Origin of the sequence: Pseudonocardia sp. Ae150A_Ps1, from assembly GCF_001932315.1 — a bacterium.
Classification (GTDB): Bacteria; Actinomycetota; Actinomycetes; order Mycobacteriales; family Pseudonocardiaceae; genus Pseudonocardia.
This window is the reverse complement of the sequence record NZ_MCIJ01000001.1, coordinates 5623861-6079096: the sequence shown is the minus strand read 5'-3', so window position 1 is coordinate 6079096 and position 455236 is coordinate 5623861. Positions and strand designations below refer to the sequence as shown.

416 protein-coding genes, 1 tRNA gene, 1 other RNA gene, 14 pseudogenes and 2 riboswitches (1 of these 434 cut by a window edge) are annotated in these 455236 nt (G+C 74.3%); of the genes and pseudogenes, 167 read left to right on the top strand and 265 right to left on the bottom strand.

Annotated elements, in window-relative coordinates; genetic code table 11:
- Nucleotides 1-618 carry the 3' portion of a class I SAM-dependent methyltransferase gene (locus Ae150APs1_RS28630; RefSeq protein ID WP_075302755.1) on the top strand. 231 nt of this gene lie to the left of the window's left edge, so only the last 618 of its 849 coding nucleotides appear in the window; its start codon lies beyond the left edge, outside the window; the stop codon is at nt 616-618.
- Nucleotides 619-655: 37 nt separating this feature from the next.
- Here Ae150APs1_RS28630 and Ae150APs1_RS28625 read toward each other — a convergent pair whose 3' ends face one another.
- Together Ae150APs1_RS28625 and Ae150APs1_RS28620 are read right to left on the bottom strand one after the other, a co-directional pair.
- The gene (locus Ae150APs1_RS28625) at nt 656-1102 is read right to left on the bottom strand and encodes a carbonic anhydrase (protein ID WP_075301448.1); all 447 of its coding nucleotides are present in this window, start codon (nt 1100-1102) and stop codon (nt 656-658) included.
- A gap of 276 nt (nt 1103-1378) precedes the next feature.
- A complete protein-coding gene (locus Ae150APs1_RS28620; protein WP_249266508.1) occupies nt 1379-2068 on the bottom strand; it encodes a carbonic anhydrase in 690 nt (229 codons plus the stop codon).
- Nucleotides 2069-2292: 224 nt separating this feature from the next.
- Between Ae150APs1_RS28620 and Ae150APs1_RS28615 the strand changes: the two genes are divergently transcribed.
- The 5 genes from Ae150APs1_RS28615 (at nt 2293) to Ae150APs1_RS28595 (ending at nt 7120) form a co-directional block, all read left to right on the top strand.
- On the top strand, nt 2293-2691 hold the full coding sequence (locus Ae150APs1_RS28615) for a hotdog fold thioesterase (protein ID WP_050802169.1): 399 nt from the start codon (nt 2293-2295) through the stop codon (nt 2689-2691).
- Nucleotides 2692-2943: 252 nt separating this feature from the next.
- A complete protein-coding gene (locus tag Ae150APs1_RS28610) occupies nt 2944-4239 on the top strand; it encodes a branched-chain amino acid ABC transporter permease (protein ID WP_139317168.1) in 1296 nt (431 codons plus the stop codon).
- A gap of 10 nt (nt 4240-4249) precedes the next feature.
- A complete protein-coding gene (locus tag Ae150APs1_RS28605) occupies nt 4250-5245 on the top strand; it encodes a branched-chain amino acid ABC transporter permease (RefSeq protein WP_010223712.1) in 996 nt (331 codons plus the stop codon).
- Complete coding sequence (locus Ae150APs1_RS28600; RefSeq protein WP_010223710.1) at nt 5235-6308, top strand: ABC transporter ATP-binding protein; 1074 nt, start codon at nt 5235-5237, stop codon at nt 6306-6308. The genes Ae150APs1_RS28605 and Ae150APs1_RS28600 overlap by 11 nt, the downstream gene beginning before the upstream one ends.
- Nucleotides 6305-7120 (top strand): ABC transporter ATP-binding protein, encoded by an 816-nt coding sequence (locus tag Ae150APs1_RS28595; RefSeq protein ID WP_010223708.1) that lies wholly within the window; start codon nt 6305-6307, stop codon nt 7118-7120. Before Ae150APs1_RS28600 ends, Ae150APs1_RS28595 begins: the two co-directional genes overlap by 4 nt.
- Nucleotides 7121-7267: 147 nt before the next feature.
- Here the strand turns inward: Ae150APs1_RS28595 and Ae150APs1_RS28590 are convergent, their stop codons facing one another.
- The 6 genes from Ae150APs1_RS28590 to Ae150APs1_RS28565 all read right to left on the bottom strand — a co-directional run bounded on the left by Ae150APs1_RS28590 (nt 7268) and on the right by Ae150APs1_RS28565 (nt 13987).
- Nucleotides 7268-8581 carry an ABC transporter substrate-binding protein gene (locus tag Ae150APs1_RS28590; RefSeq protein ID WP_010223705.1) on the bottom strand — a complete coding sequence of 438 codons (1314 nt, stop codon included), beginning with the start codon at nt 8579-8581 and terminating at the stop codon, nt 7268-7270.
- A gap of 366 nt (nt 8582-8947) precedes the next feature.
- Complete coding sequence (locus Ae150APs1_RS28585) at nt 8948-9580, bottom strand: response regulator (protein WP_010223703.1); 633 nt, start codon at nt 9578-9580, stop codon at nt 8948-8950.
- A 274-nt stretch (nt 9581-9854) separates the two neighbouring features.
- Nucleotides 9855-9928, bottom strand: a tRNA-Leu gene (locus tag Ae150APs1_RS28580).
- Nucleotides 9929-10002: 74 nt separating this feature from the next.
- A complete protein-coding gene (locus tag Ae150APs1_RS28575) occupies nt 10003-10704 on the bottom strand; it encodes a metallophosphoesterase (protein ID WP_010223701.1) in 702 nt (233 codons plus the stop codon).
- Entirely contained in the window at nt 10701-11879 is a 1179-nt protein-coding gene (locus tag Ae150APs1_RS28570) for a TRAM domain-containing protein (protein WP_075302751.1), read from the bottom strand. Before Ae150APs1_RS28570 ends, Ae150APs1_RS28575 begins: the two co-directional genes overlap by 4 nt.
- Nucleotides 11880-11911: 32 nt before the next feature.
- On the bottom strand, nt 11912-13987 hold the full coding sequence (locus Ae150APs1_RS28565; RefSeq protein WP_010223697.1) for an APC family permease: 2076 nt from the start codon (nt 13985-13987) through the stop codon (nt 11912-11914).
- A gap of 149 nt (nt 13988-14136) precedes the next feature.
- Between Ae150APs1_RS28565 and Ae150APs1_RS28560 the strand changes: the two genes are divergently transcribed.
- Both Ae150APs1_RS28560 and Ae150APs1_RS28555 read left to right on the top strand, forming a co-directional pair.
- The gene (locus Ae150APs1_RS28560) at nt 14137-14799 is read left to right on the top strand and encodes a TrkA family potassium uptake protein (protein ID WP_075301444.1); all 663 of its coding nucleotides are present in this window, start codon (nt 14137-14139) and stop codon (nt 14797-14799) included.
- Nucleotides 14799-15458: a TrkA family potassium uptake protein gene (locus Ae150APs1_RS28555; RefSeq protein WP_029239113.1), complete on the top strand. Its 660-nt coding sequence runs from the start codon at nt 14799-14801 to the stop codon at nt 15456-15458. The genes Ae150APs1_RS28560 and Ae150APs1_RS28555 overlap by 1 nt, the downstream gene beginning before the upstream one ends.
- Before the next feature lie 10 nt (nt 15459-15468).
- Here Ae150APs1_RS28555 and Ae150APs1_RS28550 read toward each other — a convergent pair whose 3' ends face one another.
- The 4 genes from Ae150APs1_RS28550 to dut all read right to left on the bottom strand — a co-directional run bounded on the left by Ae150APs1_RS28550 (nt 15469) and on the right by dut (nt 20449).
- Nucleotides 15469-16167: a DUF3159 domain-containing protein gene (locus tag Ae150APs1_RS28550; RefSeq protein ID WP_075301442.1), complete on the bottom strand. Its 699-nt coding sequence runs from the start codon at nt 16165-16167 to the stop codon at nt 15469-15471.
- A 16-nt stretch (nt 16168-16183) separates the two neighbouring features.
- Nucleotides 16184-16561, bottom strand: coding sequence for an OB-fold nucleic acid binding domain-containing protein (locus tag Ae150APs1_RS28545; RefSeq protein WP_010223689.1), 378 nt, complete (start codon nt 16559-16561; stop codon nt 16184-16186).
- Nucleotides 16562-16799: 238 nt separating this feature from the next.
- Nucleotides 16800-19934: a DUF3710 domain-containing protein gene (locus tag Ae150APs1_RS28540; protein WP_075301440.1), complete on the bottom strand. Its 3135-nt coding sequence runs from the start codon at nt 19932-19934 to the stop codon at nt 16800-16802.
- Nucleotides 19934-20449: a dUTP diphosphatase gene (dut, locus tag Ae150APs1_RS28535; protein WP_010223986.1), complete on the bottom strand. Its 516-nt coding sequence runs from the start codon at nt 20447-20449 to the stop codon at nt 19934-19936. The genes Ae150APs1_RS28540 and dut overlap by 1 nt, the downstream gene beginning before the upstream one ends.
- Nucleotides 20450-20474: 25 nt before the next feature.
- On the opposite strand from dut, the gene Ae150APs1_RS28530 reads away from it, so the two are divergent.
- Nucleotides 20475-20978, top strand: coding sequence for a DUF3093 domain-containing protein (locus Ae150APs1_RS28530; protein WP_075301438.1), 504 nt, complete (start codon nt 20475-20477; stop codon nt 20976-20978).
- Nucleotides 20979-21052: 74 nt separating this feature from the next.
- On the opposite strand, the gene Ae150APs1_RS28525 is transcribed toward Ae150APs1_RS28530, so the two are convergent.
- Nucleotides 21053-21355, bottom strand: coding sequence for a DUF4193 domain-containing protein (locus Ae150APs1_RS28525; RefSeq protein ID WP_010223990.1), 303 nt, complete (start codon nt 21353-21355; stop codon nt 21053-21055).
- Nucleotides 21356-21672: 317 nt separating this feature from the next.
- On the opposite strand from Ae150APs1_RS28525, the gene Ae150APs1_RS28520 reads away from it, so the two are divergent.
- The gene (locus tag Ae150APs1_RS28520; RefSeq protein WP_075301436.1) at nt 21673-22767 is read left to right on the top strand and encodes a phosphotransferase family protein; all 1095 of its coding nucleotides are present in this window, start codon (nt 21673-21675) and stop codon (nt 22765-22767) included.
- A complete protein-coding gene (gene cei / locus Ae150APs1_RS28515) occupies nt 22767-23402 on the top strand; it encodes an envelope integrity protein Cei (protein WP_010223994.1) in 636 nt (211 codons plus the stop codon). The genes Ae150APs1_RS28520 and cei overlap by 1 nt, the downstream gene beginning before the upstream one ends.
- A 7-nt stretch (nt 23403-23409) precedes the next feature.
- Here the strand turns inward: cei and Ae150APs1_RS28510 are convergent, their stop codons facing one another.
- A complete protein-coding gene (locus Ae150APs1_RS28510) occupies nt 23410-24243 on the bottom strand; it encodes an inositol monophosphatase family protein (protein WP_075301434.1) in 834 nt (277 codons plus the stop codon).
- 233 nt (nt 24244-24476) lie between these two features.
- Here Ae150APs1_RS28510 and Ae150APs1_RS28505 point away from each other — a divergent pair.
- Nucleotides 24477-25904 (top strand): annotated as a pseudogene (locus Ae150APs1_RS28505) (RNA polymerase sigma factor); the annotation flags it as partial.
- A gap of 165 nt (nt 25905-26069) precedes the next feature.
- Here the strand turns inward: Ae150APs1_RS28505 and Ae150APs1_RS28500 are convergent.
- From Ae150APs1_RS28500 to Ae150APs1_RS34455, 5 genes are read right to left on the bottom strand one after another with little or no spacing between them, the layout of a single operon-like run.
- A complete protein-coding gene (locus Ae150APs1_RS28500) occupies nt 26070-27038 on the bottom strand; it encodes a vWA domain-containing protein (protein WP_249266507.1) in 969 nt (322 codons plus the stop codon).
- On the bottom strand, nt 27035-27934 hold the full coding sequence (locus Ae150APs1_RS28495; RefSeq protein WP_075301432.1) for a MoxR family ATPase: 900 nt from the start codon (nt 27932-27934) through the stop codon (nt 27035-27037). The genes Ae150APs1_RS28500 and Ae150APs1_RS28495 overlap by 4 nt, the downstream gene beginning before the upstream one ends.
- Nucleotides 27931-28743 carry a mycofactocin-coupled SDR family oxidoreductase gene (locus Ae150APs1_RS28490; RefSeq protein ID WP_075301430.1) on the bottom strand — a complete coding sequence of 271 codons (813 nt, stop codon included), beginning with the start codon at nt 28741-28743 and terminating at the stop codon, nt 27931-27933. The genes Ae150APs1_RS28495 and Ae150APs1_RS28490 overlap by 4 nt, the downstream gene beginning before the upstream one ends.
- A gap of 13 nt (nt 28744-28756) precedes the next feature.
- Entirely contained in the window at nt 28757-29593 is an 837-nt protein-coding gene (locus tag Ae150APs1_RS28485) for a mycofactocin-coupled SDR family oxidoreductase (protein WP_075301428.1), read from the bottom strand.
- A gap of 37 nt (nt 29594-29630) precedes the next feature.
- Nucleotides 29631-29954: an SDR family oxidoreductase gene (locus Ae150APs1_RS34455; protein ID WP_254849411.1), complete on the bottom strand. Its 324-nt coding sequence runs from the start codon at nt 29952-29954 to the stop codon at nt 29631-29633.
- Between the two features lie 44 nt (nt 29955-29998).
- Here Ae150APs1_RS34455 and Ae150APs1_RS34450 point away from each other — a divergent pair, with 44 nt between their 5' ends.
- The 3 genes from Ae150APs1_RS34450 (at nt 29999) to Ae150APs1_RS28470 (ending at nt 34876) form a co-directional block, all read left to right on the top strand.
- The gene (locus Ae150APs1_RS34450; protein WP_254849410.1) at nt 29999-30295 is read left to right on the top strand and encodes a hypothetical protein; all 297 of its coding nucleotides are present in this window, start codon (nt 29999-30001) and stop codon (nt 30293-30295) included.
- Nucleotides 30296-30584: 289 nt separating this feature from the next.
- Nucleotides 30585-31304, top strand: a complete 720-nt coding sequence (locus Ae150APs1_RS28475) for a helix-turn-helix domain-containing protein (RefSeq protein ID WP_060572398.1) — start codon at nt 30585-30587, stop codon at nt 31302-31304.
- Between the two features lie 62 nt (nt 31305-31366).
- The gene (locus Ae150APs1_RS28470; protein WP_202968820.1) at nt 31367-34876 is read left to right on the top strand and encodes an ABC transporter ATP-binding protein; all 3510 of its coding nucleotides are present in this window, start codon (nt 31367-31369) and stop codon (nt 34874-34876) included.
- Nucleotides 34877-34896: 20 nt separating this feature from the next.
- Here Ae150APs1_RS28470 and Ae150APs1_RS28465 read toward each other — a convergent pair whose 3' ends face one another.
- The 4 genes from Ae150APs1_RS28465 to Ae150APs1_RS28450 all read right to left on the bottom strand — a co-directional run bounded on the left by Ae150APs1_RS28465 (nt 34897) and on the right by Ae150APs1_RS28450 (nt 40490).
- Entirely contained in the window at nt 34897-35703 is an 807-nt protein-coding gene (locus Ae150APs1_RS28465) for an alpha/beta fold hydrolase (RefSeq protein WP_075301426.1), read from the bottom strand.
- A 282-nt stretch (nt 35704-35985) separates the two neighbouring features.
- Nucleotides 35986-36921, bottom strand: coding sequence for a cation diffusion facilitator family transporter (locus Ae150APs1_RS28460; protein ID WP_010240302.1), 936 nt, complete (start codon nt 36919-36921; stop codon nt 35986-35988).
- 86 nt (nt 36922-37007) lie between these two features.
- Complete coding sequence (locus tag Ae150APs1_RS28455) at nt 37008-39512, bottom strand: ATP-dependent Clp protease ATP-binding subunit (RefSeq protein ID WP_075301424.1); 2505 nt, start codon at nt 39510-39512, stop codon at nt 37008-37010.
- Nucleotides 39513-39590: 78 nt separating this feature from the next.
- Nucleotides 39591-40490, bottom strand: a complete 900-nt coding sequence (locus tag Ae150APs1_RS28450; protein WP_139317171.1) for a hypothetical protein — start codon at nt 40488-40490, stop codon at nt 39591-39593.
- Between the two features lie 250 nt (nt 40491-40740).
- On the opposite strand from Ae150APs1_RS28450, the gene Ae150APs1_RS28445 reads away from it, so the two are divergent.
- Nucleotides 40741-42216, top strand: coding sequence for an amino acid permease (locus tag Ae150APs1_RS28445; RefSeq protein WP_249266506.1), 1476 nt, complete (start codon nt 40741-40743; stop codon nt 42214-42216).
- 10 nt (nt 42217-42226) lie between these two features.
- On the opposite strand, the gene Ae150APs1_RS28440 is transcribed toward Ae150APs1_RS28445, so the two are convergent.
- Together Ae150APs1_RS28440 and Ae150APs1_RS28435 are read right to left on the bottom strand one after the other, a co-directional pair.
- Nucleotides 42227-43489, bottom strand: coding sequence for an FAD-dependent monooxygenase (locus Ae150APs1_RS28440; RefSeq protein ID WP_060572408.1), 1263 nt, complete (start codon nt 43487-43489; stop codon nt 42227-42229).
- Nucleotides 43490-43584: 95 nt separating this feature from the next.
- A complete protein-coding gene (locus Ae150APs1_RS28435; RefSeq protein WP_029239896.1) occupies nt 43585-44850 on the bottom strand; it encodes an FAD-dependent monooxygenase in 1266 nt (421 codons plus the stop codon).
- Nucleotides 44851-45110: 260 nt separating this feature from the next.
- Between Ae150APs1_RS28435 and Ae150APs1_RS28430 the strand changes: the two genes are divergently transcribed.
- Nucleotides 45111-46496, top strand: coding sequence for an oligosaccharide flippase family protein (locus Ae150APs1_RS28430; protein ID WP_075301418.1), 1386 nt, complete (start codon nt 45111-45113; stop codon nt 46494-46496).
- A 48-nt stretch (nt 46497-46544) separates the two neighbouring features.
- Here Ae150APs1_RS28430 and Ae150APs1_RS28425 read toward each other — a convergent pair whose 3' ends face one another.
- On the bottom strand, nt 46545-47447 hold the full coding sequence (locus tag Ae150APs1_RS28425; RefSeq protein WP_075301416.1) for an ATP-grasp fold amidoligase family protein: 903 nt from the start codon (nt 47445-47447) through the stop codon (nt 46545-46547).
- 257 nt (nt 47448-47704) lie between these two features.
- On the opposite strand from Ae150APs1_RS28425, the gene Ae150APs1_RS28420 reads away from it, so the two are divergent.
- The 3 genes from Ae150APs1_RS28420 to Ae150APs1_RS28410 all read left to right on the top strand — a co-directional run bounded on the left by Ae150APs1_RS28420 (nt 47705) and on the right by Ae150APs1_RS28410 (nt 51438).
- A complete protein-coding gene (locus tag Ae150APs1_RS28420) occupies nt 47705-48706 on the top strand; it encodes a glycosyltransferase family 2 protein (protein ID WP_168170484.1) in 1002 nt (333 codons plus the stop codon).
- A 55-nt stretch (nt 48707-48761) separates the two neighbouring features.
- Nucleotides 48762-49979 carry an MFS transporter gene (locus tag Ae150APs1_RS28415; protein ID WP_075301414.1) on the top strand — a complete coding sequence of 406 codons (1218 nt, stop codon included), beginning with the start codon at nt 48762-48764 and terminating at the stop codon, nt 49977-49979.
- A gap of 97 nt (nt 49980-50076) precedes the next feature.
- The gene (locus Ae150APs1_RS28410) at nt 50077-51438 is read left to right on the top strand and encodes an MFS transporter (RefSeq protein WP_075301412.1); all 1362 of its coding nucleotides are present in this window, start codon (nt 50077-50079) and stop codon (nt 51436-51438) included.
- Between the two features lie 91 nt (nt 51439-51529).
- Here the strand turns inward: Ae150APs1_RS28410 and Ae150APs1_RS28405 are convergent, their stop codons facing one another.
- Complete coding sequence (locus tag Ae150APs1_RS28405) at nt 51530-53002, bottom strand: MFS transporter (protein ID WP_249266505.1); 1473 nt, start codon at nt 53000-53002, stop codon at nt 51530-51532.
- Nucleotides 53003-53118: 116 nt separating this feature from the next.
- Between Ae150APs1_RS28405 and Ae150APs1_RS28400 the strand changes: the two are divergent.
- Together Ae150APs1_RS28400 and Ae150APs1_RS28395 are read left to right on the top strand one after the other, a co-directional pair.
- Nucleotides 53119-54674: pseudogene (locus tag Ae150APs1_RS28400) on the top strand (acetolactate synthase large subunit).
- Nucleotides 54675-54728: 54 nt separating this feature from the next.
- A complete protein-coding gene (locus tag Ae150APs1_RS28395; protein ID WP_083680495.1) occupies nt 54729-56102 on the top strand; it encodes an MFS transporter in 1374 nt (457 codons plus the stop codon).
- 19 nt (nt 56103-56121) lie between these two features.
- Here Ae150APs1_RS28395 and Ae150APs1_RS28390 read toward each other — a convergent pair whose 3' ends face one another.
- The 4 genes from Ae150APs1_RS28390 to Ae150APs1_RS28375 all read right to left on the bottom strand — a co-directional run bounded on the left by Ae150APs1_RS28390 (nt 56122) and on the right by Ae150APs1_RS28375 (nt 59852).
- Complete coding sequence (locus Ae150APs1_RS28390; RefSeq protein ID WP_075301406.1) at nt 56122-57180, bottom strand: alpha/beta fold hydrolase; 1059 nt, start codon at nt 57178-57180, stop codon at nt 56122-56124.
- The gene (gene fmdA, locus Ae150APs1_RS28385; protein WP_075301404.1) at nt 57177-58424 is read right to left on the bottom strand and encodes a formamidase; all 1248 of its coding nucleotides are present in this window, start codon (nt 58422-58424) and stop codon (nt 57177-57179) included. Before fmdA ends, Ae150APs1_RS28390 begins: the two co-directional genes overlap by 4 nt.
- Nucleotides 58425-58449: 25 nt before the next feature.
- Nucleotides 58450-58734 (bottom strand): zinc ribbon domain-containing protein, encoded by a 285-nt coding sequence (locus Ae150APs1_RS28380; protein ID WP_060576176.1) that lies wholly within the window; start codon nt 58732-58734, stop codon nt 58450-58452.
- 62 nt (nt 58735-58796) lie between these two features.
- Entirely contained in the window at nt 58797-59852 is a 1056-nt protein-coding gene (locus Ae150APs1_RS28375; RefSeq protein ID WP_060572422.1) for a substrate-binding domain-containing protein, read from the bottom strand.
- A gap of 86 nt (nt 59853-59938) precedes the next feature.
- Here Ae150APs1_RS28375 and Ae150APs1_RS28370 point away from each other — a divergent pair, with 86 nt between their 5' ends.
- Nucleotides 59939-60364, top strand: a complete 426-nt coding sequence (locus Ae150APs1_RS28370; protein ID WP_075302743.1) for a MarR family transcriptional regulator — start codon at nt 59939-59941, stop codon at nt 60362-60364.
- A 53-nt stretch (nt 60365-60417) separates the two neighbouring features.
- On the opposite strand, the gene Ae150APs1_RS28365 is transcribed toward Ae150APs1_RS28370, so the two are convergent.
- The 9 genes from Ae150APs1_RS28365 to Ae150APs1_RS28325 form a co-directional block, all read right to left on the bottom strand.
- Nucleotides 60418-60963, bottom strand: coding sequence for a YbhB/YbcL family Raf kinase inhibitor-like protein (locus tag Ae150APs1_RS28365; RefSeq protein WP_010225983.1), 546 nt, complete (start codon nt 60961-60963; stop codon nt 60418-60420).
- Nucleotides 60960-62531, bottom strand: a complete 1572-nt coding sequence (locus Ae150APs1_RS28360; RefSeq protein ID WP_075301402.1) for a GMC family oxidoreductase — start codon at nt 62529-62531, stop codon at nt 60960-60962. The genes Ae150APs1_RS28365 and Ae150APs1_RS28360 overlap by 4 nt, the downstream gene beginning before the upstream one ends.
- A 2-nt stretch (nt 62532-62533) precedes the next feature.
- Complete coding sequence (locus Ae150APs1_RS28355) at nt 62534-62920, bottom strand: hypothetical protein (protein ID WP_083680497.1); 387 nt, start codon at nt 62918-62920, stop codon at nt 62534-62536.
- Nucleotides 62921-63146: 226 nt separating this feature from the next.
- Nucleotides 63147-66740, bottom strand: a complete 3594-nt coding sequence (cobN, locus tag Ae150APs1_RS28350) for a cobaltochelatase subunit CobN (RefSeq protein ID WP_075301398.1) — start codon at nt 66738-66740, stop codon at nt 63147-63149.
- A 91-nt stretch (nt 66741-66831) separates the two neighbouring features.
- A riboswitch (cobalamin riboswitch) is annotated at nt 66832-66907 on the bottom strand.
- 53 nt (nt 66908-66960) lie between these two features.
- Nucleotides 66961-67566 carry a hypothetical protein gene (locus tag Ae150APs1_RS28345; RefSeq protein WP_075301396.1) on the bottom strand — a complete coding sequence of 202 codons (606 nt, stop codon included), beginning with the start codon at nt 67564-67566 and terminating at the stop codon, nt 66961-66963.
- A gap of 16 nt (nt 67567-67582) precedes the next feature.
- Entirely contained in the window at nt 67583-68902 is a 1320-nt protein-coding gene (locus tag Ae150APs1_RS28340) for an MFS transporter (RefSeq protein WP_010225973.1), read from the bottom strand.
- A gap of 38 nt (nt 68903-68940) precedes the next feature.
- A complete protein-coding gene (locus Ae150APs1_RS28335) occupies nt 68941-69471 on the bottom strand; it encodes a 3-isopropylmalate dehydratase (RefSeq protein ID WP_075301394.1) in 531 nt (176 codons plus the stop codon).
- Nucleotides 69468-70736 (bottom strand): aconitase family protein, encoded by a 1269-nt coding sequence (locus tag Ae150APs1_RS28330; RefSeq protein WP_170918152.1) that lies wholly within the window; start codon nt 70734-70736, stop codon nt 69468-69470. Before Ae150APs1_RS28330 ends, Ae150APs1_RS28335 begins: the two co-directional genes overlap by 4 nt.
- Nucleotides 70737-70738: 2 nt before the next feature.
- Nucleotides 70739-71590 carry an isocitrate lyase/PEP mutase family protein gene (locus Ae150APs1_RS28325; protein ID WP_212567271.1) on the bottom strand — a complete coding sequence of 284 codons (852 nt, stop codon included), beginning with the start codon at nt 71588-71590 and terminating at the stop codon, nt 70739-70741.
- Between the two features lie 148 nt (nt 71591-71738).
- Between Ae150APs1_RS28325 and Ae150APs1_RS28320 the strand changes: the two genes are divergently transcribed.
- The gene (locus Ae150APs1_RS28320) at nt 71739-72515 is read left to right on the top strand and encodes an IclR family transcriptional regulator (RefSeq protein ID WP_010225965.1); all 777 of its coding nucleotides are present in this window, start codon (nt 71739-71741) and stop codon (nt 72513-72515) included.
- Nucleotides 72516-72528: 13 nt separating this feature from the next.
- On the opposite strand, the gene Ae150APs1_RS28315 is transcribed toward Ae150APs1_RS28320, so the two are convergent.
- Entirely contained in the window at nt 72529-74097 is a 1569-nt protein-coding gene (locus tag Ae150APs1_RS28315; RefSeq protein WP_170918151.1) for a PucR family transcriptional regulator, read from the bottom strand.
- Between the two features lie 98 nt (nt 74098-74195).
- Between Ae150APs1_RS28315 and speB the strand changes: the two genes are divergently transcribed.
- Both speB and Ae150APs1_RS28305 read left to right on the top strand, forming a co-directional pair.
- On the top strand, nt 74196-75137 hold the full coding sequence (speB, locus tag Ae150APs1_RS28310) for an agmatinase (protein ID WP_010223879.1): 942 nt from the start codon (nt 74196-74198) through the stop codon (nt 75135-75137).
- 8 nt (nt 75138-75145) lie between these two features.
- Nucleotides 75146-76573, top strand: coding sequence for a sodium:solute symporter (locus Ae150APs1_RS28305; protein ID WP_075301392.1), 1428 nt, complete (start codon nt 75146-75148; stop codon nt 76571-76573).
- Here Ae150APs1_RS28305 and Ae150APs1_RS32325 read toward each other — a convergent pair.
- The 8 genes and pseudogenes from Ae150APs1_RS32325 to Ae150APs1_RS28275 all read right to left on the bottom strand — a co-directional run bounded on the left by Ae150APs1_RS32325 (nt 76555) and on the right by Ae150APs1_RS28275 (nt 83471).
- Nucleotides 76555-76773: a hypothetical protein gene (locus Ae150APs1_RS32325; RefSeq protein WP_170918150.1), complete on the bottom strand. Its 219-nt coding sequence runs from the start codon at nt 76771-76773 to the stop codon at nt 76555-76557. The two genes, Ae150APs1_RS28305 and Ae150APs1_RS32325, sit on opposite strands and share 19 nt — an antisense overlap.
- Before the next feature lie 97 nt (nt 76774-76870).
- Nucleotides 76871-78136, bottom strand: coding sequence for an HNH endonuclease signature motif containing protein (locus tag Ae150APs1_RS28300; RefSeq protein WP_075301390.1), 1266 nt, complete (start codon nt 78134-78136; stop codon nt 76871-76873).
- 97 nt (nt 78137-78233) lie between these two features.
- A pseudogene (gene ugpC / locus Ae150APs1_RS28295) lies at nt 78234-79314 on the bottom strand (sn-glycerol-3-phosphate ABC transporter ATP-binding protein UgpC).
- Complete coding sequence (locus Ae150APs1_RS28290) at nt 79302-80189, bottom strand: nitrilase-related carbon-nitrogen hydrolase (RefSeq protein WP_075301388.1); 888 nt, start codon at nt 80187-80189, stop codon at nt 79302-79304. The pseudogene ugpC and the gene Ae150APs1_RS28290 overlap by 13 nt, the downstream one beginning before the upstream one ends.
- Before the next feature lie 13 nt (nt 80190-80202).
- Nucleotides 80203-81369, bottom strand: a complete 1167-nt coding sequence (locus tag Ae150APs1_RS28285; RefSeq protein WP_075301386.1) for a hypothetical protein — start codon at nt 81367-81369, stop codon at nt 80203-80205.
- A gap of 27 nt (nt 81370-81396) precedes the next feature.
- Nucleotides 81397-81792, bottom strand: a pseudogene (locus tag Ae150APs1_RS34055) (ester cyclase); the annotation flags it as partial.
- 12 nt (nt 81793-81804) lie between these two features.
- Entirely contained in the window at nt 81805-82392 is a 588-nt protein-coding gene (locus Ae150APs1_RS34050) for a hypothetical protein (RefSeq protein WP_249266504.1), read from the bottom strand.
- Nucleotides 82393-82475: 83 nt separating this feature from the next.
- Nucleotides 82476-83471, bottom strand: a complete 996-nt coding sequence (locus Ae150APs1_RS28275) for a LacI family DNA-binding transcriptional regulator (protein ID WP_075301384.1) — start codon at nt 83469-83471, stop codon at nt 82476-82478.
- A gap of 123 nt (nt 83472-83594) precedes the next feature.
- Here Ae150APs1_RS28275 and hisD (Ae150APs1_RS28270) point away from each other — a divergent pair, with 123 nt between their 5' ends.
- Genes hisD (Ae150APs1_RS28270) through Ae150APs1_RS28260 form a run of 3 tightly spaced genes read left to right on the top strand, consistent with a single transcriptional unit; the run spans nt 83595 to nt 86520 of the window.
- Nucleotides 83595-84926 carry a histidinol dehydrogenase gene (gene hisD / locus Ae150APs1_RS28270; RefSeq protein WP_075301382.1) on the top strand — a complete coding sequence of 444 codons (1332 nt, stop codon included), beginning with the start codon at nt 83595-83597 and terminating at the stop codon, nt 84924-84926.
- On the top strand, nt 84923-85684 hold the full coding sequence (locus Ae150APs1_RS28265; protein ID WP_075301380.1) for an SDR family oxidoreductase: 762 nt from the start codon (nt 84923-84925) through the stop codon (nt 85682-85684). The genes hisD (Ae150APs1_RS28270) and Ae150APs1_RS28265 overlap by 4 nt, the downstream gene beginning before the upstream one ends.
- Nucleotides 85681-86520, top strand: coding sequence for an aldolase/citrate lyase family protein (locus Ae150APs1_RS28260; RefSeq protein WP_075301378.1), 840 nt, complete (start codon nt 85681-85683; stop codon nt 86518-86520). The genes Ae150APs1_RS28265 and Ae150APs1_RS28260 overlap by 4 nt, the downstream gene beginning before the upstream one ends.
- A gap of 553 nt (nt 86521-87073) precedes the next feature.
- Here Ae150APs1_RS28260 and Ae150APs1_RS28255 read toward each other — a convergent pair.
- The 5 genes and pseudogenes from Ae150APs1_RS28255 to hisD (Ae150APs1_RS28230) form a co-directional block, all read right to left on the bottom strand.
- Nucleotides 87074-87754, bottom strand: a complete 681-nt coding sequence (locus tag Ae150APs1_RS28255; RefSeq protein ID WP_010236300.1) for an alpha/beta fold hydrolase — start codon at nt 87752-87754, stop codon at nt 87074-87076.
- 26 nt (nt 87755-87780) lie between these two features.
- Nucleotides 87781-88311: pseudogene (locus Ae150APs1_RS28250) on the bottom strand (carbohydrate ABC transporter permease); the annotation flags it as partial.
- 354 nt (nt 88312-88665) lie between these two features.
- On the bottom strand, nt 88666-89532 hold the full coding sequence (locus Ae150APs1_RS28240; RefSeq protein ID WP_075301372.1) for a sugar ABC transporter permease: 867 nt from the start codon (nt 89530-89532) through the stop codon (nt 88666-88668).
- A gap of 52 nt (nt 89533-89584) precedes the next feature.
- On the bottom strand, nt 89585-90901 hold the full coding sequence (locus Ae150APs1_RS28235) for an extracellular solute-binding protein (RefSeq protein WP_170918149.1): 1317 nt from the start codon (nt 90899-90901) through the stop codon (nt 89585-89587).
- 42 nt (nt 90902-90943) lie between these two features.
- Complete coding sequence (gene hisD, locus Ae150APs1_RS28230) at nt 90944-92263, bottom strand: histidinol dehydrogenase (protein ID WP_075301368.1); 1320 nt, start codon at nt 92261-92263, stop codon at nt 90944-90946.
- A 232-nt stretch (nt 92264-92495) separates the two neighbouring features.
- Between hisD (Ae150APs1_RS28230) and Ae150APs1_RS28225 the strand changes: the two genes are divergently transcribed.
- The 4 genes from Ae150APs1_RS28225 (at nt 92496) to Ae150APs1_RS28210 (ending at nt 97136) form a co-directional block, all read left to right on the top strand.
- The gene (locus Ae150APs1_RS28225; RefSeq protein WP_083680500.1) at nt 92496-93515 is read left to right on the top strand and encodes an NlpC/P60 family protein; all 1020 of its coding nucleotides are present in this window, start codon (nt 92496-92498) and stop codon (nt 93513-93515) included.
- A 92-nt stretch (nt 93516-93607) separates the two neighbouring features.
- Nucleotides 93608-94948 (top strand): hypothetical protein, encoded by a 1341-nt coding sequence (locus Ae150APs1_RS28220; protein ID WP_083680562.1) that lies wholly within the window; start codon nt 93608-93610, stop codon nt 94946-94948.
- A complete protein-coding gene (locus Ae150APs1_RS28215) occupies nt 94945-95583 on the top strand; it encodes a precorrin-8X methylmutase (RefSeq protein WP_075302733.1) in 639 nt (212 codons plus the stop codon). The genes Ae150APs1_RS28220 and Ae150APs1_RS28215 overlap by 4 nt, the downstream gene beginning before the upstream one ends.
- The gene (locus Ae150APs1_RS28210) at nt 95580-97136 is read left to right on the top strand and encodes a precorrin-2 C(20)-methyltransferase (protein WP_075301364.1); all 1557 of its coding nucleotides are present in this window, start codon (nt 95580-95582) and stop codon (nt 97134-97136) included. The genes Ae150APs1_RS28215 and Ae150APs1_RS28210 overlap by 4 nt, the downstream gene beginning before the upstream one ends.
- Here Ae150APs1_RS28210 and Ae150APs1_RS28205 read toward each other — a convergent pair.
- The gene (locus tag Ae150APs1_RS28205; protein WP_075301362.1) at nt 97093-97779 is read right to left on the bottom strand and encodes a Pr6Pr family membrane protein; all 687 of its coding nucleotides are present in this window, start codon (nt 97777-97779) and stop codon (nt 97093-97095) included. The genes Ae150APs1_RS28210 and Ae150APs1_RS28205 overlap by 44 nt on opposite strands.
- Before the next feature lie 25 nt (nt 97780-97804).
- Between Ae150APs1_RS28205 and Ae150APs1_RS28200 the strand changes: the two genes are divergently transcribed.
- Nucleotides 97805-98272: a GNAT family N-acetyltransferase gene (locus Ae150APs1_RS28200; protein ID WP_170918148.1), complete on the top strand. Its 468-nt coding sequence runs from the start codon at nt 97805-97807 to the stop codon at nt 98270-98272.
- A complete protein-coding gene (locus Ae150APs1_RS28195) occupies nt 98269-99288 on the top strand; it encodes an alcohol dehydrogenase catalytic domain-containing protein (protein ID WP_075301358.1) in 1020 nt (339 codons plus the stop codon). Before Ae150APs1_RS28200 ends, Ae150APs1_RS28195 begins: the two co-directional genes overlap by 4 nt.
- Here Ae150APs1_RS28195 and Ae150APs1_RS28190 read toward each other — a convergent pair.
- A complete protein-coding gene (locus Ae150APs1_RS28190) occupies nt 99275-100033 on the bottom strand; it encodes a cobalt-precorrin-6A reductase (protein WP_075301356.1) in 759 nt (252 codons plus the stop codon). The genes Ae150APs1_RS28195 and Ae150APs1_RS28190 overlap by 14 nt on opposite strands.
- Nucleotides 100034-100051: 18 nt before the next feature.
- On the opposite strand from Ae150APs1_RS28190, the gene Ae150APs1_RS28185 reads away from it, so the two are divergent.
- Nucleotides 100052-100714 (top strand): haloacid dehalogenase type II, encoded by a 663-nt coding sequence (locus Ae150APs1_RS28185; RefSeq protein WP_075301354.1) that lies wholly within the window; start codon nt 100052-100054, stop codon nt 100712-100714.
- Nucleotides 100715-100733: 19 nt separating this feature from the next.
- Here the strand turns inward: Ae150APs1_RS28185 and Ae150APs1_RS28180 are convergent, their stop codons facing one another.
- From Ae150APs1_RS28180 to Ae150APs1_RS28165, 4 genes and pseudogenes are all read right to left on the bottom strand, one after another.
- Entirely contained in the window at nt 100734-101903 is a 1170-nt protein-coding gene (locus Ae150APs1_RS28180) for an ROK family protein (protein ID WP_010229399.1), read from the bottom strand.
- Between the two features lie 13 nt (nt 101904-101916).
- Nucleotides 101917-103268 (bottom strand): annotated as a pseudogene (locus Ae150APs1_RS28175) (ABC transporter permease).
- A 149-nt stretch (nt 103269-103417) separates the two neighbouring features.
- The gene (locus Ae150APs1_RS28170; RefSeq protein ID WP_010229405.1) at nt 103418-104194 is read right to left on the bottom strand and encodes an ATP-binding cassette domain-containing protein; all 777 of its coding nucleotides are present in this window, start codon (nt 104192-104194) and stop codon (nt 103418-103420) included.
- A gap of 24 nt (nt 104195-104218) precedes the next feature.
- Complete coding sequence (locus tag Ae150APs1_RS28165; protein WP_075302731.1) at nt 104219-105364, bottom strand: substrate-binding domain-containing protein; 1146 nt, start codon at nt 105362-105364, stop codon at nt 104219-104221.
- Between the two features lie 261 nt (nt 105365-105625).
- Between Ae150APs1_RS28165 and Ae150APs1_RS28160 the strand changes: the two genes are divergently transcribed.
- On the top strand, nt 105626-106258 hold the full coding sequence (locus Ae150APs1_RS28160; RefSeq protein WP_060572477.1) for a methyltransferase domain-containing protein: 633 nt from the start codon (nt 105626-105628) through the stop codon (nt 106256-106258).
- Between the two features lie 3 nt (nt 106259-106261).
- Here Ae150APs1_RS28160 and Ae150APs1_RS28155 read toward each other — a convergent pair whose 3' ends face one another.
- From Ae150APs1_RS28155 to Ae150APs1_RS28145, 3 genes are all read right to left on the bottom strand, one after another.
- Nucleotides 106262-106999: an ABC transporter ATP-binding protein gene (locus Ae150APs1_RS28155; RefSeq protein WP_010233159.1), complete on the bottom strand. Its 738-nt coding sequence runs from the start codon at nt 106997-106999 to the stop codon at nt 106262-106264.
- On the bottom strand, nt 106996-107745 hold the full coding sequence (locus Ae150APs1_RS28150; protein ID WP_249266503.1) for an ABC transporter permease: 750 nt from the start codon (nt 107743-107745) through the stop codon (nt 106996-106998). Before Ae150APs1_RS28150 ends, Ae150APs1_RS28155 begins: the two co-directional genes overlap by 4 nt.
- On the bottom strand, nt 107745-108764 hold the full coding sequence (locus tag Ae150APs1_RS28145) for an ABC transporter substrate-binding protein (RefSeq protein ID WP_010233152.1): 1020 nt from the start codon (nt 108762-108764) through the stop codon (nt 107745-107747). The genes Ae150APs1_RS28150 and Ae150APs1_RS28145 overlap by 1 nt, the downstream gene beginning before the upstream one ends.
- Nucleotides 108758-108870, bottom strand: a riboswitch (TPP riboswitch). It overlaps the preceding gene by 7 nt.
- Nucleotides 108871-109113: 243 nt before the next feature.
- Between Ae150APs1_RS28145 and Ae150APs1_RS28140 the strand changes: the two genes are divergently transcribed.
- A complete protein-coding gene (locus Ae150APs1_RS28140) occupies nt 109114-110448 on the top strand; it encodes a hypothetical protein (RefSeq protein ID WP_139317172.1) in 1335 nt (444 codons plus the stop codon).
- A gap of 86 nt (nt 110449-110534) precedes the next feature.
- Here the strand turns inward: Ae150APs1_RS28140 and Ae150APs1_RS28135 are convergent, their stop codons facing one another.
- Nucleotides 110535-111134, bottom strand: coding sequence for a hypothetical protein (locus tag Ae150APs1_RS28135; RefSeq protein WP_139317173.1), 600 nt, complete (start codon nt 111132-111134; stop codon nt 110535-110537).
- Between the two features lie 122 nt (nt 111135-111256).
- Between Ae150APs1_RS28135 and Ae150APs1_RS28130 the strand changes: the two genes are divergently transcribed.
- Nucleotides 111257-112960, top strand: a complete 1704-nt coding sequence (locus Ae150APs1_RS28130; protein ID WP_075301348.1) for a choline dehydrogenase — start codon at nt 111257-111259, stop codon at nt 112958-112960.
- Nucleotides 112961-113057: 97 nt separating this feature from the next.
- Here the strand turns inward: Ae150APs1_RS28130 and Ae150APs1_RS28125 are convergent, their stop codons facing one another.
- Complete coding sequence (locus tag Ae150APs1_RS28125; RefSeq protein ID WP_010232302.1) at nt 113058-113243, bottom strand: hypothetical protein; 186 nt, start codon at nt 113241-113243, stop codon at nt 113058-113060.
- 229 nt (nt 113244-113472) lie between these two features.
- On the opposite strand from Ae150APs1_RS28125, the pseudogene Ae150APs1_RS28120 reads away from it, so the two are divergent.
- A pseudogene (locus Ae150APs1_RS28120) lies at nt 113473-114342 on the top strand (EamA family transporter); the annotation flags it as partial.
- A 199-nt stretch (nt 114343-114541) separates the two neighbouring features.
- Here the strand turns inward: Ae150APs1_RS28120 and Ae150APs1_RS28115 are convergent.
- The gene (locus Ae150APs1_RS28115) at nt 114542-116272 is read right to left on the bottom strand and encodes a DEAD/DEAH box helicase (RefSeq protein WP_075301346.1); all 1731 of its coding nucleotides are present in this window, start codon (nt 116270-116272) and stop codon (nt 114542-114544) included.
- Between the two features lie 166 nt (nt 116273-116438).
- Nucleotides 116439-117059, bottom strand: a complete 621-nt coding sequence (locus Ae150APs1_RS28110; RefSeq protein ID WP_075301344.1) for an SAM-dependent methyltransferase — start codon at nt 117057-117059, stop codon at nt 116439-116441.
- 137 nt (nt 117060-117196) lie between these two features.
- Here Ae150APs1_RS28110 and Ae150APs1_RS28105 point away from each other — a divergent pair, with 137 nt between their 5' ends.
- The 3 genes from Ae150APs1_RS28105 to Ae150APs1_RS28095 all read left to right on the top strand — a co-directional run bounded on the left by Ae150APs1_RS28105 (nt 117197) and on the right by Ae150APs1_RS28095 (nt 120338).
- Nucleotides 117197-118909 (top strand): hypothetical protein, encoded by a 1713-nt coding sequence (locus Ae150APs1_RS28105; protein ID WP_170918147.1) that lies wholly within the window; start codon nt 117197-117199, stop codon nt 118907-118909.
- Nucleotides 118910-118962: 53 nt separating this feature from the next.
- Nucleotides 118963-119808, top strand: coding sequence for an alpha/beta fold hydrolase (locus Ae150APs1_RS28100; RefSeq protein ID WP_212567270.1), 846 nt, complete (start codon nt 118963-118965; stop codon nt 119806-119808).
- Between the two features lie 146 nt (nt 119809-119954).
- Entirely contained in the window at nt 119955-120338 is a 384-nt protein-coding gene (locus tag Ae150APs1_RS28095) for a GNAT family N-acetyltransferase (protein WP_075301340.1), read from the top strand.
- Between the two features lie 6 nt (nt 120339-120344).
- Here the strand turns inward: Ae150APs1_RS28095 and Ae150APs1_RS28090 are convergent, their stop codons facing one another.
- From Ae150APs1_RS28090 to Ae150APs1_RS28070, 5 genes and pseudogenes are all read right to left on the bottom strand, one after another.
- A complete protein-coding gene (locus Ae150APs1_RS28090) occupies nt 120345-120596 on the bottom strand; it encodes a DUF3039 domain-containing protein (protein ID WP_010226044.1) in 252 nt (83 codons plus the stop codon).
- Nucleotides 120597-120835: 239 nt separating this feature from the next.
- A pseudogene (locus Ae150APs1_RS34045) lies at nt 120836-121213 on the bottom strand (DUF3099 domain-containing protein); the annotation flags it as partial.
- Nucleotides 121214-121228: 15 nt separating this feature from the next.
- A complete protein-coding gene (locus Ae150APs1_RS28080; protein WP_010226042.1) occupies nt 121229-122434 on the bottom strand; it encodes a hypothetical protein in 1206 nt (401 codons plus the stop codon).
- On the bottom strand, nt 122431-122838 hold the full coding sequence (locus tag Ae150APs1_RS28075; RefSeq protein ID WP_060572495.1) for a metalloregulator ArsR/SmtB family transcription factor: 408 nt from the start codon (nt 122836-122838) through the stop codon (nt 122431-122433). The genes Ae150APs1_RS28080 and Ae150APs1_RS28075 overlap by 4 nt, the downstream gene beginning before the upstream one ends.
- A 27-nt stretch (nt 122839-122865) precedes the next feature.
- Complete coding sequence (locus Ae150APs1_RS28070) at nt 122866-123456, bottom strand: HhH-GPD-type base excision DNA repair protein (RefSeq protein WP_075301336.1); 591 nt, start codon at nt 123454-123456, stop codon at nt 122866-122868.
- Between the two features lie 10 nt (nt 123457-123466).
- Between Ae150APs1_RS28070 and Ae150APs1_RS28065 the strand changes: the two genes are divergently transcribed.
- From Ae150APs1_RS28065 to Ae150APs1_RS28055, 3 genes are all read left to right on the top strand, one after another.
- Complete coding sequence (locus Ae150APs1_RS28065; protein WP_075301334.1) at nt 123467-125047, top strand: methyltransferase; 1581 nt, start codon at nt 123467-123469, stop codon at nt 125045-125047.
- Complete coding sequence (gene dtd, locus Ae150APs1_RS28060) at nt 125044-125490, top strand: D-aminoacyl-tRNA deacylase (protein ID WP_075301332.1); 447 nt, start codon at nt 125044-125046, stop codon at nt 125488-125490. Before Ae150APs1_RS28065 ends, dtd begins: the two co-directional genes overlap by 4 nt.
- A gap of 76 nt (nt 125491-125566) precedes the next feature.
- Nucleotides 125567-125851: a YggT family protein gene (locus tag Ae150APs1_RS28055; protein ID WP_075301330.1), complete on the top strand. Its 285-nt coding sequence runs from the start codon at nt 125567-125569 to the stop codon at nt 125849-125851.
- Here Ae150APs1_RS28055 and Ae150APs1_RS28050 read toward each other — a convergent pair whose 3' ends face one another.
- The 4 genes from Ae150APs1_RS28050 to Ae150APs1_RS28035 form a co-directional block, all read right to left on the bottom strand.
- On the bottom strand, nt 125852-127162 hold the full coding sequence (locus Ae150APs1_RS28050; protein ID WP_075301328.1) for a patatin-like phospholipase family protein: 1311 nt from the start codon (nt 127160-127162) through the stop codon (nt 125852-125854). It lies immediately after the preceding gene.
- Between the two features lie 180 nt (nt 127163-127342).
- Nucleotides 127343-127681, bottom strand: a complete 339-nt coding sequence (locus tag Ae150APs1_RS28045) for a hypothetical protein (protein WP_010228424.1) — start codon at nt 127679-127681, stop codon at nt 127343-127345.
- A 105-nt stretch (nt 127682-127786) separates the two neighbouring features.
- Complete coding sequence (locus tag Ae150APs1_RS33035) at nt 127787-128287, bottom strand: helix-turn-helix transcriptional regulator (RefSeq protein ID WP_010228426.1); 501 nt, start codon at nt 128285-128287, stop codon at nt 127787-127789.
- Nucleotides 128288-128464: 177 nt separating this feature from the next.
- The gene (locus Ae150APs1_RS28035) at nt 128465-130261 is read right to left on the bottom strand and encodes an alpha/beta fold hydrolase (RefSeq protein WP_083680503.1); all 1797 of its coding nucleotides are present in this window, start codon (nt 130259-130261) and stop codon (nt 128465-128467) included.
- Nucleotides 130262-130530: 269 nt separating this feature from the next.
- On the opposite strand from Ae150APs1_RS28035, the gene Ae150APs1_RS28030 reads away from it, so the two are divergent.
- From Ae150APs1_RS28030 to Ae150APs1_RS28010, 5 genes are all read left to right on the top strand, one after another.
- On the top strand, nt 130531-131133 hold the full coding sequence (locus Ae150APs1_RS28030) for a hypothetical protein (protein ID WP_075301326.1): 603 nt from the start codon (nt 130531-130533) through the stop codon (nt 131131-131133).
- A 12-nt stretch (nt 131134-131145) separates the two neighbouring features.
- A complete protein-coding gene (locus Ae150APs1_RS28025) occupies nt 131146-131892 on the top strand; it encodes a DUF3141 domain-containing protein (protein WP_083680504.1) in 747 nt (248 codons plus the stop codon).
- A gap of 175 nt (nt 131893-132067) precedes the next feature.
- A complete protein-coding gene (locus tag Ae150APs1_RS28020) occupies nt 132068-133210 on the top strand; it encodes a sigma-70 family RNA polymerase sigma factor (protein ID WP_249266502.1) in 1143 nt (380 codons plus the stop codon).
- Between the two features lie 268 nt (nt 133211-133478).
- Nucleotides 133479-134000 (top strand): flavin reductase family protein, encoded by a 522-nt coding sequence (locus Ae150APs1_RS28015; RefSeq protein ID WP_075301322.1) that lies wholly within the window; start codon nt 133479-133481, stop codon nt 133998-134000.
- Entirely contained in the window at nt 133997-134539 is a 543-nt protein-coding gene (locus Ae150APs1_RS28010) for an NAD(P)H-dependent oxidoreductase (protein WP_010228435.1), read from the top strand. The genes Ae150APs1_RS28015 and Ae150APs1_RS28010 overlap by 4 nt, the downstream gene beginning before the upstream one ends.
- Here the strand turns inward: Ae150APs1_RS28010 and Ae150APs1_RS28005 are convergent.
- From Ae150APs1_RS28005 to Ae150APs1_RS27985, 5 genes and pseudogenes are all read right to left on the bottom strand, one after another.
- Nucleotides 134523-135406: pseudogene (locus Ae150APs1_RS28005) on the bottom strand (pseudouridine-5'-phosphate glycosidase). The gene Ae150APs1_RS28010 and the pseudogene Ae150APs1_RS28005 sit on opposite strands and share 17 nt — an antisense overlap.
- A gap of 33 nt (nt 135407-135439) precedes the next feature.
- Nucleotides 135440-135793: a hypothetical protein gene (locus Ae150APs1_RS28000; RefSeq protein ID WP_075301320.1), complete on the bottom strand. Its 354-nt coding sequence runs from the start codon at nt 135791-135793 to the stop codon at nt 135440-135442.
- Between the two features lie 44 nt (nt 135794-135837).
- On the bottom strand, nt 135838-136512 hold the full coding sequence (locus tag Ae150APs1_RS27995) for an HAD family hydrolase (RefSeq protein WP_060572508.1): 675 nt from the start codon (nt 136510-136512) through the stop codon (nt 135838-135840).
- Nucleotides 136513-136613: 101 nt separating this feature from the next.
- Nucleotides 136614-137147 carry a GNAT family N-acetyltransferase gene (locus tag Ae150APs1_RS27990; protein ID WP_075301318.1) on the bottom strand — a complete coding sequence of 178 codons (534 nt, stop codon included), beginning with the start codon at nt 137145-137147 and terminating at the stop codon, nt 136614-136616.
- 52 nt (nt 137148-137199) lie between these two features.
- Nucleotides 137200-138885 (bottom strand): L-lactate permease, encoded by a 1686-nt coding sequence (locus Ae150APs1_RS27985; RefSeq protein WP_075302723.1) that lies wholly within the window; start codon nt 138883-138885, stop codon nt 137200-137202.
- Between the two features lie 224 nt (nt 138886-139109).
- Between Ae150APs1_RS27985 and Ae150APs1_RS27980 the strand changes: the two genes are divergently transcribed.
- Together Ae150APs1_RS27980 and Ae150APs1_RS27975 are read left to right on the top strand one after the other, a co-directional pair.
- Entirely contained in the window at nt 139110-140321 is a 1212-nt protein-coding gene (locus Ae150APs1_RS27980; protein WP_212567269.1) for a cytochrome P450, read from the top strand.
- Nucleotides 140322-140337: 16 nt separating this feature from the next.
- Complete coding sequence (locus Ae150APs1_RS27975) at nt 140338-141033, top strand: TetR/AcrR family transcriptional regulator (protein ID WP_075301316.1); 696 nt, start codon at nt 140338-140340, stop codon at nt 141031-141033.
- A gap of 58 nt (nt 141034-141091) precedes the next feature.
- Here Ae150APs1_RS27975 and Ae150APs1_RS27970 read toward each other — a convergent pair whose 3' ends face one another.
- Together Ae150APs1_RS27970 and htpG are read right to left on the bottom strand one after the other, a co-directional pair.
- Entirely contained in the window at nt 141092-142156 is a 1065-nt protein-coding gene (locus Ae150APs1_RS27970; RefSeq protein ID WP_075301314.1) for an ABC transporter substrate-binding protein, read from the bottom strand.
- Nucleotides 142157-142235: 79 nt separating this feature from the next.
- The gene (htpG, locus tag Ae150APs1_RS27965; RefSeq protein ID WP_075301312.1) at nt 142236-144119 is read right to left on the bottom strand and encodes a molecular chaperone HtpG; all 1884 of its coding nucleotides are present in this window, start codon (nt 144117-144119) and stop codon (nt 142236-142238) included.
- A 208-nt stretch (nt 144120-144327) separates the two neighbouring features.
- Between htpG and Ae150APs1_RS27960 the strand changes: the two genes are divergently transcribed.
- Nucleotides 144328-144705 carry a hypothetical protein gene (locus tag Ae150APs1_RS27960; RefSeq protein WP_075301310.1) on the top strand — a complete coding sequence of 126 codons (378 nt, stop codon included), beginning with the start codon at nt 144328-144330 and terminating at the stop codon, nt 144703-144705.
- Nucleotides 144706-144841: 136 nt separating this feature from the next.
- Nucleotides 144842-147142: a protein translocase subunit SecD gene (secD, locus tag Ae150APs1_RS27955; RefSeq protein ID WP_256385561.1), complete on the top strand. Its 2301-nt coding sequence runs from the start codon at nt 144842-144844 to the stop codon at nt 147140-147142.
- Between the two features lie 19 nt (nt 147143-147161).
- On the opposite strand, the gene Ae150APs1_RS27950 is transcribed toward secD, so the two are convergent.
- From Ae150APs1_RS27950 to Ae150APs1_RS27940, 3 genes are all read right to left on the bottom strand, one after another.
- On the bottom strand, nt 147162-147617 hold the full coding sequence (locus Ae150APs1_RS27950; protein ID WP_139317213.1) for a hypothetical protein: 456 nt from the start codon (nt 147615-147617) through the stop codon (nt 147162-147164).
- A gap of 104 nt (nt 147618-147721) precedes the next feature.
- Nucleotides 147722-148243 (bottom strand): hypothetical protein, encoded by a 522-nt coding sequence (locus Ae150APs1_RS27945; RefSeq protein WP_139317175.1) that lies wholly within the window; start codon nt 148241-148243, stop codon nt 147722-147724.
- Between the two features lie 52 nt (nt 148244-148295).
- The gene (locus tag Ae150APs1_RS27940; protein ID WP_075301306.1) at nt 148296-149210 is read right to left on the bottom strand and encodes a LysR family transcriptional regulator; all 915 of its coding nucleotides are present in this window, start codon (nt 149208-149210) and stop codon (nt 148296-148298) included.
- Nucleotides 149211-149285: 75 nt separating this feature from the next.
- On the opposite strand from Ae150APs1_RS27940, the gene Ae150APs1_RS27935 reads away from it, so the two are divergent.
- On the top strand, nt 149286-149699 hold the full coding sequence (locus tag Ae150APs1_RS27935) for a VOC family protein (protein ID WP_075301304.1): 414 nt from the start codon (nt 149286-149288) through the stop codon (nt 149697-149699).
- A gap of 134 nt (nt 149700-149833) precedes the next feature.
- Complete coding sequence (locus Ae150APs1_RS27930) at nt 149834-151531, top strand: heparan-alpha-glucosaminide N-acetyltransferase domain-containing protein (protein ID WP_075301302.1); 1698 nt, start codon at nt 149834-149836, stop codon at nt 151529-151531.
- A 15-nt stretch (nt 151532-151546) separates the two neighbouring features.
- Here the strand turns inward: Ae150APs1_RS27930 and Ae150APs1_RS27925 are convergent, their stop codons facing one another.
- From Ae150APs1_RS27925 to Ae150APs1_RS27875, 11 genes are all read right to left on the bottom strand, one after another.
- The gene (locus Ae150APs1_RS27925; protein ID WP_075301300.1) at nt 151547-152248 is read right to left on the bottom strand and encodes a hypothetical protein; all 702 of its coding nucleotides are present in this window, start codon (nt 152246-152248) and stop codon (nt 151547-151549) included.
- A 66-nt stretch (nt 152249-152314) separates the two neighbouring features.
- Nucleotides 152315-152644: a DUF1905 domain-containing protein gene (locus Ae150APs1_RS27920; protein ID WP_075301298.1), complete on the bottom strand. Its 330-nt coding sequence runs from the start codon at nt 152642-152644 to the stop codon at nt 152315-152317.
- Between the two features lie 34 nt (nt 152645-152678).
- The gene (gene rox, locus Ae150APs1_RS27915; protein ID WP_075301296.1) at nt 152679-154136 is read right to left on the bottom strand and encodes a rifampin monooxygenase; all 1458 of its coding nucleotides are present in this window, start codon (nt 154134-154136) and stop codon (nt 152679-152681) included.
- Nucleotides 154137-154269: 133 nt separating this feature from the next.
- Entirely contained in the window at nt 154270-155175 is a 906-nt protein-coding gene (locus Ae150APs1_RS27910) for an aminoglycoside phosphotransferase family protein (protein WP_075301294.1), read from the bottom strand.
- 151 nt (nt 155176-155326) lie between these two features.
- Complete coding sequence (locus tag Ae150APs1_RS27905; RefSeq protein ID WP_075301292.1) at nt 155327-155833, bottom strand: hypothetical protein; 507 nt, start codon at nt 155831-155833, stop codon at nt 155327-155329.
- A gap of 104 nt (nt 155834-155937) precedes the next feature.
- Nucleotides 155938-156231: a site-specific integrase gene (locus Ae150APs1_RS30750; protein ID WP_083680505.1), complete on the bottom strand. Its 294-nt coding sequence runs from the start codon at nt 156229-156231 to the stop codon at nt 155938-155940.
- Between the two features lie 432 nt (nt 156232-156663).
- On the bottom strand, nt 156664-156945 hold the full coding sequence (locus Ae150APs1_RS27895) for a hypothetical protein (protein WP_139317176.1): 282 nt from the start codon (nt 156943-156945) through the stop codon (nt 156664-156666).
- 128 nt (nt 156946-157073) lie between these two features.
- Entirely contained in the window at nt 157074-158222 is a 1149-nt protein-coding gene (locus Ae150APs1_RS27890) for a hypothetical protein (RefSeq protein WP_075301288.1), read from the bottom strand.
- 126 nt (nt 158223-158348) lie between these two features.
- Nucleotides 158349-158757, bottom strand: an RNA gene (rnpB, locus tag Ae150APs1_RS27885) — RNase P RNA component class A.
- Nucleotides 158758-158813: 56 nt separating this feature from the next.
- Entirely contained in the window at nt 158814-159614 is an 801-nt protein-coding gene (locus tag Ae150APs1_RS27880; protein WP_075301286.1) for a crotonase/enoyl-CoA hydratase family protein, read from the bottom strand.
- Entirely contained in the window at nt 159611-160261 is a 651-nt protein-coding gene (locus Ae150APs1_RS27875) for a TetR/AcrR family transcriptional regulator (protein WP_170918145.1), read from the bottom strand. Before Ae150APs1_RS27875 ends, Ae150APs1_RS27880 begins: the two co-directional genes overlap by 4 nt.
- Before the next feature lie 110 nt (nt 160262-160371).
- On the opposite strand from Ae150APs1_RS27875, the gene Ae150APs1_RS27870 reads away from it, so the two are divergent.
- Nucleotides 160372-161970: an AMP-binding protein gene (locus Ae150APs1_RS27870; protein ID WP_075301282.1), complete on the top strand. Its 1599-nt coding sequence runs from the start codon at nt 160372-160374 to the stop codon at nt 161968-161970.
- On the top strand, nt 161967-163592 hold the full coding sequence (locus Ae150APs1_RS27865; RefSeq protein WP_075301280.1) for an AMP-binding protein: 1626 nt from the start codon (nt 161967-161969) through the stop codon (nt 163590-163592). Before Ae150APs1_RS27870 ends, Ae150APs1_RS27865 begins: the two co-directional genes overlap by 4 nt.
- Here Ae150APs1_RS27865 and Ae150APs1_RS27860 read toward each other — a convergent pair.
- Nucleotides 163574-164872, bottom strand: coding sequence for an FAD-dependent monooxygenase (locus tag Ae150APs1_RS27860; RefSeq protein WP_075301278.1), 1299 nt, complete (start codon nt 164870-164872; stop codon nt 163574-163576). The two genes, Ae150APs1_RS27865 and Ae150APs1_RS27860, sit on opposite strands and share 19 nt — an antisense overlap.
- 63 nt (nt 164873-164935) lie before the next feature.
- Between Ae150APs1_RS27860 and Ae150APs1_RS27855 the strand changes: the two genes are divergently transcribed.
- The gene (locus Ae150APs1_RS27855; RefSeq protein WP_075301276.1) at nt 164936-165565 is read left to right on the top strand and encodes a helix-turn-helix domain-containing protein; all 630 of its coding nucleotides are present in this window, start codon (nt 164936-164938) and stop codon (nt 165563-165565) included.
- A 10-nt stretch (nt 165566-165575) separates the two neighbouring features.
- Here the strand turns inward: Ae150APs1_RS27855 and Ae150APs1_RS27850 are convergent, their stop codons facing one another.
- Complete coding sequence (locus tag Ae150APs1_RS27850) at nt 165576-167021, bottom strand: protein adenylyltransferase SelO (protein WP_075301274.1); 1446 nt, start codon at nt 167019-167021, stop codon at nt 165576-165578.
- A gap of 125 nt (nt 167022-167146) precedes the next feature.
- On the opposite strand from Ae150APs1_RS27850, the gene Ae150APs1_RS27845 reads away from it, so the two are divergent.
- Nucleotides 167147-167635, top strand: a complete 489-nt coding sequence (locus Ae150APs1_RS27845) for a flavin reductase family protein (RefSeq protein WP_010227190.1) — start codon at nt 167147-167149, stop codon at nt 167633-167635.
- Here Ae150APs1_RS27845 and Ae150APs1_RS27840 read toward each other — a convergent pair.
- On the bottom strand, nt 167632-168720 hold the full coding sequence (locus Ae150APs1_RS27840) for an AraC family transcriptional regulator (RefSeq protein WP_083680564.1): 1089 nt from the start codon (nt 168718-168720) through the stop codon (nt 167632-167634). The genes Ae150APs1_RS27845 and Ae150APs1_RS27840 overlap by 4 nt on opposite strands.
- A 151-nt stretch (nt 168721-168871) precedes the next feature.
- On the opposite strand from Ae150APs1_RS27840, the pseudogene Ae150APs1_RS27835 reads away from it, so the two are divergent.
- Both Ae150APs1_RS27835 and Ae150APs1_RS27830 read left to right on the top strand, forming a co-directional pair.
- Nucleotides 168872-170351, top strand: a pseudogene (locus Ae150APs1_RS27835) (aldehyde dehydrogenase).
- A gap of 42 nt (nt 170352-170393) precedes the next feature.
- Complete coding sequence (locus tag Ae150APs1_RS27830; RefSeq protein WP_083680509.1) at nt 170394-171569, top strand: LLM class flavin-dependent oxidoreductase; 1176 nt, start codon at nt 170394-170396, stop codon at nt 171567-171569.
- A gap of 52 nt (nt 171570-171621) precedes the next feature.
- On the opposite strand, the gene Ae150APs1_RS27825 is transcribed toward Ae150APs1_RS27830, so the two are convergent.
- A complete protein-coding gene (locus Ae150APs1_RS27825; RefSeq protein ID WP_075302713.1) occupies nt 171622-172575 on the bottom strand; it encodes a bile acid:sodium symporter family protein in 954 nt (317 codons plus the stop codon).
- Between the two features lie 94 nt (nt 172576-172669).
- Between Ae150APs1_RS27825 and Ae150APs1_RS27820 the strand changes: the two genes are divergently transcribed.
- From Ae150APs1_RS27820 to Ae150APs1_RS34745, 3 genes and pseudogenes are all read left to right on the top strand, one after another.
- Entirely contained in the window at nt 172670-173434 is a 765-nt protein-coding gene (locus Ae150APs1_RS27820) for a sulfite exporter TauE/SafE family protein (RefSeq protein ID WP_083680565.1), read from the top strand.
- Between the two features lie 10 nt (nt 173435-173444).
- Nucleotides 173445-173996: pseudogene (locus tag Ae150APs1_RS34040) on the top strand (SLC13 family permease); the annotation flags it as partial.
- A 46-nt stretch (nt 173997-174042) separates the two neighbouring features.
- Complete coding sequence (locus tag Ae150APs1_RS34745; protein ID WP_349289919.1) at nt 174043-174906, top strand: ArsB/NhaD family transporter; 864 nt, start codon at nt 174043-174045, stop codon at nt 174904-174906.
- 643 nt (nt 174907-175549) lie between these two features.
- Here the strand turns inward: Ae150APs1_RS34745 and Ae150APs1_RS32320 are convergent.
- From Ae150APs1_RS32320 to cobC, 5 genes are all read right to left on the bottom strand, one after another.
- The gene (locus tag Ae150APs1_RS32320; RefSeq protein WP_010227176.1) at nt 175550-175726 is read right to left on the bottom strand and encodes a hypothetical protein; all 177 of its coding nucleotides are present in this window, start codon (nt 175724-175726) and stop codon (nt 175550-175552) included.
- Nucleotides 175727-175899: 173 nt separating this feature from the next.
- On the bottom strand, nt 175900-177045 hold the full coding sequence (locus tag Ae150APs1_RS27810) for a bifunctional RNase H/acid phosphatase (protein WP_212567343.1): 1146 nt from the start codon (nt 177043-177045) through the stop codon (nt 175900-175902).
- A gap of 2 nt (nt 177046-177047) precedes the next feature.
- Nucleotides 177048-177809: a C4-type zinc ribbon domain-containing protein gene (locus tag Ae150APs1_RS27805; protein ID WP_249266501.1), complete on the bottom strand. Its 762-nt coding sequence runs from the start codon at nt 177807-177809 to the stop codon at nt 177048-177050.
- On the bottom strand, nt 177770-178900 hold the full coding sequence (locus Ae150APs1_RS27800; protein WP_349289918.1) for a Nif3-like dinuclear metal center hexameric protein: 1131 nt from the start codon (nt 178898-178900) through the stop codon (nt 177770-177772). The genes Ae150APs1_RS27805 and Ae150APs1_RS27800 overlap by 40 nt, the downstream gene beginning before the upstream one ends.
- 17 nt (nt 178901-178917) lie before the next feature.
- Complete coding sequence (gene cobC, locus Ae150APs1_RS27795) at nt 178918-180015, bottom strand: Rv2231c family pyridoxal phosphate-dependent protein CobC (RefSeq protein ID WP_075301268.1); 1098 nt, start codon at nt 180013-180015, stop codon at nt 178918-178920.
- A gap of 208 nt (nt 180016-180223) precedes the next feature.
- Here cobC and Ae150APs1_RS27790 point away from each other — a divergent pair, with 208 nt between their 5' ends.
- Entirely contained in the window at nt 180224-180625 is a 402-nt protein-coding gene (locus Ae150APs1_RS27790; RefSeq protein WP_238592054.1) for a low molecular weight protein-tyrosine-phosphatase, read from the top strand.
- A 74-nt stretch (nt 180626-180699) separates the two neighbouring features.
- Nucleotides 180700-181473, top strand: coding sequence for a fructosamine kinase family protein (locus Ae150APs1_RS27785; RefSeq protein WP_249266603.1), 774 nt, complete (start codon nt 180700-180702; stop codon nt 181471-181473).
- A gap of 51 nt (nt 181474-181524) precedes the next feature.
- Here the strand turns inward: Ae150APs1_RS27785 and Ae150APs1_RS27780 are convergent, their stop codons facing one another.
- On the bottom strand, nt 181525-182790 hold the full coding sequence (locus tag Ae150APs1_RS27780; RefSeq protein ID WP_075301264.1) for a class I SAM-dependent methyltransferase: 1266 nt from the start codon (nt 182788-182790) through the stop codon (nt 181525-181527).
- Between the two features lie 40 nt (nt 182791-182830).
- Nucleotides 182831-184141, bottom strand: coding sequence for an FAD-binding oxidoreductase (locus Ae150APs1_RS27775; protein WP_249266602.1), 1311 nt, complete (start codon nt 184139-184141; stop codon nt 182831-182833).
- A gap of 178 nt (nt 184142-184319) precedes the next feature.
- On the opposite strand from Ae150APs1_RS27775, the gene Ae150APs1_RS27770 reads away from it, so the two are divergent.
- The gene (locus Ae150APs1_RS27770) at nt 184320-185024 is read left to right on the top strand and encodes a dienelactone hydrolase family protein (protein ID WP_075301260.1); all 705 of its coding nucleotides are present in this window, start codon (nt 184320-184322) and stop codon (nt 185022-185024) included.
- Nucleotides 185025-185033: 9 nt separating this feature from the next.
- Here Ae150APs1_RS27770 and Ae150APs1_RS27765 read toward each other — a convergent pair whose 3' ends face one another.
- The 6 genes from Ae150APs1_RS27765 to Ae150APs1_RS27740 all read right to left on the bottom strand — a co-directional run bounded on the left by Ae150APs1_RS27765 (nt 185034) and on the right by Ae150APs1_RS27740 (nt 191579).
- Entirely contained in the window at nt 185034-186017 is a 984-nt protein-coding gene (locus tag Ae150APs1_RS27765; protein ID WP_075301258.1) for an aldo/keto reductase, read from the bottom strand.
- Between the two features lie 52 nt (nt 186018-186069).
- Entirely contained in the window at nt 186070-187551 is a 1482-nt protein-coding gene (locus Ae150APs1_RS27760) for an AbgT family transporter (RefSeq protein WP_249266601.1), read from the bottom strand.
- Nucleotides 187552-187613: 62 nt separating this feature from the next.
- The gene (locus Ae150APs1_RS27755; RefSeq protein WP_075301254.1) at nt 187614-188585 is read right to left on the bottom strand and encodes a poly(3-hydroxybutyrate) depolymerase; all 972 of its coding nucleotides are present in this window, start codon (nt 188583-188585) and stop codon (nt 187614-187616) included.
- A 152-nt stretch (nt 188586-188737) separates the two neighbouring features.
- Nucleotides 188738-189502 (bottom strand): creatininase family protein, encoded by a 765-nt coding sequence (locus tag Ae150APs1_RS27750; protein ID WP_060572556.1) that lies wholly within the window; start codon nt 189500-189502, stop codon nt 188738-188740.
- Complete coding sequence (locus tag Ae150APs1_RS27745) at nt 189499-190161, bottom strand: FCD domain-containing protein (protein WP_075301252.1); 663 nt, start codon at nt 190159-190161, stop codon at nt 189499-189501. Before Ae150APs1_RS27745 ends, Ae150APs1_RS27750 begins: the two co-directional genes overlap by 4 nt.
- A 326-nt stretch (nt 190162-190487) precedes the next feature.
- A complete protein-coding gene (locus Ae150APs1_RS27740) occupies nt 190488-191579 on the bottom strand; it encodes an alpha/beta fold hydrolase (protein WP_075301250.1) in 1092 nt (363 codons plus the stop codon).
- Between the two features lie 83 nt (nt 191580-191662).
- Here Ae150APs1_RS27740 and Ae150APs1_RS27735 point away from each other — a divergent pair, with 83 nt between their 5' ends.
- Nucleotides 191663-192808, top strand: a complete 1146-nt coding sequence (locus Ae150APs1_RS27735; protein WP_029239874.1) for an acyl-CoA dehydrogenase family protein — start codon at nt 191663-191665, stop codon at nt 192806-192808.
- A gap of 41 nt (nt 192809-192849) precedes the next feature.
- On the opposite strand, the gene Ae150APs1_RS27730 is transcribed toward Ae150APs1_RS27735, so the two are convergent.
- From Ae150APs1_RS27730 to Ae150APs1_RS27715, 4 genes are read right to left on the bottom strand one after another with little or no spacing between them, the layout of a single operon-like run.
- Nucleotides 192850-194055 (bottom strand): aminotransferase class I/II-fold pyridoxal phosphate-dependent enzyme, encoded by a 1206-nt coding sequence (locus Ae150APs1_RS27730; protein ID WP_075301248.1) that lies wholly within the window; start codon nt 194053-194055, stop codon nt 192850-192852.
- Nucleotides 194056-194071: 16 nt separating this feature from the next.
- Nucleotides 194072-194944 carry an ABC transporter ATP-binding protein gene (locus Ae150APs1_RS27725; protein ID WP_075301246.1) on the bottom strand — a complete coding sequence of 291 codons (873 nt, stop codon included), beginning with the start codon at nt 194942-194944 and terminating at the stop codon, nt 194072-194074.
- A complete protein-coding gene (locus Ae150APs1_RS27720) occupies nt 194941-196041 on the bottom strand; it encodes an iron chelate uptake ABC transporter family permease subunit (RefSeq protein WP_075301244.1) in 1101 nt (366 codons plus the stop codon). Before Ae150APs1_RS27720 ends, Ae150APs1_RS27725 begins: the two co-directional genes overlap by 4 nt.
- A complete protein-coding gene (locus Ae150APs1_RS27715; RefSeq protein ID WP_050802507.1) occupies nt 196038-197084 on the bottom strand; it encodes an iron chelate uptake ABC transporter family permease subunit in 1047 nt (348 codons plus the stop codon). The genes Ae150APs1_RS27720 and Ae150APs1_RS27715 overlap by 4 nt, the downstream gene beginning before the upstream one ends.
- A gap of 145 nt (nt 197085-197229) precedes the next feature.
- Here Ae150APs1_RS27715 and Ae150APs1_RS27710 point away from each other — a divergent pair, with 145 nt between their 5' ends.
- The 16 genes from Ae150APs1_RS27710 to Ae150APs1_RS27635 all read left to right on the top strand — a co-directional run bounded on the left by Ae150APs1_RS27710 (nt 197230) and on the right by Ae150APs1_RS27635 (nt 209739).
- Nucleotides 197230-197907 (top strand): dihydrofolate reductase family protein, encoded by a 678-nt coding sequence (locus Ae150APs1_RS27710; RefSeq protein ID WP_075301242.1) that lies wholly within the window; start codon nt 197230-197232, stop codon nt 197905-197907.
- A gap of 106 nt (nt 197908-198013) precedes the next feature.
- A complete protein-coding gene (locus Ae150APs1_RS27705) occupies nt 198014-198493 on the top strand; it encodes an Asp23/Gls24 family envelope stress response protein (RefSeq protein ID WP_010240060.1) in 480 nt (159 codons plus the stop codon).
- 2 nt (nt 198494-198495) lie between these two features.
- The gene (locus Ae150APs1_RS27700; protein WP_249266500.1) at nt 198496-198885 is read left to right on the top strand and encodes a hypothetical protein; all 390 of its coding nucleotides are present in this window, start codon (nt 198496-198498) and stop codon (nt 198883-198885) included.
- A 20-nt stretch (nt 198886-198905) separates the two neighbouring features.
- Nucleotides 198906-199250: a hypothetical protein gene (locus Ae150APs1_RS27695; RefSeq protein WP_033200386.1), complete on the top strand. Its 345-nt coding sequence runs from the start codon at nt 198906-198908 to the stop codon at nt 199248-199250.
- On the top strand, nt 199247-199426 hold the full coding sequence (locus tag Ae150APs1_RS27690; protein WP_010240052.1) for a hypothetical protein: 180 nt from the start codon (nt 199247-199249) through the stop codon (nt 199424-199426). Before Ae150APs1_RS27695 ends, Ae150APs1_RS27690 begins: the two co-directional genes overlap by 4 nt.
- Nucleotides 199423-199797 carry a hypothetical protein gene (locus Ae150APs1_RS27685; RefSeq protein ID WP_060572568.1) on the top strand — a complete coding sequence of 125 codons (375 nt, stop codon included), beginning with the start codon at nt 199423-199425 and terminating at the stop codon, nt 199795-199797. The genes Ae150APs1_RS27690 and Ae150APs1_RS27685 overlap by 4 nt, the downstream gene beginning before the upstream one ends.
- 38 nt (nt 199798-199835) lie before the next feature.
- Nucleotides 199836-200387, top strand: coding sequence for a DUF6286 domain-containing protein (locus tag Ae150APs1_RS27680; RefSeq protein WP_075301240.1), 552 nt, complete (start codon nt 199836-199838; stop codon nt 200385-200387).
- Nucleotide 200388: 1 nt separating this feature from the next.
- Complete coding sequence (locus Ae150APs1_RS27675) at nt 200389-201096, top strand: hypothetical protein (RefSeq protein WP_010240045.1); 708 nt, start codon at nt 200389-200391, stop codon at nt 201094-201096.
- Between the two features lie 68 nt (nt 201097-201164).
- Nucleotides 201165-201917, top strand: a complete 753-nt coding sequence (locus Ae150APs1_RS27670) for a 3-hydroxybutyrate dehydrogenase (RefSeq protein WP_010240042.1) — start codon at nt 201165-201167, stop codon at nt 201915-201917.
- Nucleotides 201918-201990: 73 nt separating this feature from the next.
- The gene (locus Ae150APs1_RS27665) at nt 201991-203646 is read left to right on the top strand and encodes an alpha/beta fold hydrolase (RefSeq protein WP_060722097.1); all 1656 of its coding nucleotides are present in this window, start codon (nt 201991-201993) and stop codon (nt 203644-203646) included.
- Nucleotides 203647-204055: 409 nt separating this feature from the next.
- Nucleotides 204056-204739, top strand: a complete 684-nt coding sequence (locus tag Ae150APs1_RS27660) for an ABC transporter permease (RefSeq protein WP_010240331.1) — start codon at nt 204056-204058, stop codon at nt 204737-204739.
- A gap of 13 nt (nt 204740-204752) precedes the next feature.
- The gene (locus Ae150APs1_RS27655) at nt 204753-205805 is read left to right on the top strand and encodes an ATP-binding cassette domain-containing protein (RefSeq protein ID WP_010240334.1); all 1053 of its coding nucleotides are present in this window, start codon (nt 204753-204755) and stop codon (nt 205803-205805) included.
- Entirely contained in the window at nt 205802-206593 is a 792-nt protein-coding gene (locus Ae150APs1_RS27650) for an ABC transporter permease (protein ID WP_075301238.1), read from the top strand. Before Ae150APs1_RS27655 ends, Ae150APs1_RS27650 begins: the two co-directional genes overlap by 4 nt.
- Before the next feature lie 62 nt (nt 206594-206655).
- A complete protein-coding gene (locus Ae150APs1_RS27645; protein WP_075301236.1) occupies nt 206656-207627 on the top strand; it encodes a glycine betaine ABC transporter substrate-binding protein in 972 nt (323 codons plus the stop codon).
- A gap of 157 nt (nt 207628-207784) precedes the next feature.
- Nucleotides 207785-208756, top strand: coding sequence for a glycine betaine ABC transporter substrate-binding protein (locus Ae150APs1_RS27640; RefSeq protein ID WP_083680516.1), 972 nt, complete (start codon nt 207785-207787; stop codon nt 208754-208756).
- Between the two features lie 2 nt (nt 208757-208758).
- Nucleotides 208759-209739, top strand: a complete 981-nt coding sequence (locus Ae150APs1_RS27635; RefSeq protein ID WP_075301234.1) for an ATP-dependent DNA ligase — start codon at nt 208759-208761, stop codon at nt 209737-209739.
- Between the two features lie 6 nt (nt 209740-209745).
- Here the strand turns inward: Ae150APs1_RS27635 and Ae150APs1_RS27630 are convergent, their stop codons facing one another.
- Together Ae150APs1_RS27630 and ligD are read right to left on the bottom strand one after the other, a co-directional pair.
- On the bottom strand, nt 209746-209937 hold the full coding sequence (locus Ae150APs1_RS27630) for a hypothetical protein (RefSeq protein WP_075301232.1): 192 nt from the start codon (nt 209935-209937) through the stop codon (nt 209746-209748).
- 31 nt (nt 209938-209968) lie between these two features.
- Complete coding sequence (gene ligD / locus Ae150APs1_RS27625) at nt 209969-210976, bottom strand: non-homologous end-joining DNA ligase (protein WP_075302701.1); 1008 nt, start codon at nt 210974-210976, stop codon at nt 209969-209971.
- 61 nt (nt 210977-211037) lie between these two features.
- Between ligD and Ae150APs1_RS27620 the strand changes: the two genes are divergently transcribed.
- Together Ae150APs1_RS27620 and msrB are read left to right on the top strand one after the other, a co-directional pair.
- The gene (locus Ae150APs1_RS27620) at nt 211038-211319 is read left to right on the top strand and encodes a hypothetical protein (protein WP_075301230.1); all 282 of its coding nucleotides are present in this window, start codon (nt 211038-211040) and stop codon (nt 211317-211319) included.
- A 33-nt stretch (nt 211320-211352) separates the two neighbouring features.
- Nucleotides 211353-211799: a peptide-methionine (R)-S-oxide reductase MsrB gene (gene msrB, locus Ae150APs1_RS27615; RefSeq protein WP_010240384.1), complete on the top strand. Its 447-nt coding sequence runs from the start codon at nt 211353-211355 to the stop codon at nt 211797-211799.
- A 61-nt stretch (nt 211800-211860) separates the two neighbouring features.
- On the opposite strand, the gene hemQ is transcribed toward msrB, so the two are convergent.
- Complete coding sequence (gene hemQ / locus Ae150APs1_RS27610) at nt 211861-212556, bottom strand: hydrogen peroxide-dependent heme synthase (protein ID WP_010240385.1); 696 nt, start codon at nt 212554-212556, stop codon at nt 211861-211863.
- A 170-nt stretch (nt 212557-212726) separates the two neighbouring features.
- Between hemQ and Ae150APs1_RS27605 the strand changes: the two genes are divergently transcribed.
- Entirely contained in the window at nt 212727-213095 is a 369-nt protein-coding gene (locus Ae150APs1_RS27605; protein ID WP_212567267.1) for a nitroreductase family deazaflavin-dependent oxidoreductase, read from the top strand.
- Here the strand turns inward: Ae150APs1_RS27605 and hemG are convergent.
- Together hemG and hemE are read right to left on the bottom strand one after the other, a co-directional pair.
- Entirely contained in the window at nt 213092-214555 is a 1464-nt protein-coding gene (gene hemG, locus Ae150APs1_RS27600; protein WP_075301228.1) for a protoporphyrinogen oxidase, read from the bottom strand. The two genes, Ae150APs1_RS27605 and hemG, sit on opposite strands and share 4 nt — an antisense overlap.
- Entirely contained in the window at nt 214552-215622 is a 1071-nt protein-coding gene (hemE, locus tag Ae150APs1_RS27595; RefSeq protein ID WP_075301226.1) for a uroporphyrinogen decarboxylase, read from the bottom strand. The genes hemG and hemE overlap by 4 nt, the downstream gene beginning before the upstream one ends.
- A gap of 94 nt (nt 215623-215716) precedes the next feature.
- Here hemE and Ae150APs1_RS27590 point away from each other — a divergent pair, with 94 nt between their 5' ends.
- The 3 genes from Ae150APs1_RS27590 to Ae150APs1_RS27580 all read left to right on the top strand — a co-directional run bounded on the left by Ae150APs1_RS27590 (nt 215717) and on the right by Ae150APs1_RS27580 (nt 218558).
- Nucleotides 215717-216322 carry a DUF3000 domain-containing protein gene (locus tag Ae150APs1_RS27590; protein ID WP_075301224.1) on the top strand — a complete coding sequence of 202 codons (606 nt, stop codon included), beginning with the start codon at nt 215717-215719 and terminating at the stop codon, nt 216320-216322.
- A gap of 326 nt (nt 216323-216648) precedes the next feature.
- Nucleotides 216649-217302, top strand: a complete 654-nt coding sequence (locus Ae150APs1_RS27585) for a response regulator transcription factor (RefSeq protein WP_139317218.1) — start codon at nt 216649-216651, stop codon at nt 217300-217302.
- 77 nt (nt 217303-217379) lie between these two features.
- The gene (locus tag Ae150APs1_RS27580; protein WP_083680517.1) at nt 217380-218558 is read left to right on the top strand and encodes a ribonuclease D; all 1179 of its coding nucleotides are present in this window, start codon (nt 217380-217382) and stop codon (nt 218556-218558) included.
- A gap of 24 nt (nt 218559-218582) precedes the next feature.
- Here Ae150APs1_RS27580 and Ae150APs1_RS27575 read toward each other — a convergent pair whose 3' ends face one another.
- The 5 genes from Ae150APs1_RS27575 to Ae150APs1_RS30740 all read right to left on the bottom strand — a co-directional run bounded on the left by Ae150APs1_RS27575 (nt 218583) and on the right by Ae150APs1_RS30740 (nt 223208).
- On the bottom strand, nt 218583-219746 hold the full coding sequence (locus Ae150APs1_RS27575; protein ID WP_075301218.1) for a HAMP domain-containing sensor histidine kinase: 1164 nt from the start codon (nt 219744-219746) through the stop codon (nt 218583-218585).
- 3 nt (nt 219747-219749) lie between these two features.
- Nucleotides 219750-220448, bottom strand: coding sequence for a response regulator transcription factor (locus Ae150APs1_RS27570; protein WP_033199544.1), 699 nt, complete (start codon nt 220446-220448; stop codon nt 219750-219752).
- A complete protein-coding gene (gene dxs, locus Ae150APs1_RS27565; RefSeq protein WP_075301216.1) occupies nt 220448-222379 on the bottom strand; it encodes a 1-deoxy-D-xylulose-5-phosphate synthase in 1932 nt (643 codons plus the stop codon). The genes Ae150APs1_RS27570 and dxs overlap by 1 nt, the downstream gene beginning before the upstream one ends.
- Before the next feature lie 276 nt (nt 222380-222655).
- Nucleotides 222656-222862 (bottom strand): hypothetical protein, encoded by a 207-nt coding sequence (locus Ae150APs1_RS31545; RefSeq protein ID WP_075332834.1) that lies wholly within the window; start codon nt 222860-222862, stop codon nt 222656-222658.
- A gap of 118 nt (nt 222863-222980) precedes the next feature.
- Nucleotides 222981-223208, bottom strand: a complete 228-nt coding sequence (locus Ae150APs1_RS30740; protein WP_139317181.1) for a hypothetical protein — start codon at nt 223206-223208, stop codon at nt 222981-222983.
- A gap of 539 nt (nt 223209-223747) precedes the next feature.
- Between Ae150APs1_RS30740 and Ae150APs1_RS30735 the strand changes: the two genes are divergently transcribed.
- Complete coding sequence (locus Ae150APs1_RS30735) at nt 223748-224401, top strand: GGDEF domain-containing protein (protein WP_170918144.1); 654 nt, start codon at nt 223748-223750, stop codon at nt 224399-224401.
- 152 nt (nt 224402-224553) lie between these two features.
- Here the strand turns inward: Ae150APs1_RS30735 and Ae150APs1_RS27555 are convergent, their stop codons facing one another.
- The 3 genes from Ae150APs1_RS27555 to Ae150APs1_RS27545 form a co-directional block, all read right to left on the bottom strand.
- Nucleotides 224554-225876 carry a GGDEF domain-containing protein gene (locus Ae150APs1_RS27555; RefSeq protein WP_139317182.1) on the bottom strand — a complete coding sequence of 441 codons (1323 nt, stop codon included), beginning with the start codon at nt 225874-225876 and terminating at the stop codon, nt 224554-224556.
- A 466-nt stretch (nt 225877-226342) separates the two neighbouring features.
- On the bottom strand, nt 226343-226906 hold the full coding sequence (locus Ae150APs1_RS27550; RefSeq protein WP_075301214.1) for a histidine phosphatase family protein: 564 nt from the start codon (nt 226904-226906) through the stop codon (nt 226343-226345).
- A 1-nt stretch (nt 226907) separates the two neighbouring features.
- The gene (locus Ae150APs1_RS27545) at nt 226908-227333 is read right to left on the bottom strand and encodes an HIT family protein (RefSeq protein ID WP_010230081.1); all 426 of its coding nucleotides are present in this window, start codon (nt 227331-227333) and stop codon (nt 226908-226910) included.
- 57 nt (nt 227334-227390) lie between these two features.
- Here Ae150APs1_RS27545 and Ae150APs1_RS27540 point away from each other — a divergent pair, with 57 nt between their 5' ends.
- From Ae150APs1_RS27540 to treY, 3 genes are all read left to right on the top strand, one after another.
- On the top strand, nt 227391-227858 hold the full coding sequence (locus tag Ae150APs1_RS27540; RefSeq protein ID WP_010230083.1) for a PPOX class F420-dependent oxidoreductase: 468 nt from the start codon (nt 227391-227393) through the stop codon (nt 227856-227858).
- A 163-nt stretch (nt 227859-228021) separates the two neighbouring features.
- Nucleotides 228022-230196, top strand: a complete 2175-nt coding sequence (gene glgX, locus Ae150APs1_RS27535) for a glycogen debranching protein GlgX (RefSeq protein WP_075301212.1) — start codon at nt 228022-228024, stop codon at nt 230194-230196.
- A gap of 11 nt (nt 230197-230207) precedes the next feature.
- A complete protein-coding gene (gene treY, locus Ae150APs1_RS27530) occupies nt 230208-232574 on the top strand; it encodes a malto-oligosyltrehalose synthase (RefSeq protein ID WP_075301210.1) in 2367 nt (788 codons plus the stop codon).
- Between the two features lie 6 nt (nt 232575-232580).
- On the opposite strand, the gene Ae150APs1_RS27525 is transcribed toward treY, so the two are convergent.
- Nucleotides 232581-233036: a DUF5709 domain-containing protein gene (locus Ae150APs1_RS27525; protein ID WP_075302697.1), complete on the bottom strand. Its 456-nt coding sequence runs from the start codon at nt 233034-233036 to the stop codon at nt 232581-232583.
- An 83-nt stretch (nt 233037-233119) separates the two neighbouring features.
- Between Ae150APs1_RS27525 and treZ the strand changes: the two genes are divergently transcribed.
- Nucleotides 233120-234865, top strand: a complete 1746-nt coding sequence (gene treZ / locus Ae150APs1_RS27520; RefSeq protein ID WP_075301208.1) for a malto-oligosyltrehalose trehalohydrolase — start codon at nt 233120-233122, stop codon at nt 234863-234865.
- Nucleotides 234866-234990: 125 nt separating this feature from the next.
- Here the strand turns inward: treZ and Ae150APs1_RS27515 are convergent, their stop codons facing one another.
- The 3 genes from Ae150APs1_RS27515 to Ae150APs1_RS27505 all read right to left on the bottom strand — a co-directional run bounded on the left by Ae150APs1_RS27515 (nt 234991) and on the right by Ae150APs1_RS27505 (nt 237335).
- Nucleotides 234991-235356 (bottom strand): hypothetical protein, encoded by a 366-nt coding sequence (locus Ae150APs1_RS27515; RefSeq protein WP_249266499.1) that lies wholly within the window; start codon nt 235354-235356, stop codon nt 234991-234993.
- A 235-nt stretch (nt 235357-235591) separates the two neighbouring features.
- Nucleotides 235592-236101 (bottom strand): DUF3558 family protein, encoded by a 510-nt coding sequence (locus Ae150APs1_RS27510; RefSeq protein ID WP_256385601.1) that lies wholly within the window; start codon nt 236099-236101, stop codon nt 235592-235594.
- Nucleotides 236102-236348: 247 nt separating this feature from the next.
- Nucleotides 236349-237335, bottom strand: coding sequence for a malate dehydrogenase (locus Ae150APs1_RS27505; protein WP_010230103.1), 987 nt, complete (start codon nt 237333-237335; stop codon nt 236349-236351).
- A 97-nt stretch (nt 237336-237432) separates the two neighbouring features.
- Between Ae150APs1_RS27505 and Ae150APs1_RS34030 the strand changes: the two genes are divergently transcribed.
- Nucleotides 237433-239064 carry a DUF418 domain-containing protein gene (locus tag Ae150APs1_RS34030; RefSeq protein ID WP_083680519.1) on the top strand — a complete coding sequence of 544 codons (1632 nt, stop codon included), beginning with the start codon at nt 237433-237435 and terminating at the stop codon, nt 239062-239064.
- 112 nt (nt 239065-239176) lie between these two features.
- Complete coding sequence (locus Ae150APs1_RS27490; RefSeq protein ID WP_139317183.1) at nt 239177-239395, top strand: hypothetical protein; 219 nt, start codon at nt 239177-239179, stop codon at nt 239393-239395.
- 9 nt (nt 239396-239404) lie between these two features.
- Here the strand turns inward: Ae150APs1_RS27490 and Ae150APs1_RS27485 are convergent, their stop codons facing one another.
- The 12 genes and pseudogenes from Ae150APs1_RS27485 to Ae150APs1_RS27430 all read right to left on the bottom strand — a co-directional run bounded on the left by Ae150APs1_RS27485 (nt 239405) and on the right by Ae150APs1_RS27430 (nt 248474).
- Nucleotides 239405-239719, bottom strand: a complete 315-nt coding sequence (locus tag Ae150APs1_RS27485; RefSeq protein ID WP_010241726.1) for a gas vesicle protein K — start codon at nt 239717-239719, stop codon at nt 239405-239407.
- Nucleotides 239716-239958 carry a gas vesicle protein gene (locus tag Ae150APs1_RS27480; protein WP_060572605.1) on the bottom strand — a complete coding sequence of 81 codons (243 nt, stop codon included), beginning with the start codon at nt 239956-239958 and terminating at the stop codon, nt 239716-239718. Before Ae150APs1_RS27480 ends, Ae150APs1_RS27485 begins: the two co-directional genes overlap by 4 nt.
- Nucleotides 239955-240752 (bottom strand): GvpL/GvpF family gas vesicle protein, encoded by a 798-nt coding sequence (locus Ae150APs1_RS27475; RefSeq protein ID WP_083680520.1) that lies wholly within the window; start codon nt 240750-240752, stop codon nt 239955-239957. Before Ae150APs1_RS27475 ends, Ae150APs1_RS27480 begins: the two co-directional genes overlap by 4 nt.
- Nucleotides 240753-241207: 455 nt before the next feature.
- Nucleotides 241208-241519: pseudogene (locus Ae150APs1_RS31535) on the bottom strand (gas vesicle protein); the annotation flags it as partial.
- A complete protein-coding gene (locus Ae150APs1_RS27465) occupies nt 241516-242022 on the bottom strand; it encodes a gas vesicle protein (protein ID WP_083680522.1) in 507 nt (168 codons plus the stop codon). The pseudogene Ae150APs1_RS31535 and the gene Ae150APs1_RS27465, both read right to left, overlap by 4 nt.
- A 455-nt stretch (nt 242023-242477) precedes the next feature.
- On the bottom strand, nt 242478-242723 hold the full coding sequence (locus tag Ae150APs1_RS27460) for a gas vesicle protein GvpG (RefSeq protein WP_075301201.1): 246 nt from the start codon (nt 242721-242723) through the stop codon (nt 242478-242480).
- 1 nt (nt 242724) lies between these two features.
- Nucleotides 242725-243498, bottom strand: a complete 774-nt coding sequence (locus Ae150APs1_RS27455; protein ID WP_010228949.1) for a GvpL/GvpF family gas vesicle protein — start codon at nt 243496-243498, stop codon at nt 242725-242727.
- Nucleotides 243495-243872, bottom strand: a complete 378-nt coding sequence (gvpJ, locus tag Ae150APs1_RS27450) for a gas vesicle protein GvpJ (protein WP_010228946.1) — start codon at nt 243870-243872, stop codon at nt 243495-243497. Before gvpJ ends, Ae150APs1_RS27455 begins: the two co-directional genes overlap by 4 nt.
- A 52-nt stretch (nt 243873-243924) precedes the next feature.
- The gene (locus Ae150APs1_RS27445; RefSeq protein ID WP_083680569.1) at nt 243925-245199 is read right to left on the bottom strand and encodes an SRPBCC family protein; all 1275 of its coding nucleotides are present in this window, start codon (nt 245197-245199) and stop codon (nt 243925-243927) included.
- Nucleotides 245192-245995, bottom strand: coding sequence for a hypothetical protein (locus tag Ae150APs1_RS27440; RefSeq protein WP_075301198.1), 804 nt, complete (start codon nt 245993-245995; stop codon nt 245192-245194). The genes Ae150APs1_RS27445 and Ae150APs1_RS27440 overlap by 8 nt, the downstream gene beginning before the upstream one ends.
- Before the next feature lie 683 nt (nt 245996-246678).
- The gene (locus Ae150APs1_RS27435; protein ID WP_075301196.1) at nt 246679-247158 is read right to left on the bottom strand and encodes a CoA-binding protein; all 480 of its coding nucleotides are present in this window, start codon (nt 247156-247158) and stop codon (nt 246679-246681) included.
- Nucleotides 247155-248474 carry an O-acetylhomoserine aminocarboxypropyltransferase/cysteine synthase family protein gene (locus Ae150APs1_RS27430; protein WP_075301194.1) on the bottom strand — a complete coding sequence of 440 codons (1320 nt, stop codon included), beginning with the start codon at nt 248472-248474 and terminating at the stop codon, nt 247155-247157. The genes Ae150APs1_RS27435 and Ae150APs1_RS27430 overlap by 4 nt, the downstream gene beginning before the upstream one ends.
- Before the next feature lie 91 nt (nt 248475-248565).
- Between Ae150APs1_RS27430 and Ae150APs1_RS27425 the strand changes: the two genes are divergently transcribed.
- Nucleotides 248566-249549 (top strand): TIGR03617 family F420-dependent LLM class oxidoreductase, encoded by a 984-nt coding sequence (locus Ae150APs1_RS27425; RefSeq protein WP_075301192.1) that lies wholly within the window; start codon nt 248566-248568, stop codon nt 249547-249549.
- A 6-nt stretch (nt 249550-249555) separates the two neighbouring features.
- Here the strand turns inward: Ae150APs1_RS27425 and Ae150APs1_RS27420 are convergent, their stop codons facing one another.
- From Ae150APs1_RS27420 to pyk, 3 genes are read right to left on the bottom strand one after another with little or no spacing between them, the layout of a single operon-like run.
- A complete protein-coding gene (locus Ae150APs1_RS27420) occupies nt 249556-250266 on the bottom strand; it encodes a dienelactone hydrolase family protein (RefSeq protein ID WP_075301190.1) in 711 nt (236 codons plus the stop codon).
- The gene (locus Ae150APs1_RS27415) at nt 250263-251186 is read right to left on the bottom strand and encodes an acyl-CoA thioesterase II (RefSeq protein ID WP_060572617.1); all 924 of its coding nucleotides are present in this window, start codon (nt 251184-251186) and stop codon (nt 250263-250265) included. The genes Ae150APs1_RS27420 and Ae150APs1_RS27415 overlap by 4 nt, the downstream gene beginning before the upstream one ends.
- A gap of 19 nt (nt 251187-251205) precedes the next feature.
- Nucleotides 251206-252630 (bottom strand): pyruvate kinase, encoded by a 1425-nt coding sequence (pyk, locus tag Ae150APs1_RS27410; RefSeq protein WP_075301188.1) that lies wholly within the window; start codon nt 252628-252630, stop codon nt 251206-251208.
- 94 nt (nt 252631-252724) lie between these two features.
- Between pyk and Ae150APs1_RS27405 the strand changes: the two genes are divergently transcribed.
- Complete coding sequence (locus Ae150APs1_RS27405) at nt 252725-253081, top strand: VanZ family protein (RefSeq protein ID WP_075302687.1); 357 nt, start codon at nt 252725-252727, stop codon at nt 253079-253081.
- A gap of 354 nt (nt 253082-253435) precedes the next feature.
- On the opposite strand, the gene Ae150APs1_RS27400 is transcribed toward Ae150APs1_RS27405, so the two are convergent.
- From Ae150APs1_RS27400 to Ae150APs1_RS27380, 5 genes are read right to left on the bottom strand one after another with little or no spacing between them, the layout of a single operon-like run.
- Nucleotides 253436-254083 (bottom strand): DUF2461 domain-containing protein, encoded by a 648-nt coding sequence (locus tag Ae150APs1_RS27400; protein ID WP_010239804.1) that lies wholly within the window; start codon nt 254081-254083, stop codon nt 253436-253438.
- A complete protein-coding gene (gene lgt, locus Ae150APs1_RS27395; protein ID WP_075301186.1) occupies nt 254080-255015 on the bottom strand; it encodes a prolipoprotein diacylglyceryl transferase in 936 nt (311 codons plus the stop codon). The genes Ae150APs1_RS27400 and lgt overlap by 4 nt, the downstream gene beginning before the upstream one ends.
- Nucleotides 255016-255019: 4 nt before the next feature.
- Nucleotides 255020-255868 carry an indole-3-glycerol phosphate synthase TrpC gene (trpC, locus tag Ae150APs1_RS27390; RefSeq protein ID WP_249266498.1) on the bottom strand — a complete coding sequence of 283 codons (849 nt, stop codon included), beginning with the start codon at nt 255866-255868 and terminating at the stop codon, nt 255020-255022.
- A gap of 49 nt (nt 255869-255917) precedes the next feature.
- The gene (locus tag Ae150APs1_RS27385) at nt 255918-256544 is read right to left on the bottom strand and encodes a Trp biosynthesis-associated membrane protein (protein WP_075301184.1); all 627 of its coding nucleotides are present in this window, start codon (nt 256542-256544) and stop codon (nt 255918-255920) included.
- Nucleotides 256541-258127, bottom strand: a complete 1587-nt coding sequence (locus Ae150APs1_RS27380; RefSeq protein ID WP_075302683.1) for an anthranilate synthase component I — start codon at nt 258125-258127, stop codon at nt 256541-256543. Before Ae150APs1_RS27380 ends, Ae150APs1_RS27385 begins: the two co-directional genes overlap by 4 nt.
- A 55-nt stretch (nt 258128-258182) precedes the next feature.
- Here Ae150APs1_RS27380 and Ae150APs1_RS27375 point away from each other — a divergent pair, with 55 nt between their 5' ends.
- On the top strand, nt 258183-258821 hold the full coding sequence (locus tag Ae150APs1_RS27375) for a TetR family transcriptional regulator (protein WP_075301182.1): 639 nt from the start codon (nt 258183-258185) through the stop codon (nt 258819-258821).
- Here the strand turns inward: Ae150APs1_RS27375 and Ae150APs1_RS27370 are convergent.
- Nucleotides 258779-259432, bottom strand: coding sequence for a response regulator transcription factor (locus Ae150APs1_RS27370; protein WP_075301180.1), 654 nt, complete (start codon nt 259430-259432; stop codon nt 258779-258781). The genes Ae150APs1_RS27375 and Ae150APs1_RS27370 overlap by 43 nt on opposite strands.
- A gap of 168 nt (nt 259433-259600) precedes the next feature.
- Between Ae150APs1_RS27370 and Ae150APs1_RS27365 the strand changes: the two genes are divergently transcribed.
- The gene (locus Ae150APs1_RS27365; protein WP_075301179.1) at nt 259601-260530 is read left to right on the top strand and encodes an oxygenase MpaB family protein; all 930 of its coding nucleotides are present in this window, start codon (nt 259601-259603) and stop codon (nt 260528-260530) included.
- Between the two features lie 37 nt (nt 260531-260567).
- On the opposite strand, the gene hisI is transcribed toward Ae150APs1_RS27365, so the two are convergent.
- From hisI to priA, 3 genes are read right to left on the bottom strand one after another with little or no spacing between them, the layout of a single operon-like run.
- A complete protein-coding gene (gene hisI / locus Ae150APs1_RS27360) occupies nt 260568-260930 on the bottom strand; it encodes a phosphoribosyl-AMP cyclohydrolase (RefSeq protein ID WP_010224570.1) in 363 nt (120 codons plus the stop codon).
- Nucleotides 260927-261700, bottom strand: coding sequence for an imidazole glycerol phosphate synthase subunit HisF (gene hisF, locus Ae150APs1_RS27355; RefSeq protein WP_075301177.1), 774 nt, complete (start codon nt 261698-261700; stop codon nt 260927-260929). Before hisF ends, hisI begins: the two co-directional genes overlap by 4 nt.
- Entirely contained in the window at nt 261700-262449 is a 750-nt protein-coding gene (gene priA, locus Ae150APs1_RS27350; protein ID WP_075301174.1) for a bifunctional 1-(5-phosphoribosyl)-5-((5-phosphoribosylamino)methylideneamino)imidazole-4-carboxamide isomerase/phosphoribosylanthranilate isomerase PriA, read from the bottom strand. The genes hisF and priA overlap by 1 nt, the downstream gene beginning before the upstream one ends.
- A gap of 104 nt (nt 262450-262553) precedes the next feature.
- Between priA and Ae150APs1_RS27345 the strand changes: the two genes are divergently transcribed.
- Complete coding sequence (locus Ae150APs1_RS27345) at nt 262554-263249, top strand: SDR family oxidoreductase (protein ID WP_075302681.1); 696 nt, start codon at nt 262554-262556, stop codon at nt 263247-263249.
- On the opposite strand, the gene Ae150APs1_RS27340 is transcribed toward Ae150APs1_RS27345, so the two are convergent.
- The 7 genes from Ae150APs1_RS27340 to Ae150APs1_RS27310 form a co-directional block, all read right to left on the bottom strand.
- Nucleotides 263242-263616, bottom strand: a complete 375-nt coding sequence (locus Ae150APs1_RS27340; protein WP_029239185.1) for a PE domain-containing protein — start codon at nt 263614-263616, stop codon at nt 263242-263244. The two genes, Ae150APs1_RS27345 and Ae150APs1_RS27340, sit on opposite strands and share 8 nt — an antisense overlap.
- Nucleotides 263617-263690: 74 nt before the next feature.
- The gene (locus Ae150APs1_RS27335; RefSeq protein WP_249266497.1) at nt 263691-264215 is read right to left on the bottom strand and encodes a DUF3558 family protein; all 525 of its coding nucleotides are present in this window, start codon (nt 264213-264215) and stop codon (nt 263691-263693) included.
- Nucleotides 264216-264436: 221 nt separating this feature from the next.
- Nucleotides 264437-266092 carry an HNH endonuclease signature motif containing protein gene (locus Ae150APs1_RS27330; RefSeq protein ID WP_075301170.1) on the bottom strand — a complete coding sequence of 552 codons (1656 nt, stop codon included), beginning with the start codon at nt 266090-266092 and terminating at the stop codon, nt 264437-264439.
- 607 nt (nt 266093-266699) lie between these two features.
- Nucleotides 266700-267131 (bottom strand): VOC family protein, encoded by a 432-nt coding sequence (locus tag Ae150APs1_RS27325; protein WP_075301168.1) that lies wholly within the window; start codon nt 267129-267131, stop codon nt 266700-266702.
- Between the two features lie 30 nt (nt 267132-267161).
- The gene (gene hisH / locus Ae150APs1_RS27320) at nt 267162-267794 is read right to left on the bottom strand and encodes an imidazole glycerol phosphate synthase subunit HisH (RefSeq protein ID WP_010238669.1); all 633 of its coding nucleotides are present in this window, start codon (nt 267792-267794) and stop codon (nt 267162-267164) included.
- Between the two features lie 34 nt (nt 267795-267828).
- A complete protein-coding gene (locus tag Ae150APs1_RS27315) occupies nt 267829-270198 on the bottom strand; it encodes an ABC transporter permease (protein ID WP_075301166.1) in 2370 nt (789 codons plus the stop codon).
- Nucleotides 270195-270959: an ABC transporter ATP-binding protein gene (locus Ae150APs1_RS27310; RefSeq protein ID WP_075301164.1), complete on the bottom strand. Its 765-nt coding sequence runs from the start codon at nt 270957-270959 to the stop codon at nt 270195-270197. Before Ae150APs1_RS27310 ends, Ae150APs1_RS27315 begins: the two co-directional genes overlap by 4 nt.
- A 110-nt stretch (nt 270960-271069) precedes the next feature.
- Between Ae150APs1_RS27310 and Ae150APs1_RS34025 the strand changes: the two genes are divergently transcribed.
- Together Ae150APs1_RS34025 and Ae150APs1_RS34020 are read left to right on the top strand one after the other, a co-directional pair.
- On the top strand, nt 271070-272266 hold the full coding sequence (locus tag Ae150APs1_RS34025) for a sensor domain-containing protein (protein WP_075301162.1): 1197 nt from the start codon (nt 271070-271072) through the stop codon (nt 272264-272266).
- Nucleotides 272257-272904, top strand: coding sequence for a response regulator transcription factor (locus tag Ae150APs1_RS34020; protein ID WP_010230981.1), 648 nt, complete (start codon nt 272257-272259; stop codon nt 272902-272904). Before Ae150APs1_RS34025 ends, Ae150APs1_RS34020 begins: the two co-directional genes overlap by 10 nt.
- Here the strand turns inward: Ae150APs1_RS34020 and hisB are convergent.
- From hisB to Ae150APs1_RS27280, 4 genes are read right to left on the bottom strand one after another with little or no spacing between them, the layout of a single operon-like run.
- Nucleotides 272901-273503: an imidazoleglycerol-phosphate dehydratase HisB gene (gene hisB / locus Ae150APs1_RS27295; RefSeq protein ID WP_075301160.1), complete on the bottom strand. Its 603-nt coding sequence runs from the start codon at nt 273501-273503 to the stop codon at nt 272901-272903. The genes Ae150APs1_RS34020 and hisB overlap by 4 nt on opposite strands.
- Complete coding sequence (locus Ae150APs1_RS27290) at nt 273500-274621, bottom strand: histidinol-phosphate transaminase (RefSeq protein ID WP_075301158.1); 1122 nt, start codon at nt 274619-274621, stop codon at nt 273500-273502. Before Ae150APs1_RS27290 ends, hisB begins: the two co-directional genes overlap by 4 nt.
- A complete protein-coding gene (gene hisD / locus Ae150APs1_RS27285) occupies nt 274618-275958 on the bottom strand; it encodes a histidinol dehydrogenase (RefSeq protein ID WP_075301156.1) in 1341 nt (446 codons plus the stop codon). Before hisD (Ae150APs1_RS27285) ends, Ae150APs1_RS27290 begins: the two co-directional genes overlap by 4 nt.
- A 33-nt stretch (nt 275959-275991) precedes the next feature.
- On the bottom strand, nt 275992-277470 hold the full coding sequence (locus Ae150APs1_RS27280; RefSeq protein WP_083680524.1) for a hypothetical protein: 1479 nt from the start codon (nt 277468-277470) through the stop codon (nt 275992-275994).
- A 379-nt stretch (nt 277471-277849) separates the two neighbouring features.
- On the opposite strand from Ae150APs1_RS27280, the gene Ae150APs1_RS27275 reads away from it, so the two are divergent.
- Entirely contained in the window at nt 277850-278851 is a 1002-nt protein-coding gene (locus tag Ae150APs1_RS27275) for a crosslink repair DNA glycosylase YcaQ family protein (protein WP_083680525.1), read from the top strand.
- Nucleotides 278852-278861: 10 nt separating this feature from the next.
- On the opposite strand, the gene nadC is transcribed toward Ae150APs1_RS27275, so the two are convergent.
- The 3 genes from nadC to nadA are packed head-to-tail and all read right to left on the bottom strand — an operon-like array spanning nt 278862 to nt 282372.
- Nucleotides 278862-279779: a carboxylating nicotinate-nucleotide diphosphorylase gene (gene nadC, locus Ae150APs1_RS27270; protein WP_083680526.1), complete on the bottom strand. Its 918-nt coding sequence runs from the start codon at nt 279777-279779 to the stop codon at nt 278862-278864.
- A complete protein-coding gene (locus Ae150APs1_RS27265; protein WP_075301154.1) occupies nt 279776-281377 on the bottom strand; it encodes an L-aspartate oxidase in 1602 nt (533 codons plus the stop codon). Before Ae150APs1_RS27265 ends, nadC begins: the two co-directional genes overlap by 4 nt.
- The gene (nadA, locus tag Ae150APs1_RS27260; RefSeq protein WP_075301152.1) at nt 281374-282372 is read right to left on the bottom strand and encodes a quinolinate synthase NadA; all 999 of its coding nucleotides are present in this window, start codon (nt 282370-282372) and stop codon (nt 281374-281376) included. Before nadA ends, Ae150APs1_RS27265 begins: the two co-directional genes overlap by 4 nt.
- A gap of 159 nt (nt 282373-282531) precedes the next feature.
- On the opposite strand from nadA, the gene Ae150APs1_RS27255 reads away from it, so the two are divergent.
- On the top strand, nt 282532-283257 hold the full coding sequence (locus Ae150APs1_RS27255) for an NUDIX domain-containing protein (RefSeq protein ID WP_139317220.1): 726 nt from the start codon (nt 282532-282534) through the stop codon (nt 283255-283257).
- Between the two features lie 4 nt (nt 283258-283261).
- Nucleotides 283262-283939 (top strand): LON peptidase substrate-binding domain-containing protein, encoded by a 678-nt coding sequence (locus tag Ae150APs1_RS27250; RefSeq protein ID WP_010227672.1) that lies wholly within the window; start codon nt 283262-283264, stop codon nt 283937-283939.
- On the opposite strand, the gene Ae150APs1_RS27245 is transcribed toward Ae150APs1_RS27250, so the two are convergent.
- The 3 genes from Ae150APs1_RS27245 to Ae150APs1_RS27235 all read right to left on the bottom strand — a co-directional run bounded on the left by Ae150APs1_RS27245 (nt 283936) and on the right by Ae150APs1_RS27235 (nt 287546).
- Nucleotides 283936-285564 carry an ABC-F family ATP-binding cassette domain-containing protein gene (locus tag Ae150APs1_RS27245; RefSeq protein WP_083680527.1) on the bottom strand — a complete coding sequence of 543 codons (1629 nt, stop codon included), beginning with the start codon at nt 285562-285564 and terminating at the stop codon, nt 283936-283938. The two genes, Ae150APs1_RS27250 and Ae150APs1_RS27245, sit on opposite strands and share 4 nt — an antisense overlap.
- A 136-nt stretch (nt 285565-285700) precedes the next feature.
- Nucleotides 285701-286474: an MFS transporter gene (locus Ae150APs1_RS27240; protein ID WP_217695618.1), complete on the bottom strand. Its 774-nt coding sequence runs from the start codon at nt 286472-286474 to the stop codon at nt 285701-285703.
- A gap of 490 nt (nt 286475-286964) precedes the next feature.
- Nucleotides 286965-287546 (bottom strand): type II toxin-antitoxin system PemK/MazF family toxin, encoded by a 582-nt coding sequence (locus Ae150APs1_RS27235; RefSeq protein ID WP_202796346.1) that lies wholly within the window; start codon nt 287544-287546, stop codon nt 286965-286967.
- A 31-nt stretch (nt 287547-287577) separates the two neighbouring features.
- Between Ae150APs1_RS27235 and Ae150APs1_RS27230 the strand changes: the two genes are divergently transcribed.
- Nucleotides 287578-288615 carry a zinc-dependent alcohol dehydrogenase family protein gene (locus Ae150APs1_RS27230; RefSeq protein ID WP_075302675.1) on the top strand — a complete coding sequence of 346 codons (1038 nt, stop codon included), beginning with the start codon at nt 287578-287580 and terminating at the stop codon, nt 288613-288615.
- Between the two features lie 69 nt (nt 288616-288684).
- Here Ae150APs1_RS27230 and trxA read toward each other — a convergent pair whose 3' ends face one another.
- From trxA to Ae150APs1_RS27215, 3 genes are all read right to left on the bottom strand, one after another.
- Nucleotides 288685-289071, bottom strand: coding sequence for a thioredoxin (trxA, locus tag Ae150APs1_RS27225; RefSeq protein ID WP_010227663.1), 387 nt, complete (start codon nt 289069-289071; stop codon nt 288685-288687).
- Nucleotides 289053-291434, bottom strand: coding sequence for a bifunctional SulP family inorganic anion transporter/carbonic anhydrase (locus Ae150APs1_RS27220; RefSeq protein WP_249266496.1), 2382 nt, complete (start codon nt 291432-291434; stop codon nt 289053-289055). Before Ae150APs1_RS27220 ends, trxA begins: the two co-directional genes overlap by 19 nt.
- Nucleotides 291435-291687: 253 nt before the next feature.
- A complete protein-coding gene (locus tag Ae150APs1_RS27215) occupies nt 291688-292968 on the bottom strand; it encodes an adenosylmethionine--8-amino-7-oxononanoate transaminase (RefSeq protein WP_170918203.1) in 1281 nt (426 codons plus the stop codon).
- A gap of 76 nt (nt 292969-293044) precedes the next feature.
- Here Ae150APs1_RS27215 and Ae150APs1_RS27210 point away from each other — a divergent pair, with 76 nt between their 5' ends.
- Entirely contained in the window at nt 293045-293920 is an 876-nt protein-coding gene (locus tag Ae150APs1_RS27210) for a PaaX family transcriptional regulator C-terminal domain-containing protein (RefSeq protein ID WP_010227657.1), read from the top strand.
- A 27-nt stretch (nt 293921-293947) separates the two neighbouring features.
- Here the strand turns inward: Ae150APs1_RS27210 and dnaE are convergent, their stop codons facing one another.
- The 6 genes from dnaE to Ae150APs1_RS27180 form a co-directional block, all read right to left on the bottom strand.
- A complete protein-coding gene (gene dnaE / locus Ae150APs1_RS27205) occupies nt 293948-297505 on the bottom strand; it encodes a DNA polymerase III subunit alpha (protein WP_075301148.1) in 3558 nt (1185 codons plus the stop codon).
- 335 nt (nt 297506-297840) lie between these two features.
- Nucleotides 297841-298560 (bottom strand): hypothetical protein, encoded by a 720-nt coding sequence (locus tag Ae150APs1_RS27200; RefSeq protein ID WP_075301146.1) that lies wholly within the window; start codon nt 298558-298560, stop codon nt 297841-297843.
- Nucleotides 298561-298594: 34 nt separating this feature from the next.
- Nucleotides 298595-299527 (bottom strand): RluA family pseudouridine synthase, encoded by a 933-nt coding sequence (locus Ae150APs1_RS27195; RefSeq protein WP_075301144.1) that lies wholly within the window; start codon nt 299525-299527, stop codon nt 298595-298597.
- Between the two features lie 3 nt (nt 299528-299530).
- The gene (lspA, locus tag Ae150APs1_RS27190) at nt 299531-300073 is read right to left on the bottom strand and encodes a signal peptidase II (protein WP_010228652.1); all 543 of its coding nucleotides are present in this window, start codon (nt 300071-300073) and stop codon (nt 299531-299533) included.
- Nucleotides 300074-300081: 8 nt separating this feature from the next.
- Complete coding sequence (locus Ae150APs1_RS27185) at nt 300082-301563, bottom strand: potassium/proton antiporter (protein WP_060572657.1); 1482 nt, start codon at nt 301561-301563, stop codon at nt 300082-300084.
- A 7-nt stretch (nt 301564-301570) separates the two neighbouring features.
- Entirely contained in the window at nt 301571-302374 is an 804-nt protein-coding gene (locus Ae150APs1_RS27180) for a class I SAM-dependent methyltransferase (protein ID WP_075301142.1), read from the bottom strand.
- Between the two features lie 152 nt (nt 302375-302526).
- On the opposite strand from Ae150APs1_RS27180, the gene Ae150APs1_RS32310 reads away from it, so the two are divergent.
- Nucleotides 302527-302691, top strand: coding sequence for a hypothetical protein (locus tag Ae150APs1_RS32310; RefSeq protein WP_170918142.1), 165 nt, complete (start codon nt 302527-302529; stop codon nt 302689-302691).
- Nucleotides 302692-302796: 105 nt separating this feature from the next.
- On the opposite strand, the gene ileS is transcribed toward Ae150APs1_RS32310, so the two are convergent.
- The 20 genes from ileS to mraZ all read right to left on the bottom strand — a co-directional run bounded on the left by ileS (nt 302797) and on the right by mraZ (nt 331100).
- Entirely contained in the window at nt 302797-305994 is a 3198-nt protein-coding gene (ileS, locus tag Ae150APs1_RS27175; RefSeq protein WP_075301140.1) for an isoleucine--tRNA ligase, read from the bottom strand.
- Between the two features lie 268 nt (nt 305995-306262).
- Complete coding sequence (locus tag Ae150APs1_RS27170) at nt 306263-307753, bottom strand: hypothetical protein (RefSeq protein WP_075301138.1); 1491 nt, start codon at nt 307751-307753, stop codon at nt 306263-306265.
- Nucleotides 307754-307837: 84 nt separating this feature from the next.
- Complete coding sequence (locus Ae150APs1_RS27165; protein WP_075301136.1) at nt 307838-308698, bottom strand: DivIVA domain-containing protein; 861 nt, start codon at nt 308696-308698, stop codon at nt 307838-307840.
- Nucleotides 308699-308745: 47 nt separating this feature from the next.
- Nucleotides 308746-309042, bottom strand: coding sequence for a YggT family protein (locus Ae150APs1_RS27160; protein WP_060572668.1), 297 nt, complete (start codon nt 309040-309042; stop codon nt 308746-308748).
- 3 nt (nt 309043-309045) lie between these two features.
- Complete coding sequence (sepF, locus tag Ae150APs1_RS27155) at nt 309046-309816, bottom strand: cell division protein SepF (RefSeq protein ID WP_029239207.1); 771 nt, start codon at nt 309814-309816, stop codon at nt 309046-309048.
- 104 nt (nt 309817-309920) lie between these two features.
- Nucleotides 309921-310673, bottom strand: coding sequence for a YggS family pyridoxal phosphate-dependent enzyme (locus tag Ae150APs1_RS27150; RefSeq protein ID WP_212567266.1), 753 nt, complete (start codon nt 310671-310673; stop codon nt 309921-309923).
- Nucleotides 310670-311467: a peptidoglycan editing factor PgeF gene (gene pgeF / locus Ae150APs1_RS27145; RefSeq protein ID WP_060572671.1), complete on the bottom strand. Its 798-nt coding sequence runs from the start codon at nt 311465-311467 to the stop codon at nt 310670-310672. The genes Ae150APs1_RS27150 and pgeF overlap by 4 nt, the downstream gene beginning before the upstream one ends.
- Before the next feature lie 5 nt (nt 311468-311472).
- On the bottom strand, nt 311473-312843 hold the full coding sequence (gene ftsZ / locus Ae150APs1_RS27140) for a cell division protein FtsZ (RefSeq protein WP_075301132.1): 1371 nt from the start codon (nt 312841-312843) through the stop codon (nt 311473-311475).
- Between the two features lie 315 nt (nt 312844-313158).
- Nucleotides 313159-314166 carry an FtsQ-type POTRA domain-containing protein gene (locus Ae150APs1_RS27135; protein ID WP_083680528.1) on the bottom strand — a complete coding sequence of 336 codons (1008 nt, stop codon included), beginning with the start codon at nt 314164-314166 and terminating at the stop codon, nt 313159-313161.
- A 49-nt stretch (nt 314167-314215) separates the two neighbouring features.
- Nucleotides 314216-315652: a UDP-N-acetylmuramate--L-alanine ligase gene (gene murC / locus Ae150APs1_RS27130; protein ID WP_075301130.1), complete on the bottom strand. Its 1437-nt coding sequence runs from the start codon at nt 315650-315652 to the stop codon at nt 314216-314218.
- Complete coding sequence (gene murG, locus Ae150APs1_RS27125) at nt 315649-316713, bottom strand: undecaprenyldiphospho-muramoylpentapeptide beta-N-acetylglucosaminyltransferase (RefSeq protein WP_075302671.1); 1065 nt, start codon at nt 316711-316713, stop codon at nt 315649-315651. Before murG ends, murC begins: the two co-directional genes overlap by 4 nt.
- A 2718-nt stretch (nt 316714-319431) precedes the next feature.
- Nucleotides 319432-320715, bottom strand: coding sequence for a putative lipid II flippase FtsW (gene ftsW, locus Ae150APs1_RS27120; RefSeq protein ID WP_075301128.1), 1284 nt, complete (start codon nt 320713-320715; stop codon nt 319432-319434).
- Nucleotides 320712-322199: a UDP-N-acetylmuramoyl-L-alanine--D-glutamate ligase gene (murD, locus tag Ae150APs1_RS27115; RefSeq protein WP_249266495.1), complete on the bottom strand. Its 1488-nt coding sequence runs from the start codon at nt 322197-322199 to the stop codon at nt 320712-320714. The genes ftsW and murD overlap by 4 nt, the downstream gene beginning before the upstream one ends.
- Nucleotides 322172-323242 (bottom strand): phospho-N-acetylmuramoyl-pentapeptide-transferase, encoded by a 1071-nt coding sequence (mraY, locus tag Ae150APs1_RS27110; RefSeq protein ID WP_010237031.1) that lies wholly within the window; start codon nt 323240-323242, stop codon nt 322172-322174. Before mraY ends, murD begins: the two co-directional genes overlap by 28 nt.
- Nucleotides 323239-324693, bottom strand: coding sequence for a UDP-N-acetylmuramoyl-tripeptide--D-alanyl-D-alanine ligase (murF, locus tag Ae150APs1_RS27105; RefSeq protein ID WP_075301126.1), 1455 nt, complete (start codon nt 324691-324693; stop codon nt 323239-323241). The genes mraY and murF overlap by 4 nt, the downstream gene beginning before the upstream one ends.
- A gap of 100 nt (nt 324694-324793) precedes the next feature.
- The gene (locus tag Ae150APs1_RS27100) at nt 324794-326398 is read right to left on the bottom strand and encodes a UDP-N-acetylmuramoyl-L-alanyl-D-glutamate--2,6-diaminopimelate ligase (protein WP_075301124.1); all 1605 of its coding nucleotides are present in this window, start codon (nt 326396-326398) and stop codon (nt 324794-324796) included.
- Nucleotides 326399-326711: 313 nt separating this feature from the next.
- Nucleotides 326712-328550 carry a penicillin-binding protein 2 gene (locus Ae150APs1_RS27095; RefSeq protein WP_083680529.1) on the bottom strand — a complete coding sequence of 613 codons (1839 nt, stop codon included), beginning with the start codon at nt 328548-328550 and terminating at the stop codon, nt 326712-326714.
- Nucleotides 328550-329248 carry a septum formation initiator gene (locus Ae150APs1_RS27090; RefSeq protein WP_139317186.1) on the bottom strand — a complete coding sequence of 233 codons (699 nt, stop codon included), beginning with the start codon at nt 329246-329248 and terminating at the stop codon, nt 328550-328552. Before Ae150APs1_RS27090 ends, Ae150APs1_RS27095 begins: the two co-directional genes overlap by 1 nt.
- A gap of 37 nt (nt 329249-329285) precedes the next feature.
- Complete coding sequence (gene rsmH, locus Ae150APs1_RS27085; protein ID WP_075301120.1) at nt 329286-330299, bottom strand: 16S rRNA (cytosine(1402)-N(4))-methyltransferase RsmH; 1014 nt, start codon at nt 330297-330299, stop codon at nt 329286-329288.
- Nucleotides 330300-330668: 369 nt separating this feature from the next.
- Entirely contained in the window at nt 330669-331100 is a 432-nt protein-coding gene (gene mraZ, locus Ae150APs1_RS27080; RefSeq protein ID WP_010234933.1) for a division/cell wall cluster transcriptional repressor MraZ, read from the bottom strand.
- Nucleotides 331101-332338: 1238 nt separating this feature from the next.
- On the opposite strand from mraZ, the gene Ae150APs1_RS27075 reads away from it, so the two are divergent.
- The 3 genes from Ae150APs1_RS27075 to Ae150APs1_RS27065 are packed head-to-tail and all read left to right on the top strand — an operon-like array spanning nt 332339 to nt 337123.
- Complete coding sequence (locus Ae150APs1_RS27075; protein WP_075301118.1) at nt 332339-333391, top strand: MoxR family ATPase; 1053 nt, start codon at nt 332339-332341, stop codon at nt 333389-333391.
- A 1-nt stretch (nt 333392) separates the two neighbouring features.
- Entirely contained in the window at nt 333393-334778 is a 1386-nt protein-coding gene (locus Ae150APs1_RS27070) for a DUF58 domain-containing protein (protein WP_083680531.1), read from the top strand.
- The gene (locus Ae150APs1_RS27065; RefSeq protein ID WP_075301116.1) at nt 334775-337123 is read left to right on the top strand and encodes a transglutaminaseTgpA domain-containing protein; all 2349 of its coding nucleotides are present in this window, start codon (nt 334775-334777) and stop codon (nt 337121-337123) included. The genes Ae150APs1_RS27070 and Ae150APs1_RS27065 overlap by 4 nt, the downstream gene beginning before the upstream one ends.
- Before the next feature lie 99 nt (nt 337124-337222).
- Here Ae150APs1_RS27065 and Ae150APs1_RS27060 read toward each other — a convergent pair whose 3' ends face one another.
- Together Ae150APs1_RS27060 and Ae150APs1_RS27055 are read right to left on the bottom strand one after the other, a co-directional pair.
- Nucleotides 337223-337633 carry a DUF3040 domain-containing protein gene (locus Ae150APs1_RS27060; protein ID WP_075301114.1) on the bottom strand — a complete coding sequence of 137 codons (411 nt, stop codon included), beginning with the start codon at nt 337631-337633 and terminating at the stop codon, nt 337223-337225.
- Nucleotides 337634-337942: 309 nt separating this feature from the next.
- Nucleotides 337943-338701: a methyltransferase domain-containing protein gene (locus Ae150APs1_RS27055; protein ID WP_249266494.1), complete on the bottom strand. Its 759-nt coding sequence runs from the start codon at nt 338699-338701 to the stop codon at nt 337943-337945.
- 118 nt (nt 338702-338819) lie between these two features.
- On the opposite strand from Ae150APs1_RS27055, the gene Ae150APs1_RS27050 reads away from it, so the two are divergent.
- Complete coding sequence (locus Ae150APs1_RS27050; protein ID WP_010232151.1) at nt 338820-339650, top strand: ParA family protein; 831 nt, start codon at nt 338820-338822, stop codon at nt 339648-339650.
- A gap of 3 nt (nt 339651-339653) precedes the next feature.
- Here Ae150APs1_RS27050 and Ae150APs1_RS27045 read toward each other — a convergent pair whose 3' ends face one another.
- Both Ae150APs1_RS27045 and Ae150APs1_RS27040 read right to left on the bottom strand, forming a co-directional pair.
- Complete coding sequence (locus tag Ae150APs1_RS27045) at nt 339654-340112, bottom strand: SAV_6107 family HEPN domain-containing protein (protein ID WP_249266493.1); 459 nt, start codon at nt 340110-340112, stop codon at nt 339654-339656.
- Nucleotides 340113-340328: 216 nt separating this feature from the next.
- Complete coding sequence (locus Ae150APs1_RS27040) at nt 340329-340646, bottom strand: hypothetical protein (protein ID WP_010231343.1); 318 nt, start codon at nt 340644-340646, stop codon at nt 340329-340331.
- A gap of 394 nt (nt 340647-341040) precedes the next feature.
- Here Ae150APs1_RS27040 and Ae150APs1_RS27035 point away from each other — a divergent pair, with 394 nt between their 5' ends.
- The gene (locus Ae150APs1_RS27035) at nt 341041-341661 is read left to right on the top strand and encodes a GNAT family N-acetyltransferase (protein WP_075301110.1); all 621 of its coding nucleotides are present in this window, start codon (nt 341041-341043) and stop codon (nt 341659-341661) included.
- 38 nt (nt 341662-341699) lie between these two features.
- Nucleotides 341700-342386, top strand: coding sequence for a DUF3153 domain-containing protein (locus Ae150APs1_RS27030; RefSeq protein WP_010231349.1), 687 nt, complete (start codon nt 341700-341702; stop codon nt 342384-342386).
- Between the two features lie 77 nt (nt 342387-342463).
- Here Ae150APs1_RS27030 and metF read toward each other — a convergent pair whose 3' ends face one another.
- Nucleotides 342464-343402: a methylenetetrahydrofolate reductase [NAD(P)H] gene (gene metF, locus Ae150APs1_RS27025; protein ID WP_227012646.1), complete on the bottom strand. Its 939-nt coding sequence runs from the start codon at nt 343400-343402 to the stop codon at nt 342464-342466.
- 218 nt (nt 343403-343620) lie between these two features.
- Between metF and Ae150APs1_RS27020 the strand changes: the two genes are divergently transcribed.
- Genes Ae150APs1_RS27020 through Ae150APs1_RS27005 form a run of 4 tightly spaced genes read left to right on the top strand, consistent with a single transcriptional unit; the run spans nt 343621 to nt 348858 of the window.
- Nucleotides 343621-344685, top strand: coding sequence for a polyprenyl synthetase family protein (locus tag Ae150APs1_RS27020; RefSeq protein WP_249266597.1), 1065 nt, complete (start codon nt 343621-343623; stop codon nt 344683-344685).
- Nucleotides 344682-346241 carry a phytoene desaturase family protein gene (gene crtI / locus Ae150APs1_RS27015; protein ID WP_075301108.1) on the top strand — a complete coding sequence of 520 codons (1560 nt, stop codon included), beginning with the start codon at nt 344682-344684 and terminating at the stop codon, nt 346239-346241. Before Ae150APs1_RS27020 ends, crtI begins: the two co-directional genes overlap by 4 nt.
- A 27-nt stretch (nt 346242-346268) precedes the next feature.
- Nucleotides 346269-347879, top strand: a complete 1611-nt coding sequence (mptB, locus tag Ae150APs1_RS27010) for a polyprenol phosphomannose-dependent alpha 1,6 mannosyltransferase MptB (protein WP_075301106.1) — start codon at nt 346269-346271, stop codon at nt 347877-347879.
- Nucleotides 347860-348858, top strand: a complete 999-nt coding sequence (locus tag Ae150APs1_RS27005) for a phytoene/squalene synthase family protein (RefSeq protein ID WP_249266492.1) — start codon at nt 347860-347862, stop codon at nt 348856-348858. Before mptB ends, Ae150APs1_RS27005 begins: the two co-directional genes overlap by 20 nt.
- 22 nt (nt 348859-348880) lie before the next feature.
- Here Ae150APs1_RS27005 and Ae150APs1_RS27000 read toward each other — a convergent pair whose 3' ends face one another.
- Nucleotides 348881-349234 carry an Rv2175c family DNA-binding protein gene (locus tag Ae150APs1_RS27000; protein WP_337819665.1) on the bottom strand — a complete coding sequence of 118 codons (354 nt, stop codon included), beginning with the start codon at nt 349232-349234 and terminating at the stop codon, nt 348881-348883.
- A gap of 154 nt (nt 349235-349388) precedes the next feature.
- On the opposite strand from Ae150APs1_RS27000, the gene pknB reads away from it, so the two are divergent.
- The gene (gene pknB, locus Ae150APs1_RS26995; RefSeq protein WP_139323836.1) at nt 349389-351248 is read left to right on the top strand and encodes a Stk1 family PASTA domain-containing Ser/Thr kinase; all 1860 of its coding nucleotides are present in this window, start codon (nt 349389-349391) and stop codon (nt 351246-351248) included.
- A gap of 10 nt (nt 351249-351258) precedes the next feature.
- Here pknB and Ae150APs1_RS26990 read toward each other — a convergent pair whose 3' ends face one another.
- From Ae150APs1_RS26990 to Ae150APs1_RS26980, 3 genes are read right to left on the bottom strand one after another with little or no spacing between them, the layout of a single operon-like run.
- Nucleotides 351259-352104 (bottom strand): ribokinase, encoded by an 846-nt coding sequence (locus tag Ae150APs1_RS26990; protein ID WP_060576203.1) that lies wholly within the window; start codon nt 352102-352104, stop codon nt 351259-351261.
- Nucleotides 352105-352127: 23 nt separating this feature from the next.
- On the bottom strand, nt 352128-353552 hold the full coding sequence (locus tag Ae150APs1_RS26985) for an MFS transporter (protein ID WP_075301102.1): 1425 nt from the start codon (nt 353550-353552) through the stop codon (nt 352128-352130).
- Nucleotides 353549-354553, bottom strand: coding sequence for a nucleoside hydrolase (locus Ae150APs1_RS26980; protein WP_075301100.1), 1005 nt, complete (start codon nt 354551-354553; stop codon nt 353549-353551). Before Ae150APs1_RS26980 ends, Ae150APs1_RS26985 begins: the two co-directional genes overlap by 4 nt.
- Nucleotides 354554-354671: 118 nt before the next feature.
- On the opposite strand from Ae150APs1_RS26980, the gene Ae150APs1_RS26975 reads away from it, so the two are divergent.
- Complete coding sequence (locus Ae150APs1_RS26975; protein ID WP_075301098.1) at nt 354672-355694, top strand: LacI family DNA-binding transcriptional regulator; 1023 nt, start codon at nt 354672-354674, stop codon at nt 355692-355694.
- 12 nt (nt 355695-355706) lie between these two features.
- Here Ae150APs1_RS26975 and Ae150APs1_RS26970 read toward each other — a convergent pair whose 3' ends face one another.
- Genes Ae150APs1_RS26970 through Ae150APs1_RS26960 form a run of 3 tightly spaced genes read right to left on the bottom strand, consistent with a single transcriptional unit; the run spans nt 355707 to nt 358422 of the window.
- Nucleotides 355707-357113, bottom strand: coding sequence for a class II 3-deoxy-7-phosphoheptulonate synthase (locus tag Ae150APs1_RS26970; RefSeq protein ID WP_075301096.1), 1407 nt, complete (start codon nt 357111-357113; stop codon nt 355707-355709).
- Nucleotides 357114-357123: 10 nt separating this feature from the next.
- Nucleotides 357124-357642, bottom strand: coding sequence for a polyadenylate-specific 3'-exoribonuclease AS (locus tag Ae150APs1_RS26965; RefSeq protein ID WP_010237170.1), 519 nt, complete (start codon nt 357640-357642; stop codon nt 357124-357126).
- A gap of 24 nt (nt 357643-357666) precedes the next feature.
- Nucleotides 357667-358422 (bottom strand): lysophospholipid acyltransferase family protein, encoded by a 756-nt coding sequence (locus Ae150APs1_RS26960; protein WP_010237167.1) that lies wholly within the window; start codon nt 358420-358422, stop codon nt 357667-357669.
- 164 nt (nt 358423-358586) lie between these two features.
- Between Ae150APs1_RS26960 and Ae150APs1_RS26955 the strand changes: the two genes are divergently transcribed.
- A complete protein-coding gene (locus Ae150APs1_RS26955) occupies nt 358587-359030 on the top strand; it encodes a hypothetical protein (protein WP_075301094.1) in 444 nt (147 codons plus the stop codon).
- Here the strand turns inward: Ae150APs1_RS26955 and Ae150APs1_RS26950 are convergent.
- From Ae150APs1_RS26950 to Ae150APs1_RS26925, 6 genes are read right to left on the bottom strand one after another with little or no spacing between them, the layout of a single operon-like run.
- The gene (locus Ae150APs1_RS26950; protein ID WP_075301092.1) at nt 359027-359986 is read right to left on the bottom strand and encodes an ROK family protein; all 960 of its coding nucleotides are present in this window, start codon (nt 359984-359986) and stop codon (nt 359027-359029) included. The genes Ae150APs1_RS26955 and Ae150APs1_RS26950 overlap by 4 nt on opposite strands.
- On the bottom strand, nt 359983-360345 hold the full coding sequence (locus Ae150APs1_RS26945; protein WP_075301090.1) for a hypothetical protein: 363 nt from the start codon (nt 360343-360345) through the stop codon (nt 359983-359985). The genes Ae150APs1_RS26950 and Ae150APs1_RS26945 overlap by 4 nt, the downstream gene beginning before the upstream one ends.
- Nucleotides 360342-361589, bottom strand: coding sequence for an ArsA family ATPase (locus Ae150APs1_RS26940; protein ID WP_249266491.1), 1248 nt, complete (start codon nt 361587-361589; stop codon nt 360342-360344). Before Ae150APs1_RS26940 ends, Ae150APs1_RS26945 begins: the two co-directional genes overlap by 4 nt.
- Before the next feature lie 59 nt (nt 361590-361648).
- On the bottom strand, nt 361649-362086 hold the full coding sequence (locus tag Ae150APs1_RS26935; protein ID WP_060572709.1) for an SRPBCC family protein: 438 nt from the start codon (nt 362084-362086) through the stop codon (nt 361649-361651).
- Between the two features lie 21 nt (nt 362087-362107).
- On the bottom strand, nt 362108-362902 hold the full coding sequence (locus tag Ae150APs1_RS26930) for a metallophosphoesterase (RefSeq protein WP_075301088.1): 795 nt from the start codon (nt 362900-362902) through the stop codon (nt 362108-362110).
- Nucleotide 362903: 1 nt separating this feature from the next.
- Nucleotides 362904-363308, bottom strand: a complete 405-nt coding sequence (locus tag Ae150APs1_RS26925; protein WP_083680533.1) for a polyketide cyclase / dehydrase and lipid transport — start codon at nt 363306-363308, stop codon at nt 362904-362906.
- A 219-nt stretch (nt 363309-363527) separates the two neighbouring features.
- Between Ae150APs1_RS26925 and Ae150APs1_RS26920 the strand changes: the two genes are divergently transcribed.
- A complete protein-coding gene (locus Ae150APs1_RS26920) occupies nt 363528-365372 on the top strand; it encodes an AMP-dependent synthetase/ligase (protein ID WP_010230649.1) in 1845 nt (614 codons plus the stop codon).
- Between the two features lie 52 nt (nt 365373-365424).
- Here Ae150APs1_RS26920 and Ae150APs1_RS26915 read toward each other — a convergent pair whose 3' ends face one another.
- Nucleotides 365425-365898 carry an RDD family protein gene (locus Ae150APs1_RS26915; RefSeq protein ID WP_075301086.1) on the bottom strand — a complete coding sequence of 158 codons (474 nt, stop codon included), beginning with the start codon at nt 365896-365898 and terminating at the stop codon, nt 365425-365427.
- A gap of 185 nt (nt 365899-366083) precedes the next feature.
- Here Ae150APs1_RS26915 and glnA (Ae150APs1_RS26910) point away from each other — a divergent pair, with 185 nt between their 5' ends.
- The gene (glnA, locus tag Ae150APs1_RS26910; protein ID WP_075301084.1) at nt 366084-367505 is read left to right on the top strand and encodes a type I glutamate--ammonia ligase; all 1422 of its coding nucleotides are present in this window, start codon (nt 366084-366086) and stop codon (nt 367503-367505) included.
- A 361-nt stretch (nt 367506-367866) separates the two neighbouring features.
- Nucleotides 367867-368346 carry a hypothetical protein gene (locus Ae150APs1_RS26905; protein WP_075301082.1) on the top strand — a complete coding sequence of 160 codons (480 nt, stop codon included), beginning with the start codon at nt 367867-367869 and terminating at the stop codon, nt 368344-368346.
- 90 nt (nt 368347-368436) lie between these two features.
- On the opposite strand, the gene Ae150APs1_RS26900 is transcribed toward Ae150APs1_RS26905, so the two are convergent.
- The 5 genes from Ae150APs1_RS26900 to Ae150APs1_RS26880 form a co-directional block, all read right to left on the bottom strand.
- On the bottom strand, nt 368437-368703 hold the full coding sequence (locus tag Ae150APs1_RS26900; protein ID WP_010230637.1) for a GlsB/YeaQ/YmgE family stress response membrane protein: 267 nt from the start codon (nt 368701-368703) through the stop codon (nt 368437-368439).
- 566 nt (nt 368704-369269) lie between these two features.
- A complete protein-coding gene (locus tag Ae150APs1_RS26895; protein WP_075301080.1) occupies nt 369270-369704 on the bottom strand; it encodes a heme-binding protein in 435 nt (144 codons plus the stop codon).
- Nucleotides 369705-369738: 34 nt separating this feature from the next.
- Nucleotides 369739-370161, bottom strand: a complete 423-nt coding sequence (locus Ae150APs1_RS26890; protein ID WP_010230635.1) for a nitroreductase/quinone reductase family protein — start codon at nt 370159-370161, stop codon at nt 369739-369741.
- Between the two features lie 24 nt (nt 370162-370185).
- Nucleotides 370186-370905: a M50 family metallopeptidase gene (locus Ae150APs1_RS26885; protein WP_010230634.1), complete on the bottom strand. Its 720-nt coding sequence runs from the start codon at nt 370903-370905 to the stop codon at nt 370186-370188.
- A 66-nt stretch (nt 370906-370971) separates the two neighbouring features.
- Nucleotides 370972-371859 carry a TIGR03619 family F420-dependent LLM class oxidoreductase gene (locus tag Ae150APs1_RS26880; protein ID WP_075301078.1) on the bottom strand — a complete coding sequence of 296 codons (888 nt, stop codon included), beginning with the start codon at nt 371857-371859 and terminating at the stop codon, nt 370972-370974.
- 37 nt (nt 371860-371896) lie between these two features.
- Here Ae150APs1_RS26880 and Ae150APs1_RS26875 point away from each other — a divergent pair, with 37 nt between their 5' ends.
- Nucleotides 371897-372844, top strand: a complete 948-nt coding sequence (locus tag Ae150APs1_RS26875) for a MerR family transcriptional regulator (RefSeq protein ID WP_075301076.1) — start codon at nt 371897-371899, stop codon at nt 372842-372844.
- Nucleotides 372845-372851: 7 nt separating this feature from the next.
- Here the strand turns inward: Ae150APs1_RS26875 and Ae150APs1_RS26870 are convergent, their stop codons facing one another.
- The 4 genes from Ae150APs1_RS26870 to Ae150APs1_RS26855 all read right to left on the bottom strand — a co-directional run bounded on the left by Ae150APs1_RS26870 (nt 372852) and on the right by Ae150APs1_RS26855 (nt 379890).
- Nucleotides 372852-375890 (bottom strand): bifunctional [glutamine synthetase] adenylyltransferase/[glutamine synthetase]-adenylyl-L-tyrosine phosphorylase, encoded by a 3039-nt coding sequence (locus Ae150APs1_RS26870; protein WP_212567265.1) that lies wholly within the window; start codon nt 375888-375890, stop codon nt 372852-372854.
- 41 nt (nt 375891-375931) lie between these two features.
- Nucleotides 375932-376774 carry an alpha/beta hydrolase gene (locus Ae150APs1_RS26865; protein WP_075301072.1) on the bottom strand — a complete coding sequence of 281 codons (843 nt, stop codon included), beginning with the start codon at nt 376772-376774 and terminating at the stop codon, nt 375932-375934.
- Nucleotides 376775-376814: 40 nt separating this feature from the next.
- The gene (glnA, locus tag Ae150APs1_RS26860; protein WP_010227078.1) at nt 376815-378158 is read right to left on the bottom strand and encodes a type I glutamate--ammonia ligase; all 1344 of its coding nucleotides are present in this window, start codon (nt 378156-378158) and stop codon (nt 376815-376817) included.
- A gap of 94 nt (nt 378159-378252) precedes the next feature.
- Nucleotides 378253-379890 (bottom strand): alpha/beta hydrolase, encoded by a 1638-nt coding sequence (locus Ae150APs1_RS26855; protein WP_139317189.1) that lies wholly within the window; start codon nt 379888-379890, stop codon nt 378253-378255.
- Between the two features lie 184 nt (nt 379891-380074).
- Between Ae150APs1_RS26855 and panB the strand changes: the two genes are divergently transcribed.
- Nucleotides 380075-380947 (top strand): 3-methyl-2-oxobutanoate hydroxymethyltransferase, encoded by an 873-nt coding sequence (panB, locus tag Ae150APs1_RS26850; RefSeq protein WP_075301070.1) that lies wholly within the window; start codon nt 380075-380077, stop codon nt 380945-380947.
- Between the two features lie 21 nt (nt 380948-380968).
- Here panB and Ae150APs1_RS26845 read toward each other — a convergent pair whose 3' ends face one another.
- The gene (locus tag Ae150APs1_RS26845) at nt 380969-382126 is read right to left on the bottom strand and encodes a glutamate-cysteine ligase family protein (RefSeq protein ID WP_075301068.1); all 1158 of its coding nucleotides are present in this window, start codon (nt 382124-382126) and stop codon (nt 380969-380971) included.
- Nucleotides 382127-382304: 178 nt separating this feature from the next.
- Here Ae150APs1_RS26845 and Ae150APs1_RS32305 point away from each other — a divergent pair, with 178 nt between their 5' ends.
- Nucleotides 382305-382472, top strand: a complete 168-nt coding sequence (locus Ae150APs1_RS32305) for a hypothetical protein (protein ID WP_170918140.1) — start codon at nt 382305-382307, stop codon at nt 382470-382472.
- A 1-nt stretch (nt 382473) separates the two neighbouring features.
- On the top strand, nt 382474-383253 hold the full coding sequence (locus Ae150APs1_RS26840) for a hypothetical protein (RefSeq protein ID WP_075301066.1): 780 nt from the start codon (nt 382474-382476) through the stop codon (nt 383251-383253).
- Here Ae150APs1_RS26840 and Ae150APs1_RS26835 read toward each other — a convergent pair.
- The 3 genes from Ae150APs1_RS26835 to Ae150APs1_RS26825 all read right to left on the bottom strand — a co-directional run bounded on the left by Ae150APs1_RS26835 (nt 383250) and on the right by Ae150APs1_RS26825 (nt 387365).
- Nucleotides 383250-384017, bottom strand: a complete 768-nt coding sequence (locus Ae150APs1_RS26835) for a maleylpyruvate isomerase family mycothiol-dependent enzyme (RefSeq protein WP_075301064.1) — start codon at nt 384015-384017, stop codon at nt 383250-383252. The two genes, Ae150APs1_RS26840 and Ae150APs1_RS26835, sit on opposite strands and share 4 nt — an antisense overlap.
- Nucleotides 384014-384853, bottom strand: a complete 840-nt coding sequence (locus Ae150APs1_RS26830) for a fumarylacetoacetate hydrolase family protein (RefSeq protein WP_075301062.1) — start codon at nt 384851-384853, stop codon at nt 384014-384016. The genes Ae150APs1_RS26835 and Ae150APs1_RS26830 overlap by 4 nt, the downstream gene beginning before the upstream one ends.
- A 148-nt stretch (nt 384854-385001) precedes the next feature.
- Nucleotides 385002-387365: a xanthine dehydrogenase family protein molybdopterin-binding subunit gene (locus tag Ae150APs1_RS26825; protein ID WP_075301060.1), complete on the bottom strand. Its 2364-nt coding sequence runs from the start codon at nt 387363-387365 to the stop codon at nt 385002-385004.
- Nucleotides 387366-387508: 143 nt separating this feature from the next.
- Between Ae150APs1_RS26825 and Ae150APs1_RS26820 the strand changes: the two genes are divergently transcribed.
- Nucleotides 387509-389158, top strand: a complete 1650-nt coding sequence (locus Ae150APs1_RS26820) for a fumarate hydratase (RefSeq protein WP_060572734.1) — start codon at nt 387509-387511, stop codon at nt 389156-389158.
- A 19-nt stretch (nt 389159-389177) separates the two neighbouring features.
- Here the strand turns inward: Ae150APs1_RS26820 and Ae150APs1_RS26815 are convergent, their stop codons facing one another.
- The 3 genes from Ae150APs1_RS26815 to Ae150APs1_RS26805 are packed head-to-tail and all read right to left on the bottom strand — an operon-like array spanning nt 389178 to nt 394086.
- A complete protein-coding gene (locus tag Ae150APs1_RS26815; RefSeq protein ID WP_075301058.1) occupies nt 389178-391892 on the bottom strand; it encodes a bifunctional GNAT family N-acetyltransferase/acetate--CoA ligase family protein in 2715 nt (904 codons plus the stop codon).
- Nucleotides 391893-391952: 60 nt separating this feature from the next.
- The gene (locus Ae150APs1_RS26810) at nt 391953-393125 is read right to left on the bottom strand and encodes an acetoin utilization protein AcuC (RefSeq protein ID WP_075301056.1); all 1173 of its coding nucleotides are present in this window, start codon (nt 393123-393125) and stop codon (nt 391953-391955) included.
- Nucleotides 393126-393168: 43 nt separating this feature from the next.
- Nucleotides 393169-394086, bottom strand: coding sequence for a sulfurtransferase (locus Ae150APs1_RS26805; protein WP_083680534.1), 918 nt, complete (start codon nt 394084-394086; stop codon nt 393169-393171).
- A gap of 93 nt (nt 394087-394179) precedes the next feature.
- Here Ae150APs1_RS26805 and Ae150APs1_RS26800 point away from each other — a divergent pair, with 93 nt between their 5' ends.
- Nucleotides 394180-394902, top strand: coding sequence for a metal-dependent transcriptional regulator (locus Ae150APs1_RS26800; RefSeq protein WP_010235530.1), 723 nt, complete (start codon nt 394180-394182; stop codon nt 394900-394902).
- Nucleotides 394903-395001: 99 nt separating this feature from the next.
- The gene (gene galE, locus Ae150APs1_RS26795) at nt 395002-395970 is read left to right on the top strand and encodes a UDP-glucose 4-epimerase GalE (RefSeq protein WP_075301054.1); all 969 of its coding nucleotides are present in this window, start codon (nt 395002-395004) and stop codon (nt 395968-395970) included.
- A 5-nt stretch (nt 395971-395975) separates the two neighbouring features.
- On the opposite strand, the gene Ae150APs1_RS26790 is transcribed toward galE, so the two are convergent.
- Complete coding sequence (locus Ae150APs1_RS26790) at nt 395976-397121, bottom strand: DUF4192 domain-containing protein (RefSeq protein ID WP_075301052.1); 1146 nt, start codon at nt 397119-397121, stop codon at nt 395976-395978.
- 268 nt (nt 397122-397389) lie between these two features.
- Between Ae150APs1_RS26790 and Ae150APs1_RS26785 the strand changes: the two genes are divergently transcribed.
- Together Ae150APs1_RS26785 and sthA are read left to right on the top strand one after the other, a co-directional pair.
- Nucleotides 397390-398880, top strand: a complete 1491-nt coding sequence (locus Ae150APs1_RS26785; protein ID WP_075301050.1) for an FGGY-family carbohydrate kinase — start codon at nt 397390-397392, stop codon at nt 398878-398880.
- A 58-nt stretch (nt 398881-398938) separates the two neighbouring features.
- Nucleotides 398939-400375 (top strand): Si-specific NAD(P)(+) transhydrogenase, encoded by a 1437-nt coding sequence (gene sthA, locus Ae150APs1_RS26780; protein WP_029239727.1) that lies wholly within the window; start codon nt 398939-398941, stop codon nt 400373-400375.
- Between the two features lie 39 nt (nt 400376-400414).
- On the opposite strand, the gene Ae150APs1_RS34015 is transcribed toward sthA, so the two are convergent.
- Nucleotides 400415-401368 carry a M23 family metallopeptidase gene (locus Ae150APs1_RS34015; protein ID WP_249266490.1) on the bottom strand — a complete coding sequence of 318 codons (954 nt, stop codon included), beginning with the start codon at nt 401366-401368 and terminating at the stop codon, nt 400415-400417.
- A 443-nt stretch (nt 401369-401811) separates the two neighbouring features.
- Here Ae150APs1_RS34015 and Ae150APs1_RS30710 point away from each other — a divergent pair.
- From Ae150APs1_RS30710 to Ae150APs1_RS26755, 3 genes and pseudogenes are all read left to right on the top strand, one after another.
- Nucleotides 401812-402582 (top strand): annotated as a pseudogene (locus Ae150APs1_RS30710) (IclR family transcriptional regulator); the annotation flags it as partial.
- A 263-nt stretch (nt 402583-402845) separates the two neighbouring features.
- On the top strand, nt 402846-403679 hold the full coding sequence (locus tag Ae150APs1_RS26760; protein WP_060572742.1) for an SGNH/GDSL hydrolase family protein: 834 nt from the start codon (nt 402846-402848) through the stop codon (nt 403677-403679).
- 119 nt (nt 403680-403798) lie between these two features.
- Nucleotides 403799-404641 (top strand): glycerophosphodiester phosphodiesterase family protein, encoded by an 843-nt coding sequence (locus Ae150APs1_RS26755; RefSeq protein WP_139317191.1) that lies wholly within the window; start codon nt 403799-403801, stop codon nt 404639-404641.
- Between the two features lie 23 nt (nt 404642-404664).
- On the opposite strand, the gene Ae150APs1_RS31520 is transcribed toward Ae150APs1_RS26755, so the two are convergent.
- Nucleotides 404665-405087, bottom strand: a complete 423-nt coding sequence (locus Ae150APs1_RS31520; protein ID WP_139317192.1) for a DUF4190 domain-containing protein — start codon at nt 405085-405087, stop codon at nt 404665-404667.
- Between the two features lie 74 nt (nt 405088-405161).
- Nucleotides 405162-406367, bottom strand: a complete 1206-nt coding sequence (locus tag Ae150APs1_RS26745; RefSeq protein ID WP_075301048.1) for an RtcB family protein — start codon at nt 406365-406367, stop codon at nt 405162-405164.
- A gap of 190 nt (nt 406368-406557) precedes the next feature.
- Between Ae150APs1_RS26745 and Ae150APs1_RS26740 the strand changes: the two genes are divergently transcribed.
- Nucleotides 406558-407022: a hypothetical protein gene (locus Ae150APs1_RS26740; protein WP_075301046.1), complete on the top strand. Its 465-nt coding sequence runs from the start codon at nt 406558-406560 to the stop codon at nt 407020-407022.
- Here the strand turns inward: Ae150APs1_RS26740 and Ae150APs1_RS33030 are convergent.
- Nucleotides 406995-407210, bottom strand: coding sequence for a YkvA family protein (locus tag Ae150APs1_RS33030; protein WP_212567264.1), 216 nt, complete (start codon nt 407208-407210; stop codon nt 406995-406997). The two genes, Ae150APs1_RS26740 and Ae150APs1_RS33030, sit on opposite strands and share 28 nt — an antisense overlap.
- Before the next feature lie 262 nt (nt 407211-407472).
- On the bottom strand, nt 407473-407916 hold the full coding sequence (locus tag Ae150APs1_RS26730; protein WP_010226107.1) for a CBS domain-containing protein: 444 nt from the start codon (nt 407914-407916) through the stop codon (nt 407473-407475).
- 119 nt (nt 407917-408035) lie between these two features.
- Here Ae150APs1_RS26730 and Ae150APs1_RS26725 point away from each other — a divergent pair, with 119 nt between their 5' ends.
- Both Ae150APs1_RS26725 and Ae150APs1_RS26720 read left to right on the top strand, forming a co-directional pair.
- Nucleotides 408036-408503 carry a MarR family transcriptional regulator gene (locus Ae150APs1_RS26725; RefSeq protein WP_139317193.1) on the top strand — a complete coding sequence of 156 codons (468 nt, stop codon included), beginning with the start codon at nt 408036-408038 and terminating at the stop codon, nt 408501-408503.
- The gene (locus tag Ae150APs1_RS26720) at nt 408500-409519 is read left to right on the top strand and encodes a thiamine pyrophosphate-binding protein (protein ID WP_075301041.1); all 1020 of its coding nucleotides are present in this window, start codon (nt 408500-408502) and stop codon (nt 409517-409519) included. Before Ae150APs1_RS26725 ends, Ae150APs1_RS26720 begins: the two co-directional genes overlap by 4 nt.
- A 598-nt stretch (nt 409520-410117) precedes the next feature.
- Here Ae150APs1_RS26720 and Ae150APs1_RS26710 read toward each other — a convergent pair.
- Nucleotides 410118-411029 (bottom strand): alpha/beta hydrolase, encoded by a 912-nt coding sequence (locus Ae150APs1_RS26710; protein WP_075301039.1) that lies wholly within the window; start codon nt 411027-411029, stop codon nt 410118-410120.
- Nucleotides 411030-411136: 107 nt separating this feature from the next.
- On the opposite strand from Ae150APs1_RS26710, the gene Ae150APs1_RS26705 reads away from it, so the two are divergent.
- Nucleotides 411137-411553: a MarR family transcriptional regulator gene (locus tag Ae150APs1_RS26705; RefSeq protein ID WP_010236335.1), complete on the top strand. Its 417-nt coding sequence runs from the start codon at nt 411137-411139 to the stop codon at nt 411551-411553.
- 10 nt (nt 411554-411563) lie between these two features.
- Here Ae150APs1_RS26705 and Ae150APs1_RS26700 read toward each other — a convergent pair whose 3' ends face one another.
- A complete protein-coding gene (locus tag Ae150APs1_RS26700) occupies nt 411564-411893 on the bottom strand; it encodes a hypothetical protein (protein ID WP_075301037.1) in 330 nt (109 codons plus the stop codon).
- A gap of 332 nt (nt 411894-412225) precedes the next feature.
- Between Ae150APs1_RS26700 and Ae150APs1_RS30700 the strand changes: the two genes are divergently transcribed.
- Nucleotides 412226-412879, top strand: coding sequence for a PadR family transcriptional regulator (locus tag Ae150APs1_RS30700; protein ID WP_212567263.1), 654 nt, complete (start codon nt 412226-412228; stop codon nt 412877-412879).
- Between the two features lie 40 nt (nt 412880-412919).
- Here Ae150APs1_RS30700 and Ae150APs1_RS26685 read toward each other — a convergent pair whose 3' ends face one another.
- Nucleotides 412920-414218, bottom strand: coding sequence for an MFS transporter (locus tag Ae150APs1_RS26685; RefSeq protein ID WP_075301031.1), 1299 nt, complete (start codon nt 414216-414218; stop codon nt 412920-412922).
- Nucleotides 414219-414362: 144 nt separating this feature from the next.
- Between Ae150APs1_RS26685 and Ae150APs1_RS26680 the strand changes: the two genes are divergently transcribed.
- From Ae150APs1_RS26680 to Ae150APs1_RS34010, 4 genes are all read left to right on the top strand, one after another.
- The gene (locus Ae150APs1_RS26680) at nt 414363-415337 is read left to right on the top strand and encodes a PAC2 family protein (RefSeq protein ID WP_075301029.1); all 975 of its coding nucleotides are present in this window, start codon (nt 414363-414365) and stop codon (nt 415335-415337) included.
- A gap of 43 nt (nt 415338-415380) precedes the next feature.
- Nucleotides 415381-415860, top strand: a complete 480-nt coding sequence (locus Ae150APs1_RS26675; protein ID WP_075301027.1) for a hypothetical protein — start codon at nt 415381-415383, stop codon at nt 415858-415860.
- Between the two features lie 31 nt (nt 415861-415891).
- On the top strand, nt 415892-416569 hold the full coding sequence (locus Ae150APs1_RS30695; RefSeq protein ID WP_083680536.1) for a hypothetical protein: 678 nt from the start codon (nt 415892-415894) through the stop codon (nt 416567-416569).
- Nucleotides 416570-416694: 125 nt separating this feature from the next.
- A complete protein-coding gene (locus Ae150APs1_RS34010) occupies nt 416695-417114 on the top strand; it encodes a hypothetical protein (RefSeq protein ID WP_083680537.1) in 420 nt (139 codons plus the stop codon).
- A 13-nt stretch (nt 417115-417127) separates the two neighbouring features.
- Here Ae150APs1_RS34010 and Ae150APs1_RS26665 read toward each other — a convergent pair whose 3' ends face one another.
- Entirely contained in the window at nt 417128-419398 is a 2271-nt protein-coding gene (locus Ae150APs1_RS26665) for a pyruvate dehydrogenase (protein WP_170918202.1), read from the bottom strand.
- A 241-nt stretch (nt 419399-419639) separates the two neighbouring features.
- On the opposite strand from Ae150APs1_RS26665, the gene Ae150APs1_RS26660 reads away from it, so the two are divergent.
- The 4 genes from Ae150APs1_RS26660 to Ae150APs1_RS26645 all read left to right on the top strand — a co-directional run bounded on the left by Ae150APs1_RS26660 (nt 419640) and on the right by Ae150APs1_RS26645 (nt 425594).
- The gene (locus Ae150APs1_RS26660) at nt 419640-420137 is read left to right on the top strand and encodes an Lrp/AsnC family transcriptional regulator (protein ID WP_075302645.1); all 498 of its coding nucleotides are present in this window, start codon (nt 419640-419642) and stop codon (nt 420135-420137) included.
- A 36-nt stretch (nt 420138-420173) separates the two neighbouring features.
- Nucleotides 420174-421499 carry a serine hydrolase domain-containing protein gene (locus Ae150APs1_RS26655; protein ID WP_075301023.1) on the top strand — a complete coding sequence of 442 codons (1326 nt, stop codon included), beginning with the start codon at nt 420174-420176 and terminating at the stop codon, nt 421497-421499.
- A gap of 184 nt (nt 421500-421683) precedes the next feature.
- Nucleotides 421684-423540 carry a BCCT family transporter gene (locus Ae150APs1_RS26650; RefSeq protein WP_249266489.1) on the top strand — a complete coding sequence of 619 codons (1857 nt, stop codon included), beginning with the start codon at nt 421684-421686 and terminating at the stop codon, nt 423538-423540.
- A gap of 308 nt (nt 423541-423848) precedes the next feature.
- A complete protein-coding gene (locus tag Ae150APs1_RS26645; RefSeq protein WP_139317194.1) occupies nt 423849-425594 on the top strand; it encodes a hypothetical protein in 1746 nt (581 codons plus the stop codon).
- A gap of 9 nt (nt 425595-425603) precedes the next feature.
- Here the strand turns inward: Ae150APs1_RS26645 and Ae150APs1_RS26640 are convergent, their stop codons facing one another.
- The 3 genes from Ae150APs1_RS26640 to Ae150APs1_RS26630 all read right to left on the bottom strand — a co-directional run bounded on the left by Ae150APs1_RS26640 (nt 425604) and on the right by Ae150APs1_RS26630 (nt 427546).
- Nucleotides 425604-426569, bottom strand: a complete 966-nt coding sequence (locus Ae150APs1_RS26640) for an NADPH:quinone oxidoreductase family protein (RefSeq protein WP_075301017.1) — start codon at nt 426567-426569, stop codon at nt 425604-425606.
- A 70-nt stretch (nt 426570-426639) separates the two neighbouring features.
- A complete protein-coding gene (locus tag Ae150APs1_RS26635) occupies nt 426640-426951 on the bottom strand; it encodes a hypothetical protein (RefSeq protein WP_029239813.1) in 312 nt (103 codons plus the stop codon).
- A gap of 166 nt (nt 426952-427117) precedes the next feature.
- A complete protein-coding gene (locus tag Ae150APs1_RS26630; protein ID WP_075301015.1) occupies nt 427118-427546 on the bottom strand; it encodes a hypothetical protein in 429 nt (142 codons plus the stop codon).
- A 296-nt stretch (nt 427547-427842) separates the two neighbouring features.
- Here Ae150APs1_RS26630 and Ae150APs1_RS26625 point away from each other — a divergent pair, with 296 nt between their 5' ends.
- From Ae150APs1_RS26625 to Ae150APs1_RS26610, 4 genes are read left to right on the top strand one after another with little or no spacing between them, the layout of a single operon-like run.
- Nucleotides 427843-428406: a hypothetical protein gene (locus tag Ae150APs1_RS26625; protein WP_075301013.1), complete on the top strand. Its 564-nt coding sequence runs from the start codon at nt 427843-427845 to the stop codon at nt 428404-428406.
- Between the two features lie 18 nt (nt 428407-428424).
- Complete coding sequence (locus Ae150APs1_RS26620; protein ID WP_075301011.1) at nt 428425-429453, top strand: DNA polymerase IV; 1029 nt, start codon at nt 428425-428427, stop codon at nt 429451-429453.
- The gene (locus Ae150APs1_RS32300; protein WP_010235578.1) at nt 429450-429815 is read left to right on the top strand and encodes a hypothetical protein; all 366 of its coding nucleotides are present in this window, start codon (nt 429450-429452) and stop codon (nt 429813-429815) included. The genes Ae150APs1_RS26620 and Ae150APs1_RS32300 overlap by 4 nt, the downstream gene beginning before the upstream one ends.
- Before the next feature lie 55 nt (nt 429816-429870).
- On the top strand, nt 429871-431187 hold the full coding sequence (locus tag Ae150APs1_RS26610; RefSeq protein ID WP_075301009.1) for an MFS transporter: 1317 nt from the start codon (nt 429871-429873) through the stop codon (nt 431185-431187).
- Nucleotides 431188-431191: 4 nt separating this feature from the next.
- On the opposite strand, the gene Ae150APs1_RS26605 is transcribed toward Ae150APs1_RS26610, so the two are convergent.
- From Ae150APs1_RS26605 to Ae150APs1_RS26595, 3 genes are all read right to left on the bottom strand, one after another.
- Nucleotides 431192-431560, bottom strand: coding sequence for a hypothetical protein (locus Ae150APs1_RS26605; RefSeq protein WP_139317195.1), 369 nt, complete (start codon nt 431558-431560; stop codon nt 431192-431194).
- Nucleotides 431561-431623: 63 nt separating this feature from the next.
- Complete coding sequence (locus Ae150APs1_RS26600) at nt 431624-432460, bottom strand: DNA-formamidopyrimidine glycosylase family protein (RefSeq protein ID WP_010235585.1); 837 nt, start codon at nt 432458-432460, stop codon at nt 431624-431626.
- 42 nt (nt 432461-432502) lie between these two features.
- The gene (locus Ae150APs1_RS26595) at nt 432503-432937 is read right to left on the bottom strand and encodes a DoxX family protein (RefSeq protein WP_249266488.1); all 435 of its coding nucleotides are present in this window, start codon (nt 432935-432937) and stop codon (nt 432503-432505) included.
- Between the two features lie 149 nt (nt 432938-433086).
- Between Ae150APs1_RS26595 and Ae150APs1_RS26590 the strand changes: the two genes are divergently transcribed.
- The 4 genes from Ae150APs1_RS26590 (at nt 433087) to Ae150APs1_RS26575 (ending at nt 438179) form a co-directional block, all read left to right on the top strand.
- Entirely contained in the window at nt 433087-434304 is a 1218-nt protein-coding gene (locus tag Ae150APs1_RS26590; protein WP_075302643.1) for a threonine synthase, read from the top strand.
- Complete coding sequence (locus Ae150APs1_RS26585; protein ID WP_075301003.1) at nt 434301-435875, top strand: AbgT family transporter; 1575 nt, start codon at nt 434301-434303, stop codon at nt 435873-435875. Before Ae150APs1_RS26590 ends, Ae150APs1_RS26585 begins: the two co-directional genes overlap by 4 nt.
- A 194-nt stretch (nt 435876-436069) precedes the next feature.
- Nucleotides 436070-436552: a hypothetical protein gene (locus Ae150APs1_RS26580; RefSeq protein WP_139317196.1), complete on the top strand. Its 483-nt coding sequence runs from the start codon at nt 436070-436072 to the stop codon at nt 436550-436552.
- Nucleotides 436553-436913: 361 nt separating this feature from the next.
- Entirely contained in the window at nt 436914-438179 is a 1266-nt protein-coding gene (locus tag Ae150APs1_RS26575; protein WP_075300999.1) for an HNH endonuclease signature motif containing protein, read from the top strand.
- Nucleotides 438180-438336: 157 nt separating this feature from the next.
- Here the strand turns inward: Ae150APs1_RS26575 and Ae150APs1_RS26570 are convergent, their stop codons facing one another.
- Together Ae150APs1_RS26570 and Ae150APs1_RS26565 are read right to left on the bottom strand one after the other, a co-directional pair.
- Nucleotides 438337-439260 (bottom strand): TauD/TfdA family dioxygenase, encoded by a 924-nt coding sequence (locus Ae150APs1_RS26570; protein ID WP_075300997.1) that lies wholly within the window; start codon nt 439258-439260, stop codon nt 438337-438339.
- Between the two features lie 69 nt (nt 439261-439329).
- A complete protein-coding gene (locus tag Ae150APs1_RS26565; protein ID WP_075300995.1) occupies nt 439330-439971 on the bottom strand; it encodes a hypothetical protein in 642 nt (213 codons plus the stop codon).
- Between the two features lie 63 nt (nt 439972-440034).
- Between Ae150APs1_RS26565 and Ae150APs1_RS26560 the strand changes: the two genes are divergently transcribed.
- Both Ae150APs1_RS26560 and Ae150APs1_RS26555 read left to right on the top strand, forming a co-directional pair.
- Nucleotides 440035-442008: a M13-type metalloendopeptidase gene (locus Ae150APs1_RS26560; protein WP_075300993.1), complete on the top strand. Its 1974-nt coding sequence runs from the start codon at nt 440035-440037 to the stop codon at nt 442006-442008.
- A gap of 90 nt (nt 442009-442098) precedes the next feature.
- Nucleotides 442099-442317, top strand: coding sequence for a DUF2945 domain-containing protein (locus Ae150APs1_RS26555; protein ID WP_075300991.1), 219 nt, complete (start codon nt 442099-442101; stop codon nt 442315-442317).
- On the opposite strand, the gene Ae150APs1_RS26550 is transcribed toward Ae150APs1_RS26555, so the two are convergent.
- Entirely contained in the window at nt 442286-443689 is a 1404-nt protein-coding gene (locus Ae150APs1_RS26550) for an amino acid permease (protein WP_075300990.1), read from the bottom strand. The genes Ae150APs1_RS26555 and Ae150APs1_RS26550 overlap by 32 nt on opposite strands.
- Before the next feature lie 131 nt (nt 443690-443820).
- Entirely contained in the window at nt 443821-444342 is a 522-nt protein-coding gene (locus Ae150APs1_RS26545; RefSeq protein ID WP_060572787.1) for a GNAT family N-acetyltransferase, read from the bottom strand.
- A 53-nt stretch (nt 444343-444395) separates the two neighbouring features.
- Here Ae150APs1_RS26545 and Ae150APs1_RS26540 point away from each other — a divergent pair, with 53 nt between their 5' ends.
- On the top strand, nt 444396-445766 hold the full coding sequence (locus Ae150APs1_RS26540; protein WP_170918139.1) for an MFS transporter: 1371 nt from the start codon (nt 444396-444398) through the stop codon (nt 445764-445766).
- Here the strand turns inward: Ae150APs1_RS26540 and Ae150APs1_RS26535 are convergent.
- The 3 genes from Ae150APs1_RS26535 to Ae150APs1_RS26525 all read right to left on the bottom strand — a co-directional run bounded on the left by Ae150APs1_RS26535 (nt 445730) and on the right by Ae150APs1_RS26525 (nt 448705).
- A complete protein-coding gene (locus tag Ae150APs1_RS26535; protein WP_075300988.1) occupies nt 445730-446974 on the bottom strand; it encodes a DUF418 domain-containing protein in 1245 nt (414 codons plus the stop codon). The two genes, Ae150APs1_RS26540 and Ae150APs1_RS26535, sit on opposite strands and share 37 nt — an antisense overlap.
- A 113-nt stretch (nt 446975-447087) precedes the next feature.
- Complete coding sequence (locus Ae150APs1_RS26530; protein WP_075300987.1) at nt 447088-447990, bottom strand: hypothetical protein; 903 nt, start codon at nt 447988-447990, stop codon at nt 447088-447090.
- Nucleotide 447991: 1 nt separating this feature from the next.
- On the bottom strand, nt 447992-448705 hold the full coding sequence (locus Ae150APs1_RS26525; RefSeq protein ID WP_075300986.1) for a DUF4253 domain-containing protein: 714 nt from the start codon (nt 448703-448705) through the stop codon (nt 447992-447994).
- 354 nt (nt 448706-449059) lie between these two features.
- Here Ae150APs1_RS26525 and Ae150APs1_RS26520 point away from each other — a divergent pair, with 354 nt between their 5' ends.
- Together Ae150APs1_RS26520 and Ae150APs1_RS26515 are read left to right on the top strand one after the other, a co-directional pair.
- Nucleotides 449060-449500: a hypothetical protein gene (locus Ae150APs1_RS26520; protein ID WP_075300985.1), complete on the top strand. Its 441-nt coding sequence runs from the start codon at nt 449060-449062 to the stop codon at nt 449498-449500.
- 23 nt (nt 449501-449523) lie between these two features.
- Entirely contained in the window at nt 449524-453249 is a 3726-nt protein-coding gene (locus tag Ae150APs1_RS26515; RefSeq protein ID WP_139317197.1) for an AAA domain-containing protein, read from the top strand.
- A 96-nt stretch (nt 453250-453345) separates the two neighbouring features.
- Here the strand turns inward: Ae150APs1_RS26515 and Ae150APs1_RS26510 are convergent, their stop codons facing one another.
- Nucleotides 453346-454077, bottom strand: a complete 732-nt coding sequence (locus tag Ae150APs1_RS26510) for an alpha/beta hydrolase (protein WP_075300983.1) — start codon at nt 454075-454077, stop codon at nt 453346-453348.
- A gap of 277 nt (nt 454078-454354) precedes the next feature.
- Here Ae150APs1_RS26510 and Ae150APs1_RS26505 point away from each other — a divergent pair, with 277 nt between their 5' ends.
- Nucleotides 454355-454630 carry a hypothetical protein gene (locus Ae150APs1_RS26505; RefSeq protein WP_075300981.1) on the top strand — a complete coding sequence of 92 codons (276 nt, stop codon included), beginning with the start codon at nt 454355-454357 and terminating at the stop codon, nt 454628-454630.
- An 11-nt stretch (nt 454631-454641) separates the two neighbouring features.
- Here the strand turns inward: Ae150APs1_RS26505 and Ae150APs1_RS26500 are convergent.
- A pseudogene (locus Ae150APs1_RS26500) lies at nt 454642-455118 on the bottom strand (DDE-type integrase/transposase/recombinase); the annotation flags it as partial.
- Nucleotides 455119-455236 lie beyond the last annotated feature (118 nt).

The following is a 455236-nucleotide window of genomic DNA, read 5'->3' as shown; positions in this document are numbered from 1 at the left end:
CTCGCCGGCAGGCGGGTCCTGGAGATCGGCGCGGGATCGGCCCCCTGCAGCCGGTGGCTCGCCGCGCACGGCGCGCACCCGGTCGCGCTGGACGTCTCCGGCGGCATGCTCCGGCACGCCGCGGCGCTCAACGGACGGACCGGGATCGCGGTGCCGCTCGTCCAGGCGGGCGCGGAGCACCTGCCGTTCGGCGACGGGACCTTCGACCTGGCCTGCTCCGCCTTCGGCGCGATCCCGTTCGTCGCGGAGCCGGAGCGGGTCATGCGCGAGGTGCACCGGGTGCTGCGCCCCGGCGGGCGCTGGGTGTTCGCGGTGAACCATCCGATGCGCTGGATGTTCCCCGACGATCCCGGCCCGGCCGGCCTGACCGTCACGCAGTCGTACTTCGACCGGACGCCCTACCTCGAGGTCGACGGGCAGGGCCGGGCCACCTACGTCGAGCACCACCGGACGATCGGCGACCGGGTGCGCGACGTCGTCGCCGCCGGGCTGGTCCTGGAGGACCTGGTGGAGCCGGAGTGGCCGGAGGGGCACGACCGGGTGTGGGGCCAGTGGTCGCCGCTGCGGGGCGAGCTCTTCCCGGGCACCGCGATCCTGGTGACCCGCAGGCCCGCGTGAGCGCCGGGCGGGCCGGCGCACCGGCCCGCCCGTGCGGTCAGAGCCCGACGACCGCGCCGGTCTCCAGGTCGTAGCGGGCGCCGACGATCGTCAGCCGCCCGTCGCGCACCAGCTCGCCGAGCGCCGGCTCGGTGCCGAGCTGCTCGACCTCGCGGCGGACGTTGGCGTCCACCGCGGCGGCCACGGCCTCGTCACCCTCACCCGAGCAGACGGGCGCGATGTCGCCGACCAGCCACCCCAGCGGCGCGGGTGCCGGGGTGTCACCGCCGGCCGCCACCGAGACCGCCGCCTTCACCGCACCGCAGTGCGAGTGACCCAGCACGACCAGCAGCGGGATGCCCAGCGCACCCGCCCCGTAGGCGAGGGTGCCGCGCACCGCGTCGTCCACGACCTGACCCGCGGTCCGGACGACGAACAGGTCGCCCAGACCGAGGTCGAACACCAGCTCCGCGGGGACCCGGGAGTCCGCACAGGACAGCACCATCGCCGCGGGCGCCTGGCCGCCGACGGCCGACTCCCGGTCCCGGGCCGTGCGGCCCGGTGGTCTCGTCGCGCTGCCAGCGCCGGTTGCCCTCGAGCATCGTCGACCACGCCTCGGTCGCGGTCGGCCTGCCGTCGTTCGCCATGAACCTCTCGTTCCGCTCGGGATGCACCGTCGGTGATCACGATCGCGGGAACCGGTCGGATCGGGCAAGTGCGCACGCCGCGATGTGTCGAGCACCGCGGCCGTACGGGAGGGCCGGGCCGGGCCGGCTGCGACTCAGACGATCCGGTCGACCCGCCCGGTCCCCAGGTCGTAACGGGCACCCACCACCGTCGGCACCCCGCCGGACCCCGGCCCCGACAGGTCCGGGTCGGCCCGCAGTACCGCCACGATCCGCCGGACGTTCTCGTCCACCCCGGCGGCGATCCGCTCCTCGCGCGTGCCGGACGCGGGGAGCGCCGGCGCGATCGCGTCGACCAGGAAGCCGAGACGGCCGGACGGCTCCTCCCCCGCCGCCGCGGCGTCCACGGCCGCGGCGACGGCGCCGCAGGACGTGTGACCGAGCACCACGACCAGCGGGATCCCCAGCTCGGCCCGGCCGAACTCCAGGCTGCCCCGCACGGCGTCGTCGAGCACCTGGCCCGCGGTCCGGACGGTGAGCAGGTCACCGAGCCCCTGGTCGAACACGAGCTCGGGCGGCACCCGGGAGTCGACGCAGCAGAGCACGGTCGCGAAGGGGTGCTGCCCGCCGACCAGCCGGGTCCGGACCTCGGCGCCCTCGTGCGGGTGCTCGGGATGCAGGTCGCGCCAGCGCCGGTTGCCCTCGGCGAGGCGCCGCAGCGCCCCGTCGGCGTCCGGCACGGCCTCCGGGATCCCCGGTGCCGCGGCGCGCGCCGCTCCCCCGGGCGCCGCGGCGGCCGCCGTGGCGGACACGCCCGCACCGACCAGGGCCAGTCCTGTCCCCACCGCGCCCCGCAACACCTGACGCCGTCCGATCCCGTCCATCTGCCGCCCCCGTCGCCGACCGAAAGTTTGCAATGCTCTCTATTGTGGAACGCAACGCTATCGCCACCCGTTCGAGTGATCAAGAGGATCCGGAGTCGCCGTCGTCACCGCGTCCCTGCCTCCGGCGGACCCACAGGGGTCGTAGGGTCGCTCCCGTGCCGATTGCCGCCGCCGAGCTCCCCGAGATGTCCCCCGAGCACTCCGCCGAGCAGCTGGGCGAGCGGATGGGCATCGAGCTGCTCACGACGACCGCCGACGAGGTCGTCGGGCGGATGCCGGTCGCGGGCAACCGTCAGCCGTACGGCCTCCTGCACGGCGGCGCGAGCGCGGTGCTCGCCGAGACCCTCGGCTCGGTGCTAGCGGCACTCAACGCGCTGCCCGAGCGGTTCCCGGTCGGCCTCGAGCTGTCCTGCACCCACCACCGGTCGGCCACCTCGGGACACGTCACCGGCACGGCCCGCGCGATCCACATGGGACGGTCCACGTCGACGTCCGAGATCGTGCTCGTGGACGACGACGGGCGTCGCGTCTGCACCGCGAAGCTCACCTGTCTGCACCGGGACACACGACCGCTCGTGTCCTGATCCTCGCCCTGCGGTACCGCCGCGTTACGTCTCGGCTACGGCCTCGTTCGAGACGTTCGTACCAGTCCTCTCCTCGGCTAGGTTCCGTCCGATCACCCACCCGGGTGTCGTACGACGCCCCACGAGGACGGACGAACGTTGCCACCACCCCGCACACCGCTCCGGAGGAGCGCCCCACGCGCGGGTGACGTCCGCGCGGGCGCCCCACGGCGGTCCCCGACCCCGGCCGCGGTCCGCTGGCTGATCGGGCTGATGATCGCGCTGATCGGCACGATCACGCTGTCCGGCACCGCGCTCGCCGCCGCCGCGCCCGCACCCGCCCCGGCCGCCGCGCCCGCGGTGGCACTCCCCGCCCAGTCCCAGGACGGCATCGACGTCAGCGGCACGCTGCGCGACCAGAACGGTCAGCCGCTCGCCGGCGTCACGATCGTCGCGGCCCGCGACGGCGCCCCGGTCGCCCAGGCCACCTCGCAGGCGAACGGCCGGTGGGAGCTCACCGTCCCGGCGGCGGGGAGCTACACCTTCCGCCTCGACGAGTCCACCCTCCCGCCGGGCACCCAGGTGCTCCAGGGCGAGACGACCCGCGAGGTCGCCGAGGGCTCGCTGAACACCGTCGTCTTCCGGTTCGGCGAGGAGGTCCAGGGGGCCGCCACCGGCGGCTTCGCGACGTTCCTGCGGCTGCTGGTCGACGGCATCCGGTTCGGCCTGGTCATCGGGATCTCCGCGATCGGCCTGTCGCTGATCTTCGGCACCACCAGCCTGACCAACTTCGCGCACGGCGAGATGGTCACCATCGGAGCCGTCGTCGCCTGGTACATCAACGTCGTCGGCGGGGTCCAGCTGATCCCGGCGACGATCATCGCGGTGCTCGTCGGAGCGGCGCTCGGCGCCGCCAACGAGCTCGGGATCTGGCGCAGGCTCCGGAGGCGGGGCGCCGGGCTGATCGCGCAGCTCGTCGTCTCGATCGGCCTGTCGATCGCGCTCCGCTACCTGATCCTGATCTTCTTCGGTGGCCGGTCGGAGTCCTTCACCGACTACACCGCCCAGCAGGTGCGCAACTACGGCCCGATCGCGCTCACCGACAAGGACCTGTCGGCGATCGTCATCGCCGTCGTCGTGCTCCTCGGGGTGGCGCTGCTGCTGCAGCGCACCCGGATCGGCAAGGCGATGCGCGCCGTGTCGGACAACCGGGACCTCGCGGCGTCCTCGGGCATCAACGTGGACCGGGTCATCCTGTTCGTCTGGATGCTCGGCGGCGGGCTGGCCACCCTCGGCGGTGTGCTGTTCGCGCTGTCCGAGCTCTCCAGCACGGTGCAGTACGAGATGGGCTTCCGGCTCCTGCTGCTGATGTTCGCCGGCGTCATCCTCGGCGGCCTGGGCACGGCCTACGGCGCGCTGCTCGGATGCCTCATCGTCGGCATCCTCGTGCAGCTGTCCACGCTCGTGCTGCCGCTCGACCTCAAGTACCTCGGCGGTCTGGCGGTGCTGATCGTGATCCTGGTGTTCCGTCCGCAGGGCCTGCTCGGGTCCAAGGCCCGGATCGGCTGAGGGGGACACCGTGATCGATGTCGGACAACTCCTGACCGTCGGGTTCTCGCAGCTGATCGGCCCCTCGGCCATCTTCTTCGCGCTGCTGGCACTCGGCCTGAACATCCACTTCGGCTACACCGGGCTGCTGAACTTCGGCCAGATCGGCTTCGCGCTGGTCGGCGCCTACGGCATGGGCATCTCCGTGGCCAACTTCGGTGCCCCGCTCTGGCTCGGTGTGATCATCGGTATGGCCTGCGGCGTCGCGCTGGCACTGATCCTGGGCATCCCGACACTGCGGCTGCGGGCGGACTACCTCGCGATCGTGACGATCGCGGCCGCCGAGATCCTGCGGCTCGTCACCCGCTCCACCTCGCAGACCGACTTCACCGGCGGCACCCAGGGCCTCACCGGCTTCGCCGACGCGTTCGCCGCGGCGAACCCGTTCACCCAGCCGTCCTACGACATCCTGGGACTCGAGGTCCGCGGGCCGGACCTGTGGGCGATCCTCGTGGGCTGGACGATCGTCGGGCTGTGCGTGCTGCTCACCTGGCTGCTCGTGCGGAGCCCGTGGGGCCGCGTCCTCAAGGCGATCCGCGAGGACGAGGACGCCGCGCGGGCGCTGGGCAAGAACGTGTTCGCCTACAAGATGCAGGCGCTCTCCCTCGGTGGCGTGTTCGGCGCCCTCGGCGGGATCTTCTTCGCCCTGGCGACCCAGTCCCTCACGCCGGACTTCTACTCCCCGCCGCAGACGTTCTTCGCCTACGCCGCGCTCATCCTCGGCGGCGCGGGCCGCGTCTTCGGGCCGGTGATCGGCGCGATGCTGTTCTGGTTCCTGCTCTCCATCGCCGACGCGTTCCTGCGCCAGGCGACGGCGGGCGAGAACCCGCTGCTGCCCTTCATCTCGTCCCAGGACGTCGGCGCGATCCGGTTCGTGCTCGTCGGCGCCTTCCTGGGCCTCATGATGGTGTACCGACCACAGGGCATCTTCGGACGCCGGAGGGAGGTGCTCGGCGATGGCCGCTGACCGCGGTCCCCACGGGGACGACAGCCCAGACAGCACCGACGACACCGAGATCACCCGGGACACCGCGCTCACCGGCGCGGACACCACGGACACCGGGAACGCCCCTGCCGACCGCCCCGACCCGGGCCGCGCGCTGGCCGGCGTGTCCCCCGAGCCGGGGGTCGCCAAGCCGGACGCGGTGCTCACCGTGGACGGGGTGACCCGCACCTTCGGCGGCCTCACCGCCGTCGACGTGGGGCACCTCGAGTTCCAGCGCGGCGCCATCACCGGCCTGATCGGGCCGAACGGCGCCGGTAAGACCACCCTGTTCAACCTGCTCACCGGCTTCGACCGGGCCGACTCCGGCTCGTGGGTCTACGACGGCACGCCGCTGCAGAAGCTGCCGCCGCACCGGGTGGCACGCCGCGGCGTCGTCCGCACGTTCCAGCTGACCAAGGCCCTGGCCGGCATGACCGTCATCGAGAACATGCGCCTCGGCGCCACCGGCCAGCGCGGGGAGAGCTTCCTCGGCGCGCTGTTCACCGGCTGGGGCGCCCAGGAACGGCAGATCACCGAGCGGGCCCACGAGCTGCTGGCCCGCTTCAAGCTCGACACCAAGGCCGACGACCTGGCGGGTTCGCTCTCCGGCGGGCAGCGCAAGCTGCTCGAGATGGCGCGCGCGCTGATGATGCAGCCGAAGGTCGTCATGCTCGACGAGCCGATGGCGGGCGTGAACCCGGCGCTCACCCAGAGCCTGCTGGGTCACGTGAAGTCGCTGCGCGACGAGGGCATGAGCGTGGTGTTCGTCGAGCACGACATGGACGTCATCCGCGACATCTCCGACTGGGTCGTCGTCATGGCCCAGGGGCAGGTCATCGCGGAGGGGCCGCCGGCGGCGCTGTCGTCGAACCAGGCCGTCGTCGACGCCTACCTGGGCGCCCACCACGACCAGGTGCTCGAGTTCGACGCCGACGGCAACCCGGTGGGCGAGACCGCCGACCTGGTCGCCGAGATGGAGGCCGAGGAACTCGGGGAGGCCGAGCACGGCCGGGACGCCCGGTCCGACGAGGAGAAGCGCACATGACCGAGAACCCCGGCCCGGGCACGACCCGGGACGCGGAGCAGGCGGCGACGCCGGAGGCACACCGCGAGCTGGCCGAGGGGGCGCTGCTGCGCGTCGACTCGCTCGTCGCGGGGTACGTGCCGGGGGTCGACATCCTCAACGACAGCGACTTCTTCCTGCGCGACGGGGAGATCGTCGGGATCATCGGCCCGAACGGCGCCGGCAAGTCCACGCTGCTCAAGGCGATGTTCGGGCTGATCCCGGTGCGCCGGGGCACGGTCCGGCTGCGCGACGCCGACATCACCGGCGCCAAGGCGCACGCCCTGGTCACCAAGGGGCTCGGCTACGTGCCCCAGCGGGACAACGTGTTCCCCTCGCTCTCGATCGAGGAGAACCTGGAGATGGGCGTGTACCTGCGTCCCCGGACCTTCGCTAAGCGGTTCGAGGTCGTCGCGGACCTGTTCCCGATGCTGGGACAGCGCCGGAAGACCAAGGCCGGGTCGCTGTCCGGCGGTGAGCGCCAGATGGTCGCGATGGGCCGGGCGCTGATGATGGAGCCGTCGGTCCTGCTGCTCGACGAGCCCTCCGCGGGCCTGTCGCCGATGTTGCAGGACGAGGTCTTCGTGCGCTGCAAGCGGATCAACGCCGCCGGCGTCTCGGTGATCATGGTCGAGCAGAACGCCCGCCGGTGCCTGCAGATCTGCGACCGCGGCTACGTCCTGGACCAGGGCCGGGCCGCCTACACCGCGGGTGGCCGGGAGCTGCTGAACGACCCGAAGGTCATCGAGCTGTACCTCGGCACGCTGGCCGGGAGCAGCGAGAAGAAGGACTGAGCCGCTCCTCCGGCGACGGACGGCCCCGCACCCCCTCGAGGGGTGCGGGGCCGTTCGTCGTTCCCGGAACCAGGCCGCCGGCCCGCGGACGCCCGAGGGGCGGACCGCCGTGGCGGCCCGCCCCTCGGGATCGTCGTGCGCGGTGCGTCAGCCCTGCGCGCCCACCTTGATGTAGGTGGTGTCGTCGCTGAGCTCGTTCTGCGGCGTGAAGGTCAGGACGCCGTAGGAACCGGAACCGGGCTCACCGGCGTCGGTGAAGTCCAGCGTGCCGGTGACGCCGTCGTAGTCGACGTCGCCGCCCCGGTCGAGGATCGCCTTGCAGGCCGCGAAGGTGGTGCACTTCTCGCCCTCCTTGGTGACCGCGTTGATCTGCGTCCCGATGTCGGCGCCGTTGGTGGACTTGGCCGCCTCCGCCGCCAGCGCGGAGACCACGACGGCGTCGTAGGACTCACCGGCGTAGTTGACGTCGGTCAGCGCCGGGTCCTCGGCACGCAGCCGCTGCTCGAAGTCTCCGGAGAGCTCGGTCAGCGGGGTGGTGCCCTTCATCCCGTTGAGCAGCCCGGGCGGAAGGCCCTCGCCGAGGGCGTTGCCCATGTTGCCGTCGGTGCCGTAGAGGCGCTTCTGTGCCGGGCCGATCTGCACCTCGTTCATGCGGGTGATGATCCGCTTCGACTCGTCGAAACCGATCACCGCGATCGAGTCCGGGTTGAACTGCGCGACCTGGTCGATCTCCGGGTTGAACGACGCCGCGTTCGGGTCGTAGATGATCTTCTGGATCTGGTCCTGCGGAATGCCGGCCGAGACCAGGTTCTGCTCGGTGTTGTCGGCGAGACCCGCACCGTACGGGTCGTTCCGGGCCATGATGCTCACCCGCTGGCCGCCGTCGGCGGTGATCAGCTGCGCGAGCGCCTGCGCCTGCAGGACGTCCGGCGGTGCGGTCCGGAAGTACAGCCCGCGGTCCTGCCAGCAGGTGAACTCGTCGGAGGTGTTCGCCGGCGAGAACTGCACCACCCCGGCGCCGGTGACCTTGTCGATGACCAGCTTGGACACACCGGACGCCGCAGCACCCACGATGACCTGCGAGCCGGCCGCGAGGTGCCGGTCGACGGTCTGGTTGGCGATGTCGGTGGTGTCGTCACCGGAGTCACCGCGCAGGTGCTGGACCGGGTTGCCCAGGACACCGCCCGCGTCGTTGATCTCCTTCAGCGCCACCTCGACGCCCGCGAACTCCGGCGGGCCGAGGAAGGCGAGGCTGCCGGTCTCCGGCAGCAGGGAGCCGATCTTCAGCGGCGCGGTGCTGGGTGTCCCGGTCGCCTGGGCCTGCGGCGGGGTGCAGTCGGCACCGGCGGCGGACGGAGCCTCCGATCCACCTGCCTCTCCACCGGAGCCGGCGTCCCCACCACCGCCGCATCCGGCCAGAACCAGCGACGCCACCCCGGCCAGGGCGGCGACTCGCCACATTGATCGCGTCATACAAGTTCCCCTTCGAGCGCTCCCCCGCCGTCGACGTGGCGAGGGAGGATGGCGGAAAACTAGTACGCCCGCACCAGGAAATGGGGTCCGGTCACCGCTCGTGACACGAATGTGATGATTCGACGCACAGATGTCACGAACGGATCTTTCGATGTGTCGGCCGTGCGACGCGGGGTGACGATTTCGTTGCTCTGTGAACCGGACCACGTCCACGATCGAAGCCATTCCGGAACCGTCGGAACCGTAACGTTTCCACCCGTCCGAGCGATGCGCTCGCGCCCGTGTCACGACGCACGACGGCCCCGCCGCGCGGAGGGCGCGACGGGGCCGTCGGTGCGGGACGGGGCCCGGGTGTCAGGAGGACTTGGCGGGTGCCAGCCCGTCGACGACGGCGTCGGCGACCGCCTTCATCGTCGTCCGCCGGTCCATGGCGGTCCGCTGGATCCAGCGGAAGGCCTCGGGCTCGGACATCTTCTGGTGCGTCATGAGCAGGCCCTTGGCCCGGTCGACGACCTTGCGGGTCTCGAAGCGCTCGTTGAGCGAGGCGACCTCGTCCTCGAGCGCCTTCTTCTCCGAGAACCGGGAGACCGCGAGCTCGATCGCCGGCACGAGCTCGTGCCGGGCGAACGGCTTGACCAGGTAGGCCATGGCGCCGGCGTCGCGGGCACGCTCGATGAGGTCGCGCTGGCTGAACGCGGTCAGCATGACGACCGGGGCGATCTTCTCCTCGACGATCACGGCCGCGGCCTCGATGCCGTCCTTCTTGGGCATCTTGACGTCCATGATCACCAGGTCCGGCTCCAGCTCGCGGGCCTGGGTGATGGCGGCCTCGCCGTCGCCGGCCTCGCCGGCGACCTGGTAGCCCTCCTCGGAGAGCATCTCGGCCAGGTCCATCCGGATCAGGGCCTCGTCCTCGACGACCAGCACCCGCCACCCGGGCTGCGGGCCGTCCTCGGCCGGCGTGTCTGCGGGAACGTTGTCGGTCACCGGGGATCTCCTCACGAACGAAACGGGAACTGCGACCGGAGACTTCAGGCTACCGGCGGTGCCGCCCACGACCGAACCACTTCGGCCTTTCGTGTGCGGAAACACCCTCCGTGGGGCGCGTTACCCGTCCGGCCGGAGAGGGCGCCCCCGCACGGCATGGCGCGGGTCACGGTGCACATCACGGCGCACGTCACCGTGCGGGCCCGGGACGTGCGTCGACACGACGCCGGAACGGCCGCGGTGGCGGCGGATCCGCCCTGCGGCGGAAGCGGTGTGCCCCTGGTGGGACTCGAACCCACACTGTATGCATTTTGAGTGCACTGGCTCTGCCGATTGGCCTACAGGGGCGTACTGCGATCAGCGCATTCAGCGCTTTTTCCACTCTAGCGGCCCCGGGGCCCGCCGCGGGACCCGGCCCGGGCTCACGGCCAGGCCAGGAACCGGGTGCGCGGCGGCCCGTCCCCCAGCACGTGGAGCGCTCCTCCGGGCACGGAGTCCGGCAGCAGGAACTCCTCCCCCGGCTCACCGGGGAACCGGATCGCGGGTCCCACCGACGGCGCGACGACCAGCGGGTGCCCGCCGACGGTCGTCGCGACCGGCCGGTGCACGTGCCCGCACACCACCAGCGCGGGTTCCGTCCGCGCGGCCAGCACCGCCGCGAACGGCTCCGCGTCACGCAGCCGGATCCCGTCCATGAACGGGTGCCCGACCGGCACCGGCGGATGGTGCAGCGCCACCAGCAGCGGGGCCGGGTCCCGGGCGGTGTCGGCGAGCAGGTCGACCGCCCCGGCGGAGAGCGCGCCCTCCGGCGCGCCGGGCACCAACGAGTCGAGCAGCACGACGTTCACCCCGCCCGCGCGGTGCACCCGGTCGCCCACCGGCCCGAGGACGGTGCCCATCGCGTCACGGTCGTCGTGGTTGCCGGGCACCGGCAGCACCGCGGCCCCGCCGAGCAGCTCCGCGGCCTCCGCGTACTCCGCGGGATCGCCGTGGTCGGCGACGTCGCCCGTGACGAGCAGGAGGTCCGCCCCGAGCGCGCGGGCACCGGCGACGGCGCGCACGGCCCGCTCCCGGTTGCCCGGCACCCCGAGGTGCAGGTCGGACAGCTGGACGACCGTGATCATCGGTCCGGCCGCTCCAGCAGCGCGACGGCCTCCATGTGGTGGGTCATCGGGAACGCGTCGAACGCCCGCAGCCCCGCCACCCGGTACCCGTGCTCCGCGAACAGCGCGAGGTCGCGGCCGAGCGCGGCGGGGTCGCAGGCGACGTGCACGACCCGGCGGGGCCCGCGGGTGGCCAGCGCCCGGACCGCGGCACGGCCCAGCCCGGTCCGCGGCGGGTCGGTGACGACGACGTCCGGGTCCGGCCGGAGCCGTGCGATCTCGCGCTCCGCGCGTCCCCGCACGAACGACACCTGCGGCAGGTCGGCCAGCGCCGCAGCACCGTCGGCCACCGCCGACGGCGACGACTCCACCACCAGCACCGTCCCGTCCGGGCCGACCTGGCGGGCGAGCACCAACCCGAGCAGCCCGACGCCGCCGTAGAGGTCCCAGGCCACTCCCCCGCGCGGCACGCCCGCCCACTCGTCCACCAGCGTGGCGAGGGTGTCCGCGAGCGCCGGGTGCACCTGCCAGAACGTGCCCGCGGACAGCTCCCAGGTCCGGCCCGCGGCGTGCGCGGTCGCCCCGGAGCCGACCCGCGCGGCACCGTCGTCGCCGACGGTCACGTCCACCTCGGACTCCGGGCGGAACCGCTGCTCCAGGACCGGGCCGAGCGCGCCGTCCGGGACCAGCGGGCAGTCGGCAATCTCGCAGACGTCGTGGCTGCGGTGCGCGCGCAGGCCCGGGACACCGGCGTCGTCGACGGCGAGCCGCACCCGGGTGCGCCAGCCCAGCGCACCGCCCGGCAGCTCCTCGACGACGACCTCGTCGAACGGGAGGAGCGACAGCGGGGCCGCCGCACCGGCGAGCCGGGCCAGCTGCTCGCGGAGCACCGCCGTCTTCAGGTCCCGCTGCGCGCCGGGCGTCGCGTGCTGGAAGTCGCAGCCACCGCACCCGCCGGGGCCCGCCCACACGCAGCCCGGTTCGACCCGGTCCGGGGATGCCTCCAGGACGGCGACGGCGTCGGCGCGGCAGAAGGCCCCGCCCGGGTCCTCCGTCACGACCGCGCGCACCCGCTCGCCGGGCAGCGCGTGCCGCACGAAGACGACCCGGCCGTCGGTGGCCGGGAGACCGTCCTCACCGGCACGGGCGACGCAGCGGCCGCCGTGCGCCACCGGCCCGACGGTCACCTCGAGCATCCGGTCGGTCCAGTCCGTCGCCGGAGCGGAGCTCACGTGTCCCCCTTCGTACCGCGGGTCGCCCCCGCGGTGCTCGTCCCCGTCGCCGGCGGGCCGTCGCGGCGCTCGCCGGGGAGCTGTTCCAGCCCCGGGTAGCCGCGCCGGGAGGCTCCCGGCGCGTCCAGCGGCGAGAGCGCCCGGGTCCGCGACGACGACGGCAGCTGCCACGGCACGCTCGTCACCATCACCCCCGGCTGGAACAGCAGCCGCGTCTTGAGCCGCAGCGCACTCTGGTTGTGCAGGACCTGCTCCCACCAGTGCCCGACGACGTACTCCGGGATGTAGACGGTCACGACGTTGCGCGGGGAGTCGGAGCGGATCCGCTTCACGTAGTCCAGCACGGGCCGGGTGATCTCCCGGTACGGGGACTCCACCACCTTCAGCGGGACCGGGAGCCTCCGCTTGTGCCACTGCTCGACGAGCTTCTTGGTGTCGGAGTCGTCGACGTTGACCGTGACCGCCTCGAGGATGTCCGGCCGGGTGGCGCGGGCGTAGGCGAGCGCGCGGAGGGTCGGCTTGTGCAGCGTCGACACCAGCACGACGGCGTGGTTGCGCGAGGGCAGGACGTCGTCGTCCTCGTCGGCGACGAGCGCGGCGGCGACCCGGTCGTAGTGCAGCTGGATCGCGCGCATCAGCACGAAGAACGCACCCATCGCGACGATCGCGATCCAGGCGCCGAGCGCGAACTTGGTGATCAGCACGGTGATCAGCACGACACCGGTCATGCAGGCCCCGAACCCGTTGATCGCCTGGCTGCGGCGGATCCGGCGCCGCTCGCGGACCCCCGGGCCGAGCTCCAGCTCCCGGTTCCAGTGCCGGACCATCCCGGCCTGGGACAGCGTGAAGGACACGAAGACGCCGACCGTGTAGAGCGGGATCAGCTTCGTGACCTCGGCCTGGAAACCGATCACCAGCAGGATCGCGAACAGCGCCAGCAGCACGATCCCGTTCGAGAACGCGAGCCGGTCGCCGCGGGTGTGCAGCTGGCGGGGCAGGTAGCGGTCCTGGGAGAGGATCGACCCGAGCACCGGGAAGCCGTTGAACGCGGTGTTCGCCGCCAGCACCAGGATCAGCGCCGTCATGACGATCACGAAGAAGTAGCCGGGCGGGAAGTTGTCGAACACCGCGTCCGCGAGCTGCGCGACCATCGTCTGCTGCTGGTAGCCGGGCGGTGCGTCCGGGAACTGGCGGGCCGGGTCCTCGGCGATCTGCACGTGGGTCAGCTGGGCCAGCGCGATCAGGCCCATGAACAGCGTGACCGACATCCCGCCGAGCAGCAGCAGGGTCGTCGCGGCGTTCCGGGACTTCGGCTTGCGGAACGCCGGCACCCCGTTGGAGATCGCCTCGACACCGGTCAGCGCGGCCGCGCCCTGGGTGAAGGACCGCAGCACCAGCAGCACCAGCGCGAGGCCGGTGAAGGTGTCGCCCTCGGCGACGAGATCGAGGTCGGCGCTGGCGGCGCGGACGTCGTCGCCGAGGATCAGGATCCGGGTCAGGCCCCAGACGATCATCGTGCCGACGCCCAGCACGAAGGCGTACACCGGGATCGCGAACGCGGTACCGGACTCCCGGATGCCCCGCAGGTTGATCGCCGTGAGCACGGCGATCGCCGACACCGCGAACAGCACCTTGTGCTCGGCGACGAACGGCACCAGCGCGCCGATGTTCGCGGCCGCAGCGGAGATCGAGACCGCGACGGTGAGCGTGTAGTCGACGAGCAGGGCGCTCGCGACGGTGAGCCCGGCGTTCTTGCCGAGATTGACGGTCGCGACCTCGTAGTCGCCGCCGCCGGACGGGTAGGCGTGGACGTTCTGCCGGTAGCTCGCGACGACCGTCAGCAGGACGACGACGACCGCGAGCCCGATCCACGGCGACATCACGTAGGAGGCGACCCCGGCGACCGACAGCGTCAGGAAGATCTCCTCGGGCGCGTAGGCGACGGACGACATCGCGTCCGAGGCGAACACCGGGAGTGCGACCCGCTTCGGGAGGAGCGTGCTGGTCAGGCGGTCGCTGCGCTGCGGTCGTCCGACCACGAGCCGCTTGAGAGCGACGGCGAGCTTGGACACGGTGCGCAGCCTAGGCCCCCGCGTTCCGGGCGACGCGATAGCGTGCGCGATCAGGCGCACCGGCGTCGCACGTGGTGTGCGGCGCGCTCGGTGCACCGGGAACGAATCGTACATCCCGGGCCCCCGCCCGCCGGAAGGACCACTCCACCATGCACGTCGTGATCATGGGATGCGGCCGGGTGGGCGCGTCCCTGGCCTCGGGCCTGGAGCGGCTCGGCCACGAGGTCGCGGTGATCGACCGCGACCCGCAGGCGTTCCGCAGGCTCGGGCCGGACTTCCGGGGACGCCAGGTGGTCGGCTTCGGCTTCCACCGCAGCGTCCTCGACGAGGCCGGCCTGGAGTCGGCCGACGCGTTCGCCGCCGTCTCCTCGGGGGACAACTCGAACATCATCGCCGCCCGGGTGGCCCGGGAGAGCTACGGCGTCGACAAGGTCGTCGCCCGGATCTACGACGCCAAGCGGGCCGCGGTCTACGAGCGGCTCGGGATCCCCACGGTCGCGACGGTGCCGTGGACGACCGACCGGCTGCTGCGGATGCTGCTGCCCGACGGCGTCGCGACCGCGTGGCGGGAGCCGACCGGCACCGTCGCGGTGCTGCCGCTCCCGCTGCACAAGGAGTGGGTCGGGCACCCGATCGCGGAGCTGGAGCGGGCGACGGGATCGCGGGTGGCGTTCGTCGTCCGGTTCGGGACCGGCGTGCTGCCGACGAAGGACACCACCGTGCAGGCCGAGGACACCGTGTACGTCGCGGCGATCTCCGGCACGGTCAGCGACGTGACGGCGGCCGCCTCGGCGCCGCCGGAGGAGGAGTGATGCGGGTCGCGATCGCGGGTGCGGGCGCCGTCGGGCGGTCCATCGCGCTGGAGCTGGTGGAGTCCGCGCACCGGGTGATGCTGATCGAGCGCGAGCTCGGCCAGATCGACCCGAACGCCGTCCCGGACGCCGAGTGGGTGCACGCCGACGCCTGCGAGCTCGCGTCGCTGGAGGATGCCGGCATCGAGGGCTGCGACGTCGTCATCGCCGCCACCGGCGACGACAAGGTCAACCTCGTGGTGTCGTTGCTCGCGAAGACCGAGTTCGGGGTGCGCCGGGTGGTGGCGCGGGTGAACGACCCGCGCAACGAGTGGCTGTTCGGCGAGAACTGGGGCGTCGACGTCGCGGTGTCCACCCCACGGCTGCTGGCGGCGCTGGTCGAGGAGGCCGTCGCCGTCGGAGACCTGGTGCGGCTGCTCACGCTGCGGCAGGGCCAGGCGAACCTGGTCGAGGTGACGCTGCCCGACGACACCCCGCTCGCCGGGCGTCCGGTGCGGGCGGTGACCCTGCCCCCGGACTCGGCGCTGGTGACGATCCTGCGCGGCGGACGGGTGATCGTCCCGCAGCCGGACGACGCGCTGGAGCCGGGCGACGAGCTGCTGTTCGTCGCGACGGCGGCGGTCGAGGAGGAGATCCGCGAGGCGCTGGCGCGGCCGTGAGCCGCGTCCCTCAGGTCGCGGTGCGGGGCACCCGGCGGACGATGAGGACGGTCGCGAGGATCGCCACCGCCGTCAGCGGGTAGCCCATCGCCAGGCGGGCGACGCCCAGCCAGGTCTCGGAGTCGGCGAGGTAGAGCCCGCCCTGGACGACGACCTTCGCCAGGAACGTCACCGCCCACACGCCGGTGGCCCAGCCGTAGGCGCGGACGAGTCGCGGGTCCTCCCGCCACTCGGTGCCGTGCCCGTTGATGCCGTGCCAGATGGCGCCCGCCAGCGGCCACCGCACCACGATCGACACGAGCGCGACGACGCCGAGGAACCCGCTGTAGAGCAGGCCCGGCAGGTAGAAACCGCGGGCCTCCCCCGTCTGGTTCGCCACCAGCGCACAGATCCCGACGCCGATCAGCCCGGAGATCGCGGGCATCAGCGGGTCCCGGCGGACCAGGCGCCACAGCAGGACGAGCACGCCCGCACCGATCGCGGCGAACACGGCGGTCCGCAGCTCGGTGACGATGTTCGCCACGACGAAGACGATCACCGGGACCGTCGACGCGACGATGCCCGGCACGCCGCCCATCTGCTCCATCAGCGTCGGCGCCCGCTCGGGGGCCCCGCCGGGGACCGGGGCCCCGATGGGGCCGGTCCGTTCCTGCGGGGACTCCTCGATCCACGGGAGCCGGGTGGTGGGGGCGTCGTGGTGGTCGCTCAAGCCTGTCCGATCGGGTCTACTGCGCCTGGCAGATCTCGTAGTACGGGTTGTAGAGCACCTTCCGCCCGTCGCGGACGGAGATCCGCCCGCGGACGCGCATGGTGCGACCGGCCTCGATCCCGGGGATGCGACGCCGGCCCATCCAGACCAGTGTGACGCCCTCGGTGCCGTCGAACAGCTCGGCCTTGAGCGTGGCGTCGGCGCTCTGGGGGCAGAGCTCCACGCTGCGGATCCGGCCGAGCATCGTCACCTCCTCGCCGCAGGCGCAGTCGCGGGCCGGTCGTGCGCCGGTCTCCTCGACGTCCTCGGCGAGATCGCGTGCGTCGAGCTCGTCGACGTCGCTGGTGAGTTTGCGGAGCATCCGGCGGAACGCCCCGCCATCCGTGCTGCCCATGTCTCTCCTCGGCCCGCGCGGCCCCGGACCCTCCGGTGTCCCGCACTCGTGTGGCGACCCGACAGGGTGTCGTGTTATCGCGACGTCAGGGTAACGCGCGGACGCCGCGGTTTGTGCCCTCACCAGCGGATCGGCCCGTGCGCCGGGCCACGCCGACCGGTCTCCCGGACGCGCCCGGTGGTCGGGGCCGGCGGCACCGCGGGCGTTCCGCGGCCGGTGCCCGGATCGCCCCGCGGTGTCAGTCCCGCCGGTGCCGTCCGAGATCGCGGGGATCGGTCCCGGCGGCGCGCCGACCGGCCGGCCAGCGGCCGGTCAGACCGGTCCCACCGGCGGCACGGCCCGGGTCGCCGGTGCCGTCGCCGGCCGCGGCACGCCGGCCGGGCTCGGCGTCGTCCGGACCGTCCGCGTGGTCCGCGTCGTCGCCGTGCCGGTCCCGTCCGTTGCGGCGCCCGGCGGCGGCGCGGCTCGCCCGGTAGTCGGCGAGACCGGTGACGCCGGTCCCGTCGTCGTCCGGTGCGCCCGACGCGCTGCGCAGGAGGTCCTGCAGCGCGCTGCGGGCCTCGTCGGTCGAGGTGGGGCCGCCCTCCAGGTAGCCGCGGCCGGGCACCCCGTCGGCGGCCGACGGCGACCGGAACAGGTCGTCGTCCCCCGCGGGCCACGAGGACCCGGCCGGTCCGGCGGGCTCGGCAAGGGCGGCCGGCTCGGCGTGGGGGGCCGAGGCCGACGGCCGGCCGGTGTCTCCGGCGTCAGCCCGCCGATGGCCGCCGTGACCGTCGAGTCCGGACGACGCGAGCAGGTCCGCGACCGAGGTGCCCCGGCCGCCGCCGTGCCGCCCGGCCCGCCTGCTCGCCGCGATCTCCGAGGACAGCCAGTCGTCCGCGGTGCCGGAGCCGGTGCCGGCCCCGGGGACGGTGTCGGCGGGCGCGCCGCGGCGGCGCGTCCGGCGGGGCAACGGTTCGGCCGCCGACCGCGGCTGCGGCTCGGGCACCGGTTCCGGCAGCGGCTCGGGCTCGGGCTCGGGCTCGCGGTCGAGCGTCGCCTCCATCAGCGGGATGTCCGAGAGCGGGATGTCCTCGATCGCCGACGACAGCCGCTCCGCCGTGGAACGGCCGGGGCCGGCGGCCGGGGCCCCGGTGTCGCGGGCGGCCAGCAGGTCGGCGGCGTCGACGCGGTCCGCGGCGTCGCGGTCGGCGGACCGGCGCCGCCGGGCGGGGGCCGGGGCCGGGACGTCACCGTCGCCGGACGCGGAGTGCTCCTCCCGGCGGGTACGACGGGCCGGACGCCGGGTCTCCGCCGTGCGGTCGCCGGTGACGGGCCCGGCACCCAGGGCCGGATCGGCCTCGGTACCGGCCAGCAGGTCGGCGACCGACAGCGTGGTGACCGCCGGGTCACGCCGGACCGGCGGTTCCGGCGCGGGCGCGCGCTCCGGCTCGGCGGCCGGGAGCGGGGTGCGCGCGTCGAGCGGGTCGGGGACGCCGGCTGCCGGACGCGCGTACGCACCGGTGCCGGCGGGTCCGGCCAGGTCGGCCGCTGGGCGGCGGACCGGCTCGTCGGCGGCCGGGCGGCGGACCGGCTCGTCGGCCTCCGGGCGGACCCCGGGTGCCGGGCCGCGCCGGGTCGCCCCGGTGGAGCGGTCCGGCCGGTCCGGACGGCCGCGGCGGCGGCCGGCGCGGCCCGCGGGGGCCTCCGCGTCGGCGGCCGGGGTGAGCGGGGCGATCGCGGTGCGCTCGCCGGGCTCCTCACGCGGGACCGGGCGGGACAGCGCGGTCCGCTCGGCCTCGGCCGGGGCGGCGGGGCGGCGCGGCACCTGCGGCAGCGCCCGGGTGGCGGGATCGGCATCGGCGGGACGGCGGGCCGGGGCACTCGGCGCCGGGCCGGCAGCGGGGGCACGGCGGACCGGCTCGTCGGCGGCCGGGCGCGGGGTCGCGCCGGTCGTGGCCGCCGGGGTCGCGCCGGTGGTGGGCAGCGGCGTCGCACCGCTCGCGGGTGCCCTCGTGGACCCGGTCTCCCCGGCCGGGCGCGGCACCGACACGGTGATGCTCGGCTTCTGCGGTGCGACGTCGGGCTGCTCCTCGCGCAGGTGCTCGGGCAGCTCCAGCAGCAGCACCGTCCGCGGCGGGTACGGCGACTTCCCGCGGACGACGATGATCCCCCGCAGGACCCGGCGCAGCTCGACGTCGAGCGCCTCGACGGTCTCCAGCGACGCGGTCGCGACGCCGTAGACCATCCAGCGCGGACCGTCACAGCCAACGAACACCGACGCCGCGTTCTCGGTGCGGGCGTGCAGCTCACGGCCCCAGTCACCGCGGGCGTTGCGGACGCGGGCGCCGCCCTTGCGCAGCGACTGCTCGATCTCGGCGGACAGGTCCGGCCACAGACCCGACGAGCGGGGCGCGGCCAGCGCGCTCACCGCGATCCGGCCCTCGGGCAGGAGCAGGTGGACGGCCTGCGGGCGCTCGGCGCCGGCGGGTTCCAGTTTCAGCTCGGCGCCGTAGGGCACCGGCACGTGGACGGCTCCGAGATCGACGCGGGCGAGCGCGTCGGTCATCGACGGGTCGAGCTCCTCGACGTCGGCCGGGCCCAGCGGGCGGCCGCCGCTGCCCGGCGGCGGGACGGACAGCGGCGCGTCGCCGACGCCGTACTCGTCCTCGTCGTAGGGGTCGGAGTCGTCGGGGTCGTCGGGGTCGTCGTCCCCGCCCTCGTCGTACTCGTACTCGTCGGCGGCGGGACGGCCCGGACGGCCCCAGTCCGGGGCGTCGGGGTCGCCACCGTCGAAGCCCTGCGGGGTCCGGTCCCGGGCGTAGGCCGGCTCCTCGGACTCGCCGCGGTGGCTCAGCAGCGGGGGCTCGTCGTCGTCCCACCGGCCGTCCGGGGCGACCCGGTCGTCCGGCCGGTCCGGACCGGGGACGGGGGTGCGGCCGGTCCCGCCGCGGACGGCGCGGACCGCCGTCGTCGCCGCGGTCGCACCCGGGTCGCCGCCCACGCGACCGGCACCGGTGCGCGGGCCGGCGCCGTTCGCCGCCCGCCCGTTCGCCGCACCGCCGCGGCCGGACCCGTTCCGTCCGGCTCCGTCCCGGGGTGCGTCCGGGTGCCCGGAACCGTTGCGGCCTGCGCCGTTGCGCCCGGCGGCACCCGGCGCGCCGTCGCCACGGGCCGCGCCGTTCGCGGGCCGGCCCGGCGGGACCGGCCCGCCGCCGGCGCCCCGTCCGTCGCGGCGGGCGTCGAACTCGGCGTAGTGCTCGTCGTACTCGTCGTAGGACTCGATGTCGGAGTCGCCGTAGCCCGGATACCCGGGATAGGCCCCGGTGCCGGAGTCCTCGACACCGTGCTCGGGACGGATGTCGAACATCTTGCCGCGCGCGCGTCCGGGCATCAGTGGCTGCCTCCCCCGTGCCCGAGCGCGGCGTTCCCGCCGGTCGAGCCGTGTCCCGCGGTTCCGCGCTCGGACCCGGGCAGTTCTGTGACCTCGACGAACCGGGCCGTCTCGACCCGCTGCACGACCAGCTGCGCGATCCGGTCGCCGCGGCTCAGCCGGACCGGCTCGGCCGGGTCCAGGTTCACCAGGCACACCTTGATCTCGCCGCGGTAGCCCGCGTCGACGGTGCCGGGCGCGTTCACGATCGAGAGCCCGCAGCGGGCCGCGAGGCCCGACCGGGGGTGCACGAACCCGGCGTGGCCCGCCGGCAGGGCGATCGCGACGCCGGTACCGACCAGCGCGCGCTCGCCGGGGGCGAGTTCGAGGTCGGACGTCGTCACGAGATCGGCACCGGCGTCACCGGGCCGCGCGTAGGCGGGCAGCGGGACGCCGGGGTCGAGCCTGGTCAGCAGCACGTCGACGGACGGTGCGACCAGCGGCTCGTCCGGGGGAGCGGGGGCGGAACCGGGCACGGCGGGCGACGCTACCCTGGAACACGTGAGCGATCGGGTTCCGGAGCCGGACTCTGCGACGTCCGGCCCCACTGCGTTCGACGAGCGGTTGTCCGTCCCGGTGTGGTGGTACCTCCTGGCCGTCGGTCTCGGCGTCCTGCTGGGCGCCCAGATCCACATGGGGTACCCGGGGCTGCGGTCCTGGATCGGCTACGCCGTGATGATCCCGCTGTGCGTCGGGACGCTGTGGTGGATGGGCCGCAGCCGCACCACGGTGCGGCCCGGCGTGCTGGTGTCGAACGGCCGCGAGCTGCCGCTGGCCGTGGCCGGGGTGACCGACACCGTGGCCCGGCGGGATAAGCAGCAGGCGATGGGGCCGGACCTGGATCCGCGCGCCTACGTGCTGCACCACGCCTGGGTCGGCCCGCTGGTCAGGGTGGAGGTCACCGATCCCTCGTCGGACGAGCCGTACTGGGTGCTGAGCACCCGCCGTCCCGACGCGCTGCGCGCGGCCATCGCGGCGCAGGCGCCGCACCCGCAGGTGCCCTGACCCGTCCCGCACCACCAGGACGGGCCCGGCGGATTCCGCCGGGCCCGTCCTGGTGGTGCTGGTCGTGCGCCGTGTCAGGCCGCGCAGTCGCGGCAGAGGAACTGCCCGCCGGAGGTGCTCGCCAGCCGGCTCCGGTGGTGCACCAGGAAGCAGCTGGCACAGGTGAACTCGTCCGCCTGCTTCGGCAGGACGTTCACCGTCAGCTCCTCGCCGGACAGGTCGGCACCCGGGAGCTCGTAGCTCTCCGCGGTGTCGGTCTCCTCGACGTCGACGACCGCGGACTGCGCCTCGTTGCGGCGCTGCTTGAGCTCGTCGAGCGAGTCCTCGGCCATCTCATCGGCCTCGTTGCGACGCGGGGCATCGTAGTCGGTCGCCATGGGTCTCACCCTTGCCATTCACGTCTGTGCTGTTCAGGTCGCCGCTGAACAGCAGGTCCTTCGCATCTGTCGGTCGTCGCGTGCCGCAGGGGAACGACGCGGCGACCGGGTTTGTGCCCGGTGCGGTAGTGACGCCGGTCTCACTCCGCCTGCGGTTCGGCGGTGATCGATTCGCTTCCGTCCCGGAGGGACCGGTCCGCTACCGGCGGCGGGGAGGGTAACCCAGGGTCCGGCTGGTCGCGCAGGGAGTCCCCCCGGGTGACCCCCGGGGTGTCACGCCACGGCTCCGGCGGCCACGCGCACTAGGGTCGGTCGGCGTGACGACGAGCGCCCGCACGCCCACCCCCGGCGCCGATCCCACGGCGGTCGGACGCTGGCTCGCGACGGTCCTGGACGACGAGCGGTGGGCGGACTCCGAGCTGGCCCCGATCGGCGCGGGCCGGTCGAACCTGACCTACCGGGTGTCCTCCCCCGCCGGCGCGGTCGTGCTGCGCCGACCGCCGGTCGGGACGGTCGCGGCGACCGCCCACGACATGGGCCGGGAGCAGCGGGTGATCGCGGCGCTCGCCCCGACCGCGGTGCCGGTGCCCGCCGTGCTCGCCACCCACGACGGCGGCGACGGCGGCCCGGTCGACGCGCCCTGTTTCGTGATGGAGCTCGTCGACGGCGTCGTCCCGCTCGACGAGCTGCCCGGGGGCTGGGCGGCGACCGGGGCCGGGCGCCGGGCGGCCGGGGAGGCACTCGTCGACGTCCTGGCGGAGCTGCACGCCGTCGACCCGGCCACGGTCGGGCTCGAGGGCTTCGGCCGTCCCGACGGGTTCATGGAGCGCCAGATCCGCCGCTGGAGCACCCAGTGGGCGACAGCCCGCGACGGCGACGACCCGGTCCCGGTCTCCGCCGAGGTCGAGAGCGAACTCACCCGGCTCGCCGGGCGGCTCGGCGAGGACGTCCCGGCCGCCCAGCGGCACACGATCGTGCACGGCGACTACCGGCTCGACAACTGCGTGTTCGACGCCGGCGACCCGGGCCGGATCCTGGCCGTCCTGGACTGGGAGATGTCGACCCTCGGCGATCCGCTCGCCGATCTGGGCCTGCTGCTCGTCTACTGGCAGCAGGACGGCGACGACGCGGTCTGGTCGAGCGCGCAGCCGCTGCCCTCCCCCACCGCGCTCCCCGGCTTCCCCCGGCGCGACGAGCTGGTCCGGGCCTACGCCGCCCGCACCGGCCTCGACGTCACCCCGCTGCCCTGGTACGTCGCGTTCGGCGCGTTCAAGCTGGCCGTGGTCCTCGCCGGGATCCTCGCCCGGGTCCGGGCGGGCTCGGTCCCCGCGGACACGGCGGAGGGCCTCGACGGCTCGGTCGGCCCGCTCGTCGCGCTCGGCCACCACGTGCTCGACGGAGGCTCCTTCTGATGCGGCTGCCGCTCTCCCGTTCCGCCCGGCCCTACGAGCGCCGGAGGCGCCGGCCGATCGTGATCACCTCCGCGGTGCTAGCCGCCGCCCTGGTGGTGACCTGGACCGTCGTGCTGAGCACCGCGTCCGAGGGGCCGTCGTCGACGAACTGCTCCGCCCCCGCCTCCGGGTCGCTGCCGGGCAGCGAGATCACCCGCACCGAGCTGGACGGCGTCGGCGCGGCGGCGCCGCGCGACGCGCGCTTCCAGGTGCTCAACGCGGGCGGTCAGCGCGGGCAGGCGAACCTGGTGTCCGCCCAGCTGCGGGACCTGGAGTTCGGCGAGGCGAGCTCCCCGGGCAACGACCCGGCGTTCCCGGACGGCGACCTGGGCTGCATCGGGCAGCTGCGGTTCGGGCCCGACGGCGAGGCCGCGGCCGCCGCGCTGACGCTGGCCCTGCCGTGCGTGGAGCTGATCCGGGACGACCGGCGGGGCCCGGTGGTCGACGTCGTCGTCGGGACGGCGTTCACCGACGTCGCACCGGGCCGGGGTGCCCGGGACGCGCTGGACCAGCTGGCGTCGCCGGGCAACGAGGGCGGCGCCCGTGCCGACCCGACACTGATGGCCCAGGCCCGCGAGTCGGCCTGCGCGAGCTGAGCCGGGGTCAGACCCCGGCGGCGCCGCTGCGGCGGGCGAGACCGGCCAGCTCGCGGGCGATGCCCGGTGCGGCGGCGAGCGACACGTCGTCGCCCAGCCCGTCGCCGTCGGCGCCGAGGTCGCGCACCCCGGGCGGGACGGTGATGTGCACCAGCGCGCCCGCCTCGCGGGCGATGAGCGCTCCGGCGGCCCAGTCCCACCAGTTGCTGCCGTGCTCCACGTAGCCGTCCAGCCAGCCGGCGGCGACGGCGCACAGGTCCAGCGCGGCGGCACCGGCGCGGCGCACGTCCCGCACCTCGGGCAGCATCGCCGCGACCATCCGGGCCTGCCGGGCCCGGCGCTCCGCGCGGTAGGCGAACCCGGTCCCGACCAGCGACTGCCCGAGCTCGGTGGTCCCCGCGACGGCGAGCGGGCGGCCGTCACAGGTCGCGCCGAGGCCCCGCCCGGCCGACCACAGCCGTCCCGCCGCGGGTTCGGCGACCGCGCCCGCGACCGACTCGCCGTCGGCGACGGCGGCGATCGAGATGGCGTACCAGGGCAGGCCGTAGAGGTAGTTCACGGTGCCGTCGATGGGGTCGACGACCCAGCGGGCGGTCGCCGCGTCGCCCGCGCCCTCCTCGCCGTAGACCGGGTCGCCCGGCCGCAGCTCGGCGAGCCGGTCCCGGACGAACTTCTCCACCGACGCGTCCGACTCGGTCACGACGTCGGTCGGCGAGGACTTGGTCGACACTCCCCCGTCCCGCGGCGCGGGCAGGGTGCGCAGGTGCTCTGCGGCCTCGGCGGCGACCTGCTCGGCCACGGCGCGCAGGGTGGCGGGATCGCTGGTCTCGTGCGGCGTCACGGCTCCATCCGACCACGTTCGCGGGCCCTCGGACGCGCGGGGCGGCGTGAGGTGCGCCCCGTCCCGCGGTGCGCAGTTACAATGGAACGCAGACCCCACCTCACGGGACGCGCGGCGACCTTCGACCGACGCCGGCGACCGAGGTGGTGCCAGGACAGAATTCCGGGGCGGTCCGTGGCCTCGTCTCCCCCGACGAGTGCGCCGCGACCGGCCCGAGTAACGACTCCAGCGCACGTAGCGAGAGGGCCCAGGTGGCAGCCGCAGACTCCGCAGCACGCACCGACTCGACCATCGAGCCGACGTCGGGCACCGCACCCCGCAGCCGCCGCACCTCCGCGGCCGGCACGACCGGGGCGGCGACCGCCAAGAAGCCGGCCGCACGCACCCGCAAGCCGGGCACCGCGACGAAGGCCGCACCCGGCACCGGCCCGAAGAAGCCGGCCGCCAAGAAGGCCTCCACGAAGAAGGCCGACGGCGAGGACGCCGAGCTCGAGGACGGCGACGTCGAGATCGAGGACGGCGAGCTCGAGGAAGCCGACATCGAGGCCGACATCGCCGAGGCGGCCCAGGAGGTCGACGCCGAGGACGCGTCCGACGACGACGAGGACGACGACACCAACACCGGCAAGAACCGGGTCGCCCCGACCACCCGGTCGTCGCAGCAGAAGTCGGCCGACTTCGTCTGGGACGAGGAGGAGTCCGAGGCGCTGCGGCAGGCCCGCAAGGACGCCGAGCTCACCGCCTCCGCCGACTCGGTCCGCGCCTACCTCAAGCAGATCGGCAAGGTGGCGCTGCTCAACGCTGAGGAGGAGGTCGAGCTCGCCAAGCGGATCGAGGCCGGCCTCTACGGCGCGGAGCGCATCCGCAAGCTCTTCGAGTCGAACGACAAGCTCTCCCCGCAGATGCGGCGCGACCTGCGCTGGATCGTCCGCGACGGCGAGCGCGCGAAGAACCACCTGCTGGAGGCGAACCTCCGGCTCGTGGTGTCGCTGGCCAAGCGCTACACCGGCCGTGGGATGGCGTTCCTGGACCTGATCCAGGAGGGTAACCTGGGCCTGATCCGCGCGGTCGAGAAGTTCGACTACACCAAGGGCTACAAGTTCTCGACGTACGCGACGTGGTGGATCCGGCAGGCCATCACCCGCGCGATGGCCGACCAGGCCCGCACCATCCGTATCCCGGTGCACATGGTCGAGGTCATCAACAAGCTCGGCCGTATACAGCGTGAGCTGCTCCAGGACCTCGGGCGCGAGCCCACTCCCGAGGAGCTCGCCAAGGAGATGGACATCACCCCGGAGAAGGTGCTGGAGATCCAGCAGTACGCCCGGGAGCCCATCTCGCTGGACCAGACCATCGGTGACGAGGGCGACTCGCAGCTCGGTGACTTCATCGAGGACTCCGAGGCGGTCGTCGCGGTCGACGCGGTGTCCTTCACGCTGCTGCAGGACCAGCTCCAGTCGGTGCTGGCGACGCTGTCCGAGCGCGAGGCGGGCGTCGTCCGGCTGCGGTTCGGGCTGACCGACGGCCAGCCGCGCACCCTCGACGAGATCGGCCAGGTCTACGGCGTGACCCGCGAGCGGATCCGCCAGATCGAGTCGAAGACGATGTCGAAGCTGCGGCACCCGAGCCGTTCCCAGGTCCTGCGCGACTACCTGGACTGACACGTCCCGCCGACAGGCCCCGCCGGTGTCCGCCGGCGGGGCCTGTCGCGTTCCCGGCCCCGTCGCGGCAACGGTCGGCCGACGACGCTCACCGGTTGCGGCGACGCTCAGGCGATCGCGTGAGCGTGGCCGGGTCCGGTGAGCGTCCGGGTCGCCTGTCGGACCTCAGCTCCGCAGGAGCCGGTTCAGTGCGGGGGCCACGTCACGGTGTGTGCGGACCGTGGCCAGCCGTCCGCCCCCGAGCCGTGCGACGTCCCGCCCGAGCGCGGCGTCGTGCTCGCCGTCGGTCTCCAGCAGCACGTGCAGCTCCCCGAACCGCCGCGCGACGGTGCGCGGATCCGGCCCGGCGTTGTGCACGACGTCGCTGAGCAGCACCGCGACCCGGCGCCGCTCCCGGGCCCCGGCGAGCTCGGCGTGGGCGACGGACAGCCCGAACCCGACGTCGGTCAGCCCGCGGGCGGGGATCCGCACGAGCCGGTCGAGCAGTACCCCCGGTGTCGCGGGTTCGTCGAGCGGGGACAGCACGGCGGCGTCGGACCAGAACGCGACGAGTGCGAGCCGGTCCCCCGTCGCCCCGGCGTCGCCGGACAGCGCCGCGACCGTCGCGGCGGCGATCCGCACCTTCTCCCCGCGCATCGACCCGGAGACGTCGACGACCAGCGTGATCGCCCGCGGGGAGCCGGTCCGTTCCCGGACGACGATGTCGGTGTCCTCGGGCGCCGGGCGCTCGGTGAGCACCTCCACGGTGCGGTCGAGGTCGATGTCGTCGGACCGGTAGCGGTAGGGCTGCGGCGCGGGCGCCCCGCGTCCACGGGCCGCGCGCGGGTCCCGGGGCCGCCGCAGGGCCAGGCGCCGGGCGATCCGGCGGGCCATCGCCGTCACCTCCCGGTCGGGTGGCCGGTCCTCCAGCAGCTCGGACAGGGTCCGGGCCCGGGCGGTGCGGGACGTGGTGAGCGATCCCTGTCCGCCGGTCTCGCCGTCGCCGGGGTCGCCGCGGTCCCCGTCCACCCGCTCGACGACGACCGGTGCGCCCGGCCCGGTGCGGAACAGCTCCGGCGCGGCGGTGAGCTGCTTCGGCCTGCGGCGCAGCGGCGCGAGGGCCCGCGACCGCTCGTCAGCCGCGGGCAGGGTCACGGCACCGTCGACGTCCAGGACGTGGGGACCCGGCGCCGCACGCCGGGGCCGGAGAAAAAATGGTCCTCCCAGATCCGGGTGATCACCTCCTCCGGGGTGGTGTCGACGGCGTCGTCCACCGCGATCCGCGCGGACAGCGCCAGCAGGGCGGCGTCCAGCACGAGCCGGGAACGGTCCCCGTCATGGCTCCCGAGCCGCTGCAGCTCGACCGCGATCGCGGTCAGGTCGATCGCGCCGCGCACGCTCGACCCGCGGCGCAGGTCCGGGTGCGAGCGGGTCGCCCGGGTGAGGGCGACGGCGTCGGTGACGAGCCCGTCGTCGGTGACCCCGGTGCGGGCGCGCACGATCTCGGTCTCCTCGGCGGCGTCCTGGTAGCCGACGACGAGACGGCACCAGCGGTCGTAGACCGAGTCGGAGATCCGGGCGGTGCCGACGTCGTCGAACGGGTTCATCGAGGCCAGCACCCGGAAGGTCGGCAGCGCGGTGACCGTCCCCACCCGGGGCACCGTCAGCTCCCGCTCGGCCATGGCCGCGAGGAGCACGTTCAGGGTGTCCTCGGGGGCCCGGTTGAGCTCCTCGATGTACAGGAACCCGCCGTCCTGCATGGCGCCCACGAGCGGCCCCGGCACGAAGTTGTCGACCGAGTAGTCCTCGCGGAGCACCCGCGCCGGGTTGTGGTGCCCGACCAGCCGGGCCGGGGTGAGCTCGGCGTTGCCCTCCACGAGGACGAACGGGACGCCCCAGTGCGCGGTGATCGCGCGCAGCATCGTCGACTTCGACACGCCGGGCGGGCCCTCCAGCATCACGTCCCGGCCGGCGGACACCGCCGCGAGCACGAGATCGAGCTCACGGCGGCGTCCGACCACGGCGCGGGCGATCGCGTCCCGCGCACTCACTTCTGCAGGAACCCCGCGTCGACCGGCAGCATCGTCCCGGTGACGTAGCGGCCCTCGTCCGAGGCGAGGTAGACGACCGCGTTCGAGATGTCGACCGGCTCGACCATCTCCACCGGCAGCATGTTCTGCAGGTTCTCGCCGAACGAGGGGTCCCCGGAGATGATCCCGCCGATGTAGTCGTTGGTGACCATCGGCGTGTTCACGCCGGTCGGATGGATGGTGTTGACCCGGATCGAGTGCGGCGCCAGCTCGGTCGCCAGGTTGCGCATGAGCCCCACGACGCCGTGCTTGGCGGCGACGTAGTGACCGGTGCGGCTCATGCCCTTCACCCCCGCCGTCGAGCTGGTGAGCACGATCGCCCCGCCGTTGCCCGCGGCGATCATCGCCGGGACCGCGGCGCGGACCGTCTTCCACACCCCGGTGAGGTTGACCCCGATCATCTCGTCCCACTCGTCGTCGGTGAGCGACCACGTGTTGTCGGCGAACCCGGCGATGCCGGCGTTGCCGCACACGACGTCGAGCCGGCCGAACTCCGCCACCCCGGCGTCGACGACGGCCTGCGCCGCGGCGGTGTCCCGCACGTCGGCCTCCCGGGCGACGATCCGCCGGTCCAGCTCCTCGACCAGCTTCACGGTCTCGTCGAGGTCCTCGCGGCGCGACAGCGGGTAGTGCACGGTGTCGAGCGGGTGGCAGACGTCGAAGGCGATGACGTCGGCGCCCTCCTCCGCCAGCCGCACCGCGTGCGACCGGCCCTGTCCGCGCGCGGCCCCCGAGACCAGCGCGACCTTTCCCTCCAGGCGTCCGGGCATCGTCGTTCCCCTCTCAGGCAGCGTTGTTCGCGTTCATGCCCGCCGCGACCGCGACGGACTCACCGGTGACGTAGCGCGCCTCCTCGGAGGCCAGGAACAGCATCGTGTTCGAGATGTCGACCGGCTCGACCCACGGGATCGGGACGTGGTTCAGCGACTGGAACGCCGGGGCCGCGGCGTCCCGGATGGGGTTCGCCGTGCCGGGCAGGAACAGCTCGTACGCGGCCGAGTTCTGGATCATGTCGGTGTCCACGCCGGTCGGGCAGACCGCGTTGACCGTGACGCCGTTGCCCGCGACCTCGATCGCGGTCGACTTGACCAGCCCGATCACGCCCCACTTGGCCGCGACGTAGTGGGCGATGTTGGCCTGGCCCATCTTCCCGGCCATCGACGACGTCGCGACGATCCGCCCGTACCCCTGATCGATCATGGTGGGCAGCACGGCCCGGAACGCGTGGAAGACACCCGTGAGGTTGACCGCGATCATCTCCTGCCACATGTCCTCGGACATCTCGGCGACCGTGCCGAAGGAGAAGATCCCCGCGTTGGCCAGCAGCACGTCGATCCGGCCGAGCTCGGCGCGGGTCCGGTCGGCGACGTCCTGGACCTGGTCGCGGTCCCGGACGTCGGCCCGCACGGCGACGCACCGGCGGTCGAGCTCCTCGACGAGCTTCACCGTCTCGTCGAGGTCCGCCTGGCGCGACGTCGGGTACGGGACCGTGCCGAGCTGTTCGGAGATGTCGCAGAACGCGATGTCCGCGCCCTCCCGGGCGAAGGCCAGGGCGTGCGAGCGCCCCTGCCCCCGGGCTCCCCCGGTGATCAGAACGACCTTGCCGTCGAACCGTCCCATCGCTCCTCCTCGAGCGTCGGTGGATGTCGGTGTCCGTTCAGCGGGCGAGCGCTCCCCCGTCGACCGCCAGGCAGTGCCCGGTGACGCGCCGTGCGTCGTCGCCGAGCAGCCACATCAGTGCGCCGGTGATCTCGCCGATGCTCAGCACCTCGGCGAGCAGCTGGTCGTGCAGCCAGCGCTTGTGCACCTCGTCGGGTGCGAGGCCGAGCTCGTCGGCGAGACCGGCCAGCATCGGCGAGTCGACGGCGCCCGGCAGGATCGCGTTGACCGTGACGCCTGCCGGGGCGAGCTCGACCGCCATCGCCCTGGTCAGCCCGACGACGCCGTGCTTGGCCGCCACGTAGTGCGCGAACTCCGGCACCGCGCGCACCCCTCCGGTGGAGGCGATGTTGACGATCCGGCCCCGTGGCGAGCGGGACGTGCGCGGCCGCGGCCCGCGCGACCCGCCACGTCCCGGTGAGGCCGATGTCGACGACGGCGTCCCACTCGGCGTCGGTGATCTCCCAGAACGGTGCGCTGGTGACGACGGCCGCGTTGTTGACGACGATGTCCAGCCGCCCGAACTCCGCGACGAGGGTCTCCACCGCCGCGCCGACCCGGGCGCTGTCGCGCACGTCGGCGATCAGGGGTACGGCCCGGCCATCCGCGGCGGTGACCGCCGCGACGACCTCCCGGAGCTCGTCCTCGGTGGCGAGCGGGTAGGCCGGGACGTCCAGGTCACGGCAGACGTCCAGCACGCCGACCGCGGCACCGGCGGCGGCCAGCGCCAGGCAGTGCCCGCGCCCCTGCCCCCGCGCACCGCCGGTCACCAGCGCGACCTGACCGGTCAGATCGGGTGCCATCGCCGCCACCCCCGAAACATGCGGAACCGTCCGGATCCGTACGGATCCGCGAGCCGTCCCCGTCGACAGACCCGGTATGTGAGGTGTAGCACCGGTGGGGGAATCCGGACGAATCGTTCCCGGACGGTTCCGGTGGGATGGGGGCTCGCATGCAGTCGGACCGCTGGTTCTCGGTGAGTGAGGCCTGCCGGATCCTCGGGATCAGCCGCACGACGTTGCTCGCCGCCGAGAGCGCGGCCGTCATCACGCCGTCGCGCACGCCCGGCGGGCACCGCCGCTACTCGGCCGGGCAGCTGGAGCGCTACCTGGGGGCCGGTGTCCCGTTGCGACCGGACCCGGGTCCCCGCCCGGCCGGGCGGGCCGCCACCGCCGTGGACGCGACCTTCACCGCCGTCGTCCGGGACGCGGTGCGCCCGCTGGCCCGCTCGCTCGACGCGGAGTGCGCGGGGTTCTACCTCCACGACGACGGCCGGTGGCAGCTCGCGGGCACCGCAGGCGTTCCCCGCTGGCTCGCCGAGCGCCTGGCCTCCTCGGCACCGCCCGCGCCCGTGACGGAGGCCCTGCAGTCCGGTGGGCCCCGGCTGTTCGACCCCCGGGTGACCGGGTTCCCCGACGCCCGGTCACCCGGGCACGGTGTCGCCGTCCGGGTCCGCGCCCCCGACCGCGTGCACGGTGCCCTGTTCCTCGTGACGCGCCCCGGCCGCGCCCCGCTGCCCGGCGAGCTGCAGGTCGTCGGGGCGGTCGCCGACCTGCTCGGTGTGCTCGTCGAGCAGCTGGTGCAGAACGCGGACCTGCGTGGACGGCTGCGTGACATCGCTGCGCTCTGCCCGGACCGAAAACCGGCGGAAACCGTCGGGGGTCCCGGCTAGCGTCGATCTCCGGACCGGCGCCGGAGATCCCGTACCGCGGTCCGTCTCCGGGGGTGTCGAGGGTGCGCGCGCTGTCGTGGCGACGGCTGGGTGGGGCGGCGTCGGCCGTCGCGGTGACGGCGGCGGTGGTCGCCGCCGTCGCGGAGGCGGTCGCCGCGACCGTGGTCGGCGAGGTCGCGGCCGGACCGACGTCCGCCCTGGTCGGTGTGCTCGCGGTCCTCCTGCTCGGTTCCGCCGTCCTGGACACCGCGGGCCGGGTGCTGTTCTCCACGGTCGTCAGCCGGGCCGAGGGCCGGCTGCGGGCCGACCTGCTCGACGCCGCGCTCGGCCAGCCGCTCCCGCGCCTCGAGGACCAGGCGGTCGGTGAGCTGCTCGACCGCGTCGACGACGACTCCCGCCAGCTCGCCCAGCTGTTCCGCCGGATCGGGTGGGAGACCGGGCGCGCGCTGCTCCGCTCGGTCCTCGCCTGGATCGTCGCCGGTCTGGTGTTCTGGCCGGCCTGGATCGCGTTCCCGCTGGTGGCGGGCCTGATCGTGCTCGTGGCGCGGCCGTTGACGGGGGTGATCGCGCGGGCCAAGGTCGCCGAGGAGGTCGCCTGGTCGGACCACTCCGCCCAGCTCGAGGAGGCGATCGCCGGGCAGGACGACGTACGTACCTCGCTGGGCCAGCCGCACGTGATCGCCGGTTCCGCGGCCCGGGCGGCCGAGGTGCTGCGCCGGGTGCAGGTCGTCAGCCTCGCCGCGACGACCGTCGGGCTGCGCACCGGGTTCGTCGCGCACGCCCTGCTCGGGGTGGTCGCGGTCGGCGGGGTCTGGCTCGTGGCGGGCGACCCCGGGGGCGTCGCGGCGCTGGTGTCGCTGTGGATCCTGGTGACCGCGTTCGTGTCGCAGGTGGACGCGATCGTCGACCGCATGCCGGACATCCAGGCCGGGGTCGGCGCGCTCACCCGGGTCGCGTCGCTGCTGCGGGCCGAGCAGGAGCCCGCGGGCGGGCGCCCGGTGCCGTCCGGCCCGGCCGGCGTCCGGCTGCGCGGGCTCACCGCGGGCTACGACGGCGGGTTCCGGCTGGGCGGGATCGATCTCGACGTCCCGGCCGGCACGACGTGCGCGCTGCTCGGCCGGACCGGGTCCGGCAAGTCGACGGTGGCGAAGGTGCTGTCGCGGGCGGTCGAGCCGGACCGGGGGCAGGTGTTCGTCGGCGGGCAGGACGTCCGCGACACCGGTCTCGACGACCTGCGGCGTGCGGTCGGCGTCGTCACCCAGCGCACCGAGATCCTGGCGGCGTCGCTGGCGGAGAACGTCGCGCTGCACGATCCCGCGGTGCCGCGCTCCGCGATCGAGCGGGCGGTGTCCGCGCTGGGGCTCGACGAGTGGGTCGCCGCCCTGCCCGACGGGCTGGACACCCGCCTCGGCAGCGGCGGGGTGACGCTGTCGGCGGGTGAGGAGCAGCTGGTGGCGTTCGCCCGGCTGCTGGTCCGCGACGTCGCGGTGGTCGTGCTCGACGAGGCGACCGCCCGGATGGACCCGCGCACCGAGATGCGGGTGACCCGGGCGTCACGGGCGTTGCTGGCGGACCGGACCGGGATCGTCGTCGCGCACCGGCTGTCGACGATCCGGCGGGCCGACGCCGTCGCCGTCCTGGAGGACGGTCGGCTCCTGCAGCACGGTGCCCGGGAGCGGCTGGCCGTCGAGCCGGGCCGCTACGCCGACCTGCTCGCCGCGGACCGTGACGACGACGGCGGAACCGGTGGCGAGGTGCTCGGGCACGTCGCCCACGGAGGCGGTCACACCGCGACGGCGACCGCGACGCGGCCCGGGGCGACGGCGACGCTGGAGACCCCCCTCCTCCACCGCAGCGCCCGCCGCACGGTCACGGCGGAGCAGGGCCCGCGCCCGCCCGCGCTGTGGCGGACCGTGCTGCGGCTGGCGTTCGCGCACAAACGGTGGGGCCTGACCGGCGGCCTGATGTTCACCCTGGCGACGCTCGCCGGCGCGACCGGCGTCGTGACGGGCTGGCTGTGGGGACTGGTCGCGGAGTCCTTGCAGTCGGGGGCGGCCCCCTGGGGTCCGGCACTGGGCCTCACCGGCGTCCTGCTGCTGTTCCCGCTGTGGATCGCGATCGCGTTCCGGACCTACCCGCGCTGGTGGTCGGCGGTGACCCTGCGGCTGCGGCTGGCGGTGCTCCGCGGGCAGACCATGCAGCACCACTCCGGGCGGGCGCCCGCCGGTGAGGTCGTCGCCCGTGCCCTGGACTCGGACCGGATGGTGCTCTACGTCGACCGCTGGGTGGACGTCACCAACGCCGTCCTCGTGGTGGTCGTGGCCGGGCTGGTGTCCGGCGACGTCCGGGCCGCCCTCGTCATCGGCGGCTTCCTCGCGCTCTGTGCGGCGGTCGCGGCGCTCGGGGCCCCGTTCGCGGGGCGGGCCGGGCGGGTCGCGGCCGACGCCCGGGCACGGTTCGGCACGGCGCTGGGGTCGGCGCTGGAGTCGGTGCGGACGGTGAAGCTCGCCGCCGCGACCGGTGCGGTGCGGGCGCACCTGGGCCGGGTGGACGCGCATCGGGTCCGGGCCACCGTGCGCGAGTACCGGGTCCGCACGCTCCTCGAGGGCGTGCCCGGCCTGCTGATGCAGGCCGCGGTCGTCCTGACCTGGTCGGTGTACCTGACCGGCGGCTGGACCCTCGCGACGGCGCTGCTGCTGTCGACGGCGCTCGGCGGTGCCGGGTTCCTCGGCCAGGTGTGCGCGGCCGCGGTCACCGAGGCGCCGATCGCCCGGCGCTGGCTGCGCGCGGTCGCCCCGTTCGCCGGGCCCGCGGACCTCACCCGGCTGCCCGACGGTGTCGACCTGGTGTCGGGCGCCGCGCCGGAACCGGAGCCCGCACCGCGGGAGCCGCTGCGCCGGTTGAGCCTGGAGAAGGTCACGGCCGTCCACCACGACGGCACCGTCGGCGTCGAGGGGGTGGACCTCGACATCGACGCCGGTGCGCTGGTGCTGCTGACCGGTGAGGTCGGGTCGGGCAAGTCCAGCCTGCTGGCAGGCCTCGCCGGCCTGGTCGCGCACGAGGGCGTGATCCGGTGGAACGGGCGCGCGGTGTCCGATCCGCAGCGGTTCCTGCGTCCCGGGCAGGTCGCCTACGTCGGCCAGGTCCCCCGGGTGCTGTCCGGGACGTTCGGCGAGAACGTGGCGCTCGGCCACCGGCGGCCGGTCGCCGCCGCCGTCGACGACGCCCGGCTCGGGCGCGACGTCGAGGCGGCGGGCGGGCCGGACGCCGTCGTCGGGCACCGGGGAATCCGGCTCTCCGGCGGGCAGGTGCAGCGGCTCGCGATGGCGCGGGCGCTGGCCACCGGCGCGGAGCTGATCGTCGCCGACGACGTGTCGTCGGCGCTCGACGTCCGCACCGAGATCGAGCTGTGGGCGGCGCTGCGACGCCGGGGCGGGACGGTCGTGGGGGCCAGCACGAAACGGGCCGCGCTGGCCCGGGCCGACCGGGTCGTCGTGCTGGAGCGGGGCCGGGTCGCCGACGAGGGCCCCTGGTCGGAGCTGGCGGCGCGCTGGTCGCACCTGGCGGGCTGAGCCGCGGCCGCCGGGCCCGGTCAGCCCGGTGGGAGCGGGTGCGCCGCGAGGAACCGCTGCACCTCCGCTGTGGCCCGCTCCTCCAGGAAGAACGCGTGCCGGGCACCGTCGAACGCGACGAACGCGGCGCCGGGGATGCGCCCGGCGAGGCGACGGCCGTTCTCCTGCGGGGTGAACTCGTCGCCGGCGCCGTGCAGGACGAGCGTCGGTGCGGTGACGCCGGGCAGGACGTCCCAGGCGTCGTGCTGCGCGCTGGCGCGCCGGTGACCGGCGCGGGCCCGCCGGCTCATGCGGAGGTCGCCGAGCACCGGCAGCGGGCCGGTCCAGTCCGGACCGGCCATCAGCCGGCGCAGCTCCCGCGCGCCGGTCGCCGGGTCGGCGAGCCGCTCGAGCACGGCCGGGTCGGCGGGGACGGCGCCCGCGCCGCCGCCGGTGGTGCAGCCGAGCACGAGCGCGCCGACGCGTCCCGGGTGGTCGGCGGCGAGCCACTGTGCGAGCCGCCCGCCCATCGACGTGCCGTAGACGTGCGCCCGACCGATCCCGGCCGCGTCGAGGACAGCGACGACGTCACCGGCGAACCGGCGGGTGCTCCATCCGTCGTCCCCGGCGTCGTCGCTGGTCCCGGTGCCGGCATGGTCCAGGACGACGGTGCGGTACCCGCCGAACGACGACCGGACCGTGTCCCACCAGGCGCGGCTGTTCGCCTGCCCGGCCAGCAGCACCAGCGGTTCGCCGGGCCCGGAGCCGTCCGGCTCGCGGACGTCGAACCCGATGCGGGTGCCGTCCGGCGCGACCGCCCGCTCCCCCGGGCCCACGCTCTGGATCATGGGGACCACGGTAGTCCGGCGATGTGCCCGGCACGGGTCGCGGCCCGCTCACCGCGCCGGGGGCGGTCGGGACGGGCGGCACCGGCACGGCACCGCCCGGCCCGGTCCGGTCCGGTCGAGGCCGTCGTCGGCCGATCGGTCGTCGGTGCCACCTTCAGCGCCGCGATCAGTGCCGCCTTCAGTGCCCTCTCCGAAATCGCTTCCTCGCGCAGCGATCCCAGCGCAGGGACCGGCGGGGCACGACGGCCACCGTTCCCCCGGACGCCCCGAGGCGCTCGGTCCTCAGCCGCAGTGGTTCTCGTGCCCCACGTGGGCCGCGTGCTCGACCTGCAGGGTCGAGTGGTCCAGCCCGAACCGCTCCCGCAGGACGTGCGTCGCGGTGTCGAGCACCGACGCGTCCCCGCAGTGCACGGAGTGCTCCTCGGCGACGACGAGGTGCGCCGACATCGCCGGGGTCCGGTCGTTGATCGCCCACAGGTGCAGGTCGTGCACCTCGGTGACCCCGGGCAGTGCGAGCAGTGCGTCGCGGACCTCGTCGGCGTCGACGCCCTTCGGGGCACCCTCCAGCAGCACGTGCGCCGCCTCGCGCAGCAGCGAAACCGCGCGCGGCAGGATCAGCGCGACGATGAACAGCGACGCGACGGTGTCGGCCCAGGGCCAGCCGGTCGTCATCAGCACCACGGCCGCGGCGAGCACGCCGACGGAGCCGAGCGCGTCGCCGAGGACGTGCAGCATGGCGCCGCGCATGTTCATGTTGCCGCGGTCCCCGCCGGACAGCACGGCCAGCGAGACCAGGTTGCCGACCAGGCCGAGCGCACCGATGACCAGCAGCGGGACGCCGGGGATCTCGACCGGCTCGAACAGCCGCTGCACGCCCTCGACCGCCACCCAGACGACGACGGCCACCAGCGTCAGCGCGTTCAGCGCCGCGACCAGCACTTCCGCCCGGCCCATCCCGTAGGTCCGCCGGGCGGTCGCCGGCCGGGCCGCGAGGATCGTGGCGATGAGCGCGGCGACGAGCGCGCCGGCGTCGGTCAGCAGGTGCCCGAGGTCCGCGAGCAGTGCCAGCGAGCCGGTGAGCACCGCCCCGGCCGCGCCCAGCACCGCCGTCACCAGGGTGACGCCGAGCGCGACCGCCAGCCGCCGCCGGTCGGTCCCCGCACCGGCGTGCCCGTGGCCGCCGTGCGGCTGCCCGCCGTGACCGTGTCCGTGACCCATGCACGACACCCTATACATGCACGTATTCGCATGTCTAAACGGATGAGGCTCCGGCTGATCGGCACCTGACCGGTGGGACGGGTGGACTACGCCGCGGCGTCGATCTCCAGCTCGCCGTCCCGCACCCCGACCCGGACGGTCGTCCCGGGGCCGATCCGGCCGTCCAGCAGCATCGACGACAGCGGGTTGTCGAGCTCCCGCCGGATCGTCCGGCGCAACGGACGGGCCCCGAACTCCGGCTGGTGGCCGCGCTCGGCGAGCAGCCGGACGGCGTCGCCGGAGATCTCGAAACCGATCTCGCGGGCGGCGAGCCGCTCCCGGGTGTCGTCGAGCAGCAGCCCGGTGATCTCGGTGAGCTGCTCGGTGTCGAGCCTGCGGAACACGATGGTCTCGTCGATCCGGTTGAGGAACTCCGGCCGGAACACCTCGCGCAGCCGCGGGGTGAGCCGCTCGCGGAGCACCGCGTCCTCGCGCTCGGAGGCCGTCGACTCCTGCGAGGCCGCCGAGCCGAACCCGAGGGTCATGCCGTGCCCGGTGATCAGCTCGGACCCGACGTTCGACGTCATGATGATCACGGTGTGCCGGAAGTCGACAGTGCGTCCCTGACCGTCGGTGAGCCTGCCGTCGTCGAGCACCTGCAGCAGGGTGTTGAACACGTCGGGGTGCGCCTTCTCGACCTCGTCGTGCAGCAGCACCGAGTACGGCCGGCGGCGGACGGCCTCGGTGAGCTCGCCGGACTCGCCGTAGCCGACGTAGCCGGGCGGGGCGCCGACCATCCGCGCGACGGTGTGCTTCTCGCCGTACTCGCTCATGTCGAGGCGGACCATCCGGTCCTCCTCGCCGAACAGCGCGACGGCGAGCGCCCGTGCCAGCTCGGTCTTCCCGACGCCGGTCGGGCCTAGGAACAGGAAGCTGCCGACCGGCCGGTCGGTGTCCCCGAGACCGGAGCGCGAGCGCCGGATCGCCTCGGCGACCGCGCTGACGGCCGCGTCCTGCCCGACGACGCGACGGTGCAGCTCGTCCTCCAGCCGCAGCAGCCGGTCCCGCTCGGCCTCCGTGAGCTGGGTGGCCGGGATGCCGGTCGCCCGCGAGACGACCTCGGCGATCTCGTCGACGCCGACCACCGGCGCCTTGCCCTGCGGGTCCGCCGGGTCGGCGGAGAGTTTGTCCCGGGTGACGGTGATCTCGTCGCGCAGCTGCGAGGCCCGCTCGTAGTCCTCGTGCGCGACGGCCTGGTCCTTGTCCCGGGTCAGCTGGTCGATCTGCTGCTCGATCTCGCGGTGGTCCACGGTCGGCGTCCGGGTACGCAGCCGCACCCGGGCGCCGGCCTGGTCGAGCAGGTCGATCGCCTTGTCGGGCAGGAAACGCTCGGTGACGTAGCGGTCGGACATCTCGACCGCGGCGCGCAGCGCCTCGGGCGTGTAGCGCACCTGGTGGTGGGCCTCGTAGCGGTCCGCCAGCCCGCGCAGGATCGCGACGGAGTCCTCGATCGACGGCTCCGGCACGAGCACCGGCTGGAACCGGCGGGCGAGGGCCGAGTCGGACTCGATGTAGCGGCGGTACTCGTCGAGCGTCGTCGCGCCGATGACGTGCAGCTCGCCGCGGGACAGGGCGGGCTTGAGCAGGTTGCCGGCGTCCATCGCGCCGCCGCCCTCGCCGCCGCCGGTACCGGCGCCGACCATGGTGTGCAGCTCGTCGATGAACACGACGAGGTCGTTCGAGTGCTCGCGGATCTCCTCGATCAGAGTCCGCATCCGCTCCTCGAAGTCGCCGCGGTACTTCGTGCCCGCGACCACACCGGCCAGGTCCAGCTGCACGACCCGGCGGCCGCGCAGGGTGTCGGGGACCTCGCCGTCCGCGATGCGTTGTGCGATGCCCTCGACGACGGCGGTCTTGCCGACACCCGCCTCGCCGATCAGGACGGGGTTGTTCTTGGTCCGCCGGGACAGGACCTCGATCGTCTGCTCGATCTCCTCCTCGCGGCCGATCACCGGGTCCAGCCGCCCGCCGCGCGCGGCCACGGTGAGGTCCTGGCCGTACTGGTCGACGGTCGGGGTCGACGTCGGCTCCTGCTCCGCGGCCGTCGCGCCGCCCGGCGGCCCCGCCTGCGGGGCCGGGGTGCCGCCACCGGTGGTCATCGAGCCGGGACTGAACCGGGACCGGGCGAGCAGCCGTCCCGCCGCGGACTCCTCGTTCGCGGCGAGGGCCAGCAGCAGGTGCTCGGGTCCGATGTAGGTGGACCCCAGCGACCGCGAGACCTGGTGGGCGTCGAGCAGCGCGCGCTTCGCCGACGGGGTCGGCGACGGCGACCGGCTCGGGTCGACCTCGGCCCCGGGGCGCGGGAGCCGCTCCTCCAGCGTGCGGGCGATGGCGTCGGGATCGCCGCCTGCCCGGGTGATCCACCGCCGGGTCGTCTCGCTGCGCGCGCACGCGAGGAGGATGTGCGTGGCGTCCAGATCGGTGTCCCCGCGCTGCACGGACTCCTGCGCGGCGCGGGCCATGATCTCCCGCGCGCCCGCGCTCATCAGGCGGGTCAGGTCGATCCGGTGGACGGGCCCACGCGGGTCGCCCGGGCCGAAGAAGCCGGTCATGGGTCACCTCTCGTCGGGGACGGACGCCGAGGTGGTTTCCCCGCGCCCGCCGCGCCGAAACGGGGAGGGCCCCGAGGTTCAGCCGGCTGCGACGGCCAGCACGTCGTCGGCGACGTCGCGACAGGCCGCCCAGCCGTGCTCGACACCCCGGTCGGCCGGATAGCTCAGCAGCACCGGGAGCGCCCGGTCCTCCCAGGCCAGCACGCAGTTGACGTTCCAGGTCCCGGCGCCGTGCAGCGTCCAGCCGTTCTTCTCGGCGACGGGGCCCGGCAGGGTCGCACCGATCCCGGAACCTCCGTCCGGGGTGATCGAGGCCAGGTCGGCGAGCAGCTCGCCGCCACCCGGCCACTCGGGTGCCCGGTCGCGCACGCACGCCAGGATCCGGGCCGCGTCGACGGCGGTGAGCTGGGTGAACGACCACCACCCCCGGCGCGACGTCGACACCTCGACCCCGCACTCGCCGTCCAGGCGGGCGGTGCTCGCGTCCCGGCCCAGCCGCCGGTAGAGCCGCTCGGCCGCGTCGTCGTCGCTGGCACGGACGGCCGCCGTGATGTCGGCGCGCTCGGCCGCCGTGACCGGCCGGCCGGCCTCCGCCGCGGCGCGCAGGGTGTCCGCGGCAAGCCATGCCTTGATCGTCGACTCGGCCTCGGTGCGGCGTTCGGCGGCGTCCGCGGAACCGGTCCACTCCCCCGTCGCGGTGTCGAGCAGCGCCCAGGACAGTGCCAGGCCGTCCTCGTCCGCGCGGGACACCGCGACCGAGCCGGGCGGGCGGGTGACGACGTCGACGGCCTCCACACCGCTCAGCGCCCCGGCGAGCCCGGCCGGGGCCACCGGCCCGGCGACCCGTGGCGCCTCGGCTGCCGCACCGACCGTGACCGGCCCGGGCGACGGAGGTCCACCGGCCACGAGGACGGGCGTCGTGACCGCGACGACCACGGCCAGGACGCCGGCACAGGTCCGTAGGCGACCTCGGGGCACGGCTCCCCCGTTCCCGACCGGCAGGCGGCGGGGACGCCGCGCGGGACACCGATACCACCCGATCGTGACGCGGCCCGGGGGTTCCGGACAGCGGGCACGGAACGTTCACACAGGATTATCAGGAACGATCACCGACAGCGTCCGCCACCGGACACCGCGTGACGATCCGGACACCGTCCCGGGCCCGTCCGGCGTGCGGGGGCCGGTCGGCATACCGTCACGCAACAGTCGAGCGAACGGGGGATGTCGGGTGGGATGGACGCGCACGATGCCGGTGGAACGGATCCTGGCGCGCACCGGGGACGGGTCCGGCAGCGATCTGCGACGCACGCTGAAGGCCCGCGACCTGGTCGGGTTCGGCGTCGGGATCATCATCGGCACGGGGATCTTCACCCTGGCCGGGGTGGAGGCCAGGCAGCACGCCGGACCGGCGGTCACGCTGTCGTTCCTCGTCGGCGCCGTCGTCGCCGGCCTGGCCGCGATCTGCTACGCCGAGCTCGCCTCGTCGGTCCCGACCGCAGGATCGGCCTACACCTACGCGTTCGCGACCCTCGGTGAGGTCTTCGCGTGGATCATCGGCTGGGACCTGCTGCTGGAGTTCGGGCTGGGCCTCGCCGTCGTCTCACGCAGCTGGTCGGGCTACCTCGCCGAGCTGTTCGGGCTGCCGACCGCCTGGTTCGGCGAGGACGCGACGGTCAACGTCGGCGCCGTCGCGATCATCGCGGTCCTGACCGCGGTCGCCGTGTCCGGCATCCGGGAGTCGTCCCGGCTGACGAACCTGCTCGTGCTGGTGAAGCTCGCGGTGTGCGTGCTGATCCTGGGCATCGGCGCGTTCTACGTGGACCCGGACAACCTCACGCCGTTCGTCCCGCCGGCCCAGCCGCCCGAGGGCGGGGGCACCGTGTTCACCCAGCCGATCATCTCCGGGGTGTTCGGCCTGGAGCCGACGGTCTTCGGTGTCGGCGGGATGCTCACCGCCGCCGCGGTCGTGTTCTTCGCCTACACCGGGTTCGAGGCACTCGCCAACCTCGGCGAGGAGGCGAAGCGGCCGGACCGCGACCTGAAGATCGGCCTGCTCGGCGCGCTCGCCGTCTGCGCGGTGCTCTACGTCGGCGTCTCGCTGGTGCTGACCGGGATGGTCCCCTACACCGAGATCGACACCGGTGCTCCTCTCGCCGCGGCCTTCTCGTCGGTCGGGCTGCCGTGGATCGGCGCCCTGATCGCGATCGGCGCCGTCACCGGCCTGACGTCGGTGATGATGGTCGAGCTGGTCACGATCGGCCGGATCGGGTTCGCGATGGGCCGGGACGGCCTGCTCCCGGAGTCGATCGGGACGGCGCACCCGCGCTGGGGCACCCCGCACCGGATGACGATCATCGGCGGCGCCGTCTGCGCCGTGATCGCGGCCTTCACCCCGATCACCGCGCTGGCCGACATGGTCTCGATCGGCGCCCTCTCGGCGATGATCATCGTGGCGATCGCGGTCCCGGTCCTGCGGCGCAGGCGTCCGGACCTGGACCGCCCGTTCCGGGTCCCGTTCTCGCCGGTGGTCCCGGCGATCACCGCGGTCGCGTGCCTCTACCTGATGCTGAACCTCAACCTCGACACCTGGATCCGGTTCGTCGGCTGGCTGGTCCTCGGGCTGGTCGTCTACGCGTTCTACGGCCGGAAGCACTCGTTCCTGGCCCGGGGCCGCCGGGAGGCCGAGGAGGACACCCCGGCCTGATGCCCGGGCCTCAGCCGTTCAGGAGCTCCGACGGGGCCTGGGACCGGCCGATCTCGCCCCGCCCGACGGCGCGCCGCACCCGTCGCGCGGTGGTGAGCCGGCGCCGGACCTCGCGGACCGGTTCGATCTGGGTGATGTCGTGCAGGCGGCGGTGCAGCCGGCCCTGGTCCCCGCGGCGGTCCAGCAGCGACCAGGCGAAGTCGATCGGGTCGGTGCCGTCGAGCCGCTGCGGGACGGTCTCGAACCACTCCATGCTGCGCCGGGCCATCCGCTGGATCGGCGCCATCGTCGCCCGGCGACGGGCGTCGTACCCGGCGAGCGCGGCCTCGACGTCGTCGGTGCCGGGCAGCCCGCCGGGGTACAGCTCCTCGGCCAGCGCGATCGCGTCCGCGACGGCGAGGACGGTGCCCGAGCCGATCGCGAAGTGCGTGGTGTGCGCGGCGTCGCCGAGGAGCACGACCCCGCCGTCCCGCCAGGACATGTTGCGGACCTCGCGGAAGGTCAGCCACGGCGAGGCGCCCATGCCGGGCGGTGCGATCAGCGAGTGGCCGTCCAGCGAGCGCTCGAAGATCCGCTCCAGGAACCGCATCGCCTCCTGCGGGTCCATCGCGTCGAGGCCGAGCCCGGTCCAGGTCTCCGGCGTGCACTCGACAATGCAGGTGCTGACGCAGTCCGCGGCCGGGTACGCGTGGAACCAGATCCAGCCGGCCGCGGTGCGCTCGAAGGCGAACGTGAAGGGCCGGAACGCCTTGGTGGTGCCGAACCACACGTAGCGGTTCGCGCCGTGCGCGACCCGGGTGCCGAACGCGTCCGTGCGGCGCTGGCGGATCGCCGAGCCCACCCCGTCCGCGGCGACGACGACGTCCGCGTCCGCGGTGAGCGGGTCGGCCGCCGTGTCACCGTCGGCGGCGGCCGCCGTCTCGAAGTGCAGCCGGACCCCGACCTGGCGGGCCCGCTCGGCGAGCACCTCCAGCAGCCGGGAGCGGCCGATCGAGTAGCCGTAGCGCCCGCCGAGGTGCACCGTCCGGCCGGCGATCTCGACGACCTGCGAGTCCCAGACGTGCGCGGCGGCCCGCACCCGGTCGGCGCCGACCGGATCGGTCCGGTAGAGCTCGTCGAGAATGTCCTCACCGAGGGTCACGGCGAAGCCGGACGCCGTGCCCGGTGCGTTGCGTTCGACGAGGACGACCTCGTCGCGACCACCGGACCACAGGCGAGCCAGGATCGACAGGTAGAGCCCGGCGGGCCCACCACCGACACATACGATCTTCACGCAAGACCCCAATCGGCATCCGTCCGGCGACCGTCCGGACGCACGTTACGAGACCGTGATCGGGGGACGGTGGGCGGGGCACCGCCCCCTGATGGTCACTGTCCGTGACTCTCGCCGGACGGCCGGCTGCTCCCCTCACGGAGCGCGGCACGGCGGACCCGGCGGGCGGTCGTCAGACCGCGGCGCACCTGGCGCAGCGGCCCGATCTGGGTGGCCTTGTGCAGCTGGTAGTGCAGCCGGCCCATGTCACCGCGCCGGTCGGTCAGCGACCAGGCGAACTCGACGGGGTCACCGACCTGCTCCAGCTGCCGGCCCGCCTGCTCGAACCACTGCATGTTGCGGCGGGCGGCGTCCTGCACCGGGCGGACGACGGCACGGCGGCGCGCGTCGTAGGCGGCCAGTGCGGCGCCGCGGCCGTCGGGCCGGTCCAGCTCGACGACGTCCCGCGGGCTGCCCGGGGCCCCGTAGAGGGAGTCGGCCAGCGCCAGCGAGTCCTGCATCGCCAGCACGGTGCCCGAGCCGATGCCGAAGTGCGTGGTGTGCGCGGCGTCGCCGACCAGGACGAGATCCCCGTCGCGCCAGGTGCGGTTGCGGACCTCGCGGAACCGCAGCCAGGGCTTCTCGGCGAGCCCGCCCGGCGGCTCGACCAGCCGGTGCCCGCCCAGCGTCCGCGGGAACAGCGACGTGATCATGCGGACGCCCTCGTCCGCCGCCATGGTGTCCAGCCCCAGGCCGGTCCAGGTGTCCGGCTCGCACTCGACGATGCAGGTGCTCAGCCCGTTGGACGACGGGTAGAGGTGGATCCAGATCCACCCGGCGTCGGTCCGCTGGAAGTCCCAGACGAAGGTGTCCGAGTCGCTGTCCGCGCCGAGCCAGATGTAGCGGTTCGTGCCCTCGTCGATCGTCGTGCCGAAGTGCTCGGCCCGCCGGGTCCGCAGCCTGCTGGAGATCCCGTCCGCGGCGACGACGATGTCGGCGTCGACGTCCTCCCGGCCGGCCGGCGCCGCATAGCGCACGTCGACCCCGAGCTGCTCGGCCCGGCGCGCCAGCACGTCGAGCAGCTCCACCCGGGCGATCGAGTAGCCGTACTTGCCGCCGACGTGCACCGGCCGGGCGTCACCGACGCGGATCTCCTGGGCGTTCCACAACCGCGCGGCGCGGCGCAGGGCCTGCCCGCCGTCGGGATCGTTCCGGAACGCGTCGTCGAGCAGGTCCTCGCCGAAGGTCACGGCGAAGCCGTGTGTCTCGCCGGGCCGGTTCCGCTCGTGGACGACGACCTCGTCGCGGCCACCGGACCGCAACTTGGCGAGAATCGCGAAGTAGAGGCCCGCGGGGCCCCCTCCTACGCACGCGATACGCACGCGAACCCCCTCCGGTTCACCGCTTCACTCCAACGGAGGGACCGTAGCGCAGCACTTGCGGTACCCGATCGGGTGTGCTGTGCCGGGCCGCTCCACAGGGGACGGCGCCCGAGGTCGGCCCGGGTCGGGCAGGGTGCGGCGCGACCCGGCCGGTTGCGCGCACCCGAACGGCCGACCCCGGAGCGTCACGGTTAGCGTGGCCGGGTGGTGCACACCAGCAACGCCGTGATCCGACCCGCCCCCCGCGGGGCGGGTGACCGGTGAGCGTCGGGACCGCGGTCGCCGGGCGCGTGCGCTCGGCGCGCCGGGAGATGGCCAGCCCGCTGTACCGCAACGCCTACGCGTTGATGTTGAACACGGTCGTCAACTCCGGCTTCGGCCTGCTGTACTGGATCTTCGCTGCCCGGGTGTTCAGCACCGAGGAGGTCGGCCGGGGCAACGCACTGGTCAACCTCATGATGATGATCTCGGTGCTGACCTCGCTGAACTTCGGCCAGGCGATCGTCCGCTTCCTGCCGACCGCCGGGCGCGACTCGGCGTCGCTGGTCCGGCTCGCCTACGCGATCTCGACGGGCACGGCCGTACTCGGCTCGGCCGGGGCGATGATCTACTGCCACCTCGCCTACGCGCCCGGTGACCCGCTGTACGTGGCGCCCGGCTTCGGCGCCTGGTTCGTCGTCTCCACCGCGGCCTGGTCGATCTGGAGCCTGCAGGACCAGATGTTCACCGGGCTGCGCTCCGCGATGTGGGTGGTGCTCAAGAACGGGGTCTACGGCCTGGTCAAGCTGGGCCTGCTCGTGGTCGTGGCGCTGCTCGCCGTCGAGGACGGCGTGTTCACGTCCTGGTCCGCACCGGTGATCGCCATGCTGGTGCCCTTCGCCCTGCTGATCGCCCGGCGGCTGCTCCCGCGGCACTCCGAGGAGTCCGCGGCGATGGCCGACGCGGGCGCACCGGACCGGCGGACCCTGAGCCGTTACATGGCGGGCGACTACCTCGGCCAGGTCTTCAACCAGGCCATGTCGTCGTTCCTGCCGGTCCTGGTCGTCATCGTGATCAGCCAGCAGGCGAGCGCGTTCCTGCTGCCCGCCCAGACCGTCTTCCTCGCCATGAGCATGCTGTCGGTCGCGATCACCTCGGCGCTGGTCGTCGAGGGTGCGCGCGATCCCGAGCGGGCGCACGTGTTCGCCCGGGCCGTGCTGCGGCGGATCTGCGTGATCGTGCTGCCCTCGGCCGTGGTGATCGGGCTGGCGGCACCGCTGCTGCTGTGGTTCTACGGACCGGAGTACGTCGAGAACTCGACGCTGGTGCTGCAGCTGCTGATGGTGTCGATGTTCCCGCGGGTCGTCGTCACGCTGTGGATGACCAAGTCCCGGCTCGCGAACCGCACCGGCGGGCTGGCCGTGCAGCAGCTCGTGCACGCGACCATCGTGCTCGGCGGGATCCCGCTGCTGGCACCCACGCTGGGCGTCGACGCCGTCGGCTGGGCGTGGCTGGCCGGCGAGCTGCTGCTCGCGATCGTGTTCGCCCCGTCGGTGGTCCGCTGGCTGCGCCGGCCGGCACCGCCGACCCGCCCGGCCGACGACGACACCCGCCCGATCGGTGGCCCCGACGAGCGCACCCACGAGTTCCCCCGCGTCGAGGACTGACGGGCCGGCGAGGACCGACGGGCTCCGGCCCGGGCGGGCCGGAGCCGCTCAGCGGGTCGCGGAGGCCCGGTCGATGAACTTCTCGGGGATCGGGGTGCCGTGGCGCCACAGGTTCCCCAGTGCCCGGTCGAACGCCCGCGGGCGCAGCCGGACCAGGCCCCCGCCGGGGTTGTGCGTGATCTCGCCGAAGTAGACGTGGCCGTCGACGTCGTAGAGGTCGATCCGGGCGAAGGTGAAGTCCTTGCCGAAGGTGCGCGCGATCTCCAGCATCCGGTCGTAGCAGGCCGGCTTCTCCGGGAGCGCCTCCGCCTGCGCGAACCGCCCGGCGATCCGGAACGGCACCCAGTCGGGGTGCAGCATCGTGGAGGTGTGCGCGACGAACCGGTTCTGGTCGACGACGACCATCGCCGGCTCGCCGTGGAAGACGAAGAACTTGTAGTCGTTCGGCGCCCCCGTCCCGTCGCCGATCATCTCCTCGACGACCGCCCGCGGGGTGAGCCCCTCGTAGGGCCGCTCCCGCCAGCCGTGCCGGAAGAAGTCGGTGCCCAGCCACCGGGCCACCGCCGAACGGATCTTCGCGTGGTCGGCGGCGGCCGGGTGCGGCACGAGGATCGTCATGTCGCAGCCGTGGGTGCCCTTCACGACGTAGGGCTGCTGCGGCGCCTCCAGGTCGAGGTCCTCCACGCGCTCGACGACCTGGACCAGCGGGATGAGGTGCTCGGCCCCGATCCGGTCGGCGACGTGCTCGCGCACCCGGTACTTGTCCGCCGTGATGTGGACGAGTTCGGACTGTTCACCGAGATTCTTCTTCGCGAGGAGTTGCGCGTAGGTCCTCGGTTTCCGCAGCGTCGATATTTCACCCTGGAACAGCGCATGGTGCATGATCGCGAATGCGCGGTGCGGCAGGAATCGGAGCCGGCGGGACAGCATCACCCGGGCGTCGAACGACATTCTGTGGACGATAGCGGGCGCCGCTCGGCGCACCCCGCGGAGGTCCGGTGACGCCCGGTCACCGCACCGGACGGTGCTTTCGCCGCGGGGGGCGTAACCCTCCGGAGCCGGGATCCGTTGTGAATTGCAGGGAATGGTCACCTCGTCGGCCCAGCGGCCGGCGCCGGCCATGCCGCTGCGTCACACCTGTTCGTCCGTCCGCCCGGGGTGGTATCGGCCGAGCGTGATCCCGAGGGAGTCTTGATAACGTGCCGATCGTGCGGAACCGCGACGTTCTGGTGACGGTGATCACCCCTGCCTACAACGTGGGCCCGTGGATCGGCGAGTCGATCGATTCCGTGCTCGCGCAGACCGAGTCACGCTTCGAGTACCTGATCGTCGACGACGGCTCGACCGACGACACCGCCGAGATCGTGCGGGCCCGCGCGGAGCGCGACCCCCGGATCCGGCTCCTGCAGGTCGAGAACGGCGGGTCCGGCGCCGCGCGCAACCGGGCACTGGCCGAGAGCGCCGCCCCGTTCGTCGCGTTCCTCGACGGCGACGACCGCTGGCACCCGCAGTTCCTGCGGCACATGCTCGAGACGATGTACACCGCGCCGCCCGGGGTCGGCATGGCGTACTGCCACACCCGCGTGATGCTGGAGAGCGGCCAGGTCGTGGCGCTGCGCTGGCAGCCCTCCGGCGTCGTCGACATCGACAAGCAGCTGGTGGAGAACAACCCGCCGCACAACGGCAGCTCGCTGATGATCCGCCGGGCCTGCTTCGACCAGGTCGGCGGCTTCGACTCGTCGCTGCCCTCGGCCGTCGACTTCGAGATGTGGCTGCGGATCGCGGCCGGGTCGAACTACCCGCTGATGTGGGGCACCCGCCGGTTCCTGCTCGACATGCGCCTGATGCGGGCCGGGTCGATCAGCTCCAACCGCCAGCGCCGCTTCGAGTGCCTGGACAAGGTGATCGCCGAGTACGCGCCGTCGATGCGCCGCAAGCACCCGGGCCTGGCCTACATCCGGCCCGCCGTGTTCGCCTACCGCGACGGACTCGACGACTTCGGCGACCGCTGGTCGCTGCTGGCCCGCGAGGCCGGCGCGAAGGAGCTCGCCCGCGACTCGTGGGGCCGGTCGCTGCTGGCGTGGAGCAGCGCGGGCCGGGAGCGCCGCGCCCAGCTGCGCAACCTGCGTGACGGCGCCCGCAGCGGCGCCTACAAGGGGATGTCCGGCGCGCTGCGCACCGCCGGGAGGATCAACTCGATGCGCGGGTGACCGCCCGGGAAAACCGGGTACGGGGCCGCCCGGTGCGTCCTGCATCATCGGTGCCGTGACGGGACGAACGACCGCGCCGCCACCCGGACGGACCGAGCGACGCGCGCGGGCCGGCGTCGGGCTGGTGTTCCTCACCAACGGGCTCGTCTACGCGAACCTCCTGCCGCGGTTCCCGGAGATCAAGGACGACCTGGGACTGAGCAACGCCCAGCTGGGCGTGGCGGTGGCCGCGATGCCGTTCGGCGCGCTGCTCGCGGGTCTCACGGCGGGCGCGCTGATCGCCCGGTTCCGTTCGTCGCGGGTCGCGTCGTTCGGGATGGCCGCGATCGCGGTCGGTGTCGTGCTGGTGGCGTTCGCCCCGTCGTGGGGGCTGTTCGCCGCCGCGATGTTCCTGGTGGGCGCGGCGGACGCCGTCGTCGACGTGGCGCAGAACGCGCACGGCCTGCGGGTGCAGCGCCGGTACGGGCGGTCCATCCTCAACTCGTTCCACGCGGTGTGGTCGGTCGGGGCGGTGGCCGGCGGGCTGATGGGTTCGGCGGCGGCCGGGACCGGGGTGCCGCTCGGCCTGCACCTGGGCCTGTCGTCGCTGCTGTCGGTGCTGATCGCCGTCTCGGTGTACCCGCTGCTGCTGCCGGGCCCGGAGGAGACCGAACGCCCGGCCGACGAGGACGAGCCCGCCGCCACCGGGCGGACGCGGCGTCCGTGGGCCGGCCTCGCCGGGCGCACCGTGCTGCTGCTCGTGTTCGGCGTGATCGCCAACTCGGGGACCCTCGTCGAGGACTCCGGGGCCACCTGGGCCGCCGTGTACCTCCAGGGGCTGGGCGCAGGCGCGGCGGTCGCCGGCCTCGGGTTCGTCGCGCTGCAGGGCTGTCAGTTCGTCGGGCGGCTGCTCGGCGACCGGATGGTGGACCGCTTCGGGCAACGGCTGGTCGCCCGGACCGGTGGCGCGCTGGTGCTGGCCGGGATGGGACTCGCGCTGGCGTTCCCGACGGTGCCCGGCACGATCGCCGGGTTCGGGATCGCCGGGTTCGGCGTCGCGACGCTGGTCCCGGCCGCGATGACGGCCGCCGACGCGCTGCCCGGCCTCGCCCCGGGTACCGGGCTGACCGTCGTCACCTGGCTGATGCGGATCGGGTTCCTGGCCTCTCCCCCGGTCGTCGGCGTGATCGCGGACGCCACCGAGCTGCGCACCGGGCTGCTCGTCGTTCCGCTCGCGGGGCTCGTCGTCCTGCTCGTCGCGGGGGTTCTGACGGGCCGGTCCGCGAACCGCTGACGCGGCGTGTACCCCGATCGACAGCATCGCGACCCGCTGCGACAGGATCAGCCGTGCATCTCGACATGATCCGGGCGCGGACATACCGTCCTCGGCCATGTCCGCCACCGTCCCGCCGGCGTCGCCGGGACAGCCCGCAGCACCTGCGCTCCGGTCGTCCCGCAAGGTCGCCACCGCCAGCCTCATCGGTACCACCATCGAGTGGTACGACTTCTTCATCTTCGGCACGGCCGCCGCACTGGTGTTCGGCCAGGTGTTCTTCCCGTCCGTCGATCCGCTGACCGGCACGCTGTCGGCGTTCGGCGCGTTCGCGGTCGGCTTCATCGCCCGCCCGGTCGGCGGCGCGGTGTTCGCGCACTTCGGTGACCGGATCGGCCGGAAACCGATGCTCGTGTACTCGCTGCTCCTGATGGGGGCGGCGACGGTCGGCATGGGCCTGCTGCCGGGGTACGACACGCTCGGCATCTGGGCGCCGATCCTGCTGGTGACCCTGCGGTTCCTGCAGGGCTTCGGTGTCGGCGGTGAGTGGGGCGGGGCGGCGCTGGTGGCCGTCGAGCACGCCCCGGCGCACCGCCGCGGGTACTACGGCAGCTGGCCCCAGGTCGGCGTCCCGCTCGGCCTGGTGATGGGGACGGCGACCTTCGCCGTGCTGTCGGCGGTGCTCACCGACGAGCAGTTCCTGGCCTGGGGCTGGCGGGTGCCCTTCATCGGCAGCATCGCGCTGATCGGCGTCGGCATGTGGATCCGGCTCGGCGTCCACGAGTCGCCGGTGTTCCAGAAGACGATGGACGAGAAGGCCGCGAACCGGATGCCGGTGGTCGAGGCGCTGCGCACCTACCCGAAGGAGATCCTGCTCGCCGCCGGGTCGTTCCTCGCGACGAACTCGACGTTCTACGTCGGCTCGGTCTGGCTGGTCACCTACGCCACCCAGGAGCTCGCCTACGAGCGGACGACGATCCTCACGGCGAACGCGTTCCTGTCGCTGTCCGACATCCCGATGATCCTGCTGTTCGGGCTGCTGTCGGACCGGCTCGGGAGGCGGCCGATGTTCCTGGCCGGGATGGGGTGCCTGGCGCTGTTCGCGGTGCCGTACTTCTGGTTGGTCTCGACGTCGAACGTGTGGCTGTTCACCCTCGGCGGGCTCGTCGTGCAGGCCTGCCGGTCCGCCGTCTACGGGCCGCAGTCGGCGTTCTTCGCGGAGCAGTTCTCGACCCGGATGCGGTACTCCGGGGCGTCGCTGGCCTACCAGATCGCCTCGATCCTGGGCGGGGTCGCGCCGCTGCTGTGCACCGCGCTGGTGGCCTGGACCGGGTCGCTCTACGCGGTCGCCGGGTACGTCGCGTTCATCGCACTGGTGTCGATGGGCTGCTCGTACCTGATGACCGAGACGCTGCGGACGGGGCTGCGCGACGAGACGGCCACCCCGGCGGCCGTCGACGGCCGTACCGGGACCCCCTGACCGGCGTCCCGTCCCCCGGATGGATGATCGTCGCGGCGCGGGCCGGCGAGGTGCCGGCCCGGCCGGGTTCCGGGGACACGAGAGTCCCGGGTCAGTCGCCGCCGGTCGGCGAGGGTGGCCCGGGGTCGTGGGCGACCCCGGCCGGCGTCCGCCCGCGGCGCCGCGCCGCGACGAGATCGGCCACGCCGAGGACGAGCGCGACCGCGACCAGCCCGACGGTGATCATGAGGCCGCGGGAGATCGCCGACGCCCAGTCGCCGGTCGCGCTCAGCCGGCCGAAGAAGACCGCCCCGACGGCGGACAGGCCCACCGCCGTCCCGATCCGCTGCCCGGTCTGCAGCACGCCGGCCGCGGTGCCGCCGGACGCCGGCGGGATCTCGGCGAGCGCGAGGGTCTGGTTCGGTGCGACGACGAGCCCGCCGCCCACGCCGGCCACCAGCAGGGTGCCGGCGATCGCGGCGCCGGTCGCCGCCGCGTCGCCCGCGGTGGCGGCGAGCACCACGTCGGTGGCGACCAGCCCCAGCAGGACGACGGCGAGCCCGACGACCACCATCGGCTGCCCGAACTGCGACACCAGCCGGCCGCCCAGCGCGGACGTCACCGCGGACCCGAGCGCGAACGGCGTCATCGCCAGGCCGGTCTGCAGCGGCGTGTAGCCGAGGCCGTTCTGCAGGTAGAGCGTGAGCACGAAGAAGATCGAGGTGAACCCGGCGAAGTAGGTCATGCCGAGCGTGGCGCCCGCCGCGTAGCTGCGGGTCCGCAGCAGCGCGAAGTCGACCAGCGGGTGCCCGTGGCTCCGCTTCGCCCGCCGTTCCCAGGCCACGAACGCGGCCAGCGCCGCCACCGAGACCGCGAGCAGCCACCACGGGGCGCGCGCCGGGTCTCGTTCGGAGAGCACCAGCGGCAGCATCAGGCTCACCACACCGACGCCGAGCAGCACCGCCCCGGGCAGGTCCAGCGGCCGGCGGGCGGCGCGGCCGACCCCGTCCGCAGGGAGCAGCCGGGCCGCGAAGACCAGCGCGGCCACGCCGATCGGGATGTTCACGAAGAACACCCACCGCCAGCCGCCCGCGTCGCCGGTCCACGCCAGCAGCAGGCCACCGAGCAGCGGCCCGACCGCCGTCGAGATCCCGACGACGGCGCCGAACATCCCGAACGCCGTCCCGCGCTCGGGGCCGCGGAACAGGTCCTGGATGAACCCGACGACCTGCGGGGACAGCAGCCCGGCCGACACCCCCTGCAGCAGGCGCACCGCGACCAGGACCTCGGGGGTCGGCGCGAGACCGGCTGCGGCGCTGGTGAGGGTGAACAGCCCGAGGCCGAGCAGGAACATCCGGCGGCGGCCGCGGTCGTCGCCGAGGCGCCCCGCGGCCACCAGGACCAGGCCGAACGTCAGCGCGTAGCCCGACACCACCCAGGACAGCTGTGCTGCGGACGCGCCCAGGCCCGCCTGCATCGACGGCAGCGCCACGTTGACGATGCTGACGTCGAGCAGGCTCATGAAGCCCGCGACGAGGCAGACGGACAGGGCCCGCCAGCGCCGCGGGTCGGGTTCGGTACTCACAGGGGTCCATTCCCCGCCGTCACGGTGCTCGGCGCAACTCGGGACCCGGGTTCTCCGGGCGGTGTCACAGGGTGTGGACTGGGGATCATGACGACGACGTGGGTGAGGGCCGTCCGGTGAGGGGCGCCCAGGCGCTGGTCGGATCGCTGGTCGGGGCGGGTGTCGAGGTGTGCTTCATGAACCCCGGCACCTCGGAGATGCACTTCGTGCAGGCACTGGACGACGTCCCGGGGATGCGGGGCGTGCTGACCCTGTTCGAGGGGGTCGCCACCGGGGCGGCGGACGCCTACGCGCGCATCGCGGGGCGACCGGCCGCCGTCCTGCTGCACCTCGGGCCGGGCCTCGGGAACGACTGGCGAACCTGCACAACGCGCGCCGGGCCGGCACCCCCCTGCTGTGCGTGGTGGGTGCGCACGCGACCGACCACGTCCGGCACGACGCGCCGCTGGAGTCCGACATCACCTCCGTCGCGCGGACCGTGTCGGGGTGGGTGCACACCTCCGGCGACGTCCGCGACGTCGCCGACGACGCCGTCCGCGCGGTCGCGGCGACCTCGGAGCGCGGCGGGCAGGTCGCGACCCTCGTACTGCCCGCCGACGTCTCGTGGTCCGAGGGCGGCGCGCCCGCACCGGCCCGGACGGCCGCCGTCCCCGAGCCACCGTCGGAGCAGCGGGTCGCCGACGCGGCGATGGCCGTCGGCACGCCGGGCGCGGTGATCCTGCTGGGCGGTCCGGGCCTGACCGCCCGCGGGGTCGACGCGGCCGGCCGGATCGCCGCCGCGACCGGGACCCGTCTGCTGGTGGAGACGTTCCCCCGACGCTGGGAGACCGGTGCCGGGCGCCCCCGCATCGACAAGCTCGGGTACTTCGCCGAGCAGGCGATCGACCAGCTCTCCGGCGCGTCCTCGCTGGTCCTGGCCGGTGCGCGGTCGCCGGTGTCGTTCTTCGGCTACCCCGGTGTGCCGGGAGACCTCGTGCCGGACAACTGCCCGGTGGTGGGGCTGGCCGACCCGTCGTCGGACGCGGAGGCCGCGCTGGTGGCGCTCGCCGACCGGGTCGCCGCCGACGCCGTCGCCGAGCCGGCACCACGGGCGGCAGCCGAGCCCGGGCCGGGCCCGCTCGACGTCCGGTCGCTGTGCGCGGCGGTCGCGGCGACCCTGCCGGACGACGCGATCGTCGTCGACGAGTCGCTCACCGCCTCCGCGGTGCTCGCGCCCGCCCTGCAGACCGCCGCCCCGCACACCCAGCTCGCGCTGACCGGCGGTGCGATCGGGCAGGGCCCGCCGGCCGCGGTGGGGGCCGCGATCGCCGCCCCGGACCGTCCGGTGGTGGCGGTCCAGGCCGACGGCAGCGCGCTCTACACCCTGCAGGCGCTGTGGACCCAGGCCCGTGAGCAGCTCGACGTCACCACGGTGCTGATCAACAACGCGGCGTACGCGATCCTGCGGGTCGAGCTGGCCCGCACCGGGGCCGGGGAGGCCGCGCACTCCGGGCGTGCCGGGCGGATGCTGAGCCTGACCGACCCGACCCCGGACTTCACCGCGCTGGCGACCGGCCTCGGCGTCCCGGCCCGGCGGGTCACGACGACCGAGGAGCTCCTCGAGGCGTTGCGCTGGGCGCGCGCCGAGCCGGGACCGCACCTGATCGAGGCGATCGTCCCGGCGCCGGGCTGAGGCCGACGGGGCCGCCGTAACCGGCTTGACCTCGACCGGGGTGCAGGGCGCAGGGTGTCCCGTGTGGTCGGGACGGTCGGGGGGCGAGCAGGTCAGGAGCCCGGCGTCTGGTCGGCGGACCGGGCCCCGACGACCGTCGGGATCCTGCTGCTGATCAGCCTCACCGCGTTCGAGGCGATGGGCGTCGGCACGGCGATGCCGGAGATCGTCGCCGATCTCGGCGGCGTCACCCTCTACGCCTGGCCGTTCGTGCTGTTCCTCGCCGCCGCGGTGTTCGGGACGGTCGCCGGCGGCCGCTGGTGCGACGCCCGCGGCCCCCGCGTGGCGCTCGTCGTGGCCCCGGTGGTGTTCGGCGCCGGGCTGCTGGTCGCCGGGTCCGCGGAGGTGATGGGCGCGCTGCTGACCGGGCGCGTGTTGCAGGGGCTCGGCGCCGGGGTGCAGGGCGTCGCGGTGTACGTGCTGGTCGCCGAGGTGTACCCGGCGCGGCTGCGGCCCGCGGTGTTCGGGCTGATCTCCTCGGCGTGGGTGCTGCCGTCGCTGGTCGGCCCGCCGCTCGCGGCCGTCGTCACCGAGCGGTTCTCCTGGCACTGGGTGTTCCTCGGGCTGCTGCCCGTCGTCGGGTCGGCGCTGGTCCTGGTCCTGCCCGCGGTGCGCCGGCTCGGTCCACCCGCCCCGCGCCCGCCCGGCCCCGCCGGGACGCCGACGGTGCTCGCCGCGGCCGGTGCCGCGCTCGGCGTGGCCGGGCTGAGCTGGGCGTTCGAGAACGTCGACGTCCACGGCGCCGTGGTGGGGACGGTCGCGCTGGTGCTGCTCGTCCCGTCGCTGCGGCGGCTGCTGCCGCGCGGGACGTTCACGGCCCGTCCCGGGATACCGGCCGTCGTCGCCGCCCGGGGCCTGGTCGCGGGCGCGTTCCTCTCCGTGGTGTCGTTCCTGCCGTTGATCCTCACCGCGACGCACGGCTGGTCGCTCTCCGCCGCCGGGATCCCGCTGATCGTCGCCTCGCTCGGCTGGTCCGCGGCCGCGGCCTGGCAGGGCCGCCACCCGGACCGGGACCGGTCGGCGATGCTGCGCGCCGGGTTCGTGATGATCGCGGTCGGTCAGGTGGGTCTCCTCCCGGTCGCCGCCGGCTGGCTGCCGGGCTGGGTCGCGGTCGTCGCCTGGGGGTGCGCGGGGCTCGGGATGGGCGTCGCGTTCTCCGCGGTCGCCTACCTGACGCTGGCGCACTCCGCCCCGGCCGACGTCGGCGGCCACTCGTCGGCCGCGCAGCTGCTCGACCAGCTGGCGAACGCGTCGTTCGTCGGGCTGGGCGGTGCGCTGCTGGTGCTGCTGGCCTCCCCGGCCGTCGCGATGCCGGTGCTGCTCGGGGCTGTGGCGGTCCTGGCCCTGACCGGCGCCGCGACCGCCTCCCGCACCCGCCTCCCCGGCTGATCCGCCGTCGGATCCGCCGTCAGATCCCGGAGGGCCCGGCCAGGAGCTCGGCGACGGCGGCGTCGATGAACAGCGTGTCGGGGTTGTCCGGCGCCCGCTCCCCCGGCCCGCCGCCGGCGAAGTGCCCCCAGACGCCCGGGATCACCCGCAGCTCCGCGCCGTTGGTCATCTGCGACACCGCCCAGGCCTCGTCCTCGGGCGGGAAGTAGAGGTCCTTCTCGGCCGGCATGACGATCGCCCTCGCCCGGATCGAGGCGAGCGCCTCCTCGGTGGAGCCGAAACCGGGCGTCGCACCGACGTCGCCGTGCCACCAGGTGTCGAGCATCGTGAGCAGGTTGTTCGGGTCCCGCCCGTCCAGGAAGAACCCCTCCCAGAAGCCGACGACGAAGTCCTCCAGCGAGGTGAACCCGAGCTCGCGCCAGCGCTCCTCCCTGTAGAACGCCTGGGAGAACCCCCAGCCCGCATAGATCCGGGCGAAGGCGCGCAGCCCCTGGACCGGCGGCGTCGTGTAGCGGCCGCCGTCGAACCCGGCCGAGGCGGTTAGGGCAGCCCGCAGCGAGTCGAGGAAGACGCGGTTGTGCGGTGCGGTGCGCGGCGACCCGCAGAACGGCAGCATCCGCTGCACCATCTCCGGGTGGCTGACGGCCCACTGGTAGGTCTGCCCGGCACCCATCGACCAGCCCAGCACGAGCGCGAGCCGCTCGATCCCGAACAGCTCGGTGACCAGACGGTGCTGGGCCGCGACGTTGTCGATCACCCGGATCGGCGGGAAGCTCGGCCCGTCGTCGGGGTGCGGCACGGTCGACGGTGACGTCGACAGGCCGTTGCCCAGCATGTTCGGCACGATCACGAACCAGCGCGCCGGGTCGAGCGCCCGGCCCTCGCCGATCAGCCACTCGTTGTCCCAGTGCCGGCCCGAGTACCAGGTCGGGTACAGGACCGCGTTGCTCCGGTCGGCGTTCAGCTGGCCGTAGGTGCGGTAGGCGATCCGGGCCGGGCGCAGCGTCCGGCCGCAGGCCAGTTCGAGCTCCCGGATCTCGAAGACCTCGTGCGGGACCTCGCGGCCGTAGTGCGTCACGACGACACCGCGCAGCTCCCCCGGTCCCGCCGGGCCGGGCCGGCCGCCGACGGGCGGATGTCGTCGTCGAAGATCGCCGTCGGCAGGTAGAGCGAGCAGCACGCGTTCGGGATGTCGACGACGCCCGACACCCGGCCCTCGATCGGCGCCGACCCGAGCAGCAGGTACGCCTGCGGGCCCGAGTACCCGAACTTCTCCAGGTAGGTGACGGCGTTGAGGCACGCGTTGCGGTAGGCGACGGTCGCGTCGTTGTAGAGCTGGGTGTCGGTGGTGTGGTCGACGCCGATCCCGATGAAGGTCACGAACTCGGAGTAGCGCGGCTCGACGTTGCCGGGCATCAGGATCGGGTTGGTGGTGACGCCGTAGGTCGCCATCCCGCCCTTGATCAGGTCGACGTGGAAGTCGATGAACCCGCCCATCTCGATGGCGCCGCAGAAGGTGATCTCGCCGTCGCCCTGGGAGAAGTGCAGGTCACCGCCCGAGAACAAGGCGCCGGGCACGTGCACCGGGTAGAACACCCGGGAGCCGCGGGTGAAGTTCTTGATGTCGTGGTTGCCGCCGTTCTCCCGGGCGGGGACGGTCCGTGCGCCGTCCCGGGCGATCCCGGCCAGCATGTCACCCGACGCCGTCCCGCCGAGCACCTCGTCCTCCAGCGGCGGCAGGGCCAGCGCCGGCACCCGGTCCGGGTCGGTCGCGATCAGCGCCCGCTCCCGGGCGTTCCAGCGGGCCAGCAGCTCCGGGGACGGCGCGGTCCCGAACAGCCCGGGGTGCGTGATCCCGGTGTAGGATACGCCGGGGACGTGCCGGGAGGTGGCCTTCTGGCCGGCGAAGTCCCAGATGGCCTTGTACGCGTCCGGGAACGTGTCGGTCAGGAACCCGCCGCCGTTCTGCTTGGAGAAGATCCCGGTGTAGCCCCAGCCCTGACCGGGTGCCGGGCCGGTCTCCTGCGGCACCGGCCCGAGATCGAGGATGTCGACGACGAGCAGGTCACCCGGCTCGGCACCCTCGATCGCGATCGGCCCGGACAGCATGTGCGCGCCGCGCAGGTCGACGTCGCGGACGTCGTTCGCGGAGTCGTTGTTGCCGATCTGCCCGTCGGTCCACTCCCGGCACTCCACGCGGATCGTCGAGTCGGGCCGGACGGTGACGGCGGGCGGGATGTCCGGGTGCCAGCGGTTGTGGCCGGGAACGGCCTGGTCGCGCATGGACTTCGCCTGGTCGACGGTGAACACGACATCGGGCACGGCGGTACTCCTGTCTGTGCTGGGCTCAGGGGCGCGGCAGGCGGGCGTGGCGCGGGTCCCGGGTCACCGGGGTGGCGCGCCGCGACCGGCCGGGCACCGAGGACACGACGGCCGGGGCGTCGGCGCTCGCGGCGGAGTCGTCGAGCGCGCGGCGCAGGGCGGGATCGACGCCGCGCAGCGCCGGTGCCCCGAAGACCCGCCGCGCGTCCGCGCCGCAGCCCGGGCAGGACGCCCCGGCGCCGGAGCGGGCCATCGGACGGACCAGGTCGAACTCGCCGCAGTCCGGGCAGTGGTGGGTGTAGGTCGGCACGCGGGGCCCCATCCGACGCAGTTACTGTCAGATGGAAATATGTCGATCGATACGACCTGGTGTCAAGCGAGACGGTCGAGAACGTCGAAGGACAGGCCGTCCGCACGGGCCAGGTAGACGTCCTGGCGCAGGTGCCCGTCGTGCAGCGACACGGCGCCGCGGGGACCGTCGAACCCCGTGGACTCGGCGACGGCCAGCAGCGCGGCCGGATCGGTCGACCGGGCCCGCCCGGCGAGCGCGCCGAGCAGGGTGACCGCCTCGAAGCACGACTCGGCGAGCGCCCCGGGCACCGGCGCCCGGACGCCGAACCGCGCGGCATAGCGGCCGGAGAACTCCAGCGCCGACGCCGTCGCGAGCGTCTCGAACCAGCCGGCCGCCGCGTAGAGCTCGCGGGTGGCCTCCGCCCCGGTCGCGAGCAGCATGTTCTCCTCCATCAGCGGGGAGAACCGCACCCGGCCGCGGTCCGCGCCGGCCGCGGCGAAGGCCCGGTTGAACCCGACCGCGTCGGAGCCGACCAGGAACATGAGCACGCCCTGCGCACCGGAGCGGCGCACCCGTTCGACCGCGGGACCGAAGTCGTCGGTGCCCAGCGGGAGGAAGGTCTCGTCGAGCACCCGGACGTCCGGCGTCCCGCGGGCCCAGCGCCTCACCACCCGGGCGGAGCCCCGCGGCCAGACGTAGTCGTTGCCGACCACGCACCACGTGCGGACGCCGAGCTCCGCGGCCATCCAGCGCAGCCCGGGGAGCACCTGGTTCTCCGGTGTCTCGCCGGTGAGGAAGATCCCCGGCGTCCGCTCGCCGCCCTCGTAGAGCGGCGCGTAGACGTAGGGCACCCGGCCGCCGACGACCGGTGCGAGCGCCTGGCGGACCGCCGAGATGTGCCAGCCCGAGACCGCGCCGACGACGCCGGCGTCGAGCAGCCCCGCCACCTCGGCCGCGACGGCGGCGGGTGCGCGGCCGCCGTCGACCGGGTGCAGGCGGACCTCCCGCCCGAGCACTCCCCCGGCCTCGTTCAGCTCGGCGGCGGCGAGGTCCCCGCAGGCCTCGCAGGCCGGCCCGAACAGCCCGGCGGGCCCGCTGCGCGGGACCACGAAGGCGACGTCGAGCGTGGTGGTCACGGGCGTCACCTCCGGATCCGTTCGAGGTGACAGTGTTTACGATGACAGCGACCACGTCACTACGCCCGACTGCCGAGGAGGACGTGTTGAGCGCCGCCGAGCCGCGCACCGCCGGTGCCGCCGCCGCGCTGGGCCGCGCCGCGAACCGGGTGGAGCGGCGCATCGAGGAGCTCGTGCGGCCGCCGCACGGCCCGGGTCTGGACGCCTGGCGGGTGCTGGACCTGCTCGCCGACGGCGAGGGCCACCCGATGTCGGAGATCGCCGCGCACGCGATGGTGCCGGCGCCGACCCTGACGAAGATCGTCGACCGGCTGGTGGAACGCGGCCTGGTCTACCGCCGCCCGGACGAGATCGACCGGCGACGGGTGCTGGTGCTGCTGGCCGCGCGGGGCCGCGAGCTGCACGGATCGCTGCGCGCCGGTGTCGACGCGGTCGAGCGCGAGGTCCACGACGCCCTCGGGCCGGACGCGGACCTCGTGCTGGCCGCGCTGGAGCGGCTCGGCCACTCGTGAGTGGTCGTGGTGGTCTTGGCCGCCACGACCACTCACGAGCGGCGCCGGCCGCCTCAGCGCTCGTACTCGGCGACCACCGTCGCCCGGGCGAGCGTGTGCGAGAACAGCAGGAACCCGAGGTAGGACCCACCGGCGTCACGAGGGATCCCGATCCGCGGCACGTCGACCGCGTGCACCACGAAGTAGTAGTGGTGCACGCCGTGCCCCTCCGGCGGGGCCGCGCCCAGGTACCGGTGCAGACCCGCGTCGTTGCGCAGCGCGAGCGCACCCTCGGGCAGCAGCCAGCCGTCGTCGGAACCGGCTCCGGCCTCGAGTCCGGTGACCGACGCCGGGATGTCGGCCACCGCCCAGTGCCAGAAGCCGGCGGCCGTCGGCGCGTCCGGGTCGTAGCAGGTGACGGCGAAGCTGCGGGTCGCGCTCGGATGGCCGTGCCAGCTCAGCGCCGGCGACCTGTCCTCACCGCCGGCGCCCATGATCCCGCTGACCTGCGGCGCAGCGAGCGGGGTGCCGTCGGCGACGTCGGTGCTGGTCACGGTGAAGGTCGGGACGGCGGGCAGGAACGCGTACGGGTCGGGTGGCGCGCTCGTCGGTGCGGTCATGCTGCGAGCTCCTTGTCCAGCTCGGTCGCGATGTACTCGGCCTGCCGCAGGGCCAGCGCGACGATCGTCAGCGTCGGGTTCGCGGCGGCACCGGTGGTGAACACGCTGCCGTCGGAGACGAACAGGTTCGGTATGTCGTGGGTCCGGCCGAACCGGTCGACGACGCCGTCGCGGGGCCGCTGGCTCATCCGGCACGTCCCGAGGTTGTGCGTCGACGGGTAGGGCGGCGTCTCGATCGTGCGGTGCGCGCCGACGGCCCGGTAGACCGCGGCGCCCTGCGTCTGGCCGTGCCGGCGCATCGCGACGTCGTTGGGGTGGTCGTCGAAGTGGACGTCGGCGACGGGCAGCTTGTGCGCGTCGACCGTCTCCCCGCTGAGCGTGATCCGGTTCCCCGCCTGCGGCATGTCCTCGCCGAGGATCCACATGCCGGCGGTGTTCCGGTAGCCGTCGAGCAGCTCGGTCAGCTGCGAGCCCCACTTGCCGGGCGCGACGAACTTGGCGAGGAACGCCGGGCCCAGCGAGATCGTCTCCATGTAGTAGCCGCCGACGAACCCGCGCGAAGGGTCGTGCCGGGACTCGTCGGAGATCACGCCGGCCATCGTCTCGCCGCGGTACATGTGGACGGGCTTGTCGAACTGCCCCCACACCGTCCCGGTGGTGTGCCGCATGTAGTTGCGTCCGACCTGGCCCGACGAGTTGGCGAGCCCGTCGGGGTGCTGCGGCGACTCCGACAGCAGCAGGAGCCGGGCGGTCTCGATCGCGTTGCCCGCCACGCACACCACGGCGGCGCGCTGGCGGCGCAGGGCACCGTTGCGGTCGACGTAGAGCACGCCGGTGGCGCGGCCCGACGCGTCGTGCAGGATCTGGGTGGCGTGCGAGTCCGGGCGCAGGTCGAGGTTGCCGGTCGCCTCGGCCTTCGGCAGCTCCGCGACCAGGGTCGACCACTTGGATCCCTGCTTGTCGCCCTGGAAGTTGAACCCGTCCTGGACGGTGGCCGGTCGGCCGTCGTACGGCTCGGCGTTCGTGGCGTAGGGGCCCGTCGCGTAGTACTGGTAGCCCAGCTTCTCGGCGCCGTTCGCGAACACCTTGTAGTTGTTGTTCGCGGGCAGCGGGGGCCGTCCGTGCCGGTGGCTGACCCCCATCCTGATCTCCGCCTGGTCGTAGTACGGCTCCAGCTCGGCCAGCGCGATCGGCCAGTCGAGCAGGGTCGCGCCCTCGATGTCGCCGTACGTGCTGCGTGCGGCGAGCTCGTGGGCCTTGAACCGCGGGCACGCGCCGGCCCAGTGGGTGGTGGTCCCTCCGACCGCCTTCACCAGCCAGGCCGGCAGGTTCGGGAAGTCCTGCGCGATCTGCCAGCTGCCGGACGTGGTTCGCGGATCGGTCCAGGCCATCTGTGCGAACGCGGGCCACTCGTCCTGGTGGTAGTCGGCGCCGGTCAGGTGCGGACCGGCCTCCAGGACGACCGTCCTGATGCCGCGCCGGCAGAGCTCGGCCGCGACGGTCCCGCCGCCCGCACCCGACCCGATCACGACGACCACGTCGGCGTCGTCGCAGGCGAACCTCGGCATGGTCACACCCCTTCCCGGTGCTCGATGCGCGGCTCCGGGAGCCAGTCGAGGTCGTCGAACCCGCGGTCGACGTAGCCACCCCTGTCGAAGGAGGGGCCCTCGTAGCCGAGCAGCTCCCACACCTCCGGGTCGCTGTAGAGCGTCACGATCGCGCTGTCGACGATCGCGGTGACGAACGGGCTGCCGTCGGCACCGCGCAGCACGGCGGCGGCGGTGTCGAGGTCGAGCTCGGCGAACGGGACGTCCCGCTGGGCGTCGAGCTCGCCGAGGCCCTGTACGAGCTGCGCCAGCATGCGGGGGTCGGTCACCGCCTGTTCGATCACGGCGTCCGCGGCCCGCTGGTAGGGGCCGACCGGGAAGGTGCGGTGCGGGAAGGCCGCGTAGACCACCCTCGTGAGCGTCTGCCTGTCCTGTCTCGACAACAGATACGTCATTGTCTCCTCCGGCTCCGGACACACGTGTCCCCCGGCCGGAATCCGAACGAATCTCCGGATTCCGGCCGGAGCAGATCCGGCCGGAATCCGACGCCGCGGAGCGACGTGCTCGACAGTGACAGAGCTAACAGCTTAGGGCAGCCTATCCTTGTCTCATTCTGAGACAGGGTCTGCCCCGGACCTACTCGTCGTCCTCGAGGTCGCCCTCCGACTCGAGGTACGCCTGGCGCAGCGCGTCCAGCGTGGCGGGCTCGGGCGACTCCCACAGTCCGCGGTCGACGGCCTCCAGCAGCCGCTCCGCCATCCCGTGCAGCGCCCACGGGTTGGACTCGGTGAGGAACTTGCGGTTCTCCGGGTCCAGCACGTACTCGCTGGTCAGGGTCTCGTACTGCCAGTCGGCGATGACGCCGGTGGTGGCGTCCCAGCCGAACAGGTAGTCGACGGTCGCGGCCATCTCGAAGGCGCCCTTGTAGCCGTGCCGGCGCATCGCGGCCATCCAGCGCGGGTTGGCCACGCGGGCGCGGAACACCCGGGACGTCTCCTCGTGCAGGCTGCGGGTGCGGACCGACTCGGGCCGCGTGGAGTCGCCGACGTACGCGGCCGGCGCGGAGCCGGTGAGCGCGCGCACCGTGGCGACCATGCCGCCGTGGTACTGGTAGTAGTCGTCGGAGTCGGCGATGTCGTGCTCACGGGTGTCGATGTTCTTCGCCGCCACCGCGATGCGCCGGTAGGCGTTCTCCATGTCGTCCCGCGCGGGGACGCCGTCGAGGCCGCGGCCGTAGGCGTAGCCGCCCCAGGTCGAGTAGACCTCGGCCAGGTCGGAGTCGCCCCGCCAGTCGCGCGAGTCGACCAGCTGGAGCAGGCCGGCGCCGTAGGTGCCCGGCTTGGAGCCGAAGATCCGGGTGCGGGCGCGGCGGTCGTCGCCGTGCCGCTCGCGGTCGGCGAGCACGTGCGCGCGGACGTAGTTCTGCTCGGCCGGCTCGTCGAGCTCGGACACCAGCTTCACTGCGTCGTCGAGCAGGGCGAGGACGTGCGGGAACGCGTCCCGGAAGAACCCGGAGATGCGGACGGTCACGTCGATCCGGGGGCGGCCGAGCTCGTCGAGCCCGATCGCCTCGAGGTCCCGCACGCGACGCGACGCCTCGTCCCAGACGGGGCGGACGCCCAGCAGCGCGAAGACCTCGGCGACGTCGTCGCCGGAGGTCCGCATGGCGCTGGTCCCCCACACCGACAGCCCGACCGAGCTCGGGTACTCGCCGTGGTCGGCCTTGTAGCGCTCGACGAGCGACTCGGCCATCGCCTGCCCGGTCTCCCAGGCGAGCTTCGACGGGACGGCCTTCGGGTCGACCGAGTAGAAGTTCCGCCCGGTCGGGAGCACGTTGATCAGCCCGCGCAGGGGCGAGCCGGACGGCCCGGCCGGGACGAAACCGCCGTTCAGGGCGTGCAGCACCCGGTCCAGCTCGTGCGCGGTGGCGTCGAGGCGGGGCACGACCTCGTCGGCGGCGAACCGCAGGATCGTCTCCACGGCGGCGAGATCCGCCCCGGGGAGCTCCTCGGCCGAGGCGACGACGTCCGGGGCGGCGCCGGCGTCCCAGCCGCGGTTCTCCATTCCGGCGACCAGGGCGCGGGCCACCGTCTCGACGGCGTCGGTGCGGGCGCCGGTCTCGGAGCCGTCCTCCACCAGGCCGAGTGCCTGCCGCAGGCCGGGCACCGACTGCTCGCCGCCCCACATCTGGCGGGCGCGCAGCATCGCGAGCACCAGGTCGACCCGCTGCTCGCCGGCCGGGGCCAGGGCGAGGACGTGCAGGCCGTCCCGGATCTGGACGTCCTTGATCTCGCACAGCCAGCCGTCGACGTTCATGAGCATGTCGTCGAAGACGTCCTCGTCCGGGCGCTCGTCGAGGCCCAGGTCGTGGTCCATCTTCGCCGCGGTCATCAGCGTCCAGATCTGCTGGCGGATCGCGGGCAGCTTGGCCGGGTCGAGCGCGGAGATGTTGGCGTGCTCGTCGAGCAGCTGCTCGAGCCGCGCGATGTCGCCGTAGCTCTCCGCGCGGGCCATCGGCGGGATGAGGTGGTCGACCAGCGTCGCGTGCGCGCGCCGCTTGGCCTGAGTGCCCTCGCCCGGGTCGTTGACCAGGAACGGGTAGACCATGGGCAGGTCGCCCAGCACCGCGTCGGTGCCGCACGACGCCGACATCCCCAGCGTCTTGCCGGGCAGCCACTCCAGGTTGCCGTGCTTGCCGATGTGCACGATCGCGTGCGCGCCGAACCCGCCGTCCGGCACCGGCGCCGCCAGCCAGCGGTAGGCGGCCAGGTAGTGGTGCGACGGCGGCAGGTCCGGGTCGTGGTAGATCGCGACCGGGTTCTCGCCGAACCCGCGGGGCGGCTGCACCATCAGCGTCACGTTGCCCGAGCGCAGTGCCGCGACGACGATGTCGCCCCCAGACACGTAGTGCTCGCCGGGCGCGTCGCCCCAGTGCCCGGTGACGCCGTCGCGGAAGTCCGCCGGCAGCGTCTCGAACCAGGACCAGTAGGTCTCGCCGGAGATCCGGATCGGGTTCCCGGCGAGCTTCTCCTCGGTCAGCCAGTCCGGGTCCTGCCCGCCGGCCTCGATCAGCGCGTGCATCAGCGCGTCGCCGTCACCGGCCTCGACACCCGGGAAGTCCCCGGTGTCGTACCCCGCGGCCGCCATCGTCCGCAGCAACGCGATCGCGCTCGCCGGGGTGTCCAGGCCGACCGCGTTGCCGATCCGGGCGTGCTTGGTCGGGTAGGCCGACATCATGAGCACGATCTTCTTGTCCGCGTTCGGGACGCGGCCCAGGTTCGCGTGGTTCACCGCGATCCCGGCGACCCGGGCGGCCCGCTCGTGGTCGGGGACGTAGACCGAGAGGCCGTCGTCGTCGGTCTCCTTGAAGGAGAACGGGACGGTGATCAGGCGGCCGTCGAACTCCGGCACCGCCACCTGGGTGGCGACGTCGAGCGGGGACAGGCCGTCGTCGTTCTCCTCCCAGGTCGCGCGGGAGGAGGTGAGGCACAGCCCCTGCAGGATCGGGACGTCGAGCGCGGCGAGCTCGGTGACGTCCCACTCCTCGTCCTCGCCACCGGCCTGCGCCGAGGCGGGCTTCGTGCCGCCGGCGGCGAGGACGGTGACGACCATGGCGTCGGCGTCGCGCAGGGTGTCCAGCAGCGCGGACGGCGCCTGGCGCAGCGACGCGCACCAGATCGGCAGCGGGCGCCCGCCCTTCGCCTCGATCGCGTCGCAGAGCGCCTCGATGTAGGTGGTGTTCCCGGCCAGGTACTGGGCCCGGTAGAAGAGGACGGCGACGGTGGGGCCGTCGAGCTCGGCGGCGTCGCGCGCGAGGATCCCCCACTCCGGCAGCTCCTCCGGGGGCTCGAAGCCCTCACCGGTGAGCAGCACGGTGTCGGAGAGGAACGCGTGCAGCTGCCGCAGGTTCCCGGTACCGCCCTGGGCGAGGTAGGTGTGCGCCTCCGCCGCGATGCCGGCCGAGGTGGAGGACAGCTCCATCATCTCGGCGTCCGGGGCCGTCTCCCCGCCCAGGCAGACCAGCGGGGTGGACCGGGTCCGCAGCAGGTCCAGGCCCTCCTCGAAGTACCGGTAGCCACCGAGCACCCGGACGACCACGACGTCGGCCTCGTCGGCCATCGCCGCCAGCTCGTCGTGCACCACCCGGTTCGGGTTGGCGAGCCGGTAGTCGGCGCCCGAGGCCCGGGCGGAGAGCAGGTCGGTGTCGGAGGTCGAGAGAAGGAGGATCACCGGGTGTCGTCCCCGGTCGTGGCGCGCGTCATCGCAAAGGACCTTCCTCGGGATCCTCGTCCCGGGTGGAGGTGGGCGCGGCGGGCGGGCGCAGTGTCTGGCTCCCCTCCCCCGGAGGGCGAGGGCTCACAGTGGCGGGACCGCGCCGGACTCGCGCCGGCTTCCTGCGGACCCGTCCGCCGTCTTCGGTTGTCGGATCACCTTCACGGGCGGGCTCACGTCACGTCAAGGCACGCTCGACCAGGGTGGTGATCCGCACGTGCGACGGGCAGGCGGGCGCCGAACCGAACCCGAACCGCACCGCCGGGACGACGGGTGCGAGGCCGCCGAGGTCCACGCCGTCCCAGCGGACGACGGCGGCCGCGATCCGGTGCAGGTCGCGGGCTCCGTAGTACTCGCGGCGCCCACCACCCGCGCTGCCGACGGTCCGCACACCCGGCTGGACGCGGCGGGCCAGCGGGTCGATCGCCCGCAGCCAATGGCGGTTCACGGCGACCGGTCCGGGGACGGCCCCCAGCAGCAGGCCGAGCGGCGGGCGCGGGCCGACCCGCCAGGCGACCTCCAGCGGGCCGGCGACGACCTGGCGCCGGTCGCCACGCACGGTGTGGGTCACCGGGACCACCCGGACCTCGTCGAACGTGTAGGTGGCGGACACGAACGTCGCGACGTCGCCGGAGGGCGCCAGCAGCGTCCGGGTGCCGCCGGCGTCCTCCGTCATCACGTCGGTGAAGGACCCGAGCGGGGACCGTGGCCAGTACCCGACCACGATCCGCCGCCCCTCCTGCGTGCCGAGTCCGGAGATCCAGCCGTCGAACCGGTCGATCATGGGTCCGGTGTACCCGCTACACCGGCAGGCGCTCCCGGCCGGTCTCGCGCAGCGTCAGGACGGTGACGACGCCGACGAGCGCGACGCCCAGCACCCAGAACGCGGGCGACATCGGGTTCCCGGTGCTCTGCACGAGCTGCGCGGACACGTACGGGGCCGTGCCGCCGGCGAGGATCGTGCCGATGTTGAAGCCCAGCGCGACGCCGGTGTAGCGGACGCGGCGCGGGAACAGCTCGGTGAACTGCGGGAACGCGGGGACCTGGGCGAGACCGTTGACCGCCATGTAGACGACGTAGACCAGCGTCACCACCACGATGCTCGACGTCGCCCCGAGCAGCGCGAACGCCGGCCAGGCGATCACCAGGTAGAGCGCGTAGGCCGACAGCAGCACGGGCTTGCGGCCGAACCGGTCGGTGAGCATGCCCGCCAGCGGGTAGGTGGCGCAGGCCAGCGCGATGCCGATCGCCGACGCCCAGTACACCGCCTGCTTGTCGAACCCCTGGGTCTGGATCAGGTAGGTGCTGAAGTACGTGAGGCCGACGTAGCCGGTCCCGTTCATCGCGATCGCGATGCCGACCACCCGCAGCACCGCACCGGGCCGCTCCCGGACCACACTGAGCAGCGGGCTGCGCACGACCTCCTTGCGCTCGGCCATCGACTCGAACTCGGCGGTGTCCTCCAGCTTGACCCGCACCCACAGGCAGACGACCGCGAGCGGGACGGCGATCAGGAACGGGATCCGCCAGCCCCAGGCGGACATCTGCTCGGGTGTCGTGAACGCGGTGACCAGGCCGACGACGGCGGCGGCGACCGAGAACCCGAGCGTCGAGCCGACCGGGGTGAGCGAGCCGTACAGGCCGCGCTTCCCGGGTGGCGCGGACTCGGCGACGTAGGTCGCCGCGCCGCCGATCTCGCCGCCGGCGGAGAAGCCCTGCGCGAGGCGGACCAGCACGAGCAGGACCGGGGCGAGGACGCCGGCCGTCGCGAAGTCCGGCAGCAGGCCGAGGACACCGGAGAAGACGCCCATCGTGACGACGGTGACGACGAGCGCGTGCTTGCGTCCGCGACGGTCGCCGAGGCGGCCGAAGAACCAGCCGCCGATCGGGCGCATGACGTAGGCGGACCCGAACACGGCGAGCGTGAGCAGGATGGAGACCCCGGGCTCGTCGCTGGGGAAGAACAGCGGGCCGAGGGTGACGGCGAGGAAGGCGTAGACGCTGAAGTCGTAGTACTCGATCAGCGTTCCCACGCCGCCGGCGAGGGCGGCCCGGCGGGCGGAGAGGGTGGACGGCGGCGCGGAGGTCCCGGCGCCGGGCGGCGAGGTCGTCTCGGACACGTGTGCTCCAGATCGGCGGTGATCGAGGTGGTGGGGTGTCAGGTGCGCGCGTGCTCGGCGAGCAGCAGCTTCAGCGAGCCGCCCGCCTCGATGACCCGGGCGACCCGCTCGGCGGGCGGGGTACCCTGCAGCGTCCGGCCGCCGGACAGGGTGACGGCGGCGGCACGCCAGTCGAGGCTCAGGTCGTCGCCGGTGGCCACGGCGGCGGTGATGCCGGGGACCGTGATCAACGGCATCCCGTTGTAGGTCTCGCCGCGCCAGAACCCGGGCGAGAACGACTCGGCGAGCACCGCGGCGATGCCGAGGTCGCGCAGCGCGACCATCGGCGGGTAGTGCGGGTGGCCGTAGCCGAAGTTCCGGCCACCGACGATCACGTCGCCGGGCCGGACCCGGTCGGCGAAGCCCGGGTCGTAGGCCTGCATGACGACGCCGCGGAGGAACGCGGCGTCGTAGGACTTGATGTTCTCGACGCCGGTCACGAGGTCGATGTCGAAGTCGTCGCCGAACACCCAGGCCACGCGGCCGGTGATCACGTCGGGCGGCGGCGGGTAGTCGCGCTTCGCGCTCACCGGTCCGTCCCCTCCCCGGCGGCGGTGATGCTGCCGGCGACGGCGCTGGCGGCGACCGTCGACGCCGATCCCATGTAGATGTTGGCGGCGGTGCTGCCCATCCGGCCGGAGATGTTGAGGACGCCGGTGGAGATGCAGTTCTCCTCGGGCTGCAACGGCTTCTGGTAGCCGAAACAGAAGTCGCAGCTCGACCGGGCGATCTGTGCCCCGGCCGCGCGGAGCACGTCGAGCAGGCCCTCGTCCTCGGCCTGCCGGTGCACCGCCTCCGAGGTCGGGACGACGTTCAGCTCGACGCCGGGCGCGACGCGGCGGCCGTCGAGGACGAGCGCGGCCGCCCGGATGTCCTCGATCCGGCCCGACGCGCAGGAGCCGATGAACGCCTTGGTCACCGCGGTCCCGTCCAGGTCGGCGGCGTCGCGGGTGTGCGCGGAACGGGCCGAGCCGGGCAGGACCACCTGCGGTGTGATCGTCGACAGGTCGTAGTGGTGGACGGCCCGGTACTCCGCGTCCGGGTCCGGCGACTGCGGCACGAGATCCGTGGCGCCGGTCCGGCGGGCGTACTCCAGTGCCGCCTCGTCCGGTTCGAACACCGCCGACACCGCGCCGGTGAACATCGCCATGCCGCACAGGCCCTGCCGCTGGTCGATCGGCATCGCCCGGGCGCCCGGCCCGCCGAACTCCATCACCTGGTGCGCGCAGCCGTCGGCGCCGTGGTCGCCGATGATGCGGTGCACCAGGTCCCGGCTGTCGACGCCGGGCCGGAACTCCCCGGTCAGCTCGAACCGGGTCGTGGCCGGGACGTCGAGGAAGATCTGCCCGGAGACCCACGCCTCCAGCAGGTCGCGGCGCACGCCCCAGCCGAGCGCGCCGAACGCGCCCGCCCCGGAGACGTGCCCGTCGAAGTGGACGAGGAAGTTCCCGGGCCGGGCGTAGCCGAGCTCGGCCATCACCTGGTGCCCGATCCCGCGGGCCTCGTGCAGGGCGATCCCGTAGTACTCGCACCAGTCCCGGGTGACCTGGTGGACCTCCTGCTCGCGGGCGTCGCCGCGGGTGAGCATGTGGTCGATGAAGACGACGTAGCGCTCCGGCTCGGCGAGCTCGCGGATGCCGAAGTCGTCGTGCATCTGCCGGAACATCACGTCGGTGTAGCCGGGGAAGTCGTACGCGATCATGTGGTCGGGGCGGACCGGAAGGTTCTCCCCGGCCCGCACCGACTCCACCCCCGCGGCCCGGGCGAGGATCTTCTCGGTGATCGTCGAGCCCATGGTCACACCGCCGCGGGCAGGTAGGCGTGCTGCTGGCGCTCGATCTCGTCCATCCCGATCAGGCCGACGAAGTCGTGGTGCCCCATGCCGTCGGCGCTCACCGACGCCGGCGGCTCGCCCGCGGCCAGGCGCTGCAGGCAGCGCTGCGCGGCCCCGGTGACGGCCATCAGCACCTGGGTCGGCAGCAGCGCGAGCCGGACCCCGACCTGCTCCATGACCTCCGGGGTGAACTCGCGCTCGGTCCACGCCGACGCCGTGAGGGTCGCCGTCAGCGGGACGCCGGCGACCTCCCGGCAGCGGGCCCACTCCTCGACTGTGGAGAACGTCTTCGTCACCGGCATGATCATGTCGGCACCGGCCTCCACGTACGCCTCGGCCCTCCGGAGTGCGTCCTCGCCCCGCGCGTCGGTGCGGGCGATGACGATCATGTCGCCGGCCGCGTCCTTCACCGCCCGGACCTTGCCCGCGGCCTCCGCGACGTCGACGAGATCGACCGCGGCCCCCGGGATCAGCGGGCAGCGCTTCGGGGAGCGCTGGTCCTCCATGAACACCGCGGCCACCCCGGCGTCGGCGAACCGGCGCGCGGTCCGGGCCGCGTTGACCGCGTTGCCGTAGCCGGTGTCGATGTCGGCGACCACCGGCAGCGCGCTGGCCTCCCGCACCGTGCGCACGGCCTGCAGGTTCTCCGACATCGTGTACAGCTCCGCGTCCGGGTAGCCGAGCGCCGCGGAGATCGCGAAGCCGGACGCACACAGCGCTCCGAAGCCGGCCTGCTCGGCCAGCCGTGCGGTCAGCCCGTCCCAGACACCGGGTGCCCGGACGAGTCCCGTCGAGATCATCTCGCGCAGTTCCACTGATCACCTCTCTGTGTATCGTGATGCGATATGCGTTCCGAAAATGTGGCCGGAGGAGAGGCGATGTGTCAAGACGTCGGCAGCGAGCGGGCAGCACCGATCGACGAGCCGCTCGATAACCTGAGGCCCCGACGACACGACCAGTGAGGTGACCGTGGCCGGTGAGAGCCGGGAGACCGTCGGCTCGGTGCTGCGGGCCTGCCGTCTGCTCGAACACTTCGGCGCCGACCGCCCGGTGATCACCCTCGCCGAGCTGACGGCCGCGAGCGGGCTGAACAAGCCGACCGTGCACCGGCTGATGACCTCGTTCGTCGAGGCCGGGTGGGTGCACCGCGACGCGGCGGGGGCCTACCGGATCCGGATGCCGGTCTTCGCCGTCGGCGCCGCCGCGCTGGCCGAGTTCGACCTGCGCACCGAGGCGCGACCCGCCCTGGAGGAGCTCGCCGCCCGATTCGGTGACACCGCGTTCCTGATGGTGCCCGCCGACGCGGGAGCGGTCTGCATCGACCGCGTCGAGGGCGGGAAACCGCTGGTCGTTGCCGGTATCGGGATCGGGACGGTGCTGCCGTACCACGCGGCGGCGGCACCGGTCGTGATGGCGGCGTTCGATCCGGCGCTGCGCGAGCGGGTGCTCGGTGGCGAGCTGCGGGCCTTCACCGGTTCCACGCACGTCGACCCGGCGGAGCTGGCCGCGCACCTCGACGAGGCCCGGGCGAGCGGGATCGCGGTGAGCCGGGACGACTACCTGGGCGGGGTGTCGGCGGTCGCCGCGCCGATCCTCGGGGCGGACGGCGCGCTCGTGGCGACCGTCAGCCTCGGCGGGCGCAGCGAGGACTTCACCGGCCCCGACGGCGAGGCGCGGGCCGCCGCGGTCGCGGAAGCCGGGCGGGGGCTCAGCACGACGATCGGCGCCCGGCCGGCCTGATCCGCGGGCTCGGTCAGGGGGCCCCGGCACCGCCGAGGTCGCGGGCCCGCAGCGCCAGCCACAGCTCGTGCCGGTCCTGCGCGGACCCGAGCCGCCGCCCGCTCACCCCCTCGGCGGTCTCGATCCGGTTCCGCACGGTGTGCCGGTGCACGCCCAGCGCCGACGCGGTGGCCGCCCAGTGCCCGTTGTGCTCGACGAACGCGGCGACCGCCCGCAGGAGCTCCGCACCCCGCGGGTCGGCGTCGAACGGACCGAGGACGGCGTCGGCGAACGCGCGCAGCCGGTCGTGGTCGAGCAGGGCGAGCAGCATCCGGCTGGACGCGACGTCGTCGGCGTGCGCGGGCCGCCCCGTCAGCCGGGCGACCGGCAGCGCGGAGCGGGCCTGCCGCAGCGACACCGCCAGCGCCCCGGGCCGCACGGCGATCCCGATCCCGGCCGGGCGGTGCGCGGCGAGCGCGCCGAGCACGGCGACCAGGTCCACGCCGGCCGGCGCCGCGAGCTCCACCCGCCCGTCGGCGTCCCCGGGGTCGGCGGGGCCGGGGACGACCCGGACCAGGGCGTCCGGCAGGACGGCCGCGAGGTCGGCGGCGAGCTCGTCCGGCCGTGGGGCGGCGACGACCACGGCACGCAGCGGCGTCTCGGGCAGCCCGGCGGCGGCGAGCCGGCGTCCGGCGGCGTCGTCGTCGACCACGCCGCGGTCCAGGGTGGCGAGCAGCCGTTCCCGGCCCCGGCGGGCGGCCGCGTCCAGGCCGAGCCGCCGTTCCAGTTCCAGGGACAGCAACGAGACGAGGTCGCCGGTGACCTGGTGGGAGTGCGGGCCGGTGGCCGGGCCGTCGATGAGCAGCAGCGCCCGGATCCGGCGGGAACCCAGCGGATGCACCTCGCGCCGGCGCACGTCGTCGGCGCCGGGGACCGGGCCGACCTCGACCGCGGCGCCGAGCAGCCCCTGCCGGCGGACGGTGCCGATCGTCGGTCCCAGCTCGGCGGCCAGCTCCGCCGCACCCTCCACCGGCGCGGCGGCGAGCACCCGGCCGAGGAGGTCCACCACCACCGCCGACCGTCCGGTCGTCGCCGCGTGCACCGCCAGCACCGGCTCCGCCCCGCCCGGGCTGACGGCCGCGGCGGTCAGCGCCCGCTGGGTGCGGAGCGCCCACTGGAGGCGGGTGCGCTCGGCCGCGTCCCGGTGCGCGAACACCGCCTTGGTGACGGCGACGAAGGGGACGCCGTCGGGGACGGACAGCAGCGGCAGCCCGGTGCGGCGCGCCGCCGTGACCAGCGCTGGCGGCGTCCGCCGGTGCGGCAGGCCGGTGCCGAGACCGACCGCCAGCGCGACGACGCCGTGCGCCCGCAGGTGCCGCGCGTAGGTGGTGAGGTCGTCGGCGCTCGTCGGTAGCAGGAACCCGACGGTCAGCAGCAGCTCCCCGCCCTCCAGCCAGACGCCCGGTTCGACCAGCTCCGACACCGCCGCCGCGGACACCGCCAGATCGAGGTCGGTCTCCTCGACCGCCGCCCGGCCCAGCCGCAGGGCCGGATCGTCCAGCAGGGTCCGCAGGGTCACCCCGGCCGGAGGCATGGACGTCATGTCGAGCATGATCGCGCCGGGTTCGACGTTCTGTCACTTCTGCCGGGCCGGTCCGGGGAGGACGGTGTGCGGAACCCGAGGACACCCGAGGAGGTCCGATGCCCGTCGGCCCCGTGGACGCCAGCGCCGTCCCCCGTTTCGCAGGCCCCACCACCTTCGCCCGGCTCCCCCGGCTCGACGAGGTGGAGCGCGCCGACGTGACCGTGCTGGGGCTGCCGTTCGACACCGGCGTCTCCTACCGGCCGGGTGCCCGGTTCGGCCCCGCGCACGTGCGGGCGTCGTCGAAGCTGCTGCGGCCCTACCACCCGCCGCTACGGGTCTCCCCGTTCGCGGCGCAGCAGGTCGCCGACGCCGGCGACCTGGGGATCAACCCGTTCGACATCGGCGAGGCGATCGCGACGATCGAGCAGGCCGCCGACCGGCTGCGTGCCGGCGGCTCCACGCTGCTCGCCCTCGGCGGGGACCACACCGTCGCGCTCCCCCTGCTGCGCTCGGTGGCCCGCACCCACGGCCCGGTCGCCGTCGTGCACTTCGACGCGCACCTCGACACCTGGGACACCTACTTCGGCGCGGACATCACCCACGGCACGCCGTTCCGCAACGCGGCCGAGGAGGGCCTGCTCGACCCGCAGCGCTGCCTGCACGTCGGGATCCGCGGGCCGCTCTACGGCGAGCACGACCTCACCGACGACGAGGTCCTCGGCTTCCAGGTGATCGGCACCGACGCGTTCCAGACCGACGGCGTCCCGGCCGTCGTCGAGCGGATGCGACGGCGGCTGGGCACCGGCCCGGTCTACGTCTCGGTCGACGTCGACGTCCTCGACCCGGCGCACGCGCCCGGCACCGGCACCCCGGAGGCGGGTGGTCTGACCACCCGGGAGCTGCTGCACGTGCTGCGGTCCCTGGTCGGGGTGGACGTCGTCGGGGCCGACGTCGTCGAGGTCGCCCCGGCGTACGACCACGCCGAGATCACCGGGATCGCCGCGGCGCACGTCGCCTACGAGCTGCTGTCCGTGCTGGCCGCCAACCGGAAGGGCTGATCCGGGACATGGACATCGCCGTCGTCGTCCTCTACCTGGCCGCGATGATCGCCTTCGGGTTCTGGGGGCGGCGCCGCACCCGGGACCGCAGCGACTTCCTCGTCGCGGGCCGGCGGCTCGGGCCGTGGCTGTACTCGGGGACGATGGCCGCCGTCGTCCTGGGTGGAGCTTCCACCATCGGCGGGGTCGGGCTCGGTTACGAGTACGGGATCTCCGGGATGTGGCTGGTCGTCGCCATCGGCAGCGGGATCCTGGTGCTGTCGCTGCTGTTCTCGGCGCGGATCCAGCGGCTCGGCGTGTTCACCGTCGGCCAGATGCTGGAGCTCCGCTACGGCTCCGGCCTGGGCGCGCCCGCCGGGATCGTGATGTGGGCGTACACCCTGATGCTGGCGGTGACGTCGACGATCGCCTACGCGACGATCTTCGGGGTGCTGCTGGACCTGCAGCGGGTGCCGTCGATCCTGATCGGCGGGGCCGTGGTGGTGGCCTACTCCACGCTCGGCGGGATGTGGTCGGTGACGCTCACCGACTTCGTCCAGTTCCTGATCAAGACGGTCGGGATCTTCCTGGTCCTGCTGCCGATGGTGCTGTGGCGGGCAGGCGGGTGGGACGGCCTCGCCGCCGCGGTCCCGGCCGACGCCCTGTCGCTCACCTCCATCGGCGGCGGCACCATCGTCACCTACTTCGTCACCTACGGCTTCGGGCTGCTGATCGGCCAGGACATCTGGCAGCGCGTGTTCACCGCCCGCTCCCCCGCCGTCGCCCGCTGGGCCGGGACCGGGGCGGGCCTGTACTGCCTGGCCTACGGCGTCGCGGGCGCGCTGATCGGGACGGCCGCGCAGGTGATCGTCCCCGGCCTCGCCGAGCGGGACGACGCGTTCGCCGCGATCGTCGAGGCCGCGATGCCCCCGGTCGCCGCCGGCCTGGTGCTCGCCGCGGCGCTGTCCGCGGTCATGTCGACCTCCAGCGGTGCGCTGCTGGCGACCGTGACCGTGTTCAACCAGGACCTGGTCGGCCGGTTCCGCCGGCCGTCCGGCGACGACGAACTCGCCGGGAACCGGTGGGCGGTCGCCGGGTTCGGGGTGGTGATGATCGCGGTGTCCTGCCTGCTCCAGGAGGTCGTCGCCGCACTCACCCTCGCCTACGGGATCCTCGTCGGCGGTCTGCTGGTGCCGGTGCTCGGCGGGCTCGTGTGGCGGCGCGCCACCCGCGCCGGGGCACTGGCCGCGATGGCGACCGGGACCGTCGCGACACTCGGGACGATGCTGGCCCTCGGCGACCTCTACGCGAACGAGCCGGTGTTCGCCGGGATCGGGTCGGGGCTGGTCGTGTTCGTCGTGGTGTCCCTGCTGACCCGCCCGACCGGCGACGACGTCCGGGCTGAGTGGGAGCGCCGCAGCGGGCGGACGCGGGTGGGTCAGCCGGACTCGGGGTGACGCGGACGCCCGTCGTCGATCGTCAGCCCGTCCGGGGTGGCGAGGAGCTCGACCGAGCCGTGGTCCGGCCGGCCGAGTCCGGTCCACCGTTCGTACGCACGCTCGACGGCGTCACCTGCCCGCAGGTGCGGGAGTCGCCCGTCGTCGTGCATCCGCCGGCGCGCGAGTACGTACTCGGGGTGGCGAGCGGCATTGACCACCGGGACCGCGCGACGTGTCGCGGAAGCGGCGGTGACGCTGTCGCCACTGACATGGCGAGATCGATAGAACCGGCATGACCGACTCCCCCGTCGTCTCTCAGCCGGGTGCGAGGTAGGTGTGTCCGGTCGGGGTCGTGGTCCGCACCCTGCCGTCCGGCCCACGGGCCACCCGCCACCCCGCCTGCTCCCGGACATGGTTGTGGAACTCGCACACACCCCTCCCGTTGTCGAGGTCGGTCGCCCCACCCTCGGCATCCCGCCGGATGTGATCGATATGCCGCACCGGGGCATCGCAGTACGGCTCGGTACACCGATTCCCCGCCCGCGCCCGCACGAGCCGGGCCAGCAATCCGGTGAACGTGCGCTGACGGGAGTCACCGCCGATCACGACACCGTCGGAGGTGATCAGGCGGCGCAGGGTCTTCCTCCCCTCGCTCGTGGCGAGGAGTTCAGCCGGGACGGGGCCGTGGCCGGGGATCTCCGCCGGGAGTGGTGAGTCAGGGTCCAGCAGCGCCTCGATCGGCACCACGACCTGGACCTCGGCATCCACATCGGTCGCCATCGCCTGTCCGGTGAGGCGCTCGACCAGGGTGTCGGCCATGACCTGCCCGCGGGTCCGGGTCAGTGGTGCGGGGTTCACCGACACTTCGGTGAAGGCTTTGTTCAGCGCGACCAGACATGCCACACCCTGCTCGACCGGCAGATACGCGGTCAGGAAGGTCATCGCGTCCGGTGCCGGGCGCAGGGTGACCCGGCGCTCGGCGCGGGCGGACTCGACCCGAGCGAGGAACTTCTCCGGCACGACCTCGGCGGCGAAGCGGCGTGCGAGGTCCTGCAATCGCCGGATCCCGAGCCGGGTCAGATCGTGGCCGGCCAGACGAACATCCACCGCGGCACGTTCGGCGCGGTCGAGATCCGAGCAGGCGCTCACCACCGCCGCCACCTTCGCCGCGCTCAGTTCACCGGCGCCGAACAGCCCACGGACGTGATCGAGACCGTCGTGCAGATCCCGGGCGACGCTCACCCGGCGCCGCGCCTCGGTCGGTGAGACCCGGCAGGCCAATCCGACCTGGGCCACCACTCCGCGCTGCAGCCGATCCGGGTCGGTCTGTCCAGCGGTGATGCCGTTCTCCACATGGAGCCGGGCGAACGCCCGCACCCGGGTCGCATGCAACGCCGCGAGGGAGTGCTGCACCGACTCCAGCTGCTGGATCTGATCGATCAACTCCGCCTCGGACACACCGGACAGGTCGTCCTGCGCGGCCTGCTCCACCGCCAGCTGCACCAGCGCCAGATCGACCTGCGGGAACCCCGGATCCCCGGCAGGCAGGCCGGTGCGTGGAGGTTCCTGGACCGCGGTCATGTCGTCGATCGTACTCGAACACATGTTCGAGCCGCTAGTAATCGTTCGCCCCCCATCCCACCGACGACGGCGGGCCGGCCCGGTGCACGCGGCGGGATCAGCCCAGCCGCAGCCCGTCCGCGCCGAACAGGTGCGTGCGCTCCGGATCCGGCACCAGGTGCACGGTGCCACCCCGGGCCGGGGGACGGCGCCCGTCGACCCGGGTCACCAGCTCGTGCTCGGCGCCGTCGATCCGCGTGCGGCCGTAGACGTAGGCGTCGGCACCGAGCTCCTCGACGAGGTCGACCTCCAGCGGGAGGCCCTCGTCGGCGAGCTTCAGGTCCTCGGGCCGGACACCGACGGTCACGCGCTCCCCGGCCCCGGCCAGCAGGTCCCGCTCCACCGGCACCGGAACGTCGCCGAGCCGGATCCCGTCGCCCGTCACCGGCACGGTCAGCAGGTTCATCGCCGGAGACCCGATGAAGCCGGCGACGAACACGTCCGCCGGGCGGTCGTAGAGCTCACCGGGCGGGGCGCACTGGTGCAGCAGCCCGTCCTTCAGGACGGCGACCCGGTCCCCCATCGTCATGGCCTCGACCTGGTCGTGGGTGACGTAGACGGTGGTGACGCCGAGCCGCCGCTGCAGCGACGCGATCTGGGTGCGGGTCTGGACGCGCAGCTTGGCGTCCAGGTTGGACAGCGGCTCGTCCATCAGGAACACCTGCGGCTGGCGCACGATCGCGCGGCCCATGGCGACCCGCTGGCGCTGGCCGCCGGACAGCGCCTTCGGACAGCGCCTTCGGCTTGCGGTCGAGGTACTGCTCGAGATCGAGGATCCGCGCCGCCTCGGCGACCCGGCGGGCGATCTCCGCCTTCGGCGTCCCCGCGATCTTCAGCGCGAACCCCATGTTGTCGGCGACCGACATGTGCGGATACAGCGCGTAGTTCTGGAACACCATCGCGATGTCGCGTTCCTTGGGTGCGACACCGGTGACGTCGCGGTCCCCGATCCGGATCCGGCCGCCGTCGATGTCCTCCAGGCCGGCGAGCATCCGCAGCGAGGTGGTCTTGCCGCAGCCGGACGGCCCGACGAGTACCAGGAACTCGCCGTCGGCGATCTCGAGGTCGAGGGCGTCGACGGCAGCCCGGGGGGATCCCGGGTACCGACGGGTCACCGCGTCGTAGGTCACGCCGGCCATAGTGGTGCTCCTTCCGGAGGGGGGACGGTCTCGCGGTACAGCTCGGGCCTGCGGTCGCGCAGGGCGTGGTTGTGCGGGCCGAGGCGCTTGTCCCGCGCCCCGGCCGGGTCGAGCCGGGCGTACAGCACGCCGGGCTCCCCCGGCGGTGGTCCGCCGGGTCCGGCGAGCAGGTGGCCGTCGGCCCCGCAGACGACGCCGGCGCCGAACCAGGCGACGCCGCGTTCGGTGCCGCAGCGGTCGGCGGCGACGACGTGCACCCGGTAGGCCCCGGCGGCCGCCCGGACCTTGGCGACCTCCAGCGGGTGCTGCCCGTCCGGGATGGGCCGCCACGGCCAGTTCACCGGTGCGGCGACGATCTCGGCGCCGGCCTCGGCCGCGGCCCGCACCCACTCCGGGAACTCCAGGTCGTAGCAGACCATCGGGGCGATCCGCCCGGCCGCGGTCGCGACCACCGGCGGCGGGGCGTCGCCGGGCGAGAACAGCTCCGCCTCCCGGTCCCACAGGTGGGCCTTCCGGTAGGCGGCGCGCAGCTCACCCCCCTCGACGACGACGGCGCTCGAGTACACCCGCCCGTCCGGTGCGAGCTCGGCCAGACCGGCGACGAGCACGCAGCCCAGCTCCGCGGTCAGCCGCGCGAACCGTCCGACGGTGGGCCCGTCCAGCGGTTCGGCGGCCGCGCGCGCCTCGGCCGCGTCGGTGAAGGCGTAGCCGCAGACCGCGAGCTCCGGCAGCACGACGAGCCGGGCCCCGCCCGCGACCGCCTCGCGCACGCTGCGCTCGGCGATCGCAGGGTCGGGGCGGTCGATCCGGGCCGGGATCCGGCACGCGGCGACCGTGACCGGGCCGGTCGGTCGCTCCGTGGTCGCCGCGTCCATCGGTGCCGGGCCCTCAGTCGTCCTCGGTCGCGAACGCGAGGACGGCCGCGGGGGCGAGGTAGCCGTCGGCATCGAGCATCCGGCCGCGCTCCCGCGCGCCGGCGACGACGTCGTCGCTCCACTCCGGACGGACCCGCCCGTCGCCACCGGTGACGACCAGCAGCTCGCCGGTGCCGGACGTCGCGGACCGGCCCGGGCCGGCGTCGAGCAGGCGGACCGAGCGCCACGCACCGGGCGGGACCGACACGGTGTCCAACGGTCCGATCTCGACGGTGCGCTCGTCGTCGCCGGTGTTGAGGGTGACGGCCCAGCGCCCGGCCTTCGCGGTGAGGACCTGGGTCGCGTCGTGCCGGTGGGTGAGCACGCCCTCCCCCGGCTCGGCGCGCAGCCAGGCCAGGCTGAAGCCGTGCGGCTCGGCGAGCCGGGGCACGGCGGTGCGGCTCTCGACCGTGCCGTACCCGATCACCGGGCTGAGCTCGGCGGCCCCGCCCGGCACCCGCGAGCAGAGGTAGGGCTCGTCGACCCAGGTGCGGTCGGCCTCGTGCACGACGCGGCCGCGGAACTGCTCCGCGGTGTAGACGTCGAGCTTGTCGATCTCGGCCTGGGCCATCGGCCGGATCAGCGCGACGTCGTCGGGGACCTCGTCGCCCGCCACCGTGTCGATCAGCCGGTTGTCGGCGGTGAGGTAGAGCCCGTGCCCGGCCGCGTTCTCCAGGACGGTCGGGCCCCAGATGATGCCGCCGGTGTCGTCGCGGCCCAGGACGGTGAGCAGGATGCCCTCGTCCGGGCCCTCGTTGGTGAAGCCGCGGAAGATCCACGGCGGCACCGAGACGATGTCGCCGTCGACGCTGCGGTACTCGCCCTGGGTGCCGTCCGGCCCCCACCGCAGCAGGTAGTCGCCACCGAAGTTGATGAACACCTCGGCCGTGAAGTGCAGGTGCAGGCTGTTCGTGGTGCCGTTCGGCATGCCCGCGGCACCGAGGTTGAACCCGTGCGGCTCGCGCAGGTTCACGTGCTGCGACGCGTTCTGGGTGACGCCGGGGCCGATGAAGGAGTAGTTGTCCTTCCAGTCGGACCCGGGCGTGCGGCAGTCGATGAAGGCTGCCTTGCACGGGACCCAGTCGGCGTGCCGGACGGTGCGCCGGACGATCTCGTCCGGGCCGACCACCGTGTCGTGCATGTCAGTGCTCCCGATCGTGACGTGTGGTCAGTAGATGTTGGTGTCGGTGAACTCGTCGGTGCGGCCGGCGTTGATCTGGGCGCGCAGCGCGATCTCGTCGTAGACCCGGAACTCCTTGACGATCCGGCCGTCCTGGACCAGGAACTGCGAGATGCCGAGCAGCTCGGTCTCCTCGCCGGTGAGCGGGCCGAAGTCGGGGGTGCCGCGGTAGGTCCCGCGCATCACCCAGGTCACGGCGACCCGCAGGCCGGCGTAGCGCTCGGTGTGGTTGGTCTGCACGTCGCGGATCTCGAACCGGGCGTCCGGGAACGGGGCGACGAGGGAGAGCAGGTCGCGCTGGTAGCCGTCCGGGCGCAGCACGGTCTGGTCGCCGACGGTGTGCAGGAACAGGTCGCGGTGCGCGTAGTCGGCGACCTTCTGGTAGCGCCGGGAGTTTCAGACCTCGTCGATGAACTCCAGCACCATCTCGCACTCCGGCCGGAAGTCGTCCGGGCGCGGGCCGCTGTCCCCGACCGCGAGCACGTCCTTCGGGGGCTCCTCGGTCATCGAGCCCTGGAATCCGCGGAAGCGCTGCGCGAGCGCCGCCTCGGCCGGGTCGATCCCCATCTGCAGGCAGTTCGCGAGCTCGTCGCGCACCACCCACTCCTCCACCATCCGGCCGCGCCGGTAGAGGCAGTTGGCGATGTTGCGCTTGCGGATCCGCTTCACGACGCCGTCGACGAGGATCTCGTCGGCCGAGAAGATCAGGTGGGAGCTGAGGAACGCGTCGTCGCCGCGCGCCTCCCACACGACGTCCTCGGCGACGCCGATGTGCTGCGGGGTGCCCGCGATCCGCATCAGGCTGCCGTCGATGACGCCGTCGCGGCCGATGACGGTGCCGAGACCGCCGTGGACGATCGAGTCCGGCTCGTAGTTGTCGACGATGTAGGACACGTCGCGCTGGACCCAGATCCGGTCGGTCACCTCCCGGATGAAGTCGTCCGGGTCGTTGTAGGGCTGGTACGCGACCGGGTCGAGCGCCATGGTCGTCCTTCCTCGCTGGAGTCCGTTCCCGATCGACTGTATGCGTATGCACAAACGCCGGGCAAGGGCTCCGCGGGGATCGCTCAGGCCCGGGGCTCGGCCACCGTGGAGCGGGCGACGTAGTGCGTCGGGTAGACGACGTGCGCCGGCTCCGCACCCGGGGCGCGCAGCCGGGACACCAGCAGCCGCGCCGACTCGCGGGCGACCTCGTCCATGTCGTAGGCGATGGTGCTCAGCCGGACCATCGCCCAGCCGGAGACGGGCAGGTCGTCGAACCCGACGACCGAGACGTGCCCGGGCACCGGGACGCCGGCCCCGGCGGCCGCGTCGAGCACGCCGTGCGCGACGACGTCGTTGCCGCACAGCAGGAGGGTCGGCCCGCCCGCCCGCTCGTGCAGCGTGCGGAAGCCCTCCCGGCCGGTGGCGAAGTCGAACGGGCCGTGCAGGACGTCGCGCTGGGCCAGCGCCAGCCCGTGCTCGTCGAGAACGGTGCGGACGACCTGTTCGCGCAGCTCACCGGTACTGGTGTTGCGCGGACCGAAGATCGCGCCGATCCGGGCGTGCCCGAGCCGCACGGCCTCGGCGACGACCGCGCGCACCCCGGGCTCCGGGTCGACGGTCACGGCGTCGGCCGGGACGCTCGGCGCCGTGCGGTTGAGGTAGACGAACGGCACCTCGCGGTCCCGCAGCCGGGCGGGCTGGATCGAGTCGACGGTCGTCGTGGACAGGACGACGCCGGCCAGCCCGTGCGCCGACACCCGCTCCGCCAGCGGGGCACTGCCCGCCGACTCGGTGATCAGCACGAGCTCGTGGTCGAGCCGCTCCAGTTCGTCGTGCAGCGGGCCGATCATGTTGGCGCAGAACTGGTTGTCCAGGTCCGCCACGACCAGGCCGATCCGGTTCGACCGGCCCACCGACAGTGCCCGGCCGATCGCGTTCGTCGAGTACCCGAGCGCGAGCGCCGCCTCGCGGACCTTGCGCTTGGTAGCCGCCGAGACCCGCGGATGGTCGGTCAGTGCCCGCGACACCGTCGGTTGCGACACCCCTGCGAGCCTCGCCACGTCGCGACTGGTGACCATCTCCGCCCTTCCTGCGCCGGCCGTCGAGCCTAGTGCCCAGCGACCCGCCCCCTTGACAGCGGAGCGCCGCCACCGTTCACTGCGGAATCACAGCGCATACGTATGCCACCAAGAGAGGGCGGTATGTCGCAGGAACTCAAGAGCGCGTCGGGATCGGTCACGAGGCGCAGCGACGACGGTGTCGCGGAGCGGGTCCGGGCGATCATCGCCGACGTCCGGGACCGCGGGGACGAGGCCGTGCGGGAGTACTCGGCCCGGTTCGACGGCTGGGAGCCCGAGTCGTTCCGGCTCTCGCCGGAGCGGGTCGACGAGCTGATCGCCTCGCTCCCGGGGCAGGTCGTCGACGACATCCGGTTCGTGCAGGACCAGGTGCGGGGCTTCGCCCGCGCCCAGCGGGACTCGATGCACGACGTCGAGGTCGAGACGCTGCCCGGCGTCGTCCTCGGGCACCGGCACGTGCCGGTCTCCTCGGCAGGCGCCTACGTGCCCGGCGGGCGGTACCCGCTGACCGCGTCGGCCCACATGACGATCGTGACCGCCAAGGCCGCCGGGGTGCCGAACGTCGTCGCCGCCACCCCGCCGATCCGCGGTGAGATCCCGGCGGCCACGGTCGCGGCGATGCACCTCGCCGGTGCCGACGAGATCCACCTCCTCGGCGGGGTGCAGGCGGTGGCCGCGATGGCGCTGGGCACGAAGTCCGTGTCCGGGGTGGACATGCTGGCCGGACCGGGCAACGCCTACGTCGCGGAGGCCAAGCGGCAGCTCTTCGGCGAGGTCGGCATCGACCTGTTCGCCGGCCCGACAGAGATCCTGGTGATCGCCGACGACACCGCGGACCCGCTGACCGTCGCCGTCGACCTGCTCTCGCAGGCCGAGCACGGCCCGGACTCCCCCGCCGTGCTGGTCACGACCTCCGAGCGGCTCGGCCGCGAGGTCCTCGACCTCGTCGGGAGGATCCTGCCGGGGATGCCCACGAACGACATGGCCGGGCCCGCCTGGCGCGACCACGGCCGGATCGTGGTCTGCGACGACGCCGACGAGATGTGGCGGGTCGCCGACGACCTGGCGTCCGAGCACGTGCAGGTGTTCACCGCCGAGCCGCGCGAGGCGCTGGACCGGATGCGGAACTACGGGGCGCTGTTCCTCGGCGAGAACACCTGCGTCTCCTACGGCGACAAGGTGATCGGCACCAACCACGTGCTGCCCACCCTCGGCGCCGCCCGCTACACCGGCGGTCTCTGGGTCGGGAAGTACCTGAAGACCTGCACCTACCAGGAGGTGCGCGACCCGGCGGCGAGCGCCGACCTCGGCCGGGTGTGCGGGCGGGCGTCGCGGGTCGAGCTGTTCGAGGGCCACGCCCGCTCCGGTGACCTGCGCGCCTGGCGTCACGGCGGCGACCGGTTCGCCTGGCTCGACGAGGTCACCGCCACCCCGTCCCCGGTGGCCGGGTCGTGAGCGGGCCGGTCACGGGGCGCACCGCGCTGGTGACCGGCGGCGGCAGCGGGCTGGGTGCGGCGATCGCGTCGCACCTGGCCCGGGCCGGCGCCCGGGTCGTGCTGGCCGGGCGGCGCCCGGACGTCCTGGACGCCACCGCGGCCCGGATCGGTCCCGCCGCGCGGGCGGAGGTGTGCGACGTCGCCGACCCTGCGTCGGTCGAGGACCTCGCCGCCCGGCTGGCCGGCGAGGAGATCTCGATCGTCGTGAACAACGCCGGGATCGCCGGGCCGGTCGCGCCGCTGGTCGAGGTCACGCCCGAGGAGTGGGACGAGGTGTTCGCGGTCAACGTCCGCGGCACCTACCTCGTCTGCCGCGCGTTCCTGCCCGCGATGCTCGACCGGGGCGACGGCGACGTGATCAACGTGGCGTCGGTGTCGGGCAAGCGGCCGCTGACCCGGCGGACGCCGTACTGCGCGTCGAAGGTCGCGGTGCTCGGCCTGACCTCGACGCTCGCCTTCGAGGCCGGGCCGGCCGGGGTCCGGGTGAACGCACTGTCCCCCGGGCCGGTCGAGGGCGATCGGATGGACCGCAACTTCGCCCTCGAGGCGGAGCGGACCGGGACCGACGTCGAGACGGCCCGGCAGGCGTTCGTCGGGCGCGCCGCGCTCGGCCGGATGATCACCGAGGACGAGGTCGGTGCGTCGGTCGTCGCGATGCTCGGGATGCCGGGCCTGTCCGGCGCCGACGTCGACCTGTCCGCAGGGATGATCGCGTGAGGGCCCGGGTCGCTGCCGGGGAACGGCTCACCGGCGCCCTGGTCCGGATGCCGTGCGAGGAGATCGTCGAGATGCTCGCCGTCGCCGGCCTGGACTTCGTGCTGATCGACTGCGAGCACGGCCCGGCCGACGTCGGGATGCTGCGCACGCACATCGCCTTCGCCGACGCGCACGATCTCCCCGTGCTCGTCCGGCCCGGGGAGGACGAGCACCACCTCGCCCAGCGGGCCCTCGACCAGGGCGCCCGGGGGATCGTCGCACCGCACGTCGAGGACGTCGCGCAGGCGACCGCGCTCGCCGGCGCGCTGCGGTACCCGCCGCACGGGACGCGTGGCTTCGCGACGTACCCGCGGGCCGGCCGGTTCGGCAGCGTCACCCCCGACGAGCACCGGGCGTCCGCCGACGACGTCCTGGTCCTGGCGATGCTCGAGTCACCGGGCGCGATCAGCCGGGCCGGCGAGATCGTCGGGGTGGACGGGATCGACGGTTACCTGGTCGGCGTCGCCGACCTGGGGGCATCCCGGACCGACGCGGATCCGACGGTCGCCGAGCTGCTCGCGTCGGTCAACGGCGATCCAGCGGTCCACGGCTCCGCGGGCACTGCCGGGGCCCCCGCACCGGAGCGTGGCGCGGCCGGGGACTCGGAGCGAGGCTCGGGGCAGGGCTCGGAGCGAGGCACGGTCCGGGATTCCGGGCGCGGTGCGGTCCGCGCCGATCTGGCGGGCTCGGCGGAGGCGGCGGCGCAGTCGTTCGCCGACGGGGCGCAGCTCGTCGCCTACAACCTGACCGCGGTGATGATGGCGTCGTTCCGCGGACTCGCCGCAGCAAAGGACTGACCAGCCCACGTCCCGGCACCCCGTGCCCGGCCGGCGCACCCCGTGCCGGGTCGACGCACCCGTCGCGTGGGGTGCGCGGCCCGGTGACGGGGTGCGTCGCCGCATCGACGTCCGGCTCGCGCCGCGTTCCGCGGAACGCGCCGGGTCGCCGGGTCGCCGGGTCGCCGGGGACGGGTGTGGGCCTGGCGCGCCTCATGCACGGGCGTCGCGACGGGAACGGGCATCGGCGCCTCCACGATCCGGCACCGCCACGACCGGCACGTCGACGAGCCGGTCGGGACAGTCACCGCCCGTCACGTACCGGGTGCTCCCGACTGGTGCATCCGGGAAAGTCGCTTACCTGGGCAGCGATCTCCCGAAAGGGACCTGACGACGGCTCGGCCCGTGCGACTCGTGGCCCGTTCCGCGGCCGTGCGACTCGTGGCCACGTCCATGGCCCTGCGCCGGGCGGCGACGACCCGCTCGTGCGCCTCGTTGACACGTCCCGCTTCGTCCCGAGTCGCCGCGCCGGCTGCGCTGGGCGAGCCCACAGCACCGGGCGGTCGCGGCGGGCTCAGTGTGCCCCGGCGCCGGCCTGCGCCCGCACCTCGTCCAGCCACCCGCCCATCAGGCCCGCGACGGTGTCCGGCTCCTCCATCGGCAGCAGATGCCCGGCGCCGGGCACCACGTGCAGGTCCGCCCCGGGGACCAGCGACGCGATCTCGGTGTGCCGCTCGACCGGGCAGAGCCGGTCCCGCTCCCCCGCCAGCACCAGGGTGGGGACCGCCACCGACCGGAGCCCCGGGCGCTCGTCGATCCGGGTGCCCTGCAACCGGAGCTGGGCGGCGAGCGCACGCTCCCCGACCTCGTCGGCCATCTGCAGGGCACGGTCGTCCAGGGTGCGGTCCGCCAGCAGGAGGTCGAGCGGCTGGAGCTCCCGGGCGGTGGCGCCGTCGTCGAGACGCGTGAGCTGGGCGGCCCAGGCGGCGCGCTGCCCGTCGGTCGGCGGGCCCGCGTTCGTCGCGAGCAGGCAGAGCCCGGCGACCCGCTCCGGGGCCCGCCGGGTCAGCGCCATCGCGACGATCCCGCCGAGGCTCAGGCCGGCGAGGGCGAACCGGTCCGGGAGGACGTCGAGCAGCGCGTCGACCTGGGCGTCGATGCCGGTCCGGTCGAGCTCCGCGTGCACGGCACCGGCGCCGGCCGGGCCCCACATCCCGGCCGAGCAGTTCATGCCCGGCAGCAGGACGAGCGGCACGGCCGGCGACGGTGATCCCGGCACGCTCAGCCCTTCACCGACCCGGCGCCGAGGCCGGCGACGAGGTAGCGCTGGGCGATGAAGGCGAAGCCGATCACCGGGAGCGTCAGCAGGACCGCGGCGGCACCGGCCTGCTGGAGCATCGGCAGCGTCTGCCCGAGCTGGGTGGCGATGAAGACCGGCACCGTTCTGGCCGCGACGTCGGTCAGCACGTTTGCCGTCAGGTACTCCTGGAAAGCGAACAGGAACATGAAGATCCCCGCGGTCAGGATCCCCGGCCCCATCAGCGGCACCATCACCCGCCAGAGGATCTGGAAGCGGCTGCAGCCGTCCAGCATCGCCGCCTCGTCGAGCTCCTTCGGGATCTCGGCGAAGAAGTTGCGCAGCAACCAGATCGAGAACGGCTGGTTGATCGCCACCAGCGCCGCGGCGACCGCGAACGTGGTGTCGTAGATGCCGAGCGCCCGGGAGAGGTCGTACATCGGGAGCACCACGGCGAACCGCGGCAGCGCCCGGAAGATCAGGGCCGCGATCAGCAGCGCCACCGAGACCCAGCCGGGGAAGTGCGTAGGCCGCCGGGATGCCGATGACCAGCGCGATCACCGTGCTGATCACGGCGACGACCACGGTGTTCAGCAGGTACTTGTGGAACTCGGTGGTCTGCCACAGGTCGACGAACGCGGTGAACGTCGGCGCCCAGGTGAACACCGGCGGATCCAGGAACGCGACGTCGGTCGGCTTGGTGACCGACATCGCCGTCCAGATCACCGGGCTGAGCATCGCCCAGCAGATCAGGAGCACCATGCCCCCGACCAGGACGGCGCGCCCGCGGGGGCGGCGCCGGACGGGTTCGGGACCGGGGTCGGCGATCGGCCCGGAGGGTGTCGCAGGCGGGGCGGTCTGCACGGTGCTCACTGGCGCGCTTCCTTGGCCATGTCCCGGATGAAGGGCGAGAGCAGCAGCACGATCAGGAGGATCAGCAGCACGTTGATCGCGCTCCCGAGCCCCAGCTGCTGGCCGCCGTCCTGGAACGCGATGTTGTAGATGTAGAGCATGATCGACTCGTTGCCGATCTGCGGTGCCTGCGGGGAGAGCGGTATCAGCTGGTCGAACGTCCGCAGCACGTCCATGATCGAGATGATCGAGACGAACGTGAGCACGCCCCGGATGCTCGGGACGATGACGTGCCAGTGCACCCGCCAGCCGGTGGCGCCGTCGATCCGGGCGGCCTCGACGACCTCCGGCGGGACCCCCTGGAGCCCGGCGAGGATCACCAGCATCGCGAACGGGAGCATGAACCAGACGGTGTTGAGTCCGACCATGACCCGGTTCGCCCAGGGATCGGTGAACCAGAGGATCTCCTGCCCGGTGAGCTCGGTGATCAGGTAGTTGACGACGCCACCGAAGTTGGAGTCGAACAGCCAGGAGAACATCGTGGCGCCGACGACGTTCGGGACCACGTAGGACACCAGCAGCACGCCCAGCACCCACGGGCGCGAGCGGCCGAGCCCGTTCACCAGGACGGCGAGCAGGTAGCCGCCGACGAGCAGCACCGCGATCACCGCCGCGGTGAGGCCGACGGTGAACAGCACCGCCCGGCCGAGCCGGGGGTCGGACAGGGCCTGGGCGTAGTTGTCCAGGCCGAGGAACGTGCCGGGCTCGCCGTAGTTCACCCGCTGCAGGCTCCACTCCACGGTCTTGTAGAGCGGGAACTGCAGCAGGCCGAGCATCACCAGCAGGCTCGGGGAGACCAGACCGAGGAACTCGCGCCTCCGCATGATCGCCTCACCTCGCTCTCGTGGGGTGGGATCGGTTCGGGAACGGGACTGCTCAGCCGATGGGGCGGTACTCGGCGACGATCTTCGTGGCGACGTCCTGCATCTGCGCCTGGCCGTCCGGGATCGACGTCCGGCCGGACACCACGTCGGCCACGATCGAGGGGATGGCGGTGGCGATCCGCGGCGTCCACGGGAACGGTTCCGGCGGCGGGGCGCGGTCGATCGCGTCCAGCTGGGCCTCCGCGAACGGGCTGCTGTCCGGGGTGACCATGCCCTCGCGCGCCGGGAACGCCCCCGGCACCGCAGCCTTCGACGACTCCGGCCCGACCGCGGCCGCGACCATGTGGAACAGCAGGTCCTTGTCGACGTCGGTGTTCTCCGGGATCGCCCACCCGTCGACCGACAGCGTGTTGTAGAGGACGGGCCCGCCCGCCACGGACGGCGGCGGTGCGAACGCGAAGTCACCGGCGAACCGGCTGTTCTCCAGCTCGGTGAGGTCCTTCATGCGGCCGCTGAACATGATCGCCATGGCGGCGGAGCCGTTGTACATCTGCTGCTGGACGGCCGGCTGCGCGAACGTCGTCACCTGCGGATCCATGTAGGGCATCAGCGAGCGCAGCTGCTCGAACGCCTCCGCCGCCTGCGGTGTGTCGAAGTTGGGCCGACCGGTCCGCCGGTCCACGTAGTCCATGCCCAGCGAGCCGAGCGCCGAGTCGTAGGCGGTCGCGATGTCCGAGCTGGCCAGCAGCGGCAGCGCCAGCGGGTAGCGGATCCCGCCCTCGCGCTGGATCGTCGCGGCGACGTCGCGCAGCTCGGCGAAGGTCCGCGGCGGCTGCAGGCCGAGCCGGTCGAACACGTCCTTGCGGTAGGCCGTGACGTACACCTGGGCCTGCATCGGGACCGCGTAGAGCTTCCCCTCGTAGGACATGGCCTCGCGCATCGCGGGGTTCAGCCGGTCCAGGTCGTACTGCTCGCCGTACTTCTCGGCGAGCCCGTCCAGCGGGTGGATCTTGCCGCTCGCCGCGTGCTGCGGGACGACCTGGCCGTAGGTCTCCAGGATGTCGTACGTGCCGTACCGACCGGCGAGCGTCGCGATCGTCTTCTGCGACTGGCCCGCGTAGTCGATGGGCTCGTGGTGCAGCTCGACACCGTCCTTCGAGCAGCTGCGCACCATCGAGTTGGTGAACGGGTCGATGGCCGACGAGTTGTAGGCCAGGACGTTCACGTCGACGCTCGACGGCGGCGGCGGGAAGTCACAGGGCACCACCGTCGCCGTGGCCGCCGGGGTCCGCGATCCGGCGCCGCAGCCGGCCAGGAGCAGGGCCGTCACCACCGCGACGACGGCCACGACCGGGCGTCGTGCACGCATCACGCCTTCCTCTCCGTTGAGGTACATACGCATGCGCCGACCTCAGTCACGCAATGCGTCCAGCCGGATCCGGGCGCTGTCCCGGTGGCCGACCAGCTGCTCGAAGTCGGACACGGTCACCGTCGGCTCCGCCTGGGTGCGCGTCGCGTCCCGCGTCGCGCGCTGGTAGGTCAACTGCTTGAGGAAGCCTGCCACCGACAGTCCGCCGGCGTACCGGGCGCCCCGGGTGGTGGGCAGGACGTGGTTCGTCCCGGACATCCCCTTGTCCGCGTAGACCACGGTCGACCAGGGGCCGAGGAACAGCGAGCCGTAGTTGCGCAGCCGCTCCAGCCACCAGTCGAGGTCGTCGGCGATCACCTCGAGGTGCTCGGGGGCCAGCGTGTCCATGATCGCGGCGACCGTCTCGCGGCCCTCGGCGAGGTAGACGGTGCCGTGGTCGCGCCAGGCCGCCCCGGCGATCTCGGCGGTGGCCAGCCCCGCGAGCTGCTTCTCGATCTCCCGCGGCACCTCCTCGGCGAGCCGCTCGGACGTGGTGGCCAGCGACGCGGGCGACGTCGGCCCGTGCTCGGCCTGGGCGAGCAGGTCCGAGGCGACGGTGGCGGCGTCGGCGGTGTCGTCGGCGATCACCGCGACCTCCGACGGGCCGGCCAGCACGTCGATGCCGACCCGCCCGTAGAGCTGGCGCTTCGCCTCGGCGACATAGGCGTTGCCGGCGCCGACGATCATGTCCGACGGCGTCCCGTCGAGCAGGCCGAACGCCATCGCGGCGAGCGCCTGGACACCGCCGACCGCGTACACCGACTCGGCGCCGCTGATCCGCGCCGCGTAGAGCACGGCCGGGTGCGGGCGGCCGTTCCGCGACGGCGGGGTGGCGGCGACGACGTTCGGCACACCCGCGACGCCGGCCACCCCGACGGTCATGAACGCGCTGGCCAGCAGCGGGAAGCGACCGGCGGGCAGGTACGCGCCGACGTTCTCGACCGGGACGAAGCGCTGGCCGCAGACGACACCGGGCAGCACCTCGGACTCGAAGTCCTGCAGGTGCGCGCGCTGCATCGAGGCGAACCGGCGGGTCCGCTCGGAACCGGCGTCGAGCGCCTCGCGCAGGTCGGCCGGGAGCTCGTCACCGGACCGGGCGAGCTCGGCGGGGCCGACCAGGAGGTCGTCACCGGTGAACCCGTCCAGGTCGCGGGCGTACCGCAGCACGGCGTCCATCCCGCCCGACTCGATGGCGCTCAGCATCTCCGAGACGGTCGCGACCACGGCCGGGTCGCGACGGTCGGCGGTCTCCACCGTACCCGGCGCCTTGACCACCCGGACCGGGGAACCGATACGCCGGAAGTCCGATTCGCTCAAGTGCATACGCATACACTAGGTGGCACGGGCCGGGATTGACAAGAGCGGATCGTGCCCGCCGTCACCACCCCGGGCGAATCGGAGGGACCGACCGGGTGAGCCACCGGAGCGCCTCCCCGTCGCGGCGTGCCCGCCGCCGGACCCTGGCCCACAGCGTCCGGGACACGTCGCGGACGCCGGACCGGTCCGGCCGCGATCCCCGTGGCCCCGGCGTGCCAGGTCCAGCGGAGGAGGCCCCGTGTCCGTGCACCCGTCGCCGTCCCGTGTCCTCGGCACGGCGCTGGCCGTGCTCGCCGCGGCCGTCGTCACGACGGTCACCGCCCCCGCGGCGGTCGCCGGGCCCACCGCTCCCGTCACCGGCGACCGCGCCGTCGTCGGCGTCTCGGTGGCGACGGTGTGGACCTCCCCCACCAGCCCCCGCACACGGGACCGGGCCGCGGTGTCCGCGCCGGCCGACCCGGCGGGCTGGCTGGCGTCGATGACCGTCGAGGACCGCCGCGAGCTCACCACCGCGTCGCGCACCCAGACCCAGGTCCTCTACGGCACCCCGGTCCGGGTGCTGGAGCGGCGGACCAGGTGGGCGCGGGTCGTGGTGCCTGACCAGCCCGGCGCCAAGGACGGCCGCGGCTACCCCGGCTGGATCCCCGCGGCGCAGCTGACCGGCGGGGCGGCGTTCGCCGGGCTCGCGTCGGCGATGCCGGCCGGGACCGTCGACGGCGTCGCCACGACCTGGCTGTACGACGACGTGGCCCGCGCCGGCCGGCAGCTCGAGATCAGCGCCGGGACCCGGCTCCCCGTCCTGGCGGGCAGGGCCGGGAGCGTGCAACTCGCGCTGCCCGACGGGGGTACCGCGTGGGCCGACGCCCGGCACGTCCGGATCGGCGACCCCGCCCCGCCGACCGGTGAGGACCTGGTGCGGACCGCACGCCTGTTCCTCGACCGCCCCTACCTGTGGGGCGGGCGCTCCGGATTCGCCCCGGACTGCTCGGGCCTGACCGGGCTGGTGCACGCCCTGCACGGCGTCACGATCGGTCGGGACGCCTCCGACCAGCAGCGCGGCGGCCGCGCCGTCGCAAAGGACGACCTGCAGCCCGGTGACCTGCTGTTCTGGGGCTCCCCCGCGACACACGTGGCGATCTACGCGGGTGACGGCCGGATGATCGAGGCCTTCGACGCCGCGACGCCGGTGCGGGTCACCCCGGTCCGGTTCGACGACGCGTACTCCGGCGCCCGCCGCTACCTGCCCGACGGTCGCTGAGCGGGTCGGCTCCGCCGTCCGCGCGGCATGTGACCCATCCCGCCGCCGCGCGCGGGCGCCCGCGACCGCCCGGTGTGCCTACAGTGACCGGCGTGCCGACGACCGCCCGCACCCGCGCCGACGCCTGTCCGGGCGTCGTGTCGCCGCACCTCGCGGCGGACGGCGCGCTGGCCCGCGTCCGGCTGCCCGGCGGGCGGATCACGGCCGCGGCCCTGCGGGCCGTCGCCGCGCTGGCCGGTGCCGCGGGCGACGGTGCGGTGCACCTGACCTCCCGCGGGAACCTGCAGCTGCGCGGCCTCGACCCCGGTGACCCGCGCCCGGTGCGGGAGCTCGCCGCGGCCGGACTGCTGCCGTCGGTCACCCACGAACGCGTCCGGAACGTCCTCGCCTCGCCGCTGTCGGGGATCACCGGCGGGCTCGCCGACGTCCGCGGGCTGGCCGCCGCCCTCGACCGCGGCCTGTGCGCCCGGCCGGAGCTCGCCGCGCTGCCCGGGCGGTTCCTGATCGCGTTCGACGACGGCCGCGGCGACGTCGCCGGGGAACGCCCCGACCTGTGCTGGGTCGCCGTCTCGGTCACGGCGGGCGAGCTCGTCGTCGCGGGGACCGGCACCGGCCTGCACTGCGCCCTCGGCGACGCCCCGGACCTGCTGCTGGACGCCGCGGCCGCGTTCCTGGAGCTGCGCGACACCCACACCGCCGATCCCGCCGCCCGCGCCTGGCGCGCCGCCGAGCTCCCCGACGCCGCCCGCCGTCTCGCGGACACCCTGTCCGGGCCCCACCGGGCGTCGCGTCCGGGCGGTGCGCGGCGCCCGGACGCCACGCTCGACGGCACCGGGGCGGGCGAGCAGGGTGGGCACGGCCGGGTCGGGGAGCTCGGTGGTGGTGCGCTGGGGGTGGCGCCGGTGCTCGGTGAACTGTCGGTGGCCCAGCTGGAGGTGCTCGCCGGGCACGCCCCGGAGCTGCTCGTGACGCCGTGGCGGACCCTCGTCCTCCCCGGCCCGCACCCGGACGCACGGACGGCACGGACGGCACTGCGGGACACGGGGCTCGTCGTCGATCCCGGGCACCCGGCCCTGCGGGTCAGCGCCTGCGCCGGCACCCCCGGGTGCGCGAAGTCGCTGGCCGACGTCCGCGGCGACGCCCGCGCCCTGCTCCGGACCGGGGACACGGCCACCGTGCACGTCTCCGGCTGTGCCCGCCGCTGCGGCGCCCCGCACACCCCGCACACCGACGCCGTCGCCACCGAGCCAGGGGCCTACCTGCGCGACGGCACGGGCCCCGCACACCCGCTCCCGCTGATCACCCGCGACGACGACGGGCCGGACGGGCCCACGCCACCCCCGCTGCCCCGCGCAGCCACCCCACCGTGCGGCTGCCCGCCCGCGGATCCCGCACCCCCGACCCCGCACGACCGACCGAGGAGCCACCACTGAGCGGCTACGACTACATCACCGACGGCGCCGAGATCTACCGGCGCTCGTTCGCGACGATCCGCGCCGAGGCGGACCTGTCCGGGCTGCCGCCCGGGACGGAGGACGTCGCCGTCCGGATGATCCACGCCTGCGGGCAGGTCGATCTCGCGGCGGACATCGCCGCGTCGGCGGGCGTCGTCGACGCCGCCCGGAGCGCGCTGAAGGCAGGCGGCCCGATCATCTGCGACGCGATGATGGTCGCCTCGGGCGTCACAGCGGCCCGGCTCCCGGCCGGCAACGAGGTGCTCTGCCTGCTGCGCGACGAGCGCGTGCTCGGCCTCGCGGCCGAGATCGGCAACACGCGGTCGGCCGCCGCGCTGGAGCTCCTGGCGGACCGGTTCGACGGCGCCGTCGTCGCCGTCGGGAACGCCCCGACGGCCCTGTTCCACCTCCTCGACCTCATCGACCGGGGCGCGCCGCGACCGGCCGCCGTGGTCGGCATCCCGGTCGGGTTCATCGGCGCGGCCGAGTCCAAGCAGGCCCTCGCCGAGCGCACCGACCTGGAGCACCTCGTCGTGCACGGCCGCCGCGGCGGCTCGGCGATCACCGCGGCCGCGCTCAACGCGCTGGCCCACGAGCAGGAGATCATCCCGTGAGCGACGTGCGCCCCGGCTCCGGCACCCTCTACGGCGTCGGCCTCGGTCCCGGCGACCCCGAGCTGACGACCATCAAGGCGGCCCGGCTGATCCGGGAGGCCGACGTCGTCGCCTACCACTCGGCCCGGCACGGCCGCTCGATCGCGCGGCGGATCGCCGAGCCGCACCTGTCGGGCACCGCCGTCGAGGAGGCGCTGGTCTACCCGGTCACGACCGAGACCACCGACCACCCCGGCGGCTACCAGGGCGCGATCGACGAGTTCTACACGGAGGCCGCGGCCCGGCTGGCCGCCCACCTGGAGGCCGGCCGCGACGTCGTCCTGCTCGCCGAGGGCGACCCGCTCTTCTACGGCTCCTACATGCACATGCACAAGCGGCTCGCCGGCCGCTTCCGCGCCGAGGTCGTCCCGGGCGTCACCTCGATCGGCGGCGCCTCGGCCGCGCTCGGGCAGCCGCTCGTCGAGCGCGACGAGGTGCTCACCGTGCTGCCCGGCACGCTGCCCCGCGAGGAGCTGGCGCGCCGGCTCGCCGACACCGACTCGGCCGCCGTCATGAAGCTGGGGCGGACCTTCGGCACCGTCCGCGACGCGCTCGCCGACGCCGGGAAGCTCGACCGTGCCCGCTACGTCGAGCGGGCCACGATGGACGGCCAGCGCACCGGCGCTCTGTCCGACGTGGACCCCGGTGACGTGCCGTACTTCGCGATCGCGCTGGTGCCGGGTGAGGTCGCGGCCTCGGTGCCGGGCGGGCCGGAACCGGTCGCGGGCACGGCCGCGGCCGCCGGGCTCGGGCCGGGCGAGGTCGTCGTCGTCGGGACCGGGCCGGCCGGGCGGGACTGGCTGACCCCGCAGGTCGCCGCCGCGCTGGCCGGGGCCGACGATCTCGTCGGGTACGGGCCCTACCTGGACCGGGTCCCGTCGAACCCGCGGCAGACCCGGCACGCGTCCGACAACCGGGTCGAGGCCGACCGGGCCGCGCACGCGCTGGACCTGGCCGCGTCCGGGCGGCGGGTCGCCGTCGTCTCCGCGGGTGACCCGGGGATCTTCGCGATGGCCACCGCCGTGCTGGAGGTCGCCGCCCAGGAGAAGTACGCCGACGTCCCGGTCCGGGTGCTGCCCGGGCTGTCCGCCGCGCAGGCGGTGTCGGCGGCCGTCGGCGCGCCGCTCGGCCACGACCACGCGATGATCTCGCTGTCGGACCGGCTCAAGCCGTGGGACGTCGTCGCCGACCGGCTCCGGGCGGCCGCCGCGGCCGACCTCGCGATCGCGATCTACAACCCGCGCTCGAAGGCCCGCCCGTGGCAGGTCGGGGCGGCCCGGGACGTGCTGCTGGAGCACCGCTCCCCCGGCACCCCGGTCGTGCTGGGCCGCGACGTCGGCGGCGCGGGCGAGCGGATCGTCGTCACCACACTGGGCGAGCTGGACCCCGAGCTGGTCGACATGCGGACGCTCGTCGTCGTCGGGTCGTCGACGACCCGGGTCGTCGAGCGGGGCGGCGAACCGGTCGTCTTCACCCCACGTCACTACGGACCGGGTGGGACGACGACCGGCTGAGCCGCCGGTCGGCCCACCACAGCAGCAGTGCCAGCAGCACCGCCCCGGCGACCACGCCCCCGACGGTCGTCGCGGCGGTGCCGGCGTCGATCACCCGCAGGTCCAGGAACGGGTACGGGTACCAGTCGACGAGCGCGCCGCGGACGAAGGTGTAGACCAGCCACGCGACCGGCCACACACAGGCCCAGGCCACGGTGCGGCCGTCGATCCGCGGGCGCGGGCCGAACACCAGCCAGCCCGCCAGCACCGCGACCGGCGCGATCCGGTGGAACACGAGGTCCACCGCCCAGGCGACCCCGGTGACGGTGACGACCGAGGAGAGCAGCGCGGCGAAGACCACCCCGGTCACCGTGATCCCGAGGAGCGCGTCGAGCTGCAGTACCCGGAAGCCGCGGCCGTCGCGGGCCGGGTCGAGCGCGAGTCCGACCGCCAGTGCCAGCACGAGGAGGTTCGACTGGATCGTGAAGAAGCTGAACAGCCGCACCAGCCGGGTGCCCACCGGGGCGAGCGGGCCCGCCTCCCCGGTGTTCACGTCGGGTCCGCCCTGGACGATCAGGACGATCTGCGTGACCAGGGCGATCGCGACCAGGACGGCGAGGACGAAGTACCAGGTCCGGGCGACGGCGTCGCGGGGCGTACTCACGCCCGGTGACGCTAACGTCTCGCCGGTGACGAGGGTGCGCCGCTTCGGGCCGGACGACTGGGAGCTCGCCCGGGAGGTCCGGCTCGCCTCCCTGCGGGACGCGTTCGGCGAGGCCAGCGAGTTCTTCCGGGAGCAGGCCGGGCTCGCCGAGGCCGCCTGGCGGAAGGTGCTCACCGAGCACGTCCGCTTCGGCGCCCACCTCGGTGGGACGCCGGCCGGGACCGTCGGCTGGCGGCGCACCGGCGACGACGACGGCCTGCTCTACGGCATGTGGGTCCGCCCCGACGCCCGCGGCACCGGCCTGGCGACGGAGCTGGTCGACGCCGTCGTCGCCGTGGCGCGCGAGCACGGCTCCCGGAGCCTGACGCTGAAGGTCGAGCCGGACAACGCACGGGCCCGGGCGTTCTACACCCGCACCGGGTTCCGGGAGAGCGGGGACGGCGACGGGCCCGGGCTCGTCCTGATGGTCCTCGACCTGGGGGCGGCACGGTGAGCCGCGCCGTGCTGGTCACCGGGTTCGGTGTCGAACCGACCGTCGAGTCGTTCGCGGACGTCCGGGTGCGGCCGACCTCCGTCGTCGTCCGGGTGGAGGCGACGGGCCTGTGCGCGAGCGACCGGTTCGCCTGGGCCGGCCACGACGACGGCGTCGAGCTGCCGATCGTGCCGGGCCACGAGCTGGTCGGACGGATCGTGGAGACCGGGTCCGCGGTGACCCGGTTCCGGGCCGGTGACCGGGTGACGACGCCGTTCGTCTGCGGCTGCGGGACCTGCGCGCACTGCGCGGCCGGTCAGACCCAGGTGTGCCCCGACCAGGAGCAGCCCGGGTTCACCCACCCCGGCTCGTTCGCGGAGCTCGTCCAGCTGCACCACGCCGACCACAACCTGGTGCGCGTCCCCGACGACGTCGACGCCGCCGGCGCGGCACTGCTCGGCTGCCGGGTCGCGACGGCGTACCGGGCACTCGTCGACCGGGGCGGGATCCGGCCGGGCGACCGGGTGCTCGTGCTCGGCGCCGGCGGGGTGGGGCTGTCGGCCGTGCTGATCGCCGGCGCGCTCGGCGCCGGGGCCGTCGTCGCCGATCCGGCACCCGCGGCCCGCGCGCGGGCCGAGGCGCTCGGCGCGGTGGCGACGGTCGACCCGTCCGCCGGGCCCGGCGCGGTGCGCGACGCCGTCGGCGACGGGGGCGCCGTGCTCGCCGTCGAGGCGGCCGGGCGGGCGGAGTCGCTCGCGCTGGGCGTCCGGGCGTTGCGCCGGCAGGGCACCCTCGTACAGGTGGGGCTGCTGGCCGCCGAGCCCGTCGTCCCGGTACCGGAGATGATCGCGAAGGAGCTGACGCTGCGCGGCAGCCACGGGATGGCCGCCGCCGACTACCCGCGGCTCATGGAGCTCGTCGCCGACGGCAGGCTCGACCCGTCCCGGCTGGTCACCCGCCGGATCACCCTGGACGAGGCCCCCGCCGCGCTGGCCGCACGCCCGGAACCCGGTGAGGTCGTGGTCATCGAGCCGTGACCGGCGCCGCGAGGACCGCCCCGACGGCGGCCGCGACGTCCGGCACGCACGTCACCCCGGCGGGGAGCGCCGGCCGGTCGACGACCACGACCGGGACCCCGCGTTCCCGGGCGGCGGTCAGCTTCGGCGCCGTCGCCGCGCCGCCGGAGTCCTTCGTGACCAGCACGTGCGGGCACACGTCGTCGAACAGGGCCCGCTCGGCGTCGAGGTCGAACGGACCGCGGTCGAGCAGCAGCGTGTGCGCCGCGGGCAGCGGCGGGCCGGGCGGGTCGACGGCCCGGATCCAGAACCGGGCCGCCACCGGGGCGAAGCTCGCGAGCCCACCGCGACCGGTCGTGAGGAGCACCCGGCCGTCCGGGCCGGGCAGCGCCGCCGCCGCGTCCGCGACCGACGCGACCCGGTGCCAGCGGTCCCCCGGCCCGGGGGTCCAGCCGGGCCTGCGCAGCACCACCAGCGGCACCCCGGCGGTCGCGCAGGCCGACGCGGCGTTCGCCGTCATCCCGGCGGCGAACGGGTGGGTCGCGTCGAGGACGGCGTCGACGCCCTCGACGCGCAGGTGACGCGCGAGTCCCCCGGCTCCGCCGAACCCGCCGACCCGCACCTCGCCGTCAGGCAGGCGGGGGCTGCGCACCGCCCCGGCCAGCGACGACACCACCCGGACGCCGTCCCGCGTGGACAGGTCGGCGGCCGCCGCCCGCCCCTCGGTCGTACCGCCGAGGACGAGCACCGTGCGGAGAGGACTCACAACCGCCAGGGTAGGTGGATGGCGCTCACGACCGTGGTGTTCGACGTCAACGAGACCCTCTCCGACCTCACGCCGCTCGGGAAGAAGTTCTCCGAGCTCGGCGTGCCCGACTGGCTCGGCCCCTACTGGTTCGCCTCCACCCTGCGGGAGGGCATCGCGCTGGCAGCGGGCGGGGAGCTCCGGACCTTCTCCGAGATCGGGACCGACACCGCGGCCCGGCTGCTGCGCCGGCACGGCGTGCGCTGGGCCGACGTCCGGGCCGGGGAGGTCCTGGACGGGTTCCTGGAACTGCCGGTGCACCCCGACGTCCACGACGGCGTCGCCGCACTGCGGGCCGCGGGCCTGCGGCTGGTCACACTGTCGAACGGCGCCGCGGCCGTCGCCGAGCGGCTGCTCGGCGGCCACGGGCTGCGTGAGCAGTTCGACCGGGTGCTGTCGGTCGAGGACGCCGGGATCTGGAAGCCCGCCCCCGCCGCCTACACCTACGCGCTGCGCACCTGCGGGATCGACGCGTCCGAGGCGGTGATGGTCGCGGTGCACCCGTGGGACCTGCACGGGGCCGCCCGGACCGGGATGGCGACGGCCTGGCTGAACCGCACCGGCGAGCCCTGGCCCGGCCACCTCACGCCACCGACCTTCACCGTCCGGGCGCTGCCCGAGCTGGCGGGCCGGCTGGCCTGATCCCGGCGACCGGACCGGCTCAGACGACCTCGAGCACCGGCTCGAACGCCAGCTCGGCCGCGCCGACCAGGGCGCCGTCGCGGCCGAGCGGCGAGACCGCGATCCGGGTCCCGCCCACCGCGCGGCTGACCAGGCTGCGCCGCTCGACCTCCGCGCGCACCCGGTCGACCACCGGCGCGGGCAGTGCCCCGAACAGGTCGCCGAGCACGACGAGCTCCGGTGCCAGCATGTTCACGATCGTCACCAGGCCGGCCGCCATCCAGCCGGCGTAGCCGCCGAGGAGGTGCTCGGCGCGGCCGGGGACGGCGGCGAGCGCGCGCAGCTCGGCGACGAGCACCCCGCGCGCGGTGTCCTCGGGCAGGCCGAGGGCCCGGCACAGCGCGGGCTCGCCGACCTCGGTCTCCCAGCAGCCCCGGGAGCCGCAGAAGCACTCCCGGCCGTCGGGCCGGACGAGCAGGTGGCCGAGCTCGCCGACGTAGCCGCCGGTGCCGCGCAACGGACGCCCGCCGGACACGACGCCGCCACCGACGCCGACGTCGGCCGACAGGTAGACCATGTCGGCCACGTCCCGCCCGACGCCACGGACGTGCTCGGCCAGCGCGCCCAGCTCGGCGTCGTTCGCGACCTGGACGGGCGTGCCCAGCACCGACGACAGCCGGCTCCCCAGCCCGACGTCGCGCCAGCCCAGGTTCGGTGCCTCGTGCACGAACCCGTCCGCGCGCCGGACCACGCCGGGCACCGACACCCCGGCACCGCGTTCACGCACCCCCAGCTCGTCGCGCAGCAGCTCGGCGGACTCGGCGAGGTGGGTGATCACCTCGCCGGGCAGCCGGGTGGTGCGGTGCAGGTTCCAGCTGTGCCGGCCGAGGATCTGCCCGCCGATCCCGACCATCGCCAGCGCGACCTGGTCCACCCGCACGTCGACGGCGAGGACGACCGCCGCCTGCGGGTCGGGCAGCACCAGAAGCGACGGCCGTCCCGCCCCGGACCGCCGGGCGGGGACCGCCTCGCTGACCACCCCCGCTCCGGCGAGCCCGTCCACCACCGACTTGATCGTGCTGCGGTTGAGGCCGAGCTCGCCGGCGAGGGTGGCGCGGGTGCAGGGCCCGTCGACGTGCAGCCGGCGCAGCAGGGCGGTCCTGTTGTGCCGGCGCGCGTCGTCGGGCCGGGTTCCCGTCGGGGTGCTCACCGGGTGGCCGCCGTCACCGTCCGGTGGCCGCCGAGCGCCGCCGGGACAGCACGTCGACGGCCGCGGCCAGCAGCAGCACCAGCCCGGTCACGACGAACACGACGGCGGCGGGCTGCTTGAGCAGGCCCAGGCCGTTCTGCACGGTCGCCAGCACGGTGCCGCCGATCACGGCGTTGGAGATCCGCCCGCGCCCACCGAACAGCGACGTCCCGCCGATCACCGCGGCACCGACCGCGAACAGCAGGGTGTTCCCGCCGCCCGCCGCCGGGTTCACCGAGCCGATCTTCGAGGAGTAGACGATGGCGCCGATCGCGGCGAACGCCGTCGAGATCACGAACACCGACGCCCGGATCCGGACGACGTCGATGCCCGCCCGGCGCGCGGCCTCCCGGTTCCCGCCGACGGCGTAGACGTGCCGGCCGAACCGGGTCCGGTCCAGCACCCAGGTGCCCAGCACGATCGGCACCACGTAGGGCACGCCGGCGATCGCGACCGTCCCCGGTGAGCGGTCCTGCACGAGCAGGAACGTGGCGAGCCCGCCCAGCACGACCACCGCCCCGATCTTGATCATCACCAGCCCGGTCGGCCGGGCCACCAGGCCGCTCCGCAGCCGGGACCGCTGCCGGACCAGCTGGACCACCGCGTAGCCGCCCGCGGCCACGACGAACAGTACCCAGGACCCCGTGACGGACAGGTTGCCGTTCGCCACCGCGTTGATCAGCGGGTCGCGCAGGGCCAGGGTGCCGCCGTCGCCGATCAGCTGCAGGATCACGCCCTGCCAGGTGATGAACAGGGCCAGGGTGACGACGAACGAGGGCATCCCGACCCGGGCCACCAGGAACCCGGTCAGGCAGCCGATGACGACGCCGACGCCGAGCGCGAGGCCATCACCGTCCACGCCGTCGCTGGGACGCCGATCACCAGCAGCGCCGCGGTCAGCAGGCTGATCGCCGTCCCGGCCCACACCCGGACCAGCGCGGCCAGCCCGGCCGCGACCACCATCACGATCACGAGCAGCACGAACACGACGGTGCCGGTCGCGCCGAGGACGTTGCCGTCGTTCACCAGGTGCAGCGCCATCAGCGCCGCCGCCAGCCCGGACGCGGTGCCCGCCGCCAGGTCGATCTCGCCGGTGAGCAGGACGAACACCAGGCCCATCGCGATGATGGTCGGCCCGGCGCCCTGCTGCAGGAGGTTCGCCAGGTTCAGCAGGCTGCCGAAGGTGCCGCCGGTGTCGAGCACGGTGAACAGCACGAACAGCGCGGCGAGCCCCAGCAGGGCCGGCAGCGAGCCGAGCTCGCCGGAGCGCAGTCCCCGGAGGTAGCCGGTGATCGCCTCGCCGGTGCTGTGCGCGGTCGTGTCGATGCCGAAGTCGGCGGCCCGGTTGCCGGGGTTCGCCCGCCGGGCGGCGTTCGGCGGCTCGTCGGTCCTGGTCGTCCGGGTCGTCCGGGTCGTCCGGGTCGTCCGGGTCACCGTGTCTCCTCCGTCCGGGTCGGGTGCCCCGTCGCCACGGGTCACTGCGCGGCCGCCGACTCGGGCCGGGCCAGGCCCAGCTCGCCGGACCGGCCGGCGGTGATCAGCTGGACGACCTGGGAGTGGTCGACCTCCGACGTCGGGACCTCGGCGACCATCCGGCCGAGGTAGAGGCAGGCGATCCGGTCCGAGACCTCGAAGACGTCGGCCATGTTGTGGCTGATCAGGACGACGGCGAGGCCCTGCTCGGCCAGCCGTCGCACCAGGTCGAGCACCTGCCGGGTCTGGGCGACGCCGAGCGCCGCGGTCGGCTCGTCGAGCAGCACGACCCGGGAGTCCCACAGCACGGACTTGGCGATGGCGACGGTCTGCCGCTGCCCGCCGGACAGCGACGCGACCGGTGTCCGGACCGAGGTGACCGTGCGGACCGACAGCGACGCCAGCGTGTCCCGGGCGGCCTGCTCCATGGACGCCTCGTCGAGCATCCAGGAGCGGCCGCGCTCCCGGCCGAGGAACATGTTCTGGACGATGTCGAGGTTGTCGGCCAGCGCGAGGTCCTGGTAGACGACCTCGATGCCGAGCCGGGCCGCGTCCGACGGCGCGTCCAGCGACACCGGATCGCCGTCGAAGACGATCTCGCCGCCGTCGATCGGGTGGATGCCGGCGACGCACTTGACCAGCGTGGACTTGCCGGCGCCGTTGTCGCCGACGAGGGCGGTGACCTCCCCGGCGCGGACCGCGAGGTCGACGTCGTGCAGGACCCGCACCGCGCCGAAGCTCTTCGTCACCCCGCGCAGGGACAGGATCGGTTCGGCCATGGCCGTACCTCCGGGTGGTGGTGGCTACTGGATGCCGAGGCGGCCGCACTCGGCCGTGACCGGACCGGTGCAGATCTCCGACGGCTGGATGTAGCCGGCGTCGGTGACCGTCTTGACGTTGTCCTTGGTGATCAGCTGCGGGGTGAGCAGCACGGACTTCACGTCCCGGTTGCCCTTCGGGTCGTTCACCGTCTGGGTGGCGACGGCGTCGGCGCCCGCGGTGTCGCCCGTCGCCAGCGCCCCGGCCAGCTTCGCCGCCGCGTCGGCCTCCTCCTGGATCGGCTTGAACACCGTCATGTACTGGTCACCGCGCAGGATGGCGGCGAGCCCGTCGGCGGTGGCGTCCTGGCCGGTGACCGGGACGGTGCCGTTGAGGCCGTACTTGGCGAGCACCGTGATGATCGATCCGGCCATGCCGTCGTTGGCGACGGCGACGCCGTCGACCTTGCCGCCGTTGGCGGTGAGCAGCTGCTCGAAGGTGGTCCCGGCGACCTGGTTGTCCCACTTGTCGATCGCCTGGTCGCCGGCCAGCACGAACTCGCCGGAGTCGTACTTCGGCTGCAGGGCCTTCAGCTGCCCGTTCTTGTAGAGCGTCGCGTTGTTGTCGGTCGGCGCGCCCTCGATCTGGATGATCTGCGCGCCCGGCTTCGCCCCGATCCCCTGGACCAGGCCCTGCCCCTGGAGCTCGCCGACCTTCTCGTTGTCGAAGGACACGTAGTAGTCGCTGGTGCCGCCCAGGTTGAGCCGGTCGTAGTCGATGACCGGGATACCCTGTGCCTTCGCCTTCTGCGCGACGGCGTTGCCGCCGTCGCCGCTGATCGAGGCGATGATCAGCACCTTGACCCCGCTGGAGATCATCCCGTCGGCCAGCGTCGAGAACTTCTGCTCGTCGCCCTGCGCGTTCTGGATGCCCGGGTCGAGGCCCTGCGCGCGCAGGGCCTTGTCCAGCATCGGCTTGTCGAAGCCCTCCCACCGGGCCGACGTGTCGGTCTCCGGGAGGATCACCCCGACCTTCGTCCCGCCGGCCCCCGCGTCGCCGCCGCCGGCGTCCTCCTGGCCGCCGCCCGCGCTGTTCTGACCGCAGCCCGCCACCACGAGCAGCAGGCCGAGACCCGCCGCCGTCACCGCCCGCCGCAACCGGGACCCACGCCCCGTCTCCCGCACCTTCATCGGCACATCCCCTCCACGACGTTGTGGATCACCGGCCGCACTGCACGGCCGAGTGAATGTTGCGAGCGCCAACGTATTCGCCCGGAGGTCGTGATCGACAGCCGGGTGAATCGAGAAAGTACGTGCCGGAAGGTCACGATCGGATCACGACGGGCGTCATTTGTTGCCGGCCCGGCCCAGCCGCTCTTGCCGCTCCGGCAAGTTTTCTTGCCGACCGGCACAGGGTGCCGGGACCCTGGCGACACCGACACGAGGAGCGCCATGAGCACGATGCCCGACCACGACGACCCCGCTGCCTTCTGGGAGGCCCTCTACGCCGGCCGCGACACCACCGTGGAGCCACGGGTGAACGCGCGCCTCGACGAGATCGCCGCGGCCCTCACCCCCGGCGACGCGCTGGACCTCGGCTGCGGGGGCGGCGGCGACGCGCTGTGGCTCGCCCGCCGCGGCTGGCGGGTCACCGCGGTCGACATCGCCGGGGCGGCGACCACCGCGCTGGCACAGCGCGCGGCCGCCGCCGGCCTCGGCGACCGCATCACCGCCGAGCGGCACGACCTGGCCGACACCTTCCCGGACGGCCGGTTCGACCTGGTCTCGGCCCAGTACTTCCAGACACCGTTCGCCCTGCCCCGCGCCCGGGTGCTGCGCACGGCGGTCGACGCGCTGCGCCCCGGCGGACGACTGGTCGTCGTCGACCACGGCTCGACCGCGCCGTGGTCGTGGAACCAGGACCCGGACACGCACTTCCCCACCCCGGAGGAGGTGCTCGACGGGATCGGGCCGGCACCCGTCGTCGTCGAGCGGGCCGACCGTCCGGTGCGGCGGGCGACCGGGCCCGGCGGGCAGACCGCCGACGTCGTCGACCACGTCCTGGTGCTGCGCCGGGACGGGTGACGCTCAGGCGCGCAGGGTGTCCAGCAGCTCGGCCTCGACCGCCGCGAGCCGCGGGTCGGTGAGGACGTCCCGGGTCCGCGGCCGCGGGAGGTCGACGGCGACCTCGCGCACCACCGTCGCCGGCCGCGGGGAGAACACGATCACCCGGTCAGAGAGGAAGGCGGCCTCGCGGACGTCGTGCGTGATCAGCAGGGTCGTCCAGCCGTAGCGCTCGCGCATCGACTCCAGCCACTCCTGCATCCCGGTGCGGGTGAGCGCGTCGAGGGCGCCGAAGGGCTCGTCGAGGAGCAGCACCTCCCGCCCGCCGACGACGGTCCGCAGCAGCGCGGCCCGCTGCCGCATCCCCCCGGAGAGCTCGGATGGGCGCGCCCCCTCGAACCCGTCGAGCCCGAACGGGGCGAACAGCGCCCGCGCGCGCTCGCGGGCCTCGCGGCGCGACACGCCCGCGACCTCGAGGCCGAGGGTGGTGTTGTCGAGGACCGTCCGCCACGGGAAGAGCAGGTCCTGCTGGGGCATCAGCCCGAACGGGGCGCCGTCCACCGGGTCGCCGTCGACCGTGGTCGCCCCGGTCACTGTGGCGCCGTCGAGGATCCCCGCCATCGCGGCGAACAGCGTGGACTTCCCGCACCCGGAGGGACCGACGATGGAGACGAACTCCCCCGGCGCGACGTCGAGCGACACGTCGTCGAGGACGGCCAGGCCGCCGTAGGACACCGACAGGTCCCGCACCGCCACCTTCATCGGTGATCACCCCGGTACCAGGGCGTCACCAGGCGCTGTACGACGTGGGTCAGCCCGAACAGCGCGACCGAGAGCACCGCCGTCACCGCGACGGCGGCGAGCACCAGGTCGGTGCGGAACTGGTTCTTCTGCAGCTGCATGAAGATCCCCAGCCCGGCACGGGCACCGACGTACTCGGCGAAGATCGCCCCGGTGACGGCGTAGGTGATCGCGATCCGCAACGACGTGAAGAACGACGGCATCGCCCCGGGCAGCCGGACGTAGCGGAACCGCTGCCAGCGGCTCGCCCCCATCGACCGCAGCAGCGCCGTGGCCGACCGGTCCGTCGCGGCGAACCCCTCGATCAGGCCGACGGTCACCGGGAAGAACGTCACCAGCGCGATGACCAGCACCTTCGGTAGCAGCCCGAACCCGAACCAGATGATCAGCAGCGGCGCGATCGCGACGACCGGGAGCGTCTGGGACGCCACCAGCAGCGGGGTCAGCGCCCGGCGCAGCCACGGGGAGAAGTCCACGCCGACCGCGATGGCCCACGCGACCAGCAGCGACACGGTGAACCCGACGACCGTCACCTGCACCGTCGGCAGCGTGTTCTCCCACAGCACCGACCGGAACGCCCAGCCCTGCTCGCCGACGCGCAGCGGCGAGGGCAGCGCCTGCGGCCGGACCCCGGTGACCGCGACGGCCGCCTGCCAGACGGCCAGCAGCGCCACGACCAGCAGCGCGGCGGGGGCGAGCCGGCGCATCACGGTGTCAGGTAGTCGTTGGTGAACCAGGTGGAGAAGTCGGGCTTCTCGCGGACCGGGGCGCCGTCGGGCCCGGCCACCGTCCCGGTGTCGTAGAGGAACCCGGAGAACGCCGACCACTTCTCCGGCGTCTGGAAGCCCACGCGGCCCTGCTCGTCGCGCAGGTAGCCGTCGGCGAGCATCGTCGCGCCCCGGTCGACGAGCTGGTCGTCGGTGAAGGCGCCCGGGTTGGCCTCGGACAGCATCCGGGCCGCACCGGCCGGGTCCTGCGCGGCGAGGGCGTAGCCGCGCTGGGCGGCCTGCACGAAGGCGCGCGCCCGGTCCGGGTTCTGCTGCAGCCAGGTCGAGTTGCCGACGAGGAGCACGTTGTAGGCGTCCGGGAAGCCGTAGTCGGTGTACCGGAACGTCTTCAGCGGCTCGCCCCGCAGCTGCGCCTCGATGCCCTCGACGTTGACGAACGGCTCGGTGAAGTCGGCCTGCCCGGCGTAGAGCGCCTCGTAGGCCGCGGTGTTCAGCACCTCGGTGCGGATGTCGCCGCGTCCGCCGTCGTTGCGGATCACCGCCTGCATCTTCGCGACCTCGCCGGGCTCGCCGAACCCGGCGTAGACCTTGCCGTCGAGGTCGCGCGGCGACCGGATGTCGGCCCGGTCGGCGCGGACCGCGATCTCGGTGGCCCAGTGCTGCAGGACCGCCATCACCGAGGTGATGTCGGCACCCGCGGCCCGGGAGTAGGTGAAGGAGCTCTGGAAGCTGATGCCGAAGTCCGCGGCGCCGCTGCCGACGAGCGTGTCCGGCGACGTCTGGTTGTAGGGCAGGAACTCGACGTCCAGCCCGGCGTCGCGGAAGTACCCGGCCTGCTGGGCGGCGAACAGGCCGATGTGGTTGGTGTTGGGCGTCCAGTCCAGCGCGACGCGGATCGGCTGGTCCCGGTCCGCTCCCCCGCCGTCGCCGCCGGCACAGCCGGACAGCGCGAGGACGAGCGCGAGCAGCAGGACGATCGGACGGGCACGTGACAGCACGAGAGCGGCCTCCCTACGCCGGTGTCACCCGGATCAGGTTCGAACGGTCGGCGGCCGGTCCTGCCGCCCTCTCAGCCTCGGTGCGCGGGCTCCCGCGGTACGGCCGGTCAGCCTACGCGGGTACACAGCCGCGCCCGTCGATCACCGACCGTTGATCGTCATCACCCTGTGTCACATTCGAGCGCGAGACGCGAGCCGGTGTCACCGAGCCGCCGCTCGATCGTTATCCTCGGGCTCCGCGAGAGCGACGCTGCGTGACCGGCCGGATCCGAATCCGCGGACCCGTCCGACGCGGCGCGGAAGGGACGAGATGGCGGCCTCCCCGTGGATCTCCGGAACGGCCGGCCGCGTGACACCCGATCCTGCGCCCGCCCTCGTGCGGGTGGCGCTGCAGGCCGGGTCGACCTCGGTCGCCCACGTCGACGTGGCCGCGATGCTGTCCGGTCTCTGCGTGGCGCTCGTCCCCGCCGCAGGTGTCGGCGGTGCCGCCCTGCTGCTCCGTGAGCCGGCCGACCCCCGTGACCCGGAGGGCCGGCGGGTGTTCGGCTCGGACACCGCCGCGCCCCGGCTCGGGGAGCTCCAGCGCCGTGCCGACGCCGGGCCGGGCCCGGCCGCCGAGCGCGGCGACCGGGTGCTGCTCACCCCCGACCTGACCCGGTCCGGGCCGCCCGAGCTCGCCGCCGCGGCAGCGGACTGCGGGCTGGTCCGGTCGCTCGCCGTCCCGGTACCGATCGCCGGCCGCACCGGCGGGGTCCTGCAGCTGTTCGCCCGGGGCGGCCCGAAGGACCGGCTCACCGAGGACCTGGCCGACGCGCTGCGCGCGGTCGTGACGGCGCTGGCGGCCCGCATCGCCGACGTCCGGGAGATCGCCAGACTGGAGCAGGCGGCGGCCCGCGAGGCGGGGACGGGCACGTCCTCGCTCCCCGGTGCGCCGTCCGCACTCCCGGGGGTGCCCCCGGGAGCCGAGCTGCGCGGGACTGCCCGGCCCGGCGGCCCACGGGACGGTGCCGCGAGCCCGTGGGCCGGGCGGTCCCCGGTCACGGGTCCGTCGAGCAGGTCGGCTCCGTCGGGCCCCGGTTCGCCGGGCCCCGGTCGCGGCCGGGCCGCCGGATCGGACTCCGCCCGGGCGGGGGACCCGCGCACGCGCACCGACGGACCGGACGACGACCGCGTCCGGCCGCGCGACCCGTGGCCCGCACCGGCGGGCGATGCGCCCGCACGACCGTCCGGCCCTCCGGCGCCCCGGCCGGCGGATCCGTCCGCGGCGGGGCAGGCGGGCCCGGTCCCCGCCCGGCTGCCGTCCCCGCGGGACCCGATCAGCGGTGGCACCCGGATCGGACGCGCGGACGGTCCGCGGAACGGCTCCGGCCGCACCGCGGAGCCGGGTCGCGACGGCGGCCGGGAGTCCGGCCCGCTCGGCGGACGACCGCAGGCCCCCGGGACCCGCGAGGGTGACGGACCGCTCCCGCGGACGCCGGCCGACCGGTGGATCGGCTCCCGGGCCGATCCCGCGACCGACGCCGCCGGCGACCGGGAGGTCCACGGGGCGGACGGTCACGACGACGTGCCGCCGCGCGCCGACCGGACGGCCCTCATCCCGGTGGCGCGCCGGTCGGGCGGGACCGGGTCCGGCCCGCAGGTCCCCGCGCAGCGCCGGGCCCGGCACCGTCGCCGGTCCGACTGAGGGCGTCGCCGCTCAGGTGGCGGACGGCCGCACCGGGTCCGGCCCACCCGGACGACCGGCGCCGGCCACGGCCGCCCGGACCGCCGTCACACCGGCGGTCCGGCTCCGGTGGGCGCGTGCTCCGCGGACGGGTCCCCCGAGGACGGGTGCTCCGAGGACGAGGGCACGTGCTCCGACGGCGTACGCTCCGCGGACGTGCTCGGCGACACCGAGTCCCCGGCACCGGCGACGTCCCCGGCGACGTCTCCGGCACCCGCCACGTCCTCGGCACCGGCCTGCCCGGCCGCCCGTCCGGCCTCGACCTGGGCGTGTTCCTGCAGGTAGGCCGACACCCGCTGGCGGCTGACCCCGAACAGCCGTCCGATCCCGGCGATCGTCTCCCCCTCGCCGTGCAGCGCCACCGCCTCCTCCCGGCGGAAGCGGCCGCCGACGGCGCCGAGGCCGTCCAGCGCGCGGGTGACGCTCTCGACGATCAGCGGGCGGTTCTCCTGCGGCACGATCTCCCGCCAGCCGAGGCCGCGGGACCGCAGCTCCTGCAGCTCCAGCACGCGCTGCCGGGCCGACTCCAGGTCCGCGATCGACGCGTCCAGCTCGGCACCGAGTGCGGCCAGCGCGGAGTCCGCGGTGTCCGCGGAGTCCGAGTCACCCGCACCGGCAGCGCCGGATCCGTCCCCCACCATCGTCACCCTTCCGAGCGTACGGCCCGGTGTCACCCACCCTGGCTCGCCGCGTAGTCTCGACCAACGCAAGGGGGGTTGCTCCCTCGAACGGGCTATCACCGACCTACCGGTCGGACAGGAGGAGCGGGATGGCGCGGTACGACGTCGTCATCGTCGGCGGGGGCTCGGCCGGTGCCGTGCTGGCCAACAGGCTCAGCGCCGACACCGATCGTACGGTACTCGTCCTGGAGGCGGGCCGGCCCGACCACCGGTGGGACCCGGTGATCCGGATGCCCGCGGCGCTGTCCCAGGCGTGGGGGAACCCGCGGTACGACTGGTGCTACACGACCGACCCCGAGGACGGTCTCGCCGGCCGCCGGATCGCCGTCCCGCGCGGGAAGGTGCTCGGCGGGAGCAGCAGCATCAACGGGATGGTCTACCAGCGGGGCAACCCCGGTGACTACGACCGCTGGGCCACCGGGCCGGGCCTGTCCGGGTGGAGCTCGGCGCACTGCCTGCCCTACTTCCGGCGCCTGGAGCGGCGGCTCTCCGAGCACCGCATCGCCCTCGACGCCGACGGCGCCGGGCCGCAGGTCCTCGAGCGCGCACCGGCGTCCGGCCCGCTCAACGACGCCTTCCTGATCGCCGCCGGGCAGGCCGGGCACGCGGTGCTCGACAACGTCAACGGCCCCCGCCAGGAAGGCTTCTCCCGCACCGAGCGGACGATCTTCCGTGGCCGGCGGTACTCCGCCACCGACGCCTACCTGCACCCGGTCTCGGCGTCACGCCCGAACCTGCGGGTCCGGACCGGGGTGCAGGTGCGCCAGCTGCGGTTCGACGCCGGCGGGTCCCGCGTGATCGGCGTCCGCTACAGCACCCCGGACGGGCTCACCCACGACGTCGACGCCGGCGAGACGATCCTGTGCGCCGGTGCGGTCGCCACCCCCCAGCTCATGCAAGTCTCCGGGATCGGGGACCCCGCCCACCTCGCGACGCTCGGGATCGACGTCCGGGCCGCGCTGCCGGGGGTCGGGGCGAACCTGCAGGACCACCTGGCCATCCACCTGCAGCACACGTGCCTCCGGCCGGTCTCGCTGGCCGGTCAGCGCCGGGCCCACCGGCTCCCGGGCGCGGCGGCCCGCTGGCTCGTCTCGGGCACCGGGATCGGCGCGAGCAACCACTTCGAGATCGGCGGGTTCGGCTCGACCTCGCTCGCCGCGGGCGTGCCGGACGTCATGATGCTGTTCGCACCGGTCGCGATGCGCTTCGCGCCGGACATCCGGCCGGTCGGGCACGGGTTCGAGATGCACGTGAGCGTCATGGCCTCGGACGCGCGGGGCACCGTGCGGGCGGTCTCGCGGGACTCGTCGGTCCCGCCGCGCCTGCAGATGGGCTACCTCGCGACCGAGGACGACCGGCGGCGCTGGGTCGAGGCCATCGGGATCGCCCGCGGGATCCTCTCCCAGCCGGCCTTCGCCGGGCTGGACGGCGGCGAGACGTTCCCGGGCCCGGGCGTGCGCAGCCCCGAGCAGATCCTGGACTGGGTGTCACGACGCGCCCAGAACGGGCTGCACCCGACGAGCACCGCCCGGATGGGCACCGACGAGGGCTCCGTCATCGACCCGTCGTCGATGCGCGTGCACGGCGTCGGCGGGCTGCGGGTGGTCGACGCGTCGGTCTTCCCGGACGTGCCGAACGCCAACACCTACGGGCCGGTCGTGATGGTCGCCGAGCGCGCTGCCGACCTGGTCCTCGGCAACACGCCGCTGGCGCCGGAGGACCGCCCGTCCTTCCCCGCGCCGCGGCGCGACGGGAGCCCGGTGCCGGGTCTCGTGGAGCCCGTCGACGCCTGAGCACCACACCGGCAGCACGACGTCGGAACGACGAACGGGGCGGGGATCCGTGAGGATCCCCGCCCCGTTCGCTCAGGTCTGCTCGGGCCGACCGGGACTACTCGCCTCCCTCGACCTCCACGCCGGACTCACGCAGCTTCTCCGCGTGGGCACGCCCGTGGTGGTTGCAGAAGAGGAGCTCCCCACCGGAGGGCAGGATCGCGCGCACCTTGGCCGCCGCACCGCAACGGTCGCAGCGGTCGGCGAGGGTCAGTTCGGGCCGGGTCAGCGTTTCGGGCTGCATAGCGGTCTCCCTCCGTTGCGGCGGCGGGCTCGGGCGGCCCTCCGCCGTATCACCGTGACGACCGCACCAGGCGGGTCGCCCACACCTAAACAGACGCTCGAGGCCCCTGCACGTGTTCCCGGGGCGCGTCGCGACGACCGTCACGTCTGGATCTTCATCCGATCGGGCCGGTGACGCCGCGATGTACCCGCGGTGACCGATTACGTATGAAGTTGACTGCGCGTGAATCATGCGGGGACGGCCGCCCCTCATGCAAGCGCGCCACGGTAAACAGGCTGTGTCGCCGTCTACCGTGACCCGGGTGAGTGCTCGCCCGATCGGTGACCGGATCCCCGCCCCGCTGCTCTTCCTGGCGGGCGGCACGTCGATGTACGTCGGCGCGGCACTCGCCGTAGGGCTGTTCGACCGCCTGGCGCCGTCCGCGGTCGCGGAGCTGCGGCTGATCGGCGCAGCCCTGATCCTGCTGGCCTGGCGACGGCCGGGCCGCGAGGCGTGGCGCGGGGTGCGGCTGGTCCGCGCGGGGCTGTTCGGGCTGGCGACGGCGCTGATGAACGTCGCCTACTACGAGGCGATCGCCCGGCTCCCGCTCGGCACCACGGTGGCGATCGAGTTCACCGGCCCGGTGCTGGTCGCAGCACTGGCGTCGCGCCGGCTGCGGGACTTCGGGGCGGTCGGGCTGGCCGCACTGGGGGTGCTCCTGATCGCCGACGTCCGCTGGTCCGGCAGCCCGTCCGGGGTGCTCTGGGCGCTGGGCGCGGCCGCGATGTGGGCCGCCTACGTCCTGCTCGGCAAACGCGTCGCCCGCGCCGGCAGCGGGATCGACGACCTGGCGACCGGATTCACCGTCGCGGCGGTGGTCCTCTCCCCGCTGCTGCTGCTCGGCCCCGAGGGCGGGACGTCGGCGTTCGGTGTGACGAACCTCGCACCGCTCGCAGATCCGTCGCTGATCGCCCTGTCCGTCGGGCTGGGGGTGCTGTCGTCGGTCGTGCCCTACGTCCTCGACCAGGTCGTGCTGCGGCGGGTCGGGCAGGCCCGGTTCGCCGTGCTGCTGGCGCTCCTGCCCGCGACCGCGACGCTCATCGGCGTCGTGATGCTCGGCCAGCTCCCGGGGGCACTGGAGGGCGTCGGGATCCTGCTGGTGGTCGCGGCCGTCGCGCTGCGTTCACGGGACGGCGACGAGCCCGTCCCCGAACCGGCGGTCGGCGAGATCGGCGGTGGGGCCGGCGTCAGCGGCGACCGGGGGCCGGCGTCGGGCCCCCTGACCCGCGCCGGGTGTGCGGGACCGCGCAGCGGCGCTCTCAGCGCCAGGAACGCAGGGTCGCGATCCGTTCCTCGAGCTGCTCGATCGTCGCCATCGCCACCGGCGGCCCGCCGCACGTCTTCCGCAGGTCGTTGTGGATCGCGCCGTGCGGCTTGCGGGTCTTGTGGTTGTGCAGCGCGACGAGCGTGTTGAGCTCCTTGCGGAGGGTCTGCAGCCGCTCGCGGACGCTCACCCCGCCGCGCTCCGACGGCGGCGGGGGCGTCGGCTCGGTCGCCGGCGTCGCCCGGGCCTGGGCCCCGGTCCGGGGCGAGCCCTCGGCGATCCAGTCGGCCTGGCGCTTCGAGAGCAGCGTCCGCACCTGCTCCGGTTCGAGCAGCCCGGGCAGGCCGAGGTAGTCCTCCTCGTCGGCGGAGTAGGTGGCGCCCTCGTAGATCAGCTGGTCGAGCTCGGCGTCGGCGCCCAGCGAGGTGAAGGCCTTCTCCTGCTCGCCGGGCTCGTCCTTGAGCTGGTTGGCCTCGTTCAGCTCGGCGTCGTTCCAGACCTCCTCGGGGCGCTGCGGCTTGCCGAGGACGTGGTCGCGCTGCGCCTCCAGCTCGCTGGCCAGCCCGAGCAGGACCGGGACGCTCGGCACGAACACCGACGCCGTCTCCCCCGACCGGCGCGACCGCACGAACCGGCCGATGGCCTGGGCGAAGAACAGCGGGGTCGACGCCGACGTCGCGTAGACCCCGACGGCCAGACGCGGCACGTCGACGCCCTCGGACACCATCCGGACCGCGACCATCCACCGCTCCTCGGAACGGCCGAACGCGGCGATCCGGTCCGAGGCGCCCGCCTCGTCGGAGAGCACCACGGCCGGCTGGTCCCCGGTGATCTTCCGCAGGATCGCGGCGTAGGAGCGCGCGGTCGTCTGGTCGGAGGCGATCACGAGGCCGCCGGCGTCGGGCATGCCGCCGTCGCGGTGGCTCTGCAGGCGCCGGTCGGCCGCCGCGAGTACCGACGGGATCCAGTCCCCGGCCGGGTCCAGCGCCGTCCGCCAGGCCATCGCGGTCTGCTCGCGCGTCAGCGGTTCGCCGAGCCGGGCGGAGATCTCCTCACCGGCGCTGGTCCGCCAGTTCGAGGTGCCGGAGTAGGCCAGGAAGACCACCGGCCGGACGACGTTGTCGGCCAGCGCCTCGCCGTAGCCGTACTGGTGGTCGGCGCGGCTGCGGGGGGCGCCCTCGACGTCGGGCACGTACTCGACGAACGGGATCGGGTTGTCGTCCGACCGGAACGGCGTACCGGTGAGCGCCAGCCGCCGGGCCGCGGGTTCGAAGGCCTCGTAGACGCCGTCGCCCCAGGTCTTCGCGTCACCGGCGTGGTGGATCTCGTCGAGGACCACCAGCGTCCGCCGGTTCTCGGTGCGGTTCCGGTGCAGCATCGGGTGCGCCGCGACGCCGGCGTAGGTGATCGCGATGCCGTCGTAGTCCTTGGAGGTCGCCCCGGCGCTGTTCCGGAACTCGGGGTCGATCGAGATGCCGGCCGCGACCGCGGCCTCGGCCCACTGGTACTTCAGGTGCTCGGTCGGCGTGACGACGGTCACCGAGTCGATGACCCGGTCGCGCAGCAGCTCGGAGGCGACCCGCAGCGCGAACGTCGTCTTGCCCGCGCCGGGCGTCGCGACCGCGAGGAAGTCGCGGGGCGCCGTGGCCAGGTAGCGGGCGAGCGCGCTGCGCTGCCACGCACGCAGCGGGCGGGTCTCCGGCGACACGAGCTGGGCTTCCGACACACGTCTCCCCTGGTCCGTGGGTCGTTCCCGGGCGGGAACCTGCGAGCCCCGCGGGGCGCAGGAGGTCGGCGGTGACCCGGCTGCGGGGCGTCGATCAGGGTAGCCGGGCGGGCCGCCGCGGCGGCCGGGTGGTCGGGCGTCGGCCCCCGGTGCAGGTCAGGCCGGGTCAGGGCCGCGGACGGGGCCGCCGCGCGGTGATGACGAACGCCGGCGGGATGTTCGCGAGCACCCCTCGCCCGACGACGACCTCCTCGAAGGCGTCGGCGAGCCGGGCCCGCAGCCTCCGGGCGGGTGGCAGCGACCGGGTGACGGTGTAGCCGAACTGGGTCAGCGCACCGTCGGCGTGCAGCGCCCCGGCGATCACGTCGGTGAGCCGCGGCCCGTGCTGCGGGTAGGCGGCCCACGGCAGCCCGGAGACGACGACGTCCGCCGCCCCGAGACCACGTTCGGCCAGCAGCGCGGGCAGCGCCGCCGCGTCGCCGACGACGACGTCGACACCCGGGTGCCGACGCTCGAGCAGTCCCGCGAGCGTCGGGTTCAGCTCGACGGCCAGGTGGTGCCCGCGCCCGCCGAGCCGCTCCGCGATCACCCCGGTGAACGCGCCGGTCCCCGGCCCCAGCTCGACGACGACCGGGTCCCCGGTCTCCGGCACCGGCGCGGTCACGACGGCGGCCAGGGTGCGCGAGCTGGGCAGGCAGGACGCGGTACGCACCGGGTCGCGGAGGAACTCGCGCAGGAACGTGCCCGCACCGGATCCGGTCGCGGGCGGGGCGGTGACGGTGGTCATCGGGCTCCGGGGGTCGGGCGGCGGGGGCCACGGCCACCGGGGCGGCCGCGGTCCGCCACGCTGCCCGCTCCGGTTGGCCTGCGGTCGACGGCGGGGTGAACGAGCCACGGCGGCCGGGAGTGGGGATGATGGGTGCGATGAGCGCGCGCGAGGACGGCCCGGCGACCGGCCCCGCCCCTGAGCGGGGCGGACCGCTCGCCCTGCCCGCCGCGGGGCTGCGGCTGGCGGCCGCGCTGACGGCCCGACCGATGGTCCTGCTGCGCCGTGGCGGCGGCTGGATCGCCGAGCTCGGCCGGGTCGGTCTCGGCCGGGGCGCCGCGGTCCCGGGCGACGACGCCCCCGGCACCGGGTGGCCGGCCGACCCGGTCCGGCGCCGGGCCGCGCAGGCCCTCCTGGCCACCACCGGGGCCCTGTCCGGCCTGCTCGACGACGCCGCGGGCGGCCCCGACCTCCCGCTCCCGCCCGCCGACGCCGAGCGGCTCCGCGCGAGCCTGGCGGGCCTGACCCGGCTGATGCTGCCCGGGGCCCCGGCACCCGCTCCCGTCCCGGGACCGCCGGCCGGACACGCGGCGCCGGAGGCGGGGCCCGGTGACGACGGATCCGCCGACCGGGTCTTCACCGACCCGGTCCCCGGTGGCCCCCGGGTCCCCTTCGACACCGGCGCCCGGGAGGCCCGCGACGGCCCGGTGCACGGCCGGGACGTCGCGGCCGCGCCCGGGGCGGTCGTCCTGCGCACGCCGATGTTCGAGCTCCTGCAGTACCTGCCGACGACCGAGCGGGTGCACGACACCCCGGTGCTCGTCGTCCCGCCGCTGGTGCACCGCTACTGGCTGGCCGACCTCGCCCCCGGCTTCTCCCTCGTCGAGCACCTGCTCGGGCGGGGGCTGCAGGTCTTCGCGCTGTCCTGGCGCCCGGCGGGACCGGCCGACGCCGGCCGGGACCTCGACGCGCACGCCGCCGCCGTCCTGGACGCCCTGGAGGCCTGCACGCGGATCACCCGGGCGCCACGGGTGTCGCTGCTCGGGGTCCGCACGGGCGGGCTGCTGGCCGCGGCCGTGCAGGCCCACCAGGCCGCGATCGGGCTCGCCGACCGGGTCGCCGCCGTCGGCTACCTCGCGACCGTGCTGGACCAGTCCGAGGCGCTGCCCGGCTTCCGGCCGGATCCCGGCACCGTCCGGTCGGCCGCCGAGCAGGCCGCCCGGGTGGGCGTGCTCGACGGCGCCTCGGCCGTCGAGGCATGGGGGTGGCGACGCGGCCCGGAGCGGGTGCTGCCGTGGGCGGTCCCGGACGCCGAGCACGAGGGGCCCACGGAGCTGCACGGACGGGCCGCCCGGGCGATGCGGGCGTGGGCCGGTGACCTCCTGCCGTTGCCGGCGTCGCTGCACGCCGACCTGCTGGCGCTCGCCACGGCGGGCGACGACGGCATCCGCGTGCTCGGCACCCCGGTGCATCCGGCCGAGCTACGGCGCGACGGCTACCTCGTCGCCGCGGCGGACGACCCCGTCCAGCCGTGGACCGGCGGGTTCCGCACCGCCCGGATGCTCGGTGGCTCCTGCCGCCTCGTGCTCGCCCCCGGTGACCAGGCGGGCGCGCTGGTGGCCCCGCCGCAGACGGCGACGTCGTTCCGGGCCGGTTCGTGCGGCGACGGCGACGGGGCTCCCGAGGGCTGGCTGGCCGCCGCCGAGTGGATCGAGGGCTCCTGGTGGGACGACCTGGCCGACTGGCTGGGCGACCGGTCCGGCGTCCTGCGCGACGCACCGCCCGAGCTCGGCGGACGGCGGCTGCGACCGCTGTTCCCGGCCCCGGGCACCTACCTGACCGCCGACCCCGAGGTCCCGGCCCGCCCCTGATCCGGTCGATCTCACACCGGCAGGGTCCCCGGCGGGGCCCTACGCTCGCCGTGATGGCCACACCACCACTCCCCCGGCCCACCGGGTCCGGCCTCGAGGAGCACGACATGCTCGTCGGCGGCCGCACCCTGCGGGTCGTGCGGCGCCCCGCGACCGGACCGGGTGCCCGGCGCACCCCGCTGCTGCTGTGCAACGGCATCGGCGCCGCCACCGACGTCCTCGACCCGCTGGTGGAGGCCCTGCCCGCGGACCTCGACGTGATCCGGTTCGACCCGCCGGGGATCGGCGGGTCGCCCGCGCCGCGGATGCCGTACCACCTGTCGTGGCTGGCGCACCGGATCGGGCAGGTGCTGACCAAGCTGGACGTGCGCGAGGCCGACGTCCTCGGCTTCTCCTGGGGCGGGATGCTGGCCCAGCAGCTGGCGATCAGCCGGCGCCGGCGGGTCCGGAAGCTGGTGCTGGCCGCGACCGGCCCGGGCGCACTGATGATCCCGGCGTCGCCGCGGGTGATGGCGGTGATGACCTCGCCGAAGCGCCACCAGGACCCATCCTACGTCGACGCCGTCGCCGCCCGGATCTACGGCGGGTCGCTGCGGCACCACCCGGAGCGCGCCGCCGAGGCACTCGGGGCCGGTGGCCGCCGGGGCCCGATGCGCGGCTACTACTACCAGCTGCTGGCACTGTCCGGGTGGACGAGCCTGCCGCTGCTGCCCGCGATCACCGCGGACACGCTGATCGTCGCCGGGGACGACGACCCGATCGTCCCGCGCGGGAACGCGACCCTGCTGGAGCGCGGCATCCGGCGGTCCCGGGTCCACCGCTACCCGGGCGGGCACCTCGAGATGCTGCTCGATCCGGAGCCGTTCGCGGCCGAGATCGACCGGTTCCTGTCGTCCTGACCGGCCGCTCCGCCCGGCTACGGGCGTTCCGTGCCGGTGACGCGGCACCGCTCGCGGCGCTCGACGCGCCCCTGCGGGACGTCCTCGGCGAGTCGGGTCCCGGCTGGCACACCGCCACGGCCGCGGACCCGGCCCGGCTGCACCTGGTGCCCGACGACGGCGGTGCGGGTCCCGGCGGCTACCTCGTCCTGGCGGCCCCGCGCGGCCCGGAGCCGGGCGTGGAGCTGCACCGGCTCGTGCTGGCCGCGGACCGGCACGGCACCGGATTGGGACGAGCGGTCCTGCACACCGCGCTGACGCTGGCCGGGGCACCGGGCGGGCCCGGTGCCGGGCACCCGGTCGCCGTCGATCCCGCCTGGACACCGCCGGGCTGGGTGGCGGCCGGACGGCTCTGGCTCGAGGTGGCCCCGGACAACACGGCCGCGCTGGCGCTCTACCGCGCGGCCGGGCTGGTCACCGAGACGAGCCTGCCGTCGGTGCCGGGCGATCCCGGCTCGCCGCCGGTCCGGCTGGTGCTCTCCTGCGGCTGAGCCCGCTCAGGAGTCGTCGCCGCCCTTGGGCAGCCCCTCGAAGATCTCCTTGCACTCCGGGCAGACCGGCGCGCCCGGCTTCGGCGTCTTGGTGACGGGGAAGGTCTCGCCGCACAGCGCCACGACCATGTTGCCCAGGACCGCACTCTCGGTGATCTTGGACTTCTGGACGTAGTGGAACATGTCCGGCGTGTCGTCGCCGGTGCTGTCGCGGGTCTCGGGCCTGCTGTCGACCTCGGGCAGTGTCGTCGTGGACATGGGCCCATGATGCACGACGGCGGCCGGTGCCCGTCCCGCGACGGGCCCGGTCAACCGGACCGGTCGCGCCCGTCCGCCGCACCGGCTCTGTCGTCCGGTTCCGCCCGTCCCGTCCCGTCGCCGGGACCGTCGGTCCCCGGCCGGGCACCCGCCGCGTCGTCGCCGTGCGGGGTCGCACCCGCGTCCCGGCCGGTCGTGCCGCCGGACGGCCCGGCCCCGTCGGCCTCCTGCTCCGACGAGTCGATCACCTGGTGCGGCCGGGCCTCGATCGCCCGGTGCTCGCGCCGGTACCGGTTCGGCTTCTCCGCCTTGCGCGGGAGCCGGTCGTTCGCGACGAGCACGGCGATCCAGGGCAGCGGCACCGAGATCGCCAGCAGGGTCACGGCGAGCCACGGGATCTGGTAACAGATCCCGGCAAGGATCATGCAGGGGATCCGGAGACCCATCGTCAGCTTGTAGCGCCGCTTCCGGATCTCCAGTTCCTCTTCGTAGGACATCTGGGCATCCGTGATGAGGACGGATTCCTCGCGTCGCTGGTCCGACACGCGACCACCTCCGGTTCCATGGTGACACCCGCACGGGAGGACGGCGGCCACATCGGTGGGCGGCGGCCCCATGTGGTCCGGGCCGGTTCAGGCCCCGTCGGGGCCGTTGCCGAGCAGCGGCTCGTCCGCCGAGCGGACCTCGGAGCCGGGCAGCCCGTCGGGGTGCTCGGTCCGGGCGCGCTCCACGGCGTCCAGCGCGATCCCGAGGTGCTTGCGCTTGCTGGCCTCGTAGAACGCCCGCGCACCACCGGCGAGCTTCGGCTCCGCGTGCAGCGGCTTGTCCGACACGCACAGCAGGGTGGCGTTCGGGATCCGGTAGCGGAACCCGTTGGCGGCGATCGTCGCCGACTCCATGTCCACCGCGACCGCGCGGGCGAGCCGCATCCGGTGCAGCGTCGCGGACTGGTTGAACTCCCAGTTCCGGTTGTCGGTGGTGTGCACGACGCCCGGCCGGTAGGTCGCCTCGGCGCGCTCGAGGGCGTCCATCAGGTAGCCGTTGAGCCGCAGGCTGGGGATGACGGGCACGTCCGCGGGCAGGACCTCGTCGAGCACGTGGTCGGCCCGCTGGTAGGCCGTGGCCAGCACGAAGTCGCCGAGCTCCTGGCGGTTCCGCAGGCCGCCGCAGTGCCCGATCATGATCATCGTGTCCGGCCGGAGGACGGCCAGGTGATCGGTGACGGTCTTGGCGTTGGCCGGGCCGACGCCGATGTTGACCAGGGTGACGCCGTCGCCCGCGTCACCGTCGTCGCCGTCCGGGACGTGGTGGTAGGCGGGCATCTGCACGCCCTCGCGGTCCGGGCGCTCGGCGTCCGGGAACCGCTCCAGGAACGACTCGACGTGCATCGCGTAGTTCGTGAACAGCACGTGCCGCTGGAACGACTCGGCCGGCGTCCCGGTGTAGTGCGAGAGCCGGTCCAGCGAGAGCGCCATCCGCTCCGGGCCGAACAGGAACAGCTTCTTCACCCGCAGGTCGAAGCGGTCCTCGTCGAGCGCGGCGAAGAACTCCGGGTCGGTGAAGGCCCGCGCCGGGCGCGCCGCGCGGGCGGTGACCGTCGCGCCGGCGGCGACGAGGCCCCGCAGCTCGCGGTGCAGGTAGCGGCGGATCGCGGACGGCCGGGCGAACTCGCCGGAGATCCGCGGGTTGTGCGTCGACCAGGGCCGGACGACCTCGAGCTCGGGGTACCACCCGTCGCGGTAGACGGCGTCGAGGGCGCCGAGCAGCCGGTCGATCTCGTGGTCGAGCTTCTCGGGCGGGACCGGCGGGCGGACCTGCTCGATCATCGCCGGGGTCACGACGCGTCCTCGTCGCCCGCGCCGTGCGCGTGCAGCCTCCCGGGGGTGACGGCCACCGCCGACACCACCTCCAGCAGCCGCCGCGCCAGACCGTCGGTCAGCCGGTACCGGACCAGCCGCCCCTGACGGTGCGCGGTGACCATGCCGTGCGCGCGCAGCAGCCGCAGCGCGTGCGAGACCGCCGAGTCGCTCATCCCGACGGCCACGGCCAGGTCGGAGACGCAGAGATCACCGGCATGCTGCAGGGCGAGCAGGATCGACAGACGGTTCGCCTCGCCCAGGACGTCCAGGACGGTCGCCGCGTCGGCCACCCGCCGGCCGTCGGCCAGCACGGCGACGGCGTCGCAGACCTGGTCCGGGTCGATCACGCGGGCGCCGCTGAGTGCCTCCGGAACCTTGTGCACGCCACCGATGCTAGTCGCCCCGCGGGCTCACCCGGCGGTCGCGGCCTTCTTCTCGCGCGCCGCGGCCTTGATCGCCTTCTTCGTGTCCCGTACCTCGACGAGTGTCTGTGCGTCGACGACGTCGGCGGCCGACAGCCGGGTGCCCTCCTTCCCGTAGTCCCCGGCGGCCTCCCGCCAGCCCTCCGGCGTGACGCCGTACTGCTTGCCCAGGATCGCGACGAAGATCTTCGCCTTCTGCTCGCCGTAGCCCGGCAGCGCCTTCAGCCTGCGCAGGACCTCCCGGCCGTCGGGGTCGCCCCGGGTCCAGATCGCGGCCGGGTCGCCGTCCCAGTCGTCGACGATCGCCCGGCACATCTCCTGCACGCGCTTGGCCATCGAGCCGCCGTAGCGGTGGATCGCCGGGGGCGTCGTGGCGAGGGTGGCGAACTCGGCCGGGTCGTGGTCGGCGATCACCCGCACGTCGAGCCCGCCGAGCCGGTCGTGGAGCTTCTGCGGCCCGCGGAACGCGACCTCCATCTGGATCTGCTGGTCGAGCAGCATCCCGATGAGCAGTGCGAGCGGCTCGCGCCCCAGCAGCGCGTCGGCCTCGGGTTCCTGGGCGATGCAGATGCCGGTCATGCCGGAAAGGATGGCACGCGACAATGGCGGTGTGCTCCCCCATCTCGACCCCGGCCGTACCGAGCGGGTCCGCGCCTGCCTGCTGGAGGCCGGCTACACCCCGGACGGCGTCCGCGCCCTGCTCGGGCGCTCGGCGCACGACGCGCTGACCCGCGGCGAGCCGGAGCCGGCCGCCCGGGCCAGCCGCGACGGCGGCGAGCTCGGCACCCTGGTCCGGCTGTTCCTGCTGGAGGACGTCGAGCCCGAGCCGGCGGTGACGGCCGCGCTCGGTGACCTGGACCCGCTGCTCGAGGGACGGATCGTGCGCCGCACCCCGGACGGCATCCGGGCCGCCCTGGACGTCCGGCCCTACGGCGAGGGGCCGGGCGACGCCGGCGAGCCCGGCGCCGACTGGTGGGTCGTGTCCGACCTCGACTCCCCCGCCGCCCGGCAGGACCGCGAGCACGTCACCGGCGTCGGCGGCGCGTCGCTGTCGCTGGCCGCGGCCACCGTGCGCCGCCCCGTCGGCTCGCTGCTCGACCTCGGCACCGGCTGCGGGGTGCAGGCCCTGCACGGGTCCCGCCACGCGCTGCGGGTCACGGCCACCGACGTGCTGCCGCGGGCGCTGGCGCTGGCCCGTCTGTCCTGCGGTCTCTCCGGCGTCGACGTCGACCTCCGCGAGGGGCCCTGGTTCTCCCCGGTGGCCGGTGAGCGGTTCGACCAGGTCGTGTCGAACCCGCCGTTCGTGCCCGGCCCGCCGCGGGTCGACTACGTCTACCGCGACTCCGGGCAGGCCGGGGACTCCGCGCTGGCCGCGCTGCTCGGGGAGCTGCCCGGGCTGCTCAACCCCGGCGGTGTCGCCCAGCTGCTCGGCTCCTGGCTGCACGTGCGCGGCGAGGACTGGCCGGACCGGGTGCGGTCGTGGCTGCCCCCGGGCGTCGACGCCTGGGTCCTGCAGCGCGAGGTCGTCGACCCGGGGATGCACGTCGGCACCTGGCAGCGCGACGCCGGGCTGGTGCCGTCGTCGCGGGCCGCCCGCGAGCAGGCCACGGCCTGGCTGGACTGGATGGCCGCCGAGCGTGTCGAGGGCGTCGGGTTCGGGTTCCTGCTGCTGCGCCGGACCGACGCCGAGCCCACCGTGGTGGTCGAGGACCTGCCCGGCGAGCTCGGCGAGGGGCTCGGACGGGAGATGACCGGCTGGCTGGACCGGATCGACTGGCTCCGCGCGCACCCCCGCGACGAGGACCTGCTCGGCGCGACGCTGCTCCTCGCCCCGGAGACGGTGCTGGAGTCGGCGTCGTCGGTGGACCCGGACGGTGGCTGGTCCGAGCTGTCGACGACCGTGCGTCGCTGGGGCGGCCCTGGCTGGGAGCACCCGGTGGACGGCCCGGCCGCGGCCCTGCTCGCCGGGTGCCGGGGCGAGCTCCCCCTCTCGGAGCTGCTGGCGCTGCTGTCGTTCGCGCACGACCGCCCGTACGATGCGCTGGCCGGGGCCACGCTGCCCGCGGTGCGCGAGTTCGTGCGGCACGGCCTGCTGGTCCCGGTCGGCGGCTGGCCGCACCCGGTGGCGTCCGGTGCGGCGTCGACGACCCCCGCGGGGCCCGTCGGATGAAGGCCGTGGTCGCCCGGGTCCGCCGGGCCTCGGTGACGGTCTGCGACGACGGCGACGAGCCGCTGCGGGTGTCCGGGGCGATCGGCCCGGGCCTGCTGGTCCTGCTCGGGGTGCACCGCGACGACGTCGGCGACGCCACCCGGCCCGCGACGATGGCCCGCAAGCTGCACGAGCTGCGGATCCTGCGCGACGAACGCTCCTGCGCCGACTCCGGCGCCCCGCTGCTGGTGGTCAGCCAGTTCACCCTGCACGGCGAGACCCGCAAGGGGCGCCGTCCGTCGTGGTCCGCGGCGGCCCGGCCGGAGGACGCCGCACCCGTCGTCGACGCCGTCGTCGCGGAGCTGCGCGGGCGCGGCGCGACCGTCGAGACCGGTGAGTTCGGTGCGGACATGGCCGTCGAGTCGGTCAACGACGGCCCCTTCACCGTGCTGGTCGAGGTCTGATCCTTCCGGTCCTCTCATCGGATTCTCAGCTCCGAACGGGACGATCGGGGCAGTAGCGGAGAGGAGCTGGGGAATCGTGATCGCTTCATTGCTCGGCCTCGTACTGGGGTTGTTCCAGTTCGTGCTGGTCGCCCGGGTGATCGTCGACTGGATCGAGGTGCTCGGGTCGGGCCGGGGCGGCGCCGTGCTCGACACCGCCCGCCGGATCACGCACGGGATCACCGAGCCGGTCGTGGCGCCGGTCCGCCGGCTCGTGCAGCCCGTGCGGATGGGGAACGTCGGTCTGGACCTCTCGGTCCTGATCGTGTTCGTGCTCGTGTTCGTCGTCCGGCTGGTGGTCGTGCCGCTGATCCCGTTCTGATCAGTCGCCCGGCCCGAGCCGCAGGGTGGTGATCCGGCCGTCGTCGTCGAGCTCGGCCTCGACGCGGCCGGGCACCGCGCCGGCCGGGTCCCCGGCCCGGGTGACCCGGACGTCCCACACCGCGGCGTCCCGGGTGACCTGCTTGCGTGCCGGGTCGACGGTGAACTCGCCGTCGAGGAGCCGGTCGGCGTGCTCGCGCAGCGGCACCCCGCCGGGGTCGCGCTCGCGGAACGGCGCCGTCGAGTACAGGACCACCTCCGGCACGACCGCCGCCCGGAACGCGCTGACGTCCCCCTCCAGCACAGCCCGCTCCACGGCCAGCGCCCCGAGGAACCGGTCGGCCGCCGTCGCGCCGCTCGCCTGGAGGCCGGCCAGGAACGACGCGTCGCGGTTGAGCTTCGACGCCGACCCGATCACCCGCGACGCGAGCACCGACGGCGGCATCTCCAGCACCCGCACGGTGACGTGCCGGTAGCCCGCCTCCGGTGTCAGCGAGCCCTCGGCCAGCAGCCCGTCGATCGTCTCGACGAACCCGAGCTCCTGGTTCAGCGAGAGGTTCCCGGCCAGCGCGTTGCGGCGGTCGGCGATCTCGATCGGCGTCCGTGGCTCGGACCCGATCGCGGACGGGTTGATCTGCACGACCCACAGCTCGTCGGGATCGGTGTCGAGCAGGTCACGGACCGGCGGGTTCTGCGAGAACAGGCCGTCCCAGTAGACCCCGCCGTGGGTGTGCACGGCGCGGAACAGCGTCGGGATCGCGGCCGAGGCCAGGACCGATCGGTCGGTGATCCGGTCGGTGCGGCTGGAGAACGCACGGAACTCCCCCGCCAGCACGTCGACGGCACCGAGCAGCAGCAGCGCCTCCCGCCCGTCCGGGTCCGGGGTGATCGCCTCGAGGTCGACGTGCCGGCCGAGCAGGTCGAGGAACTGGCGGATGCCGTCGAGCGGGCGCGGCACCAGGTACGGCGTCGACGCCGGCAGCAGCCCGATCCCCTGCAGCGCCCCCGCCCAGACGACGCCCGCGTTCTGCAGCCGCGCCAGCGGTGACCGGGCGGCGTTGTCGGCCCAGAACTCCTCGAGCGCCCGTGCCGCGGAGGCGCGCTCCCCCGGGCCCTGCCCGCCGCGCAGCCGGTCCCACGCGACGAGGGCGCAGATCGCGCCGCCCGACGTCCCGGAGAGCCCGACGATCTCGGTGTCGTCGAGGGCGGGCGAGCGCAGCAGCCGGGCCAGGACACCCGCGGTGAAGGCCGTGTGACTGCCCCCGCCCTGGCAGGCGACGGCGATCCGGCGGGGGCGGTCGGGGCTGCTCATGACCCCATGATCGGGCGCGCGGGGCCGGGGCGGCCAGCGGCCGGAGGTCCTGTCACCCGCTGTTCACGCCGGCAGCGGCCGGACGCGACACGGCCCCCGCCGTGGCGGGGGCCGTGGGGCGGAGTCCCGGCTCCGAGGAGGGGGACGTCCGTGTGCGTGGCCGGCCGGTGCCGGCGGGGATCACTTCGTGGTGGAGCGCGGGCTGCGCGCGGCCTTCGGCGCAGTCTCCTCGGTCACGGCCTCGGCGGCCTTCGTCGCCTGCTCGGTGAACTGGTCGACGACCGAGGACCCGGCCCCGACGACGGTCCTGGCGAGCTCGCGCTGGTGGCCCAGCACCTGCTCGTAGAAGTCGAAGACGCGGTCGACGGCGACACCGGCGTCCGGCAGCTGCGGGCGGCCGCCGTCGGCGAACTGCCTGCCGAAGCCCTGCACGGTCTCGGTCCAGTTGCGGACCGACTCGGTGACCAGGTCCTGGCCCCGCTTGGCGATGTCGACGAACTGCTCGGTGGAGGCGGTCATCGTGGCTCCCTCCCGAGAAAGGTCTCGTGGCGGACGGGACGCGGGGACACGCCCGTCATGCCAAGAAAACTACGCAGCACCGTTAAGTATGTCAAGCATCCTTGCTCAGTCCCGCTCGACGAAGCTCCGGTACACGCCCAGCAAGGCCGCCTTCTGCTCGTCGGACAGCCGCCGGTCGGCCGCCACCGCCGCCTCGACGTCCGGGACGGCCCGGTCCCGCCCGGGATCCGGCGTCGCGGCCGCGGGCGGGTCGGCGTCGTCGTCGCGGAACGACCAGCCCGCCCGGCTCAGCATCTGGTCGGTGTCGAGGTGCAGCGCGTCGGCGATCGAGCGCAACACCTTCAGCGACGGCTGGTGCAGCCCGCGTTCCACCTGGCTCAGGTAGGCGTTGGACACCTTCGTCATCGCGGCCATCTCGCGCAGCGAGAGCTTCGCCATCTGGCGCTGGGCGCGGATGAAGCCGCCCAGCGCGTTGACCTGCGCGCTCCAGGCGTCCTCCGCGGCCTCGGCGGCCTGTGCACCGGCGCCGCGCAGCCGCTGTGCGGCCGAGGCCGCGCTCGACCCGTCGGACCCGCGACGGCGGTCCTCCTGCTGCGCGCGGCTCACCGGGCGACCCCGGTCGGACACCCGGCAGTGCCCGGGCACGGTCCGCGCGGCGGTCGCCGGCGCGCGGACGGGATGCGTACGCGGTCCATGGTCGCGCATTGTCCCCGTTGCGCGGCCGCCGCGCACGCACCGCCCGTGACGCACCACAGTGGACGGAGTGTCGGGAGCGGGGTTTCCTCAGCCGGTGAGGACGTAGCGTCCCGACGACGGCTCGAGCGGCGGATGAGCGTCGGAGCCGACCTTCTTCGGCGCCGAGACCTCCTTGCCCGCCCGCTCCGCGATCCACGGGGTCCAGTCCTCCCACCACGACGCCTTGCGCTCACCGGCGTCGTCGCGCCAGTCGTCGGGCGAGGCCGGCAGGTCGTCGGACTCGCCGAACCAGTGCCGCGACTTCGGCGACGGCGGGTTCACGACCCCGGCGATGTGGCCGGAGTTGGACAGGACGAAGCGCACCGTGCCGCCGATCTTCGCCGCGCCGGTGTAGACCGAGCGCCAGGGTGCGATGTGGTCGGACTCCGCGGTGATGACGTAGCTGTCCGGGCGGACGTCGGCGATGCCGAGCCGCTCCCCCGCGAGCTCCAGCTTGCCCTCGGCGAACCGGTTCTCCAGGTACAGCGTGCGCAGGTACTCGGTCTGCATCGCGGCCGGCATCCGCGTCGAGTCGGCGTTCCAGCTCAGCATGTCGAACGGCTTCGGGTCCTCGCCGAGCATCCAGTCGTTGACGACGTAGTTCCACACCAGCTCGGTCGCACGGAGCAGGTCGAAGGTCGTCTTCATGCTCGCCGCGGGCAGGTAGCCGTCCTTGCGCATCGACCGCTCGAGCCGGTTCACCGTCTGCTCGTCGGTGAAGACCCCGAGCTGCCCCGGGCCGGTGTAGTCGAGCAGCGTGTTCATCAGCGTCAGCGAGTTGACGTACTGGGTGCCCCGCGCCTCGAGCCAGGCGACGGTCGCCGCGGACAGGGCGCCGCCCAGGCACAGCCCGGCGACGTTGATCTTGTCCTTGCCGGTGATCTCCCGGACGACGTCGATGGCCGCGATCGGGCCCTCGCGCAGGTAGTCGCTCATCGTCAGGTCGGCGAGTGCCGAGTCCGGGTTCCGGTAGCTGATCATGAAGACGGTGTGACCGTGCTGCACCGCCCACTCGACCAGCGACTTACCCGGCGCGAGATCCATGATGTAGTACTTGTTGATCCACGGCGGGCTCATCAGCAGCGGGGTCTCGTGGACCTTCTCGGTCTGCGGCTCGTACTGGATCAGCTCGATCAGCCGGTTGCGGAAGACCACGTGCCCCGGCGTGACGGCGAGGTCCTTGCCCACGACGTACTGCCCCGGCGTGACCTGACGCGGCATCCCCCGGTTCTGCACGGTGTCGCGGAGCATGTTCCGGGCACCGCGCACGACGTTCAGGCCGCCGGTCTCGACGATCTTCTTCGGCCAGGCCGGGTTGGTGACGACCGCGTTCGACGGCGCGAGCGCCTCGACGGTCTGCCCGACCAGCCAGTCCAGCTTGCGGCGCGCGACCGGCGAGACCCGGGCGGCCTTCGACAGCTCGGTCAGCCGGTCCGCGAGCAGCGCGTGCTCCTGACGGGCCAGGTAGTACCAGGCGTTACCCTCCCAGGCCGGGTCGGCGTAGCGCTTGTCCTTCTCGGGCAGCGACGCCGGCCCGTTGGTCGTGCCGCCGACGGCGCGCGAGGCCGCCGCCGCGACCGCCTTCGCCGAGTCGACGCCGAAGCCGAAGCCCGCCCGCAGCACCGCTCCGGGGCTGCCCGCGAGGGACTTCGCGGCCTCGCCGAGCGCACCGCCGAATCCGACCGGGTCGACCTTGGCCCGCAGACCCTCGGGATCGGCCAGCTCGCGCAGGTCGCGCACGAGGCCCGCCGCCTGCCGTCGCAGCACCTCGGTGGCGTCCCCGGCCCGTTCGGCCGCCCCGCCGGTCGTGTCGGTCTCGTTCCGGGCTGCGGGCTGCGTCGTCACTGTCGTCTCACTCCAGATCGGCCGGTGGTGTCCGTGCCTCGCCGCGCGGATCCCCCGAGGGGGTGGCGCGAAGATGTCGCCCATCGTGACGGGGTACTCACCGGTAGGCAGCCCCTGTCCGGCCGCGTCACGCTGAGACCCCCCTCACCTGCGCTTGATGTAGCAAGCACTACCGACGAGTAGTCCCTGAGTTGCTTGCCATACCGAACGCGTTTTACCGTTCGGTAACCCGGACAGGCCCCGGGCATCAGAGTTGATGGGAGAGGCCCATGAGCACGGCGACCAGCCAGCGCACCACCGCGGCGACCGATCACGGCCCGCGTGCCGTCCCCGCCACCGGCGGGACGGAGACCGCCCCGGCGGGACACGTCGACCCGCTGCGCTTCCTGATCTCGTACAACGCCCGCAACCTGACCAAGGTGGTGACGGAGGTCGGTCGCGCCACGGGCGCGTACTGGATCGACGCCGTGCAGCGGATCGCCAAGCCCGGTGACGCCGCCCGTCGCTCCTTGCTCTGGCTCTCGGCGATGGCCGACCGCCGCGAGCCGGCCTGGCACCTGGCCAACGAGGTGGCGCTGTCCACCCCGTTCGCGCTGCTGCGCGACTTCACCGCCGCCGAGCACCGCGACGACGACGTGGTGCCCACCCTCGTGCTGCCGCCGCAGGCCGGGCACTCCTCGACCGTCATCGACTACTCGCCGCAGCAGAGCCAGCTGGCGATGATCCGGGCGGCGGGCCTGACGAAGCTCTACGCGCTGGACTGGCGCCCCGCGACGACCGCGACGAAGAACGTCACGATCACCGACTACCTCGAGGTGATCGACCGTTCGATCCGCCGGATGGGCGGGAGGGCGAACCTGGTCGGCGACTGACAGGGCGGGTGGCTGGCCACGATCTACGCGGCCCTGCACCCGGAGCGGGTCAACACCCTGACCCTGGCCGGCGCACCGATCGACTTCCACGCCGGCGAGTCGATCATCTCCGCCTCCACGAAGCTGATGGCCGGATCGATGGGCATGGCCCCGTACAAGGCGCTGGTCGCCGCGGGTGGGGGCAACATGCCCGGTTCGGCGGTGCTGTCCAACTTCATCTCGATCCAGCCCCAGTCCGAGGTCTCCCGGCAGCTCCAGCTGCTGGAGAACATCGACGACGCCACGCACGTCGAGCGCTACCGGGTGTTCGAGGACTGGTTCAAGTACACCCAGGACATCCCCGGGGCGTTCTACCTCTGGCTGGTGGAGAACCTGTTCTGGAAGAACCGCCTGATCGACGGCACGCTGCAGGTCGACGGCCGCACGGTCGACATGGCGGCGATCGACTGCCCGCTGCTTCTGCTCGCGGGCTCCACCGACCGCATCACCCCGGCGCCGCAGCTGTTCGCGGCCGCGGAGAAGGTGAGCACGCCGGCGAAGGACGTCACCTACCGGACGGCGTCGGCCGGCCACCTCGGGCTGTTCATGGGGCGCGACGCACTGCGTCAGGAGTGGCCGGTGCTGATGGAGTCCGTCTACTCGCACTCCGTCCCGGGTGCGCGCGCGAAGGCGGGCGGAACAGGCAAGGGCTCGCGCCGGCGCAGCAGCGTCCGCGCCGTGGCCGATCCCCGCGACACGCCGCGGGTGCCCGCTCCTTAAGAGGATCCTGAGAGATCCGCAACACGATGTGATCGACGACACGGCCCCCGCGGCGATTTTCCCGGCCGCGGGGGCCGCGTCGCGGGAACGATCCCGTCACGGGGTGCGTTGGACCCGGTGTAGGGCGATGCGACGAGCCCCATCCGTCGTTCGTCGCGCCCGAGCAGGGGAGGAAATGCACATGACGGTGACCACGACCGCTCCGGCCGAGACCACGGCCGTTCCCGGCCCCCGCCGTACGACGGAGGCGCCCACCCGCGCCGCCGCGAAGAAGACCGCTCCCAGGGTCGCGTCGAGTTCCCGGGCACGGGCGACCGCACAGGACACCGCGCTGGAGACCACCGTACCCGGTGCGAGCGCCGCGCTGGCCGAGGATCTCGACGCGCAGAGCCCGGCCGCGGACCTCGTCCGCGTGTACCTCAACGGCATCGGCCGCACCGCGCTCCTCACGGCCGCCGAGGAGGTCGACCTCGCCAAGCGGATCGAGGCCGGCATCTTCGCCCAGCACCGCCTCGACACCGCGACCGCCGAGGGGACCCTCGAGTCCCTCGACCCGCAGTACCGGCGGGACCTGCGGGCGGTCGTCCGGGACGGTGCACTGGCCAAGAACCACCTGCTGGAGGCCAACCTCCGGCTGGTCGTCTCGCTCGCCAAGCGCTACACCGGGCGCGGCATGCCGCTGCTGGACCTGATCCAGGAGGGCAACCTGGGCCTGATCCGCGCGGTGGAGAAGTTCGACTACACCAAGGGCTTCAAGTTCTCGACGTACGCCACCTGGTGGATCCGGCAGGCGATCACCCGCGGGATGGCCGACCAGGCCCGCACCATCCGGCTGCCCGTGCACCTGGTGGAACAGGTCAACAAGCTCGCCCGGATCAAGCGCGACATGCACCAGCGGCAGGGCCGCGAGCCCAGCGAGGCCGAGCTCGCCCAGGAGTCCGGCATCCCGGAGCACAAGATCTCCGACCTGCTGGACCACGCGCGTGACCCGGTGAGCCTGGACATGCCCGTCGGGTCCGAGGAGGAAGCGCCGCTCGGCGACTTCATCGAGGACGCCGAGGCCACCGACGCCGAGAACACGGTGATCTCCAGCCTGCTGAGCGACGACCTCCGCCGGGTGCTCGCCACCCTGGAGGACCGGGAGCAGAAGGTCATCCGCATGCGGTTCGGCCTCGACGACGGCCAGCCCCGCACGCTCGACCAGATCGGCCGCGCCTTCACGCTCTCCCGGGAGCGGGTGCGCCAGATCGAGCGGGAGGTCATGGCGAAGCTGCGGGTCGGCGAGCGGGCCGACAAGCTGCGCGCCTACGCCAGCTGAGGCGGGCACTCCTCTCCTACCACGCACGACGGACGACGGCCGTGCGGAGCATCGCTCCGCACGGCCGTCGTCGTCAGCGCACCCCGGGGCTCCCCACGAGTTCGGAGTGCGGCAGGGGAGAATTCTACATGATCATCGCCCGGGCGGTCCGGGCGCCCCAGGGAGATCGCCCCGACATCGCCCCGACACCGGGCCCGCCGTCGCACGGCGTGGGACGCGTGACCGTGATCGCTGGCCCGACCGGCGTGGCGCGCCTAGGGTCGAGGACATGTCCGGATCCACGGCCCACACCACGTCCGTCCCCGGCCCGGTCACCCCGGAGGCCATGCGCGACACGCTCGGCGCGTTCGCCTCGGGGGTCGTGGTCGTCACCTCCCACGGACCGGACGGGCCGATCGGTTTCACCTGCCAGTCGTTCTCCTCGCTGTCGCTGGAGCCACCGCTGGTGAGCTTCTCCCCCGCGCGGGGCTCGTCGACCTGGCCGCGGATCCGCGAGATCGGGCGGTTCTGCGTCAACGTCCTGGCTGCCGACCACGAGCACCACAGCGCCGGGTTCGCGCGCTCGGGCGTCGACAAGTTCGCCGGGGTCTCGTGGACACCCGCGCCGTCCGGCGCGCCGGTGCTCGACGGCGTCGGCGCCTGGGTCGACTGCACCCTCTGGAACGAGTACGACGGCGGTGACCACACCATCGTCGCCGCCCAGGTCGACGCGCTCGGCGCCGACGTCGCGCGGCTGCCGCTGCTGTTCTTCCGCGGCGGCTACCACCTGACCCCGAAGGAGAGCTCGTGAGCACCATCATCGGCGTCGTCGCCGGGCCGGAACCGGGTGGACGGACGGCCACCGCCGTCGCCGGACTCCTCGCCGGCGCCGAGAAGGCGGGCGACAGCACCCGGCTGATCGAGCTCTCGGAGACCTCGCACGACGAGGTCACCGCCGCGTTCGCCGACGCCGACGCCGTCGTGTTCGGCAGCCCGGTCTACCGGGCCGGGCACACCGCGTCGCTGCGGGCGCTGCTGGAGGCCACCGAGCGCGGGAAGTGGGGCGAGAAGACCGCGCCGCTGCAGGGCAAGGCCGCCGCCGTCGTGCTGACCGGGGCGAGCGGGCACCACTTCCTCGCCGTCGACGACCTGCGCTCGGTACTCGCCGGGTTCTTCGCGGTGCAGGTCCTCTCCCCCGGGCTCTACCTCGACCACTCCGGCTACGTCGACCGGAACACCCTCACGCCGGAGTCGGCGGAGCTGGCTGCGGCGCACGGCCGGGCACTGGCGGACCTGACGGCCGCGGTCCGGTCGTCGGAGGCGTTGCGGGCGGTCACACCGGTGGTGTGACCGCCGCGGGTCCGGCCGGCCCGGCCAGGGCCGCCGCGATCCGGGCCCCGAGCGCCATGTTGTTGCGGTAGACCGCCACGTTGACCTCCAGGCTGCGGTCACCGGTCGCGTCGCGGACCCGTTGCAGCAGGAACGGGGTCGCGTCCTGGCCGGTGATCCCGGCGTCGTCGAGAGCCGCCAGCGCGGCGGTCAGCGCGGCGTCGTGCTCGGCCGGGGGCAGCTGCTCGGCGGCCGGGACCGGGTTGGCCACCAGCAGCGCGGACCCCAGGCCGAGACCGCGTGCCGCCCGCCAGGCCACCGCGACCTGCTCCGGCGACTCGACGCGCTGCGGCACCGCGTACCCGGAGTCGGCGACGTAGAACCCGGGGAAGGCGTGCGTCCGGTACCCGGCGACCGAGATCCCGAGGGTCTCCAGCCGTTCCAGGGTCGCGGGGACGTCGAGCACCGACTTCACCCCGGCACTCACGACGACGATCGGCAGCCGGGCCAGCGCCGGGAGGTCGGCGGACTCGTCGAACGTCGACGCCGCGTCACGGTGCACCCCGCCGAGACCGCCGGTGGCGAACACCCGGATCCCGGCCCGGTGGGCGACGTGCGCGGTCGCCGCGACGGTCGTCCCGCCGGAGACCCCGGTGGCCGCGGCCACCGGGAGGTCGCGGGCGCTGAGCTTCGCCACGTCCGGATCGGACGCGAGCCGCTCCAGCTCGTCGCCGGGACGGCACCCAGCGAGCGGACCAGGTCCTCGGCGTCGCGCGCGACGCCGAGGTTCCGCGGCCGCGGGAGGCCGTGGGTGACGATCCTGGACTCGCAGGCCAGCACCGGCCGCCCGGCGGCCAGGGCCCGGGACACCTCGTCGGCGATCCTCATCGTGATCGACCGTAGCGCCTCGCCGGCGCCGGGTCAGGGGATCCGGCGGCGCACCGCGTCGGCGCAGTCGTCCGGCGCGGTGTTGAAGGCGATCTCGGCGGCGGGCGCGTGCACCCGGACGAGGTTGACGACCTCCTCGAACAGGCGCAGGTGTTCGGGCGACGACCGGAGCCCGCCCCCGACGACGACGCAGTCGTACCGGCGGGCGGTCAGCGCCGCGGTGATCGCCTCGACGGCGCCGTCGGCGGGGTCCACCAGGCACTCGTGGGCGTCCAGGCCCAGCTCGTGGAAGCGGGCCCGGCCACGCTCCAGCCCGGCGAGCACCGGGGTGGGGGCGTACCCGGGGATCGTCCGCGGGTCGAACCCGATCACCAGGACCGTCGTCATGGGCGACACCCTCCTCCGCGGCCGCGGTGGGCGCCAGGCCGGGCTCAGCTGGGCAGGCCGAGCAGCGCGGGCAGGTCCGCGACCGAGTCGATGACGGCGTCGGCGCCGGCCGCGCGCAGCCGGGGCTCGCCGTGCGCTCCCCCACGCACCCCGATCGCGAGACCGGCCCCCGCCCGGACCGCGGCGTCGATGCCCGCGGTGGCGTCGCCGGCGACGGCCGCCCGGGACGGTTCGGCGCCGGTCCGCTTCGCCGCGGCGTGCAGCAGGTCGGGCTCGGGCAGGCCGCGCCCGTCGACGTCGGCCGGGGACAGCATCACGTCGGCGCGGGACGTGAAGTCCAGCGCCTCGACCAGCCGGTCCCGCAGGACCGGGTCGAACCCGCACGTCAGCGCCACCCGCATGCCGGCGTCACGCAGCGCGTCGAGCGCCTCCGGGGCGCCGTCGACCGGCCGGACCCGGCCGTCGTCGGCGGCGGCGGCGAGGTACTCGGCGAACGCCGTGTGCGCACGCCGGGCGCGGTACATGTCGCCGTCGAGCAGCTCGCCGAACACGGTGAGCGCCGGCCGGTCCATCGTCGCGCGGGCCTGCCGGTCCAGCGCCGGGTAGCACGGACCGTCCACCCGGACCCGGGCCGCGCGCAGCCCGGCACGGAACGCGGCGAGCACCAGGCCGTCGTCGGCCATCGTCGTGCCCGCGAGATCGAGGACCGCCAGTTGCACAGGGGAACTCCAGTCCCCGCGGGTGGCCAGCACCCGTCGTGGACCTGTCCTGCGGATGAACCGGCTCGGTCACTCCGGCGACGACGCCCCCGGACGGCCGGTCACCAGAGCTCGCCGTCACGCCAGTCACAGGTCAGCGCCCGTGCGGGGTCCAGCACGACGTCGACCGGCAGCACGTACACGCCGCCGCGCTCCTCCGGGGTCTCGACGACGCCGTCCGGAGTCAGCGCCGACAGCGGCCCGGTCCAGGCGGTCCAGCCGAGGCGCCGGTAGAGGCGCGCGGCGGGATCGGACGCCCCGAGCGCCCCGAGCCGGTAGCCACCCCGTACGAGGCGTCCGACCGCCGTCATCAGCTGGGCGCCGATGCCGCGGCCCTGCACGTCCGGGTGCACCGCCACGGCCTCGACGTACCCGGCGCGCAGGGCGGTGCCGCCGTGCAGCAACCGCCGCCCGACGACGGCCGCGTGCCCGACCGGCGCGTCCGGCGGCCCGGCGACGACGTGCAGCCCACCCAGCGAGTGGTCCCACGAGTCGTCGTCGAAGTCGTCGAACGCCGTGTCGAGCAGTGCCCGCAGCCGTCGCAGCCCGTCGCGTCCGAGATCGGCAGTGGGCAGGACGCGGATCTCGGCGGGCACCCGGCAGATCCTTCCGCATGCCGCTCCGCGGCGCCGGGTGCCCGGTCCCGTGTCAGAAGGTCGGCACCATCCAGGACAGCACCGGCGTCGACTGCAGGAAGATCAGGACGCAGAGCGCGAGCAGCAGGACCACGCTCCAGCCGATCGTCCTCCGGAACAGCTCGGACTCCCGTCCGCCGATCCCCACCGCGGTGGCGGCGATCGTGAGGTTCTGCGGGCTGATCATCTTCCCGACGACGCCGCCGGAGGTGTTGGCCGCGACCATCAGGTGCGGGTCGAGCCCGGCCTGCTGGGCAGCCGTCTGCTGCAGGATGGCGAACAGCGCGTTGGCCGAGGTGTCCGAGCCGGTGACGGCGGTGCCGAGCCAGCCCAGGATCGGGGAGAGGAACGCGAACAGCGCACCGGTGCCGGCGATCCAGGTGCCCACGGTGATCGTCTGGCCGGACAGGTTCATCACGTAGGCCAGCGCCAGCACCGTGGCGACGGTGAAGAAGGCCCACCGCAGCTTGTACGCGGTGCCGGTGAACTCGCGCCAGGCCGCGCCCGGGGAGACCCGGTACACGACGGCGACCACGATCCCGGACAGCAGCAGCAGCGAGCCGGGCGAGGACAGCCACTGGAAGTTGTAGGTGGTGGTCGAGACGGCCTCGCCGGTGGCGTCGAGGACCTGCCCGTCGAGCCCGGGCCAGGCGACGCCGACGTCGGAGGCGCTGAGCAGGCTCTTGGCCGGGGTCCAGAGCTTCGCGATCGAGAAGACCACGATGACCAGCAGGTAGGGGAAGAACGCCATCAGCGTCCGGCTGGTGGTGAGCGCCTCCGCGCGGTCGGTGAGGGCGCGCTGCTCGGTGACCAGCGCGGTGCCGCCGCCACCGTCCGGGGCGTCGGACGGCGTCTCGTCCGTCCGCTCGCCGCGCAGCTTCTCCATCGCCTCGGTCCCGCCGGACGGCTGCCAGAACCGCAGCATGACCACCCCGGCGACCAGGCCGGTCAGGGCGGCGACGATGTCGGTGAGCTCGACCGACAGGTAGGTCGCGGCGAGCCACTGGGCCACCGCGAAGGCCAGGCCGATCACCAGCGCGACCGGCCAGGTCTGCCGCATGCCGCGCACGCCGTCGACGAGGAACACCAGCAGCAGCGGCACGACGAACGCCAGCACCGGGGTCTGGTGCCCGACCACGGCGCCGATCTCGGCGTACGGGATCCCGGTCAGGGTGCCCGCGGTGATGATCGGGGTGCCGACGGCACCGAACGCGACCGGCGCGGTGTTCGCCACCAGCACGACGACGGCGGCCCGGATCGGCGAGAAGCCCAGTGCCATCAGCATGACGCCGGTGATCGCCACCGGGGCCCCGAACCCGGCGAGCGCCTCCAGCAGCCCGCCGAAGCAGAACGCGATGATCACCGCCTGCACCCGCGGGTCGTCCGAGATCAGGTGGAACGCCGCGCGGAGGTCCTCGAACCGGCCGCTGGCCACCGTGACCTGGTAGAGCCAGATCGCCGTGAAGACGATCCACATGATCGGGAAGAGGCCGAAGACCGCTCCCTCGGTCGCCGAGAGCAACGCCAGGTGCGCCGGCATCCCGAAGGCGACGACGGCCACGACGATCGAGACGGCGAGCGCCGCGAGCGCCTTCCAGCGCAGCGCGCCGAGCAGGACGAAGATGGTCAACAGGGGCAGGAGGGCCACCAGGGCCGAGAGCGTGAGGCTCCCGAGCGGCGCCAGTTGCTGCTGGAACATGAGCACTCCGCGGCAGGGATCGTCGGTGATCGGTGCTGGGCGTTGGTACGGGTGGAGGAACGCGTCGCCCGACAGTGTGACGTACGCGGCCACCGAGCAGCAGACCGGACAACGGTGCGTCACAGGCCGATCCGGCACCGGAGCGGACGAAACGAAGAGCCTCCTATCATTTCACCGCGTACGGTCGGTGGGGACGCGCGTCCGCGACCCGGAGGACCACCACCGTGACCGACACCGACGTCCACCCCCTGCCGCTGCACATGCGCCGGGACCGCTTCACCCCCGATCCCGCTCTCGACCGGCACCGCGAGGACGGCGACGTCCCCGTCGTCTGGGGCGCGTTCGGTGCCGAGGCCTACCTCGTCACCCGCTACGACGACGTCCGCGAGGTGCTCGGCGACGCGGCCACCTTCTCCAACGCGGCCGGCTCGGAGCTGCGCCGCCCGGAGGGCCCCCGGCTGTCCGAGGCCGAGCTCGCCGAGATGCGGGCCGGGAACCTGCTCGCCCAGGATCCGCCGGAGCACACCCGGCTGCGCCGGCTGCTCACCCGCGAGTTCACCCAGCGCCGGATGGCGCGCCTGGAGCCGCGGATCACCGAGATCGTCGACGACCACCTCGACGCCCTGGAGAAGGCCGGACCGGGCGCGGACCTGGTGCGCGAGTTCGCGCTGCCGATCCCCTCGCTGGTGATCTGCGAGCTGCTCGGCGTGCCCTACGCCGACCGCGACGAGTTCTCCGCGCGGTCGTCGCGGCTACTGGACCTGTCGCTGCCCGCCGACGAGCGGGTCGCGCTCTCCCGGGAGAACCGCGCGTACATGTCCCGGCTGGTCGACGGCGCGTTCGCCGACCCGGGCGAGGACATCCTCGGGATGCTCGTGCGCGAGCACGGCCACGACCTCACGCACGCCGAGCTGGTCGGCATCGCGTCGCTGCTGCTGATCGCCGGGCACGAGACGACGTCGAACATGCTCGCCCTCGGCACGCTGGCGCTGCTCGAGCATCCCGACCAGGCGGACGCGGTCCGGGCCGAGCCCGAGCTCGCCCGCCCGGCCGTCGAGGAGCTGCTGCGCTGGCTGACGATCGTCCACACCGGCGTCGTCCGGGTCACGACCCGGGACACCACGATCGGCGGCACCGCCGTGCCGAAGGACTCGCTCGTCCTGTGCTCGCTCCCCTCGGCCAACCGCGATCCCGCGGCGGGCGCCGAGGACCCGGCCCGGCTCGACGTCCGCCGCGGGGCGGCCGGGCACGTCGCGTTCGGGCACGGCGTGCACCACTGCCTGGGCGCGCCACTGGCCCAGATGGAGATGGCGACGGCGTTCCCGGCGTTGCTGCGCCGGTTCCCGACGCTCGCCGTCGCGGGTGAGGTCCCGTCGTCGGCATTCCGGGCATACCACTTCGTGTACGGCATGCACTCGCTCCGCGTGACCTGGTAGGCGCTACCGTTCCCGGATGGGGACCACGACCGGCCCAGCGGCCCGGCCGTTGCGGGCCGACGCGGCACGCAACCACCGGCGGATCGTCGAGGCGGCCGCCGCCGCCTTCGAGTCCGACGGCCCGGACGTCGCGCTGGAGGAGATCGCGCGGCGGGCCGGGGTCGGGGTCGCCACGCTGTACCGCCGCTTCCGCACCCGGGACCTGCTGGTGCGGGCGGTGCTGGAGGACGTGTTCGCCGCCGAGATCGAGCCGACCGCCGCGGCCGGCGAGGGCAACCCGTGGTCCGACCTCGCCGGGTCGCTGTCCCGCGCGGTGGAGGCGATCGCCGGGCGGCGCACCCTGCTCAAGCTGGCGAGGGAGACCTGCGCGTTCGACGTCGAGCCGGTGCACCGGTACGGCCGCACGCTGACCCGGTTGCTCGACCGTGCCCGGGAGGCCGGGGCCGTGCGGCCCGAGCTCACCCCGCGCGATCTCTCGGCGGTGCTGGTGATGGCACTGGCCGCCGTGGACGTCTCCGAGGACGACGCGGACGGCACCGGCGGCACCGGCGGCACCCACGGCACGGACGGCGGCGGCGCCTCGGCCGACGAGGACCGGCGGCGCTACCTGGCGCTGCTGCTCGACGGGCTCCGGCCGGGCCATCCGCCGCTGCCGTCGCCGCCCGGCGACAGGACAGAAACCGGTGCGGACGCGAGCTTCCCCCCGCACTAGGTGAGGGGCTACGGTCGTCGGCGTCCGCTCGGCAACGGCGCCGGGCGGATGTTCTGCGTCAGCGGCCGGAGACGCGTTCCGGGTGCAGCCGCCCGGCCAGGGCCGCCACCGCGTCGGCGTTCCGGATCCCCGGGCTGACCTCGGCGAACGTCGTCGTGTAGACCCGGCCGTCGCGGACCGCGGGGACCGTCGCCAGCGCCGGGTCGGCGCGCAGCCTCTCGACCAGCGGCGCCGCCGACTCCGGTCCCTTGTCGACCCCGCAGCAGGCCGGGACGACGATGACGTCCGGTCGTGCGGCCACGATCCCCTCGGTCGAGACCGTGCGCTGCCGGCCGTCGATCTCCGGGAACGCCTGGGTCCCGCCTGCGGCCTCGATGATCGTCGTCGCGATGTCGCCGGAGCCGAAGACGCGCAGCTCCCCGGTCTGTCCCGGCGAGTTCAGCATCGCCACCCGCGGCCGCTCGGTGACCCCGTCGAGCCGCCGCGCGACGTCGTCCAGGGTGGACCGCATGCGGCCCGTGATCGCGGCGGCGCGGTCCTCGGCGCCGAGCAGCCGGCCGAGGTCGGTGAGGTCGCGCTCCACCCCGGCCAACGACACGTCGACCGCGCCGAGCTCGGTCTGCCCGCCGCCGTCGGCGGACGGGCAGTAGGAGCTGAACAGGAACGAGTCCATCCCGGTGCCGGCGAGGTCGGCGCGGGTGCCCAGGCCCTCCCGGGTGAAGGCGCCGGTGAACCCGGAGACCACGAGGTCGGGCGCCACCCGCAGGACCTCCTCGCGCGACGGGTACTCCTCCGGCCAGTAGATCGGCCGGTCCTGCTCGGGGTGGAACCCGCCGGCGAGCTCGGGGAGCAGCGGGTTGTCGAGGTAGGCGGCACCCACCAGCCGGTCCCCCGCGCCGAGCGCGAGCACGGCCTCGACCGCGTTGTGGAACATCGCGACGACGCGGCCGGGCCGCTCGACCGGGACGTCGACGTCGCAGTTGCGGACCGTCGGCCCGGCCGGGGCGGTGTCCGGGACGGCCTGCTCCGGGGCCCCGCCGCACCCGGCGAGCAGGACGACCACGAGGGACGACGCGGCGACCGAGGCGGCACGGGATCCGAGGGTCCGGCGGGAGCGGGGCACGCGGGGACACTAGCCGCGCACTCCCGCCGGATTCCACAGTTGAGCAGACGTTCAGCTGTTCGTCACAGCGGGCACCGGGTCAGAGCGTGCGCTCCAGCCGTCCGGCCAGGAGCCCCACGAACCGGGACGGGTCGGCGAGCTCCCCACCCTCGGCGAGCAGCGCCATGCCGTGCAGCAGCTCGGCGGTCTCGCTCGCGTCGGTCCCGGCGGCCTGCGCGTCACGCAGCCCGGTGACCAGCGGGTGCGACGGGTTGAGCTCCAGGATCCGCTTGACCTTCGGCGGCTCCTGCCCCATCGCCCGGTACATCTTCTCCAGGGTCGGGGTCATGTCGGACTCGTCGCCGACCAGCACCGCGGGCGAGGTCGTGAGCCGCGACGACAGCCGAACCTCCTTGACCTCCTCCTCGAGGACGCCGGTCACCCACTCGCAGAGCCCGGCGAACTCGGTGCGCTGCTCCTCGGCCTTCTCCTTGTCCTCGTCGGACTGGAGATCCACCTGACCCTTGGCGATCGAGCGGAACGGCGTGCCGTCGAAGCCCTCGACGCCGTCGACCCACACCTCGTCGACCGGGTCGGTGAGCAGCAGGACCTCGTAGCCCTTGTCCCGGAACGCCTCCATGTGCGGGGAGGACTGGATCGACGACGCCGAGTCCCCGGTCATGTAGTAGATGGCGTCCTGGCCCTCCTGCATCCGCTCCTTGTACGCGGCGAGGGTGGTCGGCCCGTCGGTCGCGTGGGTGGAGGCGAAGGAGGAGACCCCGAGGATCGTCTCGGTGTTGTCGGCGTCGGAGAGCAGGCCCTCCTTGAGCGCGCGGCCGAACTGCTCCCAGAACGTCGCGTACTTCTCGGGCTGCTCGTCGCGCAGGGTGCCGATCGTGGACAGCACCTTCTTCACCAGGCGGCGGCGGATCGCGGAGATCTGCCGGTCCTGCTGGAGGATCTCGCGGGAGACGTTCAGCGACAGGTCGGCCGCGTCGACGACGCCCTTGACGAAGCGCAGGTACTCCGGGACCAGCGCCTCGCAGTCGTCCATGATGAACACGCGCCGGACGTAGAGCTGGACACCGCGGCGGGCGTCGCGCATGTAGAGGTCCATCGGCGCGACCTGCGGCAGGAACAGCAGCGCCTGGTACTCGAAGGTGCCCTCGGCGGCGAGCCGCATGGTCTCCAGCGGCTCCTGCCAGTCGTGGCTGACGTGCCGGTAGAACTCCGCGTACTCCTCGTCGGAGACGTCCTTCTGGGGCCGCGCCCAGAGCGCCTTCATCGAGTTGAGGGTCTCGGGCTCCGGCTCGGACTCCGTGTCCGGCGCCTTCTCCGGGGTCATCCGGACCGGCCAGGTGATGAAGTCCGAGTAGGTCTTCACGATGCGGCGCAGCACGCCCGGGTCGGCGTAGTCGTGCATCTGGTCCTCGGCGTCGGACGCCTTGAGGTGCAGTGTCACCGCCGTGCCCTGCGGGGCGTCGTCGACGTCGGCGATCGTGTACGAGCCCTCGCCGTCGGACTCCCAGCGCACCCCGCCGCCGGTGCCGGCCTTGCGGGTGGTCAGCTCGACCCGGTCGGCGACCATGAACGAGGAGTAGAACCCGACGCCGAACTGCCCGATCAGGTCGCGGGCCTGGTCGCCGTCCCCGGCGTCCTGCAGCTTTGCCAGCAGCTCGGCGGTGCCCGACTTCGCGATGGTGCCGATCAGCTCGACGACCTCGTCGCGGGTCATCCCGATGCCGTTGTCGCGCACGGTCAGGGTCCGCGCCCCGGGGTCGGCGACGAGCTCGACGTGCAGGTCGTCGGTCTCCGCCCCGAGCTCCTTGTCCTGGTAGGCGGCGAGACGCACCTTGTCCAGCGCGTCCGACGCGTTCGAGATCAGCTCGCGCAGGAACACGTCCTTGTTCGAGTAGATCGAGTGGATCATGAGCCGCAGCAGCTGCCGGGCCTCCGCCTGGAACTCGATCGTCTCGGTGCTCACGTCTCTTCCCTCCTGGCTGCCATGCGGTCGGACCGCCCGATTCTGCCGTGCCGGGCGGCCGGGGAACGCCCCCCCCCGGCCCTCCCGGGCGCGGCGCCCGCCCGGCGGTGCCGCCGGTGCCACCGGTGCCCGGGCCGACCCGGCCGCGCCGCGCGCCGGTACCGTCGCGGACGAACCGCAGCTTCCCCTCGAACCGGACGGACCGGACGTGAGCCCGACCCGCACTCCCGCACGGCGCCTGGCCGCCGTGCTGTTGCTGTCGCTGGTCGCGGTCCTGGCGCCGGTCGCGGGCCCCGCGACGGCATGGGCGGACCCGGTCCCGGCCTCGGTGGGCAGCGACGCCGCCCCTGCGACGGCCGGACCGCAGTCCGCACTCGCCGCGCGGCCGGTCCCGGGCGGCCCGCTGCCCGCCGACGACGCGGCCCCGCCCGGTCCCCCGGGCCCGGTGCTCGACGCGCTCGTCCTGGCGCCGCCGCCGGTCACGGCCGGTGCGGCCTCCGGGCCCGCGACCGACCGGAGCACGACCACAGGCCTCGATCCGGGGCACGCCTCGGCCTCCACCCCGCGCGGACCGCCCGCGGCCTGACCGGCCGGTACCCGTCGCCGGTCCGCCGACCGGCGCCCGTGCCCCGCCGCGGACCACGGTCCCGCAGCGACCCGGCCCCCGCTCCCGCCCGTCCGCTCCCCCGTCCCGTGACCGGGACGCAGCCCCGAGGAATCCCGTGCAGCAACGCCCCGTCCTGTGGCGCGTGATGATCGCGCTCGCCGTGCTCGCCGTGTCCGCCGTCGTCGCGCTCACCACCGCGCCCACCCTGGGCCTGGACCTGCGCGGCGGCACCCAGATCGTGCTCGAGACCCGCGACACCGAGGAGGTGCCCGCGGACGCCGCGGCCACCGACCGGGTGCTCGAGGTGCTCCGCGGCCGCGTCGACGGTCTCAGTGTCGCCGAACCGTCGCTGACGCGCTCCGGGGAGAACCGGATCATCGTCGAGCTCCCCGGGCTCACCGACCCGGCGGAGGCCGCCGAGACGCTAGGCCGGACCGCTCAGCTGACCATGCACCCGGTGCTCGGCACCGGGGCCCCGGAGGCCGCGCCCACCGCCGACGAGACGGGCCAGCCGCTGCAGCTCGGGCCGCCCGCGCTGCAGGGCGACATGATCGCCTCGGCGCAGTCGGTGCCGTCGCAGCAGTCGGTCGGGTTCGAGGTGCAGGTCGGCTTCGACGGCGAGGGCCCCGGCCGCTGGCAGGCGCTCACCGGGCAGGCGGCCTGCGCACCGCCGGGCGACCCGCAGCGCCGGGTCGCGATCGTGCTCGACGACCAGGTGATCTCCTCCCCGCAGGTCGACCCCTCGATCGCCTGCCAGGTCGGCATGGTCGGCGGGCAGACGACGATCACCGGCAACTTCTCCCAGGAGCAGGCGAACGAGCTGTCCGTGCTCATCGAGGGCGGCGCGCTGCCGGTGCCGGTCGAGATCATCGAGCAGCGGACCGTCGGCCCGACGCTCGGCGCCGACGCGATCTCCGCGAGCGCCTGGGCCGCGATCATCGGCTCGGCGCTCACCGCCGTCTTCCTGATCGTCGTCTACCGCCTGGTCGGCGTCGTCGCCGTCGTCGCGCTCGGCGGCTACGCGCTCACCGCCTACGCGGTGCAGACCGGACTCGGAGCGACCCTGACCCTGCCCGGCCTGGCCGCCTTCGTCCTCGCCGTCGGCATGGCCGTCGACGCGAACGTGCTGATCGCCGAACGCTCCCGCGAGGAGTACGCGGCCCGGCCACGCCTGGAACGCGCGTCGGAGAACGGCTACCGGTTCTCGCTGTCCGCCGTCGGGGACGCCGCCGTCACCTCGCTGCTCGCCGCCGTCCTGCTGTTCGGACTGGCGTCGGGCCCGGTGCGCGGCTTCGGCGTCACGCTCGTCATCGGTGTCGTCGTCTCGCTGTTCTCGGCGCTGGTGCTGTCCCGGTTGCTGACGCTGGCGGTACTGCGGATCCCCGCGGTCCGCAGGCGGCCCCGCATCACCGGGATCGCGGCGATCGGGCCCGTGCGGCAGCGCCTGGAGGCGCGCGACCCTGGCTTCCTGCGCAACGCGGCGAAGGTGCTCGCGGTCGCGGGTGTGGTGCTGGTGGTCGCGGCCAGCGGGCTGTTCGTGCGCGGGCTGGAGCTCGGGGTCGAGTTCACCGGCGGCCGGCTCGTCGAGTTCACGACGACGAACCCGATCACCCCCGAGCAGGCCCGGGAGGCCGTCACCGCCGCCGGGTACCCGAACCTGCAGGTCACGACGACCGGGGACGGCGCCGTCGGCCTGCGAGCCGGTGAACTGGCGGACGCGGAGGTCGCGGCCCTGCGCGACTCGGTCGCCGCCGCCGGTGGCGGGGCCGAGGTCCTGCGCGACGAGATGATCGGCCCGAGCCTCGGCGAGGAGCTGGCGCGGGGCGGTCTGATCGCCCTCGGCGTCGCGCTGGCGGCCCAGTTCCTCTACCTGGCCTTCCGGTTCCGGTGGACACTCGGCGCCGGTGCGGTGGCCGCCCTGCTCGCCAACGTGCTGGTCGTCGTCGGAGTGTTCGCCTGGACCGGGCGGACCCTCGACGGGGTGTTCCTCGCGGCGCTGCTCACCGTCATCGGCTACTCCGTCAACGACACGGTGGTGGTGTTCGACCGGGTGCGCGAGCACTGGGCGCGCCGGGCGAAGGACCCGTTCCACAGGGTCGTCGGATCGGCCGTGCTCTCGACGCTGCCGCGGACGGTGAACACCGGCGTCTCGGCACTGATGATCCTGGTGATGCTGCTGCTCCTGGGCGGGGCGACGCTCGCCGACTTCGCGCTGGCGCTGATCATCGGCATCGTGGTGGGCACGATCTCGACCATCGTGGTCGCCGGACCGGTCGCGATCCTGCTGGAGCGCCGCTGGGGCGGGACACCGCCGCGGGTCAGCAAGGACAAGCAGCCGGTCGGCAAGGCCGGTCGCCGCAACCCGTCGCGGGCCGACCGCGCCCGGACCCGCAACGCCGACGGCGCCGTGGTCTGACCCCCGGTCCATACCCGGATCAGCTCGCGGCCGACCGGTCGCCGCGGTCGAGCCGCTCCCCGCAGCGCTCGATCGCGGCCCGGATCATGCGGCCGTACCCGTCGTCCGGAAGGGCACCGGTCCGGGCGCGGGCGAGCGCGAGGTGCTCGCGGGCCGGGCCGTCGGCGCCGAGCCTGCGGTGCACGTCGGCCAGGTTGAGGTGCAGCGACGGGTAGAAGCCCGCCACCTGCAGCGACGCGTGGTGGGCCCGGGCGCGGTCGTCGGTCAGCTCGTCGGCGGCGGCGAGCGCCCGCTCGTCCCACCTCAGCTCCGCGTGCGCATCGTCCTGCACGTCGGCCGCGTGGTGCGCGAGCGTGCAGCGGTGCAGCGGGTCGCCGCGCTCGCCGACCCGGGCCCAGAGCGCGTCGAACCGGGCGCGGGCCGTGGCGGTGTCACCGGCGTGCCCCGCCTCCACCGCGGCCCCGATCTCCGCCATCACGGTGTCGTGCCGGTCGTCCTGCTGGGTGTCGGTCATCGTTCCTCCCGGTCGCCGCTGCGTGGACCGGATGATGCGGGACACCCCCGACAGTTCCCCGGCCGTCAGCCCGCCGGGTGCTCCCGCCAGCGGAGCTCCGCGGCCCGCCACTCCCGGTCGAGGCGTTCGGCGGCGAGCCCCCGGCCCACCGACCGGGCCCACCGGTCGGCGAGCAGCACCAGCAGCCCGCCGGCGACGAGCACCGACGCCGCCCGCAGCACCCCCGCCGTGCGGGCCTCGGCCAGCCAGCGCGGCGTGGTCGGCTCGCCGTCGGCGTCGAGCCACAGCGTCACCGTGCGTCCCGCGGTCGCGACCTCGCCGACCGCGACGTCCGCGACCCGGATGCCGTCGCGCGGGTCGTTCCAGGTCACCGGCACCGGGGCGCCGCCGGCGTCGGGCCGGGTCTGCAGGACCGTCGCCGTCGTCCGGGTCGCGTCGTAGCGGGCGGCGACCTCGTCCTCGGCGGCCTGACCGGCGAGCAGCGCCACCAGGACGAGGAGCCCGACCGCGACCGGCACGGCGATCCGCCGGACGGTGCCGAGTGCGCGCTCCACCGGGTCCGCGTCGGGGCTGGTGATCATGTCCATGCTGACGAGGATCGGCGGCGTCGTGACCGGCCACAATGCGGAATCGGCGCGGTCAGCCTTCGGGTACGGCAGAGGCTCGGATGTGGTCGGCCAGCGCGGACGCGACCGGCCAGCTCGGCGACCCGCGTTCCAGCGCCGCACCCCGGCACAGCGACAGGCCGCGCCGCGCCCACGGCTCGGCGAGGTCGCGGACCTCGAGGCGCCCGAGCCGGGCCGGGCCCGCTGCCGCGCGGCGCGGGACGATCCCCAGGCCGGCGCCCGCCTCGGCCAGCGCGACGACCGTCCGGAGGTCGACGGTGCGGGTCCGGTACCGCGGCACCGGGGCGGACGGCCCCGCGTGCCCGGTCAGCGCGACCTGGAACGGCGCCGCCGCCTGCAGCCCCACCATCGGGTGCTCGGCAGCCTCGGCGTAGGTCATCGCGTCGCGGCCGTCGAGCACCCCGCCGGGCGGGCCGATGACGACGAGTGAGTCGTCGCACAGCGGCTCGGCCGCCAGCCCCGAACCGGCCGCGACGTCGTCGAGCACGATGCCCAGATCGGCCTCGCCGTCGACGAGCCGCCGGGCGGTCTCGACGCTGCGGTGGACCGTGACGTCGACGTCGGCGTCCGGGTGGGCCAGGAGGAACGTCGTCACCGCGCGCGGCACCAGGCCGTGCATCGCCGAGCTGCCGGCCAGCAGGGACAGCGGCGCCGACGCGGGCCGGGCGTAGGACGCGATCGCGCCGTCGAGGCGGGCCGCGCGGTCGAGGACGTCGCGGGCGTGCCGGGCCAGCGCCATTCCCGCGGGAGTCGTGCGGACCCCGCGGCGGCCGCGGACGAGCAGCTCGATCCGCGCATGCCGCTCCAGGGAGCGGATCCGCGCGCTCGCCGACGGCAGGCTCAGGTTCGCCCGCTCCGCCCCCGCCGTGATGGAGCCCTCGGCGACGACGTGCAGGAACAGCCGGAGGTCGGTGAGGTCGTACTGCACAGCGGTCAGCCTATGGAAGAACCGCACTCTCTGACGAGGACTGTTCCTGTCCGCGATCCACGCCAGGATCGGCGGATGACTCCCACCCTGCAGATCGCCCTCGACGCCACCGACCCGCACGCCCTCGCCCGCTTCTGGGCGGCGGCCCTGGGCTACGAGGTCGAGGACCACACCGAGATCGTCACCGGGCTGCTCGCCGCCGGTCACCTCACCGACGACGAGGTGCTGACCGACGGCGACCGCGCGGCGTTCTGCGACGTCGCCACCTGCCGCGGCCCCGGCCCGCGCCTCTTCCTCCAGCGGGTGCCGGAACCGAAGACGGCGAAGAACCGGATCCACCTCGACCTGCAGGTCGGGCCGGAGGCCGCGCCCGCGGAGATCGAGCGGCTGGTCGCCCTGGGCGCCGAGGTGGCGTGGGTGACCTCCGACCGCGGCCCGGTGAACACCACCCTGCGCGACCCCGAGGGCAACGAGTTCTGCCTGAGCTGACCGGCCTGCTCCCGGAAGTGGGGTTGTCCCCCGCACGGCCTCGTACCAGCCCGACCGACACGGTGCCCCGACGCTGCCACCGTCGACGGTGACCGCCGACCGGCGGAGCTCGGCGAGCTTCCGGGAGATGCGCCATGCCGTCGCCAGCAGCAGTCACCGCACGGACCGCGGGACCGGAGGTCACGGCCCCGCTGCCCGTCCCCGACGCCCGGCGGCGGCCACGCCTGGCCGGTGTCGACGTCGCCCGCGGCGTGGCGGTGCTCGGGATGATCGCGACGCACGCGCTGCCGCAGGCGACCGACGCCGGGGACCCCACGACGGCCGCGGTGGTGGCCGCCGGACGGTCGGCGGCGACGTTCGTGTTCGTCGCCGGTGTCAGCGTGGCCTTCCTGTCCGGTCGACGGGACGGTGTGCACGGCCGGGCACGCCTCGCCGCCTCGGCCGGGCTGCTGGTCCGCGCCGGCGTCGTCCTCGCGTTGGGGCTCGTCGTCGGGACGCTGTCGCCCCTCAACGGCATCTGGGGGATCCTGCCCGTCTACGGCCTGCTGTTCGTCCTGGTGCTCCCGCTGCTGGGGCTGGGGCCACGCGCGCTCGCCGCGGTCACCGCCGCGATCGTCGCCCTCGGCCCGGTGCTGCTGATGACGACGTCCGCCGCGGAGCTGCCGCTGGCCGGCGAGGACGACCCGACGCTCGTCACCCTGCTCCTGGACCCGCTCGGGCTCCTGGTGCAGCTCCTCCTGTCGGGCGCCTACCCGGTGGTGGTCTACCTGGCCTACCTGACCGCCGGGCTCGCGGTCGGCCGGCTCGACCTGTCGTCGGGACGGGTCGCGGGATGGCTGCTCGGCGGGGGGCTGGCGCTCGCCGTGACGGCGCGCGCGGTGTCCTGGTACCTGCTGGACGTCCTCGGCGGGCTCGACGCGCTGGTGCGCGGCTCCGGCGCCGACGATCCCGCCCGGGCCGCGACGACGCTGCTGTGGGAGGAGAACCAGCCGCTGACGTCGTGGTGGCACCTCGCGCTGCCGGCACCGCACTCGCACACCCCGGTCGACCTGCTGCACACCCTCGGCTCGGCGTCCGCGGTGCTCGGCGCCTCGCTGCTGCTCAGCCGGGTGCCGATCGTGTGGCGGATGCTCTCGCCGCTCGCTGCGGCAGGGAGCATGGCACTGACCGTGTACTGCGCACACCTCGTACTGCTCGCCACGGGCATCTGGGCCGACGACCCCACCCTGCTGTTCACCGCGATGGCGGTCGGCGCCCTGCTGGGTGCGCTGCTCTGGCGTCACCTGCTCGGTCAGGGGCCGCTGGAGAAGCTCGTCTCCGTGCCTGCCACGGCCGCCCGCCGGGCCGTCGCCGCGGGCCCGGCCCGCACGCCGTCGACCGGGCTGTCCGTGGGAGCGCGGGCCGCAACCCGGGTGGCCGCCGGGACCGCCGCCGTCGTGGTGCTCGTCGCCGCGCTCGGCCTGGGGGTCTGGACCCGGAGCACGGCCCCGGTCCCCGCCGCCGGTCCGGAGGTGACGGGGAGCGCGCCCGCCGATCCTGACGCCGCGGACGCGGCCGGCCCGGACACCGCCCGGTACTGCGCGCTGTCCGTCCGGTACTCCGCCCTGCTCGACACCGAGGAGGACCCCGCACCGGAGGCCCTCCGGGACGCCGCGGACACGGCGACGGAGATGGCCCGGGTGGCCCCCGCCCCGGTCGCGGGCCCGGTCGCCCTGCTCGCCGACGACGCACGGGCCGAGGCCGGCGTCACCGGCGCCACCGCCCCGGATCCCGCCGCGGTCGAGACGGCGCAAGCGGCGGTCGACGCGTTCGAGGAGACCGGCTGCGCGTAGGCCCGCGGGCCCCGGTCAGCCGGGTTCGAGGTCGTAGGTCCGCCTGCCCACGGTGATCAGGTCGACGGCCGAGACCAGCCCCGCGTTCCCCGCACCCTGGTTCACCCCGGCCGCGTACGCCGAGATGCCGGGATGGGCGTCCATGATCTCGTCGAGCGTGTACTGCGGCGCGCCGTCCGCGCACTCGCGGTAGGCGTCGGTGGCGCCGATCTGGCGGGTGAGGCAGAACGTGCCGGAGCCGACGTCGTACCGCGTCCAGCGGCCCACCGGCGCCGGATCCGGGAGGTAGGTCAGCAGGTGCAGGTCCTGCGGGCCGAGGTCGCCGCCGTCGATGTCGGCGGCGATCTGGAACGACGGCATCGCGTCCGTCGACGACTCCGGTGAGCGGAACGCCTGGTAGCTGCTGGTGGCGAAGCGGGACAGCGGCCCGCCGACCTCGCGGGTGACGAACTGGACCTTGTCGCCGTCGCCGGGTGTGCGGAGCTCCAGGGCACCGGTGCCGCCGTCGGCGGGGGCGCCGTACCGCGAGGTGAACTCGCGGCTGCCCGCGCCGCGGTCGAACGTCCCCGCGAACTGGTTCGACGCCGTGGGCGTGACGGTGACCGTTCCGGACGGCCCGAACGGGTCCACCGCGAGAGCAGGGTGCAGCGAGGCCCCCGCCAGCAGGGCCGCCAGCGCGGCCGCCGCGACGAGTCCGTTCCGGCGCGCACGACGCATGTGTCCTCCTCGACCCGTGATCGTCCGGTCCAACGAGCAGGGAGGGCCGGGGATACCCGTGCGGGGTCAGCGGCGGACGCGGATCTCCATGGACACCGTGACCACGTCCCCGACGTCGACGCCCTCGGTGCGCCGGACCACGTCCTTCACCGGGAGCAGGTACCCGCCGTTCTTCGGGAACAGCGACGTCGTCCAGCGGGTCGCGCCCAGCGCGGCGTCGACGGGGACCATGCCCCAGCCGTACGTGACGTCCCGGCTGACCTCGGCGACCTCCGCCGCGAGCTCGTCGGGCAGCCGGACGAAGTGGAACGGCGACGGGCCACGCCAGTGGACGATCTCGCCGCTGACGTCCACCGCGGTGCTCCCCTCGCCGGTGCGGGCCCTCAGGGGCCACATCGGACGGTACTCCCGCGCACGCGGGCGCGGGCCGTCAGTCCGCGGGCCGCTGCTCCCGACCCGGAGCCGCCGCGACCGGCTCCGGCGCGGCGGGCCCGAACCACCGGGCCAGCGCGGCGTCGAGCGCGTGGGAGCCCTCCCCCGCCCAGACCACATGACCGTCCGGGCGCAGCAGCACGTCGGGCACACCCGGCGCCCCGGCGTCGACGACGTGGTCGACCCGGTCGGCCCACCCGGCGACCGGCAGCGTCCCGGTGCGGTCCAGCAGGAGGCCGCGGCCGGCGTGCATCAGCTCGTACAGCCGGCCCCGGTCCAGCTGCAGGTCCCGCATCCGGCGGCCCACGAGGTCGTGGCCGCCGCCGAGGTCGTAGCGGATCCCGATCGCGATGATCTTCTCGGTGAGGTGGCGGTTCACCTCCTCGAAGCCCACCAGCTCGGCGAGCAGGCGGCGCACCGCCTGCGCCCCCGGTTCCACAGACATCAGCTCGATCTGGGCACGCGTGTTGTCGAGCACCGCGGCGGCGACCGGGCGGCGCTCGGCACCGTAGGTGTCCAGCAACCCGTCCGGCGCGCGGCCGCCGACCTCGGCGGCAAGCTTCCAGCCGAGGTTGAACGCGTCCTGGATGCCGAGGTTGAGTCCCTGTCCGCCGGTCGGCGGGTGGACGTGCGCCGCGTCGCCGGCGAGCAGCACCCGGCCGGACCGGTAGCGCTCGGCGAGCCGGGTCGCGTCGCCGAACCGGGAGCGCCAGCGCGGCGAGTGCACCCCGAAGTCGGTGCCGGAGACCGCGCGGAGCCGGCGACGGACCTCGTCGATCGTCGGCGGCGGCGCGCCCCGCTCCGACACCCCCGCGGCGGGCACCACGACGCGGTACACCCCGTCGCCGAGCGGCCCGAGCCCGAACCGTTTCTGGGTCTCGCGGACCCGGGTGACCACGGCGGTGACTGTCTCCGGGTCGGCGGCGACCTCCGTCTCGCCGATCAGCGTCTCGGTCCGCGACGGCTCCCCCGGGAACCCGATCCCCAGCAGCGAGCGGACCGTGCTGCGCCCGCCGTCGCAGCCGACGACCCAGCCCGCCCGCACACGGGCGCCACCGGCCAGCTCGACGGTGACGCCGTCGTCGTCCTGGGTGAGGCCGACCAGCTCCTCGCCGCGCCGGATCTCGACGGCGCGCTCGGCGAGCAGCCGGTCGGTGACGGGCTGCGGGATGCCGAGGACGTAGGCGTGCGCGGTGTCGAGATCCGCGGGCGCGGGTGCGGTGATGCCGGCGAAGAAGCCCCCGACAGGGTGCTGCGTGCCGTGCTCGAGGAACCGCTCCAGCAGCCCGCGCTGGTCCATCACCTCGATGCTGCGCGCGTGGAGGCCGAGCGAACGGACGACCGTCGTCGGCTCCGCGTCCCGGTCCAGGACGAGCGTGCGGACGCCGTGCAGGCGCAGCTCGGCGGCCAGCATCAGACCTGTCGGCCCGGCTCCGGCGATGACGACGTCGACCATGGACCCCCCGTTCCGTCGATGTCCCCACCGATCGCCGTGCGGATCGTCGTGATCCGCACCGTCCGGTGGACGGCGAAGAGTGTGCAGGTCGGACCGGGTCTTGCCGCAAGACGGGGGGTGCGCTATACGTTGGTCACGGAGGAGACGACCGCTCCGTCCTACCGCGGTAATGGTCCTTGATGACGGCAGAAATCGTCTGAAGCGGCTCGCAGGTCGGTCCGATCTCCCCATCGGTCGCCGCAGTGATTGCCGCCTTCCACAACGCCCAGCCGCGCGCGCGGGCCCACGTCTCCTCCGACGCGTCCACGGTGACGCAGAAGATCTCTCGGGCCTCACCCCAAAAGAGCGTCCACGTCGGCACAAGGTCACACGCCGGATCACCCACCCCGCACGTGCCGAAGTCGATGACCGCCGACAGACGACCCCTCTCGACCAGGAGGTTGCCCGAGGCGACGTCGCCGTGGAACCACGTCTGGTCTCCTGTCCACCGCGACTCACAGGCGTGGTCCCACACGGCCAGAGCATCGTCGGTCGCGATCCGATAACCCAGAGCCGCGATCGCACGACGGGCCTCGTCGTCGTAGACCGCGACATCGGCACCACGGAAGAAGCTGTGAGGCCCGGCGGGTGGTCCCGTGGAAGCGTCGACACGCTGCAGTGCACGGAGGAACCGGGCCAGGTCCTCGGCGAACCGGGTACTGGTTCCCACGTCCGTCGCCGACGCGGTCCTCCCTGGGATCCATCTGCGGATCGACCACGGCCGGGGGTAGTCCGACGAGGGACGCCCTTCGGCGATCGGGACAGGTATCGGGACCGGCAGCGTCGTCGCCAGCCATGGCAGCCACGTCAGCTCCTTCGCGACCGCAGCGGCATACCTCTCCGCGCTGGGCAGGCGAATCGTCAACTCGGTCCCGAGGCGGAACGTGCGGTTGTCCCACCCCCTCTCGTCGACCTCGACGACCGGCAGGTGGGTCCACTGCGGGAACTGTTCCTCGATCAGCCGGGTCGCCAGCGCGGCATCGATCTCGTCACGGAGCATCCGGCCGAGAATGCTCGATCCGGATTCCGGGCACGAGCGGTTTCCGCGACGTCGCGGGTGGGGAAAGTCGGGGCGGACGAGTCGGTCTGTAAGTCGTTGCAGGTCAGAGACCCGCTATGCGCCGTGGGTCGTCTCCGGGCCGTGCGCACCACTACCCGAGCGCGGCGCCGAGCCCATCCACGATCAGCTTCGTCAGCGTCCCTGCCGCTGCCCCGGTTGTGATCAGCTGCTGCACCCGACCCACGATCTGGCGAATCTTCCCCGGATCCGGCTCGTCGTCGTCCAGTTCGTTCTCAACCTCGGTCGTTGACTCCTCCACCGCGGCCCGGCTGTCTTCATCGAGTCCGAGACCGTCGAGCTGGTCGCGGAGGAGGACGAGACACTCCCGCAGACCATCGGCGTTCGCGATCGGCGCATCACCCTGCCACCGGCTCTGATCCACGGGCCCGGAGATCCCGACGGCCATCTGGCCGCTGTTGTTCACTGGCCCGTAGAAGTTGTTGATGCTGCCACCCGGCGCGACCGGGGCGTTGCCAGGCTCGACGTCTAGCGAGATCGGCTTGATGTGCTTGGCGGCCGAGCGCCGCCATTGTTTGCCGACCTCGCGAGCGGCACGGTCGATATCGCGTTTGTTGACCTTGAAGCCCTTGTTGGCCATGTCGAAGACCCTCCTTGCGGGGGTGCTGGGGCCACCCCTGCTCGTTCCAGGCCCATATCTGCGAGAACAACATCAATGTAACCCCTACATGTAGGGGCATGCCACTACCCGGTCACGAATACGGCGTCGATGGCGCGGCGGGTCCGCGCCGAACTGAACGGCATCAGGTGGGTATAGGTCCGGAGCGTGAAGCCGGGATCGTGGTGACCCAGGTACTCCGACAGCGCCCGGACGCCCTCCCCCGCGTCCAGCAGGACCGAGGCGTAGTAGTGGCGCAGCGCGTGCGTGCCCGTCCTGCCGGGTCGGGTTCTCCACTCCGGCGCCTTCCGGGCGGGCGCCCAGACACTCTCGTTGAAGTGGTTGCGGCGCAACGCTCCCCCGCGCTCGTCGGTGAACAGGAGCCGGGCCGTGACCGGATCTCCCGGCCGGGGTGCGCCATGGCAGCGTCACCGGGACCGGCGGAAACTGCTCGGCGTGCTCGTCGACCAGGCGCAGGACGCTGCGCGGCATCGGCACCTCGCGGGTCTTGTTGCGCTTCGGCGGCGCGAACACGAGACGGCTGTCCACGAGCCGCACTTGTCGAACGACGTGCGGGACGCCCGCCTCCCGGTCGATGTCGTCCGGGGAGAAGCCGAACGCCTCTCCCTGGCGCAGCCCGCACCCCGCGCCGAGCAAGACGAAGATCTCGAACCGGTCCTTCATCGCCAGCCGCAGCTTCGTCACCCGGGACCGGGACCACGGCACGACCTTGACCGGCGGACGCTTCGGCCGGACAACCGAACGGGCCTTCACCGGGTTCTCCCGGATAAGCCGGTCGTCCACGGCTGCGCTCAGGATCGACGAGACGTGCGCGAAGCACCGGCCTGGAAACTGTCCGCCACGCCCCGGTCCTGCATGCCGCGGATCCACGTCCGCACGTCGGTGGGTGTGATGTTGCCCAGCTCGCGGCGCTCGGAGAACGGGAGGATCTGGGCGTTCAGCCGCCACGTCACGCTGTTGCGGGTCGACGCCTCGAACGTCTGGGAGTCCAGCCAGCGGCGGGCGTAGTCGCCGAAGGTGATCCGGCCAGCCTTCGGGTCGATGTACCTGCCGTGGCTCTTGTCGCTCTCCATCCTGATCAAGAATTCGTCGGCCGCCCGCTTGCGACGATCCGGGACGCTCCTGCTGCGCACGTGACCCTCCGGGTCAAGAGCGCCGCCTTCGGCGGCGTGCGGGGCCGGCCACGCCGGCCCGCACCCGCTTAGGGGTGCCCAGACTCCTGCCAGCAACGGAGGTGATTCCGGATGCCCTGCCGCACCGCCACCTCCCGGAGCGGTTCGCCGCAGTATCTGCACGCGCTCGTGTGATCGAGTGCCAGATATTGCGTGTCGATCCGGCTCTGCTGCTGCGGAATCAGCTCTTTCAGCCGACGCTCGACGTCAGCCGTGCATGAGCCGATCGGCCCGACCACGTCGCGCTCGCTAGCTCCTCGGGCGACCGGATCCGGGTCGATGAATGTCCCCGCCGCCATCTCGGCGAACGGTGCGGCGTCCCTCGCCCGCACCATGTACGTCGCCTTGATCCGCCTCATGCCGAGTGGGACCTCGATCGGAACGAGGCCGCCATCTGGCGCTTGCTCTGCCACGTCATCAACGCTGTAACCACCGAGGGGGAAGAACTTCGGGTGCCACTGCCCGCAGGGGCGGGGGCACCTTGTGTGGGGGCATACGCCCCCGAATCCCTGCGCCGTGGTGTCGTGGAACCAGGGTCGTGCGCACTTGAACTCGTGCAGCTGCCGTAGCCCGTTGATGACGGTCCAGGAGCCGCGCGGGGCGAAGCCGTGCGGCAGCTCGTTAGTCAGGACCGTCGGCACTCGGTAAGCCCACTTCGGTGGTCCAACCGGCCTGTCGCCCGACCAAAGCCTCGTGATGCCGCTGCGCGCTGCTTTGAACGTTCTCGCCTTCGCGGTCTGCTCGCTCATGCCGCTGTGCTGGACTTCGACGCCGATCTTGACGGACCCTTCGATCAGTACATCGACTTTCGCCCCTGGGATCGGCTTCTCCGGCTCGACCGCGTGTCCAGCGTCGGAGCCCGCTCGCATCCAGTAGTCCTGCTGCCAGCGGTGCTGGTCCGTCATGCGGCTCGCCTTGTGTTCGCCCATGGTGGCGTCGAAGTGGGCCAAGATCCACCGCTTGTACGGATCAAGACGGAGGTAGACCCAGGCACCGTGGAAGGGCTGACCGGGCTGGTCGTGCTCCCGGCACTCCAGCACGAATCGATCATCGATCGGACGATCGCCCGAGGTCGTCTTGCGATGTAGTTCCGACAGCAGCTCGGCCATCTCCGGCTCGTGTGCTCGTTCGAGATCGATCTCCTTGCCAGACCTCACCTCGGTGGCGCGTATGGCCACGGGCACCTCCAGGCGAACCGTTGCCCACCCAGGCGATGAGCAGTCACCTACTAGTGAAGCACCCACCACCGACAGTTCCGACGCGCGCGACCGCCGCTCCCTCGGTGCAGATGAGGGAGAGCGGGGCGGACGAGTCGGTCTGTAAGCCGGATCCTGTTCCCGGGCACCTCGCGGTGCTCCGTTCGGCGACCATCCATCTCGGCCTGCCGTCGCCGGCAGGCTCCAGCGGTCCACCCGCAGGCTCGGGCGGGCAGCCCTCGAACGCCTGCGCAGCCGCACGGTCACGGGTGACCGTCCGGCCTCTCGACCTTGCTCCAGGTGGGGTTTACCGAGCCATCCCGGTCGCCCGGGATGCTGGTGGTCTCTTACACCACCGTTTCACCCTTACCTCCGGGCGGACCCGGAGGCGGTCTGTTCTCTGTGGCACTGTCCCGCGGGTCTCCCCGGGTTGCCGTTGACAACCACCCTGCCCTGTGGAGTCCGGACTTTCCTCGGCGGGACCCGGAGGTCCCGACGCGGTCGCCCGACCAACTCGTCCGCGCCGACGAGTCTAGACCCCCGCCCGGGGAGCCCGACGCCGAGCCGGGTCGATCAGATCCGGGCGTAGTCACCGTGCCGGCCCCGGCCTCCGACGAACCGTCCGGCTCCGGCGACCCCTTCGTCGGCCATGGCGGCGAGACCGCTCACGAACTCCTCCCGCAGCGCCTGCCTGACCGGCTTGCCGTACTGGCCGTGCAGCGACTGGAGGTCCGCCCGGACGCAGTCCTGCGGGAAGCGGGCTATCTCCTGTGCCAGCGCCTCGGCCGCGGCCCGCGCAGTGCCGGTCGGCACGACCTTCTCGGCCAGGCCGATCGACAGTGCCTCGGACGCCGGGACGGTCCGTCCGGTCAGGAGGATCTCCGCCGCGCGCCCCTGGCCCACCAGCCTCGGCAGGCGCACGGTGCCGCCGTCCAGGAAGGGGATGCCCCATCGACGGCAGTAGACGCCGAAGAACGCGTCCTGCTCCGCGACCCGGATGTCGCACCACATGGCGAGTTCCATCCCGCCCGCGACGGCGGCACCGGAGACTGCCGCGATCACCGGCTTGCCGAGCTCCAGCCGGGACGGGCCCATCGGCCCGTTCGGAGCCGGGGCGGTGTCGTCGTCGGGGAAGTCGATGTCGCTCAGCCAGAGTTCGGCACCGGTGCGCTGGACCTCCTTGAGATCACCACCGGCGCAGAAGGTCCCACCCTCGCCCCACAGCACGGCGACGGACTGCTCCGGATCCGCCTCGAACGCCGTGAACGCGTCGACCAGCGCCTGTGCGTGCTCGGTGTCGACCGCGTTGCGCGCCTCCGGCCTGCTCAGCACCACCGTCGTGACCGGGCCGTCCCGTTCCACCCGTACCGTCATCGTGCCGTCTCCTCATCACCCCCGGCCCGCGGGCCGAGGAGGTCGTCCACCATTGCGTCGAGCACCGTGTCCGGCTCCTCCCCCAGCGACCCGAGCCGTCCGGTGTGGGCCATGAGGATCACCCCGAAGACGGCCGAGCTGGCGCGGACGGCGTGCGAGCGCGCCGTACCGGGCACGGCGAGGCGGTCCGCCTCGAGCCCGGCGGCGAGCTCGTCCATCACCCGCTCGACCAGGGCGTTCAGCCGGGCGTCCAGCTCGGCGTCGAGACCGACCGGCCGAGCGCCCTGGAAGAGGCAGGAGCTGAGGTCGAAGTCGCCGGGTCGTTCCCGGTAGAAGCCGTACATCGCCCGCAGGCCGGCCGCGGCGCGCTGCCCGTCCGGTGCACCGTCGGTCGCCGTGGCGATCCGGTCGGCGACCGTCGCGAGCGACCCACGGAGCACCTCGGCGTAGAGCTCCTCCTTGCTGCGGAAGTAGTTGTAGAGAACGCCGACGGTGTAGCCGGCGTTCTTCGCGATCTCCCGCATCGAGCTCCGGGCGATGCCCTCCCGGGCGAACACCGCGCGTGCCGACTCGACCAGCCACTCCCGCTTGAACGCCTGCTCGGCCGACCGTCGGCGCTCCGCGGCACCGGCCGGATCGTCGGTCACCACCGCTCCGTCCACCCGGAATTGATAACACGCGTGCAAGAGATTGAACAACGTTCATGTGACTGCAATGCTGTCCATCAGATGGCCCTACGGCGTGGTGGAGGCGCGGGATGAGCGAGGAACCGACCGGTACGGACGCACTACGGGAGAACCTGATCACCCGGGTCACCGTGGGCGACGCGCTGACGCGCACGGCCCGGCGGTATCCGGACCGGCCGGCCGTCGTGGACGGCGACCGTCGCTGGACCTGGACCGACCTGGAGCAGCGGGCGAACCGCGTGGGGAACGCCCTGCTCGCCGACGGGTACCGGCGCGGCGACCGCCTGGCCCTGATGGCCGGGAACTGCGCCGAGTTCCTCGTGGTCCACTACTCCTGCGCCAAGATCGGCGTGGTCCTCGTCCCCGTGAACCTGGGCTGGCGCTCGGGCGAGATCGCCTACGTGCTCGGCCACTCCGCCGCGCGCGGGATGGTGGTCGCCGCTGGTCTGCTCACCGCGGCGGCCGAACCGCTGGAGGAGTCGCCGGGGGCGACCGATGTGATCGTGTTCGGCGACGGCCCGGCGGGACCGGTGGCCGGTCGCGACGTCCGCCGGCTGGACGAGCTGCTGGCCTCCGGGGCACCGGAGCCGCCCGAGGTCCTGGTCGAGGACCGGGATCCGGTGCAGTGCCGCTACACCAGCGGTACGACCTCGAAGCCCAAGGGCGTGCTGGGCAGCCACCTCGCGTGCCACGTCAACTCGCTGACGCTGGCCATCGAGTGGCGGTTCACCGAGCACGACCGCATCGCCTGCATGATGCCGATGTTCCACACCGGGCAGCTCAACCTGTTCTGCACACCGGCCGTCGCGGTCGGCGCCTGCATGGTGATCCTGCCCGGCTTCGACGCCGGTGGGCTGCTGGACACGATCGAGTCCGAGTCGGTGACCGTGCTGTTCGGGCTGCCGATGATGTACCGGGCGGTGCTGCAGCACCCGGAGGTGTCCGAGCGCGAGGTCGGCTCGTTGCGACTGGCGGTCTACGGCATGGCGCCGATGCCCGACGAGGACCTCCGCAGAGCCATCGACGTCCTCGGGTGCGACTTCTCGCTGATGTTCGGCCAGACCGAGATGGGCCCGGTCACGACGATCTTCCGGCCGGAGCACCAGCTCACGCACACGGGCGCCGTCGGCACCCCGACGGTCAACACCGAGGTGGCGGTGATGGACACCGCGGGAAGGCTGCTGGGTACCGGGGAGTCCGGCGAGATCGTCTACCGCGGGCCGCAGACCATGAACGGGTATCTCGACGATCCCGATGCCACCGCGACGGCGTTCGCGCACGGCTGGTTCCACTCCGGTGACGTCGGGCACTTCGACGACGACGGCGTCCTCTGGTTCGACGACCGGTACAAGGACGTGATCAAGACGGGTGGCGAGAACGTGGCCTCGCTGGAGGTCGAGCGCGCGCTCTACGCGGCCGACGCGCGGGTCCAGGAGGTCGCCGTCGTCGGACTGCCGCACGAACGCTGGAGCGAGGCGATCACGGCCGTGGTCGTACCGGTGGCGGGCGCCGATCTCGATCCGGAGGAGCTGCGCACGGCGCTGCGCGACCACCTGGACGGTTACAAGATCCCGAAGGCCGTCCTCGTGCTGGACGAGCTGCCGAAGACCTCCACCGGCAAGATCCAGAAGAACGTCCTGCGCGAGAAGCACGCGGGGTACTTCGCGTGAGCGCGGCGCAGGGACCGGCCTACGGGCCGACGGTGTACGACCAGCTGGCCCGGGTCGCCGCCGGCACGCCCGACACCCCCTTCCAGGTGCACGGCGACCGTCGCTGGACCTGGGCGCAGGCCCGCGACGAGGTCGACGCGCTCGCCGGCGGGATGCAGCGGCTCGGCGTGCGGCGGGGCGACACCGTCGCCATCTGGCTGCCGAACGTCGGCGAGTGGACGCTGCTCTGGCTCGCCGCCGCGAGTCTCGGCGCGGCAGCCGTCCCGGTGAACACCCGCTACAAGGCGGACGAGGCCGCGTACCTGGTCGGGCAGTCCGGCGCGGTCCTGCTCGTGCACCCGGGCCGGTTCCTCGACATCGACTTCCGGGCGATGGTGGACCGGATGCCGGAGCTGCCCGCACTCCGGCACGTCGTCACGCTCGGCGAGCCGGGGCCCGGCGAGCTCCGGTACACCGATCTCCTCGACCCCGGCCGGGACCTCACCGGGGCGCGCGCCGCGGTCACCCCGTCCGACGACCTGATCCTCGTCTACACCTCGGACACGACGGGGTTCCCGAAGGGCGCCCGGCACCCGCACACCACGCTCTCCGACGTCGCCGCCATGGCCGGGGTGATGGGCGTCCACGCCGGCGACCGGATCCTCACCCAGTTCCCGTTCTTCCACGTCGGTGGCAGCTTCCTGTCCACGATGACGGTCCTGGTCACCGGTGCGTCGATGGTCTGTGTGGAGCACTTCACCGGTGAGGGCGCGCTCGAGGAGATCTCCCGGGAGCGGTGCACGGTGGTGAACGGGGTGCCCAGCCACTTCGTGATGATGCTGTCCGCGATGGAGGCGGGTGCCGCCGTCGACACCGCGTCGGTCCGGGTCGGTTTCGTCGCAGGGGCACTGATCCCGCCCGAGCTGGTCCGCGGGATCCGCCGGCACCTCGGCATGGACCTGCTCACGATGTACGGGATGACCGAGACCACCGGCGTCACGACCGCGACCCGCCTCGACGACCCGGACGAGGTGTTGCTGGGAACGGTCGGGCGCCCGATCGCCGACGACTACGAGGTCGCCGTCGTCGACCCGGCGACCGCCGAACGGGCGTCGACCGGGACCGACGGCGAGATCTGGGTCCGTGGGCACCGGGTCACCCCGGGCTACCACGGCATCGCCGATCCCGAGACGTTCCGCGACGACGGGTGGTTCCGGACCGGTGACCTGGGCCGGATGCGGCCCGACGGCAACCTGATGATCACCGGCCGGCTCAAGGACATGTTCATCGTCGGCGGTACCAACACCTTCCCCGCCGAGATCGAGAACGTGATCGGGTCGCTCGACGGCGTCGTCCAGGTCCACGTCGTCGGTGTGCCGGACGCGCGGCTCGGCGAGGTCGGCTGCGCCTACGTCGAGGTCCGGCCGGGCGAGGCTCCCGACGCGGACGCCGTCGTCGCGCACTGCAGGGAGCGGCTGGCCGGGTACAAGGTGCCACGGCACGTGTTCTTCGTCGACGAGTTCCCGATGACGGCGACCGGGAAGATCCAGAAGTACCGGCTGCGGGACCGGGCGATCGACGATCTCGACCTCGGGGAGCTCGCAGGAAGCACGATCCTCGGCTATCACACCGGCTCGGGCTGAGCCCCGGCCAGGATCGCGCCCAGCTCGTCGCGGGTCGGCCCCTCCGCCGGCGGCGGCCGCCACCCCGACTCGTAGACGGCGCGGGCCAGCGGTTCGACGTCGTCCAGGGCGGACGGCCCCACCCGCATCCCGAGGAACGGCCCCGCCACCTCGCCGATCCGGGGTTCGACCTGGGCGGCGGCCAGGACGAACGGCGTCGCGAGCGGGCCTGTCAGGTCGAGGTCCTCCCCCGCCCAGAGCCGGCGGGCGCCGTCGTCGGCGCGCACGTGGTCCTCCACCCAGGGGCGCATCTCCGCGTCGCACCACGCACCGAAGCCGTCGGTCCCGCCGTCCTCGTCGATCGTCCGCAGGAGCTCGACGGCCTGCATCATCGTCGTCGCGAGGCCACGGCCGAACATCGGCGTGGTGGTGCAGACGGCGTCGCCGACCAGCACCAGCCCGGCGATGCCGGGCTGGACGCGGTACTGGTTGTGCAGCCGCCCCCCGGGCAGCACCGGGGTGATCGGGGCGGACCGGTCCGGGTCGGTCCAGTCGGAGAGCCCGGGGATCGCGCGGCAGGCGGCGTCGAAGGCGGCGTCGTGCCGGAGCCCGTGCAGTGTCCCGGCGGGGCGCACGACCAGCACCGAGAAGATCCCCTGCTCGTGCCGGAAGACGATCACCTGGTACCCGTCGAGGTCGGCCTGCCAGGCCAGCGGGTTGACCATCGGGCCGGGCTCGGCGCCCGGGTGCAGGCGGTACTGCCTGCTGACGTACGCGGCGCCCGTGTCCCCGGCGAGCGCGGGCGGCCCGGCGTGCCCGCGGGTCACCCGGCCCGCCCGCCCGGACGCGTCGACCACCAGGTCGAACGGCACCGGAACGCGGTCGACGACGAGCCCGCGGGCCCGCCCGCCGTCGACCAGCACGGCGTCGACGTGGCCCTGCCGCACCGTGAACCCGGGCTCCCGGACGGCGACCGACCGCAGCGCCCGCTCGAACGTCTCCCGGCGCGCACGCATCCCGCCGGTCATGGTCGTGCCGTCCGGCAGGACGAAGGTCAGCGGCTCGGCGCCGGCGTCGAGGCACGCCCGGTACGCCTCCGGCAGCTCCGCCTGCAGCGCCTCCCCGACCTGCGCGCGCACCCCGTGCGGATGGTGGAACTGCATGACGCCGCGCCGGTCCCAGCTGCCGTCCGGCGCCGGTCCGCCGTCCCGGTCGACGGCGACGACGGCGTGCCCCCGCCGGGCGAGCGCGGCCCCGAGGAACAACCCGGCCGGACCCGCCCCGATGATCCCCACGCGCATGCCGGCCTCCGGTCGGGTAGATTTCAGTGCACTGAGAGTGCACCTGATCGTGGGAGGTGTCCAGTGGCCCGGAGCTACCGGTCCGCGCTGCGCGACGAGCAGGCGCGCGCGACCCGCCGGTCGGTCGTGGCCGCGGCCGCCGGGCTGTTCGTCCGGGACGGCTACGCCGCCACGACGCTCGACGCCGTCGCCGCCGCGGCCGGGGTCAGCCGCCGGACCGTCGTGAACGCCGCCGGTGGCAAGCCGGCGCTGCTGGCGCTCGCCGTCGACCACACGCTCGTCGGCGACGACGAGCCCGTCCCGATGGCCGACCGTCCGATGGTCCGGCGGATCGTCGCGTGCACCGCCCCGGCCGAGGCCGTCCGATTGTGGGCGGACATGGTCGTCGACGTGCAGGGACGGGTGGCCGCGCTGGCAGCGGTGGTGGACGCCGCGGCCGACACCGATCCCGAGGTCGGGGCCCTGCGGGCGCGCGGCGAACGGGAGCGGCTCGACGGCGCACGGGCCTTCGCCGCGCACCTGGACTCGCTCGGTGGTCTGCGCCCGGACCTGTCCCCCGACACGGCCGCCGACGTCTGCTGGACGCTGAACGACGGCGCGTCCTACCGGCGCCTGCTGGGGCTGCGGGGCTGGAGCGCCGTCGCCTACCGGGACTGGCTCACCCGGGTGACGACGGCGTCGCTGCTCGCCTGAACCGCCGGCGTCACGTCCCGCAGAACGTGACGAACCGCGGGGCGTCCGGGCCGGCCGGCTGCGCGAACCGCTCGTAGCCCTCGCGCTCGTCGAACGGGTGGGCGAGCACCTGCAGCAGCCACTGCAACGGCTCGAGGTCGTCGTCGCGCACGGCCGCCTCCAGCGCCGCCTCGACGAGGTGGTTGCGGGGGACGTAGACCGGGTTGACCCGGTCCATCGCGTCCGGGTCGGGACCGGCTGCCCGCCAGGACTCCAGCCAGGCCGACGGGGCCGACGGGTCGTCGAAGAGCTCGCGGAGCGGGCCCTCGTCGCCGCGGGCCGCGGCGCCCAGCCGCCGGAAGAAGAGCGTGTGGTCCGGCTTCTCCTCGGCCAGGAGCGCGGCGAGGTCGGTCAGCAGCGGGCCGGGAGCGGGCAGCCCGATCTTCGCCGCGTACCCGCGGTCGCGGGCGTCGTGGTAACGGTCGGCGAAGCTCTGCAGGACCTCGGTGGCCTGCCGGATCGCCTCGTCCTGGTCGTCGTCGAGCAGCGGGATCAGCGACTCGCCGAAGCGGGCCAGGTTCCACTGGGCGACGCCGGGCTGGTTGCCGTAGGCGTAGCGGCCGCCGGAGTCGATCGAGCTGTAGACGGCCGCCGGGTCGTGCGCGTCGAGGAACGCGCAGGGGCCGTAGTCGATCGTCTCCCCGGAGATCGTCATGTTGTCGGTGTTCATGACGCCGTGCACGAACCCGAGGTGCATCCACTGCGCGACGAGCCGGGCCTGCGCGTCGACGACGCGGCGGTAGAGCTCCAGGTAGGGGGCCTCGGTCCCGGCGACGGACGGGTGGTGCCGGGCGATCGCGTGGTCGGCGAGCCGGCGCAGGACGTCGACCTCGCCGGTGGCCGCGGCGAACTGGAACGTGCCGACCCGCAGGTGGCTCGACGCCGTCAGGGCCAGGACCGCACCGGGCTCGGGCCCGCGGTCGCGCATCACGTGCTCACCGGTCGCGACGACGGCGAGCGACCGGGTGGAGGGCACGCCGAGCGCGTGCATCGCCTCCGACACCAGGTACTCGCGCAGCATCGGCCCGAGCGGAGCCCGGCCGTCGCCGCCGCGGGCGAACGGCGTCCGCCCGGAGCCCTTGAGGTGCAGGTCGCGGCGCTGCCCGTCCGGGGTGACGAGCTCGCCGAGCAGCAGCGCGCGGCCGTCGCCGAGCCGCGGCGAGTAGTTGCCGAACTGGTGGCCGGCGTAGGCCTGGGCGACCGTCGTCGCGGATTCCGGGACCGAGGTGCCGGTGAGCAGCCCGAGCCCGGCGTCCGTGCGCAGGACGTCCGGGTCGAGCCCCAGCTCGCGGGCCAGCGCGTCGTTGACCAGCACCGCCCGCGGGTCCGGGGCGGGCGCCGCGTTCCAGGCGAGGTACAGGCCCTCCAGGTCGCGGACGAAGGTGTTCTCGAACGCGATCTCCGTGGCTGCCGTCATGCCCCCAGGCTACGAGCACCCGGCGGGATCGGCCGCGCGCCGGCGCGTGCACCTCTTCACTGTGCGGCTGCCGGGCCACCGTCCGCGGATATCGGCCACCGCTACCGCCTCCTAACGTCGGCTCCATGAGCGACGGTGCCGTCATCGACCCTGCCCGCATGCGTACCGTGCTGGGCCACTTCGCGTCCGGCCTCGTGGTCGTCACGGCGATCACCCCCGACGGCCCGGCCGGCTTCACCTGCCAGTCCTTCGGTTCGCTGTCCCTGGACCCGCCGCTGGTCTCCTTCTCCCCGGCGCGGACGTCGTCGACCTGGCCGCGGATCCGGGAGGCCGGCCGGTTCTGCGTGAACGTCCTCGCCGAGGAGCACGACGGGCTCAGCTCCGCGTTCGCCCGTTCCGGGACCGACAAGTTCGCCGGTGTCTCCTGGACGTGCGCACCGTCCGGGGCCCCGCTCCTCGACGGCGTCGCCGCCTGGATCGACTGCACCCTCGACGACGAGTTCCCCGGCGGCGACCACACGATCGTCGTCGGCCGGGTGGGCGCGCTCGACGCGGACCCGGACCGGCGGCCGCTGCTGTTCCACCGGGGCGGCTACGGGATCGCGGGGAGCTAGCCGCGCAGGGTGTCCCGCGGGAGCTCGCCGAACCGGTCCCGGTACTGCTGGGCGAACCGGCTCTGGTGGAAGAAGCCCCACCGCAGGGCCACGTCGGTGACCCGCACCGTCGCGGGGTCGCAGCGCAGCAGCTCCGCCCGCACCCGGTCCAGCCGGATCCGGCGGAGGTGCCCCATCGGCGACTCGCCCAGCTCCTGCTGGAACGCCGAGTGCAGCGTGCGCACGCTCATGCAGCCGACCCGGGCCAGCTCCTGCGGGGTGAGCGGGGTGTCGGCGTGCTGCTCCATGTACTCGACGACCGGCCCGAGCCGCCCGGACCGGACGGGGTCGGCGGGGGCCGCGAGCGCGTCGGTGTACCGGTGCCGCCCGGCGTGCAGCAGCTGCGTCATCACGAACGCCTCGAGCTGCTCCCGCGCGACTGGCATGTCGGCCAGACCGCCGGGCCGGTCGAGCTCACGGGCCAGGAACTCGACCGACGCGAGGAGGGTCCGCCCCGCCGGTGTCGTCAGGTCGATCCCGTAGTCGAAGTCGACGATCTCGTGCACCGGACGGTTGAGCTGCTCGCTCAGGTGGATCTCCAGGCTCGTGCGCGGGATCTTCAGGATCAGCTGCTCGGCGTCCGGGGACCAGCGGACGGTGTTGGTGCGGTCGGGCAGCAGCACCACGCCCGACGCCCGCGCCGCCGTACAGGCCCGCTCGCCGTCGCTGCGCTGGGCGGCGGTGTGGCCCGCGATCGTGAGGTTGACGTGGTAGTTGTCCTCGGTCGGTGGCATGACCAGCTTCGCCGGGGACTCGTAGGTCAGGTAGCCGACCGTGAACACGCGGTCGGTGGTGGCGTTCAGGGTCATCGCGACCCGGTCGTCCGGCGCGGTGAGGTCGTGCTCGAGGTAGACCCGGGCGACCGCCTCGCGGGCGTGTTCCAGGCTGTGGGTGCCGAGGACCGGGTCAGCAGTGCGCTCCCGGGTGCGGGCCCGGGGCCGGGGCGGGACTGCATCCGTCTCGACACCTCCTCGTGCCGTCGCGTCCTGCGCGCAGTCTAGGTCCGGCGCCACACCGGCTACCAGCCGTTGCGCGCGGTCCGCCATCCGCTGAGTGCGCCGTTCCGCCGGACCGCGCTGCGCCGTCGCGGTGTGCACGGATCGGCTCGGCGGCCGCCGTCCGCGGATATCGACCCCACGCCGGCGCTCCCTAGCGTCCTGCCGCATCGAGATCACCGGGACCCGTGAGGAGAGGTCGATGACGACATCCCTGGACGAGTTCGGGCTGTTCGTCGGCGGGAAGTCCGTCGGCGCGCGGTCGGGACGCACGTTCGAGTCGCAGAACCCGTACACCGGAGCGCCGTGGGCGCAGCTCGCCGACGGCGGCCCGGACGACGTCGACGAGGCGGTCGCGGCGGCGCGGGCGGCACTGGACGGGGAGTGGGGCGCCATGACGGGCTTCGCCAGGGCCGCGGTCCTGCGCCGGTGCGGCGACGCGATCGCGGCGAACGCCGAGCGGCTGGCCCGCCTGGAGGTGAACGACTCCGGGAAGCTGCTGCGCGAGATGCGCGGGCAGCTCCAGAGCCTGCCGCAGTGGTACTACTACTTCTCGGGGCTGGCCGACAAGATCGAGGGCCGGACCGTCCCGCCGGTGAACCCGAACTACTTCGGCTACACCCTCCGGGAGCTGGTCGGGGTGGTCGGCGCGATCACCCCGTGGAACTCCCCGCTGCTGCTGCTCACCTTCAAGCTGGGCCCCCGCGCTCGCGGCCGGCTGCACGATGGTGGTCAAGCCGTCCGAGCACTCCCCCGCCTCGACCGTCGCGTTCGCCGAGGTGCTGCACGAGGCCGGGCTGCCGGCCGGTGTGCTGAACGTCGTGACCGGCTGGGACCGCGCCTGCGGCGAGGCGCTGGCGAACCACCCGGGGATCGACAAGGTCGCCTTCACCGGATCCACCGGCACCGGCGTCAAGGTCGCCGAGGCGGCAGCCCGCAACGTCAACCGGGTCACCCTGGAGCTGGGCGGCAAGTCCCCGCAGGTCGTGTTCCCGGACGCCGACCTCGACGCCGCCGCGAACGGCCTGGTCGCCGGCGTGTTCGCGGCCACCGGCCAGACCTGCATGGCCGGGTCCCGCCTGATCGTCCACGCCGACGTCCACGACGCGCTGGTCGAGAAGGTCGCCGAGCGGGCCGACGCGATCGTGCTCGGTGATCCCACCGACGCCGCGACCGAGATGGGGCCGGTCGCCAACCGCCCCCAGTACGAGAAGGTGCTCGGCTACCTGCGGGGCGCCGCCGACGAGGGCGCCACCTTCGCCTGCGGAGGCGGGCCGGACGCGGAACGCGGCGGGCTGTTCGTGCGGCCGACCGTGGTCACCGGTGTGACACCGGAGAACACCGTCGTCCGCGAGGAGGTGTTCGGCCCGGTGCTGGCGGCCTACACCTTCACCGACGAGGACGAGGCCCTCGCGCTGGCCAACGACACCCCCTACGGCCTGGCCGGAGCCGTGTGGACCAAGGACGTGCACCGCGCGCACCGGGTCGCGGCCAGGCTCCGTGCCGGCACGGTGTGGATCAACGCCTACCGCGTGATCGCCCCGAACATGCCCTTCGGCGGGTTCGGTGCCAGCGGAATCGGCCGCGAGAACGGCGTCGAGGCGGTCCACGAGTACACGGAGAACAAGTCCGTGTTCGTCGAGCTGACCGGCGGCACCCGCGACCCCTTCCAGCTCGGCTGACGAGCTCCCTCCCCTGCACACCCCCTCTCGAAGGAGACACCCGTGACCGTCACCGCCAACGACCGCCTCGGCCTCGACCCGACCGACCCGCGCCCTCCGGAGGAGACCCGGCCGCTGGTCGACCGCGCGCAGACCAACCCGTTGTTCGGGGACCAGAAGATGAAGCTGGGGCTGTTCGGCACCAACTGCTCGTACGGCCTGATCATGAGCCACGCCCCGAGCACCTACGAGGTCACCTGGGCGCACACGAAGGAGATCGCGCAGCGCGCCGACGCCCTCGGTTTCGACGTGCTCGTCCCGGTCGCGCGCTGGAAGGGCTTCGGGGGCTCGACGAACTTCAACGGCAACTGCTTCGAGACCTACGCCTGGGCCGCCGGACTGGCCGAGGCCACCGAGCGGATCTGCGTGGCGTCGACGTCGCACCTGCCGACGGTGCACCCGATCGTCGCCGCGAAGGCCGCCACCATCGACCACATCTCGGGCGGCCGGTTCGCGCTGAACCTGGTCATGGGCTGGGTGGCGCCGGAGATGGAGATGTTCGGCTCCGAGCAGCGCGAGCACGACCAGCGCTACGCGTTCGGCCAGGACTGGCTGGACTTCGCGAACCGGCTGTGGAGCGAAGAGGGCACCTTCGACGTGCACACCGAGTTCTTCGACGGCGAGCTGATCGAGGCCTACCCGAAGCCGCACCAGGCACCCCGCCCCGCCCTGCTCAACGCGGGGAACTCCGCGTCGGGCATCGAGTTCTCCGCCCGCAACGTCGACATCAACTTCGCCTCGCTGGACACCCTGGAGAACATCCGGTCCTACACCGACGCGCTGCGGGCCAAGGCCCGTGAGGAGTACCAGCGTGACATCAAGGCCATGACCTACGGCCTCGTCGTCTGCCGGGACACGGAGGAGGAGGCGAAGCGGGCCTTCCAGCAGGTCGTCGACGAGGGCGACTGGGGTGCCGCCGGGAACGTCATCAAGATGGCCACCTCGGGCGCGAGCCAGTCGTTCGACCACGCCGCCACGAGGATGCAGGAGCGCTTCATCGCCGGCTGGGGCGGCTACCCGATCGTCGGTACCCCGGAGCAGGTCACCGAGGAGCTCGGCAGACTCAACGAGGCGGGCATGGAGGGCATGATCTTCGGCCTGATCGACTACAACGAAGAGCTCAAGTACTTCGGCGAGCGCGTGATGCCGCTGTTGAAGGAGGCCGGCCTGCGCCACTGACACCACGGCACCTCGCGGCCGGGCCCGTGCGTCGCAGGACGGGCCCGGCCGCTCAGCCGGAGGTCTCCAGCTCCTCGGCACGCGTCGGCCTGCGCGACCACCACCCGGCGAGCACCGAGCCGGAGACGTTGTGCCACACCGAGAACACCGCAGCGGGCAGGGCCGCGGCGGGACCGAAGTGCAGGGTGCCGAGCGTCGCGGCGAGCCCCGAGTTCTGCATCCCCACCTCGATCGACACCGCCCGGCAGGCGGCCCGGTCCAGCCGGACCGCGCGGGCCACCCCGTAGCCGAGCGCGAGCCCGGCGACGTTGTGCACGACGACCGCGCCGACGATCACCAGCCCGGCCGCGATCAGCGCGTCGGCCGACCCGGCGACGACGGCGAGCACGACCGCGGTGATCCCGGCGACCGAGACCAGCGGCAGCGCGGGCGTCACCCGGTCGACGATCCCGCCCACGAACCGGCGCAGCAGGAAGCCGAGCACCACCGGCACCAGGACGACCTGCACGATCGAGAGGAACATCTCGCCGGGCGACACCGGCAGGAACCGGCCGGCGAGCAGCAGCACCAGCAGCGGCGTCACGAGGGGCGCGACCAGCGTGGACACCGACGTCATCGCCACCGACAGCGCGACGTCACCCCGGGCCAGGTAGACCATGACGTTCGACGCCGTACCGCCCGGCGCGCAGGCCACCAGGATCACGCCGACCGCGATCTCCGGCGGGAGGGCGACGAGCACGGTCAGCGCCCAGCCGAGCGCCGGCATCACGACGTACTGCGCGCACAGTCCGATCGCGAAGGCCACGGGCCGCCGGAGGATGTAGCCGAAGTCGGCCGGGCGCAGTGTCATGCCCATCCCCAGCATGATCACCGCGAGCAGCCACGGGACGGCGGCGCTCCAGCCGTCGAACACGCCGGGGACCGCGAGCGCGACCGCCCCGGCGATCAGGACGATGATCGGGAACCACCGGCCCACGACGTCGCCGACCTGCTGGACCCGTTGCATCGCACCCACTCCGGCACCTTCGCACCGGGACCCCGCGCCGGGCGAACCGGACGTCCGGATGGCGGGACGGCTCCCGGGGGCTACCGTCGCCGACGTGATCGACCTCTCGCAGCCGTGGGCGCTCGCCTTCCTGCTCGTGGCCGGGCTGCTCGCGGGGGCGGTCAACGCCGTCGCGGGCGGCGGGTCGCTGCTGGTGTTCCCCGCGCTGCTCGCGGTCGGCTTCCCGCCGCTGGCCGCGAACGTCACGAACTCGGTCGCGCAGTGGCCGGGCTACGCCGGTCTCGTGCTCGGCTCGCGCCAGGAGCTGCCCGGGCAGGGCCGGCGGATCGCCGGGACCGCCGTGGCGGCCGCGCTCGGCTCCGGGGTCGGCTGCGCGTTGCTGCTGGTGCTGCCGACGGCGGTGTTCGACGCCGTCGTGCCGGTGCTCGTGATCCTGGCCGCGCTGACGATGGCGGTGGGCCCCCGGCTGAAACGCTGGATCGGCGATCCGGCCGACGCCGGCCGGGACCGCACGACGGCGCTGACGGTGGCGGTGTTCCTCGCCGCGATCTACGGCGGCTACTTCGGGGGCGCGCTCGGCGTCGTCCTGATCTCGGTGCTGGCCCTGTTCGCGCACGACGAGCTGCGCAGGCTCAACGCGCTCAAGGGTGTGCTGTCGCTGGTCGTCGCGACGGTCACGGTGGCGGTGTTCGCGCTCGGCGCTCCGGTGGACTGGCTCGCGGTGGCGCTGCTGGCGCCGACGACGCTGGTGGGCGGCTACCTCGGCGCGCTCGTCGCGCGGCGGATGCCGGAGACGCTCCTGCGGTGGGCGGTCGTCGTGCTCGGGCTCGCCGTCGGCGTGGCCCTGTTCCTGCAGTGAGGATCCCGCCGTGAGCCTTCTCCTGGCGGTCGCGCTGCTCGCCGTCGTGCTCGTCGCCGCCACGGTGCGGCCGTTCGAGCTGCCCGAGATCGTGCTCGCCGCGCCGGCCGCGGCCCTCACCGTCGTCGCGGGGCTGCTGACGCCGGCCGCGGCGTGGGCCGAGATCGCCGAGCTCGCGCCGACCGTCGGGTTCCTCTCCGCGATCCTGCTGCTGGGGCACCTCGCCGACGCCGAGGGCGTCTTCCGGTGGGTCGGCGACCGGCTGGGCACCGCCTCCGACGGATCCCCGCGACGCCTGCTGGTCCTGGTCTTCGCCGTCGCGGCCGGGACGACGGCGGTGCTCAGCCTGGACGCGACCGTCGTCCTGCTCACGCCCGTGGTGCTCGCGACGGCGGCGCGGCGGGGCTGGGCGTCGCGGCCGCACTCGTACGCCTGCGTGCACCTGTCGAACTCGGCGTCCGGGCTGCTGCCGGTGTCGAACCTGACGAACCTCCTGGCGTTCTCGGCGTCGGGTCTGGGGTTCCTGGGATTCGCCGGGCTGATGGCGGCGCCCTGGGTGGCGGTGATCGTCGTCGAGTACCTGGTGCTGCGGTGGTACTTCGCGCGGGATCTGCTGCCTGCTCCCGCCGTTCCCGGGTCCGGGGTTCCCGGGTCCGGGGTTCCCGCCGCCGGGGCCGGTCCCGAGGCCGGATCAGTCCCCGAGGCCGGATCCATGCCCGAGACCGGATCGGCTCCCGGGTCCGGGTCCGGGTCCGGGTCCGGGTCCGGGTCCGGGTCCGGGTCCGGGTCCGGGTCTGCTTCCGGGGGCCGGGCCGGATTCCGGATCCCGGTTCGGGTCCGGTGGCGATCGAGCGTGCACCGGATCCGGACGGGCGCCGCGGTTCGCGCTGGGCGTCCTCGCCCTGACCCTCGCCGGGTTCGGCGCCTCCTCCGCTGCCGGGATCGAGCCGGGGTGGATCGCCGCGGCCGGGGCGGCAGTGCTGGCGGTGCGGGCGCTCGTCCGGCGCGAGACGGGACCGTTCCGGCTGGTCGCCGCGGCGTCGCCCGAGTTCTGCCTGTTCGTGCTCGCGCTGGGTGTCGTGGTGGCCGGCGTGTCCGGGCAGGGACTCGCCGGGTGGCTCGGCGGGCTGCTCCCGGACACCCCCGACCTGGCGGGGCTCCTGCTGACCGCCGCGATCGCCGCAGTGCTGGCGAACGTCGTGAACAACCTGCCGGCGACACTCGTCCTGCTCGCCGCGCTCGGACCCGCACCGTCCACCGGCCTGGTGCTGGCCGTACTGCTCGGGGTGAACATCGGGCCGAACCTGACCTACGCCGGGTCGCTGGCGACGCTGCTGTGGCGCCGCATCGCCGCGGGGTACGGCGACCCACCCCGGCTCACGACGTTCGCGGCGCTGGGAGCGGTCACGGTCCCCCTCGGCCTGCTCGCCGCGACCCTCGCCCTGTGGGCGTCCCTGACCCTCGCCGGCTGACCCGGGGGCCCCGGCCTCACGCCCCTCGACGCTCACCGGATCCGAGTTCGCTCACCTGATCGCGCGAGCACCGCCGGAAGAGGTGAGCATAGGCGGGCGGTTCCTGGCGGGGCCGGGCTCCGTCGTGCGACGGGGATCGCTCGTGCGGAGGCGGCGCGGCTCGGCGCAGCTCGGCGCGGCGCGGCTCGGCAACACGACGCAGGTCGTGGGCGGGGAGCCGCTCGGCGGCATTGCGCCGCGCCCCGTCGCCATCCGCCGTCGCGGTCTGCCGCACCCGCCGCGTGGGGTGCGGCGCAACGCGAGCCGGTGCTGGAACGAGTGAAGGGGTGCGGCAATCCGGAGCGTGCGGCAACAGACGCGGCGACGCACGGGCGGTCGAGGCGGCGCCACAGCTCGTACAGAAGCCACCGCACCGAGCGCCGCACCCCGTTCCGGTCCGCCGCACCCGCCGCGTGGGGTGCGGCAGACCGGAACGGGGTGCGGCAGCTCTGGCACGAGGCGGCAGCCGAGGCGCAGAGCAACAGCCCAGCACCGGTGCGGCGGTCCGGAACGTCTGCGTCGACGAGTGCGGCGGCCGCCGGGTCGGACGTGCGACGGCCCCGCCGGGTTCAGTGACCGGGCGGGGCCGTCGGGTGTCGGTGGGTCAGAACTCGTGGGCCATGTCGTGGCCGAGGTCGGTGTCCGGGTCCGGCTCGCGGGCCGGCCGGCCGATCGGGCGGGTCGTGCCCCGGCGCTGCTGGGGCAACCGGGCGATCACCTTCATCTCGTGGGCCAGGTCGTAGCCGTAGTCGTGTTCGTGCGACAGCGCACCAGCCGACATCGTGTCTCTCCGTTCCCCGCGACACCGAGACCGTTCATCACGCTCCGTACGCCAACTACCCCGTACGGTGCGCACCGATCATCGCCCGCCCGGGGATGCCCGACAACGGTGCGCAGCCGACACCGCCCGTTCGGGTCAGGGCATGATCGATCAAGCCCCGCGGAACGTCGCTCTCAGTCCAGGTACGATGTGTCGTTGACGAGCCGCACCGACGCCCCGCCGTCCGGGTAGAAGTCGGCGACGCTGGTGCAGGCCAGGTCCAGGTGCATCCGGTAGAGCACCTCGTCGCCGGCACCGAGCGCCTCGCGCAGCAGCATCTTGATCGGCGTCACGTGGCTGACCACGATCACGGTCGCGCCGGGGAAGCCGTCCACGATCCGTCGTCGTTCGGCACCGACCCGCTCCCCCACCGCGCGGAAGCTCTCGCCGCCGGGCGGTTCGACGTCGGCCGAGCCGAGCCAGCGCCCGTGCAGGTCCGGGTCGCGCTCGCGGGCCTCGCGGAAGGTGAGCCCCTCCCACCCGCCGAAGTCGGTCTCGATCAGCGCGTCGCGGACCTCCAGCTCGGCGCCGGTGGCCTCCGCGACGGCGGCGGCCGTCTGCCGGGCACGGCGCAGCGGCGAGGACAGCACCGCGGCCGGGACGACGCCCTGCTTCTTCAGCCGCGTCGCGAGTGCGCGGGCCGCGGCGGCGGCCTGTTCCTGCCCGGCCTCGGTCAGCTCCGGGTCGCCGTGCCCGGAGTAGCGGCGCTCGATCGACAGCGCGGTCTGGCCGTGGCGGAGCAGGATCATCCGCACCGGCGTCCCGACCTGCCCGGTCCAGGCGGCCGCGGCCGACGCCGGGCCCGCGACCTCGGAGGTCTCGGTCGGCGCGGTCGCCGGCTTGCGGGCGGGTCCGGCCGCGGCCGACGGGTCGAGCGCCGGGCTCGACTCCCCGTCCATGGCCCGGTTCGCGAGCGCGTCGGCGCGGGCGTTGTCGGCGCGCGGGATCCAGGTGAAGGTCACCGCGTCGAAGCCGGCCGCCTGGTCACGGGCCGTGTCGGCGAGCTCCTGCAACGCCGTGTTCTTGATCTTCCAGCGCCCGCTCATCTGCTCGACGACGAGCTTGGAGTCCAGCCGGGCGTCGACCTCGGTGGCGCCCAGCTCCCGCGCGGCGGTGAGCCCGGCGATGAGCCCGCGGTACTCGGCGACGTTGTTGGTGGCGGTACCGAGGCCGTCGTACACCTCCGCGAGCACCTGGGTGCCGCCCGCGTCGAGCACCACGGCGCCGTAGCCGGCCGGGCCGGGGTTGCCGCGGGATCCGCCGTCCGCCTCGACGACCAGCTTCACCGGCCACGCACCAGGATCGCGCCGCACTCCTCGCAGTGGACGACGTCGTCGGCGGGCCGGCCCCGGACCTGGGTGAGGAACGTGCGGTCCAGCTCCAGGCGGCAGGCGCCGCACCGCGACTCGCTCAACCCGCCTGCGGCGACCCGGCCGGACGACCGGATCCGCTCGTAGTCGGCCAGCAGGTCCTCCGGCAGCGCGCCGACCAGCTCCGTCCGGGCGCGGTCGCGGCCGCCGCGGGAGGCGTCGATGTCGGCCTCGGCGGTGTCCCGGCGGCCGGTCACCTCGGCGACCGCCTCCTCGGCGGTGGCGAGCTCGGCGCCGCCGTGGTCGAGCTCGACGCCGACGGCCTCACGCTCCTCCATGATCCCGAGCTGTTCCTCCTCGAGGGTGCCCTGCCGCCGCGCGAGGGTGTCGAGCTCGTGCTGCAGCTCGGTGGCCTGCTTGGCGCCGATCCCGGATCCGGCGAGCAGCGCCTTGTCCTTCTCGGTGCGGGCACGGACACCCTCGACGTCACGCTCCAGCCGGGCGATGTCCCGGTCCAGGTCACCGGCGCGGGTCTCGGCGCGCACGACGGCGTCGCGGGCGTCCCGCACCCGCTGCTCGGCGTCGGCGAGCTGCTGGAGCTCGGGAAGGTTCTTCCGCCGGTGGGCCAGTCGGCCGATCTCGGCGTCCACCTCGGCGAGCTGCAGCAGTGTCGCCTGCGCGGTGGGATCGGCCTTCATGATGAACTCGCCTCCGAAGTCGCTGCTGTCGTCCATGGATCCGTGCGCCGCCGGGACACCGTGACCGCGACGCTACCGTCGAGCGCGGCACGGACGATCCCGGCCGCCTGCCCGCACCAGGGCCACTCCGACGCCCAGTGCGCGACGTCGACCAGGGCCGGCACCGGACCGCCCGGTCCGGTCCCGGACAGCGCGTGCTCGGACGCCGGGTGGTGGCGCAGGTCGGCGGTGACGTAGGCGTCGGCGCCGGTGCCCAGCGCCGAGTCGCCGGAGCCGCCGCACACCGCGACCCGCCGCACGGGACGGTCCGGGTCACCGGCCCCGCGCACGCCCCACGCCGTGGCGGGCAGGGCGCGGGCGACCCGCTCGGTGAAGACGGCGAACGGCTCCGCCGCGGGCAGCGACCCGATCCGCCCGAGCCCCCGCGCCGACGGCAGCGGGGCCATCTCCAGCAGGTCGAACGCCGGCTCCTCGTAGGGGTGGGTGGCCCGCAACGCCTCGACGACGGCGCGCCGGCGGGCGCGCGGCAGCACCATCTCCAGCCGGGTCTCCGCGACCCGCTCCAGCTCGCCGACCGTGCCGACCGCCGGGACGGCGCCGTCGAGCGGGAGGAACTGGCCGGTGCCCGCGGTGGCGAACGAGCAGTGCGAGTAGTTGCCGACGTTGCCCGCTCCCGCGGCGGACAGCGCCGCGTGCACCTGCGCGATCGCCGGGCCGACCGGCACGAACGTGACGATCTTGTCCAGGGCCGGCGCGGGATCGGGCTCCAGCGGGCCCTCGACCTGCAGGCCCAGCGCGCCGGCGAGCGCGTCGGACACACCGGGGTCGGCGACGTCGGCGTTGGTGTGCGCGGTGAACAGCCCGACCCCGGCCCGGATCAGCCGGTGCAGCAGGGCACCCTTCGGGGTGTCGGCGCCGACGCCGTGCACCCCGCGCAGCAGCAGCGGATGGTGGGTGACCAGCAGCTGCGCGCCGCCGTCGATCGCCTCGTCGACGGTCTCGGGGGTCGGGTCCACGGCGAACAGCACCGAGGACACCTCCTCGGCCGGGTCGCCGCAGACGAGCCCGACGGCGTCCCACTCCATCGCGGACGCCGGCGGGTAGGCGGCCTCGAGCGCGTCGATCACGTCCTGCAGGCGGGCGCTCACTCGGTCACCGCCAGGGTCCGCAGCGCCGCACCGAGCTCCTCGGCCAGCCGGTGCGCGGTCTCGGGCGGGCGCACCGCCACCCGGACGTGGTCGGGGCCGAGACCGGGGAAGGTGTCCCCTCGGCGGACGGCGATCCCGGCCTCGCGCAGCAGCCGCCGCACGTCGTGGCCGGTGCCGTCGGGGAGGTGCAGCAGCAGGTACGGGGCATGGCCCGGGTGCACGGCGACGCCCTCGATCCCGGACAGCGCCGCCGTCATCGCCACCCGGTGCGCGGCGACCTCGCGGGCCTTCTGGTCGGCGGCGGACAGCGCGTCCGGCTCGCAGCAGGCGACGATCGCCTCCAGCGCGGGGGTGGAGACCGGCCAGGGCGGGCGCGGCGCCGCGAGCCGCGACAGCAGGGCGGGGTCGCCGAGCGCGTACCCGGCGCGCAGGCCGGCCAGCGCCCACGTCTTGGTCAGCGAGCGGAACACCAGTAGCCCGGGCGTCTCGGCGTCACCGGCGAGGGCCTCCGGTTCCCCGGGGACGGCGTCGGCGAACGCCTCGTCGACCAGCAGCACCCGCCCCGGCCGGGCGAGGGCGCGGACGTCGTCGGCGGGGTGCAGCACGCCGGTCGGGTTGGTCGGGTTCCCGACGACGACGAGATCGGCCTCGTCGGGGACGTCCCGCGGGTCCAGGACGTGCCCGGCCGCCGGGTCGGTGAGCACCCGGACGACGGGCACCCCGGCCGCCCGCAGCGCCGCCTCGGGCTCGGTGAAACCGGGGTGGAGGACGGCCGCCAGCCGCGGCTGCAGGGCCGGGAGCAGTGCGAACCCCTCCGCGCTGCCGGCCAGCGGCAGGACGTGGTCGGCGGCGCGGCCGTGCCGGGCGCCCGCGGTGGCGCGGGCACGGGCGTCGTGGTCGGCGCGCGGGTACCGGCCGAGCCCGTCGAGGGTCGCGACGAGGCGGTCGCGCAGCCACGTCGGCGGGCCGTCGGAGAGCACGTTGACCGCGAAGTCGACGAGCCCGTCGGTGGCCTCGGCGTCGCCGTGGTGCCGCAGGTCGTGCGCACCCGGCTCACCGGGACCGTGACCGGCCGGGAGCTGATCGAACGACATCCGGTCACCCTACGGCGGGCCCCGGGCGCCTTCCCGCACCACCCGACCGGGGCGGGGGGCGGGCCGCGGCGCTGCCGGATCGGCGACAATGGCCGACAATGTCCGCCGTCAGCGTCGACGTCCGTGCCCGCGCTCCCCGGGAGGAATCAACGTGAACGTCGTGTTCGTCTGTACCGGAAACATCTGCCGGTCGCCGATCGCGGAGAAGATGCTCGCCGGCGAGGTCGAGGCGATCGGCCTGTCCGACCGCGTCCGAGTCGGCAGCGCGGGCACCGGGCACTGGCACATCGGGCAGCCGATGGACGAGCGTGCGGCCGAGGTGCTGGCCGGGCACGGCTACGACACCGCACACAGCGCCCGCCAGGTCGACTCCGAGACCCTGTCCGCGGACCTGCTGATCGCCCTGGACTCCGGGCACCTGCGGTCCCTGCAGCGGTCGGTGCCGGACCCGAAGCGGGTGCGGCTCCTCCGCTCGTTCGACCCGGACGCACCCGACGGCGCCGAGGTCCCCGACCCGTACTACGGCGGCCCGGACGGCTTCGGCGAGGTCTACGAGATGCTCGCGGCCGCCCTGCCCGGCCTCGTCGAGCACGTCAAGCGCCACGCGTGAGACCCGCCGACGTCGAGCGGCTCACCGGCCGCACGGTCGTCGCCGGGCTCGGCGGGCACCCGCCGCGGTTCGACCTGGACGGGGCGGGCACCGTCGTCGTGAAGGACGGGGCGGGCGACCCTGGGTCGATCGCCGCGGAGGCGGCGGGGCTGCGCTGGCTCGACGTGCCGGGCGGACCGGCCGTCCCACCGGTGTTCGGCCACGACGACACGCTGCTGGTCACCGGGTTCGTCCCGGCGGGCCGCCCGTCGGCCGGCGCCGCCGCCCGGCTCGGCCGCCGGCTCGCCGCCCTGCACGCCGCCGGCGCCGTCGCGTTCGGCGCGGCACCGCCCGGTGGCCCGGAGCAGGCGTGGATCGGGCACACCGGCATGCGCAACTCCCCGCACGACGGCCCGTGGGGCGACTGGTTCGCCGCCGAGCGGGTGCTCCCCTACCTGCGCGTCGCGCGCGACCGCGGCGCCGTCGACCCGGCGGGCGCCGCGACCGTCGAGCAGGTCTGCGAGCGGATCGGCGATCTCGCCGGGCCGGACGAGCCACCCGCCCGGCTGCACGGTGACCTGTGGTCGGGCAACGTGCTGTGGGCCGCCGACGGCGACGCCCGGCTGATCGACCCGGCCGCGCACGGCGGGCACCGCGAGTCCGAGCTGGCGATGCTGGACCTGTTCGGGCTCCCGCACCTGGACACACTGCTCGGCGCCTACGACGAGACCGCCCCGCTCGCCGGCGGGTGGCGCGACCGGATCCCGCTGCACCAGCTGTTCCCGCTGCTCGTGCACGCCGTCCTGTTCGGCGGCGGTTACGGCGGGCAGGCCGTCGCGGCGGCCCGGGAGGCGCTGGCGCGCTCGTGAGTGGATCGTTCGGTCCGGACCGAAGGATCCACTCACGAGCGGCGGAGCCGCCTAGTACCCGCGCAGCGGGAAGCCGGCGCTCTTGTCGTCGTTCAGCTTCACGCCCAGCACCTGGTGGAGCTGGATGTTGTTGAGCTCGAACCCGAGCCGGCAGGCGGCCATGTAGAGCCGCCACACCCGCGCCCGGCCGACACCGACCTCGGCGACGGCGTCGGTCCAGTTGCGCTCCAGGTTGGCGCCCCAGTCCCGCAGCGTCATCGCGTAGTGCTCGCGCAGGTTCTCCTCGTGCCGGATCTCGAACCCGGCCTCGTTCATCGCCGTGACCAGCGTGCCGACCGGCTCCAGCTCGCCGTCCGGGAAGACGTAGCGGTGGATGAACGGGTCGGTGTGGCGGTGGTCGGGCTTGAACGGCTGGGTGATGCAGTGGTTCAGCATCCGGCCGCCGGGGCGCAGCTTGGCCTGCATCGCCTGGAAGTAGGAGTCCAGGTTCGCCTTGCCGATGTGCTCGGTGAGGCCGATCGAGGACACCGCGTCGTAGATGCCGTCCGGCACGTCCCGGTAGTCGAGGTGCCGGACCTCGGCGAGGTCACCGAGGCCCTGGCGCTCGATCTCGGCCTGCGCCCACTCCGCCTGTTCCTTCGACAGCGTGACGCCCAGCGCGCGCACACCGTACTCCTTCGCGGCGTGCCGGACCATCCCGCCCCAGCCGCAGCCGACGTCGAGCAGGCGCGTCCCCGGCTGCAGGTCCAGCTTCTGCGCGACCAGCTCGTACTTGGCCGCCTGTGCGGTCTCCAGGGACGCGTCGGCGTCCGGGTAGGCGGCACAGGTGTACGTCATGGACGGACCGAGCACGAACTCGTAGAACCGGTTCGAGACGTCGTAGTGGTGCGAGATCGACTGCAAGTCCCGCCGCTTCGAGTGCAGCAGCCCCTTCGGACGCGCCTCGAGGTCCGGCGGCGGCATCCGGTGCTCCCGCCAGTACGGCAGCAGCCGCCGCGCCAGCCACAGCTGGTCCTTGCGCGGGATCGAGTGCAGCGTCACCTCGGCCATCGAGCGCAGCGCCGTGTAGAGGTCACCCTCGACGTCGATCTCCTCGGTCACGTACGCGCGGGCCAGCCCGAGCGACCCCGGCGCGCTCACCAGCCGTGCCATCGCCCGGGGCGACCGGACCCTCAGCGTCACCGGCGCGTCGGCCGGACCGGTGTGCGATCCGTCGAACGCCTCCACCCGCAGGTCCCGCGCCGACCCCAGCACCCGGGACAGGATCCCGGCCACCGGCTCCGTCGTCGCGGCCCGTCGTTCCAGCACTCCCGTCATCGCCGAACCCTCCCCTTCGTAGCGCCGCCGGCCCCACGTCCTAGCGGCCGGTCACCTTGCGGTACAGGTCGGGCGCACGTCCCTCGGGGTCGTACCGCCGCTTCACCGCGCGGTAGGCGTCCCCGTTGTAGTGCGCCCAGAACTCGTCCTCGCCGTAGTGCACGGTCGAGTACAACGACTTGTGCCCGCCCAGGTCCGCGACCGCGGCCTCGAGCAGACGGTTGTGTGCCCACGGGTCGCCGGGCTTCTCGGGCACCGAGGACCAGAACCCGACGTTGACGTAGAGCCTGCCCGGCTCCATCGGGTACAGCGGCCACGACCGGTCACCGCGCAGCTTCAGCGGGCACAGCCACACCGGCGAGATCCCGATCTCGCGGTGGAAGAACTCGAGGAACTCGGGGAGCCGCTCGACCGGGATCTCGACGTCCTGGACGACCATCTCCTCGGCCGTCCCGCCGAGGGCCTCGCGGACCCGGTTCGACGCCCCGTGGCGCTGGTCGAGCGCGACCAGCCTGCGGTAGACGTCCGAGCGCCGGTAGCGGCGCGGCCAGAACCGGCGCACCAGGGGCTGCTGGACTCCGAAGGCACGCGAGCACCAGAACCAGTCCGGGTCCCAGCGCCAGATGTAGTCGTGCGCGGTGAGGTGGTCGACCGGGCGGCGTTGCAGCGACCGGTAGAAGACCTCCTGCCCGGTGTAGTCGGAGATCCGCGCGCCCGGCATCGGGGCGTCGACGAACTCGCCCGTCGTGAGGTACTGCTCCCCCGCGCCGAACACGACGCCGTCGAGGAAGTCGACACCGCTCGCGGTGAGCTCGCCGATCGCGGCCGTCGTCTGCCCGGCCGTCGGGTAGCGGTGGTGGGTGAGCTTCACGAACGGACGCACGGGTTGGAGCTCGACGACGAGGCGCACCGCGTAACCGAGCGTGCCGTAGGAGTTGGGGAACGCCGCGAACAGGTCGGCGTGCTCGCCGTCGGGGGTGACATGCAGCAGCTCCCCGGCGGGGGTGAGCACGTCCATCTCCCGCACCGACTCGTGCGGCAGACCGTGCCGGAACGACGTCGACTCCACCCCGAGCCCGGTGACGGCGCCGCCGAGGGTGATCGTCTTGAGCTGGGGGACGACGAGCGGCATCAGCCCGTGGGCGAGCGTCGCGTCGACGATCGTCTCGTAGGTCGCCATGCCCTGGACCTCGGCGGTGCGGGCGTCCGGGTCGACGGCCAGCACACCGTCCAGCGCGGAGGTGTCGAGCCGGCGGGCGCCGCGGCCGGTGTCGCGGTCCCCGAACCGGAACAGGTTCGACGACGGTTTGCCCAGCTGGACCCGCCCCGCGGCGGACCGGACGCGGCGCATCTCGTCCACCGCCGCGTCGTGTGCGACCCGGGATGCGGGTGCTGATGGCGCCACCATGGTGCAGACGATAGACCCCGATCATTTGCGACGCTCACGATTTTCCCCGGACGTGCGTCACACCGTGAAACGGTCCCGGTCCGGCGCGCGGCACCGGTGGCGGCGTGGTGTCATCGCGCCTGTGCCACACAGCAATGAGAACCCCGCACAGAACGTGACCTTCCCGTCCGCCGCGGGCACCGCGCACGGCTACCTGGCGCTGCCCGAGTCGGGATCCGGGCCGGGCGTCGTCGTGATCCAGGAGTGGTGGGGGCTGACCGACCACATCGTCGACGTGACCGACCGGCTGGCCGCCGAGGGCTTCGTCGCACTGGCCCCCGACCTCTACGGCGGCCGCACCACCCACGACTCCGACGAGGCCGGGACGCTGATGGGCGAGCTCCCCGTGCAGCAGGCCGCGACCGACCTCGGCGGCGCCGTGCAGTTCCTGCTCGACCACGACGCCGTCGCCTCGGAGACCGTCGGCAGCATCGGCTTCTGCATGGGTGGCGGGTTCGTCCTGGTCCTGGCCGCGCAGCAGCCGCACAAGGTGAGTGCCGCCGTGCCGTTCTACGGCGTGCTGGGCGAGGACTACCCGAGCTTCGGGCAGCTGACGGCCGCGGTGCAGGGCCACTTCGGCCGCGACGACCAGATGGCCGACCCGGCGTCGGTCGAGAAGCTCGCCGAGCGGATCGAGCGGGAGTCCGGCCGGAAGCCCGAGTTCCACCAGTACCCGGCCGGCCACGCCTTCTTCAACGACGAGAACCTCATGGGCACCTACGACCGCGAGCAGGCCGGGATCGCCTGGGGCCGCGCCGTGCAGTTCCTGCGCGAGCAGGTGAAGTAGACCGGCGGCTCAGCGGCCCCGGCCGGCGAGGTCCCGGAGAAGCGCCGGGTAGGCGCGGGGCCCGACGGTCCGGTGCACCCGCTCGGCCGCGGCGGTGAGCCCGGCGTGCTCGCCCGCCGTGAGCGCGAGCTCCGCGGCGGCCGCGTTCGACTCCAGCTGCGCGACGCTCGACGCCCCCGGGATCGCGACCGTGTTCGGGTGGTGCACCACCCACGCCAGCGCGACCTGGGCGGGCGTCGCGCCGTGCGCCGACGCGACGTCGCGCAGGGCGTCGAGCAGCGGGCGCAGCGCCGCGAGGTTGTCCGGCAGCCACGCGGTGTTGCGGCGGATCGTGTTCGACGGCCGGTGCGTCCCGTCGTAGCGGCCGGTGAGCAGGCCCTGCGCCAGCGGGCTGTAGGCCATGACGATCCGGCCGTGCGACGCCGCGTGCGGCACCCGGTCGGCCGCGGGTTCCCGGCGCAGCAGGCTGAACTCCACCTGGTCGGACAGCACCGGAGCGCCGAGCGCGGCCTCCGCGGACCGCCAGCGGTCCAGCGAGTACGCCGAGACCCCGGCCTCGCGCACCAGGCCGATCCGCTGCAGCGCGGCCATCCCGCGCATCGCGGAGACGTCGCCGAGCACCGGGTGCGGCTTGTGGATCTGGTAGAGGTCCAGGGTGGACACCCCGAGCCGCGCCGCCGACGCCACCGCACGCTGCTGCAGGACCGGCCCCAGCGGCAGGACCGGCAGGAACTTCGTGGCGACGACGACGCCGTCGGTCCCACCGGACGCCCGCAGCGCGTCACCGAGGATCCGCTCGCTCCGCCCGAGGCCGTACATCTCGGCGGTGTCGAACACCGTGATGCCGAGCTCGCGGGCGCGGGCGACGATCCGCCCGGCCTCCCGGACGAGGTCCGCGCCGTAGCCCCACTCGGTGGAGCCGAACTGCCAGGTGCCGAGGCCGATCACCGACCACGGCGTACCGGTGGTCCCGGGGACGTCGAGATACCGCACCGGAGCGATTGTTCCCGACGTCCCCGGGCCACCGCCCGTGCAGACCCCTCGACTACCGCACGGGAGCCCCCGGGCCGAGCGGGATCCCCAGCGCCCACCAGGCGAAGAACAGCAGGGTCCAGACCGCCGTCATCGCGACGGCCAGCGGCAGCGTGTACGACGCGAGCGTCCCGATCCCCGCGCTGCGCCGGTAGCGCTGCAGGAACCCCAGTGCCATCACGAAGTACGGGCTCATCGGGGTGATCGCCGTCGAGCCGGAGTCGGCGATGCGGAACAGCGCCTGCGTCGTCTCCGGTGGGACGTGCACCAGCATGAGCATCGGCACGATCACCGGCGCCGCGATCGACCACATCGCCGAGCCGCTGGTGACCATCACGTTCACCACGGTGAGCACGGCCAGCACCATGAGGAACACGACCGGGATCGGGATCCCGGTGGTCCGCAGGGCGTCCGCGGCGACGACGGCGAGCACGTCCCCCACGTGCGACCAGTCGAAGTACGCGAGGAACTGGGCGATCGCGAAGAACAGCGCCAGCACCGGCGCCATCTGCCGGATGCCGTCGGCCATCAGCTTCGGGACGTCGCCCGCGGAGGTGATCGTCCCGGCGCAGCGGCCGTAGACGATGCCGAGCAGGCCGAACAGCAGCGCGATCACCGCGCCGATGCCCTCGATCAGCGGGGACTCGACGATCCCCCCGTCCGCACCGCGCAGCGGCGACGACGACGGCAGCACCGCCGCCGTCAGCAGGACCAGCGCACCCAGCAGCACCCAGCCGGTGCGGTGCAGCGCCGCGCGCTCGGCGGGCTCCAGGGAGAGCCGGCCGAGGTCGTCGTCCGGGGCGTCCGGGTCGACGTCGAGGTCGGGCCGCCTGCTCAGCACCAGCCGGGTCATCAGGGTGATCACCACCGCCAGCACGAGCGACGACGCGATGTTGAAGAACCAGTTGCTCACCGGCGAGACCGTCCCCGCCGGATCGACGATCCGGGCCGCCGCGGTGGTGATCCCGGCGAAGATCGCGTCGTTGGGGGTCGGGACCGGGCTGGCGTCGTAGCCCGACGCGATCGCGGTGTAGGCGACGACGATGCCGAGGATCGGCGAGCGCCCGACCGCCCGGAACGCGAGCCCGCCGAGCGGGACCAGGATGACGTAGGCCGCGGCCGACGCGACGTGCGCGACGGTCCCGGCGAAGGCGACCGCGAACACCACGAGCGACGCAGGCACCCGCGCCACGCCGACCCGCATCGCCGCGGCCAGCAGCCCGCTGCGCTCCGCGACCGCGACGCCCATGATCACGGTGACGATCGTGGCCATCGGCGGGAACTCGGCGAAGTTGTCGATCATCGACGAGACGGCCATGGCGACGCCGTCACCGGAGAGCAGGTTGCGCACGGCCACCGGCTCGCCGTCGGGCGCGATCACCGACACCCCGGCGGCAGAGAGCCCGGCACTGATCACGGCGAGGATCGCGGACAGCACCCAGAACAGCCAGAACGGGTGCGGGAGCGCGTTGCCGACCCGCTCGACGACGGCCATCGCCCGCACGATGCGGGGCAGTTCCGCCGACCCGGTGTCGCGGGCCTCCTCCGGCGGGGCGCTCACGACCGGCCCAGCCCGAAGAACGCGCCGATCAGGTCCGTCGCACGGACCGTCTGCGTGGTCGTCCCACCGCCGGAGTACGCGGTCGCGCCCGGCCAGGTGTGCCCGCCGCCGTCGACGGCGACGTGCCCGACCCGGGCTCCCCCGTCACAGCCGTCGAAGCGCTGCACCGTCACGTCGGGTTCGATCCGCCGGGTCGCGGGGACGGGGTCGCAGCCGTCGCGGCGGGCCCACCCGGCGACCGTGTCCGGGATCGCGGGCAGGCCGCGGCCGGCGTCGCCGGTGTACGGGATCGTGGCGTCACCGGTGCCGTGCACGAACAGCGCCGGGACCGGGCGGCCGGGGTCGCACGGCGGCTCCCCCGCTCGGTAGTACGCGCCCGCCACCGGGGCGATCGCCGCGATCCGGTCCGGCAGGCGGCAGGCGAGGATCTCGGTGAAGCCGCCCCCGTTGGACTTGCCGGTCGCGAAGGTCCGGTCGTCGTCGAGGCACAGGTCGGCGCCGAGGTCGTCGATCAGGTCGCCGGTGAAGGCGACGTCGTCCACCCCGGGCGCGGAGTACGGCGCGCCCTGCCAGGACCGCTTGCCCTCCCCGCCCGGGACGCCGTCGGGGTAGGCGACGACGGCCGGGAGCCCGGACAGCCCGGAGAAGCCCTCCGTCTCGGCGCCGCTGTTGCCGCGGCCGTGGAAGACCAGGACGAGCGGCCAGGCGCGGTCCGGCGAGTAGTCCTCGGGCAGATGGACGCGGACGGAGCGGTCGAGACCGCCGCTCGCCGTCGTGCGGACGGCCGTGGTGCCGGGCTGCTGCGGGGCGGGCCTGCCACAGCCCGTGCCGCCCGGCGTGGCCGGGTCGTCCGCCGCGCCGGCCGGGGCGGCGCCGGCGGTCCCGGCGCCGATCGTCAGGCAGGTCGCGACCGCGGCCAGGGTGGCCACCGCGCCGCACAGGCGTCGTGGTCGGGTCGTTCCGGACATGCTGGTCCCCTTCGGACGGCGTCGTCGACGGCCGGTGGTCGTCCCCGCCCGGTCGCGCCGGGGCAGGGCGGCTCGGCGGGACGCCGGACGACGCCCCGCGGTGCGGGAGTGCTGTGTCGGAGTGCTGGTGACTCCTGGTCGGAGGGTGGGCGTCAGGCCTTCAGCCAGGCCGTGACGAAGTCGGTGATCCGGTCGACGATCGCGGTGACGATCGCCTCGCCGTGCTCCGGATCGGCCCGGCGGGGGTCGCCGAGGACCCCGCTGCCGGACAGGCGGTCGTAGCCCACGGTGAGCTTCGGACCGCCGCGCCACCGGGCTAGCCCGCCCAGCGCGTCCAGCTCGGAGAGCCGGGTCGTCCCGGCGACCAGACGGTCGGTGTGCACCAGGTGCGGTGCCACCGCCAGCATCTGCGCCGTCTCGGCCTGCCCGCTGTGCCCGGAGACCTCCGGCGGGCCGGACGCCGCGACCACGTCCGCGGCGAGCGGGGTGAGGGGGCTCCACGCGAACTGCAGGTCGGGCCGGGTGACGAGCAGGTCCTGCGCGACCGTCCCGAGCGTCGCGTCGTTCCCGCCGTGCCCGGTGACGACGAGGATCCTGCGCCAGCCGTGCCGGTAGAGGCCGTCGACGTAGTCGCCCAGCACCGCGGCGAACGTGGCGGTGGACAGGCTGACCGTCCCGGCGAACGCGAGATGGTGCGGTGAGACGCCCACCGGCAGCGACGGCCCGATCACCGCGCGCCCGCCGAGCCGCTGCGCGACCCGGTCGGAGACGGCCTCGGCCCGGACCAGGTCCGTCGCGAGCGGCAGGCCGGGGCCGTGCTGCTCGAACGCCCCCGCCGGGACGAGCACGACCGGACTGTCGACGACGGCGGCCGCCGCCTCGGTGGTCGTCATCTCCGCGAGCCGGTGGGTGCTCATGCGCGCACCGCCGCGGCGATCGACTCGAGGTGCTGCCGGGTGAGGCGCTCGGCCCGGGCGGGATCGCCGTCCCGGACCGCCTCCAGCAGCTCGACGTGCTCGGCGTGGTCGCGCTCGCGGTCGTCGTAGCGGTGCCGGATCTCGATCTGGTCCCGCGCCCGGACGTGCAGCAACGCCTCGACCGTCTCCCGCAGCAGGGCGTTGCCGCTGGTGGCGGCGAGCGCGACGTGGAAGTGCACCGCCGGGCGGAGGTCGCCCCGTGGCGGGTGCAGCGCGTTGGTGACGCTGTCGGTCAGCAGCCGCAGGCCGTCGGCGTCGCGGGTCCGGGCGGCGGCCGCGGCGATCGGCGGTTCGACGACCAGCCGGGCCTCCACCAGTTCGAGCACGGTGCCCGGGGTGCTGATCGGCCGGTGCGGGTTGGCGAGGAGCCGCCGGTCCACGCCGTCGCCGACGTAGGTGCCCGAGCCGTGCCGGAACTCCACCGCGCCGGTGGCCTCCAGCCTGCGCAGCGCCTCGCGGACGGTCGGGGTGGTGACCTCGAACCGCTTCGCGAGGTCCCGGGACGATGCCAGCTGGTCCCCCGGCGCCAGACCCTCACCGCGGATGATCTGCAGGATGTCGTCGGCCAGGCGCTCGGACAGCGCCTCCCCCGTGCTCATAAAGTGACTAAATCACTTAGTGAGCTAGTCGGTCAAGCGCAAACGGGAGCATCGACCGCAGCCGCTCGCTCATGCCCTGCACGCTCTGCGGCGGGCCGGTGGGCCGGACTCGCGACCCGACTCCCCGCCGCACCTCGCCGCCGCACCCCACGACCGCCCGGCGCACCCGGTCACGGTGCGCCGCACCCCACGCGACGGGTGCCGCAAGCCACGACACGGTGCGCCGGGCGGCCGTGGGGTGCCGGAGGCCGCCGGGAACGGGTGCTGCAGGCCCCGGCCCGGGTGCGGCGGCCCGCGAGGGGCGGGGTCCGGCGCCGGTCGTGGGGTCAGGCGCTGGTGGCGGTGTCCGGCTCGTCGACGGCGGGGCCGTCCCAGTCGGACAGGGCCCGGTCCAGCTCGGGCCAGGTCGTGTCCCGGGCCCGACGCCCGGTGAGCACACCCAGGTGCCCGCCCGGCGACGTCGAGAACCGCACCTCCGGACTCCCCGACAGCAGCGGCACCGCGCCGCGGACGGCCTTGAGCGGCGCGATCACGTCGTCCCGCCCGGCGACGACGAGGACCGGCACGTCGACGTCGGACAGCTCGACGTCCCGCCCGGCCAGCCGCAGCCCGCCGGACGCGAGGTCGTTGCTGCGCAGCAGCAGGTGGAAGATCTGCCCGAACACGCGGCCGGGATAGCCGTGCATGTTGTTCATCAGGTGGTCGACGGCCTCGATCTGGGCCAGGCAGTCGCGGTCGTCGATCCGGGACAGGACGGCGAGCGGCCGGGTCACCAGCTTGTCGACGGCGGTCAGCTGGAACGCCCAGCTCACGACCGGCGCCGGGAAGCTCCCGACCCCCTTGTAGATCGAGGAGATCAGCCGGCCGCCGGTGACCTGGGCGAGCGGGCGCAGCGGCGCCACCAGCGGCACCCGGGAGATGTCGACCGGCGTCCCGATCGCGGACACGCTCCGCACCGGCAGTGGTGACCGTTCCCGCACCGCGGCGGCGACCGTCAGCAACGCGAAGATGCCGCCCAGCGACCAGGCGACCAGATGGACGTCGTCGCCCTCGCTCGCGGCGATCTCCCGGATCGTCGCCGGGAGCAGCTCGTCGACCCAGTGCTCCATGCCGAGCGAGCGGTCGGAGAAGGACTTGGGCCCGTAGTCGATCAGGTAGACGCTGCGGCCCTGGAGCAGGAGGTGCTCGACCAGCGAGCAGCCGCGCCGCAGGTCGTAGGCGAAGTCGGGCGCGCCCAGCGGTGGCACCAGCAGGACCGGCGCCCCGGGCGAGGGGTCCACACCGGACAGCGGCCGGTAGCGGTAGAGGATCGCCGACGGCGAGCCGACGAGCGCCTCCCGCGGCATCCGCTCGAGATCGGCGAGATGCCCGACGACCGTCCGGTCCCAGACGTTGGCGACGGCGTCGACGAAGTGCACGGGCGCACCCTACGGCACGCGGGGGTCACCGTCGGCCCGCGAGGACGCCGTGGGTTACCGGCCGGTATGTGAGACTCCCGACCATGCAGCGCGACATCTTCGACGACGAACACGACGCGTTCCGGGACCTGTGCCGCACCTTCATCGCGAAGGAGATCCTCCCCCACCACGACCGGTGGGAGGAGGAAGGACAGGTCGACCGGGAGATCTGGCGGACCGCGGGCGCCGCGGGCCTGCTCGGCATGGGGGTCCCCGAGGAGTACGGCGGCGGCGGGGTCGACGACTTCCGCTACAACGCCGTCCTCGACGAGGAGATCGTCGCCGCCGGGACCAGCGGGATCGGGTTCCCGCTCCACAACGACGTCGTCCAGCCCTACTTCCTGCGGCTCGCGAACGAGGAGCAGAAGCAGCGCTGGCTGCCCGGGTTCTGCTCCGGTGACCTGATCACCGCGATCGCGATGACCGAGCCCGGCACCGGATCCGACCTGCAGGGCATCGCCACCAACGCCAAGCAGGACGCGGACGGCGACTGGATCCTCAACGGGTCCAAGACGTTCATCACCAACGGCATCCTCGCCGACCTGGTGATCGTCGTGGCGAAGACCGACCCGGACGCCAAGCACCTCGGCTTCACCCTGTTCGTGGTGGAGCGCGGGATGGAGGGCTTCGAGCGCGGCCGACGGCTCAAGAAGGTCGGGATGAAGGCGCAGGACACCGCGGAGCTGTCCTTCACCGACGTCCGGGTGCCCGACGCGAACCGGCTCGGCGAGGTCGGGCAGGGCTTCGTCTACCTGATGCAGAACCTCGCCCAGGAGAGGCTGTCGATCGCCGTCGCCTCGGCGGCCGGCGCCGAGGCCGCGGTGCGGATGACGCTGGAGTACACCAAGGACCGCAAGGCGTTCGGGCGTCCGGTGTCGAACTTCCAGAACACCCGGTTCGAGCTGGCCGAGATGGACACCGAGGCCTCGATCGCGCGGATCTTCGTGGACCGCTGCATCCGCCAGCACGTCGAGTCCGAGCTGTCCGTCCCGGACGCGGCGAAGGCGAAGTGGTGGACCTCGGACCTGCAGAACCGGGTCGTCGACCGCTGCGTCCAGCTGCACGGCGGGTACGGCTACATGCTCGAGTACCCGATCGCCCGCGCCTTCGTCGACTCCCGCGTCCAGGCGATCTACGGCGGCACGAACGAGATCATGAAGGAGATCATCGGCCGGTCGCTGATCGGGTAGGGCTCGTGAGTGGAAAAGTGGGCCTGGACCCGCTTTTCCACTCACAGGCGCGCCAGCGCCTGCCCGATATCGGCCACGAGATCCCGCGGGTCCTCCAGCCCGACCGAGAGCCGCAGGTGCCCGAGGCGCCGGAAGTCCGGCGGGAAGTGCGCGGCCCGGCCCTCGGAGCCGGCGCCGACGTGCACGACCAGCGACTCGTCGTGCCCGAGCGACACCGCCGAGGTGATGACCCGCAGGTGCGCGACGAAGCGGTTCTGCAGTTCCGGCGGCCCGTCGAGGGCGAAGGCGAGCATCCCGCCGAATCCGCCGTCGAGGGTGCGGGCGGCCAGCTCGTGCTGGGGGTGCGACGCCAGCCCCGGGTAGGCGACGTAGGCGACCCGCGGCTCCGACTCCAGGAACCGGGCCACGACCAGAGCGTTCTCGCAGTGCGCCCGCATCCGCATCGGCAGGGTCACCGCGCCGCGCGCGATCAGCCAGGCGTTGAACGGGCTGATCACTCCCCCGGCGTCGACCATCGCGTCCGCCCGGATCCGGTCCACCAGCTCGCGCGCCCCCAGCACGGCGCCGCCCATCGCGTCGCCGTGCCCGTTGACGTACTTCGTCAGCGAGTGGACGACGAGATCGGCGCCGCGCTCGAGCGGGCGCTGCAGCACCGGTGTGGCGAACGTGGCGTCCACCGAGAGCAGTGCGCCGTGGGCGTGCGCGACCGCGGCGACGGCGTCGACGTCGGTGATCCGGGTCGTCGGGTTCGCCGGGCTCTCGACGTGCACGAGCCGGGTCCCGGGCCGCATCGCCGCGCGCACCGCCTCCGGGTCGGAGGAGTCCACCAGCGTCGCGGTGATCCCGTACCGGTCCGGGAGCAGCTCGGTCAGGAGCCGGTGGGTCGCGACGTAGGTGACGTCCGAGCTGACGACGTGGTCGCCGGAGCGCAGGAACGTGAAGAACACCGCGTGCAGGGCCGCCACACCGGACGCCAGCGCGACGGCGGCGCAGCCGCCCGGCACCGCCCCGGCGGGGTCCTCCAGGGCGACGAGCTTGTCCTCCAGCCAGCCCTGGTTCGCCCCGCCGTTGCGGGTGTAGAGCCGGGTGGCGGTGCCCGACCAGTCCAGGTCGGACGGGTCCTCGGGCAGCGCGTAGGAGTTCGCGGCGACGATCGGCCGCCGGATCGCGCCGGTGCCGGGGTCGACGTCGTTCCCGGCGTGCACCGCACGCGTCGCGAGGTGGGGCGGCCGGTCGTCGTGGGTCACCCGCCGATCCTGCCCCTCAGTGCTCGGCGACCGGCTCCGGGGCCCGCAGCGACGGCCCGGCGTCGGGCACGACGAGCGGGGTGCCGGTCACCGGGTCCGGGATGACCCGGGCACGCAGCCCGAACACCTCGGCCAGGAGCTCCTCGGTGATCACCTCGGACGGCGTCCCCGCGGCGACGATCCGGCCGTCCTTCATGGCGACCAGCTGGTCCGCGTAGCGGGCGGCCAGGTTCAGGTCGTGCAGCACCATGACGACGGTGCGCCCGCCCTCGGACTGCAGCCGCCGCACGAGCTCCAGCACGTCGACCTGGTAGGCCAGGTCGAGGAACGTGGTCGGCTCGTCGAGGAGCAGCAGGTCGGTCTCCTGGGCCAGCGCCATAGAGATCCACGCCCGCTGGCGCTGACCGCCGGAGAGTTCGTCGACCGGGCGGTCGGCGAGGTCCTCGAGCCCGGTCCAGGCCAGCGCGTCGGCGACGGCGCGCTCGTCGTCGCCGGACCACTGGCGGTACCAGGCCTGGTGCGGGTGCCGCCCGCGGGCGACCAGGTCGCCGACGGTCAGGCCCTCGGGGGCCAGCGGCGACTGCGGCAGCACACCGAGGACCCGCGCGACCTCCTTGGTCGGGGTCTGGTCGATCCGCTTGCCGTCGAGCAGCACCTGCCCGGAGCGGGCCGGCAGCAGCCGGGCCAGTGCGCGGAGCACGGTCGACTTCCCGCAGCCGTTCGGGCCGATCACGGTGGTGACCCGCCCGGGCAGCACGTCGAGGTCGAGGTCCTCGACGATCGTGCGGTCGCCGTAGCCGAGGCTGACCCCGTCGGCGCGGAGCCGGACGACCCCGGGTTCGACCGGGGCGCCCTGGGTGGTCGTCCGGTCCTCCAGATACGCGGTCATGCGCGGGCCTCCTGACGGGCGCGGGCGAGCAGGAACAACAGGTACGGCGCACCGAGCACCGCCGTGACGATGCCGACCGGGAGCTCGACGGAGCCGAGCGCGGTACGGGCGATGAGGTCCGCGGTGACGGTGAGCGCGGCGCCGAGCACCAGCGAGACCGCGAGCGGTGGGCTGCCGACCCGGCAGATCCGGCGGGCGATCTGCGGGCACACCAGCGCGACGAACGCGATCGGGCCCGCGGCCGCCGTCGCCACCGACGCGAGACCGACGGCCACGAACAGCAGCCCGGTGCGGGCGTGGTTCACCCGGATCCCGATGCCGCGCGCGGTGTCGTCGTCGAACCGCAGGCCGCCGAGCTGGTGGGCGAGGACCAGCGCCAGCGGCACGAGGACCGCCATCGCGATCGAGAGCGGGACGACCTCGTTCCAGCTGCGGGCGTTGAGGCTGCCGTTGAGCCAGACCTGGGCCTGCGCGGCCTGGTAGATCTGCGCCACGGTCAGCAGCCACTGCACGGCCGCGACGAGCACCGCCTGGATGCCGATGCCGATCAGAACCAGCCGGTAGCCCTGGATGCCGCGGCGCCAGGCCAGCACGTAGACCAGGGTCGAGCTGACGAGTCCGCCGAGCAGCGCCGCGAGCGGGATGCCGAGCGAGGCGAACCAGCCACCGACCCCGGCGGCCCCGCCGCCGAGCACGATCACGAACACCGCGGCGGCACCCGCACCCCACTGGACGCCGATGATGTCCGGGCTGGCGAGCGGGTTGCGCGCGACGGACTGCAGGATCGCGCCGGACACCGCGAGCTCCCCGCCGACCAGCGCGCCGGTCAGCGTGCGCGGCAGCCGGAGCTCCAGCACCACCAGCTGCTGGCCGGCGTCGCCCCCGCCGAACAGCGTGGCGAGGACATCGGTGATGGCGATCGGGTAGTCGCCGCGGCCCATGTTGGCGGCGGCGGCGAGCAGCAGCACCGCCGCCGTCACCGCCAGGACGATCAGCGGGCGCGGGCGCAGGACGCCGGAGAACCGGCCGACCCGCAGCGGGCGGCGCCCCGCGACCGCCGGGGCCTCGGGCTCGCGGACCTCGGCGGGGGCGCTCACACCGCCCCCAGCTTCCGGCGGCGCACGAGCGCGATGAAGAACGGTCCGCCGATCAGTGCCACGACGATGCCCACCTGCAGCTCCCCGGGGCGGGCCACGACCCGTCCCACGACGTCGGCCAGCAACAGCAGCACCGCTCCCGCGAGCGCGGAGGCCGGCAGCAGCCACCGGTGGTCGGGCCCGGTGAAGGCACGGACCACGTGCGGCACGATCAGCCCGAGGAAGGTGATCGGGCCGCAGGCCGCGGTCGCGGCCCCGGCCAGCAGGGTGATCGCGACGACGCCGACGATCCGGGTCCGGCGCACCGAGTGCCCCAGCGAGGTGGCGACGTCGTCGCCCAGCGACAGCGCGTTCAGCGCGGGCGCGCTGGCCAGCGCGAGCACCACGCCGATGACGATGAACCAGACCACCTGGCCGCCCACGGCCGCGTCCCGCCCGGCGAGCGAGCCGACCACCCAGAACCGGTAGGCGTCGAGGCTGGTCTCGTCGAGCAGCACGATCGACGACGTGAACGCCTGCAGCAGGAAGGTCACCGCGGCGCCGGCGAGCGCGAGCGACACCGGGGTCGCCCCGCCGGGCGCCCGGGTCCCGACCACGAACACCGTCACGCTGGCGACGAGCGCACCGGCGAAGGCGAACCAGACGTAGCCGAACAGGCTGGTGACGCCGAACAGGTAGATCCCGCAGACGACGAAGAAGGCGGCGCCGGCGTTCACGCCGAGCAGGCCGGGGTCACCGAGCGGGTTGCGGGTGAAGCCCTGCACCAGCGCACCGGCGAGGCCGAGTGCGACGCCCACCAGCAGGCCGAGCAGCGTGCGGGGGATCCGCAGCGAGCGGATCACCACGTCGTTCTCGGAGCCCGTCGGCGCGAACAGGGCGGAGAACACCTCGTTCACGGGGATGACCTTGGTCCCGATGGCGATGCTCGCCAGCACCGCGACGACCAGGGCGCCGGCGAGCAGGGCGAGCCCGGTCAGGCGCCGGCGCCGCAGCGAGCGCTTCGGCGGGGCGGGCGCCCCGGTGGAGCGGGACCGGACGGGGATCGCGTTCACCTGACTGCGGTCCTCCTGCACGTCGTTCGTCCACGCACGCACCCGTCCGGTGCGGCTCCGCTCACCATAAGTGAGGCTGCCCTACCGCAGAACACCCCGTCGGTCACAGGCCCGTCACACCCGGCATGCTCGGCCGATGCCGCCGCAGCCCCGGGTGACCGCGATCATGGTGTCCTCCCTCGACGGGGCGGTCACCGCAGGCGGGCGGGGATCGCAGGGACTGAGCACCCCGGCCGACCGCGAGCTGTTCCGCGCACTGCGGCGGGCCACCGGCGTCGTCCTGGTCGGAGCCGGCACGGCGCGCGACGAGGACTACCGCGGTGTCCGGCCGCGCCGGGCCGGCCCCGGGGAGCCGGACCCCGGGCCGCCGCCACCGGTCGCCGTCGTCACCGGATCGGCCGATCTGGACCCGCACGCGGCGTTGTTCACCGACACCGTCACTGCGCCGATCGTGCTCACCACCGCGGACGCCCCCGCGCACCGCCGCGCCGCGCTGTCCGCCGCCGGCGCCGACGTGGCCGTCCTGCCCGGTCTCGCCCCCGCGACGCTGCTGGCCGAGCTCGGCCGGCGCGGGCTGCACGACGTGCTCTGCGAGGGCGGTCCGACGCTGCTCGGTGCCCTGGTCGCCGCGGACGCCGTCGACGAGCTGCGACTGACCCTCGTACCGGTCCTCATCGGCGGTCCCGCCGGGCGGATCGCCAGCGGCCCGGTCGCGGGACCGGCCCGGTCGCTGCGGCCGGCGGGCAGCCGTCAGGCCGACGACGGCACCCTCCTCCTGCACTACATCAGGGAGGGTCACCCGCCGAACGGGTGAACTCGCGTGAGGAATCCGCCGGTCCGGGCATCACACGGGTGACCGCACGACGACCGGTGGCACGGCACACGGCCCCAGGGGCCCGCCGTCCGCGAGAGGAGACGACATGACCAGCAGCACTCCGGCTACCACCTCCGGCGCCGGTCCGGCCAAGATCGGCGACGACACCGGCCAGGGCAAGACCTCGATCGCCGCCTCGGTCGTGCAGAAGATCGCCGGGATCGCCGCCCGCGAGGTGTCGGGCGTCCACTCCATGGGCTCGGGCGCCTCCCGCGCGTTCGGCGCGCTGCGCGAGCGCATCCCGGGCGGCGGCTCGACCGGCGCGTCCAACGTCGCCGGCGTCGCCGTCGAGGTCGGCGAGAAGCAGGCGGCCGTCGACCTGGACCTCGTCGTCGAGTACGGCGTGTCTATCGCCGAGCTCGCCAAGGCGGTCCGGCGCAACGTGATCGGCGCCGTCGAGCGGATGACCGGGCTCGAGGTCATCGAGGTCAACATCTCGGTGAACGACATCCACCTCGCGTCCGAGGACGACGACAAGGACGAGGCGCCGGCGGCGCCCGCCCCGACCGGCCGCGTCGTGGAGTGACCGTGCCGGACCCCTCCCCCGAGTCCCCCGCCGCGGTCGTCACCGGGTCGCCCGGTGCCGCCGCGGTCGCGGCCGAGGCGGAGCGCGACCCGGACCCGGCCACGCTCGCCGAGCTGGTCGCCGGGGCGGTCACCGCGCACCCGTCGGTGGTCCGGCTCGACGGCGGCGTCTTCGGCGCCGTCGCGACCTGGCTGCCGGGGCGCCGGCTGGTCGGGGTACACGTCGGCGGACCGGGCGAGCCGGTGGAGATCGGTGTGGTGCTGAACCTCGACCGGCCGATCCCGGCTACCGTCGCCGCTCTGCGCCGCACCGTCGCACCGCTCGTCGGCGGGGCGCCGATCGACGTCACGGTCTCCGACGTGGAGATCCCCGGCGGAAGCGGCACCGCATGACGCAGCAGGTGGAGGTACGGATGGACGGTCGGGACGCCCGCGGCGGGCTCACGCCCTCCGAACGCGCCGCGTACCGGTCGTTCGTCCGCACCCACCACCCCGACCGCGGCGGTGACCCCGAGGTCTTCCGGGCCGGGCTGGCCCGGTTCCGTGCGCTGGCCGGGCAGCCCCCCGGCGAGCGCGACGGCGGCCACGCCGCGGCCGGCGACGACAGCCGCTACGACCGTCCGATCGAGATCGTCCCGGACCTGCCCCTGCCGACCCGGGTCCTGGTCGCGCTCATCCGCACCGTCCGCCGCCAGAGGCGGACCCGGGTCGACCGTCCCGGCCGGCCCGACAACGACACCTCTCGGAGGTTTCCATGAACGCCACCCAGACCGGCCTGCTGGCAGGTCTCCTGCTGGGCATCGCCGGCGCGACCGGCGGGTTCCTGTTCTTCGTCCTCACACTCGTCCTCGGTGCGATCGGCCTGGTCGTCGGGCGGGTGCTCGACGGTGAGCTGGACGTCAGCGGCGTCCTCGGCCGGGGCCGCGACCGGTGACCGCCCTCGCCGAGCCGGACGAACGCGGCTCCCTCGACGTCGACCCGTCGGTCCTCCGCAAGATCGTCGAGTACGCCGCCGACACCGCGCCCGCCACCCGGCACCGCACCCGGCGGGTCGCCGGCCTCGGCGTCGGCGAGTCCGGGCCGAGCGCCCGGGTGACCGCACGGACCGGCGACGAGATCGACGTCCGGCTCTGGCTGACCCTCGTCTACCCCGGCCCCGTCCGGGCGGCCGTCGCCCAGGTCCGCGAGCGGATCGCCGCCGACCTGCTGCGGATGACGGGGCACCGGCTCCACCGCTTCACCGTCGAGATCGGTGCCCTGCAGTCCGACCGGTCCGCCTCGCCGGAGACCGCCCGGGTGCAGTGACCGCGCCCCCGACCCACCAGAAAGGCAGGTGACACGCGATGCGTGTCCTGCTCCGCGTCCTCGCGCCGCTGGTCAGCCTGGCCGTCGCCGCACTCGGCGCACTGATCGTCACCGAGGCCGTCGCCGCCTGGGTGGACCCCGGGTCCGGCGCCGGCCTGCTCGTCCCCTGGCGGGACTGGTGGGCGACCGGCACGGCCACCCTCTGGACGGCCGCGCCGGTGCTCTGGATCGCGGTCGCCGCGATCGTCGTCGGTGTGGTGCTGCTGGTCGTCGGGCTGCTCGCCCGCCGGCACGACGTGGCCCTCACCTCGCCCTCGCCGGGGCTGACCGTCGCGACCGCACCGCGGGTGCTGGCCCGCCTGGTCGGCAGCCGGGTGCGCGCCCTCGACCCGGTCACCGGGGCCACGGTCACCGCGTCGGCGACGTCGGTGGTCGTCCGGGCCGGCGGCCGGGGCGACGCCGGCGAGCTCCGGTCCGAGGCCGACACGGCCGCGAGGGGTGTGCTCGACGCACTGCCGCTGGCCCGCAGGCCCCGGCTGAGCGTGCGCACCGCGCCGGACCGCCCGGCCTCGACGAAGGGAGTGCACTGAGATGGCCGCCGACACCACCCCGGCGCCGACGACCGGTGGCCCCCAGCCGTCGGACGCCGGCACCCGCCCGGTCGCCCCGGGCAACCCGCGCCGCGCCGCGAAGGACGCCCGCAGGGCGCAGTACCGCTCGGCGGGCGGCGCGCGGTGGGGGCTCACCCTGCTCGGCCTCGTGCTGCTGGCGGCGGGCGTCCTCACCGTCCTGCTCGTCAACGGGGTGTTCGGGGAGAACCGGCCGCAGCGGCCGGTGTTCGACCCGCTCGTCGAGCAGTTCCTGCTGGCGAACGTCACCGCGGTCCGGGCCGTCACGATCGTCGTGGGCCTGCTGCTGCTCGTGCTCGGGCTGCTGTGGACCGCGCGGTCGCTGCGCCCCGAGACCCGTCCGGACCTGGTCCTCGACGGGGGCGAGGGCACCCGGATCCGGATCAGCTCCTCCGCGGCCGCCGACGCGGTCGCCGACGGCGCCGACGCGCTCCCCGGCGTCACCCGGGCCCGCGCCCGGATGGTCGGCAGCGCCGCCCGCCCCGCGGTGCGGGCGACCGTCTGGGTCGACGAGGACGTCGCCGACACCGAGGTCGCCGAGATCTGCCGCCGGCTCGACGCCGAAGTCCTGCCCCAGGTGCGCGACGCGCTCGGTCTGGCCGACCTCCCCGTCGCCGTCCGGCTGGAGCTCGACTCGGCCCGCCGGGACTCCGGCCCGCGGGTGTCCTGACCGGTCCGGCGCACCGGCGTGATCCGCTTCACAGCGGGCGGGTCCGCCGGTCGCCGTACGGTCGGGCCATGAGCGCACTGCTGGACGGCACGACGGCTCTGGTCACCGGCGCGGGCAGCGGGATCGGGGCCGCCGTGGCCCGTCGCCTGGTCGCCGACGGCGCCACCGTGCACGCGGTCGACCTCGACGCCGCGAAGCTGGAGCAGCTGGCCGCCGGGGGCGACCGGATCATCCCGCACACCTGCGACCTGTCCGACCTCGACGCCGTGGAGGAGCTCCCCCGCGACATCGACGTCCTGGTCAACAACGCGGGCCGCCAGCACGTCTCCCGGCTGGAGGAGTTCGATCCCGACACGTTCTCGGCGATCCTGCGGCTGATGCTCGAGTCGCCGTTCCGGCTGATCCGGCGGTCGCTGCCGCACATGTACGCCCGCGGCTGGGGCCGGGTCGTCAACATCTCCAGCGCGCACGGGCTGCGCGCCTCGCCGTACAAGTCTGCCTACGTCTCGGCCAAGCACGGCCTCGAGGGCCTGTCCAAGGTGACCGCGCTGGAGGGCGCCGAGCACGGTGTCACCAGCAACTGCATCAACCCGGCCTACGTCCGTACCCCGCTGGTCGAGAAGCAGATCGCCGACCAGGCCCGCACGCACGGGATCTCCGAGGACGAGGTCGTCGAGAAGATCATGCTGACGCCGGTGGCGGTGAAGCGGCTGATCGAGCCCGCGGAGACCGCCGAGCTGGCGGCGCTGCTGTGGGGCCCGGCATCGGCCTCGATCACCGGCTCCTCGCTGAGCCAGGACGGCGGCTGGACCGCCCGCTGACCCGGCTCACCCGAGCCTCACCACCCGCCGGGCAGACTCTCCACGGCGCGACGACGAGATCGGGGGACTCCGGGTGGGGCACGAGCAGGACGGCCGTCGCCCGCCGGGCGACCCCGGTCACCGGCGGCCCGCGGGCGGCACCGGCCTCGCCGGGCTCGTCCTCCTGCTGGCGCTCGCGCTGCTCGCCGGCTGCGCGGTCGGCCCGTCCCAGCGCCCGCCGGTCGCCGTCCGCGGCGAGCTGCTGCCCGCCACTCCCCCGCCCGCGGCCGCCGGACCGCCCGGTGACCCGAACCTGCTGCCCGGGACCGAGCCGCTGCGCGCCGGGCCCACCTTCACCGACTGCACGGCCGCGGTCCTCGGGGAGCAGGCGGCGTCCGGCACCCCGGTCCCGGCCGGGCGCGCGCTGGCGGCCGGCTGCAGCAGGCTCACCGTCCCCGCGGACCGGGACCGGCCGGACCTCGGCCCCACCCGGCTCGGCCTGACCCGGGTGACCACGCCCGGCGCCCCCGCCGACCTGCCCGTGCTCGTCGTGCTCGGAGACACCGGCGTCGACGGATCCTCGGGTGCCGCTGCCACGCTGGCCGCGCGGCTCCCGGATGAGGTGCTGGCGCGCTACCAGGTGATCGGGATGGACCGCCGGGGTTCCGGCGAGGACCTGCTGGACTGCGCGCCGGCCGACGCCCGCACCGCCCTGCTCGACGCCGGGCCCGACCGGCGCGACGAGCGGGCGATGACCGCCCTGCTGGAGCGCTCCCGCTCGATCGTCCAGGACTGCTACCTGCTCCTGTCCGGCACGCTGACCAGCTACCGGGCCGACAGCTCCGCCGACGACGTCGAGTCGCTGCGCGGCGCGCTCGGGCTCGCCCGGCTGAACGTCGTCGGCGTCGGTGACGGCGCCGACGCGGTCGCCGACTGGGCCGCCCGGCACCCGGACGCGGTGGGCCGCGTCGTCCTCGACGGCCCCGGCGACCCGACCCTCGACGACCCGGTGCGCACCGAGACCACCACCGGTGCCGCGGAGGCCGCGTTCGATGCCTTCGCGACGGCCTGCCTCGCGGGCGCGGACTGCCCGCTCGGCCCGGACCCGCGGGCCACCGTGCGGGGGCTGGTCGACCGGCTCTCGCGCGTCGCCCTCCCCGTCGGCGACGGCGACGCCGTCACCGCGGGCGCGACCGTGCGGGCGATCCGCTCGGCACTGTCCCAGCCGTCGCGCTGGCCGGAGCTGCAGTCCGCGCTGGCCGCCGCCGACGGCGGTGACGCCACCGGTCTGGACCGGATCCTGCGGGCCGGCGCGAGCGCACCGGCCGGGCCGCTCGGGCGCTTCGACGCCGCGCTCGCCACCAGCTGCAACGACAGCCGGGTCCGGGTCACCCCTGGCGAGGGCGCCGACCTGGCCGGGCAGTGGGCCGGCCGGTTCCCGCTGTTCGGCGTCGCCGCGGCCCAGGAGCTGGTCGCCTGCGGGCCGTGGCCGCCCGGTGGGTCGGCCGCTCCGGCGGCGCCGCGCACCGGCACCCTGCCGCCGGTCGTCGTGCTGGGCACCGCGCAGGACCCGCGGGCCCCGCAGAGCGGCGCCGAGCGCACCGCCGAGCAGCTCGGCGACGGCCGGGTGGTGCGCTGGGAGGGCGCGGGCACCGGCGCCTATCCCCGCACCCCGTGCGTGACCGCGGTCGTCGACCGTGCCCTCCTCGACGGGCACGCCCCGGCCGAACCGGTCGTCTGTCCGCCGTAACCGCGTGCACCGGACGGGGTACCCCGCGTGGCCGAGCGGTGCGACGAACCCGACACCGAAGGTCACAATTACGTATCCGCCGTTTTCCGGCGCGGTTGCGGACGGAACCGTCACGGTGCCGACGACCTGCGGCGACAGTTCCACGAAACGTTTCTCGAAACGGTCACCGTTGCGTCATCGAGACGCTCGTTCGGCTTACCCGGCTCCCCTGTTCCGGCTAGGCTCCCTCCGGCGACGGGTCATCGCAGATCGTACCGGGGGGCAGCCGGTGCGGTCCCGATCTCGGCCGCCACGTTCGGGCGGTGTAACGCCGGTGGCCCTCACCGGCGAACGTTCCGACGAACGGTGCAGTGCGAACCGGTCGGCCTGAGCCGCTCGGCGGAGGTCGGACCCGGGCGGAAGGAGCACGGTGGATTTCTTCACCTACGTCGGATCACAACTGAACCAGTTGGTGTTCTACGGCCAGCAGCACTTTCTGCTGGTCGCCATTGCCGTCGGAATCGCCGCCGTCTTCGCCCTCCTCGCGGGGATGGTGCTCCACACGAACCGCCTCACCCCGGACAGCTGGAGCAAGCCGATGCGGGTCGGGACGCGGGAGGGCCTGCTGATCGTGAGCTCGGCGGCGCTGACCGTGCCGTCGCTGGCGCTGTTCGGCCTGCTGCAGCCGGTGCTCGGGCTCGGTGCGACGCCGTCGCTGACCGCCCTCACCATCTACGCCGTCTACCCGATCCTGCGCAACGTCGTCGCCGGGCTCTCGTCGGTCGACGACGCGGTGCTCGAGTCCGCCCGCGGGATGGGCATGGGCCCGGTCCGCCGGATGCTGTCCATCCAGCTCCCGCTGGCCTGGCCGGTCATCCTGTCCGGCATCCGGGTCGCCGTCCTGATCATCATCGGGATCGCGGTCGTCGCCGGCGCCATCAACGGCCCCGGGTTCGGCTCCTCGCTGCTCCTGGGCCTGCAGCGGCTGGGCTCGGTCAATTCCTTCAACCAGGTTCTGGCGGCCACGCTCGGCTGCCTCGTCGTGGCTGCCGTCTACGAACTCGTGTTCTGGCTCGTGCAGCGTTTCACCACCCCGAGGGGGATCCGTGTCTGATTCCGACAAGCCGATGATCGCCCTCGAAGGCATCAGCAAGACCTACCCGAAGGCGACCGCACCGGCCGTCCAGGAGCTCAACCTCGAGGTCCCCGAGGGGACCATCTCGATGTTCATCGGACCGTCCGGCTGCGGCAAGACGACCACGCTGAAGATGATGAACCGGCTGATCGAGCCGACGACCGGCCGGATCATGCTCGACGGCGAGGACGTCACCGCGGTGAACGCCGACGAGCTCCGCCGCCGGATCGGCTACGTCATCCAGCAGGTGGGCCTGTTCCCGCACTTCACCATCGGCGACAACATCGCCGTCGTCCCGAAGATCCTCGGCTGGGACAGGAACCGGATCACCGCCCGGGTCGACGAGCTGCTCCACCTGGTCGGCATGGAGCCGAAGGACTACCGCGACCGCTACCCGCGCCAGCTGTCCGGCGGGCAGCAGCAGCGCGTCGGCGTCGCCCGCGGCCTGGCCGCCGACCCGTCGGTGATGCTGATGGACGAGCCGTTCGGGGCGATCGACCCGATCACCCGTGAGCGCATCCAGGGCGAGTTCCTGGAGCTGCAGAAGCAGATCGCGAAGACGATCTGCTTCGTCACCCACGACCTGTCCGAGGCGGTGAAGCTGGGTGACCGGATCGCCGTGTTCGGCCCCGGCGGGACGCTGCAGCAGTACGACACCCCGGACAACGTCCTCACCCACCCCGCGAACGACTTCGTCGCCGAGTTCGTCGGCTCGGGCGCCGCGGTTCGGCGGCTGTCGCTGCTCGAGCTGTCCCGGCTCGAGCTGCAGCCGGTCGGGCTGGACGGCACCGGCGAGCGGAACGGCGCACCGACCTACGAGGCCGACGCCGAGGGCAGGCCGTCGCGCTGGGCCTACCTGCCGGGCACCGAGATGATGCCGAAGATGGTCACCGTCCCGCACTCCGGAACGGTCTACGACGCCGTCGACGTCATGCTCGACTCGCAGACCGAGCTGGTCGGTGTGGTCGACGACGAGCAGAAGCTGCAGGGCGCCCTGTGGTGGAAGGACCTCGTCGAGGGCCTGAAGACCAAGGGGCAGGCGTGAGCGCCCCGGCCGCGGAGGCCGCGAGCGGCACCGCCGTCGCCGACGCACCGCGCCGGCAGCGGGCGAAGCTCGACAAGTCGCTCATCGCGAACCCGCTGATCGCGCTCGTCGGCCTGGTCGGGGTGTTCGCCTACGCGGGCAGCCAGGGCCTCGACGCCGCCGAGCAGTCGGTGATCAACCCGGCGGCGCTGGCCGTGCGGCTCTGGGAACACATGATCCTCACCGGGCTCTCGACCCTGGTGGTCATCGTGATCGCGATCCCGGCCGGGATCGCGATCAGCCGGCCGGCGGCGGGCCGGATCCAGCGCCCGGTGCTCGCGGGCGCCGGGTTCATGCAGGCGCTGCCCGCGTTCGGTGTGATCGTGCTGCTGGCGTTCTCGCCGCTCGGGCTGGGCCTGCCCACCGCGGTCGTCGCGCTCGCGCTGGCCGCGCTGCTGCCGGTGCTGACCAACACCGTCGTCGGCCTCCAGCAGGTCGACCGCTCGCTGATCGAGGCGGCGCGCGGGATCGGGATGTCGGCCCGGCAGACCCTGATCCGGGTCGAGCTCCCGCTGGCCACGCCGGTCATGGTCGCCGGCGTCCGGGTCGCGCTCGTGCTGAACGTCGGCACCGCCGCACTGGCCACCTTCATCGGCGCCGGCGGTCTCGGCGAGCCGATCAAGGGCATGCTCGAGCTCGGCAGGCCGACCGGGACCCTGGTCGCCGCCGCCATCGTCGCCGCCCTGGCCCTGATCGTGGACTGGCTGGCCGGTCTCGCCGAGTACGCGGTCCGCCGCAACTCCGGCTGACGACGCCCGCCCACCCCGTTCCACCACTCGACGTCCCGCACCACAGCTTTCCTGGAGGACACGTGAGATTCGGACGATCCCGGCGCATCGCCATGACGGCGATGGCCGCCGTCACCGCGCTGCCCCTCGCGGGCTGTGGCGGCCTCGACGCCAGCGGGCCATCGGCCTCCGGCGGGTCGCTGGCCGAGGCCGGCAACCTGGAGGGCGTCAACTACATCGTCGGTGGCAAGAACTTCGACGAGCAGCTGGTGCTCTGCGAGATCACCGTCGCCGCGCTGGAGTCGGTCGGCGGCAACGTCACCCCGCGCTGCAACCTCGGCGGCACCGACGTCGCGCGGCAGGCCCTGCTGTCCGGCGACATCAACATCTACTGGGACTACACCGGCACCGCGTGGGCCTCCTTCTTCAAGGAGACCCAGCGCATCCCGGACGACAACGAGCTCTACCGCCTCGTCTCCGAGCGTGACCTGCAGAAGAACCAGCTCGTGTGGCTGGACAAGGCGAACTTCAACAACACCTACGCCTTCGCGGTGAACGGCGAGAAGGCGCAGCAGGAGAACCTGAACACGCTGTCCGACATGGCCGCGTACATCAACGCGGGCAAGCCGGGCAAGGTCTGCGTGGAGACCGAGTACAACTCCCGCGACGACGGCCTGCGCGGCCTGCAGCAGACCTACGGTTTCCAGGTCGGCGGTGACCGGCTCGACGTGCTCGCCACCGGCGCCATCTACCAGGCCACCACGGACGGCGACTGCATGTTCGGCCTGGTGTTCACCACCGACGGCCGCATCCCCGGTCTCGGCCTGAAGGTCCTCGACGACGACAAGAAGTACCACGTCACCTACAACGCGGCGCCGATCGTCCGTGAGGAGACCTACAACCAGAACCAGGCGATCCGCCAGGTCATGGCGCCGATCGCGGCCGCCCTCGACTACCAGACCATGCTGAGCCTCAACGGCAAGGTCTCCTCGGAGGGTCAGGACGCCCGCACGGTCGCCCGTGACTGGCTGACCGAGAAGGGCTTCACCGGCTGATCGACCGGTGCCCCGCACGGCGGCCCCGCATCCCGGCTCCCGGGGTGCGGGGCCGTCGTGCATACCGGCCCGGTCACGGCACCGGGCGGGTCGTTGCACGGCGCGGGCATTCGTGGTCGGCTGAACCCTCCAGCCCTGCGACCTCGAAAGACACGTCGTGATCAGCTCCCCCCGGCGGGCCGCACCGCGTGCCGCCGTCCTGCTCGCCTCCGTCCTGCTGCTCGCCGGGTGCGGTGGTCTGTCCGCGTCCGGCCCGCACGCGTCGGCCGGGTCGCTCGCCGAGCAGGTGGACCTCTCCGGCCAGACCTACGTCGTCGGGTCGAAGAACTTCGACGAGCAGCAGGTGCTGTGCCAGATCTCGATCGCGGCGCTCGAGTCGGTCGGGGCCGCGGTCACCGACCGGTGCAACGTCGGCAGGTCCGACGTCACCCGGCAGGCACTGGTCCACGGCGACATCTCGACCTACTGGGAGTACACCGGCACCGCGTGGGCGTCGTTCCTGACCGAGACCCGCAAGCTCCCCGACGACGAGGTGCTCCGCGAGCTGCGCGAGCGCGACCGGGCCGAGAACGGCGTCGTCTGGCTGGACCGGGCCGGGTTCGACAACACCTACGCGTTCGTCGTCGACGGCACCACGGCCGCCCGGCTGCACCTGGACTCGATCAGCGACATGGCCGCCTACCTCCGCTCCGGCCAGCCGGGGTCGGTGTGCGTGGAGACCGAGTACAACTCCCGTGCCGACGGTCTGCGCGGGCTGCAGCAGGCCTACGACATGGAGATCCCCCGCGACCGCACCGAGGTCGTCGAACAGGGGCTGATCTTCCAGTCCACCGCGGACGGCGTCTGCCTGTTCGGCGAGGTCGCCGCCACCGACGGCCGCATCCCAGGACTCGGCCTGAAGGTCCTCGACGACGACCGCGGCTACCACATCACCTACAGCGCGGTCCCGACGATCCGCCAGGACGTGTTCGACCGGGCGCCGCAGGTGGCCGACGTGTTCGCACCGATCGCCGCCGCGCTGGACCAGCCGACGATCCAGCGCCTCAACGGACGTGTCTCGGCCGGTGGCGAGAGCCCGCGGGACGTGGCCCGCGCCTGGCTGACCCAGCGCGGCTTCATCGGGGGGTAGGCATGGCACGAGGGCAGGGCCGCGACGACGGCGAGACCCGCGACGGGGTCGCGCTCACCAGTCTCGACGGCGAGGTGTTCGACGGCGCGGGCGTCACCAAACGGGCGCTCGTCGACCATCTCGACGCCGTCGCGGACCGGATGCTCCCGGCACTCGACGGCCGGGCGCTGACGGTGGTCCGCGCCCGTCCCGGGCAGGCCCCGTTCATGCAGAAGAACATCCCGCGCGGGGCGCCCTCGTGGATCCCGACCCTGGACGTCTGGGCGGAGACCTCGCAGCGGACCGTGCACTACCCGCTGTGCACCGACCGGCGGACGCTGCTGTGGTTCGGCAACCAGCGCGCGATCGAGTACCACCCGACCCTGGTGCCGCACGGCGGGACACACGCCGGCGAGCTCGTCGTCGACCTGGACCCGCCGCCCGACGGCGGCTTCGACCTGGTCGTCGCGGCCGCCCGGCTCGTCCGCTCGGCGCTGGCCGAGCTCGGCGCGGACGCGGCGGTGAAGACCAGCGGGGCGAAGGGACTGCACCTGGTCGTGCCGCTGGCCGCGCCGCTCGGCATCGACGACGCGTTCGCCGTCACCCGGGCCGTCTGTGCCCGCGCCGCCGCCCTGGGGCCCGACGTGGCGACCACCGCCTTCATCAAGGAGGACCGCGGCGGCCGGGTGTTCCTCGACCCCACCCGGGCAGGCGGCGCGACGCTGGTGGCCGCCTACAGCCCGCGGGCGCGGCCGGGGCTGCCGGTGTCGTTCCCGGTCGCGTGGGACGACCTCGGCGCCGTCACGCCGTCGGACTTCACCGTCACGACGGCTGCCGGGCTGCTCGGGGACACCGACCCGTGGCGGACGCTGCGGCCCCCACCCGCGGTGCTGCCGGACGGGCTCGTCGAGGAGGGCCGGGCCATCCCGGTCCCCCGGGTGCAGGCGATGCACGAGGGGAAGCGGCGCAAGCGCGCCCGGGAGCGCGGCACGGACCCGGGCTGAGAGCCGTCAGGCGTCGGCCGGCGGGATCCGGCGGTAGATCCAGCGGTCGTCGTCGTGGTGCGGGCCGATCAGGGCGTACGACACCGGGTCGCCGCCGGGGTCGGCAAGCTCGATCGTGCGGGGCGGGCGGCCGTCCGGACCGGGATCGATGCGTACCCGCTCCCCGGCGTGCGGGCCGTCGTCCAGGTACGCGTACACGAACCGGGATTCTGCCACCGACGGACGGGGTTCAGTCCTTCTGGCGGGCCCGGCTCGGCTGCACCCGCATCGGCTCGCCGGGCATCTTCGGGTACTCCGGCGGGTAGGGCATCTCCGCCACCCCGAGCTCGATCTCGTCCTCGGCGAACCACTCCAGCGCCGTGTCGCAGCCGCCGCGCTCGGCGTCCATGTGCTCGTGCGGGTCCCCGTACCGTTCCAGCAGGCCCGGGACGGTGCGCAGGGTGAACTCCGCCGGATCGACCTCGCCCACCGCGTCCCAGGTCAGCGGCATCGACACGGTCGCGCCGGGCAGCCCGCGCACCGACCAGGCCGACGCGATGGTGCGGTCCCGGGCGGCCTGGTTGAAGTCGAGGAACACGCGCTCGCCGCGTTCCTCCTTCCACCAGTCGACGGTGGCCCGCTCCGGGATGCGGCGGCACACCCGGCGGGCGATCGCGATGACCGCGCGGCGCACCTGGACGAAGTCCCACTCCGGCCGGACGGGGCAGAACACGTGCAGGCCGCGGCCACCGGACGTCTTCGGCCAGCCGGTCAGGCCGGCCTCGGCGAGCACGTCGCGCAGCACGAGTGCGACGGCGGCGGCATCGGCGAAGTCCGTCCCCGGCTGCGGGTCGAGGTCGATCCGCAGCTCGTCGGGGTGGTCGGTGTCCGGGCAGCGGACCGGCCAGGGGTGGAAGTCGAGGGTGTTGAGGTTGGCCGCCCACGCGATCGTCGCGGGCTCGGTGACGGCCACCGAGTCGGCCTTCCGGCCGCTGGGGAAGGTCACCGTGCAGGTGCGGACCCAGTCGGGGGCGCCCTTCGGGACGCGCTTGACGAAGAACGGCTCGCCCTCGGCGCCGTCGTTGAACCGCTTGAGGTTCGTCGGGCGGTCCCGCAGCGCGCGGGCCATCGGCACGCCGACGGCGAGGTAGTACTCGACCACCTCGCGCTTGGTGATGCCCAGCTTCGGGAACGCGACCTTGTCCGGGCTGGTCAGGCGGACGTCCCGGGGCCCGTCCGGCCCCTCCACCCGCAGCATCACGACCTCACGGCTCGCCACACCGGGGAACCTACCGCGGGTGCGCCACTATCGTGAGCACATGAGTGCTGACCGGTCGCCCCGGTTCGACGACGATCTCGTCGGTCTGGACCCCGACGACCCCGAGGCCCGTGCGTTCGCCGCGCACCTCGACCGGATGCAGCGGGTCCCGTCGTGTTCGGTGGAGGGCTACATCCGCGGCGTCGGTGACTTCGCGGAGTCGGCGAACCGGCTGCGCGGCCCGCGGCGGACGGCCGCCGTCGCCGCCATGGTGCTCCTGCTCCTGTTCGCGGCGTGGGTGGTCGCGAACGCGATGGTCTTCGTCGTCACCACCTGGATCTGAGCCGCGCGCCCCGGAACGGGTTAGCGTGGGTGCATGGGTCTGTTCAGCAGCAAGACCGGCTCCTCCGACGCCGAGCCGGCGGCGAAGGTGCAGAAGACCGACGAGGAGTGGCGGGCCCAGCTGAGCCCGGCGGAGTACCAGGTGCTCCGTCAGGCCGGCACCGAGCGCCCGTTCACCGGGGAGTACACCGACGAGAAGCGCACCGGCGTCTACCGCTGCCGGGCGTGCGGGGCGGAGCTGTTCCGCAGCGAGACGAAGTTCGAGTCGCACTGCGGGTGGCCGTCGTTCTTCACGCCGCTGGCGGGCGACGCGGTCATCGAGCGCACCGACTCCACGCTCGGCATGACGCGCACCGAGGTGCTGTGCGCCACCTGCCACAGCCACCTGGGCCACGTGTTCGCCGGGGAAGGCTACGGCACCCCGACGGACCTGCGCTACTGCATCAACTCGGTCTCGCTCTCCCTGGAACCGGCCGAGTAGGCGCCGCACCCGCGCACCGGTACGGATCCCGGTGCGCGGTGCGGAGGCCCGGGCGCAGCGGTCAGGGCAGGGACGCGACCAGGTCGCCGACCTCGACCCGCGGGCCGGTGTAGAACGGGATCTCCTCGCGGACGTGCCGGCGGGCCTCGGTACCCCGCAGGTGCCGCATGAGGTCGACGATCCGGTGCAGCTCGTCCGCCTCGAACGCGAGGATCCACTCGTAGTCGCCCAGCGCGAACGCGGGCACCGTGTTGGCGCGGACGTCCGGGTAGTCGCGGGCCTCCTTGCCGTGGTCGGCGAGCATCGTGCGGCGCTCCTGGTCCGGGAGCAGGTACCACTCGTAGGACCGGACGAACGGGTACACGCAGACGTAGCGCTTGGGGTCCTCGCCCGCCATGAACGCCGGCACGTGGCTCTTGTTGAACTCCGCCGGACGGTGCAGCGCCGTCTGGCTCCAGACGGGCACCGAGGCGCGGCCGAGCGCCGTGGTGCGGCGCAGGTCGGCGTAGGCGGCCTGCAGCGACTCGATCTCCGAGGCGTGCCACCAGATCATGTAGTCCGCGTCGTGCCGGACGCCGGCGAGGTCGTAGACACCGCGGACGGTCACGTCCTTGTTGGCCAGGGAGTCCAGGTACTCGGTCGCCTGCCGGGCGGCCTCGGCACGGTCGTCGCCCAGCTTTCCGGGCTCTACCCGGAACACCGACCACATGGTGTAGCGGATGGTCTCGTTGATCGCTCTGGTGTCCACGCGGGCCATGGGGCGCATGCTACGCCGACGGTAAGGGGCCCCTCACCGGTGCGGGGTCCGGACGGAAGGAGACCTCGTGAACGAACCGATCGGGCTGCGGATCCTGCGACGCCGGATGCTCGTCCGAGCGCCGATCGCCTTTCTACCGGCTCGGTCTCGGGTTCCTGTTCGGGCGCCGGATGCTGCTGCTCGAGCACGCCGGCCGGCGCACCGGCCGGGTCCGCCGCGCCGTGCTCGAGGTCACCGACCGCCCCGGACCGGGCCGCTACGTGGTCGTGTCCGGGTTCGGGGACCGCGCCCAGTGGTTCCGCAACGTCACCGCGGAACCGCGGGTCCGGATCTCGGTCGGGACGCGCCGGTCCGCGCCCGCGACGGCACACCGCGTTCCGCGGGACCGGGCCGCGGCGCTGTTCGCCGACTACCCGCGCCGCCACCCGCGGGCCTGGGCCCGGCTCGAGCCGGCCGTGCGGGCCGCCTGCGGGCTCGGCCCGGGAGAGCCGCTCGCGCCGCACGTGCCGGTCGTCGAGCTCGTGCTCGACCCCCGCTAGGACGCAGCCGGCACGACCCGGGCCAGGCGCTCCGCCGCGGCCCGCGCCGTCCCGACGCACGCGGGGACGCCGACGCCGTGCAGCATCGCGCCCGCGACCGCCAGGCCGGGCTCGGCCGCCACGGCCGCCTCGAGGCCCGCCACGAGCTCCCCGTGCCCGACGCCGTACTGCGGCAACCCGCCACCCCAGCGCTGCACGTGCACCGCGACCGGCTCGGCGCCGATCCCGTCGAGCTCGCGCAGGTCGGCCCGGGTCCGGGCGACGAGCTCGGCGTCGTCGACCTGCAGGCCCACCTCCTCGCCGAACCGCCCGATCGACGCTCGGACCCGGACCAGGCCGTCCTCGCCGAGGTGGGCCCACTTCGTCGACGCGTGCGTCACGCCCTTGAGCGACAGCGGCTCGTCCGCCGCGACCAGGCACCCCGAGGTCCCCGGCATCCCGGCGACGTCCGCGGCCCGGTAGGCCAGCGCCACGACCGCCGACGACGCCAGCCCGATCCGGGCCGCCGCCCCGGCAGCGGCCGGGACGACCGGTTCCAGCAGCCGGCGCGCGGCCGGCGCGGGGACGGCGAGGACGACGGCGTCGACGTCAAGCGCCTCCGGCTGCCCGACGGGCCCGAGCACGAGCCGCCACCCTCCGGTGCGGCGCTCCAGCGCGCGCACGGTCGTCCCGGTCCGGACGGTGGCCGCCGACGCGTCCGCCAGAGCCGCGACCACCTCGCGGTAGCCGCCTCGGACGGCCCCGAACACCGGCCCCGCCGCGACGGGCTGCGGCGCGGCCGACGCGGCGCCGGTCCCCCCGGAAGGCCCGGCCGCGAGGGTGCCCGCCCGCTGCCCGCTCGCCGCCATCCCGGCACTCGCCGCGTCGGTCAGCGACGCCGCACCGTCGTCGAGCGCACCGGCCAGCGCGGGCACGGTCGCCCGCAGCCCGAGCGTGTCGACCCGGCCCGCGTAGACCCCGCCGAGCAGCGGGTCCGCGATCCGGTCGACGACCTCCGGGCCGAACCGCTCCCGCAGCAGCCCGCCCAGCGCCATGTCGGTGCCCGGATCCCAGGCCAGCGGCCGCGACGGCTCGGCCGCCACCGCCGCCCGGCCCGCGTCGGACAGCACGCCGTCGAGCACCGCGTCGCGGCCCGGGACGCCCATGAGCGTCCCGCGCGGCAGCCCCACGGTCCGCCCGCCGGCGCGGATGGTGGCGGTCGCGGAGGTCGGGTGGGTCAGGGCCCCGGACAGGCCGAGCTCGCCGAGCAGGGCCGGCATCTCGGGGCGCCGGACGAGGAACGCCTCGGCACCGACGTCGAAGGGCGCGCCCGCGAGGTCGACGGTGCGCAGCACCCCGCCGAGCCGGTCGCGCTGCTCCAGAACCGTGATCCCGGCGTCCGGGCCGAGCAGGGTCCGCAACCGGTGCGCCGCGGCGAGCCCGGAGATCCCGCCGCCGACGACGGCGACGCGGGGGCTCATCCGGCCGGCTGGGAGTGGATCGTCTCGACGGTCCGGGTGACGACGTCCGGGTCGGTCTGCGGCAGCACGCCGTGACCCAGGTTGAACACGTGCCCCGGGCAGCGGGCGCCCTCGGCGGCGATGCGGGCGACGTCGGCGTCGATCGCGTCCTGGCCGGCGAACAGCACGGCCGGGTCGAGGTTGCCCTGCACCGGCACCGCTCCCCCGGCCCGCGCCGCGGCGACGTCGAGCGGGGTGCGCCAGTCGACGCCGATGACGTCCGCCCCGGCCTCGGTCATCGCCCCGTACAGCTCGGCGGTGCCGACCCCGAAGTGGATCCGCGGGAGTCCGGACCCGGCGAGCGCGGACAGCACCGCGGACGAGTGCGGCAGCACGAACTCGCGGTAGTCGCGCTCGGAGAGCGCCCCGGCCCAGGAGTCGAACAGCTGCACCCCGTCGACGCCGGCCGCGACCTGTCGCTGCAGGAAGGCGCCGGTCAGCCGGGCCAGCTTCGCCATGAGGGCGTGCCAGACCTCCGGCTCGGAGCGCATCAGGGCCTTGGTCTTCTCGTGGTTGCGGCTCGGCCCGCCCTCGATCAGGTAGGACGCGAGGGTGAAGGGCGCCCCGGCGAACCCGATGAGCGGGGTCTCCCCCAGCTCTGGCAGCAGCAGGGAGATCGCGTCGCCGACCGCGTCGGCCTGCTCGGGCGCGAGCTCGGGCAGCGCCTCGACGGCGGCCGCGGTGCGCACCGGGTGGTCGACGACGGGGCCGGTGCCGGGGACGATGTCGACGCCGATGCCCGCCAGGTACAGCGGCACCACGATGTCGGAGAAGAGGATCGCGGCGTCGACCCCGTGCCTGCGGACCGGCTGCAGGGTGATCTCGCAGGTCAGGTCCGGGGTCAGGCAGGCTTCCAGCATCCCGTTGTGCTGCCGCAGCGCCCGGTACTCGGGCAGCGACCGGCCGGCCTGGCGCATGAACCACACCGGCAGCCGGGACGGGCGGCGGCCGCGCACCGCGTCGAGGAACGGGGACCCGGCCAGGTCGCGGCGGGCCGTGGTCGCGGGGGTGGCGGTGCCTGCAGTCATGACCCCGACATCGTCGCACGGGGCCCGGACCGCCGCGCAGCCGCCCGGCGCGCCTGCCAGGCACGACGGCCCGCGCGGCCTAGAGTTCCCCGCCGTGCCGGACCCGAACTCCCCACCTCCGCTGTTCCGCCGGGCCGTGAGTGCGCTGGCCTCGGTGGCGCCGCGCCCGGAGCTCGTGGTGCGCAAGCTGGAGGCCCCGCCCCGGCTGGCGCCGTTCAGCTGGGCGACGAGCGTCGAGGCCGACATCGGCCACCGCGGCGACGGCACCGACGACCTGGACGAGCCCGACACGTCGGGCCGGCTGATCCTGCTGCACGACCCGGAGGGCCAGGACCGCTGGCAGGGCACCTTCCGGCTGGTCTGCTTCGTCCAGGCCCGCCTGGAGCTGGGCCAGCTCGGCGACGACATGCTGCCGCGCATCGGATGGTCCTGGCTGACCGACGCCCTCGATCACGCGGGCGCGGACTTCACCGCGCTGGGCGGGACGGTGACCCAGACCTCGTCGGTCCGGTTCGGTGGCCTCCAGGCGGACGGCGAGGAGCCACCACGGGAGGACGACGTCGAGCTGCGGGCCTCCTGGACGCCTACGGAGAGCGACGCCGACTTCGCCCGACACGCCGCGGCGTTCGGTTCCCTGGTCGCGACCGCCGCCGGACTGCCTCCGGTCGGGGCAGTACCGTTGACCCGATCACCCGGCTGATAACCGCAGGTCAGCGGCGTCCTGACGAAAAAAGATCACCCGAAAGGGTGGGCCCACGCCCACAGCCATGTAACTTTCCGGGCCAGAAGTTCGAATGCACACGCGACGTTAGGCCGCATGGAGGGATACCATCTCCCGCATGGCACCCACCCGGGCGGCCGAGCGCCACTCTCCGTGCCTCGGGTTCCGGTGTTGGTCGGGGGCTGACGGCCGACTCCAGGAAGGTTGACGACGTGGCTGTACTTGGCCAGCAAGTGCCGGCGCAGAGCTCCGGCAGCACCACCTCAGGTGGCGCTCCGATCGGTGGAGCAGTGCTCTCGCCGGGGATCGTCCCGCAGCCGCGGGAGGAGCTGTTCACGGTTCTCGTCGTGGACGACCACCCGCTGCTCCGCGAGGCGATCGCCGGGCGGCTCCGCTCCATGGGCGCGGGCACCGTGCACGAGGCCGCGTCGGTGACCGAGGCGCGAGCCCGGGCACACGCCGCGGGTCCGTGCGACCTCGCGATCCTCGATCTGACCCTGCCGGACGGCAGCGGCCTGGACCTGGTCAGCGAGCTCCGCTCGCTGGGCTGGAACAGGCTCGTCGTCCTGGCCTCCTCCGACGACCCGTACGCGGTCCACTCGGCCTTCCAGGCCGGCGCGCAGGCGTACCTGCTCAAGTCGGCGTCGCCCTCGGTCGTGACCGACGGCGTCAAGCGGGTGCTCGACGGCCGCGTCTACGCCGACCCGACGGTCGCCCCGCTGCTGGCCACCGGTTCCCGCGTGCCGGGCACCGACAACACCCCGCGCGAGCTCTCCGCCCGCGAGGTCGAGGTGTTGCAGCTGGTCGCCGACGGGCAGTCGAACAAGGAGATCGGTGAGGCGCTGAACCTCTCGGCGCTGACGGTGAAGAGCCACCTGTCCCGGATCGGGCGCAAGCTCGGCACCGGCGACCGCGCCCAGATGGTGGCGCTGGCCATGCGTGCGGGGGTCATTCGCTGAACCAGGGTGCGCGGACGACAGGCGGTACGGACTTCCGGCCGCCCGGCGATCCGTCCCCGGACGGTTCACCCGATCCGGTGCCCCTGCTGCGTCCGGCCGACGGTCTGCCGCCGGTGACGGCGACGGCCGAGGCCCTCGCGGAGGTCGCCGAGGCGTTCGCCGCGGGCACCGGACCGGTCGCGGTGGACGCCGAGCGCGCGTCCGGCTTCCGCTACTCGCAGCGCGCCTACCTGGTGCAGCTGCGACGGGCGGGGGCCGGGTCGGCGCTGGTGGACCCGATCCCCCTGCGCGGCGAGCTCGGGCCGCTCGCCGCGGCGCTCGGCGGCCCCGAGTGGGTGCTGCACGCGGCGTCCCAGGACCTGCCGTGCCTGGGCGAGCTGGACCTGCGTCCGGCCTCGCTCTTCGACACCGAGCTCGCGGGGCGCCTGGCCGGGCTCCCGCGGGTCGGGCTCGGCCCGATGGTGGAGAACCTCCTCGGCCTCTCCCTGGAGAAGGGGCACGGCGCCGCCGACTGGTCCCGGCGCCCCCTCCCCGAGGACTGGCTGGTCTACGCCGCGCTCGACGTCGAGGTCCTCATCGAGCTGCGCGACGTGCTGACCGGGCTGCTCGACGAGCAGGGCAAGCTGGAGTGGGCCCGCCAGGAGTTCGAGGCCGTGCGGACCGCGCCACCGCCCGCCCCACGCGCCGAGCCGTGGCGCCGCACGTCCGGCATCCACAAGGTCCGCAGGCCCCGCCCGCTGGCCGCGGTGCGCGAGCTGTGGCAGGCCCGTGACTCGCTGGCCGCCGAGCGCGACATCGCCCCGGGCCGGGTGCTGCCCGACGCGGCCATCGTCGACGCGGCCGTCCGGAACCCGGAGTCGGCGCAGACGCTGGCCGGGCTGCCGGTCTTCCGCGGGCGTTCGCAGCGCCGGCTGGCCGGCTACTGGTTCGACGCGCTCCGCCGGGCCGCCGACCTCCCCGACGCCGAGCTGCCGCGCGGCTCGGCCACCACCGACGGGCCCCCTCCGGTGGCTCGCTGGGCCGACCGGGACCCGGACGCGGCCGCGCGGCTCACCGCCGCCCGGGCGGCGCTCGCCGGCGTCTCCGAGCAGCACGACGTCCCGGTGGAGAACCTGCTGCAGCCCGACCTGCTGCGCCGGCTGTGCTGGACCCCGCCGTCCGGCGGCGACGTCCGCGGCGCGCTGGCGGCGGGCGGTGCCCGGCCGTGGCAGGTCGAGCTGCTCGCCCCCCTGCTGGAGCCGGTGCTGGGCACCTGAGGGCCGGCGTCCCGGGACCGGCGGTCAGCGGGCGGGTGCGGGATCGGTCCGCGGCTCCCCGCCCGCCCCGGTCGCCGCCGGGAGCACGACGTGGACCGCCAGGCCCCCGCCGGGGACGGCCTCGGCGTCGACCCGGCCGCCGTGCGCCGTCGCCACGGCCCGCACGATCGACAGCCCCAGCCCGGACCCCCGGGTGTGCGCGGTACGCGCCACCGGGCCGCGCCGGAACGGCTCGAACAGCTCCGCGACCTGCCCGGCCGGCAGCTCCGGACCGGACGACCGCACCCGGAGGTCCGCTCCCCCGTCGGCCGCGTCCCCGCACCCGACCTCGATCCAGCCGGCGTCACGGTTGTGCCGGACGGCGTTCTCGAGCAGGTTGGCCACCAGGCGTCGCAGCAGGACCTCGTCCCCGTCGACGACGACCGGGCACGCGTCGGTCCGGACCGACAACGCCCGCGCGGCGGCGGACGGGGCGATCGCGTCGAGTTCCACGGCGAGGACGGCGGCCAGGTCCACCGCGGCGCGGTCGGACCCGCTCAGCGGGCCGGTGGCCTCGGTCCGGGCGAGCAGCAGGAGCCCGGCGACGAGCTCGTCGCAGCAGCGCCCGGCGTCGCGGACGACCTCGGCCATCCGGCGCAGCTCCGTCGCGTCGGCGTCGGGGTCCTGCAACGTCACGTCGATCTCGGTGCGCAGCACGGCGAGCGGGGTCCGCAGTTCGTGCCCGGCGTTCGCGACGAACCGCCGCTGGGCGTCGAACGCGGCCTGCAGCCGGTCGAGCATCGCGTCGAACGCGGCGGTCAGCTCCGCGACCTCGCCGCGCGCCGACTCCAGCGCGACGCGATCGTCGAGCGAGCTCGCGGACAGCCGCGACGCGGTGTCCACCACCCGGTGCAGCGGGTCCAGCACCCGCCCGACCAGCACCCACGCACACACCGCGCCGGCCACGACGACCAGCGGGAACGCGACCAGACCGGCGCGCAGCACGTCGTCGCGGGCGGCGGCGGCGATCGCGTCCCGGGCGGTCTCGGCGGGCACCGGCACCCCGTTCACGACGACCGTGCCGGGCAGCGCGGGCGTCCCCGCCACGGCCGCCCCGACCAGCATCCACCCCAGCCACAGCAGCACCGCCGCCACCACCGCGACCAGCACGGTGGCCAGCAGCGTCAGGCGCGGCCGGAGGCGCTGCACGGGTCAACCCGCCGCGGTCCCGGCGCCGGGTGGGGCGTCGGTCGCGCTGGGGACCCGGTACCCGGCGCCGACGACGGTGTCGATCAGCGCCGGCTCACCGAGCTTCTTGCGCAGCGTCATCACGGTGACCCGCACGGTCGTGGTGAAGGGATCGGCGTTCTCGTCCCACACCCGCTCGAGGAGTTCCTCGGACGAGACGACGGCACCGCCCGCGGCGAGCAGCACCTCCAGCACGCCGAACTCCTTGCGGGTCAGCTCCACCGGGCGTCCGGAGCGGCCGACCGTCCGCCGCGCCGGGTCCAGCACCAGGTCCCCCGCGGCGAGCGTGGGGGGCACGGCGGGGGTGGCCCGGCGGCCGAGTGCCCGCACCCGGGCGACGAGCTCGGGGAAGTCGAACGGCTTGGCGAGGTAGTCGTCGGCCCCGCGGGACAGGCCCTCGACCTTGTCGGCGAGCGTGCCGGACGCGGTCAGCATCAGCACCCGGGTCAGGCCGCCGGCGGCGACCAGCTCGTCGCACAGCTCGTCCCCGCTGCGGCCCGGCAGGTCGCGGTCGAGCACGGCGACGTCGTAGCGGGTCACCGACAGCTTCTCGGAGCCCTCGTCCCCGTCGTAGGCGACGTCGACGGCGATCCCGTCCCGTCGCAGGCCGCGCGCGACCGCGTCGGCCATGGCCGGCTCGTCCTCGACGACGATGACCCGCATCAGCCCGTGCGCTCCGGGTCCAGCCGGGGCAGGGCCGGCACGGCGGCCGCGGCCCACTCGGTGATCCGGCGGGCCACGTCCTGCTCGGTCAGCCCGACCGCGGCGAGCACGTCGTCGCGGCTGCCGTGCTCGAGGTACTCCTGGGGCAGCGCGAGGTCGCGCTGCCGGACGTCGATGTCGGCACCGCGCAGCGCGTCGGACAGCGCCGAGCCGAACCCGCCGTGCGTGCCGCAGTCCGACACCGTGACGACGAGCTGGTGGTCGGCGGCCAGGGTCAGCAGCTCCCGGGGCACCGGCAGCACCCACCGCGGATCGACGACGGTCACGTCGACCCCCTGGTCGGCCAGCCGCTTCGCCGCCGCCACGCCGAGCTTCCCGAACCCGCCCACGCACACGACGAGCACCTGGGCGCGCCCGTCGGCGGGCTCGTGCAGCACGTCGACGCCGGCCGGCCCGTCGAGGCGGCGCACCGCCGGCACCGAGGCGACGACCGACCCCTTGGGATAGCGCAGGGCGGTCGGCCCGTCGGACACCGCGACGGCCTCGCGGAACTCCTCGCGCAGGGTCGGCTCGTCGCGGGGGGCCGCGACCCGCATCCCGGGCACGATGCCGAGGATCGACAGGTCCCACATGCCGTTGTGGGACGGCCCGTCGCTGCCGGTCACGCCGGAGCGGTCCAGCATCAGGGTGAGCCGCTCGCGGTGCAGGCCGACGTCCATCATCAGCTGGTCGAAGCCACGGTTGAGGAACGTCGAGTAGAGCGCGACGACGGGGTGCATCCCGGCCCGCGACAGGCCGGCCGCGGTCGTGAGCGCGTGCTGCTCGGCGATCCCGACGTCGATCAGCCGGTCCGGGTAGGCGGCCCCGAACGGCGCCAGCCCGGTGGGACCGAGCATCGCCGCGGTGATCGCGACGACGTCGGTGCGCCGGGCACCGAGCTCGACGACCTCCTCGGAGAACACGTCGGTCCAGCCGGTCGACGGCGCGCCGGTCGGCGCACCGGTCTCCGGGTCGAACGCCGACGGGCTGTGCATCTGCTCGGCCTCGTCGTTCTCGGCGGGCGGGTAGCCGTTGCCCTTGCGGGTCACGGCGTGCACGATCACCGGCCCGCCGAACCGCTTCGCCCGGCGCAGCGCCGACTCGACCTGGGTGATGTCGTGCCCGTCGACCGGGCCGAAGTACTTGAGCCCCAGGTCGGAGAACAGCTCCTGCGGGCTGAGCGCGTCCTTCACACCCGCCTTGAACGCGTGCAGGCCCGCGTAGAGCGCGGGCCCGACGACCGGGGTCCCGCGGACGGTGCGCTTGCCGGCCTCGAGCATGCGCTCGTAGCCAGGCTGCAGCCGCAGTGACGCCAGCCGGTCGGCGAGCCCGCCGATCGTCGGCGAGTACGACCGGCCGTTGTCGTTGACGACGATGACGACGTTGCGGTCCTCGCCCGCGGCGATGTTGTTCAGCGCCTCCCAGGCCATGCCGCCGGTCAGGGCGCCGTCACCGACGACGGCCACGACGTGCCGGTCCCGCCCGGTCAGCGCGTTCGCCCGGGCGATCCCGTCGGCCCAGGACAGCGACGACGAGGCGTGCGAGGACTCCACGTGGTCGTGCTCGGACTCGGCACGGCTCGGGTACCCGGACAGCCCGCCGGTCTTCTTCAGCCGCTCCCAGCCGTCCTGACGGCCGGTGAGGAGCTTGTGCACGTACGCCTGGTGCCCGGTGTCCCAGATCAGCGCGTCCTGCGGCGAGTCGAAGACCCGGTGCAGGGCGAGCGTCAGCTCGACCACGCCCAGGTTCGGCCCCAGGTGACCACCAGTGCGCGACACCGCCCTGATCAGGAAGCCGCGGATCTCGGCCGCCAGCGAGGCGAGCTCGTCCGGCCCGAGCCCGCGCAGGTCGGCCGGTCGCCGGATCGCGGCCAGCCCCGGGTTCGTCGTCACGTGGTGCCTCCTCGCCGCCGGGCACCCCGCTCGCGGGCGACTCACCGCCGTGGCGGCCCGGCATCGACTCTTCGCGTCCACTCTACGGACGGGTAGCCGAGCCGACCCGGCGGTGCGCCAGGAGTCGCGGCCGGCCCCGTCGCCCTGACGGGGTCCGCTCCGCGCCCACGGGACGAATCGTTCACTCACCAACCCCAGTTACGCATCTGCGACACACCTCCCGACGATCTTCACGACACCTTCTCCAATTCATTCCGGCGGCATCCGCCGGCACGTTCACCAACCCCAGTTGCGCACGATCGATCCCCTTTCCGATACCGCCTGGTCCTGCACGTCCATCCGATGACCCGCATTGCCGATCATGAAATCGGTGACGTGGCCGCCGTTGCCCCGCGGGCGGTCCGGACCCTTTTCCGCGGAGAGCAGGAAAAGAATCGCCCGGCCGCGCCGGGAAAACAATCCGGGCAGCACCATTGCGTACACAACTACATGATGGGCGAGAGATCATGATCACCGAACGTAACCGGTCTGCTCGTTCGAGCAGCACGGACGTCGGGTGAGGGCCGCGCCGATCACGCACCGCGACCGATGCCGGTTAGGATCAGGGCGGGCCGCCCGGCACCGGGGTGGCGCCGAGCCGGACCGGGAGGGAGCGCATGCCGTCGTCCCCCGTCCCGCTGCACCGGATCTCCCGGTGGCCGGTGTGGTCGATCCCACCGCGGCTGCTCGGCGCCGTGCTGGCCGTCGAGCTGCTCGCGCTGGCACTGGTCGTCGCCGGCGCGACGAACCCGCCGCAGATCGACCGGGGCACGCTGGTCCTGCTGGTCACCCTGACGGTCGCCGGGGTGGCACACACCGAGATCGTCTCCGGGGTCGAGCGGGTACGCCGCTACACGGCCGAGACCCACCACGTGAACCTGACGTCGGTGTGGACGTTCGCCTCGGCGCTGCTGCTCCCGCCGGTGCTCGGCGCGCTCGTGGTGGTCGTCGTCTACACCCACCTCTACGTGCGGGTGCTGCGGCCGGTACCGCCGCCCGACCGCCGCCCGGTGTTCCGGGAGGTCTACAACGCCGCGACCGTCATCCTCTCCGTGCACGCGGCGGCCGGGATGCTCGCCGCCACCCGCCCCGGCGAGCTGTACGGGACGGTCCCCGGCACGGTCGCGCTGGTGCTCACGCTGCTCACCTACACCGTGGTGAACACCTGCCTGGTGCTCGGCGTGGTCGCGATGGCGACCCCCGACACGCGGATCTCACAGATCCTCTTCGGCGGCGACGAGCTCACCCTCGAGCTCGCGACGCTGTGCCTCGGCGCGCTCACCGCCGGCGCTCTGGCCACCACGAGCCCCCCTGGTCGCCCTGCTCGCGGTGCCGCCGATCCTCGCCCTGCACAGGACCATCCTGGTCCGCCAGCTCCGCGAGAAGGCCGACCTGGACGCCAAGACCGGCCTGCTCAACCACGCCGCCTGGCACCTGCGCGGGTCACAGGCGCTGCAGGTCGCCGAGCAGGAACGGCGCCAGGCCGCCCTGCTGATCCTCGATCTCGACCACTTCAAGGAGATCAACGACACGCACGGCCACCTCTACGGCGACCAGGTGCTGGCCGCCGTGGCCCGGGTGCTGCAGGAGGAGCTGCGCGACCACGACCTGGTGGGCCGCTTCGGGGGCGAGGAGTTCGTCGTGCTGCTGCCCCGGCTCTCCGGCCACGACGGGCAGGGCGAGCTGCGCCAGATCGCCGAGCGGGTGCGCGGGCGGATCTCCGGGACCCGCCGCGACGACGACCCGGCCGCCCGTCCGGTGGCGGACCTGCCCGCCGGGCGCGCGGACGGGGCCCCCGGCGGCCGGGCGGGCATCGGGATCACGGTGTCGATCGGCGGCGCGGTGTTCCCCGGCGACGGCGGCGGGCTCACCACCTTGCTGGAGGTCGCCGACTCGGCCCTCTACGCCGCCAAGCGGGCCGGCCGGGACACGGTCCGGATCAGCAGGCACCCGTTCCCGGCCACCGAACCCGAGCGAGCCTGACCGACCCGCTCGGCTCCCACCGGTCGGGCACCCGTTCCCCGCCACGGGACCCGAGCGAGCCCGACCGACCGGTTCCGATCCCACCGGTCGGGCACCCGTTCCCCGCCACGGAGCCCGAGCGAGCCCGACGGGCGCGCCCCGGCCGGGCCGGGTCAGACCTCGCTGGCCGGACCGGTCGCGGCCCGCCCGAGCCGCACCCGGTTGCGGCCGGCGCGCTTGGCGGCGTAGAGCGCGTGGTCGGCGACCTGCAGGAGCTCGTCGAGGGTGTCGCCGTCCAGCCCGGCGACCGACACCCCGACCGAGACCGACAGGTTGGTGATCGTCAGAGGCCCGCCCGGGGCCTCGACGTCGACGGCGAGGCCACGCACCGTGTGCCGGATCCGCTCGGCCGCGACGTGCGCCAGGTCGCGGCCCTCCGTCCCGGGCGGCAGCTCGGCCAGCAGCACGACGAACTCCTCACCCCCGAACCGGCCCACCGGGTCGACGTCGCGCACCTGGTCGGTCAGCGTCGCGGCGACGGCGGAGAGGACCTCGTCGCCTGCCAGGTGGCCGTAGCCGTCGTTGACGGACTTGAAGTGGTCGAGATCGAGGACGAGCACGGCCACCGCGCGCCGCTGCCGCCGGGAGCGGGCGATCGCCCGGTGCGACCGGCCCCGCCAGGCGGCGGCCGTGAGCAGGCCGGTCTTGGCGTCGGTGTTCGCCCGCTCCTCGAGCTGGCGGATCAGCACCGCGCGGTGCAGCACCAGCAGCGGGGGCAGGACGAGCAGGACCAGCAGCGGCTGGCGCAGCGCGGCGAGGGAGGCCAGCACGGCCAGGCACAGCGTCGCGCCCTCGAGGACGTGGTCGTCGCCGTCGCCGAGCACCCCGCGCCAGGCGAACCGGCGACCGGTGGTCAGCGAGAGGGCCAGCGCGACGAGCGCCTGGTTGACCAGCATGTACGTGACCATCGCGAGGAGCAGCACGCCGTACGCGGCGGGGCCGCTGCCCGGTCCGGCGCCGGCGGTGCCCGTCAGCCGCTCCGGCGACACGACGGCGCCGGCGGCACAGGCCGCGAGCACCACCGTCGCCGTGGTGTAGACGTGCCGGTGCAGCGCGGCGCCCACCGGGTACCAGACCCGCCACCACAGGTGGGCGTAGATGCCGATCACGACGACGCCGGCCAGCGGCGGGGGCAGGAGCAGCGCACCGGCGAAGGTCCACACGCTCGACAGGTCGAAGTACGAGGCGTGCGCCACCCGGCGCCGGACCCGCTCGATCCCGGTGGCGAGCTCGGTGTGCAGCACACCGAGCGCGACCAGGCCCAGCGCACCCAGCGCGGCGTACCCGGTGGAGGCGTCCGCCGGGAGCATCGCGAGACCGCCCACGACCAGGGCGGCCGCGGAGAGCTCGACGACGACGAGCACCACCAGCATCGACCGGGGCAGGTCCCACACCGGCCGGCGACGGCCTCCGTGCCGGGGGCCGGACGCCGTCACGCACCCTCCCCTAATGGTGCAATCCAGTCCGGGACGTTCCGGACAGATCGGGCGGGCCTCACCATCTGGATCACCCGAACGGGTACTCTGACGTCGCAAATATTGCTCAGAGTCACACCGGCATCCGAACCGGTGACAGGAGGTGCCGTCATGCGCAACCGCGGCTGGTGACCACACCACGACCGGCCGGTACGGCGAGGACCGACGGCGGGCCCGGCACCGGGGCCGCGCCCGGGCGCCACGTACCCCCTGCCGGTCACGTCCATCCCGGTGCGGGTCCCTTCGGCGGTCGGTGGCGGACCGGCGGGGACGCACCTCCCGGCGCACCGGACGGGTGCGCCCGAGGGTCCGCGGACCGCCGGAGTTCTCGTCGAGACTATGTATACGTCCGACGTTCGTCAGGCCCCGGCGGACCTGTACCGGCGGACGGCGCCCCGGCGGCGGCGAACGGCCGACGTGCGGCGCGTCACAGCAGGTCGGACACGTGCGCGATCTCGTTCACCGTCCAGGGCTTGCGCATTCCGTCCCGCGCACAGACCACCCGGCTCACACCCGTGTAGTCGAGCGGGAACGGCAACGTCCGGTCCACACCCAGGATCGCCGCCAGGTACGCGTTCACCACGCCGGCGTGGGCGACGACGATCCCCTCCACGCACCGGTGCACCCGCTCGGTGAAGGCCGCCGCGTCGACGTGCTCGGGCAGGTGCCCGGCCCGCATCCGTTCCCAGGCGGCCGGATCGGCCTGCGCCATCTGCCCGATCGGCACGTACTCGGACCGTTCCGCGTCGTACTCGCGCAGGTCGGCGTGGGTGACGGGCTCCAGACCGCGCTCGGCGGCCAGGGGCGCCGCCGTCTGCACGGCCCGGCGCATGGTGCTCGTGTGGAGCGCGTCCACCCGCTCCCCCGCCAGCGCCCGCACCAGACGTGCCGCCTGGGCGTGCCCGTCCGCCGTCAGACCGGGGTCGGCGTGCGTGCCGTCGGCGTGCTCGACCCGCTCGGGCAGGGCGTGCCGGACGAGGTCCAGCTGCACGTCAGGCGGGGACGTGGTCGGCGTGACCCGCGCCGCGCAGCGCCGTCCGCAGCGCCTCGGCGTGCCCGTCCTGCTCGGCGGCGTCGACCTCGGCGGCGGCGTTGGCGAAGTCGAAGGCGCGCATGTCCCAGGCGGGGAAGACGTGCACGTGCAGGTGCGGGACCTCGAACCCGGCGACGAGCAGCCCGACCCGCGGCGGCGCCCAGATCTCCCGCACGGCGATCCCGACCGTGCGGGCGACCTCCGTCAGGTGCGCGGTCAGCCCGGCGTCGGCGTCGACCCACTGGTCGATCTCGGCCCGCGGCACGACCAGGGTGTGCCCCGGCCCGAGCGGGTTGATCGAGAGGAACCCGACGCACCGGTCGTCGGACCAGACGAAGCGGCCGGGGATCTCACCGTCGATGATCTTCGTGAAGACGCTGCTCACGACGACCGACCCTAGGGCATCCCAGCGGGACGGGCGGTCCGGCCATACCCTGGCCGCATGCCCCGCACCATCGCCACGAACGACCGCGTCGACCGCGACGAGCTGCTGGACTTCGTCCGGCCGCGGCACCACATGATCCTCATGACCACCCGGTCCGACGGCGGCGTCCAGGCCTCCCCCGTCACCGGTGGCGTCGACGACGAGGGCCGCATCGTGATCTCCACCTACCCGGAGCGGGCGAAGTCCACCAACGTCGCACGGCACGGCCGGGCCTCGGTCGTCGTGCTCTCCGAGAAGTTCGACGGGGCATGGGTGCAGGTCGACGGCGACGCCGAGCTGATCACCCTGCCCGACGCGCTGGAGCCGCTCGTCGACTACTTCCGCGCGATCTCCGGGGAGCACCCCGACTGGGACGAGTACCGGCAGGCCATGAGCGACCAGGGCAAGGCGCTGGTCCGGATCACCCCGACCCGCTGGAGCCCGGTCGCGACCGGCGGTTTCCCCGCCCGGTTCGCCGACTCCTGAGCAGGTCCTGGGAGGATCGGCGGCTCCGCGCCCGCACCGCCGGGCCCGGTGAGCACCGACCTGCTCCGCGCCCCGTCCGCGGAGCGAACGGCAACGGCGCCGGCCCCCGATAGGTTGAGCGCGCACACGGCCGGTGGCCGGGTCGCGAGGAGAGGACCGTGAGATGCAGCCCTGGCCCGGGCACGCCTACCCGCTGGGTGCCAGCTACGACGGCACCGGCACCAACTTCGCGCTGTTCTCCGAGGCGGCCGAGTCGGTCGAGCTGTGCCTGTTCGACCCCGACGGCAGCGGCGCCGACGCGCCCGGCGGGCTCACCGAGACCCGGATGAGGCTCACCGAGGTCGACGGCTTCGTCTGGCACGGCTACCTGCCCGGCATCGAGCCCGGGCAGCGCTACGGCTACCGGGTGGACGGCCCGTACGACCCGGCACAGGGGCTGCGCTGCAACCCGAACAAGCTGCTCATCGACCCCTACGCCAAGGCCGTCGACGGTCCGGTGGACTGGGACGAGGCCGTGTTCGGCTACAACTTCGGCGACCCCGACTCGCGCAACGACACCGACTCGGCGCCGCACGTGCCGAAGTCGGTGGTGGTGAACCCGTTCTTCGACTGGGGCTCGGACCGGCCGCCGAAGATCCCCTACAACGAGACCGTCGTCTACGAGGCGCACGTCCGCGGGCTCACCACGCTGCACCCGGACGTCGAGGAGGACTTGCGCGGCACCTACTCCGGCGTCGCGCACCCCGCGATGATCGAGCACTACAAGCAGCTCGGCGTCACCGCCGTCGAGCTGATGCCGGTGCACGAGTTCGTGCAGGACCACCACCTCACCGAGAAGGGCCTGTCGAACTACTGGGGCTACAACACGATCGGCTTCCTGGCCCCGCACCACGCCTACGCCTCCGGCTCCGCGCGGGCCGGCTCGCAGGTCCCGGAGTTCAAGGCGATGGTCCGCGAGCTGCACGACGCGGGGATCGAGGTGATCCTCGACGTCGTCTACAACCACACCGCCGAGGGCTCCGACATGGGACCGACGCTGTCGATGCGCGGGATCGACAACCACGCCTACTACCGGCTGGTCGACGACGACGCCCGCTACTACATGGACTACACCGGCACCGGCAACTCGCTGAACGTCCGGAACCCGCACACCCTGCAGCTGATCATGGACTCGCTGCGGTACTGGGTCACCGAGATGCACGTCGACGGCTTCCGCTTCGACCTCGCCTCGACCCTCGCCCGGGAGTTCTACGACGTCGACAGGCTGTCCACGTTCTTCGACCTCGTCCAGCAGGACCCGGTGATCTCCCAGGTCAAGCTCATCGCCGAGCCGTGGGACGTCGGCCCCGGCGGCTACCAGGTCGGCAACTTCCCCCCGCTGTGGACCGAGTGGAACGGCAAGTACCGCGACACCGTCCGCGACTTCTGGCGCGGCGAGGCAGGCACCCTGGGCGAGTTCGCGTCCCGGATCACCGGCAGCTCCGACCTCTACCAGGGCGACGGCCGCCGCCCCTACGCCTCGATCAACTTCGTGACCGCGCACGACGGGTTCACCCTCGCCGACCTGGTCTCCTACAACGAGAAGCACAACGAGGCCAACGGCGAGGACGGCAACGACGGCGAGAGCCACAACCGGTCCTGGAACTGCGGCGTCGAGGGCCCCACCGACGACGAGGCGGTGCTCGAGCTGCGAGCCCGCCAGCAGCGCAACTTCCTGGCCACCCTGCTCCTCTCGCAGGGCACGCCGATGCTGCTGCACGGCGACGAGCTCGGCCGCACCCAGGGCGGCAACAACAACGTCTACTGCCAGGACAACGAGATCGCCTGGCAGGACTGGGAGCTCTCCGGCAAGCACCACGACCTGGTCACCTTCACCGCGGGCGTCACGGCCCTGCGGCACGCGCACCCGGTGTTCCGGCGGCGCCGGTTCTTCGCGGGCAGGCCCATCGGCCGCCGCCAGCGCGACACGGTGTCCGACATCGGCTGGTTCACTCCAGCCGGCCGGGAGATGACCGAGGACGACTGGGACAACGAGCTCGGCCGGGCCGTCGTCGTGTTCCTCAACGGCGAGGGCATCGCCGACGTCGACCAGCGCGGCCAGCGCATCACCGACGACTCGTTCCTGCTCTGTTTCAACTCCTACTGGGAGGACATCGACGCCACCCTCCCGCCGTCCGAGTTCGGATCGGCCTGGGAGGTCGTCGTCGACACGCACTCGGGCGAGGTGCACCCGCCGTCGGCCGCCGGCCAGAACGGCGTCGACCTCGACCCGGTCTCCGCGGGCTCGGTGCTCACCCTGCCCGCACGTTCCCTGCTCGTCCTGCGATCGAAGGGCTGAGGCGCACCCGCATGAGCCGCCTTCCGGGTTCCACCTACCGGCTGCAGTTCTCGAAGGACCGGACGTTCGCCGACGCGCGGGCGCTCACCGGCTACCTCGACCGGCTCGGGATCGGGGCGCTCTACGCCTCCCCGCTGCTCGAGTCGGGGACCGGGTCGAACCACGGCTACGACGTCGTCGACCCGTCCCGGATCTCGGAGGAGCGCGGCGGCGAGGCCGGGCTGCACGCCCTGCTCGGCACGCTGCGCGAGCACGGGCTGACGCTGCTGCTCGACATCGTCCCGAACCACGTGGGCGTCGCACGGCCCGCGGAGAACCCGTGGTGGTGGGACGTGCTGACGCACGGGCAGTCGTCGCGGTGGGCGCACCACTTCGACGTCGACTGGGGCGCAGGCCGGATCCTGCTCCCGGTGCTCGACGCCGACGAGGCCGGCGCGCTGGAGAACCTCACCGTCGCCGACGGCGAGCTGCGTTACCACGAGCACCGCTTCCCGGTCGCCCCCGGCACCGGGGACGGCACCGCGCAGGAGGTGCACGACCGCCAGCACTACCGGCTCGTGTCCTGGCGGCGCGGGGCGGCGGAGCTGACCTACCGGCGGTTCTTCGACGTCTCCGACCTGGCCGCGGTGCGCGTCGAGGACCCCGAGGTGTTCGCCGACGCCCACCGGAAGGTGCTGGAGCTGCTGCGCGGCGACGACACGATCGTCGGGCTGCGCGTCGACCACCCGGACGGCCTGGCCGATCCCGGCGGGTACGTGCGCCGGCTGCGCGCCGAGATCGGGCCCTGGAAGTGGCTGCTGGTCGAGAAGATCCTCGCCGTCGGCGAGGACCTCCCCGCCTCGTGGCCGGTCGACGGCACCAGCGGTTACGAGGCGCTGCGCGAGATCTGCGGGGTGTTCGTCGATCCCGACGGCGCCGGGCTCCTGACCCAGTTCGCCGCCGAGCACACCGGTGCGAAGCCGTCCGCGCACGCCGTGGAGGACGACGGCAGGCACCTCGTCGTGGACCGGATCCTCGTCGCGGAGGTCCACCGGATCGCCGACGCGTTCCGGGCCGGACCGGGCGCGGACGCCGCGGCCACCGGCGTCGACCTCACCGCGGTCACCGCCGAGGACCTGCACGACGCGGTCGCCGAGTTCCTCTGCGGATTCCCGGTCTACCGCTCCTACCTGACCCCGGCGATCGCCGAGGGGCGCGCCGCCGCCGACACCGCCGTGTCGGTCGCCCGCACCCGGCGCCCCGACCTGGCCGCGGTGATCACCGCCCTGCACGCCGGCCTCGTCGCCGACCCCGGCTCGGAGTACGCGACCCGGCTGCAGCAGACCTCCGGCATGGTCACCGCCAAGGGCGTCGAGGACACCGCGTTCTACCGGTACAACCGCTTCGTCGCGCTCAACGAGGTCGGCGGCGACCCGGCCCGGTTCGGGGTGTCCCCCACCGAGTTCCACGCCGGCCTCACCCACCGCGAGGCGGGCCGGTCGCGCACGATGACCACGCTGTCCACCCACGACACCAAGCGCTCCGAGGACGTCCGGGCGCGGCTCGCGGTGCTCGCCGAGCGGCCGGGTGACTGGACCGAGCAGGTCCGCAGGTGGTCGGTGCGCCACCCGCTGCCGGACCGCTCGCTGGAGCTGCTCGCCTGGCAGTCGCTGGTCGGGGCGTGGCCGATCCCGGCCGAGCGGCTGGCGTCGTACCTGGGCAAGGCCTCCAAGGAGGCGAAGCTCGTCACCTCGCACACCGACGCGGTGCCCGAGGTCGACGAGCGGATCGCCGCCTGGGCGGGCGAGGTGCTCGCCGACGCCGAGCTGGTCGCCGAGATCGAGGCGTTCGTCTCCGGGATCGCCGGCCCGGGCTGGTCGAACTCGCTGGGCCAGAAGCTGCTGCAGATGGCCGGGCCGGGCGTGCCCGACGTCTACCAGGGCACCGAGCTGTTCGAGTACTCGCTGGTCGACCCGGACAACCGGCGGCCCGTCGACTTCGGGGTCCGCGAACGCCTGCTGGAGCGGATCGACGGCGGCTGGCAGCCCCCGGTCGACGCCTCCGGTGCGGCGAAGCTGCTGGTGACGTCGGCGGCGGCGCGGCTGCGGCGGTTCCGGCCGGAGCTGTTCTCCGGCTATGGGCCCCTCGACGCGCAGGGCACCGCGGCGTCGCACGCGGTCGCGTTCTCCCGCGGCGGCGGGGCGCTGGTCGCCGTCGCGACCCGCCTGCCGGAAGGCCTGGCCCGCCGCGGCGGGTGGGGCGACACGACGCTGCCGCTGCCCGGCGGGTTCGACGACTGGCACGACATGATCGCGAACAAGCCGGTGGACGGCCCGGCACCGGCGCTCGCCGGGCTGCTGGACCGCTACCCGGTGGCGCTGCTGGTCCGCCCCGCCTGAGGCGGGTTACTCCTCGTCGTCGACGAGGTGGACGGCGGCCTCCTCCGCCGACGCCCCCGCCCCGTCGATCCCGGCGTCGCCGGCGACGAGCTGCTGCTCGCCGCCGTCGCTGCCGTCGAACGACGCGTCGTCGACGGTCAGCCGGCCCGCCCGGCGATCGCCGACCTCGCCGTCCCGGAGTTCGCCGTCGGTCCCGGTGGTGTCGCCGAGGTCCTCCCCCGTGGCGTCGTCGGTGTCGCGGTCGGTGTCGTCCTCGAGGGCCGGGTCGGTGGCGTTCCACGGGTCCGGTTCCTCGTCGGCGAGGCGCTCGTCGAGCGACTCGTGGTCGCGGGAGTTCCACGGCCGTTCCGGCGGCGAGTAGCCCTCGTCTAGCACGTCGGTGACACCGCCGTACTCCAGGGTGTCGTCGGGTTGCAGCTGGGCGTACTGGTCGATGTCGTCACCGCTGTCCGGGTCGGCCATCGAGGCAGCGTAGCGCCGGGTGAGCGGCGCCACCCCCGCCCGCCCGCGCGGGACCCCCCACGGGTGCGGAAGGATCGACGCCCGTGACGGAGTTCGCGGTGTGGGCCCCTGACAGGAACCGGGTGAGCGTCCTGGTCGGCGACGACCGGATCGCGCTGGACCCCGCACCCGGCGGGTGGTGGCGGACCGAGCTGCCCGACCACGGGCACGGCACCGACTACGCCTTCCTGCTGGACGACGACCCCGCCCCGCTCCCCGACCCGCGTTCCCGCTGGCAGCCGGGCGGGGTGCACGAGCGGTCCCGGGTCTACGACCACGACTCGTTCTGGTGGACCGACGACACCTGGACCGGCCGCACCCTGGCCGGGTCGGTGCTCTACGAGTGCCACATCGGCACCTTCACCGACGCGGGCACCTTCGACGCGGCGATCGGCCGACTCGACCATCTCGTCTCGCTCGGGATCGACCTGGTCGAGGTGCTGCCCGTCAACGCCGTCGACGGCCCGGTGAACTGGGGCTACGACGGCGTCGCCTGGTACGCCGTCACCGGCAACTACGGCGGCCCGGATGCCTTCAAGCGGTTCGTCGACGCCTGCCACGCCCGCGGCCTCGGCGTCGTGCTCGACGTCGTCTACAACCACCTCGGGCCCTCCGGGGCCTATCTGGACCGGTTCGGCCCGTACTTCGCCGGATCGAACATCTGGGGCCCGTCGCTGAACCTCGACGGCGGCGGCTCGGACGAGGTCCGCCGCTACGTGATCGACAACGCGCTGATGTGGCTGCGCGACTTCCACGTCGACGGGCTGCGGATCGACGCCGTGCACGCGCTGCGCGACACCCGCGCCCAGCACGTCCTGGAGCAGCTCGCCGTCGAGGTCACGGCCCTGGAGGCGCACGTCGGGCGTCCGCTGTCACTGATCGCCGAGTCCGACCTCAACGACCCGCGGATGATCACCGCCCGGGAGGGCGGCGGCTACGGGCTCGACGCCCAGTGGGCCGACGACGTCCACCACTGCCTGCACGCGGTGCTCACCGGGGAAGGCCAGGGCTACTACGGCGACTTCGCCGAGGCGGGCCTGGACGGGCTCGCGCACGTGCTGACGCGCGGGTTCCTGCACGAGGGCACCTGGTCGTCGTTCCGGGGGCGCAGTCACGGCGCCCCGATCGACACGGCACGGATCCCCGGCTCCCGGCTGGTGACCTACCTGCAGAACCACGACCAGATCGGGAACCGGGCCACCGGCGACCGGCTCACCCACACGCTGTCCCCCGGCCTGCTGGCCTGCGGCGCGGCGCTGCTGTTCACCTCCGGCTTCACGCCGATGCTGTTCATGGGCGAGGAGTGGGGCGCGCGCACGCCGTGGCAGTTCTTCTCCCGGTTCGGAGACCCGGGCCTGCAGCAGACCGTCCGCGACGGGCGGCGCACGGAGTTCGCCGACCACGGCTGGTCCGACGCCGACGAGGTCCCCGACCCGAACGCGGAGTCGACGTTCACGGACTCGACGCTCGACTGGTCCGAGCCGGAGCAGGAGCCGCACGCGACGCTGCTGCGGATGCACCGCGAGCTCATCGCGCTCCGCCGCACCTGGCCGGAGCTGTCCGACCCGTGGCTGGACTCGGTCGGCGTCGACGTCCACGAACAGGCCCGCACCCTGGTGATCGCCCGGGGCGCGATGCGGGTCGTGGTCAACCTGGGGCCGGAGCCCGTCACGCTGTCGCTCGGGTCGACGATCACCCGGATCCTGCTGGCGTCCGAGCCGACCCGCAGCGACGACGACTCGTTCACCGTTCCGGCGGAGGCGTTCGCGATCTGCCGTATCGCGGGGTGACGGCACCGGCGTTGCACCCGCTCGACCGGCAGACCCGGCCGGCGTGATCACCGGTCGGGAGGCGATCCGGCCACATCCGACCGTTTCCCTTCCCGATCGGTGATCACGGGCCCGGCCGGGAGGCATCACAGCTGGGCGAAGTGCTCCCGCTGCACCTCCAGGGCGTGGTCGATGGCGTCCTCGGCGTGGCCGTACTGCCGGGCGGCGACGAGGAGCCGGTCGGCCGCCTCCCGGACCTCGACGTAGTGCGCCCAGTGGGTGTCGAGGATGTGGTTCACCTTCGGCTGGAACGCCCTCCTGGCGTCGAGCGACACCGGATCCTGGCCGACGGCCGGCAGGTTCCGCAGCCACTCCGCGTCTTTCAGGGCCGTGTACATCCGCTCGGCCTGGGCGGCGAGGATCGCGTGGACCTGGACGACGTTGCCGGTGGTGATCTGCACCATGAGGCTGTCGGAGGCGGTGCCCCGCGGGCGGGCTGCATCGATCGTCATGGCGACGCACGGTAGGAGCGGGCAGCACGGCCGGTCGCTGTTCGGACCGCGGCGTTCGCGGGTGCGAACCCGGTCGCCGACCAGCGAGCGGTGGTCACGCAGCGAGAGTCCGAGGCTCACACCGGGTACCGGGGCTCCACGCGGTAAATTCGGGGCCCAAACGGGGAATCCGGGGCCCACACGGCGAGTCCGGTGGTCACACGACGAGTCCGGTGGTCACGGGCGGCACGGGTCGTCACGCAGCGAGCCCGCGTGCGGTCCGGATCACCTCGGCGGTGAGCCGGACGGCCCGATCGCAGGTCTTGTCGATCCAGGACCCCGGCCCCGGCGGCTCGACGTCGGCAGCCTGGGTCTGCGTGCGGATCAGCTGGCTCTCACCGGTGTCGACGAGGATCTCGCAGAGCGGGGCGATCGTTTCCCGCTCGGTGAGCCGGATGGTGCCGTAACCCTCGATCTCGCCGATCATCGCACCGTCGGCGCCGACCGCCTGCTCGGCATCGGACGGGAAGAACTGCACCGTGAAACCGAAGTCGCTGCCGTAGCCGCCCCAGTCGCACAGGCGGGTCGGCTTCCCCCCGACCACCGGCGACGCGATCCGACGCCTCTCCGGGGCCACACCCGCGGCCCTCAGGCTCTCCGGTGACACCGTCGCGCACGGATCGAGGCGGTTCAGGTCGATGTCCGCCGGCCGGGCCGGGAACGGATCCGGCAGACCCAAGGGCGCGGACGCGCACCCCCCGAGCACGAGAACCAGCACGACCGCCGCCCACCACCGCGTCACGGACCCTCCTCGCCTCCGGGGAGACGCTAGCCCCTACCCCCTGTCCCGCACGGAGATTCCGGGGTGATCACGGATCGGGAAGCGATCCGGCCACGAACGGCCGTATCCCTTCCCGATCCGTGATCACGGGCTGCGGCGAGTGGGCCCGGACGCGAGCCGGCCGCGACCACCTGGGTGGTCGCGGCCGGGGAGGACGTGCGTGGGGTTGGGCTCAGATCAGGCCGAGCTTCTTCACCGCGTCGCGCTCCTCGACGAGCTCGGCGACCGAGGCGTCGATCTTCCCGCGGGAGAACTCGTCGATCTCCAGGCCCTGGACGATCTTCCACTCGCCGTTCTCGGAGGTGACCGGGAACGAGGAGATGATGCCCTCGGCGACGCCGTAGGAGCCGTCGGACGGGATCGCGGCGGAGACCCAGTCGCCGGCCGGGGTGCCGTTGACCCAGTCGTGGACGTGGTCGATGGCGGCGTTCGCGGCCGACGCGGCCGAGGACGCGCCCCGGGCCTCGATGATCGCGGCACCACGCTTGGCGACGGTCGGGATGAAGTCGTTCTCCAGCCACTCCCGCTCGACCTGCTCGGCGGCGATCTTGCCGCCGACCTCGGCGTGGAAGAGGTCGGGGTACTGGGTGGCGGAGTGGTTGCCCCAGATCGTGAGCTTGGAGATCTCGTCGAGGCCGACGCCGAGCTTCTTGGCCAGCTGGGCCAGCGCACGGTTGTGGTCGAGGCGGGTCATCGCGGTGAAGCGGTCGGCCGGGACGTCCGGCGCGGACGCCTGGGCGATCAGGGCGTTGGTGTTGGCCGGGTTGCCGACGGCGAGCACGCGGATGTCGCTCGCGGCGCCGTCGTTGATGGCCTTGCCCTGGGGACCGAAGATGCCGCCGTTGGCCTCGAGCAGGTCGCCGCGCTCCATGCCCTTCGTGCGGGGACGGGCGCCGACCAGCAGGGCGACGTTCGCGCCGTCGAAGGCGGCCTTCGCGTCGTCGTGGATGTCGATGCCGCGCAGCAGCGGGAACGCGCAGTCGTCGAGCTCCATCGCGGTGCCCTCGGCGGCCTTGACGGCCTGCGGGATCTCGAGAAGGTTCAGCTTGACCGGGGTGTCGGGCCCCAGCAGCTGCCCGGAGGCGATCCGGAAGAGCAGCGCGTAACCGATCTGGCCAGCGGCTCCGGTGACGGTGACGGAAACGGGGGTAGCAGACACGACGCGGACCCTAGCCCTGTCGGGCGTCGCACGCCGCGACGGGGAGCACACGGATCGCTCCAGGTGGCACGAACCACACCCGGTAGCGTCGACGTCCGTGCACGCCCTCCCGGTGACCGACCGGTCCGCGGCCCCCGATCTGGCCCGTGGGGCGGCGCTGCTGCTCATCGCGATCGCCAACGCCCACACGTTCGTCACGCACCGCGGGATCGGCGTCCGCACCTACCCGCGGGACCTCTCCGGGGTCGACGCCGTCGTCGCCACGGTGCAGCTCACCCTGGTCGACGGCCGTGCGTACCCGCTGTTCGCGGTGCTGTTCGGGTTCGGGATCGCGGGCCTCGCCGCCCGCCGCACCCCGCCCGGCGCGCGGGCCGGCGACGACGTCGTGGCGTTGGTCCGCCGGCGCGGCGGCGCGCTGCTCGCGATCGGTGCGATCCACGCGGTCCTGCTGTGGCACGGCGACTTCGTCGCCGCGTACGGGCTGATCGCGGTGCTGGCGGCCGGGTTGCTGGCCCGGGGCACGACCCCACAGCTGGTGACGACGGCGGCGACGACGACCGCCCTCGCCGTGCTGCTCCACCTGCCGGTGGCGCTCACCGATGCCGGGGCACCGTCGGCGTCGCCGTCGCTGGTGCAGCCGGACGCCCTCGTGGCGATGGCGGACCGGTTCGGCGAGTGGTTGTTCGGCAACCTGCTGCTGAGCGCGCTCGCGCTCACCGGCGCGGCCGCCGTCGGCGTGCTGCTCCACCGGTCCGGGCTGCTCGCCGACCCGGCCCGGCACCGCCGCCCGCTGCGACGACTGGCCGTCGCCGGGATCGCGACGGGTGTCCTCGGCGGACTGCCGATGGCGCTCGTCGCCGCGGGGTCCTGGTCCCCGCCGACGACGGTGCTGCTGGTGCTCGGTCCGCTGCACGCGCTCACCGGGTACGCCGCCGGCGTCGGCTACGCGGCGCTGGCCGGGCTGGTCGTGGCGCGGCGCGCCGGGCGTGCGCCGGGCCGCGTCGGCGCGGCGCTGGAGGCGACCGGGCAGCGGTCGTTGTCGGCGTACCTGGCGCAGTCGGTGGCGTTCGTGGCGTTGTTCCCGGCCTGGACGCTCGGGCTGGGTGCGGGCCTGCCGCTGTGGGCGGCGGCACTGTGCGGGACCGGGGGTCTGGGCGACGACGGTGCTGGTGGCGACGTGGTCGGCACGCACCGGCGGGCGCGGCCCGGCCGAGTCGCTGCTGCGCCGCCTGACGTACTCCCGGCCCGTCGGCCCGGGGCTGGGGTCGCGCCCGTGACCGGCCGGGAGGATCCCGCGCACCGCGACGAGCCGGACGGCCGTCCGCCGTGGCAGGGAGCGCCCGGGTACTCCGGTGTGGACGACCCGGATCCCGGTCCCGGCGGGGTGCCCCCGCACGCGCCGCTGCCCGGCGCCCCGCCGTACCCACCGGCGACCTGGCCCGACGATTCCGCGCCGTCCGACCGGGAGCCGCCGCCGGTCGCGCGGCTGCTCCCCCGGTGTGTCGCGGCGAGCGCGGGCTGGGTGGCGGTCGCGCTGCTCCTGGCGCTGGTCACCGGCGTGGTGTCGTGGCCGCTGCGCGGGATCGCGCTCGTCGTACCGTGGGGGCTGACGGCCGTCGCGCTGCTCGTCCCGGCCCGTCGCGGCGCCGGCCCGGGTGGACTGGTGGCGCTGGCGTTCGGTCCGTTCTGGCTGCTGCACGCGCTGCTGGTCGGTCTGCTCGGCTGGTGAGCGACGGCCCCTCCGGCCGCGGCGGGCCATCCGTCGCGATCTCGAGTGGCAGCACACGGTGCGTGCCGGAATGATGCGTTCCGCACCGCCCGTCCCGGCGAAGGAGCTCCTCGTGGCGCAGCACGACCCGTACGTCCTGCCGATGGTCGACGTCGCCGACAAGTGGGTGGTCCGGTGCGACTGCGGGTGCGGCGCCTTCGAGCAGTACGCCACCCAGGACGAGGCGCAGGACCGGTCCGACGCCCTCCGCGCCGAGAACGAGCCGCCGCCGTCGGAGCGCGCGCAGGCCGTCGACGAGGTCCGGGCGGCGGAAGGCTCCGACCCGGTCTGAGGCCCGCCGCTACCGCTGCCGCGGGAGCAGCGGGCCCAGCGGACCGAGCTCGATGTTGAGGTCCTGCGCGGTGAGTCCGAACCGCTCGGTCAGCTCCTCCATCGCGGACTCCAGGTGCATGAGCGACGTACCGAGGTCCTCGATCTGGTCGTCGGTGAGATCGCCCTGGTCGACCCGCCGCAGCACCTGCTTCTCCATCAGCTGACGCAGCAGTTCGACGATCGTCAGCACCAGCTTCATCAGGTCCCGCTCGACCGACTCACGGTCGATCTCGACCCGGCCGGCGGGCCGGGCCGGGCGCGACCCGGGCTCCGGGGCGCTCATCCACCGGCCCCCGGGAGCGCACGCGGCTCGGCGGCGGAGACACGCCCGTCCCCGTGGGGCACGTCCTCCGCCGGCGCGATCGAGGTGATGAGCGCGCGCAGCGAGATCCGGACGAGATCGACGCCGGCCAGCGAGATCGTCACGTCCCCGGTGAGCACCACTCCACCGGCGAGCAGCCGGTCCAGGAGGTCGACGAGTGCCACCTCGCGGTCGCCGAACAGTCCGGTCGGTTCGGTCATCCGTCGTCACCGCCCGGGGCGGTCCCGGCGAACGAGTACGGCACCCAGGGGCCGGTCACCTCGACCAGCAGCGCGGGCGTCGCGGCCGCCTCCACGGCGGCCCGCCACCGGTCGGTGTCGTCCGTGTCGACGAGGTAGGCCGCGTTGAGCACCATCTGCTCGGTCCGGCCGGTGAGCGCGGCGTCGTGGACGCGGTGCCGGCGCGCCTCGACCGCGGCCCCGGCGACGGCGTCGTGCAGGCTCTCGGCCACCCGGAACGCCTCGTCGGTCCGGGCCTCCGCCGCCCCGGCGGCGGCACGGCGGCGGCGCAGGTACTCCGCCCCGGACGACGGCCGCTCGCCCCGCGCCGCGGGTGCGGCCCGCGGGGCCCATGCCTTCAGCCCCCACTCGGCCCGGCCGTGCACCCGGTCGAGGACGGCCTCGAACCCGGACCGGCGCTCGTCGAGGACCGCACGGACCCGCGCGTCGTCGGTGAAGACGGTCGCGAGGGCCAGCGGCGCCACGTCGGACGAGCGCCCGACCTCGTCGACGACGTGGTGGTGCGCGCGGGCGGTCGCGGTGAGCCAGTCGAGGTCCTGCAGCCGGTCCTCGATCGCGTCCTGCGCGAACTCGGCGGCGGGCACCCGGCTGACGACGGCGTGCAGCCCGGACCCCGCGACGACCCGGACGGGCGCGTCGAGCACCCCGGTCAGTGTCGCGAGACCGGGCGGCTCACGACGGGTGACGGCGTAGACGTACGACAGCTCGCCCGGCGCGGCCGCGGGGCTGTCGTCGGGTGTCTCCTGCACGGTCATCGCCTCCGGGAGCGGGTGCCGTCGTCACGGGCGCGGCGCCGTTCCGCCGGCTCGCGGGCCGGGGCGTCACGGGCACGGCGGCGTGGTGTTCCCGCAGCACGGCGCCGGGACGGGGCGGGGGGATCGTCGGGTCCGGGCCTGTCGAGCTGGGCGCGGTCCTCGGTCCGGTCGGGCGGCTGCCGCTCCTCGTCCGCGTCGGCGGCGTCGGCACCGGTGTCGGCATCCGCGTCGGCATCCGCGTCGGCGTCCGCGTCGTCGAAGTCGTCGGCGTCGAAGTCGTCGTCGGCGCCGGCGTCGAGGTCGGCGTCGAGGTCGGCGTCGAGGTCGTCGGCAGCGGCGGCCGCCTCTGCTCCGGCGTCTGCTCCGGCGTCGTCGGCGTCGTCGTCGGCCCGGTGCCGGTCCGCTCCGTCGCCCGAAGGCCCCGCCGGGGGCAGACCGTCGCGACCCGCGGCGCGTTCCAGGGCCTCGACCCGCTCACGCAGGTGGGCGTTCTCGGTCTCCAGGTCCTGCCGTCCGGCCGAGAGCGTCGGGTCGCGCTCCCACCAGTCGATGCCCATCTCCTTCGCCCGGTCGACGGACGCGACCACCAGTCGGATCTTGATCGCCAGCAGCTCGATGTCGAGGAGGTTCACCTGGATGTCCCCGGCGATGACGATCCCCTTGTCCAGCACCCGTTCCAGGATGTCGGCGAGGTTCGCCCCGTCGTTCCGGGACTCCTGCTGCCGCCGGGGCTGCCCGGACGACCAGCGCACCGTGTCGCTGCTCATGCCTCACCCCCGGTCCCGCGGGTGTAGCGGCGGACGCGCCGGTACGACACGAGCTCGGCCTCCCGGTCGAGCTCGGCCTCGTACACCCCGAGGACGTCGGCCGAGTCCGGGATCCGCCGGGACTCGACGACCTCCACCTCGATCGTCCAGCCCTCGTCGTGCCGGGAGACCGAGGTGACACCCTCCGGGGTGCGGCCGGTCATCTCGACGACCTGCTCCAACGCAGCCCGGGCGACGGCCCGCGCACCGAGCCGGGCCGGACGGGGCGGAGGTTCCGGTTCGCCCCCGCCGTCGTCGCCGTCGTCGCCGTCGTCGCCGCCGTTGTCGCTGTCGTCCCCCTCGTCCTGGCCCTCGTCGGTCCCGTCGTCGCCCTCGATCTCGTCGATGTCGTCGATGTCGTCGTCGAGCTCGTCGATCTCGTCGTCCGGAGCTGCATCGTCGGGCGCCTCCTCGTCCTCCGCGACCCGGTCCTCCGGGACCTCGTCCTCCGCGGCCCGCCGCATCTGCCGCCGACGCCGGGGCGTGTCCTCCGCCGCCCGTCGCCGGGGGCCGTCCCCGGCCGCCCGGCGCCCGGGCGCCTCGTCGGCGGCACGGCGCCGCGACCCGTCACCGGTGGACCTGCGCCGTGGGGCGTCGCCCGCCGGTGCCCGGCGCGCTGCATCCCCGTCGGCCCGGCGACGCCGCGGCCGCTCGCCGGTCCCCTCCCCGTCGGCCCGGCGGCCCGGTTCCTCACCCGACCGCGCCCTCCTCGGCCGGGCACCGCCCTCCGCGCGGGGACGTCGCGGGGCCGTCGCCTCGTCACGCCCGGGTGCCTCGGCACCGTCCCGGCGGCGGGCAGCGGATCCCCCCCCGGGCGGTGCGGCGCTCCGCGCGATCGCCCGGCCCGCCTCCCGCGCGGTCGTGATCACGGCCGCCGCCGCCGTCGTCGCCGCGGGTGGTCCGTCGCCGGACGGGGCGGTCAGCCACTCCGGCCTCCCCCACCGCGGTCGATCAGCCGCCCGAGGAGCTCCTCCTGGCGGGCGTCGCGCTCGGCCTCGTCGATGTCGCCGTCCTCGAACGCCCGCTCCGACTCGTCGATCTTGCGACGGATGACGGCAGGGTCGTTCATCTCCCGGTCGGCCTCGGCCTCGATCTGCTCGGCGATCCACATGACGCCCCGCACCGGGGCGAGCGGCAGCGTCAGGATCCCGGTCAGCAACCCCATCTCACTCCTCCGTCCCGGCGTCGGGAGCGGGCAGGAAGTCGAACGGGGCGACCGGCCCGATCAGCTGCAGCGACACCCGGTCCCCCCACTCGTCGCCGAGCGCGTCGACCGCGGTGTCGAACTCCGCGCGGCGGTCGCGGCGCACCAGCACCGCGAGGTGCACCGCACCGTCCTCACCGCCGACCTCCTTGACCACGATCCCCTCGCACTGCGGCTCCAGCAGCTCGACGGCGGCCTCGGCGTCGGCGGTCCGCAGGCGTTCCACCTCGTTCGCGATCCGCTCGCCGAGCGTGATCCGCTCGTAGTGGGTGGCGTCGGGATCGGTGTCGCGCAACGACCGGCTCATCTCGGCGATCTCCGGGTCGCGGTCGACGATCCCGCCGAGCAGGAGGTCCTCGTCGTAACGGCCGTAGAGCACGAACTGCAGACACCCGTCGAGGCGCCGCAGCACGTCGACGAAGAAGTCGTGGTTCTCCTCCAGCAGCTCGTCGACGACGGCCAGGTCGTCGGAGACGACGCCGCCGAACTGCATCGGCAGCACCGTCACCTCCGCCGCCACCGCGTTCACGACCCGCTCGTGCGCCATCAGGTCGTCACGCCGGCCCAGGGGCCGGTCCGTCGGGACGTCGCTGACGACCGCCGCGAGCTCGCGGTGGTCGAGCAGACCGATCTCACCCCCCGGCGCGCCCACCGGGTCCAGGTCGCCGGGGATCCGGGCGCCCGCGGCGACCACCCCGTACACGTAGACGCCGTTCCCGGCCGTTCCCTCGCTCACCTGCGCTTCTCCCCCTTGCGCTCACCGCGGAACTCGTCGAACTTCTCCTTCCCCGCCTCCAGGACGCCGCGCGTCGTGCCCTTCGCGCCACCCTCGTACGCGCTCTCGGTGAGCCCGCTGACGACCTGCCCGAGGTCCTTGCCGCCCTTCTGGTGCAGGTCGAGCCGGTTGGTGGCCTCGGCGAAGCGGAGGTAGGTGTCGACGCTGGCGACCACGATCCGCGCGTCGATCGTGACGAGCTCGATGCCGACCAGCGACACCTTCACGAACACGTCGATGACCAGGCCCTTCTCCAGGATCAGGTCGATCACCTGGGCGAGGTCCCCCTGCGGTGCGCGGGAGACCCGGCCCCCTTCCTGACGGCTGACGGTCACCCGTCATCCCCTCCTCTCGTACGGCGTGGAAGGCCCGGCCGGTGCCGCCGGATCAGGACGCACCGGCCTTGCGGCGGCGCGGGGCGGTACGGCCCCGGCGGCCGCCGGACCCGTTGCGGCCACCGTCGTCCGCGGGCTCCGGCTCCTCGGGTTCGTCGTCGTCGGCGTACTCGCCGGCGTCCAGGTCCTCGTCGAGGTCCTCGACGTCCAGGTCGTCGCCGTCCTCGTCCTCGGGGACCTCGTCGACGACCTCGTCCTCGTCGAACTCCTCGAACTCGTCGTCGGGCCCGCCGGCCGGCTCCTCGACGTCGTCGTCGGCGTACTCGGCGGCCTCGCCCTCGTCGTCCTCGAGTTCCTCGTCGGCGCCGTCGTCGTACTCGTCGTAGGCGTCGTCGTCGTACTCCTCGTCCTCCCGGGCACGCTCCTCCTCGAGCGCCTCCTCGTGGGTCCTGACGACCTCGCTGTCGCGGATCTCCCCGCGCCAGCCCTCGAGCTCCTCGCGGTTCACGAGCGTCTCGACCATGACGTGCCTGCGGTAGTGCTTGAACTCGAGCCGGGCCCGCCGGCCCACGGCACGCCAGACGTTCCCGGTCTTCTCGAACAGCCCGACCGGGTAGTACTCCAGGACCAGCAGGACCTTGGTCAGCTGCGGCGCGAGCTCGTGGAACGTCACGATGCCGTTGACGTAGCCCTTCGCGCCGCCGGAGCGCCAGACGATGTGGCTGTCCGGGACCTGCTCGATGATCGTCGCGTTCCAGGTCCGCTTGGACAGGAACACCTGGGCCCGCCAGGTGGTCTTCTCGTCGGACTCCTGCTCGACGCTGTGCACCTTCTTCATGAAGCTCGGGAAGTCGGCGAACTGCGTCCACTGGTCGTAGGCGACGCGGACCGGGACCCCGACGTCGAGCTCCTCGACGATGTTCATGAACTTGAACTTGCCGCGCTGCCCGCCGCCCGGACCGCCGGATCCCCCGGAGCCGCCGGAGTCGTCGGAGTCGTCGTCCGAGCCGCCGCCGAGCCCGACCGCGCCGAGCACCTTGTCCTTCGCCGCCGACAGGCCGCCCTTCAGCGCGCCCGTCACCGGGTTCCCGCCCTGCAGCATCGCCGTGCCGCCACCGAGCGCGGCCCCGAGCCCGGCGCCACCGTTCTCGGTGACGTCGGTGAGCCGTCCGGTCAGCGCGTCGACCCGCTCCAGAGCCGCCCCGACCGCCCGGTCGGTCACCGCACCGAGCAGGGTCATCGCCGCGTCCTTCAACCGGTCCGTGGGCAGCTGCGCGAGGCCCGAGGCCTGGTCGGCGACGTCGTCCGCCGGGTTCGCCTCAGGCATCGTCGCCCCCGCGGCGGGTCCGGGTCGTGCTGCCGCGGCCGCCACCGCGGGCTGTGCGCCGGGTGCCCGACGCCGAGTCCGATCCGCTGCCGGACCGGCCGCCCGTGCTGCGCGCCCGGGACCGCGACGCCGTGCCGGACGCCGCCGACTTCGCCGACTTCGCGGTCTTCGCGGTCTTCGCCGCCCCCGAGGCCGCCGACGCGGCCGTGCGCCGCCGTGCCGGTGCCTTCGCCGTCGCCCCGGTCGCGTCACCGGCCGCGGCGCCGGAACGGCGGCCGCCGGTGCCCGGGCGGCCGTCGTCGGCCGCGGTGTCGTCGACCGCGTCGTCGGCCGAGTCGTCGGCCGAGTCGTCCCTGTCCTCCGCGGTGTCGTCCGCCGTGTCGTCCGCGGTGTCGTCGCCCCCGTCCGTGCCCACGTCGCCGGGGCCGGAGTCCCCGGCCGACCGGCGGGACCGGCCCGCCGACGCGAGCCGCCCCGTCGTCCGGCGCGCGGCGTCCAGACCGTCCGCGGTGGACCCCGCGACGGCGCCCGCCGTGTCCGCCACCTTCTCCACCGGCTTGCCGAGGTTCTCCACCCGCTCGACGAGCGAGTCCGTCAACGACTCCATGCGGCTCGCCGCGGCGGCGAGCGCCGCGTCCCTCCCGGCCTCCACCAGACGCCCGGTGATCGCCTCCCGCAGTCGCGACACGTCGGCCGAACCGGCCGCCAGCTTCGCGCCCTTTCCCAGCAGATCCGTGGGCGAGAGATCGAGTTTCCGGCCGGCCAGCGCGCCGCCCAGCATGATCGCCAGTTTCATCTTCTTCGTGCGGCCGAGGACATACCCCCGAGCACCGCCATCCCCACCTTCGCAGCCGAACTCATGAATGACCACTCCTCCGATACGAGAATGCGATCTTGACCGCTCGGCGCACCGTCGAGATCGACTTCTGTCGCGACGCTCCCACCGAGATCAGCTGCAACGCCGACTGCACAAAGCCTCGCACGGGTCACGTTCCGGCGCGACGTTACAGCGAATGGTCAATTTCCGTACGCCTTCGTCCGGAGCAACATGGGATTGCGCCGTAAAGGTGTGCGACACACCGTGGACGGGCTGACGCAAATGCTGTCACTAGACCGGAAGAGGGGACCCGGTGAATCGGACGGCGCATGATCTTCCCGAGAGATCCTCAATGGAATCAGCTCGTTCTCGATCACTGGTGATCACGTTTCCGGAGTCCCCCGGGCAAAAGAATTCTTCACTCGAAGAGAGCAGCATGATCCGGGAAATACGGTGCTACCTGCGTGGTTCCGGAGCAGGGCCGGAGCGGGGATGGCACGGGGGTGGCGCGGGGGCGGGACCGGCGGGCGCGGACGCGCGGCGCAACGGTCGGGAGCCTGCGGCCGTGACCGTCCGCAGTGGTCGCCGGCCACCCCGCCCGCGGCCGGACGGCAGCGGCGCGGGGTGGCAGGGCGGGGCCGGGAGGGCCGGGTGCGGGTGTGTCAGTCCCGGCGGCGGGAGGTGATCACGCCGGTGTTGAACCCGGCCAGGTGCAGCCCGCCGGCGAAGCGGGCGTGCTCCACCTTGAGACAGCGGTCCATCACGACGTCGAGGCCGGCCTGCTCGGCACGGCGGGCGAGGTCGGCGTCGAACAGGCCGAACTGCAACCAGAACACCGACGGGTGCGGGTCCAGCGCCAGCACGTCGTCGAGCACCCCCGGGAGGTCCTCCGGCTTCCGGAAGACGTCGACGAGGTCGGGGACGACGGGAAGCTCCGCCAGCGACGGGTACACCGGGCGGCCGAGGATCTCGGTCGCGTGCGGGTTCACGAAGTACACGTCGAACCCGGTGGAGGCCAGCAGGTAGGTCGCGACGAAGTTGCTGGCGCGGGCCGGGTTGGGCGACGCACCGACCATCGCGACGGTCCGGGTGTCGCGCAGGATCCGCTGCCGCCGCCACGCGGGCGGGTTCTCCCAGGTCACGCGTCCTCCTTCAGCGCTGCGGTGAGGGCCTGGTCCAGGTCCCACACGATGTCGTCCGGATCCTCGAGACCGACCGAGATCCGGATCATGTCCGCGGGGACGCCGGCCTGGTCCAGCTGGTCGGGCGTGAGCTGCTGGTGCGTCGTCGACGCCGGGTGCAGCACGAGCGTGCGCGCGTCGCCGACGTTGGCGAGATGGCTGCACAGCTGCACCGACTCGATGAACCGGGCGCCCGCGTCGCGGCCGCCCGTCACACCGAACGCGAAGACCGCGCCCGGCCCGTTCGGCAGGTAGCGCCCGGCGCGCTCGTGGTGCTCGTGCGAGGGCAGCCCCGGGTAGGTCACGTACTCGACGCGCGGGTCGGCCTCCAGCCACTCCGCGACCCGGCGGGCGTTCGCGACGTGCTGGTCCATCCGCTGCGGGAGCGTCTCGACGCCCTGCATCAGCAGGAACGCCGAGTGCGCCGACAGCGTCGCGCCGACGTCGCGCAACTGCTCGGCCCGCAGCTTCGTGAGGAAGCCGAGTTCCTGGAAGTTGCCCCACCACGTGAGCCCGCCGTACGACGGCACCGGCTCGGTCATCTGCGGGAAGTTCCCGTTGCCCCAGTCGAAGGTGCCCGCGTCGATGACGACGCCGCCCAGCGTGGTGCCGTGGCCGCCGAGGAACTTCGTCACCGAGTGGATGACGATGTCGGCACCGTGCTCGAGCGGGCGGCACAGGTACGGCGTCGCCAGCGTCGCGTCGATGATCAGCGGCAGGCCGCGGGCGTGCGCGACCTCGGCGAGCCCGGCGATGTCGGCGACCTCCCCGCCCGGGTTCGAGATCACCTCGGCGAACACGAACTTCGTGTCGTCGCGGATCGCCGCGGCGTAGTCGGCCGGGTCGGTGCCGGGCACGAACGTCGTGTCGACGCCGAAGCGCCGCAGCGTGACGTCGAGCTGGGTGATCGTGCCGCCGTAGAGCCCGGCCGCGGCGACGGCGTGGTCCCCGGCCCCGGCGAGCGCCGCGAAGGTCAGGAACTCCGCCGACTGCCCCGACGCCGTGCAGACCGCGCCGATCCCGCCCTCCAGGCTGGCCAGCCGTTCCTCCAGCGCCGACACCGTCGGGTTGGCGATCCGGGAGTAGATGAGCCCGTACTTCTGCAGCGCGAACAGCGCCGCGGCGTCGTCGGTGTCCCGGAAGACGTAGCTGGTGGTCTGGTGGATCGGGACGGCCCGCGATCCGGTCTCCGCGTCCGGCACCGTGCCCGCGTGCACGGCCCGGGTGCGGAAGCCCCAGGCCCGGTCCTGCTGCTGGTGATCGCTCACGGTCCCCATCCTGCCTCCTGACCGCGCGGCATGGCGCGGGGTACCGTCCGATCATGCGCACCGTACGCCCGGAACATCCCTGTCGACCCGTCTGCGCCGCATGAGGATCGACGCGCGCATCCGCGACTCGCTGGAGACCGTCGCCCGGGACGTCCGGGCCTGCGAGGAGATCGGGTACGACGGCGCCTGGAACGGCGAGAACCGCGCCGACGGCCTGCTGCCCCTCGTGCTCGCCGCCGAGCACTCGACGCGGATGCAGCTCGGCCCGTCGGTCGCGATCGCCTTCGCGCGGACGCCGATGACGGTCGCCTACCCGGCCTGGGACCTGCAGCGGTTCTCCGGCGGACGGCTGGTGCTCGGCCTCGGCAGCCAGATCCGGCCGCACGTCACCCGCCGGTTCTCGATGCCGTGGTCGCGGCCGGCCGCGCGGATGCGGGAGTTCGTCGTCGCGCTGCGGGCGATCTGGCGGAGCTGGGAGACCGGCGAGCCGCTCGCGCACCGCGGCGAGTTCTACGACCACTCCCTGATGACGCCGGCGTCCGTCCCGCCGCCGAACCCGCACGGCCCGCCCGCGGTGTTCGTGGCCGCGGTCGGTCCGCAGATGCTGCGGGTGGCGGCGGAGGTCGCCGACGGGCTGTTCGTGCACCCGTTCTGCACCACCCGGTACCTGGAGGAGGTCATCGCCCCGGCGGTGGCCGAGCACCGTCCGGCGGGCATGGCGCCGCTGGAGATCGCGCTGTCGCCGTTCGTCGCGTTCGACGACGCCGACGTGGCCGAGGTGCGCCGGCGGATCTCCTTCTACGGCTCGACCCCCGCCTACCGGCCCGTCCTGGAGCTGCACGGCCTGGGCGAGCTGCAGGACGAGCTCAACGCGCTGTCCAAACAGGGCCGGTGGGACGACATGGTCCCGCTCGTCGACGACGACCTGCTCGACCTCATGTGCGCCACCGGCGACACCGCGGGCGTCGCCGACGGGCTGCGCCGGCGCTGGGGCGGGACCGCGGACCGGCTGCGGTTCACGGTGCCCGGTGAGATCCCGCCGCCGGAGCGCTTCGCCGACCTGGTGGCCGCGCTCCGCGCCTGACGGGGTTCACAGGTGGGTGCGGAGGAACTCCAGCACCCGCCGGGTCGCGTCGGTGGCGGCCGGCTCGTCGTAGGCCGCGTGCAGCGGCGAGCGCCGCGCGGCCGCACCGAGCACGCCCTCGGTCCGCGTCATGAACGAGTGCCCGGCGTCGGGGTAGACCTTCACGTCGTGCGGGATCCCGCGCTCGGCGAGGTCGGCCTCGAGACGTTCCGGGTAACCGTCGGCGAACTGCGCGTCCCGGCCGCCGAAGCTGGCGACCACCGGGCAGACGGGCTCCACCCGGGTGCCGCTGCGGCCGTAGAACGGCACCGCCACCCGGTACAGCCCGGTCTGCGACAGCAGCATCGCGAATCCGCCGCCCATGCAGAACCCGACGGCACCGATCCGGTCGGCGTCCACCGTGGGCTGGCCGGCGAGCCAGCGTCGCGCGGACTCGCAGTCCCCCAGTGCCGCGCCCCGGCCGGACGCCATCGTCGCCATCGTGGAGGCGACGCACAGCGGCTTCACCTTCCCGCGGGCGAACAGGTCCGGGATGAGGACGGTGTAGCCCTCGCGGGCGAGCTCCCGGGCGATCCGGCGCATCTCCGGGGTCATCCCGAACGCCTCGTAGATCATGACCAGCGCCGGGCCGGGCTCACCGGTCTCCGGCCGGGCCAGGAACCCGGGCAGGGTCCCGCCGTTGACGCTGGGAACCGCGACGTCCGCCTCGACCGTCATCGTCGACCGCCCTTCCGGACCCGCACGAGGCCCTCCTGCATCGTCGTGGCGACCAGACGGCCGTCCGCGGTGAAGAACCGGCCCGACGCCAGCCCGCGCCCGCCGGACGCGGCCGGCGAGTAGCAGGTGTAGAGCAGCCACTCGTCGGCCCGGAACGGCTCGTGGAACCACATCGCATGGTCCAGGCTGGCCATCTGCACGCCGTTCGCGGGCGCGTCGTGCCGGGCGACGACGGAGCCGAGCAGCGTCAGGTCGCTGGCGTAGGTCAGCAGGCAGACGTGCAGCAGCTTCTCGTCCGGGAGCGTCCCGTCGGCGCGCAGCCACAACCGCATCGGCTCGTCGGACGGCCCGGTCCAGCGCTGCGACGACACCGGCTCGTCGATCAGCCGGATGTCCAGCGGCCGGGGCAGCCCGGCCATCCACCCGCCGTCGCCGCGCACGGCGCGGGCGCCGAGGTCGTCGATCCGGTCCGGTGCGGGGACGCCCTGGGGCATCGGCTCGGAATGCCGCAGCCCGTCCTGCTCCATCTGGAACGACGCCGACAGCGAGAAGATCGCCTCGCCGCGCTGGATGGCCAGCACCCGGCGGGTCGTGAACGACCGCCCGTCCCGCACCCGCTCGGTCTCGTAGACGATCGGGATGTTCGGGTCGCCGGGCCGGATGAAGTACGCGTGCAGCGAGTGCACCGGACGGTCGCCGGGCACCGTCCGCCCGGCCGCCACCAGCGCCTGTCCCGCGACCTGGCCGCCGAACACCCTGGGCAGCGAGACCGGCGGGCTCACGCCGCGGAAGAGGTTGTCCTCCAGGCGTTCGAGGTCCAGCAGCGAGACCAGGTCGTCGAGGACGGCCTGGCCGCGCGGCTCGCCGTCGGCGGCGGTCGCCTGCGGCTCGGTCGCGGGAACGGGTTCGGCGGGGCTCACGGGACGGGAGTATGCGGGATCAGGTGAGATCGTCCTCGCCCAGGCGGTGCACCCGGATCAGGTTGGTCGAGCCGACGGTCGCGGGCGGCGAGCCGGCGACGATCACGACGAGGTCGCCCGGCTTGAACCGGCCGATCGACAGGATCGCGTGGTCGACCTGCCGGACCATGGCGTCGGTCGAGTCCACCTTGTCGACCAGGAAGGTCTCCACACCCCAGGTCATCGCGAGCTGGCTGCGGACCGCAGGCTCGGGGGTGAAGGCCAGCAGCGGCAGCCGGGTGTGCAGCCGGGCGAGCCGGCGCACGGTGTCACCAGACTGCGAGAACGCCACCAGCGCACGCGCCGAGAGCCGCTCGCCGATGTCGCGGGCCGCGTACGACAGCACGCCCCGCTTGGTGCGCGGCACGTGGTTCAGCGGCGGCACGGTCGCGGGGCCGGACTCGACGGCCTCGACGATCTCGGCCATCGTCCGCACCGTCTTGATCGGGAACCGGCCGACGCTCGTCTCGCCGGAGAGCATCACGGCGTCGGTGCCGTCGAGGACCGCGTTCGCCACGTCGCTCGCCTCGGCGCGGGTCGGCCGCGAGTTGGTGATCATCGAGTCCAGCATCTGGGTGGCCACGATGACGGGCTTGGCGTTCTCCCGGGCGATCTGCACCGCGCGCTTCTGCACCAGCGGGACGTTCTGCAGCGGCAGCTCGACGCCGAGGTCGCCGCGGGCGACCATGATCCCGTCGAAGGCCAGGACGACGGCCTCGAGGTTGTCGACCGCCTCCGGCTTCTCCAGCTTCGCGACGACCGGGACCCGGCCGTAGCCGGTGCGGTCCATGATCTTGTGGGCGAGCTCGATGTCGGCGGGGCTGCGCACGAACGACAGCGCGACGACGTCGGCCCGCAGCGCCATCGCGAACTCGAGGTCGGCGATGTCCTTCTCCGACAGCGCCGGCACCGAGATGTTCATCCCCGGCAGGGAGAGGCCCTTGTTGTCGGACACCGGGCCGCCCTCGGTGACCCGGCAGACGACGTCGTTGCCCTCGACGGCCACGACCCGCAGGCCGACCTTGCCGTCGTCGACGAGCATGCGGTCGTCGACCTTCGCGTCCTGCGCGAGTCCCTTGTAGGTGGTGGAGACGCGGTCGTGGGTGCCGGCCACGTCGTCGCACGTGATCCGCACCTCCTCGCCCGTGCGCCACTCGGTGGGCCCGTCGGTGAACCGGCCCAGGCGGATCTTCGGGCCCTGCAGGTCGGCCAGGACGCCGACGGCGCGACCGCTGGAGTCGGCGGCGTCACGGACCATGTCGTAGACGCGCTTGTGGTCCTCGCGATCGCCGTGGCTGAAGTTGAGCCGGGCCACGTCCATCCCGGCGTCGACGAGATCCCGGATCCGGTCAGGTGTCGCGGTGGCCGGCCCGATGGTGCAAACGATCTTGGTTCGACGTGTCACGGGACCAGCGTAGCGCTGTACTGGAACGATCAGGTTCCCGGCGCAAGGCCAGTCGGTGTCCGGTCGGGTGGAGCCGGTGGAGGAGACTGGGGTCGTGCGTGTCCAGCCGTTCGTCCTCGCGGTCCTGCTCAGCCTGGTCGTGCTGTTCACCCCGGCATCCGGGGAGCCGACCGCACCGCCCGGCACCGACAAGATCGTGCACCTGCTCGTCTTCGCCCTGCTCGCCTGGACCGGGCGCACCGCGGGGCTGCGTCCGTGGCCGCTGCTGGGCGGGCTCGTCGTGTACGCGGCGGCGTCCGAGGTGCTGCAGGCCGCGCTGCCGATCGGCCGCAGCGGCGACGTGCTGGACGGACTCACCGACGTCGCCGGCGCCGTGCTCGGACTCGGCCTGTACCTCGCGACGGCCCGGCTGCGCACCGGGGAACGCTCCGGACGCTCGCGGCTCGGCTGAGCGGCGCTGCTCGCCGGCCGAGTCAGCGGTTCGAGACCGAGGACCCCGGCGACACACCACCGCGGACGCCGTCCCCGGTGCGCGAGCCCGGATCCGCAGGTGCCCTTTCCTGGAATCGCTGCTCGGGGAAGCGATTCCGCAGAAGGACACCCCGGGGGGGGATCGCACACACACCGCCGGACACCCGGCCCGGGGCCCAGGACCGATCCCTTGCCGGACTTCGCTGCCTGAGGAAGCGATTCGACGGAAGGGCACCCCCGGCGGGCCACGCAGGCCGGCAGGACAGGCCGGCAGGACAGGCCGGCAGAACGCAGTGGCGGCCGCAGCAGTCCTGTGACCCGGCACCGCTGCCGCTCAGCGGCGGGGCTGCTCGCTCGGCCCGACGTGGTCGGCCAGCCACTCGGCGAGCGGACCCGCTGCGCGCCAGACCTTCCGGACCCGGTCCCTGGCCCGCGGGCCGTGCAGGACCTCGTCCGGCGGCCACCGGCGGGACACGAAGAGGCCCTTGTGCCGCAGCAGGTCCAGTCGCGGGTGGTCGGGGTCGGTGCCACGCGGGCGGGTCTTGAGGGTCTCCCCGCCGACGGCCAGCCCGTCCTTCTCGGCGGCCGCCAGCCGGTCGCGGAGATCCTCGCCGCGGCGCTCGTCGTCCACCGCCGTGCGGAACCGGGCGACCTGGTCGGGCGCCATCATGTAGTAGCCACCCGCGGCGAGCATGCCCTCGGACGACACCTCGACGTAGAACGGTGCGGTGTAGCCGCCGCAGTGCGTCTTGTACGGCGTCTTGTCCGCGGAGAACCGGACGTCGCGGTGCGGGCGGAAGACCTTCCCGGCGCCGAACTCGTCCTCCAGGTCGGCGAGGAGGGCGAGCATCGGGGCGCGGACGTCGCGTTCGTAGACCTCGCGGTTGTCCGTCCAGTACGCCCGGGAGTTGTCGGCGAGCAGGCCGTCGTAGAACTCGACCGCGGCGTCGCCGAAGCCGGAGAAGCCGGCCACGGCGCTCACGCCTCCGTGCGGTCGGGCGCGGACTCCTCGTCGGGGTCCGGTTCGGGGTCGGCCTGCCGGAAGTCCTCGCGCCCCTTCGGTGCGAACGCGATGTAGGCGACCGCACCGACGAACACCACGGCGGACACGACGACGTTGATCCGCAGGTCGCCGAACACCCGGGTGGCGGGGTCGGTGCGCATCAGCTCGATGAAGAACCGGCCGAGTGTGTAGCCCGCGACGTAGACGGCGAAGGTGCGGCCGTGGCCGAGCCGGAACCGGCGGTCGGCGAACACCACGACCGCGGCGACGGCGAGGTTCCACAGCAGCTCGTAGAGGAACGTCGGATGGACGACCGCGATCGGCGTCGGGTCGATCGCGACGCCGCCGAGGGCGTCCTCCAGCCCGGTCGCCGGATCCACCCGCCGGTAGATCTCCAGCCCCCACGGCAGCGTCGTCGGGCCGCCGTAGAGCTCCTGGTTGAACCAGTTGCCGAGCCGGCCGACCGCCTGCGCGACGACGATTCCGGGCGCGACGGCGTCGGCGAAGACCGGCAGCGGGACGCCGAGGCGCCGGCAGCCGATCCACGCACCGACACCACCGAGCGCGACGGCGCCCCAGATGCCGAGCCCGCCGTTCCAGATCTCCAGCGCGCCGAGCGGGTCGCCGCCGGGTCCGAAGTACGTCTGCCAGTCGGTCGCGACGTGGTAGAGCCGCCCGCCGACCAGGCCGAACGGGACCGCCCAGACGGCGACGTCGAGCACCGTGCCGGGCCGCCCGCCGCGGGCGACGAGCCGCTTCTCCCCCCACCACAGCGCGAGCGCGATGCCGGCGACGATGCAGAGCGCGTACGCGCGGATCGGGATCGGGCCGAGGTGCCAGACACCACGGTCCGGACTCGGGATGGCGGCGAGCGCGGTGGTGACGGCCGGGGTGAGTGCGGACGCGAGCACTGGTTCAGGCGCCGGTGCGGCTGCAGGACGGGTGGAACCCCGCGGCGACCAGGCCGCGGACCGCGGAGGCGGGATCGCCGCTGGTCACCAGGCCCTCGCCGACGAGCACCGCGTCGGCGCCCCAGCCGGCGTAGGTGAGCAGGTCACCGGGGCCGCGGACACCGGACTCGGCCACCTTGATCACGTTCGAGGGCAGTCCGGGCGCGATCTCGCCGAACACCGAGCGGTTCACCTCGAGGGTGTGCAGGTTGCGCGAGTTGACGCCGATCAGCGTCGCACCGGCCTCCAGCGCGCGGTCGCACTCCTCCTCGGTGTGCACCTCGACGAGCGGGGTCATCCCGAGCGACTCGACCCGGTCGAGCAGCGAGTCCAGCACCGGCTGCTCCAACGCGGCGACGATCAGCAGCACGACGTCCGCGCCGTGCGCGCGGGCCTCGTGCACCTGGTACGGCGTGACGATGAAGTCCTTGCGCAGCAGCGGGACGTCGACCCGCGCACGGACGGCGTCGAAGTCGGCGAGCGAGCCGCCGAACCGGCGCTGCTCGGTGAGCACGCTGATCACGCGGGCGCCGCCGTCGGCGTAGGTCTCCGCCAGGTCGGCCGGGTCCGGGATGTCGGCCAGCGACCCCTTGGACGGGCTCGCCCGCTTCACCTCGGCGATGACGCCGACACCGGGCTCGCGCAGCGCGGCCATCGCGTCCCGGGGAGGCGCCGCGGCCGCGGCCCGGCGCTTGATCTCCTCGAGATCGACCGCCTTCTCCCGCTCGGCGAGGTCCTCCCGGACACCCTCCACGATGGATTCCAGGACGCTCGGCACACCGCCGCCGGCTCCGTCGTGCTGTCCCGTGCCCACCGTGTCGACTCCTTCTCCACCTCGCGCGTCGTCCGTCGTCGGCGCCATGCTAGTTCTCCCCCTCACGCGGCCCCACCGTCGGGTCGCCGCCCGCGTCCAGCCGTTCCCAGGCCGCGCGGTCCGGGTCCGACTCCGTCGCCCGCTCCCGTGCCCCGGGAGCGGAGTAGCGCGCACCGAGCCGCGGCAGCCGGGGTTCCCGGACCACCAGGAGCACGACCGCCCCGAGCGCGAGCACACCACCCGCGACGGCGAGCCACGGCCACGGGGTCGCCGTCACCGCGCCCATCCCACCCGGCGCGTTCGGCGCGGTGAGCCCGGACCGGGCCGAGGCGAGCTCGGCCGCCGTCGGCGGGACGACGAGCAGCCGCACCGTCAGCCCGACGGCGGCGATCGCCGCCAGCCCGACGAGCACGCCCAGCAGCCGGCGCGCGATGCCGGACAGGGCCACCAGCGCGGCGACCGCCGCCAGCAGCAACGCCGCGACCGCCGTCACCGCCGGCTGCAGCTGTGCCCCGGTCGCGGTCGCCTCGACGGTGCCGCGGGTCCCCGTCGGCACCGCCACGCCGAACCAGGCCGCCGATCCGGATCCCCACAGCGCCGCGGCCCCGGCCAGCAGGCCGAGGACCACGAGCCCGAGGGCCCGCCGATCGGTGCGTTCCGGGGCGGCGGCCGTCACGGGGTGGACCCGTTCGTCTCGGGTGGCCGCAGGGAGCCCGCGGCCGCGACGGCCGACAGCACCGCCCTGGCCTTGTTGAGGCACTCGGTGTCCTCGGCGGCCGGGTCGGAGTCGGCGACGATCCCGCCGCCGGCCTGCACGTAGGCCGTCCCGTTGCGGATCATCGCGGTACGGATGGCGATCGCGGTGTCGGCGTTCCCGGCGAAGTCCAGATAGCCGACGATGCCGCCGTACTGGCCGCGGCGGGTCGGCTCCAGCCGGTCGATGACCTGCATCGCCCGGACCTTCGGCGCGCCGGACAGGGTGCCCGCCGGGAAGCAGGCGACGACGGCGTCGAACGCCGTACGTCCGCCGCGCAGCAGCCCCGTGACCGTCGAGACCAGGTGCATGACGTGGCTGTAGCGCTCGATCTCGAAGAAGTTCCGGACGGTGACGGTGCCCGGCTCGCAGACCCGGCCCAGGTCGTTGCGGCCGAGGTCGACGAGCATCAGGTGCTCCGCGCGCTCCTTCTCGTCGCCGCGGAGCTCCTTCTCGAGCAGCTCGTCCTCCTCGTCGGTCGCGCCGCGCCACCGGGTACCGGCGATCGGGTGCGTCGTCGCGCGGCCGTCGAGCACGCTGACCAGGGCCTCCGGGCTGGACCCGACGATCGAGAACGGCGGCCCGCCCGCCGCGTCCTCCAGGCTGAGCAGGTACATGTACGGGCTCGGGTTCGTGGTGCGGAGGACCCGGTAGACCTCGAGCGGGTCGGCGTCGCACTCCATCTCGAAGCGCTGCGAGAGCACGATCTGGAAGGCCTCGCCGGCCCGGATCTGCTCCTTCGCGTCCTCGATCGCGGCGTGGTGCTCGGCCGGGGTGCGGCGGCGGAGGAACTGCGGCTCGCCCGGCCGGTACACCGCCACCGACGACGGCGCCGCGGCCCCCAGCTCGCCGGTCATCCGGTCCAGCCGGGCGACGGCGTCGTCGTAGGCCTGGTCGACGCGCTCGTCCGAGGCGTCCCAGTTGATCGCGTTCGCGATGAGGGTGACCGTGCCCTCGTGGTGGTCGAGCGCGGCCAGGTCGGTGGCCAGCAGCATCACGAGCTCCGGGAGCTGCAGGTCGTCGACGGCCGGGTCGTCCGGGTCGGCGATCCGCTCCACCCGGCGGACGACGTCGTAGCCCAGGTAGCCGACCATCCCGCCGGTCAGCGGGGGCAGGCCGGGCAGCGGCTCGGAGTGCAGCTCGGTGACGACGGTGCGCAGCGCGTCGAGCGGGTCGCCGCTGGTGGGCAGGCCGTCGGGCACCTCACCGGTCCAGCGCAGCTCGCCGTCGACGGCGGTCAGCGCGGCGGCGCTGCGCGCCCCGACGAACGACCAGCGCGACCAGGACCGGCCGTTCTCCGCGGACTCCAGCAGGAAGGTGCCGGGACGGCCGTCGGCCAGCTTGCGGTAGACGCCGACCGGGGTCTCGTCGTCGGCCAGCAGGCGCCGGGTCACCGGGATCACCCGGTGCGCGCGGGCGAGCTCGCGGAACTCCTCGCGGCTCGGGCTCACCGCTCCCAACGCTGCGGCCGAGAGGACGGTCGTGGTGCCGGGCACAGCGGTCATGGCGAGCATTGTCCCCCACCGTGACGGGCACGGTCGGGCGGGTGAAGATGGGGTCATGACCGCCTCCCAGGCCGACGCCGAGCAGCCCCGGCGGCGCCGCGGGCGTCGTTCGGGCGGCACCGACACCCGGGCCGCGCTGCTCGCGGCGGGCCGCGCCGAGTTCGCCGAGCGCGGCTACGAGGGCGCCACCGTCCGCCGGATCGCGGAGCGCGCCGGGGTGGACGCGGCGATGGTCAACCACTGGTTCGGTGGCAAGGACCAGCTGTTCGTCGCGACCCTGGAGCTGGAGATCGACCCGGCCCGGGTGCGGGCCGAGGTGCTCGGCGGCGACCCGCGGGACGTCGGCGAGCGGGTGGTCGGCGGCTTCCTCTCCGTGTGGGACACCGCCGGCGACGGTGGTGCGATGGCCGCGCTGCTGCGCAGCGTCGCCGGGCACGAGTTCGCCGCCCGGATGCTGCGCGAGTTCGTCACCCGGGTGATCCTGCAGCCGGTGACGGAGCGGGTGTCGCCGGACCGGCACGCGGAACGGGGCGCGCTGGTCGCGTCGCAGCTGATCGGGCTGGGGATGATGCGGTACGTGGTGCGGCTGGAACCGCTGGCGTCGGCCTCCCGGGAGGAGCTCGTCGCGTCGATCGGCCCGACCGTGCAGCGCTACCTGACCGGGAACCTGGGGTCGACGAACCCGGAGGCGTAGGCGGTCACGACGGCCTGCGTCCGGTGCCGTGCGCCGGTCTTGGCGAGCACCGCCGCGACGTCCGCCGTCACCGTCGGCACGTCGAGGCGCAGCTCGTCGGCGATCTCGGCGTCGGACAGCCCCCGCGCCGCCAGTCGCAGCACCTCGCCCTCGCGGGCGGTCAGCCCCGCCCCGGCCAGCCGGTCCCCGCCGGCGGGCGCGAACCCGGCGACCAGCTCGCGGACGGCGGCGGGGAACAGCAGCGCCTCCCCCGCCGCGACGGTCCGCACGGCGCGGGCGACGTCGCGGGACGGGGTGCGCCGGAGCAGGAACCCGGACGCTCCCGCACAGAGCACGTCGTACACCCGGCGGTCGTGGCCGAACGTCGTCAGCACCAGCACGCGCGGCGGGTCCGGCCGGGCGAGCAGGTCCCGGGTGACGGTGAGGTCGCCGGTGGTGTGCAACCGCACGCCGGCGAGGACGACGTCGGGGCGCAGCCAGGCGACCAGCCCCGGTGCCTCGGCACCCCGGGCGGTCTCCCCGACGACGGTGAGATCTGGCTCGGCGGCGACCACGGCGCGCAGGCCGGCGCGGACCGCGTCGTCGTCCACCAGCAGCACCCCGACGGTCATGTCGCTCCCCTCGGCCCGGCCGTCCCGGGGACCGTCCTACCCCAGGTCGCGGCCGTTCCGGGTCGCGCCGCGCCGGTCCCGTGCCCACCGTGGCCCGGTCGGCGCAGCCGGAGGCGGCCGCCCGGCGGCGCGGTGGCCGGGTCCCGGCGCCGCCCGCACACTGAGGTGATGACCGATCCCGTCGCGCTGCTGCCCGGCGCCGTCACCGACCGGCTCGCGGCCCTGCGGTCCCGGGTCGGCTCGGCGGTGTTCTCCCGGGTCGCCGGCGACGAGGGCTCCGGCCGCCGGGCCCGGATCCTCGGCGCCGACGGCCCCCGCTGGTTCGACGACGACGCCCCGATCCGCCGGGTGCACGGCGACGCGTCGATGTTCGTCGGCGGGCTGCGCGCGCTGCTGCTGCAGTCGCTGCACCCGCTCGCCATGGCCGGCGTCGCGGGGCACTCGGGGTTCCGCGGCGACCCGTGGGGACGGCTGCAGCGGACGTCGTACTTCCTGGCCGCGACGACGTTCGGCCCGGCCGAGGAGGCCGAGCGCGTCATCGCGAGGATCCGGCACGCGCACGGGTACGTGCAGGGGACGGCGCCGGACGGGCGCCCCTACTCGGCGTCGGACCCGCACCTGCTGCGCTGGGTGCACGTCGCCGAGATCGACAGCTTCCTCACCGCGCACGACCGCTACGGCAGCGAGCCGCTCGACGCGGCGGGCCGGGACCGCTACGTCGCCGACACCGCTCGCGTCGCCCGCGCGCTGGGCGTGCCGGACCCACCGGAGACGGCCGCGGAGCTGGCCGCACAGATGGAGGGGTACCGGCCGGAGCTGCGCGGCACCCCGGAGGCCCGCGACGCCGCCCGGTTCCTGCTCCTGGAACCGCCGCTGCCGCTGACCGCGCGGGTGCCCTACGGCGTGCTGGCGGCCGCGTCGGTGGGCCTGCTGCCGCGCTGGGCGCGGATGCCGCTGCGGCTGCCGTGGCTGCCGGTCACCGAGGCGACCGTCGTCCGGGCCGGCGGGACGCTGATCACCGCGGGGATCCGCTGGGTGACGAGCGCGCCCCCGGAGCCGGCGCCACCGGTGCCCCCGATGCCGCCGGTGCATCCGTAACCGCTGCTCCGCTGCTCTCCGCTACTCCGCTGCTCCGCTACTCGGCGGCGAGCAGGACGTCGGTGTCGAAGCAGGTCCGGGTGCCGGTGTGGCAGGCCGGGCCCTCCTGGTCGACGACGACGAGCACGGCGTCGCCGTCGCAGTCCAGCCGCACCTCGTGCACGTGCTGCACGTGCCCCGACGTGTCGCCCTTGACCCAGTACTCCTGCCGGGACCGGGACCAGTAGGTGCCGCGGCCGGTGGTCAGCGTGCGGTGCAGCGCCTCGTCGTCCATCCAGCCGACCATCAGCACCTCACCGGCCCGCGACTGGACGACCGCGCAGACCAGGCCGTCGGCGTCGCGCTTGAGCCGGGCGGCGACCGCAGGGTCCAGCGCCGACTCGGTGACCCGCGTGCTCATCGGACCTCCACTCCCCCGTCGCGCATCGCGTCCTTGACCTCGCCGATCCGCAGCTGTCCGAAGTGGAACACGCTGGCCGCGAGCACGGCGTCGGCGCCGGCGCGGACGGCCGGGGTGAAGTGCTCGACCGCGCCCGCACCGCCGGAGGCGATCACCGGGACGTCGACCACCTTCCGGACGGCCTCGATCATCTCCAGGTCGAACCCGGCGCGGGTGCCGTCCGCGTCCATCGAGTTGAGCAGGATCTCGCCGACGCCCAGCTCCTGGCCGCGCTCGGCCCACTCGACGGCGTCGATCCCCGCGGAACGTCGGCCGCCGTGCGTGGTGACCTCCCAGCCCGACGGCTGCGGCTGCCCGCCCTCCGGGACCCGGCGGGCGTCGACCGACAGGACGATGCACTGCGAGCCGAACCGCCGCGACATCTCGTGCAGCAGCTCCGGCCGGGCGATCGCCGCGGTGTTCACACCGACCTTGTCGGCACCGGCGCGGAGCACCCGGTCGACGTCGTCGGGGGTGCGGATGCCGCCGCCGACGGTCAGCGGGATGAACACCTGCTCGGCCGTGCGCCGGACGACGTCGATCATCGTCCCGCGGTCCGACGACGACGCCGTGACGTCGAGGAAGGTCAGCTCGTCGGCGCCCTCCGCGTCATAGACGCGGGCCATCTCGACCGGGTCGCCCGCGTCGCGGAGCTCCTTGAAGTTGACGCCCTTCACCACGCGCCCGGCGTCGACGTCCAGGCAGGGGATGACGCGGACCGCGACGCCCATCACGCACCCACCTTCCAGACGGCCTCCAGCGCCTCCGGCAGGGTGAACCGGCCGGCGTAGAGCGCCTTCCCGATGATCGAGCCCTCGATGTTCACGCCGGTCGCGGCGACCTCGGCGAGCCGGACCAGGTCGGCCACCTCGGCGATCCCGCCCGACGCGACGACCGGCGCCGTGGTCGCCTTCGCGACCTCGGTGAGCAGGTCGACGTTCGGGCCCTGCAGCGTGCCGTCCTTGGAGACGTCGGTGACGACGTAGCGGGCCGCACCGTCGCGGTCGAGCCGCTCCAGGGCCTCCCAGAGGTCACCGCCGTCGGTGGTCCAGCCGCGGCCGGCGACCCGGCGCCGTCCGTCGATCATCTTGACGTCGAGCCCGATCGCGATCCGGTCGCCGTGCTCGGCGAGGACACGCCGGCACCACTCCGGGTTCTCCAGCGCGGCCGTGCCGAGGTTGAGCCGGGCGGCGCCGGTCGACAGCGCGCGCTCGAGGGACTCGTCGTCGCGGATGCCGCCCGACAGCTCGACGGACAGGTCCAGCGTGCCGACGACCTCGGCGAGCAGCTCGGCGTTCGAGCCCCGCCCGAACGCCGCGTCGAGATCGACCAGGTGCACCCACTCGGCGCCGCCGCGCTGCCAGGTCAGGGCGGCCTCCAGGGGCGAGCCGTAACCGGTCTCGGTGCCGGCCTCGCCCTGCACCAGCCGGACGGCCTGGCCGTCGACGACGTCCACCGCGGGAAGCAACGTGAAGCTCACGGGGCCAAGGGTATCCAGGGCCGCCCCACGGCCCGGGGGTGGCCGGGGACGGCGTCGTCGAACTCGGCGCGCGACCCGGCGCCGGCGGCCCTACCGTCGCCGGCATGGATCTCTCCGGGGCACGCACGCTGGTCGTCGGTGCGACGGGAGTGCTCGGTGCGGCGCTGACCGACGCCCTGCGCGACGCCGGCGCGACGCTCGCGCTGGCGGGCCGGTCCGCACCGGCCGGGCAGGGCGACGAGCCGGCTTTCACCCTCGACGCGCTGGACCTGGAGCGGTGCGCCGCCGTCGTCGACGAGGCGGCGGACGCGCTCGGCGGGCTGGACCTGCTGGTCGTCGCGATCGGGGTGGCGGGGTTCGGTGACGAGGCCGAGACCGACGTGGTCACCGAGCACCTCCTGACGGTGAACGCGCAGGCCCCGATGGCGCTGGGCCGGGCCGCGCTGCGCCGGTTCCCGCCGAAGGACGACGGCGGCGGCACCGTCGCGATGATCTCCGCGATCCTCGCCGACGTCCCGACGCCCGGGATGGCGACCTACTCGGCGTCCAAGGCGGCGCTCTCGGCGTGGCTGACCGCGACCCGCCCGGCCGCGCGACGGCAGGGCGTGCGGGTGCTCGACGTCCGCCCGCCGCACATCGAGACCGGCCTGGCCGACCGGGCCGTGGCGGGGACCCTGCCGACCGGCATCAGCGCGGGCTCGGACGTCGGCGCCCTCGTCGGGCACGTGCTCGACGCGCTGCGCGACGACCGGCGGACCGTCACGTTCGACCTGCGGAGCGGGGAGTACGCGGTCAGCTGAGCGCGGGCAGCCCGAGCCGTTCGCGGGCGGGAACGAGCGCGGCGGCGATGTCGTCGTCGGTGTACTCGTACTGCAACGCCGCCTCCCGGAGCCGGTCGGCGGCCTCGCGGACCTCGTCGGCGTGCGCCTGGTGGATGTCGAGAATGGAGTCGATCTTCGCTTGGAACACGGCCTGTGCGTCGACGGACACGACGTCGTCACCGCACCGCGGGATGGCGCGCAACCCGTTCGCGTCCCGGAGGGCGGCCATCATCGCCTCCGCCTGCGCGGCGAGCAGTGCGTGCACCGCCAGGACGTTGTGGGCGTCGACCTGCACCATCAGGCTGTCCGAGGCGGTTCCGCGGGGTGAGTTCGCTGCGATCGTCACGCCCGGAACGGTAGGAGCCGACGATCCCGCCCACGCGGTTCTCCACAGCCCGGTTCGCACGAGCGAACCCGATGTCAGGAGACCCTCCGGCGCGCGCTCTCCAGTGCCTCGGTCGCGGCGGCGTCCGCCTGCGCACAGACCTGGTCGACCGGGTACGGCGCGCCCGAGCCCCGCTGCCGTTCGACGGTCTGCACCTGGATCCGCATCAGCTGCGCCTCCCCGACGTCGACGAGGATCTCGCAGAGCGGATAGGTGGCCTCACGCTCCACGATCCGGACCGTCCCGTATCCCGCGATCGTGCCGACGACCGCTCCGGGGGCACCCACGGCATCCGCCGCGTCCTGCGGGATCAGCTGGACGCTGTAGTCGAACGGGGTGTCCAGGCTGCCCCAGCCGCACGCACGCGTCGTCGTCCCACTCGACACGGCGGTCGCCGGCCTGCCCGTCCCCACTCGGAGGTCGGAACGAGCGCGGGCCCCCACCAGAGCGCACGGGTCCAGCCGCTCGATGTCGATCTCCGCCGGCCGGGGCGGGAACGGATCGGGCGGAGCCGCCGGGGCAGAGCTGCAGCCGGCCACCGTCGCCACAGTCGCCACCATCAGGGCGACCATCCGACGTCGACGGGCATGCGAACGGGCCACGGATCCTCCAGTCGGGCGCGTCCGGCGAGACTAGCGACGCCCTCCTCCCGGACGGGCCCGATCAGCGCAACCGGTACACCGGAGCGAAGTCCGGCATCGGCCGGCGGCCGTGCCCCCGCCTCGAGCTGTCGAAGCACCGGGCAGACGCTCGGTCCACGTCCGCTCTGAGCGATCACCGGTCAGAACGGCGGCGCTTCGGACGGATTTCCCACCCCGGCTTCGACCACTTCGGGATCCGGGCTGGGCGTCAGCTCGGCCGGATCGTCGGACGGTCCGGTGGCCGTCCGCGGTCCAGCTATGTCCGCGCGCCGGTCGAGCGGATCGCTGATGTACCGGTAGTCCTTCGGCCGCGTGGTCTCCGACCAGCCGCACGGGCTGATCCAGGTCAACGCGCCGTCCGGCCCGGCCAGGACCTGCCAGCCCGCCACGTCCTTCAGCTTGTGATGCCCCAGGCACAGTCCGTGCAGGTTCGCCGCGCTCGTCGGTCCGCCTGCGGCCCACGGCACCAGGTGATCCAGGTCCCGGATCGGCCGGGTGCACGACGGGCCACGGCACGTCCCGTCCCGCGACCGCACGAAGTCGGCCAGACCCTCCGGCGGGTGGTAGGTGCTGCGCCCGTGGTCCAGGCACACGCCCGACAACGGATCGGTCACCAGCCGCTGCCACACCCCGCCCGCGGCCAGCGCGCGAGCGGTGACCGCCGGGATCGGACCGTGCCCGACCAGCTCCGCCGGCCGATCCGCGCCGAGCAGGGTGTCGAGGGAGACCACGACCTGGATCAACGGCTTGCGCCCGATCACGTCGGACGGATCCGGCTTCGCCGCGAGCGCCCGGACCACCGCCTCGGTGACTGACACCGCCTCACCGATCGACGCCACCTCACCGACCGACACCGCCTCGGCACCCGCCCTGCCGAGCTCGCCCTCGACCGCGGCGCAGACGCTGCCCAGGTCGGTCACCGACAGCGTGCCCTGCAACAGCTGGTGAGCCAGGTCGACCCGCCGCTGGTCCAACGTCCGCGGATCGTCCGTGCCGAGCGACCGGGCCAGCCGGTCCACGCACCGCCACGACGCCTCGGTCTGCTCCGCCGTGCCGCCCAGCCACAGCGAGGCCATCCCCTCGTCGCCACGACTGATCGACATCCGCCGGTCCGCCTTCGCCCGCTCGTGCCGGACCCGGGCGCCGTCGGGATCGGCCCGCGCGATCGCGCGACGCAGTCGGTCCCGCAGCAGCCGGTACGGCGTCCCCGGTGCACCGGCCAGGATCCGGTCCTCGACCTCCCGGGCGAGCTCGTCGGACAACACGGCGATGGCGTCGCCGATCGCGCACGCGAGGCGCTCGTCGATCTCCCCCGGCTCCCACGTCGACAGCGTCCGCGGCAGCACCTGCCGGAACCGCAACGCCTCCCCCAGCAGGCCCCGCGCCTGGTCCCGGCTCACGCCCAGGACCAGCGCGACCTGGTCCGGCAACCACCGCGACACCTCGCACACCGCTCGCGGATCCGCGTCGGGTGGCGCCGCGCGCGACCCCGCCGGGTGCCGGGACGCGAACTCGCCCAGCATCCGGGTCCGCAACGCCGAGGCCCAGCGCACCATCCGCTCTGCCCCTTCCACCACGGCGAGCACCTGCTCGTCGGAGAGCAGGTCGCTCATCCCGCCCGCGGTCTGGCACTCCAACGCGAGCCCGTGCCCCACCGGCCGGTCCCGGTGCACCGTCGCCGCCCACGGTTCGTCGTCGCCGCACAGCCGCGCGCACAGACTGCGGGGCATCCCGTGCGGGCACGGGTCGGCGAGCACCGCGTCCAGCGAGACCAGATCGCCGTCCAGATCGACCATGTGTTCGATTCTACCGGTGCCGTGACAGTCCCCTCTAGAAGAACCTGAGCCCATCCGGCGCAAGGACACGACCGCTCGGCCCGATCGATCGGCGGCGGGCCATGGTGCCGACGGGCTGTGCCACCGGGACGGGCTGTGCCGCCGGGACGGGCCGGGGCACCGCGGCGGACCGGGCACCGCGCGCGCCGGGGCACCGAGGCCGACCGGGCACCACCCCAGACCCAGCACCACAACACGCCAGAACACCCAGGCGGACCCAGCACCGAGGCAGGCTGCAGCTCCGTGGTCGATCCCGCGACGGCCCACCCGCCCACCGCCCGAGCCGGGCGAGCCCCGTCGGCGAAAGGGCGCAGCCCCGCCGATCGGAGGCGCGATCCCGCACTTCTCACCGTCCCCGCGGAACCGGCGAGACCGCTGGTCACCGCCGGAACGGGACGCAGGCGGAGCGGCGACGGCGCTGGCGCCACAGCCACGATACGAGCGAGCCCGGACGCGTGCGACGAGCGATACCGCGGGCAGGCACACCGGTGCGCGGCCGGGCCGGCGAGCCGCACCGGCAGGCGGGAACGCGAGCGGCGGGTGGCCGGGGAGCCCGCGCCCGCCGGTGTCAGCCGACGGGGTGCGACCCGTCGGCCGCCTTGGGGACGAGCACCTCGCCCTCGAGACCGTCGGGGTCGCGGAAGAACATGCTGAAGGCCGCGCCGAAGTCGTTGACCGTGCCGTCCGAGGCGCCGTGCGCCATCAGCCGCTCCCGGATCGTCGCGAACGCCGCGTACGACGACGCCCGCAGACCGACGTGGTCCAGCTGCCCGCGGTGCCACATCGGGGTCTGGCGGTCGGCCTCGTCGCTGCCGGGCACGGTGAACACGTTGAGCTCGGTGTGCGGACCGATCCGCATCACCGTCATCGTCTCCTCGGCGTCCTGCCCGTGCGACCGGGTCGGCCCGATCTCGGCGTCGAACACCGCCTCGTAGAAGGCCCCGAGGCGCCGGGGATCGTGGGTCAGGGTGGCGATGTGGTCGACCCCGCTCAGCAGCAAGGCTCGATCATCCCCTCTCACCGGGTCCGCTCAGCCGACGGACGTCAGCCAGTTCTCCAGCACGGTCGCCCCGGCGTCTCCGGACTTCTCCGGGTGGAACTGCGTGGCCGTGAGCGGCCCGTTCTCGACGGCCGCGACGACGTCCTCGCCGTGGTGGGTCCAGGTGACCTTCGGCGGGGCGATCGCGTGCGACTCCTGCAGCTCCCACCGTCGCACACCGAACGAGTGCACGAAGTAGAAGCGGGTCGCGTCGTCCAGCCCGGCGAACAGGGTGCTGCCGTCGGGAACCCGCACGGTGTTCCAGCCCATGTGCGGCAGGACGTCGGCCTGGATCCGCTCCACGGTCCCGGGCCACTCGCCGCAGCCCTCGGTGTCCTCGCCGAACTCGACGCCGCGCTCGAACATCACCTGCATCCCGACGCAGATGCCGAGCACCGGCCGTCCCCCGGCCAGGCGCCTGCCGATGATCTGCGGGCCGCGGACCTCGTGCAGACCCTTCATGCAGGCCGCGAACGCACCGACGCCCGGGACGACGAGCCCGTCGGCCTCGACCGCGGCGTCGAAGTCGGACGTGACGGTGACGTCCGCGCCGACGCGTTCCAGCGCCCGTTCGGCGGAGCGGAGGTTTCCCGAGCCGTAGTCGAGGACGACGATCCGTGTCACCGGGCCAGGATAGTCGCCGGTCCGTGGCCGACCGTCAGGACCGCCCGGCGCGGGCCGTGACGACGGCCGACGTCCCGGCCGCCGCCGCCAGGCAGGCCCCGGCGGCCAGGGCAACGGTCCCGGGACCGATCACCACCGCGACCGGCGCGCCGGTCGCGACCGACAGCCCCGACGCGACCGCCAGGAGCGGCGCGACGGTGACCGCGACGCCCAGCACGACCCCGACGAGCGTCGCGGCGCCCGCCTCGGCCGCGGCCACCGCGATCCGCTGCCCGGGCGTCGCACCGGCCGCGGCGAGCACCGCGAGGTCGGGGCGGCGGGAGCGGGTGGCGGCCGCGATGCCGTTCACGACGGCCAGCCCTCCGTAACCGGACGAGACGGCGACGAGCAGCGCGGCGAGCGCGTCGGTGAGCTGGGCGTCGACGGCGTAGTCGGCCAGGGCGTAGGACCGCGCGTCCCGCACGGTGACGCCCGCCGGCGGCGGATCCGGCACGGCGTCCGAGGGGAGGAACGCCGTGTCCGTGAGCGCGGCCGGGTCGTGCGCACGGACGTCGTCCCGTGCGACGGCGACGTCCCCGCGCCGCTCGTCCGGTGGCAGCACCCGGGAGACCCGCAGCGCCGGGTCGCTGCCGTCGGCGAACCGGACGGGCAGCACGTCGCCCGCCACCACCCCGAGGCCGGCCGCGGCCGGCTCGGAGAGCACCACCTCCCCCGGCCGGACGAGCGCGGTGTCGGCGGTGCCGACGGCGTCCACCGCGGTCGGACCGGCCGGGCCGCGCAGCACCAGGACGGTCGGCAGCGGGACCCGCGCGCCGGGGACGGACAGCGCGCGGGCGGTGGTGTCCGGGATCCCCGGCGCCCCTGCCTGTTCGACGGCGACGCTGCCGGCCAGCACCGCGGTCCGCTGCGCCGGGTAGGCCGCCGCCATCGTGTCGACCAGGCCGCCGATCAGGACCGCGAACCCGACCGCGACGACGGCCGGTGCCGCCACCGCCGCCGACCGCGCCGGTGCGGCGGTCAGCCCGGTCCGCACGAGGCCCGGCACGGCCCCTCCGGACAGCGGCCCGGAGCCACGGGCTCGTGCGCGCCGGGACGGGACGGCGGCGAGCCCACCGGGCAGGGCGATCACCGCGGGCGCCAGCAGCGCCGCGGCCACCACGAGCACCGCCCCGGCCGCCAGCGCGAGCCCGATCCGGCCGTCGCCCTCCGCACCGGCGGTGAGCACCGCGAGTACCCCGCCGCCGACCGCGACGACGAGCCCGGTGACCAGCCGCGGCCGTCCGGCCCGGCCGGCGGGACCGCGGTCGGTGACGGCGTCCAGCGGCACCGCGCGCGCCGCCGTCCTCGACGCGGCGAGGCCACCGCCGAGCGCCAGCACGATCCCCGCCGTGGCCGCGACGAGCAGCGGCCCCGGCGTCACCGGCACGGACCCGACCGGCCGCGCGGCGTCCACCGCGACGAGCGCCCGGTACAGCGCCGGCCCGAGCGCGGCCGCGAGCGCCGTTCCCAGCGCCGCACCCGCGGCCCCGACCAGCGTGGCCTCCCCCAGCACCACCCGCCGGACCTGGCCGGGCGTGGCACCGACCGCGCGCAGCAGCCCGAGCTCGCGCCGCCGCCCGGCGACCGCGGTGGACAGCGCCGCCGACCCGACGACGACCGTCGTCACCCCGGTCAGCAGGCCGAGCGCGGCGAGCAGCTGGTCGCCGCGGTACCGGACGCGGGAGTCCTGCACCGGCTCGACGGCGCCGCGGTCGTCGCCGGTCAGCACCGCCGCGCCGGGCGGGACCTGCGACGCCGGCACCGGACCGAGCACCCCGATCGTCCGGACACCGGGCGCGAACCGGGCCGCCTCCGCGTCCGTCAGATAGACCCCGGGCCCGTCGGTGACGCCGGTGACCCGGACCGGGCGGACGGCGTCGGCGAACAGCACCGGCAGCTCCGCACCGGGGCGCAGGCCCAGGTCCGCCCCGACGACGGCCTCGCCGGGAACCGACGGCGACCCGCCCGCGACGATCCGGTACCCGCCGAGCGCGAGGCTCGCGATGCCGTGCCCGCCCTCCCGGTCCTCCGGGTCCCCGGCCGGGATGCCGCCCGGCATCGGGACGGCGGGGAACGACCGATCGGGCACCGCCGTCGTCCCCGGGGTCGCGCCGAGCCGGTCGGCGACGGCGGCGGCCCCGGCCGACGGCCACGGGACCCGTCCGTCGGACCGCGGAGTCCGGAACTCCGCGACCCGGGGCGGGACGACCAGCGCCGACGTCGCCGAGAGCCGCTCCTGCACCGGCGGCCGGGCGGCCCCGGCGGCCAGCAGGACCGCGCCGAGCAGCCCCACCCCGACGGCGACGACGAGCACCGTCGCGAGCAGCTCCCGCCACCGGGTCCGCAGGTTCGCCGCGGCGATCATCGGACGGCACCCGCGCGCCCCGCGACGCGGCGGGCGATCCCGGTGGCCGTGTCCCCGTCCCCCGGCCGGCCCGGGACGCCGAACCGCTCGTGCAGGCGACCGTCGCGCAGCACCACCACCTCGTCCGCCCAGGCCGCGGCCGCCGGATCGTGGGTGACCATCAGCGTCGTCACCCCGGCCACGTCGGTGCACCGCCGCAGCAGCCCCAGGACCTGCGCCGACGACGTCGAGTCGAGCGCGCCGGGCGGCTCGTCGGCGAACACCGTCGCCGGGCGGGACAGCAGGGCGCGGGCGATCGCGACCCGCTGCTGCCCCCCCCTCCCCCCCCCGGACAGCTGTGCGGGGCGGTGCCCGGCGCGGTCGGCGAGCCCGACCTCGTCCAGGGCCGCCGTCACCGCGTCCCGAGAGACGCGCCGCCGCGCGAGCCGCGCGGGCAGTGCCACGTTCTGCGCGGCCGTCAGCGAGGTGACCAGGTTGAACGCCTGGAACACGAACCCGATCCGTTCGCGGCGCAGTAGCGTGCGGCGGCGTTCGGACAGCGCACCGAGGTCGGTGCCGTCGAGCAGCACGTGGCCCGACGTCGGCACGTCGAGCCCGGCCGCGCAGTGCAGCAGCGTCGACTTGCCGGAGCCGGACGGCCCCATCACCGCGGTGAGGGTCCCGGGACGCAGGGTGAGGTCGACGCCGTCGAGGGCGGCGACCGCGGGACCGGCGCCGGAGTGCACCCGGCGGACGGCCCGCAGTTCGAGAGGAGGGGTCATGCTCCCGAGCAGACCCCGGCGACCGGGCCGGGCGCGGTCACCCGCACGGGAGAGCGGAGGTAGCCCTGGCACTGCCGCGCGCGGCGCCGCGATCTCCTACGTTGCGGGGTGTGCGGATCGCGACGGCCTGGCAGGCGATGGACCAGCAGCCGCTGCGGTTCCTCGCGACGCCGTGGCCGTGGCGCTCGCTCGGCTACCTCGTCACCGGAGCGGCACTCGGCGCCGTCGTGCTGGGCGCGTTCGCGGTGCCCGGCTCCGGACTGGTGCTGGGTGGGCCGGCGCTCGCCGTCGGCACCGGATCGCTGCTGGTCCTGGCCGTCCTGTCGGCAGGACGGCCGCTGGCGGCACTGGAACGACGGCGGCTGCGGCTGGTCGACGACGAGCCGCTGCCCGCGCCGCCCCGCCCGCCCGGGCCGTGGTGGCGGGCCGCCGTCACCTGGCGGGAGGTCGGGTTCGCGCTGCTCGTCGCGACCGGACTGGCCGCGCTGGACGCCTGCGTCCTCGGCTTCTCCCTCGTCCTGCCGGTGCTGCTGGCCCTCTCCCCCGTCGACGACCCGACGGCGTGGCCGCTGGTGATCGTCGGTGTCCTGCTGCTCCTCGCGGCGCCGTGGACGGTGACCGCCTGGGCCGGTGCGCGGGCCGCGCTGACCCGCACCGTCCTCGGTCCGCGTGGCGCCGAGCTGGGGCCGGGGATCGCCGACGTCGCCACCCGGCGGCTGATCGGCGCGTTCGAGACCGAGCGCGCCCGGATCGAGCGGGACCTGCACGACGGTGCGCAGCAACGGCTCGTCGCGCTCGGGGTGACACTCGGGCTGGCCCGCCTCGACGCCGCCGACGGTTCCCCCGCGGCGGCCCGGTTGGACGACGCCCGCGACCAGCTCGGGCTCGCGCTCGCCGAGCTGCGCGACCTCGTCCGCGGGCTCGACCCGCGGACCCTCGCCGACGACGGGCTGGCCGCCGCCGTGGAGGACCACGCGGCGCGCTGCCCGGTGCCGACCGAGGTCGACCTGCGACCGGCGGGCCTGCTGCCGCCGCGGGTCGCGACGACCGCGTACTTCGTCCTCGTCGAGGCCCTGACCAACACCGCCCGGCACAGCGGGGCCCGGTCGGCGACGGTCACCGGGCGCCGGCACGCCGACCAGCTCGTCCTCGAGGTCCGCGACGACGGCCGCGGCGGCGCCGACCCCGGGGGCGGGTCCGGTCTCACCGGGCTGGCCGAGCGGGTCGCGCTCGCGGGCGGACGGGTGCGGCTCTCCAGCCCTCCCGGCGGCCCGACCCTGCTACCGGTGGAGCTGCCGTGCGCGTGATCGTCGCCGAGGACGCCGTCCTCATGCGGGAGGGGCTCGTCGCACTGCTGGAGCGGTTCTCCCACACCGTCGTCGCCGCCGTCGCCGACGCCCCGGCGCTGCTCGGTGCGGTCCGGCGGGACCGGCCGGACCTCGTGCTGACCGACGTCCGGATGCCACCGGACCACACCGACGACGGCCTGCGCGCCGCCGTCGGTCTGCGGACCGCCGATCCCGGCCTGCCGGTGCTGGTGCTGTCCCAGTACGTCGAGCCGGTCGCGGCGGAGGCGCTGCTCGACACCGGCGACGGCGCGGGCGTCGGCTACCTGCTGAAGGACCGGGTCGCCGACGTGACCGGTTTCGCGACCGCCGCCGAGCGGGTGGCCGCGGGCGGGACCGTGCTCGACCCGGAGGTCGTGCAGCGGCTGGTCCGGCGACGGCGGGACCCGGTCGGGCGGCTGTCCCCGCGCGAGCGGGAGGTGCTCGACCTGATGGCGCAGGGCCGGTCGAACGCCGAGATCGCCGCCGCGCTCGTGCTGTCCGACGCGGCGGTGAACAAGCACGTCCGCGCGGTGTTCACCAAGCTCGACCTGCCTGCCGACACCGCCGGGCACCGGCGGGTGCTCGCGGTGCTGGCCCGGCTCCGGTCGGGGTCCTAGAGCGCGCCCTTGGTCGACGGCACCCCGGTGACCCGCGGGTCGGCCTCGGTCGCGGCGCGCAACGCCCGCGCGACGGCCTTGAACTCCGCCTCGGTGATGTGGTGCGGGTCCCGGCCGTCGATCACCCGCACGTGCAGCGCGAGGTGGCCGTGGAAGGCCAGCGACTCGAACACGTGCTTGTTCAGCACGGTCGGGTAGTGCCCGCCGACGACGAAGCCGCGCATCATCTCCGGCTCGCCGGTGCAGACCGTGTACGGCCGCCCGGAGACGTCGACGACGGCCTGGGCCAGCGCCTCGTCCATCGGGATCCACGCGTCGCCGAACCGGCGGATCCCGGTCTTGTCGCCGAGCGCCTGCCGGATCGCCTGGCCGAGCACGATCGCGACGTCCTCGACGGTGTGGTGGGCGTCGATCTCGGTGTCACCGTCGGCGTGGACCGACAGGTCGAACGAGCCGTGCTTGCCGAACGCGTCGAGCATGTGGTCGTAGAACGGCACCTTGGTGTCGATCTCGCTACGGCCGGTGCCGTCGAGGTCGATCTCGACGGTGATCCGGGTCTCCTTGGTGACGCGCTCGACGCGCCCCACTCGGTTGCTCACAGCAGCTCCTTCGTGGCGAGGTCGGTGGCGGCGGCGAGGAAGGCGTCGTTCTCCTCGGGCGTGCCGAGCGTGACACGCAACCGCTCGGGGATCCCGCTGTCGCGGATGAGGACGCCTCGCTCCAGGAATCCCTTCCAGGCGCGCCCGGCGTCGGCGAACCGGCCGAAGAGGATGAAGTTGGCGTCGCTGGGCACCACGTCGTAACCCGCGGCGGCCAGCTCCCCCGACACGCGGTCGCGCTCGGCGGCGAGCAGCGCGACCGAGCCGAGGGTGGCGTCGGCGTGCCGCAGCGCGGCCCGCGCCGACGCCTGGGTCAGCACCGACAGGTGGTACGGCAGCCGCACCAGCTGCAACGCCTCGACGACGGCGGGCGCGGCCGCGAGGTAGCCGAGCCGGCCCCCGGCGAACGCGAACGCCTTGCTCATCGTCCGCGACACCACGAGCTTGTGGCCGTGCGTCGCGAGCAGCGTGGTCGCGCTCGGGCGGCCGGTGGCCTCGGCGAACTCGGCGTAGGCCTCGTCGACGATCACGATCCCGGGCGCCGCGTCGACCAGGCGGGCGAGGTCCTCCGGGGCGATCGACTGCCCGGTCGGGTTGTTCGGGCTGGTGATGAAGGTGACGTCCGGCGCCCGGTCGCGGAGCGCCGCGACGGCGGCCTCGACGTCGACGGTGAAGTCGTCGCGGCGCGGGACACCGACGAACTCGGTCTGCGTGCCGGACGCGAGGATCGGGTGCATCGAGTAGCTCGGCACGAACCCGAGCGCGGTGCGGCCCGGGCCGCCGAAGACCTGCAGCAGCTGCTGCAGGATCTCGTTCGAGCCGTTCGCCGCCCACAGGTTCTCCCGCGTCAGCTCGACACCGGTCTGCCGGGACAGGTAGGTGGCCAGGTCCGCACGGAGCGCGACGTGGTCGCGGTCCGGGTAGCGGTGCAGCTCCCGGGCGGCCTCCTCCACGGCGGAGGCGATGTCGGCCACCAGCTCCGGCGGCGGCGGGTACGGGTTCTCGTTGGTGTTCAGCCGGATCGCGACGTCGAGCTGCGGGGCCCCGTACGGGCTCTTCCCGCGCAGGTCGGCGCGCAGCGGCAGCTCGTCGAGCCGGACGTTCTCACCGGGGGTCACGTCCGGGCCTCCTCGAAGCGGGCGGTCACGGCCTCGCCGTGGGCGGGCAGGTCCTCGGCGTCGGCCAGCGTCACGACCTGCGCCGCGACGTCGCGCAGCGCCTGTTCGCTGTAGTCGACGACGTGCACGCCGCGCAGGAAGGTCGCGGTCGAGAGCCCGCCGGAGTGCCGGGCGCAGCCACCGGTCGGCAGCACGTGGTTGGACCCGGCGCAGTAGTCGCCGAGCGAGACCGGTGACCAGGCCCCGACGAAGATCGCGCCGGCGTTCCGTATGCGCGCGGCGACGGCGGCCGCATCGGCGGTCTGGATCTCCAGGTGCTCCGCGGCGTAGGCGTCGACGACGGCGACACCGTCGTCGACCGACGACACCAGGATCACACCGGACTGCGGGCCGGTCAGCGCCGTGCGGACCCGCTCCGTGTGCTTGGTCGCCCCGACCCGGGTCTCCAGCTCCGCCTCGACCTGCCGGACCAGCTCGTCGGAGTCCGTGACCAGCACCGACGCCGCGTTCGGGTCGTGCTCGGCCTGCGAGACCAGGTCAGCGGCGACGTGCGCGGCGTCGGCGGTGGCGTCGGCGAGGATCGCGATCTCGGTGGTGCCGGCCTCGGCGTCGATCCCGACCAGGCCGCGGAGCATCCGCTTCGCGGCGGTGACGTAGACGTTGCCCGGCCCGGTCACCATGTCGACCGGCTCCAGCTCGGCGCCGTCGGTGTCGGTACCGCCGTGGGCCATCAGCGCCACGGCCTGCGCGCCGCCGACCACCCACACCTCGTCGACGCCGAGCAGCGCCGCCGCGGCCAGGATCGTCGGGTGCGGCCGGCCGCCGAACTCGGCCTGCGCCGGGGAGGCGACGACCAGCGACTCCACCCCCGCCGCCTGGGCCGGGACCACGTTCATGATCACCGACGACGGGTAGACCGCGAGCCCGCCGGGCGCGTAGAGGCCGACCCGGCGGACGGGGACGAACCGCTCGGTGACGGTGCCGCCCGGGACCACCTGCGTCACGACGTCGGCCCGGCGCTGGTCGGCGTGCACCGTGCGGGCCCGCCCGATCGACGTCTCCAGTGCCTCGCGCACCGCGGGGTCGAGGTCGCGCAGGGCGGCGGCGACCGCCGCGGCCGGCACCCGCACGGTCTCCGGGCGGACCTTGTCGAACCGCTCCGTGGCGTCGAGCGCGGCGGCGGCACCGCGCTCGGCCACGTCCTCCACCAGGGGGCGCACCGCGTCGAGCGCGGCGTCGATGTCCAGCTCGGCGCGCGGCATCATCCCGCGCAGGGTCGCCGGGCGGGGCAGCGGCGCACCGGGCACGTCGGGGCGCAGGTCGAGGCGGCGGAGCATGGTCCCCAGCGTACGGTGGGGGCCGACACCGACTCAGCCCACCGGCACCAGCCGGAGGTTCTCCGGACCCGACCACGGGGTGCCGACGTCCACACCCTCCGGGTGGTGCCCGGACCGGGAGACCAGCCGGGTCGTCCCGCGGTGGTACGGCGCCGGTTCCAGGAAGAGGTAGTTGGCGTCGAGCAGCACCCGCGTCACCGGACCGGCGGCGGCCCGTCGCTGCTCGATCCGGGCGAGCATCGGGGCCCGTTCGGACAGCGGGTCGTCGATCGCGCAGCGGTCGGCGCAGAAGTAGGCCAGCGCCCCGAGCTCACCGGCGGAGACGACCTTGCCGTGCAGCCCGGCGGCGACGGTCGCGTACTCCGCCGTCGTCGCCCGGTTCGTCGCGATCGGCGCGACCGTCCACGGGGTGCCGTGCCGCAGGTCGAACTCGCCGGAGACCACGACGAGCCCCGCCGCGGCCACCCCGAGGACGACGGCGGGAACACCGGTCGCGAGCGCCCCGACCGTCCAGGCCGCCAGCAGGCTCAGCGCGCCGACCGCGGGCCCGTAGTACCAGTGGTACGGCGCGGTGCCGATCACGACGAACGCGCCCGCGTGCACCACTGCACCGAGCCCCAGCACGACCGGCGCGACCGCCCCGGGACGGCGCGCGAGCAGCCAGGACACCCCGCCGACCAGCCCGGCGGCCGCCGGGAGCAGGGCGAGGACGGTCGCCTCCGGGAAGCGCTCGTGGTAGACGAACAGCCCGTCGGTGAAGGTGATGTGGTGCCTGCCCCAGCTGTCGCCGATCTTCCACAGCACGGTGTCGGGCACGACCGAGCCGAGCGCCACCCAGGAGAACGCGTACCAGGGCAGCGACACCGCCACCGCGGCCGCCAGCACCGTGGCGAGCCGGCGTCGCAGCACCGGCACGGCGAGCGCGGCGACGGCCGCGACCACGACGAGGTCCGGCCGGGTCAGCGTCAGCAGCCCGCAGACGACGCCCGCGACCACCACCCGCCCGGTGACGGCCGCGTACGCCAGCCCGGCCAGCAGCGTCACCGCCAGGTAGGTCTCCAGCCCGACGGTCGACAGCAGCAGCGGGTTCACCAGGAGCAGCGCGGCCGGCAGCGCCGCGGTCCAGCGCGGCCACCCGAGATGGTCCCCGGTGCGCTGCGACCACCAGGTGACGGTCGCGGCGAGCCCGGCGAGCACGATCCCGGCGGCGACGACCGCGTCCCGCACGACGACGGTGACCACGGCCTGCAGCAGCACGTTCAGCGGCGAGGTCGCGGTGTGGGAGATCCCGTCGAGGTTCGCACCCCAGTGCCCGTGGAACGCGAGGTTCCGCACGTAGGTGAGCGTGATGTAGGCGTCGTCCACGAGCGCGTCCCGGACGAGCAGGAACACCCCGGCCGCGAGGACGGCCGCACCGGCCGGCAGCGCGGCGGGCAGGAGCCACGACGGCGCCGGTACGGGCGCCCGGTGCCGCCCCCGGCGCACCTCCGGAGGCCGGGTGGGGGTGAGCACGTCCGGAGTCTGGCACCGAATCGTCGCCGTGGGACGTCGACGCGTCGGTGACGTGCGAAAATGGCGGCGACGACCGGGAATGACGCTCCTGTTCGTGTCGAGCCGCCCGGAGCCCGGTCCGGTGTGCGGCCGAGGTCGTTGTCGGTGCCGCGTGGCAGTCTCCGGGCCGTGGACCTCCATGTGGGCGACGACGAGCGCCGGGCCCGGCTCGTGACCCGGCACCGGCTCGCCCCGCACACCCGCACCGACGACGTCACCGCGATCGCGGACGATCTCGTCGCGCTGCACTCGACGGATCCCGTGACCGTCTACCTGTCGGCCGCGGCGCGGATGGTGACGCCGTCGCTGGCCCCGGTCGACGCCGCGCTGTACGACGACCGTGTCCTGCTCCGCCACCACGCGATGCGCCGCACGCTGTGGGTGTTCGGCCACGAGCACGCCGCGCTGGCCCACCACGGCGCCACGTCCGGGGTCGCCGCGGTGCAGTACCGGAACCTCATGGGCCAGGTCGGCGCGGCGGGGGTCGCCGATCCCGCCGCCTGGTACGCCGACGCCGCCGCCCGGGTCCTGGCGGTGCTGGCGGAGCGGGGGCCGACGACCGCCCGCGAGGTCCGGTGCCGCGCTGCCCGACCTGGCCGCGCAGCAGCTCCCGGTCCAGGGTGGGAGCCACCCCGCGCACAGCCGGGTGCTGCTGGTGCTCGGGTTCGAGGGCCGGGTGCTGCGGGCCCGCCCGACCGGCACCTGGATCAACGGCCAGTACCGGTGGGCGACGGCGGGGAGCTGGGTCCCGGGCGGGATCGGGCCCGCCCCCGTACCCGACGGCGACGACGGTTCCGGGGGCGCCCGGGCCGCCGCAGCGGGCCTCGCCCGGGCCTACCTGCGCGCGTTCAGCCCGGTGACCCGGGACGACCTGAGGTGGTGGGCCGGCTGGACGGTCGCGACCACGAGGGCCGCGCTCGCCGACACCGGTGCCGTCGAGGTCGGTCTCGACGGCGGGGCCACCGGCTACCTGCTGCCCGACGACCTCGGGCCGGTCGGCGACCCCGGCCCGTCGGTGGCACTGCTCCCCGGCCTCGACCCGACGACGATGGGTTGGAAGGCCCGCGGCCACTACCTGTCCGAGGACGACGCGGCGCTGCTGTTCGACTGCAACGGCAACGGCGGGCCCGCAATCTGGGTGGACGGCCGGATCGCCGGGACCTGGGTGCAGCGCCGGGACGGCACGATCGCGACGAGGCTGTTCCCCGGCGCGCACGACCGGCCCGGTGTCGAGGACGACGTCGCCGCCGCGGCGGAGCGCCACCGGGCGGTGCTCGGCGACGTCCGGTTCTCGGTCCGCTACCCCGCCCCGGTCCAGCCGGAGCTGCTGGCCGGGGCGTGAGCGGTGCGGATCAGCCCAGGTCGAGACCGAGATCGAGGGCGGTGACCGAGTGCGTCAGACCCCCGACGGCGAGGAAGTCGACCCCGGTCACCGCGTAGTCCCGGGCCACCGCGAGGGCGAGGCCCCCGGACGACTCCAGCAGCGCCCGGTGCCCGGTCGCCGAGGCCACCGCGTCGCGCCGGGCGACGGCCTCGGCGGTCTGCGCCACGGTGAAGTTGTCGAGCAGGACGAGCTCCGCCGACAACCCGAGCACCTCGTCGAGCTGGTCGAGGGAGTCGACCTCGACCTCGCAGGGCAGGTCCGGGGCGGCGGTACGGGCCGCGGCCAGCGCGGCCGGGACCGACCCGGCCGCCGCGACGTGGTTGTCCTTGATCAGGATCGCGTCGCCGAGCCCGAGCCGGTGGTTCACCCCGCCGCCGCAGCGCACCGCGTACTTCTCCAGCAGCCGCAGGCCGGGCAGGGTCTTGCGGGTGTCCCGGACCGCGGCGCCGGTGCCGTCGACGGCGTCCGCCCAGGCCCGGGTCGCGGTCGCGACCCCGGACAGGTGGCAGAGCAGGTTGAGGGCGGCGCGCTCGGCCGTCAGCAGGCCACGTACCGGGGCGCGCACCACCAGCGCGGGCGTGCCCGCGGTGAGCCGGTCCCCGTCGGCGGCGGCGTCGAGGACCTCGTACCCGGGGCCGGGGGCCCCGCCCAGCACCTCGTCGAGCACGGCGAGCGCCGCCGGGAGCCCGGCGAGCACCCCGCCGGCCCGCGGGGTGAAGGACGCGAGCGCCACGGCACCGGCGGGCACGGTGGCCGCGGTCGTGGCGTCCGGGCCGTACCGCAGGTCCTCCTCCAGGGCCGTCCGCACGACGCGGAGCAGGTCGTCCCGGTCCGGGACCCCGATCGTGGAGACCCCACCGACCCCGGCGGCGATCCCGGCGCTCACGCCGCACCGGCCAGGGCGTCCGCGACGACGACGGGCCGGCCCGTCGCGTCCAGCCGCACCGGCAGCGACGCCCGCTGGTGGGTGTCGTCGCGGTCCGGGAAGTCGGTGCGGACGTGGCAGCCCCGGCTCTCGCGCCGGGTCCCGGCGGCGGCGAGCACCGCCTGCGCGAGCAGTGTCAGCGCCGCGTCCTCGGCACCGGCCCGGTCCACCGGCACGGCCGTCACGGTGCCGGCCTCGACCACGTCGGACGCGGCCGCGAGACCGGTCGCGTCGCGGCCGATCCCGGCGTGGCGGGTCATCGCGCGCTGCACGGTCTCCCGGTCGGCGACGGGCACCGCCGGGGCCGGCTCGACGGTGCGCCCGCCCGGCCGCGCCCCGCCCGACCGCCGGTCGGCGAGCACCGCGCGGACCGCGCGCTCCCCCACGACCAGGCCCTCCAGCAGGGAGTTCGACGCCAGGCGGTTCGCCCCGTGCAGCCCGGTGCGGGCGACCTCGCCGGCCGCGTACAGGCCGGGCACGCCGGTCCGGCCGTCGACGTCGGTGACGATCCCGCCGCAGGCGTAGTGCGCGGCCGGGGTCACCGGGATCGGGTCGGTGCGCGGGTCGATGCCCACGGCGCGGCAGGAGGCGTGCACCGTCGGGAACCGGCGGGCAAACCCGTCGACCCCGGTGGCGTCGAGGTGCACGCGGTCGGTGCCCGTCTCGGCCATCCGCCGGGTGATCGCCGCGGACACCACGTCGCGCGGGGCGAGGTCGGCGCGCGGGTGCACCCCGGCCATGAACGCGATCCCGGCGCGGTCCCGCAGGACCGCCCCCTCGCCGCGGACGGCCTCGGTGACGAGCGGTCGTCGTCCGGCGGAGTCGCTGTCCGGGCCCGCCCAGAGCACCGTCGGGTGGAACTGCACGAACTCCAGGTCCGACGCCGTGGCCCCGGCCCGCAGGGCGAGCGCGACACCGTCGCCGGTGGCCGTCGACGGGTTCGTGGTGGAGGCGTACAGCCCGCCGTATCCGCCGGTGGCGAGCAGCACCGCCCCGGCGGCGATCCGCCCGGCCCGGCCGCGGTCGTCGAGCAGTGCGAGCCCGGCCACCCGCCCGTCCGGGTCGCGGACCGCGTCGACCGCGACGTGCCCGTCCAGCACGGTGATCTGCGCCGACCGGGCCGCGGCGACCAGCGCGCGCTCGATCTCCGCGCCGGTGGCGTCGCCGCCGGCGTGCACCACCCGGAACGCCGAGTGGCCGCCCTCCCGGGTCCGGTCCAGGCGGCCGGGCGAGGTGTGCGCGTCGAACAGGGCGCCCCGCTCGCGCAGCCGTCGCACCGCGCCGGGGCCGCCGCGGACGACGGCGTCGACCGCGGCGAGGTCGTTGAGCCCACCACCGGCGTCGAGGGTGTCGGCGACGTGCGCGTCGAGCGTGTCGCCCGCGATGTCGCCGAGCACGACCGCGACCCCGCCCTGCGCGAACCGGGTGGAGCCCTCGGCGACGTCGTCCTTGGTGACGACGACGGTGCGCAGCCCGGCCGCGGCCGCGTCGAGCGCGGCGGTCAGGCCCGCCACGCCGGAGCCGACGACGAGGAGGTCGGCCCCCGCCTCCCAGGTCACTCCCCGCCCCCCGGGTTCCCGATCTCGATCATGCGCCGGACCGCGGCGCGGCCGCGCGCGGCCAGATCGGGGTCGACGTGCACCTCGTCGGTGCCCTCCCGGACCGACCGGAGCAGCGCCTCGGGGGTGATCATCTTCATGTAGGTGCAGGACGCGCGATCGTTGACCGCCCGGAAGTCGATCTCCGGGGCGGCCCGGCGGAGCTGGTGCAGCATCCCGACCTCGGTCGCGACGAGCACCTCCTTCGCACCGGTGGAGCGCGCCGCCTCGATCATCCCGCCGGTCGAGAGGATCTTGACCTGGTCCTCGGGGACCGCTCCGGTGCCGGCGAGGTAGAGCGCCGACGTCGCGCACCCGCACTCGGGGTGCACGAACAGGTCCGCCTCCGGGTGGGCCTGTGCCTGGTCGGAGAGCTGCTTGCCGTTGATGCCGGCGTGCACGTGGCACTCCCCCGCCCAGACGTGCATGTCCGCCCGGTCGAGCACCCGGCGGACGTGCGCGCCGAGGAACTGGTCGGGCAGGAACAGCACCTCGCGCTCGCGCGGGATCGACGCGACGACCTCGACCGCGTTCGACGAGGTGCAGCAGATGTCGGTCTCGGCCTTCACCGCGGCGGTCGTGTTGACGTAGGACACGACGACGGCGACGGGGTGCTCGGCCTTCCACTCCCGGAGCTGCTCGGCGGTGATGGAGTCGGCGAGCGAGCAGCCGGCCCGCGCGTCCGGGATCAGGACCGTCTTCTCCGGGGCGAGGATCTTCGCGGTCTCGGCCATGAAGTGGACGCCGCAGAAGACGATCGTCGAGGCGTCCGCCCCGGCCGCGATGCGGGACAGCGCGAGCGAGTCCCCCACGTGGTCGGCGACGTCCTGGATCTCGGGCAGCTGGTAGTTGTGCGCCAGCAGGACAGCGTCCCGCCGGCGGGCCAGCGCGCGGACCTCGTCCGCCCAGCCGGGGTCGACCGCGGTCGACCCGGGCGCCGTGAGCGTCGGAACCATCTTCGCCCTCCCGGGCCGTGTCAGGTTTTCGCCTAGTGAGCGGAAACTAGGCGGATCGTAGCACCGGCAGCAGGCCGCCGACACCTCCGTGGTGACCGGGACCTCACCTGAAGGACACCCCGGCGTCATCCGCCGGTGCGGCCCGGCAGTCCCCCTAGGCTGGCCGTCGTGACGTCACCGCCGGTCCTGCACGAGGTGCTCGCCGCCGTGCTCGGGATCCGGGAGGGGCGGTTGCGGGTGCTGCTGTGGGAGCGGGCGCTCGCGCCCGACGCCGGGCGCTGGGCACTGCCCGGCGGGCGGCTGGCCGCCGACGAGGACGTCGAGACCTCGGTGCGCCGCCAGCTCGCCGAGAAGGTCGACGTCCGCGAGATCGCGCACGTCGAGCAGCTCTCGGTGTTCTCCGACCCGGGCCGTACCCCGGCCCCGCGGACGATCGCGACCGCGTTCCTCGGCCTGGTCCCCTCCGACGCCGACCCGGAGCTGCCCGCCGACACGGCCTGGCACCCGGTCGACGCGCTCCCCCCGACCGCGTTCGACCACGCCGCGATCGTCGACTCGGCGCGGGACCGGCTGCAGGCCAAGCTCTCCTACACGAACCTGGGCTTCGCCCTCGCCCCGGCGGAGTTCACGATCTCGGCGCTGCGCGAGCACTACGTCGCCGCGCTCGGCCACGGGGTGTCGGCGACCAACCTCCAGCGCGTCCTGACCCGGCGGGCCCTGCTCACCCCGACCGGTGAGACGGCCGCGCCCGGGCGGGCCGGTGGCCGTCCGGCAGCGGTGTTCCGGTTCACCGACCGGACGCTGCGGGTGACCGACGCCTTCGCCGTGCTCCGCCCGCCGGCCCACGCGCGGCCGGGCAGCGTGCCCGGCGCCGTACTACCGTGAGCCGGTGTCCGCGACGATCCCGCTGTTCCCGCTGGGAACGGTGCTGATGCCGGGCGCGGCGCTACCGCTGCACATCTTCGAGCCGCGCTACCGGCAGCTCACCGTCGACCTGATCACCGGGACCGTCCCCGACAAGGAGTTCGGTGTCGTCGCCGTGCGCGAGGGGCACTCCGCGGACCGCTCCGGGATGGCCGGGATGCACGCGGTCGGCTGCACCGCCGTCGTGCTCGACGCCCGGCGGCTGCCGGACGGCCGCTACGACGTCGTCACCCGGGGGGCGCGCCGCTTCCGGCTGCTCGACGTCGACGAGGGGTCCCGTCAGTACCTGTGCGGCGAGGTCGAGTTCCTGCCCGACGACGAGCCCGGCGACGACCCGCGGCTGGTGCGGATGCTCGAGAACGCCGCCCGCGCGGCGCACCGCGGCTACTGCGACACCGCGTGGCGGGCCGGCGACTGGTCCGAGCCCGGCGACGACACCCCCACCGCCGAGCTCGCGCACCTGCTCGCCGACGACTGCCTGCTGCCCCTGACCGACCGGCAGGACCTGCTCGAGCAGACCTCCCCGGTGCAGCGGCTGCGGGAGGTCCGGCGGCTGCTGGCCCGGGAGACCGGCCTGCTCGGCCGGCTGCACGCGGTGCCGGCCCCGCAGGGCACCTTCGCCGACGACCACAGCGTCAACTAGCCGAGGGCGAGCGCCGCCCCGGACCAGCGGCGGCGCAGCCACCGGTCGTGCGAGGTGACGACGACGGTGCCGGGCGCCGTCCCGAGCGCCTCCTCCAGCTCGCCCGCCAGCCGCAGCGACACGTGGTTGGTCGGCTCGTCGAGCAGCAGCAGGTCCGGCGCGTCGGCGACGGCGAGGGCGAGCGCCAGCCGCCGTCGCTGCCCGAGGGACAGGGCACCCACCGCCGTGCCGTGCTCACGCGGGTGCAGCAGACCGAGCTCGTTCAGCGGGACCCGCTCGGCGAGGTCCGGGCCGAGCAGCGCGGCCCAGGCGTCGCGGGCGGTGCGGTCGGGCGGTCCGACGTCGGGGTCCTGGGCGAGCAGGCCGACCCGCCGCGCGCGGACGTCCGCGGTGCCCGCGGTCGGCGCGAGATCGCCGTGCAGCACGGCGAGCAGCGTCGACTTCCCCGACCCGTTCGGCCCCGTGACCAGCAGCGTCTCCCCCACCGGCAGATCCAGCAGGTCGAGTCGCAGACGACCGTCGACCCGCAGACCGCGGACCTGCACGGCGAGCCCGTCACCGGCGTCGGTACCGGTGAGCCGGCCGGAGAACCGCAGCGGCCGCGGTGGCTTCGGCAGCGCCTCGCGCTCGGCGACCTCGAGCCGGCGCTGGGCGTCGTTGACGCGCCGCGCCCGGGTGCGCTCGACGTTGGCGCCCTTGAACTTGTCGATGAACTTGTCGTTGTCGCGCGGGCCGCGGCCCGGCGCGATCGCCGAGGTACCCGTGCGCGTCCGGTCCCGCAGCGCCGCGATCTCCTCCTGCTGGGCGGCGAACCGCTCCTCCCAGCGCCGGCGGCTCGCGGCCTGCGCGTCGAGGTACTCGGTGAAGGAGCCGCCGAAGCGGCGCCCGCCGTGCCCGTCGGTGCCGAGTGCGCCGGCGTCGAGGTCGAGCAGCTCGGTGCAGACCCGGTCCAGGAAGGCGCGGTCGTGACTGGCCGCGACGACGACGCCGGGCAGCCCGACCAGCGAGCGTTCCAGCAGGTCGAGGGCGGCGGCGTCGAGGTGGTTGGTGGGTTCGTCGAGCAGCAGCGCCGCCGGGCGGCGCACCAGGGCGGCGGCCATCGCGAGCCGGGTCCGCTGTCCGCCGGACAGCGTGGCGACCGGCCGGTCCCGGTCGAGCTCGGCGACACCGAGGGTCCCGGCCGTGACCTCGGCGCGGCGGTCGGCGTCCCAGGCGTCGTGCGCGACGGCCCAGGCGAGCACCCGGTCGTAGCTCCCACCGACGTCGGCCCCGTCCGCCATCCCGGCGGCCAGCCGCTCCAGCTCGGCGACGGCGTCGTGCAGCGGGCGCAGCGCGCCGTCGAGCAGGTCGCCGACGGTGCCCTCGGCGGACAGCTCGGGCTCCTGCGGCAGGTACACCAGGTCGGCCGGGGCCGACACGGTCCCGGCGTCGGCGACGTCGACGCCGGCCAGCAGCCGCAGCAGCGTGGACTTCCCGGCGCCGTTCTCGCCGATCAGCCCGACCCGGGTCCCCGGACCGGCGGTGAGGTCGATCCCGTCGAGGACCGGCGGGCGCCCGGTGCGGGCGGCGAAGGAACGGACCACACCGCGCGCGGTGAGGGCCTGGGTATCGGTGAGGGACGGCACGACGACGACTCCGAGGAACCGGAGGGAGACCGCAGGGGCAGGTGCCGCGTCCGCGGTCGGTGGTGTCGTCAGAGCCTCATGATGATCGGGAGCCTATCCCGGCGGCCGCCCGTGCCGCCACCCGTATCGACGGGCGTCAGCCGTGCTCGTTCGCGACGTCGGCGGCCGGCACCGCGGGGACCCGCCGGAACCGCGGGTGCAACAGCACGAAGGCGGTCACCGCGGCCATGACGCCCGCGCCCACCAGCACCGGCAGCTGCGGCCAGATCCCGTACAGCGCGGTCCCGGCGGTGGGGGCGATCACGAAGGTCAGGCCGGAGGTGGCGGTGGTCAGGCCGGCCAGCCCGCCCTGCTCCGCCCGCTCGACGAGCAGGGTCGGGCCGGCGGTGTAGCCCGGCATCGCGGTGCCGAGCCCCAGCCCGACGAGCAGGATCGCGACGACGATCGCCGCCGCGCCGGCGTCCGGCACCAGCAGGACGAACCCGGCGAGGGCCACCGATCCCCCGACCCGCAGCAGGGTCGGCGCGGTCCAGCCGCTGCGCGGCACGATCACCGCCTGGGCGAGCACCATGCCGAGCCCGGCGGCGAGCAGCGTCCCGCCGGTCACCAGCCCGGTGGCCTCCGCGGAGAGCCCCAGGCGGTCCTGCACGAGGAACCCGGTGATCACCTGGATGAAGCCGAGCGCGGTGAACATGCCGAACCCGGCCAGCAGGAACGGCCAGACCCGCGGATCGGTCGGCCGCACCCGGGCCGGTTCCTCGACCAGCTCGGCGCGCGGTTCGCGCCGCAGCCGGGTCGCGACCAGGACGAGCCCGGCACCCAGCAGCACCGGGACCGCGATGAGCGGGGTGAGCACACCGAACACCGACAGCACGCCCCCGACGACCGAGCCCCCCCACCATCGCGACACCCTGCACCGCGCCGATACCGGCCATGCCCTTCACCCGGGCCCGCTCGTCGGCGGTGACGTCGGCGACGTAGGCCTGCGCGGTCGGCGGCACGGCGGCGATCGCGGTGCCGAACCCCAGGCCACGCAGCAGCACGAACAGCACGAACAGTCCCGTCCCGGTCACCGCACCGGTCGTCCCCGACCAGGCGACCAGCGCGAACAGCGCCATCGACGTGGTGGCCAGTGCCAGCGCACCCACGAGCACCGGCTTGCGGCCCCAGGACTGCGAGCGGCGGCCCCAGGACTGGCTGGTGAGCACGACCATCAGGGCTGCCGTGCTGATCGTGACACCGACCTGCCACTCGGCCAGGCCGACCTCGCGGGACAGCGGGGCGATGACGGGGTTGAGCGTCATCTGGCCCAGGAAGACCAGGAACACCGCGGCGAGCAGCAGCCCGATCTGCGGCCGGGGCGGGGAGCCGTCGCGGGCAGCGGTCACGGACCGAGTGTCTCAGCTCCAGCCGTAGCGCGACCGGAGCTGGTCGGCGACCCGGTCGAACCGGCTCCGGTCGAGCACCGCGCCCTCGCGCCGGATCCCGTGCTCGTCGATCTCCAGCACCCGGTCGAGCCGGATGTAGGAGTCGCGGCCCTCCCGGTCCCAGGCGCCGGAGCCGATGCCGACCCAGTCCGGGTCGTCGGCGCGCCGGTCCTGGCTGGACAGCATGAGCCCGAGAAGCTCCGCACCTGAGCGCCCGACGACCAGCAGCGGCCGGTCCTTGCCCTGGCTCGGGTCCTCCTCGTAGGGCACCCAGGTCCAGACGATCTCACCCGGGTCGGCGGCACCGTCCGGCTCGGGCGCGTAGGCGACCTTGCGGGCCCGGTCGCCGGTGGGGGCGGTGCGCACCGGCGCCGTGGCGGGGGCACCTCCGCCCCGCGCCGGGGCCGGCCGGCCGCCGCGGTCCTTCTGCTTCTGCGAGTCCTTCAGCAGCTGCATCGCCACGTCGGCGGCCTTGCGCAGGACCGAGCCCCAGTTGATCGCCATGCCGGTCAGCCTGCCGCACGTGCGGGTGATCACCGGCGCCGGGGCACGCATGAACGGCGGAGCATGCGGGAATCCGCCCGGCATGAAGGCGACGCTCATCCACGGCACGCACGACATCCGGGTCTCGGCCGACGTGCCGGACCCACGGCTGCGCGACGACACCGACGCGATCGTGCGGGTCGTCCGGTCCTGCATCTGCGGCAGCGACCTGTGGCCGTACAACGCGGCCGAGGACTCCCCCGAGGGGAAGCGGATCGGGCACGAGTTCCTCGGCGTCGTGGAGGAGGTCGGCGCGGGCGTCCGGACCACACGCAAGGGGCAGCTCGTCGTCGCACCGTTCGTGTGGGCCGACAACACCTGCGACTTCTGCGCGCAGGGCCTCCAGACCTCCTGCCGGCACGGCGGCGGCTGGGGTGCCGACGGCACCGACGGCGGCCAGGGCGAGGCGGTCCGCGTCCCGTTCGCCGACGGCACCCTGGTCCCGATGCCCGGTGAGCCCGACGACGCGCTGCTCGCCTCGATGCTCACGCTGTCCGACGTGTTCTCCACCGGCCACCATGCGGCCGTCTCCGCGCGGGTGAGGCGGGGCGACACGGTCGCGGTCGTCGGGGACGGCGCGGTCGGGCTGTCCGCGGTGCTCGCCGCGAACCGGCTCGGCGCGGAGCGGATCATCCTGCTCGGCAGGCACACCGACCGCACCGACCTCGGCCGGGAGTTCGGCGCCGCCGACGTCGTCGCGGAGCGCGGCGACGAGGGGATCGAGCGGGTCCGCGAGCTCACCGGCGGCGACGGCGTGCACGTGGCACTGGAGTGCGTCGGGTTCGCCGAGGCGGTCCGCACCGCCGTCGGCATCACCCGCGACGGCGGTCTCGTCGGCCGCGTCGGCGTCTCGCAGTACACCGACGTGCCGCTCGGGGTGGGCCCGTTCATGCGCAACGTCGGCATCGTCGGCGGGGTGGCCCCGGCCCGCGCCTACATCGAGGAGCTGCTCCCCGACGTGCTCGACGGCACCGTCGAGCCGGGCCGGGTGTTCGACCGGACGATCGGCCTCGACGACGTCCCGGACGGCTACCGCGCGATGAACGAGCGCGAGGCGCTGAAGGTGCTGATCGCGCCCTGACCCCGGGCCGGACGGACGAGAGGCCCCGCACACCGTGGGTGTGCGGGGCCTCTCGTGGTCGGTGACGCCTCAGGCGCTGCCGTCGCCCTCCTGCTTCTCCTGCTCGGCGACGGCGGCCTTGACCTCGTCCATGTCGACGCCCTTGACCTGTCCGATGAGGTCCTCGAGCGCCTCGGCGGGCAGTGCGCCCGGCTCCGAGTACAGGACGACGCCGTCGCGCACGGCCATCACCGTCGGGATCGAGGAGATCCCGAACGCGCCGGCCAGCTCCTGCTGCGCCTCGGTGTCGACCTTCCCGAAGGTCACGTCCTCGTGCTTCTCGGACGCCTCGTCGTAGACGGGGGCGAACTGCTTGCACGGTCCGCACCAGGACGCCCAGAAGTCGATCAGGACGGTCGCCCCGGGCGCGCCCACGACGTCGTTGAAGTTGTCGGTGGTCAGTTCCACGGTGGCCATTGTCGCTCCAACGACGTCGGGGGGGCGGGGTTGTTCCCGATCCGGGTGGATCGGACCTTCAGGATGCGGCGCGCGGCCGCGGTGATGCCGTGACCGTGCCCGGCCGCGATCTTGTCCAGGCCGGAGCCGACGGCCTCGTCGTCCGGACGGACGTCGACGAAGCGCTGGGCCTCCTCGTCGAGCACCAGCACGCGGGCGGTGCGGATGTCGTAGAACATGCCCATCACCTCGGCGCCGGAGTCCTGGGCCCGCAGCATCTCCATCTGCAGCGCGACGTTCACCATCGCGAGCTGGTCGGTCTCCTCGAAGCCGTCCTGCGCGGCGGCCTCGGCGACCGGGTGACCGGTCTCGAAGGCGCGCAGCACCGGACGGGCCTCCAGCAGCCAGGTCCCGAGGGCGCCCTCGGTGCCGGCCGCGCCGGACCGCAGGCCCTTCATCGCGCCGCAGCCGGAGTGCCCGCAGACGGCGACCAGGGGGACGTTCAGCGCCGAGGTCGCGAACTCGACCGCGGCGGCGGTGCCCGGCCCGCAGGCCAGGTTGCCGACGTTCTGCACGGTGAACACGTCACCGGGACCGCTGTGGGTGATCACGTGCGGCAGCACCCGGGAGTCCGCGCAGGAGATCATCATCGCGGACGGGGCCTGGCCGTTGGCCAGCTCCGACATCGTCGGGCGGATCGCGTCGCAGGTGTTCTCGTGGTACGCCGCGACGCCCGCCATCAGCGGCTCGGACGCCGTCTGCTCGGCGTTGCGGGACTGCCACTCGCCCCAGGTCAGGAACCGGGCGCCGGGTGCGGTGGCGGCGCTGCGGCGTGCCTCGTCCGGCTCGATGACGACGACGGTCCCGCCGGTGCCCTCGTGCCGCGCCTTCCAGGCCAGCAGGTGGTCGTAGGCGGCGTGGTCGAGATAGTCGGTGACCAGACGGACGGTGACGTCGGTGCCGCGCGGCACGGCGTTCAGCTCACGGGACAGCCGCGGCACGGCGAGGAAGCTCAGCGAGCCCTCGATGACGAGCTCGCAGCTGCCGTCGGCGGCCTGCTCCAGGTGCGGGCGCGAGCGCACCGCACGCCACAGGAGCATCAGGCCGGCCAGCACCAGCCCGGCCACGACGCCCTCGAGCAGGTTCAGGAACACGACGCCGGCGAGCGTGACGGCGTAGATCGCGAGCTCGCCGTGGGCGCGGGCGGTGCGGATGTCGACCGGCTTGATCAGGCCGATACCCATCATGACCAGCAGACCGGCCAGGGCGGCCATCGGGATGAGCTCGATGACGCCGATCAGGACGATCGCGAACAGCGCGATCCACACACCGTGCAGCACCGTGGAGGCGCGGGTCTCCGCACCGGCCTTGACGTTCGCGGCGGACCGCACGATGACACCGGTGATCGGCAGGCCGCCGATCATGCCGGAGACGGTGTTGGCGGCACCCTGGCCGAGCAGCTCGCGGTCGGTGTCGGTGCGGGTGCCCGGCTTCATCCGCTCGATGGCGACGGCCGAGAGCAGCGACTCGACGCTGGCGATCAGCGCCACGGTGAGCATGCCGAACAGGACGCCGCCCCAGTTCGACTCCGGCAGCGACGGCAGCGACAGCGCGTCCAGGAGCGAGCCCCCCAGCTCGACCCGGGCGACGTCGGTGAAGCCCAGCGACACCACGGTCGCGGCGACGATGGCGATCAGCGCCGCGGGCACCACGGTGACCTTCGAGGGCAGCCGGCTCCAGCCGAGCATGATCGCGATGACGAGGCCGCCGAGCAGCAGCGCGGGGAGCGACAGGTTCGCGATCGCGCCCGGGAGCGCGGTGATGGACGCGACACCGCCGGTCTGGGCCTCGCCGCCGAGGACGACGTTCAGCTGGCCGAGTGCGATCGTCGCGCCGATGCCGGCGAGCATGCCGTGCACGACGGCGGGCGGGATGGCCTGGGCGAAGCGCGAGAGCTTCGTGAGACCGAAGACGATCTGGAGCACACCGGCGCCGGCGGTGATCAGCGTGGTGACCTGCCAGCCGTAGGTGTTGACGAGCTCGGCGACGATCACCGTGAGACCGGCGGCCGGCCCGGAGACCTGCAGCTTCGAGCCGCCGAGCAGCCCGGCGACGACGGCACCCACCACGGCGGCGACGAGGCCGGCCAGGATCGGGGCGCCGGAGGCGACGGCGATGCCGAGCGAGAGCGGCACCGCGACGAGGAAGACGACGATGGAGGCCGAGAAGTCGGCCCGCGCGTGCGGGAAGGTCCGCCCGAACCAGCCGCCACCACCGGGCGGCGAGCACTCCCCCCGGCCGGACTCGACCGGGGAGTGCTCGTCCTGGGTGGTGCGGACGGGGCTGGTGTGACTGGTGTTACTGGAGTGACTGTGCGAGGGCACCGGATCCTCCGGGGTCGGTCCGTTGGGGGCAGGCGGACCGCGGCGATGCGGTCGCGTGGCCGGCGGGGCGTGCGTGCACGCCACCAGCCGGACGTTTCGTCGAGTCACGGAAACGGATCTTGATGAGAGTGCTTCTCATCGAATCGGTGGGACACGACGAAACGCCCGGTCAGGACACTTCACCCCTGTATAACGTGATCAGTGTCACATGAAGATCCACCCGTGCAGGTGGCCCCGGTCACCGGCGCCGGTGCTATCCGGCCAGCGCCGCGGCCCGCATTCCGGCCGTGATGAGCCCGATGTCCTCACGCGTACAGACGAACGGCGGCATCGCGTAGACCATCGAGCGGAACGGCCGCAGCCAGACTCCCGCGAGGACCGCCGCGGCGGTCGCCGCGGGGAGATCGATCTCGTGGTCGAGCTCGATCACCCCGATCGCACCGAGGATGCGGACCTCCGTCACCCCGGGCAGGGACCGGGCCGGTGCGAGACCGGCCCGGAGCGCGGCGGCGACGTCCTTCACCTCGCGTCGCCAGTCGCGCTCCAGCAGCAGCGAGACCGACGCGTGCGCGACGGCGGCCGCCAGCGGGTTGCCCATGAAGGTGGGCCCGTGCATGAGGACGCCCGCCTCGCCCTCGGTGATGCCGTGGGCGACGCGCCCGCTGCACAGCGTCGCGGCCATCGTCAGGTACCCACCGGTCAGCGCCTTGCCCAGGCACATGACGTCCGGTGCGACGCCCGCGTGGTCGGCGGCGAACAGCTCACCGGTGCGGCCGAAGCCGGTGGCGATCTCGTCGAAGACCAGCAGCACGTCGTGCGCGTGGCACAGCTCCCGCAGCACGTGCAGGTAGCGGGGATCGTGGAAGCGCATGCCGCCCGCCCCCTGCACGACCAGCTCGACGATCACCGCGGCGAGCTCGTCGGCGTGCGTCTCGACCAGCTCGGCCAGGTGCGCGACGTAGTCGTGCGAGAAGTCCTCCGGCGGTGCGTCGGCGAACACCTGCTGCGGGAGCACGTCCGACCAGAGCGAGTGCATGCCGCCGTCGGGGTCGCAGACGCTCATCGCGCCGAACGTGTCACCGTGGTAGCCGCGCCGCCAGGTCATCAGCCGGTGCTTCTCCGGCCGGCCGCGGGAGCGCCAGTACTGCAGGCACATCTTGATCGCGACCTCGACCGAGACCGAGCCGGAGTCGGCGAGGAAGACGTGCTCCAGGCCCTCCGGGGTGACGTCCACCAGCAGCCGGGCCAGGTCGACGGCCGGGCCGTGGGTGATCCCGCCGAACATCACGTGGCTCATCCGGCCGAGCTGGTCCTGCACCGCCCGGTCCAGCCGTGGGTGCCGGTAGCCGTGGATCGCCGACCACCACGACGACATGCCGTCGACGAGCTCGCGGCCGTCCGGCAGCCGTAGCCGCACCCCCTCGGCCGACTCCACGACCAGCGGGGTCGCGGTGGCGGGCATGGGCGAGTAGGGGTGCCAGACGTGGGCACGGTCGGTGGCGAGCAGCCCCCCGGTGCCGTGCGGGGCAGGTATCTCCCCCGGCTCGGGGGCGGGTCCGGGGACGGTCACGGCTGTCCACCGTAGTCCCGGGTTCTACCCTGGTCCGACCATGGCCACCCCATTCCGTGACCCCGGGCCCGCCGAGGCCGCCGACGGTTCCGCGCTACGGCGCCGCGAGCTGGGCCAGACCTCCGCCCGGTCGCTGCTGCTCACCGTGCTCGGCGAGTTCGTGCTCCCGGCCGGGGAGCCAGTGTGGACCCGCGCGCTGCTCGAGGTGCTCGGCACGCTCGGCGTCGAGGCGAAGTCGGCGCGCCAGGCACTCGCCAGGACCGCCGCCGAGGGCCTGCTGACCTCCGACCGCGACGGCAGGCGGGTGCGCTGGTCGCTCACCCCGTCCGGCGAGCGGCTGCTGTCCGACGGCGCAGCCCGCATCTACGGGCTCGGCGCCACCGGCACCGAGTGGGACGGCCGCTGGCTCGTCCTGCTGGCCTCGGTCCCCGAGTCCCGCAGGCGGCTGCGGCACCGGCTCCGCACCCGGCTCGCGTGGGCGGGCCTCGGCTCCCCCGCCCCCGGGGTGTGGCTCTCCCCCGACCCCGGCAAGGAGGAGCAGGTCGCCGCCGTGCTCGACGAGCTGGGACTGGCCGGGATGAGCAGCTCGTTCGTCGGGCGCTACGGCGGCATCGGCAGCGCTGCCGAGGTGGTCGCCCAGGCCTGGGACCTCGACCGGGTGGAGGCGGCCTACCAGGAGTTCCTCGACGACTTCGGGGCCGAGCTCGACCGCACCGATCCCGGCGACGTGCTGGCCCGCCAGGTCCGGCTCGTGCACGCCTGGCGTCGCTTCCCGTTCCTCGACCCGGAGCTGCCCGCCGAGCTGCTGCCCGACCGCTGGGCCGGGACCCGCGCCACCGAGCTGTTCGCCGCGCTGCACGCGCGGTGGGACGGCGCGGCCCGCGCCGCCTGGGCGGAGCTGGCCGGCACCCCCTGATCCCGGGGGTGCCGCCCGCGAGCCCGCTCAGCCGCCCAGGCAGCCCGGCCCGAGCAACGCCTTCAGGTCGCCCATCAGCGCCGAGGTGTGCATGACCTTCAGCGAGTCGTCCAGCCGCAGGGCGGTGATCTTGCTGCCGTAGACCAGCGACAGGTGCACCTCGGAGGTGCCCGGGTGGTGGGTCAGCACCTCCTTGAGCTTCGAGACGCGCTCGGGGGTGCACTGGTCGGTCCGCAGGCTCACCCGGATCGGCAGCCCGCCCTCCCCGGCGGCGGCCAGCTCGGGTACCGCGAGATCGTTCGCGATCAGCGAGATCCGGTCGTCGCGCTTGTTCACCCGGGCCTTGACCAGCACGATCGCGTCCTCGGCGACGTCGACGCCGACGACCTGGTAGGCCCGCGGCAAGAACAGCACCTCGATCCCACCGGCGAGGTCCTCGATCTGGGCCGACGCCCACGGCTCGCCGTTCTTGTTCACCCGGCGGTTCACGTTCGCGAGGATGCCGCCGACGGTGACCTGGCCGCCCTCGGCGACCGAGCCCTCGACGATGTCGGCGATCGAGGTGTCGGCCTTCGCCGCGAGCGCCTGTTCGAGGCCCTGCAGCGGGTGCCCCGAGACGTAGAGGCCCAGCATCTCGCGCTCGACGGCGAGCTTGTGCTTGGAGTCCCACTCCTCCTCGGGCACCTTCACGTCGAAGATGCCGCCGAGCTCGTCACCGTCGTCGCCGCCGCTGCCGTCCATCGACCCGAACAGGTCGAACTGGCCCAGCGACGCGGCCTTCTTGGTGCTCATCACCGCGTCGATCGCGTCGGCGTGCACCAGCAGCAGGCCCTTGCGGGAGTGACCGAGCGAATCGAACGCCCCGGCCTTGATCAGCGACTCGACGACCTTCTTGTTGCAGACCACCGCGTCGACCTTGCGCAGGAAGTCGGAGAAGTCGACGAAGTTCCCCTTCTCCCGGCGCGCCGCGACGATCGCGTCGACCACGTTGTGCCCGACGTTGCGGATGCCGCCGAGACCGAACCGGATGTCGTTGCCGACCGGGGCGAAGTTGCGGACCGAGTCGTTGACGTCCGGCGGGAGCACCGTGACGCCCATCCGGCGGCACTCCGCCAGGTAGACGGCGGCCTTGTCCTTGTCGTCGCGGACCGAGGTGAGGACGCCGGCCATGTACTCGGCCGGGTAGTTCGCCTTGAGGTACGCGGTCCAGTACGAGACGACCCCGTACGCGGCGGAGTGCGCGCGGTTGAACGCGTAGTCGGAGAACGGGAGCAGGATGTCCCAGAGCGTCTTGACGGCATCGGCGGAGTAGCCGTTGTCCTTCATGCCCTGGGCGAAGCCGACGTACTCCTTGTCCAGGATCTCCTTCTTCTTCTTGCCCATCGCGCGGCGGAGCAGGTCCGCCTGGCCGAGCGAGTAGCCCGCCAGCACCTGCGCGATGGACATGACCTGTTCCTGGTAGACGATCAGGCCGAAGGTCTCGCCGAGGACGTCCTTGAGGGGCTCCGCCAGCTCCGGGTGGATCGGCGTGATCTCCTGGCGGCCGTTCTTGCGGTCGGCGTAGTCGTTGTGCGCGTTCGCGCCCATCGGGCCGGGGCGGTAGAGCGCACCGACCGCGGAGATGTGCTCGAACTCCGACGGCGCCATCCGGCGCAGCAGGTCCCGCATCGGGCCGCCGTCCAGCTGGAACACGCCGAGCGTGTCCCCGCGGGAGAGCAGCTCGTAGGTCGGCCCGTCGTCCAGCTCGACGTGGTCGAGGTCGACCTCGGGCTTGCCGTTGAGGGTGATGTTCTCCAGGGCGTCGTCGAGGATCGTGAGGTTCCGCAGCCCCAGGAAGTCCATCTTGAGGAGACCGATGGTCTCGCAGACGCCCATGTCGAACTGGGTGATGACGGCGCCGTCGGACTCGCGGCGCTGGATCGGGATGACGTCGATCAGCGGCGTCGACGACATGATCACGCCGGCCGCGTGGACGCCCCACTGGCGCTTCAGGCCCTCCAGGCCCCGCGCGGTGTCGACGATCTCCTTGACCTGCGGGTCCGCCTCGTAGAGCGCGCGGACCTCGGTGGCCTCGGAGTACCGCTTGTGCGACGGGTCGAAGATCCCCGAGAGCGGGATGTCCTTGCCCATCACGGCGGGCGGCATCGCCTTGGAGATCCGGTCGGCGACCGAGTAGCCGGGCTGGCCGAACAGCACCCGCGCCGAGTCCTTGATCGCGGCCTTCGCCTTGATCGTGGAGTAGGTGATGATCTGCGCGATCCGGTCCTCGCCGTACTTCTCGGTGACGTAGCGGATCATCTCGCCGCGCCGGCGCTCGTCGAAGTCCATGTCGATGTCGGGCATGGACACGCGGTCCGGGTTGAGGAACCGCTCGAAGATCAGCTTGTGCCGGATCGGGTCGAGGTCGGTGATGCCCAGGACGTAGGCGACCAGCGACCCGGCGGCCGAGCCGCGGCCGGGGCCGCACCGGATGCCGACCGACTTGGCGTGCCGGATGAGGTCCGCCGTCACCAGGAAGTAGCCGGGGTAGCCCATCTTGATGATGACGCCGACCTCGTAGTTCGCCTGCGTCCGGTACTGCTCGGTGATGCCGTTCGGGAACCGGTCGTGCAGGCCCCGCTCGACCTCCTTGATCAGCCAGGACTCCTCGGTCTCCCCCTCGGGCACCGGAGCCTTGGGCTGCAGGTCCTGGCCGGTGGTGAAGTCGATGTCGCAGCGCTCGGCGACCCAGAGGGTGTTGTCGCACGCCTCGGGGTGGATCGGGTCCCACAGCTCGCGCATCTCGGTCGCGGACTTGAGGTAGAAGTCCTGCGCGTCGAACTTGAACCGGTTCGGGTCGGCGAGGGTCTTCCCGGTCTGGACGCAGAGCAGCACCTCGTGCGCCTTGGTGTCGTCCGGGTAGGTGTAGTGCAGGTCGTTGGTGGCCAGACCGGGCAGGTCGAGGCGCTTCTTCAGCGCGAACAGGTCCTCCTGGACCCGCTTCTCGATCTCGATCCCGTGGTCCATCAACTCGCAGAAGAAGTTGTCCTTGCCGAAGATGTCCCGGTAGTCGGACGCGGCCTGGCAGGCACCCTCGAAGTCGTCCTGCTGGAGCAGGCGGGCGACCTCGCCGGACGGGCAGCCGGTCGTCCCGATGAGACCCGTGCCGTACTGCTCGAGCAGCTCGCGGTCCATACGGGGCTTGTAGTAGTACCCCTCGAGGCTGGCGAGCGACGAGAGCCGGAAGAGGTTGTGCATCCCCTCGGTGTTCTCGGCCAGCAGCGTCATGTGGGTGTACATGAGGTCGGGGTTCTTGTCGGCGGCGCCGGGGTTGCTGCCGCCGAGCGCGACCCGCTTCCGCTCGTGCCGCGAACCGGGCGCGAGGTACCCCTCCATGCCGATGATCGGCTTGACGCCCGCCGCCTTGGCCTTGCGCCAGAACTCGAAGGCGCCGTAGACGTTGCCGTGGTCGGTCATCGCGACCGCGGACATGTCGTTCTTGACGGCCTCGGAGAAGAGGTCGTCGAGCCGGGCCGCCCCGTCCAGCATCGAGAACTCGGTGTGGGTGTGCAGATGGACGAAGGAGCCTGCTCCGGACGAGGCCATGTGTGTTCCGCGCTCCTCTCCCGCGCCCTGGGTGGCGCGGTGCTCCCCGTGCGCACGCGCCCGCCCGCGGCGGGGCCGGGGACGCGTGCGTGCCGTGCTGGTCACCGACCACGGCCGGACCCGGCGACGGGCGGAACGGCACCTCCGGCCCGGCCTGGCGGGGCCGGTCGACGGTGCCGGTGGGACTCCTGCCGCGGGGCCGGAACGACCGGTTTCGGTGAGCGCCCAGACTAGCCCCGCCCCCCGACAGTTCCGGCGACGGCGGCGGCTCCGGACCGGGTCCGGCGCGTCGCTCCTGCTCAGGGCCGTGCGGCCCGGGCGACAGCGTGTCGCGGTCAGCCGGCGGGGACCGGGCCGTCGTCGGGCGGCGGGGTCGCGGCGGTCGTCTGCTCCGGCAGCAGCGGGGACAGTGCGAGCTCGCGCTCCGTCGTCCCGGGGGGTGCGGCCTGCACCGCGCGGACGCCGTCGCGGGCGGCCAGCGACTCCAGCCCGGCACGGTCGGCGGTCACCACGAACGCGATCACGCAGGCACAGTCCGGTGCGGCGAGCGCACGCCGTTCCGCGTCGGCGACGTCGGCGCGGCGGGTGAGCGACTCCCGCGCCCCGGGGGCACCGGCCACGGCCTGCCGGGCGCGGTCCGCGTCGGCCTCGGCGGCGAACGCGGCCCGCTCGCGGGCCACCCCGAGGGCGGCCGCCGGGTCCCCGGTGCCGACGACGGGCTCGAACCGCAGGGCGGTCTGCACCCGTGCGAACGGCACCCGGAACACCGCCGTGGAGATCCCGGGCGCGCCGAGCGCCGCCACCGAGGCGGCGTCCGACGGCCGGTCGAGCTGCACCAGGGCCGCGGCGCGCGCGCCCGCCGGTGGCAGCTGCGCGGGCAGCGACGCCAGGTAGCCCGCGACGTCCTGGCCGGGATCGGGCCCGAGCCGGACCGACCCGGACGCGGGTGCCGGGCCCGGCGACGGCCCGGAGCCCGCCGCCCACACCGCACCGAGCAGCACCACGGCCATCACCGCGACCACCACCCACAGGCCGCGGGTGCTCAGGCCCGTCACGGGCGCCCCGTCACCGCGGGGGGCGGCACCGCCGTCACGGTTCCCGCAGCGCCGCGAGCGCCGAGGCCAGGTCGTCGGGGTACGGACTGGTGAACTCGACGTACCGGCCGTCGGCGGGGTGCTCGAAGCCGAGGGTGCGCGCGTGCAGCCACTGCCGGGACAACCCCACCCGCTTCGCCAGCGCCGGGTCGGCGCCGTAGGTCAGGTCGCCGACACACGGGTGGCGCAGCGCGGAGAAGTGCACCCGGATCTGGTGGGTGCGCCCCGTCTCGAGGTGCACGTCCAGCAGGCTGGCCGAGCGGAACGCCTCGATCGTGTCGTAGTGGGTGATGCTGGGCTTGCCGCCCTGCAGGACGGCGAACCGGTAGTCGTGACGCGGGTGCCGGTCGATCGGCGCGTCGATGGTGCCCGACGACGGGTCGGGGTGCCCCTGCACGACCGCGTGGTACCGCTTCTCGACGGTCCGCTCCTTGAACGCCCGCTTCAGCGCCGTGTACGCGTGCGCGGACGTCGCGACGACCATCACCCCGGTGGTACCGACGTCGAGCCGGTGCACGATGCCCTGCCGCTCGGCCGCCCCGGACGTCGACAGCCGGTACCCGAGCGCGGCGAGCCCGCCGGTGACGGTCGGCCCGGTCCAGCCCGGCGACGGGTGCGCGGCGACCCCGACCGGCTTGTCCACGACGACGATGTCCTCGTCGTCGTGGAGCACCGACAGGCCGGCGACGACCTCGGCGGGTCCCTCGATGACGGCCGGCGCGGCGGTGTCGGGCAGCTCGACCTCCAGCCAGGACCCGCCCGGCAGCCGGTCGGACTTGCCGGCGTCGCGGCCGTCGACCTGGATCCGGCCCTCCTCGGCCAGCCCCGCGACGACCGTCCGCGACAGCCCCAGCAGCCGGGACAGCCCGGCGTCGATCCGCATCCCGTCGAGCCCGTCGGGGACGGGCATACTCCGCAGCTCACCCATGTCTCAGCCCCGCGTCCCGTCGATCTCGACGCCGCGCAGCGCCATCAGCACCAGCAGGATCCCGCCGCACACGATGCCGGAGTCGGCGACGTTGAACACCGGGAAGACGCTGCCGTCCGGCGCGAACACCGCGACCATGTCGACGACGTGCCCGCGCATCGGCCCCGGCGAGCGGAAGAACCGGTCGATCAGGTTGCCCAGCGCGCCGCCGAGGACCAGGCCGAGCCCGATCGCCCAGCCGGTCGACGCCAGCCGGCGCGCGATCCGGATGATCACCCCGACGACCACGACGGCGACGATCGTGAGGATCCAGGTGTAGCCGGTGGCCATCGACCACGCCGCACCCGGGTTGCGCAGCAGCGTCAGCCAGAGGAGGCCGTCGATCACCGCGACCGGTTCGCGGTCCTCCAGCGTCGCCACCGCCGCGATCTTGGTGACCAGGTCGAGGGCGAGCACGAACCCGGCGATCCCGGCCAGCAGGAGCGTTCCGCGTCGCCGGACGGCGGGATCGGCGGGCGTCTCGCTGACAGGGGGATCGGCACTCACACCCCCGATTATGACGAGCGGCCCCCGTCGGAGTGCCAGCGGACCAGCTTCCCGCCCCGGTCGACGTCCCGGATCCGTTGTTCGGTGGCGTCGCGCACCGCGCGGGTGCTCACGACGAGGAACTGGTCGCCCTCGCGGAGCCGGGTCTCGCCGTCCGGGGAGAACGCCGCGGACTCCCGCACGACCAGGCTCACCGTCGCCCCGGCCGGCAGCCGGAGCTCGCGGAGGTAGACGCCGTGCAGCCGGGACCCGGGCGGGACCCGGACCTGGAGCAGCTCGGCGTCGGCCTCGTCCAGCGGGGCCGCGTCGATGTCGATCTCGCGGGTGCCGGTCCGGGAGACCACGCCGAGCAGCCGCGCGACCCACGGCAGGCTGGTGCTCTGCACCAGGGTGAGCAGCACGACCAGCACGAACACGACGTCGACGAGCATCTGGTTCTGCGGCCCGCCCTCGGTGAGGGCGACCAGCGCGAGCACGATCGGCACCGCACCCCGCAGCCCCGCCCAGGACAGGAACGCCTGCTCCCGCAGCGGGACCCGGAACGGCAGCGCCGCGGCCAGCACCGACAGCGGGCGCGCGGCGAGCAGCACGACACCGGCACAGACCAGGGCGGGCACGATCGCCCCGGGCAGCCGCTCGGGCACCGAGTAGAGCCCGAGCAGCACGAACAGCCCGATCTGGGCGATCCACCCGGTGCCCTCGGCGAAGGACACGACGCCGCTGCGGTGCGGCAGCCGCGAGTTGCCCAGGACGAGCGCGGCGCAGTACGTGGCGAGCAGACCGGACGCGTGCACCCCCTGCCCGGCGGCGTACGCCAGCAGGCAGACCGCGATCGCGGCGAGCGGGTAGAGACCTGTCGACGGCAGGGCCGCGCGGCGCAGCGCCCACGCCCCGCCCGCGCCGAGCAGCACCCCGATCAGCGCACCGGCGGCAAGCTCGTAGACGACGAGCAGCGGGGTGGTCCAGCTGATCGGGTCGCTCCCCGCGAGGACGACGACGGCGATCACCACCGGCGCGTCGTTCATGCCGGACTCGAGCTCCAGGGTCCCCGCCAGCCGGCGCGGGACGGCGACGCCGCGCAGCACGCTGAACACGGCGGCCGCGTCGGTCGACGACAGCACCGCACCCCACAGCAGCGCGGTCCGCCACTCCAGGTCCAGCAGCAGGTGCAGCAGCCCGCCCGCGACACCGATCGACACCGCCACCGACAGCGTCGACAGCAGCATCCCGAGCCCGAGCGCGGGGCGGACCGCCTCCCACCGCGTCGTCATGCCGCCCTCGACCAGGATCAGGACGAGCGCGGCGAGGCCGAGGGTCTCGGTGAGCCCGGCGTCGGAGAACTCGAACCCGAGCACCGACTCGCCGAGCAGCACCCCGATCCCGAGGTAGAGCAGCAGTGAGGGCAACCCGAGCCGGACCGAGATCCGGACGGCGAGCACGCCGAGCAGCAGGACCCCGGCCGTGACGCCGAGCAGCAGTTCCAGACTCATGACCGGCTCAGGGGGTCCACACGAGGGTCACGACGGCGGTCGGCCGCGGCGGGATCCCGGTCAGCGCCTCCTCGACCTCCGGGACCCGGTCCGCGGGCAGGCAGAGCCGGCGCGCGACCCACGCGGCGTCGTGCGGGAGCCGGCGGTCGCGCTCCCAGCGGTGCACCTCCGGCTCGGTCCCGAGCTCCTCGCCGAGCACGGCGACGGCGTCGTCGGCGGTGGCGCTCGCCGGGCGCTGCAGGTCGTGGAACCGCTCCCACAGCGGGTCGAGCCAGGCCATCGGGTGCTCGGGCAGCATCTCGACCACGACGCCACCGGCCCCGCCGCGGACCGCGGAGGTCAGCGCGGCGAGGAACGGTGGCAGGTCGACGACGTTGTGCAGCACGTGGTGGCAGACGACGACGTCGTGCCGTCCCGCCGCGCCGGCGATCTCCGGCCAGGAGCCGTGCACGGTGCCGTGCGGGACGCCGCGGTCCCGCGCGGTCCCCGCGAACACCGCGAGCATGTCGGCCTGCCGGTCGGTGCCGACGACCCGCGCGACCGGTGACGGGTCCGGCCAGGCCGCGCCGAACGCGGCCTCCCCGCCGCCGCAGCCGACGTCGAGCAGGGACGCCCCCGTGCACGTCCACGCAGCGGCCCGCTCGGCGAGCGCGCGGGCGGCCCGGCGCGACGGCGTGTCGGCGGGCGTCTCCGGCGGGGTGAAGTCGGCGGTGGCGTGCGTCCACGGGTCGGCCGGGGCGTCCCGCAGGATCCGCTCGGGGATGCCGCGCGCGGACTGGCGCTCCCGCCACCTCCGCGCCGCGTCACCCATGGGGTGAGGGTAGTGCGCCGTTCCACCCCGACACGGCGTGCCCGCCGGCGGTGTCGGGCACATCCCGTCCGCCCGGCCTCCGTGGTGGTCCCACGGGGGACACCGGGCCGACGGCGCGGAAGACGGGGGTCCGCGGACGGACCCCGCAGGACGTGGTGCGGCACGACCACGACTTCCCGGTGTCCCCGGACGGGCTGGGCGAGCTGGAGATCGACGTCCCGGTGCGGGCGGGGAGCCCGACCGGTTCGCGGACGCTCACGGGGGCGCTGATCTTCGCGCTGCGCGACCCGCTGCGCGCCGCCACCTCCACCAGCTGACGGTCACCCCGCAGCCCTGAGCCCCAGGCTCCCGCATGATCACGGATCGGGCAGCCGGACGGCCGTTCGTGACCGCCTCGGCTCCCGATCCGTGATCACCGGCCGTCAGGCCCGCGCGACCGCCGCCCGCAGCTCGACCGCGGCACCGTCCGGGCCCACGACCTGGCCGGACGACGCCGCACCGTCCGCGGAGCCGTACGACACCGCGGTCGCCAGCACCTCGCCGGCGACGAACGCCTCGTGCGTGCGGACGGCGTCGAGCACCGCGTCCGGCCCGTCCAGGGTCAGCCCGATCCGGTCGGCGACGGCCAGCCCGGCGTCACGGCGGGCCTGCTGCACCACCCGGACGACGTCGCGCGCGGTGCCCTCGGCCGCCAGCTCCGGGGTGACCGTCGTGTCCAGCACGACCAGCCCGGCGTTCCCCGGCAGCGCCTGGGTCCGCTCCGGGTCGGCGGCGACGAGCTTCTCGGTGAACTCGCCGTCGGTCAGCGTGATCCCGGCGGCGACGACGGACCCGTCGGCCTCCTGGCTCCACTCCCCCGCCTTGACCGCGCGGATGCACTTCTGCACGTCCGAGCCCAGGCGCGGTCCGGCGACGCGGGCGTTGACCGCGATCTCGAACCGGCCGTGGGCGGCGACGTCGTCGGTCAGCTCGACCGAGCGCACGTTGACCTCGTCGCGCAGCAGCCCGGTGAAGGGCTCCAGCGCGGCCGCGTCGGCGGCGGCGACGGTGAGCCCGGGCAGCGGCTGGCGCACCCGCACCTTCGCCGACTTGCGCAGCGACAGCGCGGCGCTCGCGACCTGCCGGATCCGGTCCATCCCCGCGACGAGTGCGGCGTCGTGCGGCAGCCCGGCGCCGGGCTGCTGCTGCGTCACCGTCGGGTCGGCACCACCGGGCCAGTCGGTGAGGTGCACCGAGCGGCCGCCGGTCAGGCCGCGCCAGATCGCCTCCGTGGTCAGCGGCAGCAGCGGCGCCGCGACCCGGCAGGTCACCTCCAGCACGGTGTGCAGGGTGTCGACGGCGTCGCGGCGCACCGCGTCGTCGGTCGACCAGAACCGCTCGCGGGAGCGCCGGACGTACCAGTTGGTCAGCGTCTCGGCGTGCTCGCGGATCCGCTCGCACGCGCCGGCGACGTCGTAGCCGTCCATCGCCGCGGTGACGCCGTCGACCAGGTCCGCCGTCTTCGCGAGCACGTAACGGTCGAGGACGTGCGTCGAGTCGGTGCGGAAGGTGCCCCGCCCCTCCCCTGCGTAGAGCGACAGGAAGTACCAGGTGTTCCACAACGGGAGGATCGCCTGTCGGACGCCCTCGCGGATGCCCTGCTCGGTGACGACCAGGTTCCCGCCGCGCAGCACCGGGCTCGCCATGAGGAACCACCGCATGGCGTCCGAGCCGTCGCGGTCGAAGACCTCGTTGACGTCCGGGGAGTTCTTCCGCGACTTCGACATCTTGGCGCCGTCGTCGCCGAGGACGATCCCGTGCGCGACACAGTTGCGGAACGCGGGCCGGTCGAACAACGCCGTCGCCAGCACGTGCAGCGTGTAGAACCAGCCGCGGGTCTGGCCGTTGTACTCGACGATGAAGTCGCCCGGGTAGTGGTGCTCGAACCAGTCGGCGTTCTCGAACGGGTAGTGGACCTGGGCGAACGGCATCGAACCGGACTCGAACCAGCAGTCCAGCACCTCCGGCACCCGGCGCATGGTGCTCTGCCCCGTCGGGTCGTCCGGGTTGGGCCGGGTCAGCTCGTCGACGTACGGGCGGTGCAGGTCGGTCGGGCGCACGCCGAAGTCGCGCTCCAGCTCGTCGAGCGAGCCGTAGACGTCGGTCCGCGGGTACCGCGGGTCGTCCGACTGCCACACCGGGATCGGGCTGCCCCAGTACCGGTTGCGCGAGATGCCCCAGTCGCGGGCGCCCTCGAGCCACTTGCCGAACTGGCCGTCCCGGATGTGCGACGGCGTCCAGTCGATCTGCCGGTTCAGCTCGACCATCCGGTCGCGGAACCGGGTGACCTCGACGAACCACGAGTCGACGGCGCGCTGGATCAGCGCGTTCCCGCACCGCCAGCAGTGCGGGTACGGGTGGTCGTAGGTCTCGTGCCGCAGCAGCACGCCGAGCACGTGCGGCTCGGTGCGCTCCTTGAGGTCGCGGATGATCGACGGGTTGGCGTCGAACACCTGCAGGCCGGTGTAGGGCGGCACCTCGGTGGTGAACTCACCGCGCGAGTCGACCGGGTTGACGACCTCGATCCCGGCCGCGTCGGTGACCTCCTTGTCCTCCTCACCGAAGGCGGGCGCGATGTGGACCAGCCCGGTGCCGTCGTCGGTGGTGACGTAGTCGGCGGACAGGATCCGGTGCGCGTTCGCACGGCCGGTGAAGAAGTCGAACGGCGGGGTGTAGCCGACGCCGAGCAGGTCGGAGCCGGTCAGGGTCGCGACGACCCGCGGCTCCTCGCCCAGCTCACGGGCGTAGGCGGCGACCCGGGCCTCGGCGAGCAGCCACCGCTCCCCCTTCGCATCGACGACGACGTAGTCGACGCCGGGGTGCACGGCGACGGCGAGGTTCGACGGCAGCGTCCACGGCGTGGTCGTCCAGACCAGGGCGAGAGCGCCGTCGAGCTCGGGACGCTCCGGCGCGGCGAGCCGCAGCCCGACCGTGACGGCCGGGTCCTGCCGGTCCTGGTAGACGTCGTCCATCTTCGTCTCGGTGGCCGACAGCGGCGTCTCGCAACGCCAGCAGTACCAGAGCACGCGGAAGCCCGAGTAGACGAGCCCCTTGTCCCACAACGACTTGAACGCCCACATGACGGACTCCATGTAGTCCAGGTCGAGCGTCTTGTAGTCGTTGTCGAAGTCGACCCAGCGGGCCTGCCGGGTCACGTAGTCGCGCCACTCACCGGTGTAGCGCAGCACGGAGGTGCGGCACGCCTCGTTGAACGCGGCGACGCCCATCTCGTCGATCTCGGACTTGTGCTTGATGCCGAGCTGGTTCTCGGTCTCGACCTCGGCCGGCATGCCGTGGGTGTCCCAGCCGAATCGGCGCTCGACGCGCTTGCCGCGCATCGTGCGGTAGCGCGGGACGACGTCCTTGACGTACCCGGTCAGCAGGTGGCCGTAGTGCGGCAGGCCGTTGGCGAACGGCGGGCCGTCGTAGAAGACGTACTCGTCGCCGCCGTCGACGCCGGCGGGGCGCTGCTCGACCGAGGCGCGGAACGTGTCGTCGGCGTCCCAGCTCGCGAGCACGTCCTGCTCGAGCGTCGGGAACGTCGGGTGCGCCGGCACCTCGGGGTATCCGGTCTCGCTCACGGCTGTCGGCTCCTCGTGCGATGCGTGTCTCGCACGGGGACGACACCGGCCCACCTCGGACCGAGCCGCGGTACCACCCCGCTTGCGCGCGCGAACCCGCGTGCGCCTCTCGTCGGACGGCGATGACGGGCCGCACCCGTCCGGTTCTACTCGGGCCGTCTGCACGGCCCTTTCTTCCGGAGGCTCCCCGGTGATGGCCGGATCAGTGCCTGTGGAACCAGGGTAGCGCGGGCGCGCACCGGGATATTCCCCAGCCCGCGCCCGTGCCCTAGCGGACCTGTGCCGGGTGCCGCTCGCCGAGCGTGCGGTTCGGCGAGCACCAGCCGCACGGGGTGAACCCGAGCTCGACGGCCTCGCTGACCGGCAGCGGGATGACCGCACGTCCGGACAGCGCACGGCAGGTCTGCACGTGGTAGCGCGGGTGCTCGTCGATGACCAGCACCTCGTCCGGGAGCCGGGCGACCAGGTTCGCGAGGGTCGGGTCGCGGGGCTCCTCGGGGGACTCGGCGTCGGCCGGGGGCTCCGCTGCGGCCCCGGTCTCCGCGGGGGATCCGCCCGCGACCGTTCCGCCCGCGACCGCCTCGGAGCCGTCGGCCGTGCCGGCACGGTTGCCGGCGACGTCCGGGGCACCGGCGGCGCCCATCGCCGTCGTGGCCGCAGCACCCGCCGTACCCGCCGTACCCGCCGTACCCGCAGCGCCCGTCGCGCCCGCCGGGCCGATGGCGTCCGCCGCACCGGTGCTGCCGGGGGCGTCCGCCGGGGCGGCGGTCGTGTCCGTGGTGCCGGTCGGGGCGGCGGTCGTCGCCGACGCCGCCGGGCCGGCTGTCGTCGGCGAGTCGCCGGGCGTGCCCGGATCCCCGCCACCGCTCGCAGAGCTCGCGGAACCGGCGCCGAAGCCCTGGTCGTCGGACGGCCGCCGGTCGGAACCGGCCACCGCTCCCGCGATGCCCGCGGCACCGACGGCGCCTGCGGCACCGGCCGCGGTCGCCGTCGTCATGTCGTCACGTCCGGCCACGCCGCCGGAGCCCGGCGCGGACCGCTCGTCCTCGGAGCCCGGGGTGCCCGGGGTCTCACCGGAACGCTCCTCGCCCGAGGTGCCGTCGCCGGAGCCGCCCGGGGCACCGGAGCGCGTGGGGCCGCCGCCACGACCCGCACCCTCCTGGTCCGCCGGAGCGGCCTCGGTGGATATCGCCGCAGCGGCTCCTCCGGACCCGTCCGGGTGGCCCGTGGCCGACGCCGCGGCCGACTCGGACCCGGATTCAGTCACGGACAGTGACGAAGAACCGCTCGATCGGGAAACGCCGGACGGTCCCTCTGCAGAGCCGGGCGGCCGGACGACCGGCATGCGGATGGTCGCATCGGTCGCACCGGCACCGTCCTCGACACCGCCCGGGCCGCCGGGAGCACCCGGCGGTCCCGCCGCGGCCGTGCCGCCCTGCGGGGGTCGGACGACCGGGAGGACCTGTGTCGCGGGCTCCATGTCGGCGCCGTAGCGCGCCTCCATCTCGGCCCGTTCGGGCGTTCCCACGGCCGCGTGCGCGGCCGCCTCACCGGAGCCCGTGTGGTCGGCCCCGGCCGCCTCCGACCGGTCACCGGCCCGCACCGCGGACCGGGTCTGCCACCAGTCGTAGAGCAACGCGAGACCGGCCAGCAGGCTGATGCCCACCGACGTCCAGGCCAGTGCCACCACACCCAGGAACCATCCTGCGAGCAGCAGCACCAGCGCGATGACCACGAGGATCAGGACCAGCACCAGCATCGGCGAACTCCGTCGGTCGGCAGCGGCACCCGGCCGCTACCCGGTCGTCGTCGGTCGTCTCGGGCGCGTCACCGCGCCCGAGCGTCAGCTCCCGGTGTCGGCCCGCTGGCCGTAGCCGGAGGCGGCGTACCCACCGTTCGAGCCCGACCGGTTGGCCGTGCCGGAGCTGTCCGACGGTGCGGCCGACCCGCGGCCCTCCAGGTCGCGCAGCTGCGACTCCAGGTAGGTCTTGAGCCGGGTCCGGTACTCGCGCTCGAAGGTGCGGAGCTCGTCGATCTTCTTCTCCAGCACGGACTTGTCCCGCTGGATGGCACCCATGATCTCGTTCTGCTTGCGCTCGGCGTCGCTGACCAGGCCTGCGGCCTTGTCGCGCGACTGCCGCTCGAGCGTCTCGGAACGGGTACGGGCGTCGTTGAGCATGGTCTCCGCACGCGAGCGCGCGTCGTTGACCAGGCCGTCGGCCTTCGTCCGGGCGTCGGAGAGGAGCTGCTCGGACTTGCTCCGGGCATCCGACAGCATCGTGTCGGCCTCGTTCTTCGCCTCGGCGGTCAGCCGGTCGGCCATCTCCTGGGCCAGGCCCAGGACCTTCGCGGCCTGCACGTGGTGGTCACCGCCGTCGTCGGCGGCAGCGGCCACGGCACCGGCCAGCTGCGGCGCGGGCGCACCCGGGCCACGGCCCATCGGCGACGGCGACGCCTGCAGCGCCTGGGTCTGGGCCGGAGCCGGCTGGCTCCGGGCCTCGTCCAGGTCGGCCTCGGCGTCGCCGAGGCGCTGCTCGAGCTGGGAGACCTGGTCTCGGAGGTCGTCGTTCTCCCCGATCAGCCGGGCCAGCTCGGCCTCGACCAGATCGAGGAAGGCGTCGACCTCGTCCTCGTTGTATCCCCGCTTACCGATCGGGGGTTTGCTGAACGCGACGTTGTGTACGTCGGCGGGCGTCAGCGGCATCGGATCACCTCATGCGGTCCTCGGCGGCACTCCTGGGTGACTGGGGCTCATCCCAGGAGCTGTGATCTGACGGCGGTCATCGCGATGAACACCACCAGCACCAGCACCATAATCGACAGGTCCAGTCCGACGCCTCCGATACGGACCACGGGGATCACTCTCCGCAGCAATTTGACCGGAGGGTCGGTCACGGTGAAGACGACCTCGAGCGCCACCGCGGGCGGGCCGGCGGGTCGCCACTGGCGCGCGAACGACCGGACCATCTCGACGACGATCCGGGCCGCGAGCAGCAGCCAGAAGAAGAACAGGACGTAATAGATCAGGAAGCCGATCGCGGTGGACACGGCTCAATCCTGTCGGAAAGCTCCGCGCTCGGCGAGCCTCCGCGCGTCGTCGGCGGACACCTCGACGTCCGCGGGGGTGAGAAGGAACACCCGGTCGGTGACCTTGTCGAAGCCCCCGCGCAGCGCGAAGACCAGTCCCGCAGCAAAATCGACCAGGCGTTTCGCCGTCGCGCCGTCGAGATCGGTGAGGTTCATGATGACCGGCACACCCTCGCGGTAGCGCTCGCCGATGGTCCGCGCCTCGGTGTAGCTGCGGGGGTGCAGCGTCGTGATCGAGGACAGGCCGGCGGCGTTGCGGTCACGCTGCTCGGGCACCGTCGACGGGGCCGGAGCGGGCGCCACCGGGGCCACGCGCTCCTCCCGCTGCGGCTCCCGGGAGGGGCCGCGGAAGGCGTCGGGATCCATCGCGAGCGAGCCGCGTACGGCCGCTCCGGCGCCGCCGCCGATGGGGGTCGGGAGCATTCCACGGTCGCCGGGACCCGTTCCCGGCTCCCGCTCGCCGCGGGCTTCCTGCCGCACGGCGCGCGCCGGACGGACCGGTTCGCGCGCCGTACGGGCGCCCCAGCCGTCGTCGTAGCCACCGGGGCCGTCGTAACGGTCGTCGTCGTAGCCGGCCGGGTCGGCGAACCGCCCCCCACCGGAGGACCAGCGGTCGCCACGCGGGCCGACGTGCTGCTCGTGGCCGCCCCGGTAGTGGTCCGGTTCGTCCACATAGTCCATCTCGTCGGCCGGGACCATGCCGAAGTAGGCCTTCAGCCGGTACATCGCGCTCATCCGCTGTCCCCTCGCAGTACTGCTCGACTCCGTGCGCGGCCAGCGCGCACCCCGCGTTCTGGCGACGGTCTCGCCGATGGCCCTGTACCCGTACCGACCAGCGATTACTCGGAGGCTATCCGCCGTTCCCCCACAAGAGCCGTACCGACACGCACCACGGTCGATCCGTGATCGACGGCGGTCTCCAGGTCGGCGCTCATCCCGGCGGAGAGCTCGACCGCACCGGGGTGGCGCTCCCGTGTCCGCCGGGCGGCCGCGGCGATCGTGGCGAACGCCCGCTCCGGCTCCCCCACCAGCGGCGCGACGGCCATCAGGCCCCCGAGCTCGAGGCCGGGCAGCTCGGTGACCAGGTCGGTCAGCTCGTCGAGCCCGTCGTCCGGCACGCCGCCGCGGTCCGGGTCGCCGTCGACGCTGTACTGGACGAGCACCGGCAGCGGACCGCTGCGCTCGCCACGGTCCCGCGCCTTCGCGACCTCCTTGTCGATCGCCCTGGCCAGCCGGGCCGAGTCGACCGACTCGATCCGTGTCACCCACGGGAGCACCGCCCGTACCTTGTTCCGCTGCAGGCCCCCGACGAAGTGCCAGCGGGCGTCCGCGTCCGGGCGGAGCCGCGCGACGTCGGCGACCTTCGTCCCGGCCTCCTGGGCGCGGTTCTCGGCGAACGCGGCGAGCCCGAGGTCGATCAGGTCCGCGACGTCACGGGCGGGGACGGTCTTCGTCACCGCCAGCAGGGAGACCGCGGCGGGGTCGCGACCGGCGGCCCGGCAGGCCGCGTCCAGTCGTTCCCGGACGGCGCCGAGACGTTCCTTCAGCTCCGCGGTGCGGTCGGGCGGGTTCGAGTCGGCCACACCGGTCATCGTGCCGCGCGTGCGGGGGCGCCGCGACCGTCGCGCACGTCACGCGGGTCGAGCCAGGTGATCGCGGCCTGCCTGCCGCACCGGCCCTCGCGACGGTGGCTGAACAGGTCGGGGTCCTCGATGGTGCAGCGCGGGTCGGTGCCGACCTTCGTCACGCCGAGGCCGGCCAGCCGTCGGGCCAGCCCGGCGCGCAGGTCGAGGCCCGCGGTGCCCGTGCGGGTGGTCGACGCGCTGCCCGGCAGTGCGGCCTCCACCTCGTCGCGCATCGCGGCCGGAACCTCGTAGCACTGCCCGCAGACGGCGGGGCCGAGCAGCACCTCCAGCCGTTCGGGGGCGGCGCCGAGCGCAGTCATCTCGCCGACGACGGCGTCCAGGACCCCGGTGGCGGCGCCGACGCGACCCGCGTGTGCCGCCCCGACGACACCGGCCTGCGGATCGCCCAGCAGCACCGGGACGCAGTCCGCGGCGAGCACGGCGATGCCGAGCAGCGGCACGTCGGTGACGACGGCGTCGACGTCCGGGACGTCCGGTGCCACACCGCCGGTCCCCGGCCGGGCCCGTGGCGGCTCACGCAGGACGGTCACGTCGCGCCCGTGCACCTGAGTCAGGAACACCAGCCCGGACAGGCCCAGCTCGCGGACCACCCGGGCCCGGTTCGCCGTCACGGCCGCCGGGTCGTCGCCGACGCCGAGGGACAGGTTGAACGTGGCGAACGGGCCGCCCGACCGGCCGCCCGCACGCGTCGTCGTGACCCGGCGGACGCGCGCCCCGGGCCGGGTCGGTACCTCCGGCACCGCGGTCAGCGGCGCATGAAGGGCGGGACGTCCACCTCGTCCTCCGCGGGGTCCGCGTCGGCGGGCGGGCGGGCCGCGGTGCCGTGCGGGGCCGGCGCGGAGACCGGCCCGGTGGCGTCGGCCCCCGGGGCGGCGTGCTCGTTCCGGAGGTCGGGCTGGCGCGGTGCGGGAGCGGTCGGCTGCGCCGGCGGCAGCACACCGGTCCGGTCCGCCGACACCGACGCGGGCAGGTGCGGCGCGGTCCGGTCGGCCGCCTGCCCCTGGGCACCGGCGGGCGGCGCAGCAGGGGTGGTCGGGGTGACGGGCGAGGTGGGCGACGTCTGCTGGGTGGCCGGCGCCTGCGGCGCGGCCGGCTGGGTCGCGGCCGGCTCGGCCGGCTTCTGGGTGCCCTGGCGGAAGACCGCGGGCTCCAGCTTCTTGTGTGTCGGGGTGCCGCCCTCGAACCCGGCCGCTATCACCGTGACGCGGACCTCGTCGCCGAGGGAGTCGTCGATCACCGTGCCGAAGATGATGTTCGCCTCGGGGTGCGCGGCCTCTTGGACCAGCGACGCGGCCTCGTGGATCTCGAACAGCCCCAGGTCGGAGCCACCGGCGATCGAGAGCAGCACGCCCTGCGCGCCGTCCATCGACGCCTCGAGCAGTGGCGAGTTGATGGCCTTCTCGGCGGCCTGCACCGCCCGGCCCTCGCCGCGCGAGGACCCGATGCCCATCAGCGCCGAGCCTGCACCGGACATCACCGACTTGACGTCGGCGAAGTCGAGGTTGATCAGGCCCGGCGTGGTGATCAGGTTGGTGATGCCCTGGACACCGGAGAGCAGCACCTCGTCGGCGGAGCGGAAGGCGTCCATCAGCGAGACGCCCACGTCGCCGAGCTGCAGCAGCCGGTCGTTCGGGATGACGATCAGCGTGTCGCACTCGTTGCGGAGCCCCTGGATGCCGTCCTCGGCCTGGCCGGCACGCCGGCGGCCCTCGAACGTGAAGGGCCGGGTGACCACGCCGATGGTGAGCGCGCCGAGCTTCCGCGCGATCGACGCGACGACCGGGGCGCCACCGGTACCGGTGCCACCGCCCTCACCCGCGGTCACGAAGACCATGTCGGCCCCCTTGAGGACCTCCTCGATCTCCTCCGCGTGGTCCTCGGCGGCCTTGCCACCGACCTCCGGATTGGCGCCGGCGCCGAGACCGCGGGTCAGCTCGCGACCGATGTCGAGCTTGACGTCGGCGTCCGACATCAGCAGCGCCTGGGCGTCGGTGTTCACCGCGATGAACTCCACGCCCTTGAGGCCGACCTCGATCATGCGGTTGACGGCGTTCACGCCGCCGCCACCGATGCCGACGACCTTGATCACGGCCAGGTAGTTGTGCGGGGGCGTCATGTGCGGCACCTTCCGTCTCGCTCGGGGTCCGGGTCCAGGGGTCAAGCTCCGGGTGCCCCGGGCCTTCGCGTGCAGACGCTAGGTCGGATCCACGGCCCGGGTCCAGCAGGCGCGCCGCGCGGCGACAACACCCCGCCCGAGTGGTTCGCGTTTCCCGGTCACGTGAAACGCGTACGGTCGCCGGCCGGTCACCCTGCGCCGACCTTCCCAGGACACGACGGGGTGCCCGCCGGCGGGGCCGGTACGCCGGACCTCGACGGCCGCCGTGCGCGACCGCCGTCCGGGTGGGACGCCCGTACCGGACGGGGGTCGGTCTCAGTCGTCGCGGACGGTCACGAGGGCCGGGCTGGAGACGTCGTAGACGGTGCCCTCGCGGCCGAGCAGCGGGCCGAGCACGGCCGCGCGCCGCTCGGTGGCGGCGCCGTCGGCCCACGGACCCCACAACACCCGGCGGCCCTCGGTGAGGCCGAGCTCGAACGTCGAGCCCGCCGCGCCCGCCGACAGCGTCTCCACCTGGTCGCGGACCGGCTGCGGCAACGCCCGCAGGACGGCCACTGCGGCGAGCGTGGCCGGGTCGTCGGGTGCGACCGACGACAGCTGCAGCACGGGCAGCCGCACGTCCGGGGGCGCCGGGCGGTAGGCGAACCCGGCGACGTCGACGAGCATCCGGCCGTCGGGCGTGTCGGCCAGCGCGACCGGGGTCCGCTCGGTGACGGCCACGGTCAGCGTGTCCGGCCAGGAACGGTCCACGTCGACGGTCGCGACGCCGGGGATCGCCGAGACCCGGGAGGCGACGGCGGCGGCGTCGACCGCCGCGAGCGGTGTGCCGATGTCGACGGCGGCGGCGTCGACGACGTCCCGGGCGGGGATCTGGCGGGCGCCGGTGACCTCGACCGACGCGACCCCGGGCCCGTACTGCGCGAGGCCCCACCACGCGGCGGCGGACACCCCGAGCAGTGCGACGACGACGGTCGCGACCAGCGCGACCGTCCGACGGCGGCGGTGGCGCGGGTCCCGGGTGCGTCCCCGGTCGGCGGACCGGGCGGCGGTGCGTTCGCGGACCGCGGCCGCGCTGCGACGCCCGGAGCGCGGGGGGCCGTCCCGCTCCCCCACCGACGGACCGATCTCCTCGCCGTCGGGCCCCCCGTCCCGGTCGGCGGCCGGGTCGGTCTCCCGCGAGCCGGACCGTCCGGACCGCCCGGACCGCTCGGCGGACCGGCGCTCACGGATGCGGCGGGCGCGCTCGGCGGCCCGTCGCTCCTGCTCGGGGGTACGCCGGCCGCCGGTGCCCGCGTCGTCGCCGTCGCCGTCGCCGTCGGTCATCGTCGCCCCCGTCCGTGTGCCTCGCCCGGCACGTCACCGCCCGGGCCGGTCATGCCCCGTCGTCGCCGACCGCCAGCTCGCGCAGGATCTCCGGGCCGAGCGCCGTGATGTCGCCGGCCCCCATGGTGATCACCGTGTCGCCGTCGGCGGCGAGCGCCGCGATCGCCGCGGGGGTCTTCTCCCACGACGGTGCGCGGTGCACCCGCTCGGCCGGCAGCCGCACCTGGTCGGTGATCAGTGCCGGGCCGACTCCGGGCTCGGGGTCCTCCCGGGCACCGTAGACGTCGAGGACCATCACCTCGTCCGCGAGCGACAGCGACGCGCCGAACTCGCCCGCGAACAGCCGGGTGCGGGAGTACAGGTGGGGCTGGAACGCCACCAGCACCCGTCCGCGGCGGCCCTGGACCACCGGCGCGGCCTCGCGCGCGGCGCGCAGGGTCGCGGCGACCTCGGTGGGGTGGTGGGCGTAGTCGTCGTAGACGGCGACGCCGCGGACGCGGCCCTTGAACTCGAACCGCCGCTGCACCCCGCCGAACCCGGCGAGACCCTCGAGCAGGGTCGCCGGATCCTGGTCGACGGCGGTCCCGGCGAGGAACGCACCGAGCGCGTTGAGCGCCATGTGCTCGCCCGGCACGCCGAGTACGAGCTCGTGCTCCTCGCCGCCCCACCGGAACCGGGTGCGGGACCCGACGCCGTCGGGCGCGAAGTCGAGCAATCGCGCGTCCTGCGAGCCGGTGGCGGTGCGGCCGTAGCGGCGCACGGTGGTCCCGGCACGCTCGGCGTGCACCGCGACCAACTCGGAGCCCGGGTCGTCGGCGCAGGTGACCAGGGTGGCGCCGGGGACGAGCCGCTCCAGGAACCGCTCGAACACGGCGCGGTAGGTGGCCTCGTCGCCGTGGTGGTCGAGGTGGTCGGGCTCGACGTTGGTGACGACCGCGACCGACGGCGCGAACGCGGTGAAGGAGCCGTCGCTCTCGTCGGCCTCGACGACGAAGACGTCGCCGCTGCCGTGGTGGGCCCCGCTGCCCGACACCGACAGGTCGCCGCCGATGGCGAACGACGGGTCGGCGCCCGTGTGCTGGAGGGCGACGGTGACCATCGACGTCGTCGACGTCTTGCCGTGCGTCCCGGCGACCGCGACGAGCCGTCGGCCCTCGGTGAGTGCGGCGAGCGCGACCGCCCGGTGGACGACCTGCAGGCCCTGCTCGCGGGCGGCGGCCAGCTCCGGGTTGGTCTCCCGGATCGCGGTGGAGACGACGACCGTCGGCGGGTCCTCGCCGTCGTGGCGCAGATGGGCGGCGTCGTGACCGACCTCGACCCGGGCACCGAGCGCGCGCAGCGCCGTGACGGTCCGGGACTCGCGGGCGTCGGAGCCCGAGACGGTGATCCCGCGGGCCAGCAGGATGCGGGCGATCCCGCTCATGCCGGCCCCGCCGATCCCGATCAGGTGGACGTGCCGGCCGAGTGCCGTGTCGACACCGCTCACCGCCCCGCCACCTCCATCACGATCCGCGCGATCTTCTCGTCCGCCTCGCCGTGCCCGGCCGCGCGGGCCCGGCGGCCCATCGCCAGGGCGAGGTCCGGATCGGTGAGCATCGGCACGAGCTCGTCGAGCGCCCGCTCGGCAGTCAGGTCCTCGTCGGCGACGAGCTTCCCGCCACCTGCTTGGACCACCGGGCGGGCGTTGAGCGCCTGCTCCCCGTTGCCGTGCGGCAGCGGGACGTAGACGGCGGGCAGCCCGACCGCGGTCAGCTCGGCGACCGTGGTCATGCCGGACCTGCCGAGGACGACGTCGGCCGACGCGTAGGCCAGGTCCATCCGGTCGATGTAGGGCATCGGGACGTACCCGGGCCGCGGGTCGGCCGGGGTGCCGTTCTTCCCGTAGGCGTGCAGCACGGAGATGCCGCGCTCGGTGAGCGTCGGCAGGATCGCGGCCACCGCCTCGTTGAGGGAACGCGCGCCCTGCGAGCCCCCGAAGACGAGCAGCACCGGCCCGTGCAGGGGCAGGTTGAAGTACGTCCTGGCCTCCGGGCGCAGCGCGGCCCGGTCGAGCGTGGTGATCGAACGGCGCAGCGGCATGCCGACCACCTCCTCGTTCGCGAGCCCGGTACCCGGGACGGCGGTGCAGACGGCCGCGGCGAACCGCGCGCCGACCTTGTTCGCCAGCCCGGCGCGGGCGTTCGCCTCGTGCACGACGACCGGGACCCGGTTGCGGGCGCCGAGGTAGGCCGGCAGCGAGACGAACCCGCCGAACCCGACGACGACGTCGGCCTCCGCTGCCTCCAGCACCTCGCGAACCCGCTTGACGGCACCGCGGACGTTGCCGGGCAACTTCAGCAGGTCGGCGCTGGGCTTACGGGGCAGCGGCACCGGCGGGATCAGCTCGAGCGGGTAGCCGCGGGCCGGGATCAGCTGGGTGTCCAGGCCCTTCTCGGTGCCGAGCGCGGTGACCCGGGCGCCGGGGACGAGTCGGCGGACGGCGTCGGCGACGGCGAGGGCCGGCTCGATGTGCCCGGCCGAGCCACCCCCGGCGACGACGACCGACAGCGCGCCCGGGACGGGCGCCGGCGTCTGCTCCCCCGCCGGCCGGGTGGTCGCGGGCGGGAAGGCACGGGTGCCGTCGGGGCGGGGTCCCGGGGTGCCGGGGGCTCCGGAGCCGCCCGGGGCACCGGGCACGCCCGGTCCGCCGGGGCCCTCGGGGGTTCCGGCGCCGGCGAGGTTCGTGGCCGGTGGCGGTCCCTGCGGGGCACCGGTGTCCGGCCGGTCCTGCGCACCGGGCGGCGGGAACGGGCCGCCCGGGAACGGTCCGGGCTGGCCGGGCTGGCCGGGCTGCTGACCGGGGATCGGCTGACCGCCCGGGTGGGGCGGCCGGCCGGGCGCCGCCTGGGCACCACCGGGCTGGGCACCACCGGGCTGTGTGCCGAACCGCTGCTGCGGTCCGGTGGGGTGCTGCTGCCCCGGGGGCATCGCGTGGCCGGCAGGGAACGGGCCGGGCGGCACCGTGCCACCGGGCTGCCCCGGCCGTCCCTGCCACGCCTGCTGGCCCGGCTGCACCGGACGAGGCTGCTGCCCGGGTGCGCCCTGCTGCGGGTGCTGCCCGAATGCGCCCTCCTGCGGCTGCTGCCCGGGGGCTCCCGGCTGCCGGTACCCGGGTTGCTGACCGGGCATCGGCCGGCCCGGCTGGGCGGGGTAGGGGGGCATGCCCGGATGGGACCCGGCCACACCGGGGCCGTTCGGCCGGGCCGGTCCACCGGCCTGTCCCGGGCCACCGGCCTGTCCCGGGCCACCGGGCTGCCCCGGGCCACCGGGCTGCCCCGGGCCTCCGGCATGCGGGAAGCCTCCCGACGAGACGGCGCCGGGACCGGACTGCTGCCCCGGACCGGCCTGCTGCGCGGGTCCGCCGGCGGGCGGCTGGGCGCCGGAGGGGGCGGGACCGGTGGGTCCGACCGGGCCTCCGGACTGCGGCGGTCGGCCGGACGCGCCGCCTGCGGGGGCCTGGCCACCGGTCGACGAGGGGCCGCCCGTCCACGATGTTCCGGGGTGCGCCCCGGAGGGGCCGGGCCCACCCGGACGGCCGGGGGCGCCTGCGCCCGGACGGCCCGCGGCGGGGATCCCGCGCGGCCCGGTCGTCGAGAGCGCGGCCGCGTCGCGGCCGGTCGGGCCCTGCTGCGGGCCGGCCGCCGGGATGTCCGGTCGCGGCTCGCTCTGCGGGCCGGTGGCGGTGGTCGGCACGTCGGTGGTGCCGTCGCCGGTGTCCGGTCCCGAGCCGGTCGTGCCGCCCGGGCGGGACGGGCTGCCGGATGCGGACGCGGCAGCACCGGGGTCGGCGGCACCCGGCCGGGCAGCACCGGGCTCGACGGCACCCGACTCCACGGCACCGGGCCCGGCCCCGGCGGCCGCGGCCTCGCCGTCCCCGGACGATCCAGGGGCCGGCTCCACGGCATCGGACCCGGCAGCACCGGACTCGGCAGGCCCGTTCCCGGCAGGCCCGGAACCAGGGGTTCCTGACCCGGCAGGCCCGGCCCCGGCAGCACCGGTCGGCTCGGCACCGGTGGAGCCGGCACCGCTCGACGCGGAACCGGACCCGGCGGAACCCGACGAGGCGGACGACGGCGTGGCAGATGCCGAGGTGGCGGAGCCCGACGACGCGGGCCCCGAGGGCGCGGCTCCCGGCCGGGCGGCCCCGTCCGCCGGCTCGCCCGGGGTCGTGTCGCCCGGGGTCCCGTCGGTCGCCGCCTGCGGGCCGGTCGCCGGGTCGCGGTCCGTCCCGGCCGGGTCGGACGGGGCGCCGTGGCCGCCGGTGTCCTGCTCCGGCGCTCCACCGTTCGGGCCGGCCGGGTGGCCGGACGACCGGTTCCCGGGGGGCCGGGCACCGGCCCCGGACGGGGGCTGCTGCCCTCGGGGGCCGAATCCGCCGGTGCCGGGCTCCTGCGGCACGGACGGCGTGAACAGTCCGCCGGGGGGCATCGAGCCGGGCGGGGTCGGGCCGGACGGGGCCGGGCCGGGCCCGGCGCCGGACGGACGACCGGCGGCACCGGATCCACCGGTACGCCGCGGCAGGCCACCGGGGTCTCCCCCGTCACGCGGCGCACCACCGGCGGGTGCCCCGCCGTCGCGCGGCGGGCGCGCATCACGCGGACCGGGCTCGTCGCTGCGGGAGGCACCGTTCCGGGAGGTCCCGTTCGGCCCGCCACCGTGCGGCGCGGAGCCGCGCGCGCCAGGACCGTGGGCCCCCGGACCGTGCGGCCCGGAACCGTGCGGCCCGGAACCGTGGGTCCCGGGACCGTCCGTGGCGGAACCGTCCGACTCGGAACCGTGCGGGGCCGCCCCGTTCGCCCCCGTTCCACCGGGGACCGGACGGAACGACTGCCGTCCGCCGTGGGTGTACGGGTCCCACCCGGTGCCGGGCAGCCGCTGCGGGCCACGCGCCTCCTCCGGCGCGGGCACTCCGGCGGGATCCGTGCCCACGGACCGGTCGTTCGCGGACGGGTCGGACCCGGCCGGCGGGCCCGGCCACGTGCCACCGGTCCCGGACGCGGTCCCGAAGACGACGCCGTCCGGCTCCACCGGGGACGACCCGGTCGGCCGTCCCATGGTCGGCCGGCGGGGGCCGCCGGCCGCGCCCGGTCCGGGACCACGGCCGTCGCGGCCTGCGCCGCCGTCGCCCGTACCCCCGGTACCGCCGCTGTGATCCGTGCCCGTCACGCTCTCGTGCCCCTTGCGTCGTCCGACTACGTCACGGTCCCGTGGAGGGACCTCAGGTCCTCACCGCGCCGCCCACCGCGACGCCGGTCCCGGCGTCCGGTAGGGCTGTGGCAGCGGGAGCCGCAGCAGCTTCGCCACGCGCCCCTGCCCGTCCTTCCGGAGCGCGGCGACCGCCTCCGGCTCGTGCCGGGCCGCGTTCGTGATCAGCCCGAACAGGAACATCGTCACCACCAGCGAGGTGCCGCCGGAGGAGATCAGCGGGAGCTGCAGACCGGTGACGGGCAGCAGCCCCACGACGTACCCGATGTTGATCGAGGCCTGGACGACCAGGCCCGTCGTCGACGTCGCGACCACGATCCGCAGCCACGGGTCGGTGTTGCGGGCGGCGATCCGCATCCCGGTGTAGGCCAGCGTCGCGAACAACGCCAGCACCGCGAACGCACCGACCAGCCCCAGCTCCTCGCCGATGATGGCGAAGATGAAGTCGTTGTGGGCGTTCGGCAGGTAGTCCCACTTCGCGCGGCCCTGCCCCAGCCCGGCGCCGAACAGGCCGCCGTCGGCCAGGGCGTAGAGCGCCTGGGTCGCCTGGTAGGCCGGGCCCAGCGGGTCCGAGGTCGCCGGCGACAGGAACGCGGTGATCCGGCTCGCCCGGTAGCCGGCGGTGAGGCCGAGCAGCGCGGCGCCCACCAGGCCGCCGCCCGCGATCAGCGCGAGCAGCTTCAGCGGGGCGCCGCCGAAGTAGAGCAGGGCCAGCATCACGATGCCGACCGAGATCGTCATGCCCAGGTCGGGCTGCAGGACCAGCAGCGTGAAGATCACCAGGGCGACCGGCACGACCGGGTTCAGCGCGTGCTTCCAGCGGTGCATCACGGCCCGCCGCGCGACGAGGACGTGCGCACCCCACAGGGTCAGCGCGATCTTCACCATCTCCGACGGCTGCAGCGACACCGGCCCGAACGCGAACCACGACCGGGCACCGCCGCGGATCGCGCCGACGCCGGGGATCAGCACCGCGATCAGCGTCCCGATCCCGATGATCAGCAGCACGGGCGCCGCGGCGCGCAGCCGGCGGGGCGGCACCCGCACCCCGATGTAGAACAGCACCAGCCCCACACCGCAGAACATGAGCTGACGGGTGAACACGGAGTACGCCGACCCGGTCGACACCGACGACGCCGACAGCACCATGACCAGGCCGAACAGGGTCAGCAGCCCGAAGACGCCGAGGACCAGGTGCAGCGAGGTGAGCGGCCGGCGCAGCCATCGGCGCAGGCGTCGCATCCCGCCCTGGACGCCGGCCGTGACGGCCTGTCCCGCGGTGCGCTCCGGCGTGCCCGGGCTCATCGGGCCTGCCCTCCGGCCGGGGCGCCGAGCCCCGCGACGGCGGCCGCAAACGCGTCGCCCCGGTGGGCGTAGTCGCGGAACTGGTCCATCGACGCGGCCGCCGGGGCCAGGAGCACGACGTCGCCGGGCCGGGCCAGCGCCGCCGCGCGGCGGACCGCGGACGGCATGGGGTCGGGGCGGGCGTCGGGGCGGGCGGGGTCCGGCCGGTCGGAGGGCGCCATCCCACCATCGTGGACCGCCGCGACCTCCTCGACCGGGAGGCCGGGCGCGTGTCGGGACAGCGCCTCGACGATCGGTGCCCGGTCCGTCCCGATCACGACGATCCCGGCCAGCAGTGCCGCGTGTTCCCTGGCCAGCCTGCCCAGCTCGTCCGGCGCGACGCCCTTCAGGAGCCCGCCGACCACCCACACCGCGCGGGCGCCCGGACGCCGGGCGGCGATCGCGGCCAGCGCGGCACCGGCGGCGTGCGGGTTGGTGGCCTTGGAGTCGTCGAGGTAGACGACGCCGTCGTGCTCGCCGGCCGGGGCGCTGCGGTGCGGCCCCGGCGCGAACGCCGCCAGCGCCGTCGTGATGTGCCGGGCCGCCACGCCGTACGCGCGGGCCAGTGCCGCCGCGGCGAGCGCGTCGGTCACCCCGGGCGGTCCCGGCGGGACGACGGCGTCGGCCGCCAGCAGCTCCCCGCCGCCGAACGCCCGGTCGACCAGCGTGCTGTCGACGACCCCGAGCTGGTCCGGCCCGGGCTCGCCGAGGGTGATCCCGACGCGGCGCGGCGCGGGCGCGGCGGCGAGCAGGCGGGCGGCGACCGGGTCGTCCACCCCGCCGACCGCGACGGCTCCGGTCAGGGCCCGCGCCTTCGCCGCGGCGTACCCGTCCCGGCCGCCGTGCCAGTCCAGGTGGTCCTCGGCGACGTTCAGCACGACACCCGCCGCCGGCCGCACGGACGGCGACCAGTGCAGCTGGAAGCTGGACAGCTCGACGGCGAGCACCTCGTGCCCCGGGCCGGGCGCGCTCACCGCGCTCACCACCGGGTAGCCGATGTTCCCGCAGGCCACCGAGCGCAGCCCGGCCTCCTGCAGGATCGCGGCGAGCATCTCGGTGGTCGTCGTCTTGCCGTTGGTGCCGGTGACGACCAGCCAGGACGGCGGGGTCGCCCGCGCGGCACCGAGCCGCCACGCCAGCTCGGGCTCGCCGATGACCTCGGCGCCCACCGCGGCGGCCTCGGCGACCAGCGGGTGCTCCGGACGGCGGCCCGGCGAGGTGACGACCGTCGCGACCCCGTCGGGCAGCCCGGCGCCGGGCCACGGCTCGACGCCGTCGGGCAGGGTGTCCAGCGCGGCGGACGAGTCGTCGGAGACCAGGACGCGGGCTCCGGCGTCGCGCAGTGCGGTCGCGGCGGCCAGCCCGGAGATCCCGGCACCGGCCACCAGCACCGGACGTCCCGCGAAGCCCGCGCCCGTCACGCCGAACCCGACGCCGCGAGCCACTCGCTGTAGAAGATCCCCAGCCCCATCGCCGCACAGATCGCGGCCAGCAGCCAGAACCGGATGATGACCGTCGTCTCGGCCCAGCCGGCCAGCTCGAAGTGGTGGTGGAACGGGGCCATCCGGAACAGCCGTCGCCGGGCCGTGCGGAACACCAGGATCTGCAGCGACACCGAGAGCGCCTCGACCACGAACACGCCACCGATCACGACGAGCAGCAGCTCCGTGCGGGTGACCACGGACAGCCCCGCGAGAAGCCCGCCGAGGGCGAGCGAGCCGGTGTCGCCCATGAAGATCCGGGCGGGCGCGGCGTTCCACCACAGGAAGCCGATGCAGCCGCCCATCGCGGCCGCGGCGACCAGGCCGACGTCGAGCGGGTCGCGGACCTCGTAGCAGCCGGCCGACGCGGCGACCGCGCAGCTGTTGCGGAACTGCCAGAAGGCGATGATCACGTAGGTGCCGAGCACCATCGCCGCCGTGCCGGCGGCGAGGCCGTCGAGCCCGTCGGTGAGGTTCACCGCGTTCGACCAGGCGGCGACGATCAGGTTGCAGAGGATCACGAACCCGACGACGCCGAACGCCAGCACCGGGATGTCCCGGACGAACGACAGGCTCTCCGAGGCCGGGCTCAAGTTCCGTTCGTTGGCGAACCGGACGGCCAGGATCCCGAAGATCGTCGCCGTCAGGACCTGCCCGACGATCTTGGACGTCTTGTTCAGGCCGAGGTTGCGCTGCCTGCGGATCTTGAGGAAGTCGTCGAGGAAGCCGACCACGCCGAGCGCGGTGGTGAGGAACAGGACCAGTAGCGCCGAGGCCGTGATCGGCTCCCGGGTGAAGGCGTGCGAGCCCAGGTAGCCGACCCAGATGGCGAGCAGGATCGCGACGCCACCCATCGTCGGCGTGCCCCGCTTGGACTGGTGGCTCTGCGGCCCCTCCTCGCGGATCTCCTGCCCGAAGCCCTGCTTCGCGAAGAACCGGATCAGGTACGGCGTGAGCAGGATCGACACCGCGAGCGCGAGGCCCGCGGCCAGGAAGACGCCCCTCACCGGCGCACCAGCCCTTCTGCGTCGTGGCCCAGCAGGCCCGCGGCGATCCGCTCGAGACCGGCGCTGCGCGAGGCCTTGACCAGCACGACGTCGCCCGGGGCGAGCTCCGCGCGCAGCAGGTCGAGCGCGGCACCGACGTCGCCGACGTGCTCGGCGCCGTCGCCGTAGTCGGGGGCGCCGACCGCGACGACGCGTGCGACGCCGGCGTCGCGGGCCCGGCGGGTGGTGTCGGCGTGCGCCTCGGCGGCGCCGTCGCCGATCTCGGCCATCGGGCCGAGCACGGCCCACGCCCGCCGGTCGGGGCCCGCCACCGAGGCCAGTGCGGACAGCGCGGCCCGCATGGCCTCCGGGTTGGCGTTGTAGGCGTCGTTCACGACGGTGACGCCGTCGGCGCGGTCGGTGACCTCCATCCGCCAGCGCGAGGCGGGCCCGGCAGCGGACAGCGCCTCCGCGATCCCCTCCGGCGTGCCGCCCAGCTCGAGGGCGACGGCGGCCGCGGCGAGCGCGTTCGACACCTGGTGGGCGCCGACCAGCCGGAGCGACACCGGGGCCGACCCGGCCGGGGTGACCAGGCGGAACGAGGGGCGCCCCGCGTCGAGGGTCTCGTCCTCGGCACGGACGTCGGCGCCGGCCGACCGGCCGAAGGTGACGACACGCGCGGGGGTGCGGCTGCGCATGGCCAGGACCAGCTCGTCGTCGGCGTTGAGGACGGCGACGCCGCCCCGCCCGCCGGGCAGGTCCCCGGGCGGCAGCGCCTCCACGAGCTCGCCCTTCGCGGCCGCGATCCCGGCCCGGGACCCGAACTCGCCCAGGTGGGCGGAGCCGACGTTCAGCACGACGCCGATCCGGGGCGGCGCGACCGCGCACAGGGCGGCGATGTGCCCCGCGCCGCGGGCGGAGAACTCCAGCACCAGGTGCCGGGTCGCGGCGTCGGCGCGCAGCGCGGTCCACGGGGTCCCGAGCTCGTTGTTGAACGACTCCGGGGGCGCGACCGTGCGTCCCAGCGGCGCCAACACCGCGGCCAGCAGGTCCTTGGTGGAGGTCTTGCCCGCGCTGCCGGTCACGCCGACGACGGCGAGTCCGGGCAGCGCGCCCAGGACGTGCCGGGCCAGCCTGCCCAGCGCGGCCAGCACGGCGGCGCCGTGCCCGTCGGGATCGACCGACCCCAGGTAGGTGTGCGCGTCCCGCACCTCGGCCGGGGGCGCGACCACCGCGGGGGCGTCGACCGGGCGCCCGGCCAGCACCCCGGTCGCGCCGCGGGTCACCGCCCCGGCGGCGAAGTCGTGGCCGTCGGCCCGCTCACCGGGCAGGGCCAGGAACAACGCGCCCGGGCCCGCCTTCCGCGAGTCGAACTCGACGGCGGTCACCGGGACGGCGGCCTGCTCGTCGGAGACCCCGTGCAGGGTGCCGCCGGTCACCGCCGCGACCTCGGCCAGCGTCATCTCGATCATCGCTCGATCGCCTCCACCGGCTCTGCCCGTCCTCCTGTCGTCCCAGCTGTCGTCCCGGACGTGCTCGCGCACGTCGCGGTACAGGTCGTCGCAGTCGTCGTCATGAGGCCGCACGGATCGCGTTCACCAGCTCGTCCGCGTCGTCGAACGGGTACTTGACCCCGTGCACCTCCTGACCGGTCTCGTGGCCCTTGCCGGCGATCACGACGGCGTCGCCGGGGCGCGCGGACCGCACGGCGTACACGATCGCGCTCCGCCGGTCCCCGATCTCGATCACGTCCCCGCGGGCGGGCTCGTGCATCGCGCCCTCCAGCATCGCCCTGCGGATCGTCGCAGGCTCCTCGCCGCGCGGGTTGTCGTCGGTGACGACGAGCGTGTCCGAGCGGATCGCGGCCGCGGCACCCATCAGCGGGCGCTTGCCGGTGTCCCGGTCGCCGCCGCAGCCGAGCACCGTGATCACGCGGGCGTGCGGGTGGATCTGGGCGCGCAGCGCGTCCAGCAGCGCGGCGACGGCGGCGGGCTTGTGCGCGTAGTCGACCACTGCGAGCCAGGGCTGCCCGGCGTCGACCCGCTGCATCCGGCCCGGCACCGACAGCCGGGCGAAGCCCTGCGCGGCGACGTCGGGCGGGATGCCGTCGGCGTCGAGGCAGGCCAGCGCCACCAGGGCGTTCGCCACGTTGTAGCGACCCGGCAGCGCCAGCGTGACGGCCTGGGCCAGTCCGCCCGGCCCGACGGCGGTGAAGGTCTGGGTGCCGTCCGGGTGGGCGGCGAGATCGCGCACCGTCCAGGTCGCGTGCGGGCCGGCCGGGTCGGAGCCCACCGTCACCGCGTCCGGGCGGCGGGAGGCGAGCTGGCGGCCCCACTCGTCGTCGATGCAGACCACGCCGTGCCGGGCCGCCTCGACGCCCGCACCGCCGCCGCCGAACAGCCGGGCCTTGGCCTCGAAGTAGTCGGTCATCGTCGGGTGGAAGTCCAGGTGGTCCTGGGAGAGGTTGGTGAAGGCGCCGACCGCGAACCGCGAACCGCCGACCCGGCCCAGCGCGAGCGCGTGGCTGGAGACCTCCATCGCGACGTCGGTGACGCCGGCCTCGACCATCACCGCGAACAGCGCCTGCAGGTCGGGCGCCTCCGGCGTGGTGAACGCGCTGGGCAGCGCCCGCGGTTCCTCGCCCGGCACCTGCACCCGGGTCCGGACGGTGCCGAGCAGCCCGGTGGACCGGCCGGCGGCGGTCAGGCCCGCCTCCAGCAGGTGCCCGACGGTCGTCTTGCCGGACGTGCCGGTGACCCCCAGCACCCGCAGCCGGGCGGTCGGCTCGCCGTAGATCGCCGCGGAGACGGGGCCGAGGACCTCCCGCGGCGCCGGGTGCACGAGCACCGGCAGCCGGGAGTGGCGGATCTCCGGACGGTCCGCGCCGTCCGCGTCGGTGAGCACCGCGGCCGCTCCCCCGGCGATCGCCTGGGCGGCGAAGTCGGCGCCGTGCGCGCGGGCACCGGGCAGCGCGGCGAACAGGTCGCCCGGACGCACCGAGCCCGCCCGCAGGGTGGCGCCGGTGACGACGTGCGGTCCCGCGGCGGCGTCGAGCAGCGGGCCGGGACCGGTCCCCGCGGTGCGCGGGTTCAGCTCGGCTCCGGCGAGCCGTCCGAGCAGGGCGACGTCGACCGGGCGGACCGTCTCCGGCCGGTCGGGCAGCTGGTCACGGGTCACCGGCCGGGCTCCACCCTCGGCACGGGGGGGCGTACGCAGCGTGGACGTCGGGCACAGCGCGGGAGGTTACCGACCGGCGGCAACCGGCCCTGCGGCCGGTTCCGGCTCGGAGGACCGCTCGCGGGCGTCGTCACGACGGGCGGTGGGACCCGCGTCACCGTACGGCCGTACGACGACACCGATGCCGCCATCCGGCGCAGGCGCACGGCCGGTGAGCGGGCCGTCACGGGCAGCCCGGACCGCGACCGGCGTGCCCCGTACGGGTGAGCGGCACCGGGGACCGCCCGACGCACACCGGCGGCCCCCGGCCGTGTCACTTGATCTGCAGCGTCTGGACCGGCGGCGGGGTCGTCCGGACCGGGATCCCGTCCCGCTGTGCCAGGTAGGACGCGATGTCGTGGAACAGCGGCGCCGCGCTGGTCCCGGCCTTCGGCGCGTCCAGCATGATCCCGATCACGAACCGCGGGTCCTGCGCCGGGAGCATCCCGGCGAAGGTGATCCAGTACTGGGACCGCGAGTAGGCGCCGGTCTCCGGGTCGACCTGCTGGGCGGTACCGGTCTTGCCGGCCACCTCGTAGCCGGGGACGGCGGCGGCCGGGCCGGTCCCGGCCTGGCCGCGCTCGTTCTGGGTGACGGCGGTGAGCATCGTCCGCAGCGTCTGCGCGGTCTGCGGCGACATCACCTCGACCGGCGCGGCCGCCTCGGCCGGGACCCGCACGCCGTCCGGGCCGGTGGTCGAGGCGACGACCCGCGGCGGGATGCGGACGCCGTCGTTCGCGATCGCCTGGTACATCCCGGCCATCTGGAGCACGGTCATCGACAGGCCCTGCCCGATCGGCAGGTTGCCGAACGTCGACCCGGACCAGGTCGCCCGCGGCGGGACGACGCCGGCACTCTCGCCGGGCAGCCCGATCCCGGTCCGCTGGCCGACGCCCATCCGCCCGAGCATGTCGGAGAACGCGTCCGGGCCGACCTTCTGCGCGGTCATCAGGGTCCCGACGTTCGACGACTTCGCCAGCACCCCGGTGAGGGTGTAGCGGTCGAGACCGTGCACCCAGGCGTCCTTGATCGTCCGGTCGGCGAACTCGATGCTGCCGGGGACCTCGAGCACGTCCTCCGGCTTCACGACGCCGGCCTGCAGCGCCGCCGCCATCGTCACGACCTTGTTGACCGAGCCCGGCTCGAACGGCGTCGTGACGGCCTTGTTCCCGAGCGACTTCGGGTCCGAGGTGAGCAGCTGCGCCGGGTCGAAGGAGGTGTTGTCCGCCAGCGCCCGCACCTCCCCGGTCTCCCGGTCGAGCACGACGGCGGAGCCGCTGCGGGCGCCGGAGTTCGCGGCGTACTCCGACAGCATCCGCTGCACCTGGTGCTGCAGGTCCGAGTCGATCGTCAGCTGGACGTCCGACCCGGACACCGCGGGCTGCTCGGACCGCACGCTGCCCGGGATGACGGTGCGGCTGCCCTCCGCGGTGTCGGCGACCTGGAACCCGTCCTGGCCGGCGAGCAGGCCGTCGTCGGAGGACTCCAGCCCGATGCGGCCGACCAGCTTCTGGGCGTCGGCGCTCCAGGTGGCGGCGCCGATGATGTTCGACGCGAGTGTCCCGCCCGGGTACTGGCGTGCCTCCCGGCCCTCCTCGGCGATCTCCGGGAACTTCTCCCGCAGGTCCCGCGCCGGGGCCGGGTCGACCGCCGTCGCCATGACGACGTACCCGCGGTCGGTGTTCAGCGCACGCTCGAGCTCCGCCGGGTCGCCCTTCGTGACGGCGGCGACGGCCGTGGCCATCGCGTGCTTGTAGGCGACCGCCTCGGCGCCCTTCGTCTTGTCGATCAGCCGGGGGTTGGTGACCAGCGCCTTCGACTCGGTCGAGAAGGCGAGGACGTTGCCGTCCTTGTCGGTGATCGCGCCGCGCTCCGCGGGGATGGTGATCCGGCTGGCGCGCTGCTTCTCGGCGTCCGCGGTGAGCGTGCCGGCCTGCACCGTCTGCACGAACACGAGCTTCGTGCCCGCGACGAGCAACAGCGCCGCCAGCAACACCCAGGCCAGACGCAGCCGGAAGCGCGGGTCGTCGGCCGCGGAGCGCCGTCGCCGGGGGCCGCCGGACCGCGGCGGGCCCCCGCCGGGCCGCCGGGGGCGGGGCGGGGCGTAGGCCATCAGTCCCGGCCCGCGGCCCGGGTGTCGGCGGGGACCTCGCGCTCGGCGCCCTCGGGCGCGGCGCCGTCCGGCCCCTGCTGCCCGTCCTGCGGCGCGTCCGCGGCCGGGGCGTCCGCCCGGGCCCCGGCCGCCGCGGCGGCGTCACCGCCGTCGGCCTCCGGGTCCGATGTGGTGCCCTGCGGTGCAGCCGGCGCGGCCGGCTGCGGTGCGTCGGGTGCGGGCGGCGGGGCGCCGACCGCGGCCTGCGGCTCCCCGACGACGTCGACCCGCCCGTCCGGGGCGACGACCAGCCGGGCCGGGTCGGAGACCGGCACCATGCCCTGGGCCGCGGCGCGCTGCGCCAGCGAGGCCGGGCTCTCCAGCACCGAGACCTCCTTGCGGAGGGCCTCGGACTGCTCGGTCAGGCCGCCGGTGCGCTGGCGGGCCTCCTGCAGCGCGTAGGAGTCGGCGGCCGCGGCGGTCGACAGCCACAGCGTCGCGATCAGCCCGACGGCGAGCAGCACCATCACGACGAGCACGAACTTCGCGCGACCGGTGTTCTCCCGTGCCGCGCTGCGCCGGCGCTGGTCCTGGGCCCGCCGGGCGTCGCCCGGCCCCCGCTGCGCCGGGATCCGCGGCGGGGCAGCCGTCCGGCGGGTCCGCGGACGCGGCCGGCCACCGCCCGGGGTACCCGGGCGCTCGATGACGGGTGTGCTCATCGGGATTCCTGCCTCTCCGCCGTGCTGGTCGTGCCGGTCATCCGCGTTCGCCGCCGTCGGGTCCGGGACCGGTGGCGCCCCCGGTCCGCTCGGCCGCACGCAGCCGCACCGGGGCGGCCCGCGGATTGCGTTCGATCTCGTCGTCGGACGCCGTCTCGGCGCCCCGGGTCAGCAGCCGGAACTCCGGCTCGTGCCCGGGCAGCTCGACCGGGAGGTCGAGCGGGGTCCGCGAGCGGGTGCGCTCGGCGAGGGCGCGCTTGGTGATCCGGTCCTCCAGCGAGTGGTACGACAGGACGACGATCCGGCCGCCCGGGGCGAGTGCGTCGAACGCCGCGGGCAACGCGTCCCGCAGGACGTCCAGCTCGGCGTTGACCTCGATGCGCAGCGCCTGGAACGTCCGCTTGGCCGGGTGCCCGCCGGTGCGGCGGGACGCGGCCGGGACGACCCCGTAGAGCAGCTCGACGAGCTCGGCGCTGCGGCTGAAGGGCCGCTTGTCCCGGTTCCGGACGATCGCGTTCGCGATCGGGCCGGCGAAGCGCTCCTCGCCGTACTCGCGCAGGATCCGGCGCAGCTGGGGCGCGGTGTAGGTGTTGAGCACGTCGGCGGCGGTCGGCCCGGTGGTCGGGTCCATCCGCATGTCGAGATCCGCGTCGCGGGAGTAGGAGAAGCCGCGCTCGACCTCGTCGAGCTGCAGCGAGGAGACCCCGAGGTCGAACAGGATCGCGTCGGCCGGCCCCACGCCCGTCTCGTCGAGGGCCTCGCCGATCCGGTCGTAGACGGCGTGCACCGGGCGCAGCCGGTCGGCGTACGCGGTGAGCCGGCGACCGGCCAGGTCCAGGGCCTGCGGGTCGCGGTCGAGCCCGACGACGGTCAGCTGCGGGTGTGTGGCGAGCAGGGCAGCGGCGTGGCCGCCCATGCCGAGGGTGGCGTCGACGTAGACGGCGGGCCGGTCCGCGATCGCCGGGGCGAGCAGCGCGGAGACGCGCTCCAGGAGGACGGGGGTGTGCCGCTCGGCGGGTGACGGGTCCGGCCCGGTGCTGTCCACGTCCACCCCCCGGTGCCGTCGTCCGTCCCCGTGGTCCGTGCTCCCGGCCCCGCGCCGCCGGCGTGGTCCCGGATCCGGTCCCGGCCCCTCGCGGGGCCGGAACCGGTCGATCCTGTACGTAGGTCGTGCCACGTCGCCGGTTCCCACAACCGGTCCCGCCGCACTCCCGGTGACGCGGGCGTCGCCGCCCCACCCGAACTCCCCAGTCGGGGTGGGGATCCGGCGCCGCCCCCCACCCGGGGACCGTGCCGTCCGGACCTGGCACCGGGGAAGGTGTGCCAGGGCCGGGCGATCACGGCACCCGGGTCGGGACGGCGACGGTGCTGCCGCCCGTGTCGTTCCTGTGCCGCTCGTCCTCCCACCCGCCAGCGGGAGTCAGAACAGCCCGGGCAGAACCTCGTCCTGGGCCTTGGCGAACTCGTCCTCGTGTCGCTCCTGGTACTCCTGCCAGGCCTGCGCGTCCCAGATCTCGGCACGCGTGAACGCGCCGATCACCACGCAGTCCTTGGACAGTCCGGCGTACCGGCGGAGCTCGGACGTGATCGCGATCCGGCCCTGGCCGTCGGGGTTCTGCTCGTCGGTGCCCGAGAAGAGGTTGCGCTGGAACACCCGCGCCGACTCGTTCGTCAGCGGGGCCGCGGCGACCTTGCGCGCCATCTCGGTGAAGGCGTCACGGGTGAACACGTAGAGGCAGTGGTCCTGCCCTTTCGTGATCATGCAACCGCCTCGCAACTCGTCGCGGAATTTGGCCGGCAGCGTGAGCCGCCCCTTGTCGTCCAGCTTCGGGGAATAGGTGCCGAGGAACACCGACCCCACCTCCACCTGGGGCACCTGTTCGCCCCAGCGATCACCACAGTACCCCACAACCACCCACCGTCAACCCGAGCAGGGTCCGGTCTCCGGGGTTCATCCGGTGTTTCCGCAGGTGACAGGCGGTGGGGAGTCGTGGGGAGCGGCGCGGCGCCACCCGGTAGCGGGACGTCCGGGGCCCAGATCCGGCCCGATCACCCCCCTTCTCCCCCACCGGACGTCATCGCAGGTCAGAGCGCGATTCGGCGGGATCGGGGCACGAGTGGTGGGGAGGGGTGGGGGCAGCGTGGGGGGCGTCGTGGGGGGCGTCGTGGGGGATCCGGTGGGGGGATCCGGTGGGGGGATCCGGTGGGGGGATCCGGTGGGGGGCAGCTTGTCCGACCGCCCCGCACCCCACTCCGTCCCGCCCCACACCCCGCCGTCGTGCGGCCCCGCACCCCGCCGCACCCCGCCGCACCCCGCGACGTTCTGCCGCACCCCCCGGCAGCGCGCAGCACCCCACGCAACGGGTGCCTCGGACCGCCGGGGGGTGCGCCGAGCTGTCGAGGGGTGCGGTGGCGGGCGGCGGAGGGTGGCCGGCGCCGGAGGGCGGCCGGCGCCGGAGCCTGTGCATGCCCCGGTTCGCGGCGGGATGGCGCGGCCCTCCCCGGTGGCCGCACCCCATTGCCGTGCGCCGCACCCGTTGCACGGGGTGCGCGGCGCCGGCACGCGGTGCGCGGAACCGGCGCGGGGTGCGCCGAACCGGCACGCGGTGCGCGGAGCCGGCGCTCGGTGCGCCGAGTCGGCACGGGTGCGCCGAATCGGCGCGCGGTGCAGGGAACCGGCGCGGGGCGCGCCGAGCCGGTCGGGGGGCGCCGAGCCGGTCGGGGGGCGCCGGTCGACCGGGGGGCGCCGAGCCGGCGAGGGGCGTCGAGCGGACACGGGGTGTGCCGATTCCTGCGTGGCCGGCGACGGGCGCCGCCGGTGCGCTCACGGCCGTCGGGGTGGTGGCGTCGCCCCGGCCCGTGCCCGCCCCGCGTCGACGCGCCCCGCGACGACCCTCCGTGGCCCGGCGAGCACCGCCCGTGGCGGTCCGCGGTCCCCGGCGCGCCCGGTTTCCGGGCCCGTGTCCGGCCGGGTGCGACGACCGGTACGACCGTCCGGAGCAACGGTCCTCCGCCGGGAGCGGTACCCGTCCCCCTGCGTGCGAGGTTTGACAGACTGGTCCCGCCCGCGTCGCCGCCCGAGGAGGCCCGTTGTCGTCGAGCGCACCCTCTGTGCCGTCCCCGCCGTCCGGCGTGTCCGGGCGTCATCCGGACTCCACCGGCGCGACCCCCGGGTACGCCGCCGAACCGATGGACGCGGGGGCCGTCGCCGAGGTCGCGGGCCGGATCGCCGCCGCCGTCCAGCGGGTGATCGTCGGCAAACCGGACGCGGTCCGTCTCGCGCTGGTCGCGATGCTGTCCGAGGGCCACCTCCTGGTGGAGGACGTCCCGGGCGTCGGCAAGACCTCGCTCGCCAAGGCGCTCGCCCGCTCGGTCGACGGCGCCGTGAGCCGGGTGCAGTTCACCCCGGACCTGCTGCCCGGTGACATCACCGGCACCTCGGTCTACAACCGGCAGACCGCCGAGTTCGAGTTCCGCGCCGGACCGGTGTTCGCCAACCTCGTGATCGCCGACGAGATCAACCGGGCGTCGCCGAAGACGCAGTCCGCGCTGCTGGAGTGCATGGCCGAGCACCAGGTGACCGTCGACGGCGGCACCTATCCCCTCGGGGACCCGTTCATGGTCGTCGCGACCCAGAACCCGGTCGAGATGGACGGCACCTACCCGCTGCCGGAGGCGCAGCGGGACCGTTTCACGATCCGGATCTCGGTCGGCTACCCGGACCCGGCCGCGGAGCTGGCGATGCTCGACGAGCACGGCGCCGCCGAGCCGCTGGACCGCATGCGCCCCGTCACCGACCTGCGCGCGATCCGCTCGATGATCGCCGCGACCCGGGCCCTGCACACGGCCACCGAGGTGCGCCGGTACTGCGTCGAGATCGTCGGCGCGACCCGCCGGCTCAGCGAGGTCCGGCTCGGCGCCTCCCCGCGCGCGACGCTGCACCTGCTCCGTGCCGCGCGGGCGTGGGCGGTCACCGCCGGGCGCGGCTACGTGATCCCGGACGACGTCCAGGCCGTCGCGGTCCCCGTCCTGGCGCACCGCCTGCTCCTCGGGCCGGAGGGTGTCGCCGCCCGCCGTTCGACCGCCGATCTCGTGCGCGGCGCCGTCGGCCGGGTCGCGGTGCCGTCCCCGCCGCGGGGCTGACGTGACCGCACCGGACCCCCGTCGGGACGGCCCACCGGCCCGGCCCGCCACGGGTGGCGCCGGACCCACCGACACCGGGCGGTCCGCCGCCCCGTCCGCACCCACCGCGGCCCCGCGCACGGAGCGGCGGGCCGGCCTGACCGTCCGCGGCCGCTGCCTGCTGGCGGGTGGCCTCGCGATGGTCGTGTCCGCCGTCGTCCTCGACGAGCGGGATCTCGTCCGGGTCGGGGCGTTCGTCGTGCTGCTCCCGCTGCTGGCGCTGGTGGTCGCGCTCCGGTCGCGCCGCACGCTGCAGGTGGAGCGGTCACTGGAACCGGTCCGGATCGAGGCCGGTGCCTCGGGCACGGCGCTGCTACGCATCGCGGGCGGCGCGCTGCTCGGCTCGCTCCGCATCGCCGACCACGTGCCCGACGCGGCCGGGCCGTCCGACCGCTACCCGCCCCGGTTCACCGTCCACCGTCTCGGCCGCCGGGGAGCCCGGGTCGGCTACCCGCTCCGTCCGGCGGTCCGCGGTGCCTACCGGATCGGCCCGCTGCGCGGGCGCGGCACCGACCCGCTCGGCCTGGCCGAGTTCCGGCACGACCTGCTCGCGGCCGACCGCTGGCTGGTCCTCCCCCGGGTCACGCCGCTGACCGGGCGTCCGCCGCTCGCCTCGACCGCGGCCGGCCGGGGCGCCGAGGGCGGCAGCCGTCCCGGCACCGGCAACCCGGACGTCCTCATCCGCCCGTACCGCCAGGGCGACGAGATGCGTCGCGTGCACTGGCGCTCCAGCGCGCGACGCGACGAGCTGATGGTCCGGCTCGACGACCGTCCCGACCCCTCCGGGGTGACGCTGCTGCTCGACCGGCGGGACGCCGCGCACCGCGGTCACGGCGCCGCCTCCAGCCTGGAGTGGGCGGTGGAGTTCACCGCCAGCGTCGCGGTGCACCTGGTGCGTCGCGGTGAGGCCGTCACCCTGGTCGACGAGTCCGGCGACCCGCTCGACGACGGCGGGCCGGTCCCGACCGGTGAGGAGGACCAGGTGCCCCAGCGGCTCGAGTCCCTCGCGGTGCTGCGCCCGTCCGCGACGGCCGCGCTCGGTGGGACCGGTGAGCCCGCGGCGGGCACCGTGACCTCGGACGGCGTGCTCGCCGTCCTCGGCTCCACCGGTCCCCGGGACGTGACGGCGCTGACGGCCGCCTGGCCGCGGGGCGGGCACGCGATCCTGCTCGACGTCGACGGGTGGGGTTCCGGCACCGGCACCGGCACCGGTCGCGCGGCGACCGCGGCCGGCGCGCTGCGTCAGGCCGGCTGGCAGGTGACCGTCGTGCCCGCGGGGGTCACAGTGCAGCGGGCCTGGGCCGACGCGTGCGGCGAACCCGCTGCGCCGGCGGGAGCCCTCCGGTGAGCGCGCCGGCGACAGCACCGCCGACGGCGGCCACCCCGGCGTCGGGTGGTCCGCCCGGCCCCCTGGGCTGGACCGCGCTGCTCGCGCCGCTCGCCTCCGGTCTCGCCGTCCTGCTGGCCGGTTCGGCGACCGGCGCGGTCGTGCAGGGCGCCGCCTGGGTGTGGCACGCGCTGGTCGCGGTGGCGGTCGTCGTCGTGACCGGGGCGGTGCTGGTGCGGGTCCGGCCGTGGCTCGCCGCGCCGGGCCAGCTGGTCGCCCTCGCGCTGCTGGCCACCGCCTGGTTCACCGGCAGTGGCGTGGCCGTCGTCCTGCCGGGACCGGACGCGCTCGCCGAGCTCGGCGCACTGCTCGGCGGCGCCGGGCAGCAGATCGACACGGGCGTCCCACCAGTCGCCGCGACGCCGGAGATCCTGCTGCTGGTCACGCTCGGCTTCGGCACGCTCGCCATCGCCGTGTTCGGGCTCGCCGTGACCGTCGCGGCGCCCGCCGCGGCCGGGGTGCCGCTGCTCGTGGTGTTCGCGGTGCCGACGGCGTTGCAGTCCGACCTGCTGCCGTGGTGGTCGCTGGTGGCGGCCGGGGCCGGGTTCGGGTTGCTGCTCCTGCTGCGCCCGGAGCGGCTGCGGCAGGCACCGGGCGGGATCGCGGTCGTCGCGGTCGCCGTCGTCGGCGCGCTCCTGGTCGGCACCGCCGCGACCGCCGTCGGCACCGCGGGCCGGTTCGACGCGACCGGCGGCGCCGGTGGCGGCGCGGACGGCTCGATCGGGTTGAACCCCTTCACCTCGCTGCGCGGCCAGCTGACCCGCAGCGAGCCGCGGGAGCTGTTCCGCGTGCAGGGCCTGCAGCGGGCGAGCTACCTGCGCGCCCTGACGTTGCAGACCTACGTGCCCCAGGAGGGCTGGACGGCGGAGCGGCCCGCGCCGGGCGTCCCGCTGAGCGGGCAGCTGCCGCCGTCGACGTCGGGGCCCGCTGCCGAGCAGACCGTGCAGGTGGACAACCTCGGTTTCCGCGACTACTGGCTGCCGGTGTTCGGCGACCCGACGGCGGTCGAGGTCGCGTCGGACAGTTGGGCCTACGACGCGGCCGGCGGCATCGCCTACAGCGAACGCCCCCGCGAGGAGGACGGCTGGTCGCAGGCCATGCGTCTGCCCGAGCCGTCCGCGGAGCAGCTGCGCGGGGCGGGCGGGCCGGTCACCGTGGACCGTTCGTACCTGGACACCAACGGCGTCGACCCGCGGGTGGCGCAGATCGCGCAGGACGTCACCGCCGGCGAGGCCACCCCGTTCGACCGGGCGATGGCGATCGAGAACCACTTCACCGGCCCCGGCTCGCCCTTCACCTACAGCCTGTCGACGGCGCCCGGCGGCGGCGGGGACGCGCTCGTCGACTTCCTCACCCGCGGCCGGACCGGCTACTGCGAGCAGTACGCGTCCGCCATGGCCGTGATGCTGCGGGCCGTCGACGTCCCGGCCCGGGTCGCGGTCGGGTTCACCGCGGGCGACGACGGCCCGGACGGCCGCACGATCACCACCGAGGACGCGCACGCCTGGGTCGAGGCGTGGTTCCCCGGCTACGGCTGGATGACGTTCGACCCGACCCCGCTCGCCGACGGCCGCACCATCGACCCCGGTTACGTCCAGCAGGCCCGCGAGCAGGACGGCGGCACCCCCGCCCAGGAGCAGCCGCCGGCCCCGGAGCCGACCGCCGCTCCCCCGCCCCCGGCGGGCGGGGACGAGGCCACGCCGGAACCGCCGCCCCCGGCCGAGGACGGCCAGGAACCCGGTCCGGTTGCCGGGACCTGGTGGCTCCCGGTGCTCGTGGGCGCCCTGGCCCTCGCCGGGCTGGTGCTGCTGGCGTCGTTCCCGGGGTTCTGGCGCCGCCGTCAGTACGCGCGCCGGGCCGGCATCGCGCGCGCCGGGGGCCCGGGCGCCGCGACCGCCGCCTGGGACGAGGTGCTCGCCGCGTCCCGCGACCACGGCGTGCCGGTCCCGCCCGGCGACACGGTGCGGGCCGCAGCGGACCGGATCACCGAGCGGCACGGCCTGACCGACCGGGCGGCGGAGGCGCTGCAGCAGCTCGTCCGCAGCGTGGAGGCCAGCTGGTACGGGGCGATGCCCCCGGAGCCGGACGTCCTCGACGGCCTGGTCGACGAGGTGCGGACGGCGATCGCCACCGGTGCCCCGTCCCTGCGGGCGCGGATGCTGCCGGCGTCGGTGGTGCCGGAGTCCGTGCGGCGCACCCGGAACGGCGACATGGGCGACGACGACGGTGGGACCGGCGTGGACGACACCTCCCCCGTCGCCGGTACCTCGCCCGGCGACGAGCCCGCGGACGCGCCTCGACGCTGACCGCCACGCCGTACACCGGAGCGCACACGACGGCGGGGCGGGACACCGTGGTGTCCCGCCCCGCCGTGGGTTCGTGTCGCGGCCGTGTGGCCGCCGGAGTCACTCCTGTTCGAAGCGGCGCCGGAAGCGCTCCTCCATCCGGTCGGTGAAGCCACCGTTCTCCCCACCGGGCTTGTCCTTCGGCGGGGTCGCCTCGCCCTCGGCCGCTTCGGCGTCGTTACCGCCGCGCGCGCCGATCGAGGTCACCGCGAGGAGGGCTCCGCCGAGCATCGCCAGGAACCCGACGACGCTGAGCACCGGGATGTCGCCCAGGTACAGCACCTGGAACGGGATCCCGGCCACGAGCAGGACGAGACCCACGACGAAGAGGACGGCCCCCTGGATCCGGCGCCGACGAGCCGGCTTGCTCATCCGGCTGCCACTCACCGACGAGGCGAATTTCGGGTCCTCCTGGTAGAGGGCCCGTTCGATCTGTTCGAGCAGGCGCTGCTCGTGCTCGGAGAGCGGCATGCCTTCACCTCCGGCACACGAAATCGGACGGTAGGCCGAATCGACCCGGGCTTCCCTGCCCCGATCGGAACGACGGGCGCCCCACCTGGGCGTCTGGGTCCAAGAGTACGAGGCGAATCGTGCGGCGACCACCCGGACCGGCCAACCCGCACGGCTGATCGTCGAGCGGACGGCGTGTCGCGGCGTGTCGCCGATCACGTTCGGCGGGTCGGAGCGACCCGATCGGCCGTGGAACCGCAGGTGAACGCCCGACGGACGACGACGGACGGTCGCCGCACGGCGACCTCAAGGAGAGGTCGGCATCACGCCTCAGAACCGCCGGGCGAGCAGATGCAACCGCGGAGCGACCTCACCCAGTGCCGGCACCGCCGACGCCAGGGCGTCCAGTTCGTCCCGCTCGTCCCGTCCGGCCGGTTCACCGTCCGGGCCGGGACCGGGGAGCCACGCCTCGAGGGTGCCGTCCCCCTGGAGCGCCTCGACCTCCAGCCGGCCGGTGGCGGACGCGAGCTCGCACAGCTGCCCGGCGTCGAACCGGCGCAGCAGGCGGTCGTCCGGGCCGCTGCGGCCGTCCGGGTCGGTGAGCACCGCACGGGCCTCGGCCAGCCGCCCGGTGGTGATCCGGCCGACGAAGGCCCCGTAGCGGCCGACGGTCAGCACCGAGACCGCACCGCCGGGCGCGGCCGCGGACGCCAGCGCCGTCAGGACGCGGCCCGGCTCGTCGACGACCTCGAGCAGGCCGTGGCCGAGCACGAGGTCGGCGCCGTCGGCGGGGGCCACGTCGGCGAGGGTGTCCACGTCGCCGTGCACCGGGGTGATCCGGTCGGTGACGCCGGCCTCGTCCGCGCGGCGGGCCAGGGTGGCCAGGGCGTTCGGGCTGGTGTCGACGACCGTCACCGCGCATCCGGTGACGGCCAGGGGGACCGCCCAGGTCCCGCTGCCACCACCGACGTCCAGCACCCGCGGGGCGCTGCCGGTCCCGCGGCGGACCCGATCGATCTCCCTGTCCAGCACGCGGGTCACGGCCGCACCGCGCGCTGCTCCGGCCTGCTCACGTGTCGGCGATCCCACGCCCGCAGCCTAGTGCTCCCCCTCCGTGACACCACCGGCCACGCCGGACCGGCGCACCGGTGTGGACCGGTGCCACTCCGCGGGACACGGCCGCGGGACCGCCCTGTAGGTTGGAGGTGTGCAGGTCGTCGCCACGCTCAGTCTCAAGGGCGGCGTCGGGAAGACCACGGTCGCACTCGGTCTCGCCGGCGCGGCCCAGCGGCACGGTGTGTCCACCCTCGTGGTCGATCTCGACCCGCAGGCCAACGCCACCACCGCCCTGGACCCGGAGCCGACCACCGCGACGGTCGCCGACGTCCTCGACGAGCCGCGCCGCGCGGTCGTCGAGCGTGCGATCGCGCCGTCGGCGTGGGGCGAGGGTCTCGACGTCCTGGTCGGCGCCGAGCAGACCGAGCGGCACAACCATCCCGATCCCGGTGCGGCACAGCTGCACCGGCTGGACCGTGCGCTGCAGCGGCTGGCCGGGGACCTGCTGTCCGACGACGGCGAGGGACTGGTCGAGGAGCGCTACCGGCTGGTGATCGTGGACTGCCCGCCGTCGCTGGGACAGCTCACACGCAGCGCGCTGTCCGCCTCCGACCGGGCCATCCTGGTGACCGACCCGACGATGTTCTCGGTGTCCGGCGTCCAGCGGGCCTTCGACGCGGTGCAGACCGAGCGGGAACGCTCCAACGACCGGCTCCAGCCGCTGGGCGTCCTGGTGAACCGGGTACGGCCCCGCAACACCGAGCACGAGTTCCGGATCTCCGAGCTGCGCGAGCTGTTCGGCCCCCTGGTGTTCAACAGCGTCCTTCCCGACCGCTCGGCGGTGCAACAGGCGCAGGGCGCCTGCCTGCCGATCCAGGCCTGGGACACCCCCGGGGCCCGCGAGATCTCCGCGGTGTTCAGCTCCCTGCTGGGACGGGTGCTGCGCAGCGCCTCCCGGGACCGCCCGGCCGCCTCGGCCTGATCCTCACCGGGGCAGCAGCAGCTGCACCCGGGCGACGAACTGTTCGGCCTGCCGCAGCAGGTCGTCGGCGGCGCGGCGGTCCACCAGACGGTCGATGCCCGCCTCGGCCGCGGTCCGGGTCCGCGAGCAGGACGCGAAGAACGACGCCCACTCCCCCAGCTCCGGTGCGACCTCCGCGAGCAGCCCCCAGACGTCCCGCGGGGCGCCGCGGCGCGGCCGCGGACGGGCCCGCATCGCCAGTACCGCGGCGCCCGCCCGGAGCGCCGCCAGGTAGGCGGCGGGATAGCGGCGCACCGGCTCGGGCTCGTGGTGGGCCTGCGCCAGCTGGTCGGCCGCCTGCCGGAGCAGTGCCAGCGCATCACGCGACGGCGGGACCGGACCGCGGCGCGGCGCGGCGCGGCGACCGCCACCGTGCTGTACACCACCGTGCCCTCCGGAAGCCGCCGGAGCAGCAGCCGGCACCGGAGCCTGCGCCGGCGGCGCAGGCGGCACAGCCGGAGCCGTCCCTGTCCGTGCGCACGGCGCCGCCACTCCTCGTGCGGGGGCAGCCGCCTGCGCACCGGCCCGGCACACCCCGCGGACACCCTGCCCCGCCGCACCCCCGGACCGCGGGGGCCGGGGCTCCGGCAGCTGCAGGTCGAGTTCCATCGTCCCGCTCCTCATACGCACCTCCCGCGTTCAGTCGTTCAGCTTCACGAGGTCCCAGACCCCGGGACCGGCACGCATCCGCAGCACCACCTCGCGGGGCGGTTCGTGCGGCTCCTCCACCGAGCGGGCGAGCACCCGCCAGCAGCTCAGCCGGTCCCCGCCGACCGGCATCGGCGACGGGAACGGCCACGGCGACTCCTCGATCCACTGGTCCCGGACGCCGGTGACCAGGAACCGCTCACCCCGCCGGGACGGCCGTCGCTGGAACTCGACCGGCTCACCGTTCTGCCAGCGCACGTCGATGGCCGCCGGCTGCCGCCCCCGGAACAGTCGCGAGAAGCCGCCCACACCACCACGCCCCTTCCCGGTCGGCGGGCCTCGGCTCCCGCTCCCCGGACTCGGTCCCCGGGTCGTCCGGCGGCGGGGCGCTTCCCCCACCCCGCGCCGGACGCCCGGGTGTCGAACGCGTGTTCGACGTCGTCCAATAGAACGCGTGTTCGATCCGGCGTCAAGTCGGCCGCCGGGCGTCCGGCACCCGCGGACGGGTGGTGCGGGGCACCGGCCGGACCGGTCCCGGGCGGCCCGCCCGGCACGGGGCATCCGGCGCAGGTCCCGCGGGCCCCGTGCTGCCGGCCCCGCACTCCGGGCCCGCACACCCGGCCGGGTCGTGATGTGATGGGGACATGCAGTCCGACACCCGCAGCGCCGCGCGCACCCGCCGCCGCGCCGGGCGGTGGGGACCGTGACCGCGGCACCGGCCCGCCCCCGTCTGGTCGGGCTCTCCCGCGGTGACTTCGCCGACCGGCTGGCCGAGGCGATCGACGTCTACGTGACCGCCATGGGGTATCCGCGTTCCACGGCCCGGCAACGCCGGTCGCTGTGGCTGGAGCACTCCTACCGGCCCGGCTGGCACGCCGTCGGCTGGCTGGACGAGCGGAACCGCCTGACCGGCATCGGCTACGGCTACTGGGGCGGCCCCGGGCAGTGGTGGTTCGAGGAGGTCCGGCGCGGGCTGCGGTCCCGCCGCGGGGACCCGGACACCGTCGGCCCCGAGTGGCTGACCGACTACTTCGAGCTCACCGAGCTCCACGTGCACCCGCAGGCCCAGGGCGGCGGGATCGGCGAGCAGCTGCTGCACGCGCTCGCCCGCGACGCCGGCCGCGCCCGGATGCTGCTCTCCACCCCCGAGTACGGCCGGGACGCACCCGGCCGGGCCTGGCGGCTGTACCGGCGCGCGGGCTTCCGCGACGTCCTGCGCGAGCACCTGTTCACCGGCGACCCGCGGCCGTTCGCGGTCCTCGGCCGGGAGCTCCCGCTGCTGTCACCCGGCCCCGGGAGAGATCACCCGACACACCCGGCGTGACACCGGGACCGTCGGTGCCGGGTGGCACGATGACCCGCATGCCGTTCCCCACCACCGCCGCCGTCCCGCGCCGCCGTACCCGGGGCCGGTCGAAGGCCGCGGTGCTGCTCGTGGTGCTCGCCCTGATCACGCTGACGGGCTGCACCCGGGTCCAGGTCGCGATGGCGGTCCAGCCCGACGACACGGTCGACGGCACCGTCGTGGTCGCGACCCCGGACGGCGCTCCCGACGGCGACGGCCCGACGATGACGGTGCCGCCGGAGCTCGAGGGCCGGGTCGACGTGTCGGCCTACGACCAGGACGGCTACGTCGGTTCGCAGGCGTCGTTCACCGACCTCACCTTCGCCGAGGTCTCCGAGCTCAACGCGCTCGGCGGCAACGCGGGGGGCCGGGCGAACGTGGAGATGCGCCGGGTCGGCGAGCGGATCGCGGTGCAGGGCCGCGCCGACCTGACGACGATGCCGGTGGACCGTTCCGACGTGCGGCTCGCGATGAGCTTCCCCGGCGAGGTCGTCGAGAGCGACGGCGATGCCGACGGCAGCACCGTCACCTGGAACTTCGCACCGGGCGAGGTCTCCCAGCTCAACGCCTCGGTCGTCTCGACCGACCCGAACGCACCGTCGGTACTGGGCTGGTCGCTGCTGCTGGCCGGGCTGGTCGTGGTCGCCGCCGGGGCGGCCGTCCTGCTCGCCCGGCGCGACCGGAACCCTGCGATCCGCCGCTAGGACACGCACGCGTGCCCGGCACGTCCGTCGCGGTCGGGACGGACGTACCGGGCACATGGTCGCCTCGGGCAGCTGCCTCAGACGGGCAGCACGGCCTCGCTCTCGGCGCGGTCGGCGCCGGCGGGCTGCGCGGCCAGGCCGAGCCGCTCGACGAGCTCGGTCGTCGCCGTCGACCGGTTCAGCGAGTAGAAGTGGATCCCGGAGACCCCCTCGGCGATCAGCCGCTCGCAGAGCTCGCCGGTTACCTCCATGCCCGCCTCCCGGAACGCCTTCGCGTCGCCGGAGTACTTCGAGAGGCGCTCCACGAGCGCCTCCGGCAGCGGCGAGCCGGACAGCTCCGGCCCCTTGTGGAAGGTCTTCTCGGAGGTCAGCGGCATGATCCCGGGGATGATCGGCTGGTCGAACCCGGCCGCGGCGACCCGGTCGCGCAGCCGCAGGAAGCCGTCGGGCTCCAGGAACAGCTGGGTCACCGCGAACTCGGCACCGGCCCGGAACTTGCCGACCAGCTTCTCGGTGTCGGACTCGACGTCCGCCGAGCGGGGGTGGCCGTACGGGAACGCCGCCACGCCGACGCAGAACGGCCCGGACCGCTTGATCAGCGAGACCAGCTCGTCGGCGTACTCGAGGCCCTCGGGGTGCTTGACCCACTCGCCCAGCGGGTCCCCGGGCGGGTCGCCGCGCAGCGCCATGATGTTGCGGACGCCGGCCGCGGCCAGCGAGCCGATCACGTGCCGTAGCTCCTCGGTCGAGTGCGACACGGCCGTGAGGTGCGCCATCGAGCACAGGGTGGTGTCGCTGGCGATCCGCTCGACCGTGCGCACGGTGCGGTCGCGGCTGGAGCCGCCCGCGCCGTAGGTCACCGACACGTACGCCGGGTCGAGCACCTCCAGCCGGCGGATCGCCCGCCAGAGGTCCGCCTCGCCCTGATCGTCCTTCGGCGGGAAGAACTCCACCGCGAAGAAGGGGCGGTCGACACTGATCCGTTCGGTCACCGTGGATGCAGAGGTCGTCGTCACGGAGGTGACCATACGTGCAACTCCCCCTGCTGTCGGTGCGGAGGAACACACTTCGGCGCCAGGGTAACGAGTGCCACCGCTGATCGTCAGGTGGCCGACGGGTGGGGTCGCGGCCCCACCGATAGCCTGGATCCGTGGTCGACCCCGCAGCTCCCGCGTCCGTCCCGTCCGGCCGGGCCGAGGTCACCCCGGCCGGTGCCACCCCGCTGGACGACGCGCTGCCCCAGCACGTCGAGCGGGTGCTGGCCGGCTACCTCGACCGGCGCCGCACCGACGTCCTGGGCGTCGATCCGGCCGTCGCGCAGGCCGCCGACGCGCTCGCCGGCTTCGTGCTGGGCGGCGGGAAGCGGCTCCGGCCCACGTTCGCCTGGTGGGGCTGGCGCGGAGCGGGCGGCGACCCGGGTTCCGACCACGCCCAGGCGGTGCTGACCGCCGTCGCGTCGCTCGAGCTGATCCAGGCCTGCGCGCTGGTGCACGACGACCTGATGGACGCGTCCTCCACCCGCCGCGGCCGTCCGACGGTGCACGTCGAGTTCGCCAGGACGCACGCGGCGAACGACTGGTCCGGCCCGCCGGCCCGGTTCGGTGCGGCGGTCGCGATCCTCGTCGGCGACCTCGCCCAGGTGTGGGCCGACGACATGTTCCACTCCGCGGCGCTGCCCGACGGCGCGCACGGGCGGGCCGCCGAGCCGTGGCGGGCGATGCGCACCGAGGTGCTGGCCGGTCAGTACCTCGACGTGCTGGCGCAGGCCTCCGGCGACACCGCGGAGTCCACGGCGCTGCAGATCGACCGGTTCAAGACGGCCGCCTACACCGTGGAGCGCCCGCTGCACCTCGGCGCGGCGATCGCCGGCGCGGAACCGCAGGTGGTGAACGCCTACCGCCGCTACGGCGCGGACATCGGCGTCGCCTTCCAGCTGCGCGACGACCTGCTCGGCGTCTTCGGCGCCCCCCGGGTGACCGGCAAGCCGGCCGGTGACGACCTGCGCGAGGGCAAGCGGACGCTGCTGGTCGCGGCCGGCCTGCAACGGGCCGAGCAGCGCGGCGACCCGGCCGCGCGCGAGGCGATCACCGCGGCCCTCGGCGACCCCGGTCTCCCCGACGACGCGCTGGACCGCGCCCGGTCGGCGCTGGCCGAGCTGGGGGCGGTGCAGGCCGTCGAGCAGCGGATCGCGGCGCTGACCGGGTCCGCGCTGGACGCCCTCGACGCCGCCCCGGTCGCCGAGCCGGGCCGGGCGCACCTGTTCGAGCTGGCCGAGCGCGCCACCCGGCGGGCCTGGTGAGACGGATCCCGGGCCGCACCGACCACGTCGTCGTGGTGGGTGCCGGGCTGGCCGGGCTGTCCGCCGCGCTGCACCTGCTCGGTGCGGGACGCCGCGTCACGATCGTCGAGCGCGAGGACGTGCCCGGTGGCCGGGCCGGACGCCTCGACGTCGCCGACGGGCACGGCACCTACCGGCTCGACACCGGCCCGACCGTCCTGACCATGCCGGAGCTGTTCGAGTCGGCACTGGCGGCCGTCGGCGAGACGACGGCGGACCGCCTCGACCTCGTCCGGCTCGACCCCGCCTACCGGGCCGAGTTCGCCGACGGCTCGGCGATCGCGGTGCACACCGACGCCGCCGCGATGGAGCACGAGATCCGCGAGACCTGCGGACCGGACTCGGCGGCCGGCTACCGGCGACTGCGCCGCTGGCTGACCGACCTCTACCGCGCCGAGATGGACTCCTTCATCGGCGCGAACATGGACTCGCCGTTCTCCCTGCTCGGCCCGGACCTCGCCCGGCTGGCCGCGCTCGGCGGGTTCGGCAGGCTGGGGCGGCGGATCGGCCGGTTCCTGCCCGACGAGCGACTGCGCCGGATCTTCTCGTTCCAGGCGCTCTACGCCGGCGTCGCCCCGCAGGACGCGCTCGGCGCCTACGGCGTGATCGCCTACATGGACACCGTCGCGGGGGTCTGGTTCCCCCGCGGCGGCATGCGCGCGATGGGCGACGGGCTGGCCGGAGCGGCCGCCGACGCCGGCGCCGACATCCACTACGGCCGCACGGTCACCGGCCTCGTGCGGTCCGGGGACCGGGTGACCGCCATGCGGCACGCCGGTGCCGACGGCTCCGGCACGACCGAGACCGCGTGCGACGCCGTCGTCCTCACCCCGGAGCTGCCGGCGGCCTACGAGCTGCTGGGCGGCGCGCCCCGGCGCCCGCTGGGGCTGCGGTGGTCGCCCTCGGCGGTGGTCGTGCACGCCGGGGCCCCCGCACCGCGCCCCGGGACCGCGGAGCACCACCACACGATCTCGTTCGGCGCCGCCTGGGAGGGCACCTTCCGCGAGATCATCGACGACGGCCGCCTGATGAGCGACCCGTCGCTGCTGGTCACCCGGCCCGGGCTCACCGACCCGTCGCTGCAGCCCGCGGGACGCGAGGTGCTCAGCGTGCTGGCGCCGTGCCCGAACACCGACGTCGCCCCGGGCCTGGACTGGGAACGGGTCGGGCCCGCCTACGCCGAGGAGCTGTTCGGGGTGCTGGCCGACCGCGGGCTGCTCGATCCCGGCACCGGACCGAGCTGGACCCGGCTGTGGACCCCGCAGGACTGGGCGCGGGCCGGGATGGCCGCCGGGACGCCGTTCTCCGCCTCGCACACGCTGCCCCAGACCGGGCCCTTCCGGCCGCGGAACCTGGTGCCCGGTACGGCCAACGCGGTGCTCGCGGGCTGCGGCACCACACCGGGTGTCGGCATCCCGCCGGTGCTGATCTCGGGACGGCTCGCGGCCGAGCGGATCACCGGCCCCCGGGAGGCCGAACACGCCGGTCACGGTGCGGGGTCGCGGACGGTCCGCTGACGCCCCCGTGGGACGATCGACACCACCATGACCACCCAGCCATCGCCCCCGCTCCCCCGTCCGGCCGGCACCGTCCCGGCTGCTCCGGCCGGGGACGTGGGCGTCCCGCGGGCCGGCACGTGGTCGTCCCGTGCCGCCGGTCTCGCCGACCGGCTCGGCCGCCCGCCGCGCGGCGTGCTGCTGCTCGGCCTGGCGGGCACCGTCCTGATGCTGGTCGGCGCGCCGGGTGGCGGCGGGATCCCGGTACGGGACCCGGTGCTGGGCAACTCGTGGCTCTCGTTCTGGCGCTACGGCCACGGGCAGATGCTCGCCTCCGTCGTGATCTACACGGGGCTGGCACTGATGGTCTGGGCGTGGGTGCGGCTGGGCCGCGAGGTCCTCGCCCGGCGGACCGGTGGCCGCGCGGTGCTGACCGTGTCGGCGGTGTGGGTGCTGCCCATGCTGGTCACGCCCCCAATGTTCACCCGGGACCCGTACAGCTACCTCGCCCAGGGCGCGCTGCCGCTGGCCGGGTACGACCCGTACGTCTTCGGCCCGGACGCGATGGGCGGGTTCCTCACCGACAACGTCCACTTCTTCTGGCAGGACACCCCGGCGCCGTACGGGCCGCTGTTCATCCTGCTGGCCCAGGGCGTCGTCCTGCTGACCGGCAACAACGTGCTGCTCGGCGTGATCCTCATGCGGCTCTCGCTGGTCACCGGCGTGCTGCTGATGATCGCGGTGCTGCCGGCACTGACCCGCCGGCTGGGCGGGCGGCCCGCGGTCGCGCTGTGGATCGCCGTCGCCAACCCCGTGATGATCGTCCACATGATCGGCGGGGTGCACAACGACCTGCTGGTCGTCGGCCTGCTGCCGCTGGCCGCGCTGCTTGCCCTGCGCGACCGGTTCGTCGCGGCGGTGGCCGTCGCCTCGCTCGCGATGGCGGTCAAGGCCTCGGCCGGGCTGATCCTGCCGTTCCTCGTCCTGGTGTGGGCCGCGAGGCTCACCGGCGGCTTCTGGTCGCGGCTGGTCCGGGCCGGGGTCCCGTCGGTGCTGGTGTACCTCGTCGTGTTCGGCGGGTGCACCTGGCTGTCCGGGTTCGGCCTGGGCTGGCTGCCCGCGCTCAGCGCTCCGTCGATGATCGTGAACTGGCTGTCCTGGTCCACCGGCGCCGGGCAGGCCGCCGCGGCCGTGGCGGGGATGTTCGCCGAGGACCTGAACGAGCAGGCGTTCGTCGAGGTGGCGCGGGCGATCGGTGGCGGCGTGCTCGCCCTGGTGATCGCGGCGCTGTGGTGGCGGGCCCGGGTGGGCGGTGCGGCCGCGATCAGCTGCGCCGCGGTCGCCATGGCGTTCGCGGCGGTCCTGTCGCCGACCACGCTGCCGTGGTACCTGAGCTGGGGCTTCTGCCTGCTCGCGATGGCGGCGTGGAGCACCCGCGGGCTCCAGTGGGTGGTCCTCGGCTCGGTGTGGCTGATGATCGTCTACTTCCCGAACGGCGAGACCGCGCTCTACGCGTGGCCGTACCTGGCGCTGTGCGCCGCGGTGGGGGTGCTGGCGGCGCTGTCGCTGGTGCGCACCGACCCGCTGGGCCTGCGCCGCGACCGTCCCGATGTCCCCGGTGCCACCCTGGTGCCCGACGGTGCGGCCGGCCGCGGCTGACCGGGCCGGGCGGGTCGAGCTCGACGCCGCCGGCCTGACCGACCCCGCCCTGCGCGCGGCGTACGCCGCCTGCCGCGACCTGCACGCCGAGCACGGCCGCACCTACTTCCTGGCCACCCGGCTGCTGCCGCCGGGACGGCGGGTCGACATCCACGCGCTCTACGGCTTCGCCCGGTACGCCGACGAGATCGTCGACGACCCGGACGGCGCCGGTGGCGGTGAGCCGCACATCCGCCTCGACGCGCTCGACGCCGAACTCGAGGCGGCACTCGGCGGTGCGCCGCTGCCCGGCAGCCGCCCCGAGGTGGTCGCCGTCGCCGAGACCGCGCGCCGGCACGCGCTGGACCCGCAGCTGTTCCGGGACTTCATGGTCTCGATGCGGATGGACCTGACCGTCTCCGGCTACCCGACCGGCGACGATCTCGCCGTCTACGTGCACGGCTCGGCCGCGGTGATCGGTCTGCAGACGCTGCCCGTGCTCGGGACGGTGGCGCCCCGCGCCGAGGCGGAGCCGCACGCCGCGTTGCTCGGCGTCGCCTTCCAGATGACGAACTTCCTGCGCGACGTCGGCGAGGACCTCGACCGCGGTCGCGTCTACCTGCCCGCCGACGAGCTGGCGGCGTTCGGCGTCGACCGCGAGCTGCTGGCCTGGTCGCGGCGCACCGGCCGGGCCGATCCCCGGGTGCGCCGGGCGATCGCCCACCTGGTCGCCCGCACGCGGGCCACCTACCGCCGCGCCGACCCGGGGATCCCGATGCTGGAGCCGGTGTCGCGGGCCTGCGTCGGTGCGGCCCGGACGCTCTACTCCGAGATCCTCGACGGGATCGCCGACGCCGGCTACGACGTGCTGCGCCGGCGCGTCGCGGTGCCGAACCGGCGCCGGGCCGCCGTGGCGCTCCCCCGGCTGGGGCGCGCGCTCGCGGTGCGCGGGATGCAGGTCGCGGCCGAGCGGGCCGGACGGGCCGGGCGCGGGCGGTAGCCGCCCCCGGGCAGCGCGAGGGTCAGAACGCCATGGCCTGCGCGCGGCGCTTGATCTCCTTCTGCCGCCCCGCCCTGAGCGCACCGATCGGCGACCCGCCCAGCGACTCGTCCTCGGTGAACAGCCAGGCGAGGATCTCGCGGTCCTCGAAACCGCCGTCACGCAGCACCATGATCGTGCCGGACAGGCCGCGGATCACGTCCTGGCCGTCCAGGAACACCGCCGGGACGACGACCTCGCGCTCGTGGCGCAGCGACAGCAGCTGGCCCTCACGCACCAGCTGGACGACGCGGGAGGCAGGGATCGACAGCCGCTCGGCGACCTCGGAGACGGTCAGCGTCTCCTCGGTGACGGCCGCAGGAAGGGACTCGCTCACAGCCGGACACTGTTCCATACCGGCCCGCGCGCGCCACAGCGGTCCGCACGCCCGTGTCGCCACGGGTCGCGGGCCGGTCACCGGCGGTCGCGGCGAGCGCACACGCCGGACCACCCGCACGGACGGTGACCGCCGCTGAAGTAGCCTTCCCGGCGTGAGCTCACCGTCCGGACCGGCCGATCCCGGCACGCCGGGTGGGGCCGCCGGGCGGATCGTGGCCGACGGCCCCGGCCCGGTGCTGCTCGACGGCCGCTACGCCGTCGGGCCCGTGCTGGCCCGCGGCGGCATGTCCACCGTCTACCACGGCACCGACACCCGGCTCGAGCGCGCCGTCGCCATCAAGGTGATGGACCCGCGGATGGCCGGGGACCACGCGTTCCGGACCCGTTTCGACCGGGAGGCGCGGCTCGCCGCCCGGATCGACCACCCGGCCGTCGTCGCCGTGTACGACCGGGGCACCGTCCCGGCCGGGCCGCTGGGCGAGCCCAGCCTGTTCGTCGTCATGGAGCTGGTCGACGGCGGCACCCTGCGCGACGTGCTGCGGGCCCGCGGCGCGCTCGGCCTCCCGGCCGCCGTGCAGGTCCTCGAACCGGTGCTGGCCGGGCTGGCCCGCGCGCACCGGCTCGGCATGGTGCACCGCGACGTGAAGCCGGAGAACGTGCTGATCGCCGCGACCGGCGAGGTCAAGGTCGCCGACTTCGGGCTGCTCACCGCGGCCGCGGAGGCCGGTGTCAGCCACGCCGGGATGATCCTCGGGACGATGGCCTACCTCTCCCCCGAGCAGGTCGTCTCCGGCCGCGCCGACGGCCGCAGCGACGTCTACGCCGCCGGCGTCGTGCTCTACGAGATGCTGACCGGCCAGCCGCCGTACACCGCGGACAACCCGCTGTCGGTGGCCTACCGGCACGTGAACGAGGACGTCCCGCCGCCGTCGGCCCTCGTGCCCGGGCTGCCGCCCGCGGTGGACGAGCTGGTCGCCCGGGCCACCGCCCGCGACCCCGACGACCGCCCGGTCGACGCCGAGCACCTGCGCCGCGAGCTCCTCGCGGTCGCCGACCGGCTCGGTCTGCCCCGCACCGGCGTCCCCCGCCCGCCCGGGCCGCCCCCGCCCGACGACGGCGTCACCCTGCCGGCCGGTCCGCGGCGGGTCCGTCCGGACGCGGCCGCCGAGGCGACGCCGCACGGCACCCGGGTGCAGGCCCGCGGCGCGCACGGCACCGCGGTCACCCCGGCCGCCGAGCCGGAGGCGCTGTCCCGGGCGGAGCTCGGTGCCCAGCGGCGCCGCGGCCGCCGGGTCTTCGCGCTGTGGATGGTGCTGCTGGTGCTGCTCGCGGCGCTGGCCGGGACCGGCGCATGGTGGCTCGGATCGGGCCGCTGGACGACCATGCCCGCCGTCGCCGGCCTGGACCGCGAACGCGCCACCGCCCTGATCGCCGAGTCCGACCTCACCCCGACGATCACCGAACGCGCCGAGGACGACGTCGCGCCGGACCTCGTCGCCGAGGTCACGCCGGCCCCGGAGACCCGGGTGCTGCGCGGCTCGACGGTCACCCTGTTCGTCTCCACCGGGCGCCCCGCGGTGCCGGACGTGCCGGCCGGCAGCGCCGTCGCCGACGCCGAGGCCGCGATCCGGGAGGCCGGGCTCACCCCGGTCCGGTCGACGGGCGCCGACGAGTACAGCTCCGACGTCCCGGCCGGTGCGGTGATCCGGACCGACCCGCAGCCGGGCACCCGGGTCCCCGGCGGATCCGCGGTGACCCTCGTGACCAGCCGGGGTGCCGAACCGGCCCCGCCGCCGACCACGGAGGCGCCGCCGCCGTCGTCGCCCTCGATGCCGTTCGTGATCGGGATGAGCACCGACGAGGCCGAGGAGCTGCTCGAGTCGCAGGGCTACGACGTCGAGATCGACCGCAGCTTCCCGTTCGGGCGCCGCGACGGCCGCGTGGTGGGCCAGGACCCGTCCGCGGGCGACTCCGCCGAGCCCGGCGACACCGTCACCCTCACCGTGCTCTGAGGCGGCGCGGTCACAGGCCGAACCGCTCCCGCTCCGCGGGCGTGATCTCCGGGAGCTGCGCACCGGCCGCGGTGACCGCGAACGCGCCGACCCGCACGGCGTAGCGGGCGGCACCGGCGAGCGGGTCCCCCGCGGCGAGCCGGACGGCGACGGCGGCGAGGAACGCGTCCCCGGACCCGGTGGTGTCCACCGGGGACACCACCGGTGCCTCCACCGTGGTCGTCGTGCCCCGGTCGTCGATCTCGCAGCCGCGTGCCCCGCGGGTGACGACCGAGCGCGGGACCGGGTGCTCCCCCAGCAGCGCCGCCTCGTGCTCGTTGACCACCAGCACGTCGGTGGCCTCCAGCAGCCCGTCCGGCACCGGGCCGAACGGGGACAGGTTGAGCAGCACGGTGACCCCGGCCGCCCGGGCGGCACGCGCCGCGGCGAGCACCGTCTCCAGCGGACTCTCCAGGGAGAGGGTGAGCACCGCGGCGCCGTCGAACGGGGGCAGGTCCGCGGCCGTGAGCGTCCGGTTCGCGCCCGGCGAGACGACGATCGTGTTGTCCGCCGCCGCGTCGACGGTGATCACGGCGGTGCCGGTGGCGGTGTCGTCGCGGGTGGCGACCCGGGAGACGTCCGCACCGGCCGCGGCGACGGCGTCCCGCACCAGCGCCCCGTGCGCGTCCGCACCGGTCACGCCGACCATGGCGACGTCCCCGCCGAGCCGCGCGGCGGCGACGGCCTGGTTGGCGCCCTTCCCACCGGGCCCGACGACGAGGTCGGCGCCGGCGACCGTCTCCCCCGCCGTGGGGAACCGCTCGGTGCGCACCACCAGGTCGGCGTTGAGCGAGCCGACCACCACCACGTCGTTCATCCGGGTCCTCTCGTGTTCCGTCCTCACCGCGACACCGCGGGTGCGGTCCGGTCGTCGGCGGTCTCCGCCGCCGCAGGGCGCGGGATCAGCAGCGACATCGCCAGGGCGCCGGCCGTGCAGACCGCGCCGACCAGCATGCCCGCCGAGTACCCCGCGGTACCGGCCTGGTCCGCCCCGCCGACCGCCACCTGCACCGCGGGCAGGATCACGAAGCTGATGCCGGCGCCCAGGTTGAACGCACCGGCGTTGAGGCCGGGCAGCATCCCCGGGTTGCCCGCCGGGGACAGGACGACGCCCAGCCCGTTCAGCACGATGTTCGCGATCCCGGCGTAGGTGACGCCGAGCAGCAGGGTCGCGACGACCAGCATCGGGAACGACCGCACCCCGGCGAACGCCATGAACAGCGTCGCGGCCACGCTGCCGGCGAGGCCGATCCGCAGCACGGTCCGGTAGCCGAGGACCGGCGCGATCCGCCCCGCGAACGGGCCGACGACCCAACCGACCAGCGCGTACGGGGCGAGCAGCACCAGCGCGGTGAGATCGGCCGGGAGGCCGAACCCGGCGTCAGCGTTCTGGGCGAGCGAGGCGACCAGGCCGTTCACCACGGCGAACACGCCGGTCATGGTGAGCAGGGTGGTGCCGAGCGTCGCCCAGGTCGCGCGGCGGCGAAGGTCCGCGGTCGCGATCAGCGGCTGCTCGGTGCGGTCCTGCAGCCGCCAGAACACGACGAACGACGCGACCGCGACCAGGCCGTACACCGCGACGAGCGCCCACCTCGCGTCCGCGAGACCGCCCGCCTCGTCGAAGGCCAGCAGCAGCGCCCCGACCGAGACTACGAGCGGGACGACGCCGCGCCAGTCCATCCGGGTCCCGGCCGACGGGCACGAGTCCACTCCCCACACCGCGACGAGCACGAGCGCCACGACCGTCGTCGCCGCGATCACCCAGAAGATCGCCCGGAAACCGTGTGCGGTGGCGAGCCAGCCGCCGAGCAGCGCGTCGACACCGGCGACACCGCCGTTGACCGCGGTGATGAGTCCGAGCGCCGCACCGTACCGGCGGGGATCGGCGATCTCGCTGCGCAGCATGAGGAGTCCGATGGGGACGACCGGGCCGGTGACGCCCTGGAGGATCCGGCCCGCGAAGAGCATCTCGACCGACACCGCGAGCGCCGCGACGATGCTCCCGACGAGCATCACCGCCAGCATGACGAGCAGGGTCCGCCGCCGGCCGACGATGTCGGACAGTCGCGGCAGGAACAGCGAGAACATCGCCGCGAGGGTGAAGAACATCGTCTGCGAGAGGCCGGCGGTGGCGTCGTCGGTGCCCAGTTCGCGGGCCATGGTGACCAGCGCGGGGCTGAGCATCGAGGCGTTGAGCTGGAAGGCGACGCAGGCGGCGAGGACGGCGACGACGAGCGTCGCCGTCCCCCGGCGGGTGGCGGTCACGCGGGCTGCTCCGATGCGACGACGGGGGCGGCGACCGGAACGGCGACGGGTGCGGCGACGGTGGGGTCGCCGATCCGGGTCAGCGCACCGACCACCAGGTCCCAGAACCGGCCGTGGTCGAGATCGCGCGCGGCGTACGTGCGGCACCCCTCCGGCGCGGGCCCGCGCAGGTCGGCGACGGTCATGCCGGTCGTGTGCCGCCCGGTCGTCTCGACGACGAGCGGCACCGGCACCGCGCGGACGACCGTCGGGTCGATGACGTGGGCGACGGCGCACGGGTCGTGCACCGGCGGGGCGTCGAAGCCCTGCACGTCGCGGTAGGTGCCGGCGAAGAAGTCGAGGAGCTCGTCGACGAAGCGGGCCGGGCCGGTCCCGACGGCGCGGATCGCCTCGCGCGCCTCCGGGCCCGCGACGGCCTGGTGGGTCAGGTCGAGCCCGACCATCACGACCTCCCAGCCCGCGGAGAACACGATGTCCGCGGCCTCGGGGTCGATCGCGATGTTGAACTCGGCGACCGCGGTCCGGTTCCCGACGCCGACGCCGCCGCCCATGAGCACGACCCGCTTCACACGCTCCACGATCTCCGGGGCGCGCCGTGCGGCCAGCGCGATGTTGGTCAGCCCGCCGGTCGGGACGAGCGTGACGGTGCCCGGCTCGTGCGCCAGCACGGTCTCGACGATCAGGTCGACCGCGTGCGCGCCGACGACGCCGAACGCGGGCTCGGGCAGCTCCGGCCCGTCCAGCCCGGACTCGCCGTGGATGTCGGCGGCGACCTCGATCTCCCGCAGCAGCGGCCGGTCGGCGCCCGCGGCGAACGGGACGCCGGTGATCCCGGCCATCGTCGCGACCGACAGCGCGTTGCGGGTGACCTTCGCCAGGGTCTGGTTGCCGACCACGGTCGTGACGGCGAGCAGCTCGATCCCCGGGTCGCCGTGCGCGAGCAGCAGCGCGATCGCGTCGTCGTGTCCCGGATCGCAGTCCAGGACGATCTTCTCCGCCATGCGCGGCACCCACCTCGTCGTAGATCGTCGCCCGGGTGCTCCGGGCGTGACCACCCTGACTCGTCAAGCGCGTGACGTCAAGCGTTTGATGGATGGTCGCGACCGGTAGGCTCGGCGGATGACCGCAGGGGGTACGCGGCGGGTGACCGCGGCGATGGTGGCCGAGCGCGCGGGGACCAGCGTGTCGACCGTGTCGCTGGTGGTGAACGGCAAGTCCCGCGGCCGGGTGTCACCGGTGATCACCGAGCGGGTCCGCGACGCCGTGTCGGAGCTGGGCTACGTCGTCGACCACGCGGCCAGCTCGCTGGCCCGGGGGCGCACCGACCTGGTCGTGCTGCTGGCCCCGGACCTGCCCAACCCGTACTTCGGCCGGGTCGCCACCGGCATCCGGGAGGCGCTCGGCGACCGGCACCAGCTGATGCTGTCGGTGATCCCGGGCGGCGAGCAGCCCACCGCCGACGACGTCCGCCGGGTCGTCGCGTTCCGCCCCGCCGGCCTGCTGGTGCACGCGCCGGCACCGTCGTTCCTGGACGATCTCGACCCGGGCGGGCCGCCGGTCGTGCTGCTCGACGCCCCCGGCTTCGAGGACCGGGCCGCGACCGTCACCTTCGACCTCCGGCCGGGAGTGCACGCCCTGGTCCGGCACCTCGCCGCGACCGGCCACCGCACGGTGGCCTACCTGGACGGGTCCACGCCGTCGGCGACCTTCACGTTGCGCCGCGACCTGCTGCGCGACGTCGCGGCCGACCACGGGCTGACCGTCCTCGGTGCCGGGGGCGACGGTGCCGTCGCCGCCGGGCTGACCCTCGACGCCGCCGCCGACACCGCGGTCGCCGCGCTGCCGGGCTGGCGGGCCTCCGGGGCCACCGCGGTCGTCGCGGCCGCCGACACCCTCGCCTACGGGGTGCTCGCCGCGGCCCGGCGGCTGGGGCTGGACGTGCCGGGCGACCTCGCCATCGCCGGGTTCGACGATCTGCCCTACTCCCGGGTCACCGCACCGGCGCTGACCAGCGTGGCGCTGCCCGCCGAGGAGCTGGGGCGGGCAGCGGCGCTGCGGCTCACCGCGTTGCTCGGCGGCGACCCGGGCGGCCCGGTCGCCGCGCTCACCTCCCGGCTGGCGGTCCGGGACAGCACGGGCTGACCCCGGCCGCCGTCAGCCGCGCAGCATCTCCGCGACGAGGAACGCCAGCTCCAGGCTCTGCTGCGTGTTGAGCCGCGGGTCGCAGGCGGTCTCGTAGCGGCCGGCCAGGTCGGTGTCGGAGATCCGCTGCGCACCACCGAGGCACTCGGTGACGTCCTCCCCGGTGACCTCGACGTGGATGCCGCCCGGGTGCGTGCCCAGGGCACGGTGCACCTCGAAGAAGCCCTGCACCTCGTCGACGATCCGGTCGAAGTGCCGGGTCTTGTAGCCGGTGGAGGCCTCGTGGGTGTTGCCGTGCATCGGGTCGCACTGCCAGATCACCTTGTGACCGGAGGCGGTGACCTTCTCGACGATCGCCGGCAGCACGTCGCGGACCTTGTCGTTGCCCATCCGGGAGATGAGCGACAGCCGGCCGGGCCGGTTGTGCGGGTCGAGCCGCTCGACGTACTCGACCGCCTGGTCGGGCGTCGTCGAGGGGCCGATCTTCATGCCGATCGGGTTGGCCAGCAGCTCCGCGAACGCGACGTGCGCGCCGTCGAGCTGGCGGGTGCGCTCACCGATCCAGAGGAAGTGCGTGGACAGGTCGAACAGCCGCGGGGCGCCGGTCGCCGGGTCCTCCTCACGCTCGAGGTCGAGGCGGAGCATGGCCCGCTCGTAGTCGAGCAGCAGCGCCTCGTGGCTGGCGTAGAACTCGACCTGGTGCAGGTTGTGGTCCTGCACGCCACACGCGTCCATGAACCGGACGGCCCGGTCGATCTCGGCCGCGACGGCCTCGTACCGCACCCCGGCGGCCGAGGTCCGGACGAAGTCCTTGTTCCAGTCGTGGACCTTGGTCAGGTCCGCCATGCCGGTCGCGGTCAGCCCGCGGACCAGGTTCATCGCGGCCGAGGCGTTGGCGTACGCACGGACCATCCGCGACGGGTCCGGGATCCGGGCCTCCGGGTCGGGCTGCAGCGCGTTCACGATGTCGCCCCGGTAGGACGGCAGCCCGGCGGAGTCCACCGGGGAACTGCGCGGCTTGGCGTACTGGCCGGCGATCCGGCCGACCTTCACCACCGGCAGCGACGCGCCGTAGGTCAGCACGACGGCCATCTGCAGCAGCGTGCGGATGGTCGCGCGGATGTGCGGCTCGGTGTTGTCGACGAAGGTCTCGGCGCAGTCGCCGCCCTGCAGCAGGAACGCCTCGCCGTTCGCCACCTCGGCGAGCCGCTTCTGGAGGCGGTCCACCTCGGGCGGCAGCACGACCGGCGGCACCGACTCGAGGACCTTGCGCACGTCGCCCACACGGGACGGCTCGGGCCACTCGGGCTGCTGCGCAGCGGGGCGGGAGAGGGCGTCGTCCAGGGCGGAGCGCAGGTCCGCGGGCAGCGGCGGCAGCTCCGGGAGGACGTCGATCGGCGCGTCGACGGACCAGTTCACGCCGACCAGACTAGGCCCGCGCCCCCGGTGCGGGAGCCCCGGCCCCCGTGCCGAGGGTCTCCGCGATCACTTCCCAGCGGCGCAGGTTGTGCCGGGCGTCGGCGAGCGCGTCGTGCGCCTCCCGCGGCGGCGGGGGCAGGGTGGGCCGGCCGGCGTCCTCCCAGCGCTGGCGCAGCTCGCGGGTGAACCGCGGCATCGACCGCGGCAGCGCGGGCATGGCGCCCCACAGCTGGCAGAGCGCGACGTGGTCGTAGGCGGCGATCCAGGCCCACAGCTCGACGTCGCCGGGGGCCGAGGTGCAGAACTCCAGGACCTCGTCGCGGATCCGGGAGCGTGACATCCACGCCCGGGACGACGGCGACGGCAGCTTGGGCAGCACGTTCGCGCGCACCCACTTGCCGGCCCGGCCGGGGTCGAACTCGGTGGAGACCGCGTAGAACTCGCGGCCGTCCTCACCGACGATGCCGATCGACACCAGCTCGATGGTGGTGCCGTCCTCGATGAACTCGCAGTCGTAGAAGAAGCGCATGGTCCGACCTGTGTACCCCGGTGCTCAGCTGGCGCGGGAGTCGGGCACGTGGGCGTCCGGCCGCTGACCGGACGAGCGGGACGGCGCGGGCGGCGGAGCGCCCGACGCGGCCTTCTCCTTCACCGACGCGGCGTACAGGTCCACGTAGGTCTGGCCGGACAGCTCCATCAGCGAGTACATGATCTCGTCGGTCATCGACCGCTCGATGAACCGGTCCCCCGCCATGCCCTCGTACCGGGAGAAGTCCAGCGGCTCCCCGATCACGATCTTCACCTTGCGCGGGCGCCACATCTTCGAGCCGATCGGGTTGACCCGGTCGGTGCCGACCATGGCCACCGGGATCACCGGGACGCCGGCCTCCAGCGCCATCCGGGCCACGCCGGTCTTGCCCTTGTAGAGCTTGCCGTCGGGCGAGCGGGTGCCCTCCGGGTAGATCCCGAGCAGCTTCCCCTCACCGAGCAGCCGCACCGCGGTGTCCATCGCCGCCCGGGCCGCGGACCCGCCGGAGCGGTCCACCGGCACCTGCCCGACGCCGGTGAAGAACACCTTCTTGAACCAGCCGCGCAGACCCGGCTCGGTGAAGTACTCGCGCTTCGCGAGGAACGTGACCCGCCGCGGCAGCATCAGCGGCAGGAAGAACGAGTCGGCGACGGCGAGGTGGTTGCTGGCGAGGATCGCCCCACCGTTCGCGGGGACGCGCTCCGCGTCCCGGACCTCGGGTCGGCAGAACAGCCGCATCAACGGGCCGAGCAGCACGAACTTGGACCACCAGTACAGCACCCTGCGCTGCCTCCCTACCGACTTCGCGGCGTCAGCCTACGGAGCGTCCCGCGCTCCTCACAACGGGGCCGTGGTCACCCCCTCCCCGCACCGCGACACAGGGACGGCCGGACGGTCCGGGCGTGACAGGATGGGCGGCGGTACGAGCCGGGGAAGGAACGGGCATGGACCCAGCACACGGCCGGGGTGACCGACCGGAGGACGAGTTCGAGTCGATCGTCGCGGGCTGGCGCAGCGAGGGCTCGGTGCCGGACTGGCCGTCGGACCGCGCCGAGCCTGCCGAGTCCGCGCCGCCGTCCACTCCGCCGTCGGGTGACCGGCCGGTGCACCGTCCGGGACCGGCGTCCGAGCCCGAGGACGACCACTACCACCCGCCCGAGCCGCCACCGCTGCCCCGGCCGGGCCCGCCCGCCGTCGTCGGCGGGGGGCTGATCCTCCTCGGCCTGCTGCTCTGCGCCACCCCGGGCCTGCTCGGCGTCGGCGGCACCTGGCCGCTGCCGCTGGGGCTGGTCCTGATCGCGGCCGGGCTGACCTGGCTGATGCTGCGGCTGTGGACCCCCGACCGCGGCGACGACCCCGACCCGTTCGACGACGGGTCCCGGCTCTAGCCGGTGGCCTCCCGCGCGAGCGTCGCCGCGCCCACGACGGCGGCCGAGATGCCGAGCTGGGCGGTGCGGATCCGGGCCAGCGGCCGGTTGCCGGCGCCGGTCACGATCCGGCCGTAGTGCTCGCGGGCGGCGTCGAGGAACAGCGGCGCCGAACTCGACACCCCACCCGCGACGACGACGAGGTCCGGGTCGAACACGTCGGCCACCAGCGACAGCCCCTCCCCCAGCCACCGCCCGAGGTCGGCGACCGCGGCACGGCCCACCGGGTCGCCCTCCCGCGCGGCGCCGGCGACCCGCTTGCCGGTGATCGAACCCGGGTCCCTGGCGGCCTCCCGCACCAGCACCGACGGCCCCGGCGCGTCACCGGCCGAGATCATCTCCAGCGCCGTGGTGGCCAGCGCGGTGCCGCTGCAGTAGCGCTCCCAGCACCCGCGCTTGCCGCACGGGCAGGCCCGCCCGTCCGGGACGACCCGCAGGTGCCCCAGCTCCGGCGCGACGCCGTGCGCGCCCCGGTACAGCTCGCCCCCGAGCAGCAGTGCCCCGCCGATCCCGGTACCGAGCGCGATCAGCACGACCGTGCCCGCCCCGGCGGCCGCCCCGTAGCGGCGCTCGGCCAGCGCGGCGGAGTTGGCGTCGTGCTCGACGACGACCGGCAGCCCGCCCAGCCGCGCCGAGACGCGCTCGGCTACCGGCGCGTCCCGCCACGACAGGTGCGGGGCGTAGCGGACGAGCCCGCGCGGGGCGTCGACGAACCCGGCCAGCGCCAGGCCCGCGGCGCGCACCCGGTGCTGCCTGCGGAGCTCGTCGACGGCGCCGGCGATCGCCGCCTCCAGGGCGTCGTCGGTGCGCGGGGTGGGCGCGGCGGCGGTGTCGAGCACCTCGCCGTCGGCGTCGACCACACCCGCCCGCACGCTGGTCCCGCCGACGTCGACCCCGATGGTGAGGTCGCGGGTCACGTCCTGTGCACCACGATCCGCTGCACGGAGCGGCCACCGTGCGGGCGGTGCCGGTCGTGGGGGGGGGCGGGCCGGGCCGGCGGCGGCGCGGGCTCCTCCAGCGCCGCGAGCAGCGCCGTGATCAGGCCGGTGGCGTGCTCGGCCAGGTTCGCCGCCAGCTCGGCCCGCTCGCCACGCAGCGCGGCCAGCACCGCGCACACCGGGCAGGCGGTGCAGGCACCGGCCGAGCCCGGCTCGGGCGGGCCGTCACCGGCCGCGGCCAGCGGCTCGACGGCCGACCGCAGCCGTTCCAGCACCTGGCGTGCGGTGACCCGCAGGTCGTCCGGGATGCCCGCGTGGGCGCCGCAGCCATCCGTCACGAGGTCATCCAGGTGCCCGGATCGGGCACGAAGCTGATCACGAGCCGGGCGGCGGCTCCGGAACCCTCCAGCCGGGCGCCGGTGGCCTCGCAGCGGCGCAGGACCGAGGGCAGCGACACCACCCGCCGGGAGAACCCGATCCCGACGACCATGTCGTCGCCGACGCGGGCGAGGTCCAGCGGGGCGTCCTGGGCGCCGGGCAGCGCGACGTCGAGCTCGAACTCGGTGTCCGTGGAGACCCCGTGCCCGGACGTGCGGCGGAGCTCCATCAGCGGGCGCGGCGGCGCGTCCTCGGGCGCCCCGGCCGGGTCGGCGTCGTGGTACACGGACCGGGCGAGCTCGCGCAGCGACTCGACGCCGGTCGGCTCGGCGGCGGTGTAGCGCACCACGGTGACGGGCACGTCCGCCCCCAGCTCCGACAGCTCGCCCAGCACCGCCTGCTGCTCGGTCGCCCGCTCCCGCAGCCAGCGCGCCGCGGGGCCGCGCAGCGACGGCGGCGGGCCGGGCATCACCCGGTTCGCCATCAGGGCGTCCACCCGCAGCTCGTGCAGGGCGAGCGCGGTCAGCGTGCGGCGGGTCTCGGCCGCGACCACCCGCTCCGGGGTGAGGACCAGCCGGATCGAGGTGCGGGTGCGGTCGGCGAGCAGCTCGCGCAGCCCGGTGAGCTGGTCGGCGAGCGCCCCCAGCGCGGCGACCGTGCGGTCCCAGCCGCCACCGTCGTTGCGGGCGCCCGCGAGGTTCGCGACCAGGCCGCGCACGGCGCGGCGGTGCGCCGGGAACAGGCGCTCCAGGTAGCCCGACAGCGCCTCGGGGAGGGTGAGCAGCCGCAGCGTCTCGGCGGTCGGGCCGCAGTCGACGACGACGACGTCGTACTCGCCGGAGTCGGCGAACCGCTGCACCTCGACCAGCGCGAGGAGGTCCTCGACGCCGGGCAGGACGGTGAGCTCGTCGGCGACCAGCTCGTCGACACCGGCCCCGGCGAGCAGGGTGCGCAGGTGGTCCTGCAGGTCGCCCCAGGCGCCCTCGAGCAGGTGCCGGGCCTCGATGTGGGCGCCCCACAGGTGGTCGGCGACCTTCGTGGGCTCGGCGCCGAGGTCGGTGCCGAGGGCGTCACCGAGGGAGTGCGCGGGATCGGTGGAGACGACCAGCGCGGACCGGCCGGAGCCCGCGATCAGCGCGGCGGTGGCCGCGGCGAGGGTGGTCTTGCCGACCCCGCCCTTGCCGGTGAACAGCACGACGCGCACGGAGCGGAGGGTATCGATCGCCGGTGGGTGACCGCCGACCGGCACCGATCACCGGCGTGTCAGCTCTTCTCGACCCTCCGCTTGAGACCCTTCAGCGCCGCGTCGATGATCACCTTCTCGGCCTTGCGGCGGAGCATCCCGATCATCGGGAAGTTCACCTCGACCGAGAGCTCGTAGGTGACGGTGGTGCCGCCGCCGTCGGGATCCAGGCGGTAGGCACCGTCCTGCGCCTTCTGGATCCCGCCCTTGACCAGCGTCCAGGACACCGAGCGGTCGTCACCCGCCCAGTCGTAGTCGAGGGTGTAGGAGTCCTTGATCGCGCCGGCGTCCATCGAGAAGCGGACCTGCCTCGCCCGCTCCCCGGCGCCCGGGTCCAGGATCTCGACGGCGGTGATCTGGTCGGTCCACTCCGGGTACGACTCGAAGTCCGCGATGACCGCCATCACCTGGTCCGGCGGGGCGTCGATGTGGATCGAGGACGTGGTCGCGTCGGCCATGGCGGGGAGGCTATCCGGTACCTAGGTCCACAGCACGTAGGGCCGTTGCAGGGCGCGGAAGTGTCCCGCGTTCACGCACTCGGTGCGCCCGATCCGCGCGCGGCGGTGCAGCGGCTGGTGGACGTGCCCGAACAGCGCGTGCGACGGCTGCTCGGCCGCGATCCGCCCCGCGAGCGGGCGGCTGGCGATCTCCGCACGGCGGGTCACGACGTCGTAGGTGAGCGCGGGGTGCTCCGGCGGGACGTGCGTGCAGAGCACGTCGGCGGGCCCGAGCGCGTCGAGCCGGGCGGTCCACTCGTCGTGGCCGAGGAAGTGCGGCCGCCACGGGCCGTTGCGGCGCGGGTCGACACCGGGTGGCAGCGGCACCCCGCCGAGGAACCCGACGCGCACGCCCCCGATCTCGATCACCCGGCCGTCCGCGGCGGTGACGCCGTCGGCCTCGGGCCAGGCGTGCGGCATGTCGACGTTGCCGGGGATCGCCCAGACCGGGACGCCGAGCCCGGACAGCACCCCGAACAGCTCGGCGTACTGCTCGGCGACGGCCTCCTCGACCGCCGCGGCCGGGTCGGCGAACCGCGCCCAGGAGCGCTCCAGGAGGCCGAGCATCTGCGCGCGGGGCGCCCCGACCCGGCGCATCCGGCCGAACTCGGCGGCGCTCCCGGTGCCCAGCAGCCGGGAGACGATGCCGTTCTCCGGGTCGCGGTAGTCGATGAACTCCAGCAGGTCGCCGAGGACGATCAGGCCGTCCGCGCCGTCGGCGGCCCGCGCGAGCGCCCCGGCGTTGCCGTGGACGTCGGAGACGACGTGCACCCGCACGTCAGGACTCCCCCGCCGGCGCGACACCGGCCGGACGCCTGCCCTCGAGGCGGCGCTTGAGCGCGAAGGCGTGCGCCTTGAACGCCCGGTGCCTGCGGTCGGTCTCCGCCCGGTTCCACCGGGCACGGCGCAGCCGCCCGCCGCCGGGACCGGGCCCCGACGGGTCGGCGCGCAGGAAGAAGTGCAGGACGGTGCCGTCGAGCACCTCCTCGCACCAGACCTCCATGGTCCCGGTCATGGCTCCGGTGACGGTCCAGCGGAGCCCGGACGGACCGCGGTCGTGCGCGATCTCCGGCCGCAGGTCCGGCCAGTACGACGGCCACCGCGACGGGTCGGCGAACTCCGCCGCCACCCGCTCACGGGGCACGGCCAGGAACGTCTCGTCGATCACGTCCACCGCCGGCACACCGGCCAGCGTGCCACCCGCCCCGCGGCCCGCCGACGGGGGTACCGTGCCGCCCGCGGCACGGCCGTCGGTGACCGCTCCGCATCCGTAATGCCCGATTCGATGTACTCGATCCCTACTTACCGGTAGGTTCGGGCTCCAGCAGGTCGGCACCGGTGCCCGTCACCGGTACCGGACCGAGCGCCATGCCCTGTCGAGGCCGCCAGGAGGTCGATCCCCGTGCGTGAGTACAGCGTCCCCGCGAAGGTGTCGGTGGGAGCCGAGGAGTCGCTCTCCGACGCCGTCTTCACCAACGCCGCGGAGCATCCCACGGATGTCCTCTACCGGCGCAAGGACGCCACCGGCGCCTGGACCGAGGTCACCGCCCGGGAGTTCGCCGAGCAGGTGACCCGGCTCGCCGCCGGTCTCGTCGCCGCCGGCGTGCAGGCCGGTGACCGGATCGCCCTGCTGTCCCGCACCCGCTACGAGTGGACGCTGTTCGACTACGCGATCCTCGCCGCCGGAGCCGTGACCGTGCCCATCTACGAGACGTCGTCGCCGGACCAGATCGGCTGGATCCTCTCGGACTCGGGCGCCGTCGCGATCGTCGTCGAGACGGCCGAGCACGCGGCGTCGGTCGAGAAGGTCCGCGCGGACCTGCCGGGCCTGCGCCACGTCTGGCAGATGGAGCCGTCCGCGGCGGCGCCGGACTCGCCGTCGGCCGTGGAGCAGCTCGGCGGGCTCGGCTCCGACACGTCCGACGACGTCGTCCACGAGCGCCGGGGCGGCGTCCGCGCCGACGACCTGTGCACGCTGATCTACACCTCGGGCACGACGGGCCGACCCAAGGGCTGCGAGCTCACCCACCGGAACCTGCTCACCGAGTGCCGGACCATCACCGCGACGGTCCCGGACCTGCTCGCCGCCGGCGGTTCGGTGCTGCTGTTCCTCCCGCTCGCGCACGTGTTCGGCAAGGCGATCCAGTGCGGCGCGCTGACCAGCCGGACGACGGTCGGGCACAGCCCCGACGTCAAGAACCTCCTGCCCGACCTGGCCGAGTTCCGCCCGACCTTCCTGCTCGCGGTGCCGCGGGTGTTCGAGAAGGTCTACAACGGCGCGCGGCTCAAGGCCCACAACGACGGCAAGGGCAAGATCTTCGACACGGCCGCGGACACCGCGATCGCCTACTCCGAGGCGCTCGACGCCGGCGGCCCCGGCCTGCTGCTCAAGGCCCGGCACGCGCTGTTCGACAAGCTCGTCTACGGCAAGCTGCGCGCCGCCGTCGGCGGGAACGTCCGGGCGGCCGTGTCCGGCTCGGCGCCGCTCGGCGCCCGTCTCGGCCACTTCTTCCGCGGCATCGGCCTGCCCGTCCTGGAGGGCTACGGCCTGACCGAGACCTCGGCCGGCATCACCCTGAACACGCTCGACGCGCAGCGGGTCGGCTCGGTCGGCCGCCCGGTGCCCGGCTGCGCGGCCCGGATCGCCGAGGACGGCGAGATCCTGCTCCGTGGCGACATCGTCTTCCGCGGCTACTGGAACAACGAGGAAGCCAGCAAGGAGGCCCTCGAACAGGACGGCTGGTTCCACTCCGGCGACATCGGCGAGATCGACGACGCCGGCTTCGTGACGATCACCGGCCGGAAGAAGGAGATCATCGTCACCGCCGGGGGGAAGAACGTCGCACCCGCGGTGCTCGAGGACCGGCTGCGGGCACACCCGCTGGTCGGGCAGTGCATCGTGCTCGGCGACCAGAAGCCCTTCATCTCCGCACTGGTCACGATCGACCCGGAGGCCCTGCCGGGCTGGCGCGAGCGCAACGGCAAGCCGGCCGGGGACGGTGCGTCCGCGGCCGACCTGATCGACGACCCGGAGCTGCGCGGCGAGGTCGCCGCGGCGGTCGAGGAGGCCAACCAGGCGGTGTCGCGCGCCGAGCAGATCCGCAAGTTCCGGATCCTGCCGACCGACTTCACCGAGGCCGGCGGCGAGCTGACGCCGACGATGAAGGTCAAGCGCAAGGTCGTCCTCGACTCCTACGCCGACGACATCGAGGCGCTCTACTCCGGCTCCACGGCCGACCGGAGCTGACACCTCCCGCCTGCGGCCCGCCGGGTCGCAGGCGGGGCCGGGCGGGTCCGGGTCAGGCGCGGACGGTCCGGACGACGATCGTCGTGCTCGCCCGGTCGTGCCAGCCGCGGCCGTCGGAGTCGAGGAAGAACGGCGGCAGGACGACCGCGATCATCGCGGTCCGGACCAGCGCCTTCGACACGCCCACCTGCTGCGCCATGTCGGTGCGGGCCACCCGCATGCCGAGCGCGAGGTGCCCGGGGCTGCCACCGAGGACCGCCACCGTCAGCACGGTGATCACGAACCAGGTGCCGAGGATCCACCAGCCGAAGTCGGACGTGCCGATCGCCGCGCTCCCGGCGACGAGCAGGACCAGCAGGTAGGCCAGCAGCCAGTCGAGGCACACGCCGAGCAGACGGCGGCCGAAGCCCGCGACCGAGTAGTGCCCCGACGCGGGTAACCCGAACTGCTTCCCCCGGTGTCCGCCCGGGTCGGCGCCGCTCCCGGAGGGTGAACCGGGCTGCCAGGACTCGATCCAGCGGGCCATGGCTTCTAGCCTAGGCGCCACATCGACAGCGCCGCCGCCGACGGGTACCGGACATCCGGCACGAATGTGATCGGCGTCGCGCGCCGGTCAGTTAACGTCGGTGAAACAGGTGAGTGATGGGTGAGCAACACGGTCCTCCTACCGTCACCCACGATCTCCACCAGCGATTGAAGGAGCCCGAGAGAGTGTTCAGCAACGCCGAAGAGGTACTCAAGTACATCTCGGACGAGAAGGTCGAGTACGTCGACATCAGGTTCTGCGACCTGCCCGGCGTCATGCAGCACCTCACCGTCCCCGCCAAGACGGCCGGCGACCTCCTGGAGAACGGTGCCGCGTTCGACGGTTCCTCCGTCCGCGGTTTCCAGGCGATCAACGAGTCCGACATGGCGCTGTACCCGGACACCACGACCGCGCGCGTCGACCCGTTCCGCAAGCACAAGACGCTGAACGTCAACTTCTTCGTGCACGACCCGGTCACCGGTGAGCCCTACTCCCGTGACCCGCGCAACATCGCACGCAAGGCCGAGGAGTACCTGGCCGCGTCGGGCATCGCCGACACCGCGTTCATGGCGCCCGAGGCCGAGTTCTACGTCTTCGACTCGATCCGCTTCGGCACCGACCCGCACCAGGCGTACCACCACATCGACTCCGCCGAGGGCTGGTGGAACACCGGCCGCGACGAGGTCGGCGGGAACCTGGGCTACAAGGTCAACTACAAGGGCGGCTACTTCCCCGTCCCGCCGGTCGACCACTACGCCGACCTGCGTGCCGACATCGTCAGCACCATGCAGGAGTCGGGCTTCGAGGTGGAGCGCGAGCACCACGAGGTCGGCACCGCCGGGCAGGCGGAGATCAACTACAAGTTCGACACCCTGCTCAGCGCGGCCGACGACATCATGCTCTTCAAGTACCTGGTGAAGAACGTGGCGTGGCAGAACGGCAAGACCGCGACCTTCATGCCGAAGCCGCTGTTCGGCGACAACGGCTCGGGCATGCACGTCCACCAGTCGCTCTGGAAGGACGGCCAGCCGCTCTTCCACGACGAGTCCGGCTACGGCGGCCTGTCCGACACCGCGCGCTACTACATCGGCGGCCTGCTGCACCACGCGCCGTCGCTGCTGGCGTTCACCAACCCGACGGTGAACTCCTACCACCGCCTGGTCCCGGGCTTCGAGGCGCCGGTCAACCTGGTCTACTCGGCCCGGAACCGCTCGGCCTGCATCCGGATCCCGCTGTCCGGTGACAGCCCGAAGGCCAAGCGCATCGAGTTCCGCTGCCCCGACTCGTCCGGCAACCCGTACCTCGCCTTCTCGGCGATGCTGATGGCCGGCCTCGACGGGATCAAGAACAAGATCGAGCCGCCGGCGCCGATCGACAAGGACCTGTACGAGCTCCCGCCGGAGGAGGCCAAGGACATCGCGCAGGTCCCGGGCAGCCTCGGCGCCGTCATCGACAAGCTCGAGGAGGACCACGACTACCTGCTCGAGGGTGGCGTGTTCACCCCGGACCTGATCGAGACCTGGATCCAGTACAAGCGGGAGAACGAGATCGACCCGCTGCGGCTGCGCCCGCACCCGTACGAGTTCGCCCTGTACTACGACGTGTGATCGGAACGGCCTCCTGACCTGGTGATCCTCGTCGGGCGGCCGTGATCAGGCCGTCAGACTCGAAGGCCCGGTGTTCCTGTCCCCGGACGGGAGCACCGGGCCTTCGTCGTGCCCGGGACGAGGCTCGGGCAGGAGAGAGATCGTGGGGAGGCGCCAGGTCCGACACCGCAGCCCCCGGAGGGCGACCGGGGACAGATCCGCGCAACAGGAGATCGACACCGTCGGCCCGCCGCTACCATCCCGTCGCGACCGGGCGGGGGTGCAGAGATGGTCGAGCCGGAACACGCGCTACACGTTGCACTCCCGGGCCCGCTGCCGTGCGTTCGATCCCGTCTCGCCACCCACGGAAGGACCGTCTGACATGCCCCGTCTCGGGATCACCGGGCACTCGAAGCTCACCCGCGCCTCGGTGCCGCTGGTCGCCGCCGCCCTCCGCGACGAGCTCCGGTCGCACCCGGCCCCGCTGGTCGGGGTGTCGTGCCTCGCCCGCGGCGCGGACCAGCTGTTCGCCGACGCGGTCCTCGGCGCCGGCGGCGACCTCGTCGTCGTGCTGCCCTCCGAGGACTACCGGAGCAGCAAGGTCGAGCCCGGGAACCGCGACGAGTTCGAGCGGCTCCACGCCCGCGCGGCGGAGGTGCGGGTGCTGCCGTTCGGCACCGCGGACCGCGACGCCTACGCCGCCGCCGGACGGGCCGTGCTCGACGACGTCGACCTGCTCGTCGCCGTCTGGGACGGGGCCCCGCCCGACGGCAGGGGCGGCACCGGGGACACCGTGCGCGAGGCCCGCGACCTCGGGATCCCCGTCACCGTCGTCTGGCCCGACGGCGCCGAGCGGCTCTGACCGCTCCCCCGCGGTCCACGATCCGGCCCTGCACACACGACGGCGCCGCCCGGACGGATCCGGACGGCGCCGTGGTGCTGATGGTGTGGCTCAGCGGCCGATCTTCTTGCGCCCCGTGATCTGGTTGTAGACCACGAGCACGATGATCGCGCCGATGATCGAGCCGATCCAGCTCGACGGCGAGAAGCTGCTGAAACCGGTGAAGATGCTGGCCAGCGCACCGCCGACGAACGAGCCGACGATACCCAGCAGGATCGTGCGCAGGATCCCGATGTCGTCCTTGCCCGGGACGACGGCACGGGCGATGAAGCCCGCGACGAGACCCAGGACGATCCACCCGAGAATGGTCCACAGCATGACGTTTCCTCCTTGTTCCGGACCGTCCCCCGACGGACCTCGTGGCGGCCGGGCGGCCGACCTGGACACCGAGTGACCAACCGGCCGCCGGTCGAAACGTGGCTGACGGTAGCCGTCACAGGTCACATCGGCATCGCGGAAACACCCTCGTACCCGATCCGGTGTCCCTGGTCCCGGATCGGGGGACTCCCCGATGCGCCCGGACGGCGGCGCGCCGCGACCCCCGGTCCCGATCACCGTCCGTCGGGACGGTACGGTCGCAGAATCGGTCCAGTCGTCGGCTCGCCGCCCGCGTTCGCGGGAGCGTTGACAACTGCCCGAACGGACTGGTTGACTCCGAGTCACCGTGTTCCGCGTCACATCGGATGAGGGCTGTACCTGCCCGACCACGAACGGTGACGTCCCGACTGCGCAGCGCCGCAGCCACCACCACGCGACACCCCGCACGCGCCATCGTCCGCGCGTGCCCACGCACGTGCACGGCCCTTCCTCGGCGGCAGGGCCGTGTCCCCTCCGCGCCCCCGGGCTGACCTCGTCGCCCGGGGGTGCGGCTCGTCGTGGAGGTGTTACTCCGCGCCGGTGACGGCGACGAGACCCGCGGCCTCGATCCCGGCGACGGCGGCGGCCTCGTCGTTCAGCGACGCGTCCCCGGTCACGCCGACCGCGCCGAGCAGCGTCCCCTGGGCGTCCTTGACGAACACGCCACCGGGCACGGAGAGGATCTTGCCGTCGGCGAGGTTCGCGACCGAGGTGAAGAACTCGGGCGAGTCCGCGGCCCGCGCGGCGATCGCCCGGTTGGTCATGCCCAGCGCCAGGACCCCGCTCGCCTTGCCGGTCGCGAGGTCGGGGCGGAGGAACCCGGAGCCGTCCTGCCGGGACAGCGTCACGACGGCGCCGCCCGGGTCGAGCACGGCGACCGTCAGCGGGTTGAAGCCCTGCTCGGTGCCGTGCTCCAGCGCGGCGGCGGCGATGGTCTGGGCCTGCTCGAGGGTGATCGTCATGCTGCCGAGCCTGCCATTCCGGACGTTCCGGTGCTCACTGCGGGGTGAGCGCCACCAGCGGGATGGTCCGGTCGGTCTTGCGCTCGTAGTCGGCGAAGCCGCCGTTGTTGTCCTTGATCCACGTCCAGACCCGGTCCCGGTCGGCGGTCCCGAGCTCGCTCGCGTGCACGCGGACCGTCTCGACGGTGCCCGCGCCGTCGGCGATCTCGGCCACGACGTCGGGATTCGCCATCAGGTTGTGGAACCAGGCCGGGTGCTTCGGCGCCCCGGCCGCGGACGCGACGACGACGTAGGAGTCGCCGTCGGCGAACCAGCGCAGCGGCGCGACCCGCTCCGTGCCGCTCTTCGCCCCGACGTGGTGGACCAGCACCATCGGGAGGCCGGTGAACGGCTCACCGACCCGGCCGTCGTTCTCCCGGAACTCGCGGATGACCCGGCTGTTGAAGTCCTCTGCCATGCCGCCGATCCTTCCAGCTCCGGCTCACGCCGGGGCGCCGCCGGGCGCGAAGACCACCCAACCGGCGGCCCCCGTCGCGACCACGGCGGCGATCAGGAAGAACCCGGCCCACGCCCCGCCCGACAGCGGCGTCAGCTCGGCGAGCCGGTCGGCGTCGGAGTGCCGCAGCCGGCCGCCGCGCCGCCCGCGCCGCAGCTCGGTGCAGGCCTTCACCCCGCCGAACAGCAGGAACCAGGCCAGCGCGGCGGCGAACCCGGTGCGCAGGTCCTCCTCGGCGCGCAGCGCGACCAGCACCAGCACCGCCCCGGTGACGACCACGGCGAGCCCGCCGTAGAGGTTGCGGATCTGCAGCAGCGTCGCCGCCAGCAGCGCCACCCCGATCCAGAGCATCGCCTGCGCCGCGTCCGAGGCGACCAGCACGGCCCCGCCGAGGCCGAGCAGCGGCGGGAAGACGTACCCGGCCAGGAACATCACGACGACACCGGGGCCGCGCCCGGCGCCCGTCGAGTAGGTGACCCCCGAGGAGTCGGCGTGCAGCCGGATCCCGGTCAGGCCGCGGCCCACCAGCACCGCGACCAGCGCGTGCCCGCCCTCGTGGGCGATCGTCACCGCGGTCCGGGTCAGCCGCCAGGTCGGGCGCCACGCGACCACGGCCAGTGCGAGCACGGCCGCCAGCAGCGACGCCGGTCGCGCCGCGACCAGGTCGTAGCCGCGGGTCAGCAGGTCCAGGGGATCCGGGGACACGCCGTCCAGTGAACCAGCGGCCGGGAACGCCCCGGGAGCCGGTCGCCCCGGCGCCGGACCGGTGCCTCACCCCCCGGCGGCGTCCAGGATCGCCCCGGCCAGGTCGAGCGCGGTACCGCAGTCCGCGCCCAGGTACATGAGGTCGACGAAGGCGTGCTCGATCTCCGTCTCCGCCCGCACCCGGCGCAGCAGCGCGACCGCGTCGGCGGCCGACGACCCCGGCGGCAGGTTGACCCGCAGCACCGCACCGACCGCGCCTGGACCGCGACCGGCGTCCGCCGCGGCCGCCCGCAGCTCCGCCCACGGCCGCGAGACGGCCCGGCCGAGGTCCGGCACGCCCGGGGTCACGACCGGCAGGAACCCGTCGGCCCGCTCGGCGATCCGCCGCCGCGCCCGCGGCGCGAACCCGGCCAGGTAGACCGGGATCCCGTGCGGCTTGACCTCGACGTGCGACGGCGCGATGGACACGTTCTTGCCCCGGTAGGTGACCGGGTCGTCGTGCCACCAGGCGTCGAACACGTCGAGGGCCTCGTCGAGGCGGGCGCCCCGCTCGGACATCGGGACGCCCACCGCGTCGTACTCCTCGGGCGACCAGCCGGTGCCCAGGCCGAGCAGCAGCCGTCCCCCGGAGATCCGGTCGACGGTCAGCGCGTGCCGCGCCAGCAGCGCCGGCGGGTACCACGGCGCGTTCAGCGTGCTCGTGCCCAGCTGCACCCGGGTGGTCACCGCCGCGGCCGCGGTGAGCAGCGCGAGCGGGTCGTGCGACGCCCGGAACTCGGCCGGGATCGTGTCGCTCCCGGCGTACCCGACGGACGGGTCGACGGCCGCCAGCAGCCGGTCGCCCGTCCAGAGGCTCGCCGCGCCGCGTTCCTCCGCACCCGCGGCGAACCGCATCGTCTCCTCCACCCGGGCGGCGGCCCCGCCGAACTGCGGGATCCCGAATCCGATTCGCACTTGACCTCCAGTGGCTGGAACCCGCGACGCTGTCGGGGTGACCGCGTCGCACACCCATGATCACCCCGTCGTCCTGAGCATCGGGCAACTGTCCGGACGGACCGGGGTGCCGGTCCGCACGATCCGCTTCTGGTCGGACGAGGGCCTGGTGCCCTCGGCCCGCAGCGGAGCGGGCCACCGGGTGTACGACGCGGCCGCCGTGGCCCGGCTCGACCTGGTCCGGACCCTGCGCGAGCTGGGGCTGGGCCTGGACGACGTGCGTTCCGTGCTGTCCCGCCGGCGGGGGGTCGGCGAGATCGCGGAGGCGCACGCACGGGCCCTGGAGAGCCGGATCCGGGAGCTGAGGGCGCAGCGCGCGGTGTGCGTGCTGCTCGCCCGGACCGGTACCGAACCCGACGAGAGGAGCGTGACCCTGATGAACGACCTCGCACGGCTGTCCGCGGCCGAGCGCCAGCACATGATCGACGAGTTCGTCACCGAGGCGTTCGCCGGCACCGACCCGGCGGCGCCGGGTGCCGGCATCGCCGACGGGATGCGGATGCTGCCCACGGAGCTGCCCGACGACCCGACACCGGAGCAGGTGTCGGCCTGGGTGGAGCTGGCCGAGCTGATCCGGGACCCGGGCTTCACGGCCCGGGTCCGGGAGATGGCCGTCGCCGGTGCGGGATCGTCCGCGCCGGAGCACCAGGAGCGGCAGGCCGACCCGGCCGCCGTCGCCGAGCACGCCGGGGCCGCACTGGCCGCGGGCGTCGACCCGGCGAGCGCCGAGGCGGCCGCGGTGCTGGAGCGGATCCCGGGCGCCGCCGGGCTCGACGCCGCGGCCCGGGTCCGGGCGGCCGGCACCGTCGAGCTGTTCGCGGACCGCCGGGTCGAGCGCTACTGGGCGCTGCTCGGCACGCTGAACGGCTGGCCGGCCCGGGAGCCGGTGATCCCGGCGTTCGAATGGTTCGCGGCGGCGCTGCGGTCCGCCCCGGTGGACGGCTGAGCGGCGCTCAGTCCTCCGTCCAGCCGTAGAACACCCGCTCGACGACGTTCCGCGCGCGCCGGGTGACGCGCCGGTAGTCGTCGAGGAACTCGCCAGGGTCCCCGCCCGCCGGGTACCCGAGCGCCGCGGCGACGGCGACCAGCTCCCGCCCCGAGCGCGGGAGCTGGTCCCCCGGCTTGCCCTTCACCAGCATGATCGCGTTCCGGGCGCTGGTCGCGGTCCGCCAGCCCTCCTCCAGCTCGCGGGCGTCGTCGGCGGGGAGCAGGCCGGCCTCGGTGGCCTCGTGCAACCCGTCGAGCGTCGAGGTCGTCCGCAGCTCGGGGACGTCGCCGGCGTGCTGCAGCTGCAGCAGCTGCACCGTCCACTCGACGTCGGCGAGCCCGCCGGACCCCAGCTTGGTGTGGGTGGTCCGGTCCGCGCCGCGGGGCAGCCGCTCGGCGTCGACCCGGGACTTGATCCGGCGGATCTCCACGACCGACGCCGCCGGGAGCCCGTCGGCCGGGTAGCGGATCGGGTCGATCAGCGTCGTGAACTCGCGCCCGAGCGCCCGGTCCCCCGCGACCGGCCGGGCGCGCAGCAGCGCCTGCGCCTCCCAGACCTCGCCCCAGCGGGCGTAGTACTCGCGGTACGACGCCAGGGTCCGCACCATCGGCCCGGACCGGCCCTCGGGCCGCAGGTCGGCGTCGACCGGCAGCGCCGGGTCCGGGCTCGGCGAGCCGAGCAGCCGCCGTACCCGTTCGACGACGCGCGTCGCCCACTTCACGGCCGTGTGGTCGTCGACGCCCTCGGCCGGGGAGCACACGAACATGACGTCGGCGTCGCTGCCGTAGCTCGACTCGCCGCCGCCGAACCGGCCCATGCCGATCACCGCGAGGGTGGCCCGGTCGTCGGGCTCGGACCGCAGGACGGCGTCCAGCGTCGCGGCGAGCACGGCCTCGTTCACCGAGTTCAGCGCTGCGCACACCTCGTCGACCTCGAGCACGCCGAGCAGGTCGGCGCAGGCGATCCGCAGCATCTCGTGCCGCCGGTACGAGCGCGCGGAGGCCACCGCGGCCTCCGGCGTCGACTGCCGGGCCACCGTGGCCCGCAGCGCCACCGACACCTCGGCCGGGTCCCGCGTCAGCTCCGGGCTCTGCACCCCCGAGGAGATCGCGAGCATCCGCAGCACCTCGGGCGCCCGCTGCAGCAGGTCCGGGACCAGCGCGGACGTCCCGAGAAGGGTCATCAGGCGCTGCGCGACGGCGCCCTCGTCGCGCAGCAGCCGCAGATACCAGGGGGTCGCGGCCAGCGCCTCCGACACCCGCCGGTAGGCCAGCAGCCCGCGGTCCGGGTCGGGGCTCTGGGACAGCTCGTCGAGCAGCACCGGCAGCAGCGCCCGCTGGATCGACGCCGCCCGCGAGACCCCGCCGGTGAGCGCGCGCAGGTGCCCGAGCGCGCCCTCGGCCGAGGCCCAGCCCAGCGCGGACAGCCGCGCCTTCGCCGCGTCCGGGGACAGGACGCCGTCGGCCTCCTCCCCCGCCAGCCGGGACACCGCGGTCAGCAGCGGCCGGTAGAAGAGCTTCTCGTGCAGCCGCGTCACCCGCCGCGCGTTGCGCTGCCACTCCGCGACGAGGACCCCGACGACGTCGCGGCGGCCGTCGGGGCGGATCCGCGCCGAGCGCGCCAGCCAGCGCAGCGCCTCGGTGTCGTCGGCAGCCGGCAGCAGGTGGGTGCGGCGCAGCTTCTGCAGCTGCAGCCGGTGCTCCAGCAGCCGCAGGAACCGGTACGACGCGGCCAGGTTCGCCCCGTCGTCGCGGCCCACGTAGCCGCCGTCGCTCAGCGCGGCGAGCGCACGCAGGGTGTTGCCGGAGTGCAGGGTGTCGTCGGTGCGGCCGTGCACCAGCTGCAGCAGCTGGACGGCGAACTCGACGTCGCGCAGGCCGCCGCGGCCGAGCTTGAGCTCCCGGTCCTTCTGGTCCGACGGGATGTTGTCGATCACCCGGGTGCGCATCGCCTGCACCTCGGCGACGAAGTCGTCGCGGGCCGACGCCTGCCACACCATCGGGGAGAGCGCCTCGACGTAGGCGGCACCGAGCGCGGGGTCCCCGGCGATCGGACGGGCCTTGAGCAGGGCCTGGAACTCCCAGGTCTTCGCCCAGCGCTTGTAGTACGTGACGTGCCCGTCGAGGGTGCGGACGAGCGCACCCTGCCTGCCCTCCGGGCGGAGGTTCGCGTCGACCTCGAAGCACGCCTCCCCGGCCACCCGCATCACCCGCGACGCCAGCTTCGTCGACGCCTGGGTGAGCTCCCCGCCGGGCTCGGCGACGAAGATGACGTCGACGTCAGAGACATAGTTCAGCTCCCGGCCGCCGCACTTGCCCATGCCGATCACGGCCAGCCGCAGCTCCTCCGGCGGGTCCTGCTCGGCGGCGGCGACCGCGAGCGCCGCCGCCAGCGCGGCCTCGGCCAGGTCGGCGAGCTGGGCGGCGACGTCGTCGACCTCCATCACCGGCAGCGTCGGGTCCCCGACGGCGGCCAGGTCCGCGGAGGCGAGGCCGAGCAGCTCGTCACGGTAGGCCGTGCGCAGCGCCGTGACGGCCTCGGCTCCGGTGAGGGTCGCGCGGGCGCCGCCCGGCGCCCCGGGCGGCGGAGCGGCGGGATCGGCACCGACGGCGCGCAGCAGGTGCGCGGTGCGCCGGGCCAGGTCCGGCGGCGGGTCCCGGCGGTCCGGGGTGTCGGCGAGCAGCGCACACCGGTCCGGGTGGGTGATCAGGTGGTCGCCGAGCGCCGTGGAGGAGCCCAGCGTCGCGAACAGCCGCCCGCGCAGGCCCGCGTCACCGCGGAGCGCGCGGTCGATCTCCGGCCAGGGGGGCGTCTGGGCGAGCCGCTCCACGGCGCGCAGCGCGAGGTCGCGGTCGGGGCTGCGGGCGAGCGCCCACATGATCTCCTCGCAGCCGCTGGCGGGGGCGTCGCCGTCCCACCAGCCCAGCTCGCGCAGCGTCGCGTCCGCATCCGGTCCGGGGAGTCCCAGCCGGGCCAGCGAGGTTCCCGTGCGCCGATCCATCACGGACGCCGATCCTGCCCCATCACGGCCGGGTCACGACGCCCCTACCGCCTGCGGCACGGGCCGCCGGTACCGGCGGCCTCCTCCCGGCCGGGCCGTGTCAGCTCGGCGAACACCGCATCCAGCGACGTCTCCGACGGCAGGTGACCCGGCTCGACCTGCTCGACGAGCCGGCCGCCGGGGAGCAGCTCGACGGTGGCCTCTGCCGCGTCGAACGGCACCTGGTCGTCGGCGCGGGAGTGCCGGACGGTGACCGGGCGGGCGACGTCGGACGGGGTGAAGCCCCACGGCCGCACCTGGAGCGCGGCCTCCCGGGCGGGGCCGGCCCATCCGTGGCCACTGATCTCCCGGAGGGCCTCCACCAGGTGCGGGTGGCCGGCGAACGCGGCGGCGAACCGGTCGTGCCCGGCGTCGAACCGGGCGGCGACGTCGCGCGGGTCGCCGTCGCGGAAGAACGCCCAGGCGTCGAGCGACGCCTGCGGGTAGCGGCCGCGCATGGCGTCGTCGTGGACGTAGGGCAGCCCGCTCAGGACCCAGCACTCCCGGACCCGCTCGGGCGCGAGCGCGGCGAGCGCGTAGGCGTACGGCGCCCCGGCCGAGATCCCGACGACGTCGACCGGCCGGCCGATCCACTCCAGCAGCGGCGCGACGGCAGGTACCCAGTCCGCGACCGCGCCGAACCCCGCGGGCGGCGAGACGCCGTAGCCCGGGCGTTCGGCGGCGATCAGCCGGACGCCGTGCCGTTCGGCCCGGTCCGACCATGCGGCCCCGACCACCGCCGAGCCGAACAGCCCGTGCAGCAGGAGGACGGGCGGCCCGTCCGACGGGCCGTACTCCGCGTAACCGATCGGCAGGCCGTGCCCGCCCGTGACCACAGCGCGTTCCACGCCGCGATACTAAGGCGAGCCTTACCTGAGCGCGACGGCCCTACAGCACCGGCAGGTAGGTGGCGAGCTCGTGCGGCGTCACGTTGCGCCGGTAGGCGTCCCACTCAGCGCGCTTGTTCCGCAGGAAGAAGTCGAACACGTGCTCGCCGAGGTACTCGGCGACCAGCTCGGACCGCTCCATGACGTCGAGCGCCTCGGTCAGGTTCTGCGGCAGCAGCTCGTAGCCCAGTGCCTTGCGCTCGGTGTCGGTGAGGGCCCAGACGTCGTCCTCGGTGGCCGGGGGCAGCTCGTAGCCCTTCTGGATGCCGGTCAGCCCGGCGCCCAGGATCACCGCGTAGGCGAGGTAGGGGTTGCAGGCCGAGTCGAGCGTGCGGACCTCGATGCGGCGCGACGACGACTTCCCCGGCGAGTACATCGGCACCCGGACCAGCGCGGACCGGTTGGCGTGCCCCCACGACACGGCGGTCGGCGCCTCGCCGCCGGTGATCAGCCGCTTGTAGGAGTTCACCCACTGGTTCGTGACCGCGGTGATCTCGCGGGCGTGCTTGAGCACCCCGGCGACGAACGCCTTGCCGGTCGCGGACAGCTCGTAGGGGTCGTCCGGGTCGTGGAAGGCGTTGTGGTCACCCTCGAACAGCGAGAAGTGCGTGTGCATCGCCGAGCCGGGGTGCTCGGAGAACGGCTTCGGCATGAACGACGCCCGCACGCCCTGGGTGAGCGCGACCTCCTTCACGACGTAGCGGAACGTCATGAGGTTGTCGGCCATCGTCAGCGCGTCGGCGTAGCGGAGGTCGATCTCCTGCTGGCCGGGGCCGCCCTCGTGGTGGCTGAACTCCACCGAGATGCCCATCGACTCGAGCGTCTCGATGGTGTTGCGCCGGAAGTGCGGGGCGACGTCGTGGCTGGCCTGGTCGAAGTAGCCGCCGGAGTCGGCCGGCGTGGGCCGGGAGCCGTCGTCGGGCAGGTTCTTGAGCAGGTAGAACTCGATCTCCGGGTGCACGTAGCAGGTGAACCCGGCCTCGCCCGCCTTGTTGAGCGCGCGGGTGAGCACGTGCCGCGGGTCGGCCCAGGACGGCGAGCCGTCCGGCATCGCGATGTCGCAGAACATCCGGGCCGAGTAGTGCTCGCCGGACGCGCTCTCCCAGGGCAGGACCTGGAACGTCGACGGGTCCGGCTTGGCGACCATGTCCGACTCGTAGACGCGGGCGAAGCCCTCGATCGCCGATCCGTCGAACCCGATGCCCTCGGCGAAGGCACCCTCCAGCTCGGCCGGGGCGATCGCCACCGACTTCAGATAACCGAGCACGTCCGTGAACCACAGACGGACGAAACGGATGTCGCGCTCCTCGAGCGTGCGGAGGACGAACTCCTGCTGGCGGTCCATGCGGCGGAGCCTAGGAACCCCGTGTTACGCGGAAGTTACCGGGGTGTGCGGGTGCCCGGTCCGGGGCACCCGCACACCCCCGATCAGGTCCCGGTCAGGCCGGGGCCAGCGAGCACTCGGCGCCCTCCTGGGGCAGCTTCAGGTCGACCAGGTAGTCGACCGCGAGCCGGTCGACGCACGGGTCACCCTGCAGGGACGCGGTGTGCTGGTTCCCGTTGACCTTGATCAGGCTGCCGCCGAGCTGGCCGGCCAGGTCCACCCCGGCCTGGTACGGCGTCGCCGGGTCGCCGGTGACCGACACCACGACGACGGGCGGGAGCCCCTCGGCCTGCGGCACGTGCGGCTCGCTGGTCGGCGGCACCGGCCAGAACGCGCACGAGTCACGGGCACCGACCGGGCCACGGCCGGTCGAGCGGAACGGGGCGGCCTCGTCGGCCTGCTTCGCGAGCTCGAGCGCCTCGGACGGCTCCTTCAGCGGCGTCTGGTTCACGCAGCTGATCGCCTGGAACGACTCCAGCATGTTGCTGTAGCGGCCCTGCTGGTCACGCTCGTAGTAGAGGTCGGCCAGCGTCATCAGGAAGTCGCCGTTGCCGTTCGCGACCTGCGAGATGCCCTGCTGCAGCGCCGGCCACAGCTGCGACACGTAGAGCGCCTGGCTCACGCCGGTCTGCGCGTCGTTGAAGCTCAGCGTGCGGCCGTCGCTCGTCGGGACCGGCTTGTCGATCAGCGGCTGCATGACCGTCTGGAACGCGCGGGTCGCCTGCGCGGGATCGGTGCCCAGCGGGCAGTTCGGCCTGCTGGTGCAGTCCTTGGCGAAGTTGTCGAAGGCCAGCTGGAAGCCGGCGTTCTGCTTCACGCTGGAGTCGAGCGTCGTCTGCGTCGGGTCGATCGCCCCGTCGAGCAGCAGCGCCCGCACGTTCTGCGGGAACGCCTCGGCGTAGGCGGTGCCGAGCTCGGTGCCGTAGGAGAAGCCCGCGTAGGTCATCTTCTCGTCGCCGACGGCGGCCCGCATGACGTCCATGTCCTTGGCGACGTCGCGGGTGCCGACGTTGGCCAGCACGTCGGCACCGGTGCGCTCGGCGCAGCGGTCGGCGTACTGCTTGTTGCGCGCCTCGGCCGCGGCGACGCCGGCCGGGGACGGGTCGGCGAAGACCTGCCCGCGGTCCTCGTCGTTCTCCTGGTCGGTCAGGCACTCGATCTTCGGCTCGCTGGCGCCGGTGCCGCGCGGGTCGAAGCCGATCAGGTCGAACCGGTCCCCCAGCCCGTTCGCCGACCACGTCGGCGCGGAGCTCGCCATGAACGACGTGCCGGACGCGCCCGGGCCGCCCGGGTCGGCGAACAGCGAGCCGATCTTGTTGCCGGTCGCCTTCTTGCGCAGCATCGCGATCTGCATGGTGTCGCCGTCGGGCTGGGCGTAGTCCTGCGGGACGGTGACCCGGGTGCAGTCGAACTGCGGGTCCGCGAAGGACTGGCCGTCCTCCTCGGTGGGCGCGTAGTCGGCGCAGGGCCCCCAGCTCAGCTCCTGGTCGTAGAACCGGGCCAGGTCCGGCGGGTTCTGCGGGGCCTGGGACTCGTTCGACGTCGTCCCGACGTCGGAGCACGCCCCCACCAGCATCAGCGCCGCGGCACCGAGGGCCGCCGCGCCGGCGACCCGGCCGGGCCGTCGCCGCCGTCCCGTCCGGGGTGGCGGTGTCGCGGGTACGGGGCCACGGAGGCGCAGACGGGGGGCCATGACGGGGAGCATGCCATCGACCCCGGACAGTGGCCGGGCGCGGGGGTTGCGACGGCCACCCGGTGACCGTTCCCACACCCCGGCCCACCGCGCCGCCGCCGGGTGCACCCTGGCGTCCGCCACCGACGGCGAACCCGGGGACCCGCGATCAGCGTGGGCCTCGAGGCACGGAAGGAGCTCACTGGTGAGCACAGAGCGCAGCACGCCCGCGTCCGGATCCGGCGAGGCCGAGGCCCCGTACCGGGCACCGGCGGCACCGCCGAAGCGCACCCGCGTCCACCATCTGCTGCAGTGGAAGCAGGAGGGCAGGCGCTGGCCCATGCTGACCGCCTACGACGTCTACTCCGCCGAGATCTTCGACGACGCCGGGATCCCGGTGCTGCTCGTCGGCGACTCGGCGGGCAACAACGTGTTCGGGCACGACAACACCATCCCCGTCACGGTCGACGACCTGCTCCCGCTGACCCGCGCCGTCGTCCGCGGCGCGCGCAGCGCGCTCGTCGTCGCCGACCTGCCGTTCGGCAGCTACCAGATCTCCCCCGCCCAGGCCCAGGAGTCGGCGTTCCGGTTCATGAAGGAGGCCGGGGCGCACGCGGTGAAGCTGGAGGGCGGTGCCCGGTTCGCGCCGCAGATCGAGGCGCTCACCTCCTCCGGTGTCCCGGTGATGGGGCACCTCGGTTTCACCCCGCAGAGCGAGCACGCGCTCGGCGGATTCCGCATCCAGGGCCGGGGCGACGCCGGTGACCGGCTCGTCGAGGACGCGCTGGCGGTCCAGGAGGCGGGGGCGTTCGCCGTCGTGCTGGAGATGGTGCCCGCCGACGTCGCGAAGCGGGTCACCGGCGAGCTGCGGATCCCGACCGTGGGGATCGGCGCCGGCCCGGACTGCGACGGCCAGGTGCTGGTGTGGTCGGACATGGCGGGCATGAACCGCGGCAGGGTCCCCCGCTTCGTCCGGCGCTACGCCGAGGTCGGCTCGGTGCTGCACGACGCGGCGGCCGCCTTCGCCGCCGACGTCCGCGGCGGCGAGTACCCCGCCGAGGAGCACAGCTACCGCTGAGCCGCGCTCCGGCCGGCTCGCCTACAGGGCCGCCGGCCGGAGCGGTGCCGCGACGCCGGTGATCCCGCCGCCGGAGCGGTACCGGGCGAGCATCCGGCCGGCCGGGGTCTCCCGGCGGCCGAGCCGTTCGCGCAGCAGCGCGAGGCGGCCGTCGTGACCGGGCTCGTCCCGCAGGGCGGCCGTGGCGGCGTCGAGCACGGCCTGCGACCCGGCCCTGGTGCCGGGGTCGGTCCAGCCCCGCAGCGCGGAACGACGGTGCGCCACTGCGTCCGGCGTGCGCCGGCGCCCGGGCAGCGTGGTGTCCCGCAGCAGCCCCGCGAGCAGCGACAGCAGCGCGCCGGGCAGGCCGGTGCCGCAGCCGTCGGCCGGCTCCTCCCCCGGCACGACCGCGACCGCGTCGAACGCCTTGAACTCGATCCGGCCGATCTCGCCGGGGATGCCGGCGTGCCGCACCAGGCTGGGGTCGGTCGGCAGCAGCGGGGCGTCCGGCTCCAGGTAGGCCAGTGCCGCCGGACGGGCCCCGGTGCGGCGCGACGTCCGCGCCGACAGCCCGCCCCACGGCCGCCCGTCCCGGAACGGCGACGAGAACGACCACGGCACCAGGTAAGGGCTGTAGTAGGTGAGCTTGGCCGCCGCGTCGGCGAGCACCGCCGGATCGCTCCCGGCCTCGGGGAACGACAGGTTGAGGTCCGGCCCCCAGGTGACCATGTGCAGCGGGGCGGTGCGCTCCTCCGGGGAGGACGCCATCAGCGCCCGCTCGCAGGCGTTCGGCGGTGGATCCAGCTGGTAGGACGACCGCACCGGATGGTGGCCGATCGCCACCGGCCGCAGCGCGTGGCGGGCGGCGACCTCGGCGAGCAGCGCCGCGTCCGCCGCCAGCGCGGCCTCGGTGGCCTCCACCGAGTCGTGCACGACGGTCCGGATCTCGATGCCCTTCGGCTCGAACCGCAGCAGCTCGCCCTGCTCGTCGAGCCGCTCGTAGCCCTCGGCGTACCAGCGCTTGCGGCGGATCCCGGCGTCGCCGATCCGCAGGTCGGCCTGGTCGCCGGGGAGCTCGGGCAGCTCGGCCACGACGGCCGCGACCTCGTCGTGGCCCAGCACGGTGAAGTCCGCCAGCGAGCCGTCCGGCCGCACGAGTGCCAGCTCGTGCTCGATCCCGTACCGCGCCGCGCCCCGCATCGATCACCCCCGGTGTCCGTCCGGTGATGCACGGTACCGCCGGGCGCACCCGGTGCCGGTGTGATCCGTTCCCCGCCCTCGCTCACCCGTTCCGCCCTGGACAACACCGGGCGGAGGGGTCCGCCTGGTGACGGCGGCCACACGAGGTCCGCCCGGAGCCCGGAACACGGGAGGCGTCATGAGGCTGGGCCGCAAGATCTCCGAGGGGTACGCCGTCGACCACGAGGCCGACCGGCTCGCCGCCGCACAGGACCGACCGGAACCCGCCCCCGCCCCACGGCCCGAGCTCACCGAGTGGTCGGCGGCCACCGAGGAGCCGGCCCGGACGGGTTCGCGCAAGGACTGACGTGCCCAGCGGTCTCTTCCGCCGCGCACCGCAGGAGCACCCGGCCGGTCCGCTGGAGGGGCACAAGCTCGCGTTCCCGATGCTGTCCGCGGACGGGACGACGGCCGGGTTCAGCGGTGTCACCCTCGGGCGTGCGCACGTCTACCGCACGGTCGACGACGCGCTGTGCGCCCACGGCTGCCGGCACGCGTGCCCGTCCCGCTGGTGCGACTACGGCTTCTACTGCTTCCACTCCGACGCCGACGCCCGCGAGCTGGCCTGCGCACCCGAGCACCAGGGTGCTGTCCTGCTCGAGGTCGCGGTGTCCGGCCGGTTCCGGCGCTACGAGCTGGGACTGCGCTACTCCCGGCAGCGGGTCCGGTCGGTCCGGATGCGGCCGTGCCGCTGCGGCGCGGGCGTCTCGGCGCTCGCCGACACCGGCTCCGGGCAGCACGGCTGGCGGCGGCTGGAACCGGTGTGCGGGCGCTGCGCGGGGGCCCGGCCGGTGCTGACGCCGGAACGGTTCACCCGCCTGGCCGGGGTGCTCCTGCTGCCCGACGACGTACCGGCCGGACCGCTGGTACCGGCCGGGGACGCCGTCCCCACCGGGCCGCACCCGCTCGACGACTCGGCGTTCGGCGCCCCGCCCCTCGCCGACTCCGGTGACCCGGTCGCGACGGCCGGGGCGGTCGCGGTGCTCACGGCCGAGATGGCGCTGCTGCAGGCGCGGCTCGACGAGATGGCCCGGCAGCTGGGACGGGCCACCGCCCGGCTGGACGAGCTGGAGGGCCGGGACCTCTAGAGCCAGACCGGCAGCGGGGCGGGACGGTTGCCGTCGGCGTCGCGCAGGCCCTTGCCGAACGGACGGCCGAGGAGCCAGGCGATGAGGTCCGGCGCCCGGCCCCGGATCGTGCCGAGGTCACCGGGCTCGGCGCCGTCGGCGGTGGCCGGTCCCGGCCCGAACTCGCGCACCTGACCGGTCCGCGACTCCTCCAGCCGGACGTGCGGGCAGCCGGGACGCTGCTCCAGGGTCCCGGCGACGTCGGCGACCAGCACCTTCCGCATCGGGATCGGCAGGTCCTTGAACGACGCGCCGACGTCGAGATCGACGGCGTGCACCCACACCTCACGAGCTCGCGCCCAGGGCACCGCGGTCGCCGGGATCTCGACGTCCTGCGCGTTGCGGACCCGGGCCGACCAGGCCTTCTCCGGCATCGCACGCACGGCGTCGGCGAGCCGGTCCGAGGTCGCGACGACGTCGGCGCGGATCTCCTCGGGGCTGCGCGCCGCACCGGCGGCGATGTCGGCGTCCCGTGCCTGCGGGTCCCGGTAGGCACGGGTCTCCTCCCCGGTGCTCGCCCAGTGCAGGAGATTGATCATCGCGTCGGCGTTGCGGGCCACGTGGGTGAGCACGTGCGCCCGGCTCCAGCCGGCGAGCAGCGACGGCGCGCCGAACGCCTCGTCGCCCATCCGCGTCATCAGCCCCCGCAGGTGGGCCTGGCCGTCGCCGGCCCAGGCCAGCGAGTCCGCGAGCGGCGGGGGTACCGCGACCGGGGCGTCGGTCACCGCAGGGCCCGTGCCACGTTGCGGCACTCCCCGATCCCCTCGACCGCGGTGACGATCTCGCAGCCGTCGGTGAGGTAGCGCGGGGGCGTGCGGGCGTCGCCGACGCCGCCCGGGGTGCCGGTGGCGATGACGTCGCCCGGGTTGAGCGTGAGGATCGTCGACAGATAGACGATCAGGTCGACGACGCCGAACACCAGCTGGTCGGTGGTGGAGTCCTGCATGGTCTCGCCACCGAGCTCGGAGCGGATGCGCAGCGCGCCGCCGTCGGCCGGGTCGGCGGTGAGCTCGTCCGGGGTGACGAGCTCGGGGCCCAGCGGCGTCGAGTGCTCCCAGGTCTTGCCCTGCAGGAACTGCTTCGTGCGGCGCTGGTAGTCGCGCATGCTGACGTCGTTGAGCACCGTGTAGCCGGCGATCGCGGCCCGCGCGGACTCGGCGTCGGCGTGCCGGACGGCCTGCCCGATGACGACCGTCAGCTCGGCCTCGAAGTCGACCCGGTCGGACTCGGGGGGCAGCTCGATCTCGTCGCGGGCGCCGATCAGCGCCGGGGCGAACTTGCCGAAGATCGTCGGGTACTCCGGCAGCTCGTTGCCCATCTCGAGCACGTGGTCGCGGTAGTTCAGACCGACGCAGATGATCTTCTCTGGCGACGGGACCAGTGGGGCGAGGTCCAGTGCTCCCGCGTCGTGCACCGGTCCGTCGGCGGCCGCGGCGTGCTCGGCCCAGTCCGGGCGCTCGAGCAGCGCCCGGACGTCGGCCTCCCCCGTCTCGACGGCGCTGTCGCCGTCCACACGCACCGCCCGGTGCCCGGTCGCGGTCCGGATCGTCGCGAGCCTCATCGTGCGCGCCCCTCCTCGAGTGTCGCCGTCTGCGTCCGGCGCAGAGTCTGCGCCACCGCGGGCGGGAACGGGAGTCAGGGGGTGGGTCGGGGCCCGCCGGGCCGCCGTGCCGGGCCGCACCGCGGGGTGGGTGCGGCCCGGTGGCGGGTCAGATGGCGGCCTCGTCGTCACCGCCCCCGCCGCGGACCGGCAGGTCGCCGAACACCTCCGGCGGCTCCCGCCACGCGTCCTGCGGGGCGCCGGCGCGGGCCGCCGACACCGCCCGCCACACCCGCTCCGGGGTGCACGGCAGGTCGATGTGCCGCACGCCGAGGTCGGACAGCGCGTCCACCACCGCGTTCTGCACCGCCGGGGTCGACCCGATCGTCGCCAACTCCCCGATCCCCTTGGCGCCCAGCGAGTTCAGCGGCGTCGGGGTCTCGGTGGTCGCGGTCTCGTAGTCGAACATGTCGGCCGCGGTCGGGATCGTGTACGCGGCGAGGCTGGAGGTCAGCGGCTGGCCCTCGTCGTCGTAGAGCACCTCCTCGTACAGCGCCTGCGCGATGCCCTGCGCCATGCCGCCGTGCTGCTGGCCCTCGACCAGCAGCGGGTTGAGGATCCGGCCGCAGTCGTCGACGGCGACGTGCCGCTTCGGCGTCACCCGCCCGGTGTCGGTGTCGACCTCGACGACCGACACGTGCGCCCCGAACGGGAACGTGGCCCCCGCCTGCTCCGAGTCCAGCCCGACGTGCAGCTCCTCCCCCGTCGTCGCCGCCTGGGCGTGCACCTCGGGCCAGCCGACGGACGGGCCGCCGGGGACACCGGCGACGCCGAACCGCCCGTCCTCGGTGATCTCGACGTCCTCGGTGGAGGCCTCCAGCAGCGTCGCCGCGATCTTGCGGGCGCGGTCGTGGAGCTCCTGTGCGGCCTCGGCGACCGCGGTGCCGCCGAGCTGCAGCGACCGGGAGCCACCGGTGCCCGCCCCGCGCGGGACCCTCGCGGTGTCCGACTGCACGTAGCTGATCTTCTCCAGCGGGATCCCGAGCCGGTCGGAGACCAGCATCGAGAACGACGTCGCGTGACCCTGGCCGTGCGCCGAGGTGCCCGCGGAGACGGTGGCCGTCCCATCGGCGTGGACGGTCACCGAGCCGTACTCGCCGCCACCCCCGCCCGCGGTGACCTCCACGTAGGCCGCGATCCCGATGCCGAGCCGGACCGGGTCGCCCGCCTCGCGGCGGCGGGCCTGCTCGGCGCGCAGCTCGTCGTAGCCGGACAGGCGGAGCGCCTCGCGCAGCGGCAGGTCGTAGTCGCCGACGTCGTAGGTGGCGCCGGTCAGCGTGGTGTAGGGGAAGACGTCCGGGGCGAGGAAGTTGCGCCGCCGCAGCTCCACCGGGTCGATGTCCAGCTCGGCGACGTCGACCAGGCGCTCCAGGTGGGCCGCGGCCTCCGGACGGCCTGCACCGCGGAAGGCACCCATCGGCGTCGTGTTGGTCAGGGCGGCGACCGCGTCGTAGCGCAGCTTCGGGACGTCGTAGACGCCGGTGGCCATCAGGAAGGTCGTGCGCAGCGGCAGGGCGCCGGCGTCGCCGATCACCCGGGTCCGCAGGCCGGTCATCCGGCCGTCGCGGGTCAGGCCGAGCTCGTAGTAGCCGACCTGGCCGCGGCCGTGCGGCATCGAGACGAGGTTCTCCGAGCGCGTCTCGACCCAGGCCAGGGGACGTCCGAGCGCCCGTGCGGCGACGACGGTAGCGGTGTGCTCGGCGAGCACACCGGCCTTGGCGCCGAAACCGCCGCCGACGTGCGGGGCGATCACCCGGACCCGGTCGGTGTCCAGGCCGAGCAGGCCGGCGAGCTGCGCGCGGAACCCGTGCGGCATCTGGGTGGAGACGTGCACGGTCAGGTCGAAGTCGCCGTCGGCCGGGTCCGGCGCGGGATCGGCGAGGATCGCGTTGCCCTCCAGCGGGACCGCGGCCACGCGCTGGTTCACCATCCGGGCCCGGACGACGACCTCGGCGTCGTCCAGCGGGTCCGGCTCCGGGCCGCGCTCGCCCGCGGCGAGATTGCTGCCCTGCTCGGGGAACTGCAGCTCGGCGCCCTCGGCGAGGGCGGCCTCGGGGTCGGTGACCGCGGGCAGCGGCTCGTAGTCGACCTCGACGAGCTCGGTCGCGTCGACGGCGGCGGCCCGGCTGTCGGCGACCACCATCGCGACCGCCTCACCGACGAACCGGACCCGGCCGGTCGCCAGCGGCGGGCGCGGCAGGTCCGGGTTGAGCACCATCAGGCCGTGGTGGGCGGGCAGGTCGAGATCGGCCGCGGTGTACACGGCCAGCACCCCGGGCGCTGCCGCGGCCTCGGTGGTGTCGACGCCGGTGACCAGCGCGTGCGCCAGCGGCGAGCGGACGAAGGCGACGTGCGCGAGGGCGGGCGGGGCGCCGGCACCGTGCAGCAGGTTGCCGACGTAGGTGCTCGCGCCGGTGATCAGGTCGGCGTCCTCGACGCGGCGGACGGAGGTTCCCAGGATCGAGCCAGGCATGCGCCCCACGCTAGCGCCGGCGACCACCGACGGCGACCGGAAACGGAGGGCCGTCCGGTTACGTCGGTGAGCGGTCCGCGTCACGCGTCGGCTGCGTCTCCACCCGCGGTCACGCCGAGGTCGCGCCCGGTAGCGTCCCGGTCATGCCCGAGTTCCACCACACCGACGTGCTCCCGCTCGGCCCGGACGAGACCGAGTACCGCGAGCTCGACCTGCCGGCGGGTACCACCACCGAGGCCGCCGGACGCACCTTCCTCGAGGTCCCGCCCGAGACGATCACCGGCCTGGTCCGCGCCGCCGTCACCGACATCCAGCACCTGCTCCGGCCCTCGCACCTGAGGCAGCTGCGCGCGATCGTCGACGACCCGGAGGCGTCCGGCAACGACCGGTTCGTCGCCACCGACCTGCTGCGCAACGCCTGCGTCTCCGCCGGTGGCGTGCTGCCGATGTGCCAGGACACCGGCACCGCGATCGTCGTCGGCAAGAAGACCGAGACCGTCCTGACCGGCGGCGACGACGAGGCCGCCGTCTCCCGCGGCGTCTTCGACGCCTACCAGGAGCTGAACCTGCGCTACTCGCAGATGGCGCCGCTCTCCTTCTGGGACGAGAAGAACACCGGCACCAACCTGCCGGCCCAGATCGAGCTCTACTCCAAGCCCGGCCGCGACCCGTACTACGAGTTCCTGGTCATGGCCAAGGGCGGCGGTTCGGCGAACAAGACCTTCCTCTACCAGGAGACCAAGGCGCTGCTGAACCCGAAGCGGCTCGCGACCTTCCTGGACGAGAAGCTGCGCTCGCTGGGGACGGCGGCCTGCCCGCCGTACCACCTCGCGATCGTCGTCGGCGGGATGTCGGCCGAGTACAACCTCAAGGTCGCGAAGCTCGCCTCGGCCCGCTACCTCGACGGTCTCCCGACCGAGGGCTCCCCGCTGGGGCACGCGATCCGGGACACCGACCTGGAGCAGCAGGTGCTGGAGCTGACCCGGAACTTCGGGATCGGCGCCCAGTTCGGCGGCAAGTACTTCTGCCACGACGTCCGCGTGATCCGGCTGCCGCGGCACGGCGCCTCGCTGCCGGTCGGGGTCGCGGTGTCGTGCTCGGCGGACCGCCAGGCCAAGGCGAAGATCACGCCGTCCGGGGTGTACCTGGAGCAGCTGGAGCGCGACCCCGCCCAGTACCTGCCCGAGGCGACGTCGGAGGACCTGTCGGACGAGGTCGTCCGGGTCGACCTGAACCGCCCGATGGACGAGATCCGCGCCCAGCTCTCGCAGCTGCCGGTGAAGACCCGGCTGTCGCTGACCGGGCCGCTGGTCGTGGCCCGCGACATCGCCCACGCGAAGATCGCCGAGCGGCTCGACGCCGGCGAGCCGATGCCGCAGTACCTGCGCGACCACGCCGTCTACTACGCCGGCCCGGCCAAGACCCCCGAGGGCTACGCGTCCGGGTCGTTCGGCCCGACGACGGCCGGCCGGATGGACTCCTACGTGACGCAGTTCCAGGAGGCCGGTGGGTCGCTGGTGATGCTGGCGAAGGGGAACCGGTCGAAGCAGGTCGTGGACTCGTGCGCCGCGAACGGCGGGTTCTACCTGGGGTCCATCGGCGGCCCCGCGGCCCGGCTGGCGCAGGACTGCATCCGCAAGGTCGACGTCCTGGAGTACCCGGAGCTCGGCATGGAGGCCGTCTGGAAGATCGAGGTCGAGGACTTCCCGGCGTTCGTCGTGATGGACGACAAGGGCAACGACTTCTTCGCCGACACCTCCGCGCCGACGCTGCAGGTGTCGTTCCGGAGCTGACGCGTGGCGCCCCCGGCGGCTAGCGCAGCCGGCGGGGGCCCGCGTCGCGGCGGTCCGGGACCGGGCCGAGCGTCACCCGGGCACCGGTCACGAAGGCGCCGTCGGGCGAGGCCAGCACGGGATCGAGCGCCAGCGACCGCACCTGCGGGATGTCCTCGGCGAGCTGCCCGATCCGCAGCACGACGTCCTCGAGTGCGTCGGTGTCGACCGGGTCGGTGCCGCGGTAGCCGGTCAGCAGCGGAGCGGCCCGCGGCGCGCGGACCAGTCGCTTCGCGTCCTCGGTCGACACCGGGAGCACCCGGTAGGCCCGGTCGTCGAGCAGCTCGGTCGCCATCCCGGACAGCCCGAAGGCGATGAGGGAACCGAACGAGGGGTCGTCGACCACCTCGATCTTGCACGAGCTGCCCTTGGGCGCCATCCGCTGGACGTACACCTCGCCGGAGCCGGTGAGCCGGGACAGCTCGGCGTGCGCGGCCCGGACCGCCTCGGCGGAGACGAGGTCCAGCCGCACGCCGACGAAGTCCCCGCGGTGTCGCCACTGCTCACCGGTCGCCTTGATGACCACCGGGTAGCCGACCTCCTCCGCCGCGGCGACCGCGGCCTCGGCGCCACTGACCCGGCGGAACGCGATCACCTCCAGGCCGTAGCAGGCCAGCAGCTCGACGGCCTCGTCGTCGGTCAGCGCGTGCGGGGTGTCGGGCCGGAACGACGCGACCAGCCGGCGCGCCCGCTCCGGGTCGATCCCCTCGGGGACGACGAAGTCCCCGACCGGCGTGTTGCGCCACTCCGAGTAGCGGGCGACCCGGCCGAGCGCGGACGTCGCCCGCTCCGGGCTGGCGTAACTCGGCACCGAACCCGGGCCGGGGCTGCCGTCGGCCTGCGGCACCGACAGCTCCGCCGGGATCCCCTCGGCCGCGAGGAAGACAGCCAGCACCGGGATGCCGGCCCCGGCGGCGGCACCGCGCAGGGCCTGCGCGTGCGCGGTCCCCTCGACCGCGACCGGCGGGACGAACACCGCGATCAGCGCGTCCGGCTGTTCCGGCCCCTCCAGCAGGGTGCGGACCGCGGCGGCGAACGCCTCCGGCGACGCCTGGGTGCCGACGTCGACGGTCTCCCCGGCGGGTTTGAGGCCCTCGTCGAGCAGACCGTCGGTGACCAGGAGGTTCACCGCCGTCGAGTTGCCGACGACCGCGACCCGCCGCCCGGTGGGCATCGGCTGGTAGGCGAGCAGGAGTGCCGTGTCGAACAGCTGCGGCAGCGTCTGCACCCGGATGACCCCGGACTGCTCGAACAGGACCTGGACGCTCGACTCGTCGATCTGCGCGGCGGTCCCGGCCAGCGACGGCAACGGGCCGGTGTGCCTGCCGGACTTCACGGCGACGATCGGCTTGGTCCGGGCCAGCCGCCGTGCGACCCGGGCGAACTTGCGCGGGTTGCCGAACGACTCCAGGTAGAGCAGGACCTGGTCGGTCCCGGGGTCGGTCTGCCAGTACTGTATGAGGTCGTTGCCGGAGACGTCGGCGCGGTTCCCGGCCGAGACGAACGACGACAGTCCCAGCCCGCGCGAGCGGGCGTTCGCGAGGATCGCGGTGCCCAGCGCGCCGGACTGGCAGAAGAACCCGGTGCGCCCCGGCCCGGGCATCGCGGGTGCGAGCGTCGCGTTGAGCCGCACCGACGGGTCCGGGTTCGCCACACCGAGCGCGTTCGGGCCGACCACCCGCATGCCGTGCGCACGGGCCTCGGCCACCAGGCGGCGCTCGGCGAGCTTCCCGCCGCCCCCGGCGTCTGCGAACCCGGAGCTGATCACCACGAGGACCTTCACGCCCTTGGCCAGGCACGAGTCCATGACCTCGTCGATGTTCGCGGCCGGGACGGCGACGACGGCCAGGTCCACCTCGTCCGGGATGTCGATCACCGAGGGGTAGGCGCGCACGCCGCGCACGGACCGGGCGTCGGGGTTGACCGGGTAGACGGGCCCGGTGAACCCGGCCCGGAGCAGGTTCACGAGTACCGCGTGCCCGATCTTGGTCTCGTCGGCCGACGCACCGATCACCGCGACCGACGACGGGTGCAGCAGGTTCGCCACGCTGCGCGCCTCGGCGGCCTGCTCGCGCGAGTCCCGCACCGCGATCGACTTCTCGGTGGGGTCGATGTCGAACTCCAGGTGCAGCACACCCTCGGCGAAGGCGCGCTTGACCTGGTAGCCGGCCTCCCGGAAGACCCGCACCATGGCGTGGTTCTCCACCAGCACCTCGGCCTCGAACCGGGACAGCCCGTTCTCCCGGGCGGCCGCGGCGAGGTGTTCGAGGAGGATCGACCCGAGCCCGCGGGACTGGTGGTCGTCGCGCACGACGAAGGCCACCTCGGCCGACGTGACGGGCTGGTCGGTCCCCGCACCCTCCGACGCCGCCGCCCCGCCGTTCGCGGTGAGCCCCTCGTACCGGCCGACGGCGATGATCTCGTCACCGAGCAGGGCGAGGAACGCGACCCGGGTGCGCTGGTCGACGACGGTGAACCGCTCGAGGTCCCGCGGCGAGATCCGCGGGTACGGGCCGAAGTAGCGCAGGTAGCGGGTCCGGTCCGACAGCTTGCCGTGGAAGTACAGCAACGCGTCGGCGTCGTCGGGGGTGATCGGCCTCAGGTGCACGATCCCGCCGTCGGAGGCGACGACGTCGGCCTCCCACTGCCGGGGATACGGGTACTCGACCTGCTGGGGCTGCTGCTCGTCGGGCATGCGCGTGGTCGTCCTGTCCGCCTGTCGCTACCGGGGTCCGTTCCGCGTCCGCGGGCCCGCTCAGTCCCGCGGGTCGTCGGGTTCGAGGCCGTGCAGCGGGAACACCGCACGACGGGTCTCCAGGACGGCCGAGTCCACCCGGTCCTCGTTGCCGCCGCCCCACCGCTCGAACGACGGGTCCGCCCCGTCGGACATCGACACCGGCAGCGGTGCGCGGGTGTGGGTGGACGCCCGGGCCGTCCAGTCGGCCGGGATCGTGGTGTCCGGGTGCAGGTCGCGGTCGAGGGCGACGGCGAGCAGGTGTGTCCAGGACCGCGGCACCACCCGGTACAGGGCGTATCCCCCGCCGCCGAGCACCAGCCACTTGCCGCCCGCCGTCGTCTCAGCCATCTCCCGCAGCGCGTGGTAGATCGCCCGGTGCCCGTCGACCGACAGCTCCAGGTTCGCCAGCGGGTCCTCGGCGTGGGTGTCGGTGCCGCACTCGGTGACCAGCACCTGGGGCCGGAACGACTCCAGCAGCGACGGCACCACGCCGTGGAAGGCCCGCAGCCAGCCGGCGTCGCCGGTGCCCGGCGGGAGCGCGACGTTGACCGCGTAGCCCTCGCCGTCGCCGCGGCCGTACTCGCCGGCCCAGCCGGTGCCGGGCCAGAGGGTGAGCGGGTGCTGGTGCAGCGAGACCGTCAGCACCCGCGGGTCGTCGTAGAAGGCGTCCTGCACCCCGTCGCCGTGGTGGACGTCGACGTCGACGTAGGCGATCCGCTCGTAGCCCTGCTCCAGGAGCCAGGCGATGGCGACCGAGCAGTCGTTGTAGACGCAGAACCCGGCCGCCCGGTCCCGCATGGCGTGGTGCAGGCCGCCGGCCATGTTCACCGCGCGGTCCGCCCGGCCCTCGGCGATCTCCCGGGCCGCGGCCACCGATCCACCGGCGATGAGCGAGGCCGCCTCGTGCATCCCGAAGAAGATCGGGTTGTCGGAGGTGCCGAGCCCGTGGCCCACCCCGAACGGCGCCTCCGGCGCCGACTTGACCGCGGTCTGGTAGCCCGGCGTGTGCACCCGGGTCAGCTCGGCGTCGGTCGCCGGTTCCGGCGCGATCAGCTCGACGCCGTCGAGCACGCCCAGCCCGCGCGACAGCTCCATGTGCAGGTCGAGCCGCACCGGGTTCAGGGGGTGGTCGTCGGACAGCTGGTAGGTCAGGAAGTCCGGGGTCCACACGACCGAGGTGCGCGCGCTCATGACACCGGACCGTATGTCAGCAGGACCGCCGCAACCACGGGGCTCACCGCTCCTGCGCCCACGGACGGTCACCGGTCGCGACCGGGCGGGCGGGGTCGGCGCTCCACTCCGACCAGGAGCCCGGGTAGAGCGCCGCCGGCGCGTCCGCCGTCGTCAGCCCGGCCACCTCGAGGGCCAGGACGAGGGCGCACGCGTTGATCCCGGACCCGCAGTAGGCACCGACCGGGACGCCGGGTGCCGCTCCGGCGGCGCGGAACCGGTCGGCGAGCACGTCGGGCCCGACCCAGCGCCCGTCCGGGCCGGTGTTCGCGGCGGCCGGGAGGTTGCGGGCGCCGGGCACGTGCCCGGCGCGCGGGTCGACCGGTTCGGTCTCGCCCCGGAACCGGGCAGCGGCGCGCGCGTCGAGCAACACGCCGTCGCGGGCCAGCGCGGCCGCTCCGTCGGCGTCGACGACCGGCATCGCACCGGCCCGCACGACGACGTCGCCCGGCGGCAGCGGCTCGGGCTCGTCCGCGCCGCCCGCGGTCCCCGCGACCGGCCCACCGGCGGACTCCCACCCGGCGAACCCGCCGTCGAGCACCCGGACCCGGGCGGGATCGAGCCCGGCCCACCGCAGCAACCACCAGGCACGGGCCGCCACCGAGCCGTCGCGATCGTCGTGGACGACGACCGGCCGGTCGTCCTCGCCGATCCCGGCGGCGCGCAGCACACGCTGGAGCGCCCCGGGCTCGGGGAGCGGGTGCCGCCCGCCCGGCCCCGGCACCGACGGACCCGCCGCCAGCTCGGAGTCGAGGTCGACGAACACCGCCCCGGGAACACGACGGGCCTCGAAATCGTCTCTACCGGGTGGCCCCGTCAACCGCCAGCGCACGTCGAGCACGACCGGGCGGAGGACACCGGCTGCGCCGCCGGGCGTACCCGCAGGGGCCAGCAACCCCACCAGGTCCTCAGGGGTGATCATGGAACCGGACACGCGGCCCATCCTGCCCCGGATGGGTGCGCCGTGCCCGGGGCTCGCCCTGGGTAGACTGGACGTCGAACGAAGGGGCCCCACGTGAACGACCTCATCGACACCACCGAGATGTACCTCCGGACCATCTACGAGCTCGAGGAAGAGGGCGTCGTCCCGCTGCGCGCGCGGATCGCCGAGCGCCTCGGACAGAGCGGCCCGACCGTGAGCCAGACCGTCGCCCGGATGGAGCGTGACGGTCTCGTCGTCGTGGCCGGGGACCGCCACCTCGAGCTGACCGACGAAGGGCGCGGCCGCGCCGTGTCGGTCATGCGCAAGCACCGGCTCGCCGAACGCCTCCTCATCGACGTCATCGGCCTGGAGTGGGAACTCGTCCACGCCGAGGCCTGCCGCTGGGAGCACGTGATGAGCGAGGACGTCGAGCGCAAGCTGGTGCGCCTGCTCGACAAGCCCACCGTCTCCCCCTACGGCAACCCGATCCCCGGCCTCGACGAGCTGGAGCGCGAGGACCACGGGCCGTCGGCCGCGTCGTCGGTGCCGCCCACGCTCGAGGTCGGGCTGCAGCGGCTCGACGAGCTCGCCCGCAGGGGCGGCGGCCGGGTCGAGGTGCGTCGCATCGCCGAGCACGTGCAGAACGACGCCGACCTCATGGCGGAGCTGAAGCTCGCCGGCATCGTGCCGGGCAACAGCGTCGAGGTCGGCTCGATCCCGCGGTTCGGCGACCCCGTGCCCGTCACGTCGGCGGACGACGAGAAGGCCACGGTCGCTCCGCTGGTCGCGCACGCGGTCCTCGTCCGGGCCCAGTAGCCCGGCCTCGCGGCGGCCGCCGCGGGCGCCCGTGAGAAGGTCGTGCCGCGGGACCGGCACGGCGCGGACCCGGGCGCGGACCAGGCGGGGAGGACCGGAGTGAAGCTGCTCGTCACGGGCGGGGCGGGGTACGTCGGCAGCGTGTGCGCGGCGCACCTGCTGGAGGCCGGACACGAGGTCGTCGTGCTCGACGACCTGTCGACGGGGCACCGCGACGCCGTCCCGGCCGGCGCCACGTTCGTCGAGGGCGAGCTCGGCAGCACGGCCGGTGACGTGCTCGGTGCCGGAGGGTTCGACGGCGTCCTGCACTTCGCGGCCCGCTCGCTGGTCGGCGAGTCGGTGGAGAAGCCGGAGAAGTACTGGAACGGCAACGTGGTCGCCTCGTTCCGGCTCCTGGAGGCGATCCGCGAGCACGCCGTGCCGCGGCTGGTGTTCTCCTCCACGGCCGCCACCTACGGGGAGCCGGAGCAGGTCCCGATCACGGAGACCGCACCCACCCGTCCGACCAACCCGTACGGTGCGAGCAAGCTCGCGATCGACCACATGATCACGTCGTACGCCGCGGCGCACGGCCTCGCCGCGACCAGCCTCCGGTACTTCAACGTCGCCGGGGCGCACGTGTCCGGCGCGGAGCGCCTCGGCGAGCGGCATGCGGTGGAGACGCACCTGATCCCGCTGGTCCTGCAGGTCGCCGCAGGCACCCGCGAGTCGATCTCGATCTACGGCGACGACTGGCCCACCCCGGACGGCACCTGCGTGCGGGACTACATCCACGTCGACGACCTCGCCGACGCGCACCTGCTCGCGCTGCAGCACGCGACCGCGGGCCGGCACAACGTCTACAACCTGGGCAGCGGTCGCGGCTTCTCGGTGCTGGAGGTCGTCGAGGCCTGCCGTGCGGTCAGCGGCCACCCGATCCCGGCCGTCGTCGCGCCGCGGCGGGCCGGGGACCCCGCGGTGCTGGTCGCGTCCAGCGAGCGTGCCGCCGGGGACCTGGGCTGGAAGCCGTCGCGCACCGAGCTGCAGCGGATCGTCTCCGACGCGTGGGAGTTCGCCCGCGGGCGCTGACCCGGTCACCCGTCGCCCTCCGCCGGGGCGCCGGTCGCCGCGGTGAGCAGCCGGCGCAGCCCTACCGGCCCGGCGTACGGACCCGGCGTCACCCCCGGGGTCACGGCACCCCGCAGCGACGTGTCCACGACCGTGGCCAGGATGTGGGCGGGGCGGTCCTCCAGTGCCCGCTCCACGGCGAGCGTGGCGAGGGCCCCGTCGCCACGCAGCAGCGCGCAGGTCGCCAGCAGCGCGGCCGCATCGGCCCGCTCGGGCGCCGGCAGCGCCCGGGTCAGTGCCGCCCACAGCTGCTCGGCGTGCGGTGCCTGCGCTCCGAGGCACCGGCGCAGCGCCTCGTCGCGGAAGTCCGGATCGGCGAGGGCCGCCGCGACGCCCAGCGCGAGACGGTCGTCGACGACCAGGCGCCCCTCGGCGGCGTCGTCGAGGCAGCCGTCGAGCAACCACGGGTCCGGCCGGCCCGGCCTGCCCACCAGGACGGGTGCCGACCCGAGCCTCGCCCGCCGCGCGGAGTCGGTGGCGTCGCCGTCGAGCTGGGCGCGGACCGCGGCCCGGTCGGGCAGCACCGCCCGGCCGCCCTGGACCGCGGCGGCCACCGCCACGGGCGTCGCGGTCGGGTCCGGGACCGTGCCGGAGCAGCCGCAGGCCTGTCCGGGAAGCGGGTAGCAGCTCCAGCGGTCCTCGGCGCGGGTGCCCGACGCCCACAGCACCGCCGTCGGCCCGATCCCCGCCCGCCGCAGCTCCCGCCGGACCGCCAGCGCGACGTCGCGCCGGGCGCGCCGGGGCGCGGCGGACGGCCGGCCCCGCACCACGACGGCCACCGCCCGGTCCGGCCCGCTCCCCGCGAGCACGGACACCGCGTCGGTGCACACGCGGCGCACGTCCCGCCCGGACGGCAGGTCGACCCGCACCGTGAGGCCGACCCGGCCCCGCAGCTCCGGCCCGGCCAGCCCGACCAGGACCAGCGAGTCCTCCGGATGGAAGCCGATCAGCACCGGGAGCGCGGCGACCAGGTCGCCGGGCGAGGAGAGCCGGAGCCGCGCTCCCGCGGCCGGCGGAGGGTCGCCCGGTGGCCAGGGGGGAGCGGCGCTCCCGGCCGGTCGGGGTGCGGGAGGCGGTGGCGGATCGGCGTCGGGCCGGGGGTGTGCGGTCATGGCGGTGAGCGTGCGCCGGGTGGGCGATGTCCGGGCGGGACCGCCCGCCGGGCTGTGGACGGAGCCGCGGGCGCCTCCTTTCCGACACCATCTCGTGGACAGCAGGCGGTGCCCGGTGCCGGTGCGCCGCGGTTCTGTCGGCTCCCGCTGGTAGGAGTCGGAGGGGGCGTCCGTGACCGGGCCACGGACCGTCCGCCGCCCGGATCCGCACCGATGTTCTGGGCGGGGACCGGTGCGCCCGCCTCGGGCGGAACGGTAGGAAGAACGCATGCGCGTGTATCTGGGCGTCGACATCGGCACGTCGGGCTCGAAGGGTGTCGTCGCCGACGCCGGTGGCCGGGTCCTCGACCGCGCCGACCGCGCGCACGAGACCGCACAGCCCCGGCCCGGCTGGGTCGAGCACGACGCGGAGACGATCTGGTGGGGTGACTTCACCGCCGTCGTCCGCGAGCTGCTCGCCGCCGTCCCCGACGCCGAGCCGGCCGGTCTGGGCGTCTCCGGGATCGGCCCCACGCTGCTGCCCGCCGACGCCGACGGCCGGCCGCTGCGCCCCGCGATCCTCTACGGCGTCGACACCCGGGCCGCCGCCGAGATCGACGAGCTCACCGCGGAGATCGGCGCCGACCGCATCCTGGCCCGGGCCGGGACCGCGCTGTCGTCCCAGGCGGTGGGTCCGAAGTGGCGCTGGCTGGCGCGGCACGAGCCGGAGGTGTTCGAGCGCACGTCGCTGTTCCTGATGTGCTCGTCCTACCTGGTGCACCGGCTGACCGGCGAGTACGTGCTCGACCACCACTCGGCCAGCCAGTGCGACCCGATGTACGACCTGGCCGCCGCGGACTGGGCGCGGGACTGGGCCGAGGCCGTCGCCCCCGGGATCGCGCTGCCCCGCCTCCTGTGGCCGACCGAGGTGGCCGGGCACGTCACCGCCGCCGCGGCGGCCGCGACCGGGCTGCCGGAGGGTCTGCCCGTCACCGCGGGCACGGTCGACGCGTGGGCCGAGGCGACCAGCGCCGGCGTCACCTCCCCCGGCGAGGTGATGGTCATGTACGGGACCACGATGTTCCTGATCGAGGTGATCGACCGGCCCCGGCCGCACCCGGCGATGTGGACCACCCGGGGCGTCGTCCCGGGCACGCACACCCTGGCCGGGGGGATGGCGACGTCCGGTGCGATCACGAACTGGCTGCGCGACCTGACCGGCTCCGACTTCGCCGAGCTCGTCGGCGAGGCCGGCGCGGTGCCACCGGGCAGCGGTGGGCTGCTGCTCCTGCCGTACTTCGCGGGCGAGCGCACCCCACTGTTCGACCCGGACGCCCGCGGGATCCTCGCGGGGCTCACCACCGGTCACACCCGGGGCGAGGTCTACCGGGCGGCGCTGGAGGGCATCGCGCACGGCGTGCGGCACAACCTGGAGGTCATGCGGGAGGCCGGCGGCGGGACCAAGCGTCTGGTCGCCGTCGGCGGCGGGGTCCAGGGTGGACTGTGGACCCGGATCGTCACCGACGTGACGGGTGTGCCGCAGGACGTGCCGGAGCAGACCGTCGGCGCCGCGTTCGGCGACGCCTGGCTGGCCGCCGTCGCGACCGGGGCCGATCCTGACCTGCGCCGCTGGAACCCGGTGGCCCGCACAATCGAACCGGACCCGGTCGCGCGCGAGGTGTACGACCGGTTCCACCCGCACTACCGTTCGCTCTACACCGCGACCCGGGAGACCGCGCACTTCCTGTCCCACGAGCGGCGCCGCGCCTACCGGGCGTGACACGCTGTTCACGCCCGCCCTGTTGCCGGGTGCCCCGGCGACCGTGAGGCTGGTCGGCGTGAGTGCCGACGCCGAGGAGCGCCCCGTGTACGACTACGACCTGTTGGTGATCGGTTCCGGGCCCGGCGGGCAGAAGGCCGCGATCGCCGCGGCGAAGCTCGGCAAGCGGGTCGCCATCGCCGACCGCGGACACATGATGGGCGGCGTCTGCGTCAACACCGGGACGATCCCGTCGAAGACGTTGCGGGAGGCCGTCGTCTACCTGGCCGGCCTGCACCAGCGGGAGATGTACGGCGCGAGCTACCGGGTCAAGGCCGAGATCACCATCGACGACCTGCTGGCCCGGACCCGGCACGTCATCGGCCGCGAGATCGAGATCGTGCGCAACCAGCTGCTGCGCAACCACGTCGACATCCTCACCGGCACCGCGCGGTTCACCGACCCGCACACCGTCGTCGTCGAGGGTTCCGGGCGGGGCGACCACAACACCGTCACCGCGTCGAGGTTCGTGATCGCCACCGGGACCCGGCCGGCCCGGCCGGACACCGTCGCGTTCGACGGTGAGCGGGTCGTCGACTCCGACCAGGTGCTCGAGCTGGGCCGGGTGCCCGGATCGATGGTCGTCGTCGGCGCCGGGGTGATCGGCATCGAGTACGCCTCGATGTTCGCCGCGCTCGGCACCCGCGTCACCGTGGTGGAGAAGCGGGACTCGATGCTCGGCTTCTGCGACCCCGAGATCGTGGAGTCGCTGAAGTTCCACCTGCGCGACTCGGCGGTGACCTTCCGGTTCGGCGAGGAGGTGTCCTCGGTCGATGTCAACGGCAAGGGCACCGTCACCAGCCTGGTCAGCGGCAAGAAGATCCCCGCCGACATGGTCATGTACTCGGCGGGCCGGCAGGGGCTGACCGAGGAGCTGCAGCTCGCCGCGGCCGGGTTGCAGGCCGACGACCGCGGCCGGATCGAGGTGGACAAGCAGTTCCGGTCCTCGGTGGAGCACATCGCCGCGGTCGGCGACGTCATCGGGTTCCCGGCGCTCGCGTCGACCAGCATGGACCAGGGCCGGCTGGCCGCGTACCACCTGTTCGACGAGCCGGTCCGGGAGCTGCACGAGCTGCAGCCCATCGGGATCTACACGATCCCCGAGATCTCGTTCTGCGGGCGGACCGAGGCCGAGCTGACGGCCGCCGCGATCCCCTACGAGACGGGTCTGGCCCGGTACCGCGAACTCGCCCGCGGCGCGATCGTTGGCGACTCCTACGGCATGCTCAAGCTGCTGGTCTCCCCCGACGACCACACACTGCTCGGCGTGCACGTGTTCGGCACGAACGCCACCGACCTGGTGCACATCGGCCAGGCGATCATGGGCTGCGGCGGGTCGGTCGACTACCTGGTCGACACCGTCCTCAACTACCCGACGCTGTCCGAGGCGTACAAGGTGGCGGCCCTGGACGCGACGAACAAGATCCGTGCGCTGGAGTCCGTGCAGGGCTCCTGACCCGGCGGTCCCCCACGGCCGCCGGGCCCGGCCGCCCGGTCAGGTGTAGGAGAACCCGTTGGCGTCCAGCCACGGCTTCGGGTTGATCTTCGTCCCGCTCGGGTCGACGACCTCGATGTGCAGGTGCGGGCCGGTGGACTGGCCCCGGTTGCCGACCTCGGCGATCTGCTGACCGGCCGAGACCTTCTCCCCGACCGACACCAGGGAACGGTTGATGTGGCCGTAGACGGTGACGGTGCCGTCGTCGTGCTGCACGCGGACCCACATGCCGAACCCGCTGGCGGGACCGGAGCTGATCACGGTGCCGGCCAGCGGGACGTGGATCGGCGTCCCGATCGGCGCGGCGACGTCCATTCCCATGTGGCCGGTGCCCCAGCGGGTGCCGAACCCGGAGGTGACACGCCCGGTCACGATCGACACCGCGCCGCCCGCGGAGGCGGACTGCAGCGAGCCGGTCGCACCGGCGGCGCGGGCGGCCTCGGCGGCGCGCGCACGCTCGGCGGCGGCCTTCTGCACCTCGCCGACCGACGCCGACGCGCTCTGCACGGCCTCGGCGGCGCCGGTGTGCGCGGCGGGAGCCGCGGTGACGGTCCGTGCGGCGACCGAGCCGCCCGCGGCGGCCGGGGTGGCCAGCGCGGCGATGGTGCTCGCGTCGGCGATCGGGGTCGCCGCCGGAGCGGAGTCCACCGGAGCCCGCGGCGCCGGTACGGCGGCCTCGGCGGGGGCCTCGGACGACAGCCCCTGGAACCAGGCCGCCGGGGAGGGCAGCTCGGCGCCGCCCGTCGTCGCGTGCGCGGCGCCGGCGAGCCCGCCGACCGCGACGACGGCCGCGACGACCTTCGCCGACGTCGAGACGGAGGAGCCCGTGTCCCGGGAGCCGGCGGAGCGGGAGGTCCCGGCGGCGTCACGGGGGACGGACCAGCCCGCGGTGCGGGCGTGCCGGACGTGCGGTCCGGCCGGGAAGGTGCCGCCGATGCCACCGGCTCCTGCCACCGCGAACTGCGGTGACAGGAGCCCGAGGCTCGCAGGTCGGCCCTGGGGGGAGCGATGCCGTGCCACGATCTTCCTTCCAGATCGCGGAACGGCGGACAACCCGTGGGGAGCGGGCAGCCCGTCGGGGGTCGGGCCGCGTCCGGTTCGTAACCGTTCCGTGATCTGAGAAGCACGCTAGCGGGGCTCGGCGCCCGGACAAACCCGAAAGGGTGATCACGAGACCACCGGAACGCGACGGGCGGTGAGCGGACGCTCGGTGACCGACACCGGCGCAACCTGCCGTTCATCGCAGCGACCACCGGCGATCTCACCCCGAATCAGGCGATCGACCTGCACGAACGCCGCCGGGCCCGCTCGGGCCGAGTGGTCTCGCCGTCCGGCCGGGGTGTGCCGGCGGTCACGCACCGTGGCCACCATCGGGTGGCACACCGGCGGCACACCGGGTGCCGTCGAGCATCGCGAGCGGCGACCGGAGATCCGCACGTCAGCGCCCTGCCGGGCGCCCCGGGAGCCGCTTGACGCACCGGCCGGGCGGGCCTAGCGTGCCCGCTCCCGGAGCGATCGGCCCCGGAGGTCACCCCGTGCTCGTCCGGACGGGAGGCACGGCCGTGGGCGACGCACCGCTGTCGACGGTCACGAACGCCGCCCGGCTACTCAAGACCTTCCTCACCGACGAGGGCCCGGTCGGCGTCTCCGAGCTCTCGCGGCGGCTCGGCGTCGGGAAGTCCGCGGTGCACCGGCTGGTCACGACGCTGGCCGCGGAAGGGCTCGTCGAGCAGGACCCGCACACCGGCGGTTACCGGCTCGGCATCGTGCTGCTCGAGCTCGGCCGGGCGGTTCCGCTGCACCGCGAGCTGCACACGGCCGCGGCCCAGGTCCTCTTCCGGGTCCGCGCGCAGACCGGCGGGTCCGTGCAGGTCGGCGTGCTCGTCGGCGACGAGGTCGTCCACGTCGACCGGCTGGAGGGCCCCCACCACCCGCCGCCAGGGGCCGGGGGCCGCGTTCCCGCCCACCGCACCAGCTGCGGTCGCGTGCTGCTCGCTCACCTCGACGCCGCCGAGCGCGAGGAGTACCTGGCGCACCCGCGGATCCCCGCCCCCCGGCAGCCGGAGGACCTGCGCGCCGGGCTGGACCGCGTGCTGCGGTCCGGCTGGGCGGAGGTGCCGGACGAGCAGGAGGGCGACGTCGCCTCGGTCGCCGCGCCGGTCCGCGACGCGACCGGCCACGTCGTCGCCGCGCTCGCGGTGGGCGCGCCGGTGTCCCGCTTCGGCCCCCGGAACGACGACGGGTCGCCCGCCTCGTCGTCGAGGCCGGGGAGGCGATCTCCCGCCGGCTCGGGTGGGTGCCGGAGACCGGCGCCGGGCCCGGGGACCGGTGACCGGGACCCGTTCGGCCCACACCGTGCTCCACCGCCCGTGCACCCGGTCACCCGGTACCGCGATTGCCGGGAGGGTGTCGCCGGCGGTTGGCTGGAGCCGTGCGCCGCCTCCTGCTCCCGCTGCCGGTCTGTGCCCTGGCGGTGCTGCTGCTCGCCGGGCTCGCGCCCGCCGCCGTCGCCGCCCCGCCCGGACCCGCCGTCGCCCGCAGCGACACCCGCTACGTCGCGCTCGGTGACTCCTACGCCGCCGGGGTCGGGGCCACCCCCGATCCCGCCACCGGCGCCTGCCGTCGCAGCGACAGCTCCTACCCCGCGCTGTGGGCGGCCCGGAACTCCCCCGCGTCGTTCACGAACGTCGCCTGCAGCGGCGCGACGAGCGGCGAGGTCGTCGCGAAGCAGGTCCGCACGGTCGCCAGGGACACCTCGCTCGTCACGATCACGGTGGGCGGCAACGACACCGGCTTCGGGCCGGTGCTGGCGACCTGCAGCACGGCGCCCGACGACGAGACCTGCTTCCGCGCGATCCGGGCCGGTGAGCGTGCCGCCCGGTTCGTCGCGCCGGGCGGCCTGATCTCGACGATCGTCGGTGTCCGGCTGCAGGCACCGGACGCGACGATCCTCGTCCTCGGATACCCGCGGCTGTTCGAGCCCGGTGCGTCCTGCGACGTGAGCGGGGTGCCGAACGCGGCCCGGCGTGCGGCGCTCAACCGGGCCGCCGACACGCTCGACGCGTCGCTCGCCGACGCGGCGCAGCGCTTCCGCGGGGAGTTCGTCGACGTCCGGGGCGCCTTCGCCGGACACGGGCTCTGCAGTGCCGACCCGTGGATCAACCCGCCGGGGAGGTCCGCCGACCAGGCGCTCTACCACCCGACCGCCGAGGGCTACGCCGGCGGCTACCTGCCCGCACTCACCGCGGCGGCCGCACGCACCTGACACCCGGCGCTCAGGGGTTCCGACACTCGTCGCCGCGTGGCCATCTGCACGCCACCCACCGGACGAACCGGACACGAAGGGTCGAACCCGATCGTGTTCCCCTATCCGGAGGTACCCCCGTGCGCCCCCTGCGCCGCGTGCTCGGCACGCTGCTCCCCGTCGCCCTCGTCCCGGCCGCCCTGCTGGCCCTCGCCCCGTCCGCCGTCGCGGAGCCGCAGGAGGACGGCCCCGAGGTCGTCGCGCACCGCGGCGCGTCCGGCGACGCCCCGGAGAACACCCTCGCCGCCGTCGACGAGGCCGTCGCCCAGAAGGCGGACTCGGTCGAGATCGACGTCCAGCGCACCGCCGACGGCCGCCTCGTGCTGCTGCACGACGGCACCCTGACCCGCACCACGGACGTCGAGCAGGTCTTCCCGGCCCGCGCGCTCGCCCCGGTCGGGTCCTTCACCCTCGACGAGCTGAAGCAGCTCGACGCCGGATCCTGGTTCGGTCCGGAGTTCGCCGGCGAGCGCATCCCGACCTTCGACGAGTTCGTCGAGCGGGCCGGTGACCGCGCGGGCCTGCTGATCGAGCTCAAGGACCCGGCGACCTACCCCGGCATCGAGAAGGAGGTGGCGGCCGCGCTCGGTGAGCCGCGCCCGGGCGTCGTCGTGCAGTCGTTCGACCACGACGCGATGCTGCGCTTCGCCGAGGCCGCGCCGGGGATCCCCGCCGGGTGGCTCTACGAGACCCGCCCGACCGCCGCCGAACTCGACGAGGCGAAGGCCGCCGGGGTCGACCAGGTCAACCCGAGCTTCCGGAACACCGACGCCGCCCTGGTCGGGGCCGTCCGCGAGCGCGGCATGGAGACCGGCGTCTACACCGTGAACGAGGAGGCGGACATGCGCCGCATGCTCGACGCCGGTGTCGACCGGATCATCACCGATCACCCGGGCGTGCTGCGGGGCGTGCTCGGCGGCTGATCCGCGGGTCCCGGCCCGGGCCGTCAGTAGCTGTTGCCCGCCATCCCGAACGCGGCGATCCCGACGAAGAACACGATCGCCACGACCAGGACGGCGACGCCGATCCAGCCGAGCACGATCCCCGCGGTGGCCAGGCCGCCGCCCTGCTCGCCACGTTCCGCGATCTGCCGCTTCGCGACGTAGCCCAGCACCAGGGCGAGGATGCTCCCGAGCCCGTACAGCCAGAGGATCCCGAGGACGAGCGAGGCGATCGCCATGCCGTTCGTCGGGCGGGGCGGCGGGTAGGCGGGGCCCCAGCCGGGGTACGGGCCGGGCGGTCCCCCGTACCCCGGTGGGCCGGCAGCCCACGGTGGCGGGCCCGCGGCCCCGGGGCCGTACCCGGCGCCGCCGGGTGCGTCGTCCCCGGGCGTCCCGCCCGGCCGTGGGTCGCGGTCGTCACTGCTCACGGCACCACCGTGCCCTGCGCGGCGGCCCGGCACCAGCCCGGCGCGCACCCGGCCGGTCGACAGTGGACGGGCACCTACCCCTTCACACAGAGGATCGTGCGGAGCCGGTGCTCCACCCGGACGAGGTCGGTCTGCTCGGACATCACCGTGTCCAGGTCCTTGTAGGCGCCGGGGATCTCGTCGAGCACGCCCGCGTCCTTCCGGCACTCGACGCCCTCGGTCTGGGCCTGCAGGTCGGCGACCGAGAACTGCCGGCGCGCCGCTCCCCGCGACATCCGCCGCCCGGCACCGTGCGACGCCGAGCAGTACGACTCCGGGGCCGCCAGGCCGGAGACGATGAAGGAACCGGTCCCCATCGACCCGGGGATGATCCCCCGGCGCCCGCCCTCGGTGGAGATCGCGCCCTTGCGGGTCACGACGAGCTCGACACCGTCGTAGGTCTCCTCGGACACGTAGTTGTGGTGGCAGGACACCTCGGGCTCGAACGCCACCGGCCGGCCCAGTGCGCGGGCGAGCGCCGCCTCGAACAGCCGCATCATCACGTGCCGGTTGAGCCGGGCGTACTCCTGCACCCAGAAGAGGTCGGCCCGGTAGGCGTCCATCTGCGGTGTCCCGGACAGGAACACGGCGAGGTCGCGGTCGGGCAGGTCCTGGTTGTGCGGCAGCTCCTTCGCCTTCTCGATGTGCAGGTTCGCGAGGACGTTGCCGATCCCGCGCGAGCCGGAGTGCAGCATCAGCCAGACCCGGTCGTCGCCGTCGGTGCACAGCTCGAGGAAGTGGTTTCCGGAGCCGAGCGAGCCGAGCTGCCGGTGTGCCTTCGTGCGGAGCGCGTCCTCGCTGGTCCACGACGCGTCGCGCAGATGGTGCAGCCGGTCGAACCCGGTCCAGAACGCCGTCCAGTCGTAGCCGTCCTCGATGCCGAGGCGGGCCAGGTCGGGGCCGTCGCGGTGGCCGGCGCGCCCGACCGGGACGTCCCGCTCGACCTGCGACCGGACGCGGGCGAGCGAGTCGGGGAGGTCGGCCGCGGTCAGGTCGGTGCGGACCGCGGACATGCCGCACCCGATGTCGACGCCGACGGCGCCCGGGGAGACGGCGTCGCGCATGGCAACGACCGAGCCCACGGTCGCGCCGTAGCCCTGGTGCACGTCCGGCATGACGGCGACGCCGTGCGTCCAGGGCAGCGCCGCGCAGTTGCGCAGCTGGGTCAGTGCGCCCGGCTCGACCGACTCCGGGTCCGTCCAGAGACGGACCGGTGCGGCGGTGCCGGTGAGGGTGAACATGGCTCGTCCTTCCGGTTCGGTACGCCCCGGCGATCGGGGGTGATCGACGATCGCGCACCGGCGCCGGACGGGCATCCGGATTTCCGGTCGCGTGCCGCGGGGTCCGCCGACAGGGACCTCACGGGCCCCGACCTAGAATCCCGCCGACGGATCGGCCGCGCGGCCCGGTCGGCGACGGGGAGGCACCACGATGACGGGTGTACGGCGGCTCGCGCTGCTCGTCCCGGCGGCCCTCGTGCTCGTCGCCGGGTGCGGCGGGTCGCTCGCCACGCAGCCCGGCTCGTCCCGCCAGGCGACGACCACCGAGGCGGTCGCGACGACCCCGTTCTGCGAGGCGGTGCAGGCCAGCCGGGACGCCGCCCAGCCGGTCAGCGGGCTCGCGATCGGCCGCTCGCTGGGCGACATCGACCGGGTCGCCGCCGAGGTCCGCCGGGCGAACCAGCAGGTCAGCTCGCTGGCTCCGCAGGAGATCCGCGCCGACTTCGACCGGGCCAACCAGCTCGTCGAGCGTCAGCTGGAGCTGCTCGAGGCCAACGGCGGCGACACGATGGCCGTCGCACGGGACCCGGAGATCGCGCAGGCCCGCAGCGACCCCGAGTACCAGGCGGCGTCGCAGCGGATCAACGACTACGTCCGGTCGAACTGCGCGACCTGACCGCCGTCGATCACGACGGGGGCGCTCCGGCGCCAGCCGAGGTAGCGGTCGGCCTCGACCAGCAGGGCCCCGCCCAGCCACATGGCGACGACGGCGTCGTCGGTGAGGCCCAGCACGGCCAGGAACGCCTCGGGCACGAGGTCGACCGGCGAGACCAGGTAGGCCAGTGCCAGCAGGAACGTGGCCATCCGGCCCTTGCCCAGGTGCGGGGTAGGTGCCGCGCCAGGCGTCGCCGACCATGGACGGCAGGGCCCTGACCCGGGCGGCGGGGCCGGGCTCACCGGGACCGCCGCGACGGGTCAGCGCCCGGAACAGCGCGGTGAACGCGGCCGTACGACCGGCCCGGCGGGACGTGGCGGATGCAGCGCTCATGACATGGTCAACGCACGCGCACCCGCCGTCGTTCCCGGTGGAACGGACGTCACCCTCCCGGCGGGCCCCGCCCTGGGATCAGTGCGAGGCGAGGTAGATGTCGCGCAGCACCCCGGCCTCGGTGCTCATCTCGGCCAGCCGCTGCTTCACCACGTCGCCGATACTGATCATCCCGCAGAGCTTCCCGTCCTCGACGACCGGCAGGTGGCGGTGCCGCCAGCGGTTCATCTGCGCCATGACCTCGGCGATGGGGTCGTCGGGCCGGCAGGTGATCACGTGCCGGGTCATCACGTCGGCGACCGTCAGGCGGCTGACCGCGCCGCCGTCGGACGCGAGCCGGCGCACGATGTCCCGCTCGGAGACGATCCCGTCGACACGCTCACGGAACCCGTCGTCGGACACCACCAGGGCGCCGATGGCGGGCGGTCCGGCGAGCCGCGTGGCCGCCTCCCCCACCGTGTTCCACGACAGCACGGTCTGCACCGCGTCGCCCTTGATCCGCAGGATGTCGGACACCTTCATGGAACTCTCCCTTCGACGCCCGCTATTGTTGCGCTTGCGCAGTAGTTGTGCAATGCCAAGAACTTCCGGGCGAGCTCTCATCGGCCGGTAAAATCCGCCCGTCAGGGAGGGGACGCGACGTGCCCGACACACGAGCCCGCGAGATGGATCACGTCCGCAGCGCCGACGTGGAGGCCGGACTCGCCGTGGCGCGGCTGTTCACCGGGATCAGCGTCCGCGCCGTCGCCGCGACCGACAACGCGATCACGTTGCCGCAGCTCAGGGTCCTGATGATGATCGACGAGTCCGGGCCGACGAACGTCGCGACCGTCGGGCGCGGGTTGGGCGTGCACTCGTCCAACGCCACCCGGGTGGTCGAGCGGCTGGTGCGGGCCGGCCTGATCGCCCGCCGCACCCACGACGACGACCGCCGGCACCTCGTCGTCGAGCTCACCGCGGCCGGCCGCGCCGTCGTCCACGACATCGACGAGCACCGCCGGGCGGAGATCGCCGCCGTCCTGGGCAGGGTCCCGGCCGGTCGCCGTGACGACGCCGCCGCCCTGCTCGCCGCGCTCGCCGCCGCGGGCGCGCGTCCCGCCTCCGCATGACGGGACCGACCGTCGCCGACGACGTGCTGTCGGCCCTGCGCGGGGCGGGCGCCACGACCGTGTTCGGCATGCCCGGGGTGCACAACCTCGCGTTCTTCGGTCCCGGACCCGGCTCACCGGTCGTCGTCCGGCACGAGCAGGCCGCGACCGCCGCCGCCGACGGCTGGGCCCGCCGCACCGGGCGCCTCGGCGCGGCCGTCGTGACCACCGGGCCGGGGGCGACGAACGCGCTCACCGGTCTCGGCGAGGCCGCGGCGGCCGGGTCACCGGTGGTGCTGGTGGCCTCGGAGATCCCGCAGCGGCTGCGGCGCCCGGGACGGCTGCGCGGGGTGCTGCACGAGTCACGGGACCAGGCCGCGGTGTTCGCGCCGCTGGTGAAGGCGGTCCGCACCCCGCGCACGGCGGCCGACACCGCGCGGGCGGTCCGGGAGGCGGTCGTCGTCGCGCTGACCGAGCCACGCGGCCCGGTCTACGTCGACGTCCCCGCCGACCTGCTGGGCGCACCCGCCGAGGTCGCTCCCTGCACCGTCGAGGACGGAGCCCCGGCACGACCCGACGACGACGCGCTCGCCGCGGTGACGGCTGTCCTCGCGGGCGGGACCGTCGTCGTCTGGGCGGGGCGCGGTGCCGTCGACGCCGCCGGACCGGTGTCCGCACTCGCCCGGCGGCTCGGGGCGCCGCTGGTCACCGCATTCGGGGCGCGCGGGCTCGACGGCGCGCTCGACGCTCCCCCCGCACGAGCCGGAGGTCGCCGCGCTCGTCGGGTCGGCGGACGTCCTGCTCGCCGTCGGCGGCGGGCTGGACGGGATGGACACCCGCAACTGGACGATGCCCCGCCCGCCGGTGCTCGTCACCGTCGACCCGGCGCCGCCGGCCGATCCGCCGGAGTGGGCGCCCGACCACGCCCTGACCGGCGACGTGGCCGTGATCGCCGGGGAGCTGGCCGCCGGCTTCCCGGGGCGCGGGCCGTGGTGGGACACCGGCGTCGCCGGCCGGGTCCGGGCCCGCCTGCGTGACGACCCGGCGACCGCCGACGCCTGGACGCTGGTCGAGGCCGTCGAGTCGGTGACGGCGACCGGAGCCGCCCTCGTCTGCGACATGGCCGTCGCGGGCTACTGGACCGGCGGCTACGCCCGGGTGAGCGGGCCGCGCGGTCTCGCGTACCCGGTCGGCTGGGGCACCCTCGGGTTCGGCCTGCCCGCGGCGCTCGGCGTGGCGGCGACCGGGACCCCGACCCTGGCCGTGGTGGGCGACGGCGGGCTCGCCATGGCCGTCGGTGAGCTCGCGACGCTGGTGCAGGAGCAGCTGCCGGTGACCGTCCTCGTCGTCGACGACGGCGGGTACGGGATGCTCCGCTACGACCAGGACCGCGCCGGTGCGCCGCACGCCGGGGTGGACCTGCACACCCCCGACCTGGTCGCGCTGGCCCACGCGTACGGGCTGGACGCGGTCGACGTCCCGATCGCCGGGCTCGGCGCCGCGGTACGCGACGCCGTCGGGTCCGGCCGCCCGCACCTGGTCCGGCTCGGCGCCGCGCTGCTCCCGCCCCGCACGACCTCCCCCGCTGGAACGACGAGTGACCGGCCGCCTCCCTTCCCGGTCCGTGATCACGGGTTACAGGTGGGACTCGTAGAAGGCGGCCAGGCGGTCGGTGGCCGCGTCGACGTACTCGGGGACGTCGTACATCTCGTAGTGGCCGGCGCCCTCGACGACCATGAGGTCGACGGGGTGCGGCGCCAGGTCCCACAGCCGCCTCCCCGCCTCGGACGAGCCGGTGTTCCCGGCGCGCCCGGCGAGCACGACCTGCAGCGGCTGGGTCATGAGCCGGTCGACCAGGTGGAACGCGTCGTACCCCAGGAGCAACGCGTCGCCGCGCGCGAGGCGGCGGTTCGTCGAGTGCTCGTGGCCACCCCGCGCGATCCGGTAGTAGGTGACGGCCTGGGTGGTGTCGAGGTCGGTCAGGCCGGCCGCGACGGCCTCCTCCGGGGTGTCGGGCAGCCAGTTCACCCGGGCCTGCTCACCGGTGCGGTTCTCCTCGGTGCGTGCGGCGGCCAGGGCGTCGAGCGCGGCCACCGGCCCGTCCGGCTGGAAGCCGCGGAACGAGGTGCCCATGTTCCCGGGGACGACCGTCCCGACCGCCCGGATGCGGTGGTCGGTCCGGGCGGTGTGCACCGCGTAGCCGCCGCCGGCACAGATGCCGAGGACACCGATCCGCTCCGGGTCGATACCGGGGAGCGTGCCGAGAGTGTCGATCGCGTACGAGATGTCCTCGCCACGGCGGTACGGGTCCTCGAGGTCGCGGGGCTCGCCGCCGCTGCTCCCCTGGTGTGCCGGGTCGAACACGAGCGCCGCGATGCCCCGGGCGGCGAGGCGGGCGGCGTAGTTCGCGCCGATCTGCTCCTTCACGCTGCTGCCCGGGGTGGAGAGCACGACGGCGCGCAGCGGCGCGTCGCCGGCGTCGTCGGGCAGGTGGAGGTCGGCGGCGAGCTCGATCGGCCCGCGCGGGATCGTGACGTGCTGGAGCACCGGGTGACGCCTTCCGTCTAGAGTCCGTCCGGCCATCGGCCGTTCCGGACCACCACCAGTTCATTCTCGTACTTGTTTAGAACTGTACCACCTGACGGGAGACGCGCATGTCGGTCGACGCCGCGCAGCTGTGGACGCTGAACCACCGCCTGCTCACCGTCGTGCTGGACGCCTGCACCGGTGAGCTGGCCGCGCTCGGGCTCGAGACGAAGGAGTTCTTCGTCCTCGCCGAGGTGGGCACGTCGCCGTACCCCGCCGAGCTGGCGGCGGCGCTGGTGATCCCCAGGGCGAGCGTGACCGTCTACGTCCGCAACCTCGTCGGCAAGGGACTCGTGCGACGCGAGATCGACGACGCGGACCTCCGGCGGCACCGCCTCGCGCTCACCCCCGAGGGCGAGGTGGCACGGGACCGGGCACTCGCGGCGCTCGCGACGGAGTTCGAGCGCAGGCTGGCGACGATCACGGCGCGCGACCGCGCCGCACTGCAGCGGATCCTGCACGCGCTGCTCGCGCCCGGGGAGTGACCCCGGCCGGTCAGGACCGTCGCGGCCGCCGGGCCCGCCTGACGACCAGCAACGCCCCGGCCCCGGCCGCAGCCGCCCCGCCGGCGAACGGGGCCGCGGCCCGCGCGATCTCCCCGGCCCGGGTGACCAGGGCCTCGCGCCGGTAGGCGATCGCCCCGGTGAGCCGGTCGAGACTCGCCCGGAGCTCCGTCGCCGCGTGGACGACGCGCTCGTCACGGCCGTCGGAGCGTGCGGAGAGGCGGTCGCGCAGGTCCTCCGCCGAGACCTCGCTCAGGTCGAGCATCTCGGCCTCACCCCGGGACGCACCCTCGGAGCCGTCGTTCCTGTCGTGACGCCCCACGGCGACCTCCCCTCGTCCGGCCCGGCACCCCCCCGGACCTGCACGAACAGTCAACACGGGACCCGCGCGACCGGCCACCCGCCGAACGGCGGGGGTCCTCCTCAGCAGATTCTCAGACATATCTCGTTGCAACTCTGACAGGTCGCGATATATCGCGATGGCACACAAGTCGATCGAAGAGGAGGCTCACGACGAGAGGACCACGAGTCATGACCACGCGAGACATGCCCTGGGGCCCGCCGTTCGCACGCGGACGCCGCCCCGGCCATCGCCACCCCCGGGCCCGGTTCGGACCCGACTCCCCCTTCACCTGCGGCCCCCAGGAGGCACCCATGGACGACGAGCACGACGACGACGAGGAGCGCGGCCCGCGCGGCCGCGGACGCCGGCACCACCGCGGCGGCCCGCACGGCCGCGGACGTGGCTTCGGGCCGGGCGGCCCCTTCGGCCCCGGTGGCCCCTTCGGACCGGGTGGCTTCGGCCCCGGCGGTCCGTTCGGGCCGGGCGGACCGCGCGGCTTCGGCCGGCGCGGCCGTCGCACCGCCCGCGGTGACGTCCGCACGGCGGTGCTCGCCGTCGTCGCCGACGGCCCGCGGCACGGCTACGAGATCATCCAGGAGATCACCGCGCGCTCCGGCGGCCGGTGGAAGCCGAGCCCCGGCTCGGTCTACCCGATGCTGTCCCAGCTCGAGGACGAGGGCCTGGTCCGCTCGGAGCAGACCGAGGGCCGCCGGGTCGTCCACCTCACCGAGGAGGGCACCCGGCACGTGGAGGAGAACCGCGCCGCGCTGGACGCGGTGTGGGCCCCCTTCACCGCCGACGGCGAGGCGTCCGACGAGCCGGCCGACGGGCTCGGCGAGGAGCTGTCCAAGCTGTTCGCCGCCGCCCAGCAGGTCGCTGCGGCCGGGTCGGCCGAGCAGGTCGCCTCGGCGACCGAGTCGCTGACCGAGGCCCGCAAGGCGCTCTACCGCCTGCTGGCGGAGTGATCACGCCGGTGCCCGGCCGCGCGGCCGGGCACCGGTGTCCTCAGGACAGTTCGCGGCGGCGACGGCCGCGCCGCAGCACGTCCCGGATCGGCGGGACGACCGTGCCCTCGGCCGCCATCACCCGGCGCGCCTTGCGACGGGCGCCGACGACACCGACCACGGTGATCGCCCAGATCGGGAACTGCACCAGCCAGGCCGTCCGGAACGCCTCCGGCGTGTAGCCGCCCGAGGCCCCGAGCACGGCGCCGACGAGCAGCGTCGTCGTCAGCGACGCGGTGAACCCGCCGACGTTGACGATGCCGACCGCCGTCCCGCGCCGGTGCTCGGGGTTGAACGTGCGGGCGTAGTCGAACCCGACGGCCGAGCACGGCCCGTTCGCGGCCAGCACGACGACGAGCAGCACCAGCAGCCACATCGGCGCCGGCGGCGGCACGAGCAGCACCGCGACCCACACCAGCACGGTCGCCGCGATCACCGACAGCACGAGCCAGGACCGGCGCAGCGGGTGCCGGGCGGTGAACTCGCCGAACACCGGCCCGACGACGGCGCCCGCCAGCACCAGCACGGTCAGCATCACCGAGGCACCGGTCGGGCTCATGCCCTGCCCCACCACCAGGTACGGCACGCCCCAGAGCAGCGCGAACACCAGGCCGGAGCACTGCGTCCCGGCGTGCGACCACAGCCCGAGCCGGGTCCCCGGATGGCGCCACGCGCCCTTCAGGCCGTCGAGGACCTCGCGCGGGCTCGCGGCGGCCGCCGGGGCGGGCGCACCCGGCGGACGGTTGCGGAACCCCGCGAACACCGCGGTCCCGGCGACGACACCGGCCCCCGCGGCGGCGAGGAACGCCGGTGTCCAGCCCCAGCCGTGCAGCACGGTGGCCAGCGGCACCGCCGAGAGCACCTGCCCGAACTGGCCGAGCAGCGCCGTGAGCTGGGTCATCAGCGGGACCCGGCGGGCCGGGAACCACACCGACAGGACCGACAGCACCGAGATGAAGGTCAGCGCGTCACCGACACCGACGAGCACCCGGGCCATGATCGCCAGCGGCAGCGAGGTCGCGAGCGCGACCAGGACCTGCGCGGCCGTCATCGTCACCGCGCCGGCGAGCACCATCGTCCGCGCGCCGAACCGGTCGAGGAGCAGCCCGACCGGGACCTGCAGCATCGCGTAGACCAGCAGCTGCAGGACGAGGAAGCCGCCGAGCATCGTCGGTGACGCGTCGAACCGGTCGGCGGCGTCCAGCCCGGCGACGCCGAACGAGCTGCGTTGAAGCACCGCCACGACGTAGGCGAGGAGACCGGCGGACCAGACGAGGTAAGCGCGCTGTGACGTGTGCATGACGGAACCCCATTGTGGTCCATGCGCACACCGCACACCCGCTCCGACGACACGTCTCACACCGCGGACCTCCGACGAGTACCGGGCGCGGGCGGCGCGCATCCGGATAGGGTCGGGCCGCACGCCACGACACGGAGGACACCGGTGCTCGATCCCGCCCAGCTCTACCAGGTCGACAAGGCCGCACCGCGGCTCGACGAGCCCGTCCTCATCGTCGTCCTCGACGGCTTCGTCGACGCGGGGAACGCCGCGGCCCTCGCGGTCGGCGCGCTGACCGACGAGCGCGAGACCACGCCGGTCGCGAGCTTCGACATCGACCAGCTCGTCGACTACCGCTCCCGGCGCCCGCCGCTGCGCTTCGAGACCGACCACTGGTCCGACTACGACCCGCCCGCCCTCGACGTCGTCGCACTCACCGACACCGGTGAGACCCAGTACCTGCTCCTCTCCGGCCCCGAGCCGGACACCCAGTGGGAGCGGTTCGTCGCCGCCGTCGGCCTGCTGGTCGAGCAGCTCGGCGTCCGCCTGGTGATCACCCTGCAGGGCATCCCGATGGCGGTGCCGCACACCCGTCCGATCGGCGTCACCGCGCACGCGACCCGCCCCGAGCTGGTCGAGGGCCACACCCCCTGGTTCGCGACCGCGGACGTCCCGGGGAGCGCGGCCGCGCTGCTCGAGTACCGGCTCGGGCAGACCGGTCAGGACGCGATGGGGTACGCCGTGCACGTGCCGCACTACCTGGCCCGGTCGGCGTACCCGCAGGCCGCGCGGGTGCTGCTGGACCACGCCGGCCTCTCCGCCGGTCTCTACCTGCCGACCGAGACGCTGACCCGCGCCGCCGAGCAGGCCGACACCGAGATCGCCGAGCAGATGGCCGACTCCGACGAGGTCGTCCAGGTGGTGAAGGCGCTCGAGGAGCAGTACGACCAGGTCGCCGCGGCCCGCGAGGGCGGGAACCTCACCGACGAGCTGGAGGGTCGCGACCTGCCCAGCGGTGACGAGCTGGCCGCCGAGTTCGAACGCTTCCTCGCCGCGGGCGGCGACGACAAGCCCGGCGACAAGTCCGGGCGCGACAACGACCCGCCGCAAGAACCGCCGGCCCCGCCGGCACCGGCGTGAGCGTCCGCTAACACCGGCACCGCGCCCGGCGAGTCCCCGCTCCGTGGAGGCATGGAGCGAGTTCGGGGTCGCCGTCACGGGCGCCGGTGCCGCCCTGATCGGCCTGCTCTTCGTCTCGATCTCGATCAACCTGCGGCAGATCATCGGCTCCGCGCTGCTGCAGAGCCGCTCCGCGTTCGCGCTGCTGCTGCTGCTCGTCCCGACCGCGTCGGCGATGCTGCTGCTCGTGCCACAGACCCCGGCTGCGTTCGGCGTCGAGCTGCTCGTGCTCGCCGTCCTGGTCTGCCCGGGGCTGCTCTGGCAGGCCCGGCCGGGCGTCCGGCCGCCCGAGCAACCGGTGGCCGTCCGGCTCGCCAGCACCGTCACCCCCGCCGTGTGCACGGCGGGCGGCGTGCTGGTGAGCGGTGTCCTGCTGGTCACGGGCAGCACCGCCGGCCTGTACGTGCTCGTGTTCGCCGTCCTCGCCGCCTTCGCGGGTGCGCTGACCACCACCTGGGTGCTGCTCGTGGAGATCCTGCGCTGAGCCCGCGACCGATCCGATTCCGGGAGGGCCCGTGGGCCTCGTGATGCAGGACGACCTCTTCGACGCCCAGTTCGTGCGTGCGCTGGCCTACGTCCGGTCCGGCGGGGCGGAGCTCGGCGAGTGCGTGGCGACCGCACGGCGGATCACCCGCACCGACGGCGCACTCTGGTACGCGGAGTGGTCCGCGACCGCGGAACGCGTGCAGCGTGACGCCGAGGAGAGCCTGCGCCGGGGGCACCGGGCGAGCGCCCGGGACGCGTTCCTGCGGGCGTCGAACTACCACCGCACCGCCGGCCTGTTCCTCATGGGGGCGCCGGTGGACCAGCGGTTCCGGGACAGCTCACGGGCCCAGACGGCGGCCTTCCGCGCCGCGGGCGAGCTGTTCGACCGCCCGCCGGAGGTCCTGGCGATCCCGTACGAGGGCACCACGCTGCCCGGCTACTTCTTCCGCGCCGCCGGCGACGACCGGCCCCGGCCGACCGTGATCCTCACCGACGGCTACGACGGCACGGTCGAGGAGCTCTACCTCGCCTCCGGCGCCGCCGCCCTGGAGCGCGGCTACCACGTGCTCGCCTTCGACGGCCCCGGCCAGGGATCGGTGATCCTCGACCAGGGCATCCCCTTCCGGCCGGACTGGGAGAACGTCGTCTCCCCCTCGTCGACCACGCCCTCGCCCGCCCCGACGTCGACCCGGAGCGGATCGCGCTGATCGGCTGGAGCTTCGGCGGCTACACCGCCCCGCGGGCCGCGACCGCCGAGCACAGGCTGGCCGCCTGCGTCTCCGACAGCGGGCCCTACGACCTGCTCGACGCCGTCCGCGCGAAGCTCCCCCGCGTGCTGGCCCGGGGGCTCCCCCACCGCACCCCGCTCACCCGGCCCCTGCTGCGTGCCGCCCTCGGCTCCACCATCCGCAAGCCGTCCGCAGGCTGGTCGATGCGCCGCAACCTCTGGGTGCACGGGGCCGGCGACCCACTGGAGATGCTGTCGATGCTCGCCGCGTACACGCTCAAGGGCCGCGAGCACCTCGTCCGCTGCCCGACGTTCGTGTGCCGCACCGCGGGCGACGAACTGTCCGCGGCGGCCCCGGTCCTGGCCGCCGCGCTGACCTGCCCCGTCGAGTACGTCGAGTTCGGCCGGGCCGACGACGTCTCCGGGCACTGCGAGACGAGCGGGCGTGCCGTGTACCACCGCCGCGTCTTCGACTGGCTCGACGCCACGCTGGCGGCGCCCGCCCGGGTCGCGGCGGCGGGCTGACCGGCGGCCCGGGCTACAACAGGTCCAGGGCGGCACCGACGACCGCGTCGGCGTCGAGCCCGTGGTGGGCGTACACCGAGGCGAGGTCGCCGGACTGCCCGAACCGGGACACGCCCAGGTGGGTGGCGGGCACCCGGTTGATCCCGGCCAGGAACGCGAGGGTGTGCGGGTGCCCGTCGAGCAGCGTCACCATCGGTGCCGCCCGGCGGGCCGGGAAGACGGAGTCGAGCACCCACGGCTCGGCCTGCGGCCGGGCCGGGCGCCCGGCCCGCGCCTGGACGGCGTCGAACAGCAGCCCGGGGCTGGTCACGCAGACGACCTCCACCGCGTACCCCTGCCCGGCGAGCCGGTCGGCCGCGGCGAGCGCCTCGGTGAGCAGCGGCCCGGCCGCGGCGATCGTCAGGTCCGGGGTGCCCTCGGTGCGGCGCAGCGGGTAGGCGCCGGCGACGACCTGCCGGCGACGGCGCTCCCGTGCGGCCGGGTCCGCCGGGATCACCGCGAGGGACTGGTCGACCGGGCGCGTCGAGAGCCGTAGGTACGCCGACGTCCCGTCCGGCCGCCCGAGACGGGCCAGCGACGCCAGCAGCGTCCACTCGACGTCGATCGCGAACGCCGGCTCGTAGGTCACGCAGCCCGGCTGCTCCAGCCCGACCGACGGCGTCGTCACCGACTGGTGGGCGCCGCCCTCCGGCGCCAGCGACACCCCGGACGGCGTCCCCACCAGGATCGACTGCCCGCCGGCGTAGATCCCGAACGACCACGGCTCCAGCGCCCGCTCGACGAACGGGTCGTAGAGCACCCCGATCGGCAGCAGCGGATGCCCCCACCGCGACCAGGTGGCGCCCAGCTCGCCGAGCGCGCCGACGAGGTTCCCCTCGGCGATGCCCAGCTCCAGGTGCTGGCCGGTGGGGCGCTCGCGCCAGTGCAGGATCGTCTCGGGGTCGTCGTCGAACCAGTCCTTGCGCTCGGCCGGCGACCAGACGCCGACCTTGTTGACCCAGCCGCCGAGGTTGGTCGACGACGACACGTCCGGGCACAGGGTGACGACCCGGCCGGCGGCGTCGGGCGCCTCCCGGGTGATGTCGAGCAGCGCGCGGCCCAGCGCCGCCTGCGTGGTGGCGCGGCCGGTCGGGGTGCGGCCGATGTCGGTGGGCAGCGCGGGAGCCGGGTGGTCCTCCACGGGGTCGCGGTGCAGGCGCCGTGCGGTGGTCAGGCACAGCTCGGCGGCCGCGGAGCCTGCCGGGAACCGCCGCCACGGGTCGTCGACGTCGGCGCCGACCGCGTCGGCGAGCTCGCGCATCTGGCCGGCGTCGAGGATCGAGCCGTGGTTCTGCGGGTGCCCCGCCGACGCGAGGCCGTGCCCCTTCACCGTGTAGGCGAGGACGACGGTCGGGCGGGAGTCGTCGATCGCGTCGAACGCCTCGCGCAGCGCGTCCGGGTCGTGCCCGCCCAGGTTCCGGACGGCGGCGAGCAGCGTCTCGTCGTCCAGCGTCGCCACCAGTTCGGCGAGCCCGGGGTCGTCGGCGGGCAGCCGGGTGCGGACCTCGCCGGCGTCGCACCGCAGCAGCCGCTGGTACTCGGGGTTCTGCATGGTGTCGATCCGGGTCCGCAGCGCCTCGCCGCCGGGACGGGCGAACAGCTCGTGCAGCAGCCGCCCGTACTTGACCGTGAGGACCTGCCAGCCGGCGGCGGCGAACATGCCCTCGATGCGCGTCGCCCCGATGTTGGGCACGACCCGGTCCAGCGACTGGCGGTTCAGGTCGACGATCCAGACGACCTCGCCGAGCTCGCCGACCATCGGGTCGAGGATGGCCTCCCAGACCGCGCCCTCGTCCAGCTCGGCGTCGCCGACCAGGGAGTACTGGCGCCCCTGGGAGACACCGCCGAACCGCGACGAGACGTAGCGGCGGGCCACGGCCCCCCAGATCGGGGCGGTCGCGCCGATGCCGACCGAGCCGGTCGAGTAGTCGACGGGGTCGGGGTCCTTCGAGCGGGACGGGTAGGATTGCAGCCCGCCGAACGCCCGCAGCGTCGGCAGGTAGGACGCGTCCAGCTCGCCGAGCAGGTAGTTGATCGCGTGCAGGACGGGCGACGCGTGCGGCTTGACCGAGACCCGGTCACCGGGCTGCAGGTGCTCGAACCAGAGCGACGTCATGATCGTCACCAGCGAGGCCGACGACGCCTGGTGCCCGCCCACCTTGAGGCCGCTGGGGTCGCCGCGCCGGTTGGCCGCGTCGATGATCGCCGTCGACAGCCACAGCACCCGCTGCTCGATCTCGGCCATCGGCCCGGCCGCCGGGACGGCGGGGGCGTTCGTCGGGTCGGCTGCCGTGCTCATCGTCGTCTCCAGCTTCGTCGCTGCTCGCGCAGGTTGCTCCCCCAGCCCACCACCACGATCATGAGTGCACAACCTGATCCGGCGGGACCGTGCAGAGTGCACGGATCCACGGGCAGCGGACCGAGCGGGGACGGGCAGAGTGCACACCGGCGACCACACCCACACGACCGGCGGCGGCGATCGCGCGGTGCCGCCGGGTCCGGGCGCACCGGCGCCGACCGACCTCGACGGGCACGACGCCCGGCTCCTGCTGGCCCTCGCCGAGGACCCGCGGGCGACCGTGCTGGCGCTGGCCGGGAAGGTCGGGCTCTCCCGCAACACCGTGCAGGCCCGGCTGGCCCGTCTCGACCGGCTCGGGGCGCTCGACACCTTCGAGCGCCGCGTCGACCCGGCCGCGCTGGGCTACCCGCTGACCGCCTTCGTCACCGTGCGGGTGGTGCAGCGCGAGCTCGCCGCGGTCGCCGACGCGCTGGAGCGGGTACCGGAGGTGCTGGAGGTGCACGGCGTCTCCGGCGAGGAGGACCTGCTCGTCCACCTGGTCGCCCGCGACGCCGACGACCTCTACCGCATCGCCGGGCACCTGCTCGCCATCGACGGGGTGGAGCGGACGTCGACGTCGCTGGTCATGCGCTCGCTGGTCGGGTTCCGTACGGCCCCCCTGCTGCACCGGCTGGCCGGCGGCTGACACCCGCGCCCCGCCCGCCCGGACTACGGTCGGGTCGTGCCCGATCTGCTGCCCTCCACCCAGCGCACCCTGCTCGCCCGCGTCGCCCGCGCCCAGCGCGACGGCCGCGTCCCCTCCCTCGTCGCCGGCGTCGTCCGGGACGGTGGCCTGGCCTGGCACGCCGGCCGCGGCGCGTTGCCCGCGGGCGCGGACGCCGACGACGTGCAGTACCGGATCGGGTCGATCACCAAGACGGTCTGCGCGGTCACCGTGCTGCGCCTGCGCGACGAGGGCCTGCTCGACCTCGACGACCGCCTGGAGCAGCACCTGCCCGGCACCCCGCTGGGCGACCGCACCCTCGGCCAGCTGCTCTCGCACCTGGCGGGCGCCGGGTCCGAGAGCCCCGGACAGTGGTGGGAGCGCAGCCCCGGCGGCCCGCTGGAGGAGCTGAGCCTCGGCGACGCCGACCGGGTGCTGCCCGCAGCCCGCCGGTTCCACTACTCGAACCTCGGCTTCGGCCTGCTCGGGGAGCTGGTCGCGCGCCGCCGCGGCACGAGCTGGTCCGACGTCGCGCACGACGAGGTGCTGGCCCCGCTCGGGATGAAGCGCACCTCGCCCCGGCCGCAGGCGCCGGCGGCCGAGGGACTGGCCGTGCACCCGTGGGCGGAGCTGACCCTGCCCGAGCCCGAGCACGACGCGGGCGTGATGGCCCCGGCCGGCCAGCTGTGGTGCTCCGCGCGCGATCTCGCCCGGCTGGGCGCGTTCCTGCTCGGCGACACCGGCGGCGTGCTCTCCCCGGCCACGGTCGAGGAGATGACGCTGCCGGCGGGCATCGACTCCTCGTCGCCGATCTGGGCCGGGTACGGCCTCGGCGTGCAGGTGCTCCGGGTCGAGGGCGCCACGCTGGTCGGGCACGGCGGCTCGATGCCGGGCTTCCTCGCCGGGCTCTGGGTGGACCGCGAGGAGGGCACCGGCGCGCTGGCACTCGGGAACACGACGACCGGGCTGGACTCCGGCCTCGGCGCCGGCCTGCTCGCCGACCTCCGCGCGGCCGAGCCCCGGATCGTCGACGCGTGGTCGCCGGAGCCCGCGCCGGTGGATCCGGCGCTGCTGGGGCCGTGGTTCTGGGGCCCCTCCCCGTACGCGCTGCGGGCGGTCGGCGGCGGGCTGCTGCACCTGGGCGGGCTCGGGCGACCGGGCCGGTCGTCGCGGTTCCGCCCGGGTCCGGACGGGACGTGGATCGGGATGGACGGCTACTTCGCCGGCGAGACCCTGCGGATCGAGGGCGACCACCTGTGGCTCGCCACCTTCGTCTTCACCCGCACCCCGTACGATCCGGCCGCACCCGTTCCGGGCGGGGTGGACGACGCCGGCTGGCGCTGACGGCGCCAATATCGAATCGCAACCGACCGCCGAACGGCGCTGACCTGCGACGACGTCCGGAGCGGCGGACGTGGGCGGCGACAGGGACGAGCGTAGTACCTACACTTCCCCCTCGAAACGACTTGTGCACGATTCATCGTGTTCGACCGGGAGGGGGGAAACGCCCGTCGGGGCGTGACCTGTTATGACACAGGCGGAACCACGTACGGATCCCGATAGTTCCGGGGCCGCTGAGGGTCGGTCACGCACCGACTGGACCGTTTTCGGAGTGGGTGCGGCGCTCGCCCTGCTCTTCGTGCTGTGGGGTCTCCTCTCCCCCGACAGCCTCGCGAACGCCGCGAGCACGATGCTCGACGGCCTCATGCGCGGTGGCGGCTGGGGTTTCATCCTCGCCGCGACCGGCTTCGTCGCGTTCGCGCTCTTCCTCGCGTTCAGCAGGTTCGGCCGGATCAGGCTCGGTGCCGACGACGAGCAGCCCGAGTTCCGGACGGTGTCCTGGATCGCGATGATGTTCTCCGCCGGCATGGGCATCGGGCTGATGTTCTTCGGCGTGAACGAGCCGCTGACCTTCTTCACCTCGCCCCCGCCCGGCTCCGCGGCGCCGGAGTCGATCGAGGCGCTCCAGGTCTCGATGGCGACCTCCCTGTTCCACTGGACGCTGCACCCGTGGGCGATCTACGCCGTCGTCGGCCTGGCCATCGCCTACTCGACGTTCCGCAAGGGGCGCCGTCAGCTGATCAGCCAGGCGTTCATCCCGCTGATCGGCAAGCGTGCCGCCGAGGGCGGCATCGGCAAGGCCATCGACATCCTGGCCATCTTCGCCACGCTGTTCGGCTCCGCCGCCTCGCTGGGCATCGGCGCCTTCCAGATCGGCGGTGGCATGCAGACCGTCGGCTGGGTCGACGGCCAGGTCGGTGCCCCGGTGCTGGCCGTGATCATCGTCGTGCTCACCGCGGCCTTCATCCTGTCCGCGGTCTCCGGCGTCGCCCGGGGCATCCAGTGGCTGTCCAACACCAACATGGTGCTGGCCGCCGTGCTCACCGTCTTCGTGTTCGTGGTCGGCCCGACGGTGATCATCCTCGACCTGATCCCGACCACGATCGGCGCGTACTTCTCGCAGTTCTTCGAGATGGTCGGGCGCACCGAGGCCGTCGGCGGCGAGCCGATGCTCGAGTGGCTCTCGGGCTGGACCGTCTTCTACTGGGCCTGGTGGATCTCCTGGACGCCGTTCGTCGGCATGTTCCTGGCCCGCATCTCGCGCGGCCGCACGATCCGCGAGTTCGTCGGCGGCGTGATCCTCGCGCCGAGCCTGGTCTCGCTGGTCTGGTTCTGCGTCTACGGCGGCACCGCCATCACCCAGGTGCAGCAGGGCACGACCCAGTTCTCCGACGACTCGAACGTCCAGCTGTTCGAGATGCTCGGGGCCTACCCGTGGGCCACCTTCACCGGCCTGCTGGTGATGCTCCTGGTCGCGATCTTCTTCGTGTCCGGTGCCGACGCGGCCTCGATCGTCATGGGCACGCTCTCGCAGCGCGGCACCATCGAGCCGAGCCGCTGGGTCGTCATCTTCTGGGGTGCGGTCATGGGTGCGGTCGCCGTGCTCATGCTGGTCACCGGCGGGGAGGACGCGCTCGACGGCATCCAGAACCTCACGATCCTGGTCGCCGCACCGTTCGTGGTGATCATGGTCATGCTCTGCTTCGCGCTCTACAAGGACCTGCGGCGCGACCCCGTGGTCCTGCGTGAGCAGAAGGGCGCCGAGGTCATCGAGCAGGCCGTGGACTGGGCCACCGACAAGCACGGTGACGACTTCTACGTGAAGGTCGGCGTGTTCCCGAAGGACTACAAGGAGGAGCCCTCCACCAACGGGTACGCGAACGGTCCCGGCACCGGCCCCGGCTACACCATGACCGAGCCCGGGGAGGGCCCGGTGTCCGCCGAGGACGGGACCGGTGACGGGTCCGCGGACACCACCACCCCGGACGACGGTTCCGGGAGCGGGACGTCCGACCGCAAGGACAGCCCGGTCGGCGGCGACTAGACCGGATCCCCGCACGACAGGGCGGCCGGGTACCCCGACGGGGTGCCCGGCCGCCGTCGTCGTGGGAGGGTCGTGGACCGACACGCCGCGGCGCGGCGAGACGTCACTCACAGGCGGTGACCGCACACCAACGCACGGTGAGTGGTCGGGAGTGACCCGCGCCGACTCCGCTCGTTGCACAGGAGGGGCTCCCGGTGGCGGGGCCCGCCGGCCGACCGGAGATCATCGCGGGCGTCGCACCGCAGCCGGAGTGGATCACCGTCCACCCCGTGACCGAACGGATGGAGGGACCTGACAAAGTGGGCCGGATGCGTCTCGTGTTCACCCCCGGGGACGACCAGGGGTACGCCGAGGCCCGGAGCCGCCTGCTGGAGCAGTTCCTCGTCTGGGCGCGCCGTCGCCGCGTCGAGGTGGACACCGCGCTCGTCGCCGCCACGCTCGACTACAAGTACGCCCGCGACCGCCGGCTGGGCCGCTGGACCCGCGCGCACATCGCCGACGCGCTCGGGATGTGGTTCCCGCGCAAGGTGACCGTGCTGGAGCCCGACGACGTCGCCCCCGCGTTCCACGCCCTGGTCGACTTCCTCGCCGAGCACGACTGGTTCGACCCGCAGTCGTCCGAGCCCGACACGCTGCACCGGCAGGTGCTCGACTCCACCCCCGCGCTGCACGACGGCCTCGCCGACGAGCGGAACTACGACCTCGGCAAGTTCTGGGGCGTCCAGCTGCACCGCAACGGGATCGACCCGGCCGACCCGTCGGCCGTCCAGCGCTTCCTCGACCGGGCCGGGTCGGGCGAGGCCGACGTCGACCGGCACGCCCTCGCCGAGATCATGCGGCGTGACGCCCTGCGCCCCGCCCGGCCGGAGTGGAACCCCGAGCTGCCCCCGGTGCCGATGCCCGGCGCCGCCACGCTCGTCGACGCGGCGGAGCGCTCGGAGGCACTGGGCCAGCTCCGCAAGCTGACCGTCTGGGTGCGGGCCGGGCGACGGCTCACCTCGGACGGCAGGCTGGGCCGCGCCGACGCGCTCGACCTGGCCGCGCACCTGCAGCTCGACCACCTCTACCGCGAGACCGCCCGCACCAGCGACGACCTGCCCGAGGTCTCGCTGCTGCTGCGCTGGGCCCGGGCCGCCCGGCTCGTCCGCGTCGTGCGCGGCCGGCTGCTGCCGGTCAAGAGCGCCGGGCCGCTGCTGAACCGGCCGATCGAGCTGTGGCGCCGGGTGTTCGAGTCCGTCGGGCGGCTCGGCGACGACCTCGGCGGGACCGACGTGTTCGGCGCGCCGTCACTGTTCGGGATGTCGATGTCCGAGGCCCTGCCCATGCTCTGGGTCGGCCTGTACTGCGCCGGCGGCGGCCCGGTCCCGCTGGAGCACTTCCACCACCAGGTCCGCGACACCGTGAACGACGAGGCGGGCTGCGTCGTCGACGACCTCGCGGGCGACGTCGAGCAGCGGCTGTGGCGCCGCGACGTGACGGCCCTGCTCGACGCCTGCGAGCTGCTCGGCGCGATCGAGCTGACCGAGACGCTCGACGCCGACGAGCTCGACGATCTGTCCCAGGTCGCGCACCGCGACGACCCGGACCCGACGGTCGTCGCACTGACGCCGATGGGTCTGTGGGCGGTGCACGAGTACCTGCTGGAGCAGGGCGTCCACGTCCCCGCGCCGGGCGAGCTCGCCGAGGAGGACCTGGAGTACGTCTGCGTCCGGCTGGGTGCGGTCCGGAACGAGGTCGCGGAGGTCGAGATGGGTGCCTGGGTCAGGGCCCGGGAGACCGGCGACGCGGTGCGCGAGCTGGACCGGTTCCTGCGCCGCTGCGAGGTCCCGGCGCACCGGGCCCTCGCCCTGCACGCACTCGGCGAGACCGGTCCGGCCGGTCGCGCGGTCGCCGCCCGGCACCGGCTGCACGTCGCCGAGCCGGCGACGGCCGTCGCGGGGCCGGTCTGGTCCGGCCCGGCCCCCGCCCCGCGCGACCCGGGTGGCGGGGACCGGCCGCCGGCGGCGCCGCACCCGCGGACCGCGGTCCGGCACAACCTCGAACCGGCCGGCTGAACGGGGCGGTCAGGTCTCCAGGACGACCTTGCCGGTGACGACGCGGTCGTCGATCCGGGACAGGGCCTCGCCCGCCTTCTCCAGCGGGAAGCGCTCGCTCACGATCGGGTCGAGCGCGCCGGACCGCAGGTGCGGGAGCAGCGCGTCCCACTCCTGCGCGACGAAGCCGTCCCGGGCGAGCGCGTAGGCGCCCCACCCGACGCCGCGGACGTCGACGTTGTTCAGCAGCAGCCGGTTCACCTTCACCGTCGGGATGTCGCCCGCGGTGAACCCGACGACCATCAGCCGGCCCAGCGGGCCGAGGCAGCGCAGCGAGTCGGTGAAGCGGTCACCGCCGACCGGGTCGACGACCATGTCGACGCCCGCTCCCCCGGTGAGCTCCTTGACGGCGTCCTTGAACCCCTCGACGCCGACGGCGTGGGCCGCGCCGGCGTGGCGTGCGACGTCGGCCTTGGCCTCGGTGGAGGCGACCCCGATGACAGTGGCGCCGAGCGCCGCCGCCAGCTGGATCACCGCCGTCCCGATGCCACCCGCGGCACCCTGGACGAGGACCGTCTCCCCCGCCCGCAGGCCGCCCCGGGTCTCCAGGGTGAAGTGCGCGGTCAGGTAGTTCATCGGCAGGCAGGCCCCGGCCGCGAACCCGACCTCGTCGGGCAGCGGCAGCACGACCTGCTCCGGCACCGAGACGACCTCGGAGAACACCCCGGACATCGTGAACGCGACGACCCGGTCGCCCGGCACGAACCGGCTGCCCGGCCCGGCCTCGCGGACCGTCCCGGCGCACTCCGAGCCGAGCGTGAAGGGGGGCTCCGGCTTGTACTGGTACAGGCCGCGGGTCAGCAGGACGTCCGGGAAGTTGACCCCGGCCGCGGCGACGTCGACGAGGACCTCGCCGTCCCCCCGGACCGGTGGGTCCACCTCGTTGACGCGGACCGCGGACGGCCCGTCCAGCTCGACGACCTGCACTGCACGCACGTGCTCTCCCTGTCGTTCGACGGCGGTGTCACCGCCATCGAACCACGGGCACGTGTGACGTGCGGGTGATCTACACCGGCTGCGCGTCGCCGTAGCGCGGGGTGCGCGTGTCGGTCAGCGACTCGCACAGCTCGGACAGGCGCTGGTCGATCCGGTCCTGCACGCGCTCCAGCGCGTCGAGCTCCAGCATCAGGTCGAGCGCGTCCTGTGCGCCGTCGGTGCCGGCCAGCACCCGCTCCAGCTCGGCACGGCGTTCCAGCGTGCGGCGGCGGCACGCGTCGGCGGTGGCCTTGTGGGCGGTGAGGCGTGCGCGGGTGGTCTCGGCGAGGTCGGCGCCGCCGGAGACGGAGGCGACTCGTTCTTCCAGCAGGTGGGGGTTCACGGGCAGGCCCTCCTGGTGCGTCGACGTGCGGTGGTGGCCGCGTCGGTCCGGGTGCGACGGTCCACGTGACCGCCGCCACATCCACGCTAGACGATCAGCGTGTGCCGCGCATCACATCGATGTCGCATCCCGGTGAATCACCAGAACCTGCGGGACGGGGATCCGCTCAGTCGCCGCGGCGGAGCCGCGGGATCAGCTCGGCCGGGACGCCCCGGCGCTCGGCGACCTGGTCGGTCGTCAGGTGGAAGTGGCCGCGCTTCGAGCGGCGGCAGAGATAGGCGCGCTGCGGGCGCCCGCCGAGAGCCTCGAGCTCGCGGGCCGCACACTCGGCGGCGTCACGATCCGGATAGATGACCTTGCCGTCGCTGCCGGTGACACCCCCGCCGCCGAACCGCTCGCGGTCCTCGATCTCGCGCCGGCCCGGCCGGCACACCTCGGGGCGGCCGGAGCGCATCAGCCGCGCGTACCGGCCCAGCACGCGTCCGCGGTCGGCGTCGACGACACCACGGCCGGACGGCAGGTCCTCCACCGAGCGTCGCGCAGCCGGGATGAGCCCCGGGTGCACCGCCGGAATCCTGTCGTACTTCCCGTCCATGTCGCCTCCACGTCGCCGTCACTTGTGGATCGCTGCCGACATCCTGCCTCGTTACCGGCGCCCACGGAGTCCCTCGATCGTGTCATCCGTCACCACCTGGCAACCCCAGGCGGTGACGGAACGTCATAGTACCCCGCTGTTCGGCGCACCGCCGGACGCCGTCGTCCGGAGGTTGTCACACCAGCGGGTAGAGCGTCCGGCGGCAGGCTGTCCATGGCTTTGCGCGCCCGTATGATGAAAACCCGGCCCGTGCGTGACGCGGATCACCGGTCGCGAGCGGGTCCGGGGGAAGCGAGATGGCGATCCAGCCCGACACGGGCATCGGCAGCGGACAGGGCGGACCGCGCTGGACCGAGGTCCTCTCCGACTCCGACCTCTGCGCCGGGGTGTTCGACGTCCGCTGGGACCTGCGCCCCCGGCTGCGCGGCTGGCTCGCCGCCCACGACCTGCCCACCGCGTGGGGCCGCGAGCCCCACCGCCCCGCGATCGACGCGTGGGCGATGCTCGACGGCGGCGTCCTCGCGGCGTCCGCGGTGACGCTGCCGGGCTCCCCGCCCGGCGCCGTACCGATGCCGGGGCGGCCGGCGACCGCCGGACTGGTCCCGGAGGCCCCGTCCCCACTGCTCACTCCGGGGATGCGGGTCATCGGGTACCGGACGCTCCGGCTGCTGATCTCCCGCCTGGGCCTGGCCGGCCCCACGCAGGCGCTGCGGGGCGAGCACCTGGACGTGCCGGGTGTCGTCGAGGACCTGTTCGACACCCGCCGCCACGACGACGAGGCCGTCGAGCAGGCCGAGCTCCTCGCGACCTGCACCGACCGGTCGACGATGCGCTGGGTGGTCGCGGCGCTGCGGCCCTGAACCCGCGATGCTCCGGCCGTGAGCCGCCGCATCCTGCACGCCGACCTCGACCAGTTCCTGGCCGCGGCCGAGCTGCTGCGCAGGCCCGAGCTGGCCGGGCTACCGCTGGTCGTCGGCGGCGACGGTGACCTGGACTCCCGCACGGTCGTCGCCACCGCGTCCTACGAGGCCCGCGCGTTCGGCGTGCGGTCGGGCATGCCGATGCGGCTCGCCCGGCGGAGATGCCCCGGCGCGGTGTTCCTGCCGTCGGACAAGCCGTACTACGAGGAGGTCTCCGAGCAGGTCATGGGCCTGCTCCGCGATCTCGGCGAGCCGGTCGAGATGATCGGCTGGGACGAGGCGTTCGTCGGCACCGACGGCGACCCGTGGGCCCTCGCGGAGCGGATCCGGGAGACGGTCTCCTCGACCGGGCTGTCCTGCGCGGTGGGGATCGGTGACAACACGCTGCGGGCCAAGGCGGCCACCGGCTACGCGAAGCCGGGCGGGGTGCACGAGCTGACCGCCGCGAACTGGTTCGCCACCCTCGGTGCCGACCCGCCCGAGGCGCTGCCGGGCATCGGCCGGGCGACCGCGCGGGCGCTCGCCGAGCTGGGGATCACCACCGTCACCGAGCTCGCGGAGTCCCGCCCCGGTGACGTGGCGGCCCGGCTCGGGCCGAACCGCGGGCCGTACTACGTCTCGCTCGGCCGCGGGATGGGGCGCACCGAGCTGGACACCGGCCCGTGGGTGCCGCGCTCGCGCAGCCGGGAGACGACCTTCCCCGCCGATCTCACCGACCGCTCCGCGATGCACGCCGAGCTGCGCACGCTGGCCCACCGGGTCGCCGCCGACGTCGCCGGTGAGGACCGCGACTGCGTCCGGGTCGGGATCCGGGTGCGGACCCGCAGCTTCCGCACCACCACCCGCAGCCGGGCCCTCGACCCGCCGGGGCGCGACGGCGACGTGATCGCGGACGTCGCCGCCGCGCTGCTGGACGAGATGGCCCCGGACCGTCCGGTGCGGCTGCTCGGGGTGCGGGCGGAACTGGATGGCACGCTTGCCCGGTGACGACCTGGACCAGCGACGAGTGCGCCGCCCACTGGGGCGTGCAGGTGGGGACCTGGAACTCCTACGTCAGCCGGGGCCAGGCGCCCGCGCCGCTGCCCGGTCCCGGCCCCGACGGCCGGAAGGTGTGGGACGCCGACGAGGTCCGGTCCTGGTCGCGGCCCGGCGCCGGGCGCCGCCGCACCTCCGGCGACGCCGACGAGCTCCTGGCACGCATGCGCGGGACCGGCGCCGAGCTGGAGGAGCTGCGCTCCCGGCAGCGGGAGCTGCTCCGGGCGGGCCGGGAGGCCGGGTGCGAGATCAGCGCGATGGCGTCGGCGCTGGGGATCTCCCGGCAGACCGCGTACGCCTGGTTGAAGGACTGATCGTCCTCGTCGAGACTGCTCCACGGCTGCGCACCGCAACGGAAGGGGACGCGCGATGGTCTCGGCACGACCGCAGGCGGAGGTGCGGGCGGCGGTCCGCACCGCGACCGTCCGGCTGATCCCGCTGCTCGGGCTCGCCTACCTGCTCAACTACATCGACCGCGTCAACGTCGGTTTCGCGGCCCTGACCATGAACGCCGACCTCGGGCTGTCCGCGGCCGCCTACGGCCTCGGCGCCGGGCTGTTCTTCATCGGGTACTTCTTCTTCGAGGTGCCCTCGAACGTCATCCTGCACCGGGTCGGCGCGCGGCTCTGGATCGCGCGGATCATGGTGACCTGGGGGATCGTCGCGTCGTCGACGGCGTTCGTCCAGGGCGAGATCGGGTTCTACGTCGTCCGGGTGCTGCTCGGCATCGCCGAGGCGGGCTTCTTCCCGGGGATCATCCTCTACTTGACCTACTGGTTCCCGAGGGTGGACCGGGCGCGGATCGTCGCACTGTTCTTCCTGGCCGTGCCGCTGTCCTCGGTCGTGAGCGGGCCGCTGTCGACCTGGCTGATCACCGTCGGCGACGGCGCGCTCGGGTTCGACGCCGGGTGGCGGTTCATGTTTTTCGTCGAGGGCGTCCCCGCGGTGCTGCTGGGGATCGCGGTGCTGTGGCTGCTCCCCGACCGGCCGTCGTCGGCCCGCTGGTTGCCGGCCGGCCGGGCGGCGGCGCTGGAGGAGACGATCGCCGCCGAGGACGCCGCGGAGGCCGGTCACGACCGCGGGATCGGCGCGGCGCTGCGCGACGTCCGGGTGATCGCGCTGTCCGCCGTCTACTTCGGGATCGTGTTCGGCCTCTACGTGCTGGCCTTCTTCCTGCCCCAGATCATCGCCGGGTTCGAGGAGCAGTTCGGTGCGGACTACTCGCTGATCGACGTCGGGCTGATCACCGCGGTCCCGTACGCGATCGCGTCGGTGGCGATGGTGCTGTGGGCCCGGCACTCCGACCGCACCGGGGAGCGGGCGCTGCACGTGGCCGTTCCCGCGGCCGTCGGTGCCGTCGCCATCGCCGCGGCGCTGGCGATGCCCTCACCACTGCTGGTCATGGCGTGCGTGACGGTCTGCGCGATCGGCGTGTTCACCGCGATCCCGCCGTTCTGGTCGTTGCCGAACTCGTTCCTGACCGGTGTCGGCGCGGCCGCCGGGATCGGCCTCGTCAACTCGTTCGGGAACCTGTCCGGGTTCGTCGGGCCGTTCGTGACCGGCTGGCTGAAGGACCTGACCGGTGACGCGCAGGCCGGGATGTGGGTGGTCGCGGCGATGATGCTGATGTCGGCGGGGATCACGCTCGCCTTCCGGCGCGAGCGCGGGCGCGACCGGACCGGGTGATCTCTCAGTAGCCGATGGCGCTGGTGTACCCCGCCGTACCGACCCCGATCGCAACCGTCGTGATCGCCAGGGTCACCAGCGCGAACGGCCAGGACAGCCGGCGCTCGACGATCCGCAGCACGGTCATCGCGAGCCCGGCGATCCCGGCCGCGACGGCGACGGCGAGCGACCCGGCCACCGACACCAGCAGCCGGGACGAGCTGCAGGCCGGCGGCGGGCAGTAGTCGAGGAAGGCCACCAGGAACACCGCGCCGAACACGCCGAGGGCGATCAGCATCCCGGTGACGGTGAGGGCGATGCCGGAGAGCGCCACGTCCCACCCGATCACTGGCCCGCGGGCCGTACCCGCGCGCGGGGACCCGGTCGGCACCATGCTCCGAACGGTACTCGTATCCCCCGGAGCGGGACAGATCGGACATCGATCGTGAAGCGGGTGTCACCTGCCGGTGACGGGGCGGGCGGTGCCGCCGCCCTGGCAGCGTGGGCACCAGAACAGGTTGCGCGCGCGGAACTCCCGGTGCGCGATCGGCGTCCCGCAGACCAGGCAGGGCCGGCCGGTGCGCCGGTAGGCGTAGACGACGCTCGCGCAGACCGCGCCCCGGTCGGCGGGTTCGAGCAGTGCCGGATCGTGCTCGGGCAGCAGGGTCTCGATCCGGCCGCGGCGCTCGCCCTCGCGCAGCATCGCGGAGAGGTCGTCCCAGAGCAGGCCGAACGAGTCGTCGTCCAGGTCGCGGGCGGGGGTCAGCGGATCGAGACCGGTGCGGAAGAGGGTCTCGGCGCGGAAGACGTTGCCGACACCCGCGATCACCGACTGGTCCATGAGCAGTGCGGCGAGCGGCGCGCGGGAGCGGGCGAACCGGTGCCGGACCCGGTCGGGGTCGGCGTCGTCGCGCAGCGGGTCCTCGCCGAGCCGGTCGTGCAGGGCCTTCACCGCGACGTCGTCGAGCAGCTCACAGGCCGCCGGGCCGCGGAGATCAGCGTAGTGGGTCCCGCCGACGATCCGCATCCGGACCTGGCCACGGGGCGGTGCCTCGGGCAGGCGCCGGTTCGCGAACCGGCCCCACAGCCCGAGGTGGACGTGCACGACCGTGTCCGGTCCGTAGTGCTGGAACAGGTGCTTCCCGTGGGCCTCCACAGTCTCCAGGACCCGGCCGTCGACGACGTCCGCACCCGTGGTGAACCGGCCCTGCGGGCTGCTGACGGCGACCTCCCGCCCGGCGTAGCGGCGTCGCTGCAGCCGGGCGAGCCGGTGCACGGTGTGTCCCTCGGGCATGCCCCCAGCGTCTCCCGGGCGGCGACTCGCCGCCCGGCGGACTCAGGCGTCCACGGTGGCGCGGGTGCGCCGGCCGGCCAGCGCGCCGTCGACGGAGAACCGGCCGGGCCCGGCCGCGGCGAGGGCGAGCGCACCGGCGGCGATCACGCCGACGAGCTCCCAGCCGCCGGCGTCGACGAACACCGTGGCCCCGAAGTGGGCGAACAGGAACGCCCCGGCCATCGCGACGAACGCGGCCAGGCCGGCGACGGTCGTCGCGGCGCCGGCGACGAGCAGCACGCCACCGAGCAGCTCAACGACCATCACGAACAGCGCGGAGACCGTCGGCAGCGGGATGCCCATGCCGGCGAAGCCGCCGGCCACGCCGCCGACGCCGTTGCCCAGTTTCTGCAGGCCGTGGGCGACGAGGACGACGCCGACGAGGAGCCGGGTGACGAGGAGGGCGAGGTCGGAGTACGGGGCGGGGAGCGGGCGCACGGTGGATCCCTTCGGCAGTTGAACGTTCATTCTTCGGCGCCACCGTAGCGGCCGGGTCCGTTCGGACGCTCGTCGTGCGGCCGGATGCGGAGGAGGTCACATCCCCGCCCGGGTTGCGGGGCGGCACGGTCCGGGGTGCGCTGATCGTCGTGCCCGCTCCCCACTCGACGCTGTCCCACCTGGAGTGCTCCCGGACCGGATCGCGGCACGACGCCGACTCGGTCCAGGGCACCTCGCCCGACGGCGCCCCGCTGCTCGCCCGCTACGACCTGGGACGCGCGCGGGACCTGGTGACCCCGGCGGAGATCGCCGCCCGCCCGCCGGACCTCTGGCGCTACCACGAGGTGCTGCCCGTCCGGGACCCCGCGCACGTCGTGACGATGGGCGAGGGCATGACCCCGCTGCTCCCGCTCCCCCGCGCCGGTGCCCGGCTCGGCCTGCCGCGGCTGCTCATGAAGGACGAGGGCCTGATCCCGACCGGCGCGTTCAAGGCGCGCGGGGCGGCCGTCGGCGTCTCCCGGGCCGCCGAGCTCGGCGTGCGCGGCATCGCGATGCCGACGAACGGCAACGCCGGTGCGGCCTGGGCCTGCTACGCGGCGCGGGCCGGGATCGACGCGCTGATCGCGATGCCCGTCGACGCTCCCGAGATCACCCGGCGCGAGTGCGTCGTCTCCGGCGCAGAGCTCTACCTGGCCGACGGCCTGATCGGCGACGCCGGCCGGCTGGTCGCCGACGCCGTGGGCCGTCGCGACGGCTTCCAGGACACCTCGACGCTGAAGGAGCCCTACCGGATCGAGGGCAAGAAGACGATGGGCTACGAGATCGCCGAACAGCTCGGCTGGCGCAGCCCGGACGTCCTCCTCTACCCCACCGGCGGCGGCGTCGGGATCATCGCGATCCACAAGGCCCTGCAGGAGATGCGGGAGCTCGGCTGGATCACCGGGCCGATGCCCCGGCTCGTCGCGGTGCAGGCCGAGGGGTGCGCCCCGATCGTCGACGCGTTCGACGCCGGGCTGCGCGAGTCGACCGCCCCCACCGACCCGCGCACGGTCGCGTTCGGGATCACCGTCCCCAAGGCGCTCGGCGACTTCCTGGTGCTCGACGCCGTGTACGACACCGGCGGGACGGCCGTCGCCGTCTCCGACGACGAGCTGCTCGCCGCCGAGCACGCGCTCGCCCGCGACGAGGGCACCTGGATCTGCCCGGAGGGTGCCGCCTGCGTGGCGGCGGCCGGCCGGCTGCGCGAGTCGGGCTGGCTCGACGGCAGCGAGGAGGTCGTCGTCCTCAACACGGGCAGCGGGCTGATCTACCCGGAGACGGTGGCCGCCGAACCGCCGGTACTGGCGGTGGACGGACGGATCCCGTGACGACGCCGGTGCGGGCACCCGGCCGGATCGTCCGGGGCATCGAGTGGGCCGGGAACAAGATCCCGCACCCGTTCTACCTGTTCTGGATCCTGCTGCTCCTCCTCGGGATCGGGTCCGCGGTGCTCGCCGCGACCGGAGCGACGGCGCAGCTGCCCGGCGCGCCGGAGGCCGAGCCGGTCCGCAACATCCTCTCGGTGACGGGCCTGCGGGAGCTGCTCACGACGATGGTCGACAACTTCGTCGGCTTCCCGCCGCTGGGCGTCGTGCTGACGGTGCTGTTCGGCGTCGGGATCTGCGAGCGCACCGGGTTGCTGCGGACGCTGGTCAACGCCGCGCTGGCGCGGGTACCGCGCCGGTGGATGCCCTACGCCGTCGTCTACCTGTGCGGGCAGGGGCACTTCATGGGCGACGCGGCCATGGTCGTCCTGCCACCGCTGGCCGCCCTGGCGTTCCGGTCGGTGGGACGGCACCCGGTCGCCGGTGCGCTCGGCGCGTTCGCGGCGACGGCGGTCGGCTACGGCTCCGGGGTGATCGTCGGGTCGCTCGACGCCAACCTCGCCGCGCTGACCGAGTCGGTCCTGCCGCCCGGGACACCACCGGACGTCGGGGTCTCGGTGCTGATGAACTACTGGATCCAGTTCGTCTCCGCGTTCGTGCTGCCCGGTGTGGTCGGGTGGATCCTGGTGCACCGGGTGGAGCCCGGGCTGCCTGCGGTGGACCCGCCGTCGTCGGACGGGACGGGTTCGGACAGCGCCGACGCCACGGACGTCACAGACGTCACGGACGCCGCCCCGGACACGACCGTCACGCCGCGGCAGCGGCGGGCGTTGCGGCTCGCCGGGGCCGCCCTCTCCGCATGGGTGGGACTCGCGCTCGCCTCCTGGCTGGTGCCGGGCGCCCCGCTGCAGGGCGACGACGGCGCGCTGGTCGACTCCCCGTTCTTCGACGCGATCGTCCCCCTCATCATGATCAGCTTCCTGGTCGCGGGCGTCACCTACGGCGCGGCGGCCGGGGTGATCACGAGCCCGTCCGACGTGCCCGACCTCATGGCCGACGCGCTCAGGGGGATGCTCGGATTCGTCGTCATCGCGTTCTCGGCCGGGCAGTTCATCGCGATGTTCACCTGGAGCCGGGTCGGGACGTGGCTCGCCGTCGAGGGCTCCGCCGGGCTGCGGGCGATCGGGCTGACCGGGTTCGGCGCGCTGCTGGTCGCGCTGGTGCTGTGCTCGCTGCTCGCGATGGTGGTGTTCTCCGGGTCGTCACTCTGGGCGGTGCTGGCGCCGGTGCTCGTGCCCGTGTTCGTGGGGCTGGGGATGCACCCCGCCGTCATCCAGGCCACCTACCGGATCGGCGACTCGATCACGAACCCGATCTCCCCGCTGAACCCCTACCTCTACGTGCTGCAGCTGACCTGCCGCCGCCACGACCGGTCGTTCTCGCTGGGGATGGTGTTCTCCCGGATGGCGATGTTCGTGGTGCCCACCTTCGTGCTGTGGGTGGCGATCCTGGCGGCGTTCTATGCGCTGGCCGTCCCCCTGGGGCCCGGGACGACGATCATGATCGGAGGCTGACCGCGGCCGGCAGGCCGGGGACGACACGCTCCCGTGCGGTTCCGGGCACCCTGACCGGAACCGCTCGCGGCCCCGTGCAGGCCGTCGCCGCACACATTCCGTCATCACCGCACGCGTGCCGTCGTCACCGCACGCGTCGCACCGATGCCGACCCGTGACGCTCGCTGCCGTCGCGATCGTGCACCCTGTAGGTCGTGCCACGCCTGCGACCGTCCGCCGAGCCACCGCCCGCCCCGCTGTCGCGATACTGGAAGGGCTACGTGGCCGACTGCACCGAGCAGGTCGACCGCTTCCACCGGATCACCACCGTGATCACCGCGATGCAGGTGCGCACCTGGCTGACCGAGATCGGGAAGCGACTGGACACCGAACTGGAGGCCGTCCAGCGGCTCGCCGCGGTCGGCGACTCGATCGAACCCGCGCGGTTCCGGATCACCGAGCCGCCGGCGAGGCGGATCGCGAACCGGCTGAACAAGGCGAAGGCGTCGCTGAAGCAGTCGGTGGACCAGGCGGCCGAGATCGCCGAGCAGGCGGTTCTGGACCCGACCCACGACGACGTCCGCGTCCACCTCAAGGTGCTCAACGAGCAGGTCGGACGCCTCGCGATCGCCGCGCCGCTGGAGGACGAGTCGGAGCCGCAGGGCCGGCGTCGCCGGTGGGGCCGCACGGCGTCCTGACGGGCGGCGTCCTGACGGGCGCGCCGGGCCGACGGGCTCGGCAACCACGACGTGAAGCATGTCCTGTCCGGCAGGACAGCGTCCGTCGCGAACCGTCCGGCTCGGCGCGGTCCGGCCCTGCAGCCGAACCGGTGCCGTCTCGACGGGACGTCGTCAGACTCGCCGCGCAGGCAGAGCGACACCGTTCGTGGTGCGCCGGTCGGACCACCACCGCGCGGAGGGACGCACCGGGCCGCGGTCACGCCGTCGCTGACGGGAATGGTGCAACGCGGATCGCCACACCGGTATCTGCAGCTCAGCGCTGTTCGGCCGCGATCGGCTTACTGGCGGATCGAACATATGGTCGAGTACGATCGTCCACATGACCGCGGTCCAGGAACCCCCACGCACCGGCCTCCCTGCCGGGGATCCGGGGTTCCCTCAGATCGATCTGGCGCTGGTGCAGCTGGCGGTGGAACAGGCCGCGCACGACGACCTGTCCGGTGCCTCCGAGGCGGAGTTGATCGACCAGATCCAGCAGCTGGAGTCGGTGCAGCACTCCCTCGCGGCGCTCCAGGCCACTCGGGTGCGGGCGTTCGCCCGGCTCCATGTGGAGAACGGCATCACCGCTGGACAGACCGATCCGGATCGGCTGCAACGTGGGGTGGTGGCCCAGGTCGGGTTGGCCTGCCGGGTCTCGCCGACCGAGGCCCGCCGTCGGGTGAGTACGGCCCGGGATCTGCACGATGGTCTCGATCACGTCCGTGGGCTGTTCGCCGCCGGGGAGCTCTCGGCACTGAAGGCGGCGGCGGTGGTGACTGCCTGCTCGGATCTGGACCGCGCCGAACGCGCCGCAGTGGACCTGCGCCTGGCCGCGCACGATCTGACCCGGCTGGGGATCCGGCGGTTGCAGGACCTCGCACGCAAGTTCGCCGCCGAGGTGGCGCCGGAGAAGTTCCTCGCCCGCGCCGAGTCCGCCCGAGCAGAGCGGCGCGTGACCCTGCGTCCGGCACCGGACGCGATGACGTATCTGACCGCGTATCTGCCGGTCGAGCAGGGTGTGGCGTGCCTGGCCGCTCTGAACAAGGCGTTCACCGAGGTGTCGGTGGACCCGGCACCGCTGACCCGGACCCGTGGTCAGGTCATGGCCGACGCGCTCGTCGAGCGGGTCACCGGACAGGCGATGGCGACCGATGTGGGCGTCGAGGTCCAGGTCGTCGTCCCGATCGAGGCGCTGCTGGACCCTGACTCACCACTCCCGGCGGAGATCCCCGGCCACGGCCCCGTCCCGGTCGACCTCCTCGCCACGAGCGAAGGGAAGAAGACCCTGCGCCGCCTGATCACCTCCGACGGAGTCGTGATCGGCGGGGACTCCCGCCAGCGCACCTTCACCGGCCTGCTCGCCCGGCTGGTCCGGGCACGGGCGGGGAACCGGTGCACCGAGCCCTACTGCGACGCCCCGGTCCGCCACATCGACCACATCCACCGAGATGCCGACGGGGGAGCGACCGACCTCGACAACGGACGCGGGGTGTGCGAGTTCCACAACCACGTCCGCGAACAAGCCGGCTGGCGCGTCGCCCGCGGCCCCGACGGAACGGTCCGCACCACCACCCCGACCGGACACACCTACCGTGCCCCCGGCTGACCTCGCTGCGGTCCGTCGCGCGGACGGTCACGGCTCCGGCGCGGGCCTCACCGTCATCGACCCGACCGGTCGGCCGGACCGGTGCGGAACGCCCGGGTATCAGCGACAGGGCCCCGGAGCTCGGCGACGCGAGCGCCGGGGCCTCGGCGAGATCCGATCAGAAGGGGCGGCCCCCGGCGATCGCGACGCGCTCGGCGATCCGCTTGTGCGGGTGGTAGTCGCCGACCGCGTAGTGCTGCGTCGCGCGGTTGTCCCAGAACGCCACGGTGCCCTCGGCCCAGCGGTGCCGGACCTGGAACTCGGGCACGTGCGCCTGGGCGAACAGGTGCCGCAGCAGCGCGTCGGACTCCTCGCGGGGCAGCCCCACGATCTCGGTGGTGAACGACGCGTTCACGAACAGCGTCCGCCGGCCCGTCTCCGGGTGGGTCCGGACGACCGGGTGGGTCACGGGCGGGAACTCGTCCTGCAGGCCGGCGAGCTTGTCCGCGTCCAGGAAGCGGGCGAAGCCGGGCACCATGTCGTGCACGGCCTCCGCCCCCTCGATGCGGGCCTTCACCTCGTCGGACAGGTTGTCGTAGGCGGCGGCCATGTCCGCCCACATCGTGTCCCCGCCGAACGGCGGCGTCTGCACCATGCGCAGCACCGCACCCATCGCCGGCTCCTCGCGGAACGTGGTGTCGGCGTGCCAGATGTTCTCGTAGGTCTTCGCCCCGGCACCGAACCGGACGACCTCGTCGGACCCGCCGCGGTCGAGCATCGGGTTGGTCTCCAGCGAACCCCACAGCGCGCCGAAGTCCCGCTGCTGTTCGCCGGTGATGTCCTGCCCGGGGAAGAACAGCACCTTCCACTCGAGCAGCGCGCGGTGGAGTTCCGCGCGCAGCTCCGGACCGGGGGCCTCACGCAGGTCGACGCCGGTGATCTCGGCCCCGAGCGTCCGCCCGACCGGGGTGACGGTGAACAGCTCGAACGGTCGGTCCGGCCCGTCGCCCGGCAGGCGGCAGAGCAGGCGCTCGCCTTCCAGGAGATCGATGGCGGGCGTGGACCGGGGCCGGCTCACCGGCGCGTCGAGGTTGATCGTCACGCCCCCGATCCTGCGTCCGGACCCCCCGTCCGGACAACCCCCGTCCAAACGGACGGAATGCCTGTCCGGTCACCCCGGCCGGGCGCCGGCCCGTACCCATTCGATCACGGCCCGTTTCTCCGGCGTGACGTCGGTGGTGGTGATCGCCCGGACGTCGTCGGGCGGCAGCGGGTAGCGGACGTCCTCCTGCAACGACGCCCACGTCGCCGCCGCCAGGTCCGCCGCGCCCGCGGTCCGGATCAGCGACGGCACGACCTGCCGGTACTCGGAGCGGACCAGCTGGTCGAGTGCCGTGGAGGCGACGGCGATGTCGAAGTCCAGGTCACCGGCGTCGCTGGAGTCGGCGAGGTCCAGGCTGCGCCGCTCCGCGATCACCCCGAGCAGCACCGGGTGCAGCCGCGGGTGATCGCCCAGCACCCGCTCCGGGTCCACCTCGGAGCCACCGGGCTCGCCGATCCCGAAGGCCCGCGCGCAGAACTCGCGGTGGAACGCGTGCAGTGCGAGGAGCCGGAGCACCAGCTCGCCGCGCTCGTACTCGGAGCCGGCAGCGGTCAGCCGGGCCGTCGTCAGCACGCCCCACGCCCACGCCGCCCACGCCTGCTCGGAGCCGTCGTAGCGGAGGTCGAAGAGATCGATGGCGATCTCGTGCAGGTCGCCGAGGACGTCGGCGGGGTCCGGGGGTTCGAACAGCTCGTCCCACATGTCGGTCATCACGAGATTTCTACCGCGGGTCGCTTCCTCGAAACCGTCGGCCCCGGCAGGCAGGATGGGGCCATGACGACCACCGAGCCGAAGCACTCCGGTCTCGACCTGACCTGGGTCGACCCGGACGTCCGTCCGCAGGACGACCTGTTCGCCCACGTCAACGGCCGGTGGCTGGCGACCCACGAGATCCCGGAGGACCGCTCGCAGGACGGTGCGTTCCGGGTGCTGCGCGACCGCGCCGAGGAGCACGTGCGCGTCATCGTCGAGGAGTGCGCCGCCGGCTCACCGGAGCCGGGCACCGAGGCCCGCAAGGTCGGCGACCTCTACTCCTCCTTCATGGACACCGAGCGTGTCGAGCAGCTGGGCGTCGCGCCGCTGCGTCCGCTGCTGGACGAGATCTACGCCGCCGGCGACCGGGCCGCGCTCGCCGGCGTTCTCGGGCGGCGCCAGCGTGAGGGCCGGGCCGCGCTGTTCGGCGAGTTCATCGCGACCGATGCCAAGGACTCGTCGCGCTACCTGGTCAACCTCAACCAGTCCGGGCTGGGCCTGCCCGACGAGGCGTACTACCGCGAGGACGACTCGGCGGAGATCCGCGCGAAGTACGTGGAGCACCTGCAGCGGCTGGCGGAGCTGGTCGGCCTGGCCGAGCCGGCCCGGGTGGCCGAGCAGGTGATGGAGCTGGAGACGGCGCTCGCCGCCGCGTCGTGGGACCGCGTCACCAACCGCGACGCCGAGAAGACCTACACACTGCTGACCCGCGAGCAGCTCCGCGAGTCCGCTCCCGGGTTCGACTGGGCCGAGTGGGAGGCCGCGCTGGGCGTCCCGGCGCACTCGTACGACGAGGTGATCGTCCGGCAGCCGAGCTTCGTCACCGAGGCCGGCGCGCTCTGGGCGGGCCGCCCGCTCGAGCAGTGGCAGGCGTGGCTCGCCCTGCACACCGCCGCGGCGGCCACCGAGTACCTGTCGTCGGACCTGGTCGAGGAGGACTTCGACTTCTACGGCCGCACCCTGTCCGGCACCCCCGAGCTGCGGGAGCGCTGGAAGCGCGGGGTGTCGCTCGTGGAGGGTGCGCTCGGTGAGGCCGTCGGGAAGCTCTACGTGGAGCGGCACTTCCCGCCGAAGGCGAAGGAGCGGATCAACGAGCTGGTCGCCAACATCGTCGAGGCGTACCGGCAATCGATCTCCACGCTGGACTGGATGAGCCCGGAGACCCGCGAGCGGGCCCTGGAGAAGCTCGGCAAGTTCACACCGAAGGTCGGCTACCCGGAGCGCTGGAAGGACTACTCGGACCTCGGGATCGACCCGGCCGACCTGCTCGGGAACGTCGGTCGCGCGGCGGAGTGGCGACACGACTTCGAGTACGCGAAGCTCGGCGGCCCGGTCGACCGCTACGAGTGGCTGATGACCCCGCAGACGGTCAACGCCTACTACCACCCGCGGCTCAACGAGATCGCGTTCCCGGCCGCGATCCTGCAGCCCCCGTTCTTCGACGCCGACGCCGACGACGCCGCCAACTACGGCGGCATCGGCGCGGTGATCGGCCACGAGATCGGCCACGGGTTCGACGACCAGGGCTCCCGCTACGACGGCGACGGCAACCTCCAGGACTGGTGGGAGACCGCCGACCGCGAGGAGTTCGACACCCGCTCCCGGATGCTGATCGACCAGTACAGCGCGCTCTCCCCCATGGGCCTGCCCGAGCACAAGGTCAACGGGGCGCTCACCGTCGGCGAGAACATCGGCGACCTCGGCGGTCTGACGATCGCGCTGAAGGCCTACGCGATCGCCAACGACGGCACCGAGCCCCCGACCCTGGACGGGCTGACCGGCGAGCAGCGGGTGCTGTTCGGCTGGGCGCAGGTGTGGCGGGCCGTCACCCGCGACGCCGAGGCGATCCGCCGGCTGGCGACCGACCCGCACTCGCCGCCGGACCTGCGGTGCAACGCCGTCGTGACCAACCTGGACACCTTCCACGAGGCGTTCGGGGTGACGGAGACCGACGAGCTGTTCACGGAGCCGGGCAGGCGCGTCCGGATCTGGTGAGGGGTGACCGGTGCCGGGGGCTGGTCCCCCGGCACCGGTCACGCCGCCCGGATGGCGGTTCGACCGACGTGCCCCGGGTACCCGCCGCCCATGACCGAGAAGTTCGCGAAGGGCACCTGGGTGGCGTGGAACTGGGGCAACGGCACCCCCACCGCCAAGGTCGTCGACTCCGCCACCGACCGCATCGAGCGGATGATCGACGGCACGACGCAGTCCCGCAACGGGACCGAGGACAACCCCGCCTACGTCCTCGAACAGGAGAGCAGGCAGACCGTCCTCAAGCTCCACTCGGAGCTGAAGAAGGCCTGATCCGGCGCCGTCGCCGGATCACCAGGTAGATCACGACGAGCAGCAGCAGGAACGGCACACCCGCCTTCCAGGCCGTCGAGAACTGGTCGGTGAACGGCGTCGTCGCCAGCACCGCCGCGACGAACAGCATCGCCGCGACGGTGGTGTACGGGGCGCCCGGCAGCCGCACCGGGGACCGCTCCCCCGCGTGCGCCCTGCGGAACGCCAGGTGACTGGCGAAGATCAGCAGCCAGGTGGTGAGCGCCCCGAACAGGGCCAGCCCGACGAGCAGCGGGAACGCCGTCTCCTCGGCGAACACCGACACCAGCGACGCGAGCGCCAGGCCGGCCGCGGACAGCGCCAGGGCCCGCTGCGGCGCGCCGCGCCGGTTGGTGCGGGCCAGCGCCCGCGGGGCGTAGCCGTCGACGGCCAGCGAGTACGTCATCCGCGCGGTCACGTAGAGGCTGGTGTTCATCGCCGACAGCGCCGCGGTGAGCACCACGACGTTCATCACCGCAGCCGCAGCCGGCACGCCCGCCTGCGCGAACAGCCGGACGAACGGCGACTCCGTGACGCTCTCCCCCGTCGACACGGTGTTCCAGGGAACCAGCGTGACGACGACGAGCATCGCGCCGATGTAGAACACGGCCAGCCGCAGCACGGTCCGCCGCGCGGCGCGCGGGATGTCCCGGCCGGGATCGCGCGACTCCGCGGCGGTCACGGCGACCGCCTCCGTCCCGAGGAACGAGAAGGTCACCACGGTCAGCGCGAGCCAGATCGCCCCGAGCCCGTTCGGCGCGAACCCGCCGTGCGCGGTGAGCGCGCCTACCCCGACCGCCTCCTGCCCGGGCAGGCCGAACACGATAGCCGTCAGGCCGACGACGATGAACGCGACGACCGCCACCACCTTGATCATCGCGAACCAGTACTCGGTCTCGCCGAAGAACCGGACCGCGCCGGCATTGATCGCCAGCATGATCACCGAGAAGCCGACGACCGGGATCCACAGTGGCAGGTCGGGGTACCAGAACTGCAGGTAGAGCCCGGCGGCGACGACCTCGCTGCCGACGTTGACCACCTGCGCGGCCCAGTAGATCCAGCGCTGGACGAACCCGGTCCCGTCGCCGAGGTAGCGCTGCGCGACCGGCCCGAACCCGCCGGCCTCGGGATGGCGTACCACCATCTCGGCGAGCGCGTAGGCCAGCGCGAGCGCGACGACGGCCGCCACCGCGTACGCGACGATGACGGCCGGTCCGGCGATCGAGATGGCGAGCCCGGAACCGAGGAACAGCCCGGTCCCGATCGCGCCACCGACGGCGATCATCCCGATCTGCCGGCCGTCGAGGTCCCGGCGCAGCCCCTGCTGCTCGCCGTCCGTGCTGCCGCGCTCCACCCGTGCTCCCGTGCGGTACCGATCCCCCGGTCCGGATCGCGGACGGGGCGCACCGGCACGCGCGGTGATCACGTGCGCGGCGCAACGGCCCGGGATCCTCGCACGTCACCCTCGGGCACCGGGCCCGCGGGTCACGCTCCGGCGGGCCCCTGCGGCGACGGGTCGGCGAGGTCCCGGCGGTACCAGACGACGTCGCGCCACGCCCCCAGCTTCCAGCCGACCCCGCGGAACACCCCGACCTCGGTGAACCCGAGCGCCCGGTGCAGCGCGACGCTGGCCTCGTTCGGCAGGGTCAGGACGGCGACCGCCACGACCAGGCCGCACGCGGTCAGCCGGGCGAGCAACGCCTCGTACAACGCGCGCCCGGTGCCGCGGCCGCGGGCCTCCGGGTGCAGGTAGACGCTGACCTCGCAGGTCCAGCGGTACGCCTCGCGGGGCTTGAACGGGGCACCGTAGGCGTAGCCGAGCACGTCGCCGTCGTCGGTCACGGCGACCAGCCACGCGTACCGCTCCTGTGCGGCAGCGATCCGCCCGGCCATCTCGACCGGCCCCGGCGGCTCCGACTCGAAGCTGACGGCGGTGTCGCGGACGTACGGCGCGTAGATCACCGCGCAGGCGTCGGCGTCCTCGGCGGTGGCGTCACGGATCTGCACGATCGCATCGAATCACGATGCAATCAGGACGCCTCCCGGGTGAGGATCGGGGCGTGACGACTGCTCCTCCCGCGGCGCGGACGGGTCTCCTCTCGGTGGTGCTCGGCCTGCTGTTCAGCCTGGCCGGTACGTCGACGTCGGGGGTGACGGTCGCGCTGCCGAGCCTCGCCGAAGGACTCGGCGTGACGACCGCCGACGCGACGTGGATGGTCAGCGGCTACGCGGTGGCCCTCGCCGTCGCGACGCCGGTGCACGGGCGGCTCGCCGACGCCGTCGGCATCCGGGCGCCGCTGTGCACGGGGACGGCGCTGCTCGGTCTGGGTGCACTGGCGCCGAACTTCGCGCTCCTGATGGTGGCGCGCGTCGTGCAGGGGCTCGGGGCGGCCGCGATCCCGGTGCTCGCGGCAGCCCTGCTGAGCGCACGCGCCCCGGAGGAGCGACGCGGAGCGGTGCTGGGACGCCTGGCGGGGACGTCCGCGGTGCTGTCCGCACTCGGCCCCCTTCTCGGCGGCGCGCTGACGACGGCCGGCGGCTGGCGCGCGGCGGTCGCGCTGCCGGTCGTCGGGCTGCTGGCGCTGCCGTACCTGTGGCAGCGGTCGGTCGTCGACGGCGACGGGGCCCGTCCCGACCCGGCCGGCGCGCTGATCGTCGCCACGGCGGTGTCCGGGCTGGTCCTGCTCATCCAATCGCCGAGCGCGGGGACCGCGGCCGCGGTGACGGGCGCGGTGCTGCTGGCCGTCGGCGTCCCGGCGACGGCCGCCTGGGTCCGGCACCGGCCGGACGGCTTCCTGCCCCGCGCCGTCGTCGGGAACGCGACGGTGGTGCGGTCGTCGCTGTGCGCGTCGGCGATCCCGGCGAGCTGGTTCGCGCTGCTGCTGGGCATCCCGCTGGCGCTGGCCGAGCGCGGATGGACCCCGCTGACGACGGGGTTGATGCTGGTGCCGTCGGCGGCGGTCGCACTCGCCTGCCCGGCGCTGTCCGCCCGGCTGCAGCGACGGCTCGGGCCGACCCGCACCCTGCTCGCGGCCTGTGCGGCGACGGTCGCCGGGCTGCTCGCCGCGGTCGCGGGCGTCGCATGGCACCAGCCGTGGGTGCTCGCGGTGGCCCCGATGCTGGTGACGCTGGCGTTCGGGACGGGGCAGCCCGCGATGATCGCCGCCGTCGGGGGCCGCGGTACCCGCGGACCGGCGCAGCGGGGCGATCGGCGTCGCGACGCTGTGCTTCCTCGCCGGGGCCGGGATCGGCGCCGCCGTCATCGGCGGGTTCGCCGTCGTCGTCGGGCTGGCGGCGGCACTGGCGCTGCTCCTGGTGCTGCCCCTGTTGGGATCGATCGGCCTCCTCGTCGCGATCCGCACGACCTGACCTGCACGACCGGGTTCGGACGGGATCAGGCGGGCGCGGAAGCGCCGCTGGTGCTGCGGTAGGACAGCCGTCGCAGCAGGGTCTCCGCCGGGCCCGGCGGCCCCCGCCGCTCCAGGACGACCGCGAACACCAGCGTCACGAGCCACACCCCGACCGCGTACAACGCCATCGTCGTGCTGCCCAGCGACGCGCCCCAGCCGAGTCCCCACGCCGCGAGGACCGGCGCGCACAGCACCGACTGGGCGAGGTAGCAGCTCAGCGACCGCTTGCCGACCGCGGTCACCGCCGAGCCGACGGGGCCGAGCGGCCGCCCGGCGAGCCGGCTCCCGATCAGCCCGAACAGCGCCACGTAGCCGACGCCGCAGGCCAGGCCGGTGACCAGCTGCGTCGCCGCGAACACCCACATGATCTCGTCCCACCCGCCGATGACGCCGACGTGCGCCAGCGCGTGCGGCAGGCCGCCCGCCCAGCCCAGTGCGATCCCGACGACGGCCGTCACCCGCAGCAGCCGCAGGTGCTGCTCCGGCTGTTCCAGGATCCGGCGCCGCGCGGTCCAGAAGCCGAGCCCGATCGCGATCGGGACCGTCAGCCCGACCACGCCCTGGCCGAGCGTGATCAGTGGCCAGAGCGCGAGCCGGTCCCCGACCGCCGCAAGCACGGACGGCTGGGAGGCGCTGGCCGTCATGTCCGCCGGCATCCCGCCCCCGGCGGACGCACCCACGGTCAGCACGGCCCACGCACCGAAGACCGCGAACCCGGCGAGCAGCACCAGGACGCCGGTGCCCACACCGGCCCACACCAGCAGCGTGCGGTCGGCCCGGCGGACGAACAGCCACACGAGCAGCAGCCCGCACAGGCCGTACGCACCGAGGACGTCCCCGCCCCACAGCAGGGCCGCGTGCACGAATCCGAACACGAGCAACCAGAGGTTGCGTCGCTGCAGCAGCCGGTACGCGTCCCGCTCCGGCACGCCCTTCGCCCTCTGACGCCGGTAGATCACCGCCAGCCCGTAACCGAACAGGAACGCGAACATCGGGTACACCCGCATGTCCACGCCCGTGATGAGCACCGCCTGCACGATCTTGTCCACGACCGAACCCTCGACCGGGTGGAAGCCGGCCTGGGAGTGCTCGCGGCCGTACAGGTAGAACGGCGTGTTCGCGAGCGCGATGAGCAGCAGCATCGCACCGCGCGCCAGGTCCGGTGCCGGTGCCCGGCCGCTCATGCCGAGCGGTCCTGCCAGTGGTGGTCGAGCGTTCTCGACGGTCATGTGGCCCCCCCTTCCCCGGAGCCCAGCACAGCGGGGCCGACCGGGACGGTCAAGGAGGAAAAGGACGATTCATCCGGGCCGAAGGTCGACGATCCGGTCGGCCGTCTCCGTCGTCACGCCTCCTCCTGTAGCTCGGCGACGAACCGGTTCCGCAGCTCGACGGCCCACTCTGGCCCCGGTTCGCTCGGATCCACGCCCGGACGCTCCCGGGTGGTCATCGCGTCCGCGTAGACCCGGAAGCAGCCCTGGATGCCCCGGATCAGGCCGTCCACCAGGCACCGCCCCGGTTCGAGCGAGTGCAGCACCGTCGTGAGGACCCGGTGCTCGTGGTCGGTGTCGGGGTCGGGCCTGTCCGGGCAGACGACGAAGATCCCGCGCCCGGCGAGTACCGCCTCCTGCAGGAGATCACGCACGACCTCCTCGTCGGGCTCGTCCTGGCGCATGACCAGGACCTCCCTCGCGACGCCGAGGTCCTCGTGCTCGATCGCCTCGGCGAGCGCGACGACGTCGGCGACGGAGTGCCCGGCGACCTCCGCCACCCAGCGGGCCGCCGCCCGTAGCCAGTGCACCGCGGCGACCGCGGCCGAGTGGGGTTCGACCGTGGTCAGCAGGCCGACGGGTTCGAGCGGATCGGCCTCGAGCACGGCGTCCGCGGTCGCGACGTGTCCCTCGTGGACGTCGCCCCGGACGTGCCGGACGGCCTGGAGTGCCCGTCCGGTGAGCTCACCGGCGTCGGCGTCGAGGACGGCGTCGAGCTCGGCACGCACCTCCCGCACGACGGTCTCACGGAACGCCCGCCCGGGCGTCCGGGCCAGCAGGCGGCCGAGCGCGTGGACGAGCCGGACACGTTCGTCGTCGCCGTCGGGCAGTGGACGGTCCGGGTCCCGCAGGGTGGCGAGGAGATCCGCGGGGCGGAGCTGCCCGGCCTCGCCCTCGGAGTAGGCGGACCAGAGCACCGCCGAGAGCCAGGTGGAGACGATCGCCGACGCGGCGGGGTCGTGTGCGTAGGTGGTCATCTCAGTCCCACCAGAAGTGCCACGAGCGGGCGCCACGGATCATGCCGGCGTAACGCGACAGGGTGTAGAAGTCGCCGTTCTGCGGGTCTTGCTGGTCCGGGCAGAACGCGATGTGCTCGGCGGCGGCCTGCTCGCATTCGTCGTCGTACATCGGGGGTCGGGCGACCGACAGTTCCATCCGCGACCGGCTCATGAACACGACGAGCGCGCCCCACCGCGACTCCCAGTACCGGAGCACCGCAGCCAACGACACGAGATCCTGGTGCGGATAGTTGCAGATCCCCGCCCATCCAAGGGCGGCCGGAGTATCGGCCGGGCGGTACGCGTCGACGACCGCCAGGCTCCGCGGCGGACACTCGACCAGCTCGACGGCGGCGTCGAACCTATCGAGGCGGTGTGCCGGGTCGGTCTCCGGCGCCACCGCGGTCGCCTGCGGGATCGCGGCCGGAAGGGCCTCGCCGCACGGACACTCGGAGGAACAGGGGCCGGGCCACCAGCGGTCGAGGACGTCGCGGCCGTCGAGGGCGTCGATCGCCTCGGCGAGTGCGCGTGGATCGGTCGGGCGGTCGAGGGTGTGTTCGAGGTCGTCGGGGTGGATCCATACGGGACAGCGGCCGGTGACGTGGGCGCGGCGCAGGAGACGTCCGTAGAGGACCGGGTCGGGGTCGTCCGGAAAGTGCGGTGATCCGGCCGGGCCCGTGGCGGTGAGAGTCATGCGGCTTGGACGACGTCGTGGCGCCGTCGGTTCCGGCGAGATTCAGGTCGGGCACCCGGAGCCGCGCCTGCGAATGGGATTGGTGAGCTTCGTAAAGTCCGGGCGTCCAAGTCCTGCGAGACCGTCCACCTTGTGAACGGAACCCGCGCGGCGGGCAAGCCGGCCTCGAATCCCCGCACCAGATGATCGCTCCCCTCACGAATGACCCTGCGTCTCTCGATTCCAATCGGTCGACGCACAACAGTCCTCACCGGAACAACTGTCCGCGACCGTACCCTGAGCGGCGGTACCCACTGACGCATCGAGCAAGACTACGATCACCGACATTACCGCGAAACGCAGAAGAGGGTATCGATGAGCGATCACGAGCTGACGGTGACTGTGCACGTCGGAAGCGATCCACGCAGGCGCGAGCGTTCGGCGCAGGATCTCCGTGCGGCGTTGGTCGACGATCCGACAATCGCGGGGGCGGGCATCACCGTGACTCGTCGGTCACGACAACTCGCTCCGGACGGAACGAAGAGCGCGATCGAGCTTGTCGCGGCGGCCGGTACGCTTGCGGTCATCGGTCGGTGGTATGTCCCGCACGTCGCCGACGTTCTCACGACCGCGATCCAAGCGTGGTGCGCCCAGGATCGCCGGATGTCGGTGACTCTCCATGACGGAGACCGTTCCTTGACCTACACCGGCAAACCTGATGCTGCGCAGCGAGCTGTGATCGAGCGCTTCTTCGAAGGGAAATCGCCCACAGGCGCGGACAGCTCGACGCTCCCGGACGACGGCACCGTACTGTGAGCGTTCCGCGACGCCGACGAGCGTTGCTGATCGGCAACGAGATCCACCACAACGACCGCTGGGCCCGCCTGCCTTCAGCGAGAGTCGACAGGGACGAGCTCCGAGCCGTCTTGAGCGAGCCAACGATCGGCGGCTTCGACGTCGAAGTTCTCGCCGATCTTGACGCCCTGCGGATGCGCGCCGCAATCACCAACTTCTGCCAGGAGAGCGTGGACGACGAGCTCCTGCTTCTCTACGTCTCCGGCCACGGTGCGGTCCGACCGGACGGCGAGTTCGCCTTCGTCGCGACCGACACCGACCCTCATGATCTGACCGGTACCGGGATCTCCGCTACTTTCGTCAACAACTGCCTCGAGGACAGTTATGCGGCGCAGAAGGTCGCCCTGTTCGATACGTGCCAGAGCGGCGCCTTCACCAGCGGATTCCGCACTCGCCCGACCAAAGGCGTGAGCACCACACCACTTACTCGCACAGCTCCGGTCCGCCCCCGTGGCGTCTATGTTCTCGCATCGTCCGACGTGGACGAGTACTCTTTTTCTGGACCCATCGATGAGTCCGGAAACCCCACGGCATCGGTCTTCACCGACGCCGTCGTGAAGGTTCTGAGCAGCGGCTCCGCGGGTACGACCGGCGGTGGTTTCGTCTCTGTCGACGATCTCTACGACGCCGTCCACCAGAGGCTGCTCGGACTGGAACCTCCGCAGACGCCTCTGAAGTCCTCGGACCACGTCGTGGGCTCGATCGTCATCGCCGCACGCCCCTCCGGCCGCACGTCAGCCGAATCACGAGTCGGCGAAGAGGCCAGCGCTCGAAGCTTCGCGGCGACCGCCCCCGAGTCGGACGACGATGCGGGCGTCGCACCAGACTGGTCACGGCTCCTCGGCTATTACGCCGACATCGTACGCGCCGACACGACCAGGCCCGGACTGATGGCAGTGGGTGGCGACGACTACGTCGACCTGACCGGCTCTGAACGAGTGCTTCGAGGCGTCCTCGACCCGGACGGAACAGTTCCGGTGCCCGAGGGGGCCGACGCGTTGATCGAGTCGGCTCGAAGCGAGCACGGCCCGACGTTGTGGGCGGGCTGGCCTACGGTCGTGTTGCACCGCTCCGCGCCCAGTGGGACGCAGAGCGGACAACCACTGTGCGCACCGCTGCTGATACGTCGCGTCGAGGTCGTCGACGACGGCGGTGCGGTACGACTGCGGCCGATCAGCGACGTCGTACCTCATCCCGGACTGGTTTCCTCCTGCTTGGAGGAGGACGAGGCCGCCCGCCTGCTCTGGTCCTACCGGCCGAGCTGGCACTTCGGCGAGTCGGCGCGGATGGCGACCGATGCCGACCAGCTGCTCCGGGACCCGTTCGGACTGCCTTCGGTGGAGCAGCTGCGCCCCGAGCATCTGGCCGGTCGCGTCGACATCGCAACCCCCGGCGAGGGTGCCCGAAACGCCGCGATCCTGTTCGGGCTTCCGACCAGTTCGGCCGCCAAGGGCTTGCTGAAGGACTACGTCCAGATCATCGCTCGGCCCACATCGATCGCTGGAACGGCGCTCGCCGCGCTCCATCCCGACACCTCGACCGACGACGTACCGAAGGCCGAGGTTTCACTCGTCACTCCACTTCCTGGCAACGACGCACAGGAGGCGGTCATCCGCTGCGCCATGACACGCCGCCTCACTGTTGCCACCGGTCCCCCCGGGACGGGAAAGAGTCAACTCGTCGTCGACACGGTCGCGACAGCCACCGCAGCCGGCCAGAGTGTCCTCGTCGCATCGACGAACAACACGGCCGTCGACGAGGTTGTCGAACGCTGTCACCGGATCGCCCCCGGATTCGTGGTCCGCACCGGCAACCGCGCTGCACGTCAGAGAGAACAGGCCATCGTGGCGGGACTGCTCCGAGCACAAAAATCCGCACCGGACGTGGAGACACGGCACCGTGCGCTACGAGCAGCCGACCGGAGCTGGTCCCGGGCCCGAGATGAGCTCGACACGATCGCCCGGCGCGAGAACGAGCTACTCGCCGCCGAACGAGCCTGTCACACCGAGGAAGTCCGGCTCAGGGCGGATCCTGCCCCGTTCTCGCGCGCGGCCCCTCCGAGCTGGGTCGATCGAGCCGCCTCGCTCGCCAAGGCCCGTTGGTTCGGTGACTGGCGCCGGCGTCGGTTCCTTCGGTCTTTCATCGGGGCCGACACAGCTGATCACCGTTTCTCCCCACTCGGGCGGTTCGACGATGCGGACAAGGCGGCCGGCGACACGTCGCAGATCTGTGCTGCCCTAGGCCGCTGGGGGAAAGCCGACCGAGACCGGACCCGGCTGCGGGAGCTTGTCGGTGGCGTCGACGATCTGGCCGTGCAGTCCGCCCTGACCGAGGCCGAGACGCGACGCGCCACCTGGGGAAGAGCGCTGACCGCAGACGTCGTGGCACGACGGGCCCGGGACGGCCACCGTCAGATCCGTGAACTCCAGCAGGCCTCCGCGTCGGACCGGACGGACTGGGGGGAGTTCCGCCGGGCACTCCCCTATCTCCCGGCCTGGGCGTCGACGAGCCTGGCTGCTCGACGCTTCCCGATCGGCGAGGGTCTGTTCGATCTGGTCGTGATCGACGAGGCCAGCCAGTGCACGATCCCATCCATCGTGCCGCTGCTCTATCGGGCCAAACGGGCCCTCGTCATCGGTGACCCGATGCAACTGAGCCACATCACGAACGTGGACCCCGGCACCGACGCCACCCTGCGCAGCCGGTGGAAGGTCCCGCGAGCCTGGCTGTCCGAGCACCGGCTGTCCCCCGTCCGACACTCCGCGTTCGCCGCTGCCGAACAACGATCAGGTCCAGCGATCCTTCTCGACGAGCACTACCGCTGCCATCCCGATATCGCGGGTGTGGTGAACAGACTCTTCTACAAGGGCCGCCTCACCGTGTTCACCGATCCGGCCGCCCCCGGCCGGGTCAGGTTGCCCGGGCCGGCGCTGCGATGGCGGGACGTGGCAGGTCACGCCGTCCGCGGGCCGTCCGGAAGGTCGTGGCGCAATGACGCCGAGGCGACCGAGATCGACGCGGTACTCGGTGAGCTGATCCGGGACCTCCCCGACACCGCGACGATCGGTGTCGTCACTCCCTATCGAGCACAGGCCGAGTTGGTCACCGAGCTGGCTGGTCAGTTCGGTGATCGGGTGCAGGTGGGAACCGCGCACAAGTTCCAGGGCGGCGAGCGCGACGTCATGGTGCTCTCCCTCGTCGCGGGCAGGAACGAGGCTCCCCGACGATTCGACTGGATCGACCAGCAGCCGGAGCTGTGGAATGTCGCGATCACTCGTGCGCGGTCCCGGCTGGTTGTCGTCGGCGACGCCGACCTCTGGCGTGACAGGGGCGGCGTCGGAGCGGAGCTGCTCGATGCCGCATCGGCTGCCGCCGATGCGGTTCCGCCGGTGCACCATGAGCTCGACGACGACCTCGCCGATCGGCTCTACGAGGTGCTGGAGCAAGTTGGCAGCAGCGAGGTCAGGCTCCGGGCGACCGTCGACGGTCATCCGGTGGACGGCCTCTTATCCGATGGCCGAGCGGTGCTCGTGGACGACAGCGGTGCTGCGGCACAGCCGGGGGCACGCCTCAAACGGACGCTGACCCGATCTCGTCTTTCGGAGGCGATCCGGATTCCGGCGTGGACGTTGTACGGACCGCGGGCACTCGAGTTGATCGAGCGGGGGAAGCCGCCGATCTCCGAGGACCGCACCCACCGTCGGGCGTGACCGAGTGTCGCCGCTTCCGCCGGTCGGCACCAGCACGTTGAGATCGGCGAGCCGAGCAGCGCCACCAGCGAAAGCGGTCAGGCCCAGCCCGAGGCGTCACTTCAGGTGGCGGGCGAAGAATCGGCTCCCCTCGTCGCCCTCGAACGCCGGGACGCCGGTGTGCCCGCCCATGTTGGCGTGCAGCGTCTTCTCCTCGGAGCCGAAGGCGTCGAACAGGTCCAGGGCCGTCTGCCGGTCGTTCCCCTCGTCGTCCCACTGCAGCAGGACCAGCAGCGGAACGGTGACCCGCCGGGCCTCCTCGACCACGGCGCGGGGCACGACGCTCCCGGCGAACAGGAGCGCGGCCACGATGCGCGGTTCGACCACCGCCAGCCGGACGCTGACGGAGATCACTCCCCCGGCGAACCCGACCGGCTCCCGTAGCCCGGGGAGCGCGAGCAGGGCGTCCAGGACGGCCCGCCATTCCGGTACCGCCGCATCGACGAGCGGGAGGACGAGCCTGTCGACGATCTCGTCGCCGACCGGCTCGCCCGCCCGGAGCGCGCGACGGAGTTCGGCGCGGGCGTCCTCGGCGTCGGTGGAACGGGGCCGGTCGCCGCTCCCGGGAAGCTCGATGGTGGCCGCGGCGAACCCGTCCGCCACGCAGCGCCGGGCCCGGGCGACGAGCCTGGGATACATCCGGCGCAGTCCGCCGGGGTGGCCGAGAAGGATCAGCGGGACCGGCTTGGACGCCGGTGCGGGTGTCCAGAGGATCCCGGGGATCCCGTCGAGGGTGACGCTGCGTTCGAGGACGCCGTCGTCGAGATGCTGTGCGGAGGAGAGTCGCATGGTCGTGCCCTTCGGGAGCGTTCGTGAACGGCGCTCCCGGACGACCTACCGCCCGACCGTGGCCCCGGAGGGGAGCACCCATGTCGATGTCGCGTTCACGGGGGTCACCTCCTTCGTCTCTGCCCAGCCACACGGAAGGTAGCCCCGGGCGCTGTGGGCCGCCACCGAATTGCTCACCCGGGCAGCGAAACAGTGTCACCTGCGAGCCGCCCACGGACCTTGGGCGGGTTTCCGTGAATCGCTCCGACACACCACGGTCTCCCTCTACTCTCACGCCATGTCCATGACTCCGGAACAGCAGCGTTCGATCGCGGAACTCGTCGCACAAGTGCACGTGGACAACGTGCTGCAGGTAGCCGCACTACTGCGGAAACAGGCGGACGACATCGAGGAGGCGATCACGTCGAACAGTCAGCGTCTTCAGGTCATCGCCTGCGGCGGTGATCCCGTCTCCCGGGATGCCCGCGACAGTTTCCAGCGCAAGATCGACGCGATCGTCGACGTCCACTGGGCACATCACGACGAACTGAGTGTCAAGTGCCGGGTTTGGTAGAGGCTGAGTTCTCATGCTCCGGCGGGCTGCCGGGCGGTCGTGGTGGTGGCGTTATGGATCTCGTACTCGACCGGCGGGACGAAGCCGAGTTCGCCGTGTAGTCGGCGGTGGTTGTACCAGTCGACGTACTCGGCGACCGCGAGTTCAAGGTCGCTGATCCCCGCCCACGGCCCCTTGTTGCGGATCAATTCGGCCTTGAACAACGAGTTGAATGCCTCCGCCATCGCGTTATCATAGGAATCGCCGACCGACCCGACGGAAGCGACGACACCAGCTTCGCCGAGCCGCTCAGTGTAGCGAATGGCAACGTATTGGACACCGCGGTCCGAATGATGCGTTAACCGCGACAGATCTGCACCGCTGCGTTCCCTGATCCAGATCCCCATGTTGAGTGCGTCTAGGGCGAGATCGGTGTAGAGATGACGTGACAGCTGCCAACCCACGATCCTCCGGGAGAACGCGTCCAAGACGAACGAGGCATACACCCAACCGGAATGCGTCTAGATGTAGGTGATGTCGGCGACCCACAACCGGTTCGGGGCCGTCGCGGTGAAGTCGCGCTCGACCAGGTCCGGGCGCAGGTCGGGGCTGTCGGCACGGATGGTG

Bases quoted from the DNA above. Each gene is read 5' to 3' on its own strand.
- Ae150APs1_RS27635 (WP_075301234.1), top strand. From the start codon at position 208,759: ATGGCACGAGGGCAGGGCCGCGACGACGGCGAGACCCGCGACGGGGTC.
- Ae150APs1_RS26890 (WP_010230635.1), bottom strand. From the start codon at position 370,161: ATGGCAGAGGACTTCAACAGCCGGGTCATCCGCGAGTTCCGGGAGAAC.
- cobC (WP_075301268.1), bottom strand. From the start codon at position 180,015: ATGTCGTTCGATCAGCTCCCGGCCGGTCACGGTCCCGGTGAGCCGGGT.
- Ae150APs1_RS27365 (WP_075301179.1), top strand. From the start codon at position 259,601: ATGACCGATCCCGTCGCGCTGCTGCCCGGCGCCGTCACCGACCGGCTC.
- treY (WP_075301210.1), top strand. From the start codon at position 230,208: ATGAGCCGCCTTCCGGGTTCCACCTACCGGCTGCAGTTCTCGAAGGAC.
- Ae150APs1_RS28125 (WP_010232302.1), bottom strand. From the start codon at position 113,243: ATGCAGCCCGAAACGCTGACCCGGCCCGAACTGACCCTCGCCGACCGC.
- Ae150APs1_RS27060 (WP_075301114.1), bottom strand. From the start codon at position 337,633: ATGCCGCTCTCCGAGCACGAGCAGCGCCTGCTCGAACAGATCGAACGG.
- Ae150APs1_RS28185 (WP_075301354.1), top strand. From the start codon at position 100,052: ATGGCGCTCACGACCGTGGTGTTCGACGTCAACGAGACCCTCTCCGAC.
- Ae150APs1_RS27905 (WP_075301292.1), bottom strand. From the start codon at position 155,833: ATGGCCAACAAGGGCTTCAAGGTCAACAAACGCGATATCGACCGTGCC.
- Ae150APs1_RS28290 (WP_075301388.1), bottom strand. From the start codon at position 80,189: ATGGACGCGGCGACCACGGAGCGACCGACCGGCCCGGTCACGGTCGCC.
- Ae150APs1_RS26905 (WP_075301082.1), top strand. From the start codon at position 367,867: ATGCCCCGTCTCGGGATCACCGGGCACTCGAAGCTCACCCGCGCCTCG.
- Ae150APs1_RS28105 (WP_170918147.1), top strand. From the start codon at position 117,197: ATGAGCGCGCGCGAGGACGGCCCGGCGACCGGCCCCGCCCCTGAGCGG.
- Ae150APs1_RS27165 (WP_075301136.1), bottom strand. From the start codon at position 308,698: ATGCCGCTGACGCCCGCCGACGTACACAACGTCGCGTTCAGCAAACCC.
- Ae150APs1_RS27895 (WP_139317176.1), bottom strand. From the start codon at position 156,945: ATGGAGAGCGACAAGAGCCACGGCAGGTACATCGACCCGAAGGCTGGC.
- Ae150APs1_RS26820 (WP_060572734.1), top strand. From the start codon at position 387,509: ATGCCCGAGTTCCACCACACCGACGTGCTCCCGCTCGGCCCGGACGAG.
- dnaE (WP_075301148.1), bottom strand. From the start codon at position 297,505: ATGGCCTCGTCCGGAGCAGGCTCCTTCGTCCATCTGCACACCCACACC.
- Ae150APs1_RS26900 (WP_010230637.1), bottom strand. From the start codon at position 368,703: ATGCTGTGGACCATTCTCGGGTGGATCGTCCTGGGTCTCGTCGCGGGC.
- hisD (WP_075301156.1), bottom strand. From the start codon at position 275,958: ATGCTCCGCCGCCTCGACCTGCGCCCCGACGTGCCCGGTGCGCCGCTG.
- Ae150APs1_RS27090 (WP_139317186.1), bottom strand. From the start codon at position 329,248: ATGAGCACACCCGTCATCGAGCGCCCGGGTACCCCGGGCGGTGGCCGG.
- Ae150APs1_RS27670 (WP_010240042.1), top strand. From the start codon at position 201,165: ATGAGCGCACTGCTGGACGGCACGACGGCTCTGGTCACCGGCGCGGGC.
- Ae150APs1_RS28065 (WP_075301334.1), top strand. From the start codon at position 123,467: ATGGCACGCGACAATGGCGGTGTGCTCCCCCATCTCGACCCCGGCCGT.
- Ae150APs1_RS28015 (WP_075301322.1), top strand. From the start codon at position 133,479: ATGTCCGGATCCACGGCCCACACCACGTCCGTCCCCGGCCCGGTCACC.
- ftsW (WP_075301128.1), bottom strand. From the start codon at position 320,715: ATGAGCCCGGGCACGCCGGAGCGCACCGCGGGACAGGCCGTCACGGCC.
- Ae150APs1_RS26810 (WP_075301056.1), bottom strand. From the start codon at position 393,125: ATGAGCGCGCGCACCTCGGTCGTGTGGACCCCGGACTTCCTGACCTAC.
- Ae150APs1_RS26975 (WP_075301098.1), top strand. From the start codon at position 354,672: ATGACCGCAGGGGGTACGCGGCGGGTGACCGCGGCGATGGTGGCCGAG.
- Ae150APs1_RS27440 (WP_075301198.1), bottom strand. From the start codon at position 245,995: ATGAAACTGGCGATCATGCTGGGCGGCGCGCTGGCCGGCCGGAAACTC.
- Ae150APs1_RS27755 (WP_075301254.1), bottom strand. From the start codon at position 188,585: ATGTCCGGAACGACCCGACCACGACGCCTGTGCGGCGCGGTGGCCACC.
- Ae150APs1_RS28475 (WP_060572398.1), top strand. From the start codon at position 30,585: ATGCAGTCGGACCGCTGGTTCTCGGTGAGTGAGGCCTGCCGGATCCTC.
- Ae150APs1_RS27910 (WP_075301294.1), bottom strand. From the start codon at position 155,175: ATGCTCCGTGACGAGATCGATGCCGCGCTGGCGACCCGGCTGATCGAG.
- Ae150APs1_RS32320 (WP_010227176.1), bottom strand. From the start codon at position 175,726: ATGTCGGCTGGTGCGCTGTCGCACGAACACGACTACGGCTACGACCTG.
- Ae150APs1_RS27705 (WP_010240060.1), top strand. From the start codon at position 198,014: ATGACCAGCAGCACTCCGGCTACCACCTCCGGCGCCGGTCCGGCCAAG.
- Ae150APs1_RS27370 (WP_075301180.1), bottom strand. From the start codon at position 259,432: ATGACCGTCGGGGTGCTGCTGGTGGACGACGACGCGGTCCGCGCCGGC.
- Ae150APs1_RS26990 (WP_060576203.1), bottom strand. From the start codon at position 352,104: ATGAACGACGTGGTGGTGGTCGGCTCGCTCAACGCCGACCTGGTGGTG.
- Ae150APs1_RS27930 (WP_075301302.1), top strand. From the start codon at position 149,834: ATGCCGTCGCCAGCAGCAGTCACCGCACGGACCGCGGGACCGGAGGTC.
- Ae150APs1_RS28170 (WP_010229405.1), bottom strand. From the start codon at position 104,194: ATGGCCGAACCGATCCTGTCCCTGCGCGGGGTGACGAAGAGCTTCGGC.
- Ae150APs1_RS26805 (WP_083680534.1), bottom strand. From the start codon at position 394,086: ATGATCACCCCTGAGGACCTGGTGGGGTTGCTGGCCCCTGCGGGTACG.
- Ae150APs1_RS30700 (WP_212567263.1), top strand. From the start codon at position 412,226: ATGGACGACGAGCACGACGACGACGAGGAGCGCGGCCCGCGCGGCCGC.
- Ae150APs1_RS28090 (WP_010226044.1), bottom strand. From the start codon at position 120,596: ATGTCCACGACGACACTGCCCGAGGTCGACAGCAGGCCCGAGACCCGC.
- Ae150APs1_RS28050 (WP_075301328.1), bottom strand. From the start codon at position 127,162: ATGAGCAGCCCCGACCGCCCCCGCCGGATCGCCGTCGCCTGCCAGGGC.
- Ae150APs1_RS28150 (WP_249266503.1), bottom strand. From the start codon at position 107,745: ATGCGCCGGCTCGCCCCCGCCGCGCTGCTGGTCGTGGCGCTGCTGGCC.
- Ae150APs1_RS26785 (WP_075301050.1), top strand. From the start codon at position 397,390: ATGCGCGTGTATCTGGGCGTCGACATCGGCACGTCGGGCTCGAAGGGT.
- Ae150APs1_RS27880 (WP_075301286.1), bottom strand. From the start codon at position 159,614: ATGACGGTACGGGTGGAACGGGACGGCCCGGTCACGACGGTGGTGCTG.
- Ae150APs1_RS27335 (WP_249266497.1), bottom strand. From the start codon at position 264,215: ATGGTGGCGACTGTGGCGACGGTGGCCGGCTGCAGCTCTGCCCCGGCG.
- Ae150APs1_RS27735 (WP_029239874.1), top strand. From the start codon at position 191,663: ATGCAGCGCGACATCTTCGACGACGAACACGACGCGTTCCGGGACCTG.
- Ae150APs1_RS27745 (WP_075301252.1), bottom strand. From the start codon at position 190,161: ATGAGCACGGGGGAGGCGCTGTCCGAGCGCCTGGCCGACGACATCCTG.
- cei (WP_010223994.1), top strand. From the start codon at position 22,767: ATGCGGCTGCCGCTCTCCCGTTCCGCCCGGCCCTACGAGCGCCGGAGG.
- Ae150APs1_RS26565 (WP_075300995.1), bottom strand. From the start codon at position 439,971: ATGACCGACATGTGGGACGAGCTGTTCGAACCCCCGGACCCCGCCGAC.
- Ae150APs1_RS26935 (WP_060572709.1), bottom strand. From the start codon at position 362,086: ATGGCCGACGCGACCACGTCCTCGATCCACATCGACGCCCCGCCGGAC.
- Ae150APs1_RS28155 (WP_010233159.1), bottom strand. From the start codon at position 106,999: ATGAAGGTGGCGGTGCGGGACCTGTCGGTGTCCTACGGCGGCCTGGCC.
- Ae150APs1_RS27180 (WP_075301142.1), bottom strand. From the start codon at position 302,374: ATGGGTGACGCGGCGCGGAGGTGGCGGGAGCGCCAGTCCGCGCGCGGC.
- Ae150APs1_RS27975 (WP_075301316.1), top strand. From the start codon at position 140,338: ATGGGGACCACGACCGGCCCAGCGGCCCGGCCGTTGCGGGCCGACGCG.
- Ae150APs1_RS26705 (WP_010236335.1), top strand. From the start codon at position 411,137: ATGTCGGTCGACGCCGCGCAGCTGTGGACGCTGAACCACCGCCTGCTC.
- Ae150APs1_RS26575 (WP_075300999.1), top strand. From the start codon at position 436,914: ATGACCGCGGTCCAGGAACCCCCACGCACCGGCCTCCCTGCCGGGGAT.
- Ae150APs1_RS28555 (WP_029239113.1), top strand. From the start codon at position 14,799: ATGCGGGTCGCGATCGCGGGTGCGGGCGCCGTCGGGCGGTCCATCGCG.
- Ae150APs1_RS27695 (WP_033200386.1), top strand. From the start codon at position 198,906: ATGGACGGTCGGGACGCCCGCGGCGGGCTCACGCCCTCCGAACGCGCC.
- Ae150APs1_RS28030 (WP_075301326.1), top strand. From the start codon at position 130,531: ATGAGCACGGCGACCAGCCAGCGCACCACCGCGGCGACCGATCACGGC.
- Ae150APs1_RS27655 (WP_010240334.1), top strand. From the start codon at position 204,753: ATGATCGCCCTCGAAGGCATCAGCAAGACCTACCCGAAGGCGACCGCA.
- Ae150APs1_RS26720 (WP_075301041.1), top strand. From the start codon at position 408,500: ATGACGGGACCGACCGTCGCCGACGACGTGCTGTCGGCCCTGCGCGGG.
- Ae150APs1_RS27680 (WP_075301240.1), top strand. From the start codon at position 199,836: ATGCGTGTCCTGCTCCGCGTCCTCGCGCCGCTGGTCAGCCTGGCCGTC.
- Ae150APs1_RS26535 (WP_075300988.1), bottom strand. From the start codon at position 446,974: ATGACCGTCGAGAACGCTCGACCACCACTGGCAGGACCGCTCGGCATG.
- Ae150APs1_RS26740 (WP_075301046.1), top strand. From the start codon at position 406,558: ATGACGGGTGTACGGCGGCTCGCGCTGCTCGTCCCGGCGGCCCTCGTG.
- sepF (WP_029239207.1), bottom strand. From the start codon at position 309,816: ATGAGCGCGATGTACCGGCTGAAGGCCTACTTCGGCATGGTCCCGGCC.
- Ae150APs1_RS27525 (WP_075302697.1), bottom strand. From the start codon at position 233,036: ATGGCCGACCCGGACAGCGGTGACGACATCGACCAGTACGCCCAGCTG.
- Ae150APs1_RS27230 (WP_075302675.1), top strand. From the start codon at position 287,578: ATGAAGGCGACGCTCATCCACGGCACGCACGACATCCGGGTCTCGGCC.
- Ae150APs1_RS28045 (WP_010228424.1), bottom strand. From the start codon at position 127,681: ATGACCGCCTCCACCGAGCAGTTCGTCGACATCGCCAAGCGGGGCCAG.
- Ae150APs1_RS27135 (WP_083680528.1), bottom strand. From the start codon at position 314,166: ATGACCGACGGCGACGGCGACGGCGACGACGCGGGCACCGGCGGCCGG.
- Ae150APs1_RS27725 (WP_075301246.1), bottom strand. From the start codon at position 194,944: ATGACCGCGTATCTGGAGGACCGGACGACCACCCAGGGCGCCCCGGTC.
- Ae150APs1_RS28365 (WP_010225983.1), bottom strand. From the start codon at position 60,963: ATGACCGCACCGACGAGCGCGCCACCCGACCCGTACGCGTTCCTGCCC.
- Ae150APs1_RS28000 (WP_075301320.1), bottom strand. From the start codon at position 135,793: ATGACGACGGTCCTGGTGATCGGGTTCGACCCGCGGACGATCCCCGGG.
- Ae150APs1_RS27475 (WP_083680520.1), bottom strand. From the start codon at position 240,752: ATGACCGTGCAGGAGACACCCGACGACAGCCCCGCGGCCGCGCCGGGC.
- Ae150APs1_RS26830 (WP_075301062.1), bottom strand. From the start codon at position 384,853: ATGAGGCTCGCGACGATCCGGACCGCGACCGGGCACCGGGCGGTGCGT.
- Ae150APs1_RS28615 (WP_050802169.1), top strand. From the start codon at position 2,293: ATGTCCCCCGAGCACTCCGCCGAGCAGCTGGGCGAGCGGATGGGCATC.
- Ae150APs1_RS26955 (WP_075301094.1), top strand. From the start codon at position 358,587: ATGGACCCAGCACACGGCCGGGGTGACCGACCGGAGGACGAGTTCGAG.
- Ae150APs1_RS26555 (WP_075300991.1), top strand. From the start codon at position 442,099: ATGACCGAGAAGTTCGCGAAGGGCACCTGGGTGGCGTGGAACTGGGGC.
- speB (WP_010223879.1), top strand. From the start codon at position 74,196: ATGCCCGTCGGCCCCGTGGACGCCAGCGCCGTCCCCCGTTTCGCAGGC.
- Ae150APs1_RS27840 (WP_083680564.1), bottom strand. From the start codon at position 168,720: ATGGCGGACCGCGCGCAACGGCTGGTAGCCGGTGTGGCGCCGGACCTA.
- Ae150APs1_RS27430 (WP_075301194.1), bottom strand. From the start codon at position 248,474: ATGGGGACCGTGAGCGATCACCAGCAGCAGGACCGGGCCTGGGGCTTC.
- Ae150APs1_RS27825 (WP_075302713.1), bottom strand. From the start codon at position 172,575: ATGCAACGGGTCCAGCAGGTCGGCGACGTCGTGGGCCGGTGGTTCCCG.
- Ae150APs1_RS27945 (WP_139317175.1), bottom strand. From the start codon at position 148,243: ATGGACATGATCACCAGCCCCGACGCGGACCCGGTGGAGCGCGCACTC.
- Ae150APs1_RS27375 (WP_075301182.1), top strand. From the start codon at position 258,183: ATGACCGCCTCCCAGGCCGACGCCGAGCAGCCCCGGCGGCGCCGCGGG.
- Ae150APs1_RS27235 (WP_202796346.1), bottom strand. From the start codon at position 287,546: ATGCGTGCCCCGGCGCCGGTGATCACCCGCACGTGCGGCAGGCTGACC.
- Ae150APs1_RS26965 (WP_010237170.1), bottom strand. From the start codon at position 357,642: ATGCGCTTCTTCTACGACTGCGAGTTCATCGAGGACGGCACCACCATC.
- Ae150APs1_RS27950 (WP_139317213.1), bottom strand. From the start codon at position 147,617: ATGGCGGAGATCGGGGCCGCGGTGGAGGCGGGGCACGCCGGTGACACC.
- Ae150APs1_RS33030 (WP_212567264.1), bottom strand. From the start codon at position 407,210: ATGGCCACGTTCCTGCTGGCACTGGCCTACCTGGTCTCGCCGGTCGAC.
- Ae150APs1_RS28020 (WP_249266502.1), top strand. From the start codon at position 132,068: ATGCACATGACGGTGACCACGACCGCTCCGGCCGAGACCACGGCCGTT.
- Ae150APs1_RS28100 (WP_212567270.1), top strand. From the start codon at position 118,963: ATGGCCACACCACCACTCCCCCGGCCCACCGGGTCCGGCCTCGAGGAG.
- Ae150APs1_RS28490 (WP_075301430.1), bottom strand. From the start codon at position 28,743: ATGCCCGGACGCCTGGAGGGAAAGGTCGCGCTGGTCTCGGGGGCCGCG.
- Ae150APs1_RS26505 (WP_075300981.1), top strand. From the start codon at position 454,355: ATGTCCATGACTCCGGAACAGCAGCGTTCGATCGCGGAACTCGTCGCA.
- Ae150APs1_RS26605 (WP_139317195.1), bottom strand. From the start codon at position 431,560: ATGGTGCCGACCGGGTCCCCGCGCGCGGGTACGGCCCGCGGGCCAGTG.
- Ae150APs1_RS26520 (WP_075300985.1), top strand. From the start codon at position 449,060: ATGAGCGATCACGAGCTGACGGTGACTGTGCACGTCGGAAGCGATCCA.
- hemG (WP_075301228.1), bottom strand. From the start codon at position 214,555: ATGAGCCCCCGCGTCGCCGTCGTCGGCGGCGGGATCTCCGGGCTCGCC.
- hemE (WP_075301226.1), bottom strand. From the start codon at position 215,622: ATGACTGCAGGCACCGCCACCCCCGCGACCACGGCCCGCCGCGACCTG.
- Ae150APs1_RS28110 (WP_075301344.1), bottom strand. From the start codon at position 117,059: ATGACCACCGTCACCGCCCCGCCCGCGACCGGATCCGGTGCGGGCACG.
- Ae150APs1_RS27850 (WP_075301274.1), bottom strand. From the start codon at position 167,021: ATGACGGCAGCCACGGAGATCGCGTTCGAGAACACCTTCGTCCGCGAC.
- Ae150APs1_RS26745 (WP_075301048.1), bottom strand. From the start codon at position 406,367: ATGTTCACCCTCACCGGCACCGCCGCACCGGTCCGTCTCTGGACGGAC.
- Ae150APs1_RS27925 (WP_075301300.1), bottom strand. From the start codon at position 152,248: ATGCGTCGTGCGCGCCGGAACGGACTCGTCGCGGCGGCCGCGCTGGCG.
- rox (WP_075301296.1), bottom strand. From the start codon at position 154,136: ATGGTCGACGTCGTCATCGCCGGAGCCGGGCCGACAGGTCTGATGCTG.
- murF (WP_075301126.1), bottom strand. From the start codon at position 324,693: ATGATCGAGATGACGCTGGCCGAGGTCGCGGCGGTGACCGGCGGCACC.
- Ae150APs1_RS28235 (WP_170918149.1), bottom strand. From the start codon at position 90,901: ATGCGTGCACGACGCCCGGTCGTGGCCGTCGTCGCGGTGGTGACGGCC.
- Ae150APs1_RS26600 (WP_010235585.1), bottom strand. From the start codon at position 432,460: ATGCCCGAGGGACACACCGTGCACCGGCTCGCCCGGCTGCAGCGACGC.
- Ae150APs1_RS27780 (WP_075301264.1), bottom strand. From the start codon at position 182,790: ATGACGGGAGTGCTGGAACGACGGGCCGCGACGACGGAGCCGGTGGCC.
- Ae150APs1_RS26530 (WP_075300987.1), bottom strand. From the start codon at position 447,990: ATGACCACCTACGCACACGACCCCGCCGCGTCGGCGATCGTCTCCACC.
- Ae150APs1_RS28540 (WP_075301440.1), bottom strand. From the start codon at position 19,934: ATGCCCGGACGCGCGCGCGGCAAGATGTTCGACATCCGTCCCGAGCAC.
- Ae150APs1_RS27750 (WP_060572556.1), bottom strand. From the start codon at position 189,502: ATGAGCACCCACCGGCTCGCGGAGATGACGACCACCGAGGCGGCGGCC.
- Ae150APs1_RS26630 (WP_075301015.1), bottom strand. From the start codon at position 427,546: ATGGACGGGAAGTACGACAGGATTCCGGCGGTGCACCCGGGGCTCATC.
- Ae150APs1_RS26525 (WP_075300986.1), bottom strand. From the start codon at position 448,705: ATGACTCTCACCGCCACGGGCCCGGCCGGATCACCGCACTTTCCGGAC.
- Ae150APs1_RS26855 (WP_139317189.1), bottom strand. From the start codon at position 379,890: ATGGCCCCCCGTCTGCGCCTCCGTGGCCCCGTACCCGCGACACCGCCA.
- Ae150APs1_RS28570 (WP_075302751.1), bottom strand. From the start codon at position 11,879: ATGCTCGAGGTGACCGTCGGGCCGGTGGCGCACGGCGGCCGCTGCGTC.
- Ae150APs1_RS28455 (WP_075301424.1), bottom strand. From the start codon at position 39,512: ATGACCGGCTTCTTCGGCCCGGGCGACCCGCGTGGGCCCGTCCACCGG.
- Ae150APs1_RS28625 (WP_075301448.1), bottom strand. From the start codon at position 1,102: ATGGTGCTGTCCTGTGCGGACTCCCGGGTCCCCGCGGAGCTGGTGTTC.
- Ae150APs1_RS28275 (WP_075301384.1), bottom strand. From the start codon at position 83,471: ATGGTCACCAGTCGCGACGTGGCGAGGCTCGCAGGGGTGTCGCAACCG.
- dtd (WP_075301332.1), top strand. From the start codon at position 125,044: ATGAAGGCCGTGGTCGCCCGGGTCCGCCGGGCCTCGGTGACGGTCTGC.
- mptB (WP_075301106.1), top strand. From the start codon at position 346,269: ATGACCACCCAGCCATCGCCCCCGCTCCCCCGTCCGGCCGGCACCGTC.
- Ae150APs1_RS28575 (WP_010223701.1), bottom strand. From the start codon at position 10,704: ATGATCACGGTCGTCCAGCTGTCCGACCTGCACCTCGGGGTGCCGGGC.
- Ae150APs1_RS27760 (WP_249266601.1), bottom strand. From the start codon at position 187,551: ATGGCCGTCGTCGAGCGGGTCGGCAACGCGCTCCCGCACCCGTTCTGG.
- hisD (WP_075301382.1), top strand. From the start codon at position 83,595: ATGTCGCAGGAACTCAAGAGCGCGTCGGGATCGGTCACGAGGCGCAGC.
- Ae150APs1_RS27425 (WP_075301192.1), top strand. From the start codon at position 248,566: ATGAGGATCGACGCGCGCATCCGCGACTCGCTGGAGACCGTCGCCCGG.
- Ae150APs1_RS28130 (WP_075301348.1), top strand. From the start codon at position 111,257: ATGGCGCGGTACGACGTCGTCATCGTCGGCGGGGGCTCGGCCGGTGCC.
- Ae150APs1_RS27030 (WP_010231349.1), top strand. From the start codon at position 341,700: ATGCCGTTCCCCACCACCGCCGCCGTCCCGCGCCGCCGTACCCGGGGC.
- Ae150APs1_RS26650 (WP_249266489.1), top strand. From the start codon at position 421,684: ATGACACAGGCGGAACCACGTACGGATCCCGATAGTTCCGGGGCCGCT.
- hemQ (WP_010240385.1), bottom strand. From the start codon at position 212,556: ATGGCCCGCGTGGACACCAGAGCGATCAACGAGACCATCCGCTACACC.
- Ae150APs1_RS27330 (WP_075301170.1), bottom strand. From the start codon at position 266,092: ATGGTCGATCTGGACGGCGATCTGGTCTCGCTGGACGCGGTGCTCGCC.
- Ae150APs1_RS26560 (WP_075300993.1), top strand. From the start codon at position 440,035: ATGACGACCACCGAGCCGAAGCACTCCGGTCTCGACCTGACCTGGGTC.
- Ae150APs1_RS28330 (WP_170918152.1), bottom strand. From the start codon at position 70,736: ATGGGCTCGACGATCACCGAGAAGATCCTCGCCCGGGCCGCGGGGGTG.
- Ae150APs1_RS27935 (WP_075301304.1), top strand. From the start codon at position 149,286: ATGACTCCCACCCTGCAGATCGCCCTCGACGCCACCGACCCGCACGCC.
- Ae150APs1_RS26685 (WP_075301031.1), bottom strand. From the start codon at position 414,218: ATGCACACGTCACAGCGCGCTTACCTCGTCTGGTCCGCCGGTCTCCTC.
- Ae150APs1_RS27605 (WP_212567267.1), top strand. From the start codon at position 212,727: ATGCTGCTGCTCGAGCACGCCGGCCGGCGCACCGGCCGGGTCCGCCGC.
- Ae150APs1_RS28460 (WP_010240302.1), bottom strand. From the start codon at position 36,921: ATGGGTCACGGACACGGTCACGGCGGGCAGCCGCACGGCGGCCACGGG.
- Ae150APs1_RS27445 (WP_083680569.1), bottom strand. From the start codon at position 245,199: ATGCCTGAGGCGAACCCGGCGGACGACGTCGCCGACCAGGCCTCGGGC.
- ligD (WP_075302701.1), bottom strand. From the start codon at position 210,976: ATGCTGCGGGTGGAGGGGCCGGACGGGCCCCGGGACGTCCGCCTGACC.
- Ae150APs1_RS26980 (WP_075301100.1), bottom strand. From the start codon at position 354,553: ATGGCGGAGAAGATCGTCCTGGACTGCGATCCGGGACACGACGACGCG.
- Ae150APs1_RS27480 (WP_060572605.1), bottom strand. From the start codon at position 239,958: ATGACCGAACCGACCGGACTGTTCGGCGACCGCGAGGTGGCACTCGTC.
- Ae150APs1_RS28070 (WP_075301336.1), bottom strand. From the start codon at position 123,456: ATGACCGGCATCTGCATCGCCCAGGAACCCGAGGCCGACGCGCTGCTG.
- Ae150APs1_RS27985 (WP_075302723.1), bottom strand. From the start codon at position 138,885: ATGTTCCAGCAGCAACTGGCGCCGCTCGGGAGCCTCACGCTCTCGGCC.
- Ae150APs1_RS27570 (WP_033199544.1), bottom strand. From the start codon at position 220,448: ATGCGGGTCATCGTCGTCGAGGACGAGCCGGCCATGGCCGACGCGGTC.
- glnA (WP_010227078.1), bottom strand. From the start codon at position 378,158: ATGGACCGCCAGCAGGAGTTCGTCCTCCGCACGCTCGAGGAGCGCGAC.
- Ae150APs1_RS27870 (WP_075301282.1), top strand. From the start codon at position 160,372: ATGAGCGAGGAACCGACCGGTACGGACGCACTACGGGAGAACCTGATC.
- Ae150APs1_RS27710 (WP_075301242.1), top strand. From the start codon at position 197,230: ATGCCGCCGCAGCCCCGGGTGACCGCGATCATGGTGTCCTCCCTCGAC.
- trxA (WP_010227663.1), bottom strand. From the start codon at position 289,071: ATGGCCACCGTGGAACTGACCACCGACAACTTCAACGACGTCGTGGGC.
- Ae150APs1_RS28240 (WP_075301372.1), bottom strand. From the start codon at position 89,532: ATGCGGAGGCGCGAGTTCCTCGGTCTGGTCTCCCCGAGCCTGCTGGTG.
- Ae150APs1_RS27690 (WP_010240052.1), top strand. From the start codon at position 199,247: ATGAACGCCACCCAGACCGGCCTGCTGGCAGGTCTCCTGCTGGGCATC.
- Ae150APs1_RS27210 (WP_010227657.1), top strand. From the start codon at position 293,045: ATGGCCACCCCATTCCGTGACCCCGGGCCCGCCGAGGCCGCCGACGGT.
- Ae150APs1_RS28600 (WP_010223710.1), top strand. From the start codon at position 5,235: ATGGCCGCTGACCGCGGTCCCCACGGGGACGACAGCCCAGACAGCACC.
- Ae150APs1_RS26665 (WP_170918202.1), bottom strand. From the start codon at position 419,398: ATGGCCGAGATCGAGCAGCGGGTGCTGTGGCTGTCGACGGCGATCATC.
- Ae150APs1_RS26510 (WP_075300983.1), bottom strand. From the start codon at position 454,077: ATGCGACTCTCCTCCGCACAGCATCTCGACGACGGCGTCCTCGAACGC.
- Ae150APs1_RS26790 (WP_075301052.1), bottom strand. From the start codon at position 397,121: ATGACCGCACACCCCCGGCCCGACGCCGATCCGCCACCGCCTCCCGCA.
- Ae150APs1_RS28300 (WP_075301390.1), bottom strand. From the start codon at position 78,136: ATGACCGCGGTCCAGGAACCTCCACGCACCGGCCTGCCTGCCGGGGAT.
- Ae150APs1_RS27790 (WP_238592054.1), top strand. From the start codon at position 180,224: ATGCTCGCCGGCGAGGTCGAGGCGATCGGCCTGTCCGACCGCGTCCGA.
- Ae150APs1_RS27170 (WP_075301138.1), bottom strand. From the start codon at position 307,753: ATGCTGGTGCTGGTCCTGATCCTCGTGGTCATCGCGCTGGTGCTGCTG.
- Ae150APs1_RS28590 (WP_010223705.1), bottom strand. From the start codon at position 8,581: ATGTGGCGAGTCGCCGCCCTGGCCGGGGTGGCGTCGCTGGTTCTGGCC.
- Ae150APs1_RS28610 (WP_139317168.1), top strand. From the start codon at position 2,944: ATGATCGCGCTGATCGGCACGATCACGCTGTCCGGCACCGCGCTCGCC.
- Ae150APs1_RS26645 (WP_139317194.1), top strand. From the start codon at position 423,849: ATGCGTCTCGTGTTCACCCCCGGGGACGACCAGGGGTACGCCGAGGCC.
- Ae150APs1_RS26730 (WP_010226107.1), bottom strand. From the start codon at position 407,916: ATGAAGGTGTCCGACATCCTGCGGATCAAGGGCGACGCGGTGCAGACC.
- Ae150APs1_RS28425 (WP_075301416.1), bottom strand. From the start codon at position 47,447: ATGTCGTTCGACGCCCGGGTGATGCTGTCCCGCCGGCTCCGATTCCTG.
- hisI (WP_010224570.1), bottom strand. From the start codon at position 260,930: ATGAGCACGCGGGTCACCGAGTCGGCGCTGGACCCTGCGGTCGCCGCC.
- Ae150APs1_RS27540 (WP_010230083.1), top strand. From the start codon at position 227,391: ATGCCCCGCACCATCGCCACGAACGACCGCGTCGACCGCGACGAGCTG.
- Ae150APs1_RS27345 (WP_075302681.1), top strand. From the start codon at position 262,554: ATGGATCTCTCCGGGGCACGCACGCTGGTCGTCGGTGCGACGGGAGTG.
- Ae150APs1_RS28485 (WP_075301428.1), bottom strand. From the start codon at position 29,593: ATGGGACGGTTCGACGGCAAGGTCGTTCTGATCACCGGGGGAGCCCGG.
- Ae150APs1_RS28160 (WP_060572477.1), top strand. From the start codon at position 105,626: ATGAGCACGATGCCCGACCACGACGACCCCGCTGCCTTCTGGGAGGCC.
- Ae150APs1_RS34050 (WP_249266504.1), bottom strand. From the start codon at position 82,392: ATGGCGCTCGACCCGGTCGCGTACCAGCCCTACAACGACCCGGACGAC.
- Ae150APs1_RS27315 (WP_075301166.1), bottom strand. From the start codon at position 270,198: ATGATCGCCGCGGCGAACCTGCGGACCCGGTGGCGGGAGCTGCTCGCG.
- Ae150APs1_RS28410 (WP_075301412.1), top strand. From the start codon at position 50,077: ATGTCCGCCACCGTCCCGCCGGCGTCGCCGGGACAGCCCGCAGCACCT.
- Ae150APs1_RS26915 (WP_075301086.1), bottom strand. From the start codon at position 365,898: ATGGCCCGCTGGATCGAGTCCTGGCAGCCCGGTTCACCCTCCGGGAGC.
- Ae150APs1_RS28560 (WP_075301444.1), top strand. From the start codon at position 14,137: ATGCACGTCGTGATCATGGGATGCGGCCGGGTGGGCGCGTCCCTGGCC.
- Ae150APs1_RS28285 (WP_075301386.1), bottom strand. From the start codon at position 81,369: ATGCACGACACGGTGGTCGGCCCGGACGAGATCGTCCGGCGCACCGTC.
- Ae150APs1_RS28345 (WP_075301396.1), bottom strand. From the start codon at position 67,566: ATGATCGACCGGTTCGACGGCTGGATCTCCGGACTCGGCACGCAGGAG.
- Ae150APs1_RS27465 (WP_083680522.1), bottom strand. From the start codon at position 242,022: ATGCGGCGGGCCGCGGAGGACGAGGTCCCGGAGGACCGGGTCGCGGAG.
- hisD (WP_075301368.1), bottom strand. From the start codon at position 92,263: ATGCACTTGAGCGAATCGGACTTCCGGCGTATCGGTTCCCCGGTCCGG.
- Ae150APs1_RS27310 (WP_075301164.1), bottom strand. From the start codon at position 270,959: ATGACCCCTCCTCTCGAACTGCGGGCCGTCCGCCGGGTGCACTCCGGC.
- Ae150APs1_RS27920 (WP_075301298.1), bottom strand. From the start codon at position 152,644: ATGTGGCCCCTGAGGGCCCGCACCGGCGAGGGGAGCACCGCGGTGGAC.
- Ae150APs1_RS27845 (WP_010227190.1), top strand. From the start codon at position 167,147: ATGAGCGACGGTGCCGTCATCGACCCTGCCCGCATGCGTACCGTGCTG.
- Ae150APs1_RS27420 (WP_075301190.1), bottom strand. From the start codon at position 250,266: ATGACGGTCGAGGCGGACGTCGCGGTTCCCAGCGTCAACGGCGGGACC.
- glgX (WP_075301212.1), top strand. From the start codon at position 228,022: ATGCAGCCCTGGCCCGGGCACGCCTACCCGCTGGGTGCCAGCTACGAC.
- Ae150APs1_RS27195 (WP_075301144.1), bottom strand. From the start codon at position 299,527: ATGGGTGAGCTGCGGAGTATGCCCGTCCCCGACGGGCTCGACGGGATG.
- Ae150APs1_RS26895 (WP_075301080.1), bottom strand. From the start codon at position 369,704: ATGACGATCACCCTCGAGCAGGCCCAGACCATCGCCGCCGCCGCGCTG.
- Ae150APs1_RS27775 (WP_249266602.1), bottom strand. From the start codon at position 184,141: ATGCGCCGCGTCCGGTCCGCCGCGGGGCGGGTCCAGCTGGGCAAACCG.
- Ae150APs1_RS26610 (WP_075301009.1), top strand. From the start codon at position 429,871: ATGGTCTCGGCACGACCGCAGGCGGAGGTGCGGGCGGCGGTCCGCACC.
- Ae150APs1_RS27515 (WP_249266499.1), bottom strand. From the start codon at position 235,356: ATGACGATCGATGCAGCCCGCCCGCGGGGCACCGCCTCCGACAGCCTC.
- Ae150APs1_RS26825 (WP_075301060.1), bottom strand. From the start codon at position 387,365: ATGCCTGGCTCGATCCTGGGAACCTCCGTCCGCCGCGTCGAGGACGCC.
- Ae150APs1_RS27620 (WP_075301230.1), top strand. From the start codon at position 211,038: ATGAGTGCTGACCGGTCGCCCCGGTTCGACGACGATCTCGTCGGTCTG.
- nadA (WP_075301152.1), bottom strand. From the start codon at position 282,372: ATGGTTCCGACGCTCACGGCGCCCGGGTCGACCGCGGTCGACCCCGGC.
- Ae150APs1_RS27095 (WP_083680529.1), bottom strand. From the start codon at position 328,550: ATGGCCTACGCCCCGCCCCGCCCCCGGCGGCCCGGCGGGGGCCCGCCG.
- Ae150APs1_RS28595 (WP_010223708.1), top strand. From the start codon at position 6,305: ATGACCGAGAACCCCGGCCCGGGCACGACCCGGGACGCGGAGCAGGCG.
- Ae150APs1_RS28465 (WP_075301426.1), bottom strand. From the start codon at position 35,703: ATGATCCAGAGCGTGGGCCCGGGGGAGCGGGCGGTCGCGCCGGACGGC.
- Ae150APs1_RS26625 (WP_075301013.1), top strand. From the start codon at position 427,843: ATGGCGATCCAGCCCGACACGGGCATCGGCAGCGGACAGGGCGGACCG.
- Ae150APs1_RS28525 (WP_010223990.1), bottom strand. From the start codon at position 21,355: ATGGCGACCGACTACGATGCCCCGCGTCGCAACGAGGCCGATGAGATG.
- ftsZ (WP_075301132.1), bottom strand. From the start codon at position 312,843: ATGACGCCCCCGCACAACTACCTGGCCGTGATCAAGGTCGTCGGCATC.
- Ae150APs1_RS27675 (WP_010240045.1), top strand. From the start codon at position 200,389: ATGGCCGCCGACACCACCCCGGCGCCGACGACCGGTGGCCCCCAGCCG.
- Ae150APs1_RS27460 (WP_075301201.1), bottom strand. From the start codon at position 242,723: ATGGGGTTGCTGACCGGGATCCTGACGCTGCCGCTCGCCCCGGTGCGG.
- Ae150APs1_RS27380 (WP_075302683.1), bottom strand. From the start codon at position 258,127: ATGACCGCTGTGCCCGGCACCACGACCGTCCTCTCGGCCGCAGCGTTG.
- Ae150APs1_RS27860 (WP_075301278.1), bottom strand. From the start codon at position 164,872: ATGCGCGTGGGGATCATCGGGGCGGGTCCGGCCGGGTTGTTCCTCGGG.
- Ae150APs1_RS32305 (WP_170918140.1), top strand. From the start codon at position 382,305: ATGAGGCTGGGCCGCAAGATCTCCGAGGGGTACGCCGTCGACCACGAG.
- Ae150APs1_RS27185 (WP_060572657.1), bottom strand. From the start codon at position 301,563: ATGAGTCTGGAACTGCTGCTCGGCGTCACGGCCGGGGTCCTGCTGCTC.
- hisF (WP_075301177.1), bottom strand. From the start codon at position 261,700: ATGGGCGTCGCGGTCCGCGTCATCCCCTGCCTGGACGTCGACGCCGGG.
- Ae150APs1_RS28545 (WP_010223689.1), bottom strand. From the start codon at position 16,561: ATGGGCAGCACGGATGGCGGGGCGTTCCGCCGGATGCTCCGCAAACTC.
- Ae150APs1_RS26845 (WP_075301068.1), bottom strand. From the start codon at position 382,126: ATGCGGGGCGCGGCGCGGTACGGGATCGAGCACGAGCTGGCACTCGTG.
- Ae150APs1_RS28305 (WP_075301392.1), top strand. From the start codon at position 75,146: ATGGACATCGCCGTCGTCGTCCTCTACCTGGCCGCGATGATCGCCTTC.
- Ae150APs1_RS26815 (WP_075301058.1), bottom strand. From the start codon at position 391,892: ATGCCCGACGAGCAGCAGCCCCAGCAGGTCGAGTACCCGTATCCCCGG.
- Ae150APs1_RS28360 (WP_075301402.1), bottom strand. From the start codon at position 62,531: ATGCCGAGGTTCGCCTGCGACGACGCCGACGTGGTCGTCGTGATCGGG.
- Ae150APs1_RS28165 (WP_075302731.1), bottom strand. From the start codon at position 105,364: ATGAAGGTGCGGGAGACGGGGCGTGGGTCCCGGTTGCGGCGGGCGGTG.
- Ae150APs1_RS27485 (WP_010241726.1), bottom strand. From the start codon at position 239,719: ATGAGCGCCCCGGAGCCCGGGTCGCGCCCGGCCCGGCCCGCCGGCCGG.
- Ae150APs1_RS27150 (WP_212567266.1), bottom strand. From the start codon at position 310,673: ATGACCGGTGTGGCCGACTCGAACCCGCCCGACCGCACCGCGGAGCTG.
- Ae150APs1_RS27805 (WP_249266501.1), bottom strand. From the start codon at position 177,809: ATGGACGACAGCAGCGACTTCGGAGGCGAGTTCATCATGAAGGCCGAT.
- Ae150APs1_RS28315 (WP_170918151.1), bottom strand. From the start codon at position 74,097: ATGACGTCCATGCCTCCGGCCGGGGTGACCCTGCGGACCCTGCTGGAC.
- msrB (WP_010240384.1), top strand. From the start codon at position 211,353: ATGGGTCTGTTCAGCAGCAAGACCGGCTCCTCCGACGCCGAGCCGGCG.